The sequence below is a fragment of the Acinetobacter sp. ANC 4648 genome (assembly GCF_002135345.1).
GTDB lineage: Bacteria > Pseudomonadota > Gammaproteobacteria > Pseudomonadales > Moraxellaceae > Acinetobacter.
Genome location: NZ_NEGI01000002.1, coordinates 1 through 461,373, shown reverse-complemented (window position 1 = coordinate 461,373; position 461,373 = coordinate 1). Strand labels below are relative to the sequence as shown.

At 37.2% G+C, this 461,373-nt stretch carries 399 protein-coding genes, 19 tRNA genes and 4 pseudogenes (1 of these 422 only partly in view); 245 read left to right on the top strand and 177 right to left on the bottom strand.

From position 1 onward, the window contains the following. A protein-coding gene (gene ligA, locus B9T27_RS05255) for an NAD-dependent DNA ligase LigA (protein WP_086205782.1) crosses the window boundary here: on the top strand, positions 1–1,073 show its 3' portion. The gene continues 970 nt to the left of window position 1, outside the view; the window shows 1,073 of its 2,043 coding nt (coding positions 971–2,043); the start codon falls outside the window, past its left edge; its stop codon occupies positions 1,071–1,073. Positions 1,074–1,322: 249 nt separating this feature from the next. After that, the gene (gene ftn, locus B9T27_RS05250; protein WP_086205781.1) at positions 1,323–1,787 is read left to right on the top strand and encodes a heteropolymeric bacterioferritin subunit Ftn; all 465 of its coding nucleotides are present in this window, start codon (positions 1,323–1,325) and stop codon (positions 1,785–1,787) included. 215 nt (positions 1,788–2,002) lie between these two features. Here the strand turns inward: ftn and B9T27_RS05245 are convergent, their stop codons facing one another. After that, positions 2,003–2,578, bottom strand: a complete 576-nt coding sequence (locus B9T27_RS05245; protein ID WP_086205780.1) for a peroxiredoxin — start codon at positions 2,576–2,578, stop codon at positions 2,003–2,005. 143 nt (positions 2,579–2,721) lie between these two features. On the opposite strand from B9T27_RS05245, the gene B9T27_RS05240 reads away from it, so the two are divergent. The 5 genes from B9T27_RS05240 (at position 2,722) to bioD (ending at position 7,436) form a co-directional block, all read left to right on the top strand. Further along, complete coding sequence (locus B9T27_RS05240) at positions 2,722–3,441, top strand: hydrolase (RefSeq protein ID WP_086205779.1); 720 nt, start codon at positions 2,722–2,724, stop codon at positions 3,439–3,441. Between the two features lie 95 nt (positions 3,442–3,536). Continuing rightward, a complete protein-coding gene (gene bioA, locus B9T27_RS05235; RefSeq protein ID WP_086205778.1) occupies positions 3,537–4,832 on the top strand; it encodes an adenosylmethionine--8-amino-7-oxononanoate transaminase in 1,296 nt (431 codons plus the stop codon). Continuing rightward, the gene (locus B9T27_RS05230; protein ID WP_086205777.1) at positions 4,829–5,986 is read left to right on the top strand and encodes an 8-amino-7-oxononanoate synthase; all 1,158 of its coding nucleotides are present in this window, start codon (positions 4,829–4,831) and stop codon (positions 5,984–5,986) included. Before bioA ends, B9T27_RS05230 begins: the two co-directional genes overlap by 4 nt. Positions 5,987–6,003: 17 nt before the next feature. Beyond that, positions 6,004–6,774, top strand: a complete 771-nt coding sequence (gene bioC, locus B9T27_RS05225; RefSeq protein ID WP_416224387.1) for a malonyl-ACP O-methyltransferase BioC — start codon at positions 6,004–6,006, stop codon at positions 6,772–6,774. Next, positions 6,771–7,436, top strand: a complete 666-nt coding sequence (gene bioD / locus B9T27_RS05220) for a dethiobiotin synthase (RefSeq protein WP_086205775.1) — start codon at positions 6,771–6,773, stop codon at positions 7,434–7,436. Before bioC ends, bioD begins: the two co-directional genes overlap by 4 nt. A gap of 82 nt (positions 7,437–7,518) precedes the next feature. Here the strand turns inward: bioD and rluB are convergent, their stop codons facing one another. From rluB to B9T27_RS05195, 5 genes are all read right to left on the bottom strand, one after another. Continuing rightward, the gene (gene rluB / locus B9T27_RS05215; protein ID WP_086205774.1) at positions 7,519–8,640 is read right to left on the bottom strand and encodes a 23S rRNA pseudouridine(2605) synthase RluB; all 1,122 of its coding nucleotides are present in this window, start codon (positions 8,638–8,640) and stop codon (positions 7,519–7,521) included. Between the two features lie 41 nt (positions 8,641–8,681). Next, on the bottom strand, positions 8,682–9,272 hold the full coding sequence (gene scpB, locus B9T27_RS05210; RefSeq protein ID WP_086205773.1) for an SMC-Scp complex subunit ScpB: 591 nt from the start codon (positions 9,270–9,272) through the stop codon (positions 8,682–8,684). Next, positions 9,269–10,060 carry a segregation and condensation protein A gene (locus B9T27_RS05205; protein ID WP_086205772.1) on the bottom strand — a complete coding sequence of 264 codons (792 nt, stop codon included), beginning with the start codon at positions 10,058–10,060 and terminating at the stop codon, positions 9,269–9,271. The genes scpB and B9T27_RS05205 overlap by 4 nt, the downstream gene beginning before the upstream one ends. Positions 10,061–10,749: 689 nt before the next feature. Next, positions 10,750–11,367 (bottom strand): L-threonylcarbamoyladenylate synthase, encoded by a 618-nt coding sequence (locus tag B9T27_RS05200; protein ID WP_086205771.1) that lies wholly within the window; start codon positions 11,365–11,367, stop codon positions 10,750–10,752. Between the two features lie 84 nt (positions 11,368–11,451). Further along, complete coding sequence (locus B9T27_RS05195; RefSeq protein ID WP_086205770.1) at positions 11,452–12,114, bottom strand: elongation factor P hydroxylase; 663 nt, start codon at positions 12,112–12,114, stop codon at positions 11,452–11,454. Positions 12,115–12,211: 97 nt separating this feature from the next. Here B9T27_RS05195 and B9T27_RS05190 point away from each other — a divergent pair, with 97 nt between their 5' ends. The 7 genes from B9T27_RS05190 to B9T27_RS14990 all read left to right on the top strand — a co-directional run bounded on the left by B9T27_RS05190 (position 12,212) and on the right by B9T27_RS14990 (position 16,448). Then, positions 12,212–12,769, top strand: coding sequence for a YceD family protein (locus tag B9T27_RS05190; RefSeq protein ID WP_086205769.1), 558 nt, complete (start codon positions 12,212–12,214; stop codon positions 12,767–12,769). Between the two features lie 77 nt (positions 12,770–12,846). Then, on the top strand, positions 12,847–13,032 hold the full coding sequence (gene rpmF, locus B9T27_RS05185; RefSeq protein WP_086205768.1) for a 50S ribosomal protein L32: 186 nt from the start codon (positions 12,847–12,849) through the stop codon (positions 13,030–13,032). A 158-nt stretch (positions 13,033–13,190) separates the two neighbouring features. Next, positions 13,191–14,177 carry an ACP S-malonyltransferase gene (gene fabD / locus B9T27_RS05180; protein WP_086205767.1) on the top strand — a complete coding sequence of 329 codons (987 nt, stop codon included), beginning with the start codon at positions 13,191–13,193 and terminating at the stop codon, positions 14,175–14,177. Then, a complete protein-coding gene (fabG, locus tag B9T27_RS05175) occupies positions 14,174–14,908 on the top strand; it encodes a 3-oxoacyl-ACP reductase FabG (RefSeq protein ID WP_086205766.1) in 735 nt (244 codons plus the stop codon). The genes fabD and fabG overlap by 4 nt, the downstream gene beginning before the upstream one ends. A gap of 84 nt (positions 14,909–14,992) precedes the next feature. After that, entirely contained in the window at positions 14,993–15,229 is a 237-nt protein-coding gene (acpP, locus tag B9T27_RS05170; protein WP_086190352.1) for an acyl carrier protein, read from the top strand. A 195-nt stretch (positions 15,230–15,424) separates the two neighbouring features. Beyond that, positions 15,425–15,898, top strand: coding sequence for a peptidoglycan-binding protein LysM (gene lysM / locus B9T27_RS05165; protein WP_086205765.1), 474 nt, complete (start codon positions 15,425–15,427; stop codon positions 15,896–15,898). A 136-nt stretch (positions 15,899–16,034) separates the two neighbouring features. Further along, entirely contained in the window at positions 16,035–16,448 is a 414-nt protein-coding gene (locus B9T27_RS14990) for a TM2 domain-containing protein (RefSeq protein WP_228146143.1), read from the top strand. 56 nt (positions 16,449–16,504) lie between these two features. Here B9T27_RS14990 and B9T27_RS05155 read toward each other — a convergent pair whose 3' ends face one another. From B9T27_RS05155 to B9T27_RS05140, 4 genes are all read right to left on the bottom strand, one after another. Next, the gene (locus B9T27_RS05155) at positions 16,505–17,113 is read right to left on the bottom strand and encodes a DUF805 domain-containing protein (protein WP_086205764.1); all 609 of its coding nucleotides are present in this window, start codon (positions 17,111–17,113) and stop codon (positions 16,505–16,507) included. Between the two features lie 305 nt (positions 17,114–17,418). Further along, positions 17,419–18,702, bottom strand: a complete 1,284-nt coding sequence (locus B9T27_RS05150; RefSeq protein ID WP_086205763.1) for a ribonucleotide-diphosphate reductase subunit beta — start codon at positions 18,700–18,702, stop codon at positions 17,419–17,421. Positions 18,703–18,843: 141 nt separating this feature from the next. Continuing rightward, the gene (locus tag B9T27_RS05145) at positions 18,844–18,975 is read right to left on the bottom strand and encodes a preprotein translocase subunit YajC (RefSeq protein WP_086205762.1); all 132 of its coding nucleotides are present in this window, start codon (positions 18,973–18,975) and stop codon (positions 18,844–18,846) included. Between the two features lie 128 nt (positions 18,976–19,103). Continuing rightward, positions 19,104–21,932 (bottom strand): ribonucleoside-diphosphate reductase subunit alpha, encoded by a 2,829-nt coding sequence (locus tag B9T27_RS05140; RefSeq protein ID WP_086205761.1) that lies wholly within the window; start codon positions 21,930–21,932, stop codon positions 19,104–19,106. A 584-nt stretch (positions 21,933–22,516) separates the two neighbouring features. Between B9T27_RS05140 and bfmR the strand changes: the two genes are divergently transcribed. Together bfmR and bfmS are read left to right on the top strand one after the other, a co-directional pair. Continuing rightward, positions 22,517–23,233 carry a response regulator transcription factor BfmR gene (gene bfmR, locus B9T27_RS05135; RefSeq protein ID WP_086205760.1) on the top strand — a complete coding sequence of 239 codons (717 nt, stop codon included), beginning with the start codon at positions 22,517–22,519 and terminating at the stop codon, positions 23,231–23,233. Between the two features lie 47 nt (positions 23,234–23,280). After that, a complete protein-coding gene (gene bfmS, locus B9T27_RS05130) occupies positions 23,281–24,906 on the top strand; it encodes a sensor histidine kinase BfmS (RefSeq protein ID WP_086205759.1) in 1,626 nt (541 codons plus the stop codon). 78 nt (positions 24,907–24,984) lie between these two features. Here bfmS and B9T27_RS05125 read toward each other — a convergent pair whose 3' ends face one another. Continuing rightward, positions 24,985–25,341 carry a hypothetical protein gene (locus B9T27_RS05125; RefSeq protein WP_086205758.1) on the bottom strand — a complete coding sequence of 119 codons (357 nt, stop codon included), beginning with the start codon at positions 25,339–25,341 and terminating at the stop codon, positions 24,985–24,987. 852 nt (positions 25,342–26,193) lie between these two features. Between B9T27_RS05125 and ndhC the strand changes: the two genes are divergently transcribed. The 17 genes from ndhC to B9T27_RS05040 all read left to right on the top strand — a co-directional run bounded on the left by ndhC (position 26,194) and on the right by B9T27_RS05040 (position 44,853). Next, complete coding sequence (gene ndhC, locus B9T27_RS05120) at positions 26,194–26,742, top strand: NADH-quinone oxidoreductase subunit A (RefSeq protein ID WP_086204151.1); 549 nt, start codon at positions 26,194–26,196, stop codon at positions 26,740–26,742. A gap of 7 nt (positions 26,743–26,749) precedes the next feature. Further along, positions 26,750–27,427: a NuoB/complex I 20 kDa subunit family protein gene (locus B9T27_RS05115; RefSeq protein ID WP_086205757.1), complete on the top strand. Its 678-nt coding sequence runs from the start codon at positions 26,750–26,752 to the stop codon at positions 27,425–27,427. Between the two features lie 87 nt (positions 27,428–27,514). Further along, positions 27,515–29,302, top strand: a complete 1,788-nt coding sequence (gene nuoC / locus B9T27_RS05110; RefSeq protein ID WP_086205756.1) for an NADH-quinone oxidoreductase subunit C/D — start codon at positions 27,515–27,517, stop codon at positions 29,300–29,302. A 12-nt stretch (positions 29,303–29,314) separates the two neighbouring features. Beyond that, the gene (gene nuoE, locus B9T27_RS05105; protein ID WP_086205755.1) at positions 29,315–29,824 is read left to right on the top strand and encodes an NADH-quinone oxidoreductase subunit NuoE; all 510 of its coding nucleotides are present in this window, start codon (positions 29,315–29,317) and stop codon (positions 29,822–29,824) included. Next, positions 29,821–31,152, top strand: coding sequence for an NADH-quinone oxidoreductase subunit NuoF (nuoF, locus tag B9T27_RS05100; RefSeq protein WP_086205754.1), 1,332 nt, complete (start codon positions 29,821–29,823; stop codon positions 31,150–31,152). Before nuoE ends, nuoF begins: the two co-directional genes overlap by 4 nt. Positions 31,153–31,163: 11 nt before the next feature. Further along, entirely contained in the window at positions 31,164–33,848 is a 2,685-nt protein-coding gene (nuoG, locus tag B9T27_RS05095; protein WP_086205753.1) for an NADH-quinone oxidoreductase subunit NuoG, read from the top strand. Between the two features lie 2 nt (positions 33,849–33,850). Further along, positions 33,851–34,867 (top strand): NADH-quinone oxidoreductase subunit NuoH, encoded by a 1,017-nt coding sequence (nuoH, locus tag B9T27_RS05090; RefSeq protein ID WP_086204157.1) that lies wholly within the window; start codon positions 33,851–33,853, stop codon positions 34,865–34,867. An 18-nt stretch (positions 34,868–34,885) separates the two neighbouring features. Further along, a complete protein-coding gene (gene nuoI / locus B9T27_RS05085; RefSeq protein WP_086205752.1) occupies positions 34,886–35,428 on the top strand; it encodes an NADH-quinone oxidoreductase subunit NuoI in 543 nt (180 codons plus the stop codon). Next, entirely contained in the window at positions 35,428–35,946 is a 519-nt protein-coding gene (gene nuoJ / locus B9T27_RS05080; RefSeq protein WP_171263343.1) for an NADH-quinone oxidoreductase subunit J, read from the top strand. The genes nuoI and nuoJ overlap by 1 nt, the downstream gene beginning before the upstream one ends. Next, on the top strand, positions 35,946–36,254 hold the full coding sequence (gene nuoK / locus B9T27_RS05075) for an NADH-quinone oxidoreductase subunit NuoK (protein ID WP_086204160.1): 309 nt from the start codon (positions 35,946–35,948) through the stop codon (positions 36,252–36,254). Before nuoJ ends, nuoK begins: the two co-directional genes overlap by 1 nt. Beyond that, a complete protein-coding gene (gene nuoL, locus B9T27_RS05070; RefSeq protein ID WP_086205750.1) occupies positions 36,251–38,140 on the top strand; it encodes an NADH-quinone oxidoreductase subunit L in 1,890 nt (629 codons plus the stop codon). Before nuoK ends, nuoL begins: the two co-directional genes overlap by 4 nt. A gap of 7 nt (positions 38,141–38,147) precedes the next feature. Next, positions 38,148–39,752, top strand: a complete 1,605-nt coding sequence (nuoM, locus tag B9T27_RS05065) for an NADH-quinone oxidoreductase subunit M (protein ID WP_171263342.1) — start codon at positions 38,148–38,150, stop codon at positions 39,750–39,752. Positions 39,753–39,754: 2 nt separating this feature from the next. Beyond that, the gene (nuoN, locus tag B9T27_RS05060) at positions 39,755–41,251 is read left to right on the top strand and encodes an NADH-quinone oxidoreductase subunit NuoN (RefSeq protein ID WP_086205748.1); all 1,497 of its coding nucleotides are present in this window, start codon (positions 39,755–39,757) and stop codon (positions 41,249–41,251) included. A gap of 118 nt (positions 41,252–41,369) precedes the next feature. Further along, a complete protein-coding gene (upp, locus tag B9T27_RS05055; protein ID WP_086205747.1) occupies positions 41,370–42,005 on the top strand; it encodes a uracil phosphoribosyltransferase in 636 nt (211 codons plus the stop codon). 83 nt (positions 42,006–42,088) lie between these two features. Beyond that, the gene (locus B9T27_RS05050) at positions 42,089–42,385 is read left to right on the top strand and encodes a cold shock domain-containing protein (RefSeq protein WP_086205746.1); all 297 of its coding nucleotides are present in this window, start codon (positions 42,089–42,091) and stop codon (positions 42,383–42,385) included. 709 nt (positions 42,386–43,094) lie between these two features. Continuing rightward, on the top strand, positions 43,095–44,036 hold the full coding sequence (locus B9T27_RS05045; RefSeq protein ID WP_143222565.1) for a hypothetical protein: 942 nt from the start codon (positions 43,095–43,097) through the stop codon (positions 44,034–44,036). Positions 44,037–44,124: 88 nt separating this feature from the next. Next, positions 44,125–44,853 (top strand): cold shock domain-containing protein, encoded by a 729-nt coding sequence (locus B9T27_RS05040; protein WP_086205744.1) that lies wholly within the window; start codon positions 44,125–44,127, stop codon positions 44,851–44,853. A gap of 46 nt (positions 44,854–44,899) precedes the next feature. On the opposite strand, the gene gigC is transcribed toward B9T27_RS05040, so the two are convergent. Then, entirely contained in the window at positions 44,900–45,784 is an 885-nt protein-coding gene (gene gigC / locus B9T27_RS05035) for a LysR family transcriptional regulator GigC (RefSeq protein ID WP_086205743.1), read from the bottom strand. Positions 45,785–45,869: 85 nt separating this feature from the next. On the opposite strand from gigC, the gene B9T27_RS05030 reads away from it, so the two are divergent. After that, on the top strand, positions 45,870–46,631 hold the full coding sequence (locus B9T27_RS05030; protein ID WP_086205742.1) for a ferredoxin--NADP reductase: 762 nt from the start codon (positions 45,870–45,872) through the stop codon (positions 46,629–46,631). Between the two features lie 74 nt (positions 46,632–46,705). On the opposite strand, the gene B9T27_RS05025 is transcribed toward B9T27_RS05030, so the two are convergent. Further along, positions 46,706–47,128, bottom strand: a complete 423-nt coding sequence (locus B9T27_RS05025; RefSeq protein WP_086205741.1) for a hypothetical protein — start codon at positions 47,126–47,128, stop codon at positions 46,706–46,708. Positions 47,129–47,761: 633 nt separating this feature from the next. On the opposite strand from B9T27_RS05025, the pseudogene B9T27_RS05020 reads away from it, so the two are divergent. Both B9T27_RS05020 and B9T27_RS14850 read left to right on the top strand, forming a co-directional pair. Then, a pseudogene (locus tag B9T27_RS05020) lies at positions 47,762–49,270 on the top strand (mechanosensitive ion channel); the annotation flags it as partial. Between the two features lie 123 nt (positions 49,271–49,393). Continuing rightward, the gene (locus B9T27_RS14850; RefSeq protein ID WP_171263327.1) at positions 49,394–49,555 is read left to right on the top strand and encodes a hypothetical protein; all 162 of its coding nucleotides are present in this window, start codon (positions 49,394–49,396) and stop codon (positions 49,553–49,555) included. A gap of 391 nt (positions 49,556–49,946) precedes the next feature. Here the strand turns inward: B9T27_RS14850 and B9T27_RS05015 are convergent, their stop codons facing one another. The 4 genes from B9T27_RS05015 to B9T27_RS05000 all read right to left on the bottom strand — a co-directional run bounded on the left by B9T27_RS05015 (position 49,947) and on the right by B9T27_RS05000 (position 55,063). Further along, the gene (locus B9T27_RS05015) at positions 49,947–51,146 is read right to left on the bottom strand and encodes an NAD(P)/FAD-dependent oxidoreductase (RefSeq protein WP_086205739.1); all 1,200 of its coding nucleotides are present in this window, start codon (positions 51,144–51,146) and stop codon (positions 49,947–49,949) included. 60 nt (positions 51,147–51,206) lie between these two features. Then, positions 51,207–52,082, bottom strand: coding sequence for a 1-aminocyclopropane-1-carboxylate deaminase/D-cysteine desulfhydrase (locus B9T27_RS05010; RefSeq protein ID WP_086205738.1), 876 nt, complete (start codon positions 52,080–52,082; stop codon positions 51,207–51,209). A gap of 131 nt (positions 52,083–52,213) precedes the next feature. Beyond that, on the bottom strand, positions 52,214–53,350 hold the full coding sequence (locus tag B9T27_RS05005; protein ID WP_086205737.1) for an HlyD family secretion protein: 1,137 nt from the start codon (positions 53,348–53,350) through the stop codon (positions 52,214–52,216). Between the two features lie 63 nt (positions 53,351–53,413). After that, on the bottom strand, positions 53,414–55,063 hold the full coding sequence (locus B9T27_RS05000; protein WP_086205736.1) for an MFS transporter: 1,650 nt from the start codon (positions 55,061–55,063) through the stop codon (positions 53,414–53,416). A 396-nt stretch (positions 55,064–55,459) separates the two neighbouring features. On the opposite strand from B9T27_RS05000, the gene B9T27_RS04995 reads away from it, so the two are divergent. After that, positions 55,460–55,639, top strand: coding sequence for an NF038215 family lipoprotein (locus B9T27_RS04995; protein ID WP_086205735.1), 180 nt, complete (start codon positions 55,460–55,462; stop codon positions 55,637–55,639). Between the two features lie 137 nt (positions 55,640–55,776). Here B9T27_RS04995 and B9T27_RS04990 read toward each other — a convergent pair whose 3' ends face one another. Further along, on the bottom strand, positions 55,777–57,396 hold the full coding sequence (locus tag B9T27_RS04990) for an oleate hydratase (RefSeq protein WP_086205734.1): 1,620 nt from the start codon (positions 57,394–57,396) through the stop codon (positions 55,777–55,779). Positions 57,397–57,863: 467 nt separating this feature from the next. Here B9T27_RS04990 and B9T27_RS04985 point away from each other — a divergent pair, with 467 nt between their 5' ends. From B9T27_RS04985 to B9T27_RS04965, 5 genes are all read left to right on the top strand, one after another. Continuing rightward, positions 57,864–58,445 carry a LysE family translocator gene (locus B9T27_RS04985; RefSeq protein ID WP_416224386.1) on the top strand — a complete coding sequence of 194 codons (582 nt, stop codon included), beginning with the start codon at positions 57,864–57,866 and terminating at the stop codon, positions 58,443–58,445. 349 nt (positions 58,446–58,794) lie between these two features. Beyond that, a complete protein-coding gene (locus B9T27_RS04980; RefSeq protein WP_086205732.1) occupies positions 58,795–59,745 on the top strand; it encodes a GGDEF domain-containing protein in 951 nt (316 codons plus the stop codon). A 205-nt stretch (positions 59,746–59,950) separates the two neighbouring features. Next, complete coding sequence (locus B9T27_RS04975) at positions 59,951–60,625, top strand: CsgG/HfaB family protein (RefSeq protein ID WP_086205731.1); 675 nt, start codon at positions 59,951–59,953, stop codon at positions 60,623–60,625. Between the two features lie 13 nt (positions 60,626–60,638). Next, complete coding sequence (locus B9T27_RS04970) at positions 60,639–61,016, top strand: DUF4810 domain-containing protein (protein WP_086205730.1); 378 nt, start codon at positions 60,639–60,641, stop codon at positions 61,014–61,016. Next, complete coding sequence (locus B9T27_RS04965) at positions 61,013–61,690, top strand: DUF799 domain-containing protein (RefSeq protein WP_086205729.1); 678 nt, start codon at positions 61,013–61,015, stop codon at positions 61,688–61,690. Before B9T27_RS04970 ends, B9T27_RS04965 begins: the two co-directional genes overlap by 4 nt. A gap of 53 nt (positions 61,691–61,743) precedes the next feature. Here B9T27_RS04965 and metG read toward each other — a convergent pair whose 3' ends face one another. Beyond that, positions 61,744–63,804, bottom strand: coding sequence for a methionine--tRNA ligase (gene metG / locus B9T27_RS04960; RefSeq protein WP_086205728.1), 2,061 nt, complete (start codon positions 63,802–63,804; stop codon positions 61,744–61,746). Between the two features lie 148 nt (positions 63,805–63,952). On the opposite strand from metG, the gene B9T27_RS04955 reads away from it, so the two are divergent. The 3 genes from B9T27_RS04955 to B9T27_RS04945 all read left to right on the top strand — a co-directional run bounded on the left by B9T27_RS04955 (position 63,953) and on the right by B9T27_RS04945 (position 65,927). Then, positions 63,953–64,312 (top strand): Imm8 family immunity protein, encoded by a 360-nt coding sequence (locus tag B9T27_RS04955; protein WP_171263326.1) that lies wholly within the window; start codon positions 63,953–63,955, stop codon positions 64,310–64,312. Between the two features lie 123 nt (positions 64,313–64,435). Beyond that, positions 64,436–65,263: a hypothetical protein gene (locus B9T27_RS04950; protein WP_416224382.1), complete on the top strand. Its 828-nt coding sequence runs from the start codon at positions 64,436–64,438 to the stop codon at positions 65,261–65,263. 358 nt (positions 65,264–65,621) lie between these two features. Then, positions 65,622–65,927: a putative quinol monooxygenase gene (locus B9T27_RS04945; protein ID WP_086205725.1), complete on the top strand. Its 306-nt coding sequence runs from the start codon at positions 65,622–65,624 to the stop codon at positions 65,925–65,927. A gap of 2 nt (positions 65,928–65,929) precedes the next feature. On the opposite strand, the gene B9T27_RS04940 is transcribed toward B9T27_RS04945, so the two are convergent. Then, positions 65,930–66,148: a DUF6500 family protein gene (locus B9T27_RS04940; RefSeq protein ID WP_086205724.1), complete on the bottom strand. Its 219-nt coding sequence runs from the start codon at positions 66,146–66,148 to the stop codon at positions 65,930–65,932. Positions 66,149–66,355: 207 nt separating this feature from the next. On the opposite strand from B9T27_RS04940, the gene B9T27_RS04935 reads away from it, so the two are divergent. After that, a complete protein-coding gene (locus B9T27_RS04935; RefSeq protein WP_086205723.1) occupies positions 66,356–66,820 on the top strand; it encodes a hypothetical protein in 465 nt (154 codons plus the stop codon). A 221-nt stretch (positions 66,821–67,041) separates the two neighbouring features. Here the strand turns inward: B9T27_RS04935 and B9T27_RS04930 are convergent, their stop codons facing one another. After that, positions 67,042–67,344 (bottom strand): hypothetical protein, encoded by a 303-nt coding sequence (locus B9T27_RS04930; RefSeq protein WP_086205722.1) that lies wholly within the window; start codon positions 67,342–67,344, stop codon positions 67,042–67,044. A gap of 144 nt (positions 67,345–67,488) precedes the next feature. On the opposite strand from B9T27_RS04930, the gene B9T27_RS04925 reads away from it, so the two are divergent. Together B9T27_RS04925 and apbC are read left to right on the top strand one after the other, a co-directional pair. Next, complete coding sequence (locus B9T27_RS04925) at positions 67,489–68,172, top strand: SEL1-like repeat protein (RefSeq protein ID WP_086205721.1); 684 nt, start codon at positions 67,489–67,491, stop codon at positions 68,170–68,172. 112 nt (positions 68,173–68,284) lie between these two features. Continuing rightward, complete coding sequence (gene apbC, locus B9T27_RS04920) at positions 68,285–69,559, top strand: iron-sulfur cluster carrier protein ApbC (RefSeq protein ID WP_086205720.1); 1,275 nt, start codon at positions 68,285–68,287, stop codon at positions 69,557–69,559. A gap of 88 nt (positions 69,560–69,647) precedes the next feature. Here the strand turns inward: apbC and B9T27_RS04915 are convergent, their stop codons facing one another. Continuing rightward, positions 69,648–70,187, bottom strand: coding sequence for a DUF2062 domain-containing protein (locus B9T27_RS04915; RefSeq protein WP_086205719.1), 540 nt, complete (start codon positions 70,185–70,187; stop codon positions 69,648–69,650). A 354-nt stretch (positions 70,188–70,541) separates the two neighbouring features. Between B9T27_RS04915 and B9T27_RS04910 the strand changes: the two genes are divergently transcribed. From B9T27_RS04910 to B9T27_RS04870, 9 genes are all read left to right on the top strand, one after another. Further along, positions 70,542–71,135, top strand: coding sequence for a LysE family translocator (locus B9T27_RS04910; protein ID WP_086205718.1), 594 nt, complete (start codon positions 70,542–70,544; stop codon positions 71,133–71,135). A 147-nt stretch (positions 71,136–71,282) separates the two neighbouring features. Continuing rightward, positions 71,283–71,852 (top strand): dCTP deaminase, encoded by a 570-nt coding sequence (gene dcd / locus B9T27_RS04905; protein ID WP_086203656.1) that lies wholly within the window; start codon positions 71,283–71,285, stop codon positions 71,850–71,852. 330 nt (positions 71,853–72,182) lie between these two features. Then, positions 72,183–73,727 (top strand): hypothetical protein, encoded by a 1,545-nt coding sequence (locus tag B9T27_RS04900; RefSeq protein WP_086205717.1) that lies wholly within the window; start codon positions 72,183–72,185, stop codon positions 73,725–73,727. 236 nt (positions 73,728–73,963) lie between these two features. Then, positions 73,964–75,409: a hypothetical protein gene (locus B9T27_RS04895; protein ID WP_171263325.1), complete on the top strand. Its 1,446-nt coding sequence runs from the start codon at positions 73,964–73,966 to the stop codon at positions 75,407–75,409. A 229-nt stretch (positions 75,410–75,638) separates the two neighbouring features. Beyond that, a complete protein-coding gene (locus B9T27_RS04890; protein WP_171263324.1) occupies positions 75,639–76,949 on the top strand; it encodes a hypothetical protein in 1,311 nt (436 codons plus the stop codon). Positions 76,950–77,227: 278 nt separating this feature from the next. Continuing rightward, entirely contained in the window at positions 77,228–79,528 is a 2,301-nt protein-coding gene (locus tag B9T27_RS04885; RefSeq protein WP_086205715.1) for a hypothetical protein, read from the top strand. Between the two features lie 15 nt (positions 79,529–79,543). Then, positions 79,544–80,308: a hypothetical protein gene (locus tag B9T27_RS04880; protein WP_086205714.1), complete on the top strand. Its 765-nt coding sequence runs from the start codon at positions 79,544–79,546 to the stop codon at positions 80,306–80,308. Positions 80,309–80,338: 30 nt separating this feature from the next. After that, positions 80,339–82,849, top strand: a complete 2,511-nt coding sequence (locus tag B9T27_RS04875) for a DUF6160 family protein (RefSeq protein WP_086205713.1) — start codon at positions 80,339–80,341, stop codon at positions 82,847–82,849. Positions 82,850–82,947: 98 nt separating this feature from the next. Then, complete coding sequence (locus B9T27_RS04870; protein WP_086205712.1) at positions 82,948–83,895, top strand: DUF6160 family protein; 948 nt, start codon at positions 82,948–82,950, stop codon at positions 83,893–83,895. A 67-nt stretch (positions 83,896–83,962) separates the two neighbouring features. Here B9T27_RS04870 and B9T27_RS04865 read toward each other — a convergent pair whose 3' ends face one another. Together B9T27_RS04865 and B9T27_RS04860 are read right to left on the bottom strand one after the other, a co-directional pair. Next, positions 83,963–85,678, bottom strand: a complete 1,716-nt coding sequence (locus B9T27_RS04865; protein ID WP_086205711.1) for a proline--tRNA ligase — start codon at positions 85,676–85,678, stop codon at positions 83,963–83,965. 535 nt (positions 85,679–86,213) lie between these two features. Further along, complete coding sequence (locus B9T27_RS04860) at positions 86,214–86,840, bottom strand: hypothetical protein (protein WP_228146142.1); 627 nt, start codon at positions 86,838–86,840, stop codon at positions 86,214–86,216. Positions 86,841–87,108: 268 nt separating this feature from the next. Here B9T27_RS04860 and pilG point away from each other — a divergent pair, with 268 nt between their 5' ends. The 6 genes from pilG (at position 87,109) to B9T27_RS04830 (ending at position 95,659) form a co-directional block, all read left to right on the top strand. Further along, entirely contained in the window at positions 87,109–87,492 is a 384-nt protein-coding gene (gene pilG / locus B9T27_RS04855; protein WP_086205710.1) for a twitching motility response regulator PilG, read from the top strand. Positions 87,493–87,514: 22 nt separating this feature from the next. After that, positions 87,515–87,883 carry a response regulator gene (locus B9T27_RS04850; RefSeq protein ID WP_086205709.1) on the top strand — a complete coding sequence of 123 codons (369 nt, stop codon included), beginning with the start codon at positions 87,515–87,517 and terminating at the stop codon, positions 87,881–87,883. Between the two features lie 3 nt (positions 87,884–87,886). Next, positions 87,887–88,423 (top strand): chemotaxis protein CheW, encoded by a 537-nt coding sequence (locus B9T27_RS04845; RefSeq protein WP_086205708.1) that lies wholly within the window; start codon positions 87,887–87,889, stop codon positions 88,421–88,423. Between the two features lie 44 nt (positions 88,424–88,467). Beyond that, positions 88,468–90,540, top strand: a complete 2,073-nt coding sequence (locus B9T27_RS04840; protein WP_086205707.1) for a methyl-accepting chemotaxis protein — start codon at positions 88,468–88,470, stop codon at positions 90,538–90,540. 154 nt (positions 90,541–90,694) lie between these two features. Beyond that, complete coding sequence (locus B9T27_RS04835) at positions 90,695–95,188, top strand: Hpt domain-containing protein (protein ID WP_086205706.1); 4,494 nt, start codon at positions 90,695–90,697, stop codon at positions 95,186–95,188. A gap of 9 nt (positions 95,189–95,197) precedes the next feature. After that, positions 95,198–95,659, top strand: coding sequence for a hypothetical protein (locus B9T27_RS04830; RefSeq protein ID WP_086205705.1), 462 nt, complete (start codon positions 95,198–95,200; stop codon positions 95,657–95,659). Between the two features lie 54 nt (positions 95,660–95,713). Here B9T27_RS04830 and dapE read toward each other — a convergent pair whose 3' ends face one another. The 3 genes from dapE to B9T27_RS04815 all read right to left on the bottom strand — a co-directional run bounded on the left by dapE (position 95,714) and on the right by B9T27_RS04815 (position 98,096). Continuing rightward, positions 95,714–96,850 carry a succinyl-diaminopimelate desuccinylase gene (gene dapE, locus B9T27_RS04825; RefSeq protein ID WP_086205704.1) on the bottom strand — a complete coding sequence of 379 codons (1,137 nt, stop codon included), beginning with the start codon at positions 96,848–96,850 and terminating at the stop codon, positions 95,714–95,716. Positions 96,851–96,988: 138 nt separating this feature from the next. Next, positions 96,989–97,129 (bottom strand): entericidin A/B family lipoprotein, encoded by a 141-nt coding sequence (locus B9T27_RS04820; protein ID WP_086205703.1) that lies wholly within the window; start codon positions 97,127–97,129, stop codon positions 96,989–96,991. Between the two features lie 124 nt (positions 97,130–97,253). Next, positions 97,254–98,096, bottom strand: a complete 843-nt coding sequence (locus B9T27_RS04815) for a DUF1853 family protein (RefSeq protein WP_086205702.1) — start codon at positions 98,094–98,096, stop codon at positions 97,254–97,256. A 106-nt stretch (positions 98,097–98,202) separates the two neighbouring features. Here B9T27_RS04815 and B9T27_RS04810 point away from each other — a divergent pair, with 106 nt between their 5' ends. The 10 genes from B9T27_RS04810 to B9T27_RS04765 all read left to right on the top strand — a co-directional run bounded on the left by B9T27_RS04810 (position 98,203) and on the right by B9T27_RS04765 (position 100,886). Further along, on the top strand, positions 98,203–98,592 hold the full coding sequence (locus B9T27_RS04810) for a YbaN family protein (RefSeq protein WP_086205701.1): 390 nt from the start codon (positions 98,203–98,205) through the stop codon (positions 98,590–98,592). A gap of 734 nt (positions 98,593–99,326) precedes the next feature. Continuing rightward, positions 99,327–99,402, top strand: a tRNA-Val gene (locus tag B9T27_RS04805). Between the two features lie 23 nt (positions 99,403–99,425). Next, positions 99,426–99,502 (top strand) — tRNA-Asp (locus B9T27_RS04800). 46 nt (positions 99,503–99,548) lie between these two features. Beyond that, positions 99,549–99,625, top strand: a tRNA-Asp gene (locus B9T27_RS04795). A 20-nt stretch (positions 99,626–99,645) separates the two neighbouring features. After that, positions 99,646–99,721 (top strand) — tRNA-Val (locus B9T27_RS04790). Positions 99,722–99,763: 42 nt separating this feature from the next. Then, positions 99,764–99,840, top strand: a tRNA-Asp gene (locus B9T27_RS04785). Between the two features lie 96 nt (positions 99,841–99,936). Continuing rightward, positions 99,937–100,012 (top strand) — tRNA-Val (locus B9T27_RS04780). A gap of 42 nt (positions 100,013–100,054) precedes the next feature. Further along, a tRNA-Asp gene (locus B9T27_RS04775) sits at positions 100,055–100,131 on the top strand. Between the two features lie 134 nt (positions 100,132–100,265). Then, a tRNA-Val gene (locus B9T27_RS04770) sits at positions 100,266–100,341 on the top strand. A gap of 77 nt (positions 100,342–100,418) precedes the next feature. Further along, on the top strand, positions 100,419–100,886 hold the full coding sequence (locus B9T27_RS04765; protein ID WP_086205700.1) for a DUF2750 domain-containing protein: 468 nt from the start codon (positions 100,419–100,421) through the stop codon (positions 100,884–100,886). Positions 100,887–100,891: 5 nt separating this feature from the next. On the opposite strand, the gene B9T27_RS04760 is transcribed toward B9T27_RS04765, so the two are convergent. The 4 genes from B9T27_RS04760 to yccS form a co-directional block, all read right to left on the bottom strand. Continuing rightward, positions 100,892–101,677 (bottom strand): YdcF family protein, encoded by a 786-nt coding sequence (locus B9T27_RS04760; protein ID WP_086205952.1) that lies wholly within the window; start codon positions 101,675–101,677, stop codon positions 100,892–100,894. 120 nt (positions 101,678–101,797) lie between these two features. Further along, the gene (locus B9T27_RS04755) at positions 101,798–104,398 is read right to left on the bottom strand and encodes a PepSY domain-containing protein (RefSeq protein WP_086205699.1); all 2,601 of its coding nucleotides are present in this window, start codon (positions 104,396–104,398) and stop codon (positions 101,798–101,800) included. Between the two features lie 212 nt (positions 104,399–104,610). Further along, on the bottom strand, positions 104,611–105,171 hold the full coding sequence (locus tag B9T27_RS04750; protein WP_086205698.1) for a YcxB family protein: 561 nt from the start codon (positions 105,169–105,171) through the stop codon (positions 104,611–104,613). A gap of 94 nt (positions 105,172–105,265) precedes the next feature. Further along, positions 105,266–107,440, bottom strand: coding sequence for a YccS family putative transporter (yccS, locus tag B9T27_RS04745; RefSeq protein WP_086205697.1), 2,175 nt, complete (start codon positions 107,438–107,440; stop codon positions 105,266–105,268). A 131-nt stretch (positions 107,441–107,571) separates the two neighbouring features. Here yccS and B9T27_RS04740 point away from each other — a divergent pair, with 131 nt between their 5' ends. The 6 genes from B9T27_RS04740 to B9T27_RS04715 all read left to right on the top strand — a co-directional run bounded on the left by B9T27_RS04740 (position 107,572) and on the right by B9T27_RS04715 (position 116,488). Next, positions 107,572–108,786: a multidrug effflux MFS transporter gene (locus B9T27_RS04740; protein ID WP_086205696.1), complete on the top strand. Its 1,215-nt coding sequence runs from the start codon at positions 107,572–107,574 to the stop codon at positions 108,784–108,786. Positions 108,787–109,639: 853 nt separating this feature from the next. Next, positions 109,640–110,932 carry a DcaP family trimeric outer membrane transporter gene (locus B9T27_RS04735; RefSeq protein ID WP_086205695.1) on the top strand — a complete coding sequence of 431 codons (1,293 nt, stop codon included), beginning with the start codon at positions 109,640–109,642 and terminating at the stop codon, positions 110,930–110,932. Positions 110,933–111,520: 588 nt separating this feature from the next. After that, positions 111,521–112,762: a sodium/glutamate symporter gene (gltS, locus tag B9T27_RS04730; RefSeq protein WP_086205694.1), complete on the top strand. Its 1,242-nt coding sequence runs from the start codon at positions 111,521–111,523 to the stop codon at positions 112,760–112,762. A gap of 80 nt (positions 112,763–112,842) precedes the next feature. Next, a complete protein-coding gene (locus B9T27_RS04725; RefSeq protein ID WP_086205693.1) occupies positions 112,843–114,318 on the top strand; it encodes an alanine/glycine:cation symporter family protein in 1,476 nt (491 codons plus the stop codon). Positions 114,319–114,642: 324 nt separating this feature from the next. Beyond that, complete coding sequence (locus tag B9T27_RS04720; protein ID WP_086205951.1) at positions 114,643–115,614, top strand: patatin-like phospholipase family protein; 972 nt, start codon at positions 114,643–114,645, stop codon at positions 115,612–115,614. A gap of 352 nt (positions 115,615–115,966) precedes the next feature. Then, a complete protein-coding gene (locus tag B9T27_RS04715; RefSeq protein ID WP_086205692.1) occupies positions 115,967–116,488 on the top strand; it encodes an acyl-CoA thioesterase in 522 nt (173 codons plus the stop codon). A 163-nt stretch (positions 116,489–116,651) separates the two neighbouring features. On the opposite strand, the gene B9T27_RS04710 is transcribed toward B9T27_RS04715, so the two are convergent. Next, the gene (locus B9T27_RS04710; protein ID WP_086205691.1) at positions 116,652–116,888 is read right to left on the bottom strand and encodes a hypothetical protein; all 237 of its coding nucleotides are present in this window, start codon (positions 116,886–116,888) and stop codon (positions 116,652–116,654) included. 527 nt (positions 116,889–117,415) lie between these two features. Between B9T27_RS04710 and B9T27_RS04705 the strand changes: the two genes are divergently transcribed. The 10 genes from B9T27_RS04705 (at position 117,416) to B9T27_RS04660 (ending at position 127,516) form a co-directional block, all read left to right on the top strand. Then, positions 117,416–118,423 carry a CobW family GTP-binding protein gene (locus tag B9T27_RS04705; RefSeq protein WP_086205690.1) on the top strand — a complete coding sequence of 336 codons (1,008 nt, stop codon included), beginning with the start codon at positions 117,416–117,418 and terminating at the stop codon, positions 118,421–118,423. A 76-nt stretch (positions 118,424–118,499) separates the two neighbouring features. Then, positions 118,500–119,030, top strand: a complete 531-nt coding sequence (locus B9T27_RS04700) for a YaeQ family protein (protein ID WP_086205689.1) — start codon at positions 118,500–118,502, stop codon at positions 119,028–119,030. A 99-nt stretch (positions 119,031–119,129) separates the two neighbouring features. Then, a complete protein-coding gene (locus B9T27_RS04695) occupies positions 119,130–119,753 on the top strand; it encodes an MgtC/SapB family protein (RefSeq protein ID WP_086205688.1) in 624 nt (207 codons plus the stop codon). 44 nt (positions 119,754–119,797) lie between these two features. Next, the gene (locus B9T27_RS04690; RefSeq protein WP_086205687.1) at positions 119,798–121,033 is read left to right on the top strand and encodes a DUF2252 domain-containing protein; all 1,236 of its coding nucleotides are present in this window, start codon (positions 119,798–119,800) and stop codon (positions 121,031–121,033) included. 20 nt (positions 121,034–121,053) lie between these two features. Continuing rightward, the gene (locus tag B9T27_RS04685) at positions 121,054–121,392 is read left to right on the top strand and encodes an FKBP-type peptidyl-prolyl cis-trans isomerase (protein ID WP_086205950.1); all 339 of its coding nucleotides are present in this window, start codon (positions 121,054–121,056) and stop codon (positions 121,390–121,392) included. A gap of 375 nt (positions 121,393–121,767) precedes the next feature. Further along, complete coding sequence (gene pgaB, locus B9T27_RS04680; RefSeq protein ID WP_086205686.1) at positions 121,768–123,762, top strand: poly-beta-1,6-N-acetyl-D-glucosamine N-deacetylase PgaB; 1,995 nt, start codon at positions 121,768–121,770, stop codon at positions 123,760–123,762. Positions 123,763–123,773: 11 nt separating this feature from the next. Then, positions 123,774–125,042 carry a poly-beta-1,6-N-acetyl-D-glucosamine synthase gene (pgaC, locus tag B9T27_RS04675; RefSeq protein WP_086205685.1) on the top strand — a complete coding sequence of 423 codons (1,269 nt, stop codon included), beginning with the start codon at positions 123,774–123,776 and terminating at the stop codon, positions 125,040–125,042. A 20-nt stretch (positions 125,043–125,062) separates the two neighbouring features. Further along, positions 125,063–125,476 (top strand): poly-beta-1,6-N-acetyl-D-glucosamine biosynthesis protein PgaD, encoded by a 414-nt coding sequence (gene pgaD, locus B9T27_RS04670; protein WP_086205684.1) that lies wholly within the window; start codon positions 125,063–125,065, stop codon positions 125,474–125,476. Positions 125,477–125,585: 109 nt separating this feature from the next. Further along, a complete protein-coding gene (locus B9T27_RS04665) occupies positions 125,586–126,716 on the top strand; it encodes an acyltransferase family protein (RefSeq protein ID WP_086205683.1) in 1,131 nt (376 codons plus the stop codon). A gap of 323 nt (positions 126,717–127,039) precedes the next feature. After that, the gene (locus B9T27_RS04660) at positions 127,040–127,516 is read left to right on the top strand and encodes a hypothetical protein (RefSeq protein WP_086205682.1); all 477 of its coding nucleotides are present in this window, start codon (positions 127,040–127,042) and stop codon (positions 127,514–127,516) included. Between the two features lie 44 nt (positions 127,517–127,560). On the opposite strand, the gene B9T27_RS04655 is transcribed toward B9T27_RS04660, so the two are convergent. Together B9T27_RS04655 and B9T27_RS04650 are read right to left on the bottom strand one after the other, a co-directional pair. After that, a complete protein-coding gene (locus B9T27_RS04655) occupies positions 127,561–128,454 on the bottom strand; it encodes a serine aminopeptidase domain-containing protein (RefSeq protein WP_086205681.1) in 894 nt (297 codons plus the stop codon). A gap of 63 nt (positions 128,455–128,517) precedes the next feature. Continuing rightward, positions 128,518–129,333, bottom strand: a complete 816-nt coding sequence (locus B9T27_RS04650; protein WP_086205680.1) for a crotonase/enoyl-CoA hydratase family protein — start codon at positions 129,331–129,333, stop codon at positions 128,518–128,520. 520 nt (positions 129,334–129,853) lie between these two features. On the opposite strand from B9T27_RS04650, the gene pnuC reads away from it, so the two are divergent. The 3 genes from pnuC (at position 129,854) to B9T27_RS04635 (ending at position 131,403) form a co-directional block, all read left to right on the top strand. Continuing rightward, on the top strand, positions 129,854–130,438 hold the full coding sequence (pnuC, locus tag B9T27_RS04645) for a nicotinamide riboside transporter PnuC (RefSeq protein ID WP_086205679.1): 585 nt from the start codon (positions 129,854–129,856) through the stop codon (positions 130,436–130,438). 23 nt (positions 130,439–130,461) lie between these two features. Next, positions 130,462–130,755: a hypothetical protein gene (locus B9T27_RS04640; protein WP_086205678.1), complete on the top strand. Its 294-nt coding sequence runs from the start codon at positions 130,462–130,464 to the stop codon at positions 130,753–130,755. 150 nt (positions 130,756–130,905) lie between these two features. Next, positions 130,906–131,403 (top strand): DUF2505 family protein, encoded by a 498-nt coding sequence (locus B9T27_RS04635; protein ID WP_086205677.1) that lies wholly within the window; start codon positions 130,906–130,908, stop codon positions 131,401–131,403. Between the two features lie 177 nt (positions 131,404–131,580). On the opposite strand, the gene B9T27_RS14980 is transcribed toward B9T27_RS04635, so the two are convergent. Together B9T27_RS14980 and B9T27_RS04625 are read right to left on the bottom strand one after the other, a co-directional pair. Beyond that, a complete protein-coding gene (locus B9T27_RS14980; RefSeq protein ID WP_086205676.1) occupies positions 131,581–131,784 on the bottom strand; it encodes an amino acid transport protein in 204 nt (67 codons plus the stop codon). Positions 131,785–131,888: 104 nt separating this feature from the next. Next, positions 131,889–132,473, bottom strand: coding sequence for a DedA family protein (locus B9T27_RS04625; RefSeq protein WP_086205675.1), 585 nt, complete (start codon positions 132,471–132,473; stop codon positions 131,889–131,891). Positions 132,474–132,636: 163 nt separating this feature from the next. Between B9T27_RS04625 and def the strand changes: the two genes are divergently transcribed. The 3 genes and pseudogenes from def (at position 132,637) to B9T27_RS04610 (ending at position 135,189) form a co-directional block, all read left to right on the top strand. Beyond that, positions 132,637–133,116, top strand: coding sequence for a peptide deformylase (gene def, locus B9T27_RS04620; RefSeq protein ID WP_086205674.1), 480 nt, complete (start codon positions 132,637–132,639; stop codon positions 133,114–133,116). 33 nt (positions 133,117–133,149) lie between these two features. Then, positions 133,150–133,272: pseudogene (locus B9T27_RS14750) on the top strand (DUF559 domain-containing protein); the annotation flags it as partial. 63 nt (positions 133,273–133,335) lie between these two features. Continuing rightward, complete coding sequence (locus B9T27_RS04610; protein WP_086205673.1) at positions 133,336–135,189, top strand: DUF262 domain-containing protein; 1,854 nt, start codon at positions 133,336–133,338, stop codon at positions 135,187–135,189. A gap of 37 nt (positions 135,190–135,226) precedes the next feature. Here the strand turns inward: B9T27_RS04610 and metH are convergent, their stop codons facing one another. Further along, on the bottom strand, positions 135,227–138,916 hold the full coding sequence (metH, locus tag B9T27_RS04605; RefSeq protein WP_086205672.1) for a methionine synthase: 3,690 nt from the start codon (positions 138,914–138,916) through the stop codon (positions 135,227–135,229). A gap of 467 nt (positions 138,917–139,383) precedes the next feature. Between metH and B9T27_RS04600 the strand changes: the two genes are divergently transcribed. After that, positions 139,384–141,006: an inorganic phosphate transporter gene (locus B9T27_RS04600; protein WP_086205671.1), complete on the top strand. Its 1,623-nt coding sequence runs from the start codon at positions 139,384–139,386 to the stop codon at positions 141,004–141,006. 79 nt (positions 141,007–141,085) lie between these two features. Here the strand turns inward: B9T27_RS04600 and B9T27_RS04595 are convergent, their stop codons facing one another. From B9T27_RS04595 to B9T27_RS04580, 4 genes are all read right to left on the bottom strand, one after another. Continuing rightward, positions 141,086–142,636 carry a hypothetical protein gene (locus B9T27_RS04595; protein WP_086205670.1) on the bottom strand — a complete coding sequence of 517 codons (1,551 nt, stop codon included), beginning with the start codon at positions 142,634–142,636 and terminating at the stop codon, positions 141,086–141,088. A gap of 190 nt (positions 142,637–142,826) precedes the next feature. Further along, positions 142,827–143,810, bottom strand: a complete 984-nt coding sequence (locus B9T27_RS04590; RefSeq protein WP_086205669.1) for an SUMF1/EgtB/PvdO family nonheme iron enzyme — start codon at positions 143,808–143,810, stop codon at positions 142,827–142,829. Continuing rightward, on the bottom strand, positions 143,807–145,483 hold the full coding sequence (locus B9T27_RS04585) for an arylsulfatase (protein ID WP_086205668.1): 1,677 nt from the start codon (positions 145,481–145,483) through the stop codon (positions 143,807–143,809). Before B9T27_RS04585 ends, B9T27_RS04590 begins: the two co-directional genes overlap by 4 nt. A 195-nt stretch (positions 145,484–145,678) precedes the next feature. Continuing rightward, positions 145,679–146,299 (bottom strand): rhomboid family intramembrane serine protease, encoded by a 621-nt coding sequence (locus B9T27_RS04580; RefSeq protein ID WP_086205667.1) that lies wholly within the window; start codon positions 146,297–146,299, stop codon positions 145,679–145,681. A 156-nt stretch (positions 146,300–146,455) separates the two neighbouring features. On the opposite strand from B9T27_RS04580, the gene nfuA reads away from it, so the two are divergent. Then, positions 146,456–147,094, top strand: coding sequence for a Fe-S biogenesis protein NfuA (gene nfuA / locus B9T27_RS04575; RefSeq protein ID WP_086205666.1), 639 nt, complete (start codon positions 146,456–146,458; stop codon positions 147,092–147,094). A gap of 242 nt (positions 147,095–147,336) precedes the next feature. Here nfuA and B9T27_RS04570 read toward each other — a convergent pair whose 3' ends face one another. Then, positions 147,337–148,338, bottom strand: a complete 1,002-nt coding sequence (locus B9T27_RS04570; protein WP_086205665.1) for a hypothetical protein — start codon at positions 148,336–148,338, stop codon at positions 147,337–147,339. Between the two features lie 9 nt (positions 148,339–148,347). After that, positions 148,348–149,382 (bottom strand): alpha/beta fold hydrolase, encoded by a 1,035-nt coding sequence (locus tag B9T27_RS04565; RefSeq protein ID WP_086205664.1) that lies wholly within the window; start codon positions 149,380–149,382, stop codon positions 148,348–148,350. Between the two features lie 324 nt (positions 149,383–149,706). On the opposite strand from B9T27_RS04565, the gene B9T27_RS04560 reads away from it, so the two are divergent. Next, the gene (locus B9T27_RS04560; RefSeq protein ID WP_086205663.1) at positions 149,707–150,324 is read left to right on the top strand and encodes a carbonic anhydrase; all 618 of its coding nucleotides are present in this window, start codon (positions 149,707–149,709) and stop codon (positions 150,322–150,324) included. A 112-nt stretch (positions 150,325–150,436) separates the two neighbouring features. Here the strand turns inward: B9T27_RS04560 and B9T27_RS04555 are convergent, their stop codons facing one another. Further along, complete coding sequence (locus B9T27_RS04555; RefSeq protein ID WP_213033008.1) at positions 150,437–151,636, bottom strand: MFS transporter; 1,200 nt, start codon at positions 151,634–151,636, stop codon at positions 150,437–150,439. Between the two features lie 138 nt (positions 151,637–151,774). Between B9T27_RS04555 and B9T27_RS04550 the strand changes: the two genes are divergently transcribed. Further along, entirely contained in the window at positions 151,775–152,353 is a 579-nt protein-coding gene (locus B9T27_RS04550; RefSeq protein ID WP_086205661.1) for a TetR family transcriptional regulator, read from the top strand. An 81-nt stretch (positions 152,354–152,434) separates the two neighbouring features. Here the strand turns inward: B9T27_RS04550 and B9T27_RS04545 are convergent, their stop codons facing one another. After that, positions 152,435–153,013 (bottom strand): arylesterase, encoded by a 579-nt coding sequence (locus B9T27_RS04545; protein ID WP_171263340.1) that lies wholly within the window; start codon positions 153,011–153,013, stop codon positions 152,435–152,437. A gap of 82 nt (positions 153,014–153,095) precedes the next feature. Between B9T27_RS04545 and B9T27_RS04540 the strand changes: the two genes are divergently transcribed. Next, positions 153,096–153,833 carry an ABC transporter ATP-binding protein gene (locus tag B9T27_RS04540; protein ID WP_086205659.1) on the top strand — a complete coding sequence of 246 codons (738 nt, stop codon included), beginning with the start codon at positions 153,096–153,098 and terminating at the stop codon, positions 153,831–153,833. 2 nt (positions 153,834–153,835) lie between these two features. Further along, positions 153,836–156,364 (top strand): ABC transporter permease, encoded by a 2,529-nt coding sequence (locus B9T27_RS04535; RefSeq protein WP_086205949.1) that lies wholly within the window; start codon positions 153,836–153,838, stop codon positions 156,362–156,364. A gap of 61 nt (positions 156,365–156,425) precedes the next feature. On the opposite strand, the gene B9T27_RS04530 is transcribed toward B9T27_RS04535, so the two are convergent. Then, positions 156,426–157,238, bottom strand: a complete 813-nt coding sequence (locus tag B9T27_RS04530; protein WP_086205658.1) for a rhomboid family intramembrane serine protease — start codon at positions 157,236–157,238, stop codon at positions 156,426–156,428. 76 nt (positions 157,239–157,314) lie between these two features. On the opposite strand from B9T27_RS04530, the gene mtgA reads away from it, so the two are divergent. Both mtgA and ppk1 read left to right on the top strand, forming a co-directional pair. After that, positions 157,315–157,989, top strand: a complete 675-nt coding sequence (gene mtgA / locus B9T27_RS04525; RefSeq protein ID WP_086205657.1) for a monofunctional biosynthetic peptidoglycan transglycosylase — start codon at positions 157,315–157,317, stop codon at positions 157,987–157,989. 110 nt (positions 157,990–158,099) lie between these two features. Beyond that, positions 158,100–160,181 carry a polyphosphate kinase 1 gene (gene ppk1, locus B9T27_RS04520; protein WP_086205656.1) on the top strand — a complete coding sequence of 694 codons (2,082 nt, stop codon included), beginning with the start codon at positions 158,100–158,102 and terminating at the stop codon, positions 160,179–160,181. Positions 160,182–160,237: 56 nt separating this feature from the next. On the opposite strand, the gene B9T27_RS04515 is transcribed toward ppk1, so the two are convergent. The 6 genes from B9T27_RS04515 to rubA all read right to left on the bottom strand — a co-directional run bounded on the left by B9T27_RS04515 (position 160,238) and on the right by rubA (position 166,450). Further along, a complete protein-coding gene (locus tag B9T27_RS04515; protein WP_143222564.1) occupies positions 160,238–162,199 on the bottom strand; it encodes an ATP-binding protein in 1,962 nt (653 codons plus the stop codon). Further along, positions 162,109–162,789 (bottom strand): response regulator, encoded by a 681-nt coding sequence (locus B9T27_RS04510; protein WP_086205654.1) that lies wholly within the window; start codon positions 162,787–162,789, stop codon positions 162,109–162,111. Before B9T27_RS04510 ends, B9T27_RS04515 begins: the two co-directional genes overlap by 91 nt. Before the next feature lie 319 nt (positions 162,790–163,108). Next, positions 163,109–164,014: a LysR family transcriptional regulator OxyR gene (oxyR, locus tag B9T27_RS04505; protein ID WP_086205653.1), complete on the bottom strand. Its 906-nt coding sequence runs from the start codon at positions 164,012–164,014 to the stop codon at positions 163,109–163,111. A gap of 13 nt (positions 164,015–164,027) precedes the next feature. After that, positions 164,028–164,966, bottom strand: a complete 939-nt coding sequence (gene estB, locus B9T27_RS04500) for an esterase EstB (RefSeq protein WP_086205652.1) — start codon at positions 164,964–164,966, stop codon at positions 164,028–164,030. Between the two features lie 56 nt (positions 164,967–165,022). Further along, positions 165,023–166,216, bottom strand: coding sequence for an NAD(P)/FAD-dependent oxidoreductase (locus B9T27_RS04495; protein ID WP_086205651.1), 1,194 nt, complete (start codon positions 166,214–166,216; stop codon positions 165,023–165,025). A gap of 69 nt (positions 166,217–166,285) precedes the next feature. Beyond that, positions 166,286–166,450, bottom strand: coding sequence for a rubredoxin RubA (gene rubA, locus B9T27_RS04490; RefSeq protein ID WP_086205650.1), 165 nt, complete (start codon positions 166,448–166,450; stop codon positions 166,286–166,288). Positions 166,451–166,993: 543 nt separating this feature from the next. Here rubA and B9T27_RS04485 point away from each other — a divergent pair. Further along, positions 166,994–167,539: an adenine phosphoribosyltransferase gene (locus tag B9T27_RS04485; RefSeq protein ID WP_086205649.1), complete on the top strand. Its 546-nt coding sequence runs from the start codon at positions 166,994–166,996 to the stop codon at positions 167,537–167,539. 43 nt (positions 167,540–167,582) lie between these two features. On the opposite strand, the gene B9T27_RS04480 is transcribed toward B9T27_RS04485, so the two are convergent. Beyond that, positions 167,583–168,089 carry a YqiA/YcfP family alpha/beta fold hydrolase gene (locus B9T27_RS04480; protein ID WP_086205648.1) on the bottom strand — a complete coding sequence of 169 codons (507 nt, stop codon included), beginning with the start codon at positions 168,087–168,089 and terminating at the stop codon, positions 167,583–167,585. 508 nt (positions 168,090–168,597) lie between these two features. Between B9T27_RS04480 and lysS the strand changes: the two genes are divergently transcribed. Together lysS and B9T27_RS04470 are read left to right on the top strand one after the other, a co-directional pair. Then, positions 168,598–170,127 (top strand): lysine--tRNA ligase, encoded by a 1,530-nt coding sequence (gene lysS / locus B9T27_RS04475; RefSeq protein ID WP_086205647.1) that lies wholly within the window; start codon positions 168,598–168,600, stop codon positions 170,125–170,127. 155 nt (positions 170,128–170,282) lie between these two features. Further along, on the top strand, positions 170,283–171,755 hold the full coding sequence (locus B9T27_RS04470) for a capsule assembly Wzi family protein (protein WP_086205646.1): 1,473 nt from the start codon (positions 170,283–170,285) through the stop codon (positions 171,753–171,755). A 249-nt stretch (positions 171,756–172,004) separates the two neighbouring features. On the opposite strand, the gene B9T27_RS04465 is transcribed toward B9T27_RS04470, so the two are convergent. Beyond that, positions 172,005–172,451: a GNAT family N-acetyltransferase gene (locus B9T27_RS04465; protein WP_086205645.1), complete on the bottom strand. Its 447-nt coding sequence runs from the start codon at positions 172,449–172,451 to the stop codon at positions 172,005–172,007. 150 nt (positions 172,452–172,601) lie between these two features. Here B9T27_RS04465 and cysD point away from each other — a divergent pair, with 150 nt between their 5' ends. The 8 genes and pseudogenes from cysD to B9T27_RS04425 all read left to right on the top strand — a co-directional run bounded on the left by cysD (position 172,602) and on the right by B9T27_RS04425 (position 178,798). Then, a complete protein-coding gene (cysD, locus tag B9T27_RS04460) occupies positions 172,602–173,510 on the top strand; it encodes a sulfate adenylyltransferase subunit CysD (RefSeq protein ID WP_171263338.1) in 909 nt (302 codons plus the stop codon). Between the two features lie 44 nt (positions 173,511–173,554). Beyond that, on the top strand, positions 173,555–175,171 hold the full coding sequence (cysN, locus tag B9T27_RS04455; RefSeq protein ID WP_086205643.1) for a sulfate adenylyltransferase subunit CysN: 1,617 nt from the start codon (positions 173,555–173,557) through the stop codon (positions 175,169–175,171). A 145-nt stretch (positions 175,172–175,316) separates the two neighbouring features. After that, positions 175,317–175,589: a hypothetical protein gene (locus B9T27_RS04450; protein ID WP_086205642.1), complete on the top strand. Its 273-nt coding sequence runs from the start codon at positions 175,317–175,319 to the stop codon at positions 175,587–175,589. A gap of 180 nt (positions 175,590–175,769) precedes the next feature. Further along, entirely contained in the window at positions 175,770–176,288 is a 519-nt protein-coding gene (locus B9T27_RS04445; RefSeq protein ID WP_086205641.1) for a PadR family transcriptional regulator, read from the top strand. A 9-nt stretch (positions 176,289–176,297) separates the two neighbouring features. Beyond that, positions 176,298–176,568: pseudogene (locus B9T27_RS04440) on the top strand (DUF3861 family protein). A 33-nt stretch (positions 176,569–176,601) separates the two neighbouring features. Further along, the gene (locus tag B9T27_RS04435; RefSeq protein WP_086205640.1) at positions 176,602–176,862 is read left to right on the top strand and encodes a DUF2798 domain-containing protein; all 261 of its coding nucleotides are present in this window, start codon (positions 176,602–176,604) and stop codon (positions 176,860–176,862) included. A 143-nt stretch (positions 176,863–177,005) separates the two neighbouring features. Further along, a complete protein-coding gene (locus B9T27_RS04430; protein ID WP_086205639.1) occupies positions 177,006–177,998 on the top strand; it encodes an NAD(P)H-quinone oxidoreductase in 993 nt (330 codons plus the stop codon). A gap of 278 nt (positions 177,999–178,276) precedes the next feature. Next, positions 178,277–178,798: a hypothetical protein gene (locus tag B9T27_RS04425; protein WP_086205638.1), complete on the top strand. Its 522-nt coding sequence runs from the start codon at positions 178,277–178,279 to the stop codon at positions 178,796–178,798. A 270-nt stretch (positions 178,799–179,068) separates the two neighbouring features. On the opposite strand, the gene B9T27_RS04420 is transcribed toward B9T27_RS04425, so the two are convergent. Both B9T27_RS04420 and B9T27_RS04415 read right to left on the bottom strand, forming a co-directional pair. Further along, positions 179,069–180,394: a hemolysin family protein gene (locus B9T27_RS04420; RefSeq protein WP_086205637.1), complete on the bottom strand. Its 1,326-nt coding sequence runs from the start codon at positions 180,392–180,394 to the stop codon at positions 179,069–179,071. A 137-nt stretch (positions 180,395–180,531) separates the two neighbouring features. Continuing rightward, positions 180,532–181,521 (bottom strand): LysR family transcriptional regulator, encoded by a 990-nt coding sequence (locus tag B9T27_RS04415; protein WP_086205636.1) that lies wholly within the window; start codon positions 181,519–181,521, stop codon positions 180,532–180,534. Positions 181,522–182,164: 643 nt separating this feature from the next. On the opposite strand from B9T27_RS04415, the gene B9T27_RS04410 reads away from it, so the two are divergent. After that, positions 182,165–183,766: an isocitrate lyase gene (locus B9T27_RS04410; protein ID WP_086205635.1), complete on the top strand. Its 1,602-nt coding sequence runs from the start codon at positions 182,165–182,167 to the stop codon at positions 183,764–183,766. 324 nt (positions 183,767–184,090) lie between these two features. Then, the gene (locus B9T27_RS04405) at positions 184,091–185,002 is read left to right on the top strand and encodes a polyprenyl synthetase family protein (protein ID WP_086205634.1); all 912 of its coding nucleotides are present in this window, start codon (positions 184,091–184,093) and stop codon (positions 185,000–185,002) included. Between the two features lie 296 nt (positions 185,003–185,298). Here the strand turns inward: B9T27_RS04405 and B9T27_RS04400 are convergent, their stop codons facing one another. From B9T27_RS04400 to B9T27_RS04385, 4 genes are all read right to left on the bottom strand, one after another. After that, complete coding sequence (locus B9T27_RS04400; RefSeq protein WP_086205633.1) at positions 185,299–186,153, bottom strand: SPFH domain-containing protein; 855 nt, start codon at positions 186,151–186,153, stop codon at positions 185,299–185,301. A gap of 27 nt (positions 186,154–186,180) precedes the next feature. Then, the gene (locus tag B9T27_RS04395) at positions 186,181–186,645 is read right to left on the bottom strand and encodes an NfeD family protein (protein WP_086205632.1); all 465 of its coding nucleotides are present in this window, start codon (positions 186,643–186,645) and stop codon (positions 186,181–186,183) included. 108 nt (positions 186,646–186,753) lie between these two features. Then, a complete protein-coding gene (locus B9T27_RS04390; protein ID WP_086205631.1) occupies positions 186,754–187,671 on the bottom strand; it encodes a patatin-like phospholipase family protein in 918 nt (305 codons plus the stop codon). Between the two features lie 59 nt (positions 187,672–187,730). Next, entirely contained in the window at positions 187,731–188,357 is a 627-nt protein-coding gene (locus B9T27_RS04385) for a 1-acyl-sn-glycerol-3-phosphate acyltransferase (protein WP_086205630.1), read from the bottom strand. Between the two features lie 145 nt (positions 188,358–188,502). On the opposite strand from B9T27_RS04385, the gene B9T27_RS04380 reads away from it, so the two are divergent. Continuing rightward, complete coding sequence (locus B9T27_RS04380) at positions 188,503–189,771, top strand: MFS transporter (RefSeq protein ID WP_416224381.1); 1,269 nt, start codon at positions 188,503–188,505, stop codon at positions 189,769–189,771. A 100-nt stretch (positions 189,772–189,871) separates the two neighbouring features. On the opposite strand, the gene B9T27_RS04375 is transcribed toward B9T27_RS04380, so the two are convergent. From B9T27_RS04375 to B9T27_RS04345, 7 genes are all read right to left on the bottom strand, one after another. Then, positions 189,872–190,318, bottom strand: a complete 447-nt coding sequence (locus tag B9T27_RS04375) for a universal stress protein (protein WP_086205629.1) — start codon at positions 190,316–190,318, stop codon at positions 189,872–189,874. A gap of 359 nt (positions 190,319–190,677) precedes the next feature. Then, positions 190,678–191,310: a CatB-related O-acetyltransferase gene (locus B9T27_RS04370; RefSeq protein ID WP_086205628.1), complete on the bottom strand. Its 633-nt coding sequence runs from the start codon at positions 191,308–191,310 to the stop codon at positions 190,678–190,680. Positions 191,311–191,447: 137 nt separating this feature from the next. Then, on the bottom strand, positions 191,448–191,924 hold the full coding sequence (gene greA / locus B9T27_RS04365) for a transcription elongation factor GreA (protein WP_086205627.1): 477 nt from the start codon (positions 191,922–191,924) through the stop codon (positions 191,448–191,450). A gap of 94 nt (positions 191,925–192,018) precedes the next feature. Next, on the bottom strand, positions 192,019–195,249 hold the full coding sequence (gene carB, locus B9T27_RS04360; RefSeq protein WP_086205626.1) for a carbamoyl-phosphate synthase large subunit: 3,231 nt from the start codon (positions 195,247–195,249) through the stop codon (positions 192,019–192,021). A 13-nt stretch (positions 195,250–195,262) separates the two neighbouring features. Continuing rightward, positions 195,263–196,402: a glutamine-hydrolyzing carbamoyl-phosphate synthase small subunit gene (carA, locus tag B9T27_RS04355; protein ID WP_086205625.1), complete on the bottom strand. Its 1,140-nt coding sequence runs from the start codon at positions 196,400–196,402 to the stop codon at positions 195,263–195,265. Between the two features lie 380 nt (positions 196,403–196,782). After that, positions 196,783–197,322: a DOMON-like domain-containing protein gene (locus tag B9T27_RS04350; RefSeq protein WP_086205624.1), complete on the bottom strand. Its 540-nt coding sequence runs from the start codon at positions 197,320–197,322 to the stop codon at positions 196,783–196,785. Positions 197,323–197,358: 36 nt separating this feature from the next. Next, the gene (locus B9T27_RS04345) at positions 197,359–197,682 is read right to left on the bottom strand and encodes a YhbY family RNA-binding protein (protein WP_086205623.1); all 324 of its coding nucleotides are present in this window, start codon (positions 197,680–197,682) and stop codon (positions 197,359–197,361) included. A 197-nt stretch (positions 197,683–197,879) separates the two neighbouring features. On the opposite strand from B9T27_RS04345, the gene rlmE reads away from it, so the two are divergent. The 4 genes from rlmE to B9T27_RS04325 all read left to right on the top strand — a co-directional run bounded on the left by rlmE (position 197,880) and on the right by B9T27_RS04325 (position 202,477). Continuing rightward, positions 197,880–198,530, top strand: a complete 651-nt coding sequence (rlmE, locus tag B9T27_RS04340; RefSeq protein ID WP_086203551.1) for a 23S rRNA (uridine(2552)-2'-O)-methyltransferase RlmE — start codon at positions 197,880–197,882, stop codon at positions 198,528–198,530. A 139-nt stretch (positions 198,531–198,669) separates the two neighbouring features. Then, positions 198,670–200,568, top strand: a complete 1,899-nt coding sequence (ftsH, locus tag B9T27_RS04335; RefSeq protein WP_086205622.1) for an ATP-dependent zinc metalloprotease FtsH — start codon at positions 198,670–198,672, stop codon at positions 200,566–200,568. A 125-nt stretch (positions 200,569–200,693) separates the two neighbouring features. Next, positions 200,694–201,545, top strand: coding sequence for a dihydropteroate synthase (gene folP, locus B9T27_RS04330; protein ID WP_086205621.1), 852 nt, complete (start codon positions 200,694–200,696; stop codon positions 201,543–201,545). A gap of 617 nt (positions 201,546–202,162) precedes the next feature. Next, entirely contained in the window at positions 202,163–202,477 is a 315-nt protein-coding gene (locus tag B9T27_RS04325) for a DUF5713 family protein (RefSeq protein ID WP_086205620.1), read from the top strand. Positions 202,478–202,512: 35 nt separating this feature from the next. On the opposite strand, the gene B9T27_RS04320 is transcribed toward B9T27_RS04325, so the two are convergent. From B9T27_RS04320 to B9T27_RS04300, 5 genes are all read right to left on the bottom strand, one after another. Then, entirely contained in the window at positions 202,513–202,884 is a 372-nt protein-coding gene (locus tag B9T27_RS04320; RefSeq protein WP_143222563.1) for a hypothetical protein, read from the bottom strand. 93 nt (positions 202,885–202,977) lie between these two features. Continuing rightward, positions 202,978–203,063: transfer RNA gene (locus tag B9T27_RS04315), tRNA-Leu, on the bottom strand. A gap of 164 nt (positions 203,064–203,227) precedes the next feature. Further along, complete coding sequence (locus tag B9T27_RS04310) at positions 203,228–203,959, bottom strand: hypothetical protein (protein ID WP_086205947.1); 732 nt, start codon at positions 203,957–203,959, stop codon at positions 203,228–203,230. A 117-nt stretch (positions 203,960–204,076) separates the two neighbouring features. Continuing rightward, a tRNA-Leu gene (locus tag B9T27_RS04305) sits at positions 204,077–204,162 on the bottom strand. Positions 204,163–204,174: 12 nt separating this feature from the next. Further along, positions 204,175–204,248 (bottom strand) — tRNA-Cys (locus tag B9T27_RS04300). Between the two features lie 152 nt (positions 204,249–204,400). Here B9T27_RS04300 and folD point away from each other — a divergent pair. Then, entirely contained in the window at positions 204,401–205,249 is an 849-nt protein-coding gene (folD, locus tag B9T27_RS04295; protein WP_086205618.1) for a bifunctional methylenetetrahydrofolate dehydrogenase/methenyltetrahydrofolate cyclohydrolase FolD, read from the top strand. A 322-nt stretch (positions 205,250–205,571) separates the two neighbouring features. Further along, positions 205,572–206,240, top strand: a complete 669-nt coding sequence (locus B9T27_RS04290; RefSeq protein ID WP_086205946.1) for a class I SAM-dependent methyltransferase — start codon at positions 205,572–205,574, stop codon at positions 206,238–206,240. Between the two features lie 34 nt (positions 206,241–206,274). Here B9T27_RS04290 and B9T27_RS04285 read toward each other — a convergent pair whose 3' ends face one another. Beyond that, entirely contained in the window at positions 206,275–206,703 is a 429-nt protein-coding gene (locus tag B9T27_RS04285; protein ID WP_086205617.1) for a hypothetical protein, read from the bottom strand. Positions 206,704–207,169: 466 nt separating this feature from the next. On the opposite strand from B9T27_RS04285, the gene B9T27_RS04280 reads away from it, so the two are divergent. Both B9T27_RS04280 and glpD read left to right on the top strand, forming a co-directional pair. Next, positions 207,170–207,928 carry a DeoR/GlpR family DNA-binding transcription regulator gene (locus tag B9T27_RS04280; RefSeq protein WP_086205616.1) on the top strand — a complete coding sequence of 253 codons (759 nt, stop codon included), beginning with the start codon at positions 207,170–207,172 and terminating at the stop codon, positions 207,926–207,928. Between the two features lie 145 nt (positions 207,929–208,073). Next, positions 208,074–209,603 carry a glycerol-3-phosphate dehydrogenase gene (gene glpD, locus B9T27_RS04275; protein WP_086205615.1) on the top strand — a complete coding sequence of 510 codons (1,530 nt, stop codon included), beginning with the start codon at positions 208,074–208,076 and terminating at the stop codon, positions 209,601–209,603. Positions 209,604–209,667: 64 nt separating this feature from the next. Here glpD and B9T27_RS04270 read toward each other — a convergent pair whose 3' ends face one another. After that, complete coding sequence (locus tag B9T27_RS04270; RefSeq protein WP_143222562.1) at positions 209,668–210,051, bottom strand: hypothetical protein; 384 nt, start codon at positions 210,049–210,051, stop codon at positions 209,668–209,670. A 94-nt stretch (positions 210,052–210,145) separates the two neighbouring features. After that, positions 210,146–211,975, bottom strand: coding sequence for a phosphoenolpyruvate carboxykinase (GTP) (locus B9T27_RS04265; RefSeq protein WP_086205614.1), 1,830 nt, complete (start codon positions 211,973–211,975; stop codon positions 210,146–210,148). 407 nt (positions 211,976–212,382) lie between these two features. On the opposite strand from B9T27_RS04265, the gene B9T27_RS04260 reads away from it, so the two are divergent. From B9T27_RS04260 to groL, 4 genes are all read left to right on the top strand, one after another. After that, positions 212,383–213,321 (top strand): diacylglycerol/lipid kinase family protein, encoded by a 939-nt coding sequence (locus B9T27_RS04260; protein WP_086205613.1) that lies wholly within the window; start codon positions 212,383–212,385, stop codon positions 213,319–213,321. After that, entirely contained in the window at positions 213,302–214,081 is a 780-nt protein-coding gene (locus B9T27_RS04255) for a metallophosphoesterase family protein (protein WP_086205612.1), read from the top strand. The genes B9T27_RS04260 and B9T27_RS04255 overlap by 20 nt, the downstream gene beginning before the upstream one ends. 178 nt (positions 214,082–214,259) lie before the next feature. Beyond that, positions 214,260–214,550 (top strand): co-chaperone GroES, encoded by a 291-nt coding sequence (locus B9T27_RS04250; RefSeq protein WP_086205611.1) that lies wholly within the window; start codon positions 214,260–214,262, stop codon positions 214,548–214,550. Between the two features lie 59 nt (positions 214,551–214,609). Continuing rightward, positions 214,610–216,244, top strand: coding sequence for a chaperonin GroEL (gene groL, locus B9T27_RS04245; protein WP_086205610.1), 1,635 nt, complete (start codon positions 214,610–214,612; stop codon positions 216,242–216,244). A 65-nt stretch (positions 216,245–216,309) separates the two neighbouring features. Here groL and B9T27_RS04240 read toward each other — a convergent pair whose 3' ends face one another. Beyond that, the gene (locus B9T27_RS04240; RefSeq protein WP_086203533.1) at positions 216,310–216,684 is read right to left on the bottom strand and encodes a diacylglycerol kinase; all 375 of its coding nucleotides are present in this window, start codon (positions 216,682–216,684) and stop codon (positions 216,310–216,312) included. 740 nt (positions 216,685–217,424) lie between these two features. Between B9T27_RS04240 and B9T27_RS04235 the strand changes: the two genes are divergently transcribed. Together B9T27_RS04235 and B9T27_RS04230 are read left to right on the top strand one after the other, a co-directional pair. Beyond that, positions 217,425–218,006 carry a DUF4112 domain-containing protein gene (locus B9T27_RS04235; protein ID WP_086205609.1) on the top strand — a complete coding sequence of 194 codons (582 nt, stop codon included), beginning with the start codon at positions 217,425–217,427 and terminating at the stop codon, positions 218,004–218,006. A gap of 26 nt (positions 218,007–218,032) precedes the next feature. Next, complete coding sequence (locus B9T27_RS04230) at positions 218,033–218,395, top strand: hypothetical protein (RefSeq protein WP_086205608.1); 363 nt, start codon at positions 218,033–218,035, stop codon at positions 218,393–218,395. A gap of 56 nt (positions 218,396–218,451) precedes the next feature. Here B9T27_RS04230 and htpX read toward each other — a convergent pair whose 3' ends face one another. Next, on the bottom strand, positions 218,452–219,357 hold the full coding sequence (gene htpX, locus B9T27_RS04225) for a protease HtpX (RefSeq protein WP_086205607.1): 906 nt from the start codon (positions 219,355–219,357) through the stop codon (positions 218,452–218,454). A gap of 124 nt (positions 219,358–219,481) precedes the next feature. Continuing rightward, positions 219,482–220,390 carry a lytic transglycosylase domain-containing protein gene (locus B9T27_RS04220; protein ID WP_086205606.1) on the bottom strand — a complete coding sequence of 303 codons (909 nt, stop codon included), beginning with the start codon at positions 220,388–220,390 and terminating at the stop codon, positions 219,482–219,484. 493 nt (positions 220,391–220,883) lie between these two features. Between B9T27_RS04220 and ttcA the strand changes: the two genes are divergently transcribed. After that, entirely contained in the window at positions 220,884–221,792 is a 909-nt protein-coding gene (gene ttcA, locus B9T27_RS04215; RefSeq protein WP_086205605.1) for a tRNA 2-thiocytidine(32) synthetase TtcA, read from the top strand. A gap of 221 nt (positions 221,793–222,013) precedes the next feature. Further along, entirely contained in the window at positions 222,014–222,397 is a 384-nt protein-coding gene (locus tag B9T27_RS04210) for an SCP2 sterol-binding domain-containing protein (RefSeq protein WP_086205604.1), read from the top strand. 75 nt (positions 222,398–222,472) lie between these two features. Here the strand turns inward: B9T27_RS04210 and B9T27_RS04205 are convergent, their stop codons facing one another. Both B9T27_RS04205 and greB read right to left on the bottom strand, forming a co-directional pair. Then, positions 222,473–223,585 carry a transglycosylase SLT domain-containing protein gene (locus tag B9T27_RS04205; protein WP_086205603.1) on the bottom strand — a complete coding sequence of 371 codons (1,113 nt, stop codon included), beginning with the start codon at positions 223,583–223,585 and terminating at the stop codon, positions 222,473–222,475. 961 nt (positions 223,586–224,546) lie between these two features. Then, entirely contained in the window at positions 224,547–225,029 is a 483-nt protein-coding gene (gene greB / locus B9T27_RS04200) for a transcription elongation factor GreB (RefSeq protein WP_086205602.1), read from the bottom strand. A gap of 644 nt (positions 225,030–225,673) precedes the next feature. Between greB and B9T27_RS04190 the strand changes: the two genes are divergently transcribed. Continuing rightward, a tRNA-Ser gene (locus B9T27_RS04190) sits at positions 225,674–225,763 on the top strand. A 329-nt stretch (positions 225,764–226,092) separates the two neighbouring features. Here the strand turns inward: B9T27_RS04190 and B9T27_RS04185 are convergent. Then, positions 226,093–226,602, bottom strand: a complete 510-nt coding sequence (locus B9T27_RS04185; protein WP_086205600.1) for a winged helix-turn-helix transcriptional regulator — start codon at positions 226,600–226,602, stop codon at positions 226,093–226,095. Between the two features lie 149 nt (positions 226,603–226,751). On the opposite strand from B9T27_RS04185, the gene B9T27_RS04180 reads away from it, so the two are divergent. The 5 genes from B9T27_RS04180 to B9T27_RS04160 all read left to right on the top strand — a co-directional run bounded on the left by B9T27_RS04180 (position 226,752) and on the right by B9T27_RS04160 (position 235,855). Further along, positions 226,752–227,534 (top strand): SDR family NAD(P)-dependent oxidoreductase, encoded by a 783-nt coding sequence (locus B9T27_RS04180; RefSeq protein WP_086205599.1) that lies wholly within the window; start codon positions 226,752–226,754, stop codon positions 227,532–227,534. Between the two features lie 43 nt (positions 227,535–227,577). Further along, on the top strand, positions 227,578–227,997 hold the full coding sequence (locus B9T27_RS04175; protein ID WP_228146140.1) for a tautomerase family protein: 420 nt from the start codon (positions 227,578–227,580) through the stop codon (positions 227,995–227,997). 468 nt (positions 227,998–228,465) lie between these two features. Further along, positions 228,466–231,291 carry an ImpA family metalloprotease gene (locus B9T27_RS04170; RefSeq protein WP_228146139.1) on the top strand — a complete coding sequence of 942 codons (2,826 nt, stop codon included), beginning with the start codon at positions 228,466–228,468 and terminating at the stop codon, positions 231,289–231,291. A 1,201-nt stretch (positions 231,292–232,492) separates the two neighbouring features. Beyond that, a complete protein-coding gene (gene aspT / locus B9T27_RS04165) occupies positions 232,493–234,178 on the top strand; it encodes an aspartate-alanine antiporter (protein WP_086205596.1) in 1,686 nt (561 codons plus the stop codon). Between the two features lie 69 nt (positions 234,179–234,247). After that, entirely contained in the window at positions 234,248–235,855 is a 1,608-nt protein-coding gene (locus tag B9T27_RS04160) for a bifunctional aspartate transaminase/aspartate 4-decarboxylase (RefSeq protein WP_086205595.1), read from the top strand. A gap of 143 nt (positions 235,856–235,998) precedes the next feature. Here B9T27_RS04160 and dsdA read toward each other — a convergent pair whose 3' ends face one another. Then, a complete protein-coding gene (gene dsdA / locus B9T27_RS04155; protein ID WP_086205594.1) occupies positions 235,999–237,330 on the bottom strand; it encodes a D-serine ammonia-lyase in 1,332 nt (443 codons plus the stop codon). A gap of 16 nt (positions 237,331–237,346) precedes the next feature. Further along, the gene (gene dsdX, locus B9T27_RS04150) at positions 237,347–238,699 is read right to left on the bottom strand and encodes a D-serine transporter DsdX (RefSeq protein ID WP_228146138.1); all 1,353 of its coding nucleotides are present in this window, start codon (positions 238,697–238,699) and stop codon (positions 237,347–237,349) included. A gap of 211 nt (positions 238,700–238,910) precedes the next feature. Between dsdX and dsdC the strand changes: the two genes are divergently transcribed. Next, entirely contained in the window at positions 238,911–239,837 is a 927-nt protein-coding gene (gene dsdC / locus B9T27_RS04145) for a DNA-binding transcriptional regulator DsdC (RefSeq protein ID WP_086205593.1), read from the top strand. A 183-nt stretch (positions 239,838–240,020) separates the two neighbouring features. On the opposite strand, the gene B9T27_RS04140 is transcribed toward dsdC, so the two are convergent. Both B9T27_RS04140 and B9T27_RS04135 read right to left on the bottom strand, forming a co-directional pair. Next, positions 240,021–240,710 (bottom strand): pirin family protein, encoded by a 690-nt coding sequence (locus B9T27_RS04140; protein ID WP_086205592.1) that lies wholly within the window; start codon positions 240,708–240,710, stop codon positions 240,021–240,023. A gap of 192 nt (positions 240,711–240,902) precedes the next feature. Then, positions 240,903–242,150 carry a L,D-transpeptidase family protein gene (locus B9T27_RS04135; RefSeq protein ID WP_086205591.1) on the bottom strand — a complete coding sequence of 416 codons (1,248 nt, stop codon included), beginning with the start codon at positions 242,148–242,150 and terminating at the stop codon, positions 240,903–240,905. A gap of 204 nt (positions 242,151–242,354) precedes the next feature. Between B9T27_RS04135 and hemE the strand changes: the two genes are divergently transcribed. From hemE to B9T27_RS04115, 4 genes are all read left to right on the top strand, one after another. Then, positions 242,355–243,428 (top strand): uroporphyrinogen decarboxylase, encoded by a 1,074-nt coding sequence (gene hemE, locus B9T27_RS04130; RefSeq protein ID WP_086205590.1) that lies wholly within the window; start codon positions 242,355–242,357, stop codon positions 243,426–243,428. Positions 243,429–243,447: 19 nt separating this feature from the next. Then, complete coding sequence (locus B9T27_RS04125; RefSeq protein ID WP_086205589.1) at positions 243,448–244,251, top strand: DUF817 family protein; 804 nt, start codon at positions 243,448–243,450, stop codon at positions 244,249–244,251. A gap of 134 nt (positions 244,252–244,385) precedes the next feature. Further along, on the top strand, positions 244,386–244,853 hold the full coding sequence (locus tag B9T27_RS04120; RefSeq protein ID WP_086205588.1) for a DUF3015 family protein: 468 nt from the start codon (positions 244,386–244,388) through the stop codon (positions 244,851–244,853). 79 nt (positions 244,854–244,932) lie between these two features. Continuing rightward, positions 244,933–246,819, top strand: coding sequence for a DUF4105 domain-containing protein (locus B9T27_RS04115; RefSeq protein WP_086205587.1), 1,887 nt, complete (start codon positions 244,933–244,935; stop codon positions 246,817–246,819). 68 nt (positions 246,820–246,887) lie between these two features. Here the strand turns inward: B9T27_RS04115 and B9T27_RS04110 are convergent, their stop codons facing one another. The 6 genes from B9T27_RS04110 to B9T27_RS04085 form a co-directional block, all read right to left on the bottom strand. Then, positions 246,888–248,207 (bottom strand): flavin monoamine oxidase family protein, encoded by a 1,320-nt coding sequence (locus B9T27_RS04110; protein ID WP_086205586.1) that lies wholly within the window; start codon positions 248,205–248,207, stop codon positions 246,888–246,890. A 130-nt stretch (positions 248,208–248,337) separates the two neighbouring features. Then, positions 248,338–248,886 carry a GTP cyclohydrolase I FolE gene (gene folE / locus B9T27_RS04105; RefSeq protein ID WP_171263337.1) on the bottom strand — a complete coding sequence of 183 codons (549 nt, stop codon included), beginning with the start codon at positions 248,884–248,886 and terminating at the stop codon, positions 248,338–248,340. A 123-nt stretch (positions 248,887–249,009) separates the two neighbouring features. Next, positions 249,010–249,708 (bottom strand): Smr/MutS family protein, encoded by a 699-nt coding sequence (locus B9T27_RS04100; protein WP_086205584.1) that lies wholly within the window; start codon positions 249,706–249,708, stop codon positions 249,010–249,012. Positions 249,709–249,748: 40 nt separating this feature from the next. Continuing rightward, a complete protein-coding gene (trpC, locus tag B9T27_RS04095) occupies positions 249,749–250,555 on the bottom strand; it encodes an indole-3-glycerol phosphate synthase TrpC (protein WP_086205583.1) in 807 nt (268 codons plus the stop codon). A 21-nt stretch (positions 250,556–250,576) separates the two neighbouring features. Continuing rightward, complete coding sequence (gene trpD, locus B9T27_RS04090) at positions 250,577–251,623, bottom strand: anthranilate phosphoribosyltransferase (RefSeq protein ID WP_086205582.1); 1,047 nt, start codon at positions 251,621–251,623, stop codon at positions 250,577–250,579. A gap of 9 nt (positions 251,624–251,632) precedes the next feature. Further along, positions 251,633–252,217 carry an anthranilate synthase component II gene (locus tag B9T27_RS04085; RefSeq protein ID WP_086205581.1) on the bottom strand — a complete coding sequence of 195 codons (585 nt, stop codon included), beginning with the start codon at positions 252,215–252,217 and terminating at the stop codon, positions 251,633–251,635. 675 nt (positions 252,218–252,892) lie between these two features. Here B9T27_RS04085 and B9T27_RS04080 point away from each other — a divergent pair. From B9T27_RS04080 to B9T27_RS04050, 7 genes are all read left to right on the top strand, one after another. Continuing rightward, positions 252,893–253,834 carry a hypothetical protein gene (locus B9T27_RS04080; protein WP_086205580.1) on the top strand — a complete coding sequence of 314 codons (942 nt, stop codon included), beginning with the start codon at positions 252,893–252,895 and terminating at the stop codon, positions 253,832–253,834. Positions 253,835–253,891: 57 nt separating this feature from the next. Next, positions 253,892–254,428 carry a GTP-binding protein gene (locus B9T27_RS04075; protein WP_086205579.1) on the top strand — a complete coding sequence of 179 codons (537 nt, stop codon included), beginning with the start codon at positions 253,892–253,894 and terminating at the stop codon, positions 254,426–254,428. Between the two features lie 357 nt (positions 254,429–254,785). Beyond that, on the top strand, positions 254,786–256,201 hold the full coding sequence (gene glnA / locus B9T27_RS04070) for a type I glutamate--ammonia ligase (RefSeq protein ID WP_171263323.1): 1,416 nt from the start codon (positions 254,786–254,788) through the stop codon (positions 256,199–256,201). 89 nt (positions 256,202–256,290) lie between these two features. After that, entirely contained in the window at positions 256,291–256,566 is a 276-nt protein-coding gene (locus B9T27_RS04065; RefSeq protein ID WP_086205577.1) for a hypothetical protein, read from the top strand. Between the two features lie 116 nt (positions 256,567–256,682). Next, positions 256,683–257,177 carry a chorismate--pyruvate lyase family protein gene (locus B9T27_RS04060; protein WP_086205576.1) on the top strand — a complete coding sequence of 165 codons (495 nt, stop codon included), beginning with the start codon at positions 256,683–256,685 and terminating at the stop codon, positions 257,175–257,177. A 23-nt stretch (positions 257,178–257,200) separates the two neighbouring features. Continuing rightward, positions 257,201–258,079 carry a 4-hydroxybenzoate octaprenyltransferase gene (gene ubiA / locus B9T27_RS04055; protein WP_086205575.1) on the top strand — a complete coding sequence of 293 codons (879 nt, stop codon included), beginning with the start codon at positions 257,201–257,203 and terminating at the stop codon, positions 258,077–258,079. Between the two features lie 261 nt (positions 258,080–258,340). After that, positions 258,341–259,639, top strand: coding sequence for a lipase family protein (locus B9T27_RS04050; protein WP_086205574.1), 1,299 nt, complete (start codon positions 258,341–258,343; stop codon positions 259,637–259,639). A 35-nt stretch (positions 259,640–259,674) separates the two neighbouring features. Here B9T27_RS04050 and B9T27_RS04045 read toward each other — a convergent pair whose 3' ends face one another. Then, on the bottom strand, positions 259,675–260,061 hold the full coding sequence (locus tag B9T27_RS04045; protein ID WP_416224385.1) for a DUF2726 domain-containing protein: 387 nt from the start codon (positions 260,059–260,061) through the stop codon (positions 259,675–259,677). A gap of 145 nt (positions 260,062–260,206) precedes the next feature. Next, positions 260,207–260,282: transfer RNA gene (locus B9T27_RS04040), tRNA-Asn, on the bottom strand. Between the two features lie 127 nt (positions 260,283–260,409). On the opposite strand from B9T27_RS04040, the gene B9T27_RS04035 reads away from it, so the two are divergent. Continuing rightward, positions 260,410–260,973: a hypothetical protein gene (locus B9T27_RS04035; RefSeq protein ID WP_086205572.1), complete on the top strand. Its 564-nt coding sequence runs from the start codon at positions 260,410–260,412 to the stop codon at positions 260,971–260,973. A 119-nt stretch (positions 260,974–261,092) separates the two neighbouring features. Here B9T27_RS04035 and B9T27_RS04030 read toward each other — a convergent pair. The 4 genes from B9T27_RS04030 to B9T27_RS04015 form a co-directional block, all read right to left on the bottom strand. Beyond that, positions 261,093–261,168: transfer RNA gene (locus B9T27_RS04030), tRNA-Asn, on the bottom strand. 5 nt (positions 261,169–261,173) lie between these two features. Next, positions 261,174–261,249, bottom strand: a tRNA-Asn gene (locus B9T27_RS04025). A 403-nt stretch (positions 261,250–261,652) separates the two neighbouring features. Beyond that, the gene (locus tag B9T27_RS04020; protein ID WP_086205571.1) at positions 261,653–262,279 is read right to left on the bottom strand and encodes a superoxide dismutase; all 627 of its coding nucleotides are present in this window, start codon (positions 262,277–262,279) and stop codon (positions 261,653–261,655) included. A 152-nt stretch (positions 262,280–262,431) separates the two neighbouring features. After that, a complete protein-coding gene (locus B9T27_RS04015) occupies positions 262,432–263,190 on the bottom strand; it encodes a Nif3-like dinuclear metal center hexameric protein (protein ID WP_086205570.1) in 759 nt (252 codons plus the stop codon). A gap of 171 nt (positions 263,191–263,361) precedes the next feature. Between B9T27_RS04015 and B9T27_RS04010 the strand changes: the two genes are divergently transcribed. After that, on the top strand, positions 263,362–264,540 hold the full coding sequence (locus B9T27_RS04010) for a trypsin-like peptidase domain-containing protein (protein WP_086205569.1): 1,179 nt from the start codon (positions 263,362–263,364) through the stop codon (positions 264,538–264,540). Positions 264,541–264,999: 459 nt separating this feature from the next. Here B9T27_RS04010 and B9T27_RS04005 read toward each other — a convergent pair whose 3' ends face one another. From B9T27_RS04005 to B9T27_RS03995, 3 genes are all read right to left on the bottom strand, one after another. After that, entirely contained in the window at positions 265,000–265,986 is a 987-nt protein-coding gene (locus B9T27_RS04005; RefSeq protein ID WP_086205568.1) for a Tim44 domain-containing protein, read from the bottom strand. Positions 265,987–266,108: 122 nt separating this feature from the next. Then, complete coding sequence (gene radA / locus B9T27_RS04000; RefSeq protein WP_086205567.1) at positions 266,109–267,500, bottom strand: DNA repair protein RadA; 1,392 nt, start codon at positions 267,498–267,500, stop codon at positions 266,109–266,111. A gap of 134 nt (positions 267,501–267,634) precedes the next feature. Then, entirely contained in the window at positions 267,635–268,990 is a 1,356-nt protein-coding gene (locus B9T27_RS03995; RefSeq protein ID WP_086205943.1) for an alanine/glycine:cation symporter family protein, read from the bottom strand. A gap of 426 nt (positions 268,991–269,416) precedes the next feature. Here B9T27_RS03995 and B9T27_RS03990 point away from each other — a divergent pair, with 426 nt between their 5' ends. The 5 genes from B9T27_RS03990 (at position 269,417) to B9T27_RS03970 (ending at position 274,383) form a co-directional block, all read left to right on the top strand. Continuing rightward, positions 269,417–270,814 carry an amino acid permease gene (locus B9T27_RS03990; RefSeq protein ID WP_086205566.1) on the top strand — a complete coding sequence of 466 codons (1,398 nt, stop codon included), beginning with the start codon at positions 269,417–269,419 and terminating at the stop codon, positions 270,812–270,814. Between the two features lie 147 nt (positions 270,815–270,961). Next, entirely contained in the window at positions 270,962–271,168 is a 207-nt protein-coding gene (locus B9T27_RS03985) for a hypothetical protein (RefSeq protein ID WP_086205565.1), read from the top strand. Positions 271,169–271,199: 31 nt separating this feature from the next. Next, complete coding sequence (lysA, locus tag B9T27_RS03980) at positions 271,200–272,444, top strand: diaminopimelate decarboxylase (protein WP_086205564.1); 1,245 nt, start codon at positions 271,200–271,202, stop codon at positions 272,442–272,444. 14 nt (positions 272,445–272,458) lie between these two features. After that, complete coding sequence (gene dapF / locus B9T27_RS03975; protein ID WP_086205563.1) at positions 272,459–273,304, top strand: diaminopimelate epimerase; 846 nt, start codon at positions 272,459–272,461, stop codon at positions 273,302–273,304. A 185-nt stretch (positions 273,305–273,489) separates the two neighbouring features. Beyond that, a complete protein-coding gene (locus B9T27_RS03970; protein WP_171263335.1) occupies positions 273,490–274,383 on the top strand; it encodes a tyrosine recombinase XerC in 894 nt (297 codons plus the stop codon). A 26-nt stretch (positions 274,384–274,409) separates the two neighbouring features. On the opposite strand, the gene B9T27_RS03965 is transcribed toward B9T27_RS03970, so the two are convergent. Further along, positions 274,410–275,936, bottom strand: coding sequence for an FAD-dependent monooxygenase (locus B9T27_RS03965; protein ID WP_086205561.1), 1,527 nt, complete (start codon positions 275,934–275,936; stop codon positions 274,410–274,412). A gap of 410 nt (positions 275,937–276,346) precedes the next feature. Between B9T27_RS03965 and B9T27_RS03960 the strand changes: the two genes are divergently transcribed. The 5 genes from B9T27_RS03960 to B9T27_RS03940 all read left to right on the top strand — a co-directional run bounded on the left by B9T27_RS03960 (position 276,347) and on the right by B9T27_RS03940 (position 283,418). Continuing rightward, complete coding sequence (locus B9T27_RS03960) at positions 276,347–276,706, top strand: hypothetical protein (protein ID WP_086205560.1); 360 nt, start codon at positions 276,347–276,349, stop codon at positions 276,704–276,706. A 759-nt stretch (positions 276,707–277,465) separates the two neighbouring features. Continuing rightward, positions 277,466–278,215 (top strand): electron transfer flavoprotein subunit beta/FixA family protein, encoded by a 750-nt coding sequence (locus B9T27_RS03955; RefSeq protein ID WP_004648300.1) that lies wholly within the window; start codon positions 277,466–277,468, stop codon positions 278,213–278,215. 17 nt (positions 278,216–278,232) lie between these two features. Beyond that, on the top strand, positions 278,233–279,165 hold the full coding sequence (locus B9T27_RS03950) for an electron transfer flavoprotein subunit alpha/FixB family protein (protein ID WP_086205559.1): 933 nt from the start codon (positions 278,233–278,235) through the stop codon (positions 279,163–279,165). Positions 279,166–279,596: 431 nt separating this feature from the next. Further along, complete coding sequence (gene gyrA, locus B9T27_RS03945; protein ID WP_086205558.1) at positions 279,597–282,605, top strand: DNA gyrase subunit A; 3,009 nt, start codon at positions 279,597–279,599, stop codon at positions 282,603–282,605. Positions 282,606–282,680: 75 nt separating this feature from the next. Then, positions 282,681–283,418 (top strand): hypothetical protein, encoded by a 738-nt coding sequence (locus B9T27_RS03940; RefSeq protein WP_086205557.1) that lies wholly within the window; start codon positions 282,681–282,683, stop codon positions 283,416–283,418. Positions 283,419–283,490: 72 nt separating this feature from the next. Here B9T27_RS03940 and gltP read toward each other — a convergent pair whose 3' ends face one another. From gltP to B9T27_RS03915, 5 genes are all read right to left on the bottom strand, one after another. Beyond that, complete coding sequence (gene gltP, locus B9T27_RS03935) at positions 283,491–284,786, bottom strand: glutamate/aspartate:proton symporter GltP (RefSeq protein ID WP_086205556.1); 1,296 nt, start codon at positions 284,784–284,786, stop codon at positions 283,491–283,493. 271 nt (positions 284,787–285,057) lie between these two features. Then, positions 285,058–286,167: an ABC transporter permease gene (locus B9T27_RS03930; protein WP_086205555.1), complete on the bottom strand. Its 1,110-nt coding sequence runs from the start codon at positions 286,165–286,167 to the stop codon at positions 285,058–285,060. Continuing rightward, positions 286,164–287,294: an ABC transporter permease gene (locus B9T27_RS03925; RefSeq protein WP_086205554.1), complete on the bottom strand. Its 1,131-nt coding sequence runs from the start codon at positions 287,292–287,294 to the stop codon at positions 286,164–286,166. The genes B9T27_RS03930 and B9T27_RS03925 overlap by 4 nt, the downstream gene beginning before the upstream one ends. Then, the gene (locus B9T27_RS03920; protein WP_086205553.1) at positions 287,294–288,487 is read right to left on the bottom strand and encodes an HlyD family secretion protein; all 1,194 of its coding nucleotides are present in this window, start codon (positions 288,485–288,487) and stop codon (positions 287,294–287,296) included. The genes B9T27_RS03925 and B9T27_RS03920 overlap by 1 nt, the downstream gene beginning before the upstream one ends. Before the next feature lie 20 nt (positions 288,488–288,507). Next, positions 288,508–289,998, bottom strand: coding sequence for a TolC family protein (locus B9T27_RS03915; protein ID WP_086205552.1), 1,491 nt, complete (start codon positions 289,996–289,998; stop codon positions 288,508–288,510). Positions 289,999–290,330: 332 nt separating this feature from the next. Here B9T27_RS03915 and serC point away from each other — a divergent pair, with 332 nt between their 5' ends. Then, the gene (serC, locus tag B9T27_RS03910; RefSeq protein WP_086205942.1) at positions 290,331–291,413 is read left to right on the top strand and encodes a 3-phosphoserine/phosphohydroxythreonine transaminase; all 1,083 of its coding nucleotides are present in this window, start codon (positions 290,331–290,333) and stop codon (positions 291,411–291,413) included. Between the two features lie 89 nt (positions 291,414–291,502). On the opposite strand, the gene B9T27_RS14840 is transcribed toward serC, so the two are convergent. The 5 genes from B9T27_RS14840 to pyrC form a co-directional block, all read right to left on the bottom strand. Beyond that, a complete protein-coding gene (locus B9T27_RS14840; RefSeq protein ID WP_171263322.1) occupies positions 291,503–291,655 on the bottom strand; it encodes a hypothetical protein in 153 nt (50 codons plus the stop codon). Between the two features lie 515 nt (positions 291,656–292,170). Next, positions 292,171–293,103, bottom strand: coding sequence for a hypothetical protein (locus B9T27_RS03905; protein WP_086205551.1), 933 nt, complete (start codon positions 293,101–293,103; stop codon positions 292,171–292,173). Between the two features lie 241 nt (positions 293,104–293,344). Beyond that, a tRNA-Glu gene (locus B9T27_RS03900) sits at positions 293,345–293,420 on the bottom strand. Between the two features lie 19 nt (positions 293,421–293,439). After that, entirely contained in the window at positions 293,440–294,099 is a 660-nt protein-coding gene (gene rnt / locus B9T27_RS03895) for a ribonuclease T (protein WP_086205550.1), read from the bottom strand. Beyond that, on the bottom strand, positions 294,084–295,118 hold the full coding sequence (pyrC, locus tag B9T27_RS03890; protein ID WP_086205941.1) for a dihydroorotase: 1,035 nt from the start codon (positions 295,116–295,118) through the stop codon (positions 294,084–294,086). Before pyrC ends, rnt begins: the two co-directional genes overlap by 16 nt. Positions 295,119–295,628: 510 nt before the next feature. Between pyrC and B9T27_RS03885 the strand changes: the two genes are divergently transcribed. Then, a complete protein-coding gene (locus B9T27_RS03885; protein ID WP_086205549.1) occupies positions 295,629–296,660 on the top strand; it encodes a L,D-transpeptidase family protein in 1,032 nt (343 codons plus the stop codon). A gap of 100 nt (positions 296,661–296,760) precedes the next feature. On the opposite strand, the gene argG is transcribed toward B9T27_RS03885, so the two are convergent. Then, positions 296,761–298,104 (bottom strand): argininosuccinate synthase, encoded by a 1,344-nt coding sequence (argG, locus tag B9T27_RS03880; protein WP_086205548.1) that lies wholly within the window; start codon positions 298,102–298,104, stop codon positions 296,761–296,763. 414 nt (positions 298,105–298,518) lie between these two features. Here argG and B9T27_RS03875 point away from each other — a divergent pair, with 414 nt between their 5' ends. The 7 genes from B9T27_RS03875 to B9T27_RS03845 all read left to right on the top strand — a co-directional run bounded on the left by B9T27_RS03875 (position 298,519) and on the right by B9T27_RS03845 (position 307,228). Then, positions 298,519–299,043, top strand: a complete 525-nt coding sequence (locus tag B9T27_RS03875) for an AAA family ATPase (protein WP_086205547.1) — start codon at positions 298,519–298,521, stop codon at positions 299,041–299,043. Between the two features lie 316 nt (positions 299,044–299,359). Then, entirely contained in the window at positions 299,360–301,030 is a 1,671-nt protein-coding gene (gene lldP / locus B9T27_RS03870) for an L-lactate permease (RefSeq protein ID WP_171263321.1), read from the top strand. A 21-nt stretch (positions 301,031–301,051) separates the two neighbouring features. Then, positions 301,052–301,795, top strand: coding sequence for a transcriptional regulator LldR (lldR, locus tag B9T27_RS03865; RefSeq protein WP_086205545.1), 744 nt, complete (start codon positions 301,052–301,054; stop codon positions 301,793–301,795). A gap of 2 nt (positions 301,796–301,797) precedes the next feature. Then, positions 301,798–302,952, top strand: a complete 1,155-nt coding sequence (gene lldD, locus B9T27_RS03860) for an FMN-dependent L-lactate dehydrogenase LldD (RefSeq protein WP_086205544.1) — start codon at positions 301,798–301,800, stop codon at positions 302,950–302,952. 182 nt (positions 302,953–303,134) lie between these two features. Next, positions 303,135–304,838: a D-lactate dehydrogenase gene (gene dld / locus B9T27_RS03855; RefSeq protein WP_086205543.1), complete on the top strand. Its 1,704-nt coding sequence runs from the start codon at positions 303,135–303,137 to the stop codon at positions 304,836–304,838. Between the two features lie 179 nt (positions 304,839–305,017). Next, a complete protein-coding gene (locus B9T27_RS03850; RefSeq protein WP_086205940.1) occupies positions 305,018–307,051 on the top strand; it encodes an NADPH-dependent 2,4-dienoyl-CoA reductase in 2,034 nt (677 codons plus the stop codon). Between the two features lie 87 nt (positions 307,052–307,138). After that, positions 307,139–307,228, top strand: a tRNA-Ser gene (locus B9T27_RS03845). Positions 307,229–307,743: 515 nt separating this feature from the next. Here the strand turns inward: B9T27_RS03845 and B9T27_RS14975 are convergent. Beyond that, positions 307,744–308,044 (bottom strand): annotated as a pseudogene (locus tag B9T27_RS14975) (transposase); the annotation flags it as partial. Between the two features lie 237 nt (positions 308,045–308,281). Here B9T27_RS14975 and B9T27_RS03840 point away from each other — a divergent pair. Together B9T27_RS03840 and B9T27_RS03835 are read left to right on the top strand one after the other, a co-directional pair. After that, positions 308,282–309,334, top strand: coding sequence for an AraC family transcriptional regulator (locus B9T27_RS03840; protein WP_086205542.1), 1,053 nt, complete (start codon positions 308,282–308,284; stop codon positions 309,332–309,334). 321 nt (positions 309,335–309,655) lie between these two features. Further along, positions 309,656–311,347, top strand: coding sequence for a hypothetical protein (locus B9T27_RS03835; protein WP_086205939.1), 1,692 nt, complete (start codon positions 309,656–309,658; stop codon positions 311,345–311,347). Positions 311,348–312,479: 1,132 nt separating this feature from the next. On the opposite strand, the gene gorA is transcribed toward B9T27_RS03835, so the two are convergent. After that, positions 312,480–313,832, bottom strand: a complete 1,353-nt coding sequence (gene gorA / locus B9T27_RS03830) for a glutathione-disulfide reductase (RefSeq protein ID WP_086205541.1) — start codon at positions 313,830–313,832, stop codon at positions 312,480–312,482. Between the two features lie 611 nt (positions 313,833–314,443). On the opposite strand from gorA, the gene B9T27_RS03825 reads away from it, so the two are divergent. The 7 genes from B9T27_RS03825 (at position 314,444) to B9T27_RS03795 (ending at position 323,446) form a co-directional block, all read left to right on the top strand. After that, entirely contained in the window at positions 314,444–315,007 is a 564-nt protein-coding gene (locus B9T27_RS03825; RefSeq protein ID WP_086205540.1) for a GNAT family N-acetyltransferase, read from the top strand. 217 nt (positions 315,008–315,224) lie between these two features. Next, complete coding sequence (locus B9T27_RS03820; RefSeq protein ID WP_086205539.1) at positions 315,225–317,417, top strand: TonB-dependent receptor; 2,193 nt, start codon at positions 315,225–315,227, stop codon at positions 317,415–317,417. A gap of 724 nt (positions 317,418–318,141) precedes the next feature. Beyond that, positions 318,142–318,822, top strand: coding sequence for a paraquat-inducible protein A (locus B9T27_RS03815; protein WP_086205538.1), 681 nt, complete (start codon positions 318,142–318,144; stop codon positions 318,820–318,822). Between the two features lie 53 nt (positions 318,823–318,875). Then, positions 318,876–319,625, top strand: a complete 750-nt coding sequence (locus tag B9T27_RS03810) for a paraquat-inducible protein A (RefSeq protein ID WP_416224384.1) — start codon at positions 318,876–318,878, stop codon at positions 319,623–319,625. Positions 319,626–319,632: 7 nt separating this feature from the next. Beyond that, on the top strand, positions 319,633–321,300 hold the full coding sequence (locus B9T27_RS03805; RefSeq protein WP_171263334.1) for an intermembrane transport protein PqiB: 1,668 nt from the start codon (positions 319,633–319,635) through the stop codon (positions 321,298–321,300). Further along, positions 321,290–322,018 carry a PqiC family protein gene (locus B9T27_RS03800; protein ID WP_086205536.1) on the top strand — a complete coding sequence of 243 codons (729 nt, stop codon included), beginning with the start codon at positions 321,290–321,292 and terminating at the stop codon, positions 322,016–322,018. Before B9T27_RS03805 ends, B9T27_RS03800 begins: the two co-directional genes overlap by 11 nt. A 270-nt stretch (positions 322,019–322,288) precedes the next feature. Beyond that, positions 322,289–323,446, top strand: coding sequence for a catalase family protein (locus B9T27_RS03795; RefSeq protein ID WP_086205535.1), 1,158 nt, complete (start codon positions 322,289–322,291; stop codon positions 323,444–323,446). A gap of 166 nt (positions 323,447–323,612) precedes the next feature. On the opposite strand, the gene B9T27_RS03790 is transcribed toward B9T27_RS03795, so the two are convergent. Continuing rightward, the gene (locus tag B9T27_RS03790) at positions 323,613–324,422 is read right to left on the bottom strand and encodes an IclR family transcriptional regulator domain-containing protein (protein WP_086205534.1); all 810 of its coding nucleotides are present in this window, start codon (positions 324,420–324,422) and stop codon (positions 323,613–323,615) included. A gap of 149 nt (positions 324,423–324,571) precedes the next feature. Between B9T27_RS03790 and pobA the strand changes: the two genes are divergently transcribed. From pobA to B9T27_RS03775, 3 genes are all read left to right on the top strand, one after another. Further along, the gene (pobA, locus tag B9T27_RS03785) at positions 324,572–325,777 is read left to right on the top strand and encodes a 4-hydroxybenzoate 3-monooxygenase (protein WP_086205533.1); all 1,206 of its coding nucleotides are present in this window, start codon (positions 324,572–324,574) and stop codon (positions 325,775–325,777) included. A 141-nt stretch (positions 325,778–325,918) separates the two neighbouring features. Next, positions 325,919–326,791: a hypothetical protein gene (locus B9T27_RS03780; protein WP_086205532.1), complete on the top strand. Its 873-nt coding sequence runs from the start codon at positions 325,919–325,921 to the stop codon at positions 326,789–326,791. A gap of 97 nt (positions 326,792–326,888) precedes the next feature. Beyond that, positions 326,889–328,586, top strand: coding sequence for an amidohydrolase (locus B9T27_RS03775; protein WP_228146137.1), 1,698 nt, complete (start codon positions 326,889–326,891; stop codon positions 328,584–328,586). A 90-nt stretch (positions 328,587–328,676) separates the two neighbouring features. On the opposite strand, the gene B9T27_RS03770 is transcribed toward B9T27_RS03775, so the two are convergent. Next, positions 328,677–330,161 carry a SmvA family efflux MFS transporter gene (locus B9T27_RS03770; RefSeq protein WP_086205530.1) on the bottom strand — a complete coding sequence of 495 codons (1,485 nt, stop codon included), beginning with the start codon at positions 330,159–330,161 and terminating at the stop codon, positions 328,677–328,679. Positions 330,162–330,276: 115 nt separating this feature from the next. On the opposite strand from B9T27_RS03770, the gene B9T27_RS03765 reads away from it, so the two are divergent. The 3 genes from B9T27_RS03765 to epmA all read left to right on the top strand — a co-directional run bounded on the left by B9T27_RS03765 (position 330,277) and on the right by epmA (position 333,122). After that, positions 330,277–330,870: a TetR family transcriptional regulator gene (locus tag B9T27_RS03765; protein WP_086205529.1), complete on the top strand. Its 594-nt coding sequence runs from the start codon at positions 330,277–330,279 to the stop codon at positions 330,868–330,870. 201 nt (positions 330,871–331,071) lie between these two features. Continuing rightward, positions 331,072–332,139, top strand: coding sequence for a 4-phosphoerythronate dehydrogenase (locus B9T27_RS03760; protein WP_086205528.1), 1,068 nt, complete (start codon positions 331,072–331,074; stop codon positions 332,137–332,139). Then, the gene (gene epmA, locus B9T27_RS03755; RefSeq protein ID WP_086205527.1) at positions 332,136–333,122 is read left to right on the top strand and encodes an EF-P lysine aminoacylase EpmA; all 987 of its coding nucleotides are present in this window, start codon (positions 332,136–332,138) and stop codon (positions 333,120–333,122) included. The genes B9T27_RS03760 and epmA overlap by 4 nt, the downstream gene beginning before the upstream one ends. Before the next feature lie 95 nt (positions 333,123–333,217). Here epmA and B9T27_RS15120 read toward each other — a convergent pair whose 3' ends face one another. The 3 genes from B9T27_RS15120 to map form a co-directional block, all read right to left on the bottom strand. After that, a complete protein-coding gene (locus B9T27_RS15120; protein ID WP_265733415.1) occupies positions 333,218–333,352 on the bottom strand; it encodes a hypothetical protein in 135 nt (44 codons plus the stop codon). Further along, entirely contained in the window at positions 333,345–334,571 is a 1,227-nt protein-coding gene (locus B9T27_RS03750) for an MFS transporter (protein ID WP_086205526.1), read from the bottom strand. The genes B9T27_RS15120 and B9T27_RS03750 overlap by 8 nt, the downstream gene beginning before the upstream one ends. A gap of 390 nt (positions 334,572–334,961) precedes the next feature. Beyond that, entirely contained in the window at positions 334,962–335,789 is an 828-nt protein-coding gene (map, locus tag B9T27_RS03745; RefSeq protein WP_086205525.1) for a type I methionyl aminopeptidase, read from the bottom strand. A 210-nt stretch (positions 335,790–335,999) separates the two neighbouring features. Here map and rpsB point away from each other — a divergent pair, with 210 nt between their 5' ends. From rpsB to B9T27_RS14740, 3 genes are all read left to right on the top strand, one after another. Beyond that, a complete protein-coding gene (gene rpsB, locus B9T27_RS03740; protein WP_086205524.1) occupies positions 336,000–336,752 on the top strand; it encodes a 30S ribosomal protein S2 in 753 nt (250 codons plus the stop codon). 139 nt (positions 336,753–336,891) lie between these two features. Next, on the top strand, positions 336,892–337,770 hold the full coding sequence (gene tsf, locus B9T27_RS03735) for a translation elongation factor Ts (RefSeq protein WP_086205523.1): 879 nt from the start codon (positions 336,892–336,894) through the stop codon (positions 337,768–337,770). A gap of 283 nt (positions 337,771–338,053) precedes the next feature. Then, positions 338,054–338,290 (top strand): DUF3465 domain-containing protein, encoded by a 237-nt coding sequence (locus tag B9T27_RS14740; protein WP_416224383.1) that lies wholly within the window; start codon positions 338,054–338,056, stop codon positions 338,288–338,290. Positions 338,291–338,411: 121 nt separating this feature from the next. Here the strand turns inward: B9T27_RS14740 and B9T27_RS03730 are convergent, their stop codons facing one another. The 9 genes from B9T27_RS03730 to B9T27_RS03690 all read right to left on the bottom strand — a co-directional run bounded on the left by B9T27_RS03730 (position 338,412) and on the right by B9T27_RS03690 (position 348,142). Next, positions 338,412–338,864 carry a DUF962 domain-containing protein gene (locus B9T27_RS03730; RefSeq protein ID WP_086205522.1) on the bottom strand — a complete coding sequence of 151 codons (453 nt, stop codon included), beginning with the start codon at positions 338,862–338,864 and terminating at the stop codon, positions 338,412–338,414. Positions 338,865–339,313: 449 nt separating this feature from the next. Continuing rightward, positions 339,314–341,020: an amidohydrolase gene (locus B9T27_RS03725; RefSeq protein WP_228146150.1), complete on the bottom strand. Its 1,707-nt coding sequence runs from the start codon at positions 341,018–341,020 to the stop codon at positions 339,314–339,316. Between the two features lie 596 nt (positions 341,021–341,616). Then, positions 341,617–342,228, bottom strand: coding sequence for a septal ring lytic transglycosylase RlpA family protein (locus B9T27_RS03720; RefSeq protein WP_086205520.1), 612 nt, complete (start codon positions 342,226–342,228; stop codon positions 341,617–341,619). Positions 342,229–342,513: 285 nt separating this feature from the next. Then, complete coding sequence (mltB, locus tag B9T27_RS03715; protein WP_086205519.1) at positions 342,514–343,515, bottom strand: lytic murein transglycosylase B; 1,002 nt, start codon at positions 343,513–343,515, stop codon at positions 342,514–342,516. 35 nt (positions 343,516–343,550) lie between these two features. Continuing rightward, positions 343,551–344,693: a rod shape-determining protein RodA gene (rodA, locus tag B9T27_RS03710; RefSeq protein WP_086205518.1), complete on the bottom strand. Its 1,143-nt coding sequence runs from the start codon at positions 344,691–344,693 to the stop codon at positions 343,551–343,553. Between the two features lie 254 nt (positions 344,694–344,947). After that, positions 344,948–345,601, bottom strand: coding sequence for a hypothetical protein (locus B9T27_RS03705; protein WP_086205517.1), 654 nt, complete (start codon positions 345,599–345,601; stop codon positions 344,948–344,950). Between the two features lie 23 nt (positions 345,602–345,624). Beyond that, positions 345,625–346,437 (bottom strand): NADPH-dependent 7-cyano-7-deazaguanine reductase QueF, encoded by an 813-nt coding sequence (queF, locus tag B9T27_RS03700; RefSeq protein ID WP_086205516.1) that lies wholly within the window; start codon positions 346,435–346,437, stop codon positions 345,625–345,627. After that, on the bottom strand, positions 346,437–347,210 hold the full coding sequence (locus tag B9T27_RS03695) for an ABC transporter permease (protein WP_086205515.1): 774 nt from the start codon (positions 347,208–347,210) through the stop codon (positions 346,437–346,439). The genes queF and B9T27_RS03695 overlap by 1 nt, the downstream gene beginning before the upstream one ends. Continuing rightward, on the bottom strand, positions 347,207–348,142 hold the full coding sequence (locus B9T27_RS03690) for an ABC transporter ATP-binding protein (RefSeq protein WP_086205514.1): 936 nt from the start codon (positions 348,140–348,142) through the stop codon (positions 347,207–347,209). The genes B9T27_RS03695 and B9T27_RS03690 overlap by 4 nt, the downstream gene beginning before the upstream one ends. Positions 348,143–348,329: 187 nt before the next feature. Here B9T27_RS03690 and B9T27_RS03685 point away from each other — a divergent pair. After that, a tRNA-Arg gene (locus B9T27_RS03685) sits at positions 348,330–348,405 on the top strand. A gap of 565 nt (positions 348,406–348,970) precedes the next feature. Here B9T27_RS03685 and B9T27_RS03680 read toward each other — a convergent pair. Together B9T27_RS03680 and B9T27_RS03675 are read right to left on the bottom strand one after the other, a co-directional pair. After that, positions 348,971–349,582: a hypothetical protein gene (locus tag B9T27_RS03680; protein ID WP_086205513.1), complete on the bottom strand. Its 612-nt coding sequence runs from the start codon at positions 349,580–349,582 to the stop codon at positions 348,971–348,973. A 100-nt stretch (positions 349,583–349,682) separates the two neighbouring features. Next, entirely contained in the window at positions 349,683–350,372 is a 690-nt protein-coding gene (locus tag B9T27_RS03675) for a putative quorum-sensing-regulated virulence factor (protein ID WP_086205937.1), read from the bottom strand. Positions 350,373–350,739: 367 nt separating this feature from the next. Here B9T27_RS03675 and B9T27_RS03670 point away from each other — a divergent pair, with 367 nt between their 5' ends. From B9T27_RS03670 to rnk, 3 genes are all read left to right on the top strand, one after another. Next, positions 350,740–351,963 (top strand): alpha/beta hydrolase family protein, encoded by a 1,224-nt coding sequence (locus tag B9T27_RS03670; RefSeq protein WP_086205512.1) that lies wholly within the window; start codon positions 350,740–350,742, stop codon positions 351,961–351,963. 152 nt (positions 351,964–352,115) lie between these two features. Next, a complete protein-coding gene (glyA, locus tag B9T27_RS03665) occupies positions 352,116–353,369 on the top strand; it encodes a serine hydroxymethyltransferase (RefSeq protein WP_086205511.1) in 1,254 nt (417 codons plus the stop codon). 165 nt (positions 353,370–353,534) lie between these two features. Then, positions 353,535–353,939, top strand: a complete 405-nt coding sequence (gene rnk / locus B9T27_RS03660) for a nucleoside diphosphate kinase regulator (protein WP_086205510.1) — start codon at positions 353,535–353,537, stop codon at positions 353,937–353,939. Positions 353,940–354,199: 260 nt separating this feature from the next. Here rnk and B9T27_RS03655 read toward each other — a convergent pair whose 3' ends face one another. The 5 genes from B9T27_RS03655 to B9T27_RS03635 all read right to left on the bottom strand — a co-directional run bounded on the left by B9T27_RS03655 (position 354,200) and on the right by B9T27_RS03635 (position 357,494). After that, positions 354,200–354,607 carry a DUF3106 domain-containing protein gene (locus tag B9T27_RS03655; RefSeq protein ID WP_086205509.1) on the bottom strand — a complete coding sequence of 136 codons (408 nt, stop codon included), beginning with the start codon at positions 354,605–354,607 and terminating at the stop codon, positions 354,200–354,202. Next, positions 354,597–354,920, bottom strand: a complete 324-nt coding sequence (locus tag B9T27_RS03650; RefSeq protein WP_086205508.1) for a hypothetical protein — start codon at positions 354,918–354,920, stop codon at positions 354,597–354,599. Before B9T27_RS03650 ends, B9T27_RS03655 begins: the two co-directional genes overlap by 11 nt. Next, positions 354,910–355,530: an RNA polymerase sigma factor gene (locus B9T27_RS03645; protein WP_171263332.1), complete on the bottom strand. Its 621-nt coding sequence runs from the start codon at positions 355,528–355,530 to the stop codon at positions 354,910–354,912. Before B9T27_RS03645 ends, B9T27_RS03650 begins: the two co-directional genes overlap by 11 nt. A gap of 158 nt (positions 355,531–355,688) precedes the next feature. Next, entirely contained in the window at positions 355,689–356,468 is a 780-nt protein-coding gene (locus B9T27_RS03640) for a TrmH family RNA methyltransferase (RefSeq protein ID WP_086205506.1), read from the bottom strand. A gap of 51 nt (positions 356,469–356,519) precedes the next feature. After that, positions 356,520–357,494, bottom strand: coding sequence for a class 1 fructose-bisphosphatase (locus B9T27_RS03635; RefSeq protein ID WP_086205505.1), 975 nt, complete (start codon positions 357,492–357,494; stop codon positions 356,520–356,522). A gap of 175 nt (positions 357,495–357,669) precedes the next feature. Between B9T27_RS03635 and B9T27_RS03630 the strand changes: the two genes are divergently transcribed. After that, positions 357,670–357,855 carry an NF038105 family protein gene (locus B9T27_RS03630; RefSeq protein ID WP_086205504.1) on the top strand — a complete coding sequence of 62 codons (186 nt, stop codon included), beginning with the start codon at positions 357,670–357,672 and terminating at the stop codon, positions 357,853–357,855. 57 nt (positions 357,856–357,912) lie between these two features. On the opposite strand, the gene pal is transcribed toward B9T27_RS03630, so the two are convergent. From pal to ybgC, 6 genes are all read right to left on the bottom strand, one after another. Beyond that, complete coding sequence (gene pal / locus B9T27_RS03625; protein WP_086205503.1) at positions 357,913–358,482, bottom strand: peptidoglycan-associated lipoprotein Pal; 570 nt, start codon at positions 358,480–358,482, stop codon at positions 357,913–357,915. 56 nt (positions 358,483–358,538) lie between these two features. Beyond that, a complete protein-coding gene (tolB, locus tag B9T27_RS03620) occupies positions 358,539–359,822 on the bottom strand; it encodes a Tol-Pal system beta propeller repeat protein TolB (protein WP_086205502.1) in 1,284 nt (427 codons plus the stop codon). Between the two features lie 277 nt (positions 359,823–360,099). Continuing rightward, a complete protein-coding gene (tolA, locus tag B9T27_RS03615) occupies positions 360,100–361,461 on the bottom strand; it encodes a cell envelope integrity protein TolA (protein WP_086205501.1) in 1,362 nt (453 codons plus the stop codon). Positions 361,462–361,464: 3 nt separating this feature from the next. After that, positions 361,465–361,914: a protein TolR gene (gene tolR / locus B9T27_RS03610; protein WP_086205500.1), complete on the bottom strand. Its 450-nt coding sequence runs from the start codon at positions 361,912–361,914 to the stop codon at positions 361,465–361,467. Beyond that, complete coding sequence (gene tolQ, locus B9T27_RS03605; protein WP_086205499.1) at positions 361,914–362,612, bottom strand: protein TolQ; 699 nt, start codon at positions 362,610–362,612, stop codon at positions 361,914–361,916. Before tolQ ends, tolR begins: the two co-directional genes overlap by 1 nt. A 23-nt stretch (positions 362,613–362,635) precedes the next feature. Next, entirely contained in the window at positions 362,636–363,043 is a 408-nt protein-coding gene (ybgC, locus tag B9T27_RS03600; RefSeq protein ID WP_086205498.1) for a tol-pal system-associated acyl-CoA thioesterase, read from the bottom strand. Between the two features lie 227 nt (positions 363,044–363,270). Between ybgC and B9T27_RS14940 the strand changes: the two genes are divergently transcribed. Then, the gene (locus B9T27_RS14940) at positions 363,271–363,444 is read left to right on the top strand and encodes a hypothetical protein (protein WP_213033007.1); all 174 of its coding nucleotides are present in this window, start codon (positions 363,271–363,273) and stop codon (positions 363,442–363,444) included. Positions 363,445–363,972: 528 nt separating this feature from the next. On the opposite strand, the gene ruvB is transcribed toward B9T27_RS14940, so the two are convergent. The 3 genes from ruvB to B9T27_RS03580 all read right to left on the bottom strand — a co-directional run bounded on the left by ruvB (position 363,973) and on the right by B9T27_RS03580 (position 367,075). Then, positions 363,973–364,974, bottom strand: a complete 1,002-nt coding sequence (ruvB, locus tag B9T27_RS03590; RefSeq protein ID WP_086205497.1) for a Holliday junction branch migration DNA helicase RuvB — start codon at positions 364,972–364,974, stop codon at positions 363,973–363,975. Positions 364,975–364,992: 18 nt separating this feature from the next. Continuing rightward, positions 364,993–365,595, bottom strand: coding sequence for a Holliday junction branch migration protein RuvA (gene ruvA / locus B9T27_RS03585; protein WP_086205496.1), 603 nt, complete (start codon positions 365,593–365,595; stop codon positions 364,993–364,995). A gap of 139 nt (positions 365,596–365,734) precedes the next feature. Continuing rightward, positions 365,735–367,075 (bottom strand): deoxyguanosinetriphosphate triphosphohydrolase, encoded by a 1,341-nt coding sequence (locus B9T27_RS03580; protein ID WP_086205495.1) that lies wholly within the window; start codon positions 367,073–367,075, stop codon positions 365,735–365,737. A 244-nt stretch (positions 367,076–367,319) separates the two neighbouring features. Here B9T27_RS03580 and thiE point away from each other — a divergent pair, with 244 nt between their 5' ends. Together thiE and hemL are read left to right on the top strand one after the other, a co-directional pair. Continuing rightward, on the top strand, positions 367,320–367,940 hold the full coding sequence (thiE, locus tag B9T27_RS03575; RefSeq protein WP_086205494.1) for a thiamine phosphate synthase: 621 nt from the start codon (positions 367,320–367,322) through the stop codon (positions 367,938–367,940). Between the two features lie 51 nt (positions 367,941–367,991). Next, positions 367,992–369,290, top strand: a complete 1,299-nt coding sequence (gene hemL / locus B9T27_RS03570) for a glutamate-1-semialdehyde 2,1-aminomutase (protein WP_086205493.1) — start codon at positions 367,992–367,994, stop codon at positions 369,288–369,290. 258 nt (positions 369,291–369,548) lie between these two features. On the opposite strand, the gene B9T27_RS03565 is transcribed toward hemL, so the two are convergent. Next, positions 369,549–370,250, bottom strand: a complete 702-nt coding sequence (locus B9T27_RS03565) for a hypothetical protein (RefSeq protein WP_086205492.1) — start codon at positions 370,248–370,250, stop codon at positions 369,549–369,551. A 233-nt stretch (positions 370,251–370,483) separates the two neighbouring features. Between B9T27_RS03565 and B9T27_RS03560 the strand changes: the two genes are divergently transcribed. Both B9T27_RS03560 and rapA read left to right on the top strand, forming a co-directional pair. Further along, positions 370,484–371,128: an RluA family pseudouridine synthase gene (locus B9T27_RS03560; RefSeq protein WP_086205491.1), complete on the top strand. Its 645-nt coding sequence runs from the start codon at positions 370,484–370,486 to the stop codon at positions 371,126–371,128. Between the two features lie 143 nt (positions 371,129–371,271). Continuing rightward, positions 371,272–374,109, top strand: a complete 2,838-nt coding sequence (gene rapA / locus B9T27_RS03555; protein ID WP_086205490.1) for an RNA polymerase-associated protein RapA — start codon at positions 371,272–371,274, stop codon at positions 374,107–374,109. Positions 374,110–374,176: 67 nt separating this feature from the next. On the opposite strand, the gene B9T27_RS03550 is transcribed toward rapA, so the two are convergent. The 3 genes from B9T27_RS03550 to fabR all read right to left on the bottom strand — a co-directional run bounded on the left by B9T27_RS03550 (position 374,177) and on the right by fabR (position 376,597). Beyond that, the gene (locus tag B9T27_RS03550; RefSeq protein WP_143222560.1) at positions 374,177–374,470 is read right to left on the bottom strand and encodes a hypothetical protein; all 294 of its coding nucleotides are present in this window, start codon (positions 374,468–374,470) and stop codon (positions 374,177–374,179) included. Between the two features lie 36 nt (positions 374,471–374,506). After that, positions 374,507–375,523 (bottom strand): AI-2E family transporter, encoded by a 1,017-nt coding sequence (locus B9T27_RS03545; protein WP_086205488.1) that lies wholly within the window; start codon positions 375,521–375,523, stop codon positions 374,507–374,509. Between the two features lie 378 nt (positions 375,524–375,901). After that, on the bottom strand, positions 375,902–376,597 hold the full coding sequence (fabR, locus tag B9T27_RS03540; RefSeq protein ID WP_086205487.1) for an HTH-type transcriptional repressor FabR: 696 nt from the start codon (positions 376,595–376,597) through the stop codon (positions 375,902–375,904). Positions 376,598–376,737: 140 nt separating this feature from the next. Between fabR and B9T27_RS03535 the strand changes: the two genes are divergently transcribed. Continuing rightward, on the top strand, positions 376,738–377,802 hold the full coding sequence (locus B9T27_RS03535) for a flavin reductase family protein (protein WP_086205486.1): 1,065 nt from the start codon (positions 376,738–376,740) through the stop codon (positions 377,800–377,802). Positions 377,803–377,816: 14 nt separating this feature from the next. Continuing rightward, entirely contained in the window at positions 377,817–378,911 is a 1,095-nt protein-coding gene (locus tag B9T27_RS03530) for a fatty acid desaturase family protein (RefSeq protein ID WP_086205485.1), read from the top strand. Between the two features lie 167 nt (positions 378,912–379,078). On the opposite strand, the gene B9T27_RS03525 is transcribed toward B9T27_RS03530, so the two are convergent. Then, on the bottom strand, positions 379,079–379,675 hold the full coding sequence (locus B9T27_RS03525; protein WP_086205484.1) for a phosphatase PAP2 family protein: 597 nt from the start codon (positions 379,673–379,675) through the stop codon (positions 379,079–379,081). Positions 379,676–379,811: 136 nt separating this feature from the next. Next, complete coding sequence (locus B9T27_RS03520) at positions 379,812–380,516, bottom strand: SIMPL domain-containing protein (RefSeq protein ID WP_086205483.1); 705 nt, start codon at positions 380,514–380,516, stop codon at positions 379,812–379,814. Between the two features lie 469 nt (positions 380,517–380,985). Between B9T27_RS03520 and B9T27_RS03515 the strand changes: the two genes are divergently transcribed. The 8 genes from B9T27_RS03515 to B9T27_RS03480 all read left to right on the top strand — a co-directional run bounded on the left by B9T27_RS03515 (position 380,986) and on the right by B9T27_RS03480 (position 390,884). Further along, positions 380,986–382,359 carry a diaminobutyrate--2-oxoglutarate transaminase gene (locus B9T27_RS03515; protein ID WP_086205482.1) on the top strand — a complete coding sequence of 458 codons (1,374 nt, stop codon included), beginning with the start codon at positions 380,986–380,988 and terminating at the stop codon, positions 382,357–382,359. Then, a complete protein-coding gene (locus B9T27_RS03510) occupies positions 382,359–383,891 on the top strand; it encodes a pyridoxal phosphate-dependent decarboxylase family protein (protein ID WP_086205481.1) in 1,533 nt (510 codons plus the stop codon). Before B9T27_RS03515 ends, B9T27_RS03510 begins: the two co-directional genes overlap by 1 nt. Before the next feature lie 381 nt (positions 383,892–384,272). Then, on the top strand, positions 384,273–385,289 hold the full coding sequence (locus B9T27_RS03505) for a substrate-binding domain-containing protein (protein WP_086205480.1): 1,017 nt from the start codon (positions 384,273–384,275) through the stop codon (positions 385,287–385,289). 108 nt (positions 385,290–385,397) lie between these two features. Next, the gene (gene pstC / locus B9T27_RS03500) at positions 385,398–386,777 is read left to right on the top strand and encodes a phosphate ABC transporter permease subunit PstC (RefSeq protein ID WP_086205479.1); all 1,380 of its coding nucleotides are present in this window, start codon (positions 385,398–385,400) and stop codon (positions 386,775–386,777) included. Beyond that, positions 386,774–388,168 (top strand): phosphate ABC transporter permease PstA, encoded by a 1,395-nt coding sequence (gene pstA, locus B9T27_RS03495; protein WP_086205478.1) that lies wholly within the window; start codon positions 386,774–386,776, stop codon positions 388,166–388,168. The genes pstC and pstA overlap by 4 nt, the downstream gene beginning before the upstream one ends. A 15-nt stretch (positions 388,169–388,183) precedes the next feature. After that, positions 388,184–389,095 (top strand): phosphate ABC transporter ATP-binding protein PstB, encoded by a 912-nt coding sequence (pstB, locus tag B9T27_RS03490; RefSeq protein WP_086205477.1) that lies wholly within the window; start codon positions 388,184–388,186, stop codon positions 389,093–389,095. Between the two features lie 167 nt (positions 389,096–389,262). Continuing rightward, positions 389,263–390,225 carry a protease SohB gene (gene sohB / locus B9T27_RS03485; protein WP_086205476.1) on the top strand — a complete coding sequence of 321 codons (963 nt, stop codon included), beginning with the start codon at positions 389,263–389,265 and terminating at the stop codon, positions 390,223–390,225. Between the two features lie 140 nt (positions 390,226–390,365). Continuing rightward, on the top strand, positions 390,366–390,884 hold the full coding sequence (locus tag B9T27_RS03480; protein WP_086205475.1) for a DinB family protein: 519 nt from the start codon (positions 390,366–390,368) through the stop codon (positions 390,882–390,884). Positions 390,885–390,925: 41 nt separating this feature from the next. Here B9T27_RS03480 and B9T27_RS03475 read toward each other — a convergent pair whose 3' ends face one another. The 7 genes from B9T27_RS03475 to B9T27_RS03445 form a co-directional block, all read right to left on the bottom strand. Beyond that, entirely contained in the window at positions 390,926–391,969 is a 1,044-nt protein-coding gene (locus B9T27_RS03475; RefSeq protein WP_086205474.1) for an NAD(P)H-dependent flavin oxidoreductase, read from the bottom strand. Between the two features lie 254 nt (positions 391,970–392,223). Further along, on the bottom strand, positions 392,224–392,925 hold the full coding sequence (locus B9T27_RS03470; protein WP_086205473.1) for a VIT1/CCC1 transporter family protein: 702 nt from the start codon (positions 392,923–392,925) through the stop codon (positions 392,224–392,226). A gap of 137 nt (positions 392,926–393,062) precedes the next feature. Further along, entirely contained in the window at positions 393,063–393,704 is a 642-nt protein-coding gene (locus B9T27_RS03465; protein WP_086205472.1) for a DUF2238 domain-containing protein, read from the bottom strand. Positions 393,705–393,809: 105 nt separating this feature from the next. Then, complete coding sequence (purB, locus tag B9T27_RS03460; RefSeq protein WP_086205471.1) at positions 393,810–395,198, bottom strand: adenylosuccinate lyase; 1,389 nt, start codon at positions 395,196–395,198, stop codon at positions 393,810–393,812. 58 nt (positions 395,199–395,256) lie between these two features. Next, positions 395,257–395,988, bottom strand: a complete 732-nt coding sequence (gene hflD / locus B9T27_RS03455) for a high frequency lysogenization protein HflD (protein WP_086205470.1) — start codon at positions 395,986–395,988, stop codon at positions 395,257–395,259. 30 nt (positions 395,989–396,018) lie between these two features. Then, positions 396,019–397,155 (bottom strand): tRNA 2-thiouridine(34) synthase MnmA, encoded by a 1,137-nt coding sequence (gene mnmA / locus B9T27_RS03450; protein WP_086205936.1) that lies wholly within the window; start codon positions 397,153–397,155, stop codon positions 396,019–396,021. Between the two features lie 4 nt (positions 397,156–397,159). Next, positions 397,160–397,645 carry an NUDIX hydrolase gene (locus tag B9T27_RS03445; RefSeq protein WP_086205469.1) on the bottom strand — a complete coding sequence of 162 codons (486 nt, stop codon included), beginning with the start codon at positions 397,643–397,645 and terminating at the stop codon, positions 397,160–397,162. Positions 397,646–398,078: 433 nt separating this feature from the next. Here B9T27_RS03445 and B9T27_RS03440 point away from each other — a divergent pair, with 433 nt between their 5' ends. Continuing rightward, positions 398,079–398,675, top strand: a complete 597-nt coding sequence (locus B9T27_RS03440) for a DJ-1/PfpI family protein (protein WP_086205468.1) — start codon at positions 398,079–398,081, stop codon at positions 398,673–398,675. 118 nt (positions 398,676–398,793) lie between these two features. Here the strand turns inward: B9T27_RS03440 and B9T27_RS03435 are convergent, their stop codons facing one another. From B9T27_RS03435 to B9T27_RS03420, 4 genes are all read right to left on the bottom strand, one after another. Then, positions 398,794–399,339 (bottom strand): gamma carbonic anhydrase family protein, encoded by a 546-nt coding sequence (locus tag B9T27_RS03435; RefSeq protein ID WP_086205467.1) that lies wholly within the window; start codon positions 399,337–399,339, stop codon positions 398,794–398,796. 104 nt (positions 399,340–399,443) lie between these two features. Next, complete coding sequence (gene dacC / locus B9T27_RS03430) at positions 399,444–400,592, bottom strand: D-alanyl-D-alanine carboxypeptidase PBP5/6 (RefSeq protein ID WP_086205466.1); 1,149 nt, start codon at positions 400,590–400,592, stop codon at positions 399,444–399,446. 117 nt (positions 400,593–400,709) lie between these two features. Beyond that, positions 400,710–401,120: an MCR_0457 family protein gene (locus B9T27_RS03425; protein ID WP_086205465.1), complete on the bottom strand. Its 411-nt coding sequence runs from the start codon at positions 401,118–401,120 to the stop codon at positions 400,710–400,712. A 187-nt stretch (positions 401,121–401,307) separates the two neighbouring features. Continuing rightward, positions 401,308–401,676 (bottom strand): MCR_0457 family protein, encoded by a 369-nt coding sequence (locus B9T27_RS03420; RefSeq protein WP_086205464.1) that lies wholly within the window; start codon positions 401,674–401,676, stop codon positions 401,308–401,310. 109 nt (positions 401,677–401,785) lie between these two features. Here B9T27_RS03420 and surE point away from each other — a divergent pair, with 109 nt between their 5' ends. The 3 genes from surE to B9T27_RS03405 all read left to right on the top strand — a co-directional run bounded on the left by surE (position 401,786) and on the right by B9T27_RS03405 (position 404,528). Further along, the gene (gene surE, locus B9T27_RS03415) at positions 401,786–402,565 is read left to right on the top strand and encodes a 5'/3'-nucleotidase SurE (RefSeq protein ID WP_086205463.1); all 780 of its coding nucleotides are present in this window, start codon (positions 401,786–401,788) and stop codon (positions 402,563–402,565) included. 115 nt (positions 402,566–402,680) lie between these two features. Then, entirely contained in the window at positions 402,681–403,499 is an 819-nt protein-coding gene (locus B9T27_RS03410) for a peptidoglycan DD-metalloendopeptidase family protein (RefSeq protein WP_086205462.1), read from the top strand. Positions 403,500–403,595: 96 nt separating this feature from the next. Beyond that, positions 403,596–404,528: a LysR family transcriptional regulator gene (locus B9T27_RS03405; protein WP_086205461.1), complete on the top strand. Its 933-nt coding sequence runs from the start codon at positions 403,596–403,598 to the stop codon at positions 404,526–404,528. Positions 404,529–404,597: 69 nt separating this feature from the next. Here B9T27_RS03405 and B9T27_RS03400 read toward each other — a convergent pair whose 3' ends face one another. Then, positions 404,598–405,812 (bottom strand): aspartate aminotransferase family protein, encoded by a 1,215-nt coding sequence (locus tag B9T27_RS03400; protein ID WP_086205460.1) that lies wholly within the window; start codon positions 405,810–405,812, stop codon positions 404,598–404,600. A gap of 161 nt (positions 405,813–405,973) precedes the next feature. Between B9T27_RS03400 and grxD the strand changes: the two genes are divergently transcribed. After that, complete coding sequence (grxD, locus tag B9T27_RS03395) at positions 405,974–406,315, top strand: Grx4 family monothiol glutaredoxin (RefSeq protein WP_086205459.1); 342 nt, start codon at positions 405,974–405,976, stop codon at positions 406,313–406,315. 58 nt (positions 406,316–406,373) lie between these two features. Here the strand turns inward: grxD and B9T27_RS03390 are convergent, their stop codons facing one another. Continuing rightward, complete coding sequence (locus tag B9T27_RS03390; protein WP_086205458.1) at positions 406,374–409,019, bottom strand: Lon protease family protein; 2,646 nt, start codon at positions 409,017–409,019, stop codon at positions 406,374–406,376. A 182-nt stretch (positions 409,020–409,201) separates the two neighbouring features. Here B9T27_RS03390 and B9T27_RS03385 point away from each other — a divergent pair, with 182 nt between their 5' ends. From B9T27_RS03385 to rpmE, 4 genes are all read left to right on the top strand, one after another. Next, positions 409,202–411,376, top strand: coding sequence for an AmpG family muropeptide MFS transporter (locus B9T27_RS03385; protein WP_086205457.1), 2,175 nt, complete (start codon positions 409,202–409,204; stop codon positions 411,374–411,376). A gap of 1 nt (position 411,377) precedes the next feature. Continuing rightward, positions 411,378–411,779: a lactoylglutathione lyase gene (gene gloA, locus B9T27_RS03380; protein ID WP_086205456.1), complete on the top strand. Its 402-nt coding sequence runs from the start codon at positions 411,378–411,380 to the stop codon at positions 411,777–411,779. Between the two features lie 158 nt (positions 411,780–411,937). Beyond that, a complete protein-coding gene (locus B9T27_RS03375) occupies positions 411,938–412,918 on the top strand; it encodes a bile acid:sodium symporter family protein (protein ID WP_086205455.1) in 981 nt (326 codons plus the stop codon). A 336-nt stretch (positions 412,919–413,254) separates the two neighbouring features. Next, positions 413,255–413,482 carry a 50S ribosomal protein L31 gene (rpmE, locus tag B9T27_RS03370; protein ID WP_086203234.1) on the top strand — a complete coding sequence of 76 codons (228 nt, stop codon included), beginning with the start codon at positions 413,255–413,257 and terminating at the stop codon, positions 413,480–413,482. 78 nt (positions 413,483–413,560) lie between these two features. Here the strand turns inward: rpmE and B9T27_RS03365 are convergent, their stop codons facing one another. The 3 genes from B9T27_RS03365 to epmB are packed head-to-tail and all read right to left on the bottom strand — an operon-like array spanning position 413,561 to position 418,578. Next, positions 413,561–415,819: an EAL domain-containing protein gene (locus B9T27_RS03365; protein WP_086205454.1), complete on the bottom strand. Its 2,259-nt coding sequence runs from the start codon at positions 415,817–415,819 to the stop codon at positions 413,561–413,563. After that, entirely contained in the window at positions 415,801–417,552 is a 1,752-nt protein-coding gene (locus B9T27_RS03360) for a GTPase (RefSeq protein ID WP_086205453.1), read from the bottom strand. Before B9T27_RS03360 ends, B9T27_RS03365 begins: the two co-directional genes overlap by 19 nt. A 9-nt stretch (positions 417,553–417,561) precedes the next feature. Continuing rightward, on the bottom strand, positions 417,562–418,578 hold the full coding sequence (gene epmB / locus B9T27_RS03355) for an EF-P beta-lysylation protein EpmB (RefSeq protein WP_086205452.1): 1,017 nt from the start codon (positions 418,576–418,578) through the stop codon (positions 417,562–417,564). 333 nt (positions 418,579–418,911) lie between these two features. Between epmB and efp the strand changes: the two genes are divergently transcribed. The 8 genes from efp (at position 418,912) to B9T27_RS03315 (ending at position 427,695) form a co-directional block, all read left to right on the top strand. Then, positions 418,912–419,481, top strand: a complete 570-nt coding sequence (gene efp / locus B9T27_RS03350) for an elongation factor P (RefSeq protein WP_086205451.1) — start codon at positions 418,912–418,914, stop codon at positions 419,479–419,481. 313 nt (positions 419,482–419,794) lie between these two features. Continuing rightward, positions 419,795–421,894: a carbon starvation CstA family protein gene (locus tag B9T27_RS03345; RefSeq protein WP_086205450.1), complete on the top strand. Its 2,100-nt coding sequence runs from the start codon at positions 419,795–419,797 to the stop codon at positions 421,892–421,894. A gap of 12 nt (positions 421,895–421,906) precedes the next feature. Further along, positions 421,907–422,212: a YbdD/YjiX family protein gene (locus tag B9T27_RS03340; protein WP_171263320.1), complete on the top strand. Its 306-nt coding sequence runs from the start codon at positions 421,907–421,909 to the stop codon at positions 422,210–422,212. A 305-nt stretch (positions 422,213–422,517) separates the two neighbouring features. Further along, positions 422,518–423,477, top strand: coding sequence for an AAA family ATPase (locus tag B9T27_RS03335; protein ID WP_086205449.1), 960 nt, complete (start codon positions 422,518–422,520; stop codon positions 423,475–423,477). Positions 423,478–423,497: 20 nt separating this feature from the next. Then, on the top strand, positions 423,498–424,403 hold the full coding sequence (locus B9T27_RS03330; RefSeq protein WP_086205934.1) for a DUF58 domain-containing protein: 906 nt from the start codon (positions 423,498–423,500) through the stop codon (positions 424,401–424,403). Between the two features lie 4 nt (positions 424,404–424,407). Continuing rightward, a complete protein-coding gene (locus B9T27_RS03325) occupies positions 424,408–426,432 on the top strand; it encodes a transglutaminaseTgpA domain-containing protein (RefSeq protein WP_086205448.1) in 2,025 nt (674 codons plus the stop codon). A gap of 21 nt (positions 426,433–426,453) precedes the next feature. Beyond that, positions 426,454–426,530, top strand: a tRNA-Val gene (locus B9T27_RS03320). Positions 426,531–426,675: 145 nt separating this feature from the next. Beyond that, positions 426,676–427,695, top strand: a complete 1,020-nt coding sequence (locus B9T27_RS03315) for a tyrosine-type recombinase/integrase (RefSeq protein WP_086205447.1) — start codon at positions 426,676–426,678, stop codon at positions 427,693–427,695. A gap of 29 nt (positions 427,696–427,724) precedes the next feature. Here the strand turns inward: B9T27_RS03315 and B9T27_RS03310 are convergent, their stop codons facing one another. The 5 genes from B9T27_RS03310 to B9T27_RS14735 all read right to left on the bottom strand — a co-directional run bounded on the left by B9T27_RS03310 (position 427,725) and on the right by B9T27_RS14735 (position 431,680). Continuing rightward, positions 427,725–428,006, bottom strand: a complete 282-nt coding sequence (locus B9T27_RS03310; protein WP_086205446.1) for a DNA-binding protein — start codon at positions 428,004–428,006, stop codon at positions 427,725–427,727. 109 nt (positions 428,007–428,115) lie between these two features. Then, positions 428,116–430,845, bottom strand: coding sequence for a toprim domain-containing protein (locus B9T27_RS03305; RefSeq protein WP_228146136.1), 2,730 nt, complete (start codon positions 430,843–430,845; stop codon positions 428,116–428,118). 9 nt (positions 430,846–430,854) lie between these two features. Beyond that, complete coding sequence (locus tag B9T27_RS03300) at positions 430,855–431,250, bottom strand: ogr/Delta-like zinc finger family protein (protein WP_086205444.1); 396 nt, start codon at positions 431,248–431,250, stop codon at positions 430,855–430,857. Further along, entirely contained in the window at positions 431,243–431,482 is a 240-nt protein-coding gene (locus tag B9T27_RS03295; protein WP_086205443.1) for a hypothetical protein, read from the bottom strand. The genes B9T27_RS03300 and B9T27_RS03295 overlap by 8 nt, the downstream gene beginning before the upstream one ends. Before the next feature lie 21 nt (positions 431,483–431,503). Beyond that, on the bottom strand, positions 431,504–431,680 hold the full coding sequence (locus B9T27_RS14735; RefSeq protein ID WP_143222559.1) for a toxin-antitoxin system HicB family antitoxin: 177 nt from the start codon (positions 431,678–431,680) through the stop codon (positions 431,504–431,506). A 106-nt stretch (positions 431,681–431,786) separates the two neighbouring features. Here B9T27_RS14735 and B9T27_RS03290 point away from each other — a divergent pair, with 106 nt between their 5' ends. The 3 genes from B9T27_RS03290 (at position 431,787) to B9T27_RS03280 (ending at position 434,281) form a co-directional block, all read left to right on the top strand. Beyond that, positions 431,787–432,143 carry a helix-turn-helix domain-containing protein gene (locus tag B9T27_RS03290; RefSeq protein ID WP_086205442.1) on the top strand — a complete coding sequence of 119 codons (357 nt, stop codon included), beginning with the start codon at positions 431,787–431,789 and terminating at the stop codon, positions 432,141–432,143. 104 nt (positions 432,144–432,247) lie between these two features. Then, a complete protein-coding gene (locus B9T27_RS03285) occupies positions 432,248–433,627 on the top strand; it encodes a hypothetical protein (RefSeq protein WP_086205441.1) in 1,380 nt (459 codons plus the stop codon). Positions 433,628–433,633: 6 nt separating this feature from the next. Continuing rightward, complete coding sequence (locus B9T27_RS03280) at positions 433,634–434,281, top strand: hypothetical protein (protein WP_086205440.1); 648 nt, start codon at positions 433,634–433,636, stop codon at positions 434,279–434,281. Positions 434,282–434,316: 35 nt separating this feature from the next. Here the strand turns inward: B9T27_RS03280 and B9T27_RS14835 are convergent, their stop codons facing one another. The 4 genes from B9T27_RS14835 to B9T27_RS14830 form a co-directional block, all read right to left on the bottom strand. Continuing rightward, entirely contained in the window at positions 434,317–434,481 is a 165-nt protein-coding gene (locus B9T27_RS14835; protein WP_171263319.1) for a hypothetical protein, read from the bottom strand. Between the two features lie 6 nt (positions 434,482–434,487). Next, positions 434,488–434,808, bottom strand: coding sequence for a hypothetical protein (locus B9T27_RS03275; protein ID WP_086205439.1), 321 nt, complete (start codon positions 434,806–434,808; stop codon positions 434,488–434,490). Between the two features lie 2 nt (positions 434,809–434,810). After that, positions 434,811–435,485, bottom strand: a complete 675-nt coding sequence (locus B9T27_RS03270) for a hypothetical protein (RefSeq protein WP_086205438.1) — start codon at positions 435,483–435,485, stop codon at positions 434,811–434,813. Positions 435,486–435,670: 185 nt separating this feature from the next. Then, a complete protein-coding gene (locus tag B9T27_RS14830) occupies positions 435,671–435,823 on the bottom strand; it encodes a hypothetical protein (RefSeq protein ID WP_171263318.1) in 153 nt (50 codons plus the stop codon). Positions 435,824–436,272: 449 nt separating this feature from the next. Here B9T27_RS14830 and B9T27_RS03260 point away from each other — a divergent pair, with 449 nt between their 5' ends. The 5 genes from B9T27_RS03260 (at position 436,273) to B9T27_RS03240 (ending at position 441,642) form a co-directional block, all read left to right on the top strand. Then, complete coding sequence (locus B9T27_RS03260; protein WP_086205933.1) at positions 436,273–437,652, top strand: AAA family ATPase; 1,380 nt, start codon at positions 436,273–436,275, stop codon at positions 437,650–437,652. Further along, positions 437,645–438,553 (top strand): DUF4435 domain-containing protein, encoded by a 909-nt coding sequence (locus B9T27_RS03255; RefSeq protein ID WP_086205436.1) that lies wholly within the window; start codon positions 437,645–437,647, stop codon positions 438,551–438,553. The genes B9T27_RS03260 and B9T27_RS03255 overlap by 8 nt, the downstream gene beginning before the upstream one ends. Positions 438,554–438,679: 126 nt before the next feature. Continuing rightward, positions 438,680–439,768 (top strand): hypothetical protein, encoded by a 1,089-nt coding sequence (locus B9T27_RS03250; protein WP_086205435.1) that lies wholly within the window; start codon positions 438,680–438,682, stop codon positions 439,766–439,768. Next, complete coding sequence (locus tag B9T27_RS03245; RefSeq protein ID WP_086205434.1) at positions 439,758–440,951, top strand: hypothetical protein; 1,194 nt, start codon at positions 439,758–439,760, stop codon at positions 440,949–440,951. The genes B9T27_RS03250 and B9T27_RS03245 overlap by 11 nt, the downstream gene beginning before the upstream one ends. Next, a complete protein-coding gene (locus B9T27_RS03240; protein WP_143222558.1) occupies positions 440,932–441,642 on the top strand; it encodes a hypothetical protein in 711 nt (236 codons plus the stop codon). Before B9T27_RS03245 ends, B9T27_RS03240 begins: the two co-directional genes overlap by 20 nt. Before the next feature lie 139 nt (positions 441,643–441,781). Here B9T27_RS03240 and B9T27_RS03235 read toward each other — a convergent pair whose 3' ends face one another. Next, entirely contained in the window at positions 441,782–443,053 is a 1,272-nt protein-coding gene (locus tag B9T27_RS03235) for a hypothetical protein (protein ID WP_086205432.1), read from the bottom strand. On the opposite strand from B9T27_RS03235, the gene B9T27_RS03230 reads away from it, so the two are divergent. The 3 genes from B9T27_RS03230 to B9T27_RS03220 all read left to right on the top strand — a co-directional run bounded on the left by B9T27_RS03230 (position 443,053) and on the right by B9T27_RS03220 (position 447,013). After that, positions 443,053–443,811, top strand: coding sequence for a hypothetical protein (locus B9T27_RS03230; protein WP_228146135.1), 759 nt, complete (start codon positions 443,053–443,055; stop codon positions 443,809–443,811). The genes B9T27_RS03235 and B9T27_RS03230 overlap by 1 nt on opposite strands. After that, entirely contained in the window at positions 443,808–444,866 is a 1,059-nt protein-coding gene (locus B9T27_RS03225; RefSeq protein WP_086205431.1) for a phage portal protein, read from the top strand. The genes B9T27_RS03230 and B9T27_RS03225 overlap by 4 nt, the downstream gene beginning before the upstream one ends. Before the next feature lie 152 nt (positions 444,867–445,018). Next, positions 445,019–447,013: an AAA family ATPase gene (locus B9T27_RS03220; RefSeq protein WP_171263317.1), complete on the top strand. Its 1,995-nt coding sequence runs from the start codon at positions 445,019–445,021 to the stop codon at positions 447,011–447,013. A 1,098-nt stretch (positions 447,014–448,111) separates the two neighbouring features. On the opposite strand, the gene B9T27_RS14825 is transcribed toward B9T27_RS03220, so the two are convergent. Further along, positions 448,112–448,258 carry a hypothetical protein gene (locus tag B9T27_RS14825; protein WP_228146134.1) on the bottom strand — a complete coding sequence of 49 codons (147 nt, stop codon included), beginning with the start codon at positions 448,256–448,258 and terminating at the stop codon, positions 448,112–448,114. 743 nt (positions 448,259–449,001) lie between these two features. Here B9T27_RS14825 and B9T27_RS03210 point away from each other — a divergent pair. The 7 genes from B9T27_RS03210 to B9T27_RS03180 form a co-directional block, all read left to right on the top strand. Further along, the gene (locus B9T27_RS03210) at positions 449,002–449,685 is read left to right on the top strand and encodes a GntR family transcriptional regulator (protein WP_086205428.1); all 684 of its coding nucleotides are present in this window, start codon (positions 449,002–449,004) and stop codon (positions 449,683–449,685) included. Between the two features lie 18 nt (positions 449,686–449,703). Next, positions 449,704–450,588, top strand: a complete 885-nt coding sequence (gene prpB, locus B9T27_RS03205) for a methylisocitrate lyase (RefSeq protein ID WP_086205427.1) — start codon at positions 449,704–449,706, stop codon at positions 450,586–450,588. Between the two features lie 85 nt (positions 450,589–450,673). After that, positions 450,674–451,828 (top strand): 2-methylcitrate synthase, encoded by a 1,155-nt coding sequence (gene prpC, locus B9T27_RS03200; protein ID WP_086205426.1) that lies wholly within the window; start codon positions 450,674–450,676, stop codon positions 451,826–451,828. Between the two features lie 1,056 nt (positions 451,829–452,884). Then, on the top strand, positions 452,885–454,717 hold the full coding sequence (locus B9T27_RS03195) for a DUF1302 domain-containing protein (protein ID WP_086205425.1): 1,833 nt from the start codon (positions 452,885–452,887) through the stop codon (positions 454,715–454,717). A 472-nt stretch (positions 454,718–455,189) separates the two neighbouring features. Next, a complete protein-coding gene (locus B9T27_RS03190; RefSeq protein ID WP_086205424.1) occupies positions 455,190–456,209 on the top strand; it encodes an AraC family transcriptional regulator in 1,020 nt (339 codons plus the stop codon). A gap of 262 nt (positions 456,210–456,471) precedes the next feature. Beyond that, entirely contained in the window at positions 456,472–458,100 is a 1,629-nt protein-coding gene (locus tag B9T27_RS03185; RefSeq protein WP_086205423.1) for a long-chain fatty acid--CoA ligase, read from the top strand. A gap of 714 nt (positions 458,101–458,814) precedes the next feature. Further along, positions 458,815–461,373: CshA/CshB family fibrillar adhesin-related protein (locus tag B9T27_RS03180; protein WP_213033006.1), on the top strand; the 2,559-nt coding region annotated here is incomplete at its 3' end.

Genomic DNA, 461,373 nt, shown 5'->3' with positions numbered 1-461,373 from the left:
TAACAACTATTGAGAATATTGATTGGCAAGTTGGTCGTACTGGAACCTTAACGCCTGTGGCCCGTTTAAATCCTGTTGCGGTGGGTGGTGTTACAGTTTCCAATGTGACGTTACATAACATTGGTGAGATTCATCGTTTGGATGTGCGTGTTGGTGATACGGTGAGTGTTTACCGTAGCGGTGATGTCATTCCCAAGGTTGAAAAAATCTGGCCTGAATTCCGTCCGATAGATGCGGTTGAAGTTCATCTTCCAGAAAGTTGTCCAGTATGTTCATCGCCAGTAGTAATGCCAGAAGGTGAGGCTTTGGCACGTTGTTCGGGCGGCTTGTATTGTGCTGCGCAACGTATTGAAGCCATTCGTCATTTTGTTTCTCGTAAAGCACTCGATATTGAAGGTTTGGGCGATCGCTGGGTAGAGTCATTGCTGCATCTTGATTTACTCAAAGATGTTGCCGATATCTATCATTTACATGAGCATCGTGAAGAATTGCTATGTATTGAAAAAATGGGGGAGAAATCGATTCAGAACCTATTTGATGCAATTGAAAATAGTAAAAAAACCACACTTGCCAGCTTTATCTATGCTTTAGGTATCCGTGGCGTGGGTGAGACAACTGCGCGTATGCTTGCCAATACGTTTCAAACTTTTGATGCTTTACGTAATGCTGATATTGAGGCGTTAAAGAAGACTCCCGATGTAGGAGAGATTACTGCGGAATGGATTATTGACTTCTTTAAAGCTCCGCATAATTTAGAAGTGGTAGAGCGGTTATTGGCAGCGGGGATTCATTGGGATGCACCAGTCGCACCAACTCGTCAACCTTTGAATGGTGAAAGTTGGGTGATTACGGGAACACTCAGCCAAATGAGCCGTGATGATGCCACACAAATGTTACAGGCTTTGGGTGCACGCGTGAGTGGTAGTGTTTCAAGTAAAACTAAATGTGTCGTTGCAGGCGAAAAAGCGGGCTCTAAACTTGAAAAGGCTGAAAAATTGGGTATCCAAGTGATGAATGAAGCTGAGTTTTTAGCGTTGATGGCAGAATATGGCCAAGGTCTCAGCGAAGTATAAGTTTAAATAAGACGCATTTTTAATAGTTACAAATTTTAAAATATGTATTTGAAGCTTGAAAACACCTTTGTGAAATGAATTAAATTTTGCAAAGGCTTATTTTATATGTGGAAATTGTTGGAACTTGCGCTGTAAATGCGTATGCTTCTCATTTTTATTTTATAAAAATCATGAACTTACAAATTTAAAATTTTGCAATCTGTGTTAAATGTGTCCATAATCACTATAAAAGGGTATGGAGTAATTGAAATGCGTGGCAATCCAGAAGTTATAGATTATCTCAACATGTTGATCGGTGGTGAGCTGGCTGCTCGTGATCAGTATCTTATTCACTCCCGTATGTATGAAGATTGGGGCTTAAGCAAAATCTTCCAACGTATCGATCATGAAATGCAAGAAGAAGCAGCGCATGCTGATTCGATTATTCGCCGTGTTCTGTTCCTTGAAGGTACACCGAATATGAATCGTGATGAGGTTGAAGTTGGAGAGGATATCATTGCCTGTCTCAAAGCTGATTTAAAACTGGAATATCATGTGCGTGAAAAATTAGCTCAAGGTGTCAAACTTTGTGAAGAAAAAGGCGATTTCGTGACACGTGAAATGTTACGCCAACAAATGAGTGATACTGAAGAAGATCATACTTACTGGTTGGAAAAACAAATTCGTTTAATTGAATTGATTGGCTTACAAAACTATATTCAATCACAAATGTAAAATTGATCTTTGAATCATAAGAACCCAGTTTTTACTGGGTTTTTTATGCTTTTAATTTTTCGTAATGATGGGAGGATAGTAATCAAAAGCCAAAATATGAATTAGTTTTGAACTTACCAACACTACTTTAAGAATTTTCATTTTAGGTAGATAGTCGCTGCCTGTTTTTAACAGAGAGCGAATTACTTTGAAGCTTGAATAAATTTGAGCTGAGATTATTTACCTTTGGCAAATTTTTGAATATCTGCCAGTACTTGCCCAGCATGGGTTTGTGTATTTACACTGCTATAGTGATAAATCACAATCCCTTGAGGATCGATTAAAAAGGTTTCTCTTTTGGCGATTTTAGTAATCCCTAAGTTTCGTACGATACCCAATTGATTGGCTAATTGATGATTATTATCTGCCAAAATAGGGAAAGGTAGTCCGAGCTTGTTTGAAAAGTTTTGATGAGATTTTACATCATCTAAACTTACGCCTAAAACGACAGCATTATTTTTGAGAAATTGAGGATATAGTGCTTTGAATTGATTGGCTTCTTGGGTACATCCAGGAGAATTATCTTTTGGATAAAAATAGAGAACAATCCATTTGCCTTTATATTGATTGAGTTCGTGCCATTTGCCATTTTGATCTTGTAATTTGAAAGCTGGGGCAGGTTGACCAACCCATTGTTTTTGATCTGATTGAACTTGAGAAAAAATAGAATTTTCAGCATGACTCAACGGGATGAAACCCAGTGTTGTACTGATACAAAGTAAACTGATGTTGAATATTCTTGTGTAGTTCATATTGTTCATCTCAGTTAAGTAATATTTTATTTTAGCAAATTGTTAGGGGTGATCTGTGCGAATTTTGATGATTTTAATACAGTTACTATGAGCAAAGTTTTTATATACTGCTGATGGTTCTGTGTTTTTATTTTGAGAGTAGATTGAAAAAAAGTATTTTACTAATTACAGGTTGGGGCAGTGGTACACAGCTACTTGATTCTCTAAAACTGATATTACAACATCGTAGACATTCTGTTGATCTCATCAATATTTTTAATGCTCTTGACCCTGAGGTGTTACAACAAAAGGTTGAATTGGCATATCCATACGATGTGATTGTTGGCTGGTCATTGGGTGGGCAACTTGCCACTTTATTGGTTGATCAGATTGAACGGCAGTATGCGGAAAAAAAAATATTAATCACCTTAGCATCTAATCCGTGTTTTGTAGCAAATGAGGTGTGGCCAACAGCAATGCCACAAGCAACTTTTCAAGCTTTTAAACATGCCTTTCAGCGTGATGCGATCACGACTTTAAAACGTTTTGGATATATGGTGTGTCAGGGTGTTGATAGTAGCAAAACAGATTTCGCTATTTTGCAAAGTTTAATTCAAGCTCAACCCATAAGTTTATTAGAACAAGGTCTAGTATTACTTGAACAGCTAAATGTGGTTGATATCTTAAAAAATTATCAAGGACAGCAGTATCATATTCTGTTTGAGCAAGATGCATTAGTTAGCTGCAAAGTAGTCGAGAATATCCAACAATTCAATGCAAAGTTTTTAGAAGTCGAATTGATTCAAGGCTCACATGGCTTCCCTATTTTTAATTTTGAAACAGTAAGTCATAAAATATGCCAATATTTACAGAAAATAGAATAAACATGCAGATAACTGGTGAAAATCGCAATTTATTTTTATTCCTGACAGGTTTAAGATCAAGGGCAATGTAATGTGCAATAAGCCTAGAGGTTAGGATGCTTGAGTTAACGGATTTAGAATTTGATCTTGCACATCTTTGGCATCCTTATACTTCTATGACTCAGCCTTTACCTACTTTTAAAGTAAAAAAGGCCTATGGCGCAATCATCGAACTAGAAGATGGACGTCAATTGATTGATGGTATGTCTTCTTGGTGGTGTGCGATTCATGGTTATAATCATCCCGAACTGAATCAGGCAGTCACTGATCAATTGCAAAATATGTCACATATTATGTTTGGTGGCTTTACTCACGAACCTGCGATTGAGCTTGGTAAACTACTGCTTAAAATTACTCCACCCAGTCTAGATAAAATTTTCTATGCTGATTCAGGTTCAGTTGCTGTCGAAGTTGCATTAAAAATGGCAGTGCAATATTGGACTTCACAAGGAAACACTCAAAAAACTAATTTTGTTACCCCACGTTCGGGCTATCACGGTGATACTTGGAATGCGATGTCCGTGTGTGATCCCGTCACAGGAATGCATCAGATATTTGGTTCTAGTTTACCGAATCGTATTTTTGTGCCAGCTCCTCAGGTCGGTTTTTATCAAGAGTGGAATCAAACAGATATTACTGAATTGGAACGGACTTTATCGCAACATCATCAAAGCATCGCAGGGTTGATTTTGGAACCAATTGTACAAGGTGCAGGTGGTATGCGTTTTTATCATCCTGAATATTTACGCCAAGCTAAATTACTGTGTACAAAATATAATATTCTTTTAATTTTTGATGAAATTGCCACCGGATTTGGGCGGACAGGGAAGCTATTTGCATGGGAGCATGCCCAAGTTGAGCCTGATATTATGTGTATTGGAAAGGGCTTAACGGGTGGATACATGACGCTTTCGGTTACTTTAACGACCAAGCATGTTGCAGAAATGTTAAGTCAAGGTGAAGCGGGCGTGTTTATGCATGGCCCAACTTTTATGGCAAATCCATTGGCATGCGCTGTCGCTGTTAAAAGCACTCAATTACTTTTAGCACAAGATTGGCAAAGTAATATTCAGCGTATTGAACAACAATTAACACAACATTTACAGGCTTTAGCACGACTTGATTTTGTTAAAGATGTTCGTGTATTAGGAGCTATTGGTGTGGTGGAGCTGACGTTTAATATCAATATGCAAATGCTACAACAAGAGTTCGTTAAACGTGGCATCTGGATCCGCCCATTCGGCAAGTTGGTGTATGTCATGCCCCCGTATATCATTACTGAAAATGAGTTGAAAACATTATTAGAACAATTGGTTGTAGTTGTTGAAAACCTGCAAGAGGTATCAGCATGAGTTTGCTTGATAGCTATGCAGCACAACTGGATGATTTAAAACAACATGGTAATTTACGTCAATTTACGAGCAATGTTCAGCAAGGTCGTTATATAAAAATCCATCAGCATCAAATGCTGAATTTAGCATCTAATGATTATTTAGGTTTAGCATCAGATACACAGCTGCACGAACAGTTTTTTGATGAAACACCAAATCAATTTAGAGTGATGAGTGCCTCATCCTCGCGTTTATTAACTGGAAATTTCCCTGAATATGCACAATTAGAAACCAGTTTGAGCCAAGCTTTTCATGAGCGTTCAGCACTGCTATTTAACAGTGGCTATCACATGAATATTGGAATTTTACCCGCTTTGAGTGACTCTCGAACTTTAATCTTGGCGGATAAATTGGTACATGCCAGTATGATTGATGGTATTCGCTTATCTACAGCGAAATATGTTCGTTATCGGCATAATGATTTACCACATCTAGCACAACTGTTAAAAAAGTATCATCAAGATGATGCTTTTGATCGAATTATTGTCGTAACAGAATCGATTTTCAGTATGGATGGAGATGAAACAGACTTAGCAGAATTGGTTCAGATTAAACGGCAATTTTCAAAAGTCATGCTGTATGTCGATGAAGCACATGCGATTGGGGTGCGTGGTCAGCAAGGATTAGGTTGTGCGGAACAATATGGGGTAATCGATGAGATTGATTTTTTGGTCGGTACATTTGGTAAAGCTTTAGCTTCTGTCGGTGGCTATTTAATTTGTCATGCCATCATTCGTGATTATTTGATTAATAGCATGCGGCCCCTCATTTTTAGTACAGCTCAACCCCCAATTTGTATGGCATGGACGAACTTTATTTTTCAAAAAGTGTTGAATTTAAATCTACAACGTCAGCACTTACATAAAATAAGTCAGTCTTTACAACAAGTAGTTCGAGCTCAAGGCTTTGACTGTCCATCGACCTCACACATCGTCCCTGTAATTATTGGGGAATCACAAAAAACTGTGGATAAAGCTAAGCAACTACAGCAAGCGGGTTTCTATATCATGCCAGTGCGACCACCAACTGTACCCAAAAATGGTTCACGGTTACGCATTTGTTTAACCACTCAAATCACTCAAGCAGATCTTGACCAACTGGCCATATTGTTGTGAGTATACGCGTGAATACTGTGAAAATTGATAAATCTCAAGTGGCGCAACGTTTTGCTAAAGCTGGAGCGAGTTATACTCAACATGCAGTCGTACAAAAAAAGATTTGTCAGCATTTGCTGCAGTTGATGCAGCAATATCTTGGGGATACTCAACTAAATCGAGTCTTTGAAATAGGTTGTGGTTCTGGCAATTTAAGCCATTTAATGCTGCAAAGCTTACCACTTCAACAATTGATATTGAATGATCTTTATCCGGAAGTGCAGCAACATTTTTCTCATCAAGAAAAAATTGTATGGCACGTGGGTGATGCTGAAAAAATTGAATTTCCTACGAATTTAGATCTGGTTGCTTCAAGTTCAGTATTGCAATGGCTTGCCGATTTAGATGTGATTTTTAAAAAATGTGATGTTGCATTAGACGATGGGAGCTATTTCTGTTTTTCTACATTTGGTCAGCACAATCTGAAACAAATAAAAACTCTGACGGGACAAGGTTTAAATTATCTCTCGATGCAAGCCATCCAAGAGAAACTCATTACGCATGGTTTTGAAGTGCTATATTTGTCAGAAACTATGGAAACGTTATATTTTGAGCATCCTAAATTGGTGTTACAGCATCTCAAAGCGACTGGAGTGACGGCCACTGCGGCTAAGCATCGTTGGACGAAACAATCTCTACAGCAGTTTTATTTGGATTATCAACAATTTTTAGAGACGAACTCATCTGCTCAGCAATGCTATCCATTGAGCTATCACCCTATTTATTGTATTGCACGGAGAAAGCCATGAGCGGCCCAGTTTATTTTGTAAGTGGTATTGATACTGGAATTGGTAAAACTTTTGCGACAGGTTATTTGGCAAAATTGTGGAGCGAACATGGGAAAAAAGTTATTACTCAGAAGTTAATTCAGACTGGTAATGTTGATATTTCAGAAGATATTCAGCAGCATCGTGAAATCATGGGAATGGGCTGGTTTCCTGAAGATATGACCAAGCTCACAATGCCTGAAATTTTTACTTATCCTGCATCACCACATTTAGCCACCAAGATTGATGCTCGTGAAATTGATTTTCAAAAAATTGCAGATGCAACTCTACAATTGGCTGAAAAATATGATGTGGTGTTATTAGAAGGCGCAGGTGGTTTGATGGTGCCTTTAACCACGGAATTATTGACGATTGATTATATTGCACAGAAAAAGTTTCCTGTAATTTTAGTCAGCTCCGGTCGCTTGGGCAGTATTAATCATACATTATTGAGCCTTGAAGCCTTAAAAATAAGAGGTTTGCCGTTATATGCCTTGGCGTATAATTTGAATGATGAGTCACAGGATGCAATTATCTCTAAAGATACTTCTGAATATCTTAAAACTTATTTAGCTCAAAATTTCCCTAATGCGCAATGGATTGATATTCCCGTGGTTCAGCATAAAGATCCATTGATGGATTGAAGATAAATGGGTTAAGTTTTTATTTTGAAAATAAAAAAGCCACTATTTGAGAGTGGCTTTTTCTAATGCAGTACTTTAGAAATTAAAACTTCTTAAAGCCTTTGTTCATACCAAATGGTTTACGTTGAGCAAATTTATTTTCACCACGATTTTGATTATCGAGAGTGTTACCATTGCGATCATTACTGTTGCCATTCGGCTCTGAACGTGGAGCACGTTGCTCGGTGCGTTCACTACGTTGTTCAGTACGTTGAGTATTGCGATTGCTAAAACGGTTGGTATTACGATTGTCTTGTAGCGCTTGGCGGAAATCTGGACGTTGTTGCTGTTGTCCTTCTTGGCCATTCTCAGACCCTTCATCTCGACGTTGTTGACGTAAATAACCACCACGACGAGCAGCTAAAGGTTTTTCTTGCATACGTTCAGTACGACGTTTTGCCATACCATATAAGCCAGTACCTTGACGTGGCTTAAGCTCGACCGCTTTGGTTAAGTTGTCGATATCATTTTTATCCAGTTCAATCCAACGACCAGTACGCAGTTCACGTGGCAGAATTACAGTGCCATAACGAGTACGCAATAAACGGCTAACTTTTAAACCTTGTGATTCAAAAATACGGCGAACTTCACGGTTACGACCTTCTTTAACCACAACTTGATACCAGCGGTTAATTCCTTCACCACCAATTTCAGAGAATGATTCAAACTTCGCTGGGCCATCATCTAAAACAACACCATTGGTCATATTTTGACGTATTTTAGGGGTAACTTCACCCATCACACGAACGGCATATTCACGTTCAATTTCATTGGATGGGTGCATTAAGCGATTCGCTAATTCACCATCATTTGTGAACAATAATAAGCCAGTCGAGTTGATGTCCAGACGGCCGACCATCACCCAACGATCACCTGGAATAGAAGGTAATTGTTCAAAAACTGTTGGACGTGACTCAGGGTCATTACGTGAACAGATTTCACCTTCTGGCTTATAGTATATGATCACGCGACGGCGAATTTCATCTTCAATTTGGAATTGAACTTTACGACCATCGATACGAAGCTCATCGGTTGGTTCGATCCGTTCGCCCACTTGAGCAACTTGACCGTTGACACTTACACGACCAGCAGCAATGACTTCTTCCATATAACGGCGAGAGCCTAGTCCAACTCGTGCGAGTACCTTTTGCAATTTTTCACTCATGACAGCATAACCTTAGAAATAATGATCAACAGTGCACCTATTTATGATTTTGGAGCTTGCGCATCCAATACCATAAAAGCTTCCTTGGCATCCTGCAGGGGAGGCAATTGACCTAAAGATGCTAGGCCAAATGCATTTAAAAATTGTGGCGTTGTAACTAACAACGTGGGTCTTCCTGGGAGTTCACGAAACCCTGATTCTTTAATCCAGTTCCATTCGAATAATGTCCGAAGTATTTGACTATTATTCGTTACTCCTCGTATTTGCTCAATATCAGCGCGAGTTACGGGCTGATGATAAGCGATCACTGAAACAATTTCTAACAGTGATGGAGATAATTTTGTTGGTCGTTCAGGCCAAACTTGGGCAATAGTATTTCGGTATTTTGCACGCACTTGGAAACGATAACCTTGCGCTGTTTCAACCAGTTCAATAGAACGACCATGTTGTAATACTGCAAGTTGTTGCAAGTATTGACGTAAATGCTGCTTTGAATACTGTTCTTGAAATGCTTCTTTTAAGCGTGCAATAGACACAGGAGCATCGCTGGCAAAAATAATGGCTTCGAGTTGCATTAGTACTTCATGATGTAATTCATCGACATGAAAAGCAATGTTTTGATCGATCGTCATGCAGATACTCCCTGAATGGCGAGTGGCGCTTCTACACCTGTAGCGATGATATGAATCTTTTGTTGACGCGTCAGTTCTAATATTGCCATAAAGGTGACCACCATGCCCATTCGACCTTGACTCGGTTTGAGTAGCATATCAAAACTAAGTACTCTACCTGAATCAATCATCTGTTCAATGTAAGCAATACGCTCTTCAAGCAAGACAGGTTCTTGTTCAATTTTATGAACAATGGGTTCTGGGCGGTTAAAAATGCAATATAACGCATCGCGAAGCATTTCAGCCTCATAACCTGCATAGACTGTCGTAATTTGCCCAAGACTAACATTGGGTACAAATGTATCACGATCTAAAACAGGCATTTGCCCCAGTCGTTCAGCAGCATGTTTAATTCGTAAATAGGTTTCTAAGCGATCGATTAATTCTTGTTTGGGATCTTTTTCAATCGCCATTGTTTTTGGTTTTGGCAATAATAACCGTGATTTTAAATCAGCTAGTAGTGCAGCCATCACCATATAGTCAGCGGTCAGTTCGATATTTAGGGATTTCATACTGTGCATATAAGACAAGTATTGTGCTGCGATAGGGGCTATATCTAGCTGTAAAAGATCAAAACCATTTTTTTGAATCAGGTAAATGAGGAAGTCAAGCGGTCCTTCGAAATGTTCAAGTAGAATTTCGAATGCGGCAGGGGGGATATATAAATCCTCAGGAATGGAATCTTGCCACTCATCTAACACACGAATGTGAGGAGCTAGTTCCATGATGTCATGGATTGCTTGTGTCATTACCGTTATTTAGCCACGCGAATTTTCAAAGGCATGTTAAGGCGATTCGAGGATCACTAGTCGAAATCGATAGAGGGAAGTGATGAACGAATTGCAAAATAGAAAGTTTTACTATTCTAAAGGAAAAATCAAGATGAATAAATTACTAAAGTGATAAAAGTGATAAAAAACTTAAAATAAATAGGGAATATTTATTTTAATGATGTTGCACTTATTTTTTGAAATTTAGAAATATACTTTTATATTTGATTTAACTCTCTTTTTATTAAGTATTTGCGGTGTATATCAAATTTTTTAGCTGGGAATTCGAGGGTTAATGGTGAGGTTAATATCTTGCATAAAGCCTCATTATTTTGAAATTTATATAGTTTTATTTTATTTCAGTATGTAGATAGCACGTTTGTCAGAATTGTTGCGATTATTGGAAGGTATTTATTTATGGAAATGAAGAGTCTTAAATTTATATCGATTACAGGTTGTGAAAATTTCTGTTCAATAACGTATTAGAAATGAGGTTTACTAAATCAGTAAAAACATTCTCATTTTTATAGATCATTTTATATTTTAATGCTGCCTAGATTACGGACTACTCAACATCGTTAGGCTAATCATTGCGAATTTACCCATGTATGAGCAGCCCGTAAATTATATATTCAGTTATTTTAATATATATATATATATATATAGGATTATTCAAAAGCACTGACATCACCCACACCACGGCGGATAATTTCAGGATTTATACCTGAAAGATCAACAATACTAGTAGTGCTTAGCGTACCTAAGCCACTATCGATAAAAACATCAATTCGTTTTTCTAGCTGTTGTTCAATATCGTAGGGATCATCAAGGGGTTCGGTTTGGTTGGGTAGAATGAGTGTACTGGTGAGCAAGGGTTCGCCTAATTCTTTGAGTAACATTTGACAGACAGTATTACTAGGAACGCGTAAGCCAATCGTTTTCTTTTTAGGATGCATTAAGCGGCGAGGCACTTCGCTGGTTGCAGGTAAGATAAAAGTAGTGACTGCTGGTGTATTCGCCTTAAGTAGGCGATACATTGCATTATCTACTTTGGCATACGTGGCAATATCTGATAAATCAGCACAGATAATGGCATATTGATGTTTGGGGCCTAAACCGCGGATTTGAGCAATACGCTCCATGGCATTTTTATTGCCAATTTGGCAACCAATCGCATAGGCAGCATCCGTCGGATAAACCACTACATCACCTGCGCGAATACGTTCTACAGCTTGACTAATGAGGCGTGGTTGAGGGTTGTCAGGATGTATTCTTAAATGCAACATATTATTGTTCTCCTGATTTATAGTGAACTTATTATCTATTGAATCTATAAAGTGTTTCAATGCGTCACTGTTGTTTTATGTTATTTAGTCTAACATTTCTCTTTGAAACTCATCACTTTGTAATGTTTTGCCACTTCGAGTGCATGCACATAGGCATTCAATAAAGCGTTTTGCATCACGTGGCAGCTTGGTTTTGCCACTAAAAAATAGTTGCACTTGGGCATAAACATGATCTTTAAATATGGCCCCATCTCCACCATCACCAGTGAGATTGTCCAAAGAAACGCGGAATTTTCGACCTAGCGCGGTAGAAAACAACCATTCAATCGCTTGCGGTTTGATCTCGACTTGTTCAAATAAGCTTTGTTGTTCTGCCGTTCGACCATCTGGTGCATACCAATATCCTAAGTCCGCAAGGGTACGGCGCTGATCACCCGCAATGCTCCAATGGCTAATTTCATGTAATGCACTATTTAAAAAACCATGGGCAAATTGAATACGTGCAGGGGTTGTTTCTGTTGCTGGAAAATACTCAGGTTCAAAATCTCCACGTACAAGCGTCACATTTAAGTGGGAAAACCAAAGATTAAAGTGTAAGATGAGCCAATCTACTTGTTGAACTTCTGTTTGTAAATTCGCCCAAGATGAAAGTTGCATTGGGTCTAAATTCACAGCGAAATGTGAAGTTGAATAAGTGTTTAATTGTAATGAAGTTGTGACTTCAGGTTGCGGCTGCAACTGATGCATGACTTGAATTACCCAAATGATCTGTCTAAATAAGTACAAAATTGTATCTTAATCTTTGACAGAGTATCCATGAATTTGTAGAATTGCCGCCTAAATTATGTCAGCAAATACCTTTCCGGCACAGATTGAGCCGTTTAAATGGGCTGAACAAGGTTATGCATGGTCAGGTCTCCTGCCATTGTCTCGCTTTGTTCGTATTTCCCGTGAAGCTGTTGGATCAATTGATGATCAATTGGTCACTATAGACTGTAAGCTATCAATGGATGCGTATCATCGTATCGCGTGGTTAGACGGTCATGCTGAAACTAAAGTTTCAACAGAATGCCAGCGTTGTTTGGAGTCTGTTGAAATTACTTTAGTTTCAGACTTTCATGTCGCACTCGTGGACGATGAGTCACTGATAGAGCGCTTGGATGAGGATGCTGATTTCATCGTCTTAGGTGAAAGTGAAGCAACGACAAAAGGTGGTTTTGATGCACCTGCGACGGCTGATTTACTTTCTCTGATAGAAGATGAGTTGTTATTGTTGATGCCTCTGTCTCCTAAGCATGATATTTGTGAGCATAAGCATCAACCTACCGAAGAAGACCTTGTTGAAGAAGAGCGGGATAATCCGTTTGATGTTTTGGCAGGTTTGAAGGGTAAACTTAACTAATTTTTGTGTTATACTGTAAAGTATAAGACAACTGAATTTGTTCTGATCCATTTTTTCGATCTTTGTAAGGAGCCATCATGGCCGTTCAGCAAAACCGTAAAAGTCGCTCTCGCCGTGACATGCGCCGTTCACATGACGCTTTAACCGAGAATGCATTAACTGTAGACCAAGCTACTGGTGAGACTCATCGTCGTCATCACGTAACTAAAGATGGTTTCTACCGTGGTCGTCAATTATTCGCTAAAGCAGCTACTGCTGAATAATTAACGATGTATTAAGCGTTAAGCTTAGTAGAAAAAATGGGAGCGAAAGCTCCCTTTTTTTGTTTTGAATTTTTGTTGTATTTGGCAATTAAAATAAAATTTATTTAGTGTTAAATTGCCGCATCGGAAACGAGCTAAGAATGAAGAAGGGACTTTTTATGTCTGCTAAACAACTCGAGCAAGCAGCTCAAGCAACTAAAACTGCATTTTTGTTCCCAGGTCAGGGTTCACAAAAAGTGGGTATGCTCGCTGAATTTGCTGAACAGTTTAGCGGTGTGCATGAAACTTTTGCTGAAGCTTCAGAAGCAATAGGTTATGACTTATGGCACATCGCACAAAGCGGTGAGGGTTTGAATCAAACTGAAAATACGCAACCTGTGTTACTGACGGCAAGTATTGCTTTATGGCGCGTTTGGTTGGAACTGGGTGGTGTTGCGCCGAAATATCTTGCAGGACATTCGTTGGGTGAATACAGCGCTTTAGTTGCTGCAAATTCAATGACATTGGCTGATGCCGTGAAATTGGTAAATTTACGCGGTAAGTTAATGCAATCTGCTGTTCCACAGGGTGAAGGCGCGATGGCGGCTATTTTAGGTTTGGACGATGCAAAAGTTATCGAACTGTGCCAGATAGCATCGCAGTCAGGTCAAGGTTCAGTGGATGCTGCCAATTATAATGCACAAGGTCAGGTCGTGATTGCGGGTTCGACTGCATTGGTACAAGAGGTGATGGCGCAAGCGAAAGAATATTCTGGTAAGGCCATTGCGCTGCCAGTTTCTGTTCCATCCCATTGTTCACTCATGAAACCTGCGGCAGAACAGTTTGCACAAGCATTAGAGCAAACGGCTATTCAGTTACCAAGCATTGCTGTAATACAAAATGTCAACGCTGCAATCGCAACGGATGTAGCGCAGTTGCGTCAAGCTTTAACGGCGCAACTATACCAATCTGTACAATGGACCAAGACCATGCAATACCTACAAGATCAAGGTATTCAATATGTAGCGGAATGTGGTCCAGGTAATGTATTGGCTAATCTTGCGAAGCGTTTGCCGAATATCGAGAAAGCATTTCCAATTGATACGCAAAGTCGTATGGAAGATGCACTAAATGCCATTTTAGTGGCGGAAGGAAAAATTGCATGACTCAAGAACGTAAAGTTGTATTGGTAACTGGTGCAAGCAGAGGGATTGGTGCAGCTATTGCGCAGCAACTTATTTTAGATGGCTATTTTGTGGTCGGCACGGCTACTTCAGAAGCAGGCGCAGACAATCTAACGGGCCAGTTTGCTGAAAACGGTACTGGTGTGGTTTTAGATGTCCGTGATGGCACAGCCATTGATGTATTGGTCTCGGATATTGAACAAAAATATGGTTCAGTGATGATCCTTGTCAATAATGCTGGGATTACCAAAGATAATTTGTTACTGCGTATGTCAGAAAATGATTGGGATGACATTCTCAATATTCATTTAAAAGCAGTATTTCGTTTGTCTAAGCGTGTGCTTAAGGGAATGACTAAAGCACGGTTTGGGCGAATTATTAATATTAGTTCTGTTGTGGCACATTTTGCTAACCCAGGACAAGCGAACTATTCAGCAGCTAAAGCAGGCATTGAAGCCTTTAGTCGTAGCTTGGCAAAAGAGATGGGTAGTCGTCAGATTACGGTCAATTGCATTGCACCAGGCTTTATTGCCACTGAAATGACTGAGCAGCTAAGCGAAGAAATTCGTAAAAAAATGAGCGATCAAGTGGCGTTGAACCGTTTTGGTCAGCCACAAGATATTGCAAATGCAGTAAGTTTCTTGGCTTCAGAGAAGGCAAGTTACATCACTGGTACAGTGTTACACGTAAATGGTGGTTTATACATGGCTTAATTGCGATGTATAAACTTTGAAAAATTTCTATATTCAATTAAACTAGTGGCAATTAAAAAGCCACAAGCAATGAGGAGAATTCCTGTGAGCGATATCGAACTACGTATTAAACAAGCGGTTGCTGAGCAACTTGGTATGAAAGCTGAAGAGATTAAGAACGAAGCATCTTTCATGGATGATTTGGGCGCTGATTCTCTTGACTTGGTTGAGCTTGTTATGTCTTTCGAAAATGATTTTGACATCACTATTCCAGATGAAGATTCTAACGAAATCACTACTGTTCAGTCTGCAATTGACTATGTTTCTAAGAAACTAGGTTAATTTGTTGCTGACATAGCAGTTCATGCTATGCGTAAAAAGCCACCAAACGGTGGCTTTTTTTGTGCTGAAGTAAAATAGTGATTACATATCATTACGCTTATGACACCAATGGCTACCATATTCAGCTTATTTTTTGGTTATAAAAATAGAGCTTAAGATTTTTATAATATTTTAATAATGATATGGAGAATTAGAATGGGTCTTTTTGATTTTGTAAAAGGTATTGGTAAAAAAAATACTGCACCAGCTGAACCGCAAGCGGCACCAACGACACCAGCTGAGCCATCAGCACAAGAAATTGCCAATAAATTATTGGGTCATATTAAAGCGTTAGGTTTGCCTGTAGAAGGGTTGTCGGTTACTTATAATAGTGTTTCTGATTTAGCTACAGTCAAAGGGCAGGTAAACAGTCAAGCGGATCGTGAAAAAATTATTTTGGCCGTAGGTAATGTTGATCATGTTGCCAAAGTCGATGATCAAATGACAGTTGCTACACCTGAGCCTGAAAGTAAGTTTTACACCGTAAAGTCTGGTGATAATCTTTCTAAAATTTCGAAAGAATTCTATGGTGATGCGAATCAATACAATAAAATTTTTGAAGCCAATCGTCCATTGTTAAAAAATGCAGATGATATTTTTCCAGGCCAAGTACTTCGTATTCCTGCTTAACTTAATAGATTATAAAAAAGGCGCATCATGCGCCTTTTTATGTATAGGTTTTAAGGTGGAACGAGGGAACTTATATATAAATAATATTAGAATAGATAAAATGGGAAACAATTGATTAAAAATAACTAGGTAGAAAATGAAAGGTCAAGTATTGGATTATTCCGTTCAAACCAATTCTGGTGTGATTAGTGGTGATGATCAAAATCGCTATCGATTTTCAGGAACAGAATGGCGTGGACAAAACGCACCATTTCGTGGACAAAAAGTAGATTTTGAAATTGATGGCGCTGGGCAGGCGAGTCAAATTTATACTTTACCGACATCCACAGCATTTCCAAATCAAATCGGTGAAAAAAATAAAATAGTCGCAGCAATTTTAGCTTTTTTCTTGGGAGGATTTGGGATTCATAAATTTTATTTAGGGCAGATCGGGTGGGGAATCATTTATTTACTTTTCTGCTGGACCTTTATTCCTTCAATTGTCGCTTTTATTGAATTTATTATTTATCTTTGTACATCAGATGAAGATTTTGCACGAAAATATGGTTGATCAAGTTATTAAATTAGATAAAGGGCTTTATGTGCCCTTTATTTTAACTAACTGATTTATTTAGCTGGATTTCCCCACTGATTATTTTCTTGTTTGGTATCTGTTGCCCACCAAATAATTAGAAAAATTGCACCAATAAGTGGAATAAAAGCAATTAAATACCACCAACCAGAGCGATTTATATCGTGAAGGCGTCGAACTCCGACGGCAAGAGAGGGAATGAATAAAGCTAAAGCAGCAATAGAGTAGATGACCATTTTAAGATGTAGAATTGAATCAATAATTTGGGCAATAACTAAAATAATAAATTGAATTAATACAAAGAACCAGAACTCTTTTCGACGTGCACGCCCAGAGAAGTTAGTGTAGTTTTTTAAGCATTTTACGAACCAATCAATAGGGTTGAATTGTTCTTCATGCTTATTGGGGTCTGAAATTTGATCTAACTGCTTAGATATATTTTGGAAGCTATTGTTGTGACCTGATGTGGTATAAATTTGTAGTGCATGACCAGAATCATCAATAGCAAAATCTACACGAGCACCTACAGTGGGTGGTTTTTGGTCTTTCCATTCTACGCCCGTAAAAGAATAGCGATGTTGATCATCACCACTAATCACACCAGAATTGGTTTGGATTGAATAGTCTAGAATAACGCCTTTCATATTTTTCTCTCTTAGTTGTTGTGTATGTTGATTTAATTATTATTTCTCACTCATAATAGCAACAATGAGTGTTTTTTCGGCAAATATTATTGTTGATTTTGTATAGCTGTATAGCTGTGTGGCTATGAGGGATGTGTTGGTTACTTGAATAAAACTTGAGATAAGTGCTTAGAAATTTTGAGTATTTAATGTTGCTTAATAATGGTTCACTTTTTATGATTAATTCACGTGTTTTTGGATTGATTTGCTGTATTTAAAATTAAAAAATCCCGCTATAAAAGCAGGATTTTTTTAATTTATTTAAATTACCAGCTTAATGCGCCGCCAGTTTGATAGTCAGTTACGCGAGTTTCAAAGAAATTTTTCTCTTTACGTAAATCCATCATTTCTGACATCCATTGGAATGGATTAGTCACACCAGCAAACTGTTCAGGTAAACCAAGTTGTGCTAAACGACGGTTTGCAATGAACTTCAAATATTCTTCCATCATTGCAGCATTCATACCCAATACACCACGTGGCATAGTGTCACGTGCGTACTCGATTTCAAGCATTGTGCCTTCAAGAATCATTTGAATGATTTCTTCTTGGAACTCAGTTGTCCAAAGTGAAGGGTTTTCAATTTTGATTTGGTTAATCATATCGATACCAAAATTCAAATGCATTGATTCATCACGTAAAATATATTGGAATTGCTCAGCAACACCATTCATTTTATTACGACGACCCATACTTAAGATTTGGCTGAAACCACAATAGAAGAAGATTCCTTCAAGTACACAATAGAATGCGATCAAGTTACGCAGTAAAATTTGATCGTTTTCAGGTGTACCTGTTTGGAAAGTTGGATCACATAAAGATTGAGTATATTTTAATCCCCAAGCGGCTTTACGTGCAACTGATGGAACTTCACGATACATGTTGAAGACTTCGCCTTCATCCATACCTAAAGATTCAATACAGTATTGATAAGCATGGGTGTGAATTGCTTCTTCAAATGCTTGACGTAAAATATATTGACGGCATTCAGGGTTGGTAATGTGACGATAAATCGCCAATACCAAGTTGTTTGCAACCAATGAATCGGCAGTCGAGAAGAAACCCAAAGAACGCATAACAATGGTACGCTCGTCTTCAGTTAAGCCATTTTCAGACTTCCAAAGTGCGATGTCATGGTTCATGTTTACTTCTTGCGGCATCCAGTGGTTTGCGCAACCATCTAGATATTTTTGCCAAGCCCATTCATATTTAAACGGTACAAGCTGGTTTAAGTCCGCACGACAGTTAATCATCGCTTTGTCATCAACTTGAACGCGCTGTGCGCCCATTTCAAGCTCTTCTAAGCCTGGTGCAACATCTAACTGTTCTAAGGAAGCAGATGCTCTTGCCAATGAATCGGTTGAATATTCTGCACGTTTTGAATGGGTTCTAGCGGGTTGTGCAGTTGCCACAGACGGTGATGGCTGCTGTGCATCACGTACCACTTGCGGATCAGTCTCTTTTTGCGGTTCGACGGGCGCAGACTGCTGAGCTTGTGCAGCTGGTTTCTGTTCATCATCTTCAAAATCGTCCCAACTCAGGATAGACATAACAATTCTCTCTTCGTTGTAAATATCTGTTATCGACATCTCACAGTCGAAGATGTCTCTATTGTACGCTTAATCTGTATAAGCAAAATTAAGTTTTGCCGATCATGGCTCTGATCTTGTTCGATAGAGCAGATTCATACACTACTTATTTTGATTACGTTTGTGCTGTTTTCGAATGGCAATAAATGCATAAGCCATTGGAACATAAAAAATAAGAAAGGCTAAGATCAGTGCAATTACACCAAGTTCGTAGTTATGGCTTAAATGGAACATATTCTTAGCCTCTTTCAATCCTCTCCCTAACCCTCTCCTTTAAAAATGAGAGGGAATACATATTTTGAATGTTTGATCCCCCTCCTTTTAGGAGTAGGAGGGGTTAGGGGAGGTCGTTGATTAAAAAATTATTGGCAAGCTTCACAATCTGGGTTATCAATTGAGCATGCTAATGGTACTGGTGCAGCTTGAGCAAAACCATCTTCTTCAGCGACTGGAGCTGCAGTTTGTACAATTGGAGCTGCAACAACAGGAGCTGCGGCAGAAGTGTTTTTAACTGCGTTCAATGCACCCGTATTGATGGTTGATTTTTCAGCAGAAGTTGCACCTAATGCACGGAGATAATACGTCGTTTTAAGACCACGTAACCATGCCATTTTATAGGTCATATCCAATTTCTTACCATTTGCACCAGAGATGTAAAGGTTAAGTGATTGAGCTTGATCGATCCATTTTTGACGACGTGATGCAGCATCTACAATCCAACGCGTTTCAACTTCAAATGCAGTTGCAAAGATTGCTTTTAACTCTTCTGGAATACGTGCAATTTTTTGCACAGAACCTTCAAAGTGTTTTAGATCATTCACCATGACTGAGTCCCAAAGACCGCGATCTTTTAACGCACGTACTAAGTACGGGTTAATCACTGTGAATTCACCAGACAGGTTAGATTTCACATACAGGTTTTGGAAAGTCGGTTCGATTGATTGTGAAACGCCACAAATGTTCGAAATGGTTGCCGTTGGAGCAATTGCCATCACGTTAGAGTTGCGCATACCATCTTTTTGAACCTTGTTACGTAACGTATCCCAGTCCAAACGCTGTGTACGATCAACTTCAAACATACGTTCAGGACGTGTTTTCGCAACTAAATCTAAAGAATCGATTGGTAGGATACCTTGATCCCACAGTGAACCTTTGAATGTTTCATAAGTACCACGTTCTACAGCCAAGTCACTTGAAGTGCTGATAGCGTAGTAACTAATCACTTCCATTGATTCATCTGCAAATTCAACCGCAGCATCAGAACCATAAGCCAAGTTCATTTCATACAACGCATCTTGGAAACCCATGATCCCCATACCCACTGGGCGGTGTTTCATGTTTGAAGTGCGTGCTTGAGGAACAGCGTAGTAGTTGATGTCAATAACGTTATCGAGCATACGAACTGCAGTTTTAACAGTACGTGCAAGTTTCTCGCGGTCTAAGATACCACCTTTCACGTGCTCTACAAGGTTGATTGAACCTAAGTTACATACGGCAATTTCATCTTGATTGGTATTGAGTGTGATTTCGGTACACAAGTTTGATGAATGCACTACACCAACATGTTGTTGTGGTGAGCGTAAATTACAAACGTCTTTGAATGTGATCCATGGGTGACCAGTTTCAAATAACATAGATAACATTTTGCGCCACAAATCTTTTGCACGAATAACTTTGTGCAACATATTTGTTTCTTTGGCAATACTTTCGTAGTGCGCATAACGTGCAGCGAATTCAAGACCCGTTAAATCATGTAGATCAGGTGTTTCAGATGGTGTGAATAATGTCCATTCAGCATCTTCAAAGACACGTTGCATGAACAAATCTGGAACCCAGTTCGCAGTGTTCATGTCATGGGTACGACGACGATCATCACCAGTGTTTTTACGTAGCTCTAGGAATTCTTCAATATCCAAGTGCCAAGTTTCAAGGTAAGCACACACTGCACCTTTACGTTTACCACCTTGATTGACTGCAACAGCAGTATCATTGGCAACTTTAAGGAAGGGAACCACGCCTTGAGATTTACCGTTGGTGCCTTTGATATATGAGTTTAAAGCACGTACAGGCGTCCAGTCATTGCCTAAGCCACCCGCCCATTTAGACAGCATTGCGTTGTCACGCATTGCGCCATAAATATCATAAAGGTCATCACCAATAGTGGTGAGGTAACAACTCGATAATTGTGGACGTAACGTACCTGAGTTAAATAGCGTTGGTGTAGAAGCCATGTAGTCGAAGCTAGAGAGTAAGTTGTAGAACTCAATCGCGCGATCTTCACGGTTTTCTTCGTTGATGCTTAAACCCATTGATACACGCATAAAGAACAATTGTGGTAGTTCAAAACGGACATCATTCGAATGGATGAAGTAACGATCAAATAAAGTTTGTAGACCTAAATAGGTAAATTGGTTTGAGCGTTCGGGTTTGATTGCTGCTGCCAATTTAGCCAAGTCAAAATTAAGTAGTTCTGGTGAAAGAAGGTCTAACTCAATCCCTTTTTTTAAGAAGGTTTCTAAAGCTTCACCTTCCGCAGTATCGGTTGCTAAACCTAAGAATTTTAAACCAGTTGCAACGAGGTCATCACGTAGTAAGCGTGCAGTGACGTAAGTGTAGTTAGGTTCTTGTTCAATACGGGTACGGGTTGCCATTAACATCGTGGTCGAGATGTCTGACTGTTTTACACCGTTATAGAGGTTTTTAACAGTTTCATCGATAATAGCTTGAACATTAATACCTTCCAAACCGACACTTGCTTTTTCAATGGTTGCTTGAAGTCTAGCTAAATCTAAAGGCTGAAGCTGACCGTTCAAATCTGTGATTTGTAAGGTTGGATGATGGTGAGCACCCATTTGTTTACGCGCTTCTGCGCGCTGTTCACGATAAATCACATAAGAACGAGCTACTTTTTGTTCGCCAGTACGCATAAGCGCTAATTCAACTTGATCTTGAACTTCTTCAATATGAATGGTACCGCCAGAAGGTAAACGACGATCAAAAGTATTCATCACCATTTCTGTTAATTGTGTAATACGGTCATGAATACGGCTTGAATCCGCGCTCTGTTGACCTTCTACAGCCAAAAAAGCTTTACCGATTGCGACAGAGATTTTTTCTGCATCAAAAGCAGCAACATCACCAGTGCGTTTAATCACCTGAAGTTGACCGGGAGTTGAAGTGGTTACGCTCATTTGGCATAGCTCCATTATCATCTATTCTTATGCGTATGAACCGTTTGAACTGAACGATTTTTCGTCTCAGTATTTGAGGGGGTAAACACAAGAGCTAGTGGTTATAAGTTGAATGAGACACAAGATACGGGAAAAATCAGTTCAGATCAATATTGACATTTTGATAATTTTTTTTCCCTAAACGCTAGAGTTTCTCGCGTCATTTTTTTCATGAAAAATTGTTTTTGTTATATGTCTTATTGGACAAGGGTATAGCATAGCAAAGACTGCTCGGAGTGCTTATAGATAACTATGTGGATAACTTGAATTTTGATAAATGAATAGTCAGAATATGATCAACGAAACACTTTGTTTAAAATTCACTCAAAAAATTCAAGGGTGCTTTGGTGCTTAAACTGATGGTTTTCTTAAAAAGTGATGATAATTCAATAAATAGTAAAAATATAACAAATTGCTACTGTCATGTATCAGTTTGGTGAATGAGGTCTTGTTTACAATGTAAACGTGTGTATATTGCAAAATATAGTGTATTGAATCTGCGAGATTTGTGCGCAGAACATCGTATTAAGTACAGGGGCAAGTATATGAGCCAAGAAGAAAAGTTACCAAAAATTTTAATCGTTGAAGATGACGAACGTCTTGCTCGTTTAACTCAAGAATATTTAATTCGCAATGGCCTTGAAGTTGGGGTTGAGCCTGATGGTAATCGTGCCATTCGTCGTATTATTGCTGAGCAACCAGACTTGGTTGTGCTTGATGTAATGTTGCCAGGTGCTGATGGTTTAACCGTTTGTCGCGAAGTTCGACCACATTATCATCAACCGATTTTGATGCTAACCGCGCGTACTGAAGATATGGACCAAGTTCTTGGTTTGGAAATGGGTGCTGATGACTATGTCGCGAAACCCGTTCAGCCACGTGTATTGCTGGCACGTATTCGCGCATTATTACGTCGTACCGATAAAGCACCAGAAGATGAAGTTGCTCAACGAATCGAATTTGATGACTTGGTGATTGATAATGGTGGGCGTTCAGTCACTTTACATGGTGAGCTAGTTGATTTCACTAGTGCTGAATATGACTTATTGTGGTTATTGGCATCCAATGCAGGTCGTATTTTGTCGCGTGAAGATATTTTTGAGCGTCTACGTGGCATTGAATATGATGGTCAAGACCGTTCAATTGATGTGCGTATTTCTCGTATTCGTCCAAAAATTGGTGATGATCCTGAAAATCCAAAACGGATTAAGACTGTACGTAGTAAAGGTTATTTATTTGTTAAAGAAACCAATGGTTTGTAATTAATTACATTGATTAATTGTAAAGCACTTCTTTAAGGATAAGTTGCGTGTCAAAACACAGTATATTCTTGCGTATTTATGCAGGACTCGTGATTCTTGTATGTTTGGTGGCAATATTTGGATTTTTATTGGTCCAAATAATTAATTATCAACGTGCACAGGAATATCGTGAATCTTTGACAGACGGAATTTCCTTTGTCATTAGTGAAGGTGTGGCAAGGCAACAAACCGAGCAACAAAGAATGGATTGGATATCGGATGCTTCAGATTTGCTGGAGCTTCCCATTTATTACTTAGATGCCAATAAAGTAGATTTATCTCGAACTGAAGAAAAACGTATAGAAAATCAACAGGCTGTCGTGCGTTATGATGCAGAAAAAGAAATTGCCTATTTGGTAATTGGGGTGAAAAATGACCCGAAGCATTTTCTGTATATTAAGGTAGACACGATTGGTGAACGTCAGATGAAAGCGTTGCCAGTCTTCATTTTAGATTATCTGGTGTATTACCCAGGCCAAGAACAAGAATATATTGATAAAATTCAAAAACATTTTTCATATAAAATTAGTATTCAAAAAATTGCAGATATCAATCTAGATTCTGAGCAAGTGGGCCGCCTAAGAGCTGATCAAAGTGTGATTCTATATCGAGATAGTGCCACTGTGCGAGGGACAACGATTTCAATTATCAATCCAATGCCGAATCAGCCTGGTTCTGTACTGGTGATGGGGCCTGTTCCCATGTTTAATTGGATGCCTTTTAAATTGGCAGCAGGGATTACGTTACTCAGTATGTTTTTATTGAGTTTGGGAGTGTATGGTTTAATTGTACCTATTCAGCGTAAATTGCGTCAGGTAAATGATGCATTAAACATCATGAAAACAGGAGATATGTCTATTCGTGTGCCTGTAGAAGGGCATGATGAAATGGCCAGCTTAGCCACAAGCTATAATAATATGTCTGACCATATCCAGCGTTTAATTGAGGCACAACGTGAGCTAATGCGTGCAGTATCTCATGAATTACGTACACCTGTAGCTCGTATTCGTTTTGCTATGGAAATGCTGGCAGATGAAGATGATTACGAATATCGCATGCAACAAGTTGAAATGATTGATAAAGATATCGAGGCCTTGAATACGTTAATTGATGAGATTATGACCTATGCTAAATTGGAGCAGGGCACGCCTTCTTTAGATTTTGAAAAAATTGTTCTGGTGGATGTGTTGGAGCAGGTTGCAGTAGAAACTGAGGCCTTAAAAACTAAGAAAGAAATTCGACTGAATCCATTGTCTTCAGATATTCGGGTTGATGCGGAAAGGCGCTATTTACATCGTGTTGTACAGAATTTGGTTGGGAATGCAATTCGATACTGTGATAATCAAGTGGTCATTAGTGGTGGTATTAATAAGGTTACTGGCATGGCTTATGTTTGCGTTGAAGATGACGGCCCTGGGATTCCTGAGGAAGATCGCAAGCGTGTTTTTGAGGCTTTTGCACGTTTAGATGATAGCCGTACGCGAGCATCGGGTGGCTATGGTTTAGGTTTATCGATTGTTAGTCGAATTGCGTATTGGTTTGGTGGCACGATAGCAGTAGATCAAAGCCCTGATTTAGGTGGTGCAAGGTTTACTATGTCTTGGCCAGCTCGAAGATTTAAAAAGAAAAAATAATTAGTCGATATATTTATAAAAATGCGCCTATATAGGCGCATTTTTTTGCTTGTTAGAGTCGATTTTTAGATTGGTATACTATTGATAAGTCGTTGCATCTGGTTCGATAATAGGTTTGCCTTCTTGTAAAGCGTGTAAAGCGTCCTGATTGAAATCAATGAGTAAACTATTCTTTTCAGCATCAACTCGATAAGTATGAATAATTCTTTGATCACCTTTTAGTGTGTCTACCATATATTGATCGGCAATATTTAAAATACCTTCTAAATTGGTCGTGGTTGCAGCGAGATCATGGCGGAAAATTTCATAAATATCACGTAGATCAAATATTGCATTCGAGGCATCTGGGTGTTTTTTGATATAACCTTCAATATGGCGAATCAGTAATTGAGCAAATAAAAAATAATTGGGTTTATGTGAATAATTTAGATTCATGTGCTTTGCTCCTTTTATTATTGTAATTAGCATACACAGGAAACCAACGACTATTGTATAAAGTTGATTAATGCTTGTTATTAAATTGAAAATTTAATAAAAATAAAGCAGACAGATAGCAATTAATGCTGCTTAATATTACTTTGAAAAGGTATAAACTCGATAGTTGGACTACGCTTTTTTAAGTGCTTTTGATTTGAATAGATGGTGGTGATCATCAAAAGTATTACTGGGGGAGTGATAGGGGAATGCAAAATACAAAAGGTAGGTGAAAAGTAGGCTTAATCTAAAATAAGATGTTAAATTAAAATTTTTAGGATGTTTTCATGTGGTTTATACACGATATTTTGATAATTTTATCTGGAAATCGTGAGTAACTGAATATTAAAGTGAGAAAAAATGTCATTAATCGATAATTTTTAAAAATAATAGAGTTGGTGTTTTTATGGGTGTAACAAAATATTTCATACGATTAGAATACCCAATGAAAGTCAAAAAGAAAAAATGGAGTACCATTTTAATGGTTCGAATCTAATATTATTGAAAAATATCAAAATTAAGTTACTGATTTATGTTCTAAATTTTAAATTTCATGACTGTTGTTCGAAAAAAATAATTATTAAGGAAAGGTAGATTAAATAAAGCGATTAACCATAGTTATATTTCTCTAAATTGAGTTGAATTGTTAGGTCTGTATAAAAAATCATCCAAAAGACTTAGACTTATAAGCTAGCAAGGTAAATCATAAATCAGGTACAATTGATCAGATTTATTTTGTGTTTGACATGTTTACTCAGTCAATACATACATTCTTTCTTTGTTAATAATAGGCCTGCCAGGAGTTATCCCCGCATGAGTGCCATTACTCCATACGATTGGGCAACAATTGCCTTCGTGATCGGCGTTACATTTCTATGCGTCTTTATGCTCACAGTTCCTTTACTCCTTGGGGGTAAATCATGGGGACGTGCGAAGCAAGAGCAATTTGAATCAGGTGTAGTGGGTGCTGGTGGTGCACGTATCCGCTTGTCTGCTAAATTCTATTTAGTTGCAATTTTCTTTGTGGTGTTCGACTTAGAAGCACTTTACCTCTACGCATGGGCAAATTCTGTGCGTGAAGTAGGTTGGGTGGGTTTTGTAACTGCTGCTGTATTTATTTTAGTTTTGCTTGTTGGCTTGGTTTATGAGCTATCAACGGGTGCGTTAAATTGGGCACCATCTGATCGTCGTAAAGCAGCAGGTATCAAACCTAAAGTAGGTTCACCAAATATGGATCTTGCAGAAATTACACGCTTTAATTCAATTGAAGAGTTGGTTGTAGACCCTACGGGCCTTATTCCAGCTCAATCTTCTGGTCGTGTGAAAGATAAGACACCGACTAAGTCACTTAATAAGGAGTAACTCGGGAATGAAATATACATTGACCCGTGCGAATCCAGAAGCTGACCAATATCCACTTCAAGAGCGTCAGGTTGTTACTGATCCGCTTGAAGAAGAAGTGAATAAAAATGTGTTCATGACTCGTTTAGAGGATGTGGCGCATACAGCTGTAAACTGGGGCCGTAAAAATTCATTATGGCCTTTTAACTTTGGTACATCATGCTGTTATGTTGAGTATGCAACCACTTTAACTGGTGTGCATGACTTATCGCGTTTTGGTGCCGAAGTGATTCGTGCTTCACCACGTCAAGCTGACTTGATGATCATTGCTGGAACGTGTTTTGTTAAAATGGCACCCGTTATTCAACGGTTGTACGAGCAAATGTTAGAGCCTAAATGGGTGATTTCAATGGGTGCTTGTGCCAACTCGGGTGGTATGTACGATATTTATTCGGTTGTACAAGGTGTGGATAAAATCATTCCTGTAGACGTGTACGTTCCAGGTTGTCCTCCACGTCCTGAAGCACTAATCCAAGCATTAATGTTGTTACAAGACCAAATTCAATTAGAGCGCCGTCCACTTTCAGCCGTAATTGGTGATGATCTTAAGCCTGTGTACAAGCCAAAGATGATGCCAGAACGTGATCGTAAAAACGCGGAACGTATTGCTGTGAAAAACTTACGCTCTATGGATGAAATTAAGTAGTTTTTTCTGATGAATATTTGACATATCCGATGGATATGATTATCGAAAAAAATTGACAGAATTTGTATTAAATAGGAAGCCAAGCCAATGGCTGAAACTGAAATTGCTATGCCAGAGTCAGCACCTGTTGATTCACGCCCAGCATTTGCCATTGTAGAAGATCTTAAAGCCAAATTTGGTGAGAACTTCTACGTGCAACAGACGTTTGAAGATTTTCCAACAGTCTGGGTTGAGCGCGCACGTGTACAAGAAGTTTTAATGTATTTACGTACAGTGCCGCGTCCATATGTGATGCTGTTTGACTTATCTGCGGTCGATGAGCGTTTACGCCAAAACCGTCATAATTTGCCTGCATCAGACTTCACTGTGTTTTATCATTTGTTATCGCTTGAGCGTAACAGTGATATTCGTATCAAAGTCGCATTAGCAGAGAGTGATGTCAACCTCCCTACGGCAACCAATATCTGGCCGAATGCAAATTGGTACGAACGTGAAGCTTACGATATGTTCGGGATCAATTTCGAAGGGCATCCAATGCTCCGTCGTATTTTGTTACCAACCTATTGGGAAGGTCACCCACTGCGTAAAGAATATTCTGCGCGTGCAACTGAATATACCCCGTATATGCAGAATCAAGCCAAGCAAGATTTTGAACAAGAACATTTACGTTTTGTTCCAGAAGATTGGGGTCTAACCCGCGGTAACGCAGACGAAGATTTCATGTTCTTGAACTTAGGTCCGAACCATCCATCTGCGCATGGTGCATTCCGTGTAATCTTGCAGTTAGATGGCGAAGAAGTGAAAGACTGTGTGCCGGATATCGGTTATCACCACCGTGGTGTGGAAAAGATGGCTGAACGTCAAACTTGGCATTCATTCATTCCGTATACCGACCGTGTTGACTACTTAGGTGGTTGTGCGCAAAACATGCCTTATGTGATGGGCGTGGAGCAATTGGCAGGAATTACTGTTCCTGACCGTGCACAATGTATCCGTGTCATGATGTCTGAATTATTCCGTATTAATAACCATTTATTGTTTATTGGTACTGCAATTCAAGATGCCGGCGGTATGACCCCTGTATTCTATATGTTTGCCGATCGTCAGAAAATTTATGATGCGATTGAAGCCATTACTGGTTTCCGTATGCATCCAGCATGGTTCCGTATTGGTGGTACTGCGCACGATCTTCCAAACAATTGGCAAAAACTCATTCGTGATATTCTCGAATGGATGCCAAAACGTATGAATGAATACTATACAGCTGCGCTACGCAACTCGGTATTTATGGGCCGTACTCAAAATGTTGCGCAATACGATGCGAAATCTGCATTGGCTTGGGGGGTAACAGGTACTGGTCTACGTGCCACAGGTATTGATTTCGATGTACGTAAATATCGCCCATATAGTGGTTATGAAAATTACGATTTTGAAGTGCCATTAGAATATGAAGGCGATGCTTACGCCCGTGTCATGGTGCATTTCCATGAAATTAATGAATCATTAAAGATCGTCAAACAGTGTTTGGATAACATGCCATCTGGTCCATATAAAGCGGATCATCCATTGGCTGTTCCACCACCGAAAGATAAGACTTTACAAGATATTGAAACCTTGATTACGCATTTCTTAAGCGTGTCATGGGGTCCTGTAATGCCTGCTGGTGAAGCATCTGTAATGGCTGAAGTGGTGAAAGGTGCATCGAACTACTACTTGACTTCAGATAAGTCAACGATGAGCTATCGTACCCGTATTCGTACACCAACTTTTACCCACTTACAGCAAATGCCTTCAGTGATTAACGGCAGTCTTGTATCTGACTTGATCATTTATTTAGCGACAATTGACGTCGTAATGGCTGACGTGGATCGCTAGGGGAAACGCATTATGATGATTTTGACTGATAAAAAGCCACGTGTGAATGTTGAAGGAATTTTGACTGCGGACGAAATTCATGAGATTCAACATCACGTTGCTCACTATCCGTATCCACGTGCAGCATCACTCGATGCTTTAAAGTGTGTACAACGCCGTAATGGTTGGGTTGATGATGCACAGATGAATGCAATTGCTCAGGTATTGACGATTAGTACTGCGGACTTAGAAGGTGTTGCCACATTCTATAACCGTATTTATCGCCAACCTGTAGGTCGTCATGTGATTTTATTATGTGACTCAATTGCTTGCTTCTTGATGGGTGCTGAAACTTTGGCAGAGGCTTTTCAACGTGAATTGGGTATCCAGTTTGGTCAAACGACAGCTGATGATCGTTTTACTTTGCTTCCAATTTGTTGTTTAGGGAATTGTGACAAAGGACCAACCTTGATGATTGATGGTGATACTCACGGTCTAGTTGAAGTGAGTTCAGTGAAACAGTTGTTGGAGAAGTATGTATGAATACTGAACCAAAACCAATTTATGGTGACGGTAATCCCGAAACCCATCCATTGACTTGGCGTTTAAGCAAGCAAGATGAAGTACGTAATGCAGATGATTACGAAGCTTTAGAAGGTTATGCTGGTTTTAAAAAAGCAATTGAGCTTAAACCTGCTGAAGTGCTTGATGTGATTAAAGCTGCGACGGTAAAAGGCCGTGGTGGTGCAGGCTTCCCAGCAGGAATTAAATGGTCGTTGATGGCACCGAATGATGGTGGTCCACGCTATTTAATTTGTAATGCCGATGAGATGGAACCAGGTACTTTTAAAGACCGTTTGTTGATGGAAAAACTTCCACATCAATTGATCGAAGGTATGTTGATTGCGGGTTATACCCTTGAAGCAACGCAAGGTTATATCTTCATTCGTGGTGAATATATTGAAGCTGCTCAGTACTTAAATGAAGCATTAGAGCAAATTCGTGCCAAAGGTTACTTGGGTGAAAACATCCTTGGAACAGGTTGGAACTTCGATATGCACGTGCATACTGGTGCGGGTCGTTATATTTGTGGTGAAGAAACCGCATTGATTAACTCGCTTGAAGGTCGCCGTGCTAATCCTCGTACTAAACCACCATTCCCGCAAGTTGCAGGGGCTTGGGGTCGTCCTACGATTGTGAATAACGTAGAAACTTTCAATAACTTACCTGCAATTATTTTGCGTGGGCCAGAATGGTATGTTGGTTTGTCTGCGGGTAAATCGAAAGATCCAGGTACAAAAATTTACGGTGCATCAGGTAAAGTAAAATTCCCAGGTTTATGGGAACTTCCTTTTGGTACGACTGCGCGTGAAGTGATTGAAGACCATGCGGGCGGTATGCGTGATGGCTTAACACTGAAAGCATGGTTACCAGGTGGGGCTTCAACTGACTTTTTGGCCGCGGAACACATTGATCTTCCGATGGATGCAGAAAGCATCATGAAAGCAGGTTCACGTTTAGGTACGTGCTTGTTGATGGTGGTGGATGAAACTCAGTGTATGGTTGCTGCAACACGTAACTTAGAAGAATTTTTTGCACGTGAGTCATGTGGTTTCTGTACACCATGCCGTGATGGTCTGCCTTGGGCTGTGAAAGCGCTAAAAGCAATTGAAACGGGTGAAGGTAAGATGGAGGATATCCAACATCTTCAAGAACTCACCAAAAAATTGTGGATTGGTAAGACTTTCTGTGCCCATGCACCGGGTGCGATGGAGCCATTGATGGGCGCACTCAAATATTTCCGTAGCGAATTTGAAGCAAAAGTGACGAATAGTCCGATTGCTCAAGCTAGCCACGTAGAACCAGCGTAAGGAATTCGACTATGGCTACAATTCATGTCGATGGTAAATCGTATGAAGTCAATGGCTCAGAAAACTTGTTACAAGCATGTTTGTCTTTGGGTATTGATATTCCATACTTTTGTTGGCATCCATCTTTAGGTTCAGTTGGTTCTTGCCGTCAATGTGCCGTTACTCAGTATGCAAATGCAGAAGATACGCGTGGGCGTTTGGTAATGTCATGTATGACACCAGCATCTGACAATACCTTCATCTCTATTGAAGATAAAGAAGCAACAGAGTTTCGTGCTTCGATTGTTGAGTTTTTGATGACCAATCACCCGCATGACTGTCCTGTCTGTGAAGAGGGTGGACATTGCCATCTTCAAGATATGACTGTAATGACTGGGCATGACCGTCGTCGTTACCGTTTTACCAAACGTACGCATTATAACCAAGAGTTAGGCTCATTCATTTCTCATGAAATGAACCGTTGTATTGCATGTTATCGTTGTGTTCGTTATTACAATGATTATGCAGGCGGTACCGATTTTGGTGTATATGGTAGTGCTTCACGTGTTTACTTTGGTCGTCCAGAATCAGGCACTTTAGAGTCTGAATTCTCAGGTAACTTAACTGAAGTCTGTCCAACAGGTGTATTTACCGATAAAACGCATTCTGAGCGTTATAACCGTAAATGGGACATGCAGTATGCGCCAAGCGTATGCCAAGGCTGTGCTTCGGGTTGTAACATTTCTCCAGGTGAACGTTATGGTGAAATTCGTCGTGTAGAAAACCGTTTCAATGGTGAAGTGAATCAATACTTCCTATGCGATAAAGGTCGTTTTGGTACAGGTTATGTGAACCGTGCAGATCGTCCACGTCAACCTCAGTTCCGTACCAATGGTACTGTGACGACTGTTTCTGTTGATCAAGCACTTGATCAAGTGATTACGAGTATCCAAGGCAAAAAAGTTTTGGGTATCGGTTCACCACGTGCCAGTTTGGAAAGTAACTTTGCACTACGTGAGTTAGTTGGTCCAGACAACTATTCAACAGGTATGTCTCAAAAAGAGCAAAACCTAGTTGAACTTGCATCTTCAATCATGCAAAGCCAAGGTATTTACACCCCAGGTATGCGTGAAATTGAAAGTTATGATGCAGTGTTGATCTTGGGTGAAGACTTAACCCAAACTGCACCACGTATGGCATTGTCTGTTCGTCAAGCTGCGAAAAATAAAGCCAAACAAATGGCTGCGGATCGTCGTACCCAAGAGTGGTTAGCTGAACCAGTTAAACGTATTGGTCAAGATGAAAATTCTCCAATTTACATTTTAGCTGCAACACAAACACGTTTAGCAGATATTGCTGAAGGTGAGGTGGTGGCATCTCCAAACGATATTGCACGTTTAGGTTTTGCGGTTGCTGCTGCTGTAACTGGTGATACTGTTAATGGTCTAGATGATGATGCAAAAGCATTTGCACAGACGATTGCAGACACTTTAAAAGCTGCGAAAAAGCCTTTGATTATTGCGGGCACTAGCTTGCAAGATGCTTCGATCATGGAAGCGGCTGCACAGTTAGTACAAAACTTAGGTGCTGATGCTGGCTTGTCTCTAGTTGTTCCTGAAGTGAACTCTATGGGCTTGGCATTGTTTGGCGGTTTAAGCTTAGAACAAGCATTTGCGCAAGATTATGAAGCTGTTGTGATTATTGAAAATGACTTATATCGTCGTTTGCCAACTGCTCAAGTTGATGCTGCACTTGCCAAAGCCAAAGAAGTGATTGTACTTGATCATTCTGAAACAGCGACTTTAGCAAAAGCTAGCATCGTTCTTTCAGCAGCAAGTTTTGCTGAAGGTGATGGTACTGTTGTGAGTCAGGAAGGGCGTGCACAACGTTTCTACCAAGTTTACGATCCAAGCTATTACAAACCAGAATATGCCATTAAAGAATCATGGCGTTGGTTGCATGCCATTGAAACAGGCGTGAAAGGCAAAGCGATTTCTTGGACATTATTGGATGATGTGATTGAGTCAGTCGTACGTAATGTACCTGCACTTGAAGCAATCCAAGATGTTGCGCCTGATGCGGGCTACCGTGTACATGGTTTAAAAATTGCACGTGAGCCACGTCGTTATTCGGGTCGTACCGTTATTCGTGCGCCATTAAACGTACATGAGCCGATGCAACCTGTCGATACTGACTCAGCATTAACGTTCTCTATGGAAGGTTATGTCGGTTCAGAGACTAAAGCTGCATTGGTACCATTTGCATGGGCACCGGGTTGGAACTCGCCACAATCTTGGAATAAATTCCAAGATAATGTTGGTGGTCATTTGAAAGGCGGTGATGCTGGTGTTCGTTTATTCGATCGTTTAGCGAAACTTCCTGCACGTAGCTATGTTGCACCCGCTGCAACTGTTGCCAATCCAGACAGTTTCCGTCTTGTACCAATGCATCATATTTTTGCATCGGGTGAATTCATGGCGAAAACGCCTGCGATGGAATCACGTATTCCGACTGCTGTATTTGCAGTGGGTGAACAGGATGCGACACGTTTGAATGTTCAAGATGGTCAGCAAATTACAGTGAAAGCAGGCGAGACAACAATTAGTCTTCCAGTTCAAGTGATTGACTATTTACCTACAGGTTATATCGGTTACCCAATTGGTCAGGCACCAACAGTTTCTTTGGCTGAACCTGTTTCTGTTGCGGTAGGAGTGTAATTATGAATGAATCTTTACGCGCTCTACCTACTTGGGCACAAGATTGGCCCGTTGCATACTCAGTGATTCAAGCGGTCGTTATCTTATTGGTGGTGGTGCTTTTAGCTGCATTAATGTCATTTGTTGAGCGTCGTTTACTGGCGTTATGGCAAGATCGTTACGGTCCAAACCGTGTCGGTCCTGGTGGTATGTTCCAGATCGTTGCCGACATGCTTAAAATCATGTTTAAAGAAGACTGGACACCAAAGTTTGCCGATAAGCTAACGTTCCGTTTAGCACCTGCAGTTGCAATGGCAACTGCTGTACTTTCATTTATGGTAATTCCTGTTAGCCCGACTATGGGTGTTGCCGATATGAGTATCGGCCTATTGTTCTTTATGGCAATGGCAGGGATTGCAGTGTATGCAGTGTTATTTGGTGGTTGGGCTTCAAACAATAAATATGCACTATTAGGCGGTCTACGTTCTGCTGCTCAGACCATTTCGTATGAAGTGTTCTTAGGTATTTCATTGATGGGTGTTGTTGCGATCGCAGGTTCTTTTAACTTGCGTGACATCGTAGAAGCTCAACGTGATGTGTGGTTTATTATTCCTCAATTCTTAGGCTTCCTTATTTTCGTGGTTGCGGGTGTTGCGGTGACGCATCGTCATCCATTTGACCAACCAGAAGCTGAACAAGAGTTGGCTGAAGGTTATCACGTTGAATACGGTGGTATGAAATGGGGAATGTTCTTCGTTGCAGAATATGTCAACGTAATCCTGATTTCTGCATTGATTGTGACGTTATTCTTCGGTGGCTGGTTAGCACCATTTAATTTAGAAATTCCATTTATACCGCCAGCATTCTGGTTCATTGCTAAAACAGCATTCTTTGTAATGATGTTTGTATTGGCGCGTGGTTCATTAATGCGTCCACGTTATGACCAAGTAATGAATTTTGGTTGGAAAATCTGTTTGCCACTAGCGTTAGTTAACCTTTTGGTGACTGGTGCTGTGATTCTTTTGAATCAAGCGGGCTAGGACAGCAGGGAGTTAAAAATGTATAAAATTCTAGCTGGATTTGGATCAATCGTACGGTCGTTGTGGATGGTATTCAGCCACGTGACACGTAAACGTGACACCATTTTATATCCTGAAGTACCTGCTGAGGACATCGTACCTCCACGTTATCGTGGTCGTATTGTATTAACTCGTGATCCGGATGGTGAAGAGCGTTGTGTGGCATGTAACCTCTGTGCGGTTGCTTGCCCAGTCGGCTGTATTTCTTTACAAAAAGCAGAGAAAGATGATGGTCGTTGGTATCCGGAATTTTTCCGTATCAACTTTTCACGCTGTATTTTCTGCGGTATGTGTGAAGAAGCATGTCCGACCACAGCAATCCAACTAACACCAGATTTTGAAATGGGTGAGTATGTTCGTCAAGACTTAGTCTACGAAAAAGAAAACTTATTGATTTCTGGTCCTGGTAAATATCCTGATTATAATTTCTACCGTGTCGCTGGTATGGCGATTAATGGTAAAGAAAAAGGTCAAGCACAAAAAGAAAGTGCACCAGTTGACGTACGGAGTTTATTACCATGATGTGGCCATTTTACTTGATGGCACTTGTGGCCATTATCTCTACGATTCGTGTGGTTACAAACACGAATCCAGTCCATGCATTACTGAGCTTGATTGTATCTTTGCTCGCGGTAGCCGGTATTTTCTTAACGATTGGTGCTCCATTTGCTGCAGCACTTGAAGTTATTGTTTATGCGGGTGCGATCATGGTGTTGTTCGTATTCGTAGTGATGATGCTGAACTTAGGTCAACATACGGTTGATCAGGAGCGTAAATGGCTTCGATCTGATGCATGGGCATTTCCTGCATTAATGAGTTTCTTACTTGGCTTGGTTCTTGTGTGGATGCTCGGTTCAGATTACACCACTACAACACATGTCTTAGGCAGTGAAATTGTGGGTCCTAAAGCTGTTGGTCAAGCACTCTTCACTCACTACCTATTATTGGTTGAAGTTGCTGCAATGTTATTGCTCGCAGCACTTGTTGCAGCATTCCATTTAGGCAAACGTGAACCAAGTGCAGAAGGGGATAAAGAATAATGGGCAACATTCCTTTAGAACATGGTCTGATCGTCGCATCTATCTTATTTGCACTTGGTTTTTACGGTGTAATGGTACGACGCAACCTTTTATTTATGTTGATGAGTCTTGAGGTGATGATGAATGCAGCAGCACTTGCATTTGTTGTTGCTGGTAGTGCATGGGTACAACCCGATGGTCAAATCATGTTTATTTTGATTTTGACCCTAGCTGCTGCCGAGGCGTGTATTGGTCTTGCGATCGTCCTTCAGTTTTATCATCGCTTCCATCATTTGGATGTGGATGCTGCGAGTGAGATGCGCGGATGAGTTATTTATATTTAACAATTTTATTTCCGCTGATTGGTTTCATCCTATTAGCGGCAGGGCGTAATAAACTTTCTGAAAATGTTGCGGCTATTATTGGTGCAGGTTCTGTCGGTTTATCAGCCTTATTTGCATTAATTGCCGGTATCGCATTTACCAACAGTGGTGAAACTGTTTATGTTCAGCATTTGTGGACATGGTTTAGTATTGCTGGTTTCGCACCTGGTGTAAGTTTACACCTTGATGGTTTATCACTGTTGATGATGGGTATGGTGACCGGTGTTGGTTTCCTCATTCATGTTTTTGCGACATGGTATATGCGTGGTGAAGAAGACTTCGCGCGCTTCTTCTCATATTTCAACCTATTCGTTGCGAGTATGTTGATTCTAGTCTTGGGTGATAACTTAGCGTTGTTATTCTTAGGTTGGGAAGGCGTAGGTCTTTGTTCTTACTTGTTGATTGGTTTTTACTATTCAACGCCAAGCAATGGTATTGCTGCTATTAAAGCATTTACAGTAACGCGTATTGGTGATGTATTTTTACTGATTGCATTATTCTTGCTTTTCCAGCAATTTGGTACTTTACACATTGGCACCATTGTAGAACACGCACCACAAGTATTGGCACTGGATCATAACTTGGCATTATGGACATCTTTAATGTTGTTCCTAGGTGCTGCGGGTAAATCTGCACAAATTCCATTACAAACTTGGTTGGCAGATGCAATGGCTGGTCCTACGCCAGTATCTGCATTGATCCATGCTGCAACAATGGTAACCGCAGGGGTATATCTGTGCTGCCGTATGTTCAGTGTGCTTGAAATGACACCTGAAGTAATGCAGTTTATTTCGATTACTGGTGCAATCACGTTATTGGTTGCAGGTTTTGCAGCATTGGTTCAAACCGATATTAAACGTATTTTGGCTTACTCAACCATGAGTCAGCTCGGTTATATGTTTATGGCTGTAGGTGCTGAAGCATATCAAGCTGGTTTGTTCCACATGTTGGCACATGCATTCTTTAAGGCATTATTATTCTTGTCTTCTGGTGCGGTGATCCTTGCTTACCATCACGAACAAAACATCTTCAAAATGGGTGGTTTGTTCTATAAAAACAAATTCTTATTTGCGTGCTTCGCCATTGGTGGTGGTGCACTTGCTGCTATTCCATTCTTAACCGTTGGCTTCTTCTCTAAAGATGCGATTCTGGGTGCAGTTTGGGTTCAAGGTCAAACCACAGCATTATATGGCTCATTGTATTGGGTGGGTGTTGCAGGTGCATTCTTAACGTCGATTTATACTTTCCGTCTGATTTGGGTGGTCTTCTTCGGCAAAGAAAATACGCCTTATCATGAAATTAAAGGTGCAACTTATTGGGCGCCATTGGGTATTTTAGCTGTTCTTTCAACAGGACTAGCTTACTTCCTTAAAGCACCAGTAATGAATGCTTTAAATGCAGCACACATTCCTGCATTTAATATTCCTGAAGCGTTAGAAAGTGGCATGCATGCAGCTGAATATACTGCTGTGGGTATTGCATTGGTTGGTTTAGCTGTTGCTGTGGTGTTATTTGCCTTTGCGTATAATGCGGTTAAATCATTTGCAGCAACCTCGTTTGGTGCTGGTCTGGTAAATATTTGCCGCAACGCCTTTGGCTTCGACTCACTGTATAACATCGTATTTGTTAAACCATACTTACTATTGGCGAAGATCTTTGGTCGTGATCCAATTGATGGTTTATGGCTTGTATTACCTGCGCTTGTGAAAGGCGGTAATAAGTTTACAAGTACCCGTCAAACTGGTTCATTACGTGAATATGCATCAAGTATGTCATTCGGTGTAGTGGTGTTACTGATGATCTTAATCGTGATTCAGGTCGTGGGGAAATAAGATGGAAATCACAAACAATTGGATTCTACCCGCACTGATTCTTGTACCGTTTCTTGCAGGTTTCACGTGTTGGTTGGTCGACAAATTTGATCAACATTTACCACGTTACATCGCGTTAGTGGGGATGCTCGTTACTTTGGGCTTAACCCTAGCATTATGGAGTCAAGGTGGTTTTAGCTATGAGTTGGGTGGAAAAGCACCAACTTGGGCTGCAGAATTTTATGTACCTTGGATCACTGCGCTAGGAATTAATATTCATTTGGCGATAGATGGTTTATCACTCCTTATGGTGGGTTTGACTGCATTACTGGGTGTACTTGCAGTTGGCTGTTCGTGGGGTGAGATTCAAAAGAATGTTGGCTTCTTCCACTTAAACCTACTTTGGTCTTTAGGTGGTGTGATTGGTGTATTCCTAGCAATTGATTTGTTCTTGTTCTTCTTCTTCTGGGAGATGATGCTGGTACCAATCTATTTCTTAATCGCACTTTGGGGTCATAAAGGCGCAGATGGTAAATCTCGTGTTTATGCAGCAACCAAATTCTTTATCTATACTCAAGTCGCTGGTTTAATCATGCTGATTGGTATTCTAGGCCTTGTGGTTTATGGATACATGATGACGGGTATGGTGGGCTTCGATTACAACTATTTACTGGCTGTGGCGAATACCCTTGATGCACAAGCACCACATATTGCTTATGCATTAATGCTCTGTATGTTTATTGGTTTTGCAGTAAAACTTCCAGTTTTCCCATTACATGGTTGGTTGCCGGATGCACATGCTCAAGCACCTACAGCAGGTTCTGTAGACTTAGCAGGGATCTTAATTAAAACTGCGGCGTATGGTTTATTACGTTTTGTAATTCCATTTTTCCCAGCAGCATCTGCCCAATTTGCTGATATTGCCATTATCTTAGGCTTAATTGGTATTTTCTACGGTGCTTGGTGTGCTTTCCAACAAACCGATATGAAACGCTTACTTGCGTATACATCAATTTCACACATGGGCTTTGTCTTACTGGCACTTTATGCGGGTAATATTCTGACATTCCAAGGCTTAATGATCATGATGTTGGCGCATGGTATTTCATCTGCAGCATTGTTCATTATGTGTGGTCAAGTGTATGAACGTTTACATACACGTGATTTACGTTTAATGGGCGGTATTCGTGGACAATTCCAATACCTACCATTCTTCCTGATGTTCTTTGTTGCTGCATTGGTCGGTATTCCTGGTTTAGGTAACTTTATTGGTGAATTCCTGATTTTGATGGGTTCATTTGGTAAATTCCCATTATTCACAATTTTGGCTGCAATCAGCTTAGTCTTTGCCGGAATTTATGGTTTGATTCTGATTCATAAAGCTTTATTTGGTACGCCAAATGAAGAACAGAAACAGCATTATACTAATCCGCTAAAAGATTTGAATGTACGTGAAACTGTGATTTTACTGATTTGTGCTTTTGCTTTGCTATGGTTAGGTGTTTATCCACAGACATTCTTGGATATTTCACATTCAAGTATGGCATGGTTAGCGCATAGCTCTATTCCCGTTCAAGAAGTTGTTGAAGCGGCTCAAAATGTCGTGTCACAACAAAATGTGGAGATCCAATAGTCATGAATTTTACCATGTCATTTTCGGATCTCATGCCTTTGGCACCTGTAATGATCGTAGCGTTGACTGCGGTTATTGTGATGATCTTAACGGCAATTAAACGTAATCATAATTTAATTGCAACAGCCTCAGTCGTGGGTTTAAACCTAGCGGTAATTGATATTTTATTCATGATGTTCGGTGGTGCGTATGCGCCGGCGAATGTGATGGGCATGTTTATGGTTGATCCATTTACATTGCTTTATCAATTAATCGCATTGGTTGCTGCACTTGCTTGCTGTACGCTTTCTCACGCTTATATTGAAAAATATCAAGATAACCGTGAAGAGCTGTATATCTTAATGTTGATCTCTGTAGCAGGGGCAATGTTAATGGTGACCAGTTCGCATTATGCATCGTTCTTTATCAGCTTAGAGTTAATGTCGATTCCAGTTTATGGTCTATTGGCATATACTCATCAGCGTTCAAAATCGTTGGAAGCAGGCATTAAGTACTTGGTACTTTCTGCAACAGCATCTGCAATGCTATTAATGGGTATGGCATATTTATATGCATATACGGGATCATTATCATTCTATGATTCCTTCCAAGCTTTGTTTGCTGCAATTCAGCAACCAATGGTGATCGTTGGTCTAGGATTAATCATCTTTGCGATTGGTTTTAAACTCTCATTGGCGCCATTCCATAAATGGACACCTGATGTGTATCAAGGTGCGCCGGCTCCGGTTGCAACCTTCCTTGCGACTGTTGCAAAAGTGGCAACCATTGGTTTAATGGTACGTTACGTTCTAAGCTCAGGTGCGATCTTAATCCCTTCAGTAGTTACGATTATTACTGTGATTGCTGTACTTTCGATTTTGGTCGGTAACCTGCTTGCTGTACGTCAAGTGAACTTGAAACGTATTTTAGGTTATTCATCGATTGCTCACTTCGGTTACTTGTTGATTGCTTTAGTTAGCATGACTTATGCAAGCTTAGGTAGCGTGAGTGTTTATGTAGTGACGTATACATTGACCACCATTGGTGCTTTTGGTGCTGTTGCGTTAATGTCAAGTCCATATAACAACGTCGATGAAGCGGAATCACTTGCTGACTATCGCGGTCTATTTTGGCGCCGTCCAATTTTAACAGCGACATTAACTGTGATGATGTTGTCGCTTGCAGGTATTCCATTAACTGCTGGTTTCATTGGTAAATTCATGGTGGTCCTAGCGGCCGTGACTACTGAACATTGGTTCTTAGCAGCAATGATCGTGGTTGGTAGTGGTATTGGTTTGTATTACTACTTACGCGTGATGATTGTCATGTATATGACACCACCAGATGTTCCACGTATTGATGCAGCTGATCATTGGGGACAAAAAGTAGGTGGTATTATGGTGCTCGGTGCTGCCTTATTGGTACTTTTGATTGGTGTTTATCCCGATCCAATTATCAATTTGGCATTAAAGTCTGAAATTTTGTCACCACTTCATTTGTTAATGAGCCAACAGCACTAATCTATAAAAACGATTATAAGTAACAAAAAAGCCCTCATTGATTGAGGGCTTTTCTGATTTATTATCTGAAAACATTTATAATACTAAAAAGTTACTTTTATATTTTAGGTGTTCTCCCATGCCGATTCAAGAAATTCGCCATCCACTCATTCGACATAAACTTGGCTTATTGCGTCGCTCAGATATTAGTACGAAAAATTTCCGTGAGCTTGCTCAAGAAGTCACGATGCTGTTGACTTATGAAGCGACTAAAGATTTACCAATGTGTGATCATGAAGTGGATGGTTGGTCTGGCAAAGCAGTGACCCAACGTATTGCTGGCAAAAAAATTACTGTTGTACCTATTTTACGTGCAGGAATTGGTATGTTAGAAGGTTTTCTAAATCTGATTCCGAGTGCCAAAGTATCCGTGCTTGGTTTGGAACGTGATGAAGAAACGTTAGAAGCACGAACTTACTATAAAAAATTAGTTCCAGATGTACAAAACCGTATTGCCATGATTATTGATCCAATGTTGGCGACAGGAAGTTCTTTGGTTGCTGCGATTGATGTGTTGAAGGCAAGTGGATGCAAAGATATACGTGTAATGGTTCTAGTTGCAGCACCTGAAGGAATCAAGCGCGTTGAAACTGCGCATCCAGATGTGACAATTTTCACGGCATCGGTTGACCAAGGCTTAAATGAACAAGGTTATATTGTTCCGGGGTTAGGGGATGCTGGCGATAAAATTTTTGGTTCTGTACAAAAAGATTAATTTTTGAATTTGATCGGAAAGGAGGCTTTATAGCCTCTTTTTCAATATACTGATGATAGCGTTTACAAAGTAGAGTAAAGTTAATGAAGTTAGAATTTCAATACGGAAAAGTAATGAAATACAATCCTGAAAAGGGATTTGGTTTTATTTCAATGGCGGGTGAAGATATATTTTTCCACATTTCAGATTTTCTGGCAGCAATTGAAGTTGAGCCAAAGAGAAATGAAAAAGTAAAATTTGTCATTGAAGAGAATGGCGATAAACTGAAAGCAACACGTATTGAGCGTGTAGATCCTAATCCTGCGAAAACCAAGCAAAAAAAAATCCTTGAACACAATGAGTCGATTACAACTGATTTGTTATCCAAATTTTTACGCTGATTACATTACTCGCCATGGTTGCATTGTTAAGCATAGGATATTTCAAAGTTCAATATGATTAGTCATAAAGTACGTGAAGACTCAATTATGGATTTAGCCGCAATAAATTGTTGTTGAACAGTGGTGAATAGCCCAAAGATTTTTTTTAAGATGTATTCGATGTACACTGAATAAAACCGTCCAAATACTCAAATGGATGGAAATGGTGATGGAATTCTATGTACAGTTCAATTTTGTTGAGACCGAATAAAAAAAGTGCCAATTAGGCGCTTTTTTTATGGAGAAGATGTCTTGTACTAAATTAAGTTGATACTTTTTAAGTGATCTATTCTGAAAGAAGATTAAAGTCAGCATAGATCACAGAATATTTTATACAACAATCTGGTTAAAAATATAAAAAGCCAATTAATGAAATTTTAGAGAGAGAATAATTAAGATTTATCATATTAAGCACTGTTTTGGTTCGATTTAATATAGGGGGGAATTGTAGGATTTATTCTTTCATATCAGTATATAGCATCAGTGATGCTAGTGATAACCGCTTTGCTAGTGGTCAAAAAGATTAAAATTGATTATGATTTAGAGGAGGTTTTGAGCCTCCTTTTTTATGTTTAAGTATAATCTTTTATTTTTGGGAATGAGATTTAAAATGTTTAAAAAAGGGGTAGTCAAGATTTATGACTCACAGCATAAATCTGGGATTATTACGTTGACTAAACCAAAAAGTGATTTAGTTTTCGTACTTGATGATTTTCCAAACAACACGCTTGAACCAAAAGAGGGTGAGCGTATTAAATGCATTACGGTCGATGATCATGGCAAAATTAGAGCAAAATGTATTGTACGTTTAGATTATAAAAATGCAAAAGAAGAAACAAAAAATATCAGAATGAGCATTCAGCAAAGACTACTTTTGATATCGGAAAATGCATCACAGCACACTCATGAATCAAATCATTTAGAACAAATTAATATTGAAAAAAAATTGCTTGGAACAAATTCTTACGATGAAATAAAACCATCTGTGGAATCTGTGGAATCTGTGGAATCTGTGGAATCTGTGGAATCTGTGGAATCTGTGGAATCTGTGGAATCTGTGGAATCTGTGGAATCTGTGGAATCTGTGGAATCTGTGGAATCTGTGGAATCTGTGGAATCTGTGGAATCTGTGGAATCTGTGGAATCTGTGGAATCTGTGGAATCTGTGGAATCTGTGGAATCTGTGGAATCTGTGGAATCTGTGGAATCTGTGGAATCTGTGGAATCTGTGGAATCTGTGGAATCTGTGGAATCTGTGGAATCTGTGGAATCTGTGGAATCTGTGGAATCTGTGGAATCTGTGGAATCTCATAACATTCAAGTGAATATGGTGAGCCAAACAGTCGGTCAATCACAATCAGGATGGCAAAAACTAAAAGTAAAATTCTTTTATCAACCACGTAAAAAAATGGTGATTAAGAAAACCCAAGAAAAAAGAGAATTTAATTATCGGTATTTACTGGGTGGCGTTGTGCTCTTATGTATTGTTAATTCTGCTATTTATGCCAATAGCCAATATAAAAAATATAAACAAGATCAGGAAGCAAAGGCGAAAATATATATTGAAGAACAAAAGCAAAAAAATATAGAGCAACGTAGAGCAGCAAGGTAGTATTTTATTATCTAAATCATTGGATTTAATATTTATCCTATTATCGATTAAAACCATTTTTATAAAAAAAGATGGGCAGGGGTTTTAAATGTATAACTTTGGCAGTGTTAAAAAATATCAATCTGAAAAAGGATTTGGTTTTATTACACATCAAGATTCAGGCGATGATATTTTTTTTCATATTTCTGATTTTCCGAAACATGGTGGTGAGCCAAGAATCAATGAATCATTAAAGTTTTTAATTGTTGAGGACAATGGAAAATTTAAAGCCAGCCAGATCGTTCGTATAGAAATCTCTCCCCCAGAGCCGCTGAAGTCGCATAAAATTAAAAAATCACAGCAACTGAATAATAGAAATGCTTCTAGTTATTCTAAGTTACGCTATGCAATTTTATTATTATCTTTAATTGCATTTATGATTGCCTTGAGTTTTGCTTGGAATCAGTATCAACAATATAAAATAGAACAACAGATTAAAGTTCAAACTTTGATGCAACAGCAACAAGATATAATTGTAGAGCAAAGGAAAGCGGTGGGAGAGCTTAAATCAATTCCATTTTCTGAAAAATCCAAGCGCGCATTGGATACAACTAGAGCTGCACCTATCCACACCACAACAGCAATGAATATTGATACATCAGATGGTAGTGTGAACAAGAAGAATGTGGCTCAAGCTGAGTTTAGCTGTGATGGTAGACAGCATTGCGGTCAAATGCATTCCTATGAAGAAGCTTTATTTTTTATTCGTAATTGTCCAAATACCAAAATGGATGGGAATCAGGATGGTATTCCCTGTGAAAAACAATTTGGACGATAATCTGTATTAATCAATAAAAATAAAGCTCCAAATGGAGCTTTTTATTTTAAATGGGGCGATCACAAAACTTCATGAAGGCTTTTAGTCCTGGCCCTTGGTATTTTTGTCGATGTGCGAGCATGAACAATGGACGCGTCAATTGCCAGAAAGGTGTATCCAGAATGACCAATTGACCCTTTTCTTGCAAAGGTGAAATTGCGAGTTTAGAAATACAGGACATACCTAGTCCACCTGCAACGATTTTTAAAATCGCTTCGTTATGCCCTAAAGTGAGGCGAATATTGGCATCTGGTAAATCTTTTAAGATTGCATTATCAAATACTTCACGTGTACCTGAACCTTCTTCGCGTAAAACCCACTCGACATGATAAAAATCATGTGCGGTTAATGGTCGGTTAAACTGAGCTAAAGGATGGTCTGGTGCGCAACATACCGCGAGTTCATCATCACGCCAATGGATACATTGTAATTGTGGTAAATGACAAGATCCTTCGATTAAAGCTAAATCCAATTGGAATTGATTGACGGCCTCAATCATTTGACGGGTATTCCCGACCTGCAGTTGTAAATAGGCTTGTGGTTGAATTTTTAAAAAATCAGCCATCAAGTCGGGCATTAAATAATCACTAATGGTAAGCGTTGCACCAATGCGTAAATCTATACTTTGTAATTCACCTTTGGCAGCTTGTTCGAAAGCATCACAACGACCTAATATTTCCAATGCTTGTGGCAAAAGAAAACGTCCCAGATCATTCAATTGTAGGCGTTTGCCTAAACGGTCAAATAACGGTGCCCCAAGACCATCTTCTAAGTCTGCCAAAGCCATACTTGCAGCACTTTGGGTCAGTCGAACGGCATCACTTGCTTTAGTAACGGTTCCTTCTTGAGCAACGGCTACAAAAACAGCCAGCTGGCGTAAAGTCATGCGCATGAATATAGCCTTAACATTTAAAAAATATTAATAAATTATGCGGTCATGCTACCATGAGGAGTATCTTTCATGCCACGTAGAAATCATGTCAATTGAAAAATTTAGCGTAGAAAAGGTTTTATCTGTACAGCGTTGGACCAATACTTTATTTAGTTTTACCATGACGCGGCCTGCACATTTTAAGTTCACAGCAGGGCAGTTTGCACGTATTGGACTAAAAGTCGGAGATGAGTTAGTCGTGCGGGCATATTCAGTGGTGTCATCACCTTTTGATGAAACCCTAGAATTTTTTTCGATTGTTGTACCTGATGGAGCCTTTACCTCTAACTTACAACATTTAGAAGTGGGTGATGCACTTTATCTTGAAAAAACAGCGTATGGTTTTTTAACTTTGGCACGTTATCAGTTACCTTTACCACACGATTTATGGTTATTGGCAACTGGAACAGGGTTGGCTCCTTTTATTTCGATGCTACAAGATTTTGATACGTGGTCTAAATATAAAAATATTAATCTGATTTATAGTGTTCGTACTGCATCAGAATTGGCTTATCTGGAACGTATTCAAGAAATTGCAGACAGCTTTGGGGAGGGTCATAGTGGCTTTAAATTTGTCCCAATTATTACTCGAGATCCTTTAGCGGCCTTACATGATCGTTTACCTATTTTGATTGAAAATGGCGAGTTAGAAAAAGCAGTTGGTCTGGAATTTAATCCTGAAACGACACATGTCATGCTGTGTGGTAATCCGCAAATGGTCGATGATACCAAAGATGCATTAAAAGCCCGTGGTTTAACCATGAATCGTCGTGGTGAAGGAAATATTGCGGTTGAGAACTATTGGTAAAGATATGGGTTTAAGCATAAACTCTATACTAAATCCCGCTTTGGCCGAAGCGGGATTTTTATGTCTTGCTATTTTTAGTGAACAAACATATCCATAAATTCACGCAATTCTTGAATGGCTGTTTCAGTATCTGTCGTTAACCACGTAGGTTCAAAAATACCAATATAATGGTCTAAACGATCTGCAGGTACGACTAATCGTATTGGACAGTCTTCCTCAAGTAAACGCCAAGGAACAATTGGAACTTCATTATCTAAAAAAGCAGAGATATTACGAATATCAATGATCATGGCATTAACGCAATCGGGAAAAGGCATAACTGAAAACTCTTCAGTTCGGCGTCGAAAATATTCTAAATCCCCCCATTTGAGTATCAAACTGGGTTTGCTAAATTCAATAACCCCGATCAAGTGTTCATCACGAGTGGTATGTAAAAAACATTGATGTGTGACATCAGTCTCCAGTTCTAAAGAAGCACTTTGCCGCAAGTAAGCCATATCTATAATAGCCGAAAAATTGGGTCAATATTATAGCGCATTTATCAAGCATTCTTGTGGAATATAAAAAATATACTCTCAACTAAAATAAATTACACACTGTAACTGAATAGCTTGGTAGTATGAAATTTCACCAATAATAAGATAGGGAGGGTGAAATTATGCAACATGATTTCAATAAACCATCTCATGTAACAACGCCAGAAGAAGTGAAACAAAAGAAACGCTTGCCTGTCTACATGCTTATTCTAGTCGGTCTTTTTTTCATTGCATTACTGGTTTACATGCTAGCGGATTGGAAGTAATACGCAATCTATACCCCATAACAAACTGGATATAAAGATGCATTTAGAATGGTCTATTAGGTATAAGTCTACGCTTTGTTGAATCATTATTCTGAATAGGTTGAATCATTATTCTGAATAGCTGGCCACCAAAATTTTTAAATGAAAAAACTCTAGTTCTATTTTCTAAATAGCTAGAGTTTTTTTGCAATCATTTACTTTGAATTTGTTGTATTTATGCAGTGATATATTGTATGAAAAACATGCAATAGGTTGTAATGGTAATTTATCGTTTCATGAACCACGAACTTAATTTTAATTATTATTGATATAACAAGAGGGAATGAAAATGAATGAGTTTTTGACAGGAAGTCCACATAGTGGACTTGGTGTAATGTATTACTGGGATCAATTTCACCCGATTATTGCAGCAGTTGTCATCTTGTTGGTGGGGTGGATCATTAGTTTAGTGATTGCGGCAGGTGTAAAAAAACTACTTCAAAAGGCCAATACCAATCATAAACTCTCAAATGCAGCAGGACATGCTGCTGTAGAGCCATCTCCAAATTATGAGTCCATTATTTCCAAGTTTGTATTTTGGTTTATCTTCATTCTTGCGGTGATTGCAGCATTAAATGTCTTGAACATTAACAGTGTCAGCGGCCCATTTAGTAATATGGTTGCGCAATTCCTAATCTTTGTTCCAAATATTATTGCTGCGATTATTGTCGCTTTTATTGGTTGGATTGTTGCCAGATTGGTTCGTGCAGGATTAACACGTGTCTTGGCAAAAACCCAGTTAGATGAAAAACTCAGTTCAGAGGTTGGGGTTAATCCGATTAGTCAGAATATTGCCGAGATTGTGTATTGGCTGATTTTATTGTTATTCCTCCCAATTGTTTTATCTATTTTAGGTTTACAAGGTTTACTGCTGCCTGTACAGAATATGTTGGGTGCAGCGATTGCCTATATACCAAATATCTTTATTGCTGGCGTGATTGTTTTTGTAGGCTATATTCTTGCAAAAATTGTTCGTGGGATTGTGGAAGGTTTAACCAATAGTCTAGATTTACAAGCTCAAGCTGAAAAAGTTGGCCTCTTTAAAAAGAGCAGTCTCGCGCATTTACTGGGCTCATTTGTCTTTGCACTGGTGATGATTACCGCTTTAATTATCGCTTTTGAAGCTTTAGGTATACAAGCTATTTCACAACCTGCAACAGCAATGCTTGCTGAGATTATGTATGCAATTCCACATATTATTGCAGCAGGTCTAATTTTAATTGTTGCATATGTAGTTTCTCGATTCGTAGCAAAATTGGTGGCAGAAGTTATTGCGGGAACAGGTGTTGATGAAATTCCAGCAAAATTGGATGTTCAACGCTTTTTAGGTGAAACTAAAGTTTCGTGCATTATTGGTTACTTAATTGTGTTCTTTACCATGTTGTTTGCGGTTTCAGAAGCTGCGAATAGACTCGGTTTTGAACAAGTGAGTGGCTTAATTTCTATGTTTATCCAATTTGGTGCCAATATTTTATTGGGTGCTATTATTTTAGTAATTGGATTCTGGTTAGCTAATATTGTCGCGAATGTCGTGCAGCGTGGCGAATATCATAGCTCGCGTTGGTTAGGTAACTTAGTCCGTGTATTAATTATGGGCTTAGTTATTGCCATGGGCTTAAAAGCCATGGGCATTGCAGACTCGATTGTGAATTTAGCTTTTGGATTAACCTTAGGATCTGTGGCTGTCGCATTTGCTCTGGCATTTGGTTTAGGTGGTCGTCAACCAGCAGAGCGTATCTTGACTGATTTAATTGATAAAGCAAAATGTGATGGGAATAAACCTAATGCTCTAGATCAAAAAGATAATAATGACCGAGTAGAATGACCCGAAATAACCTGTTTTTTTTTTTAAAGATCGTTCAGGATTAACTGAACGATCTTTTGCTATTTTAGAGTCGCATCAATTATTAAGGAGAAAATAATGACCCAAAACAAGCCCAATAAGTTTATTGCTCCAATCGTTATTGCAGGGATTACCGTTGGGTTTTTAGCAAGCGCTTATAAGTTTATAGTGAGTAAGCCTAAATCTCAGGATAAGCAACAGATTACTCAAACCGAAGAATATCCAACTCAGGATCAATGAGGGATTAGACTCTTTCCATACACACGTTCATGATTTTATAATTGCTTAAATGTATTCAAAAATGAACAGCTTTAAGTCTAGTATAAAAAGTCATAATGGTTGAATTAAAGGACTGTACAAAAAGCATAAAATGGATTAAATTTTAGTCATTAATATATTCTAAATATTAATGACTTATCCTAGGATGGATAGAAAATATTAAAAAGAGGGAGCATTGATGCAATTCATTCAATTTATACAGAACATCACTCAGCAGTTACATTCATTCAATACTGATCTCGATCAAGAGAGGTCTGATTCATGTGTGAAAATGAATCAGACGATTATTCGGGCGCAGCAAAATTCACATATCTGTCTATTTAAAACAGATTATTTAGAATAAATTTATTGTTTATACATATTGTGATGCGGCATGTGCAGAAGCCCATGCCCATTGGAAGTTATATCCACCTAAATGCCCTGAAACATCTAAAATTTCACCAATAAAATACAAGCCTTTTTGCTTTTTACTTTCCATTGTTTTAGATGAAACTTCGGTGGTATCTACACCACCTAAAGTAACCTCAGCAGTCCGATAGCCTTCAGTTCCAGACGGTTTTACTTCAAAAGCATGCAGGCGCTGTGCAATAGCTTCGAGTTTATCATCACTGATATTCCCGATTGCAGTTTCAGCAACATCGGCCCAAATTAAAGTCTGTAATTCAAGCACCACACTTTTAGGTAGATGATCGACGAGTAAGGTTCTTAGTAAAACTTTAGGCTGTGTGGATTTTTTTGCTTTAAAGAAATCCTGAAGATCCATAGACGGTAGGAAGTTAATTTTAAAGCGTTGCCCGACATCCCAATAATTAGAAAGTTGTAGAGAGCTTGGCCCACTTAAACCACGATGGGTAAAAAGTAATGCTTCAGTAAAGCTATTTAGTTCATTGGATAATGTAGCTTCAACTGCATTACCACTTAACCGTGTGGTTACTTCTTTAAACTGGTCAGAAAAAGTAAACGGGACTAAACCAGCACGTGTTGGATACAAATGATGTCCAAATTGTTTTGCTATCTCATAACCAATGCCTGAACCGCCTAAAGTTGGAATGGATAAACCACCTGATGCCACGACTACCGATTCAGCTTCAAAATACCCCAAACTTGTTGCAACTCGAAAATGATTATCTGTAATTGCACTGACTGCTTTAACTTCACAACTGCATTTAATATCGACTAAGCCAGTTTTTTCACATTCATTCAGTAACATGTTTAAAATTTCTTTTGAACCCTTTAAGGTAAATAATTGACCATGCTTACGTTCCTCATATTCGATGCCGTATTCACTGACTAAACCAATAAAATCCCAGTTGGTATACCGTGTTAAAGCTGAAATGACGAAATGTGGATTATGTGAAATAAAGTTTTCAGGTTCGACATACAAATTGGTAAAGTTACATTTTCCGCCACCGGACATGAGAATTTTTTTACCAATTTTATTGGCTTTTTCCATGACCAAAACTTTACGCCCACGTTTTGCTGCCAAAGCTGCTGCCATTAGGCCAGACGCACCTGCACCTAAAATAATGACATCGTACTGATTTGAAGACATGGCAAACTCATGGGAGATAAAAGCAGGGCATTATAGACAATTTTGAGCTATTTTTCAGGACTATTCACCAAGCGAGATTCGACCTTGTAAGCCGCCTGAATGAATCACTAAAATACGAGAATGTGCAGGAAAATAATTTTTTTGAATTAAATCAAAAATACCATACAACATTTTCGCAGTATAAATATGTTCTAAAGGAATCTTATAGCTTGTTTCAAAGTTTTGGATAAAGTGTAAAAGCTCAGGTTGGATTTTGGCATAACCTCCAAAACAATAGTCATCTAAAATTTTCCAATTTTTATTGATTGTATTCTTTTCAACTTCGGCTTGTAGAAAATCACCTTTTAATGCAGAAAAGCCAAGTACAGATTGGTGTGCTGAACTTGCTTGAATTAGGCCTGAAATTGTTCCTCCTGTCCCAACGGCACAGCAAATGACATCATAATTTTGTCGATCAGCAGCTGTTAAAATTTCTGTACAGCCTTGAATGGCTAAAGCATTACTGCCGCCTTCAGGAATAATGTAACTATTTGGAAAACGTTGATTCAGTTCAGTTAAAAATTCAGTTTGATCTTTTTGTCGATATTGTTCACGTGAAATGAAATTTAGTTGCATACTAAATTTTTGCGCTGTTAAGAGGGTATGGTTTAAAGGTTTATCGACTAATTCTTCACCACGAATAATGCCGATGCTTTCAAAACCAAATTGTTGTGCTGCAAAAGCTGTCGCTGCAATATGGTTAGAATATGCTCCTCCAAAGGTGATAATTTTTTTTAACCCTAATTTTTGTGCTTCCAGTAAATTATATTTAAGTTTAAAAAATTTATTGCCTGAAATTTGGGGATGGACTAAGTCTAAACGTTTTATTGTGAGTTCTATTGGTGAGTTGAGTTTGAGTTTTTGGTCGGGAATGGTATGTGCAATAGAGTCAAACATTTTGGTTTAGTCTTAAATATTCAAACATAGTGTACTGAAATTTGTAGTGCGTATTCATCACTAATATCTCGGCGAAGGCAAATTTTTAATAGATTTTAATCCAATATTGAGACTTTATCGAAATCTACAAACTAGGAAGAACGGGTATCTACTGAAGTCACAACAGACATTCCTGGACGTAGTTTTTCCAAATCTTTTTGATTGGGATCAATTGCGATACGCACGGATATACGTTGCACGACTTTGGTGAAGTTACCTGTAGTATTATCTGGCTTCAAGACACTAAATTCAGAGCCAGCTGCAGGGGAAATTTCTTCAACTTTTCCTGTAAATTTTTGGTGGTTCATTGCATCCACTTTAAATGTCGCTTTTTGACCAATCTGCATATTGGTAATTTGAGTTTCTTTAAAATTGGCTATAACCCATGTTTGCTGAGGAATAAGATATAAAAGTTGTGTTCCTGCTGCAACATATTGTCCAACACGAGGGTTAACCTCGCCCAGTTGACCATCCATAGGGGCAATAATTACACTATATTCTTGAGTGGTAACGGCTTGATCTAATTGCGCCTTGGCATTAGTAATTTGGGCTTTTAGGCCTGTTTCAGCCACTTGAGCTGTTTTTAAAGCTTCTTGAGCGACTAAGACATTGGCTTGTGCCTGTTTAAGCAGGGCAAGATTATTTTTAGTATCTGCTATCGCTTTATCTTGTTCAGTTTTTGAAGCTGCGCCACTATTTCCCAATTGTTGATAACGATTGAGCTGTGTTACAGCCAGTTCATAGGCTGCACGTGCTTGGTCAACTTTAGCTTGAGCTGCGATGATATCTGCCTTACGTTGTTCTATGAGTTGAGTTTGATTGGATAAGTTGTTTTGGGCCTGATCGACACTGGCTTCCGCTTGAGTCACCTTTTGATTATAAGTTGTTGCATCAATATGGATTAAGGCTTGTCCTTTTTTGACGCGATCAAAGTCAGTCACAAGCACATCTTTAACATAGCCATTAATTTGAGAGGATAAAATGGTGGTTTTACCTTTCACATAACTATTGTCTGTTGATTCAATCGCACTCTTAAAGGGGCCAATTTCCCACGCCCACAGAATGACGGTAATACCAATTAACAAAACGAAAAACATTAATACCAAAGTACGTGTCGCCGTCGGAATCAGTTTGCTTGAAGGCGGTGATAAAGTAGCCGTAGTATTACTCTGTACTTGAGGCTGTACTACTTCGGTTGTATTTTCAGGGTGGTTTGGATCTTTCGACATGATATTTTCTCAGTAAATCTTTAATTTTTTAGGTTCATTATCATTATTACTGTGCTGATCAGCTTATGTGGTATTTAGCGTTTGTTGCTTTCGTAGTGCATATTTAGTTTTGGTGATAATGAAGCCACCCCAGAGCAGTAATAACAGAGCAAAAATACCATTGAGCGCAATCACATCGTTATACGCACGAACTTGGGCTTCTCTTGTTACAATTTGATTTAAATTACGCAGTGCCTGATTTTTTTCGAGAATAGGATCTAGTGTATATTGCGCTGCACCCTGTTGGTAAGTCTGTAACCGTTGTGCCACGATGGGATCTGTTTGGGGCAGATGACTCAGCATTTCCACCCGATAATTTTGAGTGCGGATTTGTTGGTAGCTAGAAAAAAATGCACTTCCCATCAGACCACCAAAACTTTGTGTTGCAGAGAATAACACCATAAAGGTGACCATATGGGATGGCCCTTTTTGTAGTGCACTCATCATACCTGTCAACAATAATGGTCCAATAAACATACCACTGGCGAAACCCACAATAAATTGACTATGATAAAAATTAGCAGGGCGGACATCGCTGGTGAGGTGATAATCCAAACCACATGCAATTAAAATTAAGATTTCTGCAAGAATTAAGTGCCAAAGCATACGTTCTCGAGAAAAGGTCAAGGCACTGAATACAGTCCCAGCAACAATCCCAAAAAAAATAACAGTATATAGAGGAACAAATTGATCGGGTCCCATACCCATTGATTTAAGAAAGTTAACTGCTGCATAACTTTGCTCAGACATCAAAAAGCGAATTGCCAGTGCTCCAATAATGAAGCGAATGGTTGAAGAAGTCCCTAGCCATCGGGTCATAATCAGAGGGTTGACCCGAAAATGTTCATAGGTCAAACCAACAATAACCAAGCTAAAGCCAGCAATAAGTATGTAAGCTAGCCATGGGGATTCAAACCACCATAGAATAGGACCTTGGCTCAATACAATACAGAGTAGAGCAAAACCTGGTGCGAGTAAGGCAAAGGTAAAGAAGTCTTGCTTCTCAAAGACATCCATTCGAAGACTACGCGGAAGTTTTAAGGAGACCACCATAGCGAGGCTACACAGTGCCAAACCCAACTCAAAAATATATAAGATGCTCCAGTCATTCGCATCTAAAAGTGTGGGAGAAATAATCCAAGCAAGGGGAATACCGAGTTGTTGTAGACCTAAAGCTAAATACAGACCACGTCCAAAATTTTCACGCTTAAAGGCTTGTAAGATGTAATACATCCCTAAAGAACTGAGTGGTGCTGCCACTAGGCCACTGATAAAGCGTACAAAAACCATCATTTCATAGGTATGTACAAACAAATGTAAAATCAAAACGATAATGAAAAGTACCAAGCCAATTTCAGAAAAAAGCCTTAATCCATATTGCTGACGTGCTTTAAAAAGAATTAAGTTTGAGCTTACATTTGCCATTACATAAGCAGCAGGAATCCAAGCAGCCTCACTCGGGGTTAAAGCATATTCGCCTTGAATCAGGGATAGATTTGCAATAATAAAACCATTACTTAAGCTCCCTACGATTGCAATAAATAAACCGATAAAGAAATAGATCAAACGTTTTTGAGTTGAATGTGCAATAAATGCAGGTGAGCCAGGTAAGGTTGGACGTTCTTCAGGTGTCCAATCTGGTATTGGTTCTAATATCCGAGGCGTCTTTTCCATGTTCAGCCAACTTCAGTATTTTGATCGTGTATTAATCTGTCAGTAGTGTAATTTATCAAGGCTTTTTATTCTGAATTATTTTACTTTTAGATATCATTCTAGAATATATCTATAAGCGGGTCTTTAAGGATAAATCGGGGCAACCTAATCAATGAGAGGCAAATAATAGTACGCAGCAGATCAATATTTACCATATTTGGATCATTGCGATCAATCACTGGTCAAAATTATATGTCTGTAGTCGTTGTCGGTTAAAATGATTGGTGCAAATTTAATTAAGTGAGTTACAGCAAAAACTAGATGACTAAGTTTAGAATTTTAAGTTATAAAATAGAGATTATTTTTTGAACGAAAGTGTTATGCTAAAACTATAAAAATAATGGAAAAGGATATGTGATGAAAATACTATCCCTATGTTCTTATATAGTCATTGCGATGGCTATCATGGGTTGTGAAAAAAGTCCAATCAGTCAAACTAAAACAGAAGTTCGTTCCATTCAAATCGCGGGTATGCCTGTTTACGATAAAGATTATCAATTGACGAGTCGTGAAAATAATTCTGAAATTCAGCCATAGCTGAGGAAGAGTATGAGCAGACCATAAATATATGTAGTTCTGTATTTGATTATGATGATGTGAATAATATTTATCTTGTCAAAATTACAGCATCTTAAATAGATGCTGTAATTTTGCTACAGATAATCTGAATGGTATTAATGGAACACAGTTTCTAAAGCTTTTAAGCCAACTTTAGGATCAAGTAAACCATTATAAATATCTGGAATTTTTCGTTCTACGCCAAAAAATTCGTAAATTGCCAACATCGCACCACGGACCGAGTATTCCACCGTAAATACTACATCATCTTCAATTTCGACAAACTGCCCTAAAAATGCAAAGTTTTGTGAACCATGCGGAATGACTAATGGGCGATCACCTGGTTTACGGCAAGCAAATAATGCCGAAGCATATGGCATCATTGCCGTGGTAACTTTTGTAGTTGCCAAAACATGATCCAAAATATCATCAAATCCAAGTTGTTTGATGAGTTCTATTAATATTTCTTGACCAGTGGATTCACTCATTGGTTTTTGGATGTAATCACCAATATCATCAATTTGGAAACCATAACCCCACAAGGTATACATTCCCTCAGGTAAGTCAGCAAAATGTGGTTGAGCTGGGACAACAATAGATAAGTGCCAACCTGACTCAAACCATGTCATGAGTGCCCCCGTGCCAGGCTCATTTCCAGTATATTCAGTTATGCGTTTAAGCAAGACATCATCTTGTAGGGTAAGCGTGAATGACTCCCATTTATGTTCATCAATATTGCCATAGAATGTCATTGGGCGACCAAAATCAGGTGCTTTTTTCGCAAGTGTATCCCAGAGAGTCCAACCATGATCAAGTCTGTCTCGAATTAATGCTGGTACATCTTCATTACCACCATAACGTGAATCTGCTGTAATTGAACCCAATGTGAAAATTGCTAAATCTTGCATTTTTAGTTCAATTTCTTCCTTACCTTCTGGAAGTTTTACATATAAGCGTGTTGCACGACGTTCTTGAGTTTCTTCATTGGTTTCAAAGTCGGCATCAGTTACGTAGTGACCAAAGCGAACATCTACACCTTGTTCAACCAACCAGCGCTGTAATGGAAGAATCATAGAATCATATTGATTGTATTTAGTGCGTTTAACGCCAGCTAAGGTATGAATACGTGGTAATTCTTGGATAAAACGCAAGAAATAACGACGGAGTTCTGCAGCACTGTGCCATTTTTGAAAAGCAAATGTAGTACGCCACATACGCCAGAAATTAGTTTTGAAAAAACAATCATCAAAAAATTCATCAATACGACGACTGCCAATACGCTCTTCTTTAGAAGCCAGTAAACGAAGCATTTGAGCACGGTGTAAAGTGTTTAAGCCCAATTTTTCTGCTTCAGCGATAACATGATTGGAGTCAATCAAGCGTGCTTGGGCATGGGTTTTAATTTTTTGATTAAATTCACGACATTCTTCACGGACAGAGATATCGGGATTCTCTAGAGAGGGAATACTTGAAAATAAGTCCCATAAACAAAGATACGTTTCATCAGTTAACATTCGTCCACCGCGGGTAACCCACGCTTGTGAGGCATTGGGTGTGTGGCCACCATCCATAGAACCGCCCGAAATATCAAGCTCTTCTAAAATATGGATGTTTTGTGCCGGAACTTTAGCATCACGAATTGCGAAAGCTGCTGCTGCCATACCTGCAATACCACCACCAATAATCCAGAGGTGAGATTGTTGTGCATCTAAAATATTACGTTTCTTATTTAACACGGTTTCACCTGTAATTTTAGTTATGCTGCAAAAACTTAAGATTTAATCCATATGTTTAATATGTGATTATATTTATATAAAATATGTGAATTAATAATAAAAAATTTAATTCTATATTTTGATGTAAAAACTCATCTTATTCGGAAAAATGAATTTTTTATGTTCAGATTTGTTCGATATGGTAATTTTAAGTAATTGATATTAAATGAATTTAGAGTCTTTGCTCTATTCTTATTTAAAATGAAGCATTTTACTGAGTTTGAAATATCTCTAAACTTACTACTCTAATTTAGACCAACTAAGGCTTAAGTTAGAAATAAGGAATATAATCTTCATGATTAATTTTAGCTTTAACAACCTAAACAAAGTAATTTACGCGTAAAATATAGCTTCTTTAGTTTTTGAACTTAGCGCAAAGGTGTGTTGTGGAATCATTATTGATATTAGGTTCGATTACTTTAGCTTTAATGCTTGGTGCAATGAGTCCAGGCCCTACATTTATTTATGTCGCGAAAAACTCAATTGCAATTTCACGTAAACATGGCTTATTTACTGCACTCGGAACCGGTACTGGCGCGGCTTTATTTGGCTTCTTAGCCGTGATGGGGCTACAAGCTGTTTTATTGGCGGTGCCATCTGCTTATTTGGCTTTAAAAATCTGTGGTGGTTTATATTTATTGTGGCTAGCGTATAAAATTATTAAACATGCTAAAGAACCAATGGATACAGCAGAAGATTCAGTTCAGTTAATGACTCATACGCAAGCTTATCGTTTAGGATTTATTACTCAGTTAAGCAACCCCAAAATTGCGATTGTTTTAGCCAGTATTTTCACTGCACTTTTACCAAAAGAAATTCCAACGTACTTTTATGTGGTTTTACCGATGCTGTGTTTCTTTATTGATGCGGGTTGGTATTCATTGGTGGCTGTGGTTTTATCAGCAGAGAAGCCACGCCGTGTATATTTAAAATTTAAAAAAGTGTTTGATCGAGTTGCAGGTGGTGTGATGACTTTATTGGGCTTAAAGTTAATTTTTGGGATGAAGTAAGTTTTCTTTTTTAATTGTTACTTTAAAAATAAATAGTAAACAAGTAGTTGCTTCATGATCTTATTTTTTATTTGTATAAATAAAAAATATTACAAAATGGATTAGATTTTAGATTGATCTAAACATATCTTTTGATTAAAATTTGATCTGTTTTTGAGGTAATATACTCTAGTAAATAGCTCGTCATGACAATGTATTTTAAGTGCATAACTGAGTAAAACAGTTTGGTTCGTGAGAAAAATATAAGTTGAAGCACTTTTTCAACTATTAATATTGAGTAAGGGTATGGGAATATGTAGGTACAAGCGATAAACCTATAATTTGAACCTTTCATCCAAGGATGTCTTGTATGCAAAATAGTCCATTTAAAAATAATCAACTATATAACGAAGTGGTTTATAAAACTTTAATTGAATCAACCCTTGCGATTCCATGGAGTATCGACTGGGATAGTAAGCAGTTCAGTTATATTGGCCCACAAATTGAAAAATTGTTGGGTTGGCAACAAGAATCATGGAAAACAGTACAAGATTGGGTTGATCGTATGCATGAATTAGATCGTGAACAAACATTTAATATGTGTGTTGCACAATCGCTTGCAGGCATTGATCATGAGGCAGATTATCGCGCTTTAAAAGCAGATGGGTCATATATTTGGATCCGTGATGTGGTTCATGTGATTCGTAAAGAAAATGGTGATGTGGATTCCTTAGTGGGTTTTATGTTTGATATTTCCGAACGTAAAAAACAAGAAGAACAGTTAGAAATATTACAGCGCCAGCTGGAAGAGTTTTCTTATAAAGACGGTTTGACTGGAATTGCAAATCGCCGTTTATTTGATGAATTTTTTGCAAGAGAATGGCAAAGTGCAATACGGTTGAAAAAGCCACTATCCGTTCTATTAGTTGATCTTGACTATTTTAAGCAATATAACGATCAACATGGTCATATTAACGGTGATTATTGTCTCCGTGAGATTGCTCAATTATGGTCGACTTGCTGTAGTCGTCCACGTGATTTGGTTTCACGTTTTGGTGGTGAAGAATTTGCGATTGTGTTGCCAGAAACCAATACTGAAGCGGCTATTCAAGTTGCTGAAAACTTAAGGCAGGCTTTAAAAAATGCCAAATTACCACATTGTACATCGGCTATTTCAGAATTTGTTACCTGTAGTATTGGTGTGAAAACTATTATTCCAACGGAGCAGTGCGATCAAATGAATTTCTTAGAACTAGTCGATAAAAATTTATATCAAGCTAAGCAACAAGGGCGTAATCGTTATTTTGCGAATGAGAACTGATTTTTTTATTCAGTGCAAAGAAGTGTGAATTTATAGGTGAGAATACTTTATTGGAAGTGTAGCCATTTGCGAGATGAAAAAGTCGATCGGTCTTTCTTGAGTCAAATTTTAAATTAATTAGATTTGAAATAAAGTAAATGATGATTTCCATACTTATTTACTCATGATATTGATAATATGCCTCCGTAAATTATCAGGGGGAAATATGCTTACTAAATCACTATATATTACAATCTTGAGCTGTTTAGCATTCACAGGTTGTTCAACCACAGAAACGTCAAAAATAATTCAAGCACCACAAGTAATTGCCGTAACTTCAGCAATAAAATATACAGGCGTTAAAACGCCTGTATCTATTGGTAAGTTTGATAACCGTTCAAGTTATATGCGTGGTATTTTCTCTGACAATGTTGACCGTTTAGGTGGTCAAGCAAAAACAATTTTAGAGACTCATTTACAACAGACAGGTTATTTTTCAGTTTTAAATCGGGATAACTTATCTGAATTACAACAAGAAGCTGGTTTTGGTAAGGCGACTCAATCGATTAAAGGGGCTCGTTTTGTTCTCACAGGCGATGTATCTGAATTTGGTCGTAAAGAAGTCGGTGATCATCAATTGTTTGGAATTTTAGGTCGTGGCAAAACTCAAATTGCCTATGCCAAAGTTAATTTAAATGTGGTTGATGTCAAAACGGCTGAAGTGGTTCATTCTGTGCAAGGTGCTGGTGAATATGCACTAAGTGAGCGTGAAATTCTTGGTTTTGGTTCTACGGCATCTTATGACTCTACATTGAATGGTAAAGTTTTAGACCTTGCAGTCCGTGAAGCGGTCAATAATTTAGTTTTAGATATTCAAACTCATAAGTGGTTAACACAATAATAGGTTTGAAGCAATGAAAAAACTATACTTAGTGCTGGGTGGATTGGCGTGTTTAAATTTGGTTGGCTGTGTATCAGCACCTAAATCTTTATATAGCTGGGGTGTATATCCTCAGCAGTCTTATTTAATGTTAAGTATTCCTGAGAAAACCTCTCCTCAAGAACAGATTGCTAAACTTGAAAAAGATATCGAAAAAGCTAAAGCAAAGAATTTGGCTGTTCCTCCAGGTTTATATGCTCACTTAGGTTTAATCTATTTAAACATTCAGAATGCACCACGTGCTGCAGAGTATTTTGAATTAGAGCGTCAGGTATATCCTGAATCAACAGTATTGATGGATCGTCTTTTAAAAAAAATGACAAATACATCTGCTGGAGTTAGTAACAAGTGAAAAATATAAAATGTTTTTTAGCACTTTTCAGTGTTATTGTATTATTTACGGGTTGTGCTATTACTCCTAAAAACACACATGATTTATCTACTTATACTGCACATATGCCAAAATCGATTTTGGTAATGCCACCAATAAATGAGTCACCTGATACACGTGCAACTTATGGATATTGGTCTAGTGTCGCTTTACCTGTGGCTGAAGCTGGTTACTATGTTTTCCCTATTACAGTTGTTGACACGATGTTTAAAGAAAATGGTATTACGAATGGCTTTGATGCTCAGTCGGTTGCACCACAAAAATTGCAAGAAATTTTTGGTGCAGATGCGGCTCTTTATGTCAAAGTGAAAGAGTATGGTTCTAAATATCAAGTTATTCAGTCAATGGCAACGGTGGCTGTTGAAGCAAAATTGGTTGATTTAAAAACAGGTAATTTACTGTGGGAAGGTCAGGAAAAAGTTCAACAGGCGAATGATAATAATGGCGGTGGTTTAGTCGGAATGTTGGTGGGTGCTCTGGTTGATCAGATCTCGAGTCATCTGTCTGATAAAGCTTATGTTCTTTCCAATCATCTGAGTTCACAGCTGTATACACCTCAGCTGGGTCAGCAGAAAGGTTTATTGTATGGGCCGAGATCTCCGAATTTTTCTAAAAACTCGGTAAGTCCTCAGTAATAAAAAATCCCCTCTAATGAGGGGATCTTTTATTTCAATAAAAAATCTAAATTTTAAGACACTTTATCACCTGGTTTTGCACCGGTATCAGGCGACATAATGAAGATACCATCACCATTCCCTGCAGCAAGTACCATTCCGTTAGAAATACCAAAACGCATCTTACGTGGTGCAAGGTTCGCAACTAAGACCACCAATTTACCTTTTAAGTCTTCAGGTGCATATGAACCTCGAATCCCACTAAACACATTACGTGGCTCAGCTTCGCCTGCATCTAACGTTAATTGAAGTAATTTATCTGAACCCTCAACCGTTGCAGCTTCAACGACTTGTGCAACCCGAAGGTCAACCTTCATAAAGTCTTCAATACCAATAATTTCAGCTTCGCCGACTTTAGATTCAACTTTGGTTGGTGCAGCTTTCTTCTCTTTTTTCTTTTCAACTTTTACAGGTTCAACCGCAGCTGCTAAAGAGTCTTTAGATGCATCGACCATTGCAGCAACAGCTTTAGGGTCAACACGTTGCATTAGGGCTTGGAACTGTTCAATTTCGTGATTCACTAAAATAGTTTTACCTGAAGCAAAATCAAAGTTTTCAAGTTTTAAGAAGTCTTGCACTTGTGTTGCCAAAGTTGGCAGTACAGGGGACAAGTAAACGGCCAATTGACGGAACAAGTTAATTCCGACAGAACATACATCATGAACTTGTTGTTCTTGACCTTCTTGCTTCGCCAATGCCCACGGTTTTTTCTCATCAATATATTGATTGGCTTTATCTGCAAGTGCCATAATTTCACGAATGGCAGCAGAGAATTCACGTGCTTCGTATGCTTGCGCAATTGAATTACCCGCATCAATAAAGCTTTGAACCAATTCAGGCTCTGCACATGTTGCAGACAGCTTATTATCAAAACTTGTGTTAATGAACTTTGCACAGCGGCTGGCAATGTTGACCACTTTACCGACTAAGTCTGAATTCACTTTTTGTACAAAATCTTCTAAATTTAAGTCAGAATCTTCAACTTTATCCGACAGTTTAGAGGCAAAGTAATAACGTAAATGTTCTGGATTTAAATGTTCTAAATACGTTTCTGCTTTAATGAACGTACCACGGGATTTAGACATCTTCTGGCCATTAACCGTCAAGAAACCATTGACGAATAAACCTGTAGGCGTACGGTAGTTTGCACCTTCCAACATCGCAGGCCAAAATAAAGCGTGGAAATAAACGATGTCTTTACCAATGAAGTGATAGACCTCATTTTTAGAATCTTTTTTCCAGTAATCATCAAAGCTGAGTTCAGGACGTTTGGTTTTGATGTAGTTTTCAAAACTAGACATATAACCAATTGGTGCATCAACCCAAACGTAGAAATATTTGTTTGGTGCATCTGGAATTTCAAAACCGAAATATGGTGCATCACGGGAAATATCCCAATCATTCAAGCCATTTTCAAACCATTCATCCAGCTTGTTGGCGATAGATACAGGAAGACGACCTTCATCACGTGTCCATTTTTGAAGATATTCAGCAAAATTTGGAAGTTTAAAGAAGTAATGGTCTGACGATTTTTCTACAGGTGTCGCACCACTTAAGGTTGAACGTGGATTTAACAATTCTGTTGCATTATAGGTGGTACCACAAACTTCACAGGCATCACCGTATTGATCTTCTGCTTTACATTTTGGGCATGTGCCTTTAATGAAACGATCGGATAAGAACATGCCTTTTTCAGGATCAAAAAGCTGATTTACAGGACGGATTGCAATATTGCCTGCTTCACGGTTTTTAATATAAATCTCTTCCGAGCGATTTTTATTTTCATCACTGTTTGTAGAGTCGTAATGGTCGAAATGCACACCAAAACCATCAAAATCACGGATATGTTCTTTTTGCACATTGGCAATTTGCGCTTCAGGTGTAATGCCGTTCGCTTCGGCACGTAGCATGATTGCTGTGCCGTGAGCATCATCCGCACATACATAAGTCACGTTATGTCCCATTGCACGCATGGCACGAACCCAAATATCTGCTTGGATATAACCGAGTAAGTGACCCATATGGATGGGGCCATTGGCGTAAGGAAGGGCATTGGTGACTAAAATATTTCGCACGGATATAACTCTCTCGTTCGTCGTTATGCAAAGTGTTGCAAGGTCAATGATTTTACCTGAGTTAATAGCAAGATGCACAAAGGAATAGGTGAAATGTTTTCAAACAGATATGATTTAGAAATTAAATTATAAAAATGGATATGTCATCTTGAGAGCACAATTAAAAAGTATTGAATGTTTCGATGTGGATTTAACAACTTATAGCGGTGAAGAAGATGGCTCGATTGGTTTGGAGTTAACATTGTATATTGGTGAGTTTTCTTCGAAAGAGGCAGAAGTTTTCAATGTTTTTGTCTGTTCATCAGATTGGCTTGAAAAATATGAGAACAAGCCCAGACTAATATTGAATACGATTTTAGTCAGTAAGTTTGATTTAAAAGAAATCGAAAATCTAATAAATAACTATTTGATGCATTGTTCAGGTAATACGTGGGAAGAAATGGCATATAAGATATCTAAAGCATTTTCTTGGGGATTTGATAATTATCAAGAGTTAAAAAATCCATAATCATATTTGGAACTTAATATGATTCGCTTATAAGAATGATAAGCACTGAAATATTTTCAAAAGTAGATTTTTATATATTGCCAACTGAATAAAAGCGATAATAGTGCCTTAAAGAGATAGCGTATGAGTTACAAGCACATGATCAATGCCGATTTCGAAGATAGTTTTGACGATTTTGAACAACAAGAAGTGACCCGAATTCCGCAACATGAAAAGGGTAAACAACTCGGGCAAAGCATTTTAAAAGATGCCGATCAATATCTACAATCGATGTCTGCTGCTGAACATAAACACCTCATTCAGATGTTAAAAGGACTTGCAACCAATGAGCCTTATCTTGATGTTTTGGCGAATCAATTAGATCAGCCTGTTGACAGTAAAGTTGCCAATGATGCGTTGAATCTAGTGCATGTTTGGACATTGATTAATCAGCATGAAAGTGATGTTAACTTTAATCTTCTAGATGTCATTCAAACTGAATATTTCCAAGCTGAATTAATGGAAGCTTTTGATGCACTTGAGATTGGAGACAATAAAGATCAACGTCGCTTAGTGATTCAAGAAGCCTTTAAACTATATGAAATGCAATGTTTTGCAGGTTGTATTCCGCTTTTATATGCACAATTGGAAGGTTTGTTAACTGATATTTTGGTTGAAAAGGGATATTTAAAGCAAAATCATACTAAGTTTATGGATGTCTATAAAATTGTTCCTGGTTTAAAAGGGCATGAAATTAAGAGTTTGTGGCATAAGGCGAAAATTGCTTGTGAAATGAATGTCTATTTTTCTGAATTAGAAGCTTATAAAATGGATAATAGTTCGACTGTGACCATGACTCGCCATAATATTTTACATGGTATGGATGTTAATCATTTCAACAAAGAGCGTAGTTTTGTACTGTTTATTTGGTTGTTCTCAGTCACTAGTTTTATGGGCACACTGAAATCTTAGTGCTGATGAATAAACTTTTTGATCAATATAAATAATTCGTAACGTCAAAATTACAGAAAATTTTTAACAGATGTTAGATCCATCCGTGTGGCATGAATGCCACATGTTTCCCATCTTTGCATTGCATTTCAAAGTAGTCCTTAAAACTGGTACAAGAATCGTATATGGGAAACAAAGGTTTTACCGACTTTTGATCGTTCAAAAGTCGAGATCATACCTATGCAAAGGCATACAAGCTGAAGCAATAAAAGGAGACAGTGCAGATTAAAAAAATTGAATATTAAGCATTTTTTAATTTATGCAAATTATCAACTATATGGGTTTTAAATATTAAGCCTAGATTTATAATGGAACCAATATGCTTAAACTTCTCGCAGAAGATTTTATTCAAGTCGATAAAATTGATTTAGTTTTGCCTTTATACCAAGAGTTAGTGGCAAAGACCAAATTGGAGCAAGGCTGTATTGCTTATAATCTTTATCACGATCTTCGAGATCAAGGACATTTTGTCTTTGTCGAGGAGTGGGTTGACCGTGCTGCTTTAGATGTACATGTTCAATCCGAACACTTTCAACGCCTTGTTCCGCAAATTGATCAATATCAACGAAAACAGGCTATTTTTACTCATATGCAAAGCTTCGAAGAGCTACTAAAAAAAGAATAAGCTTATTTTTCTATTTCAATCAGTTGCTTGATCTTTGTTGCTTTTTCAAAGTGATCAAGTTGATGGGTCATAATCCACCACTGAGCAACTTGCATTAATAATTCAGGATTATCATTTTTATTGGCAAAAAAAGCATAAAAAGAGAGGCCAACATTGCTGCCTTTCTTTGTAATTTTTTCATCACATATTTTAATTATTTTCTCTTTAAGCATCGTGTTCATTGTTTAAGCCCTAATTTTAATTGGGTTAATTTGGATTGATGCAGTCAATAAGTAAAAAAGGCATCGTTACATTATGTATGGTATTTATTGCAAATTGCAGTTTTAAACCGAAATCTAGCCTGAATTCTATATAACTATAGATTGTCTTAGCTCAATTATGAGCTTTGAGATCTCTTAAAACATTTTAACAAAAACTGGGGCAATATGATGACAAACGATAGCAAATTAGATGATTTAAAAAATAAAGCGGCAGAACTTGGCAATGAATTGACATCTAAGGCGAAAGAAGCATATTTGGAAGGTGAAAAAGTGATTGATGATTTAAAGCATAAAGCTTCAGAAGTGAAACTTGAAGGTGAAAAGACATTAGACCATTTGAAAAAAGATGTGGAAGCCAAGCAGGCAAATGGAAAAGTGGTTGTTGAAGAAAAAATTGATACAGTAAAAGATAAAGCGGCAGATTTACAAAATAAAGCTCATGAAAAACTGGAACAACTAAAGACTGAAGCAAGCCATAAATTAGATGAAGCAAAACTTAAGGCACATGAACTTAAGCATGAAGCTTCAGTGAAGCTTGATGAAATTAAGGTTCAGGCTACTGAAAAAATTGATGAATTAAAGAAAAAAGCAACAGAGACTATCAATAGTTTTAAGTCGAATGATAAAGACTAACCCTTGCTTGTTGCATAGTGCAATTAAGTGACCAAAAACACTACAGTTTAATAATTTTTAGACTGTAGTGTTTGGGTTAGATCATATGACAGACTTTCAATAATTCAGAATAACGATATCAGGACTTCAATAAAATTGACCTGTTTGATTAAGTCTTTAACCTGATACCGAGTTGGTTCATCGAAATTTTTATAAAACAGTGAAAGTTAATCTAAATAGATTTAAATGTCTTTATTAATCCATTCAATCTTTTGAACCCGATTGTTCACCACTGTTACAGTATAGATTGTGTTTTCAATCTGATATGTATAATCCATAGCAATAGAAGTGCGGTTGTTATTTTCTTTCCACTCATAAGAATTCATGGAAAGAGGGGATTGATCCATACGTGTGACTAGTTCAGTATAACTATCACCAATCGTCACTAATTGACCATTCCCTGTACGTAAATTATTGGTCTGATTGGCTGCAAACAATAGACTAGAGCATGTTAAAGAAAGTAGTAAAATTAAAATGGATTTCATATTCAATACCTTATATTTATAAAAAAAGTGATGAATCTTCAAGGAGTGTTTTGAATATAACTTAACTTTACTTATTGAGTTGTATCTGAAATATTAACAACTAGGGATGTATAAAAAATAAGCCGCTAAAACAAGGGTAACTATATGATTTATTGTATTATAGTTGTGGTTTTAAGCGTATTCCTATTTTGGTTAAGTCGAACTTTAAAAAAATCATCGGCAATGCTGAATCAGGGGCTTGAATACGCTGTCCAACATGGACGAATTCCAAAAGAAGAACTAGAAAATTTATTGAATACAGGTGACTTTATACACTGGGCTCAGGAACAAGTCAGTCATCGAGCACCAGATGAAATCACACGAGTGGGGCAAGCGCAGATTTTTGGGCAGTTATTACTTGAATATTATCATTTAAAAAATCCAGAATTTTTAAATCAAGAGAAAGATCGAAGATCCGCTTTGTCACCAATATCCGTGCAGAGTTTAGATAAAAATGGTCGTGTTATGAAGATACTTCCTGAATTAGAGGTATATAACCACACTCAACTTTTAAATTTTTTTGATGTAGAGGCGGAGCGTGATCGGATCTTGATTATTCTGCATAGAGCAAGCACGGCACTATCTGACAAAGAACGAGTCATAGATGAGCTGGAAGTTTTGGCACTGAAATATGCGGATATGAAGTCAGCTGAGTTTCTTGGAGATTTCTATAACATGGGGAAATATGTGAAAAAAGATACAGAAGTAGCTCAATTGTTTTATGAAATTGCAGCTGGGCAAGGTTCTGAAATAGCGAAGCAACGGATACAACAATTAAAATCTGACTAAATGACTAGGATTTATAAGGACATTCAAAAAGCTTACTCTAAGTTGACTTAACCTGAGCACAATTTACAGCTAAACTATGCTTTTAGATGTATTCCATATTTGGAGCAAACTTATGTCATGGCTTTCTTCGCTTAAATCTGTTTTTTCGCCGGCACAGGAGGTGAAAGAGGAAGAAGTCCAAAATGTGCTCCAAAGCTATATTTTGCCGAATTCGACAAATCCTTTACAAGATCGAATCAGCCAAATTAATGTTGAAGGTCGAATTTTACAAATTACAATTAATACTTTTCCGGCAGAAGCAGATCATTTACAACAAATTCATGATGATTTGGCTGATGCGTTAGAAAAATGTGGTATTCAAGAGTTGAACATGCATGTCATTCAACAAAAGCATAATCAAGCTGAAGCTTGTACGAGCCACGAACATAATAAAGAAGGGCACAGTTGCTCAACTCAACCGAAAGTAGAAACTAAGCAACACACAAATTTACCGCCTGTAATTGATGCCTCTGGAACACCTGAAACAGCGGGAGCTCAAGCAGAGGTTGATCCGAATAATCCACCTATTCAAAAAGCTGCACCGCAACAACGTGATGTACCTAAACATCCGCGCATTCAAAATGTAATTTTGGTGTCATCGGGGAAAGGTGGTGTAGGGAAATCAACAACAACGGTTAATCTTGCTTTAGCTTTACAACAATTAGGTCTGAAAGTTGGCGTACTGGATGCTGATATTTATGGACCTAGTATTCCGACCATGTTAGGCAATCAGGGGCGTACCCCAATGATTGAAGCAGAAAACTTTGTACCTATCGATGCATATGGTTTAGCGGTTTTATCGATCGGACATTTAACTGGTGATCATAATACCCCAGTAGCATGGCGTGGACCAAAGGCAACAGGTGCATTGATGCAGTTATTTAACCAAACACTGTGGCCGGAACTTGATGTTTTAGTGATTGATATGCCACCAGGCACGGGTGATATTCAACTGACATTGGCACAACGCATTCCTGTAACAGCAGCGATTATTGTGACTACGCCGCAGAATGTTGCACTGATGGATGCAACCAAAGGAATAGAGTTATTTAATCGTGTACATATTCCAGTCATGGGTGTGATTGAAAATATGTCGACCCATATTTGTTCAAATTGCGGTCATGAAGAACCAATTTTTGGTACTGGCGGCGGAGATAAACTGGCTGAGCAATATGATATTCCTTTACTTGGTCGTTTACCGCTCAATGTACAGATTCGTGAAAATGCAGATGCAGGTAAACCCTCTGTAATTGCAGGTGATGATGCCGCAGAAAGTTATATCACGATTGCGCGGAAAATTATCGATGCTTTGCCTAAAGCAGCAAAAGACCAAAGCCGAATTTTCTAATAGATATTTGACCTAAATAGCTCACATAGATATTGCTATGTGGGCTGTTTTTATATCAATAAGGGGAAATAATTCCTGAAAATGTATTTTAAATCTTTTGGCGCATTCTCCATTTTTTAACAATCGACCAGCGCCAATAAATACGAGTAATTGCAAAAAATAGTACTGCAAAAATAAGTGCCTCAATCAACAAACCTGTGGCTAAAATTTTAGCTAAACTCAGATCAATATGGCCATGTCCGAAATTTTTAATCCAATGCATAATTTGATGAAAAACGCCAAGTAACATTTCTTTATTAATCATATGTACATGATAGATTTTTGAACCAATCCAAAAGGCAAAAATAAGGATAGGTACAATGGTCAGTGGATTCATTACCCATGCTAGTAACAGTCCAATCGGTAAATTGGCTTCAAAAATTAAAACGGTCAATATAATTAGTATGCTATGCAGAGGAATAGGTAATATTCCCCAAAATGTACCAATGAACATGGCTTTAGAAATCGATTTACGATTGACATACCAAAGCGTTGGATTTAAGGCTTTATTACCAAAAATTTTCATTATTTTCAAACTATTGACTTGTTCTGGAGAGGGAAGCCAAGACCGAAAAAAACGCTTTGCCATATAAAATAAGTCGTGTGACGAAAGTGAGGTTATTGTGCCTGAGTGTATAGAAAAACGACAGCTTTGAGGAAATATATTAGATGAAGACTACAGATATGTGAACAAGTCTAAAGCCAAAAGCTGAAAGTAAACTTAAATCATATAAATGATGAATAATGGATTTAAGATCATATTTTTAGCATAAGGTGACCAAATGGTTCAGTATTTCAAGAGGGTGGCTTTTTGCTCTAAATATATGAAAAATAATAATATATTTTTAATTTTTGAATCTATTATATGTTGTCTTACAATTATTTTTTGCCAAGTCTAATAAACTAATTTATTGTGCATTCAATTACATAGTGAGGTCATTTGATGATTTCATGGTTTTTTGTGGGTTTAGTGGTGACTATTTTATTAACACCAGGCCCAACGAATACGCTTTTAGCATCTTCCGGTATTCAAGTGGGAGTTCGTCGCTCTTTAGCTTTAATTCCAGCTGAGGCATTGGGTTATTTTATTTCAATTACGGTTTGGGGCGTGATTATTGGTACAGTTTCAAAGCAATTCCCTATTATTCCAACGATTTTAAAATTGTTTAGTGCAGGATATATCCTATTTTTAGCACTTAAGTTATGGCGGACAGCGACCCAAGCGGTAAATTTTGATCAACCGACGATTCGGCCTAGAGAGTTGTTTGTTGCAACCTTATTGAATCCGAAAGCATTATTATTTGCTTCGGCAATTTTTCCAGTTTTTGTTTGGAAAAGTATGGCAGCGTATACCGCGCATATGTTGATATTTTTACTGCTAATTGTACCGATTGCATTTTTTTGGACTTATATTGGTTCAGTACTTGCGAGCAATAAAGTGAGTTGGCTCAATCAATGTAATATGCAAAGAACAGCATCAGTCGTACTGATTAGTTTTTCTGTTCCTTTAAGCTATTCTGCACTTTTACATCTTTAACTTTATTCTCAAATAGAAACGATTAGTTCAGGTCGCATGAGCATTGCACGACCTGAGTTTTGTTAAGACGATACATTTCCTTCAATACCGTTTTAAGTTAAAGTACAGCGCAATAAATGTTTTTACCTATTTTCAGGATATTTCAAAATGGCTATTAAGTCTGATCGTTGGATTCGCGAGATGAGCGAAAATCACGGCATGATCGAACCATATGCAGCGAATCAAGTTCGTGTGAATGAACAAGGTGAAAAAATCGTATCTTATGGTGTTTCAAGCTATGGTTATGATGTTCGCTGTGCCCGTGAATTTAAAGTATTTACGAATGTTCACTCCGTTATTGTTGATCCTAAAAATTTTGATGAAAACAGTTTTATCAGTATTGAATCTGATGTGTGTATTATTCCACCAAACTCGTTTGCTCTAGCTCGTACAATGGAGTATTTCCGTATTCCTCGCAGCGTACTGACCATTTGCTTAGGTAAATCAACTTATGCACGGTGTGGAATTATTGTGAATGTGACACCACTTGAGCCAGAGTGGGAAGGTCATGTCACTTTAGAGTTTTCAAATACGACTAATTTACCTGCGCGTATTTATGCGGGTGAAGGCGTAGCGCAAATGCTATTTTTTGAATCTGATGAAGTTTGTGAAACGTCTTATAAAGATCGTGGTGGTAAATACCAAGGTCAAACTGGGGTTACTTTACCCAAAGCATAATTTGAGTTGTGATATAAAAAAGCAAGCCTTATGGCTTGCTTTTTTATATGTATTTTAAGTGAGTTTTTGGTAAATATAATAAGATTTTTTTATTAACTTTTTTTAAAACAATATTTTAGAAAGATAGGCCCTTTTGTCGGAAAGTATCAAGTCAGTATGATTATTAATGCTAATATTGACTAATAATATTACATACAGTAGCTGTAATAGAGACTTTAAACACAGTATAAAATATTACTGTTGTATATTTACCTCGAATCATAATTCGATAACTCCAAAAATATTAGACATAAAAATCAATCATTAACCAAGCACAGGGAGAGTGTGTTAATGCTTAAATTAAAATATCTGAATGTAGGTTTATTAGCTTTAATTAGTATAAATAGTTGTTATGGAGATACATTAAAAGTAATGACAGATGATCAACTGTCAAATACGGTAGGTCAGGCATTGATGAGTCTGTCCTATATTGCTCCTACAGATTCTAGTAACTTAGAGAAAAATCGACTTGGTGGTGCTCAAAATATAGGTTTTTATAAATTAGGACTAGAAGCAGAATTAGAATTAAATGCGAATATTAAAAAGTTACAGTTAGGATGCGGCGGTACAAATGGTGTTGGGGACTGTGATATTGATATTGATGATTTGAGTTTAAGTGGTTTGAAATTAGATGCAAATGGTAAGCCTGCATCAATGACAAGTGAAGAGCGCGCATCTACGTCTGCTAAATTAACCAATCCATTTTTAGAGTTTGCAATAAAAAATCCAAATCAAGCATCAACAAGACAAGTTGTGGGTTTAAGATTAAGTGCTGAAAAAGCCTTTGGCTTACTCACTGCGGGTACAGAAAATAGTACTAAAGCAAATGGTATTAATACAATTTCTGGGTATATGAAAGTTCAATCAGATTCTTCTGGGGTGATTAAGGGATATGCAACAACTGCTGCGACACGAGATAATCTTTTTGGCGATTACATTGTAAAGGATGCGAATGGTAATCCAGCAAAAGATGCAAATGGAAATATAATAAAACAATCTTTAGTCATTACTGGAACTTTACAAGCATTAGGATTGGGTGGAGCTGCGGAAGCAGATTTCAAAACATCTGCAGGTGGCTTTAATATACCAGAGATAAAGAACAATTATTTTGAAGTTCCAGCAATTATGGTAAATGAGAATCGTGCAAAATCAAAAGTCTTATCAGCTCCTGTGAATGTGCCAAATATTTATGTTGGAAAAGGGGCAAATTACCCTTTAAATGGTATTGTTAATTATAATTCGAGTGGACCTCATAATTCAGATTATTTAGAACCTACAGGTATTTATACACAGGGTGGGGTTGTCGAAGCAACAGTTACAGCCTGTAGAGTATTTGCATGTTTATTAGCAGGTGCGGGTAAAAAATTCTCAAGTGTATATATGAATGGGACAATTTCTAATATAACAGCAGATTTAAATTTGACTCAGTCACTAGGGTTGATTCATAACTTACCAATTAATTCACCATTTTCATTATCATTACAGCAGACTGCATTACAATGGCCAGGTGCAAAATCTGATGATATTGCCCAAAAAGGATGGTGGATGTCATTCGCAGATCCTGTAAATATAGGGTATGTAATTCCTAAAGATCCAATTGATATTTCACCTTTATTTCCCCAAATTGCAAGTGCTGTTTCTGAGTGGTTAAAGGATGGTGGTGGTCATGAGGCTCAAACTAGTGATTTAGGAGGTTTGCTCGGTGGTGCTGATTTATCAGTGAATATAGGAACAATTGATTTGAAAGGTAAACCCCTAAGTTTAAATTTAAGTAATTTAGAATTAACCAATCAAAACTTTAAAGCAAATTGTTATGGAAATTTAAAATTCTGTTAATTGTGTTGCATTTTTTTATTAAAGCGGAATTATTCCGCTTTTTTTATTGTTAAAGATACAGTAAATAATAAAAATATGATCAAAGATTAATTTATACATCTTATAGTAGGATTAATTGATTTTCATTTTTAATATATTTGAAGGTCAGTTTTTGTAAGATCTAAAAAATGCTTAATTAAAAAAGAAATATGACTATTTGAGATAATATAAATAGCGACTGAAAAGTAGGGATAAAAATGCGTAAAGGAATAGGTGCAGCACTAATTTCAATCGGAGCGATTGGGCCACTATATGCCCATTCATTGGTCCCACTTTCAGATGATCAAATGTCCAATACAACGGGGCAGGCTTTAATGAGTTTATCTTATATTGCTCCAAAAGATGATAGTAACTTGATGAAAAATATTGCAGGTTCAAATAATATTGGTTTCTATAAACTGGGTTTAGAAGCAAAACTTGAATTAAATGCCAATATTAGAAATTTGCAATTGGGATGTGGTGGGGTAAATGGTGCTGGTGCCTGTGATATTGATATTAAAAATTTATCATTAAGTGGGTTGCCCAGTTCTTATGATGCCAGTGGAAGTCCTGATTACGATACAAATCGGGCCTCAACCAGTGCAGAATTAACAAATCCTTTTATAGAGTTTGCCATTAGTGACCCAGAAAAAGCATCGACACGAGCAATAAAAGGAATGCGCTTCAGTGCTGAAAAAATTAATGCATTATTAACGGCTGGAATGGCAAATAATGCTGATGTATCAACTACAGATGGTATTCAAAACCTAAGTGGTTTTATGCAAATTGCTGCAACCAGCGGTACGGTGGATACTGCTGTGGGAACTTTTGGAAAAAAAGCGGATGAGATTATTAAAGGAAATATTAAAGTTATTGGTTTAATTAATTCAAGTTTTACAAGCTTACCTAATGATGCTCAAACACAAGGTATTACTTTGCCATCAATGAGAGTTGGATTTAATACGCCAGCCTTTCAAGTCAATGGTAAACGTCAGTCCAGCGCAGTCATCGAAGGGATTAATGTTGCTTTAGATTCTATACCCCTTGATAGTGGGCCAAATAATCAGTTGGCTGTTTCATTAAATCCTTCTGTCGTTGGTGTTAATTATGCCAGAGTTAAGCTTAAAGCTGGTTCTGCTGTAAAAAATTTAAATTTGAGTGTGGGATTTTCTCAAAGCCTGAGTATGATTCATAACATTCCCCTAAAGGGAACGGGTGGCTATTTATCTTTACAAGAAATCCCTTTAATTTGGCCTGGTGCAACCCTTGCTTCTGCAGATGTGGGTAAAACTATTTTGAGCCAAATGAGTGGTGCTACTGATGTTGCTCAAGCAGGATGGTGGATGTCTTTTTCTGAGCCGGTACAGTTGGGTAAATTAGAAGCTACAAAGCCTGTGGATATTAGTTCGGTGTATGCGCAGGTTGCGAGTTTGATGAATGTAGAGCTAGCAAAAAGTTCGCAAACCATAAACTTAGGGTTTAGTGAAGCATTCGCTGCATTGACAAATTCAGTTATAGAAACACCGAATGCTTTAGTGATTGATTTAAATAAAGCAACCAATCCTGCATTGGGAGGGAATCCTGCTTCAATTTTATTACAAAACCTTCAGTTGAAAAATCAAGGGGTAAAGACGAATTGCTATGGAACGCTCAAGTTCTGTTAAATGGCAAACACCTAAGTAAATAAAAGTGGCGTAATGCCACTTTTTTATTGTTAAAAAATATACGACATAATGAGCTATACAGCCAAAGACTCATAATGATGTTCAAAGATATGATTAATTAGTTTGTATTCTTAATAATTTTAAGAGTTTGATTTTGTGTTATTTAATTAAGAATATTTAAAAAATTAATTTAAAAAATATGTACTGAAAATAAAAAGAGGGGATAAAAATGCGTAAAAAAATAAGTGCTATTTTATTATCTTTAGGGGTAATGGTGGAAGTCAATGCTCATTCATTTGTTGCAATGAGTGATCAACAGTTGTCTGATACTGTAGGACAAGCTTTAATGAGTTTGACATATATTGCACCCACGGATGCTGCAAATTTAGAAACAGATCGTCTAGGTGGTGCTAAAAATATTGGTTTTTATAAATTAGGACTAGAAGCTGAATTAGAGTTGAATGCCAATATTAAAAAATTACAATTAGGTTGTGGTGGTGTTAATGGAGCAGGAGCATGTGATATTGATATCGACTATCTCAGCTTAAGTGGTATTTCGGATACCAGTAATGGACGTGTAAGTTCTTCGGCAAAATTGACGAATCCTTTTATGGAGTTTGCTATTAAAAATCCGAGCAGTGCAGCAACACGTGAAGTTGTTGGCTTAAGGGTTAGTTCTGAAAAGGCGATAGGAATGATTTCATTTGGTTTAGAGAATAGTGAGACGCCCACTGGTATTAATTCTTTAAGTGGATATATGGATGTTCAGGCGACAACTGGAACCGCAAAAGTTAACGGCTATGATAGTAATAATCCATTGACCCAAATTTACACTGGAGTCGCAATAAAAGGCCAAGCATGTGGTCTACTTTGTTTGGGATTTTCCACAACTGCCTATAATTTAAATTTACTAAGTGCAAAAACAGGCAGTAAAACATTGTTGGGTGCTTTAACGTTACCACAGCAAACAATTACAGGGAAACGAATTACCAGTGCTAATTTAAAAGCTTCAGCAACTGTAGAGGATATTGCAATATCTGGTAATATTGCAGCTAATGCGTCTGGTATTAAATTAGATAAAAATACAGCAGGATTAATCAAAAATTTAACAGTTGATGTTACTATTAATGAAGGATTAAAATATTTTCATAAAGCAGATCTGAATGGAACATCGGCATCGTTATCATTGCAGTCACAAGATATAAAATGGACTAATACTAAGTCTGTAGCGCAGAATGGTTGGTGGTTAGAGTTTTCTAATCCAATTGACATTGGTGATATTTCCCCAGAAAAAGCAGTAGATATTGCCTTACCCACGCTTAAAGAAACATTGGCACAGGTAAATGATTATCTTGCAACAGATGCAGGGAAAATATCTTGTGGTGCTGGCGGTCTTTTGGGATGTGTTTTTGGTAGTGCTATTGCAGTAGGTACAGTTGATTTAAAAAATGGTACGCCTGTTTCTATGGATTTAACCAATATGGTTTTAAAAAATCAAAATTTTGCTCCAAACTGTTATGGCGGGTTAAAGTTCTGCTAAGTGTTATTTTTAACAATTAAAAATATAAAAATGAGAGTATCAAGGTAGTTGTTTGTATTCACCTAGTTCAAAATAATCTTTGAAGTAGGTGTTACGTTCATCGGAAAAGGCACTGTCTTCACTATTAAATTTTGCCATATTAAAATTAATTGCATATTATAAACTGTGATAAAAATATCAAAACTGTTCGGGGCTAAGGATCGTGTCTCGGCAGTTGGATTAAGAAAGTAAATAAAAAAATATGGTGCGGAGCATCGTGTAAAAAAAGGAAGGTCAAGATGACTACACCAGATTATACGGTAAAATTTAAAAAAACCGTTTTGGCAAGTTTTATCGGGTTGTGTTTAAACCAATCTTGCTTCGCACTTGAAGCATTATCTGATGAAAATTTAAGTGACACGACAGGTGAGGGTATTGCAATACTTCCTCAAGATGCTTTTATGGTGTTTCGTGGTGCTGGTGCAAATGAGTCTGAGGATAATATCTTGACCGACCGAACCAAAGATTCGGGTTATATACATTACATTCCTGTTGGGCCTTTGTCTTCATTTGTTCAGGATACAAATAAAGATGGCAAAGTCAATACTTTGGATCACTCTGTAGGAAAGGCTGATCTTTATATGTATGGTTTAGCCGTTTCGAAAAATACGAATAATGATACTAATAGTCGATTAGATAGTGGTAAAAATGCACAAGGTTTAGCAAATGCTGCTATTAAAAGTTGGGGTACAGCTGCCAATCCATGGATATTTAAGGTAGATACTGATTTAAATGTTCCAAACTTCTTAACGGGATCAGATTGTTTAGGGTCTGCGAGTTCTGGATGTGCCGCAGCTGGATATAATAACTCAGTCACTTATCTTAATTTAGAAGCTCCTTTATATGATTTAGTCACGCCAATAACCCCAGAAACAGGGTCTGATGCATATAAGTTAAAATTGGCATTATGGGCAGATGCATTCGTACGTGACCAAAGTAAAGTCGATGGAGATCCTAATCAGTTTAGATTGGGCGAATTATTTAGTACAACAGCACCATCTGTTGCTGATCCAAATCTTGATCGAGCAAATCGTATCCGACTTCAAGCTATTTGGAACAATTTTAGTATTAATGGTAGCCGTATTCAAATGTTCCAAACACTAGGCGGTGCGACGAATACCGGCGGAATGAGTTCTTTTTATAATAATACCTTGGGTTTGGCCGGTGTACTTCGGTTTAATAGTGGTGCTGCTTCGGTGAGTGGTGTGACATTAAATAATGGCGTAGTTAGCGGACTAGCTACGGGTGGTTTTGCTGCACAATATAAAAATGCAACAGCAACTCGCGCACAAACCACAACCAATCGCTATTCAACGTTATGGCCAGGGCAGGTTAGTTATACTGCTGGTACAGGTGCATTTACTGTTATTCCATCTGATTTTAATAATCGTATTTATCAACTAAGAACAATTGATACAGTCGATACGATAACAGAAGGTTATTACAATCTACCTACGACGGGTATGAATAATGTCTTGCGCTTAAGTACGCAAGAAAGTGCGACTAGTCCACAAGGTTTATTATCAACACCCGCATTGGGAAATGGTGCCGCCCCAACATTTGATTCAAATGAGGGGATATTTATTTATAATTTAAATACAAATTTAGTTTTAGGTTCTTTATATCAACCTTTGACGGTTGGTTCTGATGGTAAAAACTTTAGTTTAGAGGTTGCACGTATACCGAATAAAGAGAGCATTTATAAGAAAATTTATACAGATTATACCGGTGCAGATAAAACCTATCTTGGTTCGACGTGTAATGTTTATCAATGTGGTAGCAATGGACTTGCGGGCTATCAAGGTAATAATGCGACACATAGTAGTATTAGTATCGGCTCTACAATTTATGATAAGCAAAATAACGCTTTGCAGGCTTTTAAAGGCGACTCTGGATATGATGCTATTGGTATTTCATTCGGAGCTTTAAAGGGTAATTCTATACAAGCTTCTACCAAATATTATTCTCAATTACAGGCAAAAATGCGTGATTATATTTCCTTGACAGGTGCAGGTTCAAGAAATACTTGGCGTTATGCGACGGGAGTGAGTGCAGGTCCTATTGATATTACAGGCACTAGTTTTTCAAATCCATCCTTTGTAACAAGTTGGGCGACTGGGACAGCGGGTTGTAATGAGGGTACTGGAAACTCGAATACCTGTTTTGATTTTGATAAAGGAAGTTGGTTTGATATCAATAGTTTTGATGTACCTGACGCAGCGACTTCTAGCACTGTAACCATAGGTGGTAAACAGGTTGTATTACCAAATTATAATCCTACAGTTGCACATGCTGGTTATGTTGTTGGGAAGGGTGCACCGACCGGATATGATTGGTCAGGGAATGGTCGCTCTTTTACTGTAGATGCATGGGGAGCTTTGCCAAATGCGAATTATAGTGGCACAAAGTGGACCTCAACATCTGCCGCTCCTACAATAGCTCCAACGGTATCAAATGCTATACCGATGAATAACATGGGCTCAGCTGTAATTGATGGTTTGCTTATCCAGCATATGAAAATTACAACAACAGGCCTATAAGTAAGAGAGATCATCATGAAAAAAATAACTTTTTTACTTTTAGCGCTATGTAACTCAATGGTCTTTGCAGAATTAAAGCCTATGGATAATCAGACACTTCGGGCAATAGAGGGGCAAGCTGGAGCGGATTTATCACTGAAATTAACGCTCAATCAAAAAGTCTTGACCAATACAGAATTAGCAAATGGGACAGCACCGATTGTAGATTGCGCCAATCTTGCATACTGCCATTTGGCTATTTCACCAAATAAAAGATTTGTACAAAAGGATGCAAGTGGAAATTGGACTGTGGCGGCTAGTGATCCGACAGTGAGTAATCCTGGACATAAGTTGTGGTTAGTGTTTAAGGGAATTCAAGGAACAATGAATATCCAAAAATTAGGGCTTGATGGTATTGATTTACAATATAGTAATATGATTAAGCCAGCAATCCAGTTAACGGTCAGTGCTGATAAGCCTTTGCAAATTCGTAACTATGGATTTAATGCATTATCGATAGAGCAAGATAACTTTACTTCTTATTATGATGCTACTGGTAAGTTGGTTGAAGGATCCAGCAGTACGGCAAGTGATTATGGTTATTTGAAAGCGAATGTTTATAGTGATAAAGCTCAGGTTATAGATCAATCGGCACCTACTTTAGGGCCTATAGGAACAACCGCAGATAAATATGATACAGGTAGAGAGACGGGTTTTGTTGGCATGATGATGAATGGAAATCTTGCTTTACAGGGGAAAATCATGATGTTTAGCTGTGATGGAAATCATCCTCGCTGTTAGTCTGTTTATAGATATGAAAAGGAAGATGTGATGATAAATAGAAAACAAAATCACGGTAAAGGATTTATCTTAAATACATTAACGCTCAGCATGTTTTTTATGAGCGGTTCTACCTATGCTTTACAAGCGCTAAATGATAGTGACTTAAGAAGTGTAAATGGGCAAGATGGTGTACATATTTCTACGACTTTTAAAGAAGCAAATATTGATACGCTGTATTGGACTGATAATGCAGGACGAGGAACGCAGGGTGCAATTGATTCAAGGCTGACGACAACTGCAGACACCGTTAAGATTCAAAAAAGTAATGCTTTAAGTGTTCCGCTAGGTGCAGATTATAAAATTAATTTAGGGAGTGAAGGTAATAAGACAGGACTAGATTTTGATTTAGCTGTTGCGCCTTTACTGCTGACGATTGATTCTTTTCGTATTTGCGATGTGAGTGCATATTGCAGTGAAAAAATTGGAAATATTGCAGTACAAACAACATCAGACCTAAATATTGGTCTTAAAACCAGAGATGGTTTATTTAGTAAAAATAGTCAAGCCGAGTTGCTTTTAGGGGTAAAAAACGCAAATATTTATTTAGGACAAACCAATATTAATAATCAACTCAATCAGCTTATTTTTAAAAATTTTAATTTTAATTTTAAAGGTAAAGGGTATGTATTTATTGATGAAGTTGCTGGTTTAAAATTACAAACCAATAACTCTATAGATGCCAGTCTTTCACAGGCTCCAAATGAGCAATATGGTTATGTTGATTTTACACGTGTCGCAGATTCTGCTTCAAATAAAATAGGCTTTAAAAATACAGGAACCTATGGTAATGGTTCTGAAACGACAAATGCAGGTTTGAATCTCGAAATTATGTTGAATAAGGGGGTAAATGCAACAACTCCTTATGCTTTGGATGCTAATACCAATAGTCCAGCAGGGGCTATGGGACTTATACGTGTCGGAGCTAGCGGTCGAATGGTTAATGGTTATCTACAACTCAGAGGGTTGGACTCAACAGGAAGTACTGACCTTTTGGGCAAGGCGGACTCTCCTTCGGGAACAACAAACAATAATATTATGGGAAGTTCTGGGATCGCATTTCGTATGAAAGCAGATTTCACTAAAGATGGCGATACCATGCTCGGCTCCGATGGAAAAGCAACCACATTGGAAATAGGTGGCGCTGGGTTGAATACCTATGGTTTTGAGTTTGGAAATTTGACTGGCTTACAACCTGGAACTCGCGGAACATTTGATAGTGGCAATATATATATTAATTTAATTGATACAAAAAATTTACAATTACCAGAAAACTATACGTTTCAAAATAGTCGATTTGGTAATAATAGCTATTTAACAACTTTAGATGATTACAAGCAGAATGTTCATCTATTATCTACAAATCCATATGCAGTGGCCATGAGCATTCGTGGTGGTGAGTTTCAGGCGATATCACGTCGAGGACGCTTTACTACAAGTGCAGGAGTGATTGATCCCGCTAATTTGTTTGTTAGTAATGGGTTGAACAATGAATGGGGCTTAGCGCTACCTTTTTATAATTTGAATGCCAATATTGCGATGTATGGAACGAAGGTAACAGCAAATACGGCGTATTACTACACGGATAAAGGTGTAAAAAGTCAAGTTGCTACTTCTGGTAATACAGCACGGCTTGGTTTTTCAATGGCAATGAGTACGGAAGGTATTGATAAGGACCTTTCTCGTGATTTAAATAGTATCGATCCTAATGACAAGCTTTCGAGAAAGTATAAGGATACTGTTGGCTATAATAAAGGTACTAAAACCACTTCTATTTTAGTGATTGATGGTGGTGATCGAGATGGAATTTCAGCAAATGGTATTCAGTCAACAGATTACTATATGGGTCTACGAAATGTAGATTTATTGATGAAAGGCACTGGTAATATAGGTGTTGAAAATGGCAGTTTAAATTTAAGTTTAAAAAACATGCTGATTGTGATGGCTGCTGAAGTTGCTGCGGGATATTTACCAGGCACAACATATAAATCCTGTGCCTTAGGAATAGCCTCTGCCGCGGCTGCATGTGCAATTAAAGATAAATCTTCAAGTGATAATTTTGCACTAAAAGATGATGTGGTTTGGGGAGTGAAGTTACGTCTTGGTGGCGATATGGATCTTTCTTTGATTCCAAATAGTGAAATTAAAGCTGATGGTTCGGGAAGTCGTTTAAGTATTGTCGGTGATATGACTTTGGCAGATGTAGGTAATACGATACAGATTAATGATCCAGTAAATGGTTCAAGTATTGGTCTAGATAATTTAACTGGAAAAATTGGTTTCAATAATGCGATTGTAATGGGGAAAGATCAAGAGAACGGTTTAGGTAAGGTGGGCTTTAATGCGGCTTTAATATTTAATCCAGATCAAAATCCAGCAGGTGTTTTTCGTGCAAGAGATTTAAACCTATATCCACCAAAAACTGGAGCAGGTGCACGTCTAGGCGAGCTTGCAATTACAGGTGGGCGTTTAACCAGTGAATTTAATATTACACCGCGTTAAATCCTATTATCGGTTTTTGATTGGATCAAAATTTAAAATGCATTAGACTAGTTCTGGTATGGGTTAAAATTAAAAATATTTTCCTAAGGATTAGGACAATGAAGAAAAAAAATATACTCGGATGTGTATCTTTATTATTATGCAGTCCGCTATCTATAGCCATGCAGCCTATGGATGATCAAAGCCTTTCTCAGGCTACTGGGCAGGATGGTATTAATATTGGTGTGCAAGTTGGTAAAATAGAGTTTCAGCAGATCTCTGTTATTGATACTGATGGTTTAACACCTGCAGCTACTTATAAAAATAAAGCATCTCTTGTTATGGCGGGAAGTACAAATAGTCCTGTAAGTGTCGGGTTTTTAGGAGTATCAGTTTCACAGCCTACGGTTAAAATGGTTCTAGATGCCGACGGTGGCTTGGGTCGTCCATTTGCAAATATTGCATTAAGTTTAGGTAGTAATATTACTGGAATTAAAGTTTCTCCTTTTTCTGTTTATCTTGCAGGAGAGAACTCAACATCCTTAAGTGGTGCTTCAAAGTCTATCTTTACTGGTAGTGGTTCTTTAAATAGTGATGTAAGCAAATTATTGACGATTGGTAGTACAGCAAATAATTTTGCGATTAATTTTAATAACACAAATAAACCCGCATTGAATATTCAATTAGGTAATGTTCCTCAAAGCCATTTGATTATGTTGAGTGGTGCAATCCAATCAATTTGTGGTACAGAAGATGGTGGTGGATGTCCTATAGCGCTGATTTCAGGAAATACAGGGGCAACATTTAATTTTCAGTTAAAAGCCAGTGATGTGAGCAATGGATTCTTGTTAAATGGCTTTTATGCTGGCGTTGAATCAGATGGTTTAGTCTTTGGTAATAGTGGTGCCTCAAGTAAGTTTGATGCGGCATTAAATAGTATGACCTTGGGTACATTAAATTCATCTGATGGAGCTGTATTTAATGGCTTGAAAAATGGCTCAATGGGCAATATGGGAGCTGTTGGGGCATCAGTAACTGATTTAAAAGTTAAAATAAATGGTTTGTAGAAATTAATTTTGAAATGTAATAAAAAATCCCACATACCGTGGGATTTTTTATTACTTAATCAGTCAATTATTTTACTAGCTTCGCCATTAACTCTTCTTTAGAAATATTTACGGATTCAGCATCGGTACGACCTTTATATTCAAATGTGCCTGCATCTAAACCTTTTTCACCAAGTACGATACGGTGTGGAATACCAGTTAATTCTAAATCAGAGAATTTAACACCAGGACGTTCGTTACGATCATCTAAAATCACATCAAAACCTAGGGCTTGTAATTCGCTATAAAGCGCTTCAGCAGCTTCTACAGTCCGTGGTGATTTATGTGCATTCATCGGTACAATAGCAATGTCAAAAGGTGCAATTGCAGCAGGCCAAATAATACCTTTATCATCAAAGTTTTGTTCAATCGCAGATGCAACGACACGGGTTACACCAATTCCATAGCAGCCCATAGTGACCGTTAATGGTTTGCCATCTTCACCTAAAACTTTACAGCCTAAAGCTTCAGAATACTTTTGGCCCAATTGGAAGATATGACCCACTTCAATACCACGTTTAATTTGCAGTGTGCCTTTACCATCTGGAGATGGATCACCTTCGACCACATTACGTAAGTCAAATACTTCACTAAACTGAGCATCACGTTCCCAGTTCACACCAGTTGCATGTTTATCAGCTTCATTGGCACCGGCAACAAAATCAGAAAGGACTGAAGCAGCACGGTCAATAATTACGGTTAAGCCTTTTTCGACTAAACCTTGAGGACCAATAAAACCAGCAGTTAGGCCATGTTCTTGCATTTGTGCATCTGTAGCAAAAGTCAAAGGCACGGCAATAGCAGCATGTTTTTCAGCTTTAATTTCATTCAACTCATGATCGCCACGCAGGAACAATGCAATCACAGGAATTTGACCATTTTCAGCTGCAATACCCTGAACTAATAAAGCTTTTACTGATTGAGCTGGATCAGTGTTTAAGAATGTAGAGACATCAGCAATAGTTTTTTGATTTGGGGTTTCTACAATACTTAATGCTTGAGTCGCTGCTGCACGTTCACCGACTAATATCGCTTCGGCTTTTTCTACGTTGGCAGCATAGTCAGATTCAGTCGAGAAAACGATGTCATCTTCACCACTTGAAGCCAATACGTGAAATTCATGCGAACCTGAACCACCAATAGAGCCTGTGTCCGCTTGAACAGGGCGAAAATCTAAACCGAGGCGTGTGAAAATACGGCAGTAAGTGTCATACATCACATCATAAGTTTCTTGTAAAGATGCTTGATTCACATGGAATGAATAGGCATCTTTCATAATGAATTCACGTGAACGCATGACACCAAAGCGTGGACGAATTTCGTCACGAAATTTGGTTTGAATTTGATAGAAGTTGATTGGAAGCTGCTTATAGCTTTTTAACTCGTTACGCGCGAGATCAGTAATCACTTCTTCATGGGTTGGCCCCATAACAAAGTCATTGTTATGGCGGTCTTTAAAGCGTAATAGTTCAGGACCGTATTGCACATAACGGCCAGACTCTTCCCATAAACTTGCGGGTTGAGTGACTGGCATGAACACTTCAAGTGAGCCAGCACGATTCATTTCTTCACGAACAATCGCTTCAACTTTATTTAACACACGTACACCCATCGGCAACCAAGTATATAAACCTGAAGCCAACTTACGAACCATCCCCGCACGTAACATGAGTTGATGTGAAATAACTTCAGCATCATTTGGGGTTTCTCTTAACGTAGCAAATAAAAAGCGACTCGCGCGCATGGAAACTATCCTGAAATTTTTAGATTTAAAGCAGAGATTATACGTTAAAAAAATCAGTGGGACATTTGATAATGTCAGCTTGTTTAAAATTATCTCGCTAAGATGCAATTTTCAGAAATTATTGCGATATAAAATTTTAAAAATTATCTAAAGAAAAAGGTACTGGAAATCACTAAGGGAAGGGGGTAGGATTTCAATAATGATTATGCTCTACTTTTTAATGGTATTACAAAAACTTAAAACGAGTCAAAAGCTCAATCACCATAGCACTGTCGATCATTAATACAGTTAAAATTAAAAATAACAGCATTATGAGATAAACCTCTTTTTATAGTTTTTTAGCAATATTAGGATGGTTAGATTGTATTTTGATGGTTTTAAAGTGTTATGTAGGGGATAAATATTACTTCTACAACTCGGTGGGAAGTTAATTTTTGACTGAAATATTATTGAATTAATTGTATTTTTTATATCTAAGAAATACGCTATATTTTGTGTGTTGATCCCATTAAAAATAAATAGTACTTGTGAAAAATTATTCGAATACTTTTAGACGTTGAATGATGTCGCTGTAATAGGTTTGTGTCGTGCTATAGCTAGTATGTAAAGACTCGATCGTGGCTTTAGTATTGTTTATATTGTCAGTATTATATTTGATATTATTTTTAAGTTGCGTAGGAACCGCACTTCCTTTTCGGAAATACTCCATTTCTTGGCGTTTAAAATTGATTCGATCTGCTTGTAGTTGCTTGAGTTGATCTTGTTGCAGCGCAATTTGTTTTTTGATACTCCCGAATTGTTCATTACGTTTACTTTCAGCAACTTTAATATTGCCGTAAGCTCTTTTTAATTTAGCATCTTGTTCTTTTTGACGAGCGGCGGAGGCTCGAGAGCTAGACTGTTTGACATCTTGTTCGGCACTATAGGCATGATTACGTTGAATCACCTGCATATTCGACCCTAGAACTTCATAACCGTTTCGAATATGTGCTGGCGTAACAGAAGTGCTGATATTGGCTACCCCATTTTTGTCATAGTAACGATACCATTTTTTTTGTACTGCCTCTGCAGCAAAAGCTGAGCTGGTCAGTGTGTATCCAGTAATTATTAAGAATGAATAAATAAAATATTTTGACGAGGACGCATTTTTTTGACTGAACATTGTTCCTCCAAATACTTTTAAGTGTATTTTACCTAATAATGAAGACATATTAAGGATTTAAATTAGAGTATGAAATATAAAAATGGGAAAATAAAGCGTCAATTATCAAAAAAATTGGTTTTTTAAAGTGCAAATGTAAAAAAACGAGCGGCTAACAATAAATGTTCATTGATAAACTTGGTGAATATATGTTAAAAAATGCAGATTAATTGTAAAAAATAAATGAGTTCAGCTCTATCAAATCCAAATTAAGGGGACGGGTCATTAAATGGACAATAAATTTCAAAATCTAAAAGTCATGGTAATTGATGATTCAAAAACGATTCGTCGTACAGCTGAAACTTTATTACAGCGTGAAGGCTGCGATGTAGTGACTGCTGTTGATGGTTTTGAGGCATTGTCTAAAATCGCAGAAGCGAATCCGGATATTGTTTTTGTCGATATTATGATGCCACGTCTGGATGGTTATCAAACCTGCGCTTTGATTAAAAATTCACAAAATTATCAAAATACACCTGTCATTATGTTGTCAAGTAAAGACGGTTTATTTGATCAAGCAAAAGGAAGAGTGGTTGGGTCAGATGAATATTTGACAAAACCTTTTAGTAAGGACGAGTTATTAAATGCAATTCGTAACCATGTTGGTGTTTAAAACGAATTGATTGGGGAAAAAAATGGCACGTATTCTAATTGTTGATGACTCACCAACAGAGATGTTTAGATTTAAAGAAATTTTAAATAAACATGGCTTTGAGGTTTTGGAAGCAACTAATGGCGCAGATGGGGTGACTTTGGCACAAGCTGAATTACCTGATTTGGTATTAATGGATGTAGTAATGCCTGGTGTGAATGGTTTTCAGGCAACACGTCAAATTGCGCGGGGTGCAGAAACAAAACACATTCCTATCGTAATTGTGAGTACGAAAGACCAAGATACAGATAGAGTTTGGGGAAAAAGACAAGGGGCGAGTGATTATTTAACTAAGCCTATTGATGAGAATCAACTAATTAGTGTGATTAAACAATATCTCAGTGTGGGATAACCTATGGCAGCGAATGGATTTATCGAATTACTTCGTTTATCAAAACGTGGCAATAAAAACTACAGCGATGATGAAAGTGAAGTAAACCGATGGTCAGGCATTGCATTCGAAATGATGGGGCAATATTTTATTGCTCCATTAGGTGAAGTTTCCGAAGTCATCTATCCTCCTAAATATACTTCTGTTCCTAATGTACAGGATTGGGTATGGGGATTAGCGAATATTCGGGGAAGACTTTTATCTGTTTCCGATTTAGCGTGTTTTATTTCAGGACAAAGAAGTCAATTTTTACCTACTCAAAAAGTCTTATGTATTAGCCATAATGATCAGTACGTTGGTTTGATTGTAGATCAGGTGTTGGGGATTCAACATTTTAATAAAAAAAGTTTTTTTTCAGAAAATCAAAATTTAGATGAAAAACTTAATCGTTATTGCCAAGGATATTTTCATCAGCACAACCATGCTTGGAATGTATTCTTGTTTAGTCGTTTATTAAATGATCCTAAGTATCTGAATGCATCAGAAAAATTTATAAACTAGCTTTGACGCTGAACTTGAAGTTAAGCGTCCCGGGGAGAAGCTGAATGGGCTTTAAACTTAAAAAGAAAAATACAGGTGATGCTACTCAAAAAAGTAGTCCAGTTGTTATAGCAAAAATAAAATCACGTATTGATCAATTTTCTAAATTGTTCGGTGATAGCGATAAAGCAAAACCATTTATTTTAATGGCTTTTATTAGTTTGATTTTCGCAGTCTATATTTTATTGTACCTGTTCTATAGCGTTCCTCGGAATAACGACTTAACTCGAAGTTTAGGTGAGTTACGTTTATTGTCACAAACGATGTCACGCCAAGCAACTGAGGTGACATCTTCAGTATCGGGCAGTGGTGCAATTCAAGCCTTAAAAAAATCACAGCAAGAGTTTGACGATAATCTTAAAGTTGTGAAAGCTACGCATGCAAATGATAAGAATTTGCAACAAATTGACTCAATTTGGTCTAAAGTTTCTGATGATATTACAACAGTAACGTCGCAAGAAAAGGTCATTAATAACTTGTATGAAACTAACCTTGCTATTAGTGATGCAATTCCAGGTATGCAGGCAGAATATAACTTAATGGTTGACCAAATGGCACGTGAGAATATGCCAAGTAGTCAGGTAGTTATTGCTAAAAACCAAGTATTTATTGCGGAACGTATTTTACGTTCGATTGGTGCGGTATTGGGTGGTTCAGCAGATTCACAAGCCTCTGCAGATGACTTTAATGCAGATACTGAAACGTTCGGTGCGTATTTAAATGCGCAGTTAAATGGTAATGCCGAGCTGGGTGTAACACGTATTGATCAACCTGCATTACGTGAATCATTAGAAAGTATTAAAGATGATTACGATAAAATTTTAAAAACTGCGGCAAGTACATTATCAAATAACTCAAAACAAATTGTTGAAGTACGTCAAGCATCAGCAGATATTTTCTCGCAGTCTGATAAACTTTTAACTGCTCTAAATCAACTGAAAACCAATGTGGGATCACAAGCGATATTACCTGCATTATTATTGATTTTTGCATTGGGTGTTTTCTTCTTTAGTGCGTTTAAACTACTAATGTTCCGTAGTTTATCGGATAAAGTCCGTGTAACACGTTTACAAGATGAATATGACCGTAATCAGAATGCAATCTTACGTCTACTGGATGAAATTGCAGACTTAGCCGATGGTGATTTACGGTCATATGCAACAGTATCTGAGGATTTTACTGGAGCAATTGCCGACTCGATTAACTTCGCAATTGACCAGTTACGTGACCTAGTTTCACGAATTCATGAAACTTCGCAAGAAGTTGCACGTTATACGCAAGATACGCAGAATATTACCAACCAGTTAGCAGAAGCTTCTGAGCATCAGGCGCAAGAAATTGCAGGTGCTTCAACAGCGATTAATGAAATTGCGCAGTCGATTGATCATGTATCCGCTAATGCATCTGAATCAGCTGAAGTAGCACAACGTTCGGTAAAAATTGCATCTAATGGTGCAGATGTTGTAAATCGTTCAATTGATGGTATGGACACGATTCGTGAACAGATCCAAGAAACATCGAAACGTATTAAGCGTTTGGGTGAATCTTCTCAAGAAATTGGAAACATTGTATCGCTGATTAACGACATTGCCGATCAAACCAATATTTTGGCATTAAATGCAGCAATTCAGGCCTCTATGGCAGGTGAAGCGGGTCGTGGTTTCGCAGTAGTAGCGGATGAGGTTCAACGTCTTGCAGAGCGTTCAGCATCAGCAACAAAACAGATTGAAACATTGGTTAAAACCATTCAAACGGATACCAATGAAGCCGTAATTTCGATGGAGCAAACGACATCTGAGGTTGTACGTGGTGCGAACTTAGCTAAAGATGCGGGTGTTGCTTTGGATGAAATTCAGTCAGTATCGGGTAATTTGGCAAAATTGATTGCCAGTATTTCGGATTCTGCAAAACTGCAGTCTGCATCAGCTGGTCATATTGCGAGTACGATGAACGTTGTACAAGAAATTACTTCGCAAACCACCACAGCAACATTTGATACAGCACGCTCAGTTTCTGAATTGGCCAATATGGCAGAATCTTTACGTCAATCAGTAACAGACTTTAAGCTCCCAGAATAATTAGATTCATCATCTTATGGGGTATGCAATATCCACGGTCATGTGGGTATTGCAAACAATAGGACATTTATTGCTTAAGTTAAAATGCTTAAGATAAAAGATGTTAGTAGGTTCTAGTTTCCATAAAAGGAAGCTAAACATAGAAGCCTGAGCTATGAAAGAAATATTAAAACACTTAGTTGAATCGACAGTCTTACCAGAAGATAGCTATCTTGAGCAAGATGCTGAAATTTTAGAAATTTTCATAGAAGAACTTGAAGAGATTTTTGAAAGTTTACAACCGTTGTTAAGTCAGTGGATACAAGATCCGACTCAAGATGAAGTTTTGCTTAATATCCGCCGCCACTATCATACCTTAAAAGGTTCGGGGCGTATGGTTGGGGCAAAAAGTTCTGGCGAATTGGCTTGGACTGTAGAAGAGGCGCTAAATCGAGTTATTGCCAAGAATTTAGTCATTTCTGCGACATTACAGAATTATGTAAATTTGGTTTTTAATACCTATAAATATAAATTATATAATGATTTTAATAATAATCAGGCCCATCACATTGATTTAAGACCTTTGGTGCTGTTGGGGCAGCAGATTCAAAAAAATCTCAGTATTGAACCAGCTTTAGAAGAGTTGTTAGTTTTATCTACGACCTTGAATACTGACAATGTTATCACTGGTTTGGAAATTGTAGATAGTTACTCTGAATCTGCTGTAGTCGCACCAGCAATAACAATGGAAACGGCTGATTCTATTCATGCGGAGTATATTGCTGCTGATAATGCACCGCTTACTCAACCTCAAGGAGAATATCCCAGTCAAAGATCAGATGAAGGAGATCAATTTCTTACAGAAACTTTGGCAATTTTTGTTGAAGAATCTGAAGAGCATTTGGCAACGATAGAGGCATTCTTACAATTAGAACATCATAATCCAGAACAATATAATCGGTTAATTCGAGCTTTACATACATTGCGTGGCAGCTCTTCGATGGCACAGGTCGATGATGTCTTTGAAGTGAGTGGTAAAGTTGAGCAGTTATTTAAAGTTTTAGTACAAGAAGATACTGAATCAAGTACCAATGAAAATGCGTTACTCACGCATTATGCCGAATTCGTACGTGATTATTTACATATTTTGAAGCATGATGGTGCTAGCGATATAAAATTACAGGAAATTTATCAAGTATTTAATCGTGCTTGGGATCGTTATGATTTCCAAATTGAGCAATTACATGATCAAGCCGGTGCACATGATTTAGTTTCTCAACTGGTCAGTTTGAATATTGATTATCTATTAGATGCTGAATTTGAATTTGATAAACGTGCCAAAGTTGAGTATCCACATTATTTTGAACAATTAATTGAGCAAACAACACAGTTAATCCAACATACCGAAAATCGTGCATCACAAGGTATTCATGAGTTCAGTGTTGAGTTAAAAGCCTGCTACGTATCTGTTTTAGGTACTCCTACATTATTAAATACAGATTATGTGTTTGAATTATTCTCTAAAGTTCATCAAGAGTTTATCCATTTATTTGATACTTTGGCCTCGGGACAACGGGTCAGTCTAAATGAAGCTTCAAAACAGGCTTTAGATGAAATAAACGCTTATTTACAACAAGATATTGATGTAATTGAGCCAGATGATACATCTGCACAAGTTGAACAGATTTATGTTGCTGAAACTGTATTTGTTACAAATCCAGCATTTGATTTGAGTTTAATTGCGTCACAAATTTTAGCAGATAAAAAACAATTTGATTCAGCTGAAAGTCATCGTGATTTTGATCTTGAAGTTCTGGATATTTTTATTGAAGAAGCAGATGAGTTGCTCATCAATATTGATCATGATTTAAATACATGGTCAAAAAATCTATCAGATACAACAGCATTAAAGAATTTGATGCGCCATTTACACACCCTAAAAGGTGGTGCAAATATGGTGCAAGCTGAATATATTGGTTGGATTGCGCATGAATTAGAAACGATTTATGAGCGCATAATCAAAAAGCAAATGCAAGCGACTCCTGAATTAGTTCAAGTTATACGGATTATTCAAGATAATATTGCAGACCGGTTACAGATTATTCATGAGCAACATGTTGATTATCCTGCTCAAAATGTATTGTCCATTTTACGTAATTTAGGCAAGCATCGTGATGAGACCACGACGACTGTTGAAGCTTATACTACAACGGCGACGACTGAAAATAATGACCTTAATCTTGTTGATGACTCGATCGATGAGACAGTCCATTCCAAGGCTGAGTTTGCTCTGGAAGATACGGTACAGGAGCATTCGAATGTTCAAGGTGAACCTGATCAGGCTGAGCTGATTGCAAGAGAAACATTCTTTGAAGAAGCTGAAGAATTGCTGGATGATTCAAAACATATTTTAAGTTTATGGTTTGATCAACGTAACAATCGTAGTTTATTGCTTCAATTACAGCGTATTGCCCACAGTATCAAGGGTGGCGCAAAAATGGTGCGTTTAGAGCAAGTTGCAGAAATTGCTTATGAACTTGAAAATGCATTTGAACAATTTGCAGTACATAATTTTAGTTCCAATGTATACGATTCGCTCTTGGAAATGGCCTTTAATTGGCTAAAAGATGCCATCAAAGAGCAGAATTATCAACATTATGACAAATTAAAAAGTAATTTAGCCAATATTACTTATGTTGATGTCGCTGTTCAGTTACCAAATAAACTTACCCGTACCGATTTACTGTCAGACTTCAAACCGACTGATTTTGTGATGGGGGATGGAGTTGAGCCACCTTCGATGTTTGGTGAGTGGGGACAATCGGATCATGCTGACCAAAATGATGAGATGATTCGTATTTCGGCAGATTTGATTGAAAAAATGATTGATTTGTCTGGTGAAAATGCGATTAACCGCTCGCGTATTGAGATGGATTTGGGACAGCTAGGCCATACCTTAGGTGATATGGAGTTGGCAATTAAGCGTCTAGTCGACCAGTTGCGTCGAATGGAAGGCGAATTAGAATCGCAAATTATTGCCAAACATGGTGACCTCAATTCTCGCTATACCGATTTTGACCCTTTGGAAATGGATCAATATTCATCATTGAATCAATTGTCTAAATCGCTTGCGGAGTCAGCTTCTGATTTAATTGACTTTAAAACGACGTTGTCTGAAAAAATTCGTGATACTGAAGGTTTGTTATTACAACAGTCACGTATTCAAGCTGAAATTCAAGAAAGTTTGATGCGGACACGTTTGGTTCCATTCTCGCGATTGTTACCACGTTTACAACGATTGGTTCGCCAAACCGCAACAACCTTGAATAAACCAACCGAATTATTGGTTAATAATACGGAAGGTGAACTAGATCGTACGATTCTAGAAAAGCTGATTTCACCATTAGAGCACATGCTCCGAAATGCCATTGACCATGGTATTGAAGATGAGTCAGAGCGTCAGCATAGTCAAAAACCGAAAACAGGCCGTATTGATCTCAATATTAGCCGTCAAGGTACAGACGTGATTGTGACCTTTACCGATGATGGTAAAGGAATTGATGCTCAGAAAATTAAAGCCAAAGCACTTGAACAAGGGTTGATTAGTACAGAACAAGAGCTGACTTCTGACGAAATTTTACAGCTAATTTTCCATCCTGGTTTTAGTACGGCACAACAAGTGACTCAGATTTCAGGTCGTGGTGTCGGGCTAGATGTAGTGCAAAGTGAAATTAAATTACTTGGTGGCCAAGTTACAGTTCATTCGGAGCTGGGTAAGGGGTCAACCTTTACCATACAAGTTCCAACTACAGTGTCTGTTAGTGATGCATTGATGGTGAAAATTGGTGATCAACAGTTTGCTGTACCATTGTCACAAATTGATCGAATTGTACGAATTTCACCAACGGCGTTGGATGAGTACTTTGCGAGTAAAGCAGAATTCTTTGATATCGATAATCAGTCTTATAAATTGCGCTATCTTGCTGAATTTGTTGCACATCAATCAGTTCCTCGCTTACATGGTATAGCACACTCATTACCTGTATTGTTAATTAAAGGTAGTATGGGGCAGACCATAGCGATATTAGTTGATCAGTTGATTGGTTCACGTTCGCAAATTGTAGTTAAACCGATTGGTCAGCAATTCTCTCATATTGGTGTAATCACTGGGGCAACAATTCTCGGTGATGGTCATGTTTGTTTGATTCTAGATGGTCAAAATATTGCACGACAAACTCAAGCGAATCATCGTGTGAAAGATGATGGTGAACATCGTGAAAATCAACGTCATCGTGATCAACGTCGCTTAGTGATGATTGTGGATGACTCGGTTACAGTACGTAAGGTAACGACTCGCTTACTTGAACGTAATGGTTATGATGTGATCACAGCTAAAGATGGGGTTGATGCAATTGAGCAGCTCGAAAATGTCAAGCCAGATTTAATGTTACTTGATATTGAAATGCCACGAATGGATGGTTTTGAAGTGACTAATTTGGTACGTCACCATGAAGTGCATCGTGAATTACCAATTATTATGATTACATCGCGTACAGGTGAAAAGCATCGCGAACGTGCATTTAGCCTTGGTGTAACGAACTATATGGGTAAGCCATTCCAAGAGTCTGAATTATTGGAAAGTATTGAAGCATTACTGGAAACAAGGTAGAGAACAGTTATGACTCAACAAAAGATGAGTAATGCGCTTGATCGTGTGAATACGCAAGAATTACAGCATTTAATTACCGTTTCGACGGGTTTTATCGATGCTTATATTATTGCTTGCTCTGGAAAAGAACCAATGTTATTACCTCAAAACGTTGTGTTGTCTGCATTGGATAGCCCAACTCAAGTCAATACCATAGATTGGCATGAGTATAGCTTGCCGGTATTTAGAGTGAGCGATGCTGATCGGGCTTTAGGTGTTGCACTGGTTATTGAGGGTGATGAAAAAGAACAGCGATTTGCATTGATGTGCAATGAAATGCCTGAATCTATTCGCTTACGTATTTCTGAAGTAGTTGATGATGAACGTGAGGCTTTAGATCCGACGATCATGCAATATGTTCGAATTGGTGACGCGCTTTATCATGTGCCAGATTTATCACAAATTCAGATCAGTGTTGGTTTAAGTGCATAAATCTGATATAAAAAAGGACGTTTAAAACGTCCTTTTTTATTGAGTATTTAATCACTATTCACTGAGAAGTTGTTCTAAAATTTGTTCGTAAATTTCTGCTAATGGATCTAATTCAGCAATATTTACATGTTCATTAATTTGATGGATAGTTGCATTGAGTACTCCTAACTCTAGAACTTGTGCTCCAGTGGGTGCGATAAAACGACCATCTGATGTACCACCACTGGTGGAGAGTTGGGTTTCAGTACCAGTCACATTTTTAATGGCCTGTTTGGCTGCATTTACCAACTCACCTACAGGAGTGAGGAAGGGTAAGCCAGAAAGAGTCCACTCAATCTCATGTTCAACCTGATGACGAGCTAAAATCTCCAGCACGCGCGCTTTTAATTGATCCGCAGTCAATTCAGTTGAATATCGGAAATTGAATGTTACGGTCATTGTACCTGGTACAACATTGGTTGCCCCAGTGCCTGCTTGAATATTCGAGACTTGAAAAGTAGTCGCTGGAAAATATTCATTGCCATGATCCCAAACTGTATCACAGAGTTCTGCTAAGGCTTTAGATGCGGTATGAATTGGGTTAATCGCAAGATGTGGATAGGCAACATGACCTTGTTTCCCTTTTACTGTTAAAACAGCATTAAGTGAACCACGACGGCCATTTTTAATAATATCTCCCAAGGTGTTAGTACTTGATGGTTCTCCAACTAAACACCACGTCATTTTTTCATTGCGCGCTTCAAGTGTTTCAATGACTTTGACCGTGCCATTAATTGATGGGCCTTCTTCGTCAGAGGTAATTAAAAATGCAATTGAACCTTTATGGTTTGGATGTTTTTTGACAAAGCGTTCAGACGCCACCACCATTGCAGCAAGCGCAGTTTTCATATCTGCACTACCGCGACCATAAAGTTTACCCTCACGAATTTCGGGTAAAAAAGGATCGGATGACCACGCATCTAAATGCCCAGTCGGGACAACATCGGTATGACCTGCGAAGCAGAATACTGGTGACTCAGTACCACGTCTTGCCCATAAATTATCAACATCTTCAAAACGCATATTTTCAATATTAAAACCTACTGCTGCTAAACGATCAGCCATAATGGTTTGGCAAGTATGATCGATTGGTGTCACAGAGGGTTGGCGCAGCAGTTGTAAGCTAAGTTCTAACGTTTCCGAGTGATTCATGTACAAACATCGATTGATCAAATTGTTCAATATAATAGTTCAAGATATAACTGAAACAAAATCTAAATCTGGGTTTTATGAGTTAGATAATAAAAAGCCTTATCAAATGATAAGGCTCTAAGGGACTTACTTGAAGATTTACAACTTATTTTCAACTTTTTCAGCAGAATTAGTAACAGCATGCCCTGCTTTTGAAACGTCTTTGCCGACGCCTTTAAATGTATTACAACCAGTTAAAACAAATGTCATAATTAAACAAGTCGCTAGAATTTTTTTCATCATCATCTCCATTAGAATTATTCTGACGTTTAATTAGATTAGTGGCTAAATTGGAACATGAATATTATAGTTTGAGTAGTTTACGGTGAATAATTGTTCTATTTTTGCGAATTAACTACATTTTTTAAACAGATAAGTAGCTGATCGGAGGTTGACGGTACATATAATGTAGTCGTGTTTTTGCTTGGAAATATAAGCCGTTAGTCCACCAGCGTGCAGGAGATGAGCTTTCGATTACATGAGGACAAATCCACTCTTGGCGTTGTAAGCAATAGAATTCAGCTTGTATCTGATGTCCCCAGGTTCCAAGACGTCTAGAATTATTCATCCAGTCGGGTTGAATTTTCGGAGTGAGATCTGGATGCCTAGGTAAATAAAGTTGCCCTTTTAAAATAGTGAAACGCTGTTCTATGCGATGCTCTAGTGCGGATTCAAATTGAAATTGCTGATGACTAAAATGGTGTAATTTACGAGATAAAGTGTCACTACGATTTAAGCCATACCAATGTTTTAAGCTCAAGTCAGCTTCCGCAAGATAGAATTTGAGTGCCACCTCCCAATGCTCAATTTTTTGGCTTTGCTTATTAAATAATAAAAAATCTAGCTCACCTAACGTATTTTTCCCAGCAATGATTTGAATACTGTGTCCTAACAAGCGATAGTGATGATATTTTTCATCACATAGCCAAAACCAAATTAAATGTTCAAAACGTAAACCAAGGCGGGTGCTTTTTAAACGAGCCAAAAAGTCAAGTAACACCTGTGGGTTTTGATCTAGTTCAAGCAGCCTAGTTTGATAATGACCAAATTGATCTTGCCAGAAATGGTCTGGATGCAGTTGAAAATCATATTTGAGATCCAGCTCATTTGGTATTGATCGAATAATATTAGGGCTGGCGATCGCAAAAGCCAGCTGTCTGACAATTGGATGTTGATACGCAAACCATGGTTCGAAATAAGGCGGCATAGTAATGAGCTCAAGTATAAATCAACAGCAATGAAATACAATTTTGCGGAAAGATCATGACTGAAAAACATATATACTAACCGAATTCATCTGATTGAGTTGCTGTATGAAAATAATGTTTTGGCGTAGCCTAGTGATCCTTTTCATCATTCTGGGTTTTATTGGTGCGTTATTGCCAGGTATGCCGACCACAGTATTTTTGATTTTGGCGGCTTGGGCTGCATCAAAAGGTTGGCCTGAAATGGATGCTTGGCTTATGCAGCATCCTAAATATGGGGCAACATTGCGTGCATGGCGAGAAAATGGCACTGTGCCTAGAAAAGCCAAGTGGATTGCTAGTTTTATGATGTTAATCAGTGGCATTATTATGTTATTCACCAATGCACCGTTGTGGGTTAAGATTTTTACAGATGTGACGATGTTGAGTGTTGCAATTTGGCTCTGGTTACGGCCCGAACCACAATTCATGCCAACTAAAGATGACTTTAATATTTAAATCATAAAGAGAGGCCTTTTTGTATTGAATCGTTCGGGTGAACATTATTGTTATTCGTGTTAAAAATTACTTTGATTGAAATTAAAGAAATTTTTTAATCTTTTTTGGTAAAAAGGGCAGTGCTAAATAATAAAATACGAATAAGATGCGGTTCACTAATATTGTATAGAATAAAAAATAGGATAAGGCATGCTAGTCAATGTGATTTTTAACGTGCGTTAAATGCGTAGCATAGTTTATGGTCACATGTAGATAAGTAAAACTTACTTGAAACTGAATTCTAGCCTATGTTTTATAGTTTGGTATTTTAAGCGATAAGTTTAACTATGCTAACAATAAATAGGCAGCTCAGTGTTGTCTCTATATATAGATCATCCTAGATATAAAGCAGCACATGCATATATACGCTATATTTTTATGAGTAAGAATAAATATCGATTGGTTGGTGACACAGGCTTAAGTCTATTTATCGTGATATCAGCAGGCTTAATTTAGACCAAAGTACAAAATTCAGCATAACTGTTGCAGCTTTTCTTGATTTAAGTATCTTCGAGGATATTGCACTAAAGAAAAAAACAGCTTAAATAGATAAATAATAAACAAAAAACATGGTTTTTAATCGAAATGATCTATTTTTTAATCACTCGAACTCAAAAAGTAGGATTCATTATGAAAAGCGTTTGACAGCCTGTGAAGTTTCTCTATAATGCACCACACAAACGATAAATTCGTAAGGGCGCTTAGCTCAGTTGGTAGAGCGTCTGCCTTACAAGCAGAATGTCGGCGGTTCGATCCCGTCAGCGCCCACCAAGTCTTTACGTTAGGAATTTAGTGCAGCGGTAGTTCAGTTGGTTAGAATATCGGCCTGTCACGCCGAGGGTCGCGGGTTCGAGTCCCGTCCGCTGCGCCACTTAATTCTTAATTCGTTTGTGCCACAATAGCAACATTGTGAAAATGCAGCGGTAGTTCAGTTGGTTAGAATATCGGCCTGTCACGCCGAGGGTCGCGGGTTCGAGTCCCGTCCGCTGCGCCATTTTCCAAGAATGCTTTTGAGGGCGCTTAGCTCAGTTGGTAGAGCGTCTGCCTTACAAGCAGAATGTCGGCGGTTCGATCCCGTCAGCGCCCACCATAGTTTGTTTGAACTTTTTTGTAGCAATACAAAAGCCGTAACGCAGCGGTAGTTCAGTTGGTTAGAATATCGGCCTGTCACGCCGAGGGTCGCGGGTTCGAGTCCCGTCCGCTGCGCCATTTATCTTAATACCTGAAATTAAGATTTTGGAAGAAGCATAGATAACGTATTTCGTTTTTTTTGCATAAGAAAATTCAATAGAATTTTTTTGCTCAGGGCGCTTAGCTCAGTTGGTAGAGCGTCTGCCTTACAAGCAGAATGTCGGCGGTTCGATCCCGTCAGCGCCCACCATAGTTTGTTTGAACTTTTTTGTAGAAATACAAAAGCCGTAACGCAGCGGTAGTTCAGTTGGTTAGAATATCGGCCTGTCACGCCGAGGGTCGCGGGTTCGAGTCCCGTCCGCTGCGCCATTTCTCTGGATATTTAGTCTTGAGAATAATGTTAAGAAAGCAATTTTCTGACATTAAAAATCTCTGTTTCGAGAGTTGAGTTTAAAATATATTTTTATACTCAAACAAGGCCATGCTTTGTTATTCCTCGCTCAGGGCGCTTAGCTCAGTTGGTAGAGCGTCTGCCTTACAAGCAGAATGTCGGCGGTTCGATCCCGTCAGCGCCCACCATATTTTCTTCTCAATATTCCATTTCTATTATTTTCGTATACTATACGGTTATAACAATTTTCATTATATTGAATTTCATGAGAAATCCATATCAACGCAAGGCTGCGTCGAATATTCAAAAAAGTACCAGCTCTGCAAAAGATCAATATATCCAGTTTATTCAAACTATTGTTTCTCAAACAAAACTTTATGTGCTTTATGATGAAGGCTGGGCTTTGTGTTCTACACCATCGGGCCAGCAAACTTTAGCTGTTTGGCAAACTAAAGGGCTTGCACAATTATTGATTAAAGATCATTGGGAGCATTATCAGGTTCAAGATGTTGGATTGGCGTCTTTCATTGAAGAAATGCTGCCGTATATTCGTCAACGTCAGACACATTTGTCCATTAATTTAACACCTGAAGGACAAAATGTTTTGGTTTCAGGTGAAAAATTTATTTTAGATTTAAAAACTTATTTGTATCAACTGTATTTGACTGAACCCGCTTTATTTGAAAATAATCGATTGCCTTTACCAAGAAAGATTCGTCTGAATAATAAATAGTCGAATTAATATTCTCTCAGGACTGCACCACTAATATAGGCGAAGTATTCTCGTAACCATGCGTTATAGCGTGTGGCCAATGGCGTTGGGGCATTGATGGTAATAAAGTTTTGATATCCTTGTTTTTTAGCAATAGCAGCAGCTCTGAGGGTGTGAAAATCACTGGTTACAATCGCAATCGATGCGTTTTTATTGATTTGATGCTGTGCTAAGATTTGGGCACTATTTTCAAGGTTGAGTGCTGTACTGGTGCTTTGATCTTCTTTGAGAATACGTGTCGTCGAGATGTGATAATTTTCAACTAAGTATCGTGACATAATCTCTGCTTCAGTTTTTGTTTCAGCATAATCTAAGCCACCACTGACCACGATAATTGCCTGTGGATGTTGTAAGGCAATCTGTGCTGCTGAATCTAAACGAGCAGCTAAGGTAGGAGAGGCTTTACCTTGTATAATGCCGCTACCTAAGACAATAATGACGTCTATTTTTGAATTTGGATTAATTGACTGGTTGTACTGGGTCAAATAAATAAAAAATCCAGCTAAACTCAATACCCATGCCATAAATAGGATCCAGCCTATTTTCCATATTTTTTTGAGTTTTTGATGTTGAGTAATAAAGTCAGTTATCTTTTTATAGAACACAGCATAAATTAGAAAAAATAAGCCAATCGTGAGTGGTAGTAGAGTGCCTAAATGAATTTTCTTTTGTAAGGTGAGTAATAAGCCATCTAGGAACAGTATTAATCCAAAAATAAAGAGGATGGCTCTAAGAAGCGAATGTTTAGTCATTGGTTTTCTAGGTTGATTCATTTTCCTTATCATAATCGAGTTAGCTATAAATAACCGCTTAGTAAATAAAAAACCGAGCAGGAGTGCTCGGTTTTTTATTTTTATTGATGATTATTTAAGTTAATACACATCTCGGCGATAACGTCCGCTTTGGCGTAATTCGTCGACTTTTTCTTCACCTAGAATTTCAATCAGTGCAAGTTCAACATCTGTTGCCATGCCCTGAATACTACCGCAAACATAAATCACAGCATCTTGTTCAATCCATGTTTTAAGTTCATCAGCATGTAGACGTAACTGATGATGAACATAAATTTTCTCAGCTTGATCACGTGAGAAGGCTAAATCTAAACGTTTAATCATGGCTGTATTTTGCCAAGCTTGGATGACATTTTTATAGAAGTAGTCATGGGCTTGTTGACGTTCACCAAAAATGAGCCAGTTGTCTGTGTAATCTAAACGTGTACGTGCATGTAGTAGGCTCATTAGGCCTGCAATTCCAGTACCATTACCAATGCAAATGATCGGACGATTATCTGCAATCAGATGGAATGATGGATTGGTACGAATACGTAATGAAACTGTGTCGAGTAATTGAAGATGTTGAGTTAACCAGCCAGAACCTAGACCTAATTCACCCTGTGCATTGCTGCTTTGGCGTACAACTAAACGTAATATTTGCTGTGTTGGAATACTGGCAATCGAGTATTCACGAGAAGCCAGAACAGGGAGTTGCTCAAGTAAATAATCCATATTCGCAAACGGCTCGACCTCAATCGTTAAATCACGATTCCACAATGCCTGTTGGATTGTTTGTTGTAATGAATCGACTAAGGTGTTTGCCTGAATTTGGTGTTGGGTTAAAAAAGCTTGAATTCGTTCAGGACTATTTCCGGGTTGAATTTCAGCAATGTCACCCGCCTGCCAACTGACTTCATGCTTGGCTTGTAATTCAATATTAAATGCAGGAGCGCCTAAACTGTTTGGATTCAGCAGTTCTCGGTTGAGTAATTGCCACTGATCAAAGGTCTTTTCAATCGACATTGCTTGTAATTCGAGTTTGGTTGCTTTTGCTAAAGCCTGATTCCATTGTTGAATATCAGCATTATTACCGTTATCTACCTCAATGGTGGAAAAGAAGGCATGTGCGCCATTTTGGCTTAACCAATCCGCAATGCGATGACCAAAACTACAATAGCTTTCTGGATATTCACGCGAACCAAGTGCTAAAACTGCAAAATTTAAATGTGATAAATCAAGTTGGCTTTTCAGTATTTTTTTATCAAAGCTTGATGCCAAATCTGGGGCTTCACCAGTACCATAAGTACTTGCGATAAAAAGAACTTGTTTGGCTTGTATTAAATCTTCAGCGCTCAAGAGTTGAATCGCTTTGACGGTTACAGGCTGATGTGCTTCTTGCAAGCGAGTTGCTGTTCGCCAAGCGAGTTGCTCAGCAACGCCTGTTTGAGAGGCATAAACAATGAGCCAAGGTGTTGCATTGGGATCCACTTGTAAATTGAATGAGGTATGGCGTGCAGCTAAAGTCAGTTTTTTTTGTTTACGACGTTTTAAATAGAGCATCCAGCCAGTTATAAAGAATAATGGCATCACTAGCGCAGCGAGCATGACTAAAAACTGAAATATAGGACCAAAGAAACTACCACGATGCACAGGAAGCATGCTGCTCATGATTTTTTCATTCAGCTTTTTATCTTCGTATAATTCTAATTTTTCAATTTTTGAGGTTTGATAGTTATAGGTGGCTTTATTTCTCGCACGTTCATGTTGTGGAATGACATCGACAAAAGAGACATCCATTTTCCCATCTGGTTTTTTCGGAATAGAGAGGGTGAGGGAAGAGTAGTCGCGTCCAACTTGCGTATTAAAACCCATCCAAGTTTGAGTTAAGGCCAGATTGATTTGCTCAGGTTTTAAACCCTGTTTCGAATTTTCATCTTTCGATTCGTGATTAGGTTTGGCACCGTTAATACTTTGTTTAGATTGATTTTCTTTTCCAACTCGTGGCTTTGCTTGCATTTCAGGTTGAGGTGGTTCTACTCCCATAACTTTAAACATGCCATTGCGCCACCAATCATATGACCAATATAGGCCTGTACATGCCAATAATAGGTAGAAAATAATGACCCAAGTACCTACAACGGCATGTAAGTCCCATAAAAAATTACGGCCTTTTAATTTGGGCTTAATGACAAACCATTGCTTAAAAGAATGTTTTTTTGGCCAACGTAAATATAAACCACTCAATACAAAGAAAATAAGGATTAATGTGCATGCTCCCGTAATTTGCGCTCCAACTTCACCTACGGTTAAATTACGGTGTAGTTGTTGAACAAATTGAAAAAATGCCTTGCCTTTAACTTCAGGTAAAATTTCAGCAGTATAAGGATTTAGCATCATGCTATAACCTTTACGCGAACCTTCTTTGACGATATTTATACTGGCAGGTTCTTCTGGGGCTTTAGCAACGGTAATGCTATTAATCTTCATTTTTGGTTGAGTAATTTGGAAATGTTGATAAATTTCAGCAGGACTGAGTTGAGGCTTATTTTCAACTTTTACCGTATAGCTTGCAGGATTTATCCATTTTTGGATGGGTTGTTCATAAGAATAAATTGCACCCGTAACTCCCATGATGGAGAGAATGAGTCCTGCTGTTATCCCTAAAAACCAATGTATTTGGAAAAATATTTTCTTTAGCATGGGCGTGAGTGAGTGTTAAAATTTTTAGATGGGCGAAATTATAACTGAATACTGAGTAGATAAAATGGATTTTGTAGATAATTCTTATTCTTATTCTTATTCTTATTCTTATTCTTATTCTTATTCTTATTCTTGTTCTTATTCTTATTCTTATTTTTATTTTGGGTGTAAAAAAACCTCCAATTTTGGAGGTTTTTATTTAACTATTTAAATTATACGGTTTTTGCTTCGCCTACACTTTCTTTTAAATGTTTACGTAAAGTTTCAAACGAAAAATTTTTGCTGTTCATGCGTTTTGGCAGAATGTAAGCACCTTGTTGACCTTTTACTTTAAAGTTGACTAGTAAAAAATCAGGGGTGTCATACCATTCGTAGATATCCTTCCAACCGACGACCATTGTACCTTGCTGCATGCCCATTTGCTGGAGCATAGAAATACCATGTGGTTGTATGCCTAAACGAATCCCTTTGATTTCTTGCACAGGGACTTCATTCATTTTGCGTTTTACATACCATTCGATACCAAACTTACGTACGAGAAAATAAATGAGTACAGAGGCTAAGGCAACCCAAAAAATAACGGTTGAATAGTTCTTAATAAAGATCAGACCTAATAGCGAAATCGCAACAATCACGCCCATAATCGCCCAAGCTTTGGTGCCAATTTTATAATTACTACGTGAAAGCACCAGTTGTGCATTACGTTGTTCGGCTTCTGTCACTTCATACGGAACAGGTTGTAAGGTATAAGCGTAAATATTCTTGGCAGTCATAGTGTCAGTAGTAAGTGAAATGTAGAACTCAGCAGAGTTTAGCATTAAATCTGTTCTATCAGTGAGTATATTGTACCAATTTACAGTGTGAATATTATAGCGATGCTAATTCTGTAGATTGGTTGTCTCGGTCATGACTTAAACTTTGTTTTAATGTGCTGAATTGTTTCAAAATACTAAACATAAGTGATAGTTGTTGCAGAACAATCAGTGATTTAGCTGAATCTTGATCCGATTGATTTAAACGGACTCGGATAGTTTGCAACATATTGTGTACGGTGAGATCAGGCATCTCATCTCTTAATAAAGCACCTTGAATATCATCGGTGGCTTGATCGAGTAGGGCCAAAACCTCCTGATCATGAATTTGTTCACGATGTGCACCTAAAGCGGCAATATAACTGAGGAAGGTATGATTTAAACATAAAAACTCAAATGCTAGGCTTTTTTGAGTCGGATCGAAATCTGGTTCGGTGGCTAAAGTTGAAATGAGTGAAGCGACATCGGCATCCGTATTGTGGGCTGCTCGACGGACTATACGATAATTTAAACTATGGTTACGACCATAATGATATTGGGTCACAATCTCTGCTAAATATTTACATTGTGCTTCTAATGAGCGTTGAATAGTGCGGGGTAACCGTCTAAATTTCCAGTCTGGAAAGATAAAACTCACCCCAAACCACGCCAGTGCACAGCCAATAATCGTATCCATCATGCGTGGTAGGGCTGCTTCAAAACCGAGACCACCTAAGTTAAAGTTAATTAAAGCCATGATGGTGATAAATGCAGTTGCTTGGGCATATTGCTTACTTCTCAATTCAAAGAAGAGCACAGCACTGATGACCAACATGACCAATTGGCCTTCTATTGACGGTATAAAATACAGAATGGCATAACCTAAAATAATACCACCCAAAGTCCCGACAATACGTAAACGAAGGCGACGTTTGGTGGCGTTAAAATTGGGTTGGCTAACAAATAATGCAGTTAATAGCACCCAATAACCATATTCAATATTGGTAATTTGGACAAAGATATAACCAATAAATAAGACGATTGATACGCGAATAGCGTGTCTAAATAGTACTGATTCTGGGGTTAGATTCTGCTTAATGCGTGCCACAATATCATCCCAACCCTTTAAGTCATCATCTTTAAGTTGATTTTCAATATGTTTGGCTTTATCTCGGTTGATATTGCGTAGGGTTTCAACATTACGCAATTGTGCGTCAATTGATTTTAAATTTTGATATAAAGAGAATAGGGCATTGACCCAAACTTGGTCATAACTGGAATCATCTCGCAGTTTTTCTAATGATTTTCTTAAATTACTAAAGGCATATTCAAAACGACTATTATGTTGATATGTCGTGCGATGTAGAATACTTTCACCTAAATCCTTACATGCTTTACCTTGTAACGTTAAAATGCGCTGAAAGCGAAATAGAATGTCACTATGCTCGTACATTTTGGCCAGTTTTTGATAGTCAATATGTGCTGAATCGGCACGCTCGTGAATATCTTGTGCGACAAAATAATATTGTAAGCTACGACGAGTATCACTTTGTCCACGGTCACCTTTTAAGCGCGTGAGCAAGGCTGTGCGCATTTCATTAAAAAGGCCGACTAATTTTGCATTTTCCATCGATAAGCTAATCATACTTTGCTGATAGCTAGATGCGGTCATATCGACATCAAATAAATTTGATTTGGAAAATAGGAAATCTCCCAATGCTGAATAACATTGCGAGAGTTTATCTTGTACTTGTCGAACAGGGAAAAGTAAAAAACTAATGGTCGAAATCAGTCCGTACCAAATTGCACCAGTGACCAATAATACGGGTTGAGCATACCAGTGTTCAAATAGATGTACACCCAGCATAGAATATACAGAAATCACTAAGCAACCATAAGAAATGGTGGCATAGCGCCTGCCTAAAGAGCCCAATAAGATCAAGCCAATACATGACAGGATTAAACCAATCGCAAATAAGACCGGATAAGGAAACAGGAGCTGAACTGAAGCTGCGGTTATAAAAAATCCAATATAAGTATAAATCAGATTCATGATCCGTACCGAAAAACGATCATCAATATCACTTAAACCTGCAGCAACCACACCTAATGTTAAAGGAATAGTCATGAGCTGATGTCCTAAAAAATAAGGAACAAAAGCTGTGCCTGAAAATGCAATAATCATGCGCAGGTTATACATAAATGTCGTGTTATAGGTTGTTTTACGAAGTCGAATCAGCCAAGCGTTCAAGGGTGAATCCTTATCAACTGGTGGGATGGAAAATATCAAATGTTAATGTGAAATTTCACCTTTAGATTACACAAATAATACTATGGAGCATGTAAACTTGTCTGTACTCGTTATGATTTAAATTAAAGACTATGTCAGAAAAAAGAGTAGAGCAGCAATATTCTACGGGTTGGATCATGTTATTGGCGCTATTCACGTCACTTGGGCCGCTGTCTATTGATATGTATTTACCTGCTTTACCACAAATGGCACAGGACTTTGGGGTTAGTACCCCGATGGTGGCCAATACTCTGCCAGCGTATTTTCTTGGCTTAGCCGTTGGGCAATTAATTTATGGACCAATTAGCGATCGGATTGGCCGGAAAAAACCGTTATATTTTGGGATGGCTTTATTTGCCATCGCTAGTTTATTGTGTTTATTCGCGACTGATGTTTGGTCATTAATCGCAGCGCGTATTTTACAAGCCTTGGGTGGTTGTGTCGGTGTGGTGATTGCTCGAGCTGCAATACGTGATTGTTTAGATATGCATAGTTCGGCACAAGCCTTTGCCAGTATGATGATCGTCATGGGGATTGCGCCAATTTTAGCACCGACGATCGGTGCTTGGATTCTTATCTTTTTTGATTGGCAGGCTGTCTTTATTGCACTTTTTATTGTGGGTTTGATTTGTCTATTCTGTGTTCATTTTTTCTTTCAAGAGACCTTGGTTTCGGAAAAACGATTGAAACTCACGTTTTATCAGGTCTTTATTTTATATTCTGCAATTTTAAAAGATAAAAGTTTTAGACTACCCATGATGGCAGGTTGTTTTACGGGTGCAGCCTTGTTCTGTTATATCAGTTCGGCATCTGCCGTTTTGATGGAGCAATATCATTTAAGTCAGCAACAATTTGCTTATGCTTTTGGTTTTAATGCCTCAGGTATCATTGTTTTATCTGCGATGAATAAACGTCTAGCGCATAAATTAACAGTAATTCAACGCTTGAAAATTGGGGGAATGATTCAAGTTTCTGGAGCGCTGATTATTGTGTTTGCGGGCTTATTAAATGATGCACCGTTATTTATACTGATGTGTGGTCTATTCTGCACCGTATCTGGAATTGGTTTCACTGGTCCCAATGCAATGGCCCTTGCTATGTCACAACAGGGCGCTCGTGCAGGAACAGCGAGTGCATTAATGGGTAGTGGGCAATTTGCCTGTGGTTTGTTGGGTGGGGTTGTACTGAATGTTCTGGTGTGGAGTTCACTATTAAATATGGGGATATTAATGCTGATGTTTACCAGTATTGGTTTTATAGTCATACTCAAATTAGGACAGCAACTACAACAGCCTAAAAATGCTTAATAACTTTAATTATTCGTAATTCTGATATTGGCATTGAAAAGAGATACTAATATGTGTCTCTTTTTTTTTAATCGGTTTTGTTATTTTCTAAAAAATGTAAATTTTGAAATGTACTAGCCATTGTGTTCCGTTTTTTTTTGCTCAAGGTAGGTGGGCGTTAAAATATTCTTATTTCATACGAGGACGTTAGATTTTCAAAAAACATATGAATTATATGCTGATGAATAAACACCCAGTCCGATGATGTTTTTCTATTTTATTTTATAAGAATTTAAATTTAAACGATTTTTATATTTTTGACACCCTATACAATAGTCGTATACCTCATGAAAGGTATTAGGTTAAATATAATTAAAATCAATGGTATATAACTTTTAATTTTGTATGGAGTCTGATTAATGTACATGTGTTTTCTTCGCTAATTTCAATCCATAAGAGATATTGTTAAATTGCTATAAAATGATGAACGATTACTGAGTTGCATTGTTTAGCCTATATACAATAGTCGTATATCTAGTAGCCAAGATGAAAATTAGATATTGCTCAAATCAAGGCTATATATAGCTTTAAGAAAAGTTAATCTAAAAATATGATTGATTGTTGGAAGGAAAACGGTAAAACTGATTTTAATAAAGTTGAGAAATTGTTAAATTACAAATGCGTATTTATACACATTATGTTACTTATTGGTTTTAGAGCTTTTAATTTAGTATCGATTTAAAAAGTAAAAAGGTTGGGTTTTGTAGCGTAGCAAAACGATTGGTAAAACAAAGTGATTGATTCTTTTAACTGGTTTCTGGGGAGAGAGTTGAGCATGAATGGATGTAATTATTATAAAATTTTGGAGTGTTAGATGAGTTTATTTCTGAGCCGTAAGTCTTTTATTCAACAAGGTCTAGCGGTCGCTGTAACTGCAATGATGATGACGTCTGCAAATGCTGCGACGGATAAAGAAGAAATTCAAAAACTTCGTGAGGAAGTCCAAGGTTTAAAATCGTTGATTCAACAACAGCAAAATGTTCAACAGAAACAACAAATATTGATTGAAGAAGTCAAGCTTCAGCCTGTACAAGTAAATGTAGCCTCTATAAAGCCATCTTTACTGTCTAAAGCAGGTGCTAGTGTTAATCTTTATGGTTTTGTCCGTGCCGATGCTGAATATCAGTTTAAAGGTGGTAATGGCATATTTAATCGTATTAATACAGTAGATAAGTTAGCGTCGAATGAAGATCGTTTTTATAGCACAGCGACGACGTCTCGTATTGGTTTAGATTTTACCGCTCCTGTAACCGATGCCAAAGTTGGCGGTAAAATCGAAATTGATTTCCGTGGTTCAGGTGATACCGTGCGTATTCGTCATGCTTATTTGAATTATAACAATTGGTTGATAGGTCAAACCACTTCTTCATTCTTGTCGACTGAAACTCAACCCGAAATGCTTGATTTTAATGCGCCTTTGGGTATTGGTACCTTCCGTACCCCAATGGTACGTTATAGCGATAAAATTAATGCAACTACGCAATATCAGGTTGGTTTAGAACAAGGCCGTGCTGACAATCGTTTTCCTGCAGCAACAGGTAAAGTTAGTCATAAATTTGCAGATGGTTCTGGCTTAATTACAGCTCGTGCTTTAATTCAAGAAGTCCGTGCGCGTGAAGGTCTAGTTATATTAGATCCTGTGACAAAAAAAGAGAGTGGATACAATTCCGCATATGATGATACTTCATTTGGTTGGGGTGTAGGTCTCGGCGCAAACTATAAACTGTCTGAACAATTGCTGTTAAATGCTGATTATTCTCATGTCAAAGGCGATGATAAGTTTCTTCTATATACAGATAGTGCTTATACAGCAAATGCTGCAAAAACAGATATTAAGCTAAATGAATTTAATGCTGTGACCGTGGGCGCAACTTATAAAATTAATCCTAAATTACGTAGTACTTTAGGCTATGGCGCAATCTTCTATGATGATGTCGCTAAAACTCAAAATGATACCTTACAACAAGGTTGGTTAAACGTAATGTATAACCCAACTAAACCAGTCACTTTGGGTGCTGAATATGTTTATGGTGAGCGTGAGCTAGGTAATGGCGATATTGGTGGTCGTGATAGCCGTTTAGGTGTAATGGCAAAATATGATTTCTAATTAAAAATTAGACAATTATTTAAAAACTGAGGCTTAGTCCTCAGTTTTTTTATGCTTTATAACGCTGAATTTACATATAAAAATATAAAAAACATATAAATAAAGAGTACTTATGTATCATTTAGTAAAAAAATGAAGATATTTTTTAGAATATCTGCATAATATCTCCTCTTTTCAGTTGTTACGTTCTTCGCTTACAGGTAGGCGACGAACAAAAATACTTTGACATACCCTAAATGGTAATGTGAGTAAAGACCGCATGAGTTAGGTGCTTATGATGAGATTCGCTTTCGTGATTAAGGCATTCTTCTGGTTAAATGATTCTTTTATCTGAGGCAGAAAAGCTTATTTAAATGTTTTTGTTTGAATGTATTTAGATGACAAATTTGCGCATTCTGCTACTCAATAAATTCATTTCAAAACTCTTTATATAAAGGGATATTTTGAATTTTGTTTTTCATTCCTTTTTGTTGTGCAGCTTTTATCAATAGATTTTTGCGAAGTATTATTGAAATGCTCTTTATTTGTATTGCAAATAAGGCTGTAGAACAAAAACGTATTACACCCAATATTTCATGGATATAAATGATGGAATTTACTTTTAATGCATTCTATACGCTTATAGCTGCGGTTATTGTTTTATTGTTAGGCCGTTTTTTGGTTAACAATATTGATTTTTTAAGACGCTACAATATTCCTGAACCTGTGGCTGGTGGTTTAGTTGCTGCAATTTTATCTTTAATTGTTCATAACTTATGGGGATATAGTATTTCCACAAGTAGTGAGTTGCAAACCAGTTTTATGCTAATTTTCTTTGCTTCAATTGGTTTAAGTGCAAATTTCGCTAAGCTTAAAGAAGGTGGTCTAGGTTTAATTGTTTTCTTAGTTTGTGTCGCATCATTTATTGTCGTACAGAACTTTGTCGGAATCAGTCTTGCAACACTCTTAGGTATTGATCCGTTAATTGGTTTAATCGCTGGTTCAATCACATTAACCGGTGGGCATGGTACTGCTGGAGCTTGGGGTGAGATTTTAGAAAAGCAACACGGTATTCACGGTGCTTTAGCACTTGGTATGGCAAGTGCTACTTTTGGTCTGATTATCGGTGGGATTATTGGTGGACCATTAGCGAAGTTATTGATTAACCGTTACCAACTTGCACAGCCAAATAGTATCGCACAAGCAAAATCACGTGATTCACAACTAGATTCTGGAAATGATTCAACTGAATTTGTTCCTTTTGAATATCCGCATCAAGTTCGTCTAATTACAGCAGATAATGCGATTACGACTTTAGGTATGTTTGCCGCATGTTTAGCATTTGCTGAATTCATGACTGGTTTTAGTAAAGGAACTTGGTTTGAATTACCGACTTTTGTTTGGACATTAGCTGGCGGCGTGATTCTACGTAATGTGTTAGAAAGTGTATTTAAAGTAAGTATTTTTGATCGTGCGATTGATGTCTTTGGTAATGCATCATTGTCATTATATTTAGCAATGGCATTATTATCTTTAAAATTATGGCAATTGTCAGACTTAGCTGGCCCACTTGTCGTCATTTTAGGGGCGCAAACCCTGACGATGGCATTGTATGCAGCATTTGTGACCTTCCGCGTAATGGGTAAAAACTATGATGCTGCTGTATTAGCAGCGGGACATTGTGGTTTTGGTATGGGAGCAACACCAACGGCTGTTGCTAACATGCAAGCGATTACCAATATGTATGGTCCTTCGCATAAAGCATTTTTAATTGTTCCTTTATGTGGTGCATTTTTTGTTGATTTAATTAATGCCACAGTTATTCAGTTTATTCTTAAATTCTTTGCATAGTTTTAATTAAAAATGAGCCCCTTAGGGGGCTTTTTTGATGAGTAAAGTAATTTGAAATGTCGTGTTAGTAGGAATCAATAATGAACGAACCACTTAATAATACACTCATGCAATGGGTGAAATTTTTAAATGCCCCATTGTGGGATTTTTTGGTCATTTTATTAATTGTCGTAGGTGTCTTTTACACTATCGCAACGGGTGCAGTGCAAGTTAGATTTTTTTTACAAAGTCTTAGAGTGATGAAGAGTAGTCGTAAAGAAGGCGAAGATCAGCATGGAATAACACCATTTCAAGCTTTTGTAACAGGTTTGGCAAGTCGTGTAGGAGTGGGTAATGTTGCTGGTGTTGCTATTGCTATTGCCATAGGTGGCCCTGGAGCAGTTTTTTGGATGTGGCTCACTGCATTTTTAGGGATGAGTTCTGCATTCGTTGAATCATCATTGGCACAGCTATTCAAAGTGCGTGATACACAGAATCAGCAATTTCGTGGTGGTCCAGCTTACTATATTCAAAAAGGTTTAAAGCAAAAGTGGTTAGCTATTGCTTTTTCATTGGCTTTGATCCTAGCGTATGGTTTTGTCTTTAATGCAGTACAGGCAAACTCAATTGTTGCGGCAACGAGTCATGCATGGGGATGGAATAAAGCTGATCTTGCCATACCAATTGCTGGTTTTACTTTAAATGTTTCGTGGGTGGGGCTAGCCTTAGTTATTTTGACCTCTACAATTATTTTTGGTGGAATTAAGCGAATTGCAAAAGTAGCTGAAAGTTTTGTCCCATTTATGGCAATTCTTTATTTATTGGTTGCACTATATATTGCAGCGATTAATTTACCAATGCTGCCAGACATATTTAAGTTAATTGTGACCAAAGCTTTTCAGTTTGATGCAGCCGCAGGTGGCTTTTTTGGTAGTATGATTTCTATGGCGATGATGCAAGGAATCAAACGTGGATTATTTTCAAATGAAGCTGGTATGGGCTCTGCACCGAATGCAGCAGCAGCTTCTGACGTTAAACATCCAGTGAATCAAGGCTTAGTACAAATGCTTGGTGTCTTTGTTGATACCTTTGTCGTATGTTCATGTACAGCCATTATTATTTTGACATCAGGTGTATATCAAAATAGTGGATTGGAAGGCGTTCAGTTGACCCAAATGGCCTTAAGTAGTCAAATTGGAAGTTGGGGCAGTGATTTTTTAGCGGTTATTTTATTCTTATTTGCTTTCTCTTCAATTATTGGAAATTATGCTTACGCTGAGGGCAATGTCCAATTTATGAATAACAATACAAGATTAATGTTTGTATTCCGTATTTTAGTTTTAGTGATGGTATATTTTGGTTCGATTACTTCTGTACCTCTGGTTTGGGCCATGGCAGATTTATCGATGGGACTTATGGCAACCATTAATCTCTTTGCAATTTTGCTTTTAACACCATTTTTAATGATGTTATTAAAAGATTACACTTCACAGTTAAAACGGGGTATTAAAGATCCTGAGTTTAAATTGGATCAACATCCTAAATATCAGAAAAAAGTTGATTCTGATATTTGGTAATTAAATAAAATTTAAGCCTCATTTATTCAAAGTAATGAATGGGGCTTTTTAGTGGATATTCATTTTTTAAGCGCTTTAGTTGATGGTGAATTATCTACGAAGCCATTCATTCATCATTCAATGCTATTTTCATTGTATGAAAATATATTCATTTTTGTACTTCAATTGAGGTGTTATCACATTTTACTGAGCTGAAAATTCAAGGCTTTGAGCCAAGTGCCTTAATATATAATTAATTGAAGACAGTTTAAATAAATACAACAGCAATATTAAAAAAAATATGCTTAGATGCAGCTGAGTTTTTTGGCTAAATTAGTGGGATCGATGAAATTTATAAAAACATTAATTTTGTTGAGCAGTTTTAGCTTAGTGGCTTGTCAGCACAATATTACACCAATAAATACTGCTCGTTTGCCTGTGATACATGAGGCTGAATCAAAATTAGATCAAAGTTTTTATCAATTCAAACAATCTTCCAAAAAACCTGTGATTGCTTTGGTACTGGGAAGTGGCGGTGCAAGAGGTTATGCCCACATTGGGGTGATTGAAGTACTCGAAAAATATGGCATTCAGCCTGACTTTATTGTGGGAACCAGTGCAGGTAGTGTTGTTGGCTCAATCTATGCCAGTGGAAAATCAGCGGAACAGTTACGTGCTATTGCAATGCAAATGAAAGTCGGTGATGTTCGAGAAATTAATATCGGGTTCAAAGGTTTCTTTGATGGTAAAAAAGTTGAAGATTATGTCAATGAACAAGTTGCAGAGACTTCTTTAGAAAAAATGAAGATCCCGATGTATGTGGTGGCCACTGAATTGAAACATGGCAAAAAAGTCATTTTTAATTATGGCAATACTGGACAAGCAGTTCGAGCTTCAGTATCTATTCCAAGTATGTTTATTCCAACTAAAATTGCTGGGCAAGAATATGTTGATGGTGGTTTAGTTAGTCCTGTACCTGTGAATGTCGCACGAGATTTGGGTGCAGACATTATTATTGCTGTAGATATATTGGCTCAACCCATTTATACAGAAACCAGTAATGTTTGGGGGCTGTTCAACCAAAATATAAATATTATGCAAAATAAGCTTGCGGCTGAAGAATTAAAAAATGCCGACATTGTCATTCAACCTGATTTACGTGAGAAAGCCCATATTTTTGATGTCAAAGGCCGCCAAGAAACGATTCAGGCAGGAGTGGATGCAACATTGCAGCGCTTATCAGATATCAATACAGTTTTAAATAACAAGAAACGTCAAGAGCAACAAAGTGAAAGCCCACTCAATGCTTTTAATTAGGCTTTTAGATCTTCGGGTATTTAAAAAGAATCGTTTTTATTTGCAGAGTTTTCTTTTGAAATTAAGCCAACTAGGGATTATTTAGCATTGGAAAGGATGCTTTATATCATTAAGCTGAAATAAATTCTGTAATCTAAGATATTTTGAAAAAGTGAAATTTCAGTTAGTGATCTATCCAATAAAGCTATAAAAAGAAGTATATTATATTCAAATGATTATATATTTTAAAAATGATCCCAGCGTTAATCATCATTTGCATTAATGGGCAATTGCCGAATTAAACATGTTTTTTATCTGAAAAGATATATAATAATAGTGTTATATCTCCTGTCTTAACCCGAGTCTAAAAACAATGTCTCCATTAGATCAAGTGATCCCAGCCACAGACGATCAGTCTGAATTAAGCATGTCTGTTTTAATGACACCAGACATGGCCAATTTTTCAGGTAATGTACATGGGGGAACTATTCTAAAGCTGCTCGATCAAGTCGCATATGCATGTGCAAGTCGTTATTCAGGTAGTTATGTGGTGACTCTATCTGTCGATAAAGTGAACTTTAAAGAACCCATTCATGTGGGTGAGTTGGTGACATTTTTAGCAAGTGTGAACCATGTGGGTCGAACATCAATGGAAATTGGAATTCGTGTGGAAGCGCAAAATATTCAAAAGCGTACCGTTCGGCATACCAACAGTTGTTACTTCACCATGGTTGCTGTCGATGAAACTGGAAAACCAAAACAAATTCCCGCATTAAATTTAGATAATGATTGGAAACGTTGTCGTTTTGAAGCAGCAGAGCAGCGTAAAGTCGCACGTTTACATGATAATCATAATCCATCATGTAGCATTTATAAAAAATCTGCTCAAGGTTAAGCATATGCTTGAATCAAAAGGCTACGGTAAAAGTAGCCTTTTAATTTGCAATTCAAGATACGTAAACTTGAGCTTCTAGTAAATAAAAAGACTGAATTACAGCAGTAGAATTCAGTCTTTTTAAATAACAAGAAAACTAAATTGACTAAATATAGTGAATGAATTATGAACGTGTATGTGAGGATGGCGTGGCCATGGTATCTTCTGCGGCACTTTCACTAGTAGCAGGTTGGCTGGTCGTAGGCTGGACTGATGTTTCATCAGTTGTAGCTGCTTCGGGTAATTTTTGGGTCGAAACGATTACTTTTTCAGTTTGGTCTACATGCTTGGTTGCAGCAAAAGTTGTTGTAGCAGCAGTTAAAACAAAAGTTGTTGTTAATAAAATTTTAACTAATTTCATATTAGGCATCCTTATTTAATTAAAAGACCAGCAGGAACATGTTTTTGAATTACATTCAAATTTCATAATGTACGTTCGTCTGGTACGGAAATCATGCTAAGGGCAGAATTTAAAATCGGCAATCTTATCAACAAACAGAAACAGTTTGGGTAACGTGATTTACACAATCATCTCGCTTATGTTGGATAATTGTGAGAAATAGAGTATTAGTTTCAATTTAAAATGTATGGAAATATTAAAAATAGAATAAAAAATAGGCGTTAAAATTACTTAGATTAAACAATGAAGCTGTGACTGAGGAAAAATATATATTTGATTTTTAGATTAAAAATGAATTTTAATTTAAAAAATAGATTAAATGGTGATTTTTAAAATAAAGATTATTATATTAAGATTCAGTTTTATAAGTGTTTTATATAAATTTATTCAATATTTGAATTTAATTATATATCTAATAATGAAAATAGCTAAGTTATCGGGTTAGGATGATAATTAGATTGTTTTATTTAAATTGATGAGAAGGTGACGTGAAATTAGTTCATTCCAAAGCAGTAAAAACCCATATTATTTCAGGATTTTTAGGTGCAGGAAAAACCACCTTATTACAAAAATTATTGCTTCAAAAGCCAGAAGATGAAACATGGGCAATATTAATGAACGAATTCGGTCAAATTGGAATTGACCAGCAACTGTTACCTCAAGGAGACGGTTTTGAAGTTAAAGAATTGTTGGGAGGCTGCTTATGCTGTATCACTCAATTACCCATGCAAATTGCATTATCACGTTTAATTCAAAAATCCCAACCAGATCGTCTATTTATAGAACCAACAGGTTTGGGGCATCCAGCACAATTGTTAGAACAATTAACGGAACCACATTGGAGGAATCAAATTGATATGCGAGCGTTGGTGACCGTCGTTGATGGTTCACGTTTACATGATATTGAGTGGAGCAGTCAAAATCTCTATCAAGATCAACTCAAAGCGGCACAAATTGTGGTTGTTTCACATACTGATACCATGAATACTGAGGATAAGCATGCATTAATCCAATTACAAAGTGAATATCTCGCATATGTTCAAACTTGGATAAAAGCTGAACAGGGCAATATTCAAATCGAATGCATTGATATCCCTTTTGTTGGCATCGAACGAAAGGTACAGCCACTGCTTCAAATACAAAAAAAATACGCTTCACAACAAGTACTGCCTGAAATTAAGCAACTTCCTTATCATTATGTAGAAACTGCTCAGGGTTATACGGTAGTGGGATGGAAATTTTCGAAGCGGTGGCAATTTAATTTCTATGATGTGTTGGATTTATTATGTGAACAACAAGATTGGTTGCGTATTAAAGGTATATTCAATACCGATCACGGCTGGATGACCTTTAATTTTAATCCGGAACAATTAAATTATAAGTCTGGCGCTGAAAATATTGATAATCGGATTGAAATCATTACCAAAGAAACTCAAGACTGGGACAGTTTTGAGGCAAAACTTTTAAAGTGTCGTATAGATCAGCCACAGCATTGAGCATAAATTTGGAAATCATTTAAGAAATTATTCACGAAATCTTATAGACTGAGCGCCATATTTGAGGATACTTTTTATGGCGTTAAAAGCGACAATTTATAAAGCAGATTTGAACATTGCCAATATGGATACTCATCAATATGTTGATTATCAGCTGACAATGGCATTGCATCCATCTGAAACGATTGAGCGTTTAATGGTACGTGTATTGGCCTATGCGCGTTTTGCCGATGAGCGTTTGGAGTTTACCAAAGATTTATTTGAAACCGATGAACCCGCTTTATGGGAAAAAGACTTAACAGGTCAATTGGTAAAATGGATTGAAGTTGGTTTACCTGATGAAGATAAAGTCAAAAAAGCTAGCGCACGTTGTAAAGATGTTGCTGTTGTCGTTTATGGTTCAGCAGTAGCTGAATGGTACAAACGGAGTGCAAAACTTAAAACTTTAAAAAATGTGCAAGTTTGGCAATTATCTGAAAAAACCACTGAAGCGATTCAACAATTATGTGAACGCACTATGCATTTACAATTAAATGTTATGGATGGTGAATGGAGTTTGATTGGTGATCATGCTCAAGCAGAAGTTGAGTGGACACAGTTACAATAATGCCTAGATTATAAATGAAGATGCAAGCCAAAGCGCTTGCATCTTTATGCTTAAATTTCGTATATCTAAGTAGAAGAATAATTAAAATGCTGAGCTAGTATGCATCCAGATATTTACCATTTGCTGATTGCACTTGCCATCGGGGCAGTGATTGGTACTGAACGTGAGTATCGTAGTAAATCTGCGGGTTTAAGAACCATGATTATGGTGAGTTTAAGTTCGTGTTTGTTTACTATTTTATCTATTAAAATTGGGGTAGAAAACCCAGATCGATTAGCCGCAAATATTCTAACAGGGCTTGGTTTTTTAGGCGCAGGTGTTATTTTTAAAGATGATAACCGGATTTCGGGAATCACCACAGCGACGACAATTTGGATGGTTGCAGCACTCGGCATGGCTGTTGGGGCTGGTTATGAATTACTGAGTTTATTTGGAACTCTAATTGTTTTAATTGTTTTAATTTTCCTAGTATATATTCAAGACAAAATTGATGAATTTCATCAAGCACGTAATTATATGATTTTATGTGAATATCAGCAGGAAACTTTAGATAAATATGAAGATTTATTTAAACAGCATGATATGAAAATTTTGCGTGGTGTACAAAATAAAACTGAAAAATACATAACAGGGCGTTGGATTTTAATTGGATCAGCGCAGAATCATAAGAAACTGACTCAATATTTACTGGGTGATGATGAAATTAAGGAATTAAGTTTTTAAATTAATCACTCCATTAAAATTTTTTTAGAGTTGGAGGCGGCAATATGCGTGATGCTTATGAACGTGTGATTCGCTTTAATCAAGACCGAGATGCAAGATTCTTGCCTTTAAAATATAAACTCATGTCGAGCAGTGCCTTTCGGTTTTTCCGTGGATCTTGTCATCTCTTCTACGAAGATTTAGCTCAACATCAGACTTGGGAAGACCAAGCCTTGGCTTGGATTTGTGGTGACTTGCATGTCGAAAATTTTGGGTCTTATAAGAGTTCACAAAATGTGGTGTATTTTGATTTAAATGATTTTGATGAAGCTGTATTGGCATATCCAAGTTGGGATGTGGTGCGTTTTATTTGTAGTATTTTTCTCGCAGGAAATGAGCTTAATTTACAGAATCACGATCTTAAAAATATTGCTCAGACTTTGTTAAATGAATACTTAGATGCATTAATCCAAGGTAAAGCATTTGCTTTAGAAAAAGAGACTCTAGATGGCATTCTAAAAAAATATATTAAAACTGTAGCTGAACGTGATCCTATAGTCTTTCTAAATGCACACTCACAATTTGATGGACATAATAAAAGAGTGTTAACGATTGATCAGAAGAAATATTTTTCAATTGATTCAAAAAAGAATAAACAGCAGTTAATGACTCAGTTTCAGGACTATTTAAATATTCAGAATGAACACGGTGAGATAGTATTTCAGGTCTTAGATGTGGCGATACGTGTTGCAGGAACGGGCAGTATTGGTTTAACACGCTATGTCTTTCTGGTCGAGCAGACTGTGGAAAAACAATTTTATTTATATGATGTAAAACAGGCTCAAGCATCTTCTTTAATGTTCAATCCCATATTAAAAAATCAGCAACCTGCATGGAAAAATGAAGCTGAGCGGATTCAGACGATCCAAAACTTTATGCAGTATATTCCTCCAGCCTTATTTTCTCGCTTTAGTTTTCAGGGACAATCCTATTTGGTCAAAGCTTTACAATCTGAACAAGACAAAATGGATTTTAAACAATGTATTGAAAAGTCGAAAAAATTTACCGATGCTTGCCATTATATGGCACGTTTAATGGCGTATGCACAAATTCGTTCAGCAGGTCGAAAAGGCTCTGATAATATTGATGAATTAATTGATTTTGCTGCACATGCGCAAGTTTGGAAAACCCAACTATTAGAATATGCGTATAATTACTATCAACAGGTATTACGCGATTATGAAAGTTTCTGTAATGCATATGCTTCACAGCAACAGATTGATCCGCAAGTTATAATTTAATGCAACGTTTAGGTATTGATATGTCAAATGAACTAGAAATTATTGATTTAAAAGTTGGTGAAGGCAAAGAAGCTGTTAAAGGTGCTTTAATTACTACGCATTACACCGGTTGGTTGGAAGATGGAACCAAATTTGATTCTTCCGTTGACCGTGGTAATTACTTTGAAACTGTAATTGGTACAGGTCGCGTTATTAAAGGCTGGGATCAAGGGATTATGGGGATGAAAGTAGGGGGGAAACGTAAATTAATCGTTCCTTCACATTTAGCATACGGCGAACGTAAAATGGGTAAAGTTATTCCTGCAAACTCGAACCTCATTTTTGAAATTGAACTATTTGATGTGAAAACACGCGATTAGTTTATTCGAGAATAAAAGCTCTCATTTTGAGGGCTTTTATAAGTAATGTAGTAATTTGAATGCTAAATCACGATGCTAAAAATAATATCAGAGTCTATAATTGCATTTATAATATCTAAGTTGTAGAAAAACATAATATTTTAAATATACTTATAATTATGTGGATAATATGAAGAAACTATTGAACTCGTGTAAGTTATTTAAAATTAATAAAATAATAAGTAATTTTAAGTTTGTTTTCAGGTTAAGCATCTATAAACTAGCAATGAAAAGAGATTGGTTCAGGAAGTCATTAAAATGGTTTCTTCGCACAGAATGTTGAAGTTTTGTCTTGAACTTTTAATCTGAATAAACAAAGATAATGAGCTGAAATTTATGTTAAGTCATTTTTTAAAACCCGCTTTTATTGCATGTCTTTCAATGTTAACTGCATCTTTCAGTATGATTGCTAAGGCAGAAACAGAGAAAGCGGATACGTCTACGTTAACGATTATTGGTTATCATGAAATTACAGACAAAAAAGATGCTTTAATTCCACAATATGCGATTACGCCAGCTCAGTTTGAACAGCAAATTAGTTCATTACGGAAAAATGGATTTAATTTTGTCAGTGTTGATCAGATCTTAAAAGCCAACCAAGGCAAATATAAACTACCCAATAAGCCACTACTGATTACGGTAGATGACGGCTACCAGTCATTTTACAAATATGCATATCCTGTGGTCAAAGCTAACAAGGTTCCTGTGGTATTGGCTGTGGTTGGGTCATGGTTAGAACCAAAAGCTAACCAAAAGGTCAGCTTTGGTGATGAGATGATTAAACGTGACGAAATTTTATCATGGTCAGAATTGAAAGAAATGCAGGACAGTGGTTGGGTTGAAATTGGTAGTCATAGCTATAATTTACACCATGGAATATTAGGGAATCCGCAAGGAAACTCCCAACCCGCGGCAACTACTCGCTTGTATGATCCTGCAACTAAAAGTTATGAAAATGATCAAGCCTATGCAGCTCGTATTTATGCAGATTTAAAGAAAAATAATCAAGTTTTAAAGGCGCATGGTATTCGTAGTCCACGTGTGATGGTTTGGCCTTATGGTCGCTATAATTTAGAAACGGTTGCGATTGCTAAAAAATTAGGCATGCCAATTACGGTAACCTTAGATGATGGTGCCGATTTCGTTACTAAGCCGCTGGATCATTTAAATCGAATTCTGATTGAAAATAATACTTCGTTGAATGATTTATTGGCAGATATTAAAACCCGTGAGATGGGTTTGAATGATAATAACCGCCCACAAAAAATCATGCATATAGATTTAGACTATATTTATGACAAAGATCCAATACAGCAAGAAAAAAATCTTGGCTTATTGTTAGATCGTATTGTTGCAATGAAAGTGAATACGGTTTATCTACAAGCATTCTCTGATCCAGATGCAGATGGTTCTGCTGATATGGTGTATTTCCCGAACCGCTATTTACCAATGCGTTCAGATTTGTTTAATCGGGTGGCTTGGCAAATTCAATCACGCACACAGGTGACGCGTTTATATGCGTGGATGCCTTTGTTGGCATGGGATTTACCTAAAACCAATCCAGTATCGAAAGACGTAGTAGTTACTCAACAAGCGAAAAAGACAGACCATTTAAATATGGGCTATCATCGCTTAAGTCCTTATTCGCCTGAAGCACGTGAAGTCATTCAAGGCATTTATGCCGATTTAGGAAAATCAGCGACATTTAATGGTATTCTATTTCATGACGATACCACGTTATCTGATTATGAAGATGCAAGTCCTCAAGCTTTAGCTGCCTATAAAAAAGCAGGCCTATCGACTGACTTAGACGCGGTACGTAAAGATGATGCAGAGATGCAAAAATGGACAGCGTTCAAAACCAATACCATTGATGACTTTGCGCTGCAACTTGCCAATCAATTGCGTTTTTATCAACCTTATTTGGTGACTGCACGTAACTTATATGCTCAAGTGGCCTTGAATCCATATTCTGAAAACTGGTATTCACAGTCTTTAGAACAATCATTAAAACGTTATGATTTTACAGCGATTATGGCAATGCCATATATGGAACAAGCACCAGATAAAACTAAGTTTTATGCAGATATTGTGAATCGTGTGAAAAAATATCCACATGGTTTAAAGAAAACTGTATTTGAATTACAAGCATTAAACTGGAGAACTAATCAACCCGTTCCTTCCGCTGAGATGGCAGATACGGTGAAGTCGTTGTATCAACAAGGTGCGATGCATGTGGCTTATTATCCAGATGACCCGTTCCAAAATCATCCAGATCCAGTGATTATGCGTAAGGTTTTTGATTTACAACCTAATCGCCTAGTGCCATAGAAGTATTAAACATGAAGACTTTCCACAGTGTTTGGCATATTGCATTGAGCTTTGTATTTTTCTACCCCTTGTTTATGTCTTATCTATGGATGATCGGTGCGATTCTTTTCTATAGAAAGGAACGTAAGGAACCACCTTATCAGCAGCCAGCGGCTCTAGAAAGTTATCCCCTAGTTGCTGTATTAGTGCCATGTTTTAATGAGAGTGATAATGCAGAAGAAACCATTACTTATGCGTTGTCGTTAGATTATCCGAACTTTGAAGTTATCGCTATTAATGATGGTAGTTCAGATAATACTGCAGAAGTTTTGGATCAATTAGCTGATAAGTATGACAAGCTGCGTGTGGTTCATTTGGCACAAAACCAAGGTAAAGCGATGGCTTTGCAAGCGGGTAGCTTGTTAACTGAAGCAGAATATTTACTGGGTATTGATGGGGATGCGTTATTAGATCCACATGCTGCAACGTGGATGGTTCGCCATTTCTTAGAAGATGAAACGGTCGCGGCTGTGACTGGAAATCCGAGAATTCGAACGCGTTCCACTTTGTTGGGCCGTATTCAAGTTGGTGAGTTTTCATCGATTGTCGGTATGATCAAACGCGCACAACGCAGCTTTGGGCGCTTATTTACGGTATCCGGCGTAATTACCGCATTCCGTAAAAGTGCGGTGCATGAAGTAGGATATTGGTCACCGAATATGTTGACTGAAGATATTGATATTACATGGAAATTACAGCGTGCTGGTTGGGATATCCGATTTGAGCCGAATGCATTGGTTTGGATCTTAATGCCTGAAACTTTAAATGGTTTATGGAAGCAGCGTCTGCGTTGGGCAATGGGTGGGGCACAAGTACTCATTAAGAATATTGATGTATTATTTAAACCAAGACTGAATTATTTATGGCCTTTAATGATTGAGTTGATTTTAACTTTAGTGTGGTCATATTTAATGCTGATTATGGCTATTATTTGGCTACTACATTTCGTTTTGCCTTTAGAGGCGGTGAGCCAAGGCATTAGCTCACCATTTTTACCGTATGGTAGTGGAATTTTATTAGGTGCAACCTGTTTATTTCAGTTTGGTTTAAGCAAATGGATGGATAGTAGGTACGAACCTAATTTATTTAAAAATTATTATTGGATGATTTGGTATCCATTTGTTTTTTGGTTAATCACGATCAGTGCCAGTATAATTGCATTTCCAAAAGTACTGTTACGTGGTGGTGGCAAACGTGCCCGTTGGGTAAGTCCTGACCGCGGCGTTCGCTCACAGGATTGATATTTTTGAGTGATAAAAAAATGAAACCAAGTAATTTGATTATTGATATAAGACGTCAATTACCATGGCATAAGCGCTATATGTCGAACACCTCAACAGCAATGTTATGGGCGATGTGGATTTTATTGTGGCGTCCGCTGATGTTAATTGTTGGTGTGATTGGTATTCAAAAACCACATTTATTAGATAATTTATTCTACGCTCTCGGTTTAGGTGTACAACATGGACTGACCACATTATTGGCCTGTGCTGTTGCATTATTGCTTTGGAGTAGATTTGTCCCTTCGAAAATGTTCAAAAAAACCGAGACTAAATCTTTGAAGGATTATGTTGAATATTTTGATTTACCAGAACAAAAAATTATTCAGGGGCGTCGTCAAAAGGTAAGTACTATTTATCATGATGAAAATGGTAAAATAACAGTCATTGAATAATATATTTAATATAAAAAAAGTCCCACAGTTGTGGGACTTTTTATTGAATGCTATTGGTCTAAACAGGATGTGTAAATAAAATGCTTGGGATGTGTATGGAAACAGCGTTATGCAAAAAATAAACTCTGCGGAAAGTATTCGTGGTTTAGCGTGTTTAGCTGTGGTTTTTTCACATTTAAGTCTCAGTTTTTTCCCATATCTACATTTTTTTGATCCACATGATCAAGCAAATAATGCATTTATCCATGCAGTTCATCATTCACCCTTTGCATTTTGGTATTCAGGTACTGCTGCCGTATTTGTTTTTTTTGTGCTGAGTGGTTTTGTTTTATCCTATGCCATCATGAAAAATCCTGAACAAATAAAAGATAAAATTAAAAATATGTTGGTCAAGCGCTATCCACGCTTGATGATTCCAGCACTTACGTCATGTTTATGCATTTGGTTTGTATTTCAGTTTATTCATATTGACAGTAGCCATGCAAATGGTTGGTTTCAGGCTTATGTCACGCAAAATTTTTCTTTAAAAAAAGCCATTTATGAAGGAACGATTGGTTCATTTTTCTTTTCCGAAAGTGAAATTAACTGGGTACTTTGGACCATGACGCTTGAACTTCTAGGTTCTTTTGTCTTGTTCTTTTTAATTTACTTATACCAATGTAAAAAAAGTTTATTTTTTATTGGATCAATCGTCACGCTTTACCTTATCTATATTTGGAAGGGTGAGGCCTTTAGCTTAGCAATTTCTAGTTTTGTTATTGGGATCTATTTTTATTTATATGGTCGTCGTCTTTCTACTTCCATAGCACTATTGATGTTGATTTTAGGATTATATTTAGCTGGTGCACATAATACCAGTTACTCATATGCTTGGATTTATTCAATTTTAGGTGAAAAGACTTATGAATACTGTAATTTTCTTGCAGGCATATTCATTGTTTATAGTATTTTGATGAGTCCAAAACTATCGACATTGTTAGATCATAAATTTTTTGTTTGGCTCGGAAAAGTGTCATTTTCGGTCTATTTATTGCATTTATTAATGATTTATTTAGTTTGTCTCCCATTATTGAATTTATTTTTAAATTGGGGTTATGCTTATGTACCATCTGTCATTTTAGCTTCAGGGCTATGCTTGGTAGTGACTTTGGCTGTTGCAGAATTATATAGTCGTTATGTCGATCAGCTGGCCATTAATGTGAGTAATCGCTTGGCCAAAATAGTATTAGAGAAAAAGTAAAATTAATTTCATCGTCTAGCTGCTTTAATGTTGTTACTAAAAGGCAGTGACACGGCTGTACCAGTATAATTCAAAGGATGAATTTTGCTGGTATAGAAGTAAAATTCTGACCAATGGTTGTTATAGCGATTGTATTTATGTGATAACCATCTGAGTAATACGCTATATTTAAATAACAAGAATGCGCTATACGTCGCATCGACTAAAGTAAATACCAAAATAACAAAGCAAAATATTAAAAATTACTTTGAAGTATAGGTCAAGATTAGGTGACCTGAATTTCGATGATGCTTAGGCCTCTCGATCAAATGAGGAAATGACATATGGCTAAATTGATGCTTCTTAGCTTGCTCATTATCACTATTTTTTTACTTTGGCGATTCATTTTTAAACCAAAGATGAATAGAGATTTCAGCTTAAATTTGGATGAACGAAGCAAATCGTTAGGTGCTTTTGAGCCGGTGATAGTCAGCGAAGCTAAACCACTTTTTGAAAAAGCCAACAAAGAAGAGCAATGCTGTTTTGATGCAGTCGCGCAGTTGTTTTTTGAGCAGAAAATTAAGCGTAAAAATATTGAAAATGCGGAGCAGATTCAAGCCAATTTTTTAAATAAAATGCCTGCACCAACACTAAGTCAAATTGGTGAATTTGACTTAGGTGAATGGTGTATCTATTGGACTTATAAAGATCAATCTTTAGAATATTATGTCGGGCGTTATGGTGTATTTTGTACTCATGTAGACCGTTATGGGACGGAGCATAAGCTTGAATCTAAATATGCGAACAACTATTCAGATTAATATCAGGATGTAAGTTTTTATTTTATAAGTAATTAACAATATACTTAAATATGCTGATCGAGTCTTTGTGCAATTTTATCCCAAATTTGTATTGCATCCTTGCGAAAATATCCCATATGTCCAATGTGTTGCATTCCCACATCTTCAGGTGAGATATTAATAAATTGTTTAGCTGAGCTACTGTAATGTTGCATAAAGGCATAACGTGAATTGGGTAAAGCCCAACTATCATCTAAAGAAGAGACGCCAATAATAGGCGTTTGAACTTGAGAAAATTTAAGTAACAGTTCACTGCGAAGTTGCTTATCTGCAAAAAAATAAGTGGGATGTTTGCACCATTTCCGCCATTCAGCATAAACACCTTTGGGTAAGTCTGCACCCATATTAAATTTGCTCCACGGTAGATAGCCAGTCAGTGCAACCAGTGGTGGAAAGACCACATTCCAAATGATTTTAACTTTCAACATTTCTTTAGTGGGCATATAGCCAGACCAACCTGTACCAGTGCCAAAGCTGATCATCATTTTCACATGCTCATGATTTGAAGTTAATCCCAGTGATTGCCCGCCGTAGGAGTGCCCAATCATGAACAGCGGAGTGCCATTCTGGCTAAGATATTGGATTGCACCTGAAACATCATATTTGCCCCAATCTAAATAGGACATTTCAAAACCTTTTAATTTTTTTGGAGCCGATGCTGCAACCCCACGATAATCAAAAGTAAAAACTTGATAGCCAAATTGTGTCATATATTCTGCAAAACGGCGATAAAATGCTTGTGGAACACCAGTCGCACAGACCAATAAAACATTGGCTTTGGCTGTTATTTTCGGTGTATAAAATGTTCCAGACAATGTATAACCATCGGTCGCAGGGAACTTGATCACTTGTTTTTCAAAATCAAGCTGTAGATTTGGTTGAACATGGGAGTTGTGCATGAGGTGATTGATTATCCAAAATTTTTAAGCGCTATTCATTCGGAATAGGCTGAAGTTATTATTTTATTTACCTTTAAAATTGGGGCTACGTCTTTCCAACATCGCTCGAACCCCCTCAGCTGCATCTTCAGAATGGAGTAATGGGTTTAATAGGTTTTGTAACTGATTAAAGGCGATTTCTGGGCTGTGTAAAAAAGCTTGATGAGCCGATTTTAAAGTGGCTTGTACCGCAAGTGGTGCTGCACTGGAAATACGTTCAGCCAGTTCAAGTGCACGAATTAATGGTGAATGATCTTCGACGACTTCGGTGATTAAATTCATTTCATAAGCATCTTTTGCATAAAACATATCACCAGTAAGGATGTATTTCATAGCTTTGACCCAACCTGCCGCTTGTACAAAACGTACTGTTGCACCACCAAAGGGTAAAATACCGCGCTGGACTTCAATTTGAGTGAATTGAGTATTACTATTCGCGACTACAAGATCTGAATTCAGCATTAATTCGATTCCTGCGGTATAGCAATAGCCCTGTACTGCAGTTATCAAAGGTTTAGTCCGTTGGCGACCAATAGTTCCCCAAGGGTTGACCGTTGCATCTGAAAATTCAAACAAACCATCTGCCAGTTTAGGTTGTAATTCAACTAGATCTAAACCAGCGGTAAAATGCTCACCATGCGCAAATAGAATGGCACAGCGCAGTTCAGGATGCTCTTCATATTCAGTGAGCGCTAAGGATAGGTCATGAATCATATGACTATCAAAGGCATTCCTTTTTTCGGCTCGATCTAAGCCAATTAAGAAAATTGAACCACGAATTTCACGGCTGACTTTTCCTTGCTGTTGATTTTTTTGATCTATCTGCTCATGTGTTGTCATTATTTTAGTTCCTTTTGTTGTTCTAAATGTTTTATCTGTTTTACTTGAATAGTGTCAACTGAAAGTTATGCAATGTCTTTTTATTTTTAGAAAAGTGAGAGATAAGTGACAGATTGAATTTGAGATCATTTATTAGATGGAAAATGATTTTTGGAATTTCACTGATAGAGAGGATTCAGTAGTACTGGATGAAGCTTATCTAAAACTTACTATAACGATATTGTTCCAAAATTTATTTAATGCAAATTGTAGATTAATAACCTATTGATTCATTTGCCTGAGATAAATTAAACGCTAAATAGAATAAGTAAATGATAGGCGGATCAGTACATTTTTGAATGAACCATAAATAGTATGAATTACAATTTATGATTCTATACTATTTATTAGCTTTGCTATTTTCAGTCATGATGACTATTCAATTTAAATGAACAATGACGCAGTTTAAAGTGTAATTTTACTTGCATTCATTAAGCTTTTTTTCATAATAGCCTCATCCAAAAATCTTAAAGTTATGTTTATGTCTCCATTAGAAATTGTTGCGGTTTTAATTAGTGTTATTGGCGTTACACTAACGATTAGACGGAACATGTGGTGTTGGTGCTTTAACTTTCTAGCATTTGTTTTATATGCTTATTTATTTTTTACTTTTAAGCTTTATGGCGAAACTATTTTGCAGTTTTTCTTTATTGTGGTGAATTTTTATGGTTTTTATCATTGGCTAAAAGGTAAGCAGCAAGATCATGAGATTCGCATAGAACCGATATCCCCTAAAATTGTAGTTTTTCAAATGCTTTTAGCTGCGGTGGGTGGTTTGTTATTTGGGTTATCGTTGCATTATTTTACCGATGCAGCTTTACCAATGCTAGATTCACAGCTGGCTGCATTTAGTTTGTTAGCAACTTATTGGACCAGTCGTAAACACATTGCCACTTGGATTCTATGGGTATTTGTAGATATCGTTTATGTGGGCATGTTTATCTATAAAGATTTATATCTAACAGCGGGATTATATGCTGCCTTTGTCGGATTAGCTGCATATGGTTGGTGGCAGTGGGAGCAAGTTAAACAGAAACAATTAACGGCTCAGTTTAAGGGAATTTGAGTGAATTGAATACGGAGAACGTGATGCTCATTGATTTTATTAAATATCAACTACAGCAGTTTGATAATCTAGCATCACGAATTCTTCCGGAACCTGAGAAATATGTTCAATTTGATTCGGTTTCTGATTTTTATAAAGAACCATGGTTAGATGACTTTCCTCAAGGAACCACATGGGCTGCGACAGGTTTGGATGATGGCGCAGAGGAATTTTATGCCATCATTCGCTATAAAAATCATTATTTAGAAATTCATCATACTCAATATACAACTCTGAAATTTGGCATACATGACTCAGGAAATGTCGTGTCGGGTTAATGACATGCTACGGAAAATTCTCTTTAATCTTGAAGGTCAAGCATGCATTGAAAACACAACAGGACTCTAATAATTATCAGGGTATCCATAATGTTGAGATGGTGATACAGAATACTTTTAATAAAATGATAATGAATAAGGATGAATTCAATGGCACATCGTTTTACTGTAAATGCGACCATTCATGGGGTTTCAATTGATGAATTTAAACGACTTGCGGCAATTACCTCATTGCATGAAGCCGTATGTCGACGTATTCCAGGTGAGCATTTAGAAATTTTAGAATCTCAAGTGGCTGGTGATTTGTATACATTACGCCGTGCGTATAATTTAGATGTGAATATTCCAGAAATTGCCAAAAAATTCCTCAAAGATGCTTTCCGTTTAAAAAGAACAGATATTACCAATTTAGACACTTTAGCATCTACGGTGGTTTTAGCTGCAAATCTGCCTTTAGATGCAAGTTGTGATCGTACCGTGACTGGTGATGATCAAAAAATACATCTGAAGTTAGATTGGAGTCTTAAAGTCAGAGTGCCTCTAATTGCAGGTATGCTAGAAAAACATGCGGAAGGGGAAATTCGTAAATTTACGGATATTGAAATTGAAATTGTTGAAGATGAATTAAAACAAAATGTAAAAGTTTAGAATTTATTTTAATCATGGGTTGATCACGATAGGGTGTAATGGGTTGTATATTCATAGTGATCAATTTATTCAGATCTATGAGTCCAGAATGATGAAAGGCACGATACGCCTGATGGGTATATATTTTTGAATATGATCCAGTCCGTGTTGAAATGGCATAATGATGAGCATGAATTTTTACCAGCGTACAAAATAAGGCACTATCGAGATTACTGAACCGATGATCAGTAGTAGGGCCATCTGATCGATGAAATATGGAAAGATTATCAAGATTAAACCACAGGCAAAAGGGACCGTTCTTTTTTGCTTTTTACCGTATAGGAAATAACCGAAGCCAATCGAACTAAATAAGACACCGAGTAATAGAGTAGAGGTGTTCATATTATTTATTTTTGATGAAAGAATCATGATTTTATAGCGAATTAAAATTAAAGCATGCTTAAAATAAAATTATTTCACTTTAGAATTATCATGAATAAAGCGATTTAGAATCTATTTTTATTTTTTTGTATGCGAATCAGGCCACTATATAAAATGCGCAGCAGTATCATACTGCTTATGACAGCACCAATAATGACGATTTTATGTTGCTGTGGCATTAAAAATTTCCAGAATACGTGTAACCAATGACTGATTTGTAAACCGACACTAACAATGACAAAAGCCCAAATAAAACAAGCCAGTATATTGATGACTATATAACGCGATCTAGAGTATTTTTTGATACCGAAGCTCATTGGGATCACTGTTCTGAGCCCCCAAGCAAAGCGCATGAGTAAAATACTTGATGTTGGATAACGCTCAATTAATTGACTCGCACGTTGAAATTTTTCATCTAATTTTGGCCGTTGTTGGATAAAGGCATAGCCGTATTTTGCACCAATTTGGTAATATAATTGATCGCCAATAAATCCACCCAGCATGGCTGCGGCAATGAGTAACCAAAAATTGAGCATATGTTGATGTACGGCAAATGCGCCGAGCAATAGAATTGTTTCACCTTCAAAAAAAGTGCCAATAATGATGGCAAAATAACCATAGTGTTGTAAGAGTGATGACCAATCAAGCATAGATAAATTCTTATTAGTAAATGAGGTGAGTTTTAGAAAAGCATCTTTTTATATGTTCATAGCATACGATAATATGCATAAATTAAGTAATTTTGATTTTTAGTTTATTGAATCAATTGGATCTATTTAAAAATTCCGCTGTACCCGAATTAGGAGTCCGTTTATGACTACAATTTTACCTGTCGCACAACGTGGTGAGGCAGTTTTAACCTTAATTGCAGTACATGTTGTTGAAAGCGAATTCAATAGTGCATGGTTAAATGGATTAGCAGAGGCTATGCAAGCCACTATGCTTGAGCGTAATGGGGTTGGTATTGCTGCACCGCAAGTGTATGTATCTAAACGCATCATTATTGTGGCTTCGCGTGCAAACCCACGTTATCCCGATGCACCTGAAATGGATGCTGTGGTAATGGTGAATCCTGAAATTTTAGAAAAATCTGAGCAAACAGTTTTAGGTGAAGAAGGTTGTTTAAGTGTGCCAAATGAACGTGGACAGGTCGCACGTGCTGAAATGGTGAGAGTTCGTTATTTCACTTTAGCGGGTGAAAAGATTGAAACTGAATTTCATGGCTTTCCTGCACGGATTGTTCAACATGAAGTGGATCATTTGGATGGAATTTTATTTGTAGAGCGCTTATGAAAATGTCTGATTTAGTGATCTTAAAATTTTTTCTATAATAAAAAATTAAAAAAACCTGCTCGTGATTTACGTAATAACATGACGGATGCTGAACGTGTACTTTGGTCAATCTTACGCCGTAAGCAAATTTTAGGATTACAGTTTTATAGACAAAAGCTATCCTTATTTTTATTAAACTAATAAAATTGAGCTAAATATTTTATTAGATATAGAGGGATTATGAAGACAAGTACTCAAGAAACTAAATCAATTGAAGATATTATTAAATTAATCGACAATAAAAAATTAGTACTTCCAGAGTTTCAACGAGATTTTAAATGGCCATTAGAGAAAACAGAAACATTATTTGATTCAATTTTAAAAGATTTATTTATAGGCTCATTGATTGTATCTAAGCCCGATTTTGATCTTGCTTGTCGTGATTTTGATTTAAGAGAAAGAGGGAAAAGGGAGAGAAAACCGAAATCAAAACAATACACTTATGATGATTTTGAGCAACAAGATACTTATACTTTATTAGATGGCCAGCAAAGGGTTACTTCTATTTATCGAGCGATTAAAGGTATAGATAAAATTTATGTAACATTTAAACATACAGATATGTTAACTACAGAAGATATTTGGGATGCTCATACAAAAAAGATTAAAACTAAAATAGATATTCCATTTGATCGATATATTGATGGTGTCACTTCAGTTAAGCCAAGTTATGATACTTTTTATATGTGTTTAGGGGATATATATGAAAATATTGATGAAGAGCAAGATGAATTTGAAGAAGCAGTTATTTATCCTATTTTGAATAATGAAAAAGCAGCTTTTATGAGCGATTTAAGAGAGGTATATAGAAGGTTTGCTATTAAGTTTTGGAGTAACTTTAAAACGGATATTTATAAAAAGACAAATTTAATTTCTGTACAGCTCTTAAATATGGATTTGGAAAAATTTTGTTTATATTTTGAAAGAAGTAATTCTCAAGGACTAAACTTGTCATTTACTGATATTATAACAGCAAAAATATATTTGACTTTTAATTTACGTGAAGCCCTAAAAAAACTGGAAAATGAATCATACTTTTCTGAAAATTTAGTAGATCCTTTGGTTCGTTATATTAATTTTGTCGCAAACAATGATGTAACAAAGAAATCAATTTTAAAAGATTTAACAGGTGATCATTTTAAAGAAAACTGGGAAACTACAGTTAAAGATGTAGTACGAGTTCAAAAATGGCTTGAAAATAGCAATCACTGGGTTTTTAAAGTAGTAAATATTCCATATAAAACGATGCTATTACCTCTGTTAAGTTTTGTGCAAAATTTGCCAAATAAAGATTTTTCTCAAGCAACATCACAACAAATCTCAACTTTGAAATTTTGGTTTTATGCTTCTATTTATGATAATCGTTATGGTGGAGCTAGGCATGGTTCAACTAATGTAGTTTTAAAGAAAGATTGTGAGATATTGAGGGATTTAGCAAAAAATGGAACAGTTCCATTAGAGTATTGGAATAATTTTAAGATCGAATTTAGTTATGATGAGTTTCTAAATATTGATGCAAATAATAATACTAAATTTTTGACTGTAAACTATTTAATGTGGAATGAAAAAAAGTTTAAAAATTTAGAAAATAATGCAAATATTTCTATTGATGAGAAAATTGATGTTCATCATATTTACCCTATTAAATATATTGATAAAAAATTTGTAGTAAACTCATTTGAAGATGAAAGAGTTGATAGTGTTTTAAATAAAGTTCGTATACCTAAAATATCTAATATTAAAATTAGAGATAAAGCTCCAAACGTATATATGAATGAACTGGTCATGCATAATATTACTAAGGATGAAGATAATAAATATTCATCTGAGGATTATGGTTTAGCTAAAAATGAGCTTATTAAAAGCTTGGAAACTCACTGTATACCATTTAGTGAAGACTTACTTCAAAGTGATAATGATGTAAAATTTGAAGTTTTTTTAAAGGCAAGATATCAGCTTTTTGAAAAATATCTTAAGTTACTTAGTGAAGCACATGTAAATCTAAAAACTGGACAAAGTCAGATTTGGTTATAATAAAAATCCCCTCATTTGAGGGGATTTTTTTAACTATTTAAGCATCAATCGAATCATCTAAATTCGGTGCTAACCAACGCTTCGCCTCATCCATTGTCCAGTTTTTACGTTTTGCATAATCATCCAATTGATCTTGAGAGATTTTACCCACGTTAAAATATTCAGACTGCGGATTGCTATAATAAAAACCACTCACGCTTGAAGGTGGCCACATCGCAAAACTTGTGGTCAATTCTGTACCAATCTTGGCAGTCGAATCTAACCAACTAAACAATGTCGCTTTTTCAGAATGCTCAGGACACGCAGGATAGCCCGGTGCAGGACGAATCCCGACATACTTCTCTTTAATCAAATCTTCATTCGATAAGTTTTCAGCGGCTTGATAACCCCAAAATTCTTTACGAATACGCTCATGCAAATGTTCCGCAAACGCTTCGGCAAAACGGTCACCTAAAGATTGCGCAAGAATTGCAGAATAGTCGTCGCCCTTGGCTTTATACTCATGCGCCATTTCTTCCGCACCGAAGATCGACACGGTGAAACCACCCAAGAAATCTTCCGCTTGGTCTTTAGTTGCAACAAAATCCGCCAAAGACAAGTTTGGTTTACCAGTTACTTTGTCAGACTGCTGACGGATATGATGGAAGGTATGTGTTGTCGTACCAGACTCATCATAGACTTCAACAGAATCAGCCGCAGAACGATTGGCAGGGTAAATGCTAAAGACTGCGCGAGCATCAAAGCGTTTATTGTCAATGATGTCTTTTAACATCTCTTGTGCTTGATTATATAAATCAGTCGCAGCTTCACCGACCACTTCATCTTGTAAAATTTTCGGGAATTTACCCGCCAAACTCCAAGAAATAAAGAACGGTGTCCAGTCAAAATATTCCACCAAAGTTTCAAGCGGATAATTGGTCAATGTTTGCGAACCAATAAAGTTAGGAATTGCAGGTTTATTGGCAGCAAAGTCAATTTTTAAACCATTTTCAATGGATTCAGCATAAGATAATTTCGCTGCTTTCGGTTGTTTATTGGCAATACGTTCACGCACTTTTTCATATTCAGCACGGGTTTCTTCAACAAGCTTCGGCTTCATTTCTTTAGAGAGTAAAGTTGTCGCAATACCGACCGCACGAGAAGCATCTGCCACATAAATCACAGCATCATTTGAATATTGCGGATCAATTTTCACCGCAGTATGCGCTTTAGAGGTGGTTGCACCACCAATCATCAACGGTATATGGAAACCTTTGCGCTGCATTTCTTTGGCAACAAACACCATTTCATCTAAAGATGGGGTGATTAAACCTGACAAACCGATGATGTCACATTTTTCATCAATCGCCGTTTGTAAAATTTTCTCAGCAGGCACCATCACGCCAAGGTCAACGATGTCATAACCGTTGCAGCCAAGTACAACACCCACAATATTTTTACCAATATCATGCACATCGCCTTTCACCGTCGCCATCAAGATACGACCCTTAGATTGCGAACCTGATTTTTCAGCTTCGATGTACGGGTTCAACCAAGCCACGGCTTGCTTCATCACACGTGCAGATTTTACCACCTGTGGTAAGAACATTTTACCTGAACCGAACAAGTCGCCAACCACGTTCATGCCATCCATGAGCGGGCCTTCAATCACATCCAATGGACGTTTGGCTTTTAGGCGAGCTTCTTCTGTATCAATATCAATAAATGCAGTAATCCCTTTGACTAGTGCATATTCAAGACGTTTTTCAACTGGCTGCTCACGCCATTCGAGATTTTCAACGGCTTTTTGAGCACCCGCTTGACCACGGTATTGCTCTGCAACTTCAAGCAGTTTTTCCGTCGCATCTTGACCACTTTCACCTTGGTTTTGATTTAGGACAACATCTTCAACTGCATTTTTGAGTTCTTTAGGAATGTCATCATAAATCGCCATTTGACCAGCGTTTACAATACCCATGGTCATGCCTTGCTTAATGGCATGATAAAGGAAGACTGAGTGAATCGCTTCACGTACAGGCTCATTACCACGGAATGAGAACGATACGTTAGACACACCACCCGAAATCATTGCATGTGGAAGGTTTTGTTTAATCCAACCTGTTGCTTCAATAAAATCAACAGCGTAGTTATTGTGTTCTTCAATCCCTGTTGCAACCGCAAATACGTTCGGGTCAAAAATAATATCTTCAGCAGGGAAGCCGACTTCATTGACTAACACATCATAAGAACGCTTACAGATTTCACGTTTACGTGCAGCTGTATCCGCCTGACCTGTTTCATCAAATGCCATGACAATGATCGCAGCACCGTATTGACGGCACAAACGTGCTTTTGCCACAAACTCGTCATAACCTTCTTTTAAGGAAATCGAGTTTACAACAGCTTTACCTTGGACGCATTTCAAGCCTGCTTCAATGATTTCCCATTTAGATGAGTCAATCATGATTGGCACTTTGGAAATTTCAGGTTCAGAGGCGATCAAATTCAGAAAATGCACCATCGCACCTTGTGAATCGAGCATGCCTTCATCCATGTTGATATCGATGATTTGCGCACCTGCAACCACTTGTTGTAAGGCAACATCAAGCGCTTCGGCAAAGTTTTCTTCACGAATCAAACGGAGGAATTTTTTAGAACCTGTCACGTTAGTACGTTCACCGACATTCACAAACAAAGAATCGTCAGTAATGTTAAACGGCTCTAAACCACTTAAACGACATGCAGGTTTAGTTTCAGGTACTTGACGAGGCTTGATGTCTTTGACTGCATTGTAAATGGCACGAATATGGTCAGGGGTTGTACCACAACAACCGCCTGTAATATTGATTAGACCGCTTTCAGCAAATTCTTTTAAGAATGCAGCTGTTTCTTCAGGGGTTTCATCATAACCACCAAAAGCGTTTGGTAAACCTGCATTTGGATGTGCTGAAACAAAAGTATCGGCAACGTCAGAAATCGTTTTGACATGCGGACGCATTGCATCTGCACCTAAGGCACAGTTAAAACCAATTGACAATAAATCGCCATGACGGACTGAGTTCCAGAACGCTTCCGCAGTTTGACCTGTGAGTGTACGACCAGAGGCATCGGTAATCGTACCCGAAATCATCAAAGGCAATTCATAGCCAATCTGATTAAAAACTTCTTTCACTGCAAAAATTGCCGCTTTACAGTTGAGTGTATCGAATACTGTTTCAATCAGCAGAATGTCCGCACCGCCTTCAATGAGGGCATGCGTTGCTTCAATATAGTTTTCTTTTAATGCATCAAAGGTAATGTTACGAAATGCAGGGTCGTTTACATTGGGTGAGATAGAGCAAGTGCGCGAGGTTGGCCCAAGCACACCAGCCACAAAACGTGGTTTATCTGGAGTTGAATATTTTTCACAGGCTGCTTTGGCAATACGTGCTGCTTCAAAGTTAATCTCATGGACAAATTCTTCCATGTGATAGTCAGACATTGAAACTTTTGTACCGTTAAAACTGTTGGTTTCAATAATATCCGCGCCAGCATCTAAATAGGCTTCATGAATATCTTGAATAATTTGCGGTTGAGTCAGTACTAAAAGGTCGTTATTACCTTTGAGGTCGGATGCCCAGTCGGCAAAACGCTCACCACGGTAATCAGCTTCTTCAAATTTATGGCGTTGGATCATGGTACCCATTGCACCATCGATAATTAGGATGCGTTTGCTAAGAAGCTCTTTCAGGGTGGCAAGCATGGACATAAATAACCCCAATATTGGCAAGATTGGTTGAATTAAATGGATGATATTTTAGCAGATTTCAATACTGTTTGAGTGATAATCAGCTTTATTGTGACTACAAAGTAGAGGCTTGGTGAAATTTCCATCACCAAACCGTGCTGCATGCAAAATTGTGAGTTATAAATATTCATCAATTTGTCATATAACTCCAGCAAAATAGGGCAAATTGCTGCTTTGCGCAGCACTTAGGTTGAAATATTACAAATATTATTTCAGGTGAAAGTGTCATATTTTGTAAATATCATGCATCCATTATGTATATTATATTATTGTTTTTTATTGAAAAAATTAACTTTTGTTGCGGTGTTTTAATTTGAAGTTGAAGACAAATATTGATAAAATACTCTTCATATAAGCTGTGTTTGTCATATAATTGTCATAATTTAATTGAACAATAAGGGGATTTTATTATCCTCTTACCCGTCTGCATGAATTCTAATATTCCTCCCGTTTCAGATTCTCTACAAACGTCGACGGTCACAAAGTCGACCAATGTACATGTGCCAACACCGAAATTTTTTATGCCGGTGTTTTTGACGATCATTATTGCAACGCTTATTTATATTGGCGTGCAAGTCAGTGCAGACTTGGCACACGTTCCACCTTTGAGCTTATATTCAGTAATTCTTTTAGCGACTGCTTTATTCATCGCTTTGGGTTTTGAATTCGTCAATGGTTTTCATGATACTGCCAATGCAGTTGCTACCGTCATTTATACCAATGCGTTACCAGCACCCGTTGCAGTCATGTGGGCAGGTTTTTGTAATTTTCTTGGGGTTATGGTTGCCAGTGGGGCAGTAGCTTACGGCATTATTGCATTATTGCCTGTCGAACTAATTATGAATGTAGGGAGTGGAGCTGGTTTTGCCATGGTATTTGCCATGCTAATTGCTGCCATTCTGTGGAATTTAGGGACTTGGTTCTTGGGTATTCCTGCATCAAGCTCACACACCTTGATTGGTTCAATCTTGGGTGTTGGCATCATGAACTACATTCTGCACGCATCTAGTGGTGCGAGTGGTGTAGATATGGATCAAGTTACTAAAGTTGGTAAAGCCTTATTATTTTCTCCCCTGATTGGTTTTGCTTTTGCAGCAATTGTCTTCTTGATTGTAAAAAAAATATTTAAGAAGCAACTTGAACTCTTTCAACCACCTGAAGGTAATAAACCACCACCACCTTTAATTCGTGCCATTCTGATTTTTACCTGTACTGGTGTTAGTTTTGCACATGGTTCAAATGATGGTCAGAAAGGTATGGGTTTAATCATGCTGATTTTGATTGGTATTGTGCCTTTGGCTTATTCGTTGAATAAAGGTTTGGACCATCAACATTTACAAACATTTGCACAACTCTCTGCACAAACTGCAACAGTGATTGATGCAAATCATCGTGACATACCGGCTGCGCAAGCCCGTGATGTTTTGACTAAATATGTTCAAACGAAAGAGTTAAATTCGAATGTTGTGCCTGCTTTGGCCAGTATGACGGAGCAACTTGGTGAGCGTGTCGGTCAATATGGTGATTTAAAAGATATTCCAGAAGCAGAAGTTTCATCATTGCGCAATGATATGTATCTAAGTACCACGGCTTTTAAGCGCTTGGATAAAGTTGAAAATAAACCTGTTATGCCTGCTGATCAGGCAAAAGTGGTTAAAGATTATCGTAAAAGCTTAGATTCATTTTTACAATACATTCCAACTTGGGTGAAAGTTGCTGTTGCACTTGCACTGGGTTTAGGGACTATGGTCGGATGGAAACGTATTGTAGTGACTGTAGGTGAGCGTATTGGTAAGCATCATATGACTTATGGTCAAGGGATGTCTGCTGAATTGGTTGCGATGTCTACCATTGCCGCAGCGGATGGTTTTGGTATGCCAGTTTCAACTACACATGTCTTAAATAGTGCTGTTGCAGGGACCATGGTTGCCAATAAATCAGGTCTTAATTTTGCGACTGTCAGAACTATTCTTTCGGCGTGGATTTTCACTTTACCTGCGACCATTTGTTTGTCAGGTGTTTTATATTGGTTATTCCTAAAAGTATTTTAATCTGAATTGAGAATAAAAAAAACGCTGCATTTGCAGCGTTTTTTGTTGTTTAATAATGACTCTAGATCATCATAGAACATTATCTTTTTAATTTAGCGAGGCTTTTATTGATCGGTAATTTATCTGCTGCAAAACCATAAATGGCTGCGAAAGGCAGAGCAGTACGCGCTAAATAAGGTACACGCCATAATCCACCATGGTTAGCACCTTCCATCATCAATTCTAAAGGATGTTGCATAGGGGTATTGGGATTGGCTACAGATACTGGATTTTGTAGATCATGTACCCATAATGCCGCCATAATTGCATTGGTTGTTTCAGGCTGAAATGCTTCCACGTTAAAAAGATCAGCACCGTTAAATGCGGCTTTAAGCAGAGGGTTTTTAGTTACTGAATGCGTGGTTGTCGATGGAGCAATATTGATACTGACATGTTGTCCTTGATGTCTAGCTAACGTTGCACGCCATTGTTGAATACGTTTGGCCAAGGCATAATTTGGCCCTTGTTCCAGTACTAAGCAATCAGCAATACCGTAGACTTTACCATTGTCAGATGAAATTAATTGCTGATTATTATCCTTAAATAGCTGTTTCATGGAAAGGATTGAAATACCTTTACTGACTGCTTTTTCTATTTTTGAGCGATTATTAAACTTTTGTATAGAACCTTCAATGACTTCTTCAGGAACGGCATAGATATCTGTCGGAGTACACATATACATCAACGATGAGTCTGGCTTATGTTGACTGACATAACTCATAATACTGTCCATAGCCATAGACACTCGGACGTGCTTTTCACCGTCTAAATAGGCGATTGCGGCCAAATCAAGTGGACAAGGGTTTTGGATTAGCCAATGTGCAATTTCAGGAATGTGTGTGAGTAAATTGGTACCTAGTTTCGTCTTAAGTTGATCTATCGGTGCATTTGCATCAACTGGCTCTAAGCTCGGTGCATATAAAGTTGCATTACCTGATTTGATAGTGGTTAAAATTTTGTCCCAAATTTTTTCATTCGGAAGATCGATAGCAATAATATTGGCTTTCCAGCGTGATAACCATGTTAAAGGCCCCGCTTCAGATGCTGCACCAAATAACACCATTGTTCGATTAGATAAATCAAACCATTCTGGATGTGCATTCATTTCACGTAAAGCCTGCGCATGACTGGCTTCAATAATGCCTGAATTTTGCCATTTTTGAATTTGATCTAATAGGGATTGTCCTTGTAGTTTCTGGCCATGATAAGGTATATACCACTCAGGTTGAGCCTGACTTTCACCCGTAATTTTGGCTGTATGTAACTGTTGAATAGCAGGAATACTCATAACATCCTTGAACAAATAGCGTTGCCCAGTACGATGAAATTCAAAACTATGCTGGGCTTTATGTAATCCTTGTTTGGCAATCGTAATTGGATTATTCACAGCACGAATACCATGTGTGACCAAGGCTTTAAAGTAAATCGGATAGTTTTTGCGCCAATTTTTTTCGGTGAGTAATTGCTGCGAAATTTTATGATCTACAATCGATAATGCTTCAGCAATAATTTCTTTGCCGACATGTGAGGTGCTGGCTTTGTTAGTCAGCGGGTTTAGGGGAAAGTGTAAACCTTCTAAAGAATTGGGCATGCTAAATCTCTCATTTTATTATTGCATTAATATACGGATGTATACATTATCTATGCCAAGTTAAAGTTCGAGTTAGCATTAAGTGACAAAATTATGAATAAAAGTAAATCATCTTCAATAAGATGATTACTCATAAGTAAAATAATTTTATCTAGATCAACCAGAGCAAAAAATTACAATAAGTTGGAATTTAATCCTTAGAGATTGTTCTAAATCCAACATGCGAAGTGGCTAGATCTAGTTCTTGAGGGTGACGACTACTTGCTCTAAATCGTGCACAATAATTGTTGGCACACAAAAAAGAACCGCCTTTAATTACAAATGCTTGTGCCTGAATTTTTTGATGGCGTAAATGCTGGTAATCTCCCATATGTTGATCATGTGCACCCGTGTAGGGTGAGCTTGTCCATTCCCAAACATTGCCAATCAGGTCATAAAGTTTGAAATGATTGGCAGGAAAGCAACCTACGGGTGCTACATCTGTAAATTGATCTTGATTGGTATTTTTAAAAGGAAACTCACCTTGCCAATAATTCGCAATCGGATGATGTGATGCATTTTTCGGTTCATCATGCATGGCAACATCATGTTGAGCATTTGCCTTTGCTGCATATTCCCATTCTAACTCGGAAGGCAATTGACGGTTTAACCAAAGTGCATAATGTTCTGCATCATTTTTTGTGACATAACGCACAGGCTCAGCAGGCTGTGGTCGTTTTCCATCTTTTCCATATGGCGTTTTCCAAGTATAGCCTGATTTTAATTGCCACCATTGCTGAGGGTTTTGAATATCTGGGCTAAAAACAGCTGCTTGATTCTGTTTCTCAGCATCAGTGATATAATGTGTGGCTTCTACAAATGTATGAAATTGTGCAATAGTCACTTCAGTTTGATCCATCCAAAAGCCTTGTACGGATCTTTTTTTTTCACCAAAATTGATTTCATCGGAATAGGCCAATTTAGAGCCTAATTCAAATGAACCATCAGTGACCCAAACCATCCCAGCATGCTTTTCTTTTAACCAATTTTCTGGGAGCCCCGAATACTGTTTACAATCTTGGATGTTGCCCAATTTTAGTAGTTTGGTTTTTACATCTTTTGGTTCTGAATGTGAAAAGTTACAGCTTGCTAAAAGCAAGCTACAACTTATCCATAAGATATTTTTCAATATCATTTTTTATATTCCAAAACGCCATTATTTTGCGTGTATTTGTTATATACATCGACCAATTTGTTTATTTGTTCTGGATAGATCTCTGCCAAGTTATTTCTTTCAGCTCGGTCATCTTTAATATTATAAAGTTCCCATTTGCCTGTCCCTAAATTCGGATTGGCTTGTAAGGCAATTTTCCAATCTCCTTGTTTGGCATATTTATTACCGTGTAGTTCATCTGCAAAGCTGAAATCGACTGGGCGAATGGTTTTACTTTTATTTTCAAGAGTCGCTTTCCATGAATATCCTGTGGGGTTATTAATTTGACGTCCCTTGTATTGATCTTTAGGCACAGCAATATTTGCATATTCAAGCACCGTTGGAAGCACATCCAGTACTGATGTAAATCCATGATATTTAGCTTCTGAACCTTTTTGATTTGGAAGTTTTACAATAGCAGGAGCTGTTGTTGCACCTTCACCTGCGGTTCCTTTCCAAAGATGAAAAGGTGTTGAGCTCACTTCTGCCCAACGGGGGCCAATAAATGTGTATGAATTTGCTGTACCCAGACCAGTTAGTGAATTATCGACCTGAGCCTCTGGATTGGCGCTGCCAGCAGAGCCTTCTGCACCATTATCAGAAACAAAAAAGATCAGGGTATTTTCGTATTGACCGCTGGCTTTGAGCTGCTGAATAATCCGACCAATGTTGTAATCTAGATTTTCAACCATACCTGCATAAATTTCCATTTTTCGGGCTTCAGTGGCTTTTTGCTCAGTGGTCAGTTCGTTCCATTTCCCTGATTTTGCTGGTGCATTTTGACTATCGATAGGAATAGCAGCAGAGAAATTATTGGGTATGATCCCAAGTTGTTTTTGTTTTGCTAAACGTGCTTCACGAATCGTATCGTAGCCGACATCATAAACGCCTTTGTATCTATCACTGAAAGCTTTTGGAGCCTGTATCGGCCAATGTGGAGCTGTATATGCAGCGTAAGCAAAGAAGGGCTGTTTAGAGCTTTTACCACTGTCTAAATATTGTAATAATTTATCGGTGTAATAGTTTGTAGAAAAATAATCATCCGGTAATTTTGCAATTGGAACGTCTTGACCATCTTCGGTATAAGTTGCATTCCGTTTATAACCTGTGGGTGCTTGTTTGTAATGTAAATCAAAACCTTGCAGTAGTGTAAAGGAATGATCAAAACCTCTGGCTTTGGCATTGGTTTCAGGAGTTAAACCGAGATGCCATTTACCACTGATATAAGTTCGATAACCATTGTCATGTAGTACTTCAGCAAGAGAGAGTGAACGGGTATTTAAATAGCCTTCATAGCCCGTTTGTCCTTTGAGATGTGCAGGTGTAAGCTCAGCCATTGCACCAATCCCCGCTTGATGGTGATCAGTTCCTGAAAGTAGTTGCGAGCGAGTAGGCGAGCACGTTGGTGCAGTATGATAGTCAGTTAAAATTCTCCCCTCATTGGTTAACGCATCTAAATTGGGGGTGTGAATTTCACTACCAAAAGCCCCTAAGTCTGAGTAACCTAAATCATCGGCCATAATAAAAAGCACATTTGGCTTTTGTTTTTCAGAAACAGGAGTTTTATTTTCTTTGTAATCGCTGTCATTACAGCCGACTAAATAGAAACTGAAGAGTACGATAGAAATAGAGCTAACTAAATTTTTTCTTTTCATGTGGATGATCTAATTCAAAATTTTGTCTTAGATTAAAAGATCAGTTTTGTATAAAAAAATAACTAATTCAGCATTCTTATGCATTATTTTTACTGAGTATTTATTTGTATATCTGTAGCTGAAAAATGAATAAAAAAAGAAAAGTTAATTTAAACTTTTCTTTTAAAAATGGTGATTAGTTCAACATGCTTTATTTTAAAAAGGTAGTTTGCTGAGTTGCTGCAAGAAATGAGGAAAGATACGTGGTTCAATAATGATCGTCATAATCACACCATAAGCGGCGCCCCAAAGATGTGCACTATGATTGATATTTGAATTGCCACGTTTACCTGACCAAATACTATAGGCGACATATAGAAATGCAAAAATAATGGCAGGAACTGGAATAAAAAATACGAAAATTAACTTCCAAGGCTGAAATAGAATATAAGCAAAAAGCACGGCAGAAACTGCACCTGAAGCACCTAAACTTGCCCAATGCGTATCATTTTTATGTTTTAAATAACTAGGTAAAATCGCAACAATTAAGCCGCCTAAATAGAAAAGAATAAAGCCCATATCAAAAAAGTATTGACGATAAAAGCTTTCAATTACACTACCAAAGAAGAATAGAGTAATCATATTAAAGAGTAGGTGAGTACCATCCGCATGAATAAATCCGTGCGTGATAAAGCGATCATTTTGGCCACGATTCGTGACAGCAGGTGGCCAAAATATGAGACGGTTCATCAATTTTTGATTAGAGAAAGCAATTAAAGAGATGATAACCGTAATAATTATAATACTAACAGTATGATTAAAAGGTAAGTCCAGCATAAGGCGCCTTAATAAAAAAGCAAAAATGATGAGACATAATGCCATTATTTAGAATGAAGCATGGACTTTTTTATTAATTCCGACAATTTTAGTTGATTTTTACTCAAACTGCCTCATCTTCAGTTAAAATGGCAAGGTCAGCTTGAGGATAATGATATGTCGACTGAGAACATCAACACTGCAGTTGCAGATGAAATTCCAAATTTATTGATTACACCTACTGGGCAAGAGTATTTATTTGATTTGCTTTCAAAGCAAAATACTCCCGGTATTGCTGTACGTATTTTTGTGGAAAATGCAGGAACTCCGCGTGCTGAATGTTGTATGGCATATAGTGCTCCTGAAGAAATTATTACGACAGATTACAAGCAGGACTATGCTGATTTTGCCGCTTATATTGATGCACCATCTATTCCATATTTAAAAGATGCTGTGATTGATTACAACAAAGATCGTTTTGGTGGTCAGCTTACTTTCCGTGCACCAAATTCTAAAGTACCGCGTGTTGGACCTGATGCATCGATGGAAGAGCGTATTACTTACATCCTTCAAGCAGAAATTAATCCTGGCTTAGCTGGACATGGTGGTAACTGTGCCTTGGTTGAAGTGTTGGAAGATGAAGAGCATGGTTTAACTGCAGTACTTAAATTTGGTGGTGGTTGCCAAGGGTGTTCAGCAATTGATATGACGTTAAAACAAGGCGTTGAAACCACTTTAAAACAACATATTCCTGAATTAGGTCGTGTTGTTGACCAAACTGATCATAGTCAGGCTGAAGGTGCATATTTTAAATAAAATTTTAAAATTACCTTTAAATATCATGATAAAAAAACCTCCTTTTTGGGAGGTTTTTTTATGGACAAAAGTATAATTTTCACCAAAATTCGAATTCTTGGAGGGAGCTTATAAATATGCTCTTGGCCAAAATTATAAGATGTGCATGGTATTTTTCCTTCAATAGCCCTTGGTCAGCAATATCTGATAGACCCTTCAGTTTTCCTTTGTTAGAAGGTCTCGAAATAAATCCAGCCGAAATACTACATCAAGTTTAAAATTTTCAGCGTTTCATCTGAATAATAGAATTTTTCTAAATAGATACGAGCTCTCGTTCGTAGCTGTTCAGAAGCCACCATTTTTTGGAGGAGGGGTTCGAGTAAAGTTTGTAATTCATTTTGAATTAAGGCTTCATCGATGTTCAAATCACGTAATAGGAGATCAAAACTACGTTCTTGATTGCGGACATACCATGCATAAACACCATCATGAACCTGTTTTTGTAAATAATCCGTTTGACGGATATGCTCCCAAATTTCATGCCCTAAGCCCACCGTTTTAGGTAAATCATTGACTTCGATATAATGGCGTAGGCTCGAAGGTGGCACTTTCTTAATTTTATGCCACAGATTGGCTTGGAAGTGATACAGCTTATTATCATCAAATTGTTGATTTAAAACCTGTTCACTGAGCTGACTAATTTTGGCAATATTCTTTTGTAGATAGTGTTTCACCGTATCATCAAGATTGGTGTCAGTGATGGATTCTAAAACTGATTTCCCCATTTTCATAAAACGGCCAACGCTGGGCACTTTTTTATTCATGACTGAATTATCAATATAGTCTTGAATTGAATGATGAATGAGTTGAGTCAACATATTTGAAAAGGATGGATTGTGAACGATTCGTTTAATCAATGCTTTGCGGTGATCACTTTTACTCGCAATATATAGCGCCATTTTATCTACAGTTGTGACCGGAATAATATCTTCAATTTGAGTATTATCATTGGCAGGATGAATCAGGGCAAAACGAATGTGTTCTGCAATTTGTTCGATTAAGAATGTACTTGTAGAGGTTTGTAGAATCTGTTTTTGAATCAAATGATTAATTTGTTCAAAGCTCCAAATATCTTGCAATGTCTGCTTTCTAAACCAATGATAGAAATGAATGAACTCAGCGTGTATGGTTTCTGATTGGGAGGTCTCTTGATCTATAAATGCCAATTGGGCTTCAATCAGTTGTTCAATCATAGCGTGACACATAAAAGATCCTTATTTATTCATATAATGTTCAGAAAGAGAATTATTCTGATGTTGGGTTTTTTCAAGAAAGGATAAATAAGACATGGATACGCGTTCAGGTGCTTCTAATATTGGCATATGTCCCACATTGTTTAAAATAATGGGTGTATCAGGACGTTTTAATAAACCTTTTAAATCTTGTACCACTTCAACATTTACAATTTGATCTTGTTTTCCCCATAAAATTAAGGTAGGTGCTTCAATTTCCTTCACCATTTTAGCAAAGGAATTTGGAGTATATAATTTATTAAGCTCTGTGATTTGATTGATAATTTTTGCAGTTTCAGATGCACGAGAAATTAAGATTTTTTCTTGCTCTCGTTTGATCACACTCGAGGTAAAGGGTGGACTATACATCACTTTTTTCAGAACAAAATCGAGATCACCTGGTTGTGAAACTAATAATTGCTTTAAATAAATTGGATTTTTTAAGTAGTTGGTATTGTTGTTTTGAAATAAACCGCCGGAACTAATTAAAAACAGGCTTTGTGTGTCAAATGGATATTGAGAAGCATAGAACATTGCAATTGATCCACCTAAAGAATGCCCTGCAATATTCAGTTTATTTTGAATATGTGCTGCTTCTACAAAACGCCGTAATTGTTCAGTCACATTTGGAACGGAAAGATCAAAATTTGCAGGAACGATAGTACTACCACTTGAGGGTAAGTCTGGAATAATAACGTGATAATACGGTGTGAGTTGATGTGCAACTTCATTCCAAGTGTCACGACTACTGGCTAAGCCATGGATCAATAAAATTGTGGGTTTGTTTTTTGCTCCACCTTCGCTATAAGACCAAACGACATCACCAACACGTATCGTTTTGGTACTTAAACCTGCCCATGCTCTTTCCTCTTGTAATATTTTTTGATAGTCGATGTATTCAGCGACTTCTGCAACAGCAGAACTGGGTGTGCTGCAAATGAGCATTGTTGCAGCAGCTAGTGATAGCGCTGATGTGGTTAATATTTGAAGGATTTTTTGAGTGAGCAAATGAAGCATGCATGATCTTCCTTGGAGTAAGGACGCCATTATATAAAAGCAAAAATATTATTGATCATTTGTTTTCATTGAACATTTGCCAATGTTAAAGAATTGATTGTTTTTTTGCCAACTTGGAAAAATATTTTCATTGGTAAATTTTGAATTATGAGAAATAGTGCTGTGAGTTCAAGGGATAAATCTAACTTAGTTATTATTTTGTAGTGACTCGTTTGATTTTAAATCAATTAACAAAAATTGTAACAGAGTTTATTTTTGGTCAGTGACATTCGAAAAACACAGCATTAGAATAGTCTAACTCTCCAAATAAAATGGAAAAGCATCATGCTAACTGCTCAGGAAGCTTTAGAGCGTTTAAAACAAGGTAATCAACGTTTCGTTAAAGGTGAAACGCAACATATCAAGTTTTTATCGCATCAACAACGAGCGGAAATGGCGGAAAGTCAGGAACCTTTTGCAATTATCTTAGGTTGTTCCGACTCTCGTGTACCTGCCGAAATGGTCTTTGATCAGGGTTTAGGTGATCTTTTTGTCATTCGTGTTGCTGGCAATATTGTTGCACCATCCCAGGTGGGAAGCGTAGAATTCGCTGCCGATAGCTTTAGTTGCCCAATTGTCATTGTGTTAGGTCATACGCATTGTGGTGCGATTCATTCCACTATTGAAGCGTTGCGTCATCCAGACAAGACATCATCATCTGCAAACTTAATGTCGATTGTGAACCGTGTGCGTCCATCAGTTGAAATTTTAATGCAGACTGAATTGAAAGATGATTTAGAGAAACTGTCGGTACATGCAATTCGTTCGAATGTTTTTGCTTCGGTAAATCAATTACGTCATGGCTCGGCTGTATTAGAAAACCTAATCGCGAAAGGGCAATTAAAAGTGGTTGGGGCAGAGTATTCGCTTGAAACAGGTGAAGTCACCTTCTTTGATTTCTAAAATATTTTTAATTGATGTATAAAATTAAAAAATATAAAAAGAGCCAGTTTTTTGATCTGAACTGGCTCTTTTTAATGAATAATTTGTATTAGGATTGTGCTTGTTATTTATTTTATTTTTTGAGTTTTCTGTAATTCAGTGACAGCGCTAGAAAAGCTAACACAATAATCAATATTACATAAATATTAGCAGTACTAATAAGCCCAATTTTATTTATAAAATAACCTGCAAAAATGGCAGGAATACTAAATGCTAAATAACTTTCAACAAAAAAAGCCGCCATTAATCCTGCACGTTGTTCTGGCAAAGCCAAAGGCATCAGACTTCTTAATGAACCTAAAAAACCTGTTCCAAAACCCAAACCAGTAATCAGTGATCCAATAAATAGTAAGGTAACATTTGCACTGTTAATTCCAAGCAAAAGAATTACTGCCCCAAGCATTAAACTGATTGTCCCTGTAAGTAAGATGCGTGCAGGATGAAGATTCCGTACCATTAAAATACCAACTGCACCTGCTAGAGTTAACGCAATGAAGCTCATGCCACTTAGCCATACCGATTGCGTTTGAAAGGTTTTTGCCAATAAGGATGGCATGAGCGATAAATAAAAACCACTGACCATCCAAACAGCAATATTAATCGGCGTGATAGAGAGTAAAGTATTTTTTGCTTGAGTTGGAACAGCTAGATGCGGTTTAAGTGAGTTTATTGCTCCTTGACGTTTTTGTGCTGTTTCTGGGGCTAAAAAAACCATCAAAAGTTCAAGGATTAATAAACAATACAGGACTTCAAAAATTAGTTTTAAGGGGATGGATGAAAATTGTAAAATTGTACAAGCCAGTAATACGCCTATTGCCATACCAAGCATGGGAGAAATACCATTGATTAAAGCTCCATTTTTTTTACTTAAATCGAGTAATGCTGCACCGATTGCAGAAACAGCGAGTCCCGTGGCAAAACCTTGAATGGCTCTAGCGGTAAATAACATCATAATATTAGATGCATTTAAAAACAGGAGCATTGAGATAATTTCTAAAATGATGGCTAGAATAATCACTGGACGACGTCCAATATAATCGGACAAAGCCCCCATAACTAACAATGAGCTAAGTAAGGTAAAGGCATAAACTGCAAAAATAAGCGTAAGCGTACTTGGAGAAAAATGCCAAATATCTTGATAAAGTCGGTACAGAGGTGTGGGAGCACTTGAAGCAGCTAAAAAAGTCATTGTTGTTATGGTATGTGAAGCTAGCGTAACTTTTGGGCTCAATCTGAAAGAAACTTTAAGCAGATTAAATTTTGAGTAAGTCATATTGCATTAGTGGTATAAAAGCTAATTATTTGCTTTTATACCACTAATGCAAATAATTAGCTTTAATGATCCGTACAAAAAAATGCAGAACTATTAGAATACGTCATCAAAAGTACGAAGAAGTAAGTTGAGGTTGTGATGACAAAAAATGTATCTGGCTTACGTCCAGGGGGACGTAGTGCAAGAATACAAGCTGCTGTACATCAGGCTGTTTTACAGTTGCAAGAAGAAATGGAACAAGACCTCATCACAGTTCCATTGCTTGCACATAGAGCAGGTGTGACTCCATCTACGATTTATAGACGCTGGGGGAATATTAATCAGCTATTCTCAGATGTCGCTTTGCTTGTTTTACAACCTGATAATGCCCCTAAAGATTTAGGTTCATATCCATTCGATTTATATGCATGGGTAGAACAATATTTTGAAGAATATTCATCACAAGTAGGGCGTGGCTTACTCCGAGATATTTTAGCTTCAAAAGATTTACCTGATTCTGGGAAGTGTGCTGAATATATTTGCCAGCAGCTAAATGTGATTAATGAAAGAGCTTTAGGCCGTAAAGAGCAGATAATTCCTAATCAAGAGATTATTGATCGGATCATTGCACCCATACTTTTTCAGATTTTATTTGTCGATCAACCACCACAGATGGATTATGTGACTCGATTATTAGATCGACTACTTCAAGAAAACAACTTATTGATTCAAGGATGATTAAGTTGTTTTGTAATGTGGCTTAAATAAAAAATTAGATTAATTAAACGATGAAGATTCAATTCAAGATACTGAATATTTTTATAAAGCATCTTTTATATAAGGATATGCATTGTTCAAGAGAATTTTTTGTGCAGCGGCATTTGGATGAATTAAATCTTTTTGGATCAGATTAGGATGCCCTGCAATACCCTCCATAAAGAAAGGTAATAGTTTGACCTTATATTTTTGGCTGACCACTTTATAATTATTTTCAAATGCAGTGCTATATGCAGTGCCATAATTCGGTGGAATTTTCATTCCAAAAATTAAAACAGTCGCTTTGGCTTGTTGCGAGAGTTGAATCATCTGAGCCAAATTACTTTGGATCATTTGCGGTGGTTGCCCACGTAAACCATCATTCCCTCCTAGCTCAATCACTACAATATTGGGTCTATGGATTTGCAATAGTTTTGGCAAGCGAGCTAAAGCACCACTCGTGGTTTCACCACTGACACTAGCATTAATAACTTTATGCTGTTTAGGAAATTGTTGGTTTAACCGCTGTTGCAACAGATTGACCCAACCTTGCTGTGGTGTAATACCATAACCTGCGCTCAAACTGTCTCCAACAATCATGATACTTTTTGCAAAACTACTAACAGGAATTAGACAGATCATGCTAAAAAATAAAGTATGAGCTATTTTTTTTACCGTGTTTAAATTTAACAATTTTTTAGTTTGCATATAGGGTTTCTTGACAATGTCTTTGGTTCAGTTTGATGCAACAAGCTCCATCATGCCACAAGTAATTATTTCCGCACAGCAGCTTACGCAAAGTATTCAATTACATAACAAAACATTAACTATTTTAAATGCATTAGATCTGAATATCTACGCAGGAGAACAAGTGGCGATTACTGGGCGATCAGGCTCGGGAAAATCAACACTGTTGGGTATTTTAGCCACATTAGATCAAGCTATTTCTGGCAAAATGTGGATTTGTGGCGAGGCGATACATGAGTTGAATGAAGAACAACGTGCCTTGATTCGCTTAAAATATATTGGTTTTGTCTTTCAATCCTTCCAACTCTTGCCACATTTATCTGCTCTAGAAAATGTCATGTTGCCTTTACGATTACAACCTAATTTTCACTATGCAACTGCAGAAAAAAAAGCACTAAATCTCTTAGAAAAAGTCGGTTTGGAACGTCAAAGCAGCCAAACACCTAAAGTCTTATCAGGTGGTGAGCAGCAACGTGTTGCAATTGCAAGGGCACTGATTACTGAGCCAAAAATTGTATTTGCAGATGAACCAACTGGAAATTTAGATGGACAGACTGCAACAGAAATAGAACATTTATTATTTCAGCTTAATCGTGAATTAGGCACCACCTTAGTCCTAGTTACGCATGATTCTAAGCTGGCCGAGCAGTGTCAACGACATTTTGAATTACTGGATGGAAAATTAATTGAACATGCCACTCAAGGAGTTATTTGATGATCATGGCATTGTTCAAACCTTTATTTAAACAGAGTTTCAATAGTACAGGGATTTATCTCCTCATCATTGCTTTGAGTTTAGCCATTGGAGCAACGACAGCATTAAAATTTAGTAATGAACAAGTTCAGCAAGCAGTGACCTTACAGGCTGCTCAGATGCAAGCAGCCGATTTACAGCTTAGTGATAATTATCCGATTGAAAAAAAGTGGCTTAAGCAGGCTGATGAACTCAAACTTAAACAATCTCAAGTGATTATGTTTGGTTCTATGGCTTCGACGCATGATCAATTTGTGATGGTGAATGTCAAAGCCATAGATCAGGTTTTCCCATTACGTGGGGAATTGCGGGTTTTACCTGATACTGAGCATATTCAAAGTGGCGAAGTCTGGTTAAGTCAACGAGCCATGGATTTGTTAAAAGCCAAAATCGGAGACAATATTCAAATTGCAGATGGTCATTTTAAGGTGACTGCAAAAATTGAACATGATTCCAATCAAGAATTAGGTTTTTCAGCATTTTCACCGACTGTGATTATTGCTTTGCAAGATGTTGAAAAAACCAACGCCATTCAGGCGGGGAGTCGAATTGAATATCGCTTATTAATGGCAGGGGATGCAAAAAATATTGAAAAATATGAACAATCCTTTCAAGCATTCGAAGATGCGGTAAAGAAAAAACAGCAAGCGGCATCAACTACACATCAGTCTAGTCAAATAGAAGCATCTTCAGATATTAATTCAACTGAATTTGAAACAGTAAGCAACTTGAAATTGCGCAATGCCAATGATGGCAATACACGCTTAATGAAACCTATTGAAAACCTAGATACATTCCTACAATTAGCAAATATTCTGACTATTTTACTGTGTGGAATTGCCATTGCACTCACCAGTCAACGTTATGTACAGCAGAATCAAGATCATATTGCCTTGATGCGATGCATTGGGGCGAAGAAAGGGCAAATTCTTCAAGCTTATATCGTTTTATTATTGGCTGTTATTCTGATTGCGATGATATTTGGTAGTACTCTAGGTCTAGGTTTAGGTTATGTTCTTTTGCAATTTATGTTGCAATTGATTCCCAACTTAGATCTACAATTTTCAATATTTTCCATGTTACTTGGGCCATTACCGATTGCTATTTTTACCAGTGCAATTGTTTTATTTGGCTTTGTTTTTCCAAGCTTATGGCAATTATTAAATACTCCCCCCATCCGTGTGATTCGACAACAACAAAAGTCCGCCCGTTCAATACTGTGGATGATGAGCACGGGTCTTATCAGTTTGATTATTTTTAGTTTAGTTTTGACTGAAAATTTGACTTTGTCAACGATGGTAATAGGGGCTGTAATTCTTTTAAGTGGCTTATTATATGGCATGGTATGGTTGATCTTAATCTCCTTAAAGGCACTTAAGAATCAAATTTCTAGCTTTGTACGTGTGCCAGCACAAACGGCATTGCAAGTAACTGCTTTAGCTTTGGGACTCAGTTTAATTACAGTACTTGCTGTATTGCGAACTGATTTATTGGAGCGTTGGCAACAGCAGTTACCTGAAGGAACTCCCAATCAATTTATTTATGGTTTACCACCTTTTGAAGTAGAGCACTTTAAACAACTATTACAAGCGCAGCATTGGCAAAGTACACCGCTTTATCCTAATGTTAAAGGACGCTTATTGGCTAAAAATGGACAAGTATTTTCACCACAATTTATTGAAAAGAGTAATTCCCTACGTCGCGAATTGAATCTAACCCAGACCAATCAATATCCAACCGATAATGTGATTGTGCAAGGTAATCCTAAACTCAATCAAATTGGTGATGTATCGGTAGAAGCTAAGCTTGCGAAAGAGTTAAATATTAATATTGGTGATCAGTTAACCTTTAGCTTACCAGAAGGACAATTAAACGCCAAAGTAGTCAATTTACGGACTGTGGAATGGCAAAGTTTTAGTCCCAATTTCTTCTTTATTTTTGCACCACAAACTTTAGATGAAAATGCAGGAAGTTATCTAGGAAGTTTCTATGTGCCTCCTCAAGAAAAGTCACAACTGGTGAGTGTGATCCAGCAGTTTAGCAATACGGTATTTATTGATGTTTCTTTAATTCTGGGTGAAATTAAACGGTTGGTAGATGTGCTGGCACAAATCATTACGGTACTTGCGATTTTAGTAAGTCTTTCAGGGTTTTTAGTCTTAATTGCATGTATCAATTTATTGTTGGATGAGCGTAAAAGAGAGGTGGCTTTGTTACGTTCATTTGGAAGTTCCAAGCGACAACTCAAAAATATGATGACTGTAGAAATCGGATTTATTGGTTTAATTGCTGGTGTTGTTTCGTGTTTATTTGCAGAAGTAATTAGTGCGATTGCAAGTTATCGAATGGGTTTAGAAATCCAGCCGCATTGGGAAATCTGGGTGATTTTGCCTATTCTAATGAGCGCATTATGCGCTGTAATTGGCCGTTATCGACTAAGTTATTTATGCGATATCCCACCTTTGCAAAGTTTGAGAGAAATTAATCAATAAGAATGGATTGATTTCTAAACTCCCATCTTAGATGGTGGGAGTTTGATTCAAAATGAGTGATTTAAAGGTTTAATTGACTACGCATTTGAGTAATTGCTTCTTGCCAGAGTGGCGTAATTGGTTGAACTAGGCTTTGGCAATATAAATATACTGCATAAGTAATTAATGCACCCAATATCAGTACGATGATCTGCGCAAGCATTCCTTGTCTAAGGCGTTGTAGTACATACCATGTTAACGCCAATAATGCGCCCATGAGCATACCGCCAATATGCGCTGCATTATTAATTCCCGTTGCAAAAAAACCAAACGCTAGGTTAATGGCTAATACAATAATGAGGGATTTTTGATCCAGAATAAAGCGTTGATTGGGAGTTGGGGGAAATAATGATAGTACGGTAAGCGCTCCACCTAGTCCCATCACTGCCCCAGATGCTCCTGCGGATACGCGTGGTATTAAGCTTGGATCAAAATTTTGTAGTAATTCATAACTATGTCGAATATCTAAATATCCGCTGAGTAAACTGCCCATTAAGCCTGCAAGTACATATAAACCGAGATAATAAATACGACCTAAAGTTTGTTCAGCAACATTGCCAAATACATAAAGTGCCCACATATTGAACATTAAATGCATTAATCCAAAGTGGAAGAACATACTGCTAAATAAACGAAATGGTTCCTCTAAAAAGGTTAAAGGTGCATAATCAGCCCCCCAACGTAATGCATCAGCTGTGCTTGGATCTGTAATATTCACCCCAGTTAAAATTTGCCAAGTAAATAATCCAACATTGATGGCAATCAGTAATAGGGTAATTTTTCCACTCATATTTTGTGTTTGTACAAAGGTAGGCGTGTGTTGATAATCCGACATGCGCTAGTTTCTATGTTTTTTATTGATAAGTTCAGCTTAGCATGAAATTCCAAAATATTCGGAGTAACACACTGACATGAAAGCCTTTATTGTTCGTAGTTTGTTAATCCTTGTTAGTATTCTGATTATTATTCAATTGTGGATTTTTTCAAGTCTAGTCTATTGGCGTACGCATGCTGTCGAAACCACGATGTTTATGCGTTGGACATATTTATCTGATTTCCAACCCATCAAACATCAATGGCGTGATTATAATGATATTAGCGATAACTTTAAGCACGCCATTGTTGCTGCTGAGGATGCTAAATTTGTTGATCATCATGGATTTGATTGGAATGGAATTGAAGGTGCATTACAACGCAATCTAAAAAAAGATAAAGTGGTGGCGGGTGGATCTACTATTTCACAACAATTGGCGAAAAATTTATTTTTTTATAATCGTCGTTCCTTTATTCGTAAAGGGCAAGAAGCTATTGCCACAACCATGATGGAACGGATGTGGACCAAACGACGTATTTTAGAAGTGTATATGAACTCAGTGGAGTTTGGGGATCATATTTATGGTATTGAGGCGGCAGCCCAATATTATTTTGGTAAAAGTGCCAACAATTTAAGCAAGGAGCAGGCTGCATTCTTAGCTGCAATTTTGCCTAATCCTAAATATTATCAAGATCATCGAGATGATGCCAAAGTCCAAAATCGTAAACGAATGATCTTGAAATATATGCGTTATACTCGAATTCCAGATTAATACTATGATTCTAAAAGATAAAAAAAGCACATTTTAATGCGCTTTTTTTTATGAAATTGTCACAAATTTGAAGCATACTTAGTAAAGTCTTTGATATGCAGGTCTATTGTATGAATACCGCAGTAACGAATAATACGCCTCTAGAATATTCTTATAATGAGCGTTATATCAACCGTGAACTTTCAATTTTAGATTTTCATTTACGCGTTTTAGAGCAAGCGGTAGATCCTTTACATCCCTTACTTGAGCGCTTGAATTTTTTATTGATTTTCTCTCGAAATATGGATGAATTTTTTGAAATTCGTGTTGCTGGTGTGATGGAGCAGCTCACCTTAGGTAATGAAAGTCGTAGCCCTGACGGTTTTACCCCAAAGCAAATTTTAGAAACAATTTCGAAAACCACTCATGCTGCAATTGAACGTCAGTATCGTATCCTAAATGATGAAATTTTTCCCAAGCTACGTGAAGTTGATATTTGCTTCTTACGTCGTGGAGAGTTGACCCCAGCACAATCAGTCTGGATTAAAAAATATTTCCAAGAACAAGTTGCTCCTGTATTAACCCCAATTAGTCTAGATCCAGCGCATCCATTTCCACGCTTAGTTAATAAAAGCCTCAACTTTATAGTGACTTTAGAGGGTAAGGACGCCTTTGGACGTCAAATTGATTTAGCCGTAGTGCCGGCACCACGTTCTTTACCACGTGTTGTTCGTTTACCCGATGAATTAACCGCTGGAAAAGAACATTTTGTGATGTTATCTGCCATTATTCATGAGCATGTATCTGACCTATTCCCAGGGATGACTGCAACAGGATGTTATCAATTTCGAGTGACTCGAAATGCTGATTTGGCTTTGAATGAAGATGTTGAAGATTTAGCCAAAGCACTAAAAGGCGAGCTGAGTTCTCGCCGTTTTGGTCGTGCAGTACGTTTGGAAGTGACCGAAAATTGTCCACAGCATATCTATGAATACTTATTGAATGAATTCGATTTAGAAGATGAACAGCTTTATAAAGTAGATGGCCCAGTTAACCTTGCGCGCTTAGTCTCTAATTTTAAGCTGCCGCATTTACGTTATGATTCACATGTTCCTGCTATTCCTAAGGTATTGAAAAAAACTGAAAATATTTTTTCAGCGATGCAAAAACAAGACATTTTATTACATCATCCATTTGAATCATTTGCTCCTGTAATTAATTTATTGCGTGAAGCAGCTCGTGATCCACAGGTGTTGGCAATTAAGCAAACTTTATATCGTAGCGGGGCAGATTCTGAGATAGTACAAGTACTTGCAGAAGCAGCACGAAATGGTAAGGAAGTCACTGCAGTGATCGAGTTGCGGGCTCGTTTTGATGAAGAGTCGAATATTGAAGTAGCCAATGTGCTGCAAGAGGCGGGTGCAGTTGTCGTGTATGGCATTGTGGGGTATAAAACCCATGCCAAAATGATTCTGGTGGTACGCCGTGAAAACAATAAATTGGTGCGTTATGTACATTTAGGTACAGGCAATTACCATGCTACCAATGCTCGTATTTATACTGATTATGGTTTACTCACCACAGATAAAGAACTGTGTGAAGATGTGCATCGCATTTTTCAAGAGCTAACCGGTATGGGAAAAATGGCGAAGCTGAAAAAATTGCTGCACGCACCATTTACTCTACATGCCCAACTAATTGCATTTATTGATGATGAAATTGCATTAGCAAAAGCGGGCAAGCCTGCCCAAATTATCATCAAGGTGAATGCATTAACAGAAGTTCAATTGATCAATAAACTTTATGAGGCCTCACAAGCCGGTGTGCAAATTGATTTAATCATTCGTTCAATTTGTTGTTTACGTCCCGGTCTTCCAAACTTATCTGAAAATATTCGGGTACGTTCTATCGTTGGACGTTTCTTAGAACATACGCGCGTATATTATTTTGGTAATGGTGGTCAATCGCGTATTTATTGTTCGAGTGCAGACTGGATGGATCGTAATTTATTTAACCGTGTCGAAGTCTGCTTTCCGATAGAAGATCCTGCATTGAAAAAGCGGATTTACCAACAAGGTTTAATCAATTATTTAAAAGATAATACCCAAGCGTGGTTGTTGCAAGGCGATGGTACGTGGATTCGAGCACAGCCCAAAGATGGTGAGGCATTGTACAATGCACAGCAGAAATTGATTGAAACAGTAACAGGATAACGTGAAACATAATGGACCATCACGATGTTTGAAGTGTGATGGTCCATTTAAATGTATTATGAAAGAAATTGAGAGGCAATAGAGGCTTTCAAGGTGGTTTTACCGAAAGAGGATTGAATTTCTAATTGGCCACCAATGCGTCCCATTCTAATTTTCATACTTTGCATACCTACACTTAAACCCATAAGTTCAGTTGCTTGAACATCAAAACCTACGCCATTGTCCTGAATGATGAGTTCAAGTTGATGAAGTTCGAGATAGTGCAGCGTTACCGAAATTTCAGTTGCTTTACTATGCTTCATAACATTTGTCAGTGCTTCTTCTAATACACGAGATAAGGTTAAACATTGAAGGGCTGAAGGTCGATTAATCCACTTTTTTGGAAAATTCCATTTAGAATCAATATCTAATTCATCAAAAATTTGAATAAAACGATGGCGTAAAGGTGCAAGCCAAATTTGTGGTGTTTCAGGAGTTTTATTTCCCATGCTTGATCCGCTATCAATAACTTGCCGAAGATCATTACGTAGTAACTTGAGTATGGATAAAAATTGCTGATTGCTCAATTGCTGTTTGCTTTGATCCACAATAATCATAGAGCGGACTAAGGACCCCCCTAAACTATCGTGCAAGTCATGGGACAGTTGAATCCGTTCTTGTAAGCGTGAATTTTGTAATTCAAGTTGATGTTGCGTATTCAGAGAGTGACTTAATTCCTCAGATACTTCGATAATTTTAATGGCTTGAGTTTTACTAAAGTTATCAATTTTTTTAACATTTTTTGCTAAACGCATCGCTAGTGTGATGGCAATAAATAGTGCTGTGACTGGAGCAGCGTAAGGTGTTAAAAAGAAGACGACTTTGGGTTTAACGAGAAATAAATATAAATCATATAAGCCAACCCATAAATAAATCATTAAGCAAAATGCCAATAAATACTGCTCTATTTCTTTAGATCCGAAGATAATAAATGGATAACTCAAAGCATTTAAAAAGAAGATGATTGCACCTGAAAAAAATACAAAGGAGAGTGCAAAACCAAGTTGACTATTGGGGATAAAGATAATGAAGATAGCTGAGCAGATAATTAGCCAGGTATAAAATTTTTCTACGCGTGGAAACCGTTTTTGTGCAAACCGCCAACAAAATAGACTTAGTGAAGTAGAGTAAATGAGAACAGTCATCACATTTATTTTTGCGATCGTCCAGACATTCAGGTGCAATGGTGTTTCAGTAATCAATAAATTACTTAAAAATATTGTCCAAGTAAAAGAAGCGAGGGCAAACCAACCAAAGGTACTGTCAGATCTACGGAATAACCAAATAAATAGTCCAATCAGCCCCAGTGTTGCAGTAAAGAGTAAGTTAATAAAATGTAAGGTTCGATGTTGCCAAATTCTGTATTCATAATATTTAGAAATTTTAGTCGACTCGCCAAGATGAATTTCGCCTAAACCAGAGGATTGAGTTGCGAAACCGACAATTCGAATCAATAGTGTGTTTTTACCTTGATGCAGGGCACTTTGCGGGATATTCCATAATTGCGGTTTATTCCAGCTGCGTGAAATGGGTTCAACCAAGGAGTGATCTTTCCACAGCAGTTCGTTATTTAAATAAACGGCTCCAGCCATGTTGAAATAATCTATGCTGATAGAGAGTGGTGCAGTGTTTTTAGGGCAGGTATAGTCCCATTCATATTTATACCAAGCAGAACCAGTATAGTCCTTCCAGCGTTTGCCCCAATTGTCAGGCAAGTTTACAGCATTCCAACCAGTGCTCGGTGGAATCTCAGGATTGAATGTCGCTTGTACAACTGAAATTTTTGGATTCTGAACATAACAATTTATAGGTGAATCAATTGGTACGAACTGATTCCCGTAGATCGGTGCACTATAGAGACAACTGAAAATAATGAGTAGATACAGAATTAATGTAATATACCCATTGAACGTGCTGTATTGATTGCTTTTATTCTGGTTGAAACAGATAGTTTTCGGTAAATATATTTGATATGACATTCGACTGTATAACGCGATAAGTTTAAGAAATTGGCAATCTCTCTATTACTCATACCTTTTGCCACCAACTCTAATATTTCATGTTCTCGTATAGAAAGTAAATCGCTTTCTATTTTATTTTCAATAGTTTGACTTTGAATTTTGGCTTTAGTTTCCATTTTTTCTAGAATCTGTCGAGCAATAAACGGATCTATTGGTGCTCCACCGCGTAAAATACTACGAATAGCCAGTGAAATTTCTAAATCATCTCGCTCTTTGAGCACATAGCCTGTTGCACCTGCTTGAAGTGCTCCTAAAATCGCATCTTGAGTGCTCCATGCCGATATGACCAATATCGAAATATCGCTATCATTTAGCCGAAACTGCTCAATTAGCTCTATTCCATTACCATCTGGCAAGCTCAAATCGACTAAAGCTAGATTGGGTAAATACTGATCATGTTTAAGTTTTGCATCATGAATATCCGAGGCCAAAATTATTTGATCAAGGGGATAACCTAATGATATTAAAATATTTTGCAAGCGAGTTTGAATCAGCGGTTCATCTTCAACAATGATGACAGGCACCGGCAACGTTAATTCATTTACCATGTTTGCTCTCACTTGGCTTTTGATTATTCTAAGCTACTGTGTCGGAATTTGAGTTGCAGTACTATCCCTAGAATTTGGTATTTTTAAAATAAATTTAACTTAAGTTATTGGACAAATAAATATTTTGAAAGAATAGGCGTGTTTTATGCTTAGCTTTTTAATGATATCTAATCTTATTCATTCAATAGATAGTTCTATGAATGCCTGAATTATGCTTTAAATTTTTTAAAAATGATCGTTAGTGAATAACTTAAAAATGATAAATCGTTAGATATAAAAAAGGGAGGCATATGCCTCCCTTTAATGATTGTGGGTATGCTTAATGCAAATTTGCGGTCACTTTTTGTAATATCTGTAATAACACATCAAATTCACTTTGTAACGGTGTGCTTTTACGAGTCACTAATGACAAGATGCGTGAAGGTGCATTCTCAATCGACTTAATGATGATTTTATCATTACTCTTTAACATACTGGTATGTAGAGCAATTTCAGGAAGTAAGGTAAACCCTAAATCTGAACTAACCATTTCAACCAATGTTGGTAAAGAGCTTGCTTTTAAACGATGATCATTTTTGCGTTCGCCAATAGGGCAAACACTGAGGGTGTGATCACGTAAACAATGGCCTTCTTCTAAAAGCATTAAATGAGACAAATCTAAATCTTCTAGACTTTTCGCATGTACCGCATTTTGATCTGCTTTATTACACACTAAGAATAAATTTTCTTTTGCAATTTCAGCAACTTTTAAGCCACGCGTATCAAAAGGTAAAGCTAAAACGATCATGTCTAAATTACCATGCTCGAGTTTCTCTACAATTTTTTCACTTTGTGCTTCATGCAAATGTAATTGAATTTTCGGCAGTTGCTTATGCACTTCTTCTAACAAACGCGACAAAATAAATGGCGCAATGGTTGGAATAATCCCAAGATGCAAGTCACCAGTTAAAGGCTCACTCATTTCACGACTTAAACGCATTAAGTCTTGTGCATCTGCGAGTAGAACACGGGCTCGTGCAACAACTTGTTCGCCTAAAGGGGTTAAACGTACATTTTGGCGATCACGTTCAACGAGTACGCCACCCAATAAACGTTCAAGTTCCATAATCCCACCCGATAAGGTCGACTGGGTTACGAATGAACGACGCGCTGCTTCAGTAAAGTGCAGCGTCTCAGACAGTGTCACAAGATAGGACAGTTGTCTTAGGGATGGTAATGCAGCCATAGTGTCCTGATGTTTATGATTTAAAGTGATGCGTAAATAAACCGCTAAGTTGAGGAATAAAGTGCGGGGGGATATCATGCCCCATTCCTTCAATTAATTCAAATTTAGCGTCTGAAATTGCTTTAGCAACGGCCTTACCATGACTTGGTGGGAGCAAACGATCTTTAGAACCATGAACCACCAAAGTTGGCTTTTGGATTTGTTTATCCAGTTGTCGTAATGAGCCTGTACATAATATGGCTAAAAACTGTTGAAGTACACCCGCAGGATGATAACTACGCTGATATAACTTTTGTGCAGTTTGCATGGTTTCCATCTGGTTGACATAACCAGGTGAGCCAATATGCTTAAATACTTTCAATGAATGATTGATAATACCTTGCTCATCACGAGATTCCGGCTTACCAATTAAACTGAAGAGTTGTTTTGGAAATGGTGGCGGAAGTAGAGGTTGATTATTACTGGTAAATAATAATCCGACCTTATCAATTTTCTCAGGGTATTTCGCAGCAAGAATCTGTGAAATCATGCCTCCCATAGATGCGCCCAGAATATGGGTTTTGTCTAAGCCTAAGCGCTCAATGAGTAGGGCAACATCATCGGCCATATCATATAAATTATAGGGCGCACCTTTATTATCTAAACCTAATGCAAAACGGCCCATTAATTTAAGAGTATTTAAACGTGGACCTTTGGTACGAATTTTGGAAGATAAACCAATATCCCGATTATCAAAACGAATAACGCGAAAGCCTTGATCAATGAGTGACTTACAAAAAAAATCAGGCCAAAATAACAGTTGAGCACCCAATCCCATAATCAGCAGAATGGTTGGATCAGTTTCGTTACCACCCATTTCTACATGTAGTTGAATCCCATTGCCTAAATCGACTTTGGTTTCTTGCATAAAAGATGCATAAGGTGAAATCTGGAATTGCAGTGCGCTATTCATTCTTATTGTCCTAAAAAGGATATTCTGTTTAAAAAAATATATTTCACATTAAAACCTTAAATTGATGCTGGAATCAAGTCAGGAACAAGTTTTGTTAAAGCTAAGCGTTGCTTGCCTGCTGTTGCACCCAGTAAGACAAAGCCACGTAAAGTTCCGTCGGTATCTATTGCTTTAGACAGCATACCATCGTCAAATTCTTCATTTTCCCAAGTCACTGCGACATCAATTGGTGCAGGCAATACGGTAAGAGGAGCGGCAGGAGTTTTGACTGCAACAGGCATAGCCGGATAATGCACGGTAGTGATTTGACCACTTAAAGTTTTGGCTAAAGCTCGCGCTTGTTGCATTATTGGCATCACATAAGGTAACAGCATGCCATTTACTTCTGCGCAATCGCCAAGTGCATAGATATCAGGGTGATTGGTTTGCATTAAGGTATTGGTAATAACACCCCGACTGGTCTGAATTCCCGCAGTTTTTGCTAATTCTAAATTAGGTTGTAGACCAATCGCTGAAAGAACAACATCGGCATTAAAAGATTGACCATTGGCCAAGGTCACAGCATAACCGTGTTTAGCAAGCTTTGTTATTTTTTCGACGGTTGTACCTAACGCAAACTGAATACCCGCTCGTTCTAAACCCTCTTGGAATACTTGAGCCACATGCGTTGGGAGTAAACGACCGAGCGGTTGTGAGGCTAAATCAATCACGGTAACTTGATGACCAGTATTTTGTAAATCATTGGCAAATTCACAACCAATTAAACCAGCACCTAAAATGACCACACGTTTATCATCACAATTTTTAGAACTGCACTGATCTAAGCTATTGCGAAAAGCACGATAATCCATGAGTGAATTGACCACATGGATATCATCACTTCCATCACCCGCAATAGCGAGACGAATTGGATTGGCACCAACCGCTAAAATAAGTTTTGAATAGGGTTGAATCGTCGTTTTGCCATCTTTATCAAGAACGAGTTCATGTTGTTCAGCATGAATTGCTTTGACCCAAGTATCTTTTTCAATTCGCATTTTGAGTTGCGTACTCATTTTTTCAGCATCACCTAGACCAATCTGATCAGGGACTTTATTTCCCACTAAGGCGTTTGAAAGTGTTGGTTTAGCATAATTTACCGCATCATCAGCACAAATCATGACGAGTTCTTGCTCAGGACTCAATTTGCGAAACTCTCTCGCAAGGGTATATCCCGCCATTCCTGAACCAATGATTACGATCGGGTGCATTATGTACTCCAAAATTTATAAAAACTGAATGTAAAAAAGACCATGAATTCATGGTCTTTCATTTATTTTTTAGATTTCTACCATTTCAAAATCAACTTTTGAAACACCACAGTCTGGGCAAGTCCAATCATCTGGAATATCTTCCCATTTTGTTCCTGCAGCGATGCCATCTTGTGGCCAACCTTCTGCTTCATCATAAATCCATCCACAAACGATGCATTGATATTTCTTCATTTGACTCTCCAAACTCTGAGCAGTAATCAGCAATACTGTCAGAAAATTCCTTCTACTGCATGATGATAGTGATATGACTTTATAATGTACATATTCAAGTAAATTTTTACGCAGTTCTATGACTAAAGTAAAGTAAATATCGGAGTTTAACCAACTAATCTTAAAGCTGAATGGCTGATAAGGACAAAAGATGTGTTTATTGGGCTAATTCCAATATTTTTGTTAGACAATCTATGTTGATAAGCGGCCTTTGAGAGATTGAAAAGTTGTGTATTTAACCTAAGTATTTAAGATTAAAGTAATTGAATATAAAAATATTTAATGTTGAAAAGTCATGTTTATACCAAGGTCTAAATGTATTGCTAGCTTAAATAATTTATAATAAGTACTACTACATATATACCCAATATTTATTATATAAATGGTCTCAATAAATTCAACTACTTATAAAAATAAAGTGTTTTAGTGAAAATGAAGAAGCTATTCAGTATATCGCTAATGCGTTAAAATTCACTCAATCTTTATTTTTTATAACTCTCCCAAATTATGAATATGTCTACTGTATTGTGGTCGAACATCCGTACTGTCCAAGATTTTCCTAAACAAGGTATTTGTTTTTATGACTTAACTCCTTTGTTCATGAATCAACTTGAAGCTTTAACTGATGCGTTAATTGCAAGTTTGCCAGAAGATCAATTGGCAGAAGTAGAAAGTTTTGTTGCTGTGGAAGCACGTGGTTTTATTTTGGCGAGTCTTTTGGCACAACGCACTGGTAAAGGCTTACTTTTGGTACGCAAGGCTGGAAAATTACCACCTCCCGTTGTTGGGGTTGGATACAGCTTAGAATATGGTTTAGATCGTTTAGAAATGTCTGCTGACATTGAACCACAAAAAGTCATTATTGTGGATGATGTCTTGGCTACAGGTGGAACATTAAAAGCAGTTAAGCAGCTGATGCATAAATGTGCACATACTGTTTTAGGCGCCAGTATTTTCTTAGACTTACCTGAATTACACGGTGATTTGGGAATGACCGTTTGGTCGGTATTGGATGAATCATCTAAGCCTGTTGACGCTGCCGTTGCTTAGTTTAAGTTGGAATTTAAAAGCCTTGTATTTACAAGGCTTTTTTTTATGCACGGAGAAAGGTTTGTTGCATATATTCGATTAAAGGATTCAAATTTTCAGGTTGAGCTAAGCGATGATGTCCACCCTCATGTGCATCAACTTGCATAAATTGTTCTAATATTGTGGTAGTTGCATGCATATCTAGTATTTCATCACCGAGCTCAATATAAGCCATTTGTGGAATATCATGTTCTAAATCAAGTTCACTAATCGCTTGGTAGTCATTGCGAAAATCCGGCTGTAGACTTGGATTAGCAATAATGGTTGGGATTCGATGTAAATGCGACATTTTAAGTGCCCAATATGCACCTAAGCTATGCCCAATCAGCATTTCAGGTTTAATTTTTTCTATAATTTGATTGTAGAAGCTTTCAACGGTTTGATAGTTTAAATTGCGATAATCAATATCGATACAAAACTTATTTTTTGCATCAATTGCATGAAATTTTGTTGATTCCCTTGAAGAATCCAACCCATGCAAAAATAAAATTTTAAAAGAGTTTGAGTTCATGGTTATTAGATTCACACTGTCTTTAATCACAAAGATAGAAAATAATTGAAACTATATTTTTCAACTATTTTTAATATGCCATGATTGTACGTAGCACAGTGATTTATGAAACTTAGATTTTGGTCTTAGAGACTTAAGTAACAGGTATTTTGGGGTATGAATAATCTTCAGCAATCGAGGGCTACTTTCTATTCATTTATATAGAGAAAATAGGTTGTTTGCTTTGCTAAAATAGAAATACATATTTGGGGATATCTGGGGTGATAGCTTTAGTTTTAATAACAAGACCTTTATATTAAACTACTCAAAAGCATTATTTTACTGTGCCGCAGAAAATTTTGAGAGAAGTATGAGTAAAAAGACAAGAATAAATTATTTTAATATGAAGTCATCGATTTTTTAATCATTTTAAATTTTTTGCACTGATCGCTTGGTTATTGTAATACGCATTATCTTGGATTTCTGCTATGCTACGCAACTTCCGTTTTTTACTACAATCGAGGCAGAGATGACGCAACATAACGCTCAATCGACTTCTGAACAACCTATTTCCGAAAACGATTTAATTGCACAGCGTCATGCCAAGTTAAAACAAATTGAAGAGAAGGCCAAACAAACGGGTGTTAGCCCTTGGCCAAATACATTCAAACGTGAGCATTATGCGCAAGATTTGCAAGATCAGTTTGCAGATCAATCCAAAGAACAAATTGAAGCAGGCGAACAGGTTCGTGTCAGTGTTGCCGGTCGTGTGATGTTGAACCGTGGTTCCTTTATCGTGATTCAAGATATGACAGGGCGTATTCAGCTTTATGTCGCACGTAAAGAATTAGCTCCTAATGTTTTAGAAGCCATTAAAAGCGTAGACCTTGGTGATATTATTGCGGTTGAAGGCTATATTGGTCGTTCAGGTAAAGGTGATTTATATGTTCATATTGAACATTTTGAGTTATTAACCAAATCACTGCGTCCATTGCCAGATAAATTCCATGGCTTGAATGATACTGAAGTTAAATATCGTAAACGTTATTTAGATTTAATTGTGAATGAAGAAACACGTAAAACTTTTGAAATTCGTGCAAAAGTGGTGTCGGGCATTCGTAACTATTTAATCAATGAGCGTTTCATGGAAGTTGAAACTCCAATGATGCATGTGATTCCAGGTGGTGCGTCTGCGCGTCCATTTGAAACGCATCATAATGCATTAGATATGCCTTTATATTTACGTATTGCACCAGAGCTGTATTTAAAACGTTTGGTGGTTGGTGGTTTTGAACGAGTTTTCGAAATTAACCGTAACTTCCGTAATGAAGGTGTTTCGACCCGTCATAATCCAGAATTCACTATGATTGAATTCTACCAAGCGTATGCAGATTATAAAGATTTAATGGCTTTGACGGAAAGTATGCTGGAAAAGTTAGCTATCGATATTTTAGGTTCAACGGATGTCCCTTATCAAGGTGAAGTATATAGCTTCAAAGGGCCATACAAAAAAATCTCGATGTTTGATGCAATTTTGGAAAATAATCCAAGCTTTACACCAGAAAATGTTGCTGATCGTGAGTTTTTGGCGAAGTTCATTCAAGACGAATTAAAAGAACAAGTCAAACCAGGTTTTGGTTTAGGTCGACTACAAACCATCGTATTTGAAGAAACCGTTGAAACGACATTACGTCAGCCGACCTTTATTACTGAATATCCTGCGGAAACTTCACCATTAGCGCGCCGTAATGATGATAATCCACATATCACAGACCGTTTTGAATTCTTCATTGGTGGTCGTGAATTGGCGAATGGCTTCTCGGAGTTGAATGACCCGATTGATCAGGCAGAACGTTTCCAAGCGCAAGTGGAAGAAAAAGATGCCGGTGATGATGAAGCAATGCACTACGATGCAGAGTTTGTAGAAGCGTTAGAGTATGGTTTACCGCCAACAGCGGGTGAGGGAATTGGTATTGACCGTCTGGTGATGCTATTTGCAGATGCAGCCAGTATCCGTGACGTGATTTTATTCCCGCATATGCGCCGTAAAGATGTATAAAATATAGTCATCAGATGACAAGTAAAATAGCCACCTAAAATAGGTGGCTATTTTATTTTAAGATGAAAATTTGTAATAATTCTGTTTCACCATTGAAAAGTAGGGTTAAAAAATCTATGGTGGGGCTGAGAAATAAATGAGAGAAAATAAAGCGCATGTTTTTAAAAAAATCACTTTATGCTGCGATATTGGTGACAATGTCTTTACCTGTTTTTTCACAGGGTTTGATTTTGAATGATCAAAATCTTCGTACAGATTTAAATTGGTTAAATCAACAAGGGGTGATTCAACTCAGCACCTCAACTTGGCCAATGAGTGGTGATGAGATTCAGCGTGCTTTATCTCAGGCAAAAATTTTAAATACCACACAACAAAAAGTGATTAATTCTGTTCAAAATGCACTGAAAGCAGATGCTCAAACAGCAAAAATAGGATTGTTTGCAGAGTCAGACCAAAAAAATATCCCACAAAATTTTGGTGACAATTATAAAGCACAATATGTAGGTTCACTTGAGTTGAATGCAGGTGGAGATAATTGGGATGCTAAGCTTCGTGTCAATGCTGAAAAAGATCCTCTGATTGACAATGGTCAAGATGTTAATGTTGAAGGCTCATATATTGCAGGAAAGCTGTGGAATCAGTGGTTGGTGGCAGGTCAAATTCCTACTTATTGGGGCCCTGGACATGATGGTAGTTTAATTCGTGGTGATGCAAGTCGTCCTGTATATGGTTTTACAGCCCAACGTGCAGAGCAAAAAGCATTTGAATCGAAGTGGTTATCATGGATTGGAGCTTGGCAGTACCAAGCTTTTGCGGGTCAATTAGATGACTATAAAGCGGTGCCAAATACTCGATTGATGGGTTTACGTTTAACGGCTCAACCTTTACCTTATCTTGAGCTAGGTGCTTCTAGGACATTCCAGATAGATGGTGAAGGACAACCTGGTAGTTTTAAAGCCTATTGGAACGCTTTTATCGGTAAAGATAATGAGTGTGTTGATACAACGTGTAGTGGTGAAGGTAACCCATCCAACCAGCTTGCAGGATTCGACGCACGTCTAAATTTACAGCCCTTACTTGCAGTTCCTGTAAGTTTATATGGACAATATGTGGGTGAAGATGAAGCTGGATTATTGCCATCAAAAAAAATGTATCAAGCAGGTGTAGATTATTCTTCTAGTTTTAAAACCATGCCATATCAAGTTTATGCAGAGTGGGCGGATACACGAACCAATGGTGATGCTCGTGCTATTTCATATAATCATCATATCTATACAGATGGTTATTACCAGCATGGTTTCCCATTAGGGCATGCGATGGGGGGTGATGGTCAAATGGTTTCTGTCGGTGGTGATATTCGTTTTGATGTGATGAACCGTTTAAATGGTCGTATTATTTATACCAAAGTAAATGAGTCAGCTGATCATTTTGGAGAGCATCAAATTAATTTAGCTTTTCCTGAAAAAGATAAAATTAAAGCGCTTGATTTAACGTGGACGCATTATATCAAACCGACCATTCCATTAAAAATTAATGGTTGGGTTAGTGATTCAGATAAAAAAGGCAATGATGCGGGTGCATCTATTGGTGTTGAAATTCCTTTGGAGAAGAGTATCTGGAAATACTGAGAAATAAGTCATTCGTAGAGCTTATCAACCAAATAGGCTTTATGATTTTATCTGAAAAATGCTGAAATAAAATACCTGATTTCAGGGATATAAAATGTAATTTTAATGCATGAGAATGTAGCTGCGTCTTTAATTGACCTTTTTAAAGATGTTATTCCTACCTTCAAAACATAAAAGATGAGTGCATGCTTTTGTGTATTTTAAAGCTTATCCATTTTGGATAAGCTTTTTTCTTTCTTGTTATGAGAATCATACTAGACTTTTTTTATATTGAATAAATCCAGTTTTGGTTGCGATTCGGTCATATAGCTGTTGTGCAGTTTGGTTATTCTCATGCGTCAGCCAATATATGCGATCAAAATTTCCTGTACAGACTGCATAACTATGTTCAATTAGCTGTCTCGCTAAACCTTGATTACGGTAGGCCTCATTAATATATAAATCTTGTAAATAGCAATATGGGCGTTCTGTCCACATACTCATATGTGTAATTAAATGAACAAAGCCGACAACTTGGTCATCCATAATTATGCCGTAGCCAAACATCTCTTTTTGGAGTGGATCTGTAATTCGATGCCAAGATAATTGGGTTTGTTCTAGACTGAGTGTTGACTCATAAAACGTGAGATAAGCTTGCCACAAGGGCAACCATTGATCAAAACTAATCTCTGATAAAGTCATAATTTGAATGGTCATATTATTCTCCTTAAAATTCTGTATATGATGTTTTTGCATATGAATATAAAAAAACAAGCAAAAGAAAAGCGTTATAAATCACTATAATGAATATAAATTTCAATTTGTGTAATAAGTACACTTTTTTGTGAGCTGGTGCTGTCAATGTCAATAAATGAGGAAAGACTTACTCATCTTAAACAGCTTGAAGCTGAGAGTATTCATATTATCCGTGAAGTCGCTGCCGAATTTGAAAATCCGGTGATGCTGTATTCCATTGGTAAAGATTCAGCGGTGATGCTGCATCTCGCTATGAAAGCATTTTATCCTGCAAAACTTCCATTCCCATTATTGCATGTCGATACGGGTTGGAAATTTAAAGACATGATCACGTTTCGTGATGAGATGGCGAAAAAACACGGTTTCGATTTAATTGTGCATCAAAATAAAGAAGGGAAGGATGCAGGCATCAATCCTTTCGATCATGGTAGTTCTAAATATACCGACATCATGAAAACCCAAGGTTTAAAACAAGCTTTAGATAAATATGGTTTCGATGCTGCTTTTGGTGGCGCACGCCGTGATGAAGAAAAATCTCGTGCGAAAGAACGAGTCTATTCGTTCCGTGATACCAAACATCGTTGGGATCCTAAAAATCAACGTCCTGAACTTTGGAACCTCTACAACGGTAAAGTGAATAAAGGTGAAAGTATTCGTGTATTCCCATTGTCCAACTGGACGGAGTTGGATATTTGGCAATATATTTACTTGGAAAGTATTCCTTTGGTTCCACTTTATTTAGCTGCAGAACGTCCTGTGGTTGAACGTAGTGGTACGCTGATCATGGTAGATGATGAACGGATGCCTTTAAAAGAAGGTGAAGTTCCACAAATGAAATCGGTACGTTTTCGTACTTTAGGCTGCTACCCATTAACTGGTGCGGTGGAGTCTGAGGCCGATACTTTACCTGAAATTATTCAGGAAATGCTTTTAGCCACAAGCTCAGAGCGTCAAGGTCGTATGATTGACCATGATGAAGCAGGCTCGATGGAAAAGAAAAAGCAAGAAGGCTATTTCTAATCGTTTAGATCATCGATTTCTAATGAATTTGTGGAGTTTGAGCAATGTCTCATCAATCGGATTTAATCAGCCAAGATATCTTGGGCTATTTAAAACAACATGAAAATAAAGACTTATTACGCTTTTTGACTTGCGGTAACGTCGATGATGGTAAAAGTACTTTAATTGGTCGTTTACTTTATGATTCAAAATTGATTTATGAAGATCAATTGCAAGCGGTAACACGTGACTCGAAAAAAGTGGGGACGACGGGTGATGCTCCTGACTTAGCACTTCTGGTGGATGGCTTACAAGCGGAACGTGAGCAGGGCATTACTATTGATGTGGCGTATCGTTACTTCTCGACGGAAAAGCGTAAGTTCATCATTGCCGATACGCCAGGGCATGAGCAATATACCCGTAACATGGCAACAGGTGCATCGACCTGTGATCTTGCAATCATTTTGATTGATGCGCGTTATGGCGTGCAAACACAGACTCGTCGGCATACTTATATCGCAAGCTTGTTGGGTATTAAGAACATTATTGTTGCGATCAATAAAATGGACTTAGTGGAATTTTCTGAAACGCGTTTCAATGAAATCCAAGCCGACTACGCTAACTTTGTCAGCCAATTAGGCGACCGTCAGCCAAGTAACATCATCTATACGCCAATTTCTGCATTGAATGGCGATAACGTAGTGAACGTTTCAGAAAATACGCCATGGTACACAGGCCAAACCTTAATGGGGTCGCTTGAATCTGTGCAGATTAACCGTGATACAGCGAAACGTGATTTCCGATTCCCTGTGCAATACGTGAACCGTCCAAACCTCGACTTCCGTGGTTTTGCAGGCACGATTGCGCTGGGTGAAATTAATGTTGGTGATAAAATTATCGCTTTGCCATCGGGTAAATCATCAACAGTAAAAGAAATAGTTACTTTTGATGGTAATCTTGAGCATGCATTTGCAGGTCAAGCGGTCACACTGACGCTGAACGATGAAATTGACGTTTCTCGCGGCAATATGCTAGTTCGTGCGGATCAGGGTATACCGACCATTTCACGTGCTGTAAAAGCGACTGTAGTCTGGATGGCGGATCAACCACTGGTGATTGGTAAGTTGTATAACTTAAAAGTAGGTACGCAAACTGTTCCTGCCAAAGTCACAGCAATTCACTTCCGTACTAACGTCAATACCTTGGAACAGGTTCAGGTTGAAAGCCTTGAATTAAATGCCATTGCCAATGTGACGGTTGAGTTTGATGTACCTGTAGTATTTGACCGTTATCAAGACAGTCGTTTTACAGGTTCATTTATCTTCATTGATCGTTTAAATAACGTGACGATTGGTGCAGGTATGGTTGAAGAGTCTGTTGAATGGTCTGCACATAGCAACCCTGTCACAGCGGAAGACCGTGCAGCACGTTTGGGTCAAAAACCTGCATCTATTACAGTTCCAACGAAAGCTTTAGAAAATGCACAAGCACTTGAAAGTTTGTTGCTTCAACAGGGTGTTGTTGCGATTGCGAAAGCGGATTTAGATGCTGAGCAAGTCGCATTGCTTCGTGAAACAGGAATTGCGGTGATTACCTCTGTGACTGAAGGTACAGATGTTACGTTTACGCAAGATGCTGCTGAAGAGTTAGCTGAGAAAATTGTGGAATTAGTTCGTCTCTAAGACTGAGCTGATTTAAAAAAAACCACTGTTAGGTGGGTTTTTTTATTTGTGTAAGTTTTAAGTGTTTGAATAGTATACAGTCATTTTATAGTTGAACTTTCACTTAAATCTCATCTCGATACAATATAAATATTGAGAGGGATTTATGAAAAAACTATTATTTTTAATGGGCCTATGTTTATCTTTTGGTGCGGAAGCAAAGCAAGGCACTGAAAATACCGAAGCAATTAAACAAAAAATTATTCAGCAGTCGATAGAGGATTATTCGGGAAACTGTCCTTGCCCATACAATACTGCGCGTAATGGTAGCCGCTGTGGTAAGCGTAGCGCATACAATCGGGCGGGTGGTTATGCACCCATTTGTTATGCGAAAGATATTACAGCACAGATGATTAGAGAATTTAAAGGACAAGGATGATCTTCTTACAATATGAAGCTGGAATTATAAAAACCACCATATGGTGGTTTTTTGTAATAAAAATAATAAACATAAAAGTAGTTAGACTAAATATGGTTTTTAAATTTGATAAAGACGCTTTTTAAATAGCATAAAGATGTGATAAGATATATCTTAATTTAAGTAAGCTATATCTTATTTATGCCTAAAACTCCCAATCCTGAACTACTTATAGACCTTGAAAATACACAAACAACACGCAAAAACCGCTTGTTCGAAGCAGGGCATATGAAGCTTTTGGTGTTGTATCTTATCTCGCTCGCACCTAAGCACGGCTATGAAATTATTAAAGAAATAGGTGAAATCGTTGGTGGCGGTTACATCCCCAGTGCAGGCACGATTTATCCGACACTGAATTATCTGGAAGATATGCAGTTCATCTTCGCAGAAAAAATTGAAAGTGATCGTAAGCAATATAGCATTACCCCAACAGGTGTAGAGCATTTAACAGCGAATCAAATGCAAGTTGAAGCTATTCTTGAGCGCTTTGAAACTCGTCGAAAAATTCACACACAAACTGAATACCTCGACGTAAAACGTGCGATGGAAAATCTCAAAGCGTCGCTGCGCCTAAAACTGCAAACAGAACTCAGCCCTGAACAGATATGTGAAATTGCAGAGCAGATTGACCAAGCTGCAGTCAATATTGCTCGTATGTAGGAGAGAGTGATAAAACAGCATGAATATAAAATTACTGTTGAACATATTGCCGATGCAAAAGGTAATCCATCGTTCTATACAGTGCCTTTAGAATTTACCGCTTACAATCATGACAACATTTTAAAGTCTTAGCACATCTACAAAAGCTTTAGCCGTTGGGTTGAAGCTATTTGCTGCGGTATTACTAGAAAATAAAGATGTGTCTATGTTTAAAGAGTTTTTACTGCAGTTTATCCAATTTATTCAAGCGCTGAAAAAATCTGCGCCAAAAGAAACCTAAGTGTTATTTTCTCCATATATTTAAAGGTCTTTTATGTCAAATTCGCTCCCCAAATTTCATCCTAAACATATGACATGGCTTATGCCTCTTATTCTATCCTGCATAATGAGTGGCGCAATTTCATGCTTTAACTTATTGTTGAATAAAGGTTTTGTAGATGGCTTTTTCCCGCTGTGGTTACATACGTGGGCGTTGTCTTGGTTAGTAGCATTTCCATTGATTCTGATTTTTATTCCCTTGGTACGTAAATTACTGATGCCTTTTGTTGCATCACCTAATAATTCAGCAAAGTAATATCAATAAGTATGGTAAAGCCTCGGTATTTTTGCGTGATTGAGTTGGATTTAGACAATAGTCCGACCTGACTTCATTCCTGTCGTTATCTATGTTCAAATAAAGATATAAAACATGAATAGTTAATAAATAGGAAAAAGTACATGTCACAACAATCCATGCAACAGATCATTATTATCGAAGTGGGTGGTCCAGAAAAATTAGGCTATGAAACTGTAGCGATTCCAACTATGCAAGTAGATGAAGTTTTAGTGAAAGTTCATGCCTTTGGAATTAATCGCCCAGACATTTTGCAACGCCAAGGCTTGTACCCAATGCCAAAAGGTGTGACTCCTGTACCGGGGCTAGAAGTAGCAGGTGAAATTGTTGCAGTGGGTGCAAACGTTACAAAATTTAAAGTGGGTGATAAAGTCTGTGGACTGACCAATGGTGGTGGCTATGCAGAATATTGCGTTGTACCTGAAAGCCAAACGTTGAATATTCCTGACAATATGAGCTTTAGCCAAGCCGCAGCGATTCCTGAAACCTTCTTTACCGTTTGGGCAAACGTATTTCAAATGGGCAAAGCCAAAGCAGGTGAAACAATTCTCGTGCATGGTGGAACCAGCGGGATTGGTACGACTGCACTGATGTTATGTAATGCACTTGAATTAAAAACATTTGCGACTGTCGGTTCTGATGAAAAAGTTCAAGCGATTTCACCGCTCACCACAGCCATTAACTATAAAACTCAGGACTTTGAACAAGTCATTAATGAGAAAACCGACAATGGTGGCGTAGATATTATTTTAGACATGGTAGGTGCACCATATTTAGAACGTAATTTGAACTTACTACGCCGTGATGGTCGTTTGGTCTATATCGCATTCTTAGGTGGGGCAAAAGCTAAAGAGGTGAAACTTGGTCAAATTATGATGAAGCGTCTTACGATTACGGGTTCAACCATGCGAGCGCGTACCACGGCTGAAAAAGCTGAAATTACTCAAGGTTTACAACAATATGTCGCACCACTTTGGGCAAAAGGTAAGTGTTTACCGATGATTTATAAAACGTTTAAGTTTGACCAAATTGTTGATGCACATATCGCAATGGATATTGGTGATCATATTGGTAAGATTGTGGTAGACGTGATCTAGTTTTAAACTTATCTTAACTTGTCGTTGAATAAAAAAGTAAATCTCTCATTTAAAAGTGAGAAATTTGCTTTTGGATAGCTAATTGCTTTTTATGCTAAATTTTCTCAATTAAAAAATCTGCAAAGCTTAGCTTAGCAAAATACAGTTGATGATTAAAATTGTGGGTATGTAGACAAGGCATTAAATGTTGAATATGCAAATTCAATCTTCATTTTTGTTCTGCTTTGATGTAACTTTTATGCGACAATAGTCCTTTATATTTTTGTACAAGGACTCCCATGACTGAGCAATCTCCTGAATCTTTAAGCGATATCGAAATTTTAGACATTTTACAGTCCATGAAAGACGATGAGCTTGATGTTGAAGCAAAAGAGATTATCCGTAATGGTGGTAAAGCAGGTCGCCAAGAAGCACATAAACAAGCTTTGGTGGCATTGCACACAAGTTTTGAAACCAAATTTGTTGAAGCGGTTTCGCTTGCATTGGGTTTGAATGAAGGCCAAGCTAAAAAAATCCGTTATAAGAAAGACCGTATTCGTATTTTGAAAGTACGTGGGATTGATTATCTTGCGATTGATGGTGCCGAAACTGCACAGGTGCTATCTCAGGTTGCTCAGGCGATTAGCCGTGAAGATGCGATTGTGAATGAAGGTTTACACAACATTTTTCCATTCTGGAAAGAAGGCTGGCCAATGGTGCAGTTCGATAATGCTTATAATATCTTAGCAGATGATATTTCAATTCATTACCAGGCAACTTTAGATCAACTTATTTCGCTGCATGGTAGAAATAAGTCTTAATAAAAAAGCACCGAAAGGTGCTTTTTTATGTTTTAAATTTGAGCCATATATTGAATAGTATATGGCTTTTTATAAAATAGTCTCAAGAGGTAATTATTTCTAAGCATTCATATTAAAAGTATAGAGGCATAATTGAACTGTAGCCGATCCTAAAAACTAAGGCGAATATTATTTTGATAAAATAGATAAGTTTGAGTTTAGGCTAAAAAAGCCCATCGCGAAGATAGGCATTAGATAGTTAAATATACGAATTTTTTCTAGCAGTGTATTTTATTCTTCGGGATTGCTTACTGGTTCTTCTGGTCTTTCGAGTAAACGAGTAACCAGTAGTTGGTCAATTTTAAAATGATCGACATCGACCACTTCAAATTTATACCCCCCAAAAATCACGCTATCTGCTGGGCGTGGAATTTTTCGAAGTTGCACCATCATAAAACCCGCCAGTGTTTCATAGTTTTCTTCATCTGGCATTTCATCAATTTCTAAGGCATGTTTCATGTCTTCGATTGGAGTACTGCCTTCAATCAACCATGAATTATTGTCACGTTTAAAAATTTGCTGATCTGCTTCTATTGGAATGACCCAATCACCCATGACGGTAATCATGATGTCTGATAGCGTAATTACACCTACCACCAACGCATATTCATTAATGACGACTGCAAATTTTTCTCTGGTAGAGCGGAACCGATCTAATAATTCGGACAGAGTTAAGCTATCAGGAATGGTGAGAACGGTACGAATAGTATTTTCATTCAATTGCAATAAAGACTGATTGTTCAAAATACGGACTAAGATGTCTTTGGCATCAATATAACCAATCACATCATCAATATTTTCACTGCATACTAAAAACTTTGAATAGGGATATTCCGCTAATTTTTGACGAATACTGGCTTCTGATTCTTTTAAGGTAAAGTAGACCACATTTTCACGAGTGGTCATACTTGATGGAACATTCCGTTCTTCTAGTTCAAATACATTTTCAATAAAGTGATGTTCTTGTTTTTGCAGTACCCCAGCTTGTGCACCAGCATCCATCACCGCTGAAATATCTGCAAATGTAATGTTGTCATCACGAATAGTATTGACCTTAAAGAGTCTAAATAGCATATTCGCAATGGCATTAATAACCCAAGCCAAAGGTTTACAAATGACGATGAAAACCTGAATGGGATTAATAACTGCAACTGCAATTTTTTCAGGTGCAATCATCGCCAAACGTTTCGGCATAAGATCGGCAAATAAAATAAATAATGAGGTCACTAAGGTGAAAGAAAGCGCGAAACCAATGCTATCCGTCCAAGGACCGACATAGACGCGATCAATGAGTGTGACAAAATAAGGACGAAAAGCAGCCTCCCCAAGGATACCACCTAAGATGGCAATAGCATTCAGACCAATTTGGGAGGCTGCAAAAAAATTAGCAGACTGCGCTTGTAGGTCTAATACTTTTTGAGCACGATCATCACCGGCTTCCGCTAAGATTTTAAGTTTAACTTTACGTGCACCTGCAAAGGCAATTTCGGTTAAAGATAAAAAACCTGCACCTGCAATTAATATAACAATGATCAGGATATTCTGGAAGAGACTCACGTATCACCTGTAATTTGTCATTATTATGAAATATTTTTAACACAAAAATCGTCTAGGTAGTGAATAAATCCACTACCTAAAAGAGAAGTATAAGCTTGAAATAGGAAGAGATTAAGACAAATATTGAAAAAATAGGCTTAAAATTTAGAAAAGTGCGAATTATTGGTTAAAAATTCACGATTTTCTTCTTCAACCATTTGGCGTGCTACATAGAGAATTAGCTGACGTAACCAACGATGTGCAGGGTGGTGGTGCAATAATGGGCACCAAGCCATCTTTAACTCAAACTCAGGAATGTAAAATGGTGGATCTTTAATAAGTAGGTTTTGATTGTTGGATTGTAAGCGTGCAATTCGACTAGGAAGTGTAGCAATTAAATCAACATTCGAAGCCAACAGTGCTGGCATTTGATAATGACGGGTAAAGACTGAAATTTTACGTTTTTGGCCAATTCGTTCTAAAGCTTGATCAATCCAACCTAAACCAGCTTGTTTCTCTGGATTGACTCCAAAACCAACGCCCATACCAGTCTTTGAAACCCAAATATGCTGTGCATCTAAGTAGCTTTTGAGATTCAGGTTTGGTGCTGCTGGGTGTTTGTTGTTGAGTAGACAAGAGAAACTGTCACGCCAAACTAAAACTTGATGGAAACTTTGTGGAATTTCATTGAAACGATTAATTGCCAAATCAACTTTGCCTTGTTCCATGTCACGGTAGGACACATCACTTGGCGTTAAAAAGTCAAGAACCACATTGGGTGCTTCTGAACGTAAGGCTTTTACTAGACGAGGTACTAAAGTGGCTTCGGCATAATCCGAGGTCATGATGCGGAAAACGCGGTTCGATGTATAAGGGCGAAACTCAGTCCGTGGTTCCAGAATCATCGATAAATCAGCGAGTGTATCGCGAATCCGTGGTTGTAATTCTAGCGCGCGTTCTGTTGGAGTCATACCTTCGGAAGAACGAATTAGAAGCGGATCATTAAATAAATTACGTAAACGACGTAAAATATTACTCATTGCTGGTTGGGTTACACCCAGCTGTTCTGCTGCACGGGTTACATTTTTTTCACGTAAAAGTACATCGAGATAGATGAGTAGGTTGAGATCGACCCGTTCCAGATTCATAAAAAAAATACCGAAGATAAAATCAAGAAATTATAGTGATTATGCCATAAGCACTAAGTGAAGTGTATAAAACTGCTGAAAAAAACAGCATAACTATGCAAATATAAAGCTAATTTTTTATATAAATGAGTTAGGCAAATTATATGGAAAGTTTAGGCTGTTTTTTATCTGCTTTAATTTATATAGATATTGATTGGGTTGGAGTGAAATTCACAAGATTAGCACTTAAAACCATATCAATATTTGAAAACAGGGCGGTTTGAGTATAGATATAAAGCGTCAAAATGAGCTGAAATAGACCCAAAATCTGTAAAGATAAAATAGTGCAACATAGCCTGAGACTTAAGTCTAATATTGTTAAAGTAAACAAAATGATGGTTTGATATACAATTGTAGTGTGGCTTTTATTTGAATAAGTGTTTAAAAAACAGTTTCTTATATTTTTTTAATATAATTATAATACGACTTTAATCTATATATTTTTTAAATAAATACCGAAAATTAACGCAGACTATTGGATTAATTATTTGACTCCAACTAAGCTGTGTCTATAACAACGAAGTGCTCTAAATCTGAACAAATAAATAGTGAGAAGATTTAGTCCTTCAACTGATGAAATCCTAATATTATTACAGGAAATATCATGACTCAATATCAAACAGCAGTAGATGCAATCCGTGAATTAAAAGCAAAATTCGGCAGCACTTGGCGCGATATTAGCCCAGAAGATGCTGCGCGTATGCAAATGCAGAATCAATTCAAAACTGGTTTAGATATTGCTAAATATACCGCTGCTATTATGCGTCGTGATATGGCTGAGTATGATGCTGACTCTAGCAAATACACTCAATCTTTAGGTTGCTGGCACGGTTTCATCGCACAACAAAAAATGATTGCCAACAAAAAATACTTCGGTACAACCGACAAGCGTTACATCTACCTTTCTGGTTGGATGGTTGCTGCACTTCGTTCAGAATTCGGTCCATTACCTGACCAATCTATGCACGAAAAAACTTCAGTATCTGCGTTGATCGGTGAGATTTATACTTTCCTTCGTCAAGCTGATGCAAAAGAATTAAACGATTTGTTCCGCGCACTTAAAAAAGCAAACGAAGCAGGCGATACAGCTAAAGCTGCTGAAATCACTGCACAAATCGATGGTTTCCAAACTCACGTTGTACCAATAATTGCAGACATCGATGCTGGTTTTGGTAACGAAGAAGCAACTTATTTACTTGCTAAAAAAATGATCGAAGCAGGTGCATGTGCACTTCAAATCGAAAACCAAGTATCTGATGCAAAACAATGTGGTCACCAAGCTGGTAAAGTAACTGTTCCGCATGAAGACTTTATCTCTAAGATCCATGCATTACGTTATGCATTCTTAGAAATGGGCGTAGAAGACGGTATTATTGTTGCGCGTACTGACTCTGAAGGCGCTGACTTGACTCAAAAAATCCCAGTGGTTAAAGAGCCAGGTGACATTGCTTCTCAGTACATTAGTTTCTTAGAAACTTCTGAAATTGATATTGCTGATGCACAAGAAGATGAAATTTTGATTAAACGTGATGGTAAATTACACCGTCCTAAACGTTTAGCTTCTGGCTTGTATCAGTTCCGTGCTGACACGCAAATTGACCGTGTAGTACTTGACTGTGTATCTAGCTTAGAAAATGGTGCTGACTTACTTTGGATCGAAACTGCAACGCCAAACGTTGAAGAAATCGCTCACATGGTTAACCGTGTACGTGAATCAGTTCCAAATGCTAAGCTTGTTTATAATAACAGCCCATCATTCAACTGGACTTTAAACTTCCGCCAACAGTCTTATGACCGTTTTGTTGCTGAAGGTAAAGATGTTTCTGCTTACGATCGTGCTAAATTGATGAGCGCTGAGTATGATGCGACTGAGTTAGCGCAAGATGCTGATGAAAAAGTTCGTACATTCCAAGCAGATGCTTCTCGTGAAGCGGGTGTGTTCCATCACTTGATTACACTTCCGACTTACCATACTGCTGCTCTTTCTACACATGAGCTTGCACAAGGTTACTTCGGCGACCAAGGTATGCTTGCTTATGTTGCTGGCGTACAACGTAAAGAAATCCGTGGTGGTATCGCATGTGTTAAACACCAAGCAATGGCTGGTTCTGACATCGGTGATGATCACAAAGAAATCTTCGCTGGCGACAATGCATTGAAAGCTGGTGATGACTCTAAAAATACTATGAACCAATTCGGTGGTTAATCCTTCCGAGTAATTCAGAAAAAACCCTGCGTAAGCAGGGTTTTTTTATGGCGAGAGAAAAGTTGAATTTTATAACTATTTATTATCAGATTTTAATTGAGTTTTGATAATTAGAGGAGGGGAGCTAGAATAGCATTGTGATATCGCTATGTTTTCTCATTTAAGGCGAGTAAGCGTTGAATCCATCAGTACTTTAGAATAAGGTCATTATTTAAAAGCGTTGTATAAATTAAATAGATGAGAGTTATCTCTATTCATTGTAGAATAGTGCACATTAAAAATGTGTGTGATTACACACGACCAAGCTGAAAATTCGAGGCAAAAGTGACATCAATTCCGAATGTGAATGCAGAGATTCTGCAACAGGCACAGCAACGTATTCAACAAGATTTAGAAGCAGCATTAGTAGCTTTTTCTTTACCTGAACCGTTAAAAGCCGCTGTTTTTCACACGGTCATGTTAGGGGGAAAGCGTATTCGTCCTGCTTTATGTTATGCAACTGCAAGTTTAAGCACAGATAAGTCCAATCATGCAGCAGTACGTCGTGCAGCAGTAGCGGTTGAGTTGATTCACTGTTATTCACTGGCACATGATGACTTACCTTGCATGGACAATGATTTATTGCGTCGTGGCCAGCCGACATGTCATGTTGCTTTTGGTGAAGATACGGCATTACTCGCAGGTGATATATTGCAGTCGATGGCTTTTGAAGTCTTGGGTAGTCGTTTGTTTGATCAAGCTAGCTCTGTTGCTGCACCGATTGTATTAAAGCAAATGCAGATTTTAGCAACAGCAAGTTCAAAAATGGTCTGTGGTCAGGTACTTGATTTACAAGCAGAAGGTCAACGTGTAGATCAAGAACATCTTGAAAGAATACATCGTAATAAAACTGGTGCACTTATTCAGGCGGCGATTATGATGGCTGCTGTGACTGTTTTTGAAGGGACGGATCATGCGATTCCGAAATTGCGTCAATACGGCCAAGCGATTGGTTTAGCTTTCCAAGTACAAGATGATATTTTAGATGTTATTTCAGACACGGAAGTTTTAGGTAAAACCGCAGGCAAAGATGAGCAAGTGGATAAATCGACCTATCCTGCATTAATGGGTTTGGAGCATGCCAAAGTCTATGCACAACAATTACATGATCAAGCTTTTGAAGCATTAGATTATTTTGGTGGAAATGCATTTGATTTAAATCAAATTTCACAATTTTTATTATCTCGTAAAAGCTAAATTTTTTAGTAATCAATAAGGGGCTATTTAGCTCCTTTTTTATCTTTATAATTTGTTTTGACATAGAGTTCGTTATTTAAAAATGCTTAATCTACTTCTATTCGATTATTTTTATCGAGTGAAATAAAATAAAAATAATTAAACGTGAAGAGTAGGATTTGAGTATCTATTTGCAAAAAAATATAGGTTAAATATAATTAAAGAATAATGTATTAAGTATAAAAAACAGACAGTGATTAAACACTGTCTGTTTTGATAATTTAAATCAATTTCTTATTAAATCGATTTCAATTTATTTAGTGATTACGACCCATGACGCCACGAATCGTATTCATAATATCTGCTGGTAATACCACAGTTTTGGCATTATTTGATTTAGCCATATCTTGCATGGCTTTTACATATTGTTCGCCCAGTAAATATGCGACGGGAACTTCTTTGTCACCGACAGCAGAGCTAATCATTTCAATCGACTTTTGCGATGCTTCTGCCAAAATGACTTGAGCTTCAGCATCACGGCGAGATGCTTCTAAACGACCATCTGCTTCTAAAATTGCCGCTTGTTTTTCGCCATCTGCACGGCTAACCGTAGCACGACGTTGACGTTCTGCAGCAGCTTGAGCTTCCATTGCAGATTGCATGGTGCTTGATGGAGTAATATCTTGAATTTCAACTGTTTTCAGGGTGATTCCCCAATCTGAAATATCATCTGAAATGGCTGCTTTTAATTTAGCTTTGATATGATCTCGTGAAGATAAGGCATCATCTAAGTCCATTTCACCCACAATAGAGCGTAGTGAAGTTTGTATCAAATTCTGAATTGCCCACGTGTAGTTTTCAATACCGTAAACCGCTTTTTCAGGTGTGGTCAAATTAATATAAGCCACTGCATTCATGAGTAATACCGCGTTATCTCGGGTAATCACTTCTTGTGATGGAATATCTAATACAATGTCTTTAGTGGTGACTTTATATGCCACTTCATCGACATAAGGGATGACAAAACTTAGGCCTGGGGTAAGTGTAGTATGATATTTTCCTAAGCGTTGTACGATCCATTTATAACCCTGCGGTACAATACGAACGCCTTTAAAAATTGTCACAGCTACAAACACGAATAGTGCTAAAACAACAATTGAACCAAAACCCATTTTTTGTACCTCTTTTCTTTGATTTATTTATAGTGCAGTAGAATGTGGTTGTACCACAAGATCATTACCTAAAATATCAGTAACACGGACGCGATCACCCACTTGTACTGGAGCCAGCGTACGGCAATTCCATTCATCTGAGCCTAATAATGGAATAGGAAAGCGCACACGAATTTGATCATGGGCTAAACCTGTCTGAATGACCATGCCTGTCTGCCCGATGGTGGCTTCACGTGGTAAGCCTGCTTTCGTTTTATCTATAGAGAGTGGCTTAATCCACTTAAACCAAGCAACGGTACAGACGATGGATAGAATAATCCAACAGATAATTTGAACAGTAAAACTCATGCTTGGAATGAGCCACAGCAGAATACTGACAATGATGGCGGCAATACCAAACCATAATGCAGCAAATGCAGGTAGGATTAATTCAGATAACATGAGCAGAATGCCCAAAACAAACCAATGCCACGGTTCAAAAATAAAGTTCATACATCTACTCTTGTCATTATCATTGATATAGAAGACAGGTCATCTATATCAATGTAGCAGATCAGAGCTCATCTGAATATGAAAACGTGATTTTTCTCATGTTTTCAATTAGAACTTCGCGGGTGGAGCTGGTTTAAATGCAGCTGGTGATTTTTTGAAATTATTAATTGCAGTCTGAATCGCAATGATTTTGATTTGAGCGGCTTTTTCACCTTCTAAGACAGCTTGGTTGCTGGCTTTGAGATCTAGCGTGCCTAAATGTCCAACTTTCGGTTGAATCACAATCGTGGCTTGTCTTAGTTCATTTTGAATACTTTGTTGACCCATAATGTTAATGGTTTGATCGAGCAAGCCCCACATGTTTATGGGTTGGCTACCCGATGGTCGTGCAGAAATATCTACTGCAATCACAATATCTGCACCCATATCTTTAGCTGTTTGAACAGGAATTGGGCTAACCAATCCACCATCTACATATTTTGCTTGACCAATACTGGTCGGCACAAAGACATTGGGAATACTACAAGACGCACGAACAGCTTGTCCGGCATTGCCTTTAATAAAGTCTGCTTTTTTACCCGTTTCTAAACGGGTTGCAACTGCTGCAAAACGAATCGGGAATTTCTCAATCGGTTTATTTGCAACATTTAGGTTGACATAATCTTGTAACTTTTGTCCTAAGATAAAGCCTTGGCTATTCAAAGTTAAATCACGAATGTCAGATTCTTTTAGTTGCTGTGCAATTTGTTGCAATTGATACGGTGTTTTACCGCTGGCATAAATACTGCCGACAAAACTTCCCGCACTGGTACCTGTCACAATCTTCGGTTTAATCCCGTGAGATTCTAAAACTTTTAACACACCAATATGTGCAAAGCCTTTTGCGCCACCGCCACCTAAGGCAATTGCAATAATCGGCTCTCGGGCTTTAATGGTTGTCGTTTGGGGCGGTGTTTTGACTGTTTTGTCACATCCAACTAAGGCAAGACCGAGGAGGCCTATGAATCCAAGTTGTTTAAATCGCATTTGTGTACATCTTTAAAGCAAAAATATGCGCACATGACAACAGATTGCTGCTTAATTTTCTAGCGTTTTTTAAAAAGTTTTTGTAACGGTTTGGCCAAACGTGCTGAAATTTTGGGAGAGAATTGACCCTCATAATGCGATAAAATTTCGCCTAAATCTTTTTCATAATTTCCAGTCGGGTATATCACACCTAAGCAACGGATAATTTTATGATCATAATCAAATGCAAACATGACTATCGGAATGTGTGCACCATACGCGATATGATAAAAACCACTTTTAATTTTTTCTGCACTTTTTCGGGTGCCTTCAGGAGCAAGTGCAATCCAGATTTTATTTCTAGCATGAATAATATCAATTACTTGTTGTGTTAAACCATGAGGCGAGTCTCGCTGTACTGGAATTACACCAATCCATTTGAAGAAAGACTTAAGAGGGGTTTTAAATAAACTGTCTTTACCTAAAATGGTGACCTGAATTCCAACTCCTAACATTGCTAAAAAAGCATAAAAACCATCAAAATATGAAGTATGTGGTGATATGATTGCAACCGCTTTAGGGATATTTGGGAATTCACCCTCAAATCCCCAGCCTTGTGCAAGATAGAGATTTCTAAAAAAATAACGGCTTACAAGACTTCCACGTTGTGGAACTTGCTCGGGTAGGATTGGAAAGTTCGATGTCATTGTTTTTATAGGGCTACTCAATGGTTTTAAAAGTTAAATCTTGCTCAGGATTGATGATGAGCAAAATTTAAATATGGTCTCTTTTTCTATATATAACTTTAGAGGAGATGTTTTGTAAAGTCTGAATGAATAAACACAAATTAAAATGATGATATCGACAGCGCCAAAATTGTATCTATTACTCTTTTCTTTATATTGGGCACAAGGCTTACCAGTGGGCTTTATGACCCATGCATTACCGGTAATTTTACGTTATCAAGGGGTATCTTTAGCTCAAATTGGTGGTTTTGGTTTATTAATGGCACCTTGGGCGATTAAAATTTTATGGGCACCGTGGATTGATCAGCGTGGACATAAAAATATTGGTCATTATCGAAGTTGGATTTTACCAACTCAATTATTGAGCGTGATAATTCTCATTATATTGTCTTTTTTACCAATTCAAGCCTTAAATCAACCTCTTTACCTAGGCATGTTCTTTATTGCTTTACTGTGTATGAATGCTATTGGTGCAACTCAAGACATTGCTACGGATGGGCTTGCGGTGAGTATCTTGACGGGTGAGCAACAACATTGGGGTAATATGTTCCAAGTAATCGGTTCTCGCTTAGGTTTTATTGTGGGTGGTGGGGCAATACTGTGGGCGATGGACTGGTTGAATTGGCAAGCAACATTTTTGATTCTTGCGGGTATTGTCTTGATCAATACTGTTCCAATTTATTTTTATAAAGAACCTCAACACGAGCGTATACAAGCAAAGCAGTTTCAGGCTATAGATCCGCAATCGTGGATTCAGCAGATTAAACATTATATAACTTATTTTTTGCACTCAAAAAGCATGCTGTGGTGGTTCATCATTTTGTGCACGATAAAAATTATTGATGGTTTATCAGGTCCAATCATTAAACCATTATTGGTTGATTTAGGTTTATCGCTATCGCAAATTGGAATTTATGTCACTATGTTGGGTGCATTTGCTGCTTTATGTGGAGCGGGCATCGCAAGTTATATGCTCAAATATGTGCAACGTAGAAATGCATTGTTACTATTTTCAATTTTAAAAATAGTCAGTCTGCTGGGCTTTGTTTGGTTGGCATATTTATTTGAAAATAAAGTCACAATTCAACCTTGGTGGATTTATTTGATTAATGCCTGTGAAGATCTATTCTCTGCGATGTTATTGGTCGTGATTTTGACGATTGTTATGCAATACAGTCGTAAAAAGTATGCGGGTACTGACTTTACCTTTCAGGTGTCGATTATGGCTATGTTAGGTGGTGTATTGTATATAGTTAGTGGAGTTGTTGGCGACTTATTGGGTTATCAATATTATTTAAGCTTGATCGTTTTTATTGGAATACTCTGTTTAGTTCCAATTTGGGTTTGGAAGCGCAGTTTAGATCAGATTTTTTAATGTGTTGTTTAAGCTTATGAATTCGAGCTCAAACTAAAACAAGAGACTAAAAATAGCCTGATTTTAGTTTGAGCATTTATTTATTTTGAAATACGATAGGTCAGTTTGGTTGTTTGATCACAAGGATCGGTATTTGGATTTCGGTTAATAAGCTTTGCGCCACGCTTCCCATAATAAACTTTTTAAATCCGCTTCGACCATGAGAGCTAATAACCACTAAATCACTGCCTAACTCTTCAGCAGATTTGGCAATGGTACGTGAAATACTTTCACCTTCTATAAGTTTAGTTTCAACGTCTAAGCCTTCCGCAGCAAATTTTTCTTTTGCAGTGTCTAGATTTGCCTGAATAAAGTTTCTTGCACGTTCAATCAGCTGATTGCTCGGGCCGCTGACCATATATTCTGCTGCAATATAGGGGTCAAGTGTCATGACTTGAACAACAGTGACTTTACTGTTAAAAGTTTTTGCTAACTCTATTACTGGTTTTATCACATTGAGTGAGTTTTCTGAACCGTCAACAGGCACTAGAATATTTTGATAAGTCACGTATATTTCTCCTTATTTTTTTACAAAAAATGAAACTGTATAGTGAGTAAAGATTAGGACGGCTTACAGTTTACTCTTTGATCATAATCTTTATTATATATAAATAAAACCCAGTCATTTTGTATGGATAATAGATATAAATTTGTGCTGATGCATATTGAAACTAACATAGAGTTGATGAATAAATACTCTTTATTGAACTAAAGTCGAGTAAGCGTTTTTTAAAGTTACTTATAAAAATTAGAGTTATTTGTATGTTTTATTTTTTGATCGATGATTCGGGTAATACAGCATACCGTGATGATGTTATTTTAAAGTTAAAAGAAATATTTTTTTAAATTGCATAGGTTTGTGCATGGTTAAATGGAAGGTTTAATCTGTTTCATGTATTCAATCAAGCTATCCACATCATTGGTCTGCAATTGCTCACGCATTTTTAAAATTTGCTTTTCATTTAGGTCATAAAGTTTAAGTGAAAGTAGCTGTTTTATTTGTTCAGCAGGGAAGCGATATTTAATAATTTTGGCTGGAACCCCACCGACCACGCTATAGGCAGGAACATTTTTAGTGACGACGGCACCCGTTGCAACTACACAGCCTTCACCTAATGTGACCCCTTGCATAATCATAGCACGGCTGCCAATCCAGCAACCATCTTCAATTGTGGTATCACCCGCAAGTACAAAACTGCGAGTATCAAAAGGAAACGTAGAAATCCAATCTGGGCGATGTAATTGATTGCCACCCATCATAATTACGCATTCAGCACCAAAACAGACGAAATTACCAATATGTAGTTGGTCAATTGGCTTTTCGGTACTTGTAGGTTTGTCATGTAGATAACGCACTACGCAGCGCTCAAATCCTTGATCCCAATAAGCTGAATAATAACTATAATTCCCTTGAATATGGATATTTGGATTTTTAACAGTTTTTGTAATAAATTCAAATTCGCACCAATGTTTAACTGGAGAATTAATCAGTTGATCCATGGGAAAATACAGCAGGTAAAAGGGTGTGCTTATTATAGCTGAAAAAAATTTATTTATTTTAGATGATCAAAAGGCAATGACTATAAAAAGAAAAACCCCTACATAGAGGGGCTTAACAAGTATTTAATCTTTAAAAATTAAAGATAAGCAACTTTCACGATTTCGTATTCCACTTCACCTTGAGGTGTTGTGATTTTTACTTCGTCGCCTTCGCTTTTACCTAAAAGACCACGAGCAATAGGTGAATTCACAGAAATCTTATTAATCTTAAAGTCAGCTTCATCATCGCCAACAATCTTATACGTTTTTTGTTCTTCAGTCTCTAGATTTTCAATGGTTACTGTTACACCGAAAACCACACGACCATTTTGTTCAAGGCTTTTAATATCAATCTCTTGAACTGCACCCAATTTACCTTCGATATCTTGGATACGGCCTTCACAGAAACCTTGTTGCTCACGAGCAGCATGATATTCCGCATTTTCTTTCAAGTCCCCATGTTCACGTGCTTCAGCAATTGCTGCAATGATACGTGGACGGTCAACAGACTTTAACTGTTGTAATTCTTTCTCTAGGGCAATTTTGCCTTCAGGCGTCATAGGATAACGTTTCATTGTTGTCCCTCACAGTTGTTATGTATTAAAAAATACGGATTAAAAATGAAAAAAATCCCGCCACCGATAGGTGACGGGACTTATCGGAACTTAATTAACCTTTAGTAAGGTCTTGCAAGCGGTATACATCCATTGGCAATTTAATTGCTAAAGCTTGGCATACAGCATCAGCACCATTCAGGGTTGTAGTGTAATACACTTTACCTTGAAGTGCAGAGCGACGAATCGAGAACGAATCTTGCTGAGCCTGTTTACCTTCAGAAGTATTGATAATGAGGTGAATCTCGCCATTTTTCAAGCGGTCTACAATATGTGGACGACCTTCAGTGACTTTATTAACTCGTTCACACTCAATACCTGCTTCGGTAATCACGTTATGCGTACCACTGGTTGCGACCAGTTTGAAGCCATAATCTACAAGCTGTTGAGCAATGCGTGCAACATGCGGTTTATCTGAATCACGGACTGAAATAAATGCATGTTTCACTTCGCCTTCAGTTGGCTTACCTGGTAAGCGATCATTCGAGCCTAACACAGCTTTGTAGAATGCTTCACCAAAAGATTTACCAACGCCCATAACTTCACCAGTAGATTTCATCTCTGGTCCAAGAATTGGGTCAACACCTGGGAATTTACTGAATGGGAATACGGCTTCTTTTACTGCAAAGTGAGTCGGAATAATTTCTTTTGTGAATCCTTGAGATTCTAAAGATTGACCCGCCATACAACGTGCAGCAACTTTCGCTAAAGATTCACCAATACATTTAGAAACGAATGGTACGGTACGTGATGCACGTGGATTCACTTCTAAGATGTAAACGTCAGTTCCTTTTACCGCAAACTGAACGTTCATCAAACCAATAACGCCAAGCTCTTTTGCCATAGCGACAGTTTGACGACGCATTTCATCCTGAACATCTTTAGATAAAGAATAAGGAGGAATGGAACATGCTGAGTCACCTGAGTGAATACCCGCTTGTTCAATATGCTGCATGATCCCACCGATCACAACGTCTTTACCGTCAGATACGCAGTCTACGTCAACTTCAATGGCATCATCAAGGAAACGGTCAAGCAATACTGGTGCTTCATTCGATGCTTGAACTGCATCACGTAAGTAGCGTTTCAGTTCGTCGTCGTTATAGACGATTTCCATCGCACGGCCACCCAATACATAAGATGGACGAACAACCAGTGGATAACCAACTTTAGATGCTTCAGCCATGCCTTCTTCAGCAGATTTTACAATGCTGTTGTTTGGTTGACGAAGTTGTAGACGTTGAATCATTTGCTGGAAACGTTCACGATCTTCTGCACGGTCAATCGCATCAGGTGATGTCCCGATAATTGGTGCACCAGCTTCTTCCAAAGCACGCGCCAATTTTAACGGTGTTTGACCACCGTACTGTACGATAATACCTTTTGGTTTCTCAATACGTACGATTTCTAACACATCTTCCAATGTAATTGGTTCGAAGTACAAACGATCCGAAGTATCATAATCTGTAGAAACCGTTTCAGGGTTACAGTTCACCATGATGGTTTCATAACCGTCTTCACGCATTGCAAGTGCAGCATGAACACAGCAATAATCGAATTCGATACCTTGACCAATACGGTTAGGACCACCACCAATGACCATGATTTTGTCTTTGGTCGATGGGTTGGCTTCACATTCCTCATCATAAGTTGAATACATGTACGCTGTATCTGATTCAAATTCAGCTGCACAAGTATCCACACGTTTGTACACTGGGTAAACACCCAAGTTCCAACGTTGCTTACGGAATTGTTTTTGTGAAATGCCCATCAAGTTTGCAATGCGGAGATCAGATAAACCTTTGCGTTTGAACGAACGGATATTATCTGTATTCAAATCACCGAAGCCCAAAGTTTTAACTTGTTCTTCAGTCTTAACAATGTCTTCAATTTGAATTAAGAACCAACGATCAATATTGGTTGCAGCAAATACTTCATCTAAACTGAAGCCATGACGGAATGCATCAGCGATATACCAAATGCGATCTGGACCTGGAACTTTAAGCTCTTGTAAGATTTTATCTTTCGCACCTTCAGCACCAACTTCAATTTGCTCATCAAAGCCGCATACGCCAACTTCAAGACCACGAAGTGCTTTTTGCATAGACTCTTGGAAGTTACGACCAATGGCCATGACTTCACCCACAGATTTCATCTGTGTAGTTAAAACTGCATCAGCTTGTGGGAATTTCTCGAAGTTGAAACGAGGAATTTTGGTCACAACATAATCAATTGCTGGTTCGAATGATGCAGGAGTGATGCCACCAGTGATGTCATTTTTCAATTCATCAAGGGTATAACCCACAGCCAGTTTCGCTGCGATACGCGCAATTGGGAAGCCTGTGGCTTTAGATGCGAGTGCAGATGAACGTGATACACGTGGATTCATCTCAATCACAACCATGCGGCCGTCTTTCGGGTTAATACCGAATTGAACGTTCGAACCACCAGTTTCTACACCAATTTCACGAAGCACCGCTAAAGATGCATTACGTAATAATTGGAATTCTTTGTCCGTTAATGTTTGTGCAGGAGCCACGGTGATCGAGTCACCCGTGTGTACACCCATTGGGTCAAAGTTTTCAATGGTACAGACGATGATACAGTTGTCATTTTTATCACGAACAACTTCCATCTCATATTCTTTCCAGCCAATCAACGATTCATCAATCAATAATTGATGCGTCGGAGAAAGGTCAAAACCGCGTTCACAGATCTCAATGAACTCATCACGGTTATAAGCGATACCACCGCCTGAACCACCCATGGTGAATGATGGGCGGATAATAGAAGGGAAGCCGAGTTTTGCTTGAATCTCAAATGCTTCTTCCATAGTGCTTGCAACAGCAGCACGTGGACATTCAAGACCAATACGACGCATCGCATCATCAAACAATTTACGGTCTTCCGCCATTTCAATGGCATCTTTACTCGCACCGATCAATTCAACATTGAATTTTTCTAAGATACCGTGCTTATCTAATTCAAGAGCACAGTTCAATGCAGTTTGACCACCCATGGTCGGTAAAACCGCATCTGGGCGTTCTTTTTCAATAATTTGTGCAACAGTCTGCCAAGTAATCGGTTCGATATACGTCGCATCTGCCATGGTTGGATCGGTCATAATAGTGGCTGGGTTAGAGTTCACTAAAATAACGCGATAACCTTCTTCACGAAGTGCTTTACATGCTTGTGCACCTGAGTAATCGAACTCACATGCTTGACCGATGACAATCGGGCCTGCACCAATAATTAAGATGCTTTTAATGTCTGTACGCTTAGCCATGATCGCTCCTCAATTACTTCTTAGATGCTTCAATAAGTTCGATGAAATGATCGAATAATGGGGCACAGTCATGTGGGCCAGGGTTCGCTTCAGGGTGACCTTGGAAGCTGAATACTGGTTTGTCTGTGCGATGAATACCTTGGTTCGTTCCATCAAATAATGACTTATGTGTCACTTTTAATGTTGCTGGCAATGTATCCGCATCTACAGCGAAGCCATGGTTCTGAGAAGTAATCATCACTGTGCCATCTTCGATGTTTTGTACAGGATGGTTGGCGCCATGATGACCATGACTCATCTTCATGGTTTTAGCACCTGAAGCGAGCGCAAGAATCTGATGACCTAAACAAATTCCAAATACTGGAATAGAAGTTGTTTCAATAATGGTTTTTACAGCTTCAATCGCATAGTCACATGCAGATGGATCGCCAGGGCCGTTCGATAAGAAGATACCGTCTGGATTCAATGCAAGAACTTGTTCTGCAGGCGTTTGAGCTGGAACGACAGTGAGTTTACAGCCACGGTCAGCGAGCATACGTAAGATGTTGGTTTTGACACCGTAATCGTATGCAACAACATGAAATTTAAGTTCAGGTTGAGTAAAACCTTGCCCAAGTGTCCATGAACCTTCAGTCCATTCATAACCTTCAGGGTCGCAGCACTCTTTGGCAAGGTCTAAACCATTCAAGCCACCAAATGCACGTGCTTTTGCTAATGCATCTTCTGCAGTGATATTTTTACCCGCAAGAATACAACCGTTTTGTGCACCTTTGTCGCGCAGAATACGTGTGAGTTTACGTGTATCAATATCTGCAATGGCAACAACATTATGTTGTTTTAAGTAGTCACCTAAAGATTGCGTAGCACGGAAGTTACTGTGCAATAAAGGTAAATCACGAATGATTAAACCGTTAGCCCAAACTTTATGAATTCGACCTGACTCAGTATCTTCTTCATTACAACCTGTATTACCAATGTGCGGGTAAGTTAACGTCACCAGTTGTTGTGCATAACTCGGATCGGTCAAAATTTCTTGATAACCAGTCATTGCTGTATTAAAAACGACTTCACCAGTCGTACAACCCGATGCTCCGATAGACGTACCTTTAAAGATCGTTCCATCAGCGAGGGCTAAAATGGCGGGGATGCTCAAACCAAAGCTCCTGAATTTTAGGCTTTAAAAAAGCGAGTAGACATAAAAAAAGGATGGTTTATCTTTATTGAAAAGATACGCCTCCCTTGGTCTGCTCGCTTGTAACTTAACACTGAATTATACGCATGAAAGGGTCAAAAGTCCACGTAAATCACCAAAAATATGTCAGTTTATTGTCTTGTTTTTTGTGAAAGATGTGTTTTTAAAAAAATCAAGGATTTTGGAATTGACTAAAATTTCAAATACATATTTTTATTGAAATCATATTTTTGGGGTATCTGTTTGATATGCAGTGGAATAAGTGAGCAAGGGAAAAATATATTTTACCAAACAATAAAAAAGTGAGGTGTTATCCTCACTTTTGAAATATTAAATAAGTGTTAACACTGATGTAACCAATCACGTTTATTGTGGAAATCAGCCTGTGGACTACTATGCTGCATGGCATAGTACTGATTCACATTTTCTAACTTTAAAACGGCAGTTAAGCCAATAAACAAATTTTCCCATTTAAGTTTGTGTGCAACCATAAACTCAGTTAAATCTAAACTAACATTTAAACCATAATGGGTACGTTTTAAATGATTGAGATCAATATCAGAAGCAAGCTGGGGTGGCATGCTTTCAGGATAACGATATTCTTCAAACTGGTATACTTGCCAAGCTTGTGAAGGGGAGAGATTTACTTCACGATAATAATCTTCACCTTGAACACCAATGAAAATTTCAAAGCAAGTCTGTTCCCACAGATAATCCTGACGCGGATGTGAATTGACTAATTCAGGATATTGAATCAATTGATTTGGATCGCTTAACCAAAAAGCCACATTTAAGCTGCATGGGCTTTGCTGTTCAATTGCTGCAACTAAAGAAATCGATTGAAAGCGACGATCAAAAGGATTCAGGTCATAACTTGCCATAAAATAATCTTCAAAGTTGTCTAGTGAGTAAACTTGTTATTTTGCAACATTTGCATGACGAACAAGATTAGACAGTTTTGGATTTTGTTTTGCTGCTTTTTTATAAAGCAAAGCGATTTTACCAATGGTTTGAACAACTTCTGAACCAGTAACTTGAGCAATTTCAGTAATTGAAGCAACACGTGCATCACGATCTTCGCCTGCGATTTTAACCTTAATCAGTTCGTGATCATTCAAAGCACGATTTGTTTCTTCAACGACACTTTCAGTTAAACCTTGTCCGCCAAGCATGACTACAGGGCTGAGTGCATGTCCGATTTGACGTAAACGTTTACGTTCTTGAATAGATAAAGCCGCCATAAAGATAACCTAATTTTAAAAACGACTCAGTATAGCAAAGCTCAACTCTCAGCGCTGTAAATTCTGTAGAAATAATCAATAAAGGTGATTTGAAAAAACATGTAGAGAAGAGTGTATTTAGATACAGATGAATACTGCATCATAAAAGAATTTCACGTACAATCAGAGATTAGACGTTAATTAGTAAATTGAGAGTTATGGCTACACGCATCACCAACCCAAAGTTATCTAAAAGTAGTCGTGATTGGATGAGAGAGCACTTAGACGATCCTTATGTGAAAAAAGCACAGAAGGAAGGTTATCGTGCGCGTGCGGCTTATAAACTACTTGAAATGCAAGAAAAATATAAAATTATTAAACCGGGAATGACTGTAGTTGATTTAGGTGCTGCACCAGGAAGTTGGTCGCAAATTGCTGGTAAATTGGTGGGTTCTAAGGGTTTATTGATTGCATCAGATATTTTAGAAATGGATGCTTTGACTGATGTAACTTTCTTACAAGGTGACTTCCGTGAAGAAGAAGTTTTCGAAAAATTGTTAAATCTTTTAGATGGACGCCAAGTAGACGTTGTAATTTCAGATATGGCCCCCAATACATCAGGTAACAAGGCAGTAGATCAACCGCGTCAAATTTACTTGTGTGAGCTTGCATTAGATTTTGCCAATAAGGTTCTAGGACCAAAAGGGCAATTTGTGGTAAAAGTTTTCCAAGGAATCGGTTTTGATGAGTTCCGTAAGCAGGTTGTTGATAGCTTTGATGTTTTGAAAACATCAAAACCATTGGCTTCACGTGCCCGTTCAAAAGAAGTGTTCTTAATTGGACAGGGGCGTAAAAAAGCTTTACGTTAAAGTTTACTTGCCAAGCTCTTAAAAATTGTGCATTTTGTACTTTTTTAAGATTTATTTATTGCGAATTCATTTACTCGCTTTTGGTTAGGGTCACCCGCTATTGGGCATGATCAAATTAGATTGATATGGGAATAAAGCTTTGAGCGATATCTTCAAAAATGCCGTATTGTGGCTCGTGATCCTAGGTGTGCTGATTCTTATTTTCAGTAACATCAGTGACCGCGACAAACCCGATGCGATGAACTATTCAGCATTCGTGGCAGCTGTTAATGCTGGTCAAGTGAAGCAAGTTACAATTGATGGTCTGCAAATCAGCGGTGAAAAAACCAATGGTACTAAGTTTGAAAGTGTTCGTCCTGCGATAGAAGACCCTCAACTTATGCCAAGTTTGACAAAAAATAATGTCATCGTTGAAGGTACTGCTCCACAGCGTCAAGGTTTATTGATGCAGCTTCTTATTGCAAGCTTCCCTGTATTATTAATTATTCTTCTGTTCATGTTCTTTATGCGTAATATGGGCGGCGGAGCAGGTGGTAAAAACGGACCAATGAGTTTTGGTAAATCAAAAGCCAAAATGTTGTCTGAAGATCAAATTAAGGTCACTTTTGCTGATGTTGCTGGCTGTGATGAAGCCAAACAAGAAGTTGTTGAAATTGTTGATTTCTTAAAGGATCCTGCAAAATTTAAACGTTTAGGTGCAAGTATTCCTAAAGGCGTATTGATGGTCGGTCCTCCGGGAACGGGTAAAACTTTGCTTGCGAAGGCCATTGCTGGTGAAGCAAAAGTTCCATTCTTTAGTATTTCTGGTTCTGATTTTGTTGAAATGTTTGTGGGTGTGGGTGCATCGCGTGTCCGTGACATGTTCGAACAAGCCAAGCGCCATGCACCGTGTATCATCTTTATTGATGAGATTGATGCAGTGGGTCGCCATCGTGGTTCGGGTACAGGTGGTGGTCATGATGAGCGTGAACAAACGCTAAATCAAATGCTGGTAGAAATGGATGGTTTTGAAGGTAATGAAGGAATTATTGTTGTTGCTGCAACTAACCGTGCAGATGTACTTGATAAAGCCTTACTTCGTCCGGGCCGTTTTGACCGTCAAGTGATGGTTAGCTTACCTGATATTAAAGGACGTGAGCAGATTTTGAATGTTCACATGAAGAAATTACCTTCAGTAACAGGTGTTGATGTTAAAGTATTGGCACGTGGTACACCCGGTTTTTCAGGTGCGGAGTTGGCTAATCTTGTGAATGAAGCTGCATTATTTGCTGCTCGCCGTAACAAGAATACCGTTGATATGCATGATTTTGAAGATGCTAAAGATAAGTTGTACATGGGGCCGGAACGTAAATCGATGGTGATTCGTGAAGAAGAACGTCGTGCTACGGCCTACCATGAGGCAGGTCATGCAATTGTCGCTGAAACACTACCAGGTACAGATCCAGTTCATAAAGTTACGATCATGCCACGCGGTTGGGCATTGGGTGTGACTTGGCAGTTACCTGAACATGACCAAACCAGCCATTATAAAGACAAGATGTTGAATGAGCTTTCAATTTTGTTTGGTGGTCGTATTGCGGAAGAAATTTTCATTAATCGAATTTCGACCGGTGCTTCAAATGACTTTGAGCGTGCAACTAAAATGGCACGTGCGATGGTCACTAAATACGGTATGTCAGACAAAATGGGTGTGATGGTTTATGAGGATGAATCTCAGCAATCATTTATGGGAAGCATAGGTAGTCGTACAATTTCTGAAGCGACGCAACAGCAAATTGATCAAGAAGTACGTCGTATTTTGGATGAACAATATAAAGTTGCACGTGATATCTTGGAAAATAACAAAGATATCGCACATGCGATGGTGAAAGCATTATTAGAATGGGAAACGATTGATCGTGACCAAATCCGTGACATCATGGAAGGTCGTGAACCGCAACCACCTAAAGTATATGTGGCTGAAAATCCTATTGTAGATGTTGTTCCTGCAGAGGGACCATCAACACCGCCGCCATTACCATCCTTACCTAAAGTTTAAAATTTAAAGCCACCTTCGGGTGGTTTTTTTATCAATGGAAATAATAAAGAGTAAGGTGAGAAATATCGATCTGCATAAGCAGAACACGCTAAAATAGTAGGTATGTCATTAGAGATGAGCGAGTTATGCATTTAGTATCTTTGCCAAATAAAATTTTACAGTGTGGCCATCAACAATTAGATTTATCTACACCGCATGTTATGGGTATTCTGAATGTTACGCCAGATTCATTTAGTGATGGTGGGCGACATAATGGTAAAGAACAGGCGGTTGAGCATGCGTTAAAAATGATGGCTGATGGTGCCACAGTTATTGATATTGGTGGTGAATCTACTCGACCGGGTGCGTCACCTGTCTCAATAGAAGAGGAGATCCGTCGTGTTGTACCTGTGGTTGAAGCATTGTCAAAATATGATGCGGTCTTATCTATTGATACCTCCGAGCCACAAGTGATTCGGGCGGCGGTTGCAGCGGGAGCACATATTTGGAATGATGTGCGCGCGTTAACACGTCCACAGGCGCTTAAAACTGCGGCAGAGCTGGATATTCCCATCATTATTATGCATATGCGTGGTGAGCCAACCACGATGAATAATCTAGATCAATATCAAAATGTAACCTTGGATGTGATTTACGAATTAACACAACGTGTTGATGAGGCATTACAGGCAGGGGTTAAGGCTGAACATATTATGATTGATCCTGGTTTTGGCTTTGCTAAAAATGCGCAGCAAAACCTCAAATTATTACAAGAGTTTTATCAATTGAACGCAATGGGGTATCCGATACTTTCGGCACTTTCTCGGAAACGCTTTATTGGTGAGGCTTTGGGTGGTGCGGATGCTCAGCATCGAGCTGTAGGTAGTGTTGCAGCACATTTAATGAGCATCCAGCAGGGAGCTTGTATGGTGCGTGTGCATGATGTTAAAGCCATGAGTGATGCGATTAAGATCTGGAATGCGATGTGCAGTGCTTAATGTGTGGAGTGTGCTTATATATTTAATTGAGCGCACATCTTAGTGGTTGTAAAAATTTGAGATAATACAAGCAGCCAGATGCTAAGGTGATTTAAATCAGGATTTTTAGAATAAAAAATAGCGATTAAGTACCCGTGTTCAAGCGTGGAAATCCATCTGTGATGTAATAATGATGGGGTTGTTTGAAAGCTTTTGAATAAAATATTGCTTAGATAGCATCTTTGGTGATGCTGAGCGATATTTACACTAGTTTCAATGCTTGCTGAAAGTATAGAAAAATTGAAATCAATATCAAGCATGTTGTCCGTGAGTTTATTTCTAACTTTTGGTGCTGATATTGATGCTGGTAGTTGTGCGAAATTACGACGCTTTTTACATGCTGAAAATTACGATATGAATTATTAGGTCAAAAGTACAGATCAGTAGATTTATTTGAATTAAGGGCAGCATTTTTTGATTGTGATATTCAATTAAACCAAAAATTATGTGCGGAATAAATAAGGAGTAAATGGATGGGCGTGGGATCGTAAAACCTAAAAAATAGACACAGCTGTTTGTTGTTTTGTAGGTATTGTGTTATATAAGCTCGCTGATTGATGTGCTGTTTTTAGGTTGATATGTTTAACGATCTACTTCTCCCCATGTTTGATGATGAATATTATCCCGATATTCTGGTTGCTGAAGTCAAGCAACTTATTGAACGCTTTGCAAAGAAACTTGCAAAAAAAAGCTTATCTGATGGAGAAATCTATCATTTGGCGAGTACGACTGTGGTTGAAATTAATGGAATGAAACCACAGTTTGAAGACCTTGATTCATCTTTAGATGGTACTGCTGCTGATTATATTATTGAAGCAATGATGATGGTAGTACAAGATCAGGGTTATATGGATATTGATATGGAAGAGCTGGTGTCAAATAGAGAGTGGTAGTCACTCTCTATTTTTTATTGAAATTAATCGTCTAATTACAGTAATACGTCTTTTAGGTGGCAACTTTCACCTACATGTTCATCAAAAATGGCATCTACTACTAAGTGATAACGTCCTTTTTCTTGAAAAGGAATTGCGCTTAAATTTAACCAAAATTGGGGATGCTGTTTTAATAACTCTCTAATCCGTTGTTCATCTTTTATATGCTTGAAATGCAGTGGGTATTGATAGCCGCCTGAAGTGCAGCGATATAAAATTAATTTTTGATCTTCAGTGATAATAGTTCCAGGGAAAATATCGTGGATTATTTCATCTGTATTTTGATTTACTATGGGGTCATTGGCAAAAGTAAGTGAGCTGAGTAGTAAGATGGATGTACTAATGAGCATCTGTTTAATTATTTTCATTTTATAGATTTTATCCCAATATGGTTCTTGTAGGCATAAAAAAACCAGCATAAAGCTGGAAATTTTATTGCACCATTTTAAGAAGTATTAAAATGGTGCCCGAGGCCAGACTCGAACTGGCACGCTTTGTGGGCGGGGGATTTTAAATCCCCTGTGTCTACCGATTTCACCACTCGGGCATGTGCGCAATAATAAAGTACAGATTTTATCTTGGCAAGAGTATTTATGCTGATTTGCTTTCTTTTCAAGCAATTAATGCATTTGAGAGTGAAAAAAACGTTTAAATGTATTTTATCTGTTCAAACTTGTTGTTTTGAGTGTTGGACAGGGCGTGCTTGTATTTTTACATTAAGCTATCCATGTAGCTATCTAAGTCTATAAATTTGTAGGTTTTACATAATTTGTTTTCGTATTGAATTAATTGAAGGTGTAAATCTAGAAAATAACGGAATTGCTGTTCAATGGTTTTATATTGATCGGTACCTTTTTTGGAGGTTTTTAATTTAAATTTAGTTTTGATTGCTTGTTTGTATGACCAAAGGCAAATACGACGAACTTGTTGCAAGTTATAGTAGTCGATATTTTGTGTTTCTTCGCGGAACATATTTTCTTTATAAAACTTAACGAAACCAAAGCTGAGTGTTAGAAAAAATAATACTCCTTGAAGAAGTGTGCTTTGGATAAAAGCAATATTCATGGCTTGTAATAAAATCAATATGGCGATTTTAATGGGGGTGTGGCGTAGTTGCTGATATAGGTGGGTAGAGCTATGCTTGATTTGTTTGATGATGATGGGAACAATTAGCATAAAAAAAAGCATGACAATTAATACTGAAACTCCTTTAGTTTGAAAGTCATCCCATTGAGGAAAGTGTGACTTGAAATATAATCCTAGACTTATGGAGGCGCTTATAAAAATCATCGCAGCAAGTACCCAAGGGATGGCCTCCTTGAGATCATTTAACATGCCTTTGGTTTTGATTTGGCTATAAAATAGATAATTTTTTTTAAATGCTTGAGGGTGTAGGGTTTGTAATTGTTGTAGATAAAGAGAAACTTGTTGGTTATTGAGCATAGTTTTGGAGTCGAGGGGTAGCAGTGGATTATAATATAAAGGCGAGGTAAATTTTAGGCATAAAAAAACCAGCATAAAGCTGGAAATTTTATTGCACCATTTTAAGAAGTATTAAAATGGTGCCCGAGGCCAGACTCGAACTGGCACGCTTTGTGGGCGGGGGATTTTAAATCCCCTGTGTCTACCGATTTCACCACTCGGGCATTTTAACAAGTTGGAGGCGGAGGTCGGAATCGAACCGGCGTACACGGAGTTGCAGTCCGCTGCATGACCACTCTGCCACCCCGCCATCTCTTGTTGATGCACATATTAGCAACCTTTGAAAAAAAAACAATACTATAGAGTGTGCATATGCACATAAAATCGACATATAGAATAAAATCGACTAAATAATCATGTATTATTTATAAAATTGATTCATATCTACCTTGGAGATGTGCCGTGGCATTGGTTTTAGATGGTCGTGCATTAGCAAAACAAATTGAAACTGACTTGTTAACACGTGTAGACGCGTTAAAAGCAAAAACAGGTCGCACCCCAATTTTAGCAACGATTTTAGTCGGTGATGATGGTGCATCTGCAACTTACGTACGTATGAAGGGTAATGCTTGCCGTCGTGTTGGCATGGATTCTTTAAAGGTTGAATTGGGTAAAGAAACCACCACTGAACAATTATTGGCTGAAATTGAAAAATTAAATGCCAATCCAGATGTACATGGTATTCTTTTACAACACCCTGTACCTGAACAAATTGATGAACGTGCCTGTTTTGATGCCATTGCTTTGGCTAAAGATGTTGATGGTGTGACTTGTCTGGGTTTTGGTCGTATGGCGATGGGTGAAGCGGCTTATGGTTCAGCAACGCCAGCAGGGATCATGACCATCTTGCAAGAAAATAACATTGAAATTGCAGGACAACATGCAGTTGTTGTAGGGCGTTCGGCTATTTTGGGCAAACCAATGGCGATGATGTTGCTCCAAGCCAATGCAACAGTAACGATTTGTCATTCACGGACCAAAAATCTTCCAGAACTTGTAAAACAAGCGGATATTATTGTGGGTGCTGTCGGTAAGGCTGAATTGATTCAAAAAGATTGGATTAAACAAGGTGCTGTGGTCGTTGATGCTGGTTTCCATCCACGTGAAGGCGGCGGTGTCGGTGATATTCAATTAGTGGGGATTGAAGATGTGGCATCTGCATATACACCTGTTCCAGGTGGTGTGGGCCCAATGACGATTACTACGTTGATTCGTCAGACAGTTGAAGCTGCAGAAAAAGCCTTAGGTTAATTTTTAATTTTAATCATAAAAGCTGCATGGGTAATTTACGTATGCAGCTTTTATTTTAAATATAAGTAAAAGATGAGGAATAAAATTTTGTCTTTATTAATTAAAGATTGGGACTGATCTTTGGTTTAATTTATTTGTATTTCAGCACAATCAGAAATTGAGTTGAGTAACACAGTTTTTGTCATCTATAACGTGTTTTAAGTATTTGATTGGTCATAGCTTGCTTCAAACTTCTATAAGTATGATTTGACCAGTTGTGGTTGAGTTATGTATTTCTAGATATTATGAATTAATTTTAAATAATGAATTGGGTTTGGTCGAAATGAGCTGTACTTTTCAACTTCCTAAAGCCCCTGAGCATTTGCTTCAAGCTTTACATGAAGTGATTCCACATTGTGAACTTTTAGCACAGCAATTGCCTGAAACTCCAATTTCACTGTGGTTAATTCCCCCTGTGTTTCCTACAGAACGTTTAGATGATGAAGTTATTCGTCGTATTTGGAGTGATACACCTTACTGGATTTTCTGTTGGGCATCTGGTCTTGCTATGGCGCAGTGGTTGCTTGCAGAGCCACATTACGTAAAAGATAAGGTCGTTTTAGATTTTGGTACAGGATCGGGTGTTGTTGCGATTGCAGCGAAAATGGCAGGGGCAAAACGCGTGATTTGTTGTGATATAGATCCCATTAGTTTGGATTCATGCCGTGCCAATGCTGAATTGAATAATGTTGAATTAGAATATTTAGATGATTTATATCAAGCAGAACCAGTCGATGTGCTCTTGGCTGCTGATGTTTTATATGATCAGTGTAATCGTTTTTTCTTAGATGAATTTTTAAAATTTGCACCAGAAGTCTGGGTGGCAGATAGTCGTGTAAAAAACTTTAGTCATCCCAATTATCAAAAATTAGATGAACGAAGTGCGACGACTTGGCCTGATTTAGATGAATCTAAAGAATTTAGGAATGTCAGTTTTTATAAGACGCTATAACAGCGTCTTGTTATTAATTTCACTCTGTTCTTAATTAAGAACAGGTATAGCGAATCACATGTAAAGTGCTTGGTCGCGTTTCTAAAGCTTGGCGCATCGCGTAATCTTCACTATTATTTAAACTTGGCGTATTAGAAAGACCAAATGAAGTTCGTGAATGCCCTAGTTTAACACCAGTTAGATCTTGCTCAGAGGTTTTAGGGTTAATAATTTCATTGGTACTGAGTACAGAAATTTTATAGGTTTTATTTGGACCGAGAACTTTTTGGCAGGCGCGTTGCAGTTTATCGATATCAAGTTTACGGTCTGAACGACCTGCTAAGGTATAAGCTAACGTAGCACTGTTGTCTGTTTTGTTTTCAATTTTATAACCAGTTACGCCATTATAGTGACGTGGTGTAGTTTGACATGCTGTTAAAGCTAAAATAATGCATCCCAAGCCTAGTATTTTCATATTTTTCATATTTGAAAGTTCCAGCGTTATTATTTATTGGAGTATGCCATAGCTGAAAAATTTTGACGATGATGGATTTACTCAAATTTAAGCATGTTGCTCATATTTTATCGACCAGTTGATATTGCGTTGATTATGAATACTGAGAGGATTCATGCATTGATTAGGCGTATGAAAAAGTTAGTTTTGTTTGGTAGGTTGAACTGTTTCATTCTTTTAAGAAAAAAGTGCGAAAGCTAGTTAGGTATATTCATCGTACTATTCTTGGGTATGGGTTGAGTTTTTTCTCAATGATTTTATTAATTATTAAATAAAAAATAAGGTTGTATTTAATTACAAATTTTAATTTATGGATTATTTAATCGTTTAAACACAAAGCTTGAATATTTTTATTTTAAATGTTGACGCTAGTCATTTTCATCAATATTGTAAATGTTCGATTTCGAAAATATAGTTTTAGTTCTGGAGCATTAATATGAGTTTGCTCGTAAGGCAACAACAAACAATTGAACTGGTCAAAGAGCGTGGTTACGTCAGTATTGATGAATTAGCACAGTATTTTTCAGTCACACCACAAACCGTACGTCGGGATATTAATCAACTTGCAGATGCGGGTTTATTACGTCGCTATCATGGAGGCGCTGCGATTGATTCAAGTGTGATGAATACTGAATACAGTATGCGGCTCAGTTATAACTTAGAAGCAAAACAACGGATTGCTAAAGCAGTTGCTGCAACAATTCCGAACCATGCTTCGATCTTTATTAATATTGGTACGACTACAGAAGCAATCGCACACGCTTTGCTACATCATCATGGTTTGAAGATTATTACTAATAATTTAAATGTTGCGAAAATCCTGAGTGTTAAAGAGGATTTTGAGGTCATGATTGCCAGTGGCCGAGTACGTCCAGATGGTGGTGTGATTGGACAAGCCACAGCTGATTTTTTTAGTCTTTTTAAAGCGGATTATGCTGTTATTGGGATTAGTGGAATAGATGAGGATGGTGCATTATTGGATTTTGATTTTCAGGAAGTTGCTGTATCAAAGGTAATTATTGCTAATTCTAAACATGTGTTATTGGTTGCTGATAGTAGTAAATTTGGGCGACATGCCATGATGCGTTTAGGGCACTTAAATATGATTGAGTGTCTGTATACCGATCAAAAACCTGATGAACAATATATGCAAATTATGTCTGAAAATAATGTCACATTAGTCGTTGCTAGGTAAATTTCAATATTTTATATAAACCCGTATTGATGCAATTGAGCAAGAATAAAGAATTGTAAGTTTGATTAAAAATTGATAGAAGTTTAATAATTAATCAGCTAATATTTTCTAAATCGAAAAAAATTGAACATACCGGTGGTTGCAAATGAAAGAGCTTTTAGAGAGCCAAGCTAGATATGATATTGTAGTTATTGGTGGTGGTATTAATGGTGTAGGTATTGCAAATGATGCTGTAGGTCGAGGTTTGTCTGTATTTTTATGTGAAAAAGATGATCTTGCTAGCCATACATCATCTGCTAGTAGTAAGTTGATTCATGGCGGTTTACGTTATTTAGAACATAAAGAGTTTCGTTTGGTTCGTGAAGCATTAGCCGAACGTGAGGTGTTGTTAAATAAAGCCCCACACATTATTCGACCAATGCGTTTTATTATGCCGCACCAACCTCACTTACGCCCAGCTTGGCTGATTCGTACAGGCTTATTTCTGTATGATCATTTGGGAAAGCGAGAAAAGCTAGAAGGCTCAAAGCTAATTAATTTCAATACTGAAAATAGTCCACTCAAAGCAAAAATTACGCGTGGTTTTGAATATTCAGATTGTGCAGTGGATGATGCACGTTTAGTTGTTTTAAATGCCATGCAAGCACGTAAAAAGGGTGCAAAAATTGTGACTCATACGCGTTGCATCTCTGCTCAGCACGAAAACGGCGAATGGTTAGTTGATTTAGAGAATCAGCAGGGTACGTATCAAATTAAAGCCAAAGTTTTAGTAAATGCTGCGGGACCTTGGGTGGCGCAATTTATCCAACAAGATTTAAAGCTCAAATCGCCTTATGGTATTCGTCTCATTCAGGGAAGTCATATTGTAGTTCCTAAAATTTATGCCGGTGATAAAGCTTTTATTATGCAAAATGATGATCAACGCATTGTTTTTGCTATTCCATATTTAGATGAATATACCTTAATTGGAACGACAGACCGTGAATACACTGGCGATCCCAATCATGTTGAAATTACAGATGAAGAGATAGATTATTTAATTAATGTTTCGAATGATCATTTTAAAGTCCAATTGGGTCGGGCGGATATTTGTTGGACTTATTCGGGAGTACGTCCTTTATGTGACGATGAGTCGGATAACCCTTCTGTAGTGACACGAGATTACACGCTTTCCTTGTCTCAGGAAAAACCTGAAGATGCCGTGCTACTCTCTATTTTTGGTGGAAAGCTTACCACTTATCGGAAGCTGGCTGAATCAGCCATGCTACAGCTCAAAGCGTTTTTTCCAGACATGCGAGCGAGTTGGACTGGAAAAGCTCTATTACCAGGTGCAGAAGACTTTATTTCTGCGGATGCTTTGGCTCAAAAAATTGTGCAAAGGGTCGTGGGTATTTCTGAGACTTTGGCGATGCGATGGGTGCATGCTTATGGTACTCGAGTTTGGCAGATGCTTGAAAATAAGACCTCATTAGATGATCTTGGGCAAAATTTTGGGCATGATTTGTTTGTACAAGAAGTAAATTATTTAGTCGACCAAGAGTGGGCTGTAAATAGTGCTGATATTTTATGGCGCCGATCTAAGCTTGGTTTGAAATTTACATCAAGTGAAATTCAAATTTTAGATAAGTATTTAGTAAAGCTACATCAACAGCGAGCGCAATCGACAAGCTCTTAGTTTTATTGCAGAGCTAATGAGCTTATTTATGCAGTAAAAAGGCCACTTTAGTGGCCTTTTATTATTAATGTATTTCTTTACCACCAAGTGCATTACAGTCAACAGTGGTATTCCACTTTACTGCAGTCCCCCATACAACTGGTCTTACGATGCGCCAAGGCCAGAAACCAAATCTTTGACTACCATTGTAATTAACAACTACATCTGCGCCTAATTTTCTAGCTGATGTGGCAAATCTAGGGTAGAGCTCTACCACACTTCCATATGTGCCTTTAGCTACTTTAATACGCTTAATGCTTCTGAATTGGTCTGTTGAAGGTATGCCTTCTACCAAGCAAATCGGAGTTGCTTGTGTGTTAGCCGCCACGTCAGTTTTGGTGGTGCTTTCTGCATTTGTAACATTAGATAAGGTGAAAAAAAGTGCCGTAATGGCCAGATATTTTTTCATTTTATTTTTCCTTAGTGTGATGATGATTTTAACTTTATTTATAAATTTTAATTTTAAAAAAGGCCACCGAAGTGACCTTTTAATTTATTGTAAATTAAGCAGATTTAACTGCTTTAAGTAATTCATTTTGACGTGTGATTAATTCTTTAGGTAAGCGTTCACCTAATTTAGCAAACAACTCAGTGTGGCTTTCAAGCTCTTTGATCCATTGATCTTTGTCTTGCGCAGTTACTGTGTTGAATTGTTCTTTAGAAAAATCTAGACCAGTCCAATTCAATTGTTCGTAAGTTGGAACAAGACCAATTGGAGTTTCAGTCGCTTCAGCACGACCTTCACAACGATCAATCATCCACTCAAGAACACGCATGTTTTGACCGAAACCAGGCCATACGAAGTTGCCTTCAGCATCACGACGGAACCAGTTAACATTGAAAATTTTGGGAAGTTTGTTACCTGCAACTTCAGCTTTAGCTGCAACTTGTTCACCAAGTTCTAACCAGTGAGCGAAGTAGTCAGCCATGTTGTAGCCAGCAAAAGGAAGCATCGCAAATGGGTCGCGACGAACAATACCTTGTTGGCCAACAGCAGCGGCAGTAGTTTCAGAACCCATCGTAGCGGCTTTATATACGCCATCAATCCAGTCGAAAGCTTCAGACACTAAAGGTACTGTGTCTGCACGACGACCACCGAAGATGAATGCAGAAATTGGCACACCTGCTGGATTTTCCCAGTCAGCATCAATTGAAGGGCATTGGCCAGCAGCAACAGTAAAGCGAGCATTTGGATGTGCAGCTTTTTCACCTGCAATATGCGGCTGACCTTTCCAGTTGGTTAGGTTCGCAGGTGCCTCCTTGGTTAAACCTTCCCACCAAACTTCACCATTGTCTGTAACTGCAACGTTGGTATAGATGACGTCTTTAGTCAGCGTAGCCATACAGTTTGGATTGGTTTTGATGTTGGTACCAGGTGCTACACCGAAGAAACCAGCTTCAGGATTAATTGCATATAAGCGACCGTCTTCACCTGGTTTGATCCAAGCAATATCATCACCTACAGTTTCAATTTTCCAGCCTTCGTAACCTGCTGGTGGAATTAACATTGCAAAGTTAGTTTTACCACATGCAGAAGGGAATGCTGCTGCGATGTAATGTTTTTCACCTTGTGGATTGGTCACACCAAGGATCAACATATGCTCAGCTAACCAGCCTTGTTGACGACCCATAGCCGATGCAATACGTAAAGCTAGGCATTTTTTGCCCAGTAATGCATTGCCACCGTAACCAGAACCGTAAGACCAGATTTCACGCGTTTCTGGATAATGCACGATATATTTTTCAGGGTTGCAAGGCCAAGCTACGTCTTTTTGATCAGCTTCAAGCGGAGCACCAACGGTATGTACGCAAGGAATGAAGTCGCCATCAGTACCAAGTACGTCATAAACAGCTTTGCCCATACGAGCCATTTTAGACATGCTTACTGCAACATAAGGCGAGTCAGTAAGTTCAATACCGATATGTGCAATGTGGCTACCTAAAGGGCCCATAGAGAAAGGAACAACATACAAAGTACGTCCTTTCATTGAACCATCAAATAAACCATTTAAGCGAGTACGCATTTCAGCTGGAGCTTCCCAGTTGTTTGTTGCGCCAGCATCTTCTTGTTTTTCAGAGCAAATGTAAGTACGACCTTCAACACGAGCAACGTCAGAAGGATCAGAATTTGCTAAATACGAACCAGGGTGAGTTTCTTGGTTAAGCGTTTGCATAGTGCCGTTAGCGATCATCAAGTCGATATAACGTTGATATTCTTCTGCGCTTCCGTCACACCATTCAATCTTTGCTGGTTTCGTTAATTTTGCAATTTCTTCAACCCAGGCAATAAGCTTAGGGTGACGAACGAATTCTGGTGCGTTCACTTGGGTCATGGTGAGGCCTATCTCAAATGTGTACAATTTTATGTACAAATAACAATTTGAATGATGTGATATACCATTCAAATTTAAGTATGAAAAAAAGTGGCTGTATTAAATCATAAATTCATGCAAAAAATAAGACTAAGGCCGTAAAAGATATGAAAAGGCATGCTTGATCTAACTTATTGTTATTATTTGTTTTAATTAAATTAATGCTGCTAAAAACGATTCATTATAATTTGTTATATGTATTATTTAATCAATAAATGTTACTATTAATCAATAGTTTGTTGTATTTAAAACCTTCTATTTTCTGATTGGTTTTATAAATGCTACTCATTTGTTTTTTACATAATGGCAATATTATTTGTTTAATATTTCGACGAAATTAGAGTGATTACTTTAGAATAAATTAGATTATGACTACACAATTAAAACCATTATCTATGATTCATAATCAAAAATCAGGATTTCATAGCTATAAATCAGCTGAAATTTATGAGCAGTTAAAAAGTATATGGGTAGAACAAGGGTTTGATGTACAGATTTTTGATATTAGTTCTGAATCGAATATTAAATTATTGATGCAAAAAATTCTGGAGCGACATCAACAATATAATGATCAGGGCGTAATTGTTGCAGCAGGTGGGGATGGAACCTTGAATGCCGTGGCTTCACAACTTCTCCATCAGACTATTCCCTTGGGAGTTTTACCTTTGGGAACATTTAATTATGTGGCGCGTGCGTTAAATATCCCTTTAGATATTTTGGATGCTGCAAAAGTTATAGGCACGGGCGAACCGCGTTCATCACATATTGCAAAAATAAATGATCAGATTTACTTAAACAATGCCAGTTTGGGCTTATACCCTTTATTTATTAAACGACGCGAAGTATATAATCGTAAATTTGGACGTCTACTGATTAATGCTTATACTTCTGGTCTCGATGTACTGATTCGTGACCGCAAAGAACTAAAGCTTCAGATTGAAGTGGATGGAAAAAAATATCCAGTAAAAACACCTTTAATTTTCTTTGGAAACAATCAATTGCAGCTTGCAGAAATGAAGTTAAGAATCGCAAAGAGTGCAGAGATTGGGCAGGTAGCTGGTGTGGTTATTGCTAAAGGGGATAAGCGCACTTTATTTAGAACCTTATTTCAGACGATCCGCGGGCAGTTAGAAAAAGCTTCCGATGTGTATAGTTTTAGTGCTGATCAAGTGAATGTTTATTCAGAAAAAACGAAATTAACAGTGGCTATAGATGGTGAGATTGTAGAAATGATGACGCCATTAAATATTCATGTGGAAAAAAATGCGTTAAACATTATGGTGCCTTATGTTACTTCATCTCTCTGATTTACATTTTGGAACAGAGCGTTTTGAATGTATGCAAGCTATTCAGCGTTTTTGTGCCAAATATCAGCCTGAAGTTGTGGTGGTGAGTGGTGATCTCACACAAAGGGCTAAATTTAAAGAATTTTATCATTGTAAAAGGTTTTTAGAATCACTCAATATTCCTTATTTTGTGGTACCCGGAAACCATGATATCCCACTGTATCATCTTTGGAACAGAACTTTTCGTCCATTTACCTTGTATCAACTTTTTTTTGGAAGTCTAGAAAAAACCTTCATGACGGAACATTTTTATTTAATAGGATTAAATAGTATTCGTCGGCGTTTTCATACCAAAGGCCATATTTCTGTTGAGCAAATTCAAAAGGTAGATCAGCAATTAATAGACGCTCCACTGAACAAATTTAAGATCATTGTTAGTCATCAACCTTTTTATACTGCCAAAGAAAACCATCATCTAAATGATTGTCCTACTTTAGCAAAATTCGCGCTGAAAGAGTGGGGACAGCATAACTTATATGCTTTATTACATGGGCATTTACATTTTGTGGCTGTATATGACTTAAATCGAGAATTTGAGTTAAACCTCGAGCATCCGATTTATGAGGTGCATGCAGGAACAGCAACGTCACAGCGCTTGCATAAAAAGATGCTTAATAGTTTTAATGTCCTGTGTAAGGATGGTACTTTTCAACATTATTTTTTTGATGAACAAAGACAAGAATTTCTTTTAAGAGCGGCTGAACAGGATGAAAGTCACTAAAATTATAGTGATTGAGTGAAAAATAAACAAAATAAGAAATATTTTTTGATTTTCCCCTTGAAGCGTTTTTTTCCATCCCCACCAAAGTGTCATCGAAATTAATTTTCTGATGATGGCGAATGGAATAAATAAGCCATTATCAATTCACTATAAAAGACTTAGTCTGATGGAGTTTCCTATGAGCAATATTCGTCCTTTACACGATAACGTTGTTATTCGCCGTGTTGAAAAGGAAACAAAAACTGCTGGTGGTCTTATTTTAAGTAATTCAGCAGCTGAACAACCTGCAGAAGGTCAAGTTATCGCTGTAGGTAATGGCAAAGTTACTGACAATGGTGTTCGCGCTTTAGATGTTAAAGTTGGTGACAATGTATTGTTTGGTACATATGCTGGAACAAAAGTAAAAGTTCAAGGTGAAGAGCTTCTCATTATGAAAGAGTCTGACATTTTAGCGATTCTTGAAGCTTAATCTTCAAAATACGTATACAGACCAATGTGTTAAAAATTTAAAAATATTTGGAGTTCAGCATGTCAGCTAAAGATGTAAAATTTGGTGATTCAGCGCGTTCAAAAATGATCGCAGGTGTAAACGTTCTTGCAGACGCAGTAAAAGTAACTTTAGGTCCGAAAGGCCGTAACGTTGTTATTGATCGTTCTTTCGGTGCACCACACATCACTAAAGATGGTGTTACTGTTGCTAAAGAAATTACTTTAAAAGACAAATTTGAAAACATGGGCGCTCAATTGGTTCGTGAAGTTTCTTCAAAAACCAATGACATCGCTGGTGATGGTACAACGACTGCGACTGTATTGGCACAAGCTATCTTAAACGAAGGTATCAAATCAGTGACTGCGGGTATGAACCCAATGGACTTGAAACGTGGTATCGATCTTGCAGTTCGTGCAGTTGTTGACAATATTAAAGCAACGGCTAAGCCTGCTTCTGATACCAAAGCAATTGAACAAGTGGGTTCAATTTCTGCTAACTCGGATACTACTATTGGTAAGCTTATTGCTGAAGCAATGGAACGTGTTGGCAAAGAAGGTGTTATTACTGTTGAAGAAGGTTCAGGCTTCGAAGATGCACTTGATGTTGTTGAAGGTATGCAGTTTGACCGTGGTTATATCAGCCCATACTTTGCAAACAAACAAGATACATTAACAGCTGAACTTGAAAACCCATTTATTTTGTTAGTTGACAAAAAAATTGGCAATATTCGTGAATTGATTGCGGTGTTAGAAGCTGTTGCAAAAACAGGTAAACCACTTCTAATCATTGCTGAAGATGTTGAAGGCGAAGCGTTGGCAACTTTAGTTGTAAACAACATGCGCGGTATTATCAAAGTCTGTGCAGTTAAAGCGCCTGGTTTTGGTGATCGTCGTAAAGCAATGTTGCAAGATATTGCAATCTTGACTGGTGGTACTGTTATTTCTGAAGAAATTGGCATGTCACTTGAGCAAGCTACGCTTGAGCATTTAGGTACTGCACATAAAGTGACTGTATCTAAAGAAAATACAGTAATAATTGATGGCGCTGGTGATGTAACTCAAATTGCAGATCGCGTTCAACAAATTCGTGCACAAATTGAAGAATCAAGTTCAGAATATGACAAAGAAAAACTTCAAGAGCGCGTGGCTAAATTAGCAGGCGGCGTTGCAGTTATCAAAATTGGTGCAGCAACTGAAGTTGAAATGAAAGAGAAAAAAGACCGTGTTGATGATGCACTTCATGCAACGCGTGCTGCTGTAGAAGAAGGTGTTGTTGCGGGTGGTGGTGTTGCACTGGTACGTGCAGTATCTGCGCTTGATGGCCTTTTTGGTGCAAATGATGACCAAACTGTCGGTATCAGCATTCTTCGTCGTGCGATTGAAGCACCACTTCGTCAAATTGTTGCCAATGCAGGTGATGAGCCTTCAGTTGTCATTAATGCTGTGAAAAATGGCGAAGGTAACTTCGGTTATAACGCTGCAACTGGCGAATATGGCGATATGCTTGAAATGGGTATTCTTGACCCAGCGAAAGTAACTCGTTCAGCACTTGAACATGCTGCATCTGTAGCCGGTTTGATGTTGACGACGGAATGTATGATTACAGACCTTCCAGAAGACAAACCAGCGATGCCAGATATGGGCGGCATGGGTGGAATGGGCGGTATGATGTAATTCATCCCGATCTCAGATCATAAAAAATCCCCGCTCAAAGCGGGGATTTTTTTATATAAAATGGCTTATAAAAATAAAATAATAACCCAAGTAAAAAATATAATGGCTAAAGTAACAAATTGGGCTGCACTACCCATATCTTTGGCATTTTTAGACAATTCATGCTGTTCTAATGAAATGCGATCAACCACGGCTTCAATGGCTGAATTAAACAATTCTACAATAATTGCCAGTAAACATACGGCAACCATTAGCGCTTGTTCAACCTGACTAATATTTAGAAAAAAAGTCATTGGAATTAAAATAATATTCAGCAATAAAATTTGACGAAAAGCAGCTTCATTTTTAAAAGCGGCTTTGAATCCTGCTATAGAATAACCCGTAGCATTCAATACTCGTTTAAAACCAGTTTTTCCTTTATAGGGAGAATATTCACTCATAACTTAAAATAGACAAAAATTTTAGGCAAAATAGCATAATAAACTTAAAATGTAATTAATCTTGAACCATTGCTAATACAAAAGTATTGCGATGATAAGTAAGATTTATAGAAATAATATATAAGCTACTTTTCTTACTCTAAGTATTTTTGAATGGATATTAAACTGTTGAGGTAAGAGAAACTATAGTTGCATTATGGTGTATTAGCACACGCAGTATTTTATACCGTTTAAAAGAAGCTTCTACGATTAATGGCTTGGATGTGTTCAATAGAAGAATGTATACAGATGAACATCGACGTTTTATACGGGTCTGTGGATTTGAGCAATTGAACGTTTAAGCGGTATGGTCTAAATCAGTTTAATTATAATTTGAGTATCCATGACTTTCGGTGGGTTGGATGTTGATCCTATTGAAGCAGTAAGTGAGCGCCGTCGATGAGCTGGGTGTTTTGCTGATGACTGAGGTAAATCTATCTACTTCAAATTAAGTATCAAGACTGTTGCTGATATCTTCAATGTGATAAAAGAAAGCAGCTTTTTATATTATATACGGATGGGCAGTTAAAGCAGTTGTATATTGGAGGCTGGTACTGGTTTATACGCTGTTTCAATATATCTCCTTATATTTTAAATGATTATGTTGTGAGTTATAAAATAATAAATTTATATACAAGATATTGAATTTATTAGTTATGATATTCAAGTGCATATATACATATTAGGTCATCAAATCCAAGATGAGTACCGCAAAAAAACTATCTAAGCAAGAAGTCATTAAATTAGAACGTGATTTGGCTAAGTTTGCCAATATGATGGATTCTGTGGTGCGTATTCCTTTTACCAAGCAAGGTGTTGGTGCAGATGCCGCATTGAGTACCATTCCGATTGCAGGAGATGTCGCAGGATTTGTACTGACTTGTTATGCCGTATACAAGGCTAAACAGATTGGTGTCCCGCAAGCAAAATTGAATGGAGTGATGCAATTGGCAGTCATGGATGGGCTGGTTGGATGCATTCCAATTATTGGAACGTTATTTGATATTTTTATTCGTCCCAGTCGTAAAGCTTTAGATGTGGTACATGAACATATACAGACAGAATATCAAATTAAAACAGATGTTCATGTTATTCATCCTTTTTTGCATGAAAAATTAGAACAAAAACAGCTTTATTCTGCATTTTGGCGAAATCCGATCGTGGCATGGTTGTGGCTGCATATTCCTGATATTTTGGGCTTAATCATTTTAATTTTTATGGCTATTGCGTTGTGGTTTGGATTAACCACGGTATGGCATTGGTATCAAGGGATAAACCTTTAGCATTCATTAAAAAATAGAGTCTATTCATGCAGGATTATATTTCAGCAAATTTACCCGCAATAGATTTTGATCAAACACTACAGTTTTATGCATTTTTAGGTTTTCAATGTAGTTATCAATCACAACAATGGATGATTATTCAACGTGGGACTTTACAACTCGAATTCTTTCATCATCCACAGCTAAATTCAAAAGATTCATGGTTTAGTGCCTGCATTCGTACACAGAATTTACAGTCTTTATTTGAGCAATGGCAGGCTTTAGATTGGACTCAATATCCCCATGCTGAAATCACTGAAATTGAACATTTAGATGATATTGATCTATTCTGTATGATTGATCCGAATGGTAGCTTATTACGTTGTATTCAGTCAAAACAAGTGAATTAAAATAACAAAGCCTCCTATAGGAGGCTTTGTTATTACTGAATATCGATTAACTTTGATTAAGGTAAGTTAAGTTGGCGTAAAGCCGCAACACGTTGTTCAATACTTGGATGGGTTTGGAATAAGGCAGCCAAACTAAAGCCTTGTTCCTTACCTTCAGTAATTGCAAAAGCTTTCATTTCTTTTGGCATTTGATCGGGTAATTCAGACTCTGCTTGTAAGCGTAATAAGGCCGAAATCATGGCTTCTTTACCCGCCAATTGTGCACCAGCTTCATCTGCACGGTATTCACGATGGCGTGAGAACCACATTACGATAGCAGAAGCAAGAATACCAAACACAATGTCTAATACGATGGTGATACCAAAATAAGCCAATCCAGGTGCTTCACCATCTTCACGACCAAAAACGTTACGGTCAATAAAATCACCGACGATACGTGCGAAGAACATGACGAATGCGTTGACTACCCCTTGAATAAGCGCAAGCGTAACCATGTCACCATTGGCAACGTGACCGATCTCATGGGCTAGTACTGCACGTAATTCATCTTTATTCATACGTTCTAGTAGACCCGTTGAAACTGCAACGAGCGCATCGTTTTTATTCCAACCTGTTGCAAAGGCATTAGATTGATACGATGGAAAAATACCCACTTCAGGCATATTAATGCCGACACGTTGAGATAATTGAGCAACCTCTTGTAATAACCAAACTTCGGCTTGGCTACGTGGAGCATTCGGGTCAATTAGCTCAGTGCCTGTGGTTTTCTTTGCCATCCATTTTGACATGAGTAAGGAGATCATTGATCCCGCCATACCAAAGACTAAACAGATGACCATCAGGTTGCCTAGTTTTAGACCGCCAGCACCGTGGTAGCTACCAACACCTAATAAAGATAGGATTATGCCAGCTACAACCAGAACCGCGAGGTTGGTTAGCAAAAACAAACCAATCCGCATCATCAAGTAATTCCTCTTATAAATAATAAATAATTCGATTTATAGGTCATAAACCATTTATTTAATATGCGGTCTGTCTCTAAAAAATTCAACAACAATCGTAAAAATCGATGTTTAAAAATAGAATTTAATTAGAAATCGTGATGTGAGCTGAAGCGGTGGCATGGCTAGTTGAATATGAGCCTGATGGGGCATCGGTAAAGGTACCATCGGAGGCCATAATAATGGGGCGTGGCGAATATTTAGCAGGCATTATAATGGCATTTTTGTTCTTGGACGATGAGTTTTCTATTTGAGTACTTGCTGTATCGTTATTCGAGGTTGAGTTATTTGGATTGGATTGGGCAATTATTTGTCCAGTAGAGGCATGATTGCTGACTTGACCTAAGCCATTTGAATATAAATTAGAATACCGACTAGATACACGGCGGACATAATCTTGGGTTTCTCTGAATGGGGGAATACCACCATATTTATCGACATTACCTTCGCCAGCATTATATGCAGCTAAAGCCAGTTGAGTACTGCCATTAAAACGTTTTAACAGCCAACTTAGGTATTTAGCACCACCAAAAATGTTTTGCTGTGGATCAAAGGCATTAGAGACTTTAAAGCGTTGGGCAGTTGCAGGCATCAGTTGCATCAAGCCTTGTGCACCGACAGGTGAGCGTGCACTCGCATTAAAGCCTGATTCAGTATGCATAACGGCTTTAATCAAGCCTTCGGAAATGCCATGAGTTTGCGCTGCTTGACGAATAATAGGGTCGAATGCATTTTTATTTCGACTATAACTTGGTAGAACAGAAGCTTCTGATGCACCCCAGTTGCTATAACTATGCATATTACTATCAGGATAATAGGTTTTTTTTTCGACTTTTAAATTACCGTATTTACTTTTTTTATTGGTGAGTAATGTGGTCCCATTGGAATCTTGGAGTTGGTAAATAGTTTGACCGGCAAAGACGTGCATTGAGAATGGCGTGATACTCAATCCCCCGAAAATACAAAATAGTGAGCTTTTTAAGAATATTTTCATTGTAGTAATTTATAGAGTCATTCCTGCATATCTTTGGAGTTTAGCAAATTATTATGGCTAGACAAACTGTGAATTGTTTTTTAACAAGACAAATAAAAAAATCAAGCCTTAATTGATGGCATATTAATCAAAAAAAATATTAATTTATTTTTTATAAGCATCGCTTGACTTGCATATCTTATTGTAAAATATAGATATTAAATAGTGATTAAAAAATGATCAATTTAAATGGGATGCCCACTCCAACGGGAGTATTTGGTGTCAAGCCCCAAAGAATCCACAATTTTATCCACAGGTTTTGTGGAAAACTGTGGAAAAGTCCAAAAGATAAGCGATTGGTATAAAAAATGAACTGCTACGTTCTTTTTAATCGAAGAATAAGACGTAATCATGACGGCATAAATTTAAGTTGTAAAAATAAAAATCTTTAGATGCGATTAAGCAACGAATCAGCTAAAATTGCGCAGTATTTTTTTTATGGTTAATTTCGTCTATGTACTCGCCAGTTGAGTCTGAACAAGGATTTAATTTCAAACCAGAATTGCCAACAAGTTCGGCATATCATCGTTTATTAAAAAAACTTCGACGTCAGGTTGGTCACGCAATTCGTGATTACAAAATGATTGAAGAGGGTGATAAGGTCATGGTCTGTGTATCTGGTGGTAAAGACAGTTACACCATGTTAGACATCTTGTTGCAATTTAAGCGTATTGCACCGATCAATTTTGAGATTGTTGCTGTCAATTTAGATCAAAAACAACCTGGTTTCCCTGAAGATGTTTTGCCAAAATATTTGGAAGAGAACAATATTCCCTATTATATTTTGGAAAAAGATACCTATACCATTACGAAGCGTTTAACGCCTGAAGGTAAAACGTTCTGTGCGGTGTGTTCACGCTTACGTCGTGGTTCACTTTATGGGTTTGCACAAGAAATTGGTGCAACCAAAGTCGCGTTAGGTCATCACCGTGATGACATTATGGCGACGTTTTTCTTGAATTTGTTTCATGGTGGTAGTTTAAAAGCGATGCCACCTAAATTACTGTCAACGGATAAAAAGAATATCTTGATTCGTCCACTGGCGTATGTGGAAGAAAAAGATATTATTAAATATGCGGAATTGCGTAATTTCCCGATTATTCCATGTAATTTGTGTGGTTCTCAGGAGAATTTACAGCGCGCCATTATTAATGACATGTTACGTGAATGGGATAAACAACATCCGAAGCGTTTACATAGTATTTTTGGTGCCATGCAAAATGTATCTCCATCACAATTGGCTGACCGTGATTTATTCGATTTTGAAGCGTTAGATCAACAACGTGAATTTGACATGAAATCTGACAGCGTTGAAATGAAAAATCGTTTAGATGTGGTGAATTTAAGTTTATCGGCAGATTGATCACTTTTGCCAATTTTTTGAACAAATCAGGTACTCATATTGATTGAGTACCTGATTAAAAAAAAGATAACGATAAAATCAATAATGAATGAACAGCGCGTACAAAAAATTTTAGCCTAAATCAAAATTATCATGCTATAACAATGGTCAAGCGAAAATGCTTCACCATATAATGTTGTTCGGATAGACAACACACTGAATAAATAATTTGAGGAATGAACATGCCTGCATTTTTAACTGATGATTGGTTTACAACTGTCGAAAAATTAACAGCTGACGCTGGAGATTTAAATTTGCCACCAGCATTGGCTGGTTTAGCAATTAATTTAGTCGTTGTAGATGCAGACGGCAACACAGAGTTGGCTTTAGATGGTGGTAAAATCGTTAAAGGTACATCTGCAAATGCAAAAACTACCTTAAACATGGATGCTGATACCTTACGTAAAGTATTCTTAGAATTTGATATGGCTGCTGCGATGCAAGCATTCATGACGGGTAAAATTAAAGTTCAAGGTGATATGTCACAATTGATGGCTTTACAAACCGCTAAGCCAAGCCAAGAACAAAAAGATTTATTTAAGAAAGTACTTGAGCACACAGCTTAATTACCTCTAAAACAAAAAAAAAGCTTAGCGATTTCAGCTAAGCTTTTTTTTTTGCATATTAAGTAGCGAAGAGAGTTAAATTTCTAATAACTTCGGATCGCTTTTAATATGTTCTACATATGCACGTATACGTGTCACATACTGGATTGCTTGTTTATAACGACCATTTTGTGCCTGATTACGCATTAAATACTCATAAAAATTCATCCAATCATTTGGATTTTTACCCTGAGCTTTAATACGTTTTTGAATACTATCCACAGCACCTGGTCCCATATTGTAAGCGACTAATGCAAACCAATGACGATCTGGATTGGGAATATGAGAGTATCGGTTTAGCATCATATCGAAATATTTAGCACCACCCTGAATACTTTGTGCAGGATCAGTACGATTGCTGACACCCATCGCTTTAGCCGTTTGGTTGGTAAGCATCATAATGCCACGGACACCTGTGGGAGAAACAGAGTCTGGTTTTAAATATGATTCTTGATAACCCATTGCTGCAAGAAAGTGCCAATCAAGATTATATTGTTGTGCAGTTTTCTTAAAGCTTGCCTGATAAATTGGCATACGATTGCTTAAATCACGTTGAATAATATTCCAGTCATCTTTTTTAACCACATTACGATTATAAAAAGAGGCTAGTTGCTGAATCGCGCCATTTTGTTTACTTTGGCAAACAAAGCCACTCGCTGTTGCTGTGAGGGGATCTTCAGCATGTTTAAATACCCAGTTTAATTCAGTATTTAAGCCATTTTTTTTCAGACTATTAAAATCACCACAGGTTGCTGAGAATGAAGTTAATTGCTTAGCTTCAACTGTTTGCATTGTGGAGGTGGTTATTGCGAAGTTAACTTTACCTTGTGCAACCATTTTTAATGCCGTGGCATTATCAGGGACGGTTTTAAAATCTAACTTAACATTTAGGCTTTGTGCATAGTTGTTGACTAGGTCATATGCAAAGCCATGGTTATATTTTCCATCCTTAAATACGATGCTTGGATTGGAAACAGCAACAACGGTCAATTTACTTGAACTGAGCACGGTGTTGTATTGATTAGTCTTACTTGCATTAATGCTATAAAAAGGAATTAATGCAGTGGATAAAATCAGAGTTTTTAGTGGAAGAGAGTTAAAAATAGAGTTAAGGCAACGCCTCGACCCAGAAAGTGAACTACTGCGCATGTTGTCTCCGCTACAAGTAATTTAGTGCCCTACAAAATCGAGGCAAAAAGCTGCCTAGACTTTATCAAGTTGATAAATTCAATAAGAGTGGGCATTCATGAACGTCATTCAAAATGACATATGAGATTTGGATGTTGTGTAGTAAAACTACAGAATTAAAAGATATATAAGCTAAAACATGCGCACATAATATAGGCAGAAAATAATATTGTCAAATTTTGTACAGAATACAGTATTTTGTTGCCACTTAATTGTTTGAATTATATTGTTAATTTATTTTTTGGTCGATGGATTTGCACAAATGGTATGTAAAATATTTTATGTTGTAAGTCATTGTAATTCTAATTGTGGTTTTGATCATGCAATCTAACTTAATCACATGTTCTGGACATAATAAATTCGACGCAAGATTACAGTTTGAAGAACATGCTGACTTAGCTTAAAAATAAACTGGAAAGCTCGTGTAAATTACTGAGATAGATAGCCAAGGCGGGAGTTGTCATGGATAGATAGGGATGGTTTTACTGAAAATGAACATTTCCATCTAAAGTAAATTGGGAACAAGACTTCCCATTTATGGGCTAGATATCATGATCAAGCATTCTATTGAAACTATCCCGAATATTTTGATTAAATTTAATGGAAATAATTTTTTGAGTGAGAAATTGTAATGTGAGTTATGAGTGCTCGAGTGTAATATGAAGATCAGGTAAATTGAGCTGAAACATTTTAATAGTTAAATATGATATTTATTTAAATACTGAAATTCAGTAGAGTTACATCGGAAATTAAATTTGCGATAGAAAAAGGCATCCTCCAAAATCTCTATTTAAAAGCCAAATTAGCAATAAGTGAATTATTCCTAGTGACCCTATTCAGGATGATCTAAATAAATTAAGAATTCTAAAAGATTGATCCTTACATACGAAATTTATTCTATTCATTCCTGTTAAATAAGTATTTAATTTTTACTTTCTGTATAGTGGATTTCAATGATATACCAATGTTTTTTCCCATTAGGTGTTTGTACATAAATTTCATCTTCTATAGACTTACCTAAACAAGCTTTGGCTAATGGAGACTGGAGAGAAATATAGTCTTTATGACCATAAATTTCTTCGTCACCGACGATACGGAATTTAATCGTTTCATCCTCGTCATTTTCTAGTTTAATCCAAGCACCAAAATAAGCTTTCCCATCTTGTTCAGGACTATATTCAATTTTATGAGCAACTTCGAAAAGCTTAGTCAAAAATCTAATTCTACGGTCTATTTCACGTAGTTTTCTTTTGTTGTAGTGATAGTCGGCATTTTCTGATCTATCGCCGAGACTTGCTGCCCATGACACGATAGCCGTAATTTCTGGACGCTCTTTACGGACTAAATCATTTAATTCATCTTGTAAGCGTTGATAGCCTTCAGCAGTAAGTAATTTACGATTCAAGATAAAAACTCCAAAATTTTATGCAAGACATCACAGTGTTTAAAATTTATAAATAAGCTTATTGGGCTTATCAACAAGTTCATCAAAATATTTGAGTCTTAGACTCCACTTTTTGAAAATCTATTGAAAGCAAATAGTATAAAAATCGCACTTTTCACTCAGAAAGTTTAAAAGATTGTTCAAGTATCATATTCTTATGATCATAAATATCAATCCTTTGTTTTGGTAGGATAATTTCACGAGTCATTGCTTGAGCCTCTTTTGTTTGGATGCCAAGATATGGACAAGTAATTGATAGTTTGTATTTGAAATATCTATTCATCATCATCTTTAGAGATTGTATGAGCTTAATTTTTCGGAATGAAATATCAATTTTAGGGGGAGAGATGGAATCTACGATTATTATCCACACCATATTTTATGATTCACCGATGGCTAGCGGATTGTTGCGGAAACAAGTGGATGATGAGGTAGAAGTAATGACACCTTTGGATAAAAGCAGTGGTCTATCAACTCGATTATTTATGAAAAATCTGAAATTTTAGAAAAATAAGCTTTTTTTGCTTTTATTTTGAACATTTAGCGTTGGGGAGTTATAAAAGTATTTGCCAAAGGTGTGTTTTATTTATATGATAGCCGCCATTGGAAGCGTGGCAGAGCGGTTTAATGCACCGGTCTTGAAAACCGACGAGGGTTTACCCCCTCCGTGAGTTCGAATCTCACCGCTTCCGCCAAATATGTAAAAAGACCCTTGATGATCAAGGGTCTTTTTTTTAGCTCTTATTTTTTTCATTTAAAAATCTACCTAAAAATTTGGACTGGATAAAATGTAGTGATCTGGTGTTGGATAAAATTAGAATATCAGCCAGTCTAATAATTTTTAAATTTTTCTTTTTAAGATTTGAAATATAACTTAATAATTAACTATATATTATTAATAAATTAAAAAAACATACTTTTAGACCGTTCCAAATATGTATTGAAAATACCCTTGATTGAACTAAACATTTAAAAAATAATAGTTTTATATTACATTGTTAAATAAATGAAAATAGGATTAGTTTCAAATAGTTATGACTTGATGTTTTTTGGCTTGTTCTAGCCTCCAAAGTGTTTTCTCATCTGCTGCTTCACCAGCGATAATGCTGATTTGATCAAGCGCAACTATCTTTTGGCTATTTGTATTAATAATAGTCAATGCGATTGGTTCATGCGTATCTTTTTCTACAGCGATAAGTTGTGGTTGCTTGTGTTCCTGTTCGTCCAATTTATTCCCTAGTTGTAACATCATTAAGATAATTAAACCAAATGCCTGTCCTTTTTCTGTTGGTAGATATTCATAACGTTCAGGCTTGGTTTGATACATTTTTTTTTGAATCAGACCATTTTTTTCTAAAACTTTCAAGCGATCAGACAAGGTTGCATGCGTAATATTGGTGGATTTTTTAAGTTCATCATATCTTCGAAGTCCTAATAATAAATCACGCATGATCAAAACCCCCCAGCGATCATTCAAAGCACTGGTGACCTGTGCAATGGGGCAACTCATACCATCAAAATCATTTGATTTCATAAAAATTCCTAGAATATTTCTCATTTTTTCAATCAAATAAGAAAAAAATTCAACTTGCTATTGATAACTCTAATTATAAGAGTTATTTTATAAAAACACAATAACTCTAATAATAAGAGTTGATATGCTATTACATAGGACGTTTTGATATGACCTCGCAATCTAAAACTGCTTTAGTGACTGGAGCATCATCTGGAATTGGTGAAGCTTACGCAAATCAACTGGCTGCTAGGGGCTATGACTTAATTATTGTTGCTCGTCGTGAAGATCGATTACAGCGCTTGGCATTGGATTTAAAACAAAAGTATTCAAAAAATATTCAAATTATTGTTGCGGATTTAGCTAATTTTACAGATTTAGAGAGAGTCTCTAGTTGTATTGCGGAGGCTGAAAATTTTGATCTGATCGTCAATTGTGCTGGTCTAGGTGCTTTAGGTACCAGTCAACAAGTTAAACCTCAGTCTGTAACCCAGATGTTACAAGTCAATGTAATCGCATTAACCCATTTATCATTGATTGCAGCGAAACGGTTTAGTCAACAAGGTTCAGGCAACATTATAAATATTGGATCAATCATTGCGGCAATGCCTGTCGCAGGAGCAGGAGCTTATAGTGGTTCTAAAGCTTATGTATTGAATTTTTCTAAAGCCTTACAAGCCGAATTGAAATCTCAAGGCGTTAGGGTTCAAGTCATTATGCCTGGTCCCATTAAATCAGAATTTTTTGCAAATACGCCATCCCCATTTCCTGAAGCATTATTTATGCAAGCTGAAACTCTGGTTGATATTGCTCTACAAGCCCTCGATAAAGGTGAAGATGTTATTTTCCCGAATTTAGAAGATATCTCTTTATGGGAACAGTATGAAATTTCTAGAAGTGCATTAGTTAGAGGATTGACTCAATCTGGTGCTGTACCTTCACGTTATTTATAACTGTAAATCATTTTTAATTTTATAAGAGTAATTGAATATGCCAATGTGGAAAATATACCATCCTGAAAATGCATTCAGCGATGAAGATAAACAACAACTTGCACAAAATATTACGCAACTTTATGCATCATTTTTACCCAAATTTTACGTCAATGTATTTTTTCAAAGCATTAGTCAAAATAACTTCTATATTGGTGGTCAGGCCAGTAATGACTTTGTACGAGTAGCTATAGATCATATTGCTCGTGCCATAAAAGGACATGATGCACAACAACAATTCTTAACGGCTTGTACACAAGTTTTGAATCCATATGTTCATAATCGAGGGTTTCGCTGGGAACTTCATGTTAATGAAACTTCTTTTGAATTATGGACAATCAATGGCTTAAAACCACCTTTACCCAATACGACTGCGGAAGCTAAATGGAAACAGGAAAATAAGCCCTCGGCCTATGAGGAGTAAATTCAATAAAAGCACCTGAATTTAGATGAACTTACTGTTAAAAATAGCAATATTAAATTTAAGAAAGATTTAAAAATAGAATTTTTATGTGGAATTCAGAAAAAATCTAATCAAAAAAGAAAATCTATCTATGACAGGTTTTCTTTTTTTCAAGGCATTATTTTTTTATGGAATATACCTTTTTATTTTAGGGAACATCAGTTGTACTGATTGGTTTTCGCTGGAATGATAGATATTTTATGAAGGTATTTTCATTCATGAGCTTGTATCTAAAATTTAAAATAAATTTCAATTAGCTCTAAATTCATCACATTAACCTATATTTTTGTATATTAATTAACTTTAAAAAACAAAGTGTTATGTCTTGATTTAATTTTAAATTATCTTTTTACCTTTATAATCTCAAGATATTATTCACGACATTTTAAAAGGATGTCGTTATTTTTTATTTTGTATTGGGGAATCATTGTGGCTTCACAGGCTTTAGCATTCAGAAATGCACTATTGACGATATCATTATCAGTTGGATTAATTGCCTGCGGTGGCGGAGGTGAATCACATACACAAGAGAATCCTCCTATTACAACAAAGCCTGATGAGACTGTGCTTAATGAGCGAATTAATCAAGCCCTCAAAACAGGTAGTGCCTCAAATCTAACAGAACAAGATCGTCAAGCTTTATTACAGTGGGCACTCAGTACAGCAAAACAACAACAGTTCTGGCAAAAGAGTTTGCTTACGGCTTTATATACAGGGGCTAAGCAACAAGATTTAAAGCCTCATTTACAATTCACACCAAACTCATCTATTAATATTTATCCAGCGGATCTCAGTACTGCACTACCTATTGCTGTTTCAGATAGCATATGTAACTGGCCACTCAGCTTACAGGCGAACAAAGGTTGTGGGTTAGGTGTTGCTGCTCAAGTCGGTCAAGGCCGTGCTTTGGCTTATGGTCAGAACATGTTTACTGGTGTGTTAAACAATAATGCTGATGTAATTCAGTTCAGTGAGGTCTTAAATAATAGTCTACGCTGGCTAATTACTGGTAATACGCAGACTCCATTGAATGCATCCCTAAATATTGCAGTGAGTGGCTATGACACAAGTACTGCAAAACGCTATTTTGAGCAACAGCTTGGAACAACAGTAACTCTTTTAGACTGTAATGTCCTAGATTCAAGTAATAGCTGTTGGAAAAATGCAGATCTGATCCTAATTGGCTCAAATATTGACACACAAAAATTTGATCGTGAGTTAATCCAAAATTATTTAGATGCAGGAAAGCCAGTCTATTTTCAGGCATCAGGCTATAATGTAAGTAGCAATATGGAAAAAGTCTTAGCTGCAATGGGTATGCAATCGAATGGTAACTATTGGCGAACTAAAGAGAGTTTGCTGTTATCTGATTCGAAAACGCATCAGCAACGTTGGAATAATATTAACCAAATTGATGCCACGATTAATACGCTACAATACTTTAAAGATCCTGCATCTGTCAGTTTGGGTGAAATTAACGTCAATAATTCAATAATTCAAAATATTAAGGCACTTTCCAGCTCCCTACAGACTTTAAATAATCAAGGGGTGTCAGCATTTAGTGAAGATAATAAAAATAGTATTTTAAAAGCATTGGTTTTAATTGCAGATTTGTGGCGCCCCAATATTAGCTATACAGCTTTAAGTAAAAGTAGTGATCCGCTGACCTTTATGAAAACCTATGCATCGGATGCTTGGCTCGATTACAACCGCAGTTATACTACTGCTGCGCTACAAGGTGCTGGGGATTATATGCCTGCAGAGGCGCAAAATATGCCAGTCAGTGATGGTTGGGAAACGATTACCGTGACCATTCCACAGGAGAGTGGGGTAACTGCAATTGGTCGTGCCAGTATTCCTGCTAAGGCCTTAAATATAAAAATTAAAGATGCTCAAGGTGCAAACTTATCGATACAAACCAGCTATTTACGAACTTGGGGTAATCCATTTGATGACAGTGGTTACAAACGTCCTCTCCGTCCAAATAGTTATAGTGTCAAACTTAATAACCAAATAGAGAATCCATTTATTAGTCCATTTGGTGGGCCATTGATGTTGAATTACAGCAATGCTAAACCAGGCAGTACAATTACTTTAGAGGTGAAAGGTGGTGCAAAATATGCTCATTATGATTTCACCCAAGCTATTTCTGAAAGTGAAATGATTGAAGCCAGTGCAATACTGCAAAGTAAAACCTTTGGGTGGAATACCTTTAAATTTGTAGGTGGTGAAATTCAACAAATTAATGCTTATGCGCTAAAAGCCATTGGTAACTCTTCACCACGTGATTACATTGAAAAGATTAAGACCGTTATTTATGACAGTAATCATATTGCAAATGGTTATAACAACATGCCATTGGATGGTAGTACACAACAATACTGCAATACTTTAGGTTGGGATTGTACCAGTGCCGTTCATCGTGCACCGAGTGTTCAACATTTTATTGGTTGGATTGCAACCTGTGGTTTTCTCTGTTCAGGCAACCCATCTGATGGATCAACGGGTCTAGATATTGGATGGGGCTGGGTACATGAACTGGGACATAATACTGTTCAAGCTGTATTGAGTATGACCTTCAAATCTACAGAAAATGGCAATACTATTGGTTGTGGTACTGAATGCGATAACAATATTTTGGCTGGCTTAAGTATGCTGCGTAAATATGAAATTTATAAGCTCGATAATAATGGTAATAATTTCAATCATCCTCAGTTATATACCAATATCAAAGATAATCGTAATACAAACTTAAGTGGTGAAGCACTACGTGCTGAGATGGAAAAACGTGTATGGCAAGGCAGTGACAATGCCAAGCAAGCGGTTTACTTACAGTTAGCACATAACTATACCAAATTACATCAAGCTAAATCACAACCTGATTTACAAGGTGTATTTGAGTTTATGCGCTTACTTAATATTTCACAGCGTCTTTATAATCAGATTGATTTGGCTAAGGCAACTGAAGCCGAAAAAAACAAATTAGGTTTAGCTGCATTTGCTAAAAAAGACTTGAGTCGACCTGATTTACTTTATGTACTCAGCTCGAAAATTATGGGCTATGACTTGAAAAAAATGTTCCAGCTTTATGGTTTACCTGTAACGGATACGGCACATACCTCTGTTGCTATGCTGAACTTACCGGAAGCACCATTGTACTTCTATGCGCAGCCTGCAAATAGATCAAATCATTTAAATGAGGGTACTTGGGTCACCCTTCCTATTGCGGGTTCTGTCCCAAACTATCCTTACTAAGTATTTTCTTCGTGACTTAGGTAAAAGGCTACTTTCATATATTGAAAGTAGCCTTTTTATTTATTCTCAAAATAAATAACGTTCGGTTTTGTAGATACTTTTAGTTAGATAAAATGATAAACTCAGGAAGTACTAATGAGAAATAATGAAGTACTAATGAGAAATAATGAAGTACTAATGAGAAATAATGAAGTACTAATGAGAAATAATACTGTATATTTATATTCATCTATTAATAAAGTAATTTCTTTGAATAAAAAACTTGAGAGTAAGGTCAATTCTATTGATTAGAGTACTATCAATTTTAAAATTTCATCATTCAAAATTATAATATGAATCTATCGAACCTATTAAAAGCATCATATATTCACCTAGGCGTTCCGGTGAAGACTAAGGGTAAGAACAAAAATAGTGATAAATAAGAATAACTAAACCTTGAATGAAAAATAATGATTATTCGGTTGAGAAAGTATAAAACAGGAAAATTTTTGAATAGAAATAATTTTTTAATTTAAAATAATTGCTTAATTAAAAAATAAAGTGTAGCTCTTTCAAAAAAGTATAATTGAATTTAATAATTATTGGAAAAGTAACTCAGTATAAATATCAAATAAAATTAAAAAAGTAGTTTTGTTAATGCTTATATTTTTAATATCTAGTTAAGTCTAAATAGGTGTTTTTCATGCTTAGTATTACGAATGTAACTGTGACCGATTCAAGTTACATATCAAAATAATAATGGGTTAACTCTTTCTAAAAAAAGGTTAATTTTTATTTTCAATAAATTATATTTAAGTTTCTGTTTTTATTTATTTTATTGTAAATTTTGTGTTTGATAAATTCAAGGAATAGCTTGGGCATATGATTGATCGAATTGAGTAAATTTGTTGATTTTAATCTAATATTTGTAATTTAAATTACAGTAGTAGTGTTTAAAAATACAAAGATTACATTTAAGTATTATTTCTTAATAATAAGAATACAAAAGTCAATAATTAAAAAAATAATTCACAGGATATAGTCGGTAAATAATATGAATTAAATTAATAGGTTCTCTATTTTTTAAATCCATTAGCGACAACTAAACAATTAATTTAAAAATATTTTACAAGTTATTGATAGTTAATAAATATTCTTAATATTAGTTAAATGCTGCAAATGTAATTCCAATATATGACAAAAATCAGTACGAGGATTAAAAATAATGGAATGGTTGCAAAGTGAACTAAAACATAGTCCTGAGATACTTCTATTTTTATCTCTTGCTATAGGCTTCTGGATAGGTAAATTCCAATTTGGAAAATTCCAGCTTGGTGGTGTGGCTGGATCTCTGCTTGTTGCAGTCATATTAAGCTTGATTGGTGTTCCCGTAGATAATGGCGTTAAAGCAATACTTTTCGCACTGTTTATTTATGCAGTTGGTTTTGAAAGTGGCCCTCAATTTTTTAAATCTCTTGGACCCGAATCAATAAAAGAAATTTTATTGGCTGTATTTATGGCTATTTGCGGCTTAATTACAGTGTTAGTTATGGCAAAAATTTTCCATTTAGATAAAGGGCTTGCAGCAGGCTTAGCTGCTGGAGGTATGACCCAATCAGCCATTATTGGTACAGCAGGAGATGCATTATCTCGTCTTGATTTACCTTTAGCTGAAATCCAAAAATTGCAAGCCAATGTCGCTATTGGTTATGCAGTTACTTATATTTTTGGATCACTTGGTGCAATTATTGTTTGTGTCAATATTCTTCCCCGTTTTATGGGGCGCGAAATTCGTGATGATGCACTCAAAGCTCAGTCTGAGCGTTTAAAAGGTGCTTTTGAACTTACTCCAGGTCAAGAATTGGCAGTACCTGAACTTGTTGGCCGTATCTATAAAGTTGAACAAGCAAATGGTAAGAGTGTCGCCGATATTGAGCTGAAAGGTAGTAGCGTTACAATTGAACGTCTAAAACGTAAAGACAAATTTATAGATATAAGCCCTGAAACAGTCTTGTTGACCGATGATATTGTCTTGGTTATAGGGCGACGTGCTGGGGTTGTTGCAATATCGAATCATATCGGAACTGAGCTGCAATCATCATCTGGTATGGAAGTCGTGATGGACACGACTGATGTGATCCTGAATAACTCTGAATATCTGAATCGGACACTGGGTGATATTAAAGCCAACACACCTGCATCTTTAAAGCACGGTATTTATGTTTTAGGAATTAAGCGGAAGGGTGAAGTATTACCATTAGCTGACGAAACTATTTTACGTCAAGGTGATGTTGTTACTGTCTATGGTAATCAAAATGATCTTAATCGCTTAATAAAACAAGCAGGCACGGCACTTCCTGAAAGCTTAAAAACAGATTGGATTTTTCATGGTGCTGGTCTAGTTGTCGGTTTAATTATTGGTTTATTTGTTATTCGCATTGGCGGTGTTCCTTTAACGTTGGGTGCCGGTGGTGGTGCTTTACTTTCAGGTTTGTTATTTGGATGGCTCCGTAGTCGTAATCAATTACACGGCAATATGCCTCTTGCTGCATCACAGCTTCTAAAAGATTTAGGGCTCGCAGGCTTTGTGGCTGCTGTTGGTTTACAGTCTGGTTTGCAGGCAATTCATACCATCAGAGATAGTGGACTGTCACTCTTCCTCATCGGTGTTGTCGTTACTTTAGTACCTCTACTACTTGCGATGCTTTTTGCTCGATATGTACTTCGTTATAACAATGTTGCTGTTATGGCTGGTGCACTATCTGGTGCACGAAGTGCAAACCCTGCTTTTGGTGGTGTACTGGATAAAGCTGGAAACTCAATTCCAACTGTTCCTTTTGCAATTACTTACGCCTTGGCAAATGTCTTTTTAACATTACTTGGACCTCTAATTGTTGGGCTGGTCTAACCAAATTTTTGAATACATTAAATTTATACATTTTTTATTTTCGATTATATTTACTCAAGGAGACTTCCCATGGGGAATGTTGATTACTCTAAATACGCAAAACTTAGTCCATTTGAACTTAAAGATGAATTGATTGCATTAGCTCAAAGTCGTACAGACCGTATGATGTTGAATGCTGGGCGTGGAAATCCTAACTTTTTGGCTACTGTGCCTCGTCGGGCATTTTTCCAACTGGGATTATTTGCTGCAACAGAATCAGAGTTTTCATTTTCATATATGCCTGAAGGGTTAGGTGGTTTTCCTCGTCCCGTTGCATTGCAATCACGCTTTGATCAATTTATTTTAGAAAATCGCGATAAGCCTGGTGTCGTCTTTTTAGGTAAAGTCATTTCTTATGTTCGTGACCAATTAGGCCTTAATCCTGATGAGTTTTTACTGGAAATGGTTGAAGGGATTTTAGGCTGTAACTATCCTGTCCCTGATCGGATGCTTCGTGTCAGCGAAACTATTATTAAAGAATATGTCTTAAGAGAGATGGGTGTTCAAGGTTTAGCGAAAAATTCCATTGATTTATTTGCTGTCGAGGGTGGTACTGCCGCCATGGCATACATTTTTAACTCTCTAAAAGAAAATAAAATTATTGAGAAAGGCGATCGAATTGCGATTGGAACTCCAATTTTTACGCCTTATTTAGAAATTCCAAAATTAAATGATTATGAGCTTGAGGAAGTATTTATAGAAGCTGATCCTAATCTTGATTGGCAATATCCTGAGTCTGAATTACGCAAACTTGAAGACCCATCCATTAAAGCATTTTTCCTCGTTAATCCGAGTAACCCACCTTCAGTGAAAATGAGTGATGAAGGACTTGCGATTCTGGCGGATATTGTTAAAAAGCGTCCAGATTTAATTATTCTTACTGATGACGTATATGGAACTTTTGCAGATAACTTTCAATCGATTTTCTCTATTTGTCCGGATAACACAATTTTGGTGTATTCATTCTCAAAATATTTTGGTGCAACGGGTTGGCGCTTAGGGGTAATTGCATTATCAGATAATAATATTTTAGATAAAAAAATTGCAGCCTTACCTAAAAAAGAAAAACAGGAACTAGAAGAACGCTATTCATCAGTAACCACAGATCCATCGAGTATGAAATTTATTGATCGTATGGTTGCAGATAGTCGTAATGTTGCATTGAACCATACAGCAGGGCTTTCTACACCACAACAAGTTCAGATGGTTCTATTTGCATTATTTGATATGATGGATTCACGTCAAGCTTATAGGAAAGCCGTTAAATCTGTTGTCCGTGAGCGGAATAAAACATTATATCGCCATCTTGGAGTTGATGCTCCGCAAGATCCAAACGGTGTCGATTATTACACGCTCATCAACCTAGAAAAAATTTCGCGTACACTTTATGGCAAGGAGTTTGCGACGTGGATCATGAACAATAAAAATCCGACGGAATTACTATTCCGTGTTGCCGAGGAAACGGGCGTGGTTTTATTACCAGGTTCTGGATTTGGTGTAATGCATCCTTCAGCTCGTGCATCTTTAGCAAACTTAAACGAGTATCAGTATGCTGCGATTGGTGATTCTTTACGAAAATTTGCCGATGAAAAATTCAAAGAGTATGAAAGTTTGAATAAGAAGAAATCTTCCAAATAATCCCGAATCAATAAGATAGGTGAAATTAAATAGGAGGCTTACTCAAATTTAATTTAATTTATTTTATGGTGCGGATACACAATGAAAAATAGAGGAGATTTTATCTCCTCTATTTTGTTACAGGCACTATATGTTTGAATCTATTACATTCTAGATTTAGCCAAGTATTTTTCCATTTCCTCAGCAGGAACCATTCCGCCACCCGTGCCCCAAACAATATGGTTGGCATGCTGTAATTGTTGCTCAGTAAAGTGATGTAGTGCTACGTACTCTGAGTGCTGATTGACGATGACAGGGCCTAGCATTCCAGCCAGAGCAGAAGGTTCTAATTTGAGGTGTTCAGACTGATTTAGCATACCCAGTAATAAATACATGGTTTCATCTTCAAGTGTATAAAAACCGTCGAGCAGTCTCTCCATAGCACGACCAACAAATCCAGATGCACGACCAACAGCCAAACCATCGGCCGCAGTGATATTATCTATGCCAATTTCTTGGACTGAAATTTCATCATGTAAACCTGTTGCAACGCCAAGTAGCATACATGGTGAATGTGTCGGTTCGGCAAAAATGCAATGTACATGATCACCAAATGCCATTTTTAAACCAAATGCAACACCACCGGGGCCACCACCAACACCACAAGGTAAATAAACAAACAGGGGGTGTTCTTGATCTACGATAATATTTTGTTGCTGTAATTGGGTTTTGAGGCGTTCTCCAGCAACAGAATAACCTAAGAATAACGTACGTGAGTTTTCATCATCGATGAAAAAACAGTTTGGATTTTGTAGTGCCGCTTTTCGACCTTGTTCTACGGCTACACCATAATCTTCAACGTATTCAACAACCATTACGCCGTGAGAACGTAATTTGTCTTTTTTCCATTGACGTGCATCGGCTGACATATGCACAGTTACATCGAAGCCCAATTGTGCACTCATGATGCCAATTGAAAGTCCTAAATTTCCTGTAGAACCGACGGCAATACTGTATTGACTGAAAAACTGCTTGAATTCAGGAGTATTAAGTTTGGCATAGTCATCTTCAGTGGTTAATAAGCCTGCCTGAAGAGCAAGTTTTTCAGCATGACAGAGCACTTCATAGATACCACCACGGGCTTTAATTGAACCTGAAATAGGTAAATGACTATCTTTTTTAAGCCACAATTTACCGTGAATTGATTGCCCAAAGTGTTGTTCAAGTTGTTGTTGCATATTGGGAATGGCAGCAAGTTCAGATTCGATAATACCACCAGTTGCTGCTGTTTCTGGAAAGGCTTTAACCAAATAAGGCGCAAAGCGTGCTAAACGGTCGCGAGCATCATCAATATCTGTTTGGTCAAGCCCTACGTAAGGCAAGCCTTCTGCAAGCGTAGTGAAATTAGGATTAAACCAAACAGTTTCTTTTAGTGCGACCAGATCCTTAACAATAGGATTTTGTAGAATAAGTTGGTTGAGTTGATCAGAATTCATAATAGTACTCATAAGCTTAAATAAAATTAGAAAGCAGGAAGGTGCAGCCCAGTGCGATCAGCGAGGCAATAAAAGTTGCCGATGTGTAATATTTGAAAGTTTCACTTAATGTCGCACCACAATATTGTTTGACCAACCAAAATAGAGAATCTGTCACAATGGTACAGCCAATTGCACCTGAACCAATCGCAATGGCCATAATTTCAGGGCTAATACTTGGATAGAGGTGTAACATTGGGGCGACAATTGCAGTTGCACCCATCATTGCCACTGTTGCTGAGCCAACTGCTGCATGTAGAAGTAAGGCAACCAACCATGCAAGTAAGATTGGATGCATATGTAGGTGCGAGAGGAGAACAGCCATGGAATCGGCTAAGCCACTGGCTTTTAAAATGCTATTGAATGCACCGCCAGCACCAATAATCAATAAGATGTTGGCGATAGATGAAAATGAGCTTTCTGTATCTTTTAATAAAGCGGCCATAGACATTTTACGGCGTAAGCCGAGCAGATAATAAGCCACAAATACCGCAATAAACATGGCTGTAATTGGGTTGCCGATAAAATCTAAGAATTGGTATAGCTGTGTTTGTGATTTAGAATGCAATTCGGCAATAGTTTTAATCAGCATTAATCCAATCGGCAAAAATACCGTGAATAATGTGACCTTTAATGACGGTAAAGTATGCTCTTCCCTAAGGGTTAAATTAGAGAATTCCACAGGCACGGCTTTAAACGGTAAGCGTTTGCCCAGTAATTTTAAAAAGAGTGGGCCTCCAACAAGCGCTGCTGTCAAGCCGACTATTAAGCCAAAAATAATGACTGTACCGACATCGGCTCCGAGTTTATTGGTAACATAAAGTGCTGCAGGGTGTGGTGGAACTACGCAATGTACTGCCATCAGTGCAGTACATAATGGAATTGCTAATTTAAATAAAGAAGTCTTGGTATGCTTAGCAATGGAAAAGGCGAGTGGAATTAATAAAACTACGCCCACTTCAACAAATAAGGTAATACCGCACAGTAAGCCAATCAGTACCATGATGACATCTGTGGATAAGCAACGACAACGTTGCAGGGAAAGTGCAATACGTTCCGCAGCCCCAGAGACTTCCATCATTTTGCCTAGAATAGTTCCCAATGCGATAACTGTTGCAAGGAAGCCTAGGGTACTTCCAATACCATTTTCAATGGCATTGATCATCTCGAGTGGCTGCATTCTCATTGCTAACCCAACAAAAAAGCTAGCAAGAAGTAAAGCTAAAAACGGATGCAATTTGAATTTTAAAATAGTGAAAATGATTAAACATATACTGGTCAGTAAAATACCGACATCCAAGAAATTGGCTTCCATACCTTGCGTCTCCATGACTAAAATTCCTAGTCCTCTATTGGAGTAAAATAAGTGTGGTACGTCAAATGATGAAATTTTACCTTTGAGTTAAAATAATTCATCTGAAAAAATATAATCATATAAATATTGATCTTTAAGTGAGTTTTGAGTTAAATTTTTTCATCTAATGTGAGGTGTTTATCTAATTTCTGATGAATAACATAATCTATGGATTGAAGGTAAATGAATGAGCAATCCACATAAGACTTTGACTGGTTTTCAATTGTCAAAACTTTTTACCTTTGAGGTGGCGGCAAGACATGAGTCATTCGCCTTAGCAGCAGAAGAACTATTTTTGACCCCGAGTGCCGTCAGCCATCAGATTAATTTGTTAGAAAAAGAACTGGATATAAAGTTATTTTTACGCTTGCACCGTAAGGTTGAGTTAACCAATGAGGGAAAACGTGTTTTTTGGGCTTTACAATCCTCATTGGATCATTTAAATACTGAAATTAAAGCCATACAAAATCAGGCATTGGCAGGCTCTCTTACTATTTATGCTCGGCCTTCTATCGCACAATGTTGGTTGGTGCCTAAACTGCCTGATTTTATCCAACGTTATCCATTCATTCAGTTATCCATTCTGACAGGAAATGAGAATATCAATTTTCAACGTACTGGAATTGATTTAGCGCTCTATTTTGATAATCAACCATCCTTTCAATTAGATTATCAATATTTGATGGATGAACACATTATCCCTGTCTGTAGTCCAGACTATGCAGCAAAATTTAACCTCATGGAAAATTTGGACAACCTCATACATTGTACGTTGTTGCATGACTGCCAAGCGTGGAGTAATGGTACTGGAACCGATGAATGGAATAGTTGGGCCCAATATTTTAATACCAATATTGATAGTGCTGTAGGAATGAGCTTTGATCGTTCTGATCTGACCTTAATTGCTGCTAAAAATAATTTGGGTATTACTATGGGGAGAAAAAGATTGGTACAAGAGGACATCGAGAGTGGAGAGCTGGTAATGCCATTTAAAGATATGTATCTACGCTGTGATCAGCATTATTATGTTGCGTCACAAAAAGATCGTAAGTGGCCAAAAATTGATGCTTTTATTGAGTGGCTGAAAGAAGCTGTGAATGATAAACAAGCTTAAGTTTTATAATTACGGATTGAATATCATTTTTATAGTTTTTCAAAGAAAGCCACATTTGGGATATCAGATAAATAGAATTAAGCTTTAGGCTATGCTAGAAGTCTTTTAATTTAAGCAGTCATCAGAACTCCCTTGTACTTGAGCAGTATCGCTTAAGTAAAAGGGAGCCAAGCTGAAAGTGCTTTAATTATTTAGATCAAACCAAATAAATTGGCTATCAACCTGAGCTTTAATAGTCGCTGCCTCATCAAAAAACAGAGCATCACCCGCTTTAACGGTTTGTCCTGCAATCTCGATTTCACCTTCAATTACATGGATATAATTAAATTTTTGGGTTGCTGTGACATCTAAGCTATGACCTTTTTCCAAAAATGCTGTTTTTACTTCTGCATTTTGACGAATATACATTGGTGCATTCGCATTCGGGCCAACGATTAACTGCCATGTATTTGGTGTTTGTTTAGGATCACGTTCAATCTGTTGATAAGTCGGTTCAGCATTTTGTACATTAGGAATAATCCAAATTTGCAGTAAATGAACAGCTTCATCACCTTGGTTGATTTCACTGTGTTGAATGCCTGTGCCTGCACTCATTAATTGCCATTCACCAGCATGGATTTGACTTTCATTCCCCATGCTATCTTTATGTGAAATAGTACCTTTGAGTACACAGGTTAATATTTCCATATTGTCATGTGGATGTGTACCAAAGCCATTATGTGCTGCAATAATGTCATCATTAATGACTCGTAAAGATCCGATTCCCATAAATTCAGGGTTGTACCAGCTACCAAACGAAAAGCTATGTTTCGATTCTAACCAGCCAGATTTGACGTGGCCACGATCTTCGCTGCGATGTAAATAAGTTGTCATGCTCAATCTCCGAGTCATTATTTTGTCATTAAAATAATTTTAATACTTAGAGTAATGAGATGAAACGGCAAAGAAGCAACATATTGTTTTGTTTTTAGAACGATAGTCGTAGATAAGTTAATCAGGAATATAGTGTATAAAAAGCCTACTCTAAAGTAGGCTTTTTATACTTAACGTAAAAGTTGAGCTAAATTATTCTAAGAACTTAACAGTGACCCCAGACTTCACTTTTTTCCCTAAGTCATTTGCATCCCAGTTGGTTAAACGAATGCAACCATGTGAAGCTGTTTTAGAAATTGCTGATGGATTCGGTGTACCATGAATACCAAATGATTTTTTACTTAAACCAATCCAAATGTTACCAACTGGTGCATTTGGGCCAGGAGGTAATGACAGTGGTTTGGTGTTATTACCTTGTAAAAAGTTACTTGGAGAATAACTATACCAAGGGTTTTTCGCTACACCAGTGACTTTATAAGTGCCAGTTGGTGATGGTGTATCTGAACTGCCAATAGTCGCAGGGAATGATCCGACCATTTGATTTTGGCTATTAAATAAATACAATTGTTTGGCACCTTTGTGCGCAACAATAAGATGAATATTTTCAGGTAAGTCATTGCGAATATTGGTCACAATGATTTTTTCGCCTGCTTTTTTAAAGGTTGCTTTAGGATTTAATTTCTTTAAAAAATCCTCATCCATGTGGAATTTTTCACCCAACATTTCAGTTACACGAGTGTAGTACAAGCCTTTCATTTTTGACTGTAAAGCATAATCGCGTGGAATCGATGCAGCATAGGGACCTTGAAGGTCAGCATCTGTAATAGTGTATTCTACAAAAGCAGGTTTGTTACCTTGTTTTTCAACTAAAGTATCCCACGTCTCTTTAGTTAAGACACCAGTTGCTTTGAGACCATTCATTTGTTGGAATGATGCAATTGCTTTTAGAGTGTTCATGCCACTTGAACCATCAATTGCACCTGGTGAAGCATGTGCATTGTTTAACATTACATGGGCACGAGCATAAACAGGAAATTGACCTTTACCAATATTTTCATACCATTCAGCATTATTTAGACCGTCTAGAGTCCAAGATGCTTTTGGTGCAGAGGTATTACTCGTCGTTGTGGCAGTTGAGGTACTGCTCGTGCTTGGTGTTGTTGTGGCTTTACTACCAATATCAGCAGTTTTATCTTCAGTTTTTTCAAGATTTTGTAAGGTATCAGCAGCTTTATTTAAATCTTTTTGCTCTTGCTGAGAAATTTGAACATCACTGGTACTAATGCTATCCACTGCTAAAGGATCAATTGGATCTTCGACAGGTGCAGTTGTAGCAACTTTTTTCGGATTTAATGATTGCTCAGCAGTATTAGATGCGGCAAATGCTGTACCAGAAAGGATGCAGCTTAAACTCAAAGCAAGAATTGAGCGAACGAACATGAAATTCAACCTTAAGAGTTATTCATACTAGATTTCGAAAACGGCACAAGTATTGCAGAAAATACACACTGATGCAGTATTTGTTTTGTGTAATTACTTAATTTTTAATTAGACATGCGAAATTTTTTTATGATAGAGAAATTACTAAATTTAAAGCCTTTTTGCTATGATGGGGCGAATTATAAATTTGGATTGGGAAAGTAAATGACGACCTTAAAAAATGATCGTTTTCTCCGTGCCTTATTGCGTGAGCCAGTAGATACCACACCAGTATGGATGATGCGTCAAGCAGGGCGATATTTACCTGAATATCGAGAAACACGAGCAAAAGCGGGTGATTTCCTTTCCCTTTGTAAAAATACCGAATTGGCTTGTGAGGTAACTTTACAGCCGTTGCGCCGTTATGATTTAGATGCAGCTATTCTATTTTCTGATATTTTAACGATACCAGATGCCTTAGGTCTGGGACTTTATTTTGAAGCTGGCGAAGGTCCTAAATTCCATAAAACCATTCGTACAGAGCAAGATGTTGCCAATTTGCCTCAATTTAATGCCAAATCTGATTTAGATTATGTCATGAATGCGGTCTCTACTATTCGTTCGGCATTAGGTGGCCAAGTGCCGTTAATTGGTTTTTCTGGAAGCCCATGGACACTCGCGACGTATATGGTTGAAGGGGGATCCAGTAAAGATTTCCGTTTTACAAAGCAAATGATGTATGCGCAACCTGAAGTCTTACATGCGTTACTTGATCGTTTAGCAGATGCTGTGATTGAGTATTTAAATGCACAAATTGAAGCAGGTGCGCAAGCTGTACAGATTTTTGATAGTTGGGGTGGGGCATTGGCGCATCGTGAATATCAAGAATTTTCCCTAAACTATATGCAAAAAATTGTTGCTGGCTTAAAACGTGAGAATGAGGGACGTAAAGTCCCCGTAATTCTGTTCACTAAAGGTGGTGGTCAATGGTTAGAGCCAATGATTGCAACGGGTGCAGATGCATTAGGTTTAGACTGGACTACCCATTTAAGTGTGGCCCGTCAAACTGTAAATGGACGAGTTGCCTTACAAGGAAATTTAGATCCTGCAACTTTATATGGTTCGCCAGCAAGCATTGAAAAAGCCGTCAAAGCGATGTTGGATGATGCTTATGCCAATGGTGAAAAAACAGGTTATATTGCCAACTTAGGTCATGGGATTACTCAATGGGTTGACCCTGTGAGTCCGAAAGCATTTATTGATACTGTGCATGAGTACAGTGCTAAATATTTAGGTTAAGTATTCAAGTATATTCTGCATGATCTATTTAAAATCATTATATGAATTTCTTTATAAGGCAGTATCTGCTGCCTTATTTGGTATTTTATTGTTAATTGCTTTTGTTGTTACTGCATCGATGGGAAGTCATGAATATCATGGCTTTTTTCGTTATGATTATTTATTATTTTATGCTTTGATTATCCAAGCATGTTTAATCTACTTAAAATTAGAATCTTGGGCGGAAGCCAAGGTGATTGCTTTATTTCATGTGATGGCTATGGGCATGGAAATCTTTCTGACGCACCCTCAGATCGCATCATGGCAATATCCACAACCCGCAGTATTGAAATTGATGACCGTGCCTTTATTTGCTGGATTCATGTATTCGGCAGTGGGTAGTTTTTTTGCACGTTCATTACGTTTGTATCAGGTATCTTTTGTCAGATTGCCTAGTTTTGCTCAAATGCTCAGTTTGGCCATTTTTTCTTATATTAATTTTATGAGTAAATTTTTTATTCCTGACTTTCGGAATCTCCTGTTTATCTGGAGTATTTTCATTTTTTGGAAAACAAAAATTCGATTTGAATTGCAGCATCATCATTTTCAATTGCCAATATTGCCGATCTTAATGCTGTTGGCTTTTCTAATTTGGATTGCTGAAAATATTAGTACTTTCTATAAAATATGGCTGTACCCAAGTCAGGTAGATACTTGGCATATGGTGGGCTGGGGTAAATTGGGATCATGGTATTTATTGTTATTACTAAGCTTAGTTTTGGTCTTAAAAATATTAGGAAGTCGTGATGCCGTAGGAAATTGGTATTTGAAATCTGAAAAATGAGCACAGCATTATGTCAGATTTTGATTTGCTATTTATTCTGAATGTGGTAAATCTTTATATCGTGTAATCAAACATTACACAATGTAGAACAATATAGTAAAACAAATGCATAATTAAAACTTGGAGAATAATACATGTTAAAAAAATTAGCGCTTGCTGCAGTATTTGCGGCGACATCCAGTATGGCGATGGCTGATAAAGATGTCGGTTGTGGTGTCGGTACTCAGGTTTGGGCTGGAAAAAGTGGTGTGATTCCGAAAATTTTGGCTGCAACAACCAACGGAATTTTTACTAATCAATTACTCGGAATTACATTTGGTACGCTTGGTTGTGGTAGCGGTACTGTAACCGCGCAAGTGGTAACATTTACCAATGAAAATGCAGAGTCATTGGCGCGTGATATGGCAGTGGGTCAGGGTGAGAGCTTAAATGTTCTTGCGGAACTCATGAATATTAAACAGCAAGATAAGTCACATTTCTTTGCTGTGAGCAAAGCAAATTTTGCCGACATTTACTCAACTGATAATCAAAATTCTTTACAAGTTTTAGCTTCATTGCAACAAGTGATGGCAAAAGACCAAGTTTTAAAAGCTTACGTTTAATTTCGAATTGACCCTGTCTACATGGCAGGGTTTTCTTTACCTTATATTATGTTTAAAACTATAAATATTGTTGATGTGAATGAAATATTTTGCTTTATGTAGTGCTGTGATTAGCACTGTTTTTACATTCTCTGTACAAGCTGAATCAGAGAGTATTCAAAATTATTTAAAGATTGCTGAACAAAAAAAACTGGATAAAAATATTACTTGGCAACGACTGTTATATGCTGAAGATAACTCCCAGAGTGAAGTTAATTATAATGACTACTTTTTAGCATCCGATGGTCGTTACAATATAAAAAATGAGCTGAATGCAGATGTTCAGGCCTTATTTTTAAATGCTGAACCGAATCAGTCTATCCGCTGTAAATTTCCTGCACGTAGTCAGTGGTTGATACAGCAGTTGGATATTCAAGAAATAAGCTTACCTAAAGTTGAATGCCCTGAATTTGAGCAATGGTTTGGGCAAATTAAGCCTTATAAAGTAACTCTAATTTATGCAACAGATTTTATGGGTAATCCAAGTTCGATGTTCGGACATACCTTATTACGGCTAGATCCTAAAGATCAAAAACAGCTCAATTTAGTCTCTTATGCGGTCAATTATGCGGCGACGGTAAAAGGCGATGATAATTGGTCTTATGCATGGAAAGGCTTAACAGGGCAGTATCCTGGTGAATATTCATTAATGCCATATTATCGTAAAGTCAAAGAATATGGTGATTTTGAAAGTCGTGATTTATGGGAGTATGAACTTAATTTAACCCCTGAAGAAACACAATTTTTAGTGAAACATATTTGGGAAATGCAAAAGGTCAGTTTTCCATATTATTTTGTCAGTGATAATTGTGCCTATCGTTTATTGGGGTTAATTGATTTAGTCCGTCCACAATTGAATTTAAAACAAAAGTTTAGTTATGCCTCTATTCCAATTGATACGATTAAAGCGATTGATCAGGAGCATTTGATTAAAGAAACGCTATATCGTCCTGCTTTAGAAACGCAACTGTTATCTCAGGCTCAGCAGCATGGGGCGAGTCTAGCGAAGCAAGCACATAAAATAGCCTTGGCTGAACCGCAATATATGCCTGATTTATTAAAGTCTTATAGTGTAATTGATCGTGCTAAAATTTTAGAAATGGCTTATGACGATCTATATTTGCAATTTGTTGCCAGACAAATTTCACCAAAGTTTGCTCAGCCACGGTTTAGGCAATTACTTGGTTTACGTAGTCAGCTTAAAATTGATAAACAAAGATCAGAACCACAACGTCCGCAAGTTGATCCAGTGGATGGACATCAGGCGCGGAATTGGTCAATAGATGTGGGTGAAGTGCAAGGTGATCGTTTTGTACAAATTGGACATCGTCAGGCATATCATGATTTAAAAGATCCACAAGGTGGTTTTAGAACAGGTACGCAACTTTTATTTTTAGATGCCGCAGTACAGTGGCGTAATCATGCTCTCAAATTTGAGCATCTCGATTTACTTACAGTGAATTCTTATAATCCAATTACACCATTTAAAACACCATTAACATGGGGTTTTAATATTGCATGGCAACAAGAAGCTTTAAGTCATGGAGATTTTAGTGAGCACGATCAGCATGGAGTATTTAGCTTAAAGGGACAGTCAGGTTACACCCTTGCAGATGATCAGCGCGAGCATTTATGTTTTGCTGAATTACAGACACAGTTACAAGCAGGCAAAGCTTTAGATCTAGGTTGGCGTATCGGAGTTGGGCCTACGTTCGGTTGTCAAAATTTATGGTCAGATCGAGTTAATAGTTTGCTACAGTTGGAGCTGCCATATTGGAGTGATTCACATCAGTGGAATGTACGTTTCAATAGTATGTTGCAGTATTCAATTAATCAGCAAAGTTCATTCAGAGTGAATTGGGAATATCAGCAACAACAGAACAAAGATTGGATGAAGTTAGGTTTAGGCTATGTGAGATTTTTTTGATTTTATAAGCGCCTATTTTGCAAATAAAAGACGCTTATAAAATAATGGATTTAGAAAAGATGAGGTATTCACTTTTGAGCTGTCTCATCTAATATTTTTTGGCTGGTTTCTTGTCCCGTTAAATATGCACCATGTACGGTACCAGCATATTTTAAACTACAATGTTCTCCAATAAAGAAAAGACGATTCTTAATTGGTTGGTTGAGTGTTTCAACCAGTTCAGATGTATGCAGTGGTGTAGGAAAGCTAAAAGAACCATAACTTTGTTGATCTGCTCCCCAACGGGTAATGATTATATTTTTAGGTCTGTTAGGGATGTTGGAGAACGTTTTATTTAAACCCTTATAGATAAAGTTCCATACTTCTGCATCTGTTGCATCATCGATGTATTCTGACTGTTTACCACCAAATAACATGAGGTACATTGGTTTTTTATAAATATTTGTTAGATTTAATATATTAAACCAATGTCCATCATGCCAGTAAAAATCACTAATATTTGTTGATGTTGTATTTAAATTAAAGGGAAGCAGTTCTTCAAATTCCATAAAAACTTTATTGAAAGAACCGAATCCCATGTTCTGTATTGCATTAAGATGAGGTGCGGGAAGTGATGGGGAAAATGTTATTTTATCTTTTTTTAATATACCTAATGGAACTGCAACGATCACTCGAGAGCCCAGATAACGTTTATTGTGCTGATCTATAAGTTCGATATGATCATCTTTTAGGTTGATTTTTAGAATCTCAGTATCCGTTTGAATATTAAGATTTTTTGAAATACTTTCTATAACTTGAATATATCCCTCAGGGAAGATGACTTCATCACCTTCAAAATAGCCTTCATATTTTTCATAATGTGCTGAAAGTTGGCTGAGGTCTGTCGCAAAGGGATCATTGGCAAGTCTTTCAAAGAAACTCAATAATAAGGTTCTGAGTTGCTTTTTAGGAAATACAGTTTCGGAATATTCAAGTGAAGCCATAATGTCATTGATTGCTTCTAATGCAGAATGCTGTTTTGACTCAGTCAAAAGTTGGCTTATTTTGCCAATATAAAGTTCGAATTCTTGTTGTTCTATCTCTGAAAATACTTGCCCATTGGTATGGTAATAGCTTGAATCCATATAATTAAATATAGTAGTGGCGATATTATTATTTTGAGTGATTTCCCAAATTGGATTGTTTTCAATACCATGTATCCAAGAAGCACCTAAATCAAAGGTATGGGAATCCTTTTTGATAGAGTGAATACGTCCTCCTATCCTTTCTTTAGCTTCTAGAATAATGACATTTTTCCCAGCTGCTTGTAATTCTTTTGCACATGCTAATCCTGCGATACCTGCGCCAATAATAAAAATTGTGTCGGGTCTATGGTTGTCGTGGATCATAAAAATTATCTCTATTTTTTATCATTATACTTTTGATATTAATGGGTAGGTATTTAGAATGAATTTTATTTTAAGTATTGAAATATAAAAAAGCTCTGAAGGATCAGAGCTTTTTGGTCATCTTTAGAGTTTAATAGACTTCTGGAACTGCCTGTAAAAATTCTCTACGTGAATCTCTGTCAGTTTTGAACTCACCCACAAAAGACACGGTACGCGTGGTAGATTCTTGTTTGCTTACGCCGCGCATCATCATACACATATGTGCAGAGTCAATGACAACAGCGACACCACGTGCTTTGGTTACCTCAGCTACAGCTTCAGCAATTTGCTGAGTGAGTTGTTCCTGAATTTGTAAACGACGTGCGAACATTTCCGTAATACGTGCAAATTTAGATAAACCTAAAACATTACCTTCAGGTAAATAGGCAATATGCACACGACCGTGGAATGGGAGTAGGTGATGCTCACAAAGAGAATAGAACTCAATATTTTTAACTAAAACCATTTCATGGTTATCGGAAGGGAAGACCGCATTATTGGTCACTTCTTCCAAAGTTTTGCTATAACCAGACGTCAAATACGAAAATGCCTTAGCAGCACGCATAGGCGTATCTTTTAGACCAGGACGATTCAAGTCCTCGCCAACGGCAGTTAAAATATTTGCGTAGGATTGCTGCATAGACATAAAACGTGTTCACTTACACTGATTGAACAAGGACGGCATTGTAGCAGAAAAACATAAAAAGTCTGACTACTAATTCAGCTGTAGACATTTCTAATATGGTTTACAGCTGTATACCGTTTATGGATTAAATTTAGGATTCTTCTCAGCACGTTTGAGTAAAACCAATACTGCACCAGTACCACCCTGTTTTTCCGGGGCGCTGACAAAGGCGAGTACATCGCGATGTTGACGTAGCCAACTATTCACATACGTTTTTAAAACTGCTTCAGGGCCTTTGCCATGCACAATTTTGATGACATTTTGATTCTCATCTTTAGCCATTTGAATAATTTGTAACACAGCAGAGCGTGCATCCTCAACGGTACAACCATGTAAATCTACAGCTTCATACCAACGTAAATTACCAGCTTTTAAATCTTCAAAAACTTTATGTTGTAATGTAGCGATACGATAACTTAAGCTCGCTTGGCTCGCGACTGGATTGAGCATTGCTTGCGTATCTGAAAGCTCGGCATTATCCATATCACGTGGGCCTTCAGCCGCAGCTCGCTTCGCCAAAGTTTTTGCATCTGGTTTTTGACGAATGCGGGACTTCTCGACTTTCGCAATGTTGCAATTATCAAATGCTTTTACACCGTGCAAAGCTTGTTTAAACAAATCAGTATCATTTGCTTCTTCAAGCACTGCTGTTACCTGAGCTTGTTTAAGCTCAGGTTGCGCAACAACTTTAGATGCATGAGGATTAGTGATTTGTTTTTTAAAGGCTTTCAAAAGATTTTGCTGCTCTTTTGAAAACGAAGAATCATTACTACTCATAACTTAAATCATAACTCAAAAGTTGATTTTTTAAGGTCATTTAGACCAATTCTGGCTGACCGAATAATGCGGTAAATGCATGATCAGGGCGAGGTTGTTTCATAAAGCTTTCTCCCACCAAGAAAGTATGAATATCATGTTCTTGCATCATTTGTACATCATTCGGTGTAGCGATGCCACTTTCAGTGACCAAGAGGCGTGCTGGATCGAGTAATTTTTTCAAACGCAAAGATGTATTTAAATCAACATCAAAAGTTTTTAAATTACGGTTATTCACACCTAATAAACATTGTTCTGAAAGTCTTAAAGCACGTTCTAATTCATTTTCATCATGTACTTCAACTAGAACATCTAAATTATATTCAAATGCTGTTTTTGACATTTCTTCCAATTGCATATCTGAGAGTGATGCTGCAATTAATAAAATACAATCTGCGTGTAAAGCACGAGCTTCAATTACGCCATAAGGATTAATGAGGAAATCTTTACGCAAAGCAGGCAAAGTACAATGCGAACGTGCAATCTGTACATTTTCATCTGCGCCTTGGAAAAAATCGATATCGGTGAGTACCGATAAGCAAGCAGCACCCGCTTGCTCGTATTGTTGTGCGATTTCGGCAGGATTAAAGTTTTCCCGAATAATCCCTTTAGATGGTGAGGCTTTTTTAATTTCTGCAATTACACCTGGGCGTTTATTTTGCAAAGCCTGTGCAAAACCACGGACAGGAGATGCTGCATGTGCAAGTTCTTCGATATCATTTAAGCTACGTTTTTTTAAACGTGCTGCAAACTCTTGGTGTTTGCGATCAATAATTTTACCTAAAATGGTATTGGCAATATCCAGCATGACATTTATTCCTGTATAGCCTTAAGCTTCATATTCTTTCAGCGTTTTGGTAAATTCAGACAATACACTCATTTTTTCTAAAGCTTGTCCGCCATAAATAATGTCATGTGCTAAAGCGACACCTTGTTTGTAGTCCTTACTGAGACCTGAAACATAGATTCCTGCACCAGCATTGAGGGCAATCATACTGGCTGCTTTTTCCCCTTTGGCTGATTTCTTTTTGCCTAATGCATCTTGAATGAGTGCAAGACTTTCAGCAGAATTTTCAACCATTAAGCCCATTAAAGTTTGTGATTCAATATCAACATCTTCAGGGTTAATGATCCATTCGGTAATTTCACCATCTTTTAGCTCTGCAACATAGGTCGAAGATGCTAAGCTGATTTCATCTAAACCATCTTTAGAATGCACCACCATGACATGTTCTGCCCCCAGTTGCTTTAACACTTCTGCCATTGGGCGACAGAGTTCATTTGAAAAGACTCCAATCACAAAACGACGTACTCCAGCCGGATTCGTAAGCGGGCCGAGTAAATTAAAAATACTTCGAAAACCCAATTCTTTACGTGGGCCAGCAGCGTATTTCATTGCTTTGTGATGATTGGGTGCAAATAGAAAGCCAACGCCCATTTCGCGAATACAACGTTCAGTTTGTTGCATAGACAGGTCAAGATTAATTCCAGCTTTTTCTAGTAAGTCAGATGAGCCAGAATTTGATGAAACACCACGGTTGCCGTGTTTAGCAATGGTGGCACCTGCTGCTGCAATAACAAAGGCAGATGCAGTCGAAACATTAAATAAGTTTTGACCATCACCACCTGTACCGACAATATCAATTAAATATGGAATGTCACTGACATCAATTTTAATTGCAAATTCACGCATAACACGTGCAGCAGCTGTGATTTCATCAATACTTTCACCTTTCAAGCGAAGTCCCATCATGAGTGCACCAATTTGGGCATCAGTAGCTTCACCACGCATAATGGTGCGCATGACTTCTTCCATTTGTGGCTGAGTCAATTCAATGTTTTTAGTAATATTATTTAAAGCGTGTTGAATATCCATGTTGTTCACTTATGCGTAAATTTCTAAAAAGTTTTTAAAGATTTGATGGCCATGTTGACTCAAGATTGATTCAGGATGAAACTGCACACCTTCAACAGGTAGTGTCTTATGTTTTACACCCATGATCTCTTCAATAGAGCCATCCGCTTGATTGGTCCAGCAAGTTAACTCCAAACATTCTGGCAAAGTCGCTTGGTCAATCACTAAAGAATGATAGCGTGTCGCAGAGAATGGTGAAGGTAAGTTACTGAAAATGCCTTTGTCACTGTGGTACATATTCGATAAACGACCATGCATCACTGTTTTAGCGCGAATAATATCGCCACCAAAAGCTTGTCCAATGGCTTGATGTCCTAAACAGACACCGAGCAAAGGAATTTTACCTGCAAAGTGCTGAATGGCAGGAATAGAAATTCCAGCTTCAGTAGGTGAGCAAGGACCAGGGCCTATCACTAAATACTTTGGTTGCCATCGCTCAATATCCTCTAATGAGACTTGATCATTGCGAACAACTTTAACTTCTTGATTTAACTCGCCAAAATATTGAACGATGTTATAAGTAAAGCTATCGTAATTGTCGATCATTAAAAGCATGAGACTTAACCTACTAACCTATTGAAATTCATGCGCTTAAGCGCGCTTTGTTGTTTGGGTACTCGTTAATGACTAAATTGAATGATTTTCATAGAAATGATTCATTTGACTTAGTGCGTATGTGGATAAAACGAGTGCCATGATCATAGCAAAAAATAGAGCGGACTGTTTAAATATTTGATGTTATACAACTTGAGTGCTTATATTTTTTTAGATTGAAATATTAAATTGTTAAAAATATAGAATATTAGATTTTATTTGAATAAAAAATGATTTAAACCTTTATTTAGAATGTACTTTATTTATAGCGTAATTTCTTTTGAAATAAATAAAATCTTTGTATTTCCTTGTTATAAAAATATAATTTTATTATCATTAAATTATTAAGAGTACCTAAATCTAATTTTTTTATAATCATTATAAATTCGACGTTAGTTTATGTTCGATGAATTGAATTTATTAAAAAAATGATATTTAATATAGACGGGTTGTAAATATAAACATTTATTGTGTTGTTGAATGCAATTGGGGATTGAAATTAGGTCTTGAGCTTAATTTTTTAAAATAAAATTGAAATAAAAGAATAAATTCACATCTATTTCATGTGGTTTGTTTTATTATTTGGGGCGTAAGTGTAGAATTCGTCACAAAAATAAGGCAATGATAGGGGACTAAATGAAAGAAGAAATACGAATTGCTATTTTTGGCTTAAGCCTGAATGTGCTTGAAAATATGAAGCAAAAAGTTCATTTAATGTATGATGATACTATTCATATTCATTGGGCAAATATAGCTGACCCTAAATTAAATATTCTTTTAGTTAATGATATGTTTTTCGCATCACCTACAATTCAAAATTTAGTAGGAACTCAAAAAATCCCATATTTAAGATTAATCAATAAACAAGATAAATCAGGTCGAATTGAAGGGGATAAATTATTTTTACCATTTATTGAAAGTGATGAAATTAGAAAATGGTTTAAAGATCGCTATTTACAAGTTCCAGTAAATCCAAAAGTAGAGCGTGTTATAGCATACCGTGCTAAATCACTTGATATTCATAAAGTAATTCAAGAATTTTTGAATGAACGAAATGGTAATTTACAAATTTTTGATAGTTACGGAAATATTGCCTTAATGAATACCCGAACTGAACAAATTTGGATGGAACAAGGTAAAAATATTCAAAGTACAGATACGACATTAAATTATACCTATGCAACGATGCAAAAAGCACAAAGTGTGAGTGATATTCAAGGCCTCGATTTACGGTATTGGCTGTGGAATACGCTTTGGAGATCTGAGAGTTTGGTTAAAGATAGCTCCTCTAAAGTATTTTATAAGTTGCAATATTGGCCACAGCCCAGTACAGCGAAAGACCGTCAAGACATTTTTAAAATCGCTGCTTGTTTTGAACGAGGGGCGAGTATGGTGCAAATCGAAAAGAAGTTGGGGATTTCAATGCCCATCATCCAAAAGTTTGTTTCAACCGCATTGTTTGCAAATGTGTTGAAAGAAATTGATGAAAGTGAAGCGCAGCTGATTATTCAAACAAAGCCAACTGAAAGTACATTGCGTGGTTTTTTTGGGAAACTAAGATTAAAACTAGGGCTTTAAAGTCGAGCCAAATATTTATTGAATATTTAAATGTATAACTGAATTAGGGGTGATTAAGTGATCTTACAGAAATATAAAATTGTATTTGGTGGAACCATGGGGGCAGGGAAAACTGAAGCGATTAAATCATTATCTGAAATTCCTATACTCTCTACAGAGGCTGTGAATACAGATGAAACAGCACATAGTAAGGCCTTGACCACAGTCGGGATTGATTATGGTGAGATCAAGTTAGAAGATGGCGTTATTGTTGGTTTATATGGCACACCTGGACAAGATCGATTTGATTTCATATGGTCGGTCATTTGTAAAGGTGCGATTGGCGCGGTTATTTTAATTGATCACTCTCGTAAAACAGCACTTGATGATTTGAAATTTTATCATCATGCATTTAAAAAACATGTTAATAACATCATTGTGGGTATAACTCATGTCGATGAAGATTCACAGCAATTACTCAAAAAATATCGAGATTGGATGTCGATGAATAACGATATCATGCCGATATTCGCTGTGGATGCACGTAAAAAAGATGATGTACTTCTGATGGTTGAAGCTTTAATTTCGCGCGCTGAAATAGAATATAGCGAATGAGTTTTTATTTTTATATAAGCTGAAATAAAATGATCAGAACGGTTTGATAAAATTTACAAAAATAGACAACAACGGATAACGCTAATTTGGCACTATTTTATGACACTTTTGTATATTTGCACAAAAACAGGGCACTCTTGTGATGCTTTCATAATTTATAGTAATAAGTATGTGTGAATATGGTGCAATTATAAGTACAGACAGTATAATAAGCCCTAAGAGAAACAAGTATTGCTTAAATTCTGATATAGAATTCAGTGTTTTAGCTTTTCTTTTAAAAGTTGGTACGAGAATTGCTTAATAGATACCAACTACTAACACGCACTTAACACGTGCAACAAAAATTCATTGGAGCAAATGAGCATGGCGAACAAGGTCCTTCAACTCATACAAGAAAGTGGCGCAAAATGGGTCGATTTTCGCTTTACTGATACTAAGGGTAAAGAGCATCACGTGACTTACCCAGCAGACACGATTGATGAGGATACTTTTGAAGACGGTAAAATGTTTGATGGTTCTTCAATCGAGGGTTGGAAGGGGATTGAAGCATCTGACATGATCTTACGTCCAGATGCGAAAACATGCTTCCTTGACCCGTTTTTTGCTGAAGCAACAGTTGTTGTGACTTGTGATGTTATCGAACCTTCTACAGGTCAAGGTTATGATCGTGACCCACGCTCAATTGCTCGTCGTGCAGAAGAATATTTAAAATCAACAGGCATTGGTGATACTGCATTCTTTGGTCCAGAACCAGAATTCTTCGTTTTTGACGAAGTAAAATGGGACATCGATATGTCTGGTGCACGCCATACTATTATTGCTGAAGATGCTGCTTGGTCTACAGGTAAAGACTATGAGGCGGGTAACTCAGGTCATCGTCCACGCGTTAAAGGCGGTTACTTTCCAGTACCTCCAGTCGATTCTTCACATGATATGCGTGCAGAAATGTGTGCGAAAATTGAAGATATCATGGGCCCTGGCCGTGTAGAAGTACATCACCATGAAGTTGCATCTTGCCAATTAGAAATTGGTGTGAGCTTCAATACCATGGTTCGTAAGGCGGATGAAGTACAACAGTTTAAATATGCTGTTTGGAATGTTGCGCATCAATATGCAAAAACTGCTACGTTTATGCCTAAGCCAATGGTGGGTGATAACGGTTCTGGTATGCATGTACATATTTCCATCGCTAAAGATGGTAAGAACTTGTTTGCGGGTGATGAATATGCAGGCTTGTCAGAGATGGCGCTGTATTTCATTGGCGGTATCATTAAGCATGCTCGCTCATTGAATGCGATTACCAATCCATCGACTAACTCATATAAGCGCTTAGTGCCACATTACGAAGCACCAATTATGCTTGCATATTCGGCTCGTAATCGTTCTGCATCTATTCGTATTCCTTACGTTTCTAACCCTAAAGGTAAACGTATTGAAGCACGCTTCCCAGATCCAATGATGAACCCATACTTAGGTTTTGCTGCATTGTTGATGGCTGGTCTTGATGGTATTCAAAATAAAATCCATCCAGGTGAAGCGGCTGATAAAAACTTATATGATCTTCCTCCTGAAGAAGAAGCGAAAATCCCGACAGTTGCGCACAGCTTGGATATGGCGCTTGAAGCACTTCAAGCTGACCATGACTACCTATTAAAAGGTGGTGTATTCACTAAAGAAATGCTTAATGCATATATCGACGTGAAAACTGAAGAAGTTCGTCGTTTAAACACGACAACACATCCAGTTGAATTTGACATGTATTACAGCTTGTAATTCAATTTTGAATTAAAGCAAAAAAGAAACCCGCCAAGTGCGGGTTTTTTTGTATCATAGATTTTTGAACTAATAATTGCACTAAAACTATGGCGAAGCGTAAAAAGCAAACAAGCTTTTATCCTTGGATAGATGCTGCTGATCACAGTAAAGGTTACAAGATGAATTTTTCCACTGTGGTGTATACGGAAGTTGCACGTACAGCTGAGGGTTTCATGCAGGTTGAGTTTGTAGAGCTTAAAAACCCTGAGTTGGCTTTGGATTTTGCTTATCCGCAAAGTTTTTATTTGAGTTCAGAGGGGTTAATCCTACATAAACTAGCCAATGGAAAGTTTGAAGTAATTGCAAAAACAGACAATTGTTAATGTGATTTGGTTTGTTGTGATGGCTAAAATGGCGAATGGCTAAATAATGATATATCGCTCTCAATATGATTTATAAATTACGTTAAACTTAATCATCTTAAAAGAGCAGTGGAAATATGCGAAACAAACGAGCATGTACAATACAGGATCAATGTCTTTCTCCTGAATTAAAAACATGGTTGTATGCTTCGGGTTCTCTGACTCAACAGCTCACTGATTTGGCTGGTGGGATATTCAAAGTCGATCCTATCAAGGAGCATTTTAAACGCCTTAGTGTTAGCGATGCACAATGGATGGGAATGCCACATCAGCATACCTCATGGGTGCGTGAAAGCTATTTATATGGTTGTGAAGAACAGCCATGGGTCAAAGCGAAAAGTATTTTTCCTATTTTGAGTCTCCAGGCGCGAGCACGTATTTTTAAACATCTAGGTAAAAAACCGATAGGCTGGTTTTTATTTCAGCGAACTGATCCTAAGTGTGAGCGTCGGGTGATTTTACTTGACGAAGGATGGACGCGGCAAAGTTGTTATACTTGGCATGGATGTAAATTTATTGTTCAAGAAACTTTCTTAGTTTCATTTGAGCAATTTATTCAGCAAAATATTTAACAGTCACTGGGTTAAGGACAGTCATGGCAACTGCACAATACATTACATGGCGTGAACGCCTAGAAGCCTATTATTATTTATGTCGTTTTGATAAACCAATTGGCACTGAATTGGTGTTTTGGCCCACCATGTGGGCATTATGGATTGCCGCTGAGGGAATTCCCAATCCGATTATATTGATTGCAATGATCTTGGGTACCATATTCATGCGTGCTGCGGGTTGTGCTATTAATGATTTTGCAGACCGAAAAGTGGATGGTCAGGTAGAAAGAACTAAAAACCGTCCATTGGCAACAGGCGTAATTTCGGCGAAAGAGGCTATCTGGGTATTTATTGTATTAATTACAGCAAGTGCATGTACTTTATTTTTTCTACCCATCGCAACCTTTTATTGTGCTTTAGGGGGATTGTTCCTCGCATTTATTTACCCCTTTATGAAGCGTTATACGCACTTACCACAGGTAGTGCTGGGGATGGCCTTTTCTTGGGGAATTCCAATGTCATTTACAGCTATGGGGAAACCTCTAGACTGGACATGTTGGTTACTATATTTCGGAAATTTAGCGTGGACAGTGGCTTATGATACTCAGTATGCAATTACTGATCGCGAGTATGATTTAAAAATTGGCGTTAAATCAACTGCAATACTTTTTGGTAAATATGACATAGAAATTATTTCTATGTTACAAGCCACAAGTGTATTTTTGATTGGTTTCGCATTGTATTTAGAAGATTTGCTTTTCCCATATGGTTTTATTGCATTATTTTTGGTCGTCATTGATTTTATTTACCAATGGACGAAGACCCGTAATCGCGATCCGCAGCAATGTTTTTGGGCATTCCGACATAATCGTTGGGTCGGATTAATTATATTTATTGGTATTTTTATATCTAGTCTTTAAAATTTTAGAGAAGCATTTTAAGTGGATGCTTTTTTCTAATCTTTATTGGGAATTGAGTGGTTTAGCAGAATAGAGTGAATAGTTAGTCAATTAATCACTTAAATAATTGGCTCTATTCAAAAAATTAAAAAACACCAAATAAAATACAAATGTTTTTTAATTGAATGGTTTAGCTTTAATATAGCATTTCTTATTGAATTGTGTTTTTATTGTACTGCTCTCACGAAGAGGGCATAAATCGAACAAAACTAGGATGTTAAAATGAAGCATATACTTAAAAGATCATTGTTGGCGATGAGTTGCTCTACAGTTTTCTTTTTAACAGCTTGTAATGATAATAATGATGATTACGTTGGGGTAACGCCAAGTCAGACATTTATTTCTGAAAAAAATTACGTCTTCGATAAAAGTTTGCAAGAAGCTGCATCTATCAAGGTTATGACTTATAACATGGTCAATGTACAGGGTAAGACTGCAAAAGCAACTGCGATGGTTTTATTTCCTACTGTTGCTCAACCAAAAGATGGCTATCGAGTTGTCGTGTGGGAGCATGGAACATTGGGTGTGGCGGATGGTTGTGCCCCAACTAATAATATTTTAGGTGCTAATTTTAAAGATCCTCTCGCAAAAAGTCTTTTAGCTGCTGGTTATGTCATTGTTGCACCTGATTATGAAGGAATGGGGGCACCTGGTATTCATCCGTATTTACATCTTGAAAGTGAAGCTAAATCTGCGATATCTGCAGTTAAGGCAGCACAAGATCATTATGGTAATACATTGAATAAGCAATGGATGTCTGTTGGTCAATCACAAGGCGGCCAAGCTTCACTGGGAACAGCACAATATGCGAGTGCAGATTTAAACTATAAAGGTGCGGTAGCGGGAGCCCCAGCATCGAATTTAGATAAAATTATATTTGATGTTGCACCACCGGCTTTGTTAGCTGCTGAAAATCAAGAGCTGAAGGCTGGTGCGACATTGGCATATCGTGCAGAAAATGGTTCAATTGGTGCGTATGCTACGCTATTAAGCTATGCCTCATTTGCTGCTGTAGGGATTAAAGCTTCAGATTCTCGTTTTGATTATCGTGAAATTTTTAATGATGTGCGCTCACAAAATATTGCGGCATTAGCAGAAGGGACAACTGGTGAAAATGGATTATGTTTAAGTAGTGCTGATCCAATTAATCACCCTGAAGATAGTTTACGATACAGATTTACCCAAGACATTGTCAAATTCCTGACAGAAAATCCTGATAAGCGTTTATTAGACTATCCTGCGTTGAATAAGACTAAGTTTTATGCAAGTGCTCAAATACAGAAGTTCTTGAAGGATAGCCAACCTGCAACAGTGAAAATCGATAAGCCAATTTTGATTATTCAGGGGACTGCGGATATGAGTGTTCCATATCCTGTGACTGAAGCAATGTATAAAGCGATGTTAGCACAAGGTACAAACGTGAAATTTTTACCTGTTGTTGATGCAACACACACTCAAGCAATTGTTAAAAAGAACCCAGAGTTAGTAGCATTTATTCAGCAATATATGCCAGCAAAATAAATATGAATTTTAAAAAAGGAGCTTAGGCTCCTTTTTTAATAGATATCTTTTTGAAGTTGGCGAACAGTGGGAATACTGGTGTATCTGATTACAGTGTAGCCAGCTTCTTGTAGCATTGCATCACGTTTTGCATCTTCATTTTCTTTGCCCACATGACTTGGATCATCTAATTCGATAATACACACCACATCAAGATGATGGTTTAAGATTACAAAATCAGTTACTTTTCGATTAAATTTATTTCGTGTTGCCATGTAGTTACTGGTCATTAATGCACTAAAGGCGACCTGTGCTAAAACATGATGCTCTGGGCAAGCTTTTTTTAAGCGTTCAAACATTTTAATTTCAAAATTACTAATAACAGGCTTAGCGTAATATTCTTTTTTAGTGCTGCTAATTTGCGTATCACGTTTAAATTTAATTTTTTCAAGATTGATGATGATGAGTATGGCAAGGCTTGCGATACACCCAATAATTAAAAATGTAATTTGGCTTAAATTAACCACAATAATTGTCTTTCAATGAGATAAGAAAAAACCCACTCAAAAGAGTGGGTTTTTAGAATTTTGGCTCTCCAACCTGGGCTCGAACCAGGGACCTGCGGATTAACAGTCCGTCGCTCTACCGACTGAGCTATTGGAGAATCTGAGAGCGATTTTAGGGATGCAAAGCAAGAAGGTCAAGTAGAAATTGCTTGATTGCATAGAAAAAAGTATTATTTGCTAAATAATTGATCATTCATCATTAATGTTGATGAGATTTGGGTGAAAATGAAACTTAAGCTCTTGTTGCTATGTATGCTATTTGGATTGGTTGCATGTTCACAGCAACAAAATCATATCGATAAAAATACTGAGCAAGCTACTGCCAGTGGGGTGGTTGTCGCAAAGCCCTGTCAAGTACTATCCTTTACTCAAATGATGGATGATTCATTGTGGCAAGAACTTTATAGAGATAATGAAATACAGCTGAAAAATCAGCCGCAGCGTTCAGAAATTCTTGAGTTAACTCGACAAGAGTTTGAAGAACATGCAAATTATGCAGCTGGTGCTATTGGAATTCCATTGGGGAATATTGGTGATTTAGATCTGGATTCTAATATGGCTTCCATTACTAATGATGGATCGGATTATTTAATTGATTTAAAAGAAGATAATTTAAGTTTTAGATTACCACAAAATTTTGATATGAATACCACGCTCAAGTTTAGAGAGAATCCTGATGCTGGTTTTGAAAATTTATGTGTAGATTCTGATCCGAGTATTGTTCAGATTGCAAAGTTCGTACTTTTTAAAAGTTCTTCGAGCATGTATCTGTATAATTTAAAAGATTAAGAGGTATTACAAAGTAAGAAGTTTCACTGAAATTTTAGGTAAAATTTAATTTTATTGATAATATACTTCATATTGGCATAAAAAAGCCCACCTCAAATAGAGTGGGCTTTTTAGAATCTTGGCTCTTCCACCTGGGCTCGAACCAGGGACCTGCGGATTAACAGTCCGTCGCTCTACCAACTGAGCTATGGAAGAATAGATGGCTCTCCAACCTGGGCTCGAACCAGGGACCTGCGGATTAACAGTCCGTCGCTCTACCAACTGAGCTATTAGAGAATCTGATGCGGATTTTAGGGATGAAAGCATACGCGGTCAAGCAAAATTAACAATTTTTATGATTGAGTGATTTTTTATTGTTCAATTCTGTGATAATCGCTTATATATTGATTATTTTTATATTTTTTAGAGCATTCAGTGATGAGGATTTTCAGCATTAAAATGATTAATCTGAAATTATAAGATGGATTTGAAGTCAAAATACAATCAAATAGAAAGTGCAATTAATTTATGATCTAAGTATTTTTATGTAAATAGATTGTGCTTCGAAACATTTTTTTAAGAAAGTAATTCAAGGAATTTCTTTAGAGCTTCATAAGCGATCCGAGTGTTGTTGCTATTGCTTTCTACTCATCATAAAAAAACCACCCTTTATGGGTGGCTTTTAAGCAAAATTAATCGCTTATTTTTCTACACCAGCTTCTTGACCCGCATATTTAGCATTTGCATAGTCCCAGTTCACTAGGCTTTCTAAGAAAGTAGTGATGTATTTAGGACGTGCGTTACGGAAATCGATGTAGTAAGCATGTTCCCAAACGTCAATGGTAAGTACAGCAACTTGACCGTGAGCAAGTGGTGTATCTGCATTGGCAGTTTTAAGGATAGAAAGGTTACCATTAACTTTATCAGCAACTAACCAAGCCCAACCTGAACCAAACTGAGTAGTTGCAGCAGCAGCAAACTCTTCAGCAAATTTTGCGTAAGAACCGAAAGTTTCATCAATTTTAGCTGCTAAAGCGCCAGTCGCTTGACCACCGCCATTTTTAGCCATACAGTTCCAATAGAATGTGTGATTCCAAACTTGTGCAGCATTATTGAAAACACCAGCTTTAGATGCATCACCAGCAACAGCTTTAATGATTTCTTCTAAAGACTTACCTTCAAGGTCTGTACCTTTGATTAGGTTATTTAAGTTAACAACATAAGTGTTGTGGTGCTTATCATGGTGAAATTCAAGTGTTTCTTTGCTGATGTGTGGAGCGAGATCATCATAACCGTATGGAAGTGCAGGTAAAGTAATGGTTGTCATGTTTTAAATTCCTTGCATTGAGCTGGGTTTTAACATTAAGTGGCTTTATTGTAATAGAAAATTCGAGTAATTGTGCATCACTTTAAATAACAATACACAATATAAGCTGAATTTATACGCATAAAGAAAATGTCAAAACAGCAGTATAAAAATTAGATCGGATTATTGAGTTCGAAATAACTATACTCAATATTAAACTGTTCTGAAATAGCTTTTGCTAAACGTTGTACACCATAGCGCTCAGTTGCATGATGTCCACAGGCATAATAATGAATATCTAATTCTTTGGCTTCATAGTAAGTCCGTTCACTGACTTCCCCAGAAATAAATGCATCACAATTCATTGCTGCGGCTTGAGTAATAAAGTCTTGTGCTGCGCCTGTGCAGAAACCGATTTTTTGAATCGATGTTTTATCTGCTGCTAAATGAATGGTATCAAAACCTAAACGTTCGGTCAGATATTGCTTAAAATTATCGGGTGACATTGCTTGTTTTAAATAGGCTATATTTCCAATCGGATAACGCTCACTCGGATTCAAATTTTCAATATTTTCTAATTCTAAAATTTCAGCAATTGCAGCATTATTGCCTAGGGTTGGGTGCGAGTCTAAAGGAAGATGGTAAGCAAGCAGGGAGATATCGTGTTGAATTAAACTTTTAATCCGCTTTCCGCGCATTCCTGTAATAGGGTAGGGTTCACCTTTCCAAAAATAACCATGATGCACTAATAATAGATCTGCATTTTGCGCAATTGCCGCATCAATTGCATCTTGTGATGCTGTGACGGCACAGATGATTTTATGGACTTTAGTCTTACCTTCAATTTGTACACCATTAGGTGCATAGTCTTTAAATTCTTGCATTTTAAGTGTTTGGTTACACCATGTTAAAATATCAATTAATTGCGCCATGAGTTACCTAGTCAATAATAAGTCATCTTTAGTACATCAAAGCATATTTTGAATTGTAACTAAAGCTGAACAAAATTCTTTGTGATTTTTATCTATCTTTTTCAATTTTGATTACAATAGATAAAATATTATTTTTATTCATAAATTAAAAAAAACTTCGAGGTAAATATCGTGCGCCGCTCCTTTTCATGGTTACCCTGGGTGTTACTGGTTATCGTTATTGCTAGCTTCATTGGATGGCAAAAACTGCATCAGCCTCAAGCACCTGTTGCTGCAGATGGCGTTAAAATGCCTGCAGAAAAAGTTGAACCCCTAGTTGGTACATCACGTACAGGTGGTGTGGTGTCTTATAATGCTGCAGTTAAAGTGGCTGCTCCAGCCGTTGTAAATATTTTTACGCTACAAAAAGTAAAACAACAAAGCCATCCACTTTTTAATGATCCTGCATTTAGAGAGTTTTTTGGTAATCAAATTCCCGATCAAAACCAAGGTCAAGCTGAGAATAGCTTAGGTTCTGGCGTGATCGTTCGCTCAGATGGTTATATTTTAACTAATAATCATGTGATTGCTCAGGCAGATCAAATTGTAGTTGCATTACAAGATGGTCGTCGTGCAGAAGCAAAAGTCATAGGAACTGATCCAGATACTGACTTAGCTGTAATTAAAATTGAGCTGGATAAACTACCAGTTTTACCTTTTAAATTGAGTGGTAATGAAGTTGGGGACGTGGTTCTTGCGATTGGTAATCCATTTGGTGTTGGACAAACGGTGACACAGGGAATTATTTCTGCAACAGGTCGTTCAGATTTAGGAATTAATACCTACGAAGACTTTATCCAAACAGATGCTGCAATTAATCCTGGTAACTCTGGTGGAGCACTGATTGATGTTGCAGGGAATTTAATTGGTATTAATACCGCAATTTTCTCGCAGTCGGGAGGTTCTTTAGGAATTGGTTTTGCCATTCCGGCGAAAGTTTGCCAACAAGTCATGAATTCAATTTTAAAAGATGGTCGAGTCATTCGTGGTTGGTTGGGTATTAGTCTCGTTCCACCCAAACAGGATGATGTACTACAGCCACGCGAGGCAGGTGTTGTAGTTGCAGATGTATTGAAAGGCGGTCCTGCAGCTTCGGCTGGCTTGAAAGTCGGTGATAAAATTATGAAAGTGAATAATGAAGTGATTACTTCAACTTCACATTTAATTAATTATGTTGCATTACAAGCACCTAATTCAACTATTCATGTTGAAGTTATTCGTGGTGGCCAACCAGTAGCATTAGATGTCAAAGTTGGTGAGCGAAAAGTACAAAGCCCTGATTCTCAATATATTCCTTTACCGCAACGATAATATTTAAAGCTAAAAAAGCTCTGCTGATTCAGGGCTTTTTTATGGCATATATTAAATCTGAATTCTGGTGGTTTATTCCGAGATCAAAATGGCTTATGGATCATTAAAATAACTTTTTTCAGCTTTTATATTATTCATTTGTCTATTCTGAAATTTTGATCAATAGACTTCTACTGGGTTGGCTTATTGGTTCCATTGAGAATATTGGTTGGATTAATTTTTAGAATTAGATCTGGGTATTCAAACTTTTAATTTATAAAATTTATGAAGCTCTAAGCGGCTCATGTTCAAGAATTTAAGAAATGATATAAAATAAGAATGATAATATATCTGCTACTAACTTATTTATGATCAATCTAATTCATATGTACGTTAGGTTGAATTCTATTTTATCTTGATGCTGCAATGGCCAATAAAAAACCAGTGACGAATCACTGGTTTTTGACATTGATGATGCTTTTAGCTTTCTTGTTGGATACCTGCAACTAACCAATCTTGGCTAGAGCCTGCAGGCTTAACAAAGTGCCAAACTTCAGAAAATGCTTGTGGTGGACTGTTGAGGTCTTCACTTACAGTACCTGTAAAACGAACACTAATAATGTACTGACCATTTTCACTAGATGAGTCAACCACCATCGCATTTAAGTTTGAGAACTCAGCAACATCTTGATCTTGGTTCGTCATAATATCGTTATACATCGACTGATAAAGATCAGGGGTTAGATAACGCTGAATTTCAGCAATATTACTTGCTGTATTCATTGACTGAATATGATTAAAACGCTGACGAGCAATACGTAAAAACGCAGCAGGTTCAGTACCATCTGGCAGTTGACTACCGCTTTGAGTAGAAGCACTACCAAATGGTGATTGCGTTGGCGCATCACCAGCTACAGATTGACCAAAAATATTGGTGTTTCCGCCAGCATTACGCGGTGCTGCATTAGCTTGACCAAAAGGTGCTGATCCTGGACCTGCACTATTTGGTGCAAATGGGTTGTTATTTGCTAATTTTTTTTTTGCTCCGAATTTACGGAAGAGAAAGAATGCACCAGCAGCAATGATTAATAGCCAAATCCAGCTTGGAATTCCACTTTTTTCTTTCTCTTGTTGCTGTGCAACTTGAGTTTCACTTGCTGCTTGAGCATTTGGTTTGTTGTCATCAGCCATTGCATTTGCTGCAACTGCACCAAGTGCAGCACCAGCAACACCAGCAGCGACCATACCACCAACACCTGGGCCAGATTTTTGTGGCGCAGTTGCAGGTGCAGCAGGTTGTTGGGCAGGTGTAGCTTGACGAGGTTGAGAGTAAGATTGGCTAGATGTGTTAGATCTGCTCATACCATGGCTTTTACCGCCGCCTGCACGCTTAGCTTCTGCTAAAGGTGCAAACACCAATGTTGCCATTAAAAGACCGGCCATCAAACTACGCTGTCGAACTTCCATCGATTTTTTCCTACTATAAACAAAATTTAAATGTTGAGTCTATTTATGAAGCCTTTTCGATGGAATTTCAATAAGAATTGCTATTTATTTCTCAATATCTTCACATAAATAGAACGAATGGTTTAATTCACTTCATCCGCAAGTTGCATCGCTTCTGTCAATGCTTCATGTAACCGTGCCACAGCAATAATTTGTACACCTGCAATGGTTTTTTGTGGTGCATTGCCGCGCGGCACAATAATGTATTTAAAACCATGTTTAATGGCTTCTTTTAATCGTTCTTGTCCATTGGGAACGGGACGAATTTCCCCTGAAAGCCCCACCTCACCAAAAACAGCCAATTGTTGAGGCAAAGCTTTACTGCGAATGCTCGATGCGCAGGCAAGTAATACGGCCAAATCTGAGCCTGTTTCAGTAATTTTTAGTCCACCGACAACATTGACATAGACATCTTGTCCAGAGGTTTGAACGCCGCCATGTCGATGCATAACAGCAAGTAGCATATTTAAGCGATTTTGTTCTAAACCTAATGCCACTCGACGTGGTTGACCATGTGCATCATCTACCAGCGCTTGTACTTCAACCAATAAGGGGCGCGTACCTTCACGGCTAATCATGACAATGGAGCCAGGAATAGCTTCATCATAACGACTCAGAAAAATGGCAGATGGATTAGCAACTTCCTTGAGGCCTTTATCGGTCATGCCAAATACACCGAGTTCATTCACTGCACCAAATCGGTTTTTGACTGCACGAATCATGCGGTAGCGCGAATCGGATTGACCTTCAAAATATAGGACACAATCGACCATGTGTTCAAGTACGCGAGGCCCAGCTAATGCACCTTCTTTGGTGACATGACCAACAAGAAATAAAGCCGTACCACTGTTTTTAGCAAAACGAGTCAGTAACGCAGCAGATTCTCGAATTTGTGAAACGCCACCTGGTGCAGATTGTAATGTTTCTGTATATAAGGTTTGAATCGAGTCTAGAATGGCCACAGCAGGGCGTTCATGTGAAAGGACTTCGCAAATTCGCTCAACACAGGTTTCTGCCATGACTTTGAGTCGATCGGTTGGTAAGTCTAAACGATGTGCTCGTAATGCAACTTGAGACAGTGATTCTTCACCAGTGACATATAACGCAGAACTATTTGCAGCAGCCATGTGTGTTGCGGTTTGGAGCAAAATTGTGGATTTTCCAATTCCGGGATCACCACCAATCAGCACAACTGAACCGGTCACCAAGCCACCACCGAGTACTCGGTCAAATTCACTAATTCCAGTGGCTAAGCGAGTCTCACTGGACACGGAAATTTTATTTAGTAAGGTAATGTTGGCGGCCTGACCTGTGTAGCCACCGCTTATATTCGCTTTTGCACGATGTGTTACTGTCGGTTCTATACGAACTTCGGTCAAGCTATTCCATTCACCACAATCTGAACATTGTCCTGCCCATTTAAGATGTTCTGTACCACATTGTTCACAGCGATAAACGGTTTTAACTTTTGCCATAATGATGTATTCGAAAGAGTTGTGTAGATTGAGTTCAATGGCACTATACAACATCATGCAAAAATAATTAACTTAAACCATTATACAAAAAGAGCCGCATTTCGGCGGCTCAATAGATGGACAAGGTGTAATATCTAGTACAATTCACCTGACTTACGTTTTACGAGGAAATCTTTGGTTTCTTTCACGATAATCGTTGAAAGTAAAAGTAAAGCGATTAAGTTCGGAATCGCCATTAAACCATTAAAGGTATCTGCAAATAACCAAACTAGATCTAGTGTTGCAATTGTGCCAATAAAAACGGTCGTAATATAAATGATGCGATAAGGCAAAATAAACTTTTCACCGAATAGATAGGTTGCACATTTTTCACCATAGTAGCACCATCCGAGAATAGTAGAATAAGCAAAGAAAATAATTCCAAAAGTTACTACCCAGCCACCAATACCAGGTAGTAATCGGTCAAAAATATGCGTGGTCAGGACAGCACCAGTCTCTGTTCCAAAGGTATTTCCTGCCACAATATAGCCCATGACCAGTACGATACCAGTAATGCTACAGACAATAATGGTATCAATAAATGTACCTGTCATTGAAACAAGACCCTGACGTACAGGATGATCCGTTCTTGCTGCTGCGGCAGCAATTGGTGCAGAGCCCATTCCCGCTTCATTAGAGAATACGCCACGTGCTACACCGTAGCGAATGACGGCACCAACTGCACCACCAGCAACCGCTTGGCCGGTAAATGCATCGACCAAGATCAATTTGAGTGCAGGAATCACAAGGTCAAGATTAGAGAAAATAATGGCTAAGCCACCTAAAACGTAACCAATCGCCATAATAGGAACAATAAATGACGAGGCTTTAGCGATAGATTGAATGCCACCTAAAATAACCAATGCTGAAAATACTGTAATGATGATTCCTGTTACCCAAGTTTCAATGCCCATACTATTTTGTACTGCAAGTGCCACAGTATTGGATTGCACAGAACTGCCAATACCAAATGATGCAATGGTACCGAATAACGCGAATAGAATCGCCAGCCATTTCCATTTCAGTCCATATTCAATGTAGTACATGGGGCCACCAGATTTTTGACCATTTTTACTGGTGATACGATACTTGACGGCAAGAACACCTTCACCATATTTTGTGGCCATACCGACCAAGGCAGTCATCCACATCCAAAACACAGCCCCTGGGCCACCCAATACGCACGCGGTTGCTACACCAGCGATATTTCCGGTTCCAATAGTGGCAGAGAGTGCTGTCATGAGTGCAGCGAAATGCGAAATATCACCTTCGTGATTTTTGCTTTTAGGATGCTTTCCAAAGACTTGTTTGAAGGCAAAGGGTAAAAGCCGGAACTGTAAAAACATCAGCCTGAAAGTTAAGAAAACACCTGTGCCCACAAGGAGAACAAGCATATAGGGACCCCAGACCCAGCCACTCAGGGTTTCCATAATCGATTGAATGTTTTGCATCATAAGCGTCTTCTTGTTTATCCATTTTCTTACATAACATGCTGTTTAAATAAGCAATTGTTATGCCATCCATGTGTTTTTTAAAATTAAGTTCAAGTGTTTTTCACTTGACGGTAAATGATGGTCTCTTATCAGTTATTAAACTTTAGTATTGTTTTTTTCAATGTTTCTCTTTTTTGACATAGATTTATCTGAGATACAAGTTTCTTATTCTACTTTTAATTTTTTTTAAATAATTGTTAATCTTTAATTTTTAGAAAAATTAAACAATATTTGCTTGGTTTTATATGTTGTTCTTAGAGCTTTCTTGGGAGCACTGTCTAGATAAGGGCTTTATTGATGAATGCTCAGTTTTGATTTTTCTTTTTCTTTTTTTTGAAAATTAAGATAATTTGTCCGATATTAAAGACTAAATCGAAATATAAAATGCAAAATGTAAATACTCCTCATTCGAGTGAAGACGGAGAGCTTCAACGAAGTTTATCGAATCGACATTTGCAATTAATTGCAATTGGTGGAGCCATTGGAACAGGGCTGTTCATGGGGTCAGGTAAAACCATCAGTCTTGCGGGGCCTTCCATTCTCTTTATTTATATGATCATTGGTTTGATGGTGTTTTTTGTCATGCGTGCGCTTGGTGAATTATTACTTTCAAACTTGAAATACAAATCCTTTATCGACTTTTCTACCGACTTAATTGGCCCTTGGGCAGGGTATTTTGTTGGGTGGACATATTGGTTGTGTTGGATCACCATAGGCATCGCAGATTTATCCGCTATTATTTATTATCTACAATTCTTTAATAATGGGCTGCCATTTTCACCAGTTGAAGGTGTAATGATTAGTGTTGCGGCGATTGTATTTATTATGGGCTTAAACCTCATGACAGTGAAACTGTTTGGGGAATTAGAGTTCTGGTTTGCATTGGTTAAAATTATTGCGATTGTCGTGTTGATTGCAGTCGGTTTGTGGATGATTTTTACTGGATTTACTTCTACAGCCGGTGAAGTAGCATCATTTACCCACCTGTGGAGTCATGGTGGTATGTTCCCGACAGGGGCACATGGCTTCTTAGCGGGTTTCCAAATTGCCATTTTCGCCTTTGTTGGGGTGGAATTGGTAGGTACAACAGCGGCTGAAACGAAAGATCCTGAACGTAATTTGCCCAAAGCTGTAAACTCAATTCCTATTCGTATTATTTTCTTCTACGTTTTAGCTTTAGTGATTGTAATGTCTGTCACGCCATGGAATAAAATTGATCCTGCTGTTAGTCCATTTGTAAACTTGTTTAGTCAGGCAGGTATTGCTGCTGCTGCTATCATCATGAATTTAGTAGTTTTATCTTCAGTCATGTCGTCAATGAATAGTGGTGTATTTTCGACTAGTCGGATGTTGTTTGGTTTGTCACGTGAAGATCAAGCACCGAAGGCTTTTGGTAAACTCAATACGCGTGCAGTCCCTGCTAATGCATTGTATTTCTCGGCAGTCTGTTTATTGGGTGGTGCGACATTACAGTACTTTGTTCCAAATGCAGTTGAAGCATTTACTTTAGCTACGACACTCTCGACCATTCTGTTTATTTTAGTTTGGATTATTATTTTGTGGAGTTATTTGGTCTATTACAAAACACGGCCTGAATTACATGCAAAATCGACCTTTAAATTACCCGGTGGACCATTGACCTGCTATGTCGTAATCGCTTTTTTTATAGGGATGATTTATGTCCTTTCTTTGGAGGCAGACACGTTTAGAGCACTGAAAGTTAGTCCAATTTGGCTAATCATTCTCGCGATTGGCTATTGGGGCTTTTATAAGAAAAAATAATCATATGCTTATCCATTAATTTTGATGAAAAAACGCCAGTTTCAAACTGGCGTTTTTTTGATTCTGGCTTTAAGCTGTGGCGCTTAGTACTTGGGTCAATACCGTGATCAAGGTATACTTATTAAAATTCAAAAGATAGGTGGTTAGATGCGTCTCGTCATTTGTTACATCAGTTTAATTGCGACCACGTTTATGATGATTGGGTGTGGTCAATCAGGTGCTTTACAGTTACAGACTGATCCTGATTATGACAAACGTGCTAAATATTTGCTTCATTCAAATATACAGAGTAAGTCATCTCATGTGCAGAAGACAGTTGTAGAACCAGCTGCATCAGAAGTACCCTCTAACTAGACCTATTTGCTTTCATTGAAAGGATACATTCATGAGTTTTTCCCGCATTAATGGGGTATTGCATGCAGAGCAATGTTCTTTAGAGCAGCTCGCGCAGCAATTTGGCACACCGCTTTACGTTTATTCAAAAGCAAGTTTTGAAAAACATTATTCTGATATGGATAAAGCATTTGCTTTTATTGATCATCAAATTTGCTTTGCGGTGAAGTCTAATTCTAATATTGCGGTATTGAATGTATTGGCTAAGCTGGGTTCAGGTTTTGATATTGTTACAGGTGGAGAACTGGCACGCGTATTGGTCGCTGGCGGTGAACCTACAAAAATCGTATTTTCAGGTTTAGGTAAAACTGAAGCAGATATTCAAAAAGCTTTAGAGGTTGGAATAGCATGTTTCAACGTTGAATCACATGCAGAATTAGCCCGTATTCAAAAAGTGGCCGCTAAACTTGGCATGAAAGCACCTATTTCTTTACGTGTTAATCCTGATGTCGATGCGAAAACCCATCCGTATATTTCAACTGGCTTAAAAGAGAATAAATTTGGAATTCCATCAGATAGCGTTTTTGAAACCTATCAATATGCAGCATCCTTGCCTAATTTAGATATCATTGGAATTGATTGTCATATTGGTTCGCAATTGACAGAAACTAAACCGTTTGTGGATGCACTTGACCGTGTAATTACAATGATTGATCAATTGAAAGAATTGGGTATTCAACTCAAACACATCGATATTGGTGGTGGTTTAGGTGTGACGTATAAAGATGAAGTTCCACCGACTGTTACTGAATATGCCAATGCAATGAAACCTGCTTTAGAAAAGCTAGGTCTAAAAGTGTATATGGAGCCAGGGCGTAGTATTTCAGCAAATGCTGGTGTGCTATTGACTCAAGTTGATTTGTTGAAGCCAACCAATCACCGTAACTTTGCGATAGTTGATGCGGCAATGAATGACTTAATTCGTCCATCCCTATATGAAGCATGGATGGATATTCAGTCAGTTACACCAAGTACAGATGTTGAAATAAAACAATGGGATGTTGTTGGTGCAATTTGTGAAACTGGCGATTTTTTAGGTAAAGAGCGTGAATTGGCTATTCAAGAAAACGATATACTTGCTGTTTTAGGTGCAGGTGCTTATGGTTTTGTGATGAGCTCAAACTATAATAGTCGTGGTCGTGCAGCTGAAGTGATGGTCGATGCTGATCAAGCACATCTGATTCGTGAGCGTGAAACCATAGAATCACTCTGGAAAAATGAACGGTTGTTGCCTTAAAGGAGTCATCTCAGATGTTATTAGAATTTACCAAAATGCATGGTCTAGGCAATGATTTTATGGTGGTTGACCTGATTAGCCAACGTGCTGTATTCGATAAAATGACCATTCAGCGTTTAGCTGATCGGCATTTTGGTGTTGGGTTTGATCAACTGCTGATTGTTGAAGCGCCTGATTTTCCGAATGTTGATTTTAAATATCGAATTTTTAATGCAGATGGCTCTGAAGTAGAACAGTGTGGTAATGGGATACGTTGTTTTGCGCGTTTTGTACATGAACGTCAACTGACCAATAAAACCAAGTTCAAAGTACAAACTTGTTCTGGAATTGTTGAGCCTGAATTAGGTCCAAATGGTTGGGTACGCGTGAATATGGGCTATCCAAAGTTTTTACCACAAGAAATTCCCTTTGTGGCTGAAACTGCTGAAGCTTTATATGACATTGAGCTTGCTGATGCGCAAAAATTAACGATTGATGTGGTGAATATGGGTAATCCCCATGCCGTGACAGTTGTTACGGATGTATTAACTGCAGATGTAGCCAGTATTGGACCACAGGTTGAATCACATGTGCGTTTTCCACAGCGAGTGAATGCGGGCTTTATGCAGATCGTAGATGAGAAACATGCCCGTTTACGTGTATTTGAGCGTGGTGTAGGAGAAACTATGGCTTGTGGTACGGGCGCTTGTGCTGCAGCTGTTTCAGGCATACGCCGTGGATTATTGGCTAATTCTGTTGAAATTGAACTTGCTGGTGGTAAGTTGCAAATTGAATGGAAAGAAGGCGATGTAGTGTGGATGACCGGTCCAACAGCAACAGTTTATGAAGGTCGTTTAGATTTACGTTACTTTCAAAGCTAAAAGCTAAAAGCTAAAAGCTTTTAAGGCTTAAAGTATTAAAGGACTTGAATAAGAAGTATTTTGTAAGTTGATAAATTGAAAAGCTCTGATTGGTCAGAGCTTTTTCAGTTACACTGTTTGATTGAATTTAACTGAATTAAATCAAGGAGAGTAAAATGCAATATGGTGCAATGCAGTTGCTCTCTATGTGGCTCAAAGACCGAAAAATTCAAAATCAATCTGAACATACGTTGGACGCTTATTTTCGAGACGTATCAGGGTTTATCGATTTCTGTTATCAAAAAAAAATAGAACTGAAACAGGTTGAAGCTTCAGATTTACGCGAATATTTAGCTTTTAAAGTAGAGCAAGATCAGCTGAGTTCCAGTAGTCTGCAACGTCATCTAACGTCTATTCGTCAATTTATGAAATGGGCGAAACAAGGCCAGTATTTAACAATCAATCCAGCTGATGATTTTCATATCAAAAGACAGCCCAGACCTTTACCGGGTATGATTGATATTGAAACGGTCAATCAAATTATTGACCAAGCTGCACCTGAAAAGCCGATAGAGCAACAACTTTGGTTGAGAGATAGGGCAATACTTGAGTTGTTATATTCGAGTGGTTTACGTTTGGCTGAAATTCATGGTCTGACCATTCGAGATATTGATTTTAATCGTTTACTTTTAAGAATTACAGGCAAGGGTAATAAAACTCGGATTGTTCCTTTTGGTTCTAAGGCCAAACAAAGTTTGATTGAATGGTTGAAAATTTATAGAATTTGGCGGGGTGAATTTACTCCAGAGTCCTCGGTATTTATTACGCAACGGGGTAATGTAATTACCCCACGACAAATTGAAAACCGAGTGAAACTTCAAGCGCAACGAGCTCAGGTTAATGTTGATTTACATCCGCACTTATTGCGTCATTGCTTTGCCAGTCATATGCTATCGAATAGTGGTGATTTACGTGCTGTACAAGAAATGCTCGGACATAGTAATTTAACCACCACGCAGATTTATACCCATATCGATTTTGATCGTCTTGCACAAGTGTATGATCAAGCTCATCCTCGAGCTCAAAAAATATTAAAATAAGCAATCTAATTATAAAGAGCATCTGTTCAAATTTGAGAGAAACAATTGATTTGCTGCTGTTGAAAATATCGATCTAAAGTATGTGTTTCTGCTTGTGGGTCAATTAGTGCTATATAAGTATCTGGGCGGAGTAAGTACACGGCATTTTCTAATAAACCCGCTTGTTCACACGAGATATCCCAAGTAAATGAATATAGAGGGATATTGTTCATTTTACACCAAACTTGTAATTGAGGTTGGGCCGTACCATAAACATGTACCTGCCAAAGCATTTTTTTTAATGACTCGAAATTATTGCCTTGTTCATATTCAATCCAAGGCAAGCGATCACCACCTTGCAATTTTCCTAGATTCTTTTGGCTGAGTGGACTGTGCCGATAATGAATATCCAGCTGTGAAATAAGACGAAAAATGAAGTGGCTGAGGTGGTGGTTATTATATATTTTAGGCAGCAGATATGGAATGATTTTTATCCGAATTAGACTGGGAATATAACCCTCTGCAGTAACGATACTAAAGAAACGGTCGGTACTCTTGATGAGTTTTTCAGCAAAAGCCCGCCGTTCAATTTGATAACTTTCTAATAATTGTTCAGAGGCTTGATTTTTAAGTACAGCTGCCAATTTCCACGCCAAATTAATCGCGTCGCCTATTCCTGTATTCATACCTTGTGCCCCAACTGGGCTATGTAAATGTGCTGCATCTCCGACTAAAAAGACGCGACCGACATGATAGTCAGACACAATACGGTGATGTACATGATAGGTAGAAAACCAATTTACTTTTTCAATACTTATTCCTAAATCTTGAATGGCAGTCTGATTAATATCCTCAAAGTTTAGGTTTTGTAATGATTTTACTCGATCTTCACGAATAATCCCGATCAGGCGTGCTTGGCCTAATTTTCCATAAGATAGCAGTAAAACAAAATCATGTTGATCAAAAGAGATATGTGCGCCACCATGAATGGTGAAGCCTTTGATGTCTACATCTGCCACATAAAAAACTTGTGAATAAGTTCCACCTGAAAAATTTAATCCTAGTTTGTGGCGAATCGGTGATTTACCGCCATCACAAGCTGCGAGAAAATGAGCATGATAATTTTCTTTTCCTTGAGGCCCAATAATTTGTGCGCTGACATGATCAGGATAGTCGGAAAAACTGATTAACTCCGTAGAACGTTCAACCATGACCCCAAGTTTCTCTAGATATTGAATTAAAATCCGCTCATGTTGGTCTTGAGGGTAAATTAAGAGAAAGGGATAGGGTGTCAGTTTTTGACCTTGTTCGACCAGTTTTAAAATGCCACGTTTTTTACCATTGACCCATAAATTGAGCTGTAAGTTTGCATGACCAGCATGAGTAATTTCGTCAGTAAGATCCATTTGTTGATAAAGTTCTAAGGTGCGTGCCTGTATACCTAAGGCTCTTGAATTGATTGTAGGTTTTGCAGTTTTATCAATAATACGGACTGGAATACCTTGTTTTGTTAACCATAAAGCAAGGACTAGTCCAGTAGGCCCAGCACCAACAATCAGAACATTATTTTTCATATTATTTTCCTGATAGTGATGAATTTATTAAATTAGTTGAACATTTTATTGTATAAAATAGGGCTGAAATCCACCTCTTTTTTAGAATAGCTTTTTTGTTATATTGTTTTTGAAAAAAATTGTAGTCTTTATTTATGCAGTATATGCCATCTTTTATCGCTTTACTTTTCTAAAAGGTACTCTATGTCATCAAGTGAGCATAGCAGTCTTGCATTTAAAATATTTTTATATTTAAGCAGTATTCATGGAATTGGAACAATTTATGCTTATTCTTGAGTATCAGCAAAGCTTATGCTAAAGAATTAGAAAAAGCACATTGCATTATAATATAGTCGTATTTTATTATTGCGAGATAAAAATAGAATAGATCGTAACAAAAATGATCAATATACAGGTGGAAAGTGAGTGTAATGAATAATATCCAGCAAAAATATGAACAATTAACGGCAGCGCAAAAAGAAATTTTCCGTGGTTATGGTCTAAGACAAATTAAACACTTTGTAGAGCTGAGTTTACCCAAAATAGAGTCTTGCCTACCTGAACATGCCATTGTGTTGGGACTGAATTTAAACGGGCAGGTACAAGCTGTAAATCAGCTTACTCAGCAAATATATTTATGGATATCAGACCAGCAATGGAAAGAGAGTCAGATTCAGTCAAGTCATATTGATTTAAAGCAAGACTTTATTCAAATCTGGAAAACATTTGATTTAGAGAAACAAGATTTAATTGAGTTAAGTCATATTCATCGTGATTTTTTGGGCGTGTAAGCTTTATCATGAATTTTTATACAGTAGATATAGTCATCATGGGCTTTTTTGACTCAAGGCTGGATGATCAAAAATGTGTGAAAATTTCATTGTTAACGTGGCATTGTTTTTTCTAAAAGTTGATTTTGTTTTGCTGTAAACGAGGCAGGTTTTTGTAGATTTTACGGTAAGTAGGTTGGGAATAGCACATTAGTCTCGTATTGAATATTGAGTTGATTTAAACATCGAGAAATTTTAAATTGATCACTAGGCATCAATAAATAATGCAAGGATTATCATCAAGGGTTTAAATCATTAAAATAAATAGTCAGTTTCGTTTGTTTTTGCGCATTAATCTCTAAAAAGAATTCTAAATTGGTTTAATTTTTATTCGGTTTAAGTCACTTTATTAGCAAATTTTCAATTCTCTATCTTAAATGACATTTAATTGGATCAAGATAGTACACTTTGGTGTCAAAAATACGAATAAACAGTTTATTTTTTTGAAGTCTTAAATTAAAGCTATTGATATGTGAAGTGTCTTTAAAAATCAATACTTAAGTAATTTAAAATAGTTACTAAAATTGAATAAATTATAGCTTAAACTTTTTTTATGAACTGTCCGTTCAATGATTTTTGTGCTTTTTTATAGCGCTTTCGATAATTGTGACTTGACCGAAATGCCAAACACATTGCAAGATAGGGCACCTAAAAATTTTAAAAGAAGAGTTATTATAACTTTTCTTAACTATTACTTTTGCTAAAACAGCCGAGGATTACATGAAGGCTCTTGTTGCTGTAAAACGTGTGGTTGATGCCAACGTTAAAGTTCGCGTTAAACCGGACAATAGTGGGGTAGACCTTACTAACGTTAAAATGTCAATCAACCCATTCTGTGAAATCGCAGTGGAAGAAGCAGTTCGCTTAAAAGAAAAAGGAACAGTTTCGGAAATCGTTGTAGTTTCTATCGGTCCTAAAGAAGCTCAGGAACAAATCCGTTCTTCTATGGCACTTGGTGCTGACCGCGGTATCTTAGTAGAAACTACTGATGAGATTGGAGCACTTGAAGTTGCTAAAATCTTAAAAGGTATTGTAGAACAAGAAAAACCAGAACTTATCCTTCTTGGTAAACAAGCAATTGATGATGACTCGAATCAAGTCGGTCAGATGCTTGGTGCTCTATTGGGTGCTGGTCAAGGTACATTTGCTTCTGTAGTTAATGTTACTGGCGATAAAGTTCAAGTGACGCGTGAAGTTGACGGTGGTTTACAAACTGTTGAACTGAACCTTCCCGCAATTATTACCACAGACTTACGTTTGAATGAGCCACGTTATGCTGCTCTTCCAAATATCATGAAAGCACGTAAAAAGCCGCTTGATGTTAAGTCTCCTGCAGATTATGGCGTTTCAGCAACAACTAAACTTAAAACAGTTAAAGTTGAACCACCTGCAGAGCGTAAAGCTGGTGTACAAGTGAAATCTGTTGACGAGCTTGTTGAAAAACTTAAAAACGAAGCGAAAGTGATCTAATACAGAAGGGTAAAATCATGAGTATTTTAGTTATCGCTGAGCACGACAATAAGACACTTAACGGTGCAACTTTAAACGTTGTTGCTGCAGCTCAAAAAATCGGTGGTGATATCACTGTATTGGTTGCTGGTTCTGGCGCTCAAGCAGTTGCTGATCAAGCGGCTAAAGTTGCGGGTGTAAGCAAAGTATTACTTGCTGACAACGCTGCTTATGCACACCAATTGGCTGAAAATGTTGCGGCTTTAGTTGCACAAGTGGGCAAAGGTTATTCTCATATCCTTGCAACTTCTACAACGACAGGTAAAAACGTACTTCCACGTGCGGCTGCACTTTTAGATGTAAGCATGATCTCTGACATCATTGCTGTTGAAAGCCCTAAAACTTTCAAACGTCCAATCTATGCAGGTAATGCAATTGCAACTGTAGAGTCTTCTGAATCTATCGTTGTTGCGACTGTTCGTGGTACGGCATTTGATCCTGTAGCGGCTGAAGGCGGTTCTGCTGCAATTGAAACTGTTGCTGATGTACAAGATGCTGGCATTTCTAAGTTTATTGCTGAAGAGATTGTTAAATCTGAACGTCCTGAATTAACAGCTGCACGTATTGTTGTTTCTGGTGGTCGTGGTGTGGGTTCTGGTGAAAACTACCACGCTGTACTTGATCCATTGGCAGACAAACTTGGCGCTGCTCAAGGTGCTTCACGTGCTGCAGTGGATGCTGGTTTCGTTCCAAATGATATGCAAGTTGGTCAAACAGGTAAAATTGTTGCACCTGACTTATATATCGCTGTCGGTATTTCTGGTGCGATTCAGCATTTGGCGGGTATGAAAGATTCTAAAGTGATCGTTGCGATCAACAAAGATGAAGAAGCGCCAATCAATGCAGTTGCTGACTATTGGTTAGTTGGTGATTTGAATACTGTTGTTCCAGAATTGGTTGCTAAACTGTAATTCTGAAATATAGTTTTAAAAACGCTCCGAGAGGGGCGTTTTTTTATGGTCTTAAATATTTAATTTATAGAATAAAAAATAAATATTAGAATAAAACTAAAATGCATGACTTTTGTAAAAATACTATCTTCAGTCAAGATGCTGAATAGGTATATTTAGTCAAATTTAATTCAAAATATGTAATTAAAATTACATATTTTAAAACCGTTTGGGTGCGATATTTTTGTATGGTGGATGGCATTCATTTTGTTTGAAATAAGTACAAAAAATCATGGTTATAGTTAAGCTGGAAAGGCACAAATTTAGAGTGATTTATGCTATAGTGTTCGACTGTATTTTTTTAATTTCAGTTCGGTTTGTTTGAACTAAATTTTTGCAAGATTGATGATATAAATCGGACAGTAAATTGCTGTTTGTAATAAGGAGTATGCATGAGCGTATCGGAAATCAGACCGATTGCCATTGAGGATGAACTAAAAAGCTCATATCTCGATTATGCCATGAGTGTTATTGTATCTCGTGCATTACCAGACGTGAGAGATGGTTTAAAACCTGTTCATCGTCGTGTACTTTTCGCTATGCACGAATTAGGTAATGACTATAACAAAGCCTATAAAAAATCTGCACGTGTAGTTGGTGATGTCATCGGTAAATATCACCCGCATGGTGATTCTGCTGTATATGAAACCATTGTTCGTATGGCGCAAGATTTTAGTCTACGTTATCAGTTGGTCGATGGTCAGGGTAACTTTGGTTCTGTTGATGGTGATAGTGCCGCAGCAATGCGTTATACCGAAGTCCGGATGCGTAAATTGACCCATGAACTTTTGGCCGACTTAGAGAAAGATACGGTCGAATGGGAAGATAACTACGATGGCTCTGAACGTATTCCTCAGGTTATGCCAACGCGTGTTCCAAATTTATTGATCAATGGTGTGACGGGTATTGCAGTTGGTATGGCGACCAATATGGCGCCACACAACATGACTGAAGTTGTGAATGCATGTCTGGCTTATGCAAATAACCCGAACATCAGCATCGAAGGCTTGATGGAGCACATATCAGGTCCAGACTTCCCTACAGGCGGTATCATTTACGGTAAATCAGGTATTGTTGATGCTTATCGCACAGGTAAAGGTCGTCTGCATATTCGTGGTAAGTATCACTTCGAAGAAGATCCGAAGAATGGTCGTATCACCATTGTATTTACTGAAATTCCGTATCAAGTGAATAAAGCTAGAACCATTGAGCGTATTGCTGAATTGGTTAAAGAGAAAAAGCTAGAAGGTATTTCAGAATTACGTGATGAGTCTGATAAAGACGGCATGCGTATTGCGATTGACTTAAAGCGTGGTGAAAACGCTGAAGTGATTGTTAATAATCTATTCCAAAATACCCAGCTTGAAAATTCCTTCAGCATCAACATGGTTTGTCTAGATAACGGTCAGCCAAAGTTGATGAATTTAAAAGATATCATCGCTGCATTTATTCGCCATCGTCAAGAAGTAGTGACTCGTCGTACCATGTACGAATTACGCAAAGCGCGTGAACGTGGTCATATCTTGGAAGGCTTAACCGTTGCTTTAGCCAATATCGATGCAATTATTGAAACCATTAAGACCTCTGCTAATCCAGCTGAAGCGCGTGAGCGTTTACATGCAGGTGAGTGGTCGGCAGGTGGTGTAGTTGCATTGTTGGAAAAAGCAGGTTCTGTTTCTGTTCGCCCAGAGATTATTGATGGGGAAGATTTATCTAAACCGTATGGTTTCGATGGTGGTATTTACCGTCTTTCACCAACTCAAGTTGGCGCAATTTTAGAATTACGTTTACATCGTTTAACGGGTTTAGAACAAGATAAGTTACATGCAGAATACTCTGAGATTCTCAGCCAAATTGCTGAACTCACTGCTATTTTAAATGACTTTAATTTGTTGATGAATGTGATTCGTGAAGAACTCGCATTAATTTTGCAGCAATATGGTGATGCTCGTAAAACTGCGATCGTTGAGTCGCGTATCGATTTCTCTCGTGAAGATTTAATTCCTGAAGAGCAAATGGTACTGACTGTTTCTAAAACAGGTTATGCGAAAACTCAACCCTTGTCTGACTATGCTGCACAGCGTCGTGGTGGTCGTGGTAAATCTGCAACTTCGATGAAAGAAGATGATTATATTCAACATCTGATTGTGACATCGAATCATGCGACTGTTTTATGTTTTACCAACGTTGGTAAAGTTTATCGCTTGAAAGTTTATGATGTACCACAAGCATCGCGCGGAGCAAAAGGTCGCCCAATGGTGAACTTATTGCCACTGGATGCTAATGAAACTATTACTGCAATTTTGCCTGTAATTGATGCACCAAAGAAATTTAAAGATCGTTTAGTTGATTTCAAAGCATTTGTAAAAGCCAATGCGGCTAAGCTTCAAGAAAATGAAATTATTAATGGTCATTTTGCTGAACTTGAAGCGGCTTTAGCTGAGCTTGAAGATGGTGCAGATGATTTATCTGATGCTTTACGTATTCAATTAAAACAATTAGGGGTAGAGCTTTCTACCACTGATTTAGATGATGAAATTATTGTTGATTTTGCACAGCAAGCTGAAGCAGTGCGTAAAAACTTCTATGTATTTATGGCGACTGAGTTCGGTACGATTAAACGCGTTGAGCTTGAACAATTTAGTAATGTTCGTTCAAATGGTTTACGTGCGATTGAGTTAAATGAAGAAGATACCTTAATTGGTGTCGCGATTACCGATGGTGAGCAGCAGATTATGTTGTTCTCAAATGAAGGTAAGGCGATTCGTTTTGCTGAAACTGATGTACGTTCAATGGGTCGTTCTGCCAAAGGTGTGCGCGGTATGCGCGTCACGATTGGTGCAGCACAAGTTGAAGATACCGAAGATACTGATGTAGAGTCTGATGATGAAGATGGTTCGGATTCAGTTTTAGTCAGCCGTATTGTATCGTTGGTTGTAGTACCTGAAACAGGTGAAGTACTGTGTGCTTCTGCACATGGTTACGGTAAACGTACTCCAGTCGGCGACTTCCCAACCAAAAAACGTGGTGGTAAGGGTGTTATTGCACTTAAGACTTCAGAACGTAATGGTGAGCTTGTCGGTGCGGTTGCGATTGATGCATCTAAAGAGTTGATGTTGATTTCTGATGGCGGTACTTTAGTGCGTACTCGTGCTTCTGAAGTCGCACAAACTGGTCGTAATGCGCAAGGTGTTCGTTTGATCCGTTTAGGGCAAGATGAAGTACTTGTGGGTGTTGTTGCTGTTGAAGCAGTTGAAGAAGAAGAATTTGTAGAAGTGATTGAAGGCGAAGAAGTCGTTGCTTCTGAAGCATTGATTGATTCTGAAATTTTGATTGCTGATGAAATGATTGCTGATGAAGCTGGCAACGAATCAGATTTAAATGAGTCTGAAGAAGAGTAAGTTTTAAGAGTGAAAAAAAGGATGCGTAAGCATCCTTTTTTTATTATAAATATAAAAAATTAATAAGGATCAGGAATGATTTGTTATTTATGTTTGGAAGATAAAAAGTTAAGAAAATCGCATTCAATTCCGAATAGCGTATTTAGACAGTTAAAAAAACAATCTATTATTAGCTCAGTTTTAATACGCTTAGATGCCCAAGGAGATAGTTTGGTCAAGCAAACTCAAAATACATTTGATTGTGAGTTGCTTTGTGCTGAATGTGAACAACATTTAGGAAAATTAGAAAAAGTATTTTTAGAATTTATACGATCTCAGAAAAATAAAAATAAATTAGGGAAGTATCTAGTTATTGAAAGTGATTGTTTGGATATAATTAAAATTGTGATTTGCTCAATATTTTGGCGTATGTTCTATGCAAAGAGGGTATATCAAGAATTTGATTTTGTGCATTTATCTAAGGAGTATGCTGAAACAATAAGATTAAGTATTCTAAGTAAGGATATTAATCGCCTACAGAATATAGATGTAAACATTTATCCTGTTAGAGATAAGATACATGATATGAAGCAATGTGTTGGATTTTTTCCATCTGATTGCAAATCTTTTTATTACTTGCTGATAGAGGGATTTTTAATTGAGATATTTAATCCTAAAAATTTAGGTAAAATAAAAAATAGCAAAAACAAAGTTACAACTGTAGAAATTGATCCAAGAAAAGATCAGAAGCTTGTCCAAATTTTCTATCAACCACATGTAAAGCTCAAAAATGGATTATTTCCTCAGAAAATTTTAAAGCAGTTTAATAGTTAAAAATGAATCATTTTTTAGATGAAAATCCATAAAAAAAGGAAGCCGAAGCTTCCTTTTTGATGCTTTTATGAATTAAGCAGCTTGTTTCATTTCAACTTCATAAGATTCTTTCTTTTCAGAATCAAATTGACCTTCCCATTTGCTGATTACTAGAACAGCTAAGGCATTACCAATTACATTTAATACTGTACGTGCCATATCTAAAATACGGTCAATACCAGCAATAAATGCTAAACCTTCAAGTGGAATACCAACACTGCCCAATGTTGCCAATAGCACCACGAAAGACACGCCAGGAACGCCAGCAATACCTTTCGAAGTAATCATTAACGTAAGGACTAAAATAACCTGTTGGGTAACACTTAAGTCAATTCCATAAAGTTGTGCAATAAAGATAGCTGCAATACTTTGATAAAGTGTTGAGCCATCTAAGTTAAATGAATAACCAATTGGAATTACGAAACTGGTAATAGATTTAGGTGCACCATAGGCTTCCATTTTTTCCATGATACGCGGTAAAACTGTTTCTGAACTTGCAGTTGAATAAGCTAAAATTAGCTCATCTTTCAACATCTTAATCAGTGTCCAAATATTAAAACCGCAAAATTTAGCTACAAGTCCTAAAATGACAAAGATGAAGAAGAAAATGGCGGCATAAACCAACAGTGCCAATTTAACTAATGGCAGCAGAGAGCTAAAACCAAAGTTTGCAACCGTTACTGCAATCAGACCAAATACACCAAAAGGTGCAAATAACATGATCATATGCGTAACTTTAAACATGGTTTCAGAAATTGCGTGTAAAACATCAATTAAAGGTTTTTTGGTTTCTTTCGATAATGAGCCTAAGCCAACACCAAAGATCACCGAAAAGAAGATGATTGGCAACATGTGCCCATCAGTGAGTGATCCAAAAATATTAGAGGGAATTAAAGATAAAATAGTATTAACCAGACCGTGAGCATGACTACTCACTTCTTGTGTGGTCTGTTGATATTGAGAGATATCAGTTTTAGTTAAACTTGACATATCAATACCAGCGCCTGGCTGGAATACATTCGCTGAAACTAAACCAACGATAATGGCAACAGTTGTAATAATTTCAAAATAGAGAATTGTTTTGAAGCCGAGCTTACCTAAATTTTGACCGTGACTTGCATTGGCAATACCTAAAATTAGCATTGAAACGACAAGTGGAATAACGATCATCTTAATCAAATTAATAAAGATCTTACCCAGTGGGCTTAGAAAATTATTAACTAAAACTTCACGATATTCGGGGGAGTAGTGTAAAAAAGAGCCTACAAGCACACCTAAAATGAGTGCAATTACGATTTGCCATGCAAGGCTAATCTTAATTTTATTCATATTAATCCCTTAAAATCAGATAGTTGGTGAAAAAAGCTATAAGAACATGATCGGCATCATAACGACCTGTTGCTGAGAGCATGGGAGTGAATAATAAAAAAAATATTCAGGAGGTACGGAAAAACGCTATTTTGCATTGATAAATGCATACAATCTAACTTTTTTTATGTAATACGTGTTTGATTGGTTAATTTTTCTACACTTTTGGTCGAAAATTCGATCTATTTGTTAAGTTTTATTTATTAATCTTATTTTATGTCTGGTGAGTGGCCTATTTTTTATAAGGTTGAGCGAGTCGGAAATAGCTCCAAATTAATAATATACTGCCAATCATCGTTAAATAAATCATTTTAGGAATAATCAGATTAGTAGGTACCCCCATCTGATTTAGTTGAATAAACATTTGAATCCCTTGGGTGGACGGTAGCACATCACCTAAGTATTGCATCCATTCAGGCATTGCCGAATGTGGCCAGGCAGTGCCAGAGAGTAAAAAGAGTGGAATAGAGGTAAAAACAATGAGGTGTCCTGCACGTTCAGGCATATCTAAAAATGAAGCAATGACCAAGCTGAGTCCAATCACACAACTAATGAAGATAGGAACGGCCAGTAGCATGCCCCAAAAATTCCCCCCATGCGGATAATCATAGAACCAAAAAGTAAAGCCAAATAGATAAAAACAGCCTAAGCAACCAATAGTTAAAATGGCACAAAATAAACCAAAAAGTTCAATTTTTTTAGGTCGCCAGTTATTTTGTCTATAGCCAGCAATTAGCATACTTAAACCTAAAACAATGGTTTGATGAATAATTAAAGGTGCAATTGCAGGGAAAACATAACTACCATAACCCGATAAGGTATTAAATAAAGGAATTTGATGAATAGATAGCGCTGGGGAGAAGTGTGAAATATGGCTAAATTTCTCAGTATGCTCAGCAATCGCTTGTTCAATTGATTGGGCTAAACCTAAGCCAATTTCTTTAGTTCTTAAAAAATAGGCACCACTTAGATATAAGCCTACACCACCGACTTCACCACGGTAAATACTATTGGATAAATTATCAGGTAACAATAAAATACCATCTGCTTGCTGAGTTTTAATCATCATTTCTGCTTCAGCAAAATTTCCAGTGACGGCTTTAATTTTGACATTCGGGCTTTTTGATACTTCATCAATAATGGTTGCAGTGACGAGACTTTGTTCTTCATCAACAATCACAATGGGTAGTGACTCAGCATGTTGTGCCTTGTAGGCGGTTGGATAGAAAAAACTATAGAAAAACACCGATAAAATTAATGTCGTTAGGATTGAGCTATTACTCGCAATATCCTTAAATGTTTTAAGGTAATAATGTAGAAAGTTTTTCCAGTTCTTTTTCATCCGTGTATTCCTTTTATATACTTTTTAAGGAAGACGTAGGCGGTGCCAAAATAAAAGAATGTATAGAGTATTAATATAGCCAATGGGAAAAGAGAAGTAGAAATAGGGCTTCCAATGACCCATTGCTCAGTTTGTAATTTTGCATAAGGAGTGTAAGGAATAATGTTGGCCCAGAATTGAGTAAAGAGAGGGGCATTATTCAATGGTAAAGTAACTCCAGCAAAACTTAAGGATGAACCCCCATATACCGCAATAAAACCAAAAGTTTTGTTTAAATTATGAGTTGCAAGAACCACCGTACTACTAATAAAAGCATACGCACTGTAAAAGAAAAACTGTGCGAGTAAAATTACCCACAGATGACCTGCGACAAACCAACCTCGAATTTCAATAAGCCAGAACATCCATGCCCAAGTCCATGCGCTAAAAATAAATACATAGGTTAAATTTTTAGATAATAATGCACGAAAGAGGCCCTTTTGATTGAGCCATTGCGTTGTTGTATTAAATTTAAATTCTTGTCCAACTGCAAAAGCCACACAACAACACAACAATAAATGCAAAATAGCGGGAATCACAAATGGTTCTAAATAAAATTCGTAACTTAGACTTGGATTATATAAGGGGGATATTTTGACATGCGGTGTTGGAATATCTAAATAAGGGATGGTATTTTCTAAATAGTTTTGTCCTGTGAAATTAACCATAGCTTCTAAAGTACTGACCAACATTGCAGAAGAAATTGCGTTACCTACACTAAAGTAACTTTGGTTAAAAGCGATGCTAATTTCGGCATCTTGTGCTCGAACCAATCGTTGTTCAGCACCTTCGGGAATATGAACATAGCCCCAAATCTGGGTTTGATTGAGTAACTTTTCAACTTCATCGGGGCTTTGTGAAATAGTGATAATTTTTAAAGTGGGATTATGACTCAAATATTTTTCAATATTTTGGCTTAATGTGCTTTGGTCTTGGTCAATAATAGCGATAGGTAAATGCTCAGGCTTACCTTGATAAAACATGCTAGTGAATAACACAATGATAAATAATGGTGCGAGTGTGACCAAACACAAGTCCCATTTATGTGTTAGTAAATAGCGTAGTTCACGCAGCAAGCCAGACCACATTAGTTTGTCTCTTTTACTTTAAATAGAACGCTCATCCCTACTTTTAAATCTGGTAGGGCCTGTACAGGAACCACATGGACTTTGAAACTGCGAATGTCATAACCACCTGTCTGGCGAGTGGTTTTAAGCGTAGCAAACTCACCTTCAACATCAATATTTTTAATTTTAAAGATCGCTATTTTGTTAAGTGCAGGAATAAAACCCTGTATAGTTTTTGCTTGATAGACTTGTGCATATTGGTCTTCCCGCACATTAAAGCTCACCTTTAAATGATCATCTTGAATAATACTTACCACGGGTACACCGATGACGACCAATTCAGAGACTTTGCCATAGGTTTTTGATACGGTGCCATTAATGGGGGCGAGTAATTTAGTTTCTGCCTCTAAAGCATTGGCTTCCGCAACAGCAGCTTGAGCAATTTGAACTTGAGCATCCGCAGAAGATTTTTGTTGTGGGGTGCTGCCTCGTTGCGCACGAAGGTATTGTTGATGGGCAGCTTCAGTCAGTTCTGTTGCAGAGATTGCGGCTGCGTGCATTTCATCCCGTCGTTGCCGAGAAATGACACCTTCTTTAAATAGATTCTCACCCCGTTGATAGGTGGTTTTGGCTAATTGTTCTTGTGCTTTTAAACTTTGCCAGTTGGCATAAAGTGTCGCAACATTTTCTTCTTGAGAACCTCGCTCAGCAGTTGATTGTAGTGCGAGAGCTGATTGTAAAAGGCCTAAAGCCTGCTGTTTTTTTGCATCAACTTCAGGGCTATATAAACGCACCAACTCTTGACCTTTGATGATTCTTTGACCTTCATGCACGTAAATTTCTTCAATCCGGCTGGGGACTTTGGTACTCACATAAACGGTATCCGCTTCAACTCGGCCTTGTAATTCAATTTCCTTGGGCTGATAACTTTTCCATAAACCAAAAGCAATCAAACCCAAGATTAAAATTAGCGCAATGATGCCTACAATTTTGAGGAGTTTAGGTTTTTTCTGATCAATACGCTGTTTGTTTTTATCTGCTTGTTGATGTGTAGATGAGTTATTTGATGTTATATCAGCTTCAGCATGCGTGGATTCTTCTTGAGAAGCAGCAGTTGGATTTTGTGTGGTTGGTATTTGAGATTCATCTGTAGACGTTCCTTCAGATAAGGCTTTTTCTGTATCTTGATCATGATTTTTTTGATCTTGAGTCATCTAATTTTCCCCATCAAGAATTAACGAATATAGTTGGTTTGAGATTGATTAACATAATTTTGAAATTGGTCAATTGAGCCGTGACTTTGCAATAATGTGGCCAAGGATATGACATATTTATAAGCATTCAGTGCCATTTCACTTTTCAGGCCATTCAGAGCATTTTGTGCATCAATGACTTGAGTTGCTGTGCCCATATCCTCTTTAAAAGATAAAGTTTGAATGCGTAAATTTTCTTGAGCTGCTAGCATATTTTGCTGAATAAGTTGCTGACTACGTTGTGCACTGGCCATTTCGCTATAAGATTTATAAATAATATTTTCAATTTCTTGTTTAGTTCGTTCAGTTAATAACTCAGAAGCATAGCGTTGTAGCTCCGCTGCTTGAATACTTTTGTTCTTATCTATGCCTGAAAATAAATTGTAGCGGGCAACTACACCGACAATCCAGTTTTGCTTTTCATCTAAACTATATTCACCAAATGCAAAAAGATTGGGTTTTTTTGCTGCGGATTGTACTTTGACATTGGCATTGGCCAGTTGTGTGTCCATTTGCATTTTACGAATCAGTGTAGATTGATCTTGATAGGTTTTTAACAATGTATTTAAAGATTGGCTCTGTACAGAATTGACAAATAAAGGTGTGGTTAAGTCGGTAATTTGGCTACTTTGTAAAAGATTATTCAGTTGGAATAAGCTAGATCTGAAATTGGCTTCAGCATTTTGTTCAAGACGTTCAGCATTATTCTTTGCAACTTCAAACTGCATGCGTTGGCCTTTACTGATAAAACCTTGTTGTTCTAACTTTAATGCATTGCTGTAATGGGTTTGCATGGCATTAAAATTGGAATAACTGGAATTTAATAATTGTTTTTGTAGTTGCGTATTAAAATATGCCTGAATGATTTCAAGGCGTTGTAGATCCTGCTGCTGTTTCGTCGTGAGTTGACTGCGCTGAGCTTTAATATTGGCCACTTCTTTGGCACTCGAGGTCAGTCCGCCAGTATATAACGGCATAAGTACTGAAACCGTTGGGCGAACCACTTGATCTTCTAGCACGACATTTGCTGAATCTGGAAATAAGCCTACGCCATTGTGAATGGTTTGATTTAAGCCATCTTTTAAAGGATAGGAAATATTTGGTGGTAAGTTGGTTTGGTCAATTCGATCGTTAATGCCTTGGGAAAGGGTTTGTTCTAGATTGTTTTTAAAAGAGTTTAAAGGGATATCGACTTCATTATGAAAGGCATAAGCACGAACATTGAAGTCGATGCGTGGTAGTCCTAAGCCTTTAACAGCATCTGCTTCAAGTTGAGAGGCTTGCTGGAATGCCTGACTTGCTTGGCTACTGTAAGAATCTTGCAAAATGGATTGTTCTGCTTGTATATAACTCAGACTCCCTGCGAAAGTTGTGCTTGCGTGGGTAATACTTGCAGTAAGTAATGCAACTTTTAAAATTGTTGTAATGGATGAAGCACATTTTTTTTGTATTTTTTCTAATTTTATCAACATCAATTGGTCACTCAGCAGCGTTGGGTAAATTATACATCGCAAAAAAATGCTGTGTCTTTAATTCAGTGGTTATATTGTTTCTTATGTAGGTATCTTAATTTTTAATCATTATATTTTATCAGGCTTTTAATGTGAGTCGGAGTATTTTATTTGATTACTCAGAAAATAATGGCTGGATTTTTAAATATATAATATTGCATTAATAATGATTGAAATTTTGACTTCAATCATCGAATTGCATTGAAATATTTTCAGGATAATTTACTGCAAGCACAGGTTATATGTGGTTAAATGCCATCATTTTATTGTGTTTCACTTTGAAAGGAAAAATCATGCGCGCGTACAATTTCTGTGCTGGTCCTGCTGCATTACCCACTGCCGTTTTAGAAAAAGCTCAACAAGAGATGCTGGATTGGCATGGTAAGGGGCTTTCGATCATGGAGATGAGCCATCGTAGTAAGGACTATGTTGCTGTTGCAGAAAAAGCAGAAGCTGATTTACGTCAATTGATGAACATTCCAGAGAACTATAAAGTTTTGTTCTTACAGGGTGGCGCATCGTTACAATTTTCTGCCATTCCTTTAAACCTTTTGGGTAAAAATAGCAAAGCGGATTATATCCATACAGGGATTTGGTCTGAGAAAGCATTAAAAGAAGCACAGCGTTATGGCGATATTAATATTGTAGAAGCTGGCACGAGCATCAATGGTAAATTGGCTATTACCGATCAAAGCACTTGGAATTTGTCAGCAGATGCAGCTTATGTGCATTATGCAGATAACGAAACCATAGGTGGTTTACAGTTTGCAGGGATCCCTGAGGTGAATGCACCGTTGGTTACTGACTTGTCTTCAAGTATTTTGTCAGCACCGATTGATGTGTCAAAATTTGGTTTGATTTATGCCGGTGCGCAAAAGAATATCGGTCCTGCAGGCTTAACATTGGTTATTGTACGTGATGATTTGCTTGATCAGGCTAAAACTGAAATTCCAAGCATTTTACAATATTCAGCACAAGCGAAAAATGATTCAATGGTGAATACGCCATCGACTTATGCATGGTATTTGTCAGGATTGGTTTTTGAATGGTTGCTTGAGCAGGGCGGTGTAGATGCCATACATAAAGTGAATCTTGAGAAAGCCAAACTTTTGTATGGTTATATCGATTCAAGTGATTTCTATGCCAATCCCATTTTTGAAGCGAATCGTTCAATCATGAATGTACCATTTACTTTAGCAAATGCGGATCTGGATAAATTATTCTTAAAAGAAGCAGAAGATAATCATTTGCTTAATTTAGCAGGTCACCGTTCTGTGGGTGGGATGCGTGCAAGTATTTATAATGCTGTTCCATTAGCGGGTGTGCAAGCCCTTGTGAACTTTATGGATGATTTCGCAAAACGTCATCAAGCTTAAGTCAATTGTTGAAATAAAGTAGAAACCCTCGTTAGAGGGTTTTTTTTTTGAGATATTTTTTGAAAAAGGGGATGTTAAGATGGTTTAGATTATGCTGTTGGAAATAAACCCAAATAGTGAAAAATCATTGCGGCAAGAAATATTCCTAAAATAAAAAAACACAAAGCACCCTTATCCAAGCTAAAGCGGAAACTACGATCTTGATGAATTAGACTAGTCGATTGTTCAGGTATAATTTTCATTACTGAGCCTAGAGCTTTAAATTATTGTTAGATCCTTTTGATAATTTATTTTTAGCACAAATATTTGATTAAATAAAGTACTGGTTTACAAGGGGATAACATTATTTAAATAGAGTAATTTCATATAATATTGAGTGTGGATTGTATCTTTTAACTTAAATACTTGTTTTAAAATTACTTTTTATATTTTACTAGAGATTATAAAATAAGAATTAAGTGATATTTTGTGCTGTGAATAATGGTAATTAAATATGCAGGTATGAGTTTTTAAAGCTTTTCAGGTTAGATATTTAAAAATAAATACTGGGGGTGCTATAAACATAGTTATTTTTTGAGTGGGAAATTGCATTAATAAATTTAATTAAACGGCATGAGTGAGTGCTGTAGTTTGATGTTAGAAAATGCTCAGCATTTTTAAAGCCAATTGAATTGGCTGCTTTAAGCCGATAGATTGAAAAATGAGATTCCAATATGATTTAGAACTTAAAGCAGCTTAAATTTATTTTTCCAAGAACCTAGTCAGCTTTAGCAAAAATATGGGCTTGAATCCAAATATTGCCACGAATATATTGACCAATTTCAAAGTTTTTATAGGCTATATCTTTGGTTGCAATTCGAACAAGTATAGCAGGTTGATTTTCTTCTAAAATTAAGGTGACATCGTACAGGGTATAGTCCTGTTGCATAAATTGCATTTGGGTTTTACCAACGACTTTACCTTGAAACCAAGCCTCATCTTCTTGGCCAATGGTTTCACCATACAAGTAAGCCACCATTTTTGAAAAATCGACAGTGACGGGTTCTTTGTCATCTTCAGATTTAGGCTCCCATGCATCAATCAATTCTTGCAAATTGGGAGGAGTAATTCCATTGTGGTCAAACAAAATATCATTCAATGCACGATGATGTTTAATTGAGGCAGGATCATCGACAACAATTTGTTCGTGGTCAGATACTTTTTCGAGTTCATAAGCCCAAGCATTAAATTGCACTTTGTATTTTTGATTTTTTTGATATTGCTCATGATTGACAGCATAGAGGCTATCAAAAGCATATACCGTACTATTTGGGCTCAATTCTAGGCACAGAACTGCTTGAGTATGGGACTCACAGGTAATAATACGATTGATACTAGCATGGACGACATAAGGGCTTTCAAAGGTCGGAAACGCTGTCTTGAGGGCTTTAGGTTTGCCATCTTCCACAGCAATGACTTGTGCCAATTGTACTGTCGATGTGCTTGGTCCTTGAATTAGCCATGACGATGCATCCATCTCAGATTCTTGTTTGCATAAACCCATAGGCATAATCGGGTCATTTAAAGCCAAACCTAACCATTTTGGTACTTCGCTAGTAGGATTGTCTGTTAATAAGTTCCAATGCTCTACATGGCTACCAAAATTTTGATCATTAATGATTATAATTTCAGGTTTGTTTTGATTGTTCATATTCACAGTTATAAATAGAATTCATTTAATCTATTAAATCGAGGGTGATTATTATATTTCAAGTCCCGAGATGTAAATTTACGATTTAAAAAGACAATTTATACACGAGCTAATACAGTGATTCTTGATTGAAAAAACATTGAGCTTTAAAAATGAACTTAAATAGGTGTGTGATTGTGGAGCTGTGATCAAGATATAGCTTTTTAGAAAGCTCTTTTCAATTATTGAATCGAAGAATATATGGCGACCCTACGGGGATTCGAACCCCGGTTACCGCCGTGAAAGGGCGATGTCCTAGGCCTCTAGACGATAGGGTCGTTAGAAGATGGCGGTATCTTATTGATCCGCCGCCATTGTGTCAAGTAGGTGAGGTGCGAGTTTGTTCAAAATATAGCAAAACAGTTCCGCAGTCTTTTGAGTATCGTATAAAGCAGAGTGTGCTTCCTTACCATCAAACTCAATTCCAGCTTGAATACATGATTTTGCCAGTACAGTTTGTCCAAACATCACAGCACTTAAAGTCACCGTATCAAATACAGAAAAACTATGAAATGGATTCTGATTTTTGGTGCCTGTTCGTGCAATTGCTGCTTTGACAAAGCCTAGATCAAAATGAGCATTATGTCCCACCAGTACAGCATGGGTACACTGTTGCTGCTTACGGACTTCATTGACTGATTTAAACATACGTTTTAACGCAGATTTTTCATCTTCAGCCATTGCCATACGCATTGGATTAAATGGATCGACACCAATAAAATCTAAAGATCGTCGATCTAAGTTTGCACCTTCAAACGGATTAATATGTGCATGATGTGCTTCACCCGGAACAAATTTTCCTTCAGCATCATAAATAATAGGAATGCATGCAATTTCTAAAAGTGCATCAGTTTCGGCATTAAAACCTGCGGTCTCTACGTCAACGACAACGGGTAAAAAACCACGGAATCGTTGACCAATTGCAGGTTGTGTTTCAGTTGTCACACTTTTCTCCATTGAATGGTTTTCCCAGCATATAGTGGAATAATTTTCTCACCATCCAAGTAATCAAAACTTTCAGGAATGACTTGATCTTCTTTTACCAAGGTAATGGTATTGGTATTACGAGGTAAACCATAGAAGTCTGCACCAAAATGGCTTGCAAAACCTTCTAAGCGTTCAATTTTACCCACTTGATCGAAAGCTTGAGCATATAACTCAATCGCTGTAGGTGCACTATAACATCCTGCACAGCCACATGCATTTTCCTTTGCATCTTTAGAATGCGGTGCACTGTCTGTGCCTAAGAAAAACTTAGGACTGCCACTGGTTGCAACTTCTAATAAGGTCTGTTGATGTGTCTGGCGTTTTAGGATAGGTAAACAATAGAAATGCGGTTTAATTCCACCCACCAGCATATCATTACGGTTAAACAATAAATGTTGTGGTGTAATGGTTGCAGCAACATGACGGTCATGTTCCAGTACAAAGTGCGCAGCTTCACTAGTCGTAATATGTTCGAGTACTAACTTTAATTTAGGGAATTGTCTTAATAATGGAGATAAAACATCATCAATAAAGCGTTTTTCACGATCAAAAATATCGACATGATTGTGAGTCACTTCACCATGTAATAATAATGGAACTTGGTGTTCTTCTAGTTGCTCAATGACAGCATAGACTTTACGCATGTCACTAACACCATTATCTGAGTTGGTGGTTGCTCCAGCAGGGTAAAGCTTAATGGCATTGACATGCTCAGATTCTTTAATTTTTTTAATTTCACTTGGCGCGGTATGATCTGTGAAGTAAAGCACCATGCGTGGGTCAAAATTTATACCCTCAGGCACATGCGCTAAAATACGTTCACGATAGGCATTTGCTTCTTCGACGGTTTTTACTGGTGGAACCAAATTAGGCATACAAATAGCGCGGGCAAATTGCTTAGCTAAATCAGGTACTGTACGTTGTAGTGCGAGACCATCACGGAGATGTGCATGCCAATCATCAGGTTGAAGCAAAGTAATCGTATTCAAGGTCATTCTTACAATCAAATAAAATAGATAATAATCGATTAAACCTTAAAATGGTAACTGCTATTTAAAATTTAGTATGTCAAATAAATGATAGTGAACACACATCTGCTTTAAAAGTGAGCTATTTGAGTAGGTGTGTACAGATGTTTATTTTCTTAAAAATATATTTGATTTAAGTTATCATTTTATACAGCTTTCATTTTTACTGTTTGTTCATCATCAATATTCAATCAAGTTATCTTTTATTTTAATATTTGATTTGTTTGTTATTTGTATAAAAAAATGTTAAATAATCCACATTGTTATAATAGTAACTTTATTAGCTTTGAATAAATTGGACTTAAAATTTTGTTGATATGGTGGAAATCCAATAGGGATGTTTAAGGATTCCCTTTATTTGAGCAAAATTGGAGTTGGAAGCGGGATAACTATCAAAACTAAAATTTAGTTACCGTTTATTGAAGAGTGTGATGAACGCTTAAATCTTGAGATAAATTTAGAGAGTGTAATATGGGCAAGTTACTGCCAAAATTTTTATATGTCGCTTGTATTGTGATGTTGAATTTACCCTCTCAATCGTTTGCAATACAAACAGTGGCTGCAACTGTAAAGAATAATAGTGCACCAATTGAAGTACAGCAGGTTTGGACATTAGAGAGTTTAAATAAAGCGAATTGGGCTGCAGACTTAGGCCGAGGACAATTCCCAGCCTATGCTCGGGCGCAAGTGATGTTAAATAATTTACATGCTTCACCTGGTGCAATTGATGGGAAAAGTGGTAAAAACTTTTTGAAAGCGCTTGCAACCTATCAGCAGATACAAGGTTTTCCACTTACAGGCGAACTCACCAAACAGACTTGGGATAGTTTAATTGCAAAACAATCTAATTCTGCTTTTGGAGTTTATGTGATTACTGAGCAAGACTTGAAAGGGCCATTTGCGAAAAGTATACCGCGAAACTATGCATTACAAGCGAAAATGCCAGGCCTGTATTACACACGAATGACTGAAATGTTGGGTGAGAAATTTCATATTGATGAAGAGTTTTTACGCCAGCTTAATCCTAAAGCAGCGTTTAATAACGTTGGGGAAAAAATTTTAGTACCGAATGTGCGAAATGAATTGCCACATGATGTGAGCTTGATTATTGCGCATAAAGGAGCTCGGCAGCTGTATTTGTTTAATGGACAAAATCGTTTAATCGCATCTTTTCCAGCGACAATTGGTGGATCAGAGACACCATCCCCCAAAGGAACACATAAGGTTGTGAAGGTTGCAGCGAATCCTTATTATGGTTATTCACCTAAGAACTTTGTTCAGGGTGCGAATAAAAAACCACTGGTCTTACCCTCTGGGCCGAATGGGCCTGTAGGAAATATTTGGATTGCACTCAGTAAAGCTTCTTTTGGTATTCATGGAACCCCAAATCCCTCTTTGATTTCTAAAACGGCATCACATGGCTGTATTCGCCTGACGAATTGGGATGCCAATGATTTAGGTCGTAAAGTACAATCGGGTGTGGTGGTGAAGTTTCTTGAATGAAAGTGCTCATGCTCTGTAATCAGTAAAAAGCATAAAGTTTTTAAATGATGATGTATAAAAAAACCGCCTCATTAGGCGGTTTTTTTATTAAGATCAAAAATTATTTATTTTTGTCTTTTAATTGAGGAACAGCAGAACCTGTACCCACCGCAAGTAAACCAGTATTGGTATAAATTCCTAATTTTGCACGAGTATCAGAAATATCTAAATTACGCATGGTGAGCTGACCAATACGATCCATAGGAGAGAACATAGAATCACCTTTCTCCATGGTCAAACGCTCAGCTTCATAAGTGAGGTTTTCAGATTGAGTATTCATAATGGTAAAGTCATTACCACGACGAAGTTCTAAAGTGACAGTACCTGTAATGGCTTTGGCAACCCAACGCTGTGCAGTTTCACGAAGCATAAGCGCTTGAGAATCGAACCAACGACCTTGATACAATAAACGACCTAAACGTAAACCGTTAATGCGGTATTGCTCAATCGTATCTTCGTTATGAATACCTGTTACTAGACGTTCATAAGCAATATGCAGTAGTGCCATTCCTGGCGCTTCATAGATACCACGAGATTTCGCTTCAATAATACGGTTTTCGATTTGATCTGACATACCAAGACCATGACGGCCACCGATACGATTCGCTTCAAGAATGAATTCAACTGGATCTTCAATACGTTGACCATTCAAAGCAACAGGCATGCCTTCTTCAAAAGTAACCGATACTTCTTCAGCTTTAACTTCTACGTCATCTTTCCAGAAGGCAACGCCCATAATTGGATCTACGATTTTAATACCAGCATTCAGGTATTCAAGATCTTTGGCTTCATGTGTCGCACCTAACATATTCGAGTCAGTTGAATATGCTTTTTCTTTTGACATTTTATAGTCAAAGCCATTGTCGATGAGGAACTGTGACATTTCTGCACGGCCACCAAGCTCATCAATAAAGGTTTGATCTAACCAAGGTTTGTAAATTTTAAGTGCAGGGTTGGTCAATAAACCATAACGGTAGAAACGTTCAATATCGTTTCCTTTATAGGTTGATCCATCACCCCAAATATTTACGTCATCTTCTTTCATTGCGGTAACAAGCATTGTACCTGTTACTGCACGACCTAATGGCGTGGTATTGAAATAAGGAATGCCACCGGTACTGATATGGAATGCACCACACTGAATTGCAGCAATGCCTTCAAGCGCAAGTTGTAAACGGCAGTCGATTAAACGTGCTTTTACAGCGCCATAAGCTTCAGCTTTCTTTGGAATTGCATCATAGTCTTCTTCATCTGGCTGACCTAAGTTTGCTGTATAAGCATAAGGTTCTGCGCCTTTTTGTTTCATCCACAATAAAGCAGCTGAAGTATCTAGACCACCAGAGAAGGCAATCCCAACTTTTTTGCCTACTGGTACATGCTGCAAGATGGTTGCATTATCAGTCATTGCTCGTCCTAACTATTTTAAAATAGGCACCATAACGATTGGTGGCCAAGGAGAATTTATAAACGCTGCATTGTAACACTTTTGATTCAGCTTGTTTTCGTAAAAAGGACAATCAATAAAAATATTCTTTACCATTAAAATTTATTTTAAATGAAGAGTGAACGAAGTTTTTTTATATAAAAAGATTAAAAATGTATACCAAAAATAAAATGTGATGCTAATTACATTATTAGATCATGTGACTTGTACTCTGAATGTACCTTATTCCGTTATCACTATAATAGACATTGTTGGTGGGTTTTCTTTTTCTATATTGAGGGGAGTGCGGGGGGATTTGACTCAGTGGAAACGGTGTAAAAGAAAGTGCTTTTAGCGGACTTTTATAGACGATCTAATAATTATGGATTGATGACAATGTTGATTATATTGGGTGGCTTACCCGCAACTGGAAAAACCACGATTGCTAAAGCACTAGCTACAAGACTTAAGGCGACATATTTAAGAGTCGACTCTATTGAGCAAGCTATTTTTGCTGCAGATGGAAATAGTGTGACAGAAATTGGAGCTGAGGGGTATTTTGTCGCATATGCCGTTGCTGCAGATAATCTTCAGCTGGGACAAACGGTGATTGCTGATTCAGTTAATTCACTTGAAATTACACGCCAAGCATGGAAGAACGTTGCAGCACAAGCACATGTAAAGACCATTGAAATAGAAATAATCTGTTCAGATAAAGGAGTGCACCGTAAAAGAGTGGAAGCACGCCTTGCAGATATTAAAAATCATTCATTACCCAATTGGAATGATGTGCTTAATCGTGATTATGAAACATGGGATTCTATTGATTTAGTTATTGATACTGCTTTGTATTCAGTCCAGAAGTCAGTGGAATTAATCCTTCAAAATATTGAAATGAAAAATCAAAGCAGGTGTAAGTAGGCACATACGACTAAAGTCGTATAAGTGGGGCGTGGTAAGATTTTTTTAATCAAAATTATGAAAATGAAAGTAAATTCAGTTTGTTAAATTGATTAACACAAAACCTTAGATGAATTTTATAGATTAATCCCCTCTATATTGGTCAGACCAATAAAAATAAACTCAGACCAATATTGATCTTTAAAGCAGCAGAAACTAATATAACAAAGCATTAAGCGCTTTATTTTTTAATTTTAATTAAATTGGTAGTACCAATATTAAGTTTGTAGATGGGTAGTCAGACCACTCTCAATACCTTCGCAAGCATTTCAAGGAGATGACAATGCTGCAACATTGGCAACAGAATTACGATCCTATGGGCAATATCTGGATTTCCAGTAGTATTGCGCTTATTCCAATTATTTTTTTCTTCCTAGCACTTGCTGTATTCCGTATGAAGGGCAGTGTTGCGGGTACAATTACTGTTGTTTTGGCATTGCTTGTCTCTCTTTTTGCATATCAAATGCCAGTTGCGATGGCATTCGCATCTATGGTCTATGGCTTTCTATATGGTTTATGGCCGATTGCATGGATTATTATCGGTGCAGTATTCCTGTACAAAATTTCTGTAAAAACAGGCCAGTTCGATATTATTCGTGCATCGATCCTGTCTATTACTGAAGATCAACGTTTACAAATGTTATTGGTTGGCTTTGCATTTGGTACCTTCCTTGAAGGTGCGGCAGGCTTTGGTGCACCTGTGGCAATTACCGCCGCTTTATTGGTGGGATTAGGATTTAAACCTCTGTATGCAGCAGGACTTTGTCTAATTGTAAATACAGCACCGGTTGCATTTGGTGCGATGGGTATTCCTATTATTGTCGCTGGACAAGTTTCAGGTGTGGATACGCATGAAATCAGCCAAATGGTGGGTCGTCAGTTACCGTTTATGGTACCGATTGTTCTGTTTTGGATTATGGGGATTATGGATGGTTGGCGTGGTATTAAAGAAACTTGGCCAGCCGTGATTGTCGCCGGTGGTTCATTTGCTCTGGCACAATATCTAACCTCAAATTTTGTTGGTCCTGAGCTTCCAGATATTACCGCAGCGATTGCCTCACTCGTGACATTAACCATTTTACTTAAATTTTGGCAGCCGAAACATATCTTTCGTTTTGAAAATGAAGATGGTCAAGTTGATCAGAATTTAGTGGTTGAACAACAAAAGAAATACAGCATCGCTCAAATTGCCAAAGCATGGTCTCCATTTATGGTTCTGACGGCGATGGTCACGATCTGGAGCATTAAGCCATTTAAGGATCTATTCGCTAAAGACGGTGCATTACATGATTTAGTGATCTCAATCAAAGTTCCGTATTTGCATCAACTGGTACAAAAACTACCGCCTGTTGTTCCTGAAATTAAAGATTATGATGCGATCTATAAATTTGACTGGCTTTCTGCAACTGGAACCGCAATTTTTATTGCTGCCATCATCACCATCATTTATTTAAAAATGAAACCGAAAGATGCAGTGGCAACATTTTTTGAAACTGTGAATGAATTAAAAATTCCAATTTATTCGATTGGGATGGTCTTGGCATTTGCATTTATTGCGAATTATTCGGGTATGTCGGCAACATTAGCTTTAGCACTGGCACATACGGGTAAAGCCTTTACCTTCTTCTCGCCATTCTTGGGTTGGATTGGGGTATTCCTAACTGGTTCAGACACATCAGCTAATGCATTATTCTCTGCATTACAAGCTACAACTGCTCAACAAATTGGTGTACCAGAAGTCTTACTGGTTGCTGCCAATACCAGTGGTGGTGTCACAGGAAAAATGATTTCACCTCAGTCGATCGCTATCGCTTGTGCGGCAGTTGGTTTAGTAGGTAAAGAGTCTGATTTGTTCCGTTTTACTGTTAAACACAGTATAACGTTTACAGTGATGATTGGTATTATTGTGACCTTACAAGCCTATGTGTTCCCATGGATGATTCCATAACACACAACTGAGAGCAGCCGAATGAAAGTCTCCGATAAAGTGGTTCAAAACTTACGTATGTTGATTGAACAGACCAATATGCAGATCGGAGATCGTTTGCCTGCTGAACGTAAATTGTGTGAACAACTCGGTGTCTCTCGTTCCTCTTTACGTGAAGCGATTCAGCAACTCACCAGTACGGGTATGTTGGTCAGTAAGGTTGGTGCGGGAACTTTTTTGCAGCAATTACCGACTAATTGGTCACAATATCAAATTGTTCAGCCTTTGAGTATGTTAATTGATGATGATCCTTCCTATCGTTTTGATGTACAGGAAGCTCGCATCATTTTAGAGGGTGGGGCAGCTTGGTATGCAGCACAGCGTGCAACCCAAGATGATTTAATTAACATTCGTCAGTGTTATGAAAAAATAACCTATTTTCAATCGCTTGGTGATGATGATCAAGCATCTATGGCAGATGCTAAATTTCATTTGGCGATTGCTGAAGCATCGCACAATTTGGTTCTGATCCAAATGATGCGGGGTTTATTTGATTTATTAAAATTTAATGTGGTTTTGGGGCGACGTAAAGTCTATTCGGAATCACAGCGTTTTGATCAATTGCATGATCAACATTATCAAGTGATGGATGCAATTGAACGTCAAGATCCAGAAGCTGCGCGTATTGCAGTCTGTGGACATATTGAGTTTGTAGTTCAACAAGTACGTTTGATTGACGAGGAAGATGCTCGACGTCAACGTGCAAGCCGATTAAACAGGATATAACCATGATTATTTCTTCTGCTAATGATTATCGTGAAGCCGCGAGACGTCGTTTACCACCTTTCTTATTTCATTACATTGATGGTGGTGCGAATGCGGAATATACACTGCAACGTAATGTAGAAGATTTATCAAAAATTGCGCTTAGGCAGCGTGTGCTCAATGATATGTCACAGTTGAGCTTGGAAACGAAGCTTTTTGATGAAACTTTATCTATGCCTGTTGCATTATCACCTGTGGGTTTAACGGGGATGTATGCACGTCGCGGTGAGGTTCAAGCGGCTGTTGCTGCTGATAAAAAAGGAATTCCTTTTACCTTATCTACGGTTTCTGTATGTCCAATTGAAGAAGTCGCACCAGCAATTAAACGTCCAATGTGGTTTCAACTTTACGTATTACGTGATCGTGGATTTATGCGTAATGCATTGGAACGCGCTAAAGCAGCAGGTTGTTCAACGTTGGTTTTTACGGTTGATATGCCTGTTCCAGGGGCACGTTATCGTGATGCACATTCGGGTATGAGTGGTCCAAATGCAGCAATGCGTCGTTACATGCAATCCTGTTTCCACCCACATTGGGCTTGGAATGTTGGATTACTTGGGCGCCCACATGACTTAGGTAATATTTCAAAGTACTTGGGTAAACCAACGGGTCTTGAGGATTATATTGGTTGGTTAGGCAATAACTTTGACCCGTCTATATCATGGAAAGACTTAGAGTGGATTCGTGAATTTTGGGATGGCCCAATGGTCATTAAAGGGATTTTAGACCCTGAAGATGCCAAGGATGCAGTGCGTTTTGGTGCCGATGGTATTGTGGTCTCTAATCACGGTGGTCGTCAGCTTGATGGTGTTTTATCAACAACGCGTGCTTTACCTCCGATTGCTGATGCAGTTAAAGGCGATATTAAAATTCTTGTTGATTCAGGTATTCGCAATGGTTTAGATGTGGTTCGTATGCTCGCAATGGGAGCTGATACGTGTATGTTAGGTCGTGCATTTATTTATGCATTGGGTGCTGCAGGTGAGGCGGGTGTTTCTAATTTATTGGATTTAATTGATAAAGAAATGCGTGTTGCAATGACTTTGACTGGTGCTAAAACGATTGCAGAGATTACCTCTGATTGTCTAGTCAAACTAGATAAAGAATTAGCGCAATAAAAATGGAGAATATAAGTATTGAATAATATTTATATTCTCCTTAGTTATATCGGTGATATGGATGTTACCGATAGTCGGTCTCAATACAGCAGTGAATGACATTTTTGCATATAGGATTTCAAGAGAGAGTTTCTTGAATAAAATAATATAGTAAAAATATTAAGGAATGGAACGCATAAAATATGCAAACTCAATTAGATTCAGGAAAAACCATCCAAAAGTTTATTGATATTGTGGGTAAATCACATGTCATGACCAGTGAAAGCGAAACTCGTTTATATCGTCAAGGGCGACGTTATGGTGCAGGACAAGTTTTGGCGGTGGTTGTTCCAGGAACTTTAGTTGAACAATGGCATGTTTTAAAAGCGGCTGTAGATGCAGATTGTATTGTGATTATGCAAGCGGCAAATACGGGGCTTACGGGGGGTTCAACACCATTCGGGAATGATTATGATCGTCCTGTCGTTTTACTTAGTACCCGTCGTTTAGCAGGAATCCAAGTGATTAATGACGGTCAACAAGTGATTTGTTTACCCGGTGCAACATTAGATCGCCTTGAAAAAGAATTATCACCATTTAACCGTGAGCCACACTCAGTCATCGGTTCATCATGTATTGGTGCATCTGTTTTGGGTGGCGTTTGTAACAACTCTGGTGGGGCATTGGTTCGTCGTGGTCCTGCTTATACGGAACTCGCACTATATGCACGCGTCAATGAATCTGGTCAGTTAGAACTCGTGAATCATTTGGGTGTAGATTTAGGTACGACACCTGAAGAAATTTTAGCTAAACTCGAAAAACAACAATATCAAATTAATGATATTCAACATGATTCAAGCTGTTGTGCATCAGATCAGCGTTATGCACACGATGTTAAACAAATCGATGAAAATACCCCAGCACGTTTTAATGCAGATCCATCACGATTATTTGAAGCATCGGGTTCAGCTGGAAAAGTGTGTGTGTTTGCAGTACGCTTAGATACCTTTGAAAAAATTCCAAGTCAAGTCTTCTATGTGGGGACCAATTCACAGGATGATTTAACCGAAATTCGTCGTTTTTTATTGAAAGGTTTACCACGCTTGCCAATAGCTGGCGAATATATTCACCGTGTCGCTTATGATATTGGTGCAGAGTATGGTAAAGATACTTTCATGTTTATCGAAAAGTTTGGTACAGCAAGAGTTCCTGCTGCTTTTGCAATGAAAGATAAAGTTGATGGTTATCTTGAAAAGTTTAGAATGAAAGGATTTTCAGATAAAATTTTACAATTGATCACGAAGTTTATGCCGAATCATTTACCGAAGCGGATGAATGAATTTCGAGATTTATATGAACATCATTTAGTGATTCGGATAGAAAATCAGGATGTTGAGCAGGTAGAACAATTTTTAAAAAAATATTTTGAAACTCAATCTTCTAAGCATTATTTTCTGTGTACAGAAGAAGAAGGGCGTAAAGCCTTTTTACATCGTTTTGCAATAGCTGGTGCTGCAATTCGCTATCGCGATACCCATCGTGGTGAGGTTGAAGATATTGTCGCTCTAGATATTGCTTTACGCCGTAATGATCGTCAATGGTTAGAAACCTTACCTAAAGCACTGGATGATTTGATCATCCATAAACTCTACTATGGCCATTTTTTATGTCATGTCTTTCATCAAGATTATATTGTCAAGAAAGGGGTTGATCCTTTAGCGATAGAACATCAAATGTGGCATTTACTTGATGATCGTGGTGCAGAATATCCCGCAGAACATAATGTTGGACATTTATATGTAGCTAAACCAGCATTGAAAAACCACTATCAAAAATTAGACCCAACCAATAGTTTTAATGTAGGTATTGGGCACACATCAAAATTAAAGAACTGGAAACCATCCTAAATTTAACTGAATAATAATCAGATGTAATACTTTAAGTGTAGTCTCAAATAGCTACACTTTTTTTATGTCAAATTGACAGTTACTTGCAGACAAATTTTTTAAAAAGTCATAAACAAAAGATCAAAAGTCGGTAAAGTAGTATGCAACAAGTTGCAAAGCCAAATATAAAAGGATCCATTATGACAACTCGCTATGCCAATATTTTAAAACCATTACATTTAGGCTTTACGACTATTAAAAATCGTGTCGTGATGGGTTCTATGCACACAGGGTTGGAAGATCGTTTTTATAATTATCCAAAACTTGCGGCATATTTTGGGGAGCGTGCTAAAGGTGGTGTTGGCCTAATTATTACTGGGGGAATTTCTCCGAACCGTCAAGGTTGGTTATTACCAGTAGGCGGTACGATGAATACTTTAGGAGATGTTGCTCCGCACCGTTTAGTCACACATGCGGTACATAAGCATGGTGCAAAAATTTTGATGCAAATTTTGCATGCAGGGCGTTATGGTTATCAACCTTTTGTCGTATCTGCGAGTCCGATTAAATCACCTATTTCACCCTTTAAACCGCGTCAAATGAGTGAAAAACAAATTTTAGATACTATTGCTGATTTTGCGAAAACGGCCAGTATTGCCAAAAAAGCAGGCTATGATGGCGTTGAAGTTATGGGTTCAGAAGGGTATTTACTGAATCAGTTTTTAAGTCGCCATGTAAATCAACGTAATGACCGTTGGGGCGGTAATATTCAAAATCGTATGCGTTTTGCAGTAGAAATTGTGAAAGCAATTCGCACTACAGTTGGTGAAAAATTTATTATTTGCTTTCGTCTATCATTACTAGATCTTGTCCATGACGGTAATACAATGGATGAGGTTATTGTCGTTGCTCAAGCTTTGGAAAAAGCAGGAATTACATTATTAAATACAGGCATTGGCTGGCATGAGGCACGTGTTCCAACTATTGTAACTTCAGTTCCACGGGCTGCATTCGTAGATTATACCGCTGAAGTGAAAAAGCATGTTTCAGTTCCAGTGATTGCATCAAATCGTATTAATATGCCAGAAACTGCGGAAGAAATTTTAGCAACAGGTAAAGCAGATATGGTACAGATGGCACGTCCACTTTTGGCGGATGCTTTCTGGGTTAATAAAACAGCAACGAATCGTGTTGATGAAATTAATACTTGTATTGCCTGTAATCAGGCGTGTTTGGATCATACCTTTAAAAATAAGCGTGCGACGTGTTTAGTCAATCCACGTGCTGCTTATGAAACTGAATTGGTTTATGTCAAAACTAAAAAGCCAAAGAAAGTTGCGGTAGTGGGCGGTGGTGTTGCGGGATTGTCTGCGGCAACAGTAGCTGCAAGTTGCGGGCATCAGGTTACTTTATTTGAGGCTGCGAAAGAAGTTGGTGGTCAGTTTAACTTAGCTAAAGTTGTGCCAGGTAAAGAAGAATTTCATGAAACGATTCGTTATTTTAAAGTCCAAATTGAAAAAACAGGTGTAGAACTGCGTTTAAATACTAAGGTTAATCGTGAACAATTAGAACGCGAAGGCTATGATGAAGTGATTATTGCAACGGGTGTTATTCCTCGTAGCTTAAAAATTGAAGGTAGTGATGCTCCTCAAGTTCTTTCTTATGCAGAAGTACTTCGTGGAGCACCCGTTGGGAATAAGGTTGCTGTGATTGGTGCTGGTGGGATTGGTTTTGATGTATCAGAATTTTTATTAAAACCAGAACATCAGCCGCAGCCTCAACCATTAGAGCATTGGAAGCGTGAATGGGGCGTAGATCAAAACCCAAATTATATGACTGAAGGTGGTTTTGTTCCGGCAAAAGTTGAAGCACCAATTCGTGAAATTTATTTAATGCAACGTAAAACCACACCACTAGGAATGGGTTTAGGTAAAACATCAGGTTGGGTACACCGTGCACAATTGAAAAAGCATGCTGTAAAAATGATGCGTGGGGTTCAATATAAGGCTGTGACCAATGAAGGTTTATGGATTGAAACCAATGGTTATGATCAATTATTACGTGTAGATACAATTGTGGTCTGTGCAGGGCAGGAATCAATAAAGGATTTAATGCCAAAAGAAGGTGAAAATACTTTAGCTAATTATCATATTATTGGTGGTGCTAAACTCGCCGCTGAGCTTGATGCGAAACGTGCAATACGTGAAGGCGCTGAATTAGCAGCTAAATTATAAAGATTTGATGAAACAATATGCGTTTGAATGCTTTAAGGTTATTTTTTTCTTGTCATCTATAGAAAAGCTTAGTATTCTTGCGCACATGGAAGCGTGGCAGAGCGGTTTAATGCACCGGTCTTGAAAACCGACGAGGGTTTACCCCCTCCGTGAGTTCGAATCTCACCGCTTCCGCCAAATTTTGAATTAAGCCCTTGTACATACAAGGGCTTTTTATTGTCTGTGATTTTGTTCCACACAGTAACTCACATAAAAAATTGGATTCAAATAGAGAAACTCAGATCAATTCGGATAGCCGTAGACACTGGACATTTTTGGGGCCTGTGAAATACATGTAAATTAAACTATAAATAGTCTTTGTCCTTTTGTTTAAAAATATAGATTTTATTTTGCCTAATGATTGGGCAGTTAGATGCTTTATGGTTTTTTTCTTTTTATATCTTTTTCTGAAAATTGAACTATACAAAAATGTTAGTCACCTTATACGCTCTTTGGATAGATAGGTGTTAGCTGAAAATATTGTATTTTTTCTATAGAGATATCTGTAAATACTATGCTAGATACCAATGAGACCATTTTGATGTTAGGACTTAATTAGGTTGGAAAGGCTGTGTTGTATAAAGACTTAAAGGTTAAACTTCCTCTCATTCATTTAAATTTTAAGAGACAACTTAGGTGTGAGGCCTGCCTAATTCTGTAAGCAGATGCAATCCATTGCTACTTTTTTGATAGTTAATCGCTATATCATATGATTTTGCTTTCTGCTCAGGGTCGAATAGTCTGGCGCTGTCTAGGCAAGACCCGATAACGTAATCAGGATTTGTACAAAGCCTGTTACCATACGCAATGACAATTTGAAATAGATTTAATCATCAGAAAATATGGAATGGCAGTATCAAAATATGTTTGATGCTGACCTTGCTTGCCATTCGATTCTACATATCATTAGGTTTTAGAAGCAAATCAAATGGCGATATTTTCTCTATTGATCAGTGTTTGATTGTAGCTGGATTAATTGATTGTGCGATAAATTTTACAGGCAGGTTTTCATATCAAAAATTATATTGTTAAACTCAGCCCTTAAAGATAGGTTTGTGCAACAAAGCCATTATGAACTAATCATTTATTTTATATGAAGTATTTACAAGTGTATAAAATTTTGAATTACTTTAATCTTATTCTAAATTACAATAATTAATGATGAGGAATTAATTATCTAGGACGATAAGGATGATCACCGCTTTACCAAAAAACATTGATGATACTCTTGAAATTCAGGTGCTTATTGGACTTGTTAAACATTTTCTTGAGCACGCAACTTTTTTTGGAATCAATAGAAAGGAGCTTCTGTTACAAGGCGGTTTGACTGAAGAGCAATTAGGGGATTCGAATCAGTGTATTTCACTCAGCTATTTTGAAAAGATGATTTCATATACTTATAACGTTTGTAATAATTCATTGGTTTCTTTAAGTTTTTCTAAAAAAATGGATTCAACCGCTTATGGGGTTTTAGGCCATCTAGTTCCTTTGTCTTCAACTTTAAGTACAGCCATTTATACCTTAAAAGAATACCAAGCCTTAATTGGGTGTATTGGTGATATTTCTATTCAAATAGAATCAGAGATCATTTATTGGAAATGGAAATGTAGGTCTAAAGATCCTATTTTTATTCGTTGTGGGACAGAATACAATTTTGCATGGTGGATTAGCTTAGTCAAATTGGTTCGTGATGAGGGGCATTCTGTCCTGAAAGCTGTTCATTTTACGCATACTTTGGCTGCCCCTGAATTACAAAAAATGTATGATGAGTTTTTTGGATGCCCCGTTTATTTTGACCAAAAAGAAGCTGCTCTGTTATTGCTACCTCAGTCACTTAATATGACGCTAAAAACAGCGAATTCAGGGCTGTACGACAGTGTTAAAATATTTGCTCAAAAATTGCTTGAACAACAAAAAGTTGAACAAACCTTTACTGAGCAGGTCAGAGCGCAAATTTATTTATTGTTGCATCAACAACGATTATCTCGTGAAAATGTTGCAGAACAATTGGCGGTTAATGTCAGAACGTTGAGTAGAAAATTACAACAAGAAGAAAGTGCCTACAGTAAAATTTTAGATCAAGTTAGATTTGAGCTAGCTCAAAATTATTTAGTCAATTATCAGCATTCGGTTGTATTTATTTCGAAGGCACTTGGTTTTTATACCAGTCACTCATTTATTACATGGTTTAGATTACAAACTAACGTAACACCAACTCAGTATCGTAGAAAACTAAATAATTAAAATATATAGTTTTTTTTGAACATATTGGTTTTTCCTAAAATGATTTGTCCTAAATTCGAAACTCTATGACTCAGAAGCGTAATTTTTTTATTCTTCGTTCAGAATATTATCAAGAGAATGATCAAGCAGATTTTCTAAAAATTCTATTATTTGTAAAAATTTAGATGATTTATTTTGATTTGGTTTTTGGTAGAGCCTGTGGCCTAAGTCTTAAGTCAGCAGGAAAGGGAATATAGATAAAAGTTACTCATCTGGCTAAAAGCGAAAGTGGACTTGTATCAAATACAAGAGCTTGCTATGAGTAAAAATCAAGGAAAAGATATGAAAATTCATCAAGTGTATAAACATTCTCTGGGTCTTATTTTACTTAGTTTTGCGGTTACAGGTTGTGGCAGTGATAACGATAGTGTCTCTAGTACACCTCCAGTAGTGGAAGAGAGCTGTCCAGCAGTTATAGACGAAAAATTATTTGCAGATATAGCTACTTTAGAAAGAATGGTACAAGTTGGGCCGGAAATAGCTCAGTTACGCTCTACAGGAAGCCAAGCGCATAATCAACTCATTGACTGGATTGAAGTAGAAGCAAAAAAAATAAATGGTATGCGCGTACAGTCAGACAGTTATGAAATTGAACGTTGGCAACCCTCTATATCCGCAGAAAATGGTAAGGGACGTAGCTTGTCACGTTCAGGGCAGTTGGTTGTGAATGGTAAAGATATTCCTATTGCAGGAGCTGTCCCTTATTCATTGGGAACTTCAGATGCTGGAAATACTGGGCAATTGGTTTATTTAGCCAGTAATCAGCCAATTACTGCTGAGCACAAGGGAAAAATCATTGTTCGTGAAATACCTACAGCACAGGATCCTATTTATGCAAATATGGTAGCACCACCTTATGCATTTTTATTTCAGTTTGCGAAATATTTAAGTTCAGGACTAAATGATCTTAAAACTCAACGATATGATAAGCCATTTTTAGCAGGCGAATTAATGAATAAGGATTTAATCGCTGCTGGAAAAGTTGGCGCTGCTGGCCTTATTCTTGGTTTTGATGTACCACGCGATCAAGTGAAAGACTACTTTGACCCTCATAATGGGTTGCATTATCGACTTCCCGCTGTTTTCTTAGGCTCGGATGAGTTTGCTGATATTAAAGCATTAGCAACAGGTACAACGGATGCACGTATAGTTGTTCATGCTGAGCGAGATAAAGCTATTACTCGCAACTTGATTGCAACATTACCAGGAATGAGCAAGGAAAAAGTGGTTTTTGTTGCCAACACCGACGGCAACACTTGGGTGCAGGAAAATGGGGTTGCTGGCATGGTGGCTTTAGCACAATATTTTGCAAAATTGCCAAAAAAATGTCGACTTAAAACTTATGAATTTGCATTCAATACTGGGCATCTTCATATGTCTAAAGAAGGCACTTTCCGATATATGGAAAATCTAGATAAAGAATATAATGAGAAAAAAGTCAGCTTTGTTTTTGCGGTGGAGCATTTAGGAACGCGCGAAATATTAGCAAAACCTCGTCAAGATGACGGGGTAGGGCGCACTTTAGAATTTTCTGGACGAGCTGAACCACAAGGTTGGTTTGTAGCTGAAGGTCATGCCTTAATGCAAAATATTGCAATAGACGCTGCAAAAAGACATCAATTACCAAGCGTTTTTATTGGTACGGGTCAAGATGTACCAGTGCCAGATCGGTCTCCGAAACAATGTAACTTTGGTGGTATAGGAAATGCATCGCATGCTAATTTGATTCCAACAATGGCAACTATCTCTGGCCCTTGGTCACTGTGGGCACCTTCATTTGGTAAGGATGCTATCGATTTTAATTTAATGCGTAACCAGCTCTTGGCAATAGGTGATTCAGTATTGGCATTACAACAACATTCTCAAGCCGAAATTGAAGGGCCTTATACCGCTTGGAGAGTTGCTCGTGATCAGGGAGGGAAAGTCTGCTCTCATTCTACAAATAGGGGTGTGGAAGATGCACCGGTCGAATAATAGATGATCTTGTTAGAAAGTAATGAGTGCTATTTGTTAAGTTAATATATAAATATTACTTAAATGTTTATTTATCTTAATAGAACAATCTTTAACTTATGTACGTATAAATTGAAGATAAAATCTATTACTAATAATAAAAAAAAAGAAGGCAAGTTAGCCTTCTTTTTTTTATTAAAACTACCCAATCTGATAAGAATAAGTACCATTACTGATACTGACTTTACGGGTGTGCTCAATTTTACAGCATGGGCACGTTAGGGTTCACCTCGAACTTATATACTTTCAGCTGCTATAGACTTTTAATTAAACTTATTTGCAGCACTATATTTTTATATGGTGCTGCATGTTGCAATTATTGAATACATCTAATCAAACCAGTAAATCATTTTGTATGAAAAACTAGTAATAGAAATCATGAGATCGTAACAATACGAGTTTAAAATTAAATTTTAATTATATTTATTTCTTTTTTATTTTTTCAATCGCTCTTTGTTGCACAAAAAATTAAAAGCAAAATTTTCTCTCAGTAGTTCAAATTTACGTTACAACCCAGATAGATATAAAATCTACTTAATTCGGTAAATTTATTGAATAAGTCTATATGGGCATCAATTTGATTAATTTGACTTTTCAGGGACCTTGTAACCTATTTATTGCTTAATAATTTAATACGAAAAATCTAATTTCGATCCAACGCCAACAATAATAATCCGACCACTGTGGCAAAGTGTTTTGTTTGTCTAAAAGTTTAACTATTGTCAGTAATTAATTTAGTACAAGAGTACGGTCATTTTTAGATGGAAGCTTAGTTATTTATAAATGAGATCACTACTATTATCTAAAAAGTTTGATGCAAAAATACTCCCTGTTTGATTTTCAATATTTTGATGCTATTTAACATCCACTTAGGAATCTGCAGGCGTTCTTTGCTAGTTTTGTTAAACCTAAAATTATTTTATCTTTACTTAGATCGATTATGAGATTTTCATGATTTCAGCAGTTTTGGATAAGTTAAAGTTCTATCGGGTAGTATTTTTTAAATACTTCTTGAGTGTTAAAAATTCATAATTTAACCATTAAGTTCAAAGAAATAAGAGCAAATATAAAAATAAATGCTCTTTACTTATGATCAGTGCATTGTGACAAATTCTTCGGCCGATGTAGGATGTATGGCAACAGTATTATCAAAATCTTTTTTAGTTGCCCCCATTTTTAGAGCAACTGCAAAACCTTGAAGTATTTCATCCATACCGTAACCAATACCATGAATTCCCACTACTTTTTCCTCAGAACCGACGCAAATCAATTTCATTTTAGTGAGTTGTCTATGCTCAGTTACTGCCGTATACATGGATGTAAAAGATGATTGATACACCTTCACACTGTCTTTGCCAAACTCTTGTAGTGCTTGCTCTTCTGTAATTCCAACTGTTCCTATTGGTGGGTGGCTAAACACGACGGTCGGAATATTTTGATAATCTAAATGTTCATTCGGCTTATTGTTAAATAGACGTTCAGAAAGTCTTCGACCTGCCGCCACAGCCACAGGAGTTAACTCAACCTTGCCTGTAATATCACCGACAGCATAGATCCCTGACTGTGTTGTATTTTGATAATCATCCACTTGGATAAAACCGTTTTGATTGAGTTGAACCTGAGTCAGACTAAGATTTATAGCTTCAAGTGATGGCTTTCTACCAATCGCCCAAATAAGGCAATCCACTGTATGTTGAGTACCATCTTTTAAGTGTAAAACAAGTGAGTTGTCTTCTAGTTTGGTTACTTTATTTACTTGGCTATGAATATGTACTTTAATGTTTTCATTTTGCATATGCTCTAATAGAGTCTCACCCAGAAATTGATCGAGTCCACGTAATGGTTGCTGCTTACGAATAAAGATGTGTACATCGGAACCTAAAGCCTTAAGTACCCCAGCCAATTCCACAGCAATATAGCCAGATCCAACAATAGCAGTACGTTTTGGTAGCTCCTCTAACTCAAAGAAACCGTTAGAATCAATACCGTATTCAGCCCCTTCAATTTCAGGCTTGAATGCATGTGTTCCCGTAGCAATCAAAATATGATCGGCTGTGAATTTTTCACCATTCACTTCGATGGTCTGTGCATCTATAAATTTTGCAAAACCATGAATTACATCAACATTATTTTTCTTTAAACCAGTATTGTATGATGTATGAATTCGACTGATATATGCTTGTCTATTTTCGATTAACTTTTGCCAGTTAAATGATTTTAATTCTGTTTGAAATCCATAATCTGTACCATACTTATTAATTGCATCTGCAATTTGAGCTGCATACCACATCACTTTTTTGGGAACACAACCCACATTTACACAAGTTCCTCCAATGTCTCCCATCTCAATTAATGCGCATTTTTTACCATATAGAGCAGCGCGATTGACAGATGCAATACCACCACTTCCACCACCAATCGCAATATAATCATAATGTTTAGACATAAAAGAAATTCCTATATTTTTAAATTAAAAAATTAATGATTTAAGTATTCATTTTGATGACAAATCTAAACTTAACATCTCCTACTTTTAAAAGTTGTAACACATCATTAACGCCTTCTAATGCTACGATTTATATATCAGTCTGAATGTTTTCTAACAGACTGAAATCAATTGTCTTTTCAAATTGATAGGGTATTCCTATGGGTAAATTTTGAATAATATTTTTCCAATCATAAACTTTTTAGAGAATAACCAAAGAGAATTTTTTCCAGCATTGAAAAGAATGGATTTCTCTTTTTGTTTAAATGGCTCTGTTGCATAACGCTTTAACTTTTAAAGTTTTATGCAACAGAGCCTTAATGAATTACTTTATATTTCATTAAAAATTAAATTGTAAAAAAACAAATTATTTTGTGTTTATGTTAAATCAATCACATTTCAGTGGTTGAAAAATAAATTCAATTTGGTTAACTTAAGGCATTGAATTTAAATTTTATTTTTTTTAATTTCTGGAATTAATGTTCTTTTTTTATAATAATTTAGTGAGTGGTTTGTGTTAAATGTAAATTTAAATTGTGTGAAATGTAAAGATTTTTTATAAATTAAAAATTATGATCAAAAAAGTTTCAATTTGTTTTTTGTTTGTGTTCCTACGTGCACTCACGTTGCCACAAGATTTTCCATTGCTCTACAAATGGATGCATGAACCCTATGTGATTCCACAATGGCAACTGAATAAACCCAAACTGGAACTGGCAGTATATTTTGAAAAAATGCTGATTGACGATCATCAACGGCTTTATATTATTCAAATTGAAGGACAAGATGTTGGCTATTTAGAAATATATGAAGCCAAGCGAGATAGACTATCTTTGTATTATTCCGCTTTAGAGCATGATTTAGGTTGGCATGTACTATTGGGTGAAAAAAATGTGGTGGGGAAGGGACATTTTAAAGCCGTGATGCGTATGATGTGCTATTTCGTTTTTGAATATTCACGGGCAGAGAAAATTGTTGGAGAACCCGATGAAAATGTGAAATCTTATGAGTATGTCGCACAAGAAATTGCTTTTGAAGCACAACAAAAAATTCAAATGTTAGAAAAAACAGCCATTTTGTATCATTGTTTTAGAGAGAAGTTTTATGAAAAATGTGGGGAATTTATACCACCTTGAATTAGATGATCTCCACTGATATTTTTGAATATTTTTTGTATTAGAGCATTTTTAGATATTTTTAAAATTCGAGTTCTATCGCTCGAGCATATTTGTATCATCCATTTTATTCAACACTGTTAAAAAACATTCAAAAAAAGAAACAAAAGTTTTACAATGTTAATGATAATGATTACTATTCGCGACAACATTAATAATTATGATTTAGGGAATAAGAATGCGGCTCTCACACTTTAGTCTTTGCTTTTTAACCACAGCTATTTGCACTCATCTGTATGCAAATGACGTGAATACTGCACCATCATTAGAAACAAAAAAAGCAGACACACAGTTAGCAACAATTGTGGTAACGGCAACACGTACACCGACAAGTATTGCAGAAGTTGCTGGAACTGTTCAGACCATTCGTGGCGATGAAATTGCTCAACAGGCAGGAGCGGGTCGCAAAATTGCCGATATTTTGGCGCAACTTGTACCGTCTTTAGCACCAAGTAGCGGAACAACCAGCAATTATGGTCAGACTATGCGTGGGCGTAATGTGCTGGTCATGATTGATGGGGTATCGCAAACAGGTTCTCGTGATGTGGCACGTCAGTTGAATAGTATTAGTCCAAATATGATTGATCATATTGAAGTAGTTTCTGGCGCAACCAGTATTTATGGTTCAGGGGCAACTGGCGGTATTATCAATATTATTACGAAACGTGCTGATAAATCAAAACCTGTAGCCTTTCAAACTAAGTTAGGTGTGACATCGGCGGATAATTTCCGCAGGGATAGTTTGGCGTATCAAGTTGGGCAGACCGCTTCATTTAGTAATGACAAAGTGGATGGCTTCTTAGGTCTAGATTATACCAGTCGCGGTTCTCAATTTGATGGTAATGGTGATCGTATTTCATTAAGTCCTTGGCAAGGCAGCACCATGGATACAGATACCATCGATGTAAATAGTCGTTTAAACTTTAATTTAACGGATGATCAAAGCTTAAGTTTTGGGGCTCAATATTTTAAAGACAAACAAGATACAGAATATGGACCAGATTACTCTTATTTAAAAACTAAAACGCAACCCTCTTATAAAGCGATTAAAGGTTGGAGCTTAGATAATCAGCCATTTACAGAGCGTTATGCATTTAATACTCAGTATCAAAATCAAGATGTTCTTGGACAAATTTTGAATGTAGAAGCGTATTACCGCAATGAAAAGTCACGCTTTGTGCCTTATGGTTATTCAGCGGATGGTGTTGCTGTGAAACAAAGCCAGTCCAATGTTGACTATGCAGGTATTCGCTCTACGGTTCAATCGGACCTTAAAGTTGCAGAGCGGGACTTAAAACTGACTTATGGTCTAGATTATGATTGGGAAAAAGATCATCAATGGGCTGAACTCTATAAGCCAAGTCATAATGGTTTAGTCTATACCCCAACGGGTGAAACACAAGGTTCAGGGCCAGATACAGAAATTCAAAATATTGGTGCATTTGTACAAGGAGATTATGCTTTAACGGATCGTTTAAATATTCAAACAGGCGTTCGTTATCAGTATGTTCAAGCAGATACAGAGAGCTATCTAACGGCACGTAAACCCTATACTTTAATGCCTGCTGATTCGACAGATTCTGATAAATTCTTATTTAACTTAGGTGCTGTGTATAAGTTGACGGATGATCAGCAAATTTATGCAAACTTCTCACAAGGCTATAGTTATCCTGATGTACAGCGTGTATTACGTGATGTTGCGGCCTATACATTAACAACCTCTGGTATTGCACCAATTACGGTAAATAGTTATGAATTAGGCTGGCGCTTAAATCAAGATGCAGGTTTAAATTTAGGTTTAACAGGTTTCTATAATACCTCTGATAAAGTGGTACAGTTTAACTCCGATCGCTCAGTGAATATTGTAGACACAGATCAGAGGGTTTATGGTGCTGAAGCGATAGTAAGTTATCCGTTTATGCAAAATTATAAAGTAGGTGGGACGTTAGGATATACACGTGGCCAATATAAAGATGCAGCACATGATTGGCATGAATTAAATGCTTTTGTTATTTCACCAATGAAAGGAACGCTATTTGCTGAGTGGAATAATGATGAGGGTTATGGCGTACGCGCACAAATTCAAGCCATTAAAGGGACTGATAAAGCTTATAAAGATGACCAAAAATTAAAAGCAATGGGTATAACCGATAGTAATAGTGCGGCAGATATTAAAGGCTATACCACAATGGATGTATTAGCTCATTTTCCTGTTGCTAAAGGCCGTGTAGATTTTGGTGTTTACAATCTTTGGGGACATCAATATAAGACAGTATTTGCCCAACAGGCAGCAGTAACCAATGCCAATCCATTATTAGCTATTCCTGCGGAAGGACGAACATTTGCGTTGAGCTATACAATTAATTATTAATTATTTCGATAAAAGTATTCATAAATTCTATGGATACTTTTAATTTTTGGGGATAGAACTGCTTTGTTGTGCTAACTTTGCATAGAAGGCTTATTTAATCATACAATTTTAAAATGAATAAGCCTACGCCTTAAATGAATTGCACTATCGATTGACCCGAATGTATAAGCCGATATTACGAAGTATTCATTAATCGTAAAAATACAGCATTTTGTTTCTCTTGAAAATAATCCATATTTTTGTAAATCCGTAATTTTAATGCTATGGTTTTATAGGATTAATTTTGTCCCATATAAAAATTTGAATTCAGCAAAGCTTATTACGACGAATGCTAATGTTTGTTTAGGTCTCACAATGATAAATAGTAATAAGAAGCCAAATAGTTTGATATAAATTTTATAAATACTAATATCTATTACCCATATCTAATATGAATAATAGGCTATTCTTTTTTTATTATGCAAAATTTCAGTTGCAGGAAAATTTCTAAAGCTAAGATTGCTGAATTGTGAGGTTTAACCATTTGCTTTTCTGCCGCCAAGTAAAAACTTGGCATACAACATTTGAATCTATATTTTAAAATTACTCAAATGTTGTCCGATTATTGTTTAAACAGAGGGAACACTATATGCTTAAAAAGCATGATAATTCACTCTTATGATAGTAAATAAAAACAGCATTTATTTTCAATTTTAAAATGTATAAAAAAAGGTATTTAAGCTGTATGAGCCAATCATCCTCAACACATTCAGCTTCATCATCTCCAAGCCAATTGGATTTGAACGGTTTCCATGATTTATCATTGAGGGAGCTAGCAGGGTGTGAGGAGTGTGATACAGTTTATCGTAAGGTTCCACTTGAGCTAGGTGAGCGGGCATATTGTGTATGCTGTGGCGCTGAGCTTTATCGGCAAAGTAAATCATTCACTGTATTATTAGCCTTAGTAATCACTGCACTGATTGTATTTGTCATTGCCAATAGTTTTCCAATAGTTAAGATTGAATTGCAAGGGAATGATTCACAGACCACATTACTCGGTTCTGCATGGGCAATGTTCCATGCTGATAGGGCTTTAGTGGGTATATTAATACTCATCACCACTTTCATTGTTCCTTTAATCGATATGCTATTACTCATTTATGTGCTTTCATCGATTAGTATATTTAAAACCAAACCCAGATATTTAGTTATTGCCCTACGGACTATTTTCTTATTTAGAACTTGGGGGATGATTGAGGTTTTTTTAATTGGTGTTTTAGTAACATTGGTTAAACTGAAAGGAATGGTCGTAGTGATTCCTGAGGTCGCACTTTGGGCATTTGCAGTATTGAGTGTGTTATTGGTTTATATTGTATCGGTTAAGGTAAAAGACATCTGGAATGAAATTGATCGGTGTTTACTATGAAAGCTGATGAGATAACAGATCAGATTAGCTTAATAAGTGATGAATCTATTCCTATGCGGCAGCAATATCCCAGAGCTACGGATTTGTCACTGACGTTATGTCATTGTTGTGGTTTGTTAAACCCATTAATACACAAAACACAAGAAAATCAAAAAAGATTAAAGTGCTCAAGATGCCATAGTACATTACACCACCGTAAGCCTAGAAGTTTAGAGCGAACCACTGCGCTGATGATTGCTGCTAGTATTTTATATATTCCGGCAAATGTTCTACCGATGACCATAACAGGTTCTCTGTTGGGCTATCAGCAAGATACCATCATGAGTGGTGTCATCTATTTTTGGCAAAATGGTGATTACTTAGTTTCTACTGTTATTTTCATGGCCAGCATTGTTATACCAATGCTGAAATTGGTACTTTTGTGTTTATTACTGCTAGCGGTACAGATGCAATCATCACAGCGCTGGCATTTTTCACCCGAACATTGTTCCATATTGTATCGGATTGTTGAATTTGTTGGACGTTGGTCAATGATTGATGTGTTTGTAGTTGCCTTGTTAACTGCATTGATTCAGATACAATCCTTAGCCACTATTTTAGCAGGGCCAGGTTCTGTCGCTTTTGGTGCTGTCGTGGTTTTAACTATGTTTGCCTCACTGAGTTTTGACCCACGTATTATCTGGGATAATTACTATAGCGCTAGAGGGCGATATGATGAAGAGCCTCAATCCTTAGAAAGTACAAGTATTATTCAAGTGGAAGCATCTCATTTGAATAATGATTTCTCTAATTTCAGCAAATAAAAGAATGATGACTATGTCTGAAAATAAAGTAAACAACGAGAACTCAGATCATCACGAGACAGATATTGGACAAGAGAATCAACAGCGATTACCTGAGCCACAAAAAAAGAAAGGACGATGGAGACCCTCATTAATTTGGCTCATTCCATTCATTGCATTCTTGATTGCTCTATCATTGGCAGTGAAGACCCTGCTCAATACTGGACCCACTATTCATGTTTCTTTCAAGACAGCCAATGGCCTTGTTGCAGGTAAAACCACAGTTCGTTTTAAACAAGTGGATATTGGTTTGGTACGTCAAATTGGGCTTTCGGATGATCGTTCACATGTCATTGTTAAAGTTGAGCTACGCAAGGATGCTCGTAATTTTGCTGCAAAGGACTCGCGTTTTTGGGTGGTTCGTCCACGCATAGACACGAGTGGCGTATCAGGGATTGATACGCTATTGTCTGGTGCTTATATTGAAGTAGATGGCGGAAATGCGAAAGAAGAAGAAGATAAGTTTATTGGTTTGGAAGTTCCCCCTGTCATATCCTCTGATGTTCCAGGAAAAGCATTTTTTTTAAAAGCGAAAGATTTAGGTTCTCTCGATATTGGCTCTCCAATTTATTATCGTCGAATTAATGTAGGGCAAATTACTGCTTATAAACTGGCTGATGATGGTAAAAGTGTTGAACTTCAGACTTTTATTCAGTCTCCCTATGATAAGTTTGTGACAACAGATGCACGGTTTTGGCAGGCCAGTGGTGTGGATATTAGTTTAAGTGCTTCAGGTTTTAATCTGAATACACAATCACTTGCCAGTATTATTGCTGGTGGTATTGCTTTTGGGTATCCAGAAAATTCAAATGCGACTATAGCCATGAACAATAGCCACTTTAGTTTATGGAGTTCACGCACAGAAGCATTGAAAGTTCCAGATGGGAAGCCTCGTCAAGTAATTATGTATTTTGATAAGTCGTTACGTGGTCTGGCGGCAGGTGCACCTATTGATTTCATGGGGATTGATATAGGAAGTGTTAACTCTATTAATGTTGAGTTTAATTCGACTTATACTCAATTACGCATGCGTGTTGAAGGTATTATTTATCCATCCCGTTTAGCTCAAGGCAAGGAGCTAGATCCTGATGGTGTGATTTTTAAACGCTTTATACAAAATGGATGGCGTGCTCAGATGCGTACAGGAAATTTACTGACTGGGCAGAACTATATTGCTTTAGATAAATTCCCTAACGCAAAAACAGCCGTACTTAAAATGCGAGCGAATGGAGTAGTTGAAATTCCAACAACACCAACAGAATTAAGTGGACTACAGGCTCAAGTTTCACAAATTGCAGATAAATTAAATAAATTCCCATTGGTAGAAATCGGACAGGATGTACGTAAAACTTTAAATAATATGAATACCACAATAGAGTCTACTGACAAGTTGGTCAAACAGTTAGATAGTAAGGTCGCGCCAAGTATGCAGGCAACACTTGATGAAGTACGTAAAACAATGCAATCAACTGAGTCCATTTTTTCAAGTGACGCACCTATGCAACAAGATGTACGCCGTGCTTTACAGCAGATGACTCGTGCAGCTGCATCTTTACAATTAATGTCAGATTATATTGAACAACATCCTGAGTCATTGATTCGCGGGAAAAAGTTAGAGGTTGAAAATGTTAAATAAAAAATACAAAACACCTAGCTTCGCGCTTTTTCCACGGCGCACTATTTCACGCCTTACGCTTCTATCGATGCTGATAGGATTGACAGCGTGTTCGAGTTCCCCTACACCCAACTATTATACTTTGACACCCAAAATTACACCTTTAATCAGTGCTACAAATATACGGATGATCGAGGTTTTACCCGTAGGCTTACCAGATCGGTTAAATCGTATACCAATGGTTTTACAGGAAATAAGTGGTAAGTCTAATGTTCTAGATAATGAACGGTGGACCTCAATTTTAGCTTCTGAGCTACGTGATGGTTTATCCGCGGGTTTACAGCAAAAATTAGGTGCAGTAGACCGCTACAATAGTGGTGTAAGGGGCAGTGGGGTTTCTTATCGAATTGCAACAGACTTTTCCCATTTCGATATTGTGGATCAACCCAGCACGAATCTTTTAATGGGCCCTATAGATCGTAAAATTGAGGTGGCCGTAGCGTGGACGATCAAACCTGATAATCCAAGCCGTGCGTTAACTCAAATGAATACACAAAATCTTCAATTAAGTTGCCGAATGACTTTTACTGATATTGTTGCGACAGATGGCAATAAAATTCAAGCGATTGTCGATGCTTCTCGTCAATCACTGAATCAGGTCATTAATGCTGTAGCTGCATCTGTGGTTGCTGTTGAGTCTAAAACAAAAGTAAATAGACCGGATGTTGTATGTTTCTAAAAAATGAGCTTTTAGATCATAAGTTGAGTATTAAGAGTATGCTTATCCATTGTGTATAAGTATAAAAATACCCACTGATGGTGCATGAAAAGTAATGATGATGTTTGTATAAAGTAGAATTTTTTAGATTTAAAGCATTGATTTTAAAGATTCTATACACGGTTAATGTATGACATAAGAGATAGTTGGTTTTATAATTCAGACAGTGTATCACTATCATTACAATAAAATTTAATGTGATATGACCTTTACAGTAAGGAGAAAATCAAAATGGCCAATTTTATACAGCCGATTCCCTTCAGTATGTTATTTGCTTTAGCACCATTTATCGTGGCAATTAGTGGTTGTAGTACGATACCATCTAAAAATACCCCACCCACAAGGCTGACCAATCCTAACCCAATTCTGTACCCCAGCATTGATTCGGGGCTCAGTGAAAAATTGTATCCTAATGAACAAGAGATCGCCACAGGGATTGCGGATGTTATTGAACAATCGATTCGTCAACAATATGCTTCAGGCACTGCCCGCCGTGATGCTCATCCAAAAGCGCATGGTTGTGTACGAGCCGAATTCCATGTGATGGAAGCACTACCAAATCAACTTGCAAAGGGCATTTTTATTCCTGGCCAAACATATCAAGCATGGATTCGTTTTTCTAATGGTTCACGTGATGCAAAAAATGCAGATATTAAAAGAGATGCACGCGGGATGGCAATCAAACTTCTAGGTGTATCAGGGGAAAAACTCTTAGAAGATGAAAAGTATGCGACTACGCAAGACTTTATTATGATTAATCATCCCGTATTTTTCGTCAATGATCCTCGACGTTATATGTCATTGATGCAAGATATAAATAGTGAGAGTTTTTTCAGAAAGCTACATCTTCCGTTTGGATTGGGGGCTAAGGGAACTTTTATTGCTTTAAACCTTAATACACAAATTTCCAACCCTTTACAAACTCGATATTGGTCCATGGTTCCTTACCAGTTAGGCATAGGCCCTGATCGTCAGGCAGTCAAGTATTCTGTGAGATCTTGCTCAGCAAAAACAGCCCCAATACCGAAAAAACCTAGTCATGACTTTTTGCGAGATGTGCTCCGAGAGAGCTTGCAAAAGGGGGATGCTTGTATGGAGTTCTTGGTACAACCTAGAACATCAAACAAGTTGGCCATCGAAGATTCTATGACGGAATGGAAAGAAAGCCAAGCTCCATTTTATCAGGTGGCTACAATTCGTATTCCGCAACAGGTTTTTGATACACCTGATCAGAATAAATTTTGTGAAAATCTTTCTTTTACACCATGGCATGCTTTACCAGAACATAGACCCCTTGGGAGTGTGAATCGACTGCGCAAAGTAATTTATGATCGGATTAGTAGAGTCAGACATGAAATGAATTCAGCTAAAAGACAAGAACCGTTGTAATCAGTTTTTGTCATCGTTCTCTTTGATTGAGGATTGTCTGATTCTAATTTAATGATAATTAATTTATAGTCAATGGATTATATGGGTTTAAGTATAGTGCCATGCTGTAAAATTAACTAATGGCTACATTGTTAGATTCCATTTTGAATTTAAAAATTAAGCCAGACTAGATCATATTCCGTAATTCATAGGCTGTATTTCGTAGTAAAGGTAAGATTTTTTGGATCAGATGCTCATCTGTGACCCGATTCATTTGTGACATACAATTTAAGGCCGCGACGGCTTGAGCATTGGCATTTAAAATAGGGACAGCAATTGCAACAATCCCAAGTTCATGTTCTTCTTTAGATAAACAATAATCCTGAGTGGAAACTTGTTGTAGGGCTTGATAAAAGTCAGGTTCATTTTGAATAGTATATGGTGTTAAGCGTTTTAAACCATGTTGATCTAACCACGTTTTTTGTTCTTCTCGATTTAAAGTTGCCAATAATACTTTACCTGTAGATGTTGCATGTGCAGGTAAACGATTTCCAAGATGCATACCATAAGGACTGACTTTTAAATTATCTTGCTGTGGTAAATAACTCCGTGCAATAGGAACGACTTCGTCATCATCCAATACGACAATAGAATAGGTGAGTGATGTTTGCACACAGAGCAAATTTAAAATAGGCTGAACGACTTTGGGTAAGTGCGCAGAACTTAAATAAGAACTAGAAAAGCGTAAAACTTTATGTGTGAGCCAAAAATAGTGATCATCACCATCGAGATAACCTAAAAATTTTAAGGTGCGTAAATAACGTCGTGCCGCAGTACGACTGATTGCCGTCCGTTCAGCCACTTGGGTCGCATTAAGTTTTTGTCGATCTACTCCAAAGGCCTCTAATAGGTTTAAGCCTTTGGCTAGCCCCGAAATATAATCATCATTTGAAATGGTTTCACCAGAAGCTTTATTTATAATTAAATCGTAACGCATGTTAGTCCTTGCTGAAAAAAACATCATTCCATGAAGTTTTGTCCGATATACGGTCATAAATACCGTATATCGGTAGATATATAACAACAACTATAGCTGAAAAATTATAAAAAAATTAAGTTAAGTGCATCGCTTAGGAAAAATAAATAATGGAAATTTTACAGACTCAAGTTGCAATTATTGGTTCAGGGCCTGCTGGTTTGTTATTGGGGCAGCTTTTATATAAAGCAGGCATTGAACATATCATTATTGAACAGCGTAGTGCTGATTATGTCTCGGCTCGCATTCGTGCAGGTATTTTGGAACAGGTTTCTGTTGATTTACTTGAAAAAGCTGGTGTAGATAAACAATTAAAAGAATTTGGATTACCACATACAGGTATTGAAATTTTAACTGGTGGTGAAAAGCATCGTATTGATTTATCTGGTTTAACGCAAGGTAAACAGGTCACAGTTTATGGACAAACTGAAGTGACTAAAGACCTTATGCAAGCCCGTGAAGAAGCGAATTTAACTTCATTTTATGAGGCTGATGACGTTAAAGTTTATGGTTTTTATGGAAAACCTTATATTTCCTTTAATAAAGATGGAAAATTCTATCAGGTAAATTGTGATTTTATTGCTGGATGCGATGGCTATCATGGTATTTGCCGAGCAAGTGTACCCGAAGACAAAATAAAAACTTTTGAGAAGGTTTATCCATTTGGTTGGTTAGGTGTTTTAGCAGATGTTCCTCCAGTTTCAGATGAGTTGATTTATGTTCAATCTGAGCGTGGCTTTGCGCTGTGTAGTATGCGTTCTGAAATTCGAAGCCGCTATTATTTACAAGTTCCATTAACAGATAAAGTTGAAGATTGGTCGGATGAACGCTTTTGGGAGGAACTCAAAAATCGTCTTGATAAAGAGAGTCAAGAGAACCTTGTTACGGGGCCTTCTATAGAAAAAAGTATTGCGCCACTCCGCAGCTTTGTCACTGAACCTATGCGATTCGGTAAGTTGTTTTTAGCAGGTGATGCCGCACATATCGTTCCTCCAACTGGAGCAAAAGGGTTGAATTTAGCTGCTTCTGATATTGCCTATCTTTCAGATGCATTAATTGAGTTCTATACGCAAAATTCTGAAGAAGGTATCAATCAATATTCAGAAAAATGTTTAAAGCGTGTATGGAAAGCAGAACGTTTTTCATGGTGGATGACACATTTATTACATCGTTTTGAAGGTGAAAGTGAGTTTGATTTAAAAATTAAACAGGCTGAACTGGCTTATGTGCTTGGTTCTCACGCGGGACAAACCACATTAGCAGAAAATTATGTCGGTCTTCCCTACGAAATCAACAACTTTCAAGCAGCAAGTTAATCAATAAAATAATGTGAAAAAACTTTATTTAAATTCTGGATATGAATTTTATTACCAATACTGAGAAGCATTAAATGTACGCTGACTGAATTTGAAGTAATAAAATTCTAATGTAAAAATCATGACAAGGAATATAGTCATATGAAATATAATTATTTAACCATTGCACTATTATTGATGCCAATGAGTAGTTTTTCGAGTGAAGTTGAAAGCAAGGATTTTAAATTTTCAGGCAATATTTCCGCAGTTTCTGCATATATTAATTATGGAGCAACGAATGATCCTGAAAATGATAGTGCCACACTTCAGACTACTTTAAAGTTCGATTATAAAAATTTTTATTTTGTATATTTTAATTCTAAGTTGGGTTATTCATTTAGTGAAATTCAACGTGATGAAAATAGATATAAACGAGCCGAAGAAAATGTCAGCGGTAGAGTTGATTTAACTGAAGAGGAATATGCGAAAGAAGTTGAAAGAGAATATAATAATTTATCTTTAACCTCTAAACGAGCATCTTCATTTAGTTTTTATGAAAATGATTTCATTCTAGGTTATGAAAATACATATAAAAAATTAAACTATGATATCAATTTAAAATATTTATATTATGCTGAAAGTGATCATACAGGCGGCATTGCAGCAGAGGCAACTTTTAAATATCCACTTCGTGAAGACAAAGATAAAATAGGTGTTAGTTTTGAAACATACTTAAATGATGTGTACTTTATGAATAAAGGCGATACATATATTGAGTTTAATTACGAAAATGTTTTAGCACCAAGTTATTATTTAAATTTATATGCTGGATTCTCATATTTTAATGGAAATGGTAAGTATGTAAAAGGTACAACTGAAGATCTTATATTTAAACATGCGACAGTAGAAGTTGCTCATTCTTTGGATGAAAAAGAACAAGTCTTTGGTTGGATGCAATATATTGTAGGTGGTAAAGACCGATATAGTGAAAATCAAAAGAATATGGTTGTTGCTGGTTTAAGTTACAATTTTTAATCTATTAGTAATTAAATTTTTTATATAATTAAGGTCATCGGTAATGAAGAAAACTTTTAAAAAAACAATTTTAACATTTAGTTTAAGTGTATTATTTATGAGTACAGCTTGGTCAAATAATGTTGAAAGTATCTATATCAATGGTAAAGTTTATACGGCAGTAGATAATGCACCATTAAAACAAGCGATTGCAATTTCTAATGATGGAAAAATCGTAAGTGTAGGTAGTAATGCCGAAATAAAGAAAATGGCTGATTCAGATACCAAAGTTTATGACTTGGGTAATAAAGTATTAATGCCGGGACTTATTGACAGCCATATTCATGCTTTAGCTTCTGGTGTCGAAATGACATTAGCGACAATGGGTGAAGGTGAAATAGACATAAAAGCTGTAGAAAAAAAACTGAGACAAGCTCAGCAAGATGGTACAGGTATGGCTGGCGATGTTCTAATTCTAAATGGTTTATCTTCTGAATACTGGGATTTATTGGATCAGTTATCTGAAGTGTTTAATCACAATGAATGGAAAAATCTGCCTATTGCATTGATTGGTAGTGATCATCATACAGCTTGGGCAAATCAAGCTTTATTAAAAAAAGCTGGAGTCGACAAAAAATTTGTTAAAGCTCTTTCCGTAGAAAATAAGCAAAATATTAAGCATAATCAAAAATTTGAACCTACAGGATTTTTAGTTGATTCAGGTTGGGATGTCGTTAGTGAAAAAATCCCACCGCTATCACATGATTTAATGTATAGAGGATCGAAGGATGCGGTAAGTTATTATAATAGCCTAGGACTGACAGCTTGGTTAGACATCGCAGCAAATGCACGGCCTCTTCAGGGTATTTTTAATATTAAAAATACTGAAAATACATTGGGTATGATTCCAATGTATAAAGAGTTATCTGAAAAGGGCGAATTAACCGCTCGTGTTTCAGGATTACATGTCATTAATTCAAAAAGCACTCCAATAGTTTTTGATACACTTGATAAAATTAATAGTAAATATAAGAATGTAAATAATTTTAATTTAATTGGGGTAAAAGTATTTGCAGATGGTGTCTTGGAGTATCCAGCACAATCCGCGGCATTATTAGGTCACTATTCCAATTCTAAAAAGAGTGGTGATTTATTATTTGATCCACAACAATTTAAACAACTCGTCGATGTAGCGGATCAACGTGGCATGCTTGTACATATCCATGCGATTGGTGATAGAGCTGTACGTGAATCATTAAATGCATTTGAATATGCAAGATCTAAACGTCAAAGTCATGTGCCACACTCTATTACGCATCTTCAGCTTGTAGATCCTACGGATTATGGTCGTTTTAAACAGAATAATGTTATCGCATCTATGCAATTGGCATGGGCTTATGAAGATAGTTTCAATAAGGAATTGGTTAAACCTTATATTAGTGAAGCATCTTATCAAGGAATGTATCCTGCACATTCATTATTAAAAAATGAAGCGATTATTGCTGGGGCGAGTGATGCTCCTGTTTCAACAGCGAATCCTTTTATCGCAATGGCTACAGCAATTACACGTATCGGTATGGATGGAGACTATTTAAATAAAGGTGAGGCAATAGATCGTGACTCAGCATTCAAAGCGTATACGATTAATGCTGCAAAAGCGCTTGCTTTAGATAAACAAATAGGGACGCTGGAATCTGGGAAAAAAGCAGATATGATTTTAGTCGATAGAGATATTTTTACAGTTTCACCAGAACAGTTGGCTGAAACCAAGGTGGTTTGGACGATATTTGATGGTAAAAAAGTGTATCAGCAATAATTTTTCTTACTAAAAATTAATATCATATTCATAAAAAAGCCCATTACTGAACTCAGCAATGGGCTTTTTTTACTTAAGACTGTGTAGAGCTTATTGTTTATTGGTGTGTTTCGATAATGCCCAATAGACAAATAGAGACAGAATAAAGAACAGTCCACCAGCAATTCCAAGCACTTGGCTATGTGAATGAGTAAATGCCTCCGATGCAGCATGTTTTAAACTTAGCATCAGGGATGGATCCAACTGCTGAGCAACTTGCATGGCTTCACCAATTGAAGCATTGGCAGCGGCTTTTATCTCCGTAGGAAGTGTGTTGGGAAGGACTATATTTTGCGTATAAAAGAAAGACAGCATTAATCCAAAGATGGTAATCCCCAGACCAGCACCGAGTTCATAAGCCATACCTTCAATTGCACCAGCAGCTGTGGCTTTATTGGCTGGAACAGATGACATGATGGCCGCAGTTGAGGATAACAGTGCAATTTCAACACTAATTCCCATAAGTACCATCCAAGCCCAAGCTTGCATATGCTGTGTATCAAAATTGGTCATGGCAAGCCCCCAAAAGCTGGCTGCACACATCAACATTCCCATTGTTGCGACAGGACGTAATGGATATTTGTTCATCAGCACACTGGCAAATGGCCCACCTAAACAGATAGCAATCATAAAGGGCAGGATAAACAAACCAGCTTCTAGTGGCGAATAACCATATACGAATTGTAATTCTTGTGAGAGGAGCAGCTCAAAACCAACCAATGCGATCATCGCAACGATCGCCATCACGATACTGGTAGAAATAACCGGATGTTTTAATATCGAAAAGTCGATCATCGGCGTGCGTGAAGCTAATTGCTGACGAACAAAAAATACCAATAAACTTAAACCAATAGCCAATATAATCAATAAAATGCTATTGAATTCATGCATGCTGGTTTTGATTGCATAAATAATCATTAAAATTGCAGAAACTAAAACCAGTGCTTGCATCAAATTTAAAGGTTGTGTTTTTTCACCTTTTTGTTTGGGAACAACAAATGTTGTCAAAATTAATACTAAAATAATAATCGGCACATTAATGAGGAATATTACACCCCATTGGAAATGTTCAAGAATGAATCCCCCCAGCAGTGGACCAAAGGCTGCACCACCACCACCGATAGTCCCCCATAGACCTAAAGCATAATTCCGTTCTTTTTCATCCAGAAAGGTATTTCTAAGACCTGCCAATGTAGCAGGTAAAATCATGGCTGCACCAACACCTAAAAATGCACGAGCAGCAATCAGCATTTCAGCCGTAGATGAAAATGCAGCAGCAAGAGAGGCTAAGCCAAAGACTGTAGCCCCTATGAGCATGAGTCGTTTAAAGCCAATCCGATCTCCCAAAGCACCCATAGGTAAAATTAAACCGGCCATAATCAGGGAGTAGATATCCATGACCCACAGTAATTCATTGCCTGATAATGACAGCGCTTCATTTAATGAAGGGATAGCAACATGTAACACCGTTGCATCAATAGAGACAGGCAAATAGATTAAGACGATGATTGCGAGGATCATCCATTTACGATACATATTTCACCTGATTTTAAACTTGGACGGTTGTTCAACTACTTAAAGTATAACTTAACTTGAACAAATGTCCAAGTTTACATAAACTACGTCTATTAAATTTTGGTCGTCATTCTTTATGCACTATCTAAATCGGGAACAGCGTCGAGAGATGATTTTAAATGCGGCAAAACAGCTTGCATTAAATGAAGGTTTTAATGCGATGACTGTTCGACGAATCGCAACTGAAGCGAATGTTTCAACAGGACAGGTACATCATCATTTTGCATCATCATCACATTTAAAAGCAGAAGTGTTTATTGAATTGATGGATCAATTAAATGCAATCGAGAATCAGGTAGTCACTACGACTTGGTATGAACGAATTTCACTATTGCTCGGGTGTGAAAATATTACGCAAGTGCAACCGTATTTACGTTTATGGAATGAAGCAGAGGTTTTGATTCATCAGGATGAAGAAATTAAAAAAGCCTACAATATGACCATGGAAAGATGGCATCAAATAATTGTGACTTTGATTGAACAAGGCATTGCGCAGAATGAGTTCAAAATTTTAAGTACCACCACTATTCAGGATGTGGCATGGCGTTTGATTGCTTTTGTTTGTGGCTTGGAAGGTATCTTTCAACTTGGTTTAAAAGGTCTTACTGAAAATATGTTTAAGCAACATACTGAAATGATGATCCGCTTAGAGTTATTCAATAATATTTAGATTTGTTCTTAACTTACTACAGGGATATGAAAGCCTTATTATTTTAAATGGAGACATTATTACGATAAAAATTGCTTAGCTTAGATGTATAAATGATACCTTATGCTTCGGTTTCTAGTTTTTAGCCATGTATCTCCCAATCACATAGTCTTCAATGCTACAACGCGTTATGATATTCAAATCAAACTATTGGAATGCGTTATGAAAATCGTTGCAGATGAAAATCTTGCATTTACCGAGTATTTTTTTTCAGAATTCGGAGAAATTCAGCAAGCAGCAGGACGTACTTTAACGCCTTCAGATGTACAAGATGCAGATGCGTTATTGGTTCGGTCTGTAACCCATGTTAATCAAGCACTGATTCAAAATTCACAACTTAAATTTGTTGGTAGTGCAACCATTGGTACGGATCATTTAGATATTCCAGCATTAGAAAAACGTCAGATTAAATGGTCAAATGCTGCAGGCTGTAATGCTCAGGCGGTGGCTGAATATGTAATTACAGCACTATTGCATTTAAATCCAGATCTATTCGATCAAAATAAAAAAATGACGTTGGGCATTATTGGTCTAGGTAATGTCGGCTCTCGTTTGGCTTATATGGCTCAATTATTGGGTTGGAACGTGATTGGGTATGATCCTTTTGTAGAGCAGCATAGCACTCAGCAAGTTGAGCTGGATAATTTATTGCAAACAGCAGATGCAATTTCTATTCATGTCCCATTAACGAAAGTAGGTTTGCACCCTACTTTTCATTTAATCAATGCTTCCGCTTTGTCCATGATGAAACCTGAGGCAATATTAATAAATTCGGCACGTGGTGCTGTAGTCGAAGAAGTCGCTCTTATTGCGGATATTCAAAATACACAGCGTCAGGTGGTATTGGATGTCTTTGAACATGAACCTGAAATTTCTGAACAATTACTAAATTTAATTAGTCTGGTTACGCCCCATATCGCAGGTTACAGCTTAGAAGGTAAGGCTCGTGGTACGCAAATGATTTATGAGGCTTTTTGTCAAACCTTTGGATTTACGGTCGATAAAAAATTTGAAAGCCAATTACCGTTGTGTGAATTATATTTTCAAGATGAAAATTTGATCCAAAATTTACAACAGCATCTCATACAAATTTATGATATTTCACGTGATGATGCCAATCTACGTGCATGTTTAAAGGGGGGTAAAATCGATCAAGTAGCTTTTGATCGCTTGCGTAAAAATTATCCATTACGTCGAGAGTGGGCTGCTCATGGAGGGCCTTACGCATGAGTACAGAACAAAGCATAAATTACCAACCCAGTTGTGATGTAAGTGCTTTAAAAGCCCGTGCGAAAATGTATAGTCAATTACGCCAGTTTTTTGCAGAGCGTGAGGTATTAGAGGTTGAAACGCCAATACTTTCTCAAGCAGGGACAACCGATGTACATTTGGCTTCAATTCAAGCACTACGGCATGTTGGTGGTAAAAAGAAAATTCATTATTTGCAAACCTCACCTGAATTTGCAATGAAGCGTTTGCTCGCGAGTGGGAGTGGGCCAATCTATCAAATCTGTAAAGTTTTTCGTGATGATGAACATGGCCGCAAACATAATAGCGAATTTACTATGTTGGAGTGGTATAGACCGAGTTTTAGTCTCAAAGATTTAATGTATGAAGTTACTGATTTATTGAATGTGGTTTTGGCAGAACGTTTTGGTCAAGTTCGACCCATAATTATGAGTTATAAACATGCATTTCAAGATCGCTTAGATATCAATCCATTAACGGCAACTTTAGTTGATCTCAAAACGGCAGCACAGCGAGTGGGCTTAAATATTGATTTAGGTGATGATCGTTTAGCCTATATCGACTTACTCTTTTCACACATGGTTGAACCAAGCTTAGGTTTTGATACACCTGTGTTTTTAACAGATTTTCCTGCTGAGATGGCATCATTAGCCAAAATTCAAATTGATGCGGATGGTGAACAGGTAGCAGCACGTTTTGAGCTGTATATTGAAGGCTTAGAGCTTGCCAATGCTTATGATGAGTTGATTGATGCTGATGTTTTACGTGATCGATTTGAAGCCGATAATGCTGAAAGAAAAAAACTCGATTTGCATGTAATGCCAATTGATGAATACTTACTTGCTGCTCTACCCAATATGCAGGAATGCTCAGGTATTGCTTTAGGAATTGATCGATTGTTGATGGTCGTTATGCATAAAATGCGGCTAGAACAAGTCATTACATTTCCAGCTGAAATATCATAGTCACTGTATTCTGGCTTAAGTTTTATATGCGTTGATAATCTTTCAAAGCTCATCATATTTTTAAATATTGTGCACACGAATGTAGTTCATCTACCTTAATGTGCACAAAAAGCCTGATTAAAATATTCAAATAATTCAGGGGTTTTTGACCATAATAGTATTGCTAGTCCGAAGAACAATATCATACCAATACAAATACTGGTTTTTAACCAGAGTAGAGAGTTAGTCATTTACGATGGACTCCTCATTTACAAAGAAATGTACCAATACACCCAAGAAGCTTAATACAATAGAGCATGCCCAAATAATGTTGTAGTTACCCGTCATATCATGATTTAGACCACCCAACCAACCACCAAAAAATGATCCAATTTGATGAGTAAAAAATACAATACCGCTTAGCATTGTTAAATATTTTACGCCAAACATATTTGCAACTATGCCATTGGTCAGAGGGACTGTAGATAACCACAGAATTCCCATGATTGTACCAAAAGCATAAACCGTCCAAGTGCTTAGAGGTAGGGCTAAAAAGGCAATAATTGTAATGCCGCGTAAGCCATAAAGTCCCATGAGTAGATGTGGCTTGGAATATTTATCACCTAAATAGCCAGCAGCAAATGTTCCAATAATATTAAATAAACCAACCAGTGCCAGAAAAATAGTGCCAGTGGTTGCATCAAAGCCATGATCGATGAGATAGCCTGGCAGATGTATACCTAAAAAAACCACTTGAAAACCGCAGACTAAAAAACCTAAAGCGAGCCATAAAAATGGTTTATGGTTAAAGGCAATTTTTAGAATTTGTTTAAAACTAATAGAGGGTTTAGCTGAGGAAGTTATTGTATTTGTAGTATTAGATTTTGGCGTTTTCAGCATCCATGCCAATGGCACAATAAAAGCAACCAGAATTGCGCTAATCACCAGAGCAGAAGACCAGCCCACACTTTTCAGCATTAACAAGGTCGTTGGCAACATAATGAACTGACCAAATGAACCCGCAGCACTGGCAATACCCATTGCCATACTACGTTTACTTGGATGTGCTGCACGACCTACAGCAGAGAGTAATACAGAAAAAGATGTTGCTGAGAGGGCAAAACCAATAATTAATCCGACACTTAAATCGAGTAACCAGACGGTAGAACTCACTGACATGAGTAATAAACCGATGGTATAAAGTACTCCACCAACAGCCACTACAATTTTACTGCCGTATCTATCTGCGAGCGCACCAGTAAAAGGTTGCACCGCTCCCCACAGTAAATTTTGTATGGCAATGGCTAAGCTAAAAACTTGATGACTCCATCCAAACTCATGACTGATTGGGACTAAATACAGTCCAAAACCATGACGAATACCTAAAGAGAGCGCCAGAATGAAAGCGCTGCCGATGAGCATGTAAATGAGAGATTTAGAAAAACGAGTATCTTGCTGAAGCGTAGACATAAACAATCCGTTGAGTCGTATTGATTAAATTGTAGATGATTCATGTAATTGTGGCGATAAAATATAAATTTATCGATTGATAAAATAAAGTTATGCCAATGTGATGATTAAATGAGTGGAAGTATTTAAAAAGAAAGCTCTCGTATAGAGGGATAGATAACATATATAAAATCTTAAAGTAGGTATGAGCTTCTTAATAAAATGTCATTACTTAAAGCTTTTATTTTTTAAGGCAGATTAAAAATTTAAGCTAAATTTATATTATAAAGGTTCTAAAACTCGGATTCATTTAAAGAATGATTGAGGTTGAACGGTAAGTGAAAATGAAATTAAAAAGGCCACAGCGAGTGACCTTTTTAATTTGGGTAGTATTTTAAATCAATAACAGTTCTACTTCATAAAGCGAGACAGATCTTCTTCAGGTCGAGCAGTGAGAATTTCAACGCCTGTTTTAGTCACCAAGAGTGTGTGTTCATACTGAGCTGATAAGGTATGATCTTTGGTTACCACTGTCCATTTATCACCCAGCAATTTAGTTTTCCAATCACCACCATTGACCATCGGCTCAATCGTAAAAGTCATACCTTCTTCTAAAATCATTCCGCTATTGGGTTGACCATAATGTAGTACTTGAGGCTCATCATGGAATACCGTGCCAATACCATGACCACAATATTCACGAACTACACCAAAACGTTCAGATTCAACATATTGTTGAATCGCATGCCCAATATCACCAATAGTTGAACCTGGTTTTACAGTTTCTATACCACGATACATCGCTTCTTGTGCCACTTTACATAAACGTTCCGCAAGGATAGTTGTTTCACCACCGACGATGTACATCATATTGGTATCGCCGTGATAGCCGTCTTTAATCACAGTCACATCAATATTTAGAATGTCGCCCTTTTTGAGTACTTTGCTGGCAGACGGAATGCCATGACAAACCACATGATTTACTGATGTACAAATCACATGTTGAAAAGCTGGACGTCCAGGTGCAGCACCATAACCTAAACATGCTGGAATGGCATCTTGAACATTGACAATATAGTCATGACAGATCGTATCAAGTTCTAAAGTGGTAACACCTGGAACAATATGCGGCTTGATCATATCCAAGACCTCTGCCGCTAGTCGTCCCGCCACACGCATTTTTTCTATTTCATCTGGAGTTTTAATTAACCGACGTGGTGCTTCATAAGTACTGTTCATGATCATTAAAAACTTTTGGAAATTTATATGTGACTATGGTATAAATAGCCGCCCAATTTATCAAATGCTTTTCGTGAATAATTTCACAAGAAATTTTGATGGTGGGTATTTAAAAATCCGCACATATGTCGTCACATTACTCTGGGTGCCTGAAAGGGTGGAGAATGCGGACATATGGAGGCCTAACCCAAAACTTTAAGGTAAAAGAAAATGGCAGATTATAACGTAGGCATGCGTGACCTTCTTCAAGCTGGCGCGCACTTTGGTCACCAAACTCGCTTCTGGAACCCAAAAATGCGTCAATACATTTTTGGTGCGCGTAACCGAATTCACATCATTAACCTTGAGCACACTGTTCCTGCGTTAAACGATGCATTGAATTTCGTTAACAAACTAGCAAGCAAAAAGAACAAAGTATTGTTCGTTGGTACAAAACGTGCTGCTTCTAACATCATTCGTGAACAAGCTCAACGCGCTGGTCAACCATACGTAGATCACCGTTGGTTAGGTGGTATGTTGACGAACTGGAAAACTCTTCGTCAATCAATCAACCGTTTAAAAGATCTTCAAACTCAAGCTCAAGACGGCACTTTCCTTAAGCTTACTAAACGTGAAGCTTTAGAACGTACTCGTGAGATGGACAAACTTGAACGTGCTTTAGGCGGCGTTAAGAACATGGGCGGTTTACCTGACGCATTGTTCATTATCGACGTTGATCACGAAGCGATTGCGATCAAAGAAGCGAAGAATCTTGGTATTCCAGTAATCGGTATCGTTGATACAAACTCTAACCCAGATAACGTTGATTATGTTATTCCGGGTAACGATGATGCGATCCGTGCAGTAACTCTTTATGCTTCAGCAATGGCTAATGCAATTATTGCTGGTAAAGAATATGCGCAATCACAAGCAAATGCTCAAGTTAAAGTTGAAGAAGCTGCTAAAGAAGCTCCTGAGGCTTAATGCGTTTTGACGTAAGATTGTCATTTTTGCGACATGTAATGGTGGCAAATTAAGCGTCAAGAGAGCAGACGGCCCAGAGAACACTTTGGGCCGTTTTTGTTGAATAGATTCAATTTTCTACCGTATTTAGGAGAACAACATGACTGCAGTTACAGCGAGCATGGTAAAAGAATTACGTGACCGTACTGGTCTTGCGATGATGGAATGTAAAAAAGCATTAACAGAATCGAATGGTGATGTTGAATTAGCGATTGATAATCTTCGTAAATCAGGTCAAGCAAAAGCTGCTAAAAAAGCAGGCAATATTGCTGCTGATGGCGCAATTACAATTGTTCAAGAAGGCAACAAAGCTATTCTTTTAGAAGTAAACTGTCAGACTGACTTTGTTGCTAAAGATGAGAACTTTGCTGGTTTCTCTGCAAAAGTTGCTGCGGCTGCGCTTGCTGCAAATGAAGTTGATGCTACTAAAATTGCAGAACTTAAATTAGAAGATGGTTCAACAGTTGAAGAAGCGCGTGTTGCTCTTGTTCAAAAAATTGGTGAAAACATCCAAGTTCGTCGTGCGAAAATTGTTGAAGGTGAAAACCTTGCAGTTTACAAACACGGTCTAAAAATTGGTGTAGTGGTTTCTTATACTGGTGATGCTGCAACTGGTAAAGGTATTGCAATGCACGTTGCTGCATTCAACCCTGTTGCTGTAACTGAAGCTGAAGTATCTGCTGACCTTATTGCTAAAGAAAAAGAAATTGCTGAAGCTAAAGCAATTGAATCTGGCAAACCAGCAAATATCGTTGAAAAAATGGTAACTGGTTCAGTTCAAAAGTATCTTAATGAAGTTGTACTTGAGAACCAGATGTACGTAATTGATAATGACAAAAAAGTTGCTGACGTATTGAAAGCAACTGCTACTGTTGTTACTCAGTTTGTTCGCTTCGAAGTAGGTGAAGGTATTGAGAAGAAAGCTGAAATGAGCTTCGCTGACGAAGTTGCTGCTGCTCAAGCTGCTGCTGCTCAATAATTTTACTGTGAAGTAAAAGTATTTTTATAAAAAAGCCCCGTTTAGGGGCTTTTTTATGCTTGAAATACGTGAAAATTGGAGTGCAGATGGCAAATAAAACAAATATAAGTATTGGGGCAGTTATTATTTAATTAATTTCAATCTATTTCAGTATCGATCTGCAACAACATAAAGTCAAAAATGCATCTTCGTGGGATGTTGTAATTCAGTAACCCAAATGGAATGTTAATATTCCTCCATTCGGTCGTCATCCGTCAATGCATACTGAGGATGATACTGCAAAATTACTCAATTTTTACCCAATAACAAAGTAAGGTGCAAGTGTTACACATCAAGTCAAGTGAGGATGGTGTTACCTGATGATAATGAAGGCTCGCACCAGCAAAAAATTATTTTTATTTTGGGAAATGGTTTGACGTTCTTGGTTGCACAGAATATAGATTTTGCATTTAGAATTAAAAACTTACATAAAGGGGGATGGGATCGAACTTTTTTGGTGAATATGAATTATAGTTATTAAAGTGGTTCGTTCATCGGTGACGTTATGACTCTCAAAAGACACTTTAAAATGAATGGTTAGGGTGTAGTGGAAGAACTTCTGAATGGTAGTTCTTCCGTTTAAAAAACAATCAGGTCATTATTTAGCTAGAAATCAGTCTGTTTTGGCGAGTTCTCCATTTAGGTATAATCTTACCTAGATAAGCATCCATGCACCATACAGGCCCAATAAGGAGAAACTGGAGGTCTTTAAGGAATGAAGGTTTTTTACCTTCAATTTTATGGCCATAAAATTGTCCAATCCATGCGACTACAAAAATGCCGATATAAAAACCACCCCCCACTGGAAGGATGTAAATTAGCCAAGCCATAACCAGTAGTAATGCAGCCATTGCAACAGCTAAAACAATATCAAGGCGTGCATAGAAAACCAAGGTTAGCACTAAAAGTAATGCAGTCAGCATGGCACTGAAATGCGCAATAATACCAATCAGTGAAAATAAAATTGCAGGTACACAAATCCAATGGATGGTTTTGTTGGTTTTATTTTGATGACTTTCACTATATTCATCAAACCATTCTGTTATTGATTTCATATGAGCACTCCATGCATGTCTTTAGAATTTTTAATGTATGACTTACTTTAAAATATAAACGAGGAATGCATAATGGTCAAAATAATTTGAAGTTAAGTCAAAAGGATCATGTTAGCCAAATCACTTGAATTAATCGAATTTTTAGAATCAAGCATATTTTAAGTTTAGTGTTGTGGTAATACGTGGACTTCAATTTTGGAAGTGAGCAGTCGCTATTTAAAGCGAATAAGCTAAATTTATTCTAGGTGGTTTATATCTATCATGGATTGGCTAAGCTTAAGGCGATGAGCGCTACTTTATATTTAGCAGTTGAATATTCTTATATATTAAACTTTGGAAAGCTTAGTTTTAAATCATTGGGTTTCACTGTGTATAGCCAATACAGTCAAACCCAATACGTAAGCAAAAATAATTTTAATTGCATAACTGTTGGAATTAGAACTTAGTGATTATTTGGATTCTAATTCATAAACAGGGTTACCTTCTTTGTAGGTTGCTAAAATTTTAATATCTTTTAAGTTTTGATTTGGGATTGTAATCGGGTTTTTATCCAAGATTACAAAGTCAGCGAGCTTACCCACTTCAATGGTTCCTTTGTCTTTTTCTTCAAAATATTGAAAAGCAGCCCAGTCAGTTACAGATTTTAAGGCAATATAGGGGCTAACTTTTTGGTCTTCACCCAATACATAACCAGAACGTGTGACTCGATTTACGGTTGCATCAATGGTCATCATGCTATGTGGGGGAATGACTGGTGCATCATGATGTTCTGTAAATATCATGCCTCTACGTAATGCAGAACCCGTAGGGGAGATTCGACTTGCCCGTTCAGGGCCTAAAGTTTCAAATCTATGCCAATCCCCCCAATAATAAGTATGCAATGAGAAGAACGATGGGATTAAACCTAATTTTTGGGCACTATCTAATTGATCTTCACGTATGGTTTGGGCATGAATTATGACATTTCGACGATCTTCCTTGCCATATTTTTGGGTAGCAGCTGTAATGGTCTGAATATATTGATCAATAGCGGCATCACCATTTGCATGGGCTAGAATTTGCCAATGATGCGTAAACGCTAAATCAATAGCATCTTGCACAGTTTGTTTAGAGTAAGCAGGATAGCCACGGTAGCTTTTGTCTTCACCTTCAGGTGGAATGAGATAAGGTTTAGTGAGCCAAGCAGTTTTTCCTTGCGGTGAACCGTCTAAGCTAATTTTTACTCCACCAATTCGGAAATGATTTTGATAAGTTAGACTGGTGCCATTTTTGAGCATATAGTCTTTTTCATTCATCGCATCGGGATAAGATACCAAATCAATTTTAAGCTGACCTGTATTGGCTAAATGACGCCATAATTCAGTTGTTCCTGAATCAGCACGGCCTTCTTGGACTGTAGTATAACCATTTCGCATATATGCATTTAAGGCTGTTTTTGCCATGTTTTGCATTATATCTGGTGGAACTTGTTTAAAGGCTGTTGCCATTGCAGAAAAGACAGCAGCTTCTTCTAATACACCATTGGGTTCTTGTGAAGCAGCGACTCTACGAATGACACCTCCAGAAGGGTTAGGTGTATTTTTATCTATTTTGAGCAATTCTAAAGCTTTGTGATTGACGGTCGCCAAATGTCCAGATTGGTGCAAGATAATAACTGGATTGGTTTTTGAGACTTTATCTAAGTCATCTGCAGTCGGGTGGCGCTTTTCATTTAATTGGGCATCGTCATAACCATTTCCAATAATCCAGCCCGAAGTTGCTTTAATAAAGCTAGTATTTTTTTCTTGCCAATCTTTCATAGCTTGAATAAGTGAGGCAATATCAGTAACAGTACCATCGGGAGCGGGGTATAGATTAGCTACAGTTTGTTGTAAACCCACGCTATTGACATGGCTGTGTGCATCGATAAATCCAGGAAGAAGGGTGTGATTGTGAAGGTTGAGCAAGGTTGTATTTTTACTTTTTAATTTTTTCGCTTGATCTAAATTTCCTGCAAATTTAATTCGCCCATTTTCAACAATTACAGCTTCGACATAGTTGGGAGATGTACCTTGCATGGTCAAAATCGGACCACCAAAAAATAATTGTGAATCTTGATCGGATATATTTTTAGATTGTATGGGATTGCTGGCACATCCGAAAAGTAACTGTGACATCAATATCGGCAAAGCTATTTTAGAAACTTTAAAATGATAACGGAATGACATAATTACTCCAACAATTAAAAACCAAAAATGAAATAAGTAATACAGCAATTTGTTTGAAACTAGCAGAACAGTAGTTTTTTGTATAGAAAAATTAAGTAAGGAAACGTAGTCAATCTAATGATTTTTCGAAGAAAGCAAATATTTTAATTAAGTACTAAAACGATTGCGAAAGCGTAAAATAGACAGTCATACCACTCAGATGAAAATATTAACTCAAGCAATAATTTTATTTGGTGACTTTGAACTAATTTGCTTACAGCTGAAAATGTTAATGGGGTTAAAGCAATGACTATAGCTCCATCAAGTGCAGAGTCAAGAATGGTATGCTGAAATTACCTGGCTGATTGCGCTCATGATGGTTGTACTAAGAATACCAATAGCCTTCAGAATAAAACCAATAGTAATGGTAAAGCATGAGCTAAGCTTAATGGTGTGATGATCTGATATTTGATCCGCTAGTTTTATTGTAGGAGGACTTTCAGCTAAAAATAAAAAAGCCACTGATTAAGTGGCTTTAATGTTAAATACAGATGCAGATCGATAAATTAAGAGTTTGGTCCATCAACTCGTTCAATATTGACACGACCAGTACCAGTACTCGTCATACCTAATTGTTTTGCAGCACCATAAGAGAGGTCAAGTACTCGGTTACCATGGAAAGGACCGCGATCATTTACTTTAACGACAACACTCTTACCATTATCTTTGTTGGTTACACGGATGTAGCAGTTCAAAGGTAGGCTGCGGTGCGCTGCGGTTAACTCATTCATATCGAATGTATCACCACTTGCAGTTTTGCGACCGTGGAACTGACGGCCATACCATGAAGCAACACCTGTTTGACTAAATTTACGAACGGTGTTTGAAGCAACGGTATTCAATTTATCAATAACTGAAGGTTCATCATCTGGAATTGCAATTTTAGCTGCAATAGTTTGGCGACGAATTTTATCACCCGTACTTTCAGTGATTGCTAAACTGTTCAAATTTGAAAAGTGTGAATTAAAGTTATTTGAGTCTTTGCTAATCACACGTGAAGCAAGACTTGAATTATCTGAATCATTGTTTAAATATGACGACTGAACCATTTCAGCATTTATGGAAGTCACACTTAAACCCATGGTCAGGGCAATCATATATTTAAGCGAAGCATGCATAGATTAACTCCTTGGAACCTGTGTTTAACTTTCTAAGTCGCTGAAAATTAACCATCGAGGTCTGTAAATTCACTTTTGCAACTGCATTTAACGGTAGGGGATAATATTCACGCAGCAATAAAGCTGTCTACTAATATTTGATAAACAGATACAAAAAGCACAAAAACTTACTTAAATTGATCAATAAATAATCATCATTGTAACATTTTATTTAAAAAGTGTGCTTTGTGATCAAATTGACAAAAATATTTCTTGACTTCGTTTCTGTGTATTGAAATGCGAGTCTTAGCGACTCGTAATTTCAGTGCCTAAAAGCCATAAGGCAGTAGCATACATACGACTTTTATTATAGGTGGTAATCACTTGGAAATTCGGAGAGGTGATGTAGTAAATCGGGCCATAATTTTCTTGTAATTGAATGACATTCACTAAATCTAAGTCATCCAGTTGGACAGCAGGATTCATGGGAGAAATGCCTTGTTTTTTCAGAATGCCATAAGGGGTTGGTTGCAATAAATCTTTGGCAATGACTGAGTCTGGCGTGTTTCCAATATAACGTGCGGGAAATGCAATTGGCTGATTACGTTGCCAACCATGTTGTGCAAGATAATTTGCAATGGAACCAATGGCATCGACTGCAGAGTTTCTTAGATCGACATGACCATTGCCATCGTAGTCAACACCGAATTTTGGAATATTACTTGGCATGAATTGTGGGTAACCAATCGCACCTGCATAAGAACCTACAACTGAATGGGCTGCTACACCATCTTTATATGACCATGCAATGAGCGCTGCGAGCTCATCTTGAAAATATTGGGCCCGACGCTCATATCCAAAACCAAGGGTTGCTAGCGCGTCTCTGGTGATGAAATTGCCTTTGTTGGCTCCAAACCCCGTTTCAACACCTAAAATGCCTAGAATAATAGCTTGCGGAACGCCAAATTGTTGTTCTGCTCGATTTAATGTATCTGCATACTGGTTTTTAAATCGGACACCGCGCTGAATAGTACCTTCGGATAAAAAATTAGACTTATATTCATACCATGGCTTACTTTCACCTGGGCGATTCATAATACTAATAATGCTTGGAATATTTTTTGAGCCATTCATTGCCCAATCAATTTGTTCACCACTTAAACCATAGGTTTGCATGGTCTTACTTTTGAAGTTGTTGTATTGAGGATCATTGGCAAAATCATTTGCCTGACAAAAACTAGAAACTGAAAATGCAGCTGCACAAAAAGCTAAATTTCTTACTTTCTGAAAAAGCCCAAAGCTAGACATGTGTTGTATTTTCCTAATTATTTATGTGTATAAAATTAACGATGTGTATGAATAGACATAACAATGCCAAAAGTCGCCATTAAAGTAATAATTGCAGTACCACCATAACTCATAAAAGGTAGAGGCACACCGACTACAGGTAAAATACCACTGACCATGCCCGCATTTACAAATACGTAAACAAAAAATGACAAAGCTAAGGCACCTGCAACAAGTCGTCCATAGGTATGAAAGCATTGTAAGCTGATCTGGAAGGTTCTAAAAATAATGGCAAGATAGATAGTCATTAGAATAAGAATCCCAATAAGACCAAATTCTTCAGAAAATGCAGCAATAATAAAGTCGGTATGCCCTTCAGGTAAAAAGTGCAAATGTGACTGCGTACCTTCGAGATATCCTCGACCAATGAAACCACCTGATCCAATCGCAGTTTTAGACTGGATAATATTCCAGCCTGTCCCGAGTGCATCTGCTTCAGGGTTTAATAAGGTGAGGACACGTTGTCTTTGATAGTCATGTAATAGAAATTCCCATGCAATAGGAATAACCACACTCGCTGCTGCTACAGCAGCCATAATCATTTTCCAAGATAGACCACTAAGAAAAAGAACAAAAATCCCACTGGCCAGAATAAGCAAGGAAGTTCCTAAGTCTGGTTGTTCAGCAATGAGCAAAAATGGAACACCAATTAAAAGTAGTGATATACACACATTTTTAAAACTAGGCGGAAGTGGATTACGCGATAAAAACCAAGCAATCATTAAAGGCATGCCAATTTTCATAAACTCACTGGGTTGCACACTTCCAAAACCGGGAATACCGATCCAGCGTTTTGCGCCGAGTCGTATTTCACCAAAGGCAACCACAGCCAATAAGCATAAAATAGCGAAGCTATAAAAATACGGTGCAAAGGCTTGATAAACTTTGGGAGGGATTTGTGCTAAAGCAAACATCACAATAAAGCCGATACAAAAGCTCATGGCTTGTTTGGAAACCAGTCCGATATCTTGTGCTGAAGCACTATAAAGGACGGTTAGACCGAGTATGGCGTTTAAAAATAAAAATAAACACAGCCATGGGTCAATATGTAATCTTTGCCAACGCGAGGGTTGCATGGCGGTACTTAATCCATCTCGGGGAGATTGGCGAAGAAATTTATACTGTGAACTCGGGGCCATTAGACTGCTGTATTACTGTGGAAAAGGCTTTGCGCATGCTATCACAATCCCTGTTGAAGGCAATCTGTATCCATATGTAGCAATAAAAATTTACGTGAATGAAGAACACAGTTATCTTCTATATTAAATCTAAAAAGGTGTATTGATATTTTTGAGTATTTTTAGGGTACTTAATGATAAAGCTATTTTAGGCGGCAACAAAAATGCCCTTTAAAAAGGGCATTAATGCGTAATGTTTTATCTTAAATCACATTTTATTGATCAATAAATAAAGTATCGTGATATTCAGCAACTGCCAAAATTTCATCGCCATTTAAATTGGGAATAAGTTTATCAATCGCAATATGTACTGCTTTCGTGACGGCTGCTGCACCAAGATCAGATGCTTTACGTTTAATCATGCCCAAATCTAAAGTTTTGTTAAAATCTTTCATGAAATGAGCGATGGTCACATCTGCAAACTGTTTGTATTGCTTAGAAAGTACGCCACGATCTATTTCATTACCATCACGGATTTCTGCAAAACTGCTTTTGAGACTGGTGACTAAGTTCGCATCAAGATTAACACCGACTCGGTTTTGTGCTTCAGGGTCTGTGAATAAGCTTTTTTCAGAAAATTCAATGGACTGACGAACCACATCATTGTCGGCTTTACTGAGTAACTGTTTCAGTAAAATCGCCACAGTAGACTTGATATAGCCTGCTAATTTTTCAGCAGTTTCACGTTTGTCACTGGCAGGAAAGCGACGTACAAGTTCAACCAATAAAGCATCAATGATTTCATCATTAATCAATAAGGCAGTTTGGTCACGTAGTGGATACAGTGGTTCATTAGAATTTTTTTTCTCAATACCAGTTTGAATATTCTTGAGCAGTTCTTCAGACGGTACAAAACCAAAAAAGGGCATTGTTAAAACCTCAATGTTTTATCTTATTGTCGTGCCAATCGAATTGGGCTTGGCATCCATGATTCATCTGATACACGACATGGATTAATATCTAATCCGCCACGACGTGTATAAGTTGCATATACCATCAGCTTTGTTGGCTTTAAATTTTGCCAAATATCAGCAAAAATTTGTTCCACACATTGTTCGTGAAAACCATTATGCTGACGATACGAGATAATATAAGCTAAAACACTGCGATAACAAGGTTTTTTACCTTGGTAGCGAATAAAAACTGTACCCCAATCTGGTTGTCCTGTAACAGGGCAATTACTGCGTAAGAGGTGGGAATACATTTGAACTTCTAGCTCTTGGGCATTTTGATCAAGGCTTAATAAGCTGGCATCAGGATGATTGACTAGACAGTCAGGTTCTTGATTATCTAAACATATACCCTGCGGTTGACTAATGGCTAAATCATCCACCTGAAATAAGTCCAATTTAACTTCAGATTCAGCAGTTTTGGATAAATCTTTTTCAACTGTACGAATAAAATCCGCTTTAGAATCAAACTGTGTGAAGTTCATACTATTAAAGTAGAGCTTTAATGATTTTGATTCAATTAGGTTTGGTGATGCTGCTGGTAGTGTAATACGACCAATTGCAACTTGAGGAATACCCTTGGTATTAAGCCAAGAGATTTCAAAGACATGCCACCAATCTTTGCCTTTATAGATACCTTCAATCTGTGCGTAATTTTCACGTGCTGGTAGCCGTGCAATGGGAAATAAAATTTCGGGTTGATATGTACTTGGGTAATCGGTTTCTTTACCCAATAAAGAGAGTTCTACAGTCATTATTCACGCATTCCTTCACCACGAGAAAGTAAATAGTAGGCAATGCCATACAGTGCCACACAACATAGGGTAATAATGCTTAGCGAGAATGAAACATTCACATCACTGTGCCCTAAAATGCCGAAACGAAAGGCATTTACCATATATACAATCGGATTTATTAAAGAGAGATTTTGCCAAAAAGGGCTTAATGAACTAATTGCATAAAATACACCACCTAAATACGTTAGTGGTGTTAATACAAATGTCGGGATAATTGAAATATCATCAAAAGATTTGGCATAAACTGCATTGATTAAGCCGCCTAATGAGAATAATAAAGAGGTCACAATGACCGTGTAAATGGTCACAAAAATATTATGAATACTTAAGTCTGTAAAGAATAGGCTCATTGCAGTGACAATGGCACCCACCAATACACCACGACAGACGCCACCAATTACATAACCCCAAAGGACTAAGTGTAACGGGACTGGACTCATGATCAGTTCTTCAATACTTTTTTGAAATTTGGCACTAAAGAAACTTGACGATACATTGGCATAACTATTGGTGATCACGGCCATCATAATTAAACCTGGGACAATGAACTGCATATAGCTAAAGCCACCCATTTGTCCAATGCGTGATCCAACTAAATTACCGAAGATTACAAAGTACAAACTCATGGTAATCGCAGGCGGTAGTAAGGTTTGTGGCCAAATGCGCATAAAGCGGCGAATTTCTTTTTGGACTAAGGTGAATAACGCAATTCTGAGTTGGATAAAGTTCATTGCGCTGCTCCATCAAGGTTCTTTTCAACCATTTTTACAAATAGTTCTTCTAAACGACTGGATTTATTTCGCATGCTGGTTACACCAATCCCTTGAGCTTCTAAAAGTTGGAATAGGTCATTTAAAGTATGACCTTTATCCATGGTAACTTCTAAAGTGACTGGATCAATTAAATTGAATTTGACCCCAATAATGTCAAGGTAAAAGGGTTCAATTGGATTTTTTAAATCAAAAATAAAAGATTCTTCATTCAGCTGATTTAGGAAGGCCTTCATCGTGGTGTCTTCTTTAATCACACCACGATCAATAATCGCAATACGACGACACAGCATTTCTGCTTCTTCTAAATAATGTGTGGTAAGAATAATAGAGGTACCTTGCTCATTCATTTCTGTAAGGAAATCCCACATTGAGCGACGTAGTTCAATATCTACGCCCGCTGTAGGTTCATCTAGAATGAGTAATTTAGGTTCATGCATCATGGCGCGGGCAATCATTAAGCGACGTTTCATCCCACCTGAGAGCATGCGTGCTTGAACATAACGTTTTTCCCACAAGCCTAATTTTTCTAAATAAAGTTCGGCCCGTTGTTCGGCAATTTTTTTAGGAATACCGTAATAACCCGCTTGAGTTACCAAAATATCAAAGATTTTTTCAAATTGGCCAAAGTTAAATTCCTGTGGAACAACACCTAAACATTGCTTGGCACGTGATGGGTGAGTGTCTAAGTTGTGCCCAAAAATTTCTACTGTCCCCGAAGTTTTACGTGTCAAAGAGCTGATGATACTAATCGTTGTGGATTTGCCAGCGCCATTTGGACCGAGAAGAGCATAGAACTCACCTTCGGGAACAGTTAAATCAATGCTTTTGAGCGCTTGAAAGCCATTCCGATATGTCTTAGACAAATCTCTTAACGTCAATGCATCAGTCATGAAGTACTCACTTGGTTAATAGTGAGTATATTGTGAGTGATCTTACGCAATAAACCAAGCGTGCTTCACGGAATTATCTGTTTCAAATAAAGAACGCTGTATAAAGCTTGAACAAGAGTGTTGCTAAATAATTGATATTTGCTTTACCTTCTGATTTTTTTTGTTATGATGTGCGCACTTACTAGAAGCGGCCATAGCTCAACTGGATAGAGTACAGGTTTCCGAAGCCTGTGGCGTGGGTTCGAGTCCCGCTGGCCGTACCATTGATTAAAAATAATTATTTTAATTCAGAATTCATGTTTCTAAATTTTAATTGAGTAATATTTTATTATTTAAAATAAATGGCTTATGTTTTTATTATATTCTGATTGAGTGAGTTATCTTTTTCAGCCAATTATTATTTCGCACCTGAAACAATAGATCAAGAATAATTACTTTGGATATCTGTTCACAATTGTAATGACATCTTGATGCTACTGCTGGATTGGATTATATTTAACTCATAGTAGATCGAGAAGATTCTACTCTTTAGTTGGACGGATCAATGACGGCTTGTTGAATTTGTAAGATGATCTTCAAATAAAAAATAAGCACTAGCCATCCAACCCAAAAAGCTCACAGACATGTGGGCTTTTTCAATATTTATTTGATGTGTTTGCTGATCAAAATTTTCTAAAAACTGTTGAAGATGGCACATCTGAAGTCTTGGTAAGTTGAATTTTTATTGATAATAATGATTTTTAATATATTTATTTTAATAAACTTTAAAATTGTATTGTTCATTAAAATTTATTACTTTGGGTTAGGCAATTACAATCTTTGAAATAGCTAAGAAAGGTTTAAATGCTGTATCGAATGATTAATGCGTTGCATACTCTTATTGAGTTCAATCGGGGAGATTCGAGTTTCTTGCAATGCAGTAAGCCATTGCATTTGACATGGTTTGAGCTCAGTTAAAGTTTGAGTCGAGTTGATTCGATTAATTAATTGTTTTGCCATCAATCCGCAATGCTGATGTAGTAGGGTTTGCATAAGCTGCTTCATTTCATTAAATGTAAGTGGCACTAAATTTTCAGTAGATTCTGGAATGCAGGGAGCGTGTATAATTTGAGAAATCCCCATGCTTGACGGCGATTGGGTATTTATGAACGTTGCTTCTACAGTTTTTTGTTTTGTTTCACTGTATAGATTTATTTCTGAAATAAGTTTTTCATTTTTAAACGAATAAATGTCATTGGTTAGGTCGTCATCAATTAATCCCATGTCTTTAAGTTGTGTCAGCATTTCAATTGGGGCAAGTGAGCGTTTGATTAACTCATTCATACGCTGAAAGTCTTCAGTGCCAATCAATAGTAAAAGACGTCGTTGCCGTGCATTAAGAGCTAAAGTTCTATTTTTTAAGGCATCTAGGCCAAGTTGTGTTTTGTAATATTTTTGCATGATTAATTTCAACCCCACAATAAATTAATCATGCATAGTAATGTGTAAAAATTACACTTTTATGTAGTTAATATTACAATTCATAAGCTTAAGATTCTAATTACTTTGTATTTTCTAGTGCTTTACGCAAATATGGGTCAAGTTCTTCTTGTCGAAATAGCCAATTTATATAGTCAGAAGGAAGATCAGCAATTGCTGTACCACGGTGCTTACCAAAATTAATGGTACGTGGAATACGAGCATCTTCAGAAGCTTCAAATAATTCTTCAATAGTTTGAATATTCAGTTTATGAATAATGTGCATTAAAATATTTGCAGTCAAAATAATGTCTGCATCGGCACGATGTGCACCTTTGAGCATTTCACGGGCTTTTTCACTGCCTTTACTAATCATATAAATAAGTGCAGAAATATTATGTGCTTCAGCATCTGGCCAAACTAAACGCGCCAAAGCTAGTGTGCAAATAGCTTTAATATGAGATGTATCTACGCCGCACTGTTGAATAGCCCGAATATCATAATCAATGTTATGTCCAATAATATAGATTGTTTCATTGGGTAAAGTGAAGCTGCTAAAATTAGGCTGATTTGCAATTTCTGCTTCTAAAATATGATGCACCGCCATAGAGGCGTACGAAATTTTTTCATCACCAATACTATAGAGTTGATCAAACATTTGACTGCGATCTAGACTGAGTTTACCTGCTTCGATTTGAATAGGTGCATATGCAATCTCGATGGGCAATCCATTTAGCGTATGTGTTTCAGTATCGAGGATGATGGCTTGCATGACCTGCTCCAAAGCAAGAGTAAAGTGTTGCCAATGTACCTCTGACATATAAATGTTTCAAATTAAAATCAAAAAATTATGCATTTTTTCTATTTTTGTTGGAGTAGATGGATAAATAATCATCTTATTTATACTCTAAGATGAATTTGCTCTTTTGAGATAAACTTAATGAAGAAAAAGAAGTGGAGTTTTAAATTGAATATCATTTATAAATAAAGTCTGAGTGTCGGATCACTTGGCTAAAAATATTCAATAATTCACTTGCTATAGTTTAATTTTTTGCGTAAATATTGACCATGAACGAAAATAACTCGTTCCGATACTTTATAAACAACAATAGTAAAAGTTCGGTTTAAGGAAAAATCATATGAAAAAAAATGTACTCACGGTTCTTATGCTTAGTTCAGGTTTAATTTTAACGGCATGTAATGACAGCAATAATGATACAGAGCGACCTCCATCCGCCAATATAGATGTGAATCATATTCAAAATCCAGTGGTTGGTACGCCTGCAGCATATTCTTTGACTGATATGTCTGCTGTTGCTGCTGATAGTGTTGTTATGACCTATAAAATGAAAGGTATAAGCGGTACTGAAGTACTGGCAACATCTTTGGTCTTTACCCCTAAAACAGCTGCTCCAGCAGGAGGTTGGCCGATTGTTGCGTGGGCACATGGGACTACGGGGGTAGCAGATGTATGTGCACCAAGTCGTAATGTTATCAATCCTGCCGTTCAAAGTATGATTGCTAAATTTTTGGCACTGGGCTATGTTGTTGTTGCACCTGATTATGAAGGTTTGGGTGAGCCTGGAGATAAGGAATTACATCCATTCCTAAATTTAAAAAGTGAAGGATACTCTATTACTGATGCAGTTGTTGCGACACGTAATTGGCTAGGGAATAAAGCCTCATCAAAATGGGTGACTGTTGGTCATTCTCAAGGTGGGCAAGCCGCTTTGGGTGCAGCGCAATATGCAGCACGGGCTAATTTAGATTACAAAGGAACTGTAGCTGTAGCACCAGCTTCACATCTGGGATTGATTTTAAGTGCAGGTGAACTATCAGTGGCGAGTGCGCCGCCAGCGGCACAAATTCCTGTCTATGCATCATTAGATACTTTTACTGCACTGATCACTGCAGGCTTGAAAAACACCAATCCGAATCTTACATATAGTCAAATTTTTAAATCTCCAACCGATCAGATTGCTCAACATGCAGAATCAGTTTGTTTTGATACGCTTGGCAAACAATTTGGTGTGGCGATGGGGCAGTATGCTGCAATGAATGGCACATTAAATGGTTATCCACGTACTACGGATGGATTTATGAGCTTGCCTCTAGTCAAAACTTTCCTTGATATAGATTCGCAGCCTCTGAAAGTGCAAATCAAGACGCCGATTACTATTTATCAGGGGGGCGCAGATACAACAGTTCCGATCATTGCAACCAATGCTTTGAATGCAACCGCTCAAGCTTTTGGGACGCAAGTGAATTATATTACCAATCCAAGCTGGGATCACAGCACCGCATATGCACTGAATATTGACAATATTGTGGCTGATGCAAAAGGGATGCTTTCAGCGCGATAAGTGAGTTTGCATTAAATAGCTCAGGTTTTTAAAGCTTGAGCTATTTTTATATGAAACTGAATAAACTTCATTCTGTTTAATCAGAAAGTTCATGTTACAATGTGCGCAATCTTAGCACGGCTTAAAAGCCCTACATATATAGGACCTCGCTAATGTTTGCCAATATCTCAGTTGCAGAATTTGATCCAGAAATCGCTCAAGCAATCACAAAGGAAGATGCTCGCCAAGAAGCGCACATCGAACTGATTGCTTCTGAAAACTATTGCTCACCGGCAGTAATGGAAGCTCAAGGATCAAAACTTACAAACAAATATGCGGAAGGCTACCCAGGCAAACGCTATTATGGCGGTTGTGAATATGTAGATGTCATTGAACAATTAGCGATTGACCGTGCTAAAGCGTTGTTTGGTGCAGATTATGCAAACGTTCAACCACATGCAGGTTCACAAGCGAATTCAGCTGTTTACTTAGCGCTTCTTAATCCTGGTGATACCGTTTTAGGTATGAGCTTGGCTCATGGTGGTCACTTGACTCACGGTGCGAAAGTTAGCTTCTCTGGTAAAACATATAATGCGATTCAATATGGTTTAAATATTGAAACTGGCGAAATCGATTATGCAGAAGTTGAGCGTTTAGCCCTTGAGCATAAGCCACGTATGATTGTTGCTGGTTTCTCTGCGTATAGCCAAATTGTAGATTGGCAGCGTTTCCGTGATATCGCGGATAAAGTTGGCGCATATCTTTTTGTAGATATGGCGCATGTTGCTGGTTTAGTTGCTGCGGGTGTTTACCCAAGCCCAGTACAAATTGCTGACGTAACAACAACAACGACTCATAAAACGCTGCGTGGTCCGCGTTCTGGTTTAATCCTTGCGAAAGCGAATGAAGAGATTGAGAAAAAACTTCAATCTGCGGTATTCCCTGGTAACCAAGGTGGTCCATTGGTGCATGCGATTGCTGCTAAAGCAATCTGCTTTAAAGAAGCAATGACTCCAGAATACAAAGAATATCAAAAACAAGTGATTGTAAATGCTCAGGCCATGGCTGAAGTATTAATAAACCGCGGTTATGATATCGTTTCTGGTGGTACTGAAAATCACCTGTTCTTATTGTCTTTAATTAAACAAGATGTAACAGGTAAAGAAGCGGATGCATGGTTGGGTGCTGCTCACATTACTGTGAACAAAAATGCTGTACCAAATGATCCACGTTCTCCATTTGTCACTTCAGGTATTCGTATTGGTACGCCTGCGGTAACAACGCGTGGCTTCGGTGAAGCTGAAGTTCGTGAGCTTGCTGGTTGGATCGCTGATATTTTAGATAGTAAAGGTGATGAAGCTGTCATTAATACTGTGAAAGAAAAAGTGTCGGCTGTTTGTGCTAAATTCCCTGTTTACGCACACTAAGTTCTGACTTTAAAGAGGCCCCTCATGGGGGCTTTTTTTATAATATTGGGAATACAAAGTAAGATACACATAAGCCTATTTCTGTTATAAAGAATTAGAGATGAGAAATAACAACAACATGCCGTTGCACATATTAAGATGCATTTAGTTTAAGGAGTCATATCGATGGCTAAACCGAATATTATTATTTCTTCACAGGATTTACATCGTTTAGAAACAATGCTGGAACATCAAACTAAATTGACTCCGACCATGGAGCATTTAGAAGATGAGCTTGCACGAGCTACAGTTGTTGAGCCTAAAGATATTCCTGAAAATGTTGTCAGCATGAATGCAAAAGTATTGATTACAATTGCTCCAGCAAAAGAACCAACAGAAATTACATTGGTTTACCCACATGATTTTAAAGGGGATAAGGGGCAGGTCAATGTCGTTGCGCCAATTGGTGCTGCTATTTTAGGTTTGGCAGAGGGGCAGGAAATTGAATGGCCACAACCTGATGGGCATATCATGAAAGTAAAAATTGAAAAAGTGCTCTATCAGCCTGAGCGCGAAGGTGATTATCTATAATACTCATATAGATACATAAGCCCAGTTTTACTGGGCTTTCTCATTTTTTAAATCTAGAGTCGAAAATATTGCTTTTACTAGACTAGAATATTACATGGATATAATCGTGTATTTATTAAAAATTCAATTGGAGGTATGTGTGATTGAATAGTAAGTTCAGTAGCCATAATCTATATAAAAACTAAACTATATGGCTATTTTTTGATTTAGAAGAATAGTATTTTAAAATACTTTAATAAGCTTTAGCGATTTTTATATGTTTAATGAGATGTAATTGGGCCTTGTACATATTTTTGAATATATTGTTCTCGAATATCGGCGCGCTGTTCCGTAGTTGTGGCTTTCTGCATTTTTTTGCGTAATTCATTGCGTTCTAGTGAGCTCATTTGTTGCCAAGCTTCACGCATTTTTTCTTTTTCCTGTTCAGGCAGTTGAGTAAACCAGTCCATCCGCTGCTGTAGTGCAACACTTTGTTCTTCTGGGATTTCTTTTAAATTTTGGTAGCGCTTAATCAGCGCACGTTGTTCTGCATTCGACAGAGCATCCCATGTTTCATTGACTTGACTGTTCGCATCTTTAGAAAAAATCCAAAAACGTTCAAAACCTGCGAAACTAGTCTGTAAAAAACCAATTGCACAAAAAGCTAAAGCTAATTTTTTAGCTGCCATGGATTGTTGTGTCCTCGCCAAATACAGATATCATTTCAAGATCTTCCATCATTTGTGGTGAAAGTTTTGGACTCATAATGACTTGTTGTGAATGTGGTTTTTCATTCAGTTGCATAACGTTTGGTAATACAACAAAGCCTGTAATGGCTGCAGCAAGTGCAAAACCGGTCATTTTCCATGAGCTGAACCGATTGGTTGGCTTTTCATGAATATGATCCAAGACATTGCTCATCACTACAGCTTTGTTTCGGTGATTCTTTGCAAGACCATCAAGCTTAGAGGTCACTTGGTGTGTGAAATCTTCATGATTCATCAGATGATTCTCCCATAACAGGATTTAAATGAGATAAATGAGTTCTTAAACCTTGTATTGCACGATGATAATGTGTTTTTACACTACCTTCACTACAGTTCATAATTTGTGCTGTTGTTTGAGTGTCAAATCCTTCCCAAGCACGAAGCATAAAAGCTTGTTGTTGACGCACGGGAAGTTTATTTATTGCTGCTTGAATTTCTTCAATGGCAACTTCCTGAGCTAATAAATTTAAAGGGTTTGGGGTGGATTCATCAATGATATCAAATGCTTCTTCATCATCATTATTTAAATCAATTTTCCTAAATAGTGAAAAAGGCGATGCCCTACGCGCTTCTTTACGACGCCAATCTTGTAATTTATTATTTAAAATAGTGTAGAACAGGGGATACCATTCTTCGGTATTTTTTGCTGAATAAGATTTGTGTAAGGAAATAAAAGCTTCCTGTACTAAGTCCATGGCAATACCATTGTGACCTTGAGTCGCACTTTCCATCATGACTAAGGCACGTCCAGTCACATCTTGCATGAAATATTTCAGGCGTTGTTCAACGGTACTCGCTTGGGTACTGACTTTTTCCGACTGTGACTGCTTTGGTGCTAAATCCATAGAGATGGAAAATCCCGTCATTGGGTACCCACCATTTATTTTAAATCATTATGTATATAACGTAAAAAATAAATGATCGGTTGACAACTTAAGCAACTATTTTATCAGTGTAAATGATTTACTTAAGTACAGGGATGCTTATTACAATAAATTAAGGTTTAAAGTCTTTGGCGCACCATTTCAAAGAAACAAATTGAACCAGCAACGGCTACGTTTAATGACTCTTGACCACCTGGCTGTGGAATAGAAACAGCTTCTGCGTGCTTAAGTGCGAACTCAGAAACCCCTTGACCTTCATTACCAAGAATCCAAACGCACTGTTTGCGTAAGCTTTTTGAGTAAAGGCTTTCTGATTGATGATGAGAGCTAGTCACATAAACAGGGATAGTGAATTTATCTAAAAGATCTTCAAGAGCAATATTTTCATACGTTTGTAAAGAAAAATGTGCGCCCATGCCTGCACGTAATACACGTGGAGACCAAATAGAAGCCGAACCTTTAGTGCAAACCACTTGTTCAATGCCAGCCGCAGCCGCAGAACGCAATAAAGTACCGACATTGCCTGGATCTTGAATGTTATCTAGGATCAGTGTGTCTTCTTTAAAGTTTAACGCTTCACTTGAGCTTGGTAAGTCAACAATAGCTAGACATGCTAAAGAGGTGCCTAAGGTACTTAAATCATTATATAAAGATTCACTGAGTACAAAAATATTGCCTTCATATAATTCAGCAATTTTCTCTAAGTCAGGATGACTCATTGCCACTTCAGTGGTGAAAATTGAATTAATTTTACGATTTTTTGCTAACCAAGCTAGACTGAGGTGAGTACCTTCAAGTACTGTTTGGCGTTGTTTTTTGCGAAATGAACTTTGTTCAATCAAACCACGTAAGTGTTTAATCTTAGGGTTATCTTTAGATTCAAGAAAAAAAGCTGGCATGGGAGAATAATCCATGGAAGTAAGCTTAAATACTTACTCCCATTCTATAAATTAATGGTGATAATCAGTTGCTAGTTCGACTTCGTTTTTAGAGCCAATAATAACAGGAACACGTTGGTGTAGCTCTGTAGGTTGGATCTCCATGATACGGACTCGACCCGTTGTAGAGGCGCCGCCAGCCTGTTCCATGAGCATACTCATTGGATTAGCTTCGTACATTAAACGTAGACGACCTGCTTTTTTCGGATCTTTAGTATCGTATGGATATAAGAAAATACCACTACGGCAAAGAATACGGTGAATATCACCCACCATACATGCAACCCAGCGCATATTAAAGTCTTTTTCACGGACTGATGTTTTACCTGATTGTAATTCTTCAATATAACGTTTTACTGGCGCTTCCCAGTGACGTTGATTTGATGCATTAATGGCATATTCTTGTGTATCAGCTGCCACTTGGATGTTTTCAGACGTGAGCAAAAATTGCTGAGTTTCTGGATCGAAAGTAAAGAAGTCAGTACCTGCACCCACAGTCAGTGCCATCATGGTCGATGGACCGTAAAGAACATAACCTGCGGCTGCTTGCTGTGTGCCCGCTTGGAAAAAGTCTTCAGCTTGAGTCACTGCATTTTTTGCAGGAAGAATCGAGAAAATAGTACCAACACACATATTGATGTCGATGTTACTTGAACCATCCAGTGGATCAAATAAGACTAGGTATTCGCCATTTTCTTGTGCAGGGGTGAAGTCATCGAGTTCTTCAGATGCTAGACCACCTACATTTTTATGCGCTTTAAGTGCATCAATTAAATAGTCATTGGAAATCACATCGAGTTTCTTTTGGGTTTCACCTTGCACATTTTCAAGCTCTGCACTGCCTAAAACACCTGCTAATGCACCTTTTTGTAAAGCAAGATCAATGGTCTTACATGTATTGGCAATGGTTTCAATTACATCTGCAAGTGCAGGTGTCAGGTTCCCTTGTTGTTCTTCTAAATACTGGGATAATGTGCGATATGACATATCAGGGGTGCTCCAAAAGCAATAAAATTCTAGCAAATTAAAGAATGCGGCTATTTTAGATGAGTTCGACTCAAAATAAAAATTATCCTGTGTTATTTGTCGCGATTTTACTCTTGCAAGTATTTTAGAAAGTGCTATGTTGAAGATAGAAGCATCAAGTACAAGGAGCACTAAGATGACAACGAAAAAATTTGAGGCGACACCCTCACCAAGTGAAGGCATTGACTTAAAAGAAATTAGTGTTGAAAATGTAAAAGATGCATGGAAAGAATATCAAGCAAAACCTGAATACAAAGAATTCAATAAGCATGATCTGATTGAATCTATGCAAAGTCCCATGCCAGAATCATCTAAAAATTAATTTATAAAAAAGCGCCCATTAAAAATGAGCGCTTTTTTATTGCTACGATTCAGGGTTTTATTTTAATAAAGGCGGAACCGCTTCGTAGTTTAATTCAACACGACGATTTTCTTTCCAAGCCGCTTCATTGTGTCCTGGATTAATTGGCATTTCTTTACCATAGCTGACTGCTTCAAGTTGGTTTGAAGCCACGCCATTGGTCACTAAATAGCTTTGAACAGATTTGGCACGACGTTCACCCAAAGCCATGTTGTATTCACGGGTACCGCGTTCATCGGTATGCCCCATTAAAGCTATTTTAGAGTTAGCATTTGCTTTAAGGAACTGCGCGTGTGCTTGCAGTGTTTGGTAATCTTCATTTGAAAGTTCACTGCTATCATAGTCAAAATGTACAACGCGTTTGGCTAAGAATGCTTTATTCTCTGCAGTAACACCTTTGGCAGATGCACCAGCAAGATTTTGTGCATTTAATGCCGCATCTTCACTTAAGCCCTCTGTATTTACGGTAGTTGAGCCATTTGGTGTGGTTCCTGTAGTAATTTCTGCAGCAGGTTTACGGCTAGCACAACCAGTCATAATTAAACTTGCGGCAAGTACAGGTAGGGCTAGATATTTAATAGATTTCATTGTTTATCTCCATAACGTATTTTTTAAATCGAACAGGAATTTTATAATTCCTGTATTTATTTGGGTGCCCAAGCAGGTTCACGAACCTCACCTTGTTCGCTCGGTAGATTCATGCGGAAGCGACCATCGGTAGACATGATTGCGAGCAAACCACGATTACCTTCACGTGTGGCATAAACCACCATTTGTCCATTTGGAGAGAAGCTTGGTGATTCATCCAGACTAGTCGGTGTTAAAATATTGGTAATGCCTGTAGAAATTTCTTGAATAGCGACTTTATAGTTACTACCAGATGGACGGTGGACGAGTGCGATATATTTACCATCTGCACTTAAGCTTCCTCGAGCATTAAAAGCACCACGGAAGGTTAAGCGTTTAGTCGAGCCATCTTCAAAGGTATAACGATAAATTTGTGCTGAACCACCGCGATCAGAAGTAAAAATAAAAGATTTTCCATCGGGTGCATAACGTGCTTCGGTGTCAATGGCACTGTCATTGGTCATGCGCTTTACTTGGCGTGTTTCCAAATTCATTTGGTAAATTTCTGGATTGTCATGCATTGACGCAGTAAATAACATACTTTTCCCGTCTGGAGAAAAGCTAGGTGCACCATTTAAACCACGGAAGCCAGCTAGTTTTTCACGCTGACCAGTTGATAAATCTTGTATATAAATTGCAGGGCGTTTAGTTTCAAATGAAACGTATGCAATTTTCTTGGCATCAGGTGTCCACGCAGGCGATAGAATTGGATCGCGTGAACTTAAAACTGTTTTAGGCTGTTCACCATCCGTATCGGCAATTTGCAGCGTATAACGTTGTTCAGGTGTCGCTGGATTACGTAATACATAAGCAATACGCCCTGTAAAATCACCCTGAATTCCGGTTAATGCTTGGTATATTTCATCACTGATCATATGTGCTGCTGAACGAATACGAGAGGCAGGTACAGTCAATAATTCATTCAATAAGAATTTTTGTTTTTCAATATCATAGAGTTGATATTGAACCGCCAAACTACCATCGGCATTTTGTTTTACATCCCCTAAAACGACATAAGGTACGCCTGCGGCTTTCCATGCTTCGGCATTAACATTGTTTAAACTTGCTGTAGCGGGTAAGTTTTTTGAAGCACTACTAAAACGTCCAGAGCGGTTTAAATCTTGCTCTATGATTGGATAGATTGCTGAATCATTACTAAAGGGAATAATTGCAATTTTAGGTGCACTTTCGGGTGCTTTGGCAATTTCTAAATGGAGTTGGGCATAAGAGCTTGTAATTAGAGCAGGACTAAATGCTGCCATAATTGCCAATCCGAATAGATATTTAGGCATCATTTTCATGGGTCGTCATGTACTCAATTAATGGTTTTTAACTATGTGTAACTTTTTAGCATAATCACATGATTTTAATCTATATAAAGCATGTAAGTATGAAGCCAAAATGAATTTTAAATATTTTTTCTATAAATTTAGATGCAGAAATGCTTTACGAGGAAGAGTGCTGCATACATTTAGTATTTATGTTGAGAACGAATTTAATGTTGCACTTAACAAAAAATATTTTGTGAGAAAAAAGACACCCTGCCAGAGCAGAGTGTATAGATTTAAGCTCTATTCATTATTTTACTGTGAATGATGCAGTAAAGCTGCGAGCCTCACGTCTGGCATCTGGATCAGATGGCATTGGGTAGGGTGCAGCTGAGCGAACCGCTTGTTCTATGCTGGCTTTGACATCAGGGTCAGAGGCATTCACAATCACTGACGCAACCGCACCGCTGTCAGTAAGTGAGACACGAGCAGTTGCTTTTTGACCTGAAGATCCAGATGGCATACGCCAAGCATTCTTAACTTTATTTTCAAAATCACGTTTTGCAGTTGAAGCAATTTGCTTTAACTCAGCTCGTTTATTAGCAGCTTCTTCGGCAGCTTTTCTCGCTGAAGATGCTTGAGCCTCTGCTTCGGCGCGCTCTTTAGCTTCTGCTTTTTCTGCTGCATCAGCTTTGGCTTTATTCGCTGCATCGGTCTTGGCTTTATTTGCTGCATCAGCTTTGGCTTTATTTGCTGCATCAGCTTTGGCTTTATTTGCTGCATCGGCTTTTGCTTTTTCCGCTGCATCAGCTTTGGCTTTATTTGCTGCATCAGCTTTGGCTTTATTTGCTGCATCAGCTTTGGCTTTATTTGCTGCATCAGCTTTGGCTTTATTTGCTGCATCAGCTTTGGCTTTATTTGCTGCATCAGCTTTGGCTTTATTTGCTGCATCAGCTTGAGCTTTATTCGCTGCATCAGCTTTGGCTTTATTTGCTGCATCGGCTTTTGCTTTTTCCGCTGCATCAGCTTTTGCTTTATTTGCTGCATCAGCTTTGGCTTTATTTGCTGCATCAGCTTGAGCTTTATTCGCAGCATCAGCTTGTGCTTTAGCTGCAGCATTGGCTTTTTCAGCTTCAGCTACTTTTGCTTTCACAAGAGCTTCCGCTTTAGCTTTTTCAGCTGATGTTTTGGCTTGACGTGCTTGTTCAGTTGCTTCTGCTTTCGCTTTTTCGGCAGCTTGTGCTTTTGCACGAGCAGCATCTGCAATTTTGTCTTTTACTGCTTGAGCAGCAAGTAAAGCGGCTTGTTCTGCGAGTAGTTTCTGTTCGGCTGCTTTTGCCGCTTTTTGTATATCAATTTTTGGTGCTTCAACTGGTGTAGGTGCAACTGTTGGGATTTTGGGAGCATTTTGCTGTGGTTCAGCAGTTTGTTGAATATCCTCAGCAACTTTTGCATCGGTAGTTTCTGTGGAATCTGTTTGTTCAAGTGGTTTAGCTTCAGGAGGGATTAAGTCTTCAGGACGAATTAATACAGTTTTGATTTGTTTGGGTGCTTCTGGCGGTTTACTTAAACCGAGAAAAAGTAAGCTCGTGATTGCTACTACATGGATACCAAGGGTAAATCCAAGTGCAATTGCTGTTTCTTTAGATGGAGACTTTTGAAAATCTTTCATAACTTATTCATCAGATTTTGTAAGTAAACCAACTTGGGTTAAACCAGCATCTTGTAAACTTGACATAAGTGCAATGACATCCCCATAAGGGCGTGAACTATCACCACGGATCACCACGTTTAATTCTTTATTGGAAGCTTGTGCATCAGTTTGCGCTTCTTTCAAAATATCAGTCAACTGAGCAAGTTCTAATTGTTCACCCTTATGTTCTTTATATTCTAAATAATAAAGTCCATCTTTATTGAGTGAAACCATAGCAGGTGCATCTTTTGACTCAATCGAAGTTGCATTTGCCTGTGGTAAGTCGACTTTAATGCCACTTGTAATCATGGGTGCAGTCACCATGAAAATAACCAATAAAACTAACATTACGTCGATATAGGGCACGACATTCATATCACTTTTTAAAGGTTTTTTAATACGCTCAAAGCGTCCAGCACGTTGAATTGCCATTATTCAGTTTCCTGTGTAGTTCCCACAGACTGACGTTGTAATAGCGCCACCATTTCTTCTGCAAATAAGGCGCGGTCAGAATAAACCTCTTCACCTTTAGATGTGTAATGGTTAAATGCCAATACAGCTGGAATTGCAGCAAATAGGCCAATGGCTGTTGCAATGAGTGCTTCGGCAATACCCGGTGCAACTGTGGCTAACGTGACTTGATCGACCTGAGCCAAACCAATAAAGGCATTCATGATGCCCCAAACCGTACCGAATAACCCGATATAAGGTGCAACAGAACCAATACTGGCGAGGGCACTTAAACCATTTTCTAAACGACTTTGGTCGCGACTTAAGCCGACACGTAAAATACGTTCTGTACCTTCAATCAATGGTGTAGCTTCTGCTTGACGTTTTTTAAGCTTTAAAAACTCGCCTAAACCTTGATAGAAAATATCTTCTAGACCTTCACGTTTAGAGTTGAGCTGTGCATTGTTAAATAAAGTATTGAGCTCTGCACCAGACCAGAATATCTTCTGAAAATGATCATCCCCTTGTTTGGCTTTTTTATAGCCCATATGTAACTTGGCAATTAGATACCAGCTCAGTAACGATGCTAATACTAAAATCAGCATGACCAGCTGAACCACTGGGCTTGCTTGTAAAATTAAATCAGATAGGTGTAGTGAGGATTCTAGTTGTGTTGCCATAGTTACATGTGCCAATAATATTTTTATTCGTGAGCTAATTCTTTTTGAATTAATTCACGGATTTCGTGAGGAATTCTACAAGGTTTCATTTCAGCACTAATACATGCCAACTCCACCTCGCCAGAAGCAAGCATGATTTCACCACGATAAATATTTTGTTGCAATACAAAAGACGTAGCTTTACACGAAACTACACTCGCTGTGACCGTAATTAAGTCATCCATGAGTATAGGACGGGAATATTTCAATGCAATTTTGTGTACCACAAAGTTGTAATCTTTTTGATGCCAATAATGGTGGATACCAGAAGCACGTAACCATTCGGTACGCGCACGCTCCATAAAGCGGATATGGTTAGCATGGTAAACAATTCCACCTGCATCTGTATCTTCAATATATACACGGATTTGGAATTCAAATTTGTTCGCCATGATGCTGTTCCATTTCTTACTTAGATAGTGTATTTGAGCAGCTTGCTAGGCTAATTTTGCAGTTGAATAGTTTTGAAAGTTAGCTAAGAAGCAAGTGCTGTAATGGCTTGCAGTTTATCACACTGTTTTTTTTGTTAATTGGCACAAGAGACCAAATATAGAGGCGTAACTTATGGTCTTTTGATTTTTAATATATTGATTTTTAATGAGTATTATGTTTTTTTGGCGTGATAATACCAGAACGGAATGTACAAAGTGTTGTCTTACAACAGTCAAATAGGGAAAAAGTTAATTTAGATTTAAATATTTCTTCTACCGATACAACAGCGATTTGGTCATTTGGGGTGGCGATGATTATTGCTATTGCTTTGGGAGGATTAGCAACTTGGTTAGCGTATTAGTATGGAAAAAGAAGTTTTGATTTAACAAAACAATCTTTTGATAGTTTGATTAAGCAAATTAAAAGTTATGTTGGATACAAATTGGGCACTAATTGATGCACAAAATCATCAATAGATTAGTGCACAAAAATTGAAATATTTAAAGTTTTCTATAATAAATTTAAAGAAATAGACATGAGGTTTATGGTTGAGGCGAAAGATTTTGCTACTTAGATTATAAAATTTTCATAGAAATACAGAATAAAACTAAGGCAATCTAATCTCTAAAAACAATAATTTAATTTCAGGTCTTTAATTTAGCAGAAAATTTCCAAGATAGTGTGAATCCAGTTTTAAACAAAATTTTGATGAGTATGGGTGAGTTAAGAAATGGTTTATTAATAAAAATGATTTAATTAAAGATTTAGATTTTTTATAGAGAAAATGTTGAAAATTTAAGCGCATTTTTAATCAATTGTTGAAAGAAGAAATAGTACTGGAAAAATTGATAAAGTGAGCTTGCGATTTACAAGCTCACTTTATGAAATATCATTTAGGTTCAGGTGGTGTCATTCCAAACTGTAAATAAGCCTGATTCGTTGCAATACGACCACGTGCAGTGCGCATAGCATAACCTTGTTGAATTAAATATGGTTCAATCACATCTTCTAATGTTCCTGAATCTTCTGCCATTGCCGCAGCCAAAGCTTCAACACCAGCAGGCCCACCATCAAAACGTTCCAGTAGCATGCTTAAATAACGACGGTCTAAGGTGTCTAAACCATCTTTATCGACATTGAGCATGTCTAAAGCACGCTGTGCCATATCTTGCGTGATTTCCCCCGTACCCTTGACTTGTGCATAGTCACGTACGCGACGCAATAAACGGTTGGCAATACGTGGTGTACCACGAGCCCGGCGCGCAATTTCTTTAGCGCCATCTGCTGTAGTGGGTAAATCCATTAAATGTGCGGAACGCCCCACAATATGGGTTAAGTCTTCAACCGAATAAAATTCTAAACGCTGTACAATACCAAAACGGTCACGTAGCGGAGAAGTCAATAGACCTGCGCGTGTCGTGGCAGCGACGAGGGTAAAAGGCGGTAAATCCAATTTAATTGAACGTGCTGCGGGACCTTCACCAATCATAATGTCGAGTTGGTAATCTTCCATTGCTGGATAAAGAATCTCTTCAATCACTGGTGAAAGACGATGAATTTCATCAATAAATAGAACATCACCTTCTTCAAGATTAGTGAGCATTGCCGCTAAATCACCAGCGCGCTCTAATACAGGGCCAGAAGTGGATTTTAAATTGCCACCCATTTCACGTGCAATAATATTGGCTAAAGTGGTTTTTCCTAAACCCGGTGGACCAAAAATTAAAGTATGATCCAGTGCTTCGCCACGGCCACGTGCCGCGCCAATAAAGATTTCCATCTGCTCACGAACCACAGGTTGACCAATATAGTCATCCAAAGATGTCGGGCGAATGGCACGATCAAAATGATCTTCAGGTTTTTCAGAACCACTGATGATACGGTCTTGCATAAGTGTTTTAATCTATCTTTATTTGTTCATTGATTTAAGAGAAGCTCGGATAATATCAGCCGCTTCAGTGTAATCACCTTTGGCCGCAGCCACAATTTTTTGTGCTTCTAAGGGCTTAAAGCCTAAAGATTGTAAAGCCGCTTCAGCCTCAGCAACCGCAGAGTTTCCAATAAATTGAATTTGCGGAGAAGTAGAGTTTGCTGTCATTGAGCTTGTCGCCATGGCTTTGAAGCGGTCACGCAGTTCAATCATCAAACGTTCAGCCGTTTTTTTGCCGACACCTGGAACTTTCACCAGCGTATTAATATCTTCATGTTCAACAGTATGAATCAATAGGTCGACACTTAATGTTGATAAAATACCCAATGCCATACGTGGACCTACACCGTTGACTTTCAGTAAGGTACGGAAAATAGTTTTTTCTTGTGATTGCGCAAAGCCAAATAATTGTTGAGCATCTTCACGAACGACCAAATGCGTCCATAGCGTGGTTTTTTGCCCTTTTTGTAATTGGCAAAATGTCGACAATGGCGTATCAATTTCATAGCCCACGCCATTTACATTTAACAATACTGTAGGTGCTTCGAGTGCAAGCACCTCACCAATAAGACATCCGATCATTGAATTTTTTCACTTATATCAAAGTTAATTTTTAAGCAGCATTCTGTTAGGAATTTTCAGCTTATATCTAAAAATAATGAATTTTGTTGAGAGTATAACGAAGCTTCAGTAATTACTAGCACTACAGAATGGTCTTGCTTTAAAAGAATCCAACCTTGTTACCTTGTAACTCTTGCGCTAAGTTATAGGCTTGGTGGTCGGAAAATTTACTCACAATATCTAAGGTTTGCATAATATTGTCATAATGGCTGTCATTAAAGTGTGCACCAAAACGATCTAATATCGACATTAAACGTTGATCTTTAAAACTGAGTGTTTTATTTGGAGTAGTCAGTGGAATAAAAGCATCCAAAATATGTTGTAAACTTTGATGAGCAATAATTTCTAAACCAGATTTTTGCGGATGTTCAAAAATTTTTTCACGCGCGAGATTCTTGGCTTTTTCTATCCCAATTTCAATATCCGTTGCACAATATTGCAATAAACTTCCTTTGAGCTGTCCTGATAAAATTTCAAAATGGTGTTTGGCAAAAGCGCTAGTGACTTCATCGACGAGACGCTTCATCACACGGCCACGTAGCGCTGCAATTTTTTGCTGCCATGTGGTATTCGGTGTCGTCAGTTCAGTGGGTCGAGCATACTCGCCAATCAGATCTAAAAATATCGGTTCCACTTCCTCATAGCTCAGCATATTTAAAATAATGCCATCCTCAAGATCGATAAGGGCATAACAAATATCATCAGCTGCTTCAAGTAGATACGTTAGTGGATGACGACAATAATGATATTCACCGAGTTTAATTAACCCCAGTTGTTCAGCAATTTCTTTTAAAATCTCTCTTTCAGCTTGATAGCAACCAAATTTAGCACGGTTACTTGCAGGTGTTTCCCCTTGAGACTCAATGGTTTTGGATAGCCAAGGGTATTTTAAATATGCCCCTAAAGTGGCATATGTTAAACGCATACCACCATCATTTGGATGGTAATCAATTTTAGTCAGCAGGCGTAAGCCTTGTGCATTACCTTCAAATTGACGAACATCAGCCTGTTGTTCAGGGCTTAAATCTTGTAAAAAACCAGTATGTGAGACATCGTCAAACCATTCTCGTATTGCATATTCACCCGCATGTCCAAACGGAGGATTACCAATGTCATGTGCTAAACATGCTGCTTGAATAATTGCGCCAACATCTGCAGGCGAAATCCAAATAGGGAGATGATCTTTAATTTTTTCAGCCGCCAGCATACCCAGTGAACGTCCAATACAAGAAACCTCTAAAGAATGGGTTAAACGAGTATGAATACCATCATGCTGGGTGAGTGGATGGACTTGGGTTTTTCGGTTTAATTGTCGAAAACTTTGCGAAAATATAATGCGGTCATAATCTTTATGAAAAGGGCTACGTGCCTGTTCTGAGTTTTGTTTTTTACTTCCCATACGAACTGTTGCAAGTAGTTCTAACCAACGCATTTGAGCCATTTATCATTAGTCACTGATTATTTAAATCTATCATGCCAAAAAAGTCACAGCAGCACTAGAGTCAGGCGACATAAGTTGTCTTATCAATTTGTTGCACGCAGACTATTTTTACATTGAATTGATGTATCTAATATTCTTAGAGTGTAGGTCTCGATACCGTATATTGCTTGGTTTTGATGGTTAAATCAGAATTATAAATAGAACTATATTATAATTTAAGAAATATTTTGATCTTGGAAGTTTAATGCGCGGCTTATATTTAATTACGAATGATGATCCTTTAGAGCTTTTACTCGCTAAATTAGAAGGTGCAATGGCAACACGTGAAGTTGCTATTTTGCAGTACCGTCGTAAAAAAGTTGCCAAAGAAGATCAGTACTATGAAGTTGAATATATGAAAGCGATGTGTGCCGAATATCGTATTCCTTTTGTGATCAATGATGACTTAGAACTTGCCGAAAAATATGGTTTAGGAGTGCATTTAGGGCAAAGTGACGGTTCGATTGCAGATGCCGTAGCACGTTTACCTCAAGGTGTGGTTATTGGCCGAACTTGTTTGAATTCGCTTGAACTTGCCGAAAAAGCGATTGCTGAAGGTGCAACTTATGTGGCTTTTGGTGCAATTTATGCCACTGAAACCAAACCTGAAGCAGGCAATATTGGTTTAGAGACTTTGAAAAAAGCCAAAGCTCAGTTGAATGTTCCTATCTGCGCTATTGGTGGATTAACGGTTGAAAACTCAAAAGAAGTGATTGAAGCAGGTGCTGATCTTTGTGCAGTGATCAGTGATATATTGGGGCTGCCAATGAATGCAATTCCAGATCGACTGAATGCTTGGACTGAATTATTTGAGAAAACCGCTTAATTGTAGTTTTTGTTTTATTGATTAATTATTTTATTTGAGTAGAGAGAATTCATGAGCTTATCTCCAAAGCAAGAGCAATTATTTAAACAAGCCAGTAAACATATTCCAGGTGGCGTGAATTCTCCAGTACGTGCGTTTAATGGTGTGGGTGGTACACCAGTCTTTATTGAAAAAGCCAAAGGTGCTTATTTATATGATGTTGATGGTAAGCGTTATGTGGATTATGTCGGTTCATGGGGGCCGATGATTTTAGGGCATGCGCATCCTGCTATTATTAAAGCCGTACAAGATGCTGCGGTTGATGGATTAAGCTTTGGCGCACCAACAGTTCATGAGACAACGCTTGCTGATATTATTTGTGAAATAATGCCTTCGATTGAAATGGTGCGGATGACCAATTCAGGTACAGAAGCAACTATGACTGCGATTCGTTTAGCGCGAGGCTACACTGGCCGAGATAAGATTGTTAAATTTGAAGGTTGTTATCACGGACATTCAGATTCTCTATTGGTCAAAGCTGGTTCGGGTATGTTAACCAATGGTGAAGGAGAGGCAACATCTGCGGGCGTGCCTGCCGATTTTGCTAAACACACTTTAACCCTTCCATATAATGACATTGCAACATTGAAAGAATGTTTTGCTAAATTTGGTTCAGAAATTGCAGGAGTGATTGTTGAACCTGTTGCGGGCAATATGAATTTGGTTAAACCAATTGATGGTTTCCTTCAAGCAATTCGTGATGTATGTGATGAGCATGGTTCAGTGTTTATTATTGATGAAGTGATGACTGGTTTCCGTGTCGGTTTAGGCGGTGCTCAAGCACATTATGGGGTAAAACCAGATTTAACCACTTTGGGTAAGATTATTGGTGCAGGCTTACCTGTGGGTGCTTTCGGTGGTAAACGTGAAGTGATGGAATGTATTGCTCCACTGGGTAAAGTTTATCAAGCGGGCACTTTGTCTGGCAATCCGTTGGCAATGCGAGCGGGTATTGAAATGTTTAAGCATTTACGTATCGATGGTTTTTATGAACACCTAACTGCGCAATTGGCGAAACTTCTTGCAGGTCTGCAAGCGGTTGCAGATGAAGCTGGAATTGCATTTAAAACCCAACAAGTTGGTGGAATGTTTGGTTTGTATTTTACCGACCAAATAGACATTACTAGTTTTGATTCAATGTTAAAATGTGATGTAGATGCATTTCGAAAATTCTTCCATGGGATGTTAAAGCGTGGGATAAATCTCGCACCATCAGCATTTGAAGCAGGCTTTATTTCAAGTGCACATAGTGATGAAGATATTGCATTTACTGTGCAAATGGCGAAAGAAACATTTGCAGAAATGAAATAATTTTTATAGCAAAGCTTATTTAAACAGTCATGAAACCAAAAAGCGTATTATTGAAAAATATACGCTTTTTGGTTTTTCTAGTAGAGGTATTGAATATAGGCATGACCTCAAACTAAGATAAAGAAGCCATTTTATAAAAACTGAAAAGAGCCAGTCTTAAAATAATTTAATCAACTATCGCTACACGAGACATTTATGATGAATTTAACAAGACTCACGTAATGAATCTTGTTTTAGAGTTGATTGTTTAGCCTTTAATTAATCAAAAATTTTATGCACGGCCTGAAATGGTAAGGTGACAACATCAAAAGCTACAGCAAAAGGGAAAAGTATTAATTTATCGGCAGTTTTGGAAGAGGCATTTGAGTAATCTTTTACTTGCTTACGAGTATAAATACTGATTTGGTAAGGTTTGCTTAATGTTTTAAATGAAGCACTATTACTGGCAGCTGGATATACGACACCAGCGAGTTTTAGATTAAAGCAAAAGCGTTGTGCTTTTAATCTATGATCACTTGAATTTGTACATTCTTCTGCACCATTTTCAATGAAAAATTCACGATCTGCTTTGCTTACATCCTCAGAAAGTTTGACATAAGTAAGTGGCAATGAACCAGAAAAATTGCCATCATTATTGGCAGAATAAAAAGTTAAGTCTTTTGTAATTTGAATGTTTTTAGCATCTAATGATGAAATAAGTTTTGCAAAACGTCCGCCACCTTGCGTAAGTACATAACTATTTTTTTCACCGACAATAACAATACTGTCATTAGGTAAGTTTGAAACCGCTTGAGCTGGTTTACCAAAGGCTAGGACATTATCGTCAATTAACGTGGTTTGTACATTTTGAGTGCGGACACCATTGTCTTTTTTTAATAGCGTTGCTGTGGCACAGCCTGTCAAAAATGTTGAGCTTATGATGAGCGTACTGATGATTGAATTCTTAAATATTTTAGTCATTTATTTATACTCAGAGATTAATTTTTACCTCTTTATAGCATCTGCAAAGCTTAAAGTTAAGTTGTGATGTACCTAAAAGCTTAAAATAGCAGGCTTGATATTTTATTCATAGACGCTAGGTGTTATGGCTTCAAGGTCGAGATAAATGTGATAAAACTGATAATTTTCATTGTAATTTTATGCCAAGATTCATATCATTGCTCGCTTGTTTGCACGATCAGCGGATTTGAACCTTGAGTAATTTTCTAACCGAAAACCTGATACATCGTGATGAAGATTTTATGGTAATCCATAAACCTGCAGGTGTACTTACCGTTCCAGGTAAAACGGAAGATTTACAAGATTGTGTCATCAATAGATTATTAAAAATAGAACCTAAAACCTTACTTATTCATCGTTTAGACCGTGATACTTCAGGTATTTTGGTCTTTGCTTTAACAAAGTGGGGACAAAAAAGTATTTCTCGTCAGTTTCAAGAACGACAAACCTCAAAGACTTATCAAGCTTTAGTTGCAGGACATTTAGAAGGTGAAGGCACTATTGATGTGCCTGTCATTTATGATCCTGCGCGTCCCCCCTTACATATTGCAGATCCAAAGCATAACAAACCTGCGTTAACGCATTGGAAAGCAACGGAGCATTTTGAAATTCAAGGACAAGCGGTGACTCGGGTCGAACTGACACCGATTACTGGACGTTCACATCAACTCCGTGTACATATGCAATACTTAGGGCATCCAATTGTGGGGGATAGCTTATATGCAACACTGGAACAACAACAGTTAATGAATCGTTTGTGTTTACATGCAGAACAGCTGAGCTTTTCTCATCCTCAAACAGAGGAGCAAATACAATTTATTTGTCCTGTTCCGTTTTAAGTCAAAATTTAATTTAAACAAGATTGCAAAAGTCCATTTTTTAGTGGGCTTTATGTCAAAAAGTATTGCGTAAAGGTGTGAAACTTTGTTCAAATATTCTCCTGATTTGAACATCCGTTTTTCAGTCCTAACTTGAGATAAAGGTGGAAAAATTGCAACAATTTGCTATAGGTCAACGTTGGTTATCAGATACAGAAACTGAACTTGGATTAGGGGTCTTGATTGATGTCGATGAACGATCAATCAGTATTTTGTTCCCTAAAAGTGATGAAACGCGTGTTTATGCACGTAACAACGCACCTCTATCTCGAATTGTCTTTAATGTGAATGATGAAGTTCAAGATCAAGAAGGTCAGACTTGGACGGTTGAATCATTTGATGATCGTCATGGCGTAATTCGTTATAACGTGATTCGTACCTTAGAAGATGGTACACAAGAACGCAAAGCATTGAATGAAACCCGCATAGGTGCTTCTATTCAATTGTCGAAACCTTTAGATCGTTTGCTGGCGAGCCAAATTGATTATAAAGAATGGTATGACTTGCGTATTGAAGCAATGAAAATGCAAGCCAATATGCAGAATAGTCCTTTACGTGGCATGATTGGTGCTCGTGTTGGTCTGATTCCACACCAGTTATATATTGCACATGAAGTGGGTAAGCGTTTTGCACCGCGGGTATTACTTGCTGATGAAGTCGGTTTGGGTAAAACTATTGAAGCTGGTTTGATTATTCATCAACAGCTCAAAACGGGACGTTCAGAGCGTATCCTCATTTTAGTACCAGATTCACTGCAATATCAGTGGATGATTGAAATGCGTCGCCGTTTCAATTTGCAATTCTCATTGTTCGATTTAACTCGTACTGCTTCGATTAAAGAACATGACCCTGAATTGAATCCATTCTTAACTGAGCAATGTATTATTGCCAGCATCGATTTGATGATTGATCATGATGATTTACGTGAACAAGCGATTGAAGCAGGTTTTGATTTATTGGTTGTAGATGAAGCTCATCACTTGATGTGGTCTGAAGAAGAAGGTGGTAACGATCGTTATGACCTAGTCGAAGAGCTTGCTGAAAAAACTGATGGCGTTTTACTGCTTACAGCAACACCAGAACAATTGGGTGTGGAAAGTCACTTTGCACGTTTACGTTTACTTGATCCACAACGTTTTAGTTCACTTGAACGCTTCTTAAATGAAGAAGAACAATATCATCACACTGCAAAAATTGCAGAAGCGTTGATGTCTGATTTCCCACTTGAGGCCGAACATCTAGATGCTGTTGAGAAGTTGTTGGGTCATAAGATTGATGATGAACCTGAGCAACGCTTCCGTGCGATTCACGAATTATTAGATCGTCATGGTACAGGTCGTATTTTATTCCGTAATACCCGTGAAGCGATTCAAGGCTTTCCAGGTCGTGACTGTCAACCAGCGCCTTTACCAGCACCAGCAAATTGGTCTAAAGATGGTAAATTACGTGAGCAAATGTGGCCTGAAGAAGCCCAGTTGGATGGTGCTTGGATGGAAACAGATCCGCGTGTCTCGTGGATTATGGAGATGTTACGTACACAGCTTAAACACAAAAAAGTGTTATTGATTGCACGTAGTGGCCCAGTGGTTGAAGCTTTAGAAAATGCATTGCGTATCCATGCAGGTATTCGTACTGCAATGTTCCATGAAGGTATGAGCTTGCTTGAGCGTGACCAAGCGGCAGCATATTTTGCAGAAGATTCTTATGGTGCACAAATTTTATTGTGTTCTGAAATTGGTTCAGAAGGTCGTAACTTCCAGTTTGCTTCTGATTTAATTTTATTTGATTTACCTGCGAATCCTGATGTACTTGAGCAACGTATTGGTCGTTTAGACCGTATTGGTCAAGAAAACAGAATTCAAATTCATGTGCCTTACTTGGTGGGAACAGCACAAGAGCGTATGTTCCGTTGGTACAATGAAGCCTTAAATATTTTTAGTAATATTTCTCCAACAGCACAGACCTTACAAGAAAACTTTATTCTTGATCTTAAAGAATGTTTATTGGCAGATTTAGGTCAAAAATTTGAAGATCTACTTGAAGCTGTAAATGTGCAGCGTCAAGCACTTGAAAATGAATTACAAGCTGGACGTGACCGTTTGCTTGAATACAATTCATGTCGTCCAATCGTGGCACAAGAAATTGTGCAAGCGCTTGAAGAGTATGATGACAATACTACTTTGCCAATGTTTATGAAGCGCTTTATGGCGTCGACTAATATTGATTTTGATGAGCAAAGTAACGGGACTGTGATTATTAAGCCGACCGATCAAATGCAAGTTCAAGGTTTAACTTTGGATGAAGATGGGATGACGGTTACTTTCTATCGCGATCAAGCGCAAATTCGTGAAGATGCGCAATACATTACTTTAGAGCATCCATTTACTGAAAGTGTAATGGAAATGATTCGAACTCAGTCTTTTGGTAGTACTAACGTCGCCATTCTTAAGACTAGTGCACTTAAACAAGGTTCTGTGTTACTTGAAGTATGGTTTAAAGTGGATGTGGTTGCGCCGAAAGCATTGAACTTACCATCAAGTCTACCTACCCAATTGATTCGTGTATTGTTGAATGAAAATGGTCAAGATTTATCTGCCAAGATTGATCCTGAAATTATCAAGCCTTATATTCATCACTTAGACAGTAATAGTTGTCGTCAGGTCGTTAAAGCGCGACGTGATGTGGTCGAACAACGTTATGCACAAGCATTGGATATTGCCAAAGCAGCGTTACCTGACCTGAAACAACAAGCCAAAGAAATCTATAGTAGTAAATGGCAATATGAAATTGATCGTTTAACTTACTTAAAACAATTCAATCCAAGTATTCGTACCGATGAAATTGAGCGTTTACAGAAATTCCAGAAAGAAGGTTTAGATCTTTTGAACGGGCTATCTGTTACACCTGAAGCGATTCAAATTTTGGTAGTAGTTAAACCTTAATCGTTTAAGTATTTCGTAAGTCATAATAAAAAAGTACCGTAAGGTACTTTTTTATTATGTGCTGTGATTAAGAGCCTGCGGAGATATGTAACGTCCAAAGAGATTGGGTTGTGGTTGCTCGACGACGTTTATTTTGTTCACTATATGTGTTCAAGCTCATTTGTTCTCGTTCGACTTCTTCGAGATAATTGGAGAGTTGCTGTGGAGTCGCTTTCGTGTCATCTAATATTTCAGTGATGGGCGCACAATATGCGTCATATTCATCATTGAGTACTTCAGCAACCTCAATTGGATCCCAATCTCGGTTGAGTATTTTTTGGATGGTATTCATAAGGTGTCGAGGATCTATGTGTTTCTCCATTGCATCGCTCTTTATTTTATTGATGTAGTTCTCATTTTATATCATATTTGCGACTTTTAGCTCTAATTTTATGTAAGCATAAAATATTGGAGCAACAATGAGGCCAGCTAATCCAAAGATGGATTCAAAAACAAGCATCGCTAAAAGTACTTCCCATGAGGCAGCATGAATTTTTGTCCCAATAATTTTAGCATTCACAAAGTATTCTAATTTATGAATCAAAATGAGATAAACCAAAGCAATACCTGCTGTGGTCACTGAAATGGTTAAGCCCGTCAGGACAATGATGGTGTTGGAAATTAAATTTCCGACAATCGGAATTAGTCCAAAAACAAACGTTAAAATCGTCAGCGTCTTAGCAAAAGGTAAATGCACCCCAAAAATGGGTAGTGCAATATGTGCAAAGATCATAAATAGAAGGGTGTTAATCAATGAGATTTTAACTTGGGCAAATACTACATTTTTAAATGAAATTGATAAGTTTTGAATACGATGAATGAGTGCTAATTTGAATGCAGGTTGCTTCACATCGGTTTGAGTTTGGTGAAGTGAAACCAGAACACCAATAATCGCGGCAATAATCATTGTGGCAAAATTATGCACAATGTCTGTACCCGTATTCTTAAGAATGGACAAATTATCTTTAATTAAAATTAAGGTCTGATCTTTGAGCTCAGTTAGGCTATAGGGGATGAATCCAGGTAGAAAATGAACTATTTCATTTTGTAATTTTTGTAAGGTAGCATCGATGTCGCCATTTAGTTCGTCTAAGCCAGCTCCTTGTAAATCATGTTGGACAAAACTAATTAAACCAGCAATTCCGAGTCCGATACAGGTGATGATCAGCACGCCAATAATGACACTAATCGTTAATCGGGCACGTTGTCCATCAATATATTTCTCGGTTACAGAACCTAAGCTATTAATAATTTCATAAACAATAAAACCAGCAAAGAAGCTCACCATTAAATGTAATGGAATGAGTGAAATCAAAAAGATGAACATGAGCAGATAGCTAGCAATGAGACTTTGTTTGTCATTTAATAATTGCATATCAACGATACCCAAACGATGCGTTTTAACGCATATGAAAAGTGTGTAGCTACGTAAAATTCAGCGTTAAATTAGATGGTTTATCTAAGGTTTGACTTCTTTTTACACCTGTAATCTTAATTCTATGTGAAAAAAATGGCAGAGTAATTTTAGTATTGCACATTTCATTCAGTGCAGCAGATGATGGATGTCACTGACCAAAAACTAGAGTGACTTTTATTCTGGTAATGTATCTTTACTTAATTTTAATCAACATCGGGTGGTAGACAACTTATTTACTGGGAACTTAATGTCTAATACTTGTAGCGATTACATGATAGATCTTCATTAATGGCTGATCTATGATGATTTAACCCATAAGTAATCGCATGTTTGATTTTATTGAATATGAAACTCAGCCAAGTGACGTGCACCTTCTAATAACATGCGAATCATCACCATAGTTTGTTCTGCAACTTCTTTGCGCTCATCGATTGGGAGGTCAATTACTTTAGCACCCATATTAAAGACTAATTGGGTAATGGCTTTAGCAACTAAATCGGGATGAGCCAATTTGCTCTGATTAATATGTTCTAAACGAATCAAGTCATCTTTTAATTCTTGTTGAAAATAGTTCAGTTGCTTTTCTACTGCAGTTTTATAAGAATTTGAACCAGTGTAGCCTTCACGCAGTAAGAGACTTAAATTACCTTCATCCGCATCGAGTTGCTCAATAAATACTTCTACCGATGTGCGAATAATACTGTTTTGTTTTGAGGCCTTAACACGTGCTTCATGCAAAATTTGACGCAATACAATCCCTGAACGATCAATCAGTTCAATGGCAAGTTCATCGATATCTTTAAAATGACGATAAAAACTATTGGGTGCAATACCTGCTTCTCGCGCAACTTCTCTTAGACTCAAAGATGCAATACTTTTTTGTGGCCCAATTAAATTCAATGCTGCTTGGAAAAGTTCATCTTTAGTAATTGTTGCTTTTCTACCCACCGTACGAACAATCACTTTTTCAAGTTCATGATGCTGTTCTTGATTTTCTAAATCGATGTAAGGTGTAGCAGACGGCTGATTCATAAATATCAAGTAAAAAGTAATTAGAATCTATTATAGCCTTTGAAATTACAGAATTGAAATGTCTAGATACAATACGATCGTATATACAAATATATATACATATGTATAATAATTAAAATCAACTGTATCTTGAGTGGAATATGCTGACGATTGAAAAACGTAAATCGCTGTTTAGTACTTTGGCTGAGAATATCTTAGACCAAAATGCAGCGAATTTTTGGTTGCAAAAAGTTAATCCACTGTGGTCTGTACATCAGGCTTTAGGTAAGGTGGTACAAAAAGAACATACTGCAACACATACAGTCTGCTTAACATTACAAACCAATCGTTATTTTAATCAGGGGCAAGCAGGGCAGCATCATCCAGTGACTGTTGAATATCAAGGTCGCCGTTATGAACGGACTTATAGTTTAACTGCATTAGATGCTAATCATGTACTGCTCACTGCCAAAAAAGTAGAACAAGGCATTGTGAGTCAATATCTAACCGAACAAGCAAAAATTGGTGATGTGCTTGAATTTGGTCAACCGTATGGCGATATGCTTGCCACTGATACGCAACCCATCGTATTACTTGCAGCAGGCAGTGGCATTACGCCGATGTTTAGTCTGATCAAAGCATTAACAAAAACCAAGAAAAAAAATCAACAGCCGATTCAATTACTGTACTGGGTAAAAAAACATACTGATGTTGCATTTAAACCGTACTTTAAACAGCTGGCAGAACAAAACTCAAATTTCAAATTTCAAATTTTTTATACTCAAGAAGAGCGGGCAGATTCGCGGTTGAATGAGCAGCATGTCAATTTAATTCAAAATTTAGCCAGCCATACTGTTTATGCATGTGGGCCATCTGGCTTTGTTACTAAGGCATCGACATTGTTTGCAGATGCCCAAATTTTTAAAAGTGAAGCATTTAGCTTAACTCCGACGATCTCCGATGATGTTGGTTTTATTCAGGTGACTTTAACTAAATCGAATAAAAGTATCAGTATTCCTAAAGGCCAATCGATTCTTGTTGGTTTAGAACAACAAAATATTAAACCTGAACATGGTTGCCGTATGGGAATTTGCAATAAATGCGTATGTAACAAAGCACAGGGTGCAACCAAAAATTTGGTAAATGGCAGTGAAAATACTGAGCCTGGCCATCCACTCAAAATTTGTGTAAATACAGCCCAAACTGACTTAGTCATTGATCTTTAAGCGAGCACATCGATATGAATATGCCAGTGAAATTCCAATATTTTAAAAATAGTAAGAATCGTGAGTTAACACAGACTGAACTTGATGCATTAGCATGTGAGCTTGATGCGATTAAGCAAGAAGTCCTCGATGATATTGGTGAAAAGGATGCCGAATATATTAAGCGTGTCTATTCAGCAGTTCGTTATAGCAGCATTTTAGGACGTGCTTGCTTATTTGCGGGCTGGTTTCCACCAGCATGGCTACTCGGTACTGGCTTACTGGGTTTTGCAAAGATCATGGAAAATATGGAATTGGGGCATAATGTCATGCATGGTCAGTATGACTGGATGAATGATTCACGTTTTAATGGTCAAACCTATGAGTGGGATATTGTCGGTACTGCTGATAACTGGCGTGAAACGCATAACTATAAACATCATACCTATACCAATATTAAAGGTATGGATGATGATATTGGTTATGGCTTACTACGTTTATTTCCAGAACAACGTTGGAAGCCTGGGTTTTTATTGCAACCGTTATATAGCATTCCATTTTGCTTGTTATTTCAGTGGGGCGTTGCAATTCAGAATTTAGAAATTGGTAAAGTGATTTATAAACGTAAATCCTTTGCTCAATTTGTTCAAGAATGGAAACCGACCCAAAAGAAAATTGCAAAGCAATTTTTTAAAGATTATGTTTTCTTTCCATTAATTGCTGGCCCTGCGGCATTACCCGTATTGGCTGGGAATTTAGTTGCCAATGGTATTCGCAACGTCTGGACTTTCAGTATTATTTTTTGTGGCCATTTCACCAAAGATGTCGAAGTTTTTCCGAAAACTGTTTTACAGGATGAAAGTCGTGGTCATTGGTATATGCGTCAAATTCGTGGTTCTTCAAATTTGACGGGTTCAGATGCTTTTCATATTTTGACAGGGCATCTTAGTCATCAAATTGAACATCACTTATTCCCTGATATTCCGGCACGTCGTTACCGTAAAATGGCACCAAAAGTTCAGGCTGTGTGTGAAAAATATGGTTTGAATTATAATAATGCCAGTTTATTTAAACAGTATGGACAAGTGTTAAGTCGTATTGTGAAGTATGCTTTTCCATTTAAAAAGTAGGTTACTATTTTTTTGAAAGTAACTTTTGAATGCTTTGTTTATAGGTCATACGAGCAAAACTGATTAGACGTAAAAAAACCGCATATTTAGTATGCGGTTTTTTAATAGATGATTGAGTTAAGTTGTTTACTCAGTTATTTCTAAATTTGATTGATTTGTCACTGGTATTATTTGATATAACCTTTATTAATCCATGCTTTAAATAGCATTTGATGTAACTGTAGAATCCATTGCATAATGATATTTTGATACTTGTTCCATAATCCTAAGCCGAATGCATTGATGATAAAAGCAAGAAAAAATGCCCCGATCATATCTATGGGAAAATGAACACCTAAATAGACCCTAGACCACGCGACAGCCCATGCCAGAAACATTAAAGCTACACCGAGTTGTCGTTGTGGAGAAAAGCAATATGCAAAGGCGATACTGCTAAAAATTAGCATATGTGTGCTGGGAAAGGATGCATTGGGTGCATGTTCTATTAAAGTGCGACCAACATGCATCACAAAAGGGCGTGGATGATAGAAGAAGTATGAAATCACTTCTGCGAGAATAATAGCCACGCTGGTAAATATAAATGCTTTCATAATTTGCTGTTTGACCGCATTACTACCGCGTAGCCAAAAGTATGCAAATACTAAGATCATTAAATATAAAGTATCGTTGGCGATAAAAATAGCAAAATTAACCAGCCATTCATTGGCATTTGCAGGTGCATTAATATCATTAAAAAGAGATAAATTGAGTTCAGACAGCGACATAATAATCAAATTACAGCATGTTCAAAAATAGCCGATTAATCTAGCAGAATAACGAGAGATAAAATGAAAAAAGACCACAATTATTGTAGTCTTTTATTACAAGGGCTCATGTATTTAAACGATAGGGCTTGAGCGCTTATTTAAATTGAATCGTTCCATTGGCACTCACAGTAATTTTAGATTCACCCGCAGACACGGCCTGTGCATCTGACATTTCTGCAACTGCAAATTTAGCCATGCTTGAACGTTGCATGATCGGTTGTGGGTAATTGTTACTGGTATTTAAGTTTAAACTCACCAAGTTATAGCCAGGCTTGCTCCATGCTTGGCTTAGGACTTGCGCACGTTGTTGAAAGTTTTTAGATGCTTCAAGCATCAGCTCATTTTCAACTTGTTTACGTTGCTCATCAGAAACACTGAAGTTGATGGATTGGGTCTGAAAAGTTTGTTGTAATTCGCTAATTAATAGGCTGGCTGCTTTAAAATCTTTACTTTCAATTTGAACTTCAGCACGGCCACGCCATTCTTTTAGTTTTTTGTTGTCATTATCATAAACAGGATAAGTACTTTGTGAACCTGTTTTGATTTTAACTTGTGGATATTTTTTTCCTAAAACCATAGCTTGATTCATGAGTTGCGTAATTTGCGTTGAAAGTTGTGCTGGTTGTTTATTGTTCTGCTCAATATACAAAACTGCATACATTTCATCATTTGATACTTGACGCGTTGCTTCAGCTTGGATGTTAGCAATATTATAGTTTAAAGCTTCAGTTGAGTTGGCAAAAGACATAGTGCTGACTGTGGTACCTAAAATGAAACAAGAAAGAGCCAAGAAGCGCATGTATTTATCCTTTGAATAAAAATAATAAAAAATGTAACAGTTAAATTATGCTAACCATAATGCGTGAATGAGTAATGCAAAAATTGTGGTAAGTTTGTTGTGAATACATATTTTTTTGCAAAAAAATATTTAAAATAAATAGATTAAAAACAAGTTGTTGGTTGAATTTTAATACGATGTATCGTAAATATAAATACGAATAATGCAAATTTAATATAAACAAGCTTTTCTTTATATTGTCACAGAGTATGATAATAATTCAAAAGAATAGTCTGATGAATGTTTTTTTCGATAAACAGATTGTCGATAAGTACATAAAAGATATTTATTTTCTTTGAAAAAACTGTATTATCGCGCTCCTAGTTTATTCAAGATATTTGTCTAACTAGATTCTATAAAGCACCGAGTCAAAGGACCGCAAGTCACCCGACTTATTTCTTTCAACCCATATCAGAGATGGTAATTCGATATGAGCGTTTCTTCTGTAAATCCTGCCCCTAATTCTACTAACGAATACTATTTGGCTCGCCAAAGTCAGATGGAATCTAATGTTCGTAGCTACCCACGTAAATTACCGTTGGCAATAGCAAAAGCTTTAGGATGTTGGATTACTGATGTTGAAGGTACAGAGTACCTCGATTGTTTAGCTGGGGCAGGGACATTGGCTTTAGGCCATAATCATCCTGCGGTGATTCAAAGTATTCAAGACACTTTAGCGAGTGGTCTTCCATTACATACTTTAGATTTAACCACGCCTTTAAAAGATGCATTTACTGAGGCACTACTTGAGCAATTACCTGGCGGTAAGGCTGAGTATTGTCTACAGTTCTGTGGTCCATCTGGTGCAGATGGTACAGAAGCAGCAATTAAATTGGCAAAAACCTACACTGGTCGTAGTACGGTCATTAGTTTCTCTGGTGGTTACCATGGTATGACCCATGGTGCATTGGCGATGACTGGTAACCTATCTGCTAAAAATGCAGTGAATGGTTTAATGCCAGGCGTACAATTTATGCCATATCCACATGAATACCGTTGTCCACTGGGCATTGGTGGTGAAGCTGGCGTAGATGCTTTGACCTATTTCTTTGAAGATTTCATTGAAGATGTTGAAAGTGGCGTAACTAAGCCTGCTGCTGTGATTCTTGAAGCGATTCAAGGTGAAGGCGGTGTGGTAACGGCACCGATTAAATGGTTGAAAAAAATTCGTGAAGTGACTGAACGTCATAATATCGTTTTAATTCTGGATGAAGTTCAAGCTGGTTTTGCCCGTTCAGGCAAAATGTTTGCTTTTGAACATGCTGGCATTGAACCCGATGTTATCGTTATGTCTAAAGCGGTGGGCGGTAGCCTGCCACTTGCTGTACTCGGGATTAAACGTAAGTTTGATGCTTGGCAGCCTGCTGGTCACACCGGTACGTTCCGTGGTAACCAATTGGCAATGGGTACGGGTCTGGCAACGATCAATACCATTAAAGAGCAAAATTTGGCGAAAAATGCTCAAGAACGTGGCGATTTCCTACAAGCTCAATTTAATAAATTAGCAGTGGAATTTCCATGTATTGGCAACGTGCGTGGCCGTGGCTTAATGCTCGGTGTTGAAATTGTAGATGAGCGTCAAGAGAAAGATCGTTTAGGTGCTTATCCTGCGGATTCTCAATTGGCTGCTGCAATTCAAACCGCATGTTTTGACAACAAATTATTGTTAGAAAAAGGTGGTCGTGGTGGTACAGTGATTCGTTTGCTTTGCCCATTGATCATTACGCATGACGAATGTGTAGAGGTTATGGTTCGCTTTAAGAAAGCCATTGCTGAAGCACTTGTTGCTGTACGAGGCGCATAATGGTTGATTTTGCAGAACATCGTAAAGCGTTACTCTGCAATGATGCTCAATCCATTGCTGACTATGAGTCAGCAATGGGTGAGGCGACGAAAGCCGTCGCAGCATGGTTGCAAAATGACAAAATGTACACTGGCGGTAGCATTAAAGAGCTCCGTAGCGCGATAGCGTTTAATCCTTCAAAAGAAGGCTTAGGTGTACAAAAGTCACTGGATCGTATGGTTGAGCTTTTCCTCAATAAAAGTTTGAAAGTACATCATCCGCATTCTTTAGCACATTTGCATTGTCCAACAATGGTCACCAGTCAAATTGCTGAAGTTTTGATTAATGCAACGAATCAATCAATGGACTCATGGGATCAAAGCCCTGCGGGTTCTTTGATGGAAGTTCAGTTGATTGATTGGCTTCGTCAAAAAGTAGGCTATGGTGCTGGTCAAGCAGGTGTGTTCACTTCGGGTGGTACGCAATCTAACTTGATGGGTGTATTGCTTGCACGTGATGCATGTATCGCAAAAAACTGGAAAGACGAAAACGGAAAACCGTGGTCTGTTCAGCGTGATGGCATCCCTGCGGACGCGATGCGTAATGTTAAAGTCATTTGTTCTGAAAATGCACATTTCTCTGTGCAAAAGAATATGGCAATGATGGGCATGGGCTTCCAATCTGTTGTTACGGTTCCTGTGAATGAAAATGCGCAGATGAACGTTGATGCATTGGAAAAAACCATGGCGCACCTTCAAGCTGAAGGTAAAATCGTGGCATGTGTCGTCGCAACTGCGGGTACAACCGATGCAGGTGCAATTGATCCATTAAAAGCAATTCGTGACATTACCAATAAGTATGGCGCGTGGATGCATATTGATGCTGCATGGGGCGGTGCACTCATTCTTTCGAATGACTACCGTGACATGTTAGATGGTATCGAATTGTCTGATTCAGTGACTCTCGATTTCCATAAGCATTATTTCCAAACCATTTCGTGTGGTGCATTCTTGTTGAAAGACGAAGCGAATTATCGTTTTATGCATTATGAAGCTGAGTACTTAAACTCGGCTTATGATGAAGAACATGGTGTGCCTAACTTAGTATCTAAGTCACTGCAAACGACACGCCGTTTTGATGCATTGAAATTGTGGATGACTGTTGAATCATTAGGCGAAGAGCTTTACGGTTCAATGATTGATCATGGTGTGAAATTAACCCGTGAAGTGGCAGATTATATTACTGCGACGAACGGTTTAGAAATGTTGGTTGATCCACAATTCGCTTCTGTATTATTCCGTGTAATTCCTGAAGGTTATCCAACAGAATTGCTCGATACATTGAACCAAAACGTGGCAGATGAATTGTTTGCCCGTGGTGAAGCAAATATTGGAGTGACTAAAGTCGGTCAAGTTCAATCCTTGAAAATGACCACCTTGAGTCCAGTAGCAACTTTAGATAACGTGAAGAATTTGCTGAACCTTGTGTTAGCAGAAGCAGATCGTATTAAAGATGCCATTGCTGATGGTAGCTATGTAACTGCACTTGATTGATTTGAGTTTTAAAAAAAGAGGTCTGACACAGACCTCTTTTTTATTGCTGATATTTATAAATGTGCATAGTTAATTATTTAGATATTTATGCTATTACGACACAAAAAATAATAAAAATAAGACTGTATTGATGCCAACAACATAAAATTTTACATTTGTAAGAATGCGATTAGATAAAATTAATGTTTTATAAATGTACTTAATTAATTGAATTATATTCGAATAATTGTAAATTAACCACTCGGGATTAAATATCATAAAAGCGTCATAAAGCTGTAACTTCTTTGTCATATTTTAAAATCAAAATGCTCTTATCGAAAAAGTACAAAACTTCATAACAAAGTGGCGTACTCCAAATTGAATCAATGAAGAGAGAAAAGAATGCGCTTAAATCACATTGCACTTGCATTAGCAGTTTCAGGAGCAGTTGTTGCTACAGCAGCAAATGCAGCTCGTGACACAATTCAAATTGCTGGTTCTTCTACAGTATTACCTTATGCAAGTATTGTTGCAGAAGAATTTGGTAATAACTTTCCACAATTTAAAGCACCTGTTGTGGGATCTGGCGGTTCATCTGCTGGTTTGAAACAGTTCTGTTCAGGTGTTGGTGATAACACCATTGATATTGCAAATGCATCACGTAAAATTAAAGATACAGAAATTGCTGCGTGTAAAAAGGCTGGTGTAAATAAAATTCAAGAAATTAAAATTGGTTACGATGGTATTGTATTTGCATCTAACTCAAGTAAAGCTGCGTATAAGCTTCGCCCTCAACATGTATTTGCAGCTTTGGCTGCAGAATTACCATCTAATGGTAAATTAGTGCCAAACCCATATACACGTTGGAATCAAATTGATAAATCACTACCAAATGAACCGATTACTTTAGTTGTTCCGGCCTCTAACCACGGTACACGTGAAGTCTTCCAAGAAAAAATGGTTGAAGCGGGTTGTGAAACTTATGATTATTTTAAAAAATTAGATAAAGATGCTCAGAAGAAAGCATGCTCTAACTTCCGTAAAGACGGTAAAGTCATTGAAATTGCAGGTGACTATACTGAAACATTGGCACGTTTAAAAACCTCTCCAAGCGCCGTTGGTGTATTTGGTTTAGGCTTTTATGACCAAAATCGTGACAAATTACGTGTTGCAACAGTGAACAATGTAATACCGTCTGAAAAAACGATTTTGAATGGAACTTATCCTGTTTCTCGTCCATTGTACTTCTATGTGAAAGGCGAGCACATTCAATCAATCAAAGGGTTAAAAGAATACACTGAATACTTTTTAAATAAAAAAGTATCTGGTAAAGGTTCTAAACTAGATAAAGCAGGTCTAATTTCATTGTCTGATGCTGAACGTGCCAAAGTACTCGCAGCATTTAAAGCTGGTAAATAAGCCTAAGCATAGATGAAATGAGGGGTTGATGGTAAGAAATGACCATCAGCCTTTTGGTTAAACAGCGTTTTTTCAAATAATTAGAGTTGAAAGAACAGTGGAGAATACATGAATCTGCTACTCATTGGCGTGTTATTAGCACTGGTGGCTATCGCATATCAAATCGGATTACGTAAAAGCCGAAGCCTAGCAGGTAAGGGGAATAACTCAGCGACATTACATTCGCGACCAGGCTATTATGGTGCTTTGGTGGCATTGTGGTGTGGTATCCCTGCTTTCTTGATTTTAATGATTTGGAATTTAGTTGAACCAAATGTTTTACAATATTTAATTTTACAAAATGTGCCGGCAAATATTACAGCCAATTTAGATGTTGCTGGTATAGATGTATTGGTTGACCGAATTAAAGCAATTGCTTCGGGTTTTGGGGTGAGTGATACTCCCGCAGCTTATGAAGTTGTAGCAGCAGAACATTTGGCTAAGTTTGAAAAAGTAGGTGAATTAGCAAAATTTGCCGTGGTCATTTGTACTGCAATGTTAGGCTTAATTTGGGCGAAAAAAAGAGTCAGCCAAAAATATCGTGCACGTAATCAAGTCGAGCGTACCATCAATATTATTTTGATTTTATGTTCTGGGGTTGCGATTCTGACGACGATTGGTATCGTTATGTCGATGTTTAAAGAAGCTGTACATTTTTTCCATTTCGTTTCTCCAGTCGACTTTTTCTTTGGTACTGAATGGAATCCTGGCTTTAGTACGTCAGGCAATGCAGAAGGTAGCTATGGTCTATTGCCATTGTTGTGGGGAACATTAATGGTCAGCGGCATCGCGTTATTGGTTGCCGTACCATTGGGCTTAATGATTGCAATTTATTTGGCTGAATATGCCTCGCCAAAATTCAGATCTTGGGCAAAACCTGCCATTGAAACACTCGCGGGTATTCCGACTATTGTTTATGGTGTTTTTGCACTGATGGTGATTGGCCCTGTGTTTAAGTCAATGGGTGAAGCTGTTGGTCTAGAAATTAATGCGACGAGTGCTTTAACCGCTGGTTTTGCTATGGGAATTATGATTATTCCTTTCGTTTCATCTCTCTCGGATGACATCATTACTCAAGTACCGCGTTCGTTACGTGATGGTTCTTTAGGTCTAGGTGCAACAAAATCTGAAACGATTCGTCAAGTGGTATTGCCAGCCGCATTGCCAGGAATTACTGGCGCATTTTTATTGGCTGTGTCTCGTGCAGTCGGAGAAACCATGATTGTGGTGCTTGCGGCAGGGAATAGCCCATTATTGCATGTCAATCCATTTGAAGCCGTATCCACAGTCACTGTGACCATTGTGAAACAATTAACAGGTGATACAGATTTTGCTAGTCCACAAGCCTTGGTTGCATTTGCACTTGGTTTGACCCTGTTTGTGATTACCCTGTGTCTTAATATTGTTGCACTTTATATTGTGCGTAAATATCGTGAGCAATACGAATGAGTAGATCAAATACACCTTCAGTGGATCAAAATGTATTTGATCCTCGTGCAGCAGCGGAACTACGTGAAAAGCGTAAAGCTAAAATTGCAAGTTCATTATCTAAAAGGCATCGAAAAGAAAATACCTTCCGTTGGCTGGGCTTCTCTTCGGTGATTATTGGACTGGCTTTCGTTATTTTGTTATTTGGTAGCATCTTATATAAAGGTCTTCCTGCATTTTGGCAAGCGAGTATGACAGTTCCCGTTTATTTTGATCCTACGGTAATCGATGCCGGTCCTCGACCAGTCCAAAAAGTGGGGGAGTCTCCAGCACACTTTCAAGAACGGTATATTGAGTGGCAAACTAAAATGGGTATGGTGGATTGGGACGCCTTAATCGCCAATGGTTTAATTGCCAAAGATCCAGCGCTAGCTACTCATCGTGATGAATTAAGTAGCTTATATACCAGCTCAGAAGCGTATCGAATTCGAGATATGGTCTTTAAAGATCCAGCGTTAATTGGAAAAACTGTAGAATTAAACTTTTTAACAGATGCCAATATTGATGTCTGGTTAGCTGGTAATATTGATCGTTCACTTCCAGATGAACAGCAACAGCTCAGTCCTGAAATACGCCAGCTTTCTGATGAACTCGCAGCTAAGGGAATTATTCAACGTACGTTCAATACGCAACTCTTCACGAATCCAGACTCACGAAGTTCGCCTGCTACAGCTGGTTTGGCAGGGGCATTTATGGGCTCGTTATTTATGATGCTCATCGTCATCTTCATTTCTATCCCATTAGGGGTGGCGAGTGCGATTTATCTTGAAGAATTTGCACCTAAAAATTTCATTACCGATATTATTGAAGTCAATATTAATAATCTAGCAGCAGTCCCTTCGATCGTATTTGGTTTGTTGGGGGCAGCAATCTTTATTGGCTGGATGCATTTACCTATTTCTGCGCCATTGGTGGGTGGTTTAGTGCTTAGCTTAATGACGTTACCCACAGTGATTATTACCACTCGTGCATCATTAAAAGCAGTACCACCATCTATTCGCCAAGCTGCTTTGGGAATAGGTGCATCACGGATTCAAACAGTTTTCCATCATGTCTTGCCTTTAGCATTACCTGGAATTATGACTGGTTCTATTATTGGTGTTGCGCATGCGTTAGGTGAAACTGCACCCTTACTATTGATTGGTATGAGCGCATTTGTTGCCAATATTCCATTATCACCTTTAGATCAATCTACAGCTTTACCCGTCCAAGTTTACTTATGGCAAGGCAATGAATTACGTAACTTCTTTGAAGGACGTACAGCTGCTGCAATTATTGTATTACTCGCACTTATGGTGAGCTTAAATAGCTTTGCAATTTGGGTACGTAAGAAATTTGAAGTTCGTTGGTAGAATAGGACAGAATAGATGAATACGACAGAAATTAAAAATTCCTTAGAACAGGATAAAACCGTGAATTCAGAACATGCTCAATTTACTTCAACAGGTACAGAACAAAAGCGTCAAGCTACTTCTTTTGTTTCTCAGTTTGAATCATCACCAGCGAAAAAAGAAAAAAATAGCACGGTAAAGCTCAGTGCTGAAGATGTTCATGTTTATTATGGCGAAGCAGAAGCGATTAAAGGTATTGATCTTCAAATTTATGAAAATGAAGTGATTGCATTCATTGGGCCATCTGGCTGTGGTAAGTCGACCTTTTTGCGAACCTTAAACCGAATGAATGACACCATTGATAGTTGTCGTGTGACCGGTAAAGTTTGTTTAGATAATCAAGATATCTATGATCCAGATTTAGATGTGGTCTTACTTCGTGCACAAGTGGGTATGGTATTTCAAAAACCCAATCCATTCCCAAAATCTATTTTTGATAATGTAGCATATGGTCCGAAACTACATGGATTAGCACGTGATAAATACGACCTAGAAGAAATTGTAGAGAACAGTTTACGTAAAGCGGGTCTGTGGGATGAAGTGAAAGATCGTTTGAATCAACCCGGTACAGGGCTTTCAGGTGGTCAGCAACAACGTCTTTGTATCGCACGAACCATTGCGGTGAGTCCTGAAGTCATCTTGATGGATGAGCCTTGTTCGGCACTGGATCCTATTGCAACGGCCAAAGTAGAAGAGTTGATTTCTGAACTTTCACATCAGTACACCATTGCGATTGTCACACACTCTATGCAACAGGCAGCACGAGTCTCTGATCGTACCGCTTATTTTCATTTAGGCGATTTGATTGAAGTCAATTCAACTGAAAAAGTCTTTACGCAGCCAGATCATCAATTAACAGAAGCATATATTACTGGGCGTTTTGGTTAATATTAGATTATGTTTTAAAAAAGAGCCTTATGGCTCTTTTTTATGCTTTAGGAATCAGAATTCTTGTGTATATTTTGCCTGAAGAAAATACAGTTGCGCTATTGAATTTTTACACTAAAGCCCACATCTTAAAGCTATAAATACGAATATATGAGTTTGATCCCTTTATGCTATTTCACTTACCTAAAGTTCCTGCCGAAATTTGTGTGAGCCATTTGAATGCACGAATGAATGAACAAAGAAAAAAAATTGCACAAACTACAGCATCTAAATTTGAACTTTTACAGTTAACACAACAATTCAGTAAAGAAGCACGTAGCCGCAAGAAAACCAATCAAAAAATTTATGTATTAGATTTTAAAGGTGATGTTCAGGCCTCAGCAGTAGAGAATATTCGTGAGGAAATTACGCTTATTTTAGCAACCGCAAAAGCAGGGCGTGATCGTGTAGTCGTTCGTTTGGAAAGTCCAGGTGGTATGGTGCATGGTTATGGTCTGGCTGCTGCACAATTGGTTCGTTTACGTGATGCAGGATTCCATTTAACCATTTGTGTTGACAAAGTTGCTGCAAGTGGTGGTTATATGATGGCGTGTATTGCCAGTGAAATTATTTCTGCACCATTTGCGATTGTGGGTTCAATTGGTGTAGTCGCTCAAGTTCCAAACTTTAATCGTTTGTTAAAAGAGCACCATGTTGACTTTGAATTGTATACTGCAGGTGAGTTCAAACGTACTGTGACGATGTTTGGTGAAAATACTGCTGAAGGTAAAGCGAAATTTGAAGAAGAGCTACAACAAACGCATAATTTATTTAAGCATTTTGTTGAAAAGTATCGTCCGCAACTAAATATTGAAAAAGTGGCAACAGGTGAGCATTGGTATGGTCAAGATGCACTTGATTTAAACTTGGTAGACAAATTACAAACCTCAGATGAATATATTTTGGCATTGTTAGCACAGCATGATGTGTATGTGATTCAAACACGCCGTAAACCTACATTAGGTGAAAAATTGGGTTTGCAGGCTGCACAAATGGCAGATGCCTTTATTCCAGCTGCGATGAATAAATTGGTGAATGAAGTGATTAAACACAATACTGCTTTACCGATGTTTAAAGATAACCGTTTTTAAGTCGATTTTTTTTTAGCAAAAAAGCCGATACTCAAAAGTATCGGCTTTTTTAATTTCAGATATTGAATGTTTGATTAAAGAATAGACTTAAATGGTATATATTTAATTAATTCAATATCTTTCATAAAAATGGTCATATGATGTGTAAAGAACAATTATTACTTATGGCGCAATATAATATTTGGGCCACTAAACGATTAGCACAGCATCTTAAAACCGTTAATGATGAGGATTTATATCGTGATAGCGGTTTATTTTTTAAAAGTATTTTTGGAACTTTAAATCATCTTCTCTTGGGAGAGCATTATTTATGGTATCCACGTTTTACAGCAGGAATTTCACCAACAATCGCATTATCGACCAGTATAGAAACTGAGTGTTTTTTATGTTTAGAGCAGCTAATTACAAAGTCGCAGCATTGGATTGATTTTATTCATGCTTTAACAGATAAGCAACTTATTGGGAATTTAAGTTATAGGCGCGTTAATGGAGAAGAATTGTGCTTACCATTTACAGCGACATTAATGCATGTGTTTAATCATGGAACCCATCATCGTGGTCAAATTACGGCAGCACTGACAGCTTTGGGTTATGACTGTCCAGAATTAGATTTGGTCTATATGTTGGCTGAGCAGAGTAGAGTTCATCATCAAAAATAACCAAAGGACCTGATTTAAATTTTGAAATCAGGTCCTTCAGATTAATATTGGTTCATTTCTAAAACTAACTGATTAATTAAATCAGCGGCTTCTAATTCTCTAATCTGTGCAACATTACTACCTGCCCAGAATGCACCATACCCAATATCACCACTTTTGAGTGCTAATGTATTTAATTGTTTAGCTAAATCATATGCATAAGGATAGGCTGCAACTTGTGGGCGGTTGGGTAAATCAACCTGAGTATGCCAATCATTAATTAGACCACGTGCAGGACGTCCTGAAATACTGGCCGTAATTTGTGTTAATGGATGGCTAAATAGCGCTTGTCGATAAGCTGCATTGGCACTAGAGGTTTTACATTGTACGAATGCAGTACCCAATTGTACGGCTTCTGCACCAAACTTCAGCATTGAATTTGCCTGTTGACCATTCATAATCCCACCTGCAGCAACGATGGGTAATGAGCAATGTTGTTTGATCAATTGAACCAAATTTTCTGTTTTAATTGCGCCATCAAATGTTTGATTGAAGATACCGCGATGTCCACCTGCTTCAATTCCTTGTGCAATAATAATATCAATACCAGCAACTTCAATGGCCAGTGCTTCAGCTAAATTAGTAGCGGAAACCATGGTGATAATATCTGCATCTTTGAGTTGTTGAATTTGATACTCATTTGGAATACCGAAATGGAAACTTACAGCCTTCGGTTGAGTTTCTAACACTAAATGAAGAAACTCATCATCATCTAAAAAACTTGGATAAATACATTTTAATTCACTTGGAGGTGTAGCTCCAAACTTTTCAAAATGAGGAGTAATATACTGAATCCATGCATTATTTTCACTAATGTTTAATTTGGCTGGTGTATGGCAAAAAAAGTTGAGTTGAAAAGAGCCATCCGTCAGTTGTTTTGTTTTTAAAATTTGTGCTCGGGCTGATTCAATTGAACTCGCACCGATACCTAAGGAACCGAGTCCACCTTGATTCGTAACTTCGGCTGCAAGTTCTGGTGTAGATACACCCGCCATTGGTGCTAAAAAAATAGGATGTTTAATCTGTAATCGATCTAGTAAAGTCATAAGGCGATTCCTTCTTGTTGCTATAAAGTAGCCATGCAGTTGCAAACAAGCAAATAATATTCATTATTTATTCTAGAAATATAGAAGCGAAAAGTTTCAGTAATTGTAGATTTTAAAACTTAAACAGTTGTTACCTTTATTCAGATTAAACATCTAAAAAATATTTTGATTTAGTTATTTAGGTAATATTTTTACTCTATAGGGAACAATTAAACCAAATTTTTTAGAATATAAGAGCATATATATTAATTGCATTAAAGAGGACTAACTTGGAATAATGAACCAATCCAACTAGAAAAAGCCATTGCGATAATGCCCCAAACGGTCACTCTTAAACTTCCTTTGGCCAACGATGTTCCCGCATAATAACTCGACAATGCCCCTAATCCAGCTAATGAAAAAATACCTACAATTAAAACTGTCATTTTCAAATATTGGTCTGGACTAATCAGAATTGAAATCATTGGGAAAAGTGCGCCAGCTGAAAATGAGATGGCCGATGAGAATGCAGCTTGAACTGGTTTTGCTGCTGTTATTTCATTAATTCCAATTTCATCACGGGCATGGGCTTCTAGTGCATCTTTTTCAGTAAGTTGTACCGCGACTTCATGTGCAAGCTCAGGACTTAATCCTCTGTGAATATAGATTTGAGTGAGTTCTTTGAGTTCTAAATGTGGATTTTTTTCTAATTCCTTAGCTTCAAATTTTAAATCCGCTTTCTCAATATCTACTTGAGATTTAACAGAAATATACTCACCTGCAGCCATCGAGGTTGCACCCGAAATCAAACCAGCAATACAAGCAATAAGCAGCGTATGGGTAGAGGCTCCACTTGCAGCCATGCCCATGACTAAACTGGTGACAGAGATAATCCCATCATTCGCGCCAAGTACAGAGGCACGTAACCATCCCGTGCGATGAATATAATGTGGTTCTATATGATGTGAGTGGTTCATATGCTTAAATTATTTAATGATTTTAATTTAAGCATAATTGAAATATGTAATTTTGTCATGATTGATTCTGGCATAGTCGCAATTTAGCATGACAAAATTAAATGAATAGCAATGTACAAAATAATCCAAAGTTTAGATTAATCTAACTGGCTTGGCTTCTGTGTGTTGAGTAGTTGAATGAGTCCAGCCATGATTGCGCCTATGGTTGCCAAAAGCATGTCTTGATGGGCATCCCAAACATCACCTTGTTGGCCATTGTAGTTTTCTGCTTGTTCGGGTGACAGAGCAATCGCAATCCACCATTCAATCCATTCATAAAATAAACTGCTCGCCATGACAAATTGAATCACCAAAATAAATAATATTTTGGGCTTTAATGTCGGTAAATAGACTTGGAATAAACGATAGAAAAAAGGATAGAGAAATAAGCCGTAGACAAAATGTACCAAGCGATCGTACATATTGCGTGACCATCCCATTGCTTGGTTTAAATCAAAATGGAAGACTGATTTGATCCAATCATTATACGGGACATAGGAGTATAAATAGTGTGCAGCAGAGACATGAATTAGAAGAAATAAAATATAGCATAGAAATGTTGTGTAGCTTAACCCTACCTTTTTTTGACAAAAGAATAAGGCAATGAGCATCAGTAATGTACCAACCTGATGTAATAAATAAGACTCCATTTCCAGTGGGTGGATACTTGCAAGAATAATTGCAAGCCCTAAAATGGCGAGTAAAAGCCAATGTTTTAAAGTCAATTTATAATAAATCATTGCATTTTGATCTGTAATTATATTTCAGGCATTGTAATTAAAAAGCATAAAAAATGCGAAGCTAAAGCTCCGCATTTTAAAATTTACTACATCACTAGGTGAAGATTAAATTTTCGCAATTAAATCTTTAATTTGTTTCGCTTGATCAGCTGCATTACCAGTATAGGTTGCAGGCGTCATTTCAGCTAAACGAGCACGGTCAGTAGCAGGAACTGCCGAAAGTTCATTGCCATTGACAAAATCAACCATCATGTCACGTGTCATTGCTTGACCACGGGTTAGGGCTTTTAATTTTTCGTACGGTTTTTCAACATTATAACGACGCATAACGGTTTGAATTGGTTCAGCCAATACTTCTTGAGCATTGTCTAAATCATCATTGATACGTGCTGCATTCAACTCAAGTTTGCCCACACCTTTTAAGCATGCATCAAAAGCGATTAAGCTTTGTGCAAAACCAACACCCATGTTGCGAAGTACAGTTGAGTCGGTTAAGTCACGCTGCCAGCGCGAGATCGGTAATTTTTCGCCTAGATGTGCCAATACTGCATTAGCAAGGCCTAAGTTACCTTCAGAGTTTTCAAAATCAATTGGATTGACTTTATGTGGCATGGTTGAAGAACCAACTTCACCATCTTTTAAACGTTGTTTGAAGAAACCTAAAGAGATATAGCCCCAAACATCGCGATTAAAGTCGATCAAAATGGTATTGAAACGACGTAATGCATCAAAAAGTTCCGCCATGTAATCATGTGGTTCAATTTGAGTGGTGTACGGATTGAAATCTAAACCTAAAGATTCAACAAATGCTTGTGAATGTGCAGGCCAATTGATGTCTGGGTAAGCAGAATAATGTGCGTTGTAGTTACCTACAGCGCCATTGATTTTACCCAAAAGTTCAACATTGTTGAATTGCTTGATTTGGCGTGCAAGGCGATATGCCACGTTTGCCATTTCTTTACCCAAAGTCGTTGGGCTCGCCGTTTGACCATGGGTACGAGACAACATTGGTTGTTCAGCATGTTGTTCAGCAAGTGCCACAATGGCATCAATCAGTTTCTGCATAGATTCAACTAGAACATCACGGCCATTTTTCAACATTAAAGCGTGAGATAAGTTGTTAATATCTTCAGATGTACATGCAAAGTGAATAAATTCACCTGCATCTTTTAATTCAGCAATCGGTGCAATTTTTTCTTTAAGAAAATATTCAACTGCTTTCACGTCATGATTGGTGGTACGTTCAATCTCTTTAATACGGTTAGCATCATCTTCAGAGAAGTCTGTAACAATTGCATCTAAAGCAGCATTGGTTTCTGTACTGAAAGCAGGAACTTCAGTAATTTCAGGACGATTCGCAAGCGCTTGTAACCAACGCACTTCAACAGTCACACGAGCATGGATTAAACCAAACTCAGAGAGAAAAGGGCGTAGAGCATCACATTTGCTCGCATAACGTCCATCTAATGGAGAAAGTGCGGTTAAAGCGTTCATATAGATTCCTTGAATTTTGGAATTAAACCGAAACAAAAAAGCTTGCTACAAATCAGATTTAAACCACCTGATACTGTAACCGAGCCAGATCTTGAATATCTTGAAGTAACTTACGCTTACTGAAAATCATATTCCATGAGCTACCGCCCAATTGACGCCATAAATGCGCCATTTGTAAGCCAGTAAATAAGCAAGCGCGAATTCGGTTGGTATGTGAGGCATCTTTAAAAGCCTCTGCATTACCACGAACTAAAATACGGGGATTAATTTGCCCTGCAGTGTCTACATAGGCTTGTGCTAAGTTGGCAATAATACTGGGATGTAGATAGTTATTATCAAAGAACGATAGCTGTTTTAGGATTTTCTGTTGAGATTTTTCAATAATTTCTACACAGTGGGGCTGACTATATACTTTTTTTTCTAAGGATAATAAAGCCATTGCATAGGTCATGGGCAATTTTGCATTGGCCATTTTAGGAATTCGAGATTTTGGTGAGGGTGTGAAGGGTTGGGTAATGCTACTTTCGAGGGTTTTTAAGCCTAAGGAAATATCGGCCAGCTGACTAAAAAAATCTAAAGTTTGATTTGATGTATTGTCAGCAGGGCGAATATTTAAACTGGCTTTAATCAATTGCTCAAAATAAAAGCTACCGCTTTCACCAATGCTTTGTCGTCCCGACATGGCATTCATATGTGTGAGCTGCGTTGCTTGGAACACAGCTGCTAATGCCAACGCACGATTTTGGCGTTGATTCAAAGTACGAGGCTGTTGAAAGGGTAACTCAACCATGCCTAAATTCCTTTAAACAATTTTTAAACTTTAATCAATAAAGTCTGGTTTTGGTGCATTGGTATGGTGAATCACACCACCACCTAAACACATTTCACCCACATAGAATACCACACTTTGACCCGGTGTGACTGCTCGTTGTGGCTCATCAAATTCAACACGCACACCATTCGGTGTAGCATCATCTTTAAAAATTGTACACGCTTGATCGGGTTGGCGATATCGAGTTTTAGCTGTGCACAGGAAACCTATTGCAGGAATTTCTTGTTCTCCTGCAACCCAGTCAATGCTTTCACTCCATAATGTCGTACTGAGCATTAATGGATGTTCATGACCTTGACCGACAACCAGACGATTTCCTTCGATATCTTTATGCAGAACAAACCATGCGCCTTCAGCAACATCTTTAATTCCACCTAAGCCAATACCACCACGCTGACCGAGCGTATAGTACATTAAGCCGTGATGTTCACCAACCTCTTTTCCTGTATCTAGGACAATTTTACCGGGTTGAGCGGGTAAATATTGTTTAAGGAAATCATTGAAACGACGTTCACCAATAAAACAAATACCTGTAGAGTCTTTTTTCTTGGCTGTGGCTAAACCAAGTTCTTCTGCAATTCTGCGGACTTCTGGTTTTTCAATTTCACCAACAGGGAACAATGTTTGATTAATTTCACGACCATGTACCGCATGTAAAAAATACGTTTGGTCTTTGTTTTGGTCTACGCCACGCAGTAAAGGAGCGTATTGATCACCTTTAGAATTGGTCATCGTTTCACCACGACGACAATAATGTCCAGTCGCAATAAAATCTGCACCTAAATTAACTGCATGGTCTAAGAATGCACGAAATTTAATTTCTTTATTACATAGAATATCTGGATTAGGCGTACGACCTGCGGCATATTCTGCGAGGAAATGTTCAAAGACACGATCCCAATATTCCATGGCAAAGTTGGCAGTATGTAATTTAATCCCAATTTTATCGCAGACTGCTTGTGCATCAGCCAGATCATCCATTGCCGTGCAATATTCCGTACCGTCATCTTCTTCCCAGTTTTTCATGAAAAGTCCTTCAACTTGATATCCCTGTTGAAGGAGGAGTGCTGCAGAAACAGAAGAATCTACACCACCAGACATACCGACGATGACACGTTGTTGCATAGGATTAGGCATCCAAATTTGAAATTAAAGGAGAATTTTGGTGCTCATAAACGAGCGATAAAGGATATTTTTGACCAGAAAGCGCATCTTGTACAGCTTTAATCACCAATGGGCTACGTGCACGGGCAGATTCTAGCAGTTCTTCTAAGGTCATCCACGCAGGGCCGATGATTCCTGTGTCTAACTGAGCTTCTGGAAAATACTCAAGTACATGCGCTAAAAAGCAAAATCTGAAATAAGTACGATCTGGAAACATTGGTGGTGTATAGGTATAGATTCCCAATAAAGAATCTATCTCTACAGCATGGCCTGTTTCTTCCATAGTTTCACGAATCGCTGCTTGAATAATGGTTTCGCCAGCTTCTACATGCCCCGCAGGTTGATTAAATACGGTATGTGTAACGCCTTCTGTATGTTCTTCTACAAACAGAAATTTTCCGTCTTTTTCAACAACCGTTGCGACAGTAACGTGGGGAGTCCAAGTGGTCATTCAGCAACACCGTGGGAGTAAAGTTGTATTCTACAAAATTTAGGGCACGGTGGCTATGCCGATTGGCTTATTCTTTCGAGCTTTGAAAAGAAGTAAGGTTAATAATATAGTTTTTCATAAAATATGGAATGATTAGGAAAATATTAATTTAAGAGAGTTTTTGGCAAGTAATGAACAGTTTATTTAAAATGACTTTAATTATAATATGCTTGTTTATTTTATTTAAAATATTAATATTAGTTCATTAATTTTTGTAGAGTTTCGATTCAACAATAAGCGTGAAATATGGTCATTTACTAAAAAAGCCTAAGCCTATTGGAAGTAACAATATGAGTAATTTATTTTTAAAGAAATAAAAATAACTTTATATAAGCCATAATTTGTAAGTTAATTTAATAAACCTCTATCAAATAAAGCTCTAGGAATTACCACGATGCACATAACTATTCTGACATTTGATCAATATAACGAACTGGATTCTTTAATAGCTCTAGGAATTTTAAACCGAATTAAAAAACCTAGCTGGAAAGTTACTATTGCAAGTCCTAGTGAGTATGTTTGTTCAATGAATGGTGTTGTAATCCAATCTAGCTCTTCTTTAGAAGATGTTAATACTGCTGATGCGGTCATTATTGGCAGTGGAATGAAGACACGAGATATTGCAGCAGATAAAGAATTAATGAGTCGCTTAAAGCTTGATCCTTCACGCCAATTGATAGGAGCTCAATGCTCAGGGACATTGATTTTATCAAAACTAGGTTTATTAGATAATATTCCAGCCTGCACTGACATAACTACAAAGCCATGGGTTTTAGAGGCTGGAGTTGATGTGTTGAATCAGCCTTTTTATGCAAAAAATAATATCGCGACAGCTGGTGGGTGCTTATCATCAATTTATCTTGCAACATGGGTAATTGCTCGTTTAGAAGGTATAGAAGCAGCTAAAAATGCTATAGATTATGTTGCTCCTGTTGGGGAAAAGGAAGATTATGTTGCACGTGCAATGAGAAATATTGAACCTTACCTTTAAAGTGATTCATGCGATAAGAGAATTTCCCATCAAATTTTTTATTTTATACAGTAGTAGTTATCAAAGTATTGGCATTCTGACCAATAAAAATGTCTAGTTAATTTTTTGAGATTAAAAACTAATTATTGAATTGGTCAATATAGTTATTTGCGACCTTCACATAATGTCTTGCTGAATAAGGCAAAAACTCTTTTTCTTTATCGGTTAAAGGGCGGACTTTCTGTACAGGACTACCGACATATAAATATCCACTTTCCAAACGCTTACGCGGTGGAACTAAACTACCAGCACCAATCATGACCTCATCTTCAATAATCACATCATCCAAAACTATAGTTTTGATACCAATTAAGACACGATTACCAATGGTACAGCCATGTAAAGTCACATGATGACCAATGGTGACATCTTCACCAATAATTAGTGGTGATCCATTGGGTTTAGCATCATTTTTGTGACTAACATGCAACATACAGTGATCTTGAATATTTGAATTTTTTCCAATTCGAATATGATTGACATCACCACGGATCACGGCAAATGGCCAAACCGATACATTCTCAGCTAGAGATACTTCACCAATAATGACTGAGAGCTCATCGATATAACACGTGGAGTCAATTTTAGGATGATGCTCTAAATAAGGACGAATGTTCTTTTTCATTGACGTATTCCATGTCTAACTATTTATAGTTGAAACGATTATAAAAGAAAAAGCATCCAAATTTAACAAATGGATGCTTTCGTCTAATGCTTAGAACGTATTAATTAAAATAAGTTGCTAAAAAACATTTTAATATGGTCAATCATACGAGAGAAGAAACCAGCTTCCTCAACTGCTTTTAAGGCTACAAGTGGCTTTTCAGCAATGACTTTACCATCTAAAGTTGCAGTCAATTTACCAACTACTTGACCTTGTTGTAATGGTGCATTCAAGTTTGGTTGAACTGTGATTTGCGTTTTAATCGCATCTGCCTGACCTTTAGGCATGGTGACATTGAAGTTTTCAGCTAAGCCGATTTGTACTTCATTGGTTTTGCCAAAATATACTTTTGCTTTAGCAAGAGGTTGGTTTGCAGGTTTTACGCTAACAGTTTCAAAGTTTGAATAACCCCAAGCCAATAAGGAACGTGTTTGATTAGCACGCTCATTCATTGATGGTGCACCAAAAATAACAGAAATTAAACGCAATGGGCCACGTTTAGCAGATGTTGTTAAACAGTAGCCAGCTTCGTCAGTATGACCTGTTTTTAAACCATCAACGCTTGGATCTGTATATAAAAGTGCGTTACGGTTCCCTTGTTTAATGCCGTTAAAGGTAAATTCTTTTTCGGAATAAATTGGGTAATATTTTGAACTGTCATGAATAATATGTTTAGCAAGTGTTGCCATGTCTTTTGCAGTTGAATAATGACCTTCTGCTGGCATACCCGTTGCATTAATAAAATGCGTATTGGTCATTCCAATTTTTTTAGCTTCTTGGTTCATTTCATACGCAAATGAACCCTCATTTCCAGAAATATGCTCAGCCATCGCTTTAGATGCATCATTTCCAGATTGGATAATAATACCGCGGAGCATTTCAAGCACAGTTGCAGTGCCATTTAAAGGAACATACATGCACGATTCGGTACTGCTGCCTCTACACCACGCTGACTCATTCATGCGCACCTTTTCATTTTCGGTGAGTTCGCCTTTTAATAATTTTTGTTCAATGATGAAGCTGGTCATCATTTTAGTCATAGACGCAGGGGCTAATTTTTCATTTTCATTTTTTGCTGCGAGGACTTGCCCTGTTTCATAGTCCATCAAAACATAAGATTTATTATTCAGTTCTGGTGGAGTAGATAAGACAGTTGCTGCATAAGAAAATGAAGGTAGGACTAATAATGCAGCAATGGCGCTTTTTCGGGTCATTCTAGGTAGTTCCAATCTTATGTAAGCACTAAAATAGCTTTGCATTTTAGGGTAAAGCAAAGCCGACTTCTATATGTGAAACCGGCTTATTGCAGACTTATTGTAACTAATTTCATTTTAAGCGTTGTAATTTAAGACATCTTTGCAAACTTCAGTATTTTCTGTATCGCCTGCATTTTTTGCATCATCACGCGCTTCTTTTAATGCTTTTTGAAAACTGGCTTGCTTACTTAACTTAGTTATTGAGGTTGCAGGATTTTTTTCTTGAGGTAGATATTCTTTGAGTAAGTTGGCATAACCTTGATCAAAAGCTTTATTTTTTTCGACTAAAGCAGGGCAAATTTCGGATAGTACAAAAATTGCAGCAAGTTCTTCAGAGGTCACTTGTTGTTGTGTTACTTCAATATTTTCAGCATGTTCTTCGGTTTTTTGTTCTGCTGCATAAGCATGCGGTAACAAGGTGAATGAAGCTGCTACAATTCCTAAAGCACACAATTTTGATGTCGTATTGAATAGTTTGGAAAGCATGAAAAACCTCAAAATTAAACTTTATGATTGGCATAGATTAAACAATTTTGATGTGAAAAAAAGAGATAAATGTATTGAAGATGTTGATTTATTGAAGTGCTGTGGATATTGACCCTATACCATTTATTATAAATACTTAAATTGGAGCATAGGGCAATATATTGAAAATACAAAAGATACAGAGAAATTAGCTTTCGATTTCTAACATTTCACCACAAACTGATTTTTGTTCATCTTGACCCACTTCGATAGCATCTGCTTGTGCTGCTGCTAAAATGGCCTGATATTCAGTATCTTGAGCTAATTGAGCTAGTGTCATATTTTTTACTGACATATTTTTCAAATAAGACTCACTTAATTGTTGTGCTTTTTTTTCAAAAATTGCATTTTTCCCCATAATTTTTGGGCAAACTGTGGCTAAAACTTGTGTTGCTGCAACATCTTCTTTAATTAATTCATCAGATTCTGCAGTTGTTAAGCTTTCGGCAAAGGCAGAATGAGTAGATAAAACAAATAGACTTAAACATAAAAAGCGATTAAGTGAACGAGTAAACATGATTTCCCCACAAATTTGATATAATTTTAGCGAGCTAACTATATATAATTATTCAATAACTTAAAATAAAATAACTCATTAGTCATTTTATTACTTAACGAGAATTAATGTGAATATTTTAATTTCCAATGATGATGGTGTATTTGCACCCGGCCTCCAAGCCCTAGCTAAAGCTTTACGTCCTTTAGGTCGTGTAGTTATTGTTGCACCTGAAAGTGAAAGGAGTGGTTTTTCGAGTGCTTTGACTTTAGATCGACCACTTAGACCTATTCAAGTCGCACCTGATATGTGGGCAGTCAATGGTACACCTGCGGACTGCGTTTATTTGTCAATGAATGGATTATTCGATATTGAATTTGATCTGGTAGTGAGTGGTATTAATAATGGTGCAAATTTAGGCGATGATGTTCTGTATTCGGGTACGGTTGGAGCTGCATTTGAAGGGCGCTTAATGAAACAAGCAGCTATTGCTGTATCATTAGCGGGAAGTAATGTACGCTCTTATGAACGCCCTGAAGAATATGCACAAGCGGCGCAATGGGTACATGATTTTATTGCAAAGGGTCTTCCGCAATTACCGCCTCGTCATATTTTAAATATTAATATTCCCGATGTAGCTGAAATTCAAGGTGCGCAAATTACCTATCAAGGACGAAGGATTCAATCTAAACCCATCAGTAGTCATGTTGATCCGCGCGGTCGCCAAGTGTATTGGATTGGCCTTGCAGGGGAGGCGATAACAGATCCCAAAAAGAATTTAATGCATATTCAATCTGATTTTTTTGCTATTGCCAATGGTTTTGTGAGTATTACACCCATCCAAATGGATGCGACCAATTACGCTATCTTGGCCAGCTTACAGACTCAAATGCTGCAAAACCTCGACTAGTCGACTCAAAATGTTATAAGTTTGTGAAAAAGTATAATTTCACAGGGAATCTTCATACTTTTTTGATAGTCTTAAGCTAATTTGACGATTAATTTTAGATATGAGAGGGAAATCAATGCTTTTGGCTCAACCGCAGTACGTTAAAAAAATGTCTAAGATATGGATAAACATCGCTTTAATGTCTGTCACAGTGACTTCAATTTTGGTATTTACTGGTTGTGCATCGAAACCACAAATTCATAATACGGTTCGCTATGCCAATGCGCCTGAATATTATACAGTTCGTTCTGGAGATACTTTGAGTGGAATTGCGACACGATATGGATTGAGTTATACCAGTGTGGCTGAAATGAATGACATTGCTGAGCCTTATCGTATTTATGTTAATCAGTCTCTTCGGCTAAAAAAATCTGGCAGTATGCAAAACAATCGTTCGACCACACAAGCCTTGAGTAATAATGAACCGAAGATTCAAAAACAAAGTATTAATCTTCCAAGCAATCAAACCAATTCTATCGCCCCAGTTGTTAAACCAACTGCACCTATAACAGCGGTACAATCGACAAAATTACGTTGGGTTAAGCCTTCGAATGGTACTGTGATTGATAACTATAATTTAGCAAATAATATTAAAGGAATACGTTTTGGTGGAAACCAAGGTGATCCTATTTTTGCTGCTGCTGATGGTCAAGTGGTTTATGCCGCAGATGGTTTGAAAGAGTATGGGAATCTAGTTTTAGTGAAACACATTGGTGGTTATATCACTGCGTATGCACATAACAGCAAAATGTTAGTTAAAAGTGGTGAAAATGTTAGTGCAGGGCAGAAAATTGCAGAGATGGGATCATCGGGCGCAAACCGTGTGATGTTGGAGTTTCAAGTACGCTTAGAGGGTAAACCGATTAACCCAACAAATATTTTACCAATGAATTAAATATTTTTGATGCAAAATGTAAATTTCTTCGTATAATACAAAGAGTTGCTTTTATTAAAAAACAGAGAAGTAGCTCATAATTTCAGAGGGAAATTTATGTTAGATCAACTTCGAGCAATGGGTGTTTTTGCTTGCGTTGTTGAAAAGAGCTCGTTTAGTGGTGCCGCACGAGATTTAGGCATTACGACTAGTGCAGTGAGTCAACAAGTTCGTTCATTAGAAAACGAAATGGAAGTTACGCTTCTGCATCGTTCGACACGAAAATTGAGTTTGACTGAGGCTGGACAAGCTTTTTTCCATAGCTGTCAAGAAATGCTTGCCGCGGCAGAACGTGGAAAAATCCGAATTAATGAGTTGAGAGATGATTTAGTCGGTGAATTACGGATTGCAACCACCCCAGAGTTAGGGGCAACGCATGTTGTTCCTGCTTTATCACATTGGATGTCTGCACATCGAGGTTTGATGGTACATTTTGAAGCTGATAATCAGTTTATTGATTTAATTCAAGAACGTATTGATATTGCAATTCGAATGTGTGCAAAAATTGAAGATTCAAATCACTTAAGCTCTATGCTACTCGCGCGTGTAGATCAAGTTTTAGTGGCCTCACCAAGTTATTTAAATCAGACTTCGCCCATTTCACGTCCTGAAGACTTAATGCATCATGATTTAGTCCCAGTGAATATTATGAAAAACTTTCAGCATTTTAGCTTTCAGCATGGTGCGACAGGTGAAGTTGTTAATTTAGAGATGAAAACCCGTTTGCAAACAAATAATGTATTTGTTGCAAAATCACTATGCCAAAATGGACATGGTATCGCCCGTATTCTTTATTTAGATGTACAAAAAGAATTGATGAATGGTTCTTTAGTTGAAGTACTACCTGAATGGAAATTACCAGCCTTTACTTTGAACGCGATGACATTAAAACGCGAACAACAGCCGATGAAAATTCATCGTTGTTTAGATGCTTTAAAACAGTATTTTAGTCAGTTACCTGGCGGACGAGTTTATCAAGAAGCATCTTAAGTTTGTTTTTTAGCCCTTTAAAATGCAATCAAAAAAGCCGCTGAATCAGCGGCTTTTTTGTGACTTTATTTATGCAGCAAGAAAGTTCTTAATCGCAGGGACTAAGCGTTTGAGTAAATCATCTGCTTGTTCATGTGTCATATTTAGAGCAGGGAGTAAACGAACTACATTGCCTGAAGTTACATTAATAATGAGATGATATTCGTCGCGTGCGATCTCTACCAATTCCGCACATGCCTTAGGTAGTTCAATGCCAATCATCATGCCAAAACCACGAACAATGACATTCTGATTTACAAGTTGAGTACGGAACTGTTCAACTAAATAGGCGCCAATTTCTGCAGCATTGGCCACAATATTTTCTTTTTGCATTAAATCAAGGACGGTGTAAACCACACGTGAACCTAAAGCAGTACCACTATAAGTGGAACCATGGTTACCCGCAGTGAGTACACCTACGCCACGACCCTGAGTCATGACTGCACCAATTGGGAAGCCATTGCCTAGGCCTTTGGCTGTGGTTAAGACATCAGGAATAATATTAGTGTGTTGATACGCAAAGTATTTGCCTGTACGACCATTACCCGTTTGTACTTCATCCAACATCATTAACCAATTGTGTTGATTGCAAATCTGACGAATTTCTTCTAGATAGCTAAAGCCTTGAGGTGCTGTATTTACACCACCTTCGCCTTGAATCGGTTCGACTAAAATAGCGACGATGTCAGGATGATGAAGTGCGGCTTCTTCAATGGCTTGAATATCTCCAAACGGCACACGAATAAATCCTTCAACTAAAGGGCCAAAGCCTTCTTGAATCTTTTTATTTCCTGTAGCTGCAAGCGTCGCCATGGTACGACCATGGAATGAACGATCTGCAACAATAATTTTCGGATGAGCTATCCCTTGTAAGAAACCAAATTTACGGGCAATTTTAATAGCACCTTCATTTGATTCTGCACCACTATTGGAAAAGAAAATTTCTTCCATACCTGCAACTTCAGCAAGTTTTTGTGCGGCAGCAGTTTGCCAAGGAATTTCATAAATATTACTAGTATGAATGAGTGTTGCAGCTTGTTCTGCAATAGCTTCCGCAATGACAGGATGTGCATGACCTAGGCCACAAACAGCAATACCTGTGAGCGCATCTAAATATTCAGTACCATTTTCTGTGTAAAGATAAGAGCCTCGACCGCGAACAAAGCTGATCGGTTGACGACCAAATACAGGCATCAAATGAGAGGGTTGATCAGGTTGTACCGGAGCGAGGGTGATGTTATTCATAACTAACTCTTATCTGCTAGGTGGAAAATAAAAGTTTATATAAGCAAAATCTGCTAGATATTTAAAGCCTTAATACAAATTAAATTGGAAATAATTTTGAAGAAGTATTCTTTATTGTGGTTTTAGGTATAATGCAGGCAGATGAGTTGAGGATTTAATCAATGACTGAACAAGCGCGTGATACAGAAGCGTTAATTCGCGATCAAATTGCTAAACATGCAGTACTTCTTTATATGAAGGGTACTCCACAATTTCCACAATGTGGTTTTTCTGCACGAGCAGTTGAAGCACTTAGCCAAATTGGTCGTCCATTTGCTTATGTCAATATTTTGGAAAACCAAGATATCCGTGCTATTTTGCCACAAATTGCAAATTGGCCGACATTTCCGCAATTGTGGATCAATGGTGAGTTGATCGGTGGTAGTGACATTATGTCAGAAATGTTCCAAAATGGTGAGTTAAAACCATTAGTAGAACAATATAGTCCTGCAGCAGAAGCTTAATTTAAAGCTGAAGATATTAAAAAAGCACCTAATATAGGTGCTTTTTTATGATTGAGGATTAGTTACGATCGTTAGACGATTTTAGGCTCACTATTGCATCTTGTGATGACACAGCTTCAATTTTTTCTTCAACAAGTGATGCTAATTTCTCAATTTTTTTAGATTTCTTCTTTTTTTTCTTTTTCTTTGGCTTTTCAGTTAGGCCAGCACCATCTTCGATGGCTTGCCAGTATTCAAGTTGTTCCATCACTGCTTCATAAATGGAGCCTTTGCTATAGCGACCTTTCTTATTTAAGGTTCCTACTGGGCGAGCCATTAAAATTTCTAAAGCTTGATCAATGGTATCAATGGCATGAATATGGAATTGACCACTCGCGACAGCATCCATCACATCTTGTCGAATCATTAAATGCTGCATATTTTGACGTGGAATGATTGCTCCTTGTTTACCAGTTAAGCCTTGCAATTTACACGCATCGAAGAAGCCTTCAATTTTGGCATTCACACCACCAATCGGTTGTACTTGACCAAGTTGGTTCATCGAACCGGTAATAGCCCAAGACTGATCAATTGGAATCTGACAAATGGCTGAAATTAATGCCGACAATTCGGCCACTGTGGCACTGTCACCATCCACTTGCCCATAGCTTTGTTCAAACGCCAGTGCCGCAGAAAAATGCAGAATTTGTTCACGACCAAAATGTGCTTTTAGGAAACTGGACATCAATAACACACCTTTGGCATGCAAAGATCCACCCAATTCAACGCTGCGTTCAATATCTAAAATATCGCCACCGCCTTGATATACAGATGCGGTTAAGCGCGAGGGTAAACCAAATTCTACATCTGCATATTGAATGACTGAAAGTGCATTGATTTGTCCTAGACGATGGCCACGCGTTTCAATCAATTGTGTGCCACGTGACAAATCTTGCCAATACAGCTCGCGTAAATAACCGAGACGATATTGACGATGTTTCAGTGCAGTATTGATATGGAATGCAGTCACCATTTTTTCACCTGACTGCGCAGCGTGATGATGTGACTCGCGGATTAAATCACCGAGGGTTAATGCATGGAGTGACAGTGAGCTTTGATCTTCAGCTTGACGACTGGAGTCGGTGAGTAGTGCAGACAGAGCAGAGCGATCAAAAGGTAGTAATTTGTCTTGTTGCACATAATCAGCAATCAATTGCATGTAAGCTTGTTCATTTTCGTCATTACGTTGCAATGTATCGGTAAAATCGGCACGAATTTTAAACACACTGCCCAGCTCAGGCTCGACTTCTAAAATTTCATAATAGATTTCAGGCTCGGCTAGTAATACCACTTTTAAATTCAATGGAATAGAGGCAGGTTCAATGGAAATGCTGCCAGTTAAAGTGAGCATATGTTCCAAAGAGGAGAGTTTTAATTGACCTGCTTTCAACGCGCGCTTTAAACCTTGCCATGCATAAGGTTGTTCTAGCAATTGTTCTGCTTCTAAAATTAAGAAGCCACCATTGGCTTGATGTAAAGAACCTGGACGAATTAAAGTGAAATCTGTGGTAATGGTACCATTTTGCGTGAGTTGCTCGACATGCCCCAGCAAGTTGTAATGCGTGGGGAAATCTTCAAAAATAACAGGAGCACCCGTATTGGGTTTGTTATGAATTACAACATTGGCTTGGTAACGAGAGGGGATACGATCAAATAAAGCAGAGGAAAATTCATCACCTTCCTGATCTAGAATCGTTTCCACATTATTAATAATATCTTCGGCATATAACTTGAGATATTGTTCGAGCCCGTGTATTGCTCCAAATTTATTCAAAATAATTTCAAAACGTGGAAGCACCACTTGTTTGGCGATATCACGATTTAACTCAGATACTTGGTCTCGGGCTTCATCTTCTAAGTCACCGAGTTGCAAACCTAAACGCTGTAGTTTTTTATCCATATAGCGAATATTGGCTGTAATTTCAGCACGTTCTTTACTGCTTAACGCATTTAGTTGCTGCTGAGTCAGTTCTTGAATTTTATCATCTTTGAAATAAACGGGAATAAAACAATGCTCGTCATCACGATTAATCAGTTTTAGGTCAAGTTCTGCACCTTCTTTGGTCAGTTCCACTAAAACTTGTTGTTGCTCATCACCGGTTGCTTGGCGAATCCGCTCAATCCGATTATGATAGGTTTCAGCACTAAAACGACGTTCAAGTTGTTTTAAAATAGTTTGCCAAGTCTGATGAAGTAAGGTTTCAAATTTACTACCTTGCCCCGCAGGGAATTCTAGTGCGATCGGCTGACGTGCATGTTGAAAGTTGTTGACATAGACCCAATCATTTGGCGTTGGCATACTTTTAGCGTGTTGCATAAGTAAACGCTTAATCATAGTGCGTTTGCCTAAACCAGCGGTACCCACGGCAAAGATGTTATAGCCTGAATAAGGTAAAGCAATGCCAGCTTCAACAGATGCTTTGGCACGATCTTGTCCTAAAAAATTGTTTAGTGGTTTAATTTTTTTAGTTGATGTGGGCATTGAGCTGGTGTTCGGGACGTGCGATAGCTGTTCAGGCTTAAGTGCAGTCTGAACTAAGGTAATTTGAATATCAGGTTGCTCAAATACCGATGGAAATGGTTTTCTAATTTTTTCGAAGTTCGTTGTTGTCGTCGTTGTATCAGATAATGTGTTTGTTGCAATTTGATCGTGTTTTTGGGTCACAGGTGAAATCCGAAACTAAAGAGCAGTAGAAAGTTTAAAGGTATACAGGTTTACATGAAAATATCAAGCTGACTTGGACGAAATATCTGCAAATTATAAGAATGATTTCATAATAGACATTGAATCCTCTTGCATTAAGCGGTTGAATAGCACTATTTAATTTTGCAGAAAATAATAACGCAATGACAACGCAAACATCAGGTTGGAAATCTGCCTTTCAGGCTTTTCTCGATCGTCGTGCCTTAATTATGCTGTTTTTGGGTTTTTCCGCAGGCATTCCAATCCTTTTAATCTTTTCGAGCTTATCTTTATGGCTTGGTGAAGCAGGTATTGATAAAAGTGCGGTGACCTTTTTTAGTTGGGCGGCTTTGGGCTACTCATTCAAATTTGTATGGGCACCACTGATCGATGAATTACCTGTCCCTGTGTTAACTAAAACATTAGGTCGACGTCGTGCATGGCTACTCATTGCCCAGATACTGATTATTTGTGCCATATGTATCATGGCTTTTTCAGATCCAGCTTTAGGTCAAAGTTATCTTTATCAAATGGCGGTCGGAGCAGTTTTACTTGGATTTTCAGCCGCCACGCAAGATATTGTGATAGATGCTTATCGTATTGAGCTAGCAGAAACGGAAATGCAAACTGTTTTGGCATCGACCTATAATGCTGGTTATCGGATTGGGATGATTATTGCTGGGGCGGGTGCATTATTTCTTGCAGCTTCTTTAGGTACGGCAAAAGGTAATTATATTTACGAGGCTTGGAAATATACTTATTTAGCGATGGCCGCAGTCATGCTTGTGGGTATTATCACCACACTTTCGATTCGTGAACCACAAGTATATCGTGTGAATAAACAGTATAAAAAGACGGATTATTACCGTCTAGTATTTGTGTTTATTGTAGCAGTTGCAAGCTTTGTCTGTTTTTACATTTATTCAGATTACATTATTCAATTTATTCAAAAACAATGGAATATTGAGGACAGCTTTCTCAAATTTTTAACTGAAGCAGTTCGGTTTTTGACTTCGGGTGCAGGCGCAATTTTGATTGCAACACTCCTAATTAAAGTCGGTGTTGTAAATAAACAAATGGCATACGAGACTTGGGTCAATCCGATTGCAGATTTCTTTAAACGCTACGGGGTGAAACTGGCTTTAGTGTTACTGCTATTGATTGGTTTTTATCGTATTTCCGATATTATTGCTGGTGTAATCTCTAACGTTTTTTACCAAGATCTTAATTTTACCAAACAGCAAATTGCAGAAGCAGTAAAAATTTACGGTGTTATTTTTAGTCTAGTTGGTGGCTTTTTGGGTGGTTTGTTGGCACAACGTATGAACATTATGAAATTAATGTTTGTTGGTGCAATTTTAGCTAGTTCGACCAATTTAATTTTCATTGGGTTAGTAAAGTCAGGTCAACAAATTGCAGATGTTGATGTACAAATTGGTGCACAAAATTATACTGTACAAGCCGATGAAGTAGGTTATTGGAAGTTAAAAGTTCCCAGTGCTGAGTTAGCTCAAGCAGATCATATTCAAGTGAAAACGCAGTTCAAGCATCGTCAGAAATCTGAGGTAGTCGCACAATTACCCTATTTAAAGCAATCGGATCAGCCTCAATTATTGGTTTTTCCTATTTCTCAGGATAATCAACTTTCTCCGGCGGAATTAAAACAAAGTGTTGTGCTGAAAGGGCAGTTAAATGGAATTGATCTTAAAAAACTAGATCCAGCCAAAAGCATTATTTTTGTGCTAAATGGCAAAGACTATCCTGCAAAAATTGATGATCAAGGTGTTTTTAGTGGAGCGGTTGATGGTCAAGCGCTTGCTGCTGCGCCAGATAAAACGATTTTTGTTAAAGTCACTGATCCTCAATTCGCAACAATTGCACCGCTGCATTTAAGCTATCAAATCCAAACTGAGGCACAGTCTAAAGCAGATCGCTTAAGTATTGATATTGAACCCCTTGCAGTGGTTAATGACCAATCACAAGATATGGTTGAAATCAAAGGGAAGGTTGTCAAAGAATATAGCTCGAGTTGGTTATATTTTGCGATTATTGTGGATAATTTAGCTTCAGGTTTAGCAGGTGCAGCATTTATTGCATTCTTATCGAGTTTGACCAGTGTTTCATTTACAGCAGTACAGTATGCCATCTTTAGTTCTTTGATGACTTTAACCCCTAAAATTTTGGGTGGTTATTCAGGTACAATTGTTACTAATATTGGTTATCCAAAATTCTTTTTGATGACTACGCTAATTGGTATTCCAATTTTAATCCTTGTCGTTTGGGTAGCGAAATTACTCAAAGTACATCAAAATTCGATTCAAATTGAAAAAGGTGAATAATATGCGCATGCTACATACGATGTTACGCGTAGGCAATTTAGAGCGATCTTTAGCGTTCTATACCGAAGTGCTTGGTATGACATTACTTCGTAAACGTGATTATGCAGAAGGTCGTTTTACTTTAGCATTTGTGGGCTACGGTGATGAAGCGAATACAACTGTTTTAGAGCTGACACATAATTGGGATATTGCAAGTTATGAATTGGGCAATGCTTATGGTCATATTGCGATTGCAGTAGATGATGCCTATAAAGCTTGTGCAGAAATTAAAGCACTTGGTGGTAATGTTGTTCGTGAAGCTGGCCCAATGAAAGGTGGTGTCACGGTTATTGCCTTTGTTGAAGATCCAGATGGTTATAAGATTGAATTGATTCAACAGGATGAAAATGCCAAGAACAATTAATCTTCAACACTTAAGGAATTTCTTAAGTTTTCTAAATAAATAGTGAATATTTAAGCGAAATACTAGCTTAAATATATAAGCCCAGTAAGATGAAGTTTACCTTTAGGTAAAATGATCTTATTGGGTTTTTTATACCAATAAAAAACAGGATGTTGTGAATGAAAATGTTGAAATTATTGGCTCTAGATCGGTTTACGATTTTATTGATTGTAATGGTGATATTAGCAACTTTTATCCCTGTATCTGGCCAGACTGCACGTGGCTTTGGTATTGTAACCAATGTTGCGATTGCCATATTATTTTTTTTACATGGGGCTAAATTATCTCGTGAAGCCATTATTCAAGGCATATTGCACTGGAAATTGCATGCAGTCGTGTTTGCTTTTACTTTTGCTTTATTCCCAGTGTTGGGCCTGTTAGCGAAACCGATTTTGTTACCACTCTTGGGGCAACAATTATATTGGGGTTTTCTGTTTATGTGTTTCTTGCCATCGACAGTACAGTCTTCGATTGCATTTACTTCTGTCGCGAAGGGGAGTGTTGCTGCAGCAGTATGTAGTGCGTCATTTTCAAATTTAATTGGTATGTTTATTACGCCTATTTTAGTCAGTTTATTTATATTTGGGCAATCCCAGCATAACTATGATCCAACTTCTTCGATTATAGAAATCACGTTATTATTACTTGTACCTTTTATTGCAGGGCAATTATTACGGCCTATTGTATTTCCATACATGCAGAAAGCTCCGAGCCTTGTGAAAGCATTTGATCAAGGTACTATTCTAATGGTGGTTTATGGCGCATTTAGTGCTGCTGTGGTTGCAGGACTATGGCATCAGGTTAGTTGGGAAATATTATGCTATTTAACAGTCGCTTGTTCGGTTTTGTTGACCATCATTATGTTATTGGCTTTATATGTTCCACGTTGGCTCGGTTTTAATCGCGCAGATCAGATTGCAATTTTCTTTTGTGGTTCGAAAAAGACCTTGGCTAGTGGTGTACCGATGGCGCAAATTCTATTTATTGGACAGCCAATTGGGATGATTGTGCTACCGATTATGATTTTCCATCAAATTCAACTGATGCTGTGTGGAATCATCGCAAATTACTGGTCGAAACAGCATACTCCACAAGAATAGAAGTTGAACATAGCAATCCCAGTCGGTTTCTAGGCTAGTTGGAATACATGGATGTTTATGAGTGAGTAGCTGATTGGCCAGAATATGAGAAAGGATGTAGAGCGTATAAGTTAATTTTAAACCGTAATTTTTATTTATAAATACTTTTAATTCGGTTATAATAATGCCCACTTGTTGTGCTTAGCCCTGACGGATGCCGTTTCGGTGGGCCAAAAGAAATGGTCTGTTGTGGTGTTGATCTGCTGGTTTTGCAATATAAACTTGCATTCCTCAAATATATTTGAGAGTGATTAATTGCGATGACAGAAAACCTTTCTTAACTTAGGAGAATCGACCATGCGCGCCGATATTCACCCAAAATACGAAAAACTAGTTGCTACTTGTTCATGTGGTAATGTAATCGAAACTCGTTCAGCACTTGGTAAAGAAACTATTTACCTAGATGTATGTTCAGCTTGCCACCCATTCTATACTGGTAAACAAAAGAATGTGGACACTGGCGGTCGTATCGACAAGTTCAAACAACGTTTTGCTGGTATGTCACGTTCTATCAAACGCGACTAATCTTGCAAAAGAAAAAAAACGGGAATTTGCCCGTTTTTTTTGTATTTAAAATTGCTATCATTGAAAAATGTACAAGATCTATTGATCTTGTACATCCGTTAAATGGTCCAATTTTTTCTGGAAATACTCGCCTTGTAGGAAGCGCACATCGACATTCCATGCATTCGCAAATACATTCATATCATTCAGATTTTTTAATAATAATTCAACGGGTTTAATCATTGTATAGCTTTCTACTAATTCTTGTAATTTTTGCACTGTAGCATCACTATTTAACATCTGTGTATACTTTTCATCTAACGTTAATAGTGAAACATCAATTTGTTTTAAGATGGCTTCACTGGAAATAGATGTACCGAAATTACGAATTGAAATTTCGGCCCCATGATCACGTAATACTGCAATTTGTTTTTGAGATTCAATAATATTTTTGGCAATATCATCTTCATCAAATTGTAAAATTAATGGATTTGATAATTTACTACCGACAATCGTAATCAGTTTAGCTACTAATTCGGGGAACTGTTTGTCATTAAATAAAATATGACGATTTAAATTCACAATCAATTTTGCTTCAGGGTATTGCGTAATGAAATTATGTAGTTGCTTGCAAGCCTCGACCAAAATCCAGCGATCTAATTTAATTGAAAGTTCAATATCTTCGTCTAATTCAAGTAAGCTACTAATTTTTTGCCATTGATTTTCATAAATGAAACCACTGGTTACTTCATAGGTGTATAAGCTAGTATCTTGCTTATCATAGAGTTGTTGATACTTAAGATGAATATCGCCTTTCTCTAGATTTTTTTGAATCGTGGTTAGAATTGGAGAATGTTTTAGTGTTGGCTCGATATTTAAAGTTGTTTGCTGCGTAGTCGATACAGAAGCGGATGCTTGTGCTGTAGCTTGCGCCAAATCTACGGCTGTAGGTGTACTTGGTATCGAAACTTCAGGAACGATTGATTTTAGGTGTGTAGTAGGAAGAGTGAGATCATTTGGCACCAAATCAATCTTAGTGTCTTGTAGTGTTGCTAAAAGCTGTAATTCAGATTCAGATTCCCGTTTTGGTAATGGCGTATTATAAGCAGTCGCGAGCACTTTTTCAAAACTAGATTCGTTAAAGGTATTTAAGATAATTGGACTAAATCCAAGCTTCAATTGTAATGAATAGGTTGAATCACCTATTGTAATTAATTGTGGTTTTTCAAGGGCGAGTAATCCGGAAAGTCTCGATTCTAAGATTTGTGAAGACTCTGCTTGGACTAATATTGCAAAGAGCCCTGTATCTATTTTAAAGACAGTACTGTTGGTTTGTTCCTTAATAAATCCAGCTATTTGATTAAAATAGTCTTTTGAGGTGTTCCAGCTGGCATTTAAAATAGAATCAGGAATTGAGGCTAAGCGGAATAAAATCAGTGCATTTTCTTTCGCTGGTTGATTGAGTAAAGTGCGACTAATTTGCTGAAAGATTGAGTTTTTATTGTTCGAATTATTTGATGCTGTCAATTCAGCTTGGGAGGTGTGGCTGAGTGTCGCAGATTGGGTTTCTATGGTAATTTGGATCGCATCATCTTCAGATCCAGGTAAGAATTCAATCTTCAAAGGATTTTCACTTTGTGCATGTTGATTCAGTGTATCTATTTCAAAGCGCGCAAGTTCGAATTGACCTTGAGATACTTTTTTAAAACGATTTTTAAAATCAGGTAAGTTTTTAGGTTGAAGAATATCTAAAATAGGTAAACCAATCAGTTCATCCTGCGATGTTAAGCCAAAAAGTTTTAAATACTCATCATTGGCTTCAATATGAATACCTTCCTGAAGCACCGCGACAGCTTTATGTTGCTCTTGTACTAAAGCCTGAGCTTGATTTTTAGCATTTTCTAATTCGTTTAATAAATGACGCTGGCCTTGTAGTGTTCGGCTATAAGACAGTGCTCGAATCAGCCCAATATAAAAACGTTCAGGGTAATCTAAGTTGACAACATCATACATACCTTTATGAATATAACTTGGATATTGTGTAGTCTGATAATCCTCTGGTTTGAGGAGGAGTACAGGGATATTAATTTGAGATGATGCTTGGATTAAGGTAATCGTTTGTTCGATTTTTAGATCGTAAGCACGACCAAAAATCACGACATCCCAATTGGTATTTAATTGTTTTTCAAAACTATGTAGGTCGTCTAATAGGGTTGCATGTACCAGATGATCCTTATTTTGAAATACTTCTAAAATCTCATTATAGCGAATCTGGTTATCATCTATGATGAGCAAACGAGTTTCTGAACGTTTTAATTTTTTAGATAATAATAAATTTCTCACTTTAATGCGTCCCATACATCTTGATTATTTAAATCAGTAGATTGTTGATGAATATATTGATTAATTAAAACCTGTTGCTCATCATTGAGTAATTCAAATTCAAACTGAATAAAACTTTGTGTGATTAAAAGCGTTTTAATTAAGTGTATTTTAATTTCTTGATCCGTTAAACGCAGATAAACAGCTTGCTGCTCTTTAAAAAATGGAATATTAGGTAAAATTAACGAATGTTTGGTATCATCTAAATGCTGGTTTCTTAATAATAGGCAAGGATGATAGTTCATGGTAGAGCGATCGGCTGGAACCTTGACAGAACAAGGGAAAATATCTTGGGCTAAAACTTCAATACCCACTTCATAGCTTTTATTGACCGATTGTTTGATCCAACGAATAATGGCGCCTTTCCATTTTTTTTGCAGGTTTTCACTCACCAGAATGAATTCGCCTGTACGTAAGCTTTTAGGTGCTTCATTTGCCCAACGGATACGATAGCCATTAATACTAATATCTAAAACTTGGGTTTGATAAATGTGCCTAGCTTCTCGATCCAAAACTTTAATATTTTTAAGCGTTGATGTATCCGTAGATCGAGTCATATTAGATTGAACATTTGATTCAGATTGCATGCCATAGTGATTGTTTAATAACAATGTTTCATGGAAGTTTTTGGCTTTCGATAAATGGAAATGGCCACTCAGTAAACCAAAACAAATTTGCAGTTGTGCTGAATATTCATAGCGTTCATGTTGCCGCTCGCTAGTGGTTCCTAAGACATTTTGTGCATGAAACTTTAATGCAGTAGAGAGATGAATTTGTTCATTTTTAGATAAGTATTCAGTATCTTTGTGCGTGGTAGAATTAATGTGTTCTAACAAATTTTGTGTAGAAACGTATAAATTGGCTTGAAAGCTATCATGCTGTTTACGATTATAGACAGGTGGATGATCTTTACTGTTATCCACAATATAACGAGATAAAGTATTTTCTCTAGGAGAGATGTGAATGAGTTTTGACCAGTCAAAGCTACATTGATGTAGTGCCTGAACTTCTGATGGTCGAATTTGATGGGTATTAAAAATTTCTAAGAGTAAAATTTGAGCATAACCTTGTTGTATAGTATTGATATTCTGATGAATACCTTGTAACTGATTAATATTAATTAAATGTTCTTGATTTCTTTCTGCAAGATCATACAAGTAATGTGTGGTTAGCCATTGGTTGGACAGTGGAATGCTATATAACATTTGCTGTTGGACGAGCAATAATCCTAACTGTTCGAGTGCATAATGGGTTGCTAGCGTACGTGCTGTTTTTAAATTTCGTTTTTGGCTAAACTTTAACAAAGAAAATTTTTGCGTCTGCAATTGTTGATCACTGCGACGTACGATATCAATATAGATATTGCTAAAATAAGTACGTAAGCGTGTCGTTAATTCAATAATTTGCTCATGCCGATCTGAATGAAAAAGCCCTTGATTTAAAAAATGCTTTTCTAAACTCATCAACACATTTTCAACGATAGGGTGTAACACTTGAATTAAATCAAAACGTAAGGTTTCGCTACATTGCAATTCGGCTAATTCGTGAATCGCTTTAAGCACAGATTCTGAGGTATCACCCAATTGCATGATGGACAGATTGGAAGCCCATTCCGTCATTGCAGGGACAGTTGCATCAGTAAAACTGAGTTGATCTTGTTTTAGAACCGTGGAAGAATTAAAAATTTCCGAAATCTCTTTATTTATCATTGTTAATACCTAAAAAGTTGAAACTCCATAAAGCGGTGTTTTATTTTTCTCTCCCGCAATCTCTCTAACCAGTTTAGGCACCAAATAGCCTGGTAAGCTGGCCAAAACCTCATTGTATAGCCGATCAATTTGATCTGGCTCTAAGTCAAAATGTTGCGCACCTTTAACTTTATCTAAAACATGTAAGTAATATGGCATAATTTGTGCGTCAAATAGTCGATGACTCAAATCAATCAAAGTTTGAGCTGAATTGTTGACACCTTTTAATAACACAGCTTGATTTAAAATTAAAATATTCTGCTGTGCTAAGTGAGTTAATTGAGCACAAGTAGCATCATCTAGTTCAGCAGGATGATTTGAGTGTATCACTAGAATTACACGTAGCCTACTGTTTTTCAATAAAGAAACAAGCTCATCGTCGATTCTATTTGGTATTACAACAGGAACGCGTGAGTGAATTCTCAAGATTTTGATTTGTTTGAGAGATGATAGACGTTCTAGCCAAAGTGCTAGTTTTCGGTTGGATAAAGTGAGAGGATCTCCACCACTTAAAATCACCTCGTTGACATCAGGATTGTTTTCTAAATAACTTTTGATGTTTAGCCAATCTTCATTTTTAGGTAGATTTTCTTGATATGGAAAGTGACGTCTGAAACAATAACGGCAATGAACTGCGCAGGCACCCGTTAAAGTCAGTAAAAAACGTGATTTATATTTGTGTAAAACACCGGGAAGTTGATTGGCTGCCTCTTCACCTAAGGGATCTGTGACAAAATCTGCATGTTCTTCAAGTTCTAAATGGTGAGGTAAAACTTGTAATAAAAGCGGATCAAGAGGATTCGCTTTTTGCATTCTAGCAACAAAAGCCCGCGGTACCCGTAATTTAAACTGTGTTGAGGCTAAAATTGCCCCAGATAAGAGTTGCTCAGGTGAGAGTTGCAGTATTTCGAGCAGCTCTAATGGGTCAGTAATTAGATCACTGAGTTGAGATTGCCAGTTTTTCTCTTGATATAAATAGTTTATCATTACACGTGTTAAAATAAGGTAGTTAAAGGTCTATAGATAATTCATCTATTTTCAGTGTCGCAGTGTAAGCGTGTGTTATCAGTATAAAAAATCTTCGATCGATAATAGATATGAAGAGCTTTTATATATTAACCAATCGTGGATTTTACCCGCAATCTGATAGGACAGGGATATTTTTTCGTTGCTTCGTTATGTATTGCTCATTTAGAATACTAAAAATGTAAAATACGTGCCTTGCATCGTCAAGAAAGGTCACTGTCGCAAAATTGAATGAATTGCCGATAGTCCTACTGCATGAATAGATTAAGTTAGTAAGTTTTGGAGCGAGCCTGCATGGCCAATTATTCTACAAATGACTTTAAGCAAGGTCTTAAAGTAATGCTTGATGGCAACCCATGTTCAATTATGGAAAATGAATATGTAAAGCCAGGTAAAGGTCAGGCATTTAGCCGCGTAAAACTACGTAACCTTAAAACAGGTAAAGTTTTAGAGAAAACTTTCAAATCAAATGAATCACTTGAAAGTGCTGACATCGTTGAAGTAGAGATGGAATATCTTTATAACGATGGCGAACTATGGAACTTCATGGATCCAGTAAGCTTCGAGCAAATTGCTGCTGATAAAATAGCAATGGGCGATGCAGTAAAATGGTTAAAAGATGATTCTAATGAAAAATGTACAGTGATGCTGTTTAATGGTGTTCCATTAACTGTAAATCCACCAAATTTCGTGGTCTTGAAAATTGTTGAAACTGATCCAGGTGTACGTGGTGATACTTCAGGTGGCGGTGGTAAACCCGCTAAACTTGAAACAGGCGCTGTAGTTCGTGTTCCTTTATTTGTACAGCAAGAAGAAAGTGTTCGTGTAGATACGCGTACAGGTGATTATTTAGAGCGTGCATAATAGTTTAAAAATAGACTATTATCGAAGGGATGATGAAAATCATCCCTTTTTTATATCTCAATTTAAGCCCAAGATGGGAAAGCTAGCCAAAGAGGAGCAAGGGTATATTATCTGGATTTAGTAAGTGGTGTTTTATAAAAAAGTATGTCATTACAATGTGGTATTAATCGAACATATTCAAATCAAATTTCATGCCAAAGTCTTAGATTAAAACAAAAAAATCAGGAGTAAAGTCATTAGGGAAAAATATACAAAACACATGAAGTGAATCAGTCAAAAGAAACTGCTTTTGTAATTAAGATATGAGGTATTAATGGAAAATATTCAAACGAAGCCCTCAGCCATGTCGAAACTGATGTGGGCTGTTGTTGCTGTAATTGGTGCAGTATCATTTGGAATACTTGCAGTCAGCAGAGGTGAACATGTCAATGCCGTATGGTTGGTTTTGGCAGCAATTTGTGTATATAGCATCGCTTATCGATTTTATAGTTTATTTATTGCCACTAAGGTTTTTGAACTCGATTCGCGTCGGTTAACGCCCGCGCATCGTATGGCAGACGGTTTAGATTATGTACCCACCAATAAATATGTACTGTTTGGGCATCACTTTGCTGCCATTGCTGGCGCAGGGCCACTAGTAGGTCCTATTCTTGCAGCGCAAATGGGATATTTACCTGGAACATTGTGGTTACTCATTGGTGTGGTGTTTGCTGGTGCTGTACAAGATTTTCTGGTGTTATTTATCTCCACCCGACGAGATGGTCGTTCACTGGGTGAAATGGCGAAGCAAGAACTTGGCTCATTCGCTGGTGTGATTGTCATGCTCGGTGCGTTGGGCGTTATGATCATTATTCTTGCTGTTTTAGCATTAGTGGTCGTGAAGGCGTTAACCAATAGTCCATGGGGCGTATTTAGTATTGCGGCAACAATACCGATTGCATTATTTATGGGTGTGTATATGCGTTATATCCGTCCAGGAAAGATTGCTGAGGTTTCAATCATTGGATTTGTCTTAATGATGGCCGCGATTATTTATGGTGGAGATGTCGCACAACATGCATATTGGGGGCCTTTCTTTACTTTAACGGGGACACAGTTAACTTGGTGTCTTATTATTTATGGTTTTGTTGCTTCAGTCTTACCCGTTTGGTTGCTTTTAGCACCGCGTGATTACTTATCTACCTTTTTAAAAATTGGTGTAATTGCAGGACTTGCGGTTGGTATTATGATTGCCATGCCAATGCTTAAAATGCCAGCAGTGACTCATTTTGTTGATGGTACGGGACCTGTATTTGCAGGTTCGATGTTTCCATTCCTATTCATTACCATTGCCTGTGGTGCAATTTCAGGTTTCCATGCTTTAGTGGCCTCTGGAACAACACCAAAACTCATTGATAACGAAGTTAATATTCGTGTGATTGGTTACGGTGGGATGTTAATGGAATCTTTCGTTGCGATTATGGCAATGATTTGTGCAACAGTACTTGAACCAGGAGTGTATTTTGCCATTAATGCACCAGCAGCGGTATTGGGTACAACTGTTGAAAGTGCAGCAGAAGCAGTCCGCAATTTAGGTTTTGTCGTGACACCTGAAACTTTAGCTTTATTGGCGAAAGAAGTCGGTGAAAATACGATTCTATCACGCACAGGTGGTGCGCCTACATTTGCGATTGGTATGGCACACATTATTACCGAAATTTTTAATAATCGTTCGATGATGGCATTTTGGTATCACTTTGCTATTTTATTTGAAGCACTATTTATTTTAACGGCTGTCGATGCTGGTACGCGTGCATGTCGTTTTATGGTGCAAGATACTGTGGGTATCGTCATTCCAGCACTGAAAAATTCACATAATTTTTTGGGAAATATGATTGGTACAGCGGTTGCTGTAGCGGGATGGGGTTTTTTCGTTTATCAAGGTGTGGTTGATCCATTGGGTGGGATCAATAGTTTATGGCCATTATTTGGTATTGGTAACCAAATGTTGGCTGCAATGGCGTTGATTTTGGGTACAGTCATTTTATTTAAAATGAAGAAAGAAAAATATGTTTGGGTAACGATTATTCCAACCATTTTTTTATTCATTACGTGTATGACTGCAGGTTGGCAAAAAATCTTCCATGCAAATCCAAAAATTGGTTTCTTGGCGCAAGCGAATAAGTTTTCTGATGCGATTGCTAAAGGTGAAATTTTGAAACCTGCAAAAACACTTGAAGAAATGCAGACAATTGTATTCTCTAATCAAATCAATGCAGCGCTCTGTGCATTCTTTATGATTGTGGCAATAGTGATGCTGATTGCTGCCATTGGTGTGATTCGTCGTGCATTGGCAAGCCCAGTCCCTACAGTGAATGAATCACCAGCAGTCTATGCTGACCCTGAACAAATTGTAGTTACAAAGGCACACTGAGTAGAGGTGGTAATGATGAATCTTAAATTTGCCAAAGGTGGAAAAGCGGTGATTTATAAAATCATCAAAATGACCATTATGTCGCAGAAAGAGTTAATTTTTTCTCCAAGAAATTGGTCGCGTATAGCAACTTTATGGCAGCGTTTACAACAGAGTTTTCGTTTGATGGTTGGTGTGCCAGATTATGAAACTTATTTGGAACATATGAAAAAGAACCATCCCGATTTGGAGGCAATGGATGAAAAAACGTTCCACCGTTATTGTGTAGATGCACGTTATCCGTCTGCAAGTGGTGGTTTAAAAAAATGTCCTTGTTGATATGATCAGTTAACAAAAACGGTATTTAGATACCGTTTTTTGTTTTATTCATTTTAAGTTGGGGTGGTTGGTCCATTATAAGTGAATATCTCAATGAAGGGTTTTTCGTGATAAAGACTATTTTGCAAATAAAACGATGCTAACGTCAGTCTCAGCTAAATGAGGCATAGTTTTAAACATTAAGATTAGTATTTATTTTATTCATTATATTTGGAATTTTTAGAATTAAAGATTTGATCTTTTGGGTAAAAATAAAAAAACAGTGTATGTTAATCATCTATCTGATTTTTATTGGGGAATAAAAGGTGATTTGGGGCTCCACAAAAACAAAAAGTTTGGAATCAATTGAATTCATTGCTGAAAATGAGCTTATACCTTTTTATCCAAAAATTGATGAATTTCTAAATCAAATCAATCAAATTATTTTAGGTAAAGATCAACAAACTAAACTGACTTTATGCAGTTTATTGGCAGGAGGCCATGTACTTTTTGAGGATTTACCTGGTTTGGGGAAAACAACGCTCGCCAGTAGTTTATCGCATTTGACCGGTTTGAATTTCCAACGAATTCAATTCACCAATGACATGCTCGCCAGTGATGTAATTGGGATTAATATGTTTAATCAAAAAGAACATCAATTTGAATTTAAGCAGGGCCCAATTTTTACTCAAATTTTACTCGCTGATGAAATTAATCGCTGTAGTCCCAAAACTCAAAGTGCCTTACTTGAAGCCATGGAAGAGGGTTATGTTACGGTAGATGGCACGCGTTATGAATTGCCTAAACCTTTCTGGGTGGTGGCGACACAGAATCCGCTTTTTCAAAGTGGAACTTATGCTTTACCAGAGTCGCAACTTGATCGTTTTTTAATGCGTTTATCTTTAGGTTATCCATCTCGTTCAGCGGAAAAATTATTATTGCAACAAAGTTCACGTCATGCGCTGATGAGCACATTGAACGCCGTATTTTCTCAAGTTGAAATTTTGACATTGCAAACTTGTGTTAAACAAATTTTAGTGAGTGAAATTGTTTTAGATTATCTGCTGGATTTGACCGAAGAAACTCGAAAAGGACGACATGGTTTATCTACACGGGGAGTCTTGGCCTTAAAACATGCAGCACAAGCACATGCACTTGTTGAAAAGCGGAACTATGTCATTGCTGATGATGTTCAAGCCGTATTTGTTGCGGTGACTGCACATCGTATTGGTTTAGGTGAAGCTGAAACATTCAATCTAATGCAGAAAGTTTCAGTTAAAGGCTAATGGATCTTTGAAATATGGTGATGCAGAAAAAAGTTAAACAGTGGCTGAGTCAGCGTTTTCAATATCAAGCACCTAAAACACTGAAACAAAATGATGTGTTGGTTTTCATCTATCAACAAGGATTTTTATATTTAATCCTGATTTTGATCACCTTTATTGCTGGTGTGAATTATGCCAACAACCTGATTTTAGGTTTTTGTTTCCTAATCAGTGCCATATTGTGCATTAGCTTTTATCTGACTTTTAAGCAATTACATGCTTTGAATATTGAAATTATTAGTCCTGAAGTTGGGCGAGTTAATGAGGTCTTTAGTGTTAAATTTATTTTGAAGCAACCCACTAAAATGCCAAAATATCTATATTTCAAATACGCAGATCAATTCCAACAAGTCCTTTTTGATGAATTGCAACAAAGTATTGAATTACATTTGATTGCAGAGCAGCGTGGTTTATATCAGTTTCCACAAATTCAAATGTATTCTACCTATCCACTAGGCTTGGTTCGCGCATGGACATATTTTTATATTCAAAAAGAGGTGTGGATTGCACCACAGCCAAAAGCATTAAATCAAAATTTTTATGCTAGTGCGAGTTTAGGGCAACCTGATTTAGATGAATTTCATGAATTACGTAATTTTAAAGTGGGGGATTCTTTGCAAGCGGTTTCTTGGAAGCAAGTTGCACGAGGTCAAGGAATGTATATTAAGCAATTTGAAGATCAATCTGATGCACAGACCCTATATATTGAATATGCACAGATGCCGAGTAGCGACCATGAGGAAAAGCTCAGTTTAATAATGGGCTTAGTCGACCAATGTGAGCAACATAAAATTCCCTACAGCATAAGATTGCCGCAGATTGAAATTGTACAAGGTTGTGGCGAACAACAATATTTACAAGTTCAGCAGCAGCTTGCACGAGCTTAAATATATGAATCGAGCCATTCAAATTTCAATTATTTTAAGTTTGAGCTTAATACTGGTCGCACAATTGGCATTTATCCCGATTGCCTTAAGTCTAGTGTTTTTATGCATGATTCTGAATTTGGTTGTGAAGGATCGGTATACGATTGCGACCACGCACATTAAATTTTTTATTTTTAAATGCGTAAAAATTTTCAGTGTGATTTTTGCATTAGGTATTATTTATTTAAATTATAAAACTTTTCTTGGTGTTGATGCAGGAATGGCAGTACTTGCGGCCTTTTTATACGCCAAAGCTTTAGAAACTAAAAATAAGCGCGATTTAATTATCTTGTTCAATTTTGCATTGTTTGTGAGTGCGGGACTATTTTTATATAGTCAATCAATATGGATGGCGTTGCTAGTTTTTTCTTGCTTAGTCAGTTGCTTGGTTGGTTTGTATCGAATTCAGACGTCACAATTTGAACAGAACATGAGTGGTTTTCAATTATTGAAAACCGATATTCAACATATACTCAAAGTCATTGCTTTAGCTGTACCATTTTTTATTCTTTTGTTTCTATTTTTTCCAAGATTACCACCACTTTGGCAAATTCCAGTCGCGAGCTCACAGGGCGTTACTGGAATGAGTGATCGAATGTCACCAGGTGAAATAGCTGAGCTTTCACAGTCTAGCGCTTTGGCTTTTCGTATTTTGGGAGATATGCAACAGTTACCTAAGCGACCAGAATTATATTGGCGGGCCATAGTACTGGATCAATATGATGGTACGACATGGACCAGTAGTGAAAATAATCAGCAGCCTCAAGTAATTGAAAATATTAAAAAGCCTAAATGGATTTGGAGTTATCAGTATCTTGCAGCGGATGATCATGTGCAATGGGTCATGGCTTTGGAAAGGTCAATTCCTGCTCAGGAATATTTTCAATTACATCAAGATGGAGCAATTACGCCGACTCAAATGGTACAACGAACGCAACCGATTAAATTACAGTGGTTAGGTTCTCGAATTAATGATTTAGAACATTTATCTAAATTAGAACAAGATAATAACTTAAATTTTATTCAGTCCAGTGATCCGCAAGCACAGCAATTAGCACGAGATATATTTACGCAAAGTCATCAAAACCCTGCTGTATATATACAACGCATTTTACAGTGGTATCAGCAGAATAATTTTAGCTATACCTTGGCCCCAGGAAAGCTAGGTAATAATCGAATTGATACGTTTTTATTTCAATCGAAACAGGGTTTTTGTGAACATTATGCCTCTAGTTTTGCCATGTTAATGCGTTATGTTGGTATTCCCGCTAGGGTTGTACTGGGTTATCAAGGTGGGCAGCTTGCACCAGATCGACAAAGCTGGGAAGTGCGTCAGTTAGATGCGCATGCATGGACTGAAGTTTATCTACAAGGTAAGTGGCACCGCTATGATCCAACTTTCATAATTGCACCGCAACGTATTGATCAAGGTATGCAAGACTATATTTCGGAGCAACGATTGGTCTTAGGTGGTGAGGGTAGTACATGGCGTTATCCACAATATTCAATGTTGAAAAGCTTCAATATTTGGAGTGATTACGCAAGTTATCAATGGCAAAGTAAAGTCGTGGGATATGATGCAGCGAAGCAAAATGGCTGGCTAGAAAAATTTGGTCTAAACTCAAGTTATCGCTATGCACTCATTCTCATCTTTGGCACTCTCTTTCTTGGAGCTATATATTTTGTGGTATATCGGTGGAATATATCTCGAAATTTATCTGCACTGGATAAAGTCATTCATTCTTTTTCTAAGTCATTAAGCGCAGAACACAAAAAAATGCAGAGTGAAACTTTTCAACAGTGGATGTTACGTTTATCTGCATTTTCGGATCGGACGCATGTATTTGAGCAAGTAAATACGGTATTTCAAAAAATTATGTATCTAGAACAAAAAGATAGCACGATGATATCTTTTTTAGAGAAATTGCTTAAAGAATGTGCGACTGAATTGAAAGTTATTGAAAAAACTTGTCAGGATACTAAAAAATGAATATCATTCCCTCCACATTATAGGTGTATAGCTCAGTTGGTTAGAGCGCTACGTTGACATCGTAGAGGTCAGCAGTTCGAGTCTGCTTATACCTACCAGATATAAATCAAAGACTTATAAGCTAATCAAATGCTTATGAGTCTTTTTTTTGTCTATTTTTAGCATTTATTATTGTGTCGGACTTGGCTAAATTGGTGAAAAATGGCAATATTTATTAGCCATCTGCGACAAGTTTGCGACAAAATGAAAATACCGAAACCAAGAAAAAGGGGTGAGACATATAACATTACTGTCTCATATGAAAGTAAAAGATATTACTGCACCCGTGATACCGCCAAAGAATGTGAACAATGGGCTGCACTTAAGTTATTAGAATTACATACACAAACTAGAATTGAAAATGGGGAGATTAAGCCTAAATTTTCTTTTAGAGATTTAAACAATAAATATTATGAGAGCGTCGGCCAATGGAAAGAGTCGAAGTCTTCTCGTGCTTGGATTAAAGGTCAATACCGTAATTTTGAGAGTAAATTTGGCGCATTAGCACAAAAATCTATTTATGACATTACTCCGAAAGATTTAACAAATTGGCGCAATAAAAGACTTCAAGAAGTGGGTGAAAATACGGTTCTAAAAGAAATTTCTCATTACAGCGCAATGTTTACTTATGCCCAGAAAGAACTTTTCATCTTAAATGAAAATGCTTGGATGCTAATTACAAAGCCCAAAAAGCCTAAAGCACGTTCACGTCGTATTCATGCATCCGAAATTGAACTGATACTTAAAGCATTAAATTATGAGATAGGACAGGTACCAGTCTTATCGCAGCATTATGTTGCTTGGGGCTTTTTGTTTGCTATTGAAACTGCAATGCGTCGTGGTGAAATACTTTTAATGGAAATGAAAGATATTTTTGATGGATATGTTCATTTACCTAAAACCAAGAATGGAGATCCTCGGATTGTTCCATTGTCTGATGAAGCAAAAGAATTACTTAAATTAATTAAGCATAAAGGGCGTAGGGTGATACCGCAGTCAGAAAATGCTTTTCGTTTAATGTGGGAAAGAAGCAAAATTACAATTGGATTAAATAACTTACATTTTCATGATACTCGACATGAGGCTATTACACGGATGGTTCGAGTGAGAAAATTACCTGTTGAAGTTTTAGCTAAAATCACAGGTCATAAAAAGATAGATATTTTGGTAAATACTTACTACAACCCGAGTGCGGATGATTTGGTTGCAGCTTTTAATGGATAAAAATAAGCCCACATAAAGTGGGCATTTTATTAATTTTTACGTTTGGGTCCACGTCTAAATTTAGGATTCCTAAGTAGAGCATCTGCAGCATCGGGATCGTACATGTGTTTACCATTGCTTCCCTGGTTGATAGAAATACATCTCGTTCTTATTGTTTCGTCAGAATATCCGTATTTTGCAACAAGTTCTGCAACGGAAACTAATTTACGCTTTTCAAGTTTTAAAGCCGTGACTGTTCCACCAAGAAGAATTTGACCAAGAACGATTTGAGGTGCTGAGTCAGCTTCAATGGTGACAATAAACTCAGGCATCAGATTTAACTCCTTGTTTTGGTCTAGAACTATATTTCATTATTATGGTTTCCTATTTTGATTAATGTATAACTCACTTAGCGTCATCGCAATGACATATGGCTTAAAATTATTTAGCCCGTTTTATTGATAGTTGGTTAAAATTCGGATTGGTAAATATCCAACATTTGACGACTCGTTCACGAACTTCTGAAATTGCATTTTTAACTTCATCTGCAGGGAAGTTTTTAGACTTCACTGGTTTGTTCATTTCTATAAATTTATAGCGTCTGCTTGAGCGAAGAAGCGTCCGCATTTCATTGATCTCGGGTAATGATTGATAGTTACGTGCTGCAACTTTGTAGACTTCGTTGAGGTTGATTGCGATGCTCTGAGCATCATGGTCATGATGATTCAAGCTGAATGCTGCGCTTCGACTGACATTCATATATTCGTAGGCATCCCAAAATTGTTGAACCATTGGATGATCACTGCTTAATTGCTCGATACGCTCCCGTGCCATGGTGTCTAATATTCGTTTGGCATCACAAACTTCTTCTAAGTCGATAACATCTTTTAAAACGTGTTGTTCAAGTGCATCAATCATTGCAGATACTTGTGCATGGCACAGAGCAATACGTGTATGGGTGATGCCTTTTTGATGAAATTCTTCTTCGTGTGCTTGAATATTGTCTGTATAGGTTTGCAGAATTTTTGCTTCATTTTTTAAGCAATGGGTCATGTAAGTACATGCGTCTTCTAAGGAAATACGAGAAAGACGATCGGCAATTCTTTTCTTGTCAAGATTATGGCCTTTTGTTGTCACCGTAATATGCAAGGTACGGGACAGAATGGCTTCTGAGGCTTGGATAGGCGTGTTTTGACTGATCATGATTGCACCACGGAATGGTGGCTCATAGGTTTCATTACCTGCGGTTTTTAAGCCTTTAGAGCGAATTGCTCGACCGTTAAAAGCATCTTTCAATTCATCCCAACTAAACTTGGCTTTTTGAGCACCACCATTTTGATCGTTACGGTCGCCTTCAATCAAGACTATTGGCATATTGGAAGCTTGAGCGAAGTTACGATAAATTGCCACACTGGTTGATTTGTTCGGATCAAAGCCTTCGTAGGCTTCTCGTCCAGTGAACTTCCACAACAATTCAAGCAAAGTCGATTTACCTGCACCTGCTTGACCTACAAACTCAAAGAATGGGTATGAGGAATTGAGTGCACGAATCTGCTCGGCAAAATACGTACCTGTCCACCAAGCGAGAATGATTAAACCATTTGCGCCATTTAAGGTGTAAAAGTCTTTCCACCAAGATGCTTGAAATTCCTTTTTTGGATTGAGATGAATAACAGGTGAATTGGCTAAAGATTTAAGTTCTTTTTTCCCTGTTTTATAGAAATCATGTTCATTTTTGTGGATAACTTGACCGTTATGCACAGCGTACTGATCGAAGATATAGGCTTGATAATCTTTACTGTAGCCAATGAAATCTATGGTTTTAACTTCACGTAGTTTTTCAGTTTTACGTTTAATAAAAGTTTCGAGTTGTTGGTCGCTACCCGTCCACATGGCACCTGAAAGGACAGACATAACACGAGGTTTAAATTTACTGCGTGAAGCCATGTGCTCTGCAGTAAAAGTAGTTTTGGTTTCACCCCATGGGCTTTGTAGGTGAAAGTAATACCAAGATTCATCTGTAATTTCATTACGTTGGAAATACAGCGGTTCAAGCTGTGCATTACAGATTTCTTTGGCTGAAGAGCAAGTTTTTAATGCCTGAATGCGGACTTCTTCTTCTGAGAGCATTTGTTCTTGTTGGGTTTCTTCTACGTACTGGACTGCCTTGTTGTATTTTTCATAATCCAACTCCCACCAGTAGGTACGGAACTTATGATTGAAAAAGAATTTACTGAGGTTGCTACCATAAAAATTGTAGATGAGTAATCCTGCTTCTTCAGGTGTTTCGACAATTTGAAGCTTGCCGTAATGGAGATATTTCTCCTGGTCTTTTTCAGTCAATTGCTCACGTTGAAATAGATCATTCCAATCGAGTGATTTTCCATTGATGGGTACAGGTGGCAAGGCAGCAGTTGAGATCCAACCTTGATCCGTTGCTTGTTTATGGTGTTTAGATAAAAACTTCTTGCCTGCGTTGTCATTGTCTAAAGCCCAAACTAAACGTGGCTTATCTTTGTTGAGTTCATGACAGCGTTTATTGATCGTTTCTAATAGCTGAGTTGGATAGTTACCACTGTTCATGTTACTCAAGCTGATGATGCCTGACTGTGAAAGGGCAATGCTGTTGAAGATGCCTTCTGTGATCCAAATACTGCTTGCATGGCAGAGTTCATCTAAGGCATGTATTGACCATGCCAAGCCTGTCCATTTACCAATGAAGTTGGCTTTTTGACGACCAAAGCGGTCAGGACGGTCGATGATACGTTCCCAATAAATACCTTCTGCTAATTTGAAGCGAACTGTGGCACTGACAAGGCTTTTATTTTTAGGGGATTGAAAGAGTTCCTGTGTGTATCTGCCTTTTAGATTTTTAAGATCAAAGCCACGTCCTTCTTTTAAATAGGCATCTGCTGCTGCATTTGGATTTTCAGGCGTTCTAGGATGGTACTCAGACCAATCTTTAAAAAACTCTTCACAGATGTCTTTGACGTATTCTTCATAGCCACATTTATTGATGCGTCCACATTTCACCATGCGAGGTGTTTCTGCATGGGTATAGAGTTCCTTTTCATTACAGTTTGGGCATCGACCTTGGCGATACCATTCACCGATTCTTTTAAAGTTGAAAAGTTGGTTGAGTCTGTCATCAATACGACGCTGAAGATCCATTATTAATGCCTATAAAAGTTTCATTTGTAGAAGTCGGTTGCGGTATGTCGTTGCTCTAGTCAAGTCGATGGTTGACGAATGGAAGAGCGCAGAGATAAAGCCTTCAACATAATTTTTTTGGTGTTCATCAATTGAAATTTGAAGTTCTAAACTTTCGATGTGATGTTCGAGTTCTGTTTCCCACTGACGTTTATGCTGTGGCAGTCCTGTTTGAATGTCAGGATTTGGGTTGATGCTGTTTTGTATTGGTCGCACCATTTCTAGGCTTGCTGCAAAACTTGCAAGACACTGATCATTGCGACAAGAGACAATTAATTCATGTAATAGTGGCGATGGTCTTTTACGGCTTGATACGTGCATACGAATGCCACAGTGGGGGCAGTAAAAACCAATTGATTTACTCATCGTTCAATTCCTTAATTTTTTTGATTAAACGACTTGGAGCAATCACATTTGAAATGACAATGTGAAAATGAACCAAAGTCATGCATGTCAGCTCCCGACACTCACCTACATAACCTTTTGGATTTTCTGAATAAACGACCGTTCCCAAAATCTTTAATGGCTTGTCACAGACGGGACAGCAAATTTTTTCATTAAAAATGTGTCCATATATTTCAGAAAGTGCGCTTGGCATGAATTTCCTAAAACTCGTGACTTATGATGATTCTGAATTTCGGGAAGAAGCCTCTGAAAGATTTTTTTCAACAAGGTGCTTTATCCATTCGTTTAAAGTTTTGTCTTCTTTCGCTGCTTCTATACGTGCAAGTCGTTTGATTTCAGGTGTGGTACGAAAGCTAACTTGGACTTCTTTTCGAGATTCTTGAGTAGCCATTATGCGTTTCCTTTGGAAGTCACAGTTTTCAACTGTGGTGGATAAAGAATTTTGTTAAAATGGTAAATGAATAAAGCAATATTATCCCAATTGGGATAATTGATATATGGATTTATCCCAAATGGTAAATGAAAATAACGATCAAAGAGGCGAACGTCTTCGTGAGGAACGATTACGTTTAGGTCTTTCTCAAAAAGATTTTGCTGCTTTATTTGGTAAGAAAAATATGGCTGTAATGCGCTATGAAAAAGGCGAGCGTGTCATGGGGCAAGATGATCTGGAGGCTTTAAATAAAGCTGGGGTGGATGTTTATTACTTAATTACAGGTGAGCGGACTCAGCCAAATTTACTTTCGGATGATGCAAAGGAACTGCTTAAACTTTGGGACAATGTAGAGCCGAGTCAAAGAGAAACTTTGATGACGTTGGTACGGAATTTTGCTGAGAGTTTTCCTAAAAAGTGAATAAATGAGTAAATGAGTAAAAACTCATTTACTCTAAGCTGTTATAAGAAAAATAAAAATGCTATAAATTTAGCAATTTAAAATTGTTAATTAAAAGATAAATTATGTTTATAACGAATGTGATAAGTTATGGAGATGCTTGGGATACTTTGAATAAAAATTACTCCGAAATTTTTGAAGAATTACATAATATTATTGATCAGATAACCATACCTAATATTCAAGAGTATGAAAATATTAAAGGTAGTATTGTGAATGGGTATTCAATACGTAGGTACTGGCGTTCAAATATGAAGCTACGTGATTGGATGATGATTTCACATACGAAAAATTATTCAAATCATGACCTTTCACTTTTAGGTTTTCTAAAAAACAACATTTCTTTAAATTTTTTTAATGATCCTGAAGTTATAAATCGATGGCTTTACAGTATTACTCCGATTGCTTATAAAAATGGAAGTTTAAGTATTCCGATAGCTGTTGTACCAATTCCAGCGACATTTATTGATGTTGAAAAGGTAGGAAGTAAATCTGCTTTAAATAATAAAGTCTTTACACAGATTTATCTTGATCTAAATAATTTAGAGCCTCTAGATCACAATGTTCCATTTCTAATTTTAGGAGTTGGAAGTAATGAAACAGAATTTGATGTTAGGGAGATTTCATCAGTCAAAATTGAAAAAATAAATTTAAGAGATATTAGGATTGATAGGTGCATCGAATTTTCACCCGAATATTATCAAGCTGGTTTGGCAATTCTTACTTACTTCGGTTCTGTACTTAGAGAAAAATATCCAGAACAAAATGCGACAGTTAAAATTGAACAACATGATTTAACTGTTCGCATGATTATAGAAACAGAAGATGGGAATATAGAAACTTTAGAAAAAGCATTACATGAATATGAACTTGTACTCAAAGGTCAAAAGAGTGCTGAAGAGTTTTATCTATCCCCAATAAAAGCATTAGAGTTAAAAAATCAGCTTCATTTATTTAAGTTCCAGATCGAGTCTCAAAAAGAAATCATCGCCTTACAAAGAGGGCAAATTCTTAGTTTAGAAGACATAGTTGATAAAGCATTGGCTCCAATAACACATCCACCAGTGACTATTATTAATCAATTAAATAATACGCAATCTTTGAATATGAACCATCAAACTACGCTTAATCAATCATATGATGATTTAGATGAGCTGATAGATCTTGCTGACAAAGATTCTCTGAAAAAACGTCTTGAACGTGCTCTTACAGCTTTAGATGCTGCACAAAATTTAGATGAGCCAGAAGAGGTAAAAAATTCTGGTGGTATGAAGCAGCTTGCCAAAATATTGAATGAAGCGAATGAGATAGGATCTGAGGTTAATGATTTAGTAGAAAAAGGTGGACAGGCAGTTGAGCTAATTAAAAATCTAGGTCGTAAATATAACAGTGTGGCGGAGTGGTGTGGTTTGCCCGTTATTCCTAGTGTGTTTGTAAAGGAATAAGTAAACATGGAAAATTTTAAAGATTGGATCCCATTATTAGCAGGTATTGCTGCCTTTATAGGTATATTTTATAAACGTGAAGAAGTCCTATCTTTAAGACATAAAGATTTTTCTGCACGTCTAGATGCAACAGTTCGATTTTTTAATGAGTTTTATGGAAAACAGAATGAAAAAAAATTAGTGTTGGATCGTGCAGCACAAGATGTAGTTAAATTAGACTTAATGGATTTTAAATTTTTATGTTATTTGATTAAATTGGATGAAAAATTTTTAATTAAATTAGAGGATTTAGTACATCATTATAGTGTTGGTCATGAGTTTATAGATTATTCACCTAGTAAGAATGACGTTGATATAAATAGCTTTATATTGAAAGTACCAAAGAATAGAACGGTTAAAAAACAAAACATAATTTATAATGCTCAATATTTTTTATTTGCATTTATAGCATGTATTCCCTTTTTAATTTCACCATGGATTTCTCAAATTTTATTTGAAAAAAAAACGCCTTTAATTTTCACTATTGCCTTAATTATTATGATGTTAGCTAGTTTAATGACAGCAGTGGTTGCATTGCTACAATCTTCAAGTTTAGCTCATGCAAATAAGTTTATAGAAAAAATAAAAAAAGCAGATCGTGAGCTTAATTCTTAAAGAAATAATAGTCAGCCCTCCTAAGAGGGCTTCTTTTACCTTTTATCATCCACAGTTGTTTGAATTTGACGTACTTGTTCCTGAATAATAAATAAAGTTGCTGAAATAGATTCACCTGTGAGTGAGTCGCAGTTTTCAGTGCTTTCAATTAATAAAGCTAAATGTTGATCTAATAATGACAATCTAGTTTGAATATCCATGATTTTTTACCTCTTCTCATTAATGGTTGAAAAACCACTGTTAATGAGATCGGATAATTCATTGAAAAGAGACCAACTTTTTTCCGTGTTTTCAAGTATTAGAATGGCTTGAACTGCGCTTATGCTTAAGTTGTAGCAGTCAAATGATTGATTATAGTGATAATCAATTTCTTCTCTTAATTTTGACCAAGTAATATTGGTTTCAATAAAAGTTTTATAAGACACATCTGGGTTGATGAGATTATAAAGTTTTTTTGAAGAAACAAAGAACTGTCGTTTATTGGTCTGCGGATTTTTAACTCTAAGAATAATTTTTGAAATTGTCATTTTTATATCCTTATCAAGTGTTCAGGAAGGACTTGTTCAGGCGTATGCCATTGCCATCTTTTAATATTGAGTCGGTTACTTGCTGAAGCTGTATAAGCAATAACCGTGTTCGTCTTGTTGCCCCAAAAGTGCAGACGTGGATCGTCAAAAGCAATGTCCAACTTGTGTTGACGAAGTTGGCGATATAGGGCACGGTTTTGGCTTGGGATTGTTGCTAGCTGTTCAGGTGTTGCTTCTGGCTCTACAGGCGTATCTGTACCTACGATTGTTTCAGTCTCTGTTTTTGGTTTAGCAACTGTTTTGGTTTGAGATACTGATATGCCAAACAATTCTTTCAATTTTTTATAGTTGATGGTGTAGTAATTGACTCGCATAGATTTGTTTGAATCTAGCTTATGGATTTCAATTAAACCTAATTCTTTGAGCTTTGAAACAGCACGTTTAATGGTTGAAAGGCTGAAGAAACCGAGTGTTGATGTCCATTCCTCAAATGTATGAAACCACCACTTGCGGTTGTTGTGTTGAGTTAGATTTTTCTTACGTTTGTATTTGCCTGTTTCATTGAGTAGGTAATACAGCTTTTGTAAAAAGGATGCAGCAGGTAAGCCTAGTTCTTTGCTGAGCATAGGCGAAGCAATAATGGGATATTCGTTGTTTTGAAGGAGTATGTTTTTCATATGTCATACCCCGTACGATAAGACTGCATATAACACGCTTTGCAACGAGCCGCCCACTTTTGAACACCGTTTTTCATGCCATTTTTAAAATAAAATTCTTCGTCAAAAGGGAAGTAGTCGTTACACATGGGGCAACATTTTTCAGTGCCTAGTTCGGTTTGAATATAGATTTTTCTAGGCATGACTTAACCTCGCTTTTTAGAACGAAGAAATTTTAAAATTTGAATACTGAGCTTTTGAGGTTTGGCAAAGTCAGACGCATGTAAGCGTTGAATGCAGAGGGTCTCTAGGTTTTTATACGCAGGTGCTGAATGCACACTTTTGTTTTGAGTGTTCATGGTCGTTTTCTCAGTGACAAGTTATAAAACCTGACAACATCCTTCCTACGGGATGGTGGCAGACTAAGCAGGGTGTAGGAATACCGTTCACTGAGTACGGCCAGCACAAGGCTGCCCTGCCTAGCCTACCGTAAGGACTGACTAAACAGTTGGCAAAAAAAATGCCGCATAAGCGACTTTGTTTTGCGCTCAGTGATGATAAAACAGGTTCCTACGCCTGTTCACAGTTTCGCTGTGATGTTTGCAATATAACGGTGATTTTTTTTGAAGTCAACTAATGTAGAAAATTTCATTCTTTTATATCTCTAATACTTAATTCTATTTGTATATAGAAGAAAGTGTCATTTTGATACAATGCTTTGGCTCATAGTGAGCTAATGGATCGGGTCATGTTGAGACGATGCATGGGGGCAAGCAGACTTTTAGTTTTAATAAATTTGAGGTGGAATATGAAAGATGAAAAAAATGAAATTATAAGTATTAAGGTTAACAATCTATATGGGTTTTTAAACCATAGTATTCAATTAAGAGAGGATGGATCCACTATTATTTATGGTCCAAATGGATCAGGAAAAACAACTTTTTTAAAAATTATATATGCACTATTTGACAAAAATTTTGAAAGTTTATTTGCTTTTGAATTTGAGTCAATTGAAATAGGGTACGCAGAGGGAGATGTACTTAAAATTGATAAACTTGAAGTAGAGGGTTCAAATGAACTATCTGCTATGGCAGCTCGTTCTGAATTAGTTAGAGATTTACCAGAGAATTTAAAAAAAAGAAATGGTTTTTCCACAAAATTTATTTTTTATATTTGGATTGATGATGGGTTCCAAGAGGTTATCTCATTATTTCAATATGAAATTTTAGGTTTTTTAAAGAAAAGTAGTTGGATATTTGAATCATTTTTTCTCAAAGAAAAATTCAAAAAGACATTTGAAATTGATAATGACGATGATAAAGCTGAAAAAAAGAAAATTTTTGATGAACTTTTAGAACGTTATATAAATCATCATGATTTTTATTTTATTGATATTAATAGAACTATCAATATAGATGTATTAAAAAGAGATGATAAAGATTTAACTGATTTATATAAGGTTAAAAGCTATGCAAATGAACTTTCTAACATTATAAAATACGCTGTAGCAAAATCTGAAGAAACAACTGAAAAAAGTAATAAATCATTCCCTCAAAGAATGATTGAGTCTTTCAGATCACAGGATACCAAAGAAGTTAACGAAGTAGATATCAGGAACAAATATGAAAAGACTCAAAAAGAAATTGATAAAATAATAAAAATGGGACTTTTATTTAGGGAGAATAACATTTCACTTCCTGATGAAGATGTAATGCTTAGTGATAATGAGCTAACTGTACTTTCAATTTATTTGTCTGATTTAAATAGAAAAATTGAACTTTATACGGATATAGTTAATAAAATTGAAGTTTTTAAAGATATCGTAGGGAAAAAGATTAGAAATAAGACGATGCATATTAATATGGATAAGGGATTTTATTTTAGATCGAAGTTTACAAATCCAGAGGAAGATTTAAAATTAGACCTACTGTCTTCAGGTGAGCAACATCAAATTTCGTTGTTCTATCAGTTAATATTTTTAGCCCAAAACTCTACATTCTTTTTAATTGATGAGCCAGAGATCTCGTTACATGTTGATTGGCAGAGAGGATTTCTTAATGGTCTACAAAAAATATCAAAAATTAGAAATCATAGATTTTTGATAGCGACACACTCACCACAAATTATTAATGGAAATTTAGATTTGTGTGAACCCATGGATATGGGTGAGGATTACGAAAATGAGTAAGCATAATGCATCCTTACCCTTAAATACTGATAATGATCTTATTGCGGAGCAAGGGGTTCAAACATTAGATAAAACACCTTTAATTGTTTTAGAAGGAGGAAATGACACTAAATTTTTCAGATATATGTTTCGTGAAATTCAATTTAGCCCTAAGACTGAAGTTAAGAAGGGATGGGAGGGAGTATATAATTTTGTTGAAAAATGGAATAAAAAATTAGATGTTGGTGAGTTAAAGAAAAAACACAATAAAGTAATAGGTGTTATAGATAGAGATTATCATGACTATTCTAATAAAATTTTTTTCCCGAATAATATAATTAAAACTGATTATCGAGATTTAGAAATAGTTTTATTTGAATCAGATACAGCTTTAAATCGTATTTTAATTAATTATGGCAGAGATCCCACTAGCTACCCAGTAAAAAGTAATAATGATATTGATTTGGATTTAGTTCGTTCAATAATTTATGAAAAGTCTATGGCTTTAAGCAAAATTAGATATTTTAAAGTGGTAAGTCAGATAGAAAATTTTGGTATTAATTGTATTACAGATGAAGGAAAAGGGTTTGAAAACTTCTTTTGTCATAAAACATTTAATCTAGATGAAAAAAAATTAGCTTCATTACTTTGTCAAAGAAATAGGCAAGTAAAAGAAGAAACAATTTTAAGTTGGATTAATACAAAAGTTGAAATTGATCCTAAGCTGCTGTGTAGAGGACATGACATTATTTCAATTTTAGCCAGGTCATTTAGAAAATATTTTAATAACCTAGGAGCTCAGCTAACTTCTTCAGAGGATATTGAAAAAGAGTTATTGTTAGCATTTCCATTTAATGAGTTTAAAGAGCTAACTTATGTTCAGGAGCTCCTGAACCAGCTAGAAATTAAACCTTCTATATAATATTGATTCTACGGCTATAAATTTTATAGAAGAAATTTATAGTCTTTTTCTTAGATATTAACTATTCCATTAACATTGTTAAAATGCTATATATTGTACATATCATTATGAATAAAAAGATATTTTATGGCTGAAACGGTTAATACGAGTGTAATTGCGCCAAAAGCAGCATCACAAATTTTTGATTTCTTTAAGTGGAATTTCAGAAAAATAGGACCTGCTGATACAAATTATGATTGTATCTTTCCTGAAGAGCATAGCTCTTTAAAAAAAGATGGTGAAGAATTAAAAAAACATACTCATCCAACAGATGCTGTTTTTTACTATGCCGATCCATACTTTCATAAGAATATTTACTTTAATGTTGATTTCAAAAGCTATAGCGATACATCTATTTCTTTACCTAAAGTAAGAAATGCTGTTAATTCGATGGCTAGATCAATTCAATGTGCTCGAAATAGTTCAGAATGGTCAACTCGATTTATGGTCAAAGAACCATTTGAAGTTAGAGGTTTTTTATTTGCATACAATCATGATAATAGCTTTGAAAAGAATTTTTATAGCTTTTTTAATGTCTATGATGATTTTGCCGAAGCAGATGATAAAAAAGGGAAAATTAACCCATCTAGTTTGAAACTAGCCAAAGGACAAAAAATTCATATTGCAGATCCAGAACTTATTCATTATTGGCAAACAGTTGTGATTAATGCGAAACAGGATATTACAGATAAAAAGATGGGGGGTCATTATTTTTTCCATTATCCACAATTAGTTGAATTTAGAAATAATAATAATAAATTTGATAATCCTGCAACTATCGAAATGCTGTCAGGTCCATTCATTATAATTGGTTACGATGAGATAAATAAATTCGATGAAAATATAAATAAAATAATACGCCTTAATGGAAAAGGGTATTTTATTTATTATAGAGAAAAAGGTGCAACCTATGAAGAATTTATATATTTACTTGATTTTTTAGATAAATTTCAGTTAATAGAAGAGGGAGTTCCGATAAAAATCAAATTTGCTAATAAAAAAGCAAATGAATTGGCAATATCAAATTTTAATAATGCAAAAGATCGTTTCCAGAATGATGTTTGGGGTAAACGTTCTAGTATTTTTGATTTAATTAGTGCCGAGTTTTGTGAATTATTTAAACAGGAATTCTCAACAGAACAAATTGGATGGGAGCGAGCTGAAAGTGAAGCGTGATTCAGTATTTAATCCAAATGATCATGAAGTGTATGCAGCACTCACTAATCATAAAGTCAGTAAAATAGAACTTGCTAAACTCTTTTTGAAGAGAGGAATTATTATTTCTCCTAAAGATGAAAAAGATAAATCAGCACGATATTTTTCTTCTTTTTTCTTGAGTTATTTTGATCTACAGGATATCCATGACTGTGTATCTTCAGCATCAAATAGACGAGAAATGTTGAGAACTAATGGATTTCAATCAGAGTCGAAAATTAATATTAGTGAGGTTATTGAGACTTTAAATACATTCAAAGAGTCGAAAGAATCAACAACTGAAGGTGAGGGAAAACTGACTGTTGATTCTGTAAAAGTGACTCAACAAGGTGATGATATTTTAGTTAATTTTTCTTATTCATCTTTTAATTGGGGAAACTCAGAGTTCACAAGACGAGTAAACAAAAGAACGGCTTTTCGTTTAAGAAAGATTGATGATAAAACTTTATATCTTGACACTGGTACAAATGAAGAGGCTAAACAATGGTCTGCAGAACTATCAGAACTCTTAGAAACTAGTAATGCGTTAGTAAAAGATGATGAAATAAACCTGCTTGGTGTTACGAGTCAAAAAAGTAAAAGAACATTCTTTGATCGCTTAACTAAGGAAATAGATGGATATGAGCTCGCTGATGTCATAAAAGTTGATGTGATAAAACCAAACGATGAAGGTGATGACCCTGAAGCAGAAAAACCTGGCTATAAAATCAAAAGTGCTAAGTTTCATGGAGAAGGATTGATGCAATCCAAAGAACTTGATGAACTTATATCTCAAGGCTTTCATCTTTATAGAATATCTTGGGAATGTACTCAAACAAGCTCATTGGACCTTGACTTATATCAGTTTGAAGCAAGATTCAATGATACTGAAAATTGTAGCGGTTTTGAATATATTGTAAAAGGTTTCAAAAGGCATACAAATAACGGCTATACTTCCAAACCTACTAGCTTATCTAGTTCTGAAGAAATTAGTATCAATACTAAGCTATTCCAAGCTGCTAATAAAATTCTTGGAACTTTAAGTATTCCACCTATAAATACACCAGACTCAATAGAATTAGAGTGTAATGCAGAAATTAATGTAAGTTCGGAGTTGACAGTATTAACTGAAGATAATCACTTACGTGATGGCCCTATCGCCTAGAGATAAGACTATGTTGAGATTGAATATTTATCGCATCCACTTACCAGTAGCTTTAGATACTTTTATTCGTGGTTTAGTGAAATATAAAACTAACTCTGTTGCAGATCATGGAATTAGGAATCGTAGTTTTGATAACGATGAATATAGCGGAGTCTTTTTTCAAAAAGTTATTGTAAAAACGAGAAGTTTTGATAATTTGGATGGTGATCAACCTCTTCATTATGAATACTATCAGAGTTTTGAATTTGAAGTTATAAATAGACAAGATCATATATATTTGATTGTTTACGATGCCCCAAAATCAGTAAAAAAACTTTTGAATGTGATTGCTGATATTGCAGGGGTAGGGTTCTATTTCTTTGATGATTTGTTAAATCTTGAAAGTATTGCTTACAATAAAACAGGTTTTGTAGATTTTAAAGTCGTTAAAGCTAAAATTACAAATATATCGATCTTAAATAAATCGATTGCTTCAATGGAAATACAATCAATTAATAATGCTGTCAAAGATTTTGATGAGTTTTCTAATGATGAGAATAGAAAGATTGTTAAAATCAAAGTACGATATTATTTAGGTGGGATAGTAAATAATATTGAAATTTCTAATAAAGGTAATTTTATTATTGATAGTGATACTTTTGATAGAAATGAATTAAACGTACTCATAGATAAATTTTATATATTTTCTTAATAAATTATTTTTTTTTAATCAGATTCAAACTCTATTTGACTTGTCAAACCGCCACTTTTAGAAAAACTATGAGTGGCTTTTTCTACAATTCATTTCAATTGATCGTTTTTCATACTCATATCACTTTACACTTAAGTCTCTAGACTAAACCCACAGCAGGATTTATTAACGTTCCCACTTGAAAAGGTACAAAGTTATATGACCCATTCGACGGTGTATTTTGAGTACAATAAAACCTCATAGCATTAATGGCAGGGGCTTGTACAAATCCAAAATTATAAATTGACAATGATGTTCCGTACAAGTCAAAACATGAAGTTAAGCCGACGTTTGCTGTACTAACAGCTGTTGTAACAAACCAATCTTTGTTACCAATAGCAAAAATCGGATCGGTATTAGCTGTGATTTGTGAAGACAAACTTATCATGCCTTTCATCCACATCTCACCATTGATATTGGCTATTTTTAATGTTGTGTTTGGTAGGCTAACTCTTGCGTTAAATGTAGCAATGGTTTTGACGTCAATCCAATTGACGGGCTTATTTGCACTAGAATTAGCTTTAATTTGAGCCTGTAATTTACCTAACATTTGAGCTAGGGTATCTGAAGCTGAAATCGCTACATTTGTGCCTTCTACATAAGCTGAATGCACAACATCAAATATTTTATTCTGACCAGTTAAACTACTAAACAGTCCAGATAAAGCCACAGGCGCAACGTCACCACTCTGTAAAGCTGTGTTTGCCTTTAAGCCTTGTGCTGCTGTCGCTGCACCTATACTTTGTACCGTAATTTGAGCAATTAGTATTGCTGCTGTTCCTGACTCCTCAGCGTTAATATTGGTTCGAGCATTAAACTTTTGTAATACAGTTAAAGCTTGATTTGCAATATCAAAGCGAACACGATTTGCAACGGTATAATCTAATGCTTCTAATAAATTTTCATTGTCTTTAAGTGCTGTGCTGATTTCTTGAATTGCGTTAATGATTGATTGATCACCGTTCACAAGATTAGCGATTTGCTCTTGTACATAGACTTGATTGGCTTTGGTATCGATTAATGTCGTAAGTAATGAAATGGCAGTGAGATCTGCTTTGTTTAACAGTGTTAGTCGGTTTTCTTCAACTTTGATTTGCGTTTTTTCTAATTCAGATTGGTCTGCTTTTTTAGTCAAATTGAGCTGATTTACTTCAGCTAAAATTTGCACCGGTTTAATTTGGTTTTCTAATTGAGTTTTTACTGTTTCAGCAGAACCCAAAGGATCAGCAGAAACATCTAAAGCAGATAAAACAACATGTCCCGTTTTTTCATTGACAGACTTGACTGCACCGCCAGTATTGAGAAGTAAAACAGTACCTAAATCGACATTTAAAATGATATCGGGATTTGTAATTTTGTGATTGATTGGCATTGGGCTATTCGACCAAAATGGATCGTGATGACTTGCTTGCCGAGTATGGTGATGAAGAATTTGCCAATTTATTTGATTGTGATTTTATTGATGATTCAGGTTCTTATTTTCCACTCAAAGATATCATTCCAAACATGGTGGATTCATGGGAGATTTGGAACGATTTTAATCCAAATGAAACACCGCATTATAAAGGTGAAGTATGGATTGGTTATGATCCATCGTTTACAGGTGACAATGCAGCACTTGCAGTCATTGCTCCACCGCAAACGCCTTTATCTCCGTATCGAATATTAGAAGTAAAACAGTTCAAAGGGCAGACTGCTCAAGAACAAGCACTGTATATCAAAAAAGTTTGTGGACGTTACAACGTCACTTTTATTGGAATTGATAACACTGGCAATGGCCTTGCTGTTTCTGAATATGTGTCTAAGTTTTTCCCTGCACTGACCAGACTGAACTATAACCCTGAATTAAAAATTCGTATGGGGCTTAGAGCCAAAGAGCTATTTCAAAAAAGGCGACTCAATTTCGATGCCGGTCTAACAACGGTCGCTAAAGCCTTCCTTTCGATTAAAAAAGCCATGACCAGTGGTGGTGGTAATAAAACTTTGGTAACAAGTCGCTCTGCTGAAAATGGGCATGGTGATTTGGCTTGGGCAATTATGAATGGTTTAGAAAGAGCACCGATTGTCGATATTACCGATCCATCTCAACAAGGCGCAACACGTAGCCGAATCAGAGTATTTAATTCATGAATATAAAATCAATGCTATCTCAGCAGTTGGATCGGTTTGGTTTGTTGCCAACACAACAAACAGCAGCTGCTTCAACCAGTAAAATTATATGTAAGAATTTTGGCGAAGCTGAACCTGTATTGGATGGGCATGCTTTGTTTGAATATGGCTATTGTCCAAAATGGCAAGATTGGTACGAGCTTCCATACGATATGTTGGCCACCGCTAAATTGTTTCGGGCAACGAGTCACCACACCAGTGCTTTAATTGTGAAGCGTAATATTTTGACGAGTGATTACATTCCTCATCCGCTATTAAGTCGGCATGAATTTAATGCTTTGGCTTTGAATCTTTTAACCTTTGCCAATTGTTATGTACATGTGAAACGTAATCGGTTCGGTGGCATTGTGGGTCTTGGATCTAGACCTGCATTAAATATGCGTCGTGGTTTGGACTTATCCAGTTATTATCAACTTGATTGGGATCAAACCAATAATCATCAATTTGCACCACAAGATATGATTCATGTTTATGAATCTGATATTGGGCAAGAAGTTTATGGTGTGCCTAATTATTTAAGCAGTATTAATGCGATTTTATTGAATGAAGCTGCAACGCTATTCCGTCGTCGTTATTATAAAAATGGGGCACATGCAGGTTTTATTTTACATATGACTGATGCGCTACAGACTCAGTCAGATGTCGATGATTTAGAGGATTCTCTTGAGAACTCAAAAGGGGCAGGGAACTTTAAAAATCTATTGATCTACACACCTGGTGGTACGAAAGATGGTGTTAAAGTTATTCCCCTCGCTGAAGTTGCAGCCAAAGATGAATTTTATAATATTAAAATTGCCAGTCGTGATGATCAACTCGCAGGGCATCGCATACCACCGCAATTGATTGGTGTGGTACCACAAAATGCAGGGGGCTTTGGTGATGTCGAAAAGGCTGCAAAAGTTTTTTATTACAATGAAATTGTGTATTACCAAAACCTACTGAAACAGGTCAATGAAAGGTTAGGGATTGACGTCATAAAATTCAAAAATTATGAGCTTTTATCTCTAGGTGTTTAGTCAAATTATTTATATGTAGAAAATTTTGGCATAAAAAAGCCCAACATCCTGTTGGGTTTTTTTACGTATTTGGTGCTTAGGTTATATACATATTTTGTTAATAGTGTATAAATAAAATAATTAAAATTTATGAAAAAATTGAGGTTAATGTTTTGATTTTAGGAATATTTTTACGTCATATAAAAACATACAAAGGGATTAATTTTATTCCTTTAAGTGATGGTAATAGTTTTTGTGGATTAGTTGGAGATAATGGCATTGGGAAAAGCACAATTCTTGAATCATTAGATACCATTTTTAACAACAGAGATTGGAATATTAATATTGAGCATAAATCTAAAACAAAGGATAACCTTCCCTATATTTTACCTATATTTTGTATAGAGAAATCAAAGTTAGATAATGATTTAGATCATACTGATATTTTAAATATAGTTAATAAAGCTACACGAGAAATAACAATTCCTGAATTTCCATCAAGATCAAAAGAAGTCAGTACAAGAGTTTTTGATCACATAGCTAGATTTTTAGTTAATGCAGATGAAAATGACAAATATTATTTAATTCCCTTAGGAGTGAAAGAAGATCGCAGTTTATCTTTTGGTATTTTTGAAAGATTTATTCATCAAAGATTAAAAGATAATTACCTCTTAGGAGATGATAATTCTGATGATGAAAATTTTTTTGAGCCTATTTATAAAATTCTGTCAGAAATTTGGGAGAAAATTTTAGGACTTTATAATTATATTTACATTCCCAAAGAGTTAAGTGCCGAAGATTTTACTAAATTGCATAATAAAGAATTCCAGATATTGATGGGTAAAACTCTTACTGAAACTTTAGATACTTTCATTCCACAAAATTTTGTGCAAAAAATAAATGATAACTTAGATCAAATTATTACAGCAATTACAGAAGACTTAGATTTCTATACATATAGAACAATTCATACTCGGCAACAAAAACTAAAAAAAGCAGATATATATCAATTAATAACAGATGCATATTTTGGTATAAGACATATCCATCAACGATTTAACACTGATAGTTGGATTCCTATCAGTAAACTTAGTTCTGGAGAAAAACAGAAAGCAATTCTAAATATTGCTCATACTTTATTAATAAAAAAACAAAGTTCTAACAAAGATAAATATGTGATATTAGGATTTGATGAACCAGAGTCATCATTACATATATCAGCATGTTTTGATGTATTTCAACAACTATATGATACTAGTAAATATTGTAATCAGTTAATTTTTACAACTCATTGGTATGGCTTTTTACCTGCGGTTATTGATGGTAATACCGTTATTATTTCAAGAAATGATAACCAAGATCATCAGTTTGATTTCATTAACATTTATAAATATCGAGAAGAAACAAAACAAGCTCAAGAAAAGTCAGGGAAAAATAATAAACTTCCTTCAAGTATAAAACTTAAAAGTGTTAATGATTTGGTCCAATCTATAATATGTGGAAGTATGGGAGAAGAACCATTTAATTGGATAATTTGTGAAGGATCTTCTGAAAAAGTATATTTTAATTACTTCTTTAGTGATTTAATTGAAAATAATAGACTAAGAATATTGCCTGTTGGATCTTATAAAGAAGTAAAGCGTTTGTATAACCATCTGTCTATAGCATTTCAAGAGTTTAAGGATGAAATAACAGGTAAAGTATATTTACTTTGTGACACAGATAAAGATTTAGATAATAAATATACTCCTCTACAAGAAAACCAACATCCCAATTTGAGATATAGAAGATTTGTAAATAATACAAGAAATGGAACAACTCGGCTAGAAGTTATTAATACATCTGTTGCTAGTGATCCTACAGAACTTGAAGATGTTTTAAATGCTAAAACATTTGTTAAGACATTAGAACAATTTAAAGATGATTTTCCTAAAGAGTTGAAACTATTAGAACCCGATATTTATGAAGTTTTTGAGGAAAATGAATTTTTACCTTCAGCTTGGGCATTTAGTCTTTCTCCTCCAAATAGAATTAAATTGATGAAATTTTTTGATACTAATAAGGGAGAAATGAAAGTTCAATTTGCAAAAAAATATATTCAAAATGTAGACGATATAAATGAACTACCTTGGATAAATGATATTAAAAAATTTTTAATTTCAACATGAAAATGAACTTCATCATTTGCAATTAGGTGAATAGCTAAAATTTTGGCAAACACTTTATAGTTTTTTTAAAATTAACATAATACATCTTATGCAAAGTCAAAATGGGAGCTTAGGCTCCCATTTTTTTCAATTTTTTTTAAACTTAATTTTCTTAAAGTTCAATTTGAAATTTCAATAATTGAACAGCTAAGCTAAACGCAGTCTCCTCTCCCACCTGCCTATTTACTAAATGTCTCGTTTTTGATGCATGCAAAAATCAAGTGTAAAGCTTATGTTTTAAAGGCTTTCAAGCATTTTGATGAATTAATTTTGATGCAAAGTGATGCGATTTGATGCAAAAGGAAAGGGCATTGAACTATGTGAGGTATTTTACTGTTTTTATAAGTCTAAAAATAAAAGTTCAATTTAGGTTACTAAGCTTTAAAGTGGTATATAAGTTATTAATATATAATAAAATAGTTGGTAACCTTTATAAGGTTACTTCGGGTTACCAAGTCAATCAAGAAATCATTTAATTATTAATAATCATAAGGTTAATAGGTTACTATTGGTAACCTAAAAAACGGGTTACTGGTAACTCGAAAGTAACCTAAAAGTAACTTTTATAAATAGTATATAACTTTAATATATTCATATAGATAACTGTATAAAATAATATTGGTAACTAAAGTAACCTGTTTTTTTTATGATGTGAAATTTTCGACTACAAAAATATAGTTATAAAGGATTTGTTCTAACCTTCGAATTTATTTGCATAATAAATGCTGACGTGCTTATTAAATCTACTGAATGTAGGCTGTTATATAGGCGAAAAACAAAATATTTGCTCAAATAATGTTTGATTGCCTGTGATATTAAATTGAGTAAATACGACTGGAATGCGACAGGGAAAGATTAAGTTATTGATATTATTTTAGTTGCATTACCCTTGACATCGTAGAGGTCAGCAGTTCGAGTCTGCTTATACCTACCAAGATTCGTTGAGAAATCAACATATTAAAGCCCACTATTTTAAGTGGGTTTTTTTTCGGGGTATTTTCGGGGAATTAATTGTTTCCTAATGTGGATAAACCCTACTTTAAATTTAAAATATACTTTTTAACGGTAGCTGATTTTTTCAGGTTTCGGTGCTTCATGACCTTCAATATAATGATCAGTCATTTTCACAGTTGCATGACCCGCTAATGCTTGTGCATATTTTTTACCATATAGCTGAGTGGTGTTATATAAACCAAGCGCACGCAAACCGGGAATATGTTTTTATATTCAAGCAAATTTTCGTGAAATTGAACTTAAACATATAATCAGGAAGATTTATTGAAATTCATATCGATATATATGATTTTTTATTTTGGTACTCGCTTCGGATGCATATTCTTATATAAACCTACCATCTATTCCTATTCCAAGTAGACACACAGTGTGTTTATCATCCAACAATAAAGAGTAGTCCAGTAAACTAATAAAACATCACTGATGTAAAGTTTAATAATTACTCATTAACAGCCACCTTAAAATTGATATCTGTAACTTCTTTGAGATAGTTTTCTGTGACTCCAAATAGAGTTAATTATTAAAAATAATCGTCAAAAGCTGGCTGGTTTCCAAGTCGGTTGAATCAGTCATGGCCTTAAAGTGATTAGTAGAATGAACTGGCTGAATTTTATCTAACACTTTAAAAAAGGTTTGCCCTAAGTAAAAATATCTGCTCTGAGCATACTCATGCTAGAGCTTTTCTGAGTAGAAGATTAAATTTTTTGCTGTCAATGCTAGATCTAGATAATGAAATGAAGGTCAGGCTTACAGGAAGCCTATGATCATGTACATACAGATATTAAAAATAATTACCCTAGCGCTTTAAGTATTGTGTTTGTTTTAATTTTAAGTTGTAAGTTTTTACTCTTATTTGTGATTATTGTCGACAATATGGTTGAATAATATTTATTATTAGCTTATTTTTAGTCATATTGAATTTAATTGTTGACACTATGCTCGCCGATCCCCTTGTGCAATCGACCAAACAAGTCTCAACGGAGACTTTAACGGATCAGATCTTTAGAAAGATTCAGAAGGCCATTGTTAGTGGTGAGATTGCAGCTGGAAGTAAAATATCAGAGCCAGAATTAGCTCGGGTTTATGGCATCAGTCGTGGGCCACTACGTGAAGCAATCCATCGTTTAGAAGGACAAAAACTGGTTGAACGAACTGCGCATATTGGAGCACGTGTGGTGTCCTTATCTCGACAACAATTATTGGAGCTATACCAAATTAGAGAAAATTTGGAGGGTTTGGCCTGCCGTTTAGCTGCACAGTGTATCGATAAGCAAAAAATTCTGACCTTAAGAGCACTTTTACACGTGCATTCACAGGATCAAGATTTTAAAGAAGGCAAAGGCTATTATTTACAAGAAGGTCAGGATGACTTTCACTACTGCATTATTAAAAATTGTGGCAATAAAACCTTAGAACATATGTTGTGTAATGAGCTATATCATTTAATTCGGATGTATCGGGTACAGTTTTCAAATACCCCAGACCGTCCCAATAAAGCACTTTCTGAACATATTCAAATTTTAGATGCGATTGCAGAAGGGGATGCAGAACTTGCAGAGCTACTGATGCGTCGACACATTGCAGCATCATATCGAAACATTCAACAATATTCAGTGTAAAACAAGGAGACTCATATCATGTCAAAATCCACAGCAGGTCAAAAATTTAGAGATGCAGTTGCCAGTGAGCATCCATTACAAGTTGTGGGTACCATCAATGCCAATCATGCTTTACTTGCACAACGTGCAGGGTATAAAGCGATTTATTTATCAGGTGGTGGTGTCGCGGCAGGTTCACTCGGTTTACCTGATTTAGGTATTAGTAATCTAGATGATGTATTAACAGATGTGCGCCGTATTACTGATGTATGTGATCTTCCATTATTAGTTGATGCAGATACTGGTTTTGGTGCTTCAGCATTTAATATGGCGCGAACCACAAAATCATTGATTAAATTTGGTGCAGCGGCAATGCATATCGAAGATCAAGTGGGTGCTAAACGCTGTGGACATCGTCCCAATAAGGCGATTGTATCTACTGCAGAAATGGTTGATCGTATTAAAGCCGCGGTTGATGCGCGTACAGATGAAAGTTTCGTCATTATGGCTCGTACAGATGCTTTGGCTGTGGATGGGTTACAGGCTGCTATTGACCGAGCTGGTGCATATATTGAAGCAGGTGCTGATATGTTATTTCCAGAAGCCATTACAGAACTAGAAATGTACAAACAATTTGCTCAAGTCACTCAAGTGCCAATTTTAGCCAATATTACTGAATTTGGTTCAACGCCATTATTTACCACAGAAGAACTGGCTTTGGCCGATGTGAGCATTGCACTGTATCCGTTATCTGCATTTCGTGCCATGAATAAAGCTGCAGAAAATGTTTATGAAACATTACGTAGAGAAGGGACTCAAAAAAATGTAATTGATACTATGCAAACCCGTCAGGAACTGTATGAACGTATTAATTACCATACTTTTGAGCAGTATTTGGATGCTTCATTTAGCAAAACAAAATAATTTAGGCATGCACATAGTTCGTAAAAATAATATCTGAATCGCAGGTAAGCGATAGATAGAGATGAAAAATACAAGGAATATAACGATGACTACAGAAACAACAACAGGCTTTAAACCTAAAAAATCGGTCGCACTTAGCGGACAAGTGGCAGGAAATACTGCACTATGTACTGTAGGACGTAGCGGCAATGACCTACATTACCGTGGTTATGATATTTTAGATCTTGCTGGCAATAGTGAGTTTGAGGAAGTTGCGCATTTATTGGTTCATGGCAAACTGCCTAATCAAGCTGAGCTTCGTGCTTATAAAAGTAAACTGAAAGCTTTACGTGGTTTACCAAGCGCGCTAAAAACAGCTTTAGAACAACTTCCACCTTCTGCTCACCCTATGGATGTTATGCGTACTGGTGTCTCGGTTTTGGGTTGTTTAATACCAGAACACGAAGATCATAATTATGCAGGTGCGCGTGATATTGCTGATAAATTGATGGCGAGCCTAGGCTCTATGTTGTTGTATTGGTATCATTTTAGCCACAATGGTCGCCGTATTGAAGTCGAAACCGATGATGACTCGATTGGCGCGCATTTCCTACATTTGTTACATGGTGAAAAACCAAGTGAGCAATGGACTCAAGCCATGCATACTTCGTTGATTTTATATGCGGAGCATGAGTTTAATGCATCTACATTTACATCACGTGTGATTGCTGGTACGGGCTCTGATATGTATTCGGCTATTACTGGCGGGATTGGTGCACTACGTGGACCAAAGCATGGCGGTGCGAATGAAGTCGCTTTTGTGATCCAACAGCGTTATGACAATGCAGATGAAGCAGAAGCTGATATTCGTAAACGCGTAGAGAATAAAGAAGTGGTGATTGGCTTTGGTCATCCAGTCTATACCATTGCAGATCCACGTAATGAAGTAATTAAAAAAGTTGCTCATGAACTTGCAGTCGCGCATGAAAATCAAAAAATGTACCTCATCGCAGAGCGTTTAGAAACGGTGATGAAGGAAGTGAAAAATATGTTTCCAAATCTCGATTGGTTTAGTGCAGTGAGTTATCACTTGATGGGTGTACCAACAGCAATGTTTACCCCATTATTTGTAATTGCACGTACCGCGGGTTGGTCTGCACATGTGATTGAACAACGTCAAGATGGTAAAATTATTCGTCCAAGTGCCAACTATACTGGCCCTGAGAACTTAACGTTTAAAGCCTTAGCTGAACGTGATTAAGGAGATTTTTAGCGTAAATTTTAAGTGATACCTAGCTGGATACTTTGCTGTGCATTTAAGCCATCGAATATATTCAGCTAGGCATAGATCTAAACTGTAAAAAGTTTGTAATAATAAGTGATGTGTAATTTTGATACGTTGTTTATTCTAAGTATAAAAATATTGTTTTAATAATTTTGAAATAACGTAAAACATTAAAAAAATTAATTTGTTAGCTATGTATAATATTAAACGGTTCTTAATTATAAGAAATACAGTCATAGAGTAACTATATTTTTTTATAAAATGAAGGCGATTTTTCTTTTTAGAGTTTCAAACCTTATATGTGAATCTAGTTCATTATATTCCCTTTATATCCTGACTATCACCATGATTTTTATTAATCAGTATCCTTCAGTATTTTATATTTTTAATATGGATACTTAGTGATCTATTGGATCGGTATCTCCTTATTATCTTCTGATTTATTCTGTTTTATACTGATTGTTATACATAGCGTGGGGTGTGCTGAAATTAATCAGGAATTAACTGAGGTATTTTTAGTTTTTAAGAATAGTAATGAAGTTATAGTTTTAAGATTGATGGATAATGGGTTTATAAAAAATTAGATTATGTTTGAAATAATAGAAATTAATTTTAGTAGTTTGTTTTTATGTAATAAAAAATAAATTTTAATAAATGTTTAAAAGTGGTTATTTAAACTAAATTTATAAATATTAAAATTATATATTCTTAATGTTGATATGCAAAATTAGTCAATTATTGAATTGAAAAATTAATAAGTATGAATGACTAGATGACTAATTTAGGTGCCTAAAAGACAAAAAAATATATGGATTGCTGTGTAGTTTATTTTAGTAGAACAGTATCGTTCTGAAAATAATAAATAGTGGCATTGGATTGCTGCTTATTGTAGATGCAATAACAATATGAGTTGTTATGTCTATGCATTTGTTAAAAGAAAAAAAATGAGGAATACCCATCTATAAAATGAATCTAGTGGCTTGCTTATATCAGAAGTCAATCAAAAATAAATCATATCGATATGGAGATCATATGGTGAATGAATATACATATTCTAATGGGGTAGCAAAAAATAGAGTCTTGATTCAATCGCTTGGTGCAATTTCCTACTTGGTTTTTTCAAGCTCAACAGTATTTGCAAAGCATATTGATATCAATCAAGACTGGAAATTTGAGACGAATACCAATCTGAGTTTGGGTGCAAGTTGGAGTATGCAAGAGCCTTCAGTTGCACTGCTTTATAAGCCTGATGCAAATAAAATTGGTAAAGAAGGTCATAGCTTGGATGTAAATGCTGATGATGGCCGAATGAATTTTAGTAAACATGATGCCATTTCACAAATTATTAAGGGTTTTACTGAGTTTCGCTTGAATGGTGAACAGCAGGGCGCTGTACTCAGTATTAAATATTGGTATGACCATGCTTATGAAACGGGGCATGGTAATTTCAAAGCATTTGATGATTCAGCATGGCCAAGGCTTGCTAAATTTAAGGGTATAGATCTTTGGGATGCTTATTTATGGAAGAATTTTCAACTCAATAATGGGCAAACATTAAATGCAAAATTAGGTAAGCACACTTTAAATTGGGGGAAATCCCAGTTTTTTCAAAATGGCCTAAATTCAGTTAGTGCATTTGACTTTGCTGCAATGAACAGACCGAGTGGTGACATAAGAGAAAGAATAATACCTGTTGAAATGTTCTCTTTGGTTGCAGGACTGAATGATCACCTCAAGGTTGAAGCATTTTATCAATTTAAGTTTCGTTCTTCAGTAGTTGATGGCTGTGGTACATTTTTTGAAATTTCTGATGTTGTTCCAAGTAATTGTGGGCCAATGTTGATGGCAGGAGGTGGAGATAAGCTATCAGATACTGCATTGCAAGCGCATAGTTATATTCCACGAACAGAAGATCGGATGCCTAAAAATAGTGGTCAGTATGGTATTGCTTTGAAGCAGGTACTACCCAATTTAAATAATGCTGAACTTGGTGTGTACTATGCTAATTATCATAATCGGATTGCAAACTTTGATGCGACGACCATTAAAGCGTTAGAGGCTAAAAATTTTAATACAGCCACCTTTTTTGCTGTTTATCCTGAAAATATTGAAATATTTGGATTGAGTTTGACTGGAAAAGTAGGAACGACCTCTATTTTTAGTGAGTTAAATTATAAGCCGAGTCAGCCTTTGCAATTGAATGGGCCCGATGTTGTTTATTTTCAAATTTTATCAAATGAAACGCCATTTACTCCTGCAGGGGTAGCGCCAGAGCTGAACCAATATATAGAAGGCTATGTACGTTTACCTGTAACTCAATTTTCAATAGGTGCGAGTGACAGTATTTCTAATATTTTAGGAGCAAAAGTACTGCTATGGTCTGCCGAATTTGGAGTCAACCATATTGCTGATATAGGCAATCATCGTATTGGCCGGAGTAGTGCATTTAGTCGCAGTGAACTTTCCACAGGTGCTTATAATCCTGTAACGAGGGCATTTAAATGTACGCCATATGGTACAGCAAATCTCTCAAATGCAGAAATTGATCGTATGAATGAGCATTTTTGTAATAAAGATGGTTTTTTTAGTGAATGGTCTTTAGGTTATCGAGTTCGTGGAGCACTAAATTATGATCATGTTTTTGCTGCAACGGTGCTTACACCGAGCCTGATTTTTCGTCACGATCTGCATGGTTATAGTCAAAATTTTCAGCAAGGGCAAATGGCTATCGGTGCTGCATTGTCTGCGACTTATCAGAAAAAATATTCTGCTGAAATCGCTTATTATAATTATTTCGGCTCGAATGAGTTTAGTGTAATTGACGATAGAGATTATGCTTCGTTAGCTTTTAAAGTTAATTTTTAATTCATTTAGATCAAGGTAAATTTAAAATCATACTGATCGTTTAAAGCTATCATTTTTGTTCTTAACAATACCAGTCACATTTAAACTTGATCTTATTTACTTTTTATTGATTTATGATTGCCACTCGAAAGCATATAAGCTTAGGTTTATTAATCACATTAATATTATTTGATAGTTTTATAGGAGATTTTATTTGTCTAAGCTTTAATACTATGAATCAATGAGGTGGCATGAAAATTTAAATATTATGGTATTGCAGTGAAATAAAATTTCATGGAGACTAGTGTTAAATTTTAAAAATATACCAAAAGGATTTGGGGCAGGGTTCGTAGTTTTTCAGTATTGTTTGTGAATTCAATGAATATGTGTAACTCGAAAAGTTAAATCACTTTTGTTGATGTTGCAGCCTATTTAAAATTGATATTTTACCAGTAAAAATACGCCTGTTACCTCAGCATCAAAAGAGGTTTAGATGAAAGATATAAATGTAAAAATACAGGAAAATTCAACGCCAATTGGTGTACTTTCTTTTTTGTCTAAGTTTTTACAAGAGCAAGGGTTTGATCCGTGGGAGTTATTTAATCCATTTGGAATTCATCAGGACGATTTTAATAATAATTTAATGCCGATATCTTTCCAATTGCATGGAGAAGTATATGAAGCCGCAAAAAAATTAACTGGCTGTGATCATTTAGGTTTGCTGGTTGGACAGAATGCCTGTCTTTCAAATATAGGTCCTTTACGTTTTTTGGTACTGAATGCCGCAACTATGCGTGATGCGGTACAAAGCCTACTTCATTATAGTGACCTGTGGCATAAGGGGATGCATTTTATTTTAAATGAAGATCAGGGCTATGCAGGAATTTGCGTATCTATAGAAGGAGATATGCCAAGTAAAGAACAATTTCAAACGGCTTATTTAGTGGCTATGGTTTCTATGATTGAGCTGATTCTCGGCAAGTCATGGCGACCGACTCTAGTACGTATTTCATACCCTAAACCAGAGTCAGCTCACCTGTATGAGTCATTTTTTCAATGTCCAGTCTGGTTTGGGCAATCACAATGTGAAATGTTATTTCCTCAGGTTCAGTTGGATCAAAAACGCACAGGGCATGATCATCAATTAGATGATTTTTTACGTGGTCATTTATCAGAATTACATAGTCATAAAAATTTTGATTTAGATGTACGTGTTTGCCAAGTGATAGAAGCGTTATTACCGCATGGAATGTGTACGATGGAACGTGTAGCTAAGCACTTTTTAATGCATCGCTTTACCTTATATCGTTATCTGAATGAGTATAAGACCAATTTTGAGTCATTATTGGATGGTATAAGAAAGGAAAAATCAATTAAGTTATTAAAAAATAAAAAATTATTAATTATTGAGGTTGCCAACCAATTAGGTTATGAGGATCAAGCCAATTTTACTCGTGCATTTAAGCGTTGGTACAATATAACCCCGGGTCGTTGGAGACGGCAATCCATCTGAACCTATAGTTTTGCATAGTATTATTGAAAATGATCACATTTTTATGTAGCAATAAAATGTCACTTTGGTGGTGCGTTGAAATTAAAAGAATAAATAAAATATCTATGAATAAGAATAATAATGACCAAATGATAATTTTAAGTGACGAAATGACAAAATTAAAACAATAAGAGCTTGTAGTTTTAGAGCTTAAAATTGAATGTTATTTTTATATATAAACTTAAAATTTAATTGATTATCATCGGAAGATAAGGACATTTCAATGCATGGGAATATGATGTTTCAGCCACTTTTAATTAGTAATTTAATTGAACATGCTGAAATGTATCACGGAGATACTGCCATCATTTCTAAGAATACAGATGGTAGTATGACCCACAGTAATTGGGCACAAGTTGCAAAAAATGCGAAACGTTTTGCCAATGTTTTACAATCATTTGGATTGTCTTTGAGTGATCGAGTTGCAACCATTGCATGGAATAATCATCGTCATTTAGAGTCATGGTATGCCATATCAGGGAGTGGCTTCATTTGTCACACTATTAATCCACGTCTTTTCGCCGAACAGCTCATTTATATCATTAATCATGCCCATGACAAGGTGGTGATTTTTGATAAAACATTCTTAGCTTTAATCGTTTCAATCAAAGCATCTCTACCATATGTAGAGCATTTTATTTGTCTTGATACTTATGATCAGGACATTAAGAAGGCTTTCCCTGAAGTGCAGTTCTATGATGAGTTAATTGCCATACAATCTGATGACTATGTCTGGCCACAGCTTGAAGAGACATTGGCGAGTTCATTGTGCTATACCTCGGGAACGACAGGAAATCCGAAAGGCGTTCTGTATAGTCATCGTTCAACAGTATTGCATAGTTATACGATTAGCTTACCCGATTCACTTAATCTATCTGCACATGACACGATTTTACCTGTCGTTCCAATGTTTCATGTCAATGCGTGGGGCACACCTTATGCCGCAGCCATGGTGGGTTGTAGTCTGGTTCTTCCCGGGCCAATGTTAGATGGGATAAGTTTGGTCAATTTAATTGATCAATACAAAGTCACTAATGCATTGGGTGTGCCGACTATTTGGCAAGGCTTATTAACAGCTGCCCATGATCTGGGTAGTCGACTTATTAGCCTTAAACGTAATGTGGTGGGTGGAGCGGCATGTCCACCATCCATGATTACAACGTTTCGAGATCAATATCAATGTGAAACGATTCATGCTTGGGGGATGACTGAAACTAGTCCGGTCGGTGCCGTCAATCAGCTCAAGGCAAAGCATTTAGAATTAACTGAAACAGAGCAATTTAATCTCCGATTCTCACAAGGCCGTCCACCATTTGGTGTGACTTTACGCATTAGTGATGAAGATAACGGTGTGCAAGAATTGCAGCGTGATGGTCAAACCGCAGGTCATTTACAAATTAAGGGACATTGGATTATCGACTCTTATTTTGGCAAAAATGAAAATGCATTAACCGTCGATGGTTGGTTTGACACAGGAGATATTGCTACGCTGGATCAAGATGGATATTTATCAATTAGAGATCGTTCCAAAGATTTAATTAAATCAGGTGGAGAGTGGATTTCATCGGTTGAGCTCGAGAATATTGCTATAGCACATCCTGAAATTGATAGTGTAGCTGTGATTGCTGCTTGTCATTCAAAATGGGATGAACGCCCAGTGTTGATTGCTAAAAAATCACTTGAAAGTCAAATCACTGAAGCTGATATTTTAGATTATTACACAGATAAAATTGCGAAATGGCAAATTCCAGATAAAGTTATTTTTGTAGATTCAATTCCAATGGGCGGTACAGGAAAAATTCTAAAAAAAGATTTACGTGAAAAATTTGGTTCAGTACTTATCGATGTATAGATTCTTTGAGTGTTTTTGGAGTGGTTATAATTAAAATAACCTCATCTTAGGATATGTTCGTTATTCGAATTGGAATATAGCAACTAAATAAACTTAAAAAAGGCTTACAGTGAAGTTATAACCTGTAGGTCTTTTTTATTGGCTAAAAATAAGCGGTATAGTTTCAGTTTTATAAATTTTATAAAAAGAAAGCATAAATTATGCCAAATCAATAATGGTGTAGAGTCATTTTAAGGCTAAAAATGGGAGGGTAAATTTTAAATTATTTTAATTCTGGATTAACATGATTATTTAGTAGTCACCGATTTTTGAAATAAAATATAGGCTACGAGAGAAAAATATTGTTTCTGCTTTAAATTTCGATTTATTTTGAAATTTTCAGTGTGTAGAAAACCTAAAATATTAACGAGTTAAATATATTTAAAATTGTAGTTTTAATTTTTATGATTTATGTAGAATACAATTGGTGTGATTGCTTTTTGATCAAAATTTGATGCGACATATTATATTTTTATGAGTACGGTATGTTTTAAGTTATTTTAAAGAGCAAGATTAGCATTACAAAAAAATATGTAAAATACTGCAAAAAACATAAAAATATAAACAAAGTTCACAATTTTTTTATACAATAGCCGCAATTGTAGGCTCGAAAAATGACTTATGAACAAAATTCTCAGGTTTATTTTCTCTTTGTGCGTTTTAGCACTTTACTGTTTGTCTCAAACTGCTCTTGCAGCTGCATATGCAACTGGCGGGACTGGTAAATATAAAAATGAAATATTATGGCTCACTTGGGGCGGTACTATTAATGGTACCCCAGGTGTAAATATAATAAATGGCAATAGCAGTTCAGCTTCTATTGCAGTTTCTAGTGCTCAAAACTTAGATGTTAAATGTACGATAAATAATATTGTTAATTCTATACAAAGCTACAAACCAGGAGGTTATCCCCAAGGTGATCGTCTTGATTATATGTATAACATCAATGGGCAAGCCGGTGCGAATCAACTAATTTCAGGGATCGTTAATACTACGGACGGTGCTAATGTTAGTTTTGATATTACCTGTGTGACCAAAGTTGGAAACGATCCTTTTAAGGCACTAGGTTTTGTTATTGCTGATGCTGAATCGATGGCTGTGGGTGAATCTTTTCAAAGTACGGCTCAAGGGCAATGGTATTTAATTGATAAATTTGTAGATCCTTCAGCGACTCCTTCTGCTTATAGTCTTGCAGCATCACCAGCTGGCACGGGTCAAACACTGAGAATAACGACAACACAAGGTAATGCAAAACAGTCTGCAGTTACTTTTTTAAAATTTTCTACTCCAGCTGATACTCAGACCATGAGCTTTAGCCTTAAGGGGGGGGGGAAAACGGCAATGGCAATTGGGCTAGTCGTTCCCTACGCAGATTTTAGTGATGCACCTAAGTCTTATGATAGTGCCATGCATGTTGTCGATAGTATGATGGTCGAGGGTAAAGCACTCACGCCTACTTCTAACCTAGCAGAGAGTGTGTCAATTCTTTCTCCTGAACATACGCTCTTTTTAGGATCAAAAGGTCCAGATGTTGAACCTGCTGCAATTTTTAGTGCTGATGCAACAGGTGATGATAAAAATGGAGTTGATGATGAAGATGCTTGGCAACTATGGGAAGGGTCAAGTAGTTATACAAAAATAAGTACAGTCAATAAAAATAAACCTTATCTGGCCACTTTCTCATGTACGGGCAATGGCACAGTTGCAGGTTGGGTTGATTTTAATCGAAATGGAGTATTTGATAATGGAGAAAGAGCCGAATCTAAATGTAGTGGTGGTCAAGTAGTATTAAATTGGACCATTCCAAATGATGTGAAAGCAGGACTATCCTTTATTCGTTTACGGATCGCATCGAATGCCGCGGAAATCACCTCACCTGTAGGAAAAGCCAATGATGGAGAAGTTGAAGACAGTCAACTAACGATTGGGGCGCCTAAGCTTAATATTGCTAAAACAAATAATGCTACCGCAGATGGCTGGGTTATTAATCAGCCTAATGCAGAATATACGCTGACAGTTACAAATAAAGGAGATGTGGACACAGAAGGTGAAATTACTGTTTTAGATAAAATGCCTGTTGGTTTAACTGCAAAATGGACTGGTACATATAACACGAATGGATGGGCATGTACTTTTGACATTAATCAGCTGATTACCTGTAAAAGTAGTGCTGTGTTAAAGCCATCAGGCAGCTCAGCTATAGTTTTGCCAGTAAATATACCTCGTGAAGCTGTAACTACTTCTCCGACAAAATTTACCAACTATGCTAGTGTCGGTGGTGGGAGCGATCCAGATAAAGGTATACCTGAAACACCTTCTCCTTCGTGTTCTGTTGCCACAGGTTATTGTGCCACTACAGATGTTAATGTTAAGAAACCTGGAGTCGATGTTAAAAAGACCACAACAGCAACGACAGCCAAAGTTGGTGATAACCTCGACTTTACAGTTCGAGTGACGGTAACCAATTCCCAAACTACAGACGTATTAACCTTGACAGATACATTAGGTCAGGGTCTGAGCTTTGTTACAGGCAGTGGCGTATTCCCAGCAGGTTGGACACTGACAGGTTCAGGTCAAGCGATCAGCATGACTGCACCCAAAGGTGTGGTTCCAGGGAGCTATGACATTACCTACAAAGCCACAGTAGGTGCGAATGCCATTAACAATGTTGTGAACAAAGTTGTACCGACAGGTCCAGATAATCCAAGCTGTACAGTAGCGTGTGATACCACGACACCTGTAACTAAACCTGGAGTTGATGTTAAAAAGACCACAACAGCAACGACAGCCAAAGTTGGTGATAACCTCGACTTTACAGTTCGAGTGACGGTAACCAATTCCCAAACTACAGACGTATTAACCTTGACAGATACATTAGGTCAGGGTCTGAGCTTTGTTACAGGCAGTGGCGTATTCCCAGCAGGTTGGACACTGACAGGTTCAGGTCAAGCGATCAGCATGACTGCACCCAAAGGTGTGGTTCCAGGGAGCTATGACATTACCTACAAAGCCACAGTAGGTGCGAATGCCATTAACAATGTTGTGAACAAAGTTGTACCGACAGGTCCAGATAATCCAAGCTGTACAGTAGCGTGTGATACCACGACACCTGTAACTAAACCTGGAGTTGATGTTAAAAAGACCACAACAGCAACGACAGCCAAAGTTGGTGATAACCTCGACTTTACAGTTCGAGTGACGGTAACCAATTCCCAAACTACAGACGTATTAACC

Excerpts from the sequence above, each read along its gene's own strand:
- ftn (WP_086205781.1), top strand. The coding sequence starts at position 1,323 with ATGCGTGGCAATCCAGAAGTTATAGATTATCTCAACATGTTGATCGGT.
- B9T27_RS05245 (WP_086205780.1), bottom strand. The coding sequence starts at position 2,578 with ATGAACTACACAAGAATATTCAACATCAGTTTACTTTGTATCAGTACA.
- bioA (WP_086205778.1), top strand. The coding sequence starts at position 3,537 with ATGCTTGAGTTAACGGATTTAGAATTTGATCTTGCACATCTTTGGCAT.
- B9T27_RS05230 (WP_086205777.1), top strand. The coding sequence starts at position 4,829 with ATGAGTTTGCTTGATAGCTATGCAGCACAACTGGATGATTTAAAACAA.
- bioD (WP_086205775.1), top strand. The coding sequence starts at position 6,771 with ATGAGCGGCCCAGTTTATTTTGTAAGTGGTATTGATACTGGAATTGGT.
- rluB (WP_086205774.1), bottom strand. The coding sequence starts at position 8,640 with ATGAGTGAAAAATTGCAAAAGGTACTCGCACGAGTTGGACTAGGCTCT.
- scpB (WP_086205773.1), bottom strand. The coding sequence starts at position 9,272 with ATGACGATCGATCAAAACATTGCTTTTCATGTCGATGAATTACATCAT.
- B9T27_RS05205 (WP_086205772.1), bottom strand. The coding sequence starts at position 10,060 with ATGACACAAGCAATCCATGACATCATGGAACTAGCTCCTCACATTCGT.
- B9T27_RS05200 (WP_086205771.1), bottom strand. The coding sequence starts at position 11,367 with ATGTTGCATTTAAGAATACATCCTGACAACCCTCAACCACGCCTCATT.
- B9T27_RS05195 (WP_086205770.1), bottom strand. The coding sequence starts at position 12,114 with ATGCATCAGTTGCAGCCGCAACCTGAAGTCACAACTTCATTACAATTA.
- B9T27_RS05190 (WP_086205769.1), top strand. The coding sequence starts at position 12,212 with ATGTCAGCAAATACCTTTCCGGCACAGATTGAGCCGTTTAAATGGGCT.
- rpmF (WP_086205768.1), top strand. The coding sequence starts at position 12,847 with ATGGCCGTTCAGCAAAACCGTAAAAGTCGCTCTCGCCGTGACATGCGC.
- fabD (WP_086205767.1), top strand. The coding sequence starts at position 13,191 with ATGTCTGCTAAACAACTCGAGCAAGCAGCTCAAGCAACTAAAACTGCA.
- fabG (WP_086205766.1), top strand. The coding sequence starts at position 14,174 with ATGACTCAAGAACGTAAAGTTGTATTGGTAACTGGTGCAAGCAGAGGG.
- lysM (WP_086205765.1), top strand. The coding sequence starts at position 15,425 with ATGGGTCTTTTTGATTTTGTAAAAGGTATTGGTAAAAAAAATACTGCA.
- B9T27_RS14990 (WP_228146143.1), top strand. The coding sequence starts at position 16,035 with ATGAAAGGTCAAGTATTGGATTATTCCGTTCAAACCAATTCTGGTGTG.
- B9T27_RS05155 (WP_086205764.1), bottom strand. The coding sequence starts at position 17,113 with ATGAAAGGCGTTATTCTAGACTATTCAATCCAAACCAATTCTGGTGTG.
- B9T27_RS05150 (WP_086205763.1), bottom strand. The coding sequence starts at position 18,702 with ATGTCTATCCTGAGTTGGGACGATTTTGAAGATGATGAACAGAAACCA.
- B9T27_RS05145 (WP_086205762.1), bottom strand. The coding sequence starts at position 18,975 with ATGTTCCATTTAAGCCATAACTACGAACTTGGTGTAATTGCACTGATC.
- B9T27_RS05140 (WP_086205761.1), bottom strand. The coding sequence starts at position 21,932 with ATGAGCGTAACCACTTCAACTCCCGGTCAACTTCAGGTGATTAAACGC.
- bfmR (WP_086205760.1), top strand. The coding sequence starts at position 22,517 with ATGAGCCAAGAAGAAAAGTTACCAAAAATTTTAATCGTTGAAGATGAC.
- B9T27_RS05125 (WP_086205758.1), bottom strand. The coding sequence starts at position 25,341 with ATGAATCTAAATTATTCACATAAACCCAATTATTTTTTATTTGCTCAA.
- ndhC (WP_086204151.1), top strand. The coding sequence starts at position 26,194 with ATGAGTGCCATTACTCCATACGATTGGGCAACAATTGCCTTCGTGATC.
- B9T27_RS05115 (WP_086205757.1), top strand. The coding sequence starts at position 26,750 with ATGAAATATACATTGACCCGTGCGAATCCAGAAGCTGACCAATATCCA.
- nuoC (WP_086205756.1), top strand. The coding sequence starts at position 27,515 with ATGGCTGAAACTGAAATTGCTATGCCAGAGTCAGCACCTGTTGATTCA.
- nuoE (WP_086205755.1), top strand. The coding sequence starts at position 29,315 with ATGATGATTTTGACTGATAAAAAGCCACGTGTGAATGTTGAAGGAATT.
- nuoF (WP_086205754.1), top strand. The coding sequence starts at position 29,821 with ATGAATACTGAACCAAAACCAATTTATGGTGACGGTAATCCCGAAACC.
- nuoG (WP_086205753.1), top strand. The coding sequence starts at position 31,164 with ATGGCTACAATTCATGTCGATGGTAAATCGTATGAAGTCAATGGCTCA.
- nuoH (WP_086204157.1), top strand. The coding sequence starts at position 33,851 with ATGAATGAATCTTTACGCGCTCTACCTACTTGGGCACAAGATTGGCCC.
- nuoI (WP_086205752.1), top strand. The coding sequence starts at position 34,886 with ATGTATAAAATTCTAGCTGGATTTGGATCAATCGTACGGTCGTTGTGG.
- nuoJ (WP_171263343.1), top strand. The coding sequence starts at position 35,428 with ATGTGGCCATTTTACTTGATGGCACTTGTGGCCATTATCTCTACGATT.
- nuoK (WP_086204160.1), top strand. The coding sequence starts at position 35,946 with ATGGGCAACATTCCTTTAGAACATGGTCTGATCGTCGCATCTATCTTA.
- nuoL (WP_086205750.1), top strand. The coding sequence starts at position 36,251 with ATGAGTTATTTATATTTAACAATTTTATTTCCGCTGATTGGTTTCATC.
- nuoN (WP_086205748.1), top strand. The coding sequence starts at position 39,755 with ATGAATTTTACCATGTCATTTTCGGATCTCATGCCTTTGGCACCTGTA.
- upp (WP_086205747.1), top strand. The coding sequence starts at position 41,370 with ATGCCGATTCAAGAAATTCGCCATCCACTCATTCGACATAAACTTGGC.
- B9T27_RS05050 (WP_086205746.1), top strand. The coding sequence starts at position 42,089 with ATGAAGTTAGAATTTCAATACGGAAAAGTAATGAAATACAATCCTGAA.
- B9T27_RS05040 (WP_086205744.1), top strand. The coding sequence starts at position 44,125 with ATGTATAACTTTGGCAGTGTTAAAAAATATCAATCTGAAAAAGGATTT.
- gigC (WP_086205743.1), bottom strand. The coding sequence starts at position 45,784 with ATGCGCATGACTTTACGCCAGCTGGCTGTTTTTGTAGCCGTTGCTCAA.
- B9T27_RS05030 (WP_086205742.1), top strand. The coding sequence starts at position 45,870 with ATGTCAATTGAAAAATTTAGCGTAGAAAAGGTTTTATCTGTACAGCGT.
- B9T27_RS05025 (WP_086205741.1), bottom strand. The coding sequence starts at position 47,128 with ATGGCTTACTTGCGGCAAAGTGCTTCTTTAGAACTGGAGACTGATGTC.
- B9T27_RS14850 (WP_171263327.1), top strand. The coding sequence starts at position 49,394 with ATGACCCAAAACAAGCCCAATAAGTTTATTGCTCCAATCGTTATTGCA.
- B9T27_RS05015 (WP_086205739.1), bottom strand. The coding sequence starts at position 51,146 with ATGTCTTCAAATCAGTACGATGTCATTATTTTAGGTGCAGGTGCGTCT.
- B9T27_RS05010 (WP_086205738.1), bottom strand. The coding sequence starts at position 52,082 with ATGTTTGACTCTATTGCACATACCATTCCCGACCAAAAACTCAAACTC.
- B9T27_RS05005 (WP_086205737.1), bottom strand. The coding sequence starts at position 53,350 with ATGTCGAAAGATCCAAACCACCCTGAAAATACAACCGAAGTAGTACAG.
- B9T27_RS05000 (WP_086205736.1), bottom strand. The coding sequence starts at position 55,063 with ATGGAAAAGACGCCTCGGATATTAGAACCAATACCAGATTGGACACCT.
- B9T27_RS04995 (WP_086205735.1), top strand. The coding sequence starts at position 55,460 with ATGAAAATACTATCCCTATGTTCTTATATAGTCATTGCGATGGCTATC.
- B9T27_RS04985 (WP_416224386.1), top strand. The coding sequence starts at position 57,864 with ATGCTTGGTGCAATGAGTCCAGGCCCTACATTTATTTATGTCGCGAAA.
- B9T27_RS04980 (WP_086205732.1), top strand. The coding sequence starts at position 58,795 with ATGCAAAATAGTCCATTTAAAAATAATCAACTATATAACGAAGTGGTT.
- B9T27_RS04975 (WP_086205731.1), top strand. The coding sequence starts at position 59,951 with ATGCTTACTAAATCACTATATATTACAATCTTGAGCTGTTTAGCATTC.
- B9T27_RS04970 (WP_086205730.1), top strand. The coding sequence starts at position 60,639 with ATGAAAAAACTATACTTAGTGCTGGGTGGATTGGCGTGTTTAAATTTG.
- B9T27_RS04950 (WP_416224382.1), top strand. The coding sequence starts at position 64,436 with ATGAGTTACAAGCACATGATCAATGCCGATTTCGAAGATAGTTTTGAC.
- B9T27_RS04945 (WP_086205725.1), top strand. The coding sequence starts at position 65,622 with ATGCTTAAACTTCTCGCAGAAGATTTTATTCAAGTCGATAAAATTGAT.
- B9T27_RS04940 (WP_086205724.1), bottom strand. The coding sequence starts at position 66,148 with ATGAACACGATGCTTAAAGAGAAAATAATTAAAATATGTGATGAAAAA.
- B9T27_RS04935 (WP_086205723.1), top strand. The coding sequence starts at position 66,356 with ATGACAAACGATAGCAAATTAGATGATTTAAAAAATAAAGCGGCAGAA.
- B9T27_RS04930 (WP_086205722.1), bottom strand. The coding sequence starts at position 67,344 with ATGAAATCCATTTTAATTTTACTACTTTCTTTAACATGCTCTAGTCTA.
- B9T27_RS04925 (WP_086205721.1), top strand. The coding sequence starts at position 67,489 with ATGATTTATTGTATTATAGTTGTGGTTTTAAGCGTATTCCTATTTTGG.
- apbC (WP_086205720.1), top strand. The coding sequence starts at position 68,285 with ATGTCATGGCTTTCTTCGCTTAAATCTGTTTTTTCGCCGGCACAGGAG.
- B9T27_RS04915 (WP_086205719.1), bottom strand. The coding sequence starts at position 70,187 with ATGGCAAAGCGTTTTTTTCGGTCTTGGCTTCCCTCTCCAGAACAAGTC.
- B9T27_RS04910 (WP_086205718.1), top strand. The coding sequence starts at position 70,542 with ATGATTTCATGGTTTTTTGTGGGTTTAGTGGTGACTATTTTATTAACA.
- dcd (WP_086203656.1), top strand. The coding sequence starts at position 71,283 with ATGGCTATTAAGTCTGATCGTTGGATTCGCGAGATGAGCGAAAATCAC.
- B9T27_RS04900 (WP_086205717.1), top strand. The coding sequence starts at position 72,183 with ATGCTTAAATTAAAATATCTGAATGTAGGTTTATTAGCTTTAATTAGT.
- B9T27_RS04895 (WP_171263325.1), top strand. The coding sequence starts at position 73,964 with ATGCGTAAAGGAATAGGTGCAGCACTAATTTCAATCGGAGCGATTGGG.
- B9T27_RS04890 (WP_171263324.1), top strand. The coding sequence starts at position 75,639 with ATGCGTAAAAAAATAAGTGCTATTTTATTATCTTTAGGGGTAATGGTG.
- B9T27_RS04885 (WP_086205715.1), top strand. The coding sequence starts at position 77,228 with ATGACTACACCAGATTATACGGTAAAATTTAAAAAAACCGTTTTGGCA.
- B9T27_RS04880 (WP_086205714.1), top strand. The coding sequence starts at position 79,544 with ATGAAAAAAATAACTTTTTTACTTTTAGCGCTATGTAACTCAATGGTC.
- B9T27_RS04875 (WP_086205713.1), top strand. The coding sequence starts at position 80,339 with ATGATAAATAGAAAACAAAATCACGGTAAAGGATTTATCTTAAATACA.
- B9T27_RS04870 (WP_086205712.1), top strand. The coding sequence starts at position 82,948 with ATGAAGAAAAAAAATATACTCGGATGTGTATCTTTATTATTATGCAGT.
- B9T27_RS04865 (WP_086205711.1), bottom strand. The coding sequence starts at position 85,678 with ATGCGCGCGAGTCGCTTTTTATTTGCTACGTTAAGAGAAACCCCAAAT.
- B9T27_RS04860 (WP_228146142.1), bottom strand. The coding sequence starts at position 86,840 with ATGTTCAGTCAAAAAAATGCGTCCTCGTCAAAATATTTTATTTATTCA.
- pilG (WP_086205710.1), top strand. The coding sequence starts at position 87,109 with ATGGACAATAAATTTCAAAATCTAAAAGTCATGGTAATTGATGATTCA.
- B9T27_RS04850 (WP_086205709.1), top strand. The coding sequence starts at position 87,515 with ATGGCACGTATTCTAATTGTTGATGACTCACCAACAGAGATGTTTAGA.
- B9T27_RS04845 (WP_086205708.1), top strand. The coding sequence starts at position 87,887 with ATGGCAGCGAATGGATTTATCGAATTACTTCGTTTATCAAAACGTGGC.
- B9T27_RS04840 (WP_086205707.1), top strand. The coding sequence starts at position 88,468 with ATGGGCTTTAAACTTAAAAAGAAAAATACAGGTGATGCTACTCAAAAA.
- B9T27_RS04835 (WP_086205706.1), top strand. The coding sequence starts at position 90,695 with ATGAAAGAAATATTAAAACACTTAGTTGAATCGACAGTCTTACCAGAA.
- B9T27_RS04830 (WP_086205705.1), top strand. The coding sequence starts at position 95,198 with ATGACTCAACAAAAGATGAGTAATGCGCTTGATCGTGTGAATACGCAA.
- dapE (WP_086205704.1), bottom strand. The coding sequence starts at position 96,850 with ATGAATCACTCGGAAACGTTAGAACTTAGCTTACAACTGCTGCGCCAA.
- B9T27_RS04820 (WP_086205703.1), bottom strand. The coding sequence starts at position 97,129 with ATGAAAAAAATTCTAGCGACTTGTTTAATTATGACATTTGTTTTAACT.
- B9T27_RS04815 (WP_086205702.1), bottom strand. The coding sequence starts at position 98,096 with ATGCCGCCTTATTTCGAACCATGGTTTGCGTATCAACATCCAATTGTC.
- B9T27_RS04810 (WP_086205701.1), top strand. The coding sequence starts at position 98,203 with ATGAAAATAATGTTTTGGCGTAGCCTAGTGATCCTTTTCATCATTCTG.
- B9T27_RS04765 (WP_086205700.1), top strand. The coding sequence starts at position 100,419 with ATGAGAAATCCATATCAACGCAAGGCTGCGTCGAATATTCAAAAAAGT.
- B9T27_RS04760 (WP_086205952.1), bottom strand. The coding sequence starts at position 101,677 with ATGACTAAACATTCGCTTCTTAGAGCCATCCTCTTTATTTTTGGATTA.
- B9T27_RS04755 (WP_086205699.1), bottom strand. The coding sequence starts at position 104,398 with ATGCTAAAGAAAATATTTTTCCAAATACATTGGTTTTTAGGGATAACA.
- B9T27_RS04750 (WP_086205698.1), bottom strand. The coding sequence starts at position 105,171 with ATGACTGCCAAGAATATTTACGCTTATACCTTACAACCTGTTCCGTAT.
- B9T27_RS04740 (WP_086205696.1), top strand. The coding sequence starts at position 107,572 with ATGTCAGAAAAAAGAGTAGAGCAGCAATATTCTACGGGTTGGATCATG.
- B9T27_RS04735 (WP_086205695.1), top strand. The coding sequence starts at position 109,640 with ATGAGTTTATTTCTGAGCCGTAAGTCTTTTATTCAACAAGGTCTAGCG.
- gltS (WP_086205694.1), top strand. The coding sequence starts at position 111,521 with ATGGAATTTACTTTTAATGCATTCTATACGCTTATAGCTGCGGTTATT.
- B9T27_RS04725 (WP_086205693.1), top strand. The coding sequence starts at position 112,843 with ATGAACGAACCACTTAATAATACACTCATGCAATGGGTGAAATTTTTA.
- B9T27_RS04720 (WP_086205951.1), top strand. The coding sequence starts at position 114,643 with ATGAAATTTATAAAAACATTAATTTTGTTGAGCAGTTTTAGCTTAGTG.
- B9T27_RS04715 (WP_086205692.1), top strand. The coding sequence starts at position 115,967 with ATGTCTCCATTAGATCAAGTGATCCCAGCCACAGACGATCAGTCTGAA.
- B9T27_RS04710 (WP_086205691.1), bottom strand. The coding sequence starts at position 116,888 with ATGAAATTAGTTAAAATTTTATTAACAACAACTTTTGTTTTAACTGCT.
- B9T27_RS04700 (WP_086205689.1), top strand. The coding sequence starts at position 118,500 with ATGGCGTTAAAAGCGACAATTTATAAAGCAGATTTGAACATTGCCAAT.
- B9T27_RS04695 (WP_086205688.1), top strand. The coding sequence starts at position 119,130 with ATGCATCCAGATATTTACCATTTGCTGATTGCACTTGCCATCGGGGCA.
- B9T27_RS04690 (WP_086205687.1), top strand. The coding sequence starts at position 119,798 with ATGCGTGATGCTTATGAACGTGTGATTCGCTTTAATCAAGACCGAGAT.
- B9T27_RS04685 (WP_086205950.1), top strand. The coding sequence starts at position 121,054 with ATGTCAAATGAACTAGAAATTATTGATTTAAAAGTTGGTGAAGGCAAA.
- pgaB (WP_086205686.1), top strand. The coding sequence starts at position 121,768 with ATGTTAAGTCATTTTTTAAAACCCGCTTTTATTGCATGTCTTTCAATG.
- pgaC (WP_086205685.1), top strand. The coding sequence starts at position 123,774 with ATGAAGACTTTCCACAGTGTTTGGCATATTGCATTGAGCTTTGTATTT.
- pgaD (WP_086205684.1), top strand. The coding sequence starts at position 125,063 with ATGAAACCAAGTAATTTGATTATTGATATAAGACGTCAATTACCATGG.
- B9T27_RS04665 (WP_086205683.1), top strand. The coding sequence starts at position 125,586 with ATGCAAAAAATAAACTCTGCGGAAAGTATTCGTGGTTTAGCGTGTTTA.
- B9T27_RS04660 (WP_086205682.1), top strand. The coding sequence starts at position 127,040 with ATGGCTAAATTGATGCTTCTTAGCTTGCTCATTATCACTATTTTTTTA.
- B9T27_RS04655 (WP_086205681.1), bottom strand. The coding sequence starts at position 128,454 with ATGCACAACTCCCATGTTCAACCAAATCTACAGCTTGATTTTGAAAAA.
- B9T27_RS04650 (WP_086205680.1), bottom strand. The coding sequence starts at position 129,333 with ATGACAACACATGAGCAGATAGATCAAAAAAATCAACAGCAAGGAAAA.
- pnuC (WP_086205679.1), top strand. The coding sequence starts at position 129,854 with ATGTCTCCATTAGAAATTGTTGCGGTTTTAATTAGTGTTATTGGCGTT.
- B9T27_RS04640 (WP_086205678.1), top strand. The coding sequence starts at position 130,462 with ATGCTCATTGATTTTATTAAATATCAACTACAGCAGTTTGATAATCTA.
- B9T27_RS04635 (WP_086205677.1), top strand. The coding sequence starts at position 130,906 with ATGGCACATCGTTTTACTGTAAATGCGACCATTCATGGGGTTTCAATT.
- B9T27_RS14980 (WP_086205676.1), bottom strand. The coding sequence starts at position 131,784 with ATGAACACCTCTACTCTATTACTCGGTGTCTTATTTAGTTCGATTGGC.
- B9T27_RS04625 (WP_086205675.1), bottom strand. The coding sequence starts at position 132,473 with ATGCTTGATTGGTCATCACTCTTACAACACTATGGTTATTTTGCCATC.
- def (WP_086205674.1), top strand. The coding sequence starts at position 132,637 with ATGACTACAATTTTACCTGTCGCACAACGTGGTGAGGCAGTTTTAACC.
- B9T27_RS04610 (WP_086205673.1), top strand. The coding sequence starts at position 133,336 with ATGAAGACAAGTACTCAAGAAACTAAATCAATTGAAGATATTATTAAA.
- metH (WP_086205672.1), bottom strand. The coding sequence starts at position 138,916 with ATGTCCATGCTTGCCACCCTGAAAGAGCTTCTTAGCAAACGCATCCTA.
- B9T27_RS04600 (WP_086205671.1), top strand. The coding sequence starts at position 139,384 with ATGAATTCTAATATTCCTCCCGTTTCAGATTCTCTACAAACGTCGACG.
- B9T27_RS04595 (WP_086205670.1), bottom strand. The coding sequence starts at position 142,636 with ATGCCCAATTCTTTAGAAGGTTTACACTTTCCCCTAAACCCGCTGACT.
- B9T27_RS04590 (WP_086205669.1), bottom strand. The coding sequence starts at position 143,810 with ATGATATTGAAAAATATCTTATGGATAAGTTGTAGCTTGCTTTTAGCA.
- B9T27_RS04585 (WP_086205668.1), bottom strand. The coding sequence starts at position 145,483 with ATGAAAAGAAAAAATTTAGTTAGCTCTATTTCTATCGTACTCTTCAGT.
- B9T27_RS04580 (WP_086205667.1), bottom strand. The coding sequence starts at position 146,299 with ATGCTGGACTTACCTTTTAATCATACTGTTAGTATTATAATTATTACG.
- nfuA (WP_086205666.1), top strand. The coding sequence starts at position 146,456 with ATGTCGACTGAGAACATCAACACTGCAGTTGCAGATGAAATTCCAAAT.
- B9T27_RS04570 (WP_086205665.1), bottom strand. The coding sequence starts at position 148,338 with ATGTGTCACGCTATGATTGAACAACTGATTGAAGCCCAATTGGCATTT.
- B9T27_RS04565 (WP_086205664.1), bottom strand. The coding sequence starts at position 149,382 with ATGCTTCATTTGCTCACTCAAAAAATCCTTCAAATATTAACCACATCA.
- B9T27_RS04560 (WP_086205663.1), top strand. The coding sequence starts at position 149,707 with ATGCTAACTGCTCAGGAAGCTTTAGAGCGTTTAAAACAAGGTAATCAA.
- B9T27_RS04555 (WP_213033008.1), bottom strand. The coding sequence starts at position 151,636 with ATGACTTACTCAAAATTTAATCTGCTTAAAGTTTCTTTCAGATTGAGC.
- B9T27_RS04550 (WP_086205661.1), top strand. The coding sequence starts at position 151,775 with ATGACAAAAAATGTATCTGGCTTACGTCCAGGGGGACGTAGTGCAAGA.
- B9T27_RS04545 (WP_171263340.1), bottom strand. The coding sequence starts at position 153,013 with ATGATCTGTCTAATTCCTGTTAGTAGTTTTGCAAAAAGTATCATGATT.
- B9T27_RS04540 (WP_086205659.1), top strand. The coding sequence starts at position 153,096 with ATGTCTTTGGTTCAGTTTGATGCAACAAGCTCCATCATGCCACAAGTA.
- B9T27_RS04530 (WP_086205658.1), bottom strand. The coding sequence starts at position 157,238 with ATGTCGGATTATCAACACACGCCTACCTTTGTACAAACACAAAATATG.
- mtgA (WP_086205657.1), top strand. The coding sequence starts at position 157,315 with ATGAAAGCCTTTATTGTTCGTAGTTTGTTAATCCTTGTTAGTATTCTG.
- ppk1 (WP_086205656.1), top strand. The coding sequence starts at position 158,100 with ATGAATACCGCAGTAACGAATAATACGCCTCTAGAATATTCTTATAAT.
- B9T27_RS04515 (WP_143222564.1), bottom strand. The coding sequence starts at position 162,199 with ATGTCATATCAAATATATTTACCGAAAACTATCTGTTTCAACCAGAAT.
- B9T27_RS04510 (WP_086205654.1), bottom strand. The coding sequence starts at position 162,789 with ATGGTAAATGAATTAACGTTGCCGGTGCCTGTCATCATTGTTGAAGAT.
- oxyR (WP_086205653.1), bottom strand. The coding sequence starts at position 164,014 with ATGGCTGCATTACCATCCCTAAGACAACTGTCCTATCTTGTGACACTG.
- estB (WP_086205652.1), bottom strand. The coding sequence starts at position 164,966 with ATGAATAGCGCACTGCAATTCCAGATTTCACCTTATGCATCTTTTATG.
- B9T27_RS04495 (WP_086205651.1), bottom strand. The coding sequence starts at position 166,216 with ATGCACCCGATCGTAATCATTGGTTCAGGAATGGCGGGATATACCCTT.
- rubA (WP_086205650.1), bottom strand. The coding sequence starts at position 166,450 with ATGAAGAAATATCAATGCATCGTTTGTGGATGGATTTATGATGAAGCA.
- B9T27_RS04480 (WP_086205648.1), bottom strand. The coding sequence starts at position 168,089 with ATGAACTCAAACTCTTTTAAAATTTTATTTTTGCATGGGTTGGATTCT.
- lysS (WP_086205647.1), top strand. The coding sequence starts at position 168,598 with ATGACGCAACATAACGCTCAATCGACTTCTGAACAACCTATTTCCGAA.
- B9T27_RS04470 (WP_086205646.1), top strand. The coding sequence starts at position 170,283 with ATGTTTTTAAAAAAATCACTTTATGCTGCGATATTGGTGACAATGTCT.
- B9T27_RS04465 (WP_086205645.1), bottom strand. The coding sequence starts at position 172,451 with ATGACCATTCAAATTATGACTTTATCAGAGATTAGTTTTGATCAATGG.
- cysN (WP_086205643.1), top strand. The coding sequence starts at position 173,555 with ATGTCTCATCAATCGGATTTAATCAGCCAAGATATCTTGGGCTATTTA.
- B9T27_RS04450 (WP_086205642.1), top strand. The coding sequence starts at position 175,317 with ATGAAAAAACTATTATTTTTAATGGGCCTATGTTTATCTTTTGGTGCG.
- B9T27_RS04445 (WP_086205641.1), top strand. The coding sequence starts at position 175,770 with ATGCCTAAAACTCCCAATCCTGAACTACTTATAGACCTTGAAAATACA.
- B9T27_RS04435 (WP_086205640.1), top strand. The coding sequence starts at position 176,602 with ATGTCAAATTCGCTCCCCAAATTTCATCCTAAACATATGACATGGCTT.
- B9T27_RS04430 (WP_086205639.1), top strand. The coding sequence starts at position 177,006 with ATGTCACAACAATCCATGCAACAGATCATTATTATCGAAGTGGGTGGT.
- B9T27_RS04425 (WP_086205638.1), top strand. The coding sequence starts at position 178,277 with ATGACTGAGCAATCTCCTGAATCTTTAAGCGATATCGAAATTTTAGAC.
- B9T27_RS04415 (WP_086205636.1), bottom strand. The coding sequence starts at position 181,521 with ATGAATCTGGAACGGGTCGATCTCAACCTACTCATCTATCTCGATGTA.
- B9T27_RS04410 (WP_086205635.1), top strand. The coding sequence starts at position 182,165 with ATGACTCAATATCAAACAGCAGTAGATGCAATCCGTGAATTAAAAGCA.
- B9T27_RS04400 (WP_086205633.1), bottom strand. The coding sequence starts at position 186,153 with ATGGGTTTTGGTTCAATTGTTGTTTTAGCACTATTCGTGTTTGTAGCT.
- B9T27_RS04395 (WP_086205632.1), bottom strand. The coding sequence starts at position 186,645 with ATGAACTTTATTTTTGAACCGTGGCATTGGTTTGTTTTGGGCATTCTG.
- B9T27_RS04390 (WP_086205631.1), bottom strand. The coding sequence starts at position 187,671 with ATGCGATTTAAACAACTTGGATTCATAGGCCTCCTCGGTCTTGCCTTA.
- B9T27_RS04385 (WP_086205630.1), bottom strand. The coding sequence starts at position 188,357 with ATGACATCGAACTTTCCAATCCTACCCGAGCAAGTTCCACAACGTGGA.
- B9T27_RS04380 (WP_416224381.1), top strand. The coding sequence starts at position 188,503 with ATGATGATATCGACAGCGCCAAAATTGTATCTATTACTCTTTTCTTTA.
- B9T27_RS04370 (WP_086205628.1), bottom strand. The coding sequence starts at position 191,310 with ATGGATCAACTGATTAATTCTCCAGTTAAACATTGGTGCGAATTTGAA.
- greA (WP_086205627.1), bottom strand. The coding sequence starts at position 191,924 with ATGAAACGTTATCCTATGACGCCTGAAGGCAAAATTGCCCTAGAGAAA.
- carB (WP_086205626.1), bottom strand. The coding sequence starts at position 195,249 with ATGGCTAAGCGTACAGACATTAAAAGCATCTTAATTATTGGTGCAGGC.
- B9T27_RS04350 (WP_086205624.1), bottom strand. The coding sequence starts at position 197,322 with ATGGCAAGTTATGACCTGAATCCTTTTGATCGTCGCTTTCAATCGATT.
- B9T27_RS04345 (WP_086205623.1), bottom strand. The coding sequence starts at position 197,682 with ATGGCGGCTTTATCTATTCAAGAACGTAAACGTTTACGTCAAATCGGA.
- rlmE (WP_086203551.1), top strand. The coding sequence starts at position 197,880 with ATGGCTACACGCATCACCAACCCAAAGTTATCTAAAAGTAGTCGTGAT.
- folP (WP_086205621.1), top strand. The coding sequence starts at position 200,694 with ATGCATTTAGTATCTTTGCCAAATAAAATTTTACAGTGTGGCCATCAA.
- B9T27_RS04325 (WP_086205620.1), top strand. The coding sequence starts at position 202,163 with ATGTTTAACGATCTACTTCTCCCCATGTTTGATGATGAATATTATCCC.
- B9T27_RS04320 (WP_143222563.1), bottom strand. The coding sequence starts at position 202,884 with ATGAAAATAATTAAACAGATGCTCATTAGTACATCCATCTTACTACTC.
- B9T27_RS04310 (WP_086205947.1), bottom strand. The coding sequence starts at position 203,959 with ATGCTCAATAACCAACAAGTTTCTCTTTATCTACAACAATTACAAACC.
- B9T27_RS04290 (WP_086205946.1), top strand. The coding sequence starts at position 205,572 with ATGAGCTGTACTTTTCAACTTCCTAAAGCCCCTGAGCATTTGCTTCAA.
- B9T27_RS04285 (WP_086205617.1), bottom strand. The coding sequence starts at position 206,703 with ATGAAAAATATGAAAATACTAGGCTTGGGATGCATTATTTTAGCTTTA.
- B9T27_RS04280 (WP_086205616.1), top strand. The coding sequence starts at position 207,170 with ATGAGTTTGCTCGTAAGGCAACAACAAACAATTGAACTGGTCAAAGAG.
- glpD (WP_086205615.1), top strand. The coding sequence starts at position 208,074 with ATGAAAGAGCTTTTAGAGAGCCAAGCTAGATATGATATTGTAGTTATT.
- B9T27_RS04270 (WP_143222562.1), bottom strand. The coding sequence starts at position 210,051 with ATGAAAAAATATCTGGCCATTACGGCACTTTTTTTCACCTTATCTAAT.
- B9T27_RS04265 (WP_086205614.1), bottom strand. The coding sequence starts at position 211,975 with ATGACCCAAGTGAACGCACCAGAATTCGTTCGTCACCCTAAGCTTATT.
- B9T27_RS04260 (WP_086205613.1), top strand. The coding sequence starts at position 212,383 with ATGACTACACAATTAAAACCATTATCTATGATTCATAATCAAAAATCA.
- B9T27_RS04255 (WP_086205612.1), top strand. The coding sequence starts at position 213,302 with ATGTTACTTCATCTCTCTGATTTACATTTTGGAACAGAGCGTTTTGAA.
- B9T27_RS04250 (WP_086205611.1), top strand. The coding sequence starts at position 214,260 with ATGAGCAATATTCGTCCTTTACACGATAACGTTGTTATTCGCCGTGTT.
- groL (WP_086205610.1), top strand. The coding sequence starts at position 214,610 with ATGTCAGCTAAAGATGTAAAATTTGGTGATTCAGCGCGTTCAAAAATG.
- B9T27_RS04240 (WP_086203533.1), bottom strand. The coding sequence starts at position 216,684 with ATGAGTGAATATTCTCCCTATAAAGGAAAAACTGGTTTTAAACGAGTA.
- B9T27_RS04235 (WP_086205609.1), top strand. The coding sequence starts at position 217,425 with ATGAGTACCGCAAAAAAACTATCTAAGCAAGAAGTCATTAAATTAGAA.
- B9T27_RS04230 (WP_086205608.1), top strand. The coding sequence starts at position 218,033 with ATGCAGGATTATATTTCAGCAAATTTACCCGCAATAGATTTTGATCAA.
- htpX (WP_086205607.1), bottom strand. The coding sequence starts at position 219,357 with ATGATGCGGATTGGTTTGTTTTTGCTAACCAACCTCGCGGTTCTGGTT.
- B9T27_RS04220 (WP_086205606.1), bottom strand. The coding sequence starts at position 220,390 with ATGAAAATATTCTTAAAAAGCTCACTATTTTGTATTTTCGGGGGATTG.
- ttcA (WP_086205605.1), top strand. The coding sequence starts at position 220,884 with ATGTACTCGCCAGTTGAGTCTGAACAAGGATTTAATTTCAAACCAGAA.
- B9T27_RS04210 (WP_086205604.1), top strand. The coding sequence starts at position 222,014 with ATGCCTGCATTTTTAACTGATGATTGGTTTACAACTGTCGAAAAATTA.
- B9T27_RS04205 (WP_086205603.1), bottom strand. The coding sequence starts at position 223,585 with ATGCGCAGTAGTTCACTTTCTGGGTCGAGGCGTTGCCTTAACTCTATT.
- B9T27_RS04185 (WP_086205600.1), bottom strand. The coding sequence starts at position 226,602 with ATGAAATCAAATGATTTTGATGGTATGAGTTGCCCCATTGCACAGGTC.
- B9T27_RS04180 (WP_086205599.1), top strand. The coding sequence starts at position 226,752 with ATGACCTCGCAATCTAAAACTGCTTTAGTGACTGGAGCATCATCTGGA.
- B9T27_RS04175 (WP_228146140.1), top strand. The coding sequence starts at position 227,578 with ATGTGGAAAATATACCATCCTGAAAATGCATTCAGCGATGAAGATAAA.
- B9T27_RS04160 (WP_086205595.1), top strand. The coding sequence starts at position 234,248 with ATGGGGAATGTTGATTACTCTAAATACGCAAAACTTAGTCCATTTGAA.
- dsdA (WP_086205594.1), bottom strand. The coding sequence starts at position 237,330 with ATGAATTCTGATCAACTCAACCAACTTATTCTACAAAATCCTATTGTT.
- dsdX (WP_228146138.1), bottom strand. The coding sequence starts at position 238,699 with ATGGAGACGCAAGGTATGGAAGCCAATTTCTTGGATGTCGGTATTTTA.
- dsdC (WP_086205593.1), top strand. The coding sequence starts at position 238,911 with ATGAGCAATCCACATAAGACTTTGACTGGTTTTCAATTGTCAAAACTT.
- B9T27_RS04140 (WP_086205592.1), bottom strand. The coding sequence starts at position 240,710 with ATGACAACTTATTTACATCGCAGCGAAGATCGTGGCCACGTCAAATCT.
- B9T27_RS04135 (WP_086205591.1), bottom strand. The coding sequence starts at position 242,150 with ATGTTCGTTCGCTCAATTCTTGCTTTGAGTTTAAGCTGCATCCTTTCT.
- hemE (WP_086205590.1), top strand. The coding sequence starts at position 242,355 with ATGACGACCTTAAAAAATGATCGTTTTCTCCGTGCCTTATTGCGTGAG.
- B9T27_RS04125 (WP_086205589.1), top strand. The coding sequence starts at position 243,448 with ATGATCTATTTAAAATCATTATATGAATTTCTTTATAAGGCAGTATCT.
- B9T27_RS04120 (WP_086205588.1), top strand. The coding sequence starts at position 244,386 with ATGTTAAAAAAATTAGCGCTTGCTGCAGTATTTGCGGCGACATCCAGT.
- B9T27_RS04115 (WP_086205587.1), top strand. The coding sequence starts at position 244,933 with ATGAAATATTTTGCTTTATGTAGTGCTGTGATTAGCACTGTTTTTACA.
- B9T27_RS04110 (WP_086205586.1), bottom strand. The coding sequence starts at position 248,207 with ATGATCCACGACAACCATAGACCCGACACAATTTTTATTATTGGCGCA.
- folE (WP_171263337.1), bottom strand. The coding sequence starts at position 248,886 with ATGCAGCAATCCTACGCAAATATTTTAACTGCCGTTGGCGAGGACTTG.
- B9T27_RS04100 (WP_086205584.1), bottom strand. The coding sequence starts at position 249,708 with ATGAGTAGTAATGATTCTTCGTTTTCAAAAGAGCAGCAAAATCTTTTG.
- trpC (WP_086205583.1), bottom strand. The coding sequence starts at position 250,555 with ATGCTGGATATTGCCAATACCATTTTAGGTAAAATTATTGATCGCAAA.
- trpD (WP_086205582.1), bottom strand. The coding sequence starts at position 251,623 with ATGGATATTCAACACGCTTTAAATAATATTACTAAAAACATTGAATTG.
- B9T27_RS04085 (WP_086205581.1), bottom strand. The coding sequence starts at position 252,217 with ATGCTTTTAATGATCGACAATTACGATAGCTTTACTTATAACATCGTT.
- B9T27_RS04080 (WP_086205580.1), top strand. The coding sequence starts at position 252,893 with ATGAAAGAAGAAATACGAATTGCTATTTTTGGCTTAAGCCTGAATGTG.
- glnA (WP_171263323.1), top strand. The coding sequence starts at position 254,786 with ATGAGCATGGCGAACAAGGTCCTTCAACTCATACAAGAAAGTGGCGCA.
- B9T27_RS04065 (WP_086205577.1), top strand. The coding sequence starts at position 256,291 with ATGGCGAAGCGTAAAAAGCAAACAAGCTTTTATCCTTGGATAGATGCT.
- B9T27_RS04060 (WP_086205576.1), top strand. The coding sequence starts at position 256,683 with ATGCGAAACAAACGAGCATGTACAATACAGGATCAATGTCTTTCTCCT.
- ubiA (WP_086205575.1), top strand. The coding sequence starts at position 257,201 with ATGGCAACTGCACAATACATTACATGGCGTGAACGCCTAGAAGCCTAT.
- B9T27_RS04050 (WP_086205574.1), top strand. The coding sequence starts at position 258,341 with ATGAAGCATATACTTAAAAGATCATTGTTGGCGATGAGTTGCTCTACA.
- B9T27_RS04035 (WP_086205572.1), top strand. The coding sequence starts at position 260,410 with ATGAAACTTAAGCTCTTGTTGCTATGTATGCTATTTGGATTGGTTGCA.
- B9T27_RS04020 (WP_086205571.1), bottom strand. The coding sequence starts at position 262,279 with ATGACAACCATTACTTTACCTGCACTTCCATACGGTTATGATGATCTC.
- B9T27_RS04015 (WP_086205570.1), bottom strand. The coding sequence starts at position 263,190 with ATGGCGCAATTAATTGATATTTTAACATGGTGTAACCAAACACTTAAA.
- B9T27_RS04005 (WP_086205568.1), bottom strand. The coding sequence starts at position 265,986 with ATGGAAGTTCGACAGCGTAGTTTGATGGCCGGTCTTTTAATGGCAACA.
- radA (WP_086205567.1), bottom strand. The coding sequence starts at position 267,500 with ATGGCAAAAGTTAAAACCGTTTATCGCTGTGAACAATGTGGTACAGAA.
- B9T27_RS03995 (WP_086205943.1), bottom strand. The coding sequence starts at position 268,990 with ATGCAAAACATTCAATCGATTATGGAAACCCTGAGTGGCTGGGTCTGG.
- B9T27_RS03990 (WP_086205566.1), top strand. The coding sequence starts at position 269,417 with ATGCAAAATGTAAATACTCCTCATTCGAGTGAAGACGGAGAGCTTCAA.
- B9T27_RS03985 (WP_086205565.1), top strand. The coding sequence starts at position 270,962 with ATGCGTCTCGTCATTTGTTACATCAGTTTAATTGCGACCACGTTTATG.
- lysA (WP_086205564.1), top strand. The coding sequence starts at position 271,200 with ATGAGTTTTTCCCGCATTAATGGGGTATTGCATGCAGAGCAATGTTCT.
- dapF (WP_086205563.1), top strand. The coding sequence starts at position 272,459 with ATGTTATTAGAATTTACCAAAATGCATGGTCTAGGCAATGATTTTATG.
- B9T27_RS03970 (WP_171263335.1), top strand. The coding sequence starts at position 273,490 with ATGTGGCTCAAAGACCGAAAAATTCAAAATCAATCTGAACATACGTTG.
- B9T27_RS03965 (WP_086205561.1), bottom strand. The coding sequence starts at position 275,936 with ATGAAAAATAATGTTCTGATTGTTGGTGCTGGGCCTACTGGACTAGTC.
- B9T27_RS03960 (WP_086205560.1), top strand. The coding sequence starts at position 276,347 with ATGAATAATATCCAGCAAAAATATGAACAATTAACGGCAGCGCAAAAA.
- B9T27_RS03955 (WP_004648300.1), top strand. The coding sequence starts at position 277,466 with ATGAAGGCTCTTGTTGCTGTAAAACGTGTGGTTGATGCCAACGTTAAA.
- B9T27_RS03950 (WP_086205559.1), top strand. The coding sequence starts at position 278,233 with ATGAGTATTTTAGTTATCGCTGAGCACGACAATAAGACACTTAACGGT.
- gyrA (WP_086205558.1), top strand. The coding sequence starts at position 279,597 with ATGAGCGTATCGGAAATCAGACCGATTGCCATTGAGGATGAACTAAAA.
- B9T27_RS03940 (WP_086205557.1), top strand. The coding sequence starts at position 282,681 with ATGATTTGTTATTTATGTTTGGAAGATAAAAAGTTAAGAAAATCGCAT.
- gltP (WP_086205556.1), bottom strand. The coding sequence starts at position 284,786 with ATGAATAAAATTAAGATTAGCCTTGCATGGCAAATCGTAATTGCACTC.
- B9T27_RS03930 (WP_086205555.1), bottom strand. The coding sequence starts at position 286,167 with ATGAAAAAGAACTGGAAAAACTTTCTACATTATTACCTTAAAACATTT.
- B9T27_RS03925 (WP_086205554.1), bottom strand. The coding sequence starts at position 287,294 with ATGTGGTCTGGCTTGCTGCGTGAACTACGCTATTTACTAACACATAAA.
- B9T27_RS03920 (WP_086205553.1), bottom strand. The coding sequence starts at position 288,487 with ATGACTCAAGATCAAAAAAATCATGATCAAGATACAGAAAAAGCCTTA.
- B9T27_RS03915 (WP_086205552.1), bottom strand. The coding sequence starts at position 289,998 with ATGTTGATAAAATTAGAAAAAATACAAAAAAAATGTGCTTCATCCATT.
- serC (WP_086205942.1), top strand. The coding sequence starts at position 290,331 with ATGCGCGCGTACAATTTCTGTGCTGGTCCTGCTGCATTACCCACTGCC.
- B9T27_RS14840 (WP_171263322.1), bottom strand. The coding sequence starts at position 291,655 with ATGAAAATTATACCTGAACAATCGACTAGTCTAATTCATCAAGATCGT.
- B9T27_RS03905 (WP_086205551.1), bottom strand. The coding sequence starts at position 293,103 with ATGAACAATCAAAACAAACCTGAAATTATAATCATTAATGATCAAAAT.
- rnt (WP_086205550.1), bottom strand. The coding sequence starts at position 294,099 with ATGGAGAAAAGTGTGACAACTGAAACACAACCTGCAATTGGTCAACGA.
- B9T27_RS03885 (WP_086205549.1), top strand. The coding sequence starts at position 295,629 with ATGGGCAAGTTACTGCCAAAATTTTTATATGTCGCTTGTATTGTGATG.
- argG (WP_086205548.1), bottom strand. The coding sequence starts at position 298,104 with ATGACTGATAATGCAACCATCTTGCAGCATGTACCAGTAGGCAAAAAA.
- B9T27_RS03875 (WP_086205547.1), top strand. The coding sequence starts at position 298,519 with ATGTTGATTATATTGGGTGGCTTACCCGCAACTGGAAAAACCACGATT.
- lldP (WP_171263321.1), top strand. The coding sequence starts at position 299,360 with ATGACAATGCTGCAACATTGGCAACAGAATTACGATCCTATGGGCAAT.
- lldR (WP_086205545.1), top strand. The coding sequence starts at position 301,052 with ATGAAAGTCTCCGATAAAGTGGTTCAAAACTTACGTATGTTGATTGAA.
- lldD (WP_086205544.1), top strand. The coding sequence starts at position 301,798 with ATGATTATTTCTTCTGCTAATGATTATCGTGAAGCCGCGAGACGTCGT.
- dld (WP_086205543.1), top strand. The coding sequence starts at position 303,135 with ATGCAAACTCAATTAGATTCAGGAAAAACCATCCAAAAGTTTATTGAT.
- B9T27_RS03850 (WP_086205940.1), top strand. The coding sequence starts at position 305,018 with ATGACAACTCGCTATGCCAATATTTTAAAACCATTACATTTAGGCTTT.
- B9T27_RS03840 (WP_086205542.1), top strand. The coding sequence starts at position 308,282 with ATGATCACCGCTTTACCAAAAAACATTGATGATACTCTTGAAATTCAG.
- B9T27_RS03835 (WP_086205939.1), top strand. The coding sequence starts at position 309,656 with ATGAAAATTCATCAAGTGTATAAACATTCTCTGGGTCTTATTTTACTT.
- gorA (WP_086205541.1), bottom strand. The coding sequence starts at position 313,832 with ATGTCTAAACATTATGATTATATTGCGATTGGTGGTGGAAGTGGTGGT.
- B9T27_RS03825 (WP_086205540.1), top strand. The coding sequence starts at position 314,444 with ATGATCAAAAAAGTTTCAATTTGTTTTTTGTTTGTGTTCCTACGTGCA.
- B9T27_RS03820 (WP_086205539.1), top strand. The coding sequence starts at position 315,225 with ATGCGGCTCTCACACTTTAGTCTTTGCTTTTTAACCACAGCTATTTGC.
- B9T27_RS03815 (WP_086205538.1), top strand. The coding sequence starts at position 318,142 with ATGAGCCAATCATCCTCAACACATTCAGCTTCATCATCTCCAAGCCAA.
- B9T27_RS03810 (WP_416224384.1), top strand. The coding sequence starts at position 318,876 with ATGCGGCAGCAATATCCCAGAGCTACGGATTTGTCACTGACGTTATGT.
- B9T27_RS03805 (WP_171263334.1), top strand. The coding sequence starts at position 319,633 with ATGACTATGTCTGAAAATAAAGTAAACAACGAGAACTCAGATCATCAC.
- B9T27_RS03800 (WP_086205536.1), top strand. The coding sequence starts at position 321,290 with ATGTTAAATAAAAAATACAAAACACCTAGCTTCGCGCTTTTTCCACGG.
- B9T27_RS03795 (WP_086205535.1), top strand. The coding sequence starts at position 322,289 with ATGGCCAATTTTATACAGCCGATTCCCTTCAGTATGTTATTTGCTTTA.
- B9T27_RS03790 (WP_086205534.1), bottom strand. The coding sequence starts at position 324,422 with ATGCGTTACGATTTAATTATAAATAAAGCTTCTGGTGAAACCATTTCA.
- pobA (WP_086205533.1), top strand. The coding sequence starts at position 324,572 with ATGGAAATTTTACAGACTCAAGTTGCAATTATTGGTTCAGGGCCTGCT.
- B9T27_RS03780 (WP_086205532.1), top strand. The coding sequence starts at position 325,919 with ATGAAATATAATTATTTAACCATTGCACTATTATTGATGCCAATGAGT.
- B9T27_RS03775 (WP_228146137.1), top strand. The coding sequence starts at position 326,889 with ATGAGTACAGCTTGGTCAAATAATGTTGAAAGTATCTATATCAATGGT.
- B9T27_RS03770 (WP_086205530.1), bottom strand. The coding sequence starts at position 330,161 with ATGTATCGTAAATGGATGATCCTCGCAATCATCGTCTTAATCTATTTG.
- B9T27_RS03765 (WP_086205529.1), top strand. The coding sequence starts at position 330,277 with ATGCACTATCTAAATCGGGAACAGCGTCGAGAGATGATTTTAAATGCG.
- B9T27_RS03760 (WP_086205528.1), top strand. The coding sequence starts at position 331,072 with ATGAAAATCGTTGCAGATGAAAATCTTGCATTTACCGAGTATTTTTTT.
- epmA (WP_086205527.1), top strand. The coding sequence starts at position 332,136 with ATGAGTACAGAACAAAGCATAAATTACCAACCCAGTTGTGATGTAAGT.
- B9T27_RS15120 (WP_265733415.1), bottom strand. The coding sequence starts at position 333,352 with ATGACTAACTCTCTACTCTGGTTAAAAACCAGTATTTGTATTGGTATG.
- B9T27_RS03750 (WP_086205526.1), bottom strand. The coding sequence starts at position 334,571 with ATGTCTACGCTTCAGCAAGATACTCGTTTTTCTAAATCTCTCATTTAC.
- map (WP_086205525.1), bottom strand. The coding sequence starts at position 335,789 with ATGAACAGTACTTATGAAGCACCACGTCGGTTAATTAAAACTCCAGAT.
- rpsB (WP_086205524.1), top strand. The coding sequence starts at position 336,000 with ATGGCAGATTATAACGTAGGCATGCGTGACCTTCTTCAAGCTGGCGCG.
- tsf (WP_086205523.1), top strand. The coding sequence starts at position 336,892 with ATGACTGCAGTTACAGCGAGCATGGTAAAAGAATTACGTGACCGTACT.
- B9T27_RS03730 (WP_086205522.1), bottom strand. The coding sequence starts at position 338,864 with ATGAAATCAATAACAGAATGGTTTGATGAATATAGTGAAAGTCATCAA.
- B9T27_RS03725 (WP_228146150.1), bottom strand. The coding sequence starts at position 341,020 with ATGTCACAGTTACTTTTCGGATGTGCCAGCAATCCCATACAATCTAAA.
- B9T27_RS03720 (WP_086205520.1), bottom strand. The coding sequence starts at position 342,228 with ATGCATGCTTCGCTTAAATATATGATTGCCCTGACCATGGGTTTAAGT.
- mltB (WP_086205519.1), bottom strand. The coding sequence starts at position 343,515 with ATGTCTAGCTTTGGGCTTTTTCAGAAAGTAAGAAATTTAGCTTTTTGT.
- rodA (WP_086205518.1), bottom strand. The coding sequence starts at position 344,693 with ATGGCCCCGAGTTCACAGTATAAATTTCTTCGCCAATCTCCCCGAGAT.
- B9T27_RS03705 (WP_086205517.1), bottom strand. The coding sequence starts at position 345,601 with ATGCCCTTTTTTGGTTTTGTACCGTCTGAAGAACTGCTCAAGAATATT.
- queF (WP_086205516.1), bottom strand. The coding sequence starts at position 346,437 with ATGACTGTAGAACTCTCTTTATTGGGTAAAGAAACCGATTACCCAAGT.
- B9T27_RS03695 (WP_086205515.1), bottom strand. The coding sequence starts at position 347,210 with ATGAACTTTATCCAACTCAGAATTGCGTTATTCACCTTAGTCCAAAAA.
- B9T27_RS03690 (WP_086205514.1), bottom strand. The coding sequence starts at position 348,142 with ATGACTGATGCATTGACGTTAAGAGATTTGTCTAAGACATATCGGAAT.
- B9T27_RS03680 (WP_086205513.1), bottom strand. The coding sequence starts at position 349,582 with ATGCAAAAATATTACAAAACACAACTTGGCCTAGATGCCTTAAAAAAT.
- B9T27_RS03675 (WP_086205937.1), bottom strand. The coding sequence starts at position 350,372 with ATGCAAGCCATCATCCTCGATACTGAAACACATACGCTAAATGGATTG.
- B9T27_RS03670 (WP_086205512.1), top strand. The coding sequence starts at position 350,740 with ATGAAAAAAAATGTACTCACGGTTCTTATGCTTAGTTCAGGTTTAATT.
- glyA (WP_086205511.1), top strand. The coding sequence starts at position 352,116 with ATGTTTGCCAATATCTCAGTTGCAGAATTTGATCCAGAAATCGCTCAA.
- rnk (WP_086205510.1), top strand. The coding sequence starts at position 353,535 with ATGGCTAAACCGAATATTATTATTTCTTCACAGGATTTACATCGTTTA.
- B9T27_RS03655 (WP_086205509.1), bottom strand. The coding sequence starts at position 354,607 with ATGGCAGCTAAAAAATTAGCTTTAGCTTTTTGTGCAATTGGTTTTTTA.
- B9T27_RS03650 (WP_086205508.1), bottom strand. The coding sequence starts at position 354,920 with ATGAATCATGAAGATTTCACACACCAAGTGACCTCTAAGCTTGATGGT.
- B9T27_RS03645 (WP_171263332.1), bottom strand. The coding sequence starts at position 355,530 with ATGGATTTAGCACCAAAGCAGTCACAGTCGGAAAAAGTCAGTACCCAA.
- B9T27_RS03640 (WP_086205506.1), bottom strand. The coding sequence starts at position 356,468 with ATGCCAGCTTTTTTTCTTGAATCTAAAGATAACCCTAAGATTAAACAC.
- B9T27_RS03635 (WP_086205505.1), bottom strand. The coding sequence starts at position 357,494 with ATGTCATATCGCACATTATCCCAGTATTTAGAAGAACAACAAGGGAAC.
- B9T27_RS03630 (WP_086205504.1), top strand. The coding sequence starts at position 357,670 with ATGACAACGAAAAAATTTGAGGCGACACCCTCACCAAGTGAAGGCATT.
- pal (WP_086205503.1), bottom strand. The coding sequence starts at position 358,482 with ATGAAATCTATTAAATATCTAGCCCTACCTGTACTTGCCGCAAGTTTA.
- tolB (WP_086205502.1), bottom strand. The coding sequence starts at position 359,822 with ATGAAAATGATGCCTAAATATCTATTCGGATTGGCAATTATGGCAGCA.
- tolA (WP_086205501.1), bottom strand. The coding sequence starts at position 361,461 with ATGAAAGATTTTCAAAAGTCTCCATCTAAAGAAACAGCAATTGCACTT.
- tolR (WP_086205500.1), bottom strand. The coding sequence starts at position 361,914 with ATGGCAATTCAACGTGCTGGACGCTTTGAGCGTATTAAAAAACCTTTA.
- tolQ (WP_086205499.1), bottom strand. The coding sequence starts at position 362,612 with ATGGCAACACAACTAGAATCCTCACTACACCTATCTGATTTAATTTTA.
- ybgC (WP_086205498.1), bottom strand. The coding sequence starts at position 363,043 with ATGGCGAACAAATTTGAATTCCAAATCCGTGTATATATTGAAGATACA.
- ruvB (WP_086205497.1), bottom strand. The coding sequence starts at position 364,974 with ATGCAAGACCGTATCATCAGTGGTTCTGAAAAACCTGAAGATCATTTT.
- ruvA (WP_086205496.1), bottom strand. The coding sequence starts at position 365,595 with ATGATCGGATGTCTTATTGGTGAGGTGCTTGCACTCGAAGCACCTACA.
- B9T27_RS03580 (WP_086205495.1), bottom strand. The coding sequence starts at position 367,075 with ATGGCTCAAATGCGTTGGTTAGAACTACTTGCAACAGTTCGTATGGGA.
- thiE (WP_086205494.1), top strand. The coding sequence starts at position 367,320 with ATGCGCGGCTTATATTTAATTACGAATGATGATCCTTTAGAGCTTTTA.
- hemL (WP_086205493.1), top strand. The coding sequence starts at position 367,992 with ATGAGCTTATCTCCAAAGCAAGAGCAATTATTTAAACAAGCCAGTAAA.
- B9T27_RS03565 (WP_086205492.1), bottom strand. The coding sequence starts at position 370,250 with ATGACTAAAATATTTAAGAATTCAATCATCAGTACGCTCATCATAAGC.
- B9T27_RS03550 (WP_143222560.1), bottom strand. The coding sequence starts at position 374,470 with ATGGAGAAACACATAGATCCTCGACACCTTATGAATACCATCCAAAAA.
- B9T27_RS03545 (WP_086205488.1), bottom strand. The coding sequence starts at position 375,523 with ATGCAATTATTAAATGACAAACAAAGTCTCATTGCTAGCTATCTGCTC.
- fabR (WP_086205487.1), bottom strand. The coding sequence starts at position 376,597 with ATGAATCAGCCGTCTGCTACACCTTACATCGATTTAGAAAATCAAGAA.
- B9T27_RS03535 (WP_086205486.1), top strand. The coding sequence starts at position 376,738 with ATGCTGACGATTGAAAAACGTAAATCGCTGTTTAGTACTTTGGCTGAG.
- B9T27_RS03530 (WP_086205485.1), top strand. The coding sequence starts at position 377,817 with ATGAATATGCCAGTGAAATTCCAATATTTTAAAAATAGTAAGAATCGT.
- B9T27_RS03525 (WP_086205484.1), bottom strand. The coding sequence starts at position 379,675 with ATGTCGCTGTCTGAACTCAATTTATCTCTTTTTAATGATATTAATGCA.
- B9T27_RS03520 (WP_086205483.1), bottom strand. The coding sequence starts at position 380,516 with ATGCGCTTCTTGGCTCTTTCTTGTTTCATTTTAGGTACCACAGTCAGC.
- B9T27_RS03515 (WP_086205482.1), top strand. The coding sequence starts at position 380,986 with ATGAGCGTTTCTTCTGTAAATCCTGCCCCTAATTCTACTAACGAATAC.
- B9T27_RS03510 (WP_086205481.1), top strand. The coding sequence starts at position 382,359 with ATGGTTGATTTTGCAGAACATCGTAAAGCGTTACTCTGCAATGATGCT.
- B9T27_RS03505 (WP_086205480.1), top strand. The coding sequence starts at position 384,273 with ATGCGCTTAAATCACATTGCACTTGCATTAGCAGTTTCAGGAGCAGTT.
- pstC (WP_086205479.1), top strand. The coding sequence starts at position 385,398 with ATGAATCTGCTACTCATTGGCGTGTTATTAGCACTGGTGGCTATCGCA.
- pstA (WP_086205478.1), top strand. The coding sequence starts at position 386,774 with ATGAGTAGATCAAATACACCTTCAGTGGATCAAAATGTATTTGATCCT.
- pstB (WP_086205477.1), top strand. The coding sequence starts at position 388,184 with ATGAATACGACAGAAATTAAAAATTCCTTAGAACAGGATAAAACCGTG.
- sohB (WP_086205476.1), top strand. The coding sequence starts at position 389,263 with ATGCTATTTCACTTACCTAAAGTTCCTGCCGAAATTTGTGTGAGCCAT.
- B9T27_RS03480 (WP_086205475.1), top strand. The coding sequence starts at position 390,366 with ATGTGTAAAGAACAATTATTACTTATGGCGCAATATAATATTTGGGCC.
- B9T27_RS03475 (WP_086205474.1), bottom strand. The coding sequence starts at position 391,969 with ATGACTTTACTAGATCGATTACAGATTAAACATCCTATTTTTTTAGCA.
- B9T27_RS03470 (WP_086205473.1), bottom strand. The coding sequence starts at position 392,925 with ATGAACCACTCACATCATATAGAACCACATTATATTCATCGCACGGGA.
- B9T27_RS03465 (WP_086205472.1), bottom strand. The coding sequence starts at position 393,704 with ATGATTTATTATAAATTGACTTTAAAACATTGGCTTTTACTCGCCATT.
- purB (WP_086205471.1), bottom strand. The coding sequence starts at position 395,198 with ATGAACGCTTTAACCGCACTTTCTCCATTAGATGGACGTTATGCGAGC.
- hflD (WP_086205470.1), bottom strand. The coding sequence starts at position 395,988 with ATGGTTGAGTTACCCTTTCAACAGCCTCGTACTTTGAATCAACGCCAA.
- mnmA (WP_086205936.1), bottom strand. The coding sequence starts at position 397,155 with ATGCAACAACGTGTCATCGTCGGTATGTCTGGTGGTGTAGATTCTTCT.
- B9T27_RS03445 (WP_086205469.1), bottom strand. The coding sequence starts at position 397,645 with ATGACCACTTGGACTCCCCACGTTACTGTCGCAACGGTTGTTGAAAAA.
- B9T27_RS03440 (WP_086205468.1), top strand. The coding sequence starts at position 398,079 with ATGCACATAACTATTCTGACATTTGATCAATATAACGAACTGGATTCT.
- B9T27_RS03435 (WP_086205467.1), bottom strand. The coding sequence starts at position 399,339 with ATGAAAAAGAACATTCGTCCTTATTTAGAGCATCATCCTAAAATTGAC.
- dacC (WP_086205466.1), bottom strand. The coding sequence starts at position 400,592 with ATGACCCGAAAAAGCGCCATTGCTGCATTATTAGTCCTACCTTCATTT.
- B9T27_RS03425 (WP_086205465.1), bottom strand. The coding sequence starts at position 401,120 with ATGCTTTCCAAACTATTCAATACGACATCAAAATTGTGTGCTTTAGGA.
- B9T27_RS03420 (WP_086205464.1), bottom strand. The coding sequence starts at position 401,676 with ATGTTTACTCGTTCACTTAATCGCTTTTTATGTTTAAGTCTATTTGTT.
- B9T27_RS03410 (WP_086205462.1), top strand. The coding sequence starts at position 402,681 with ATGCTTTTGGCTCAACCGCAGTACGTTAAAAAAATGTCTAAGATATGG.
- B9T27_RS03405 (WP_086205461.1), top strand. The coding sequence starts at position 403,596 with ATGTTAGATCAACTTCGAGCAATGGGTGTTTTTGCTTGCGTTGTTGAA.
- B9T27_RS03400 (WP_086205460.1), bottom strand. The coding sequence starts at position 405,812 with ATGAATAACATCACCCTCGCTCCGGTACAACCTGATCAACCCTCTCAT.
- grxD (WP_086205459.1), top strand. The coding sequence starts at position 405,974 with ATGACTGAACAAGCGCGTGATACAGAAGCGTTAATTCGCGATCAAATT.
- B9T27_RS03385 (WP_086205457.1), top strand. The coding sequence starts at position 409,202 with ATGACAACGCAAACATCAGGTTGGAAATCTGCCTTTCAGGCTTTTCTC.
- gloA (WP_086205456.1), top strand. The coding sequence starts at position 411,378 with ATGCGCATGCTACATACGATGTTACGCGTAGGCAATTTAGAGCGATCT.
- B9T27_RS03375 (WP_086205455.1), top strand. The coding sequence starts at position 411,938 with ATGAAAATGTTGAAATTATTGGCTCTAGATCGGTTTACGATTTTATTG.
- rpmE (WP_086203234.1), top strand. The coding sequence starts at position 413,255 with ATGCGCGCCGATATTCACCCAAAATACGAAAAACTAGTTGCTACTTGT.
- B9T27_RS03365 (WP_086205454.1), bottom strand. The coding sequence starts at position 415,819 with ATGGGACGCATTAAAGTGAGAAATTTATTATTATCTAAAAAATTAAAA.
- B9T27_RS03360 (WP_086205453.1), bottom strand. The coding sequence starts at position 417,552 with ATGATAAATAAAGAGATTTCGGAAATTTTTAATTCTTCCACGGTTCTA.
- epmB (WP_086205452.1), bottom strand. The coding sequence starts at position 418,578 with ATGATAAACTATTTATATCAAGAGAAAAACTGGCAATCTCAACTCAGT.
- efp (WP_086205451.1), top strand. The coding sequence starts at position 418,912 with ATGGCCAATTATTCTACAAATGACTTTAAGCAAGGTCTTAAAGTAATG.
- B9T27_RS03345 (WP_086205450.1), top strand. The coding sequence starts at position 419,795 with ATGGAAAATATTCAAACGAAGCCCTCAGCCATGTCGAAACTGATGTGG.
- B9T27_RS03340 (WP_171263320.1), top strand. The coding sequence starts at position 421,907 with ATGATGAATCTTAAATTTGCCAAAGGTGGAAAAGCGGTGATTTATAAA.
- B9T27_RS03330 (WP_086205934.1), top strand. The coding sequence starts at position 423,498 with ATGCAGAAAAAAGTTAAACAGTGGCTGAGTCAGCGTTTTCAATATCAA.
- B9T27_RS03325 (WP_086205448.1), top strand. The coding sequence starts at position 424,408 with ATGAATCGAGCCATTCAAATTTCAATTATTTTAAGTTTGAGCTTAATA.
- B9T27_RS03315 (WP_086205447.1), top strand. The coding sequence starts at position 426,676 with ATGAAAATACCGAAACCAAGAAAAAGGGGTGAGACATATAACATTACT.
- B9T27_RS03310 (WP_086205446.1), bottom strand. The coding sequence starts at position 428,006 with ATGCCTGAGTTTATTGTCACCATTGAAGCTGACTCAGCACCTCAAATC.
- B9T27_RS03305 (WP_228146136.1), bottom strand. The coding sequence starts at position 430,845 with ATGGATCTTCAGCGTCGTATTGATGACAGACTCAACCAACTTTTCAAC.
- B9T27_RS03300 (WP_086205444.1), bottom strand. The coding sequence starts at position 431,250 with ATGAGTAAATCAATTGGTTTTTACTGCCCCCACTGTGGCATTCGTATG.
- B9T27_RS03295 (WP_086205443.1), bottom strand. The coding sequence starts at position 431,482 with ATGCCAAGCGCACTTTCTGAAATATATGGACACATTTTTAATGAAAAA.
- B9T27_RS14735 (WP_143222559.1), bottom strand. The coding sequence starts at position 431,680 with ATGGCTACTCAAGAATCTCGAAAAGAAGTCCAAGTTAGCTTTCGTACC.
- B9T27_RS03290 (WP_086205442.1), top strand. The coding sequence starts at position 431,787 with ATGGATTTATCCCAAATGGTAAATGAAAATAACGATCAAAGAGGCGAA.
- B9T27_RS03285 (WP_086205441.1), top strand. The coding sequence starts at position 432,248 with ATGTTTATAACGAATGTGATAAGTTATGGAGATGCTTGGGATACTTTG.
- B9T27_RS03280 (WP_086205440.1), top strand. The coding sequence starts at position 433,634 with ATGGAAAATTTTAAAGATTGGATCCCATTATTAGCAGGTATTGCTGCC.
- B9T27_RS14835 (WP_171263319.1), bottom strand. The coding sequence starts at position 434,481 with ATGGATATTCAAACTAGATTGTCATTATTAGATCAACATTTAGCTTTA.
- B9T27_RS03275 (WP_086205439.1), bottom strand. The coding sequence starts at position 434,808 with ATGACAATTTCAAAAATTATTCTTAGAGTTAAAAATCCGCAGACCAAT.
- B9T27_RS03270 (WP_086205438.1), bottom strand. The coding sequence starts at position 435,485 with ATGAAAAACATACTCCTTCAAAACAACGAATATCCCATTATTGCTTCG.
- B9T27_RS14830 (WP_171263318.1), bottom strand. The coding sequence starts at position 435,823 with ATGAACACTCAAAACAAAAGTGTGCATTCAGCACCTGCGTATAAAAAC.
- B9T27_RS03260 (WP_086205933.1), top strand. The coding sequence starts at position 436,273 with ATGAAAGATGAAAAAAATGAAATTATAAGTATTAAGGTTAACAATCTA.
- B9T27_RS03255 (WP_086205436.1), top strand. The coding sequence starts at position 437,645 with ATGAGTAAGCATAATGCATCCTTACCCTTAAATACTGATAATGATCTT.
- B9T27_RS03250 (WP_086205435.1), top strand. The coding sequence starts at position 438,680 with ATGGCTGAAACGGTTAATACGAGTGTAATTGCGCCAAAAGCAGCATCA.
- B9T27_RS03235 (WP_086205432.1), bottom strand. The coding sequence starts at position 443,053 with ATGCCAATCAATCACAAAATTACAAATCCCGATATCATTTTAAATGTC.
- B9T27_RS03225 (WP_086205431.1), top strand. The coding sequence starts at position 443,808 with ATGAATATAAAATCAATGCTATCTCAGCAGTTGGATCGGTTTGGTTTG.
- B9T27_RS03210 (WP_086205428.1), top strand. The coding sequence starts at position 449,002 with ATGCTCGCCGATCCCCTTGTGCAATCGACCAAACAAGTCTCAACGGAG.
- prpB (WP_086205427.1), top strand. The coding sequence starts at position 449,704 with ATGTCAAAATCCACAGCAGGTCAAAAATTTAGAGATGCAGTTGCCAGT.
- prpC (WP_086205426.1), top strand. The coding sequence starts at position 450,674 with ATGACTACAGAAACAACAACAGGCTTTAAACCTAAAAAATCGGTCGCA.
- B9T27_RS03195 (WP_086205425.1), top strand. The coding sequence starts at position 452,885 with ATGGTGAATGAATATACATATTCTAATGGGGTAGCAAAAAATAGAGTC.
- B9T27_RS03190 (WP_086205424.1), top strand. The coding sequence starts at position 455,190 with ATGAAAGATATAAATGTAAAAATACAGGAAAATTCAACGCCAATTGGT.
- B9T27_RS03185 (WP_086205423.1), top strand. The coding sequence starts at position 456,472 with ATGCATGGGAATATGATGTTTCAGCCACTTTTAATTAGTAATTTAATT.